Origin of the sequence: Flavobacterium haoranii (assembly GCF_009363055.1) — a bacterium.
GTDB classification, from domain to species: Bacteria; Bacteroidota; Bacteroidia; order Flavobacteriales; family Flavobacteriaceae; genus Flavobacterium; species Flavobacterium haoranii.
Genome location: NZ_CP045292.1, coordinates 346028 through 807400 on the forward strand (window position 1 = coordinate 346028; position 461373 = coordinate 807400).

General features: G+C 31.1%; 443 protein-coding genes, 8 tRNA genes, 6 rRNA genes, 3 other RNA genes, 17 pseudogenes and 1 riboswitch (2 of these 478 only partly in view). Of the genes and pseudogenes, 233 read left to right on the top strand and 244 right to left on the bottom strand.

What is annotated here, in order from left to right:
- From GCU34_RS01625 to GCU34_RS01660, 8 genes are all read right to left on the bottom strand, one after another.
- A protein-coding gene (locus GCU34_RS01625; RefSeq protein ID WP_072780318.1) for a hypothetical protein crosses the window boundary here: on the bottom strand, positions 1-72 show its start. 999 nt of this gene lie to the left of the window's left edge; 72 of the gene's 1071 nt are visible here — the first part of the coding sequence; its start codon is at positions 70-72; its stop codon lies off the left edge, out of view.
- 113 nt (positions 73-185) lie between these two features.
- Entirely contained in the window at positions 186-380 is a 195-nt protein-coding gene (locus tag GCU34_RS01630) for a hypothetical protein (protein WP_072780317.1), read from the bottom strand.
- Between the two features lie 13 nt (positions 381-393).
- Positions 394-1323, bottom strand: coding sequence for a relaxase/mobilization nuclease domain-containing protein (locus GCU34_RS01635; RefSeq protein ID WP_072780316.1), 930 nt, complete (start codon positions 1321-1323; stop codon positions 394-396).
- On the bottom strand, positions 1320-1658 hold the full coding sequence (locus tag GCU34_RS01640) for a MobC family plasmid mobilization relaxosome protein (RefSeq protein WP_178138318.1): 339 nt from the start codon (positions 1656-1658) through the stop codon (positions 1320-1322). Before GCU34_RS01640 ends, GCU34_RS01635 begins: the two co-directional genes overlap by 4 nt.
- Before the next feature lie 141 nt (positions 1659-1799).
- Positions 1800-2285 (bottom strand): hypothetical protein, encoded by a 486-nt coding sequence (locus GCU34_RS01645; protein ID WP_072780314.1) that lies wholly within the window; start codon positions 2283-2285, stop codon positions 1800-1802.
- Positions 2285-3052, bottom strand: a complete 768-nt coding sequence (locus GCU34_RS01650; protein WP_072780313.1) for a hypothetical protein — start codon at positions 3050-3052, stop codon at positions 2285-2287. Before GCU34_RS01650 ends, GCU34_RS01645 begins: the two co-directional genes overlap by 1 nt.
- 477 nt (positions 3053-3529) lie before the next feature.
- A complete protein-coding gene (locus GCU34_RS01655) occupies positions 3530-4078 on the bottom strand; it encodes a hypothetical protein (RefSeq protein ID WP_072780312.1) in 549 nt (182 codons plus the stop codon).
- A gap of 16 nt (positions 4079-4094) precedes the next feature.
- Positions 4095-4613 (bottom strand): hypothetical protein, encoded by a 519-nt coding sequence (locus tag GCU34_RS01660; protein WP_072780311.1) that lies wholly within the window; start codon positions 4611-4613, stop codon positions 4095-4097.
- 103 nt (positions 4614-4716) lie between these two features.
- Between GCU34_RS01660 and GCU34_RS01665 the strand changes: the two genes are divergently transcribed.
- From GCU34_RS01665 to GCU34_RS01680, 4 genes are all read left to right on the top strand, one after another.
- A complete protein-coding gene (locus GCU34_RS01665; protein WP_072780310.1) occupies positions 4717-4944 on the top strand; it encodes a helix-turn-helix domain-containing protein in 228 nt (75 codons plus the stop codon).
- Between the two features lie 124 nt (positions 4945-5068).
- Positions 5069-5623 (top strand): type IV pilin protein, encoded by a 555-nt coding sequence (locus tag GCU34_RS13775; protein WP_227658715.1) that lies wholly within the window; start codon positions 5069-5071, stop codon positions 5621-5623.
- Between the two features lie 387 nt (positions 5624-6010).
- Complete coding sequence (locus GCU34_RS01675) at positions 6011-7045, top strand: RHS repeat-associated core domain-containing protein (RefSeq protein WP_262884253.1); 1035 nt, start codon at positions 6011-6013, stop codon at positions 7043-7045.
- A gap of 4 nt (positions 7046-7049) precedes the next feature.
- Complete coding sequence (locus GCU34_RS01680) at positions 7050-7451, top strand: hypothetical protein (protein ID WP_152378335.1); 402 nt, start codon at positions 7050-7052, stop codon at positions 7449-7451.
- Positions 7452-7831: 380 nt separating this feature from the next.
- On the opposite strand, the gene GCU34_RS01685 is transcribed toward GCU34_RS01680, so the two are convergent.
- From GCU34_RS01685 to GCU34_RS01725, 9 genes and pseudogenes are all read right to left on the bottom strand, one after another.
- Entirely contained in the window at positions 7832-8956 is a 1125-nt protein-coding gene (locus tag GCU34_RS01685; RefSeq protein ID WP_072780303.1) for a type II secretion system F family protein, read from the bottom strand.
- Positions 8953-9438, bottom strand: coding sequence for a prepilin-type N-terminal cleavage/methylation domain-containing protein (locus GCU34_RS01690; protein ID WP_072780304.1), 486 nt, complete (start codon positions 9436-9438; stop codon positions 8953-8955). The genes GCU34_RS01685 and GCU34_RS01690 overlap by 4 nt, the downstream gene beginning before the upstream one ends.
- Complete coding sequence (locus GCU34_RS01695) at positions 9431-9757, bottom strand: hypothetical protein (RefSeq protein WP_072780305.1); 327 nt, start codon at positions 9755-9757, stop codon at positions 9431-9433. The genes GCU34_RS01690 and GCU34_RS01695 overlap by 8 nt, the downstream gene beginning before the upstream one ends.
- On the bottom strand, positions 9732-10952 hold the full coding sequence (locus tag GCU34_RS01700; RefSeq protein WP_072780306.1) for a hypothetical protein: 1221 nt from the start codon (positions 10950-10952) through the stop codon (positions 9732-9734). The genes GCU34_RS01695 and GCU34_RS01700 overlap by 26 nt, the downstream gene beginning before the upstream one ends.
- Positions 10953-11654, bottom strand: coding sequence for a toxin-antitoxin system YwqK family antitoxin (locus GCU34_RS01705; protein WP_072780307.1), 702 nt, complete (start codon positions 11652-11654; stop codon positions 10953-10955). It abuts the gene before it with no gap.
- Positions 11655-11920: 266 nt separating this feature from the next.
- Positions 11921-12316, bottom strand: a complete 396-nt coding sequence (locus GCU34_RS01710) for a hypothetical protein (RefSeq protein WP_143146151.1) — start codon at positions 12314-12316, stop codon at positions 11921-11923.
- Positions 12317-12318: 2 nt separating this feature from the next.
- Positions 12319-13299: pseudogene (locus GCU34_RS01715) on the bottom strand (RHS repeat domain-containing protein); the annotation flags it as partial.
- Between the two features lie 288 nt (positions 13300-13587).
- Entirely contained in the window at positions 13588-14103 is a 516-nt protein-coding gene (locus GCU34_RS01720) for a hypothetical protein (RefSeq protein WP_152378336.1), read from the bottom strand.
- Positions 14093-14935, bottom strand: a complete 843-nt coding sequence (locus tag GCU34_RS01725) for an RHS repeat domain-containing protein (protein ID WP_262489050.1) — start codon at positions 14933-14935, stop codon at positions 14093-14095. Before GCU34_RS01725 ends, GCU34_RS01720 begins: the two co-directional genes overlap by 11 nt.
- 188 nt (positions 14936-15123) lie before the next feature.
- Here GCU34_RS01725 and GCU34_RS01730 point away from each other — a divergent pair, with 188 nt between their 5' ends.
- Together GCU34_RS01730 and mtaB are read left to right on the top strand one after the other, a co-directional pair.
- Entirely contained in the window at positions 15124-16161 is a 1038-nt protein-coding gene (locus GCU34_RS01730) for a tyrosine-type recombinase/integrase (RefSeq protein ID WP_072780298.1), read from the top strand.
- Positions 16162-16680: 519 nt separating this feature from the next.
- Positions 16681-18009: a tRNA (N(6)-L-threonylcarbamoyladenosine(37)-C(2))-methylthiotransferase MtaB gene (gene mtaB / locus GCU34_RS01735; RefSeq protein ID WP_072780297.1), complete on the top strand. Its 1329-nt coding sequence runs from the start codon at positions 16681-16683 to the stop codon at positions 18007-18009.
- A 3-nt stretch (positions 18010-18012) separates the two neighbouring features.
- Here the strand turns inward: mtaB and GCU34_RS01740 are convergent, their stop codons facing one another.
- From GCU34_RS01740 to rmuC, 3 genes are read right to left on the bottom strand one after another with little or no spacing between them, the layout of a single operon-like run.
- Complete coding sequence (locus GCU34_RS01740; RefSeq protein WP_072780296.1) at positions 18013-18555, bottom strand: acyl-CoA thioesterase; 543 nt, start codon at positions 18553-18555, stop codon at positions 18013-18015.
- Positions 18542-18934, bottom strand: coding sequence for a 6-phosphogluconate dehydrogenase (locus GCU34_RS01745; RefSeq protein WP_072780295.1), 393 nt, complete (start codon positions 18932-18934; stop codon positions 18542-18544). Before GCU34_RS01745 ends, GCU34_RS01740 begins: the two co-directional genes overlap by 14 nt.
- Positions 18931-20310 carry a DNA recombination protein RmuC gene (gene rmuC, locus GCU34_RS01750; protein WP_072780294.1) on the bottom strand — a complete coding sequence of 460 codons (1380 nt, stop codon included), beginning with the start codon at positions 20308-20310 and terminating at the stop codon, positions 18931-18933. The genes GCU34_RS01745 and rmuC overlap by 4 nt, the downstream gene beginning before the upstream one ends.
- A 98-nt stretch (positions 20311-20408) precedes the next feature.
- Here rmuC and GCU34_RS01755 point away from each other — a divergent pair, with 98 nt between their 5' ends.
- On the top strand, positions 20409-20978 hold the full coding sequence (locus GCU34_RS01755) for a pseudouridine synthase (protein WP_072780293.1): 570 nt from the start codon (positions 20409-20411) through the stop codon (positions 20976-20978).
- Positions 20979-21113: 135 nt separating this feature from the next.
- Here GCU34_RS01755 and GCU34_RS01760 read toward each other — a convergent pair whose 3' ends face one another.
- The 4 genes from GCU34_RS01760 to GCU34_RS13780 are packed head-to-tail and all read right to left on the bottom strand — an operon-like array spanning position 21114 to position 24050.
- The gene (locus GCU34_RS01760; protein ID WP_072780292.1) at positions 21114-21893 is read right to left on the bottom strand and encodes an ABC transporter ATP-binding protein; all 780 of its coding nucleotides are present in this window, start codon (positions 21891-21893) and stop codon (positions 21114-21116) included.
- On the bottom strand, positions 21893-22924 hold the full coding sequence (locus GCU34_RS01765) for an iron ABC transporter permease (protein WP_072780291.1): 1032 nt from the start codon (positions 22922-22924) through the stop codon (positions 21893-21895). Before GCU34_RS01765 ends, GCU34_RS01760 begins: the two co-directional genes overlap by 1 nt.
- Entirely contained in the window at positions 22924-23733 is an 810-nt protein-coding gene (locus GCU34_RS01770; RefSeq protein WP_262884249.1) for an ABC transporter substrate-binding protein, read from the bottom strand. Before GCU34_RS01770 ends, GCU34_RS01765 begins: the two co-directional genes overlap by 1 nt.
- Before the next feature lie 44 nt (positions 23734-23777).
- The gene (locus GCU34_RS13780) at positions 23778-24050 is read right to left on the bottom strand and encodes a hypothetical protein (protein WP_227658716.1); all 273 of its coding nucleotides are present in this window, start codon (positions 24048-24050) and stop codon (positions 23778-23780) included.
- A gap of 225 nt (positions 24051-24275) precedes the next feature.
- A riboswitch (cobalamin riboswitch) is annotated at positions 24276-24471 on the top strand.
- A gap of 77 nt (positions 24472-24548) precedes the next feature.
- On the opposite strand from GCU34_RS13780, the gene GCU34_RS13785 reads away from it, so the two are divergent.
- The 6 genes from GCU34_RS13785 to GCU34_RS01795 all read left to right on the top strand — a co-directional run bounded on the left by GCU34_RS13785 (position 24549) and on the right by GCU34_RS01795 (position 28714).
- Positions 24549-24713 carry a hypothetical protein gene (locus GCU34_RS13785; protein ID WP_227658717.1) on the top strand — a complete coding sequence of 55 codons (165 nt, stop codon included), beginning with the start codon at positions 24549-24551 and terminating at the stop codon, positions 24711-24713.
- Positions 24713-26488: a TonB-dependent receptor plug domain-containing protein gene (locus GCU34_RS01775; RefSeq protein ID WP_262884254.1), complete on the top strand. Its 1776-nt coding sequence runs from the start codon at positions 24713-24715 to the stop codon at positions 26486-26488. The genes GCU34_RS13785 and GCU34_RS01775 overlap by 1 nt, the downstream gene beginning before the upstream one ends.
- A gap of 111 nt (positions 26489-26599) precedes the next feature.
- The gene (locus GCU34_RS01780) at positions 26600-27115 is read left to right on the top strand and encodes an RNA polymerase sigma factor (protein WP_072780288.1); all 516 of its coding nucleotides are present in this window, start codon (positions 26600-26602) and stop codon (positions 27113-27115) included.
- Entirely contained in the window at positions 27096-27536 is a 441-nt protein-coding gene (locus GCU34_RS01785; protein ID WP_072780287.1) for a hypothetical protein, read from the top strand. Before GCU34_RS01780 ends, GCU34_RS01785 begins: the two co-directional genes overlap by 20 nt.
- Positions 27537-27543: 7 nt before the next feature.
- Positions 27544-28077, top strand: a complete 534-nt coding sequence (locus GCU34_RS01790) for a DUF4252 domain-containing protein (protein WP_072783322.1) — start codon at positions 27544-27546, stop codon at positions 28075-28077.
- A 106-nt stretch (positions 28078-28183) separates the two neighbouring features.
- Positions 28184-28714, top strand: coding sequence for a DUF4252 domain-containing protein (locus tag GCU34_RS01795; RefSeq protein ID WP_072780286.1), 531 nt, complete (start codon positions 28184-28186; stop codon positions 28712-28714).
- A gap of 35 nt (positions 28715-28749) precedes the next feature.
- Here the strand turns inward: GCU34_RS01795 and GCU34_RS01800 are convergent.
- The 3 genes from GCU34_RS01800 to GCU34_RS01810 form a co-directional block, all read right to left on the bottom strand.
- A tRNA-OTHER gene (locus GCU34_RS01800) sits at positions 28750-28830 on the bottom strand.
- Between the two features lie 50 nt (positions 28831-28880).
- A tRNA-Lys gene (locus GCU34_RS01805) sits at positions 28881-28953 on the bottom strand.
- Between the two features lie 21 nt (positions 28954-28974).
- Positions 28975-29047, bottom strand: a tRNA-Lys gene (locus GCU34_RS01810).
- Between the two features lie 129 nt (positions 29048-29176).
- On the opposite strand from GCU34_RS01810, the gene GCU34_RS01815 reads away from it, so the two are divergent.
- A complete protein-coding gene (locus tag GCU34_RS01815; protein WP_072780285.1) occupies positions 29177-29695 on the top strand; it encodes a shikimate kinase in 519 nt (172 codons plus the stop codon).
- Here GCU34_RS01815 and GCU34_RS01820 read toward each other — a convergent pair.
- The 3 genes from GCU34_RS01820 to GCU34_RS01830 are packed head-to-tail and all read right to left on the bottom strand — an operon-like array spanning position 29683 to position 31145.
- Positions 29683-30177: a phosphoribosyltransferase family protein gene (locus tag GCU34_RS01820; protein ID WP_072783320.1), complete on the bottom strand. Its 495-nt coding sequence runs from the start codon at positions 30175-30177 to the stop codon at positions 29683-29685. The genes GCU34_RS01815 and GCU34_RS01820 overlap by 13 nt on opposite strands.
- A 10-nt stretch (positions 30178-30187) precedes the next feature.
- Positions 30188-30766 carry a methyltransferase domain-containing protein gene (locus tag GCU34_RS01825; protein WP_072780284.1) on the bottom strand — a complete coding sequence of 193 codons (579 nt, stop codon included), beginning with the start codon at positions 30764-30766 and terminating at the stop codon, positions 30188-30190.
- Complete coding sequence (locus GCU34_RS01830) at positions 30753-31145, bottom strand: RNA-binding S4 domain-containing protein (RefSeq protein ID WP_072780283.1); 393 nt, start codon at positions 31143-31145, stop codon at positions 30753-30755. The genes GCU34_RS01825 and GCU34_RS01830 overlap by 14 nt, the downstream gene beginning before the upstream one ends.
- 82 nt (positions 31146-31227) lie before the next feature.
- Between GCU34_RS01830 and GCU34_RS01835 the strand changes: the two genes are divergently transcribed.
- Positions 31228-32241: an FKBP-type peptidyl-prolyl cis-trans isomerase gene (locus GCU34_RS01835; RefSeq protein ID WP_143146149.1), complete on the top strand. Its 1014-nt coding sequence runs from the start codon at positions 31228-31230 to the stop codon at positions 32239-32241.
- A 66-nt stretch (positions 32242-32307) separates the two neighbouring features.
- Here GCU34_RS01835 and GCU34_RS01840 read toward each other — a convergent pair whose 3' ends face one another.
- The gene (locus tag GCU34_RS01840) at positions 32308-33264 is read right to left on the bottom strand and encodes a transketolase family protein (RefSeq protein ID WP_072780281.1); all 957 of its coding nucleotides are present in this window, start codon (positions 33262-33264) and stop codon (positions 32308-32310) included.
- Positions 33265-33336: 72 nt separating this feature from the next.
- Positions 33337-34185 carry a transketolase gene (locus tag GCU34_RS01845; RefSeq protein WP_178138342.1) on the bottom strand — a complete coding sequence of 283 codons (849 nt, stop codon included), beginning with the start codon at positions 34183-34185 and terminating at the stop codon, positions 33337-33339.
- 163 nt (positions 34186-34348) lie between these two features.
- Between GCU34_RS01845 and tgt the strand changes: the two genes are divergently transcribed.
- The 6 genes from tgt (at position 34349) to GCU34_RS01875 (ending at position 41499) form a co-directional block, all read left to right on the top strand.
- Positions 34349-35479 (top strand): tRNA guanosine(34) transglycosylase Tgt, encoded by a 1131-nt coding sequence (gene tgt / locus GCU34_RS01850; protein WP_072780279.1) that lies wholly within the window; start codon positions 34349-34351, stop codon positions 35477-35479.
- A gap of 3 nt (positions 35480-35482) precedes the next feature.
- Positions 35483-36565 (top strand): LptF/LptG family permease, encoded by a 1083-nt coding sequence (locus GCU34_RS01855; RefSeq protein ID WP_072780278.1) that lies wholly within the window; start codon positions 35483-35485, stop codon positions 36563-36565.
- Complete coding sequence (locus GCU34_RS01860; RefSeq protein WP_152378337.1) at positions 36552-37436, top strand: DMT family transporter; 885 nt, start codon at positions 36552-36554, stop codon at positions 37434-37436. Before GCU34_RS01855 ends, GCU34_RS01860 begins: the two co-directional genes overlap by 14 nt.
- A 76-nt stretch (positions 37437-37512) precedes the next feature.
- Complete coding sequence (locus GCU34_RS01865) at positions 37513-38466, top strand: acetyl-CoA carboxylase carboxyltransferase subunit alpha (RefSeq protein ID WP_072780276.1); 954 nt, start codon at positions 37513-37515, stop codon at positions 38464-38466.
- 153 nt (positions 38467-38619) lie between these two features.
- Positions 38620-40167, top strand: a complete 1548-nt coding sequence (gene dnaB / locus GCU34_RS01870; RefSeq protein ID WP_072780275.1) for a replicative DNA helicase — start codon at positions 38620-38622, stop codon at positions 40165-40167.
- Positions 40168-40236: 69 nt separating this feature from the next.
- Complete coding sequence (locus GCU34_RS01875) at positions 40237-41499, top strand: asparagine synthetase B (protein WP_072780274.1); 1263 nt, start codon at positions 40237-40239, stop codon at positions 41497-41499.
- Between the two features lie 924 nt (positions 41500-42423).
- On the opposite strand, the gene GCU34_RS01880 is transcribed toward GCU34_RS01875, so the two are convergent.
- From GCU34_RS01880 to thrS, 5 genes are all read right to left on the bottom strand, one after another.
- Positions 42424-43218: an HAD family hydrolase gene (locus GCU34_RS01880; protein ID WP_072780273.1), complete on the bottom strand. Its 795-nt coding sequence runs from the start codon at positions 43216-43218 to the stop codon at positions 42424-42426.
- Between the two features lie 75 nt (positions 43219-43293).
- Entirely contained in the window at positions 43294-43638 is a 345-nt protein-coding gene (gene rplT / locus GCU34_RS01885; protein WP_072780272.1) for a 50S ribosomal protein L20, read from the bottom strand.
- 119 nt (positions 43639-43757) lie between these two features.
- On the bottom strand, positions 43758-43955 hold the full coding sequence (rpmI, locus tag GCU34_RS01890) for a 50S ribosomal protein L35 (RefSeq protein ID WP_072780271.1): 198 nt from the start codon (positions 43953-43955) through the stop codon (positions 43758-43760).
- 70 nt (positions 43956-44025) lie between these two features.
- Complete coding sequence (gene infC, locus GCU34_RS01895; protein WP_072780270.1) at positions 44026-44577, bottom strand: translation initiation factor IF-3; 552 nt, start codon at positions 44575-44577, stop codon at positions 44026-44028.
- A gap of 28 nt (positions 44578-44605) precedes the next feature.
- Positions 44606-46546, bottom strand: coding sequence for a threonine--tRNA ligase (thrS, locus tag GCU34_RS01900; RefSeq protein WP_072780269.1), 1941 nt, complete (start codon positions 46544-46546; stop codon positions 44606-44608).
- A 73-nt stretch (positions 46547-46619) separates the two neighbouring features.
- Between thrS and GCU34_RS13790 the strand changes: the two are divergent.
- The 6 genes and pseudogenes from GCU34_RS13790 to rrf (GCU34_RS01925) form a co-directional block, all read left to right on the top strand.
- Positions 46620-46748: pseudogene (locus GCU34_RS13790) on the top strand (ABC transporter permease); the annotation flags it as partial.
- Between the two features lie 814 nt (positions 46749-47562).
- Positions 47563-49078: ribosomal RNA gene (locus GCU34_RS01905) — 16S ribosomal RNA — on the top strand.
- A gap of 78 nt (positions 49079-49156) precedes the next feature.
- Positions 49157-49230 (top strand) — tRNA-Ile (locus GCU34_RS01910).
- Positions 49231-49311: 81 nt separating this feature from the next.
- Positions 49312-49385: transfer RNA gene (locus GCU34_RS01915), tRNA-Ala, on the top strand.
- A gap of 101 nt (positions 49386-49486) precedes the next feature.
- Positions 49487-52357 (top strand): 23S ribosomal RNA (locus GCU34_RS01920).
- A gap of 104 nt (positions 52358-52461) precedes the next feature.
- Positions 52462-52571, top strand: a 5S ribosomal RNA gene (rrf, locus tag GCU34_RS01925).
- Together the 16S, 23S and 5S rRNA genes with 2 tRNA genes alongside form the textbook arrangement of a ribosomal RNA operon.
- 210 nt (positions 52572-52781) lie before the next feature.
- Here the strand turns inward: rrf (GCU34_RS01925) and GCU34_RS01930 are convergent.
- The 6 genes from GCU34_RS01930 to GCU34_RS01955 form a co-directional block, all read right to left on the bottom strand.
- On the bottom strand, positions 52782-53822 hold the full coding sequence (locus GCU34_RS01930; protein ID WP_072785606.1) for an ATP-grasp domain-containing protein: 1041 nt from the start codon (positions 53820-53822) through the stop codon (positions 52782-52784).
- Positions 53819-54490 carry an NRDE family protein gene (locus GCU34_RS01935; RefSeq protein WP_072785595.1) on the bottom strand — a complete coding sequence of 224 codons (672 nt, stop codon included), beginning with the start codon at positions 54488-54490 and terminating at the stop codon, positions 53819-53821. Before GCU34_RS01935 ends, GCU34_RS01930 begins: the two co-directional genes overlap by 4 nt.
- Positions 54478-54966: a DinB family protein gene (locus tag GCU34_RS01940; protein ID WP_072785628.1), complete on the bottom strand. Its 489-nt coding sequence runs from the start codon at positions 54964-54966 to the stop codon at positions 54478-54480. The genes GCU34_RS01935 and GCU34_RS01940 overlap by 13 nt, the downstream gene beginning before the upstream one ends.
- Positions 54967-54970: 4 nt before the next feature.
- Entirely contained in the window at positions 54971-55351 is a 381-nt protein-coding gene (locus tag GCU34_RS01945; RefSeq protein WP_072785594.1) for a DoxX family membrane protein, read from the bottom strand.
- Positions 55352-55356: 5 nt separating this feature from the next.
- On the bottom strand, positions 55357-55824 hold the full coding sequence (gene msrB, locus GCU34_RS01950) for a peptide-methionine (R)-S-oxide reductase MsrB (RefSeq protein ID WP_072785591.1): 468 nt from the start codon (positions 55822-55824) through the stop codon (positions 55357-55359).
- 98 nt (positions 55825-55922) lie between these two features.
- Positions 55923-56366 (bottom strand): DUF4268 domain-containing protein, encoded by a 444-nt coding sequence (locus tag GCU34_RS01955; protein ID WP_072785589.1) that lies wholly within the window; start codon positions 56364-56366, stop codon positions 55923-55925.
- A 65-nt stretch (positions 56367-56431) separates the two neighbouring features.
- Here GCU34_RS01955 and GCU34_RS01960 point away from each other — a divergent pair, with 65 nt between their 5' ends.
- Positions 56432-57088 carry an NUDIX hydrolase gene (locus GCU34_RS01960; protein WP_072785578.1) on the top strand — a complete coding sequence of 219 codons (657 nt, stop codon included), beginning with the start codon at positions 56432-56434 and terminating at the stop codon, positions 57086-57088.
- A gap of 51 nt (positions 57089-57139) precedes the next feature.
- On the top strand, positions 57140-57955 hold the full coding sequence (locus GCU34_RS01965; RefSeq protein WP_072785576.1) for a lysophospholipid acyltransferase family protein: 816 nt from the start codon (positions 57140-57142) through the stop codon (positions 57953-57955).
- Positions 57956-57987: 32 nt separating this feature from the next.
- Here GCU34_RS01965 and GCU34_RS01975 read toward each other — a convergent pair.
- The 3 genes and pseudogenes from GCU34_RS01975 to GCU34_RS01985 all read right to left on the bottom strand — a co-directional run bounded on the left by GCU34_RS01975 (position 57988) and on the right by GCU34_RS01985 (position 60009).
- A pseudogene (locus GCU34_RS01975) lies at positions 57988-58853 on the bottom strand (TraB/GumN family protein).
- Positions 58854-58868: 15 nt separating this feature from the next.
- Complete coding sequence (locus GCU34_RS01980) at positions 58869-59510, bottom strand: ABC transporter ATP-binding protein (protein ID WP_072785572.1); 642 nt, start codon at positions 59508-59510, stop codon at positions 58869-58871.
- A gap of 4 nt (positions 59511-59514) precedes the next feature.
- On the bottom strand, positions 59515-60009 hold the full coding sequence (locus GCU34_RS01985; RefSeq protein ID WP_072785571.1) for an RNA polymerase sigma factor: 495 nt from the start codon (positions 60007-60009) through the stop codon (positions 59515-59517).
- A 135-nt stretch (positions 60010-60144) separates the two neighbouring features.
- Here GCU34_RS01985 and GCU34_RS01990 point away from each other — a divergent pair, with 135 nt between their 5' ends.
- Entirely contained in the window at positions 60145-61449 is a 1305-nt protein-coding gene (locus tag GCU34_RS01990) for an NAD(P)/FAD-dependent oxidoreductase (RefSeq protein WP_072785569.1), read from the top strand.
- 579 nt (positions 61450-62028) lie between these two features.
- On the opposite strand, the gene GCU34_RS01995 is transcribed toward GCU34_RS01990, so the two are convergent.
- The gene (locus tag GCU34_RS01995) at positions 62029-63099 is read right to left on the bottom strand and encodes a DUF3810 domain-containing protein (protein WP_072785566.1); all 1071 of its coding nucleotides are present in this window, start codon (positions 63097-63099) and stop codon (positions 62029-62031) included.
- Positions 63100-63169: 70 nt separating this feature from the next.
- On the opposite strand from GCU34_RS01995, the gene GCU34_RS02000 reads away from it, so the two are divergent.
- From GCU34_RS02000 to GCU34_RS02010, 3 genes are read left to right on the top strand one after another with little or no spacing between them, the layout of a single operon-like run.
- Positions 63170-63463, top strand: coding sequence for a nucleotidyltransferase family protein (locus tag GCU34_RS02000; protein ID WP_072785564.1), 294 nt, complete (start codon positions 63170-63172; stop codon positions 63461-63463).
- On the top strand, positions 63453-63809 hold the full coding sequence (locus GCU34_RS02005; protein ID WP_072785562.1) for a HepT-like ribonuclease domain-containing protein: 357 nt from the start codon (positions 63453-63455) through the stop codon (positions 63807-63809). The genes GCU34_RS02000 and GCU34_RS02005 overlap by 11 nt, the downstream gene beginning before the upstream one ends.
- A complete protein-coding gene (locus GCU34_RS02010) occupies positions 63810-65273 on the top strand; it encodes an aminoacyl-histidine dipeptidase (RefSeq protein ID WP_072785560.1) in 1464 nt (487 codons plus the stop codon).
- Positions 65274-65332: 59 nt separating this feature from the next.
- On the opposite strand, the gene GCU34_RS02015 is transcribed toward GCU34_RS02010, so the two are convergent.
- The 6 genes from GCU34_RS02015 to GCU34_RS02040 form a co-directional block, all read right to left on the bottom strand.
- A complete protein-coding gene (locus GCU34_RS02015) occupies positions 65333-66196 on the bottom strand; it encodes a GIY-YIG nuclease family protein (protein WP_072785558.1) in 864 nt (287 codons plus the stop codon).
- 55 nt (positions 66197-66251) lie between these two features.
- Positions 66252-66641, bottom strand: coding sequence for a DUF1801 domain-containing protein (locus tag GCU34_RS02020; protein ID WP_072785556.1), 390 nt, complete (start codon positions 66639-66641; stop codon positions 66252-66254).
- 183 nt (positions 66642-66824) lie between these two features.
- Positions 66825-67349 (bottom strand): hypothetical protein, encoded by a 525-nt coding sequence (locus tag GCU34_RS02025; RefSeq protein ID WP_152378340.1) that lies wholly within the window; start codon positions 67347-67349, stop codon positions 66825-66827.
- 260 nt (positions 67350-67609) lie between these two features.
- Entirely contained in the window at positions 67610-68056 is a 447-nt protein-coding gene (locus GCU34_RS02030; protein WP_072785552.1) for a Na(+)-translocating NADH-quinone reductase subunit F, read from the bottom strand.
- 242 nt (positions 68057-68298) lie between these two features.
- Positions 68299-68844 carry a PepSY-associated TM helix domain-containing protein gene (locus GCU34_RS02035; RefSeq protein WP_072785550.1) on the bottom strand — a complete coding sequence of 182 codons (546 nt, stop codon included), beginning with the start codon at positions 68842-68844 and terminating at the stop codon, positions 68299-68301.
- 20 nt (positions 68845-68864) lie between these two features.
- A complete protein-coding gene (locus GCU34_RS02040) occupies positions 68865-71069 on the bottom strand; it encodes a TonB-dependent siderophore receptor (protein WP_072785548.1) in 2205 nt (734 codons plus the stop codon).
- 188 nt (positions 71070-71257) lie between these two features.
- Here GCU34_RS02040 and prfA point away from each other — a divergent pair, with 188 nt between their 5' ends.
- On the top strand, positions 71258-72331 hold the full coding sequence (prfA, locus tag GCU34_RS02045) for a peptide chain release factor 1 (protein ID WP_072785546.1): 1074 nt from the start codon (positions 71258-71260) through the stop codon (positions 72329-72331).
- Between the two features lie 35 nt (positions 72332-72366).
- Here the strand turns inward: prfA and GCU34_RS02050 are convergent, their stop codons facing one another.
- The 12 genes and pseudogenes from GCU34_RS02050 to GCU34_RS14360 form a co-directional block, all read right to left on the bottom strand.
- The gene (locus tag GCU34_RS02050) at positions 72367-73092 is read right to left on the bottom strand and encodes an OmpA family protein (RefSeq protein WP_072785544.1); all 726 of its coding nucleotides are present in this window, start codon (positions 73090-73092) and stop codon (positions 72367-72369) included.
- Between the two features lie 2 nt (positions 73093-73094).
- Complete coding sequence (locus GCU34_RS02055) at positions 73095-73559, bottom strand: lipocalin family protein (protein WP_072785542.1); 465 nt, start codon at positions 73557-73559, stop codon at positions 73095-73097.
- 55 nt (positions 73560-73614) lie between these two features.
- Complete coding sequence (locus GCU34_RS02060; RefSeq protein ID WP_072785540.1) at positions 73615-74265, bottom strand: DUF6565 domain-containing protein; 651 nt, start codon at positions 74263-74265, stop codon at positions 73615-73617.
- A 19-nt stretch (positions 74266-74284) separates the two neighbouring features.
- Positions 74285-74614, bottom strand: a complete 330-nt coding sequence (locus GCU34_RS02065; RefSeq protein ID WP_072785538.1) for a hypothetical protein — start codon at positions 74612-74614, stop codon at positions 74285-74287.
- Entirely contained in the window at positions 74601-74966 is a 366-nt protein-coding gene (locus GCU34_RS02070; RefSeq protein WP_072785536.1) for a hypothetical protein, read from the bottom strand. Before GCU34_RS02070 ends, GCU34_RS02065 begins: the two co-directional genes overlap by 14 nt.
- A 4-nt stretch (positions 74967-74970) precedes the next feature.
- Complete coding sequence (locus tag GCU34_RS02075; protein WP_072785534.1) at positions 74971-75207, bottom strand: YtxH domain-containing protein; 237 nt, start codon at positions 75205-75207, stop codon at positions 74971-74973.
- Between the two features lie 13 nt (positions 75208-75220).
- Positions 75221-75376 (bottom strand): lmo0937 family membrane protein, encoded by a 156-nt coding sequence (locus GCU34_RS02080; RefSeq protein ID WP_143146236.1) that lies wholly within the window; start codon positions 75374-75376, stop codon positions 75221-75223.
- Positions 75377-75398: 22 nt separating this feature from the next.
- The gene (locus GCU34_RS02085) at positions 75399-76016 is read right to left on the bottom strand and encodes a porin family protein (RefSeq protein WP_072785533.1); all 618 of its coding nucleotides are present in this window, start codon (positions 76014-76016) and stop codon (positions 75399-75401) included.
- Between the two features lie 29 nt (positions 76017-76045).
- Entirely contained in the window at positions 76046-76582 is a 537-nt protein-coding gene (locus tag GCU34_RS02090) for a DUF4142 domain-containing protein (RefSeq protein WP_072785531.1), read from the bottom strand.
- 159 nt (positions 76583-76741) lie between these two features.
- Complete coding sequence (locus tag GCU34_RS02095; RefSeq protein ID WP_072785529.1) at positions 76742-78508, bottom strand: sensor histidine kinase; 1767 nt, start codon at positions 78506-78508, stop codon at positions 76742-76744.
- Positions 78508-78954, bottom strand: coding sequence for a response regulator (locus GCU34_RS02100; protein ID WP_072785527.1), 447 nt, complete (start codon positions 78952-78954; stop codon positions 78508-78510). The genes GCU34_RS02095 and GCU34_RS02100 overlap by 1 nt, the downstream gene beginning before the upstream one ends.
- 4 nt (positions 78955-78958) lie before the next feature.
- Positions 78959-79521: pseudogene (locus tag GCU34_RS14360) on the bottom strand (helix-turn-helix domain-containing protein).
- A 136-nt stretch (positions 79522-79657) separates the two neighbouring features.
- Between GCU34_RS14360 and pyrF the strand changes: the two are divergent.
- Positions 79658-80489: pseudogene (pyrF, locus tag GCU34_RS02110) on the top strand (orotidine-5'-phosphate decarboxylase).
- A gap of 24 nt (positions 80490-80513) precedes the next feature.
- Positions 80514-81317 carry an ABC transporter substrate-binding protein gene (locus GCU34_RS02115; RefSeq protein WP_072785521.1) on the top strand — a complete coding sequence of 268 codons (804 nt, stop codon included), beginning with the start codon at positions 80514-80516 and terminating at the stop codon, positions 81315-81317.
- Between the two features lie 192 nt (positions 81318-81509).
- Here the strand turns inward: GCU34_RS02115 and GCU34_RS02120 are convergent, their stop codons facing one another.
- Positions 81510-82217, bottom strand: coding sequence for a DUF4197 domain-containing protein (locus GCU34_RS02120; RefSeq protein ID WP_072785519.1), 708 nt, complete (start codon positions 82215-82217; stop codon positions 81510-81512).
- Between the two features lie 132 nt (positions 82218-82349).
- On the opposite strand from GCU34_RS02120, the gene GCU34_RS02125 reads away from it, so the two are divergent.
- Positions 82350-85769, top strand: coding sequence for a methylmalonyl-CoA mutase family protein (locus tag GCU34_RS02125; protein ID WP_072785517.1), 3420 nt, complete (start codon positions 82350-82352; stop codon positions 85767-85769).
- Between the two features lie 46 nt (positions 85770-85815).
- On the opposite strand, the gene GCU34_RS02130 is transcribed toward GCU34_RS02125, so the two are convergent.
- Both GCU34_RS02130 and GCU34_RS02135 read right to left on the bottom strand, forming a co-directional pair.
- On the bottom strand, positions 85816-86034 hold the full coding sequence (locus GCU34_RS02130; RefSeq protein ID WP_072785516.1) for a hypothetical protein: 219 nt from the start codon (positions 86032-86034) through the stop codon (positions 85816-85818).
- Between the two features lie 83 nt (positions 86035-86117).
- Entirely contained in the window at positions 86118-86549 is a 432-nt protein-coding gene (locus GCU34_RS02135) for a hypothetical protein (protein WP_072785515.1), read from the bottom strand.
- A 140-nt stretch (positions 86550-86689) separates the two neighbouring features.
- Between GCU34_RS02135 and GCU34_RS02140 the strand changes: the two genes are divergently transcribed.
- The gene (locus GCU34_RS02140; protein ID WP_072785514.1) at positions 86690-87214 is read left to right on the top strand and encodes a hypothetical protein; all 525 of its coding nucleotides are present in this window, start codon (positions 86690-86692) and stop codon (positions 87212-87214) included.
- A gap of 401 nt (positions 87215-87615) precedes the next feature.
- On the opposite strand, the gene GCU34_RS13795 is transcribed toward GCU34_RS02140, so the two are convergent.
- Positions 87616-87819 (bottom strand): DUF1543 domain-containing protein, encoded by a 204-nt coding sequence (locus tag GCU34_RS13795; RefSeq protein WP_227658719.1) that lies wholly within the window; start codon positions 87817-87819, stop codon positions 87616-87618.
- Between the two features lie 120 nt (positions 87820-87939).
- Between GCU34_RS13795 and GCU34_RS02150 the strand changes: the two genes are divergently transcribed.
- From GCU34_RS02150 to proC, 12 genes are all read left to right on the top strand, one after another.
- A complete protein-coding gene (locus tag GCU34_RS02150; protein ID WP_072785626.1) occupies positions 87940-90129 on the top strand; it encodes a glutamine synthetase III family protein in 2190 nt (729 codons plus the stop codon).
- Between the two features lie 98 nt (positions 90130-90227).
- The gene (locus GCU34_RS02155; RefSeq protein WP_072785513.1) at positions 90228-91043 is read left to right on the top strand and encodes an OmpA family protein; all 816 of its coding nucleotides are present in this window, start codon (positions 90228-90230) and stop codon (positions 91041-91043) included.
- Positions 91044-91095: 52 nt separating this feature from the next.
- The gene (locus GCU34_RS02160) at positions 91096-91542 is read left to right on the top strand and encodes a hypothetical protein (RefSeq protein ID WP_072785511.1); all 447 of its coding nucleotides are present in this window, start codon (positions 91096-91098) and stop codon (positions 91540-91542) included.
- Positions 91543-91647: 105 nt separating this feature from the next.
- Positions 91648-92826: an AIR synthase related protein gene (locus GCU34_RS02165; RefSeq protein WP_072785510.1), complete on the top strand. Its 1179-nt coding sequence runs from the start codon at positions 91648-91650 to the stop codon at positions 92824-92826.
- Between the two features lie 130 nt (positions 92827-92956).
- A complete protein-coding gene (gene guaA / locus GCU34_RS02170; protein ID WP_072785508.1) occupies positions 92957-94486 on the top strand; it encodes a glutamine-hydrolyzing GMP synthase in 1530 nt (509 codons plus the stop codon).
- Positions 94487-94499: 13 nt separating this feature from the next.
- Positions 94500-95162 carry a LysM peptidoglycan-binding domain-containing protein gene (locus GCU34_RS02175; protein ID WP_152378341.1) on the top strand — a complete coding sequence of 221 codons (663 nt, stop codon included), beginning with the start codon at positions 94500-94502 and terminating at the stop codon, positions 95160-95162.
- A gap of 101 nt (positions 95163-95263) precedes the next feature.
- Positions 95264-96415: a type 1 periplasmic-binding domain-containing protein gene (locus tag GCU34_RS02180; RefSeq protein ID WP_152378499.1), complete on the top strand. Its 1152-nt coding sequence runs from the start codon at positions 95264-95266 to the stop codon at positions 96413-96415.
- Between the two features lie 17 nt (positions 96416-96432).
- On the top strand, positions 96433-96645 hold the full coding sequence (locus GCU34_RS02185) for a DUF3820 family protein (RefSeq protein WP_072785505.1): 213 nt from the start codon (positions 96433-96435) through the stop codon (positions 96643-96645).
- A 46-nt stretch (positions 96646-96691) separates the two neighbouring features.
- Positions 96692-97150: a DUF805 domain-containing protein gene (locus GCU34_RS02190; RefSeq protein WP_227658720.1), complete on the top strand. Its 459-nt coding sequence runs from the start codon at positions 96692-96694 to the stop codon at positions 97148-97150.
- A gap of 137 nt (positions 97151-97287) precedes the next feature.
- Complete coding sequence (locus GCU34_RS02195; RefSeq protein WP_072785503.1) at positions 97288-98901, top strand: CTP synthase; 1614 nt, start codon at positions 97288-97290, stop codon at positions 98899-98901.
- A 67-nt stretch (positions 98902-98968) separates the two neighbouring features.
- Complete coding sequence (yidC, locus tag GCU34_RS02200; protein WP_072785501.1) at positions 98969-100849, top strand: membrane protein insertase YidC; 1881 nt, start codon at positions 98969-98971, stop codon at positions 100847-100849.
- A gap of 52 nt (positions 100850-100901) precedes the next feature.
- Positions 100902-101702 (top strand): pyrroline-5-carboxylate reductase, encoded by an 801-nt coding sequence (gene proC / locus GCU34_RS02205; protein WP_072785499.1) that lies wholly within the window; start codon positions 100902-100904, stop codon positions 101700-101702.
- 77 nt (positions 101703-101779) lie between these two features.
- Here the strand turns inward: proC and GCU34_RS02210 are convergent, their stop codons facing one another.
- Positions 101780-102748 (bottom strand): fasciclin domain-containing protein, encoded by a 969-nt coding sequence (locus GCU34_RS02210; RefSeq protein WP_072785497.1) that lies wholly within the window; start codon positions 102746-102748, stop codon positions 101780-101782.
- Positions 102749-102888: 140 nt separating this feature from the next.
- On the opposite strand from GCU34_RS02210, the gene GCU34_RS02215 reads away from it, so the two are divergent.
- The 7 genes from GCU34_RS02215 (at position 102889) to pafA (ending at position 110513) form a co-directional block, all read left to right on the top strand.
- Positions 102889-103626: a toxin-antitoxin system YwqK family antitoxin gene (locus GCU34_RS02215; RefSeq protein WP_072785495.1), complete on the top strand. Its 738-nt coding sequence runs from the start codon at positions 102889-102891 to the stop codon at positions 103624-103626.
- A complete protein-coding gene (mnmA, locus tag GCU34_RS02220) occupies positions 103627-104814 on the top strand; it encodes a tRNA 2-thiouridine(34) synthase MnmA (protein WP_072785493.1) in 1188 nt (395 codons plus the stop codon).
- A 3-nt stretch (positions 104815-104817) separates the two neighbouring features.
- Positions 104818-105753, top strand: coding sequence for a calcium/sodium antiporter (locus tag GCU34_RS02225; protein WP_072785491.1), 936 nt, complete (start codon positions 104818-104820; stop codon positions 105751-105753).
- A 39-nt stretch (positions 105754-105792) separates the two neighbouring features.
- The gene (locus GCU34_RS02230) at positions 105793-107436 is read left to right on the top strand and encodes a S8 family serine peptidase (protein WP_072785489.1); all 1644 of its coding nucleotides are present in this window, start codon (positions 105793-105795) and stop codon (positions 107434-107436) included.
- Positions 107436-108380, top strand: coding sequence for an NAD(P)H-dependent flavin oxidoreductase (locus tag GCU34_RS02235; protein ID WP_072785487.1), 945 nt, complete (start codon positions 107436-107438; stop codon positions 108378-108380). Before GCU34_RS02230 ends, GCU34_RS02235 begins: the two co-directional genes overlap by 1 nt.
- A gap of 8 nt (positions 108381-108388) precedes the next feature.
- Positions 108389-108802 (top strand): hypothetical protein, encoded by a 414-nt coding sequence (locus GCU34_RS02240; protein ID WP_143146235.1) that lies wholly within the window; start codon positions 108389-108391, stop codon positions 108800-108802.
- Between the two features lie 103 nt (positions 108803-108905).
- On the top strand, positions 108906-110513 hold the full coding sequence (gene pafA / locus GCU34_RS02245) for an alkaline phosphatase PafA (protein ID WP_143146234.1): 1608 nt from the start codon (positions 108906-108908) through the stop codon (positions 110511-110513).
- A 173-nt stretch (positions 110514-110686) separates the two neighbouring features.
- On the opposite strand, the gene lysA is transcribed toward pafA, so the two are convergent.
- Positions 110687-111892: a diaminopimelate decarboxylase gene (gene lysA / locus GCU34_RS02250; protein ID WP_072785481.1), complete on the bottom strand. Its 1206-nt coding sequence runs from the start codon at positions 111890-111892 to the stop codon at positions 110687-110689.
- A 265-nt stretch (positions 111893-112157) separates the two neighbouring features.
- On the opposite strand from lysA, the gene sucC reads away from it, so the two are divergent.
- Positions 112158-113351: an ADP-forming succinate--CoA ligase subunit beta gene (gene sucC / locus GCU34_RS02255; protein ID WP_072785479.1), complete on the top strand. Its 1194-nt coding sequence runs from the start codon at positions 112158-112160 to the stop codon at positions 113349-113351.
- A gap of 56 nt (positions 113352-113407) precedes the next feature.
- Here sucC and GCU34_RS02260 read toward each other — a convergent pair whose 3' ends face one another.
- Genes GCU34_RS02260 through rlmD form a run of 4 tightly spaced genes read right to left on the bottom strand, consistent with a single transcriptional unit; the run spans position 113408 to position 116710 of the window.
- Positions 113408-114118 (bottom strand): YoaK family protein, encoded by a 711-nt coding sequence (locus GCU34_RS02260; RefSeq protein ID WP_072785478.1) that lies wholly within the window; start codon positions 114116-114118, stop codon positions 113408-113410.
- Between the two features lie 3 nt (positions 114119-114121).
- Positions 114122-114802 carry a DUF6048 family protein gene (locus tag GCU34_RS02265; RefSeq protein ID WP_072785476.1) on the bottom strand — a complete coding sequence of 227 codons (681 nt, stop codon included), beginning with the start codon at positions 114800-114802 and terminating at the stop codon, positions 114122-114124.
- A complete protein-coding gene (locus tag GCU34_RS02270; RefSeq protein ID WP_072785474.1) occupies positions 114783-115295 on the bottom strand; it encodes a DUF6452 family protein in 513 nt (170 codons plus the stop codon). Before GCU34_RS02270 ends, GCU34_RS02265 begins: the two co-directional genes overlap by 20 nt.
- A 2-nt stretch (positions 115296-115297) precedes the next feature.
- Positions 115298-116710, bottom strand: coding sequence for a 23S rRNA (uracil(1939)-C(5))-methyltransferase RlmD (rlmD, locus tag GCU34_RS02275; protein ID WP_072785472.1), 1413 nt, complete (start codon positions 116708-116710; stop codon positions 115298-115300).
- A gap of 66 nt (positions 116711-116776) precedes the next feature.
- Between rlmD and GCU34_RS02280 the strand changes: the two genes are divergently transcribed.
- Positions 116777-117325 carry a DUF1697 domain-containing protein gene (locus GCU34_RS02280; RefSeq protein WP_072785470.1) on the top strand — a complete coding sequence of 183 codons (549 nt, stop codon included), beginning with the start codon at positions 116777-116779 and terminating at the stop codon, positions 117323-117325.
- Positions 117326-117433: 108 nt separating this feature from the next.
- A pseudogene (rocD, locus tag GCU34_RS02285) lies at positions 117434-118674 on the top strand (ornithine--oxo-acid transaminase).
- A 36-nt stretch (positions 118675-118710) separates the two neighbouring features.
- Here rocD and GCU34_RS02290 read toward each other — a convergent pair.
- The 7 genes from GCU34_RS02290 to rsfS form a co-directional block, all read right to left on the bottom strand.
- The gene (locus GCU34_RS02290) at positions 118711-119472 is read right to left on the bottom strand and encodes a superoxide dismutase (RefSeq protein ID WP_072785466.1); all 762 of its coding nucleotides are present in this window, start codon (positions 119470-119472) and stop codon (positions 118711-118713) included.
- Between the two features lie 78 nt (positions 119473-119550).
- Complete coding sequence (locus tag GCU34_RS02295; RefSeq protein WP_072785464.1) at positions 119551-119850, bottom strand: acyl-CoA-binding protein; 300 nt, start codon at positions 119848-119850, stop codon at positions 119551-119553.
- A complete protein-coding gene (locus GCU34_RS02300; protein WP_072785462.1) occupies positions 119850-120500 on the bottom strand; it encodes a phosphatidylserine decarboxylase family protein in 651 nt (216 codons plus the stop codon). Before GCU34_RS02300 ends, GCU34_RS02295 begins: the two co-directional genes overlap by 1 nt.
- On the bottom strand, positions 120490-121296 hold the full coding sequence (locus GCU34_RS02305) for a phosphatidate cytidylyltransferase (RefSeq protein ID WP_072785460.1): 807 nt from the start codon (positions 121294-121296) through the stop codon (positions 120490-120492). The genes GCU34_RS02300 and GCU34_RS02305 overlap by 11 nt, the downstream gene beginning before the upstream one ends.
- Position 121297: 1 nt before the next feature.
- Entirely contained in the window at positions 121298-121903 is a 606-nt protein-coding gene (locus GCU34_RS02310; protein ID WP_072785458.1) for a lactate utilization protein B/C, read from the bottom strand.
- 106 nt (positions 121904-122009) lie between these two features.
- Positions 122010-123989, bottom strand: coding sequence for an ATP-dependent zinc metalloprotease FtsH (gene ftsH / locus GCU34_RS02315; RefSeq protein ID WP_072785456.1), 1980 nt, complete (start codon positions 123987-123989; stop codon positions 122010-122012).
- 5 nt (positions 123990-123994) lie between these two features.
- Positions 123995-124366, bottom strand: coding sequence for a ribosome silencing factor (gene rsfS / locus GCU34_RS02320; RefSeq protein WP_072785455.1), 372 nt, complete (start codon positions 124364-124366; stop codon positions 123995-123997).
- Between the two features lie 84 nt (positions 124367-124450).
- On the opposite strand from rsfS, the gene GCU34_RS02325 reads away from it, so the two are divergent.
- The 3 genes from GCU34_RS02325 to ccsA all read left to right on the top strand — a co-directional run bounded on the left by GCU34_RS02325 (position 124451) and on the right by ccsA (position 128416).
- Positions 124451-125182: a biotin--[acetyl-CoA-carboxylase] ligase gene (locus GCU34_RS02325; RefSeq protein ID WP_072785452.1), complete on the top strand. Its 732-nt coding sequence runs from the start codon at positions 124451-124453 to the stop codon at positions 125180-125182.
- Between the two features lie 98 nt (positions 125183-125280).
- On the top strand, positions 125281-125568 hold the full coding sequence (locus GCU34_RS14190) for a hypothetical protein (protein ID WP_317162527.1): 288 nt from the start codon (positions 125281-125283) through the stop codon (positions 125566-125568).
- Positions 125569-125590: 22 nt separating this feature from the next.
- Positions 125591-128416 carry a cytochrome c biogenesis protein gene (gene ccsA, locus GCU34_RS02330; RefSeq protein ID WP_317162528.1) on the top strand — a complete coding sequence of 942 codons (2826 nt, stop codon included), beginning with the start codon at positions 125591-125593 and terminating at the stop codon, positions 128414-128416.
- 13 nt (positions 128417-128429) lie between these two features.
- On the opposite strand, the gene GCU34_RS02335 is transcribed toward ccsA, so the two are convergent.
- Positions 128430-128795 carry a potassium channel family protein gene (locus GCU34_RS02335; RefSeq protein ID WP_072785448.1) on the bottom strand — a complete coding sequence of 122 codons (366 nt, stop codon included), beginning with the start codon at positions 128793-128795 and terminating at the stop codon, positions 128430-128432.
- Between the two features lie 121 nt (positions 128796-128916).
- Between GCU34_RS02335 and GCU34_RS02340 the strand changes: the two genes are divergently transcribed.
- Both GCU34_RS02340 and GCU34_RS02345 read left to right on the top strand, forming a co-directional pair.
- Entirely contained in the window at positions 128917-129477 is a 561-nt protein-coding gene (locus GCU34_RS02340; protein WP_072785622.1) for a glutathione peroxidase, read from the top strand.
- 1 nt (position 129478) lies between these two features.
- Positions 129479-130333, top strand: coding sequence for a sulfurtransferase (locus GCU34_RS02345; RefSeq protein ID WP_072785446.1), 855 nt, complete (start codon positions 129479-129481; stop codon positions 130331-130333).
- Here GCU34_RS02345 and GCU34_RS02350 read toward each other — a convergent pair.
- Positions 130322-130816 (bottom strand): GNAT family N-acetyltransferase, encoded by a 495-nt coding sequence (locus GCU34_RS02350; protein WP_072785444.1) that lies wholly within the window; start codon positions 130814-130816, stop codon positions 130322-130324. The genes GCU34_RS02345 and GCU34_RS02350 overlap by 12 nt on opposite strands.
- A gap of 74 nt (positions 130817-130890) precedes the next feature.
- On the opposite strand from GCU34_RS02350, the gene menD reads away from it, so the two are divergent.
- From menD to priA, 6 genes are all read left to right on the top strand, one after another.
- Positions 130891-132546 (top strand): 2-succinyl-5-enolpyruvyl-6-hydroxy-3-cyclohexene-1-carboxylic-acid synthase, encoded by a 1656-nt coding sequence (gene menD / locus GCU34_RS02355; RefSeq protein WP_072785442.1) that lies wholly within the window; start codon positions 130891-130893, stop codon positions 132544-132546.
- Between the two features lie 86 nt (positions 132547-132632).
- The gene (locus GCU34_RS02360; protein WP_072785440.1) at positions 132633-132974 is read left to right on the top strand and encodes a DUF2853 family protein; all 342 of its coding nucleotides are present in this window, start codon (positions 132633-132635) and stop codon (positions 132972-132974) included.
- Between the two features lie 110 nt (positions 132975-133084).
- Entirely contained in the window at positions 133085-133942 is an 858-nt protein-coding gene (nadC, locus tag GCU34_RS02365) for a carboxylating nicotinate-nucleotide diphosphorylase (RefSeq protein WP_072785438.1), read from the top strand.
- Positions 133943-133945: 3 nt separating this feature from the next.
- Positions 133946-134872 (top strand): YihY/virulence factor BrkB family protein, encoded by a 927-nt coding sequence (locus tag GCU34_RS02370; RefSeq protein ID WP_072785436.1) that lies wholly within the window; start codon positions 133946-133948, stop codon positions 134870-134872.
- A 108-nt stretch (positions 134873-134980) separates the two neighbouring features.
- A complete protein-coding gene (locus GCU34_RS02375; protein ID WP_072785434.1) occupies positions 134981-135547 on the top strand; it encodes a chalcone isomerase family protein in 567 nt (188 codons plus the stop codon).
- 101 nt (positions 135548-135648) lie between these two features.
- The gene (gene priA, locus GCU34_RS02380) at positions 135649-138099 is read left to right on the top strand and encodes a replication restart helicase PriA (RefSeq protein ID WP_143146233.1); all 2451 of its coding nucleotides are present in this window, start codon (positions 135649-135651) and stop codon (positions 138097-138099) included.
- On the opposite strand, the gene GCU34_RS02385 is transcribed toward priA, so the two are convergent.
- Positions 138096-138791 carry a LytR/AlgR family response regulator transcription factor gene (locus tag GCU34_RS02385; protein ID WP_072785432.1) on the bottom strand — a complete coding sequence of 232 codons (696 nt, stop codon included), beginning with the start codon at positions 138789-138791 and terminating at the stop codon, positions 138096-138098. The genes priA and GCU34_RS02385 overlap by 4 nt on opposite strands.
- 147 nt (positions 138792-138938) lie before the next feature.
- Here GCU34_RS02385 and rpsF point away from each other — a divergent pair, with 147 nt between their 5' ends.
- From rpsF to GCU34_RS02420, 8 genes are all read left to right on the top strand, one after another.
- A complete protein-coding gene (gene rpsF / locus GCU34_RS02390; RefSeq protein WP_072785430.1) occupies positions 138939-139280 on the top strand; it encodes a 30S ribosomal protein S6 in 342 nt (113 codons plus the stop codon).
- A 2-nt stretch (positions 139281-139282) separates the two neighbouring features.
- On the top strand, positions 139283-139579 hold the full coding sequence (rpsR, locus tag GCU34_RS02395; protein WP_072785428.1) for a 30S ribosomal protein S18: 297 nt from the start codon (positions 139283-139285) through the stop codon (positions 139577-139579).
- A 66-nt stretch (positions 139580-139645) separates the two neighbouring features.
- Positions 139646-140089, top strand: coding sequence for a 50S ribosomal protein L9 (rplI, locus tag GCU34_RS02400; protein WP_072785427.1), 444 nt, complete (start codon positions 139646-139648; stop codon positions 140087-140089).
- Positions 140090-140156: 67 nt separating this feature from the next.
- Positions 140157-140630 (top strand): DUF6495 family protein, encoded by a 474-nt coding sequence (locus tag GCU34_RS02405; RefSeq protein ID WP_072785425.1) that lies wholly within the window; start codon positions 140157-140159, stop codon positions 140628-140630.
- Positions 140631-140636: 6 nt separating this feature from the next.
- Positions 140637-142637: an NAD-dependent DNA ligase LigA gene (gene ligA / locus GCU34_RS02410; protein ID WP_072785423.1), complete on the top strand. Its 2001-nt coding sequence runs from the start codon at positions 140637-140639 to the stop codon at positions 142635-142637.
- Positions 142630-142878 carry a hypothetical protein gene (locus GCU34_RS02415; RefSeq protein ID WP_072785421.1) on the top strand — a complete coding sequence of 83 codons (249 nt, stop codon included), beginning with the start codon at positions 142630-142632 and terminating at the stop codon, positions 142876-142878. The genes ligA and GCU34_RS02415 overlap by 8 nt, the downstream gene beginning before the upstream one ends.
- Before the next feature lie 38 nt (positions 142879-142916).
- Positions 142917-143309 carry a hypothetical protein gene (locus GCU34_RS13575; protein WP_072785419.1) on the top strand — a complete coding sequence of 131 codons (393 nt, stop codon included), beginning with the start codon at positions 142917-142919 and terminating at the stop codon, positions 143307-143309.
- 3 nt (positions 143310-143312) lie between these two features.
- The gene (locus GCU34_RS02420; protein WP_072785409.1) at positions 143313-144017 is read left to right on the top strand and encodes a hypothetical protein; all 705 of its coding nucleotides are present in this window, start codon (positions 143313-143315) and stop codon (positions 144015-144017) included.
- Here GCU34_RS02420 and GCU34_RS02425 read toward each other — a convergent pair.
- Together GCU34_RS02425 and GCU34_RS02430 are read right to left on the bottom strand one after the other, a co-directional pair.
- The gene (locus GCU34_RS02425) at positions 144010-144924 is read right to left on the bottom strand and encodes a bifunctional metallophosphatase/5'-nucleotidase (protein ID WP_072785407.1); all 915 of its coding nucleotides are present in this window, start codon (positions 144922-144924) and stop codon (positions 144010-144012) included. The genes GCU34_RS02420 and GCU34_RS02425 overlap by 8 nt on opposite strands.
- A complete protein-coding gene (locus GCU34_RS02430; protein ID WP_152378342.1) occupies positions 144924-145646 on the bottom strand; it encodes a 5'-nucleotidase C-terminal domain-containing protein in 723 nt (240 codons plus the stop codon). The genes GCU34_RS02425 and GCU34_RS02430 overlap by 1 nt, the downstream gene beginning before the upstream one ends.
- A 107-nt stretch (positions 145647-145753) precedes the next feature.
- Here GCU34_RS02430 and GCU34_RS02435 point away from each other — a divergent pair, with 107 nt between their 5' ends.
- The 14 genes and pseudogenes from GCU34_RS02435 (at position 145754) to GCU34_RS02500 (ending at position 162521) form a co-directional block, all read left to right on the top strand.
- Positions 145754-146272 carry a DUF6913 domain-containing protein gene (locus GCU34_RS02435; RefSeq protein ID WP_072785405.1) on the top strand — a complete coding sequence of 173 codons (519 nt, stop codon included), beginning with the start codon at positions 145754-145756 and terminating at the stop codon, positions 146270-146272.
- A 2-nt stretch (positions 146273-146274) separates the two neighbouring features.
- Positions 146275-147152, top strand: a pseudogene (dapA, locus tag GCU34_RS02440) (4-hydroxy-tetrahydrodipicolinate synthase).
- Between the two features lie 85 nt (positions 147153-147237).
- A complete protein-coding gene (locus GCU34_RS02445) occupies positions 147238-148038 on the top strand; it encodes an outer membrane protein assembly factor BamD (RefSeq protein ID WP_072785401.1) in 801 nt (266 codons plus the stop codon).
- Positions 148039-148041: 3 nt separating this feature from the next.
- Positions 148042-148356, top strand: coding sequence for a DNA-directed RNA polymerase subunit omega (locus tag GCU34_RS02450; RefSeq protein WP_072785399.1), 315 nt, complete (start codon positions 148042-148044; stop codon positions 148354-148356).
- 7 nt (positions 148357-148363) lie between these two features.
- A pseudogene (gene coaBC, locus GCU34_RS02455) lies at positions 148364-149574 on the top strand (bifunctional phosphopantothenoylcysteine decarboxylase/phosphopantothenate--cysteine ligase CoaBC).
- Between the two features lie 9 nt (positions 149575-149583).
- On the top strand, positions 149584-150462 hold the full coding sequence (porD, locus tag GCU34_RS02460; protein WP_227658767.1) for a type IX secretion system protein PorD: 879 nt from the start codon (positions 149584-149586) through the stop codon (positions 150460-150462).
- A 15-nt stretch (positions 150463-150477) separates the two neighbouring features.
- Positions 150478-152130: a DNA repair protein RecN gene (gene recN, locus GCU34_RS02465; protein ID WP_072785393.1), complete on the top strand. Its 1653-nt coding sequence runs from the start codon at positions 150478-150480 to the stop codon at positions 152128-152130.
- Between the two features lie 48 nt (positions 152131-152178).
- Complete coding sequence (gene fabV, locus GCU34_RS02470) at positions 152179-153372, top strand: enoyl-ACP reductase FabV (protein WP_072785391.1); 1194 nt, start codon at positions 152179-152181, stop codon at positions 153370-153372.
- Positions 153373-153551: 179 nt separating this feature from the next.
- Entirely contained in the window at positions 153552-154436 is an 885-nt protein-coding gene (locus GCU34_RS02475; RefSeq protein WP_072785389.1) for an IS982 family transposase, read from the top strand.
- A gap of 233 nt (positions 154437-154669) precedes the next feature.
- Positions 154670-158491, top strand: coding sequence for a GEVED domain-containing protein (locus GCU34_RS02480; RefSeq protein WP_084657001.1), 3822 nt, complete (start codon positions 154670-154672; stop codon positions 158489-158491).
- Positions 158492-158576: 85 nt separating this feature from the next.
- Positions 158577-159575: a glycosyltransferase gene (locus GCU34_RS02485; protein ID WP_072785385.1), complete on the top strand. Its 999-nt coding sequence runs from the start codon at positions 158577-158579 to the stop codon at positions 159573-159575.
- On the top strand, positions 159572-160159 hold the full coding sequence (gene coaE, locus GCU34_RS02490; protein ID WP_072785383.1) for a dephospho-CoA kinase: 588 nt from the start codon (positions 159572-159574) through the stop codon (positions 160157-160159). The genes GCU34_RS02485 and coaE overlap by 4 nt, the downstream gene beginning before the upstream one ends.
- A 71-nt stretch (positions 160160-160230) precedes the next feature.
- Entirely contained in the window at positions 160231-161814 is a 1584-nt protein-coding gene (locus tag GCU34_RS02495; protein WP_072785382.1) for a sensor histidine kinase, read from the top strand.
- An 8-nt stretch (positions 161815-161822) separates the two neighbouring features.
- Positions 161823-162521: a response regulator transcription factor gene (locus GCU34_RS02500; protein ID WP_072785380.1), complete on the top strand. Its 699-nt coding sequence runs from the start codon at positions 161823-161825 to the stop codon at positions 162519-162521.
- Positions 162522-162644: 123 nt separating this feature from the next.
- Here the strand turns inward: GCU34_RS02500 and GCU34_RS02505 are convergent, their stop codons facing one another.
- From GCU34_RS02505 to GCU34_RS02540, 8 genes are all read right to left on the bottom strand, one after another.
- On the bottom strand, positions 162645-163370 hold the full coding sequence (locus GCU34_RS02505) for an acyl-[acyl-carrier-protein] thioesterase (RefSeq protein ID WP_072785378.1): 726 nt from the start codon (positions 163368-163370) through the stop codon (positions 162645-162647).
- Positions 163371-163386: 16 nt separating this feature from the next.
- Positions 163387-164319 carry a tRNA (adenosine(37)-N6)-dimethylallyltransferase MiaA gene (gene miaA, locus GCU34_RS02510; RefSeq protein ID WP_394332675.1) on the bottom strand — a complete coding sequence of 311 codons (933 nt, stop codon included), beginning with the start codon at positions 164317-164319 and terminating at the stop codon, positions 163387-163389.
- Positions 164309-165148: an ion transporter gene (locus GCU34_RS02515; protein ID WP_072785375.1), complete on the bottom strand. Its 840-nt coding sequence runs from the start codon at positions 165146-165148 to the stop codon at positions 164309-164311. Before GCU34_RS02515 ends, miaA begins: the two co-directional genes overlap by 11 nt.
- A gap of 17 nt (positions 165149-165165) precedes the next feature.
- Complete coding sequence (locus tag GCU34_RS02520) at positions 165166-166524, bottom strand: exonuclease domain-containing protein (protein WP_072785373.1); 1359 nt, start codon at positions 166522-166524, stop codon at positions 165166-165168.
- A 70-nt stretch (positions 166525-166594) separates the two neighbouring features.
- Positions 166595-167290 (bottom strand): YggS family pyridoxal phosphate-dependent enzyme, encoded by a 696-nt coding sequence (locus GCU34_RS02525; protein ID WP_072785371.1) that lies wholly within the window; start codon positions 167288-167290, stop codon positions 166595-166597.
- A gap of 134 nt (positions 167291-167424) precedes the next feature.
- On the bottom strand, positions 167425-168642 hold the full coding sequence (locus GCU34_RS02530) for a DUF1015 domain-containing protein (RefSeq protein WP_072785369.1): 1218 nt from the start codon (positions 168640-168642) through the stop codon (positions 167425-167427).
- A gap of 66 nt (positions 168643-168708) precedes the next feature.
- Positions 168709-169599, bottom strand: coding sequence for a 3-hydroxyacyl-CoA dehydrogenase family protein (locus GCU34_RS02535; RefSeq protein ID WP_072785367.1), 891 nt, complete (start codon positions 169597-169599; stop codon positions 168709-168711).
- A gap of 64 nt (positions 169600-169663) precedes the next feature.
- Positions 169664-170632: a Gfo/Idh/MocA family protein gene (locus tag GCU34_RS02540; RefSeq protein ID WP_072785365.1), complete on the bottom strand. Its 969-nt coding sequence runs from the start codon at positions 170630-170632 to the stop codon at positions 169664-169666.
- Positions 170633-170729: 97 nt separating this feature from the next.
- Here GCU34_RS02540 and GCU34_RS02545 point away from each other — a divergent pair, with 97 nt between their 5' ends.
- The gene (locus GCU34_RS02545; RefSeq protein ID WP_072785363.1) at positions 170730-171374 is read left to right on the top strand and encodes a protein-L-isoaspartate(D-aspartate) O-methyltransferase; all 645 of its coding nucleotides are present in this window, start codon (positions 170730-170732) and stop codon (positions 171372-171374) included.
- Here the strand turns inward: GCU34_RS02545 and GCU34_RS02550 are convergent, their stop codons facing one another.
- Together GCU34_RS02550 and smpB are read right to left on the bottom strand one after the other, a co-directional pair.
- Entirely contained in the window at positions 171375-171740 is a 366-nt protein-coding gene (locus GCU34_RS02550) for a helix-turn-helix domain-containing protein (protein ID WP_072785361.1), read from the bottom strand.
- On the bottom strand, positions 171740-172192 hold the full coding sequence (gene smpB / locus GCU34_RS02555) for an SsrA-binding protein SmpB (protein WP_072785359.1): 453 nt from the start codon (positions 172190-172192) through the stop codon (positions 171740-171742). Before smpB ends, GCU34_RS02550 begins: the two co-directional genes overlap by 1 nt.
- Before the next feature lie 136 nt (positions 172193-172328).
- On the opposite strand from smpB, the gene GCU34_RS02560 reads away from it, so the two are divergent.
- Both GCU34_RS02560 and GCU34_RS02565 read left to right on the top strand, forming a co-directional pair.
- Positions 172329-172976 carry an OmpW/AlkL family protein gene (locus GCU34_RS02560; RefSeq protein ID WP_227658768.1) on the top strand — a complete coding sequence of 216 codons (648 nt, stop codon included), beginning with the start codon at positions 172329-172331 and terminating at the stop codon, positions 172974-172976.
- Between the two features lie 104 nt (positions 172977-173080).
- Entirely contained in the window at positions 173081-173362 is a 282-nt protein-coding gene (locus GCU34_RS02565) for a hypothetical protein (protein ID WP_072785355.1), read from the top strand.
- A gap of 32 nt (positions 173363-173394) precedes the next feature.
- Here the strand turns inward: GCU34_RS02565 and GCU34_RS02570 are convergent, their stop codons facing one another.
- The gene (locus GCU34_RS02570) at positions 173395-174237 is read right to left on the bottom strand and encodes an aldose 1-epimerase family protein (protein WP_072785353.1); all 843 of its coding nucleotides are present in this window, start codon (positions 174235-174237) and stop codon (positions 173395-173397) included.
- Complete coding sequence (locus GCU34_RS02575; RefSeq protein WP_072785351.1) at positions 174237-174797, bottom strand: GNAT family N-acetyltransferase; 561 nt, start codon at positions 174795-174797, stop codon at positions 174237-174239. Before GCU34_RS02575 ends, GCU34_RS02570 begins: the two co-directional genes overlap by 1 nt.
- A 140-nt stretch (positions 174798-174937) precedes the next feature.
- On the opposite strand from GCU34_RS02575, the gene GCU34_RS02580 reads away from it, so the two are divergent.
- Both GCU34_RS02580 and GCU34_RS02585 read left to right on the top strand, forming a co-directional pair.
- Complete coding sequence (locus GCU34_RS02580) at positions 174938-175315, top strand: glycine zipper family protein (protein ID WP_072785349.1); 378 nt, start codon at positions 174938-174940, stop codon at positions 175313-175315.
- A 307-nt stretch (positions 175316-175622) separates the two neighbouring features.
- Positions 175623-176156: a hypothetical protein gene (locus GCU34_RS02585; RefSeq protein WP_072785348.1), complete on the top strand. Its 534-nt coding sequence runs from the start codon at positions 175623-175625 to the stop codon at positions 176154-176156.
- A 67-nt stretch (positions 176157-176223) separates the two neighbouring features.
- Here GCU34_RS02585 and GCU34_RS02590 read toward each other — a convergent pair whose 3' ends face one another.
- Positions 176224-176730 carry a DUF4199 domain-containing protein gene (locus tag GCU34_RS02590; RefSeq protein WP_072785346.1) on the bottom strand — a complete coding sequence of 169 codons (507 nt, stop codon included), beginning with the start codon at positions 176728-176730 and terminating at the stop codon, positions 176224-176226.
- A gap of 106 nt (positions 176731-176836) precedes the next feature.
- A complete protein-coding gene (clpB, locus tag GCU34_RS02595; RefSeq protein WP_072785344.1) occupies positions 176837-179428 on the bottom strand; it encodes an ATP-dependent chaperone ClpB in 2592 nt (863 codons plus the stop codon).
- A 158-nt stretch (positions 179429-179586) separates the two neighbouring features.
- Here clpB and ytxJ point away from each other — a divergent pair, with 158 nt between their 5' ends.
- Positions 179587-179970, top strand: coding sequence for a bacillithiol system redox-active protein YtxJ (gene ytxJ, locus GCU34_RS02600; protein ID WP_072785342.1), 384 nt, complete (start codon positions 179587-179589; stop codon positions 179968-179970).
- A 33-nt stretch (positions 179971-180003) separates the two neighbouring features.
- On the opposite strand, the gene GCU34_RS02605 is transcribed toward ytxJ, so the two are convergent.
- Both GCU34_RS02605 and fahA read right to left on the bottom strand, forming a co-directional pair.
- On the bottom strand, positions 180004-181188 hold the full coding sequence (locus GCU34_RS02605) for a hypothetical protein (RefSeq protein ID WP_072785340.1): 1185 nt from the start codon (positions 181186-181188) through the stop codon (positions 180004-180006).
- 148 nt (positions 181189-181336) lie between these two features.
- Positions 181337-182620 (bottom strand): fumarylacetoacetase, encoded by a 1284-nt coding sequence (gene fahA / locus GCU34_RS02610; protein WP_072785338.1) that lies wholly within the window; start codon positions 182618-182620, stop codon positions 181337-181339.
- A 111-nt stretch (positions 182621-182731) separates the two neighbouring features.
- Between fahA and glyA the strand changes: the two genes are divergently transcribed.
- Positions 182732-184006: a serine hydroxymethyltransferase gene (gene glyA / locus GCU34_RS02615; protein ID WP_072785336.1), complete on the top strand. Its 1275-nt coding sequence runs from the start codon at positions 182732-182734 to the stop codon at positions 184004-184006.
- 105 nt (positions 184007-184111) lie between these two features.
- Here the strand turns inward: glyA and GCU34_RS02620 are convergent.
- Positions 184112-185139 (bottom strand): annotated as a pseudogene (locus GCU34_RS02620) (M28 family metallopeptidase).
- 123 nt (positions 185140-185262) lie between these two features.
- Positions 185263-185660: a transfer-messenger RNA gene (gene ssrA, locus GCU34_RS02625) on the bottom strand.
- A 145-nt stretch (positions 185661-185805) separates the two neighbouring features.
- Here ssrA and GCU34_RS02630 point away from each other — a divergent pair.
- From GCU34_RS02630 to GCU34_RS02680, 11 genes are all read left to right on the top strand, one after another.
- Positions 185806-187008, top strand: coding sequence for an NAD(P)-dependent oxidoreductase (locus tag GCU34_RS02630; protein ID WP_072785332.1), 1203 nt, complete (start codon positions 185806-185808; stop codon positions 187006-187008).
- Positions 187009-187126: 118 nt separating this feature from the next.
- On the top strand, positions 187127-188044 hold the full coding sequence (locus tag GCU34_RS02635; protein WP_152378345.1) for a ligand-binding sensor domain-containing protein: 918 nt from the start codon (positions 187127-187129) through the stop codon (positions 188042-188044).
- Between the two features lie 347 nt (positions 188045-188391).
- Positions 188392-189873: a helix-turn-helix transcriptional regulator gene (locus tag GCU34_RS02640; protein WP_152378346.1), complete on the top strand. Its 1482-nt coding sequence runs from the start codon at positions 188392-188394 to the stop codon at positions 189871-189873.
- 251 nt (positions 189874-190124) lie between these two features.
- Positions 190125-193124 (top strand): SusC/RagA family TonB-linked outer membrane protein, encoded by a 3000-nt coding sequence (locus tag GCU34_RS02645; protein WP_072785328.1) that lies wholly within the window; start codon positions 190125-190127, stop codon positions 193122-193124.
- A gap of 11 nt (positions 193125-193135) precedes the next feature.
- Positions 193136-194614 carry a RagB/SusD family nutrient uptake outer membrane protein gene (locus GCU34_RS02650; RefSeq protein WP_072785326.1) on the top strand — a complete coding sequence of 493 codons (1479 nt, stop codon included), beginning with the start codon at positions 193136-193138 and terminating at the stop codon, positions 194612-194614.
- A 51-nt stretch (positions 194615-194665) separates the two neighbouring features.
- Entirely contained in the window at positions 194666-195553 is an 888-nt protein-coding gene (locus GCU34_RS02655) for a LamG domain-containing protein (protein ID WP_072785325.1), read from the top strand.
- 52 nt (positions 195554-195605) lie between these two features.
- Positions 195606-196973, top strand: coding sequence for a glucoamylase family protein (locus GCU34_RS02660; RefSeq protein WP_072785323.1), 1368 nt, complete (start codon positions 195606-195608; stop codon positions 196971-196973).
- The gene (locus tag GCU34_RS02665) at positions 196973-197668 is read left to right on the top strand and encodes a carboxylesterase family protein (RefSeq protein WP_072785321.1); all 696 of its coding nucleotides are present in this window, start codon (positions 196973-196975) and stop codon (positions 197666-197668) included. The genes GCU34_RS02660 and GCU34_RS02665 overlap by 1 nt, the downstream gene beginning before the upstream one ends.
- Before the next feature lie 25 nt (positions 197669-197693).
- Positions 197694-200003 (top strand): beta-glucosidase BglX, encoded by a 2310-nt coding sequence (gene bglX, locus GCU34_RS02670; RefSeq protein ID WP_072785320.1) that lies wholly within the window; start codon positions 197694-197696, stop codon positions 200001-200003.
- Positions 200004-200073: 70 nt separating this feature from the next.
- Positions 200074-201828 carry a discoidin domain-containing protein gene (locus GCU34_RS02675; RefSeq protein WP_072785318.1) on the top strand — a complete coding sequence of 585 codons (1755 nt, stop codon included), beginning with the start codon at positions 200074-200076 and terminating at the stop codon, positions 201826-201828.
- Positions 201828-202658, top strand: coding sequence for an endonuclease/exonuclease/phosphatase family protein (locus GCU34_RS02680; RefSeq protein WP_072785316.1), 831 nt, complete (start codon positions 201828-201830; stop codon positions 202656-202658). The genes GCU34_RS02675 and GCU34_RS02680 overlap by 1 nt, the downstream gene beginning before the upstream one ends.
- Before the next feature lie 37 nt (positions 202659-202695).
- On the opposite strand, the gene GCU34_RS02685 is transcribed toward GCU34_RS02680, so the two are convergent.
- The 11 genes from GCU34_RS02685 to GCU34_RS02730 form a co-directional block, all read right to left on the bottom strand.
- Positions 202696-203016, bottom strand: a complete 321-nt coding sequence (locus GCU34_RS02685) for a hypothetical protein (protein ID WP_072785314.1) — start codon at positions 203014-203016, stop codon at positions 202696-202698.
- 11 nt (positions 203017-203027) lie between these two features.
- Entirely contained in the window at positions 203028-204122 is a 1095-nt protein-coding gene (creD, locus tag GCU34_RS02690; RefSeq protein ID WP_317040840.1) for a cell envelope integrity protein CreD, read from the bottom strand.
- A complete protein-coding gene (locus tag GCU34_RS14195) occupies positions 204109-204381 on the bottom strand; it encodes an inner membrane CreD family protein (RefSeq protein ID WP_317040839.1) in 273 nt (90 codons plus the stop codon). The genes creD and GCU34_RS14195 overlap by 14 nt, the downstream gene beginning before the upstream one ends.
- Before the next feature lie 10 nt (positions 204382-204391).
- Complete coding sequence (locus tag GCU34_RS02695) at positions 204392-204697, bottom strand: hypothetical protein (protein WP_072785312.1); 306 nt, start codon at positions 204695-204697, stop codon at positions 204392-204394.
- A 2-nt stretch (positions 204698-204699) separates the two neighbouring features.
- Entirely contained in the window at positions 204700-205155 is a 456-nt protein-coding gene (locus tag GCU34_RS02700; RefSeq protein ID WP_072785310.1) for a hypothetical protein, read from the bottom strand.
- A 41-nt stretch (positions 205156-205196) separates the two neighbouring features.
- Positions 205197-205493, bottom strand: coding sequence for a winged helix-turn-helix domain-containing protein (locus GCU34_RS02705; RefSeq protein WP_072785308.1), 297 nt, complete (start codon positions 205491-205493; stop codon positions 205197-205199).
- Positions 205494-205520: 27 nt separating this feature from the next.
- Complete coding sequence (locus GCU34_RS02710) at positions 205521-206132, bottom strand: hypothetical protein (RefSeq protein WP_072785306.1); 612 nt, start codon at positions 206130-206132, stop codon at positions 205521-205523.
- 216 nt (positions 206133-206348) lie between these two features.
- Positions 206349-207197: a hypothetical protein gene (locus GCU34_RS02715; RefSeq protein WP_072785304.1), complete on the bottom strand. Its 849-nt coding sequence runs from the start codon at positions 207195-207197 to the stop codon at positions 206349-206351.
- 109 nt (positions 207198-207306) lie between these two features.
- Positions 207307-208125, bottom strand: coding sequence for a 3-deoxy-8-phosphooctulonate synthase (gene kdsA, locus GCU34_RS02720; protein WP_072785302.1), 819 nt, complete (start codon positions 208123-208125; stop codon positions 207307-207309).
- 70 nt (positions 208126-208195) lie between these two features.
- On the bottom strand, positions 208196-208660 hold the full coding sequence (locus GCU34_RS02725; RefSeq protein ID WP_072785300.1) for a 2-dehydro-3-deoxyphosphooctonate aldolase: 465 nt from the start codon (positions 208658-208660) through the stop codon (positions 208196-208198).
- On the bottom strand, positions 208660-209121 hold the full coding sequence (locus GCU34_RS02730; RefSeq protein ID WP_072785298.1) for a DUF4199 domain-containing protein: 462 nt from the start codon (positions 209119-209121) through the stop codon (positions 208660-208662). The genes GCU34_RS02725 and GCU34_RS02730 overlap by 1 nt, the downstream gene beginning before the upstream one ends.
- 93 nt (positions 209122-209214) lie before the next feature.
- Here GCU34_RS02730 and GCU34_RS02735 point away from each other — a divergent pair, with 93 nt between their 5' ends.
- From GCU34_RS02735 to GCU34_RS02750, 4 genes are all read left to right on the top strand, one after another.
- Positions 209215-209772: a YeeE/YedE family protein gene (locus GCU34_RS02735; protein ID WP_072785296.1), complete on the top strand. Its 558-nt coding sequence runs from the start codon at positions 209215-209217 to the stop codon at positions 209770-209772.
- Between the two features lie 2 nt (positions 209773-209774).
- On the top strand, positions 209775-210188 hold the full coding sequence (locus tag GCU34_RS02740; protein ID WP_072785616.1) for a DUF6691 family protein: 414 nt from the start codon (positions 209775-209777) through the stop codon (positions 210186-210188).
- A gap of 63 nt (positions 210189-210251) precedes the next feature.
- Entirely contained in the window at positions 210252-210521 is a 270-nt protein-coding gene (locus GCU34_RS02745) for a heavy-metal-associated domain-containing protein (RefSeq protein ID WP_072785294.1), read from the top strand.
- A gap of 117 nt (positions 210522-210638) precedes the next feature.
- Positions 210639-211055 (top strand): lipocalin-like domain-containing protein, encoded by a 417-nt coding sequence (locus GCU34_RS02750; RefSeq protein ID WP_072785292.1) that lies wholly within the window; start codon positions 210639-210641, stop codon positions 211053-211055.
- A 44-nt stretch (positions 211056-211099) separates the two neighbouring features.
- Here the strand turns inward: GCU34_RS02750 and GCU34_RS02755 are convergent, their stop codons facing one another.
- Positions 211100-211375: an ATP-dependent Clp protease adaptor ClpS gene (locus tag GCU34_RS02755; protein WP_072785289.1), complete on the bottom strand. Its 276-nt coding sequence runs from the start codon at positions 211373-211375 to the stop codon at positions 211100-211102.
- A 24-nt stretch (positions 211376-211399) separates the two neighbouring features.
- Complete coding sequence (prmA, locus tag GCU34_RS02760) at positions 211400-212239, bottom strand: 50S ribosomal protein L11 methyltransferase (protein WP_072785288.1); 840 nt, start codon at positions 212237-212239, stop codon at positions 211400-211402.
- Between the two features lie 79 nt (positions 212240-212318).
- Here prmA and GCU34_RS02765 point away from each other — a divergent pair, with 79 nt between their 5' ends.
- From GCU34_RS02765 to ygiD, 5 genes are all read left to right on the top strand, one after another.
- Complete coding sequence (locus tag GCU34_RS02765) at positions 212319-213539, top strand: porin (protein WP_072785286.1); 1221 nt, start codon at positions 212319-212321, stop codon at positions 213537-213539.
- A 50-nt stretch (positions 213540-213589) separates the two neighbouring features.
- Entirely contained in the window at positions 213590-214417 is an 828-nt protein-coding gene (locus GCU34_RS02770) for a CvfB family protein (RefSeq protein WP_072785284.1), read from the top strand.
- Positions 214418-214465: 48 nt separating this feature from the next.
- Positions 214466-215458 carry a YheT family hydrolase gene (locus GCU34_RS02775; RefSeq protein WP_072785282.1) on the top strand — a complete coding sequence of 331 codons (993 nt, stop codon included), beginning with the start codon at positions 214466-214468 and terminating at the stop codon, positions 215456-215458.
- Complete coding sequence (locus GCU34_RS02780; RefSeq protein ID WP_143146232.1) at positions 215439-215711, top strand: hypothetical protein; 273 nt, start codon at positions 215439-215441, stop codon at positions 215709-215711. Before GCU34_RS02775 ends, GCU34_RS02780 begins: the two co-directional genes overlap by 20 nt.
- Before the next feature lie 94 nt (positions 215712-215805).
- Entirely contained in the window at positions 215806-216639 is an 834-nt protein-coding gene (gene ygiD / locus GCU34_RS02785) for a 4,5-DOPA-extradiol-dioxygenase (RefSeq protein ID WP_072785614.1), read from the top strand.
- Here the strand turns inward: ygiD and GCU34_RS02790 are convergent.
- From GCU34_RS02790 to GCU34_RS02800, 3 genes are all read right to left on the bottom strand, one after another.
- Positions 216636-217637, bottom strand: coding sequence for a serine hydrolase domain-containing protein (locus GCU34_RS02790; protein ID WP_152378347.1), 1002 nt, complete (start codon positions 217635-217637; stop codon positions 216636-216638). The genes ygiD and GCU34_RS02790 overlap by 4 nt on opposite strands.
- 160 nt (positions 217638-217797) lie before the next feature.
- A complete protein-coding gene (locus GCU34_RS02795; protein WP_072785277.1) occupies positions 217798-218232 on the bottom strand; it encodes a PH domain-containing protein in 435 nt (144 codons plus the stop codon).
- 1 nt (position 218233) lies between these two features.
- A complete protein-coding gene (locus tag GCU34_RS02800; RefSeq protein WP_072785275.1) occupies positions 218234-219343 on the bottom strand; it encodes a C1 family peptidase in 1110 nt (369 codons plus the stop codon).
- Between the two features lie 191 nt (positions 219344-219534).
- Between GCU34_RS02800 and GCU34_RS02805 the strand changes: the two genes are divergently transcribed.
- From GCU34_RS02805 to GCU34_RS02820, 4 genes and pseudogenes are all read left to right on the top strand, one after another.
- Complete coding sequence (locus GCU34_RS02805) at positions 219535-220374, top strand: 1,4-dihydroxy-2-naphthoyl-CoA synthase (RefSeq protein WP_072785273.1); 840 nt, start codon at positions 219535-219537, stop codon at positions 220372-220374.
- Between the two features lie 76 nt (positions 220375-220450).
- Positions 220451-221343, top strand: a pseudogene (gene menA / locus GCU34_RS02810) (1,4-dihydroxy-2-naphthoate octaprenyltransferase).
- Between the two features lie 12 nt (positions 221344-221355).
- A complete protein-coding gene (locus GCU34_RS02815; protein WP_072785269.1) occupies positions 221356-222033 on the top strand; it encodes a metal-dependent hydrolase in 678 nt (225 codons plus the stop codon).
- A gap of 84 nt (positions 222034-222117) precedes the next feature.
- The gene (locus GCU34_RS02820) at positions 222118-223152 is read left to right on the top strand and encodes an o-succinylbenzoate synthase (protein ID WP_072785267.1); all 1035 of its coding nucleotides are present in this window, start codon (positions 222118-222120) and stop codon (positions 223150-223152) included.
- 99 nt (positions 223153-223251) lie between these two features.
- Here the strand turns inward: GCU34_RS02820 and GCU34_RS02825 are convergent, their stop codons facing one another.
- Positions 223252-223485, bottom strand: coding sequence for a hypothetical protein (locus tag GCU34_RS02825; protein WP_072785265.1), 234 nt, complete (start codon positions 223483-223485; stop codon positions 223252-223254).
- Between the two features lie 200 nt (positions 223486-223685).
- Here GCU34_RS02825 and miaE point away from each other — a divergent pair, with 200 nt between their 5' ends.
- The 4 genes from miaE to GCU34_RS02845 are packed head-to-tail and all read left to right on the top strand — an operon-like array spanning position 223686 to position 226464.
- Complete coding sequence (miaE, locus tag GCU34_RS02830; RefSeq protein ID WP_072785264.1) at positions 223686-224273, top strand: tRNA-(ms[2]io[6]A)-hydroxylase; 588 nt, start codon at positions 223686-223688, stop codon at positions 224271-224273.
- 16 nt (positions 224274-224289) lie between these two features.
- Positions 224290-225696: a phosphoglucosamine mutase gene (glmM, locus tag GCU34_RS02835; RefSeq protein ID WP_072785262.1), complete on the top strand. Its 1407-nt coding sequence runs from the start codon at positions 224290-224292 to the stop codon at positions 225694-225696.
- Between the two features lie 17 nt (positions 225697-225713).
- Positions 225714-225968, top strand: a complete 255-nt coding sequence (locus GCU34_RS02840; protein ID WP_072785260.1) for a hypothetical protein — start codon at positions 225714-225716, stop codon at positions 225966-225968.
- A 19-nt stretch (positions 225969-225987) separates the two neighbouring features.
- A complete protein-coding gene (locus tag GCU34_RS02845; protein ID WP_072785258.1) occupies positions 225988-226464 on the top strand; it encodes a hypothetical protein in 477 nt (158 codons plus the stop codon).
- 64 nt (positions 226465-226528) lie between these two features.
- Here the strand turns inward: GCU34_RS02845 and GCU34_RS02850 are convergent, their stop codons facing one another.
- The 8 genes from GCU34_RS02850 to GCU34_RS02880 all read right to left on the bottom strand — a co-directional run bounded on the left by GCU34_RS02850 (position 226529) and on the right by GCU34_RS02880 (position 232433).
- Positions 226529-226924, bottom strand: coding sequence for a hypothetical protein (locus tag GCU34_RS02850; RefSeq protein WP_072785256.1), 396 nt, complete (start codon positions 226922-226924; stop codon positions 226529-226531).
- A 59-nt stretch (positions 226925-226983) separates the two neighbouring features.
- A complete protein-coding gene (locus GCU34_RS02855) occupies positions 226984-227418 on the bottom strand; it encodes a VOC family protein (RefSeq protein ID WP_072785612.1) in 435 nt (144 codons plus the stop codon).
- A 50-nt stretch (positions 227419-227468) separates the two neighbouring features.
- A complete protein-coding gene (locus tag GCU34_RS14055) occupies positions 227469-227603 on the bottom strand; it encodes a hypothetical protein (protein WP_262489146.1) in 135 nt (44 codons plus the stop codon).
- A gap of 44 nt (positions 227604-227647) precedes the next feature.
- Positions 227648-229264, bottom strand: coding sequence for a protein adenylyltransferase SelO (locus GCU34_RS02860; RefSeq protein WP_072785255.1), 1617 nt, complete (start codon positions 229262-229264; stop codon positions 227648-227650).
- An 84-nt stretch (positions 229265-229348) separates the two neighbouring features.
- Positions 229349-230098 carry a triose-phosphate isomerase gene (gene tpiA / locus GCU34_RS02865; protein WP_072785253.1) on the bottom strand — a complete coding sequence of 250 codons (750 nt, stop codon included), beginning with the start codon at positions 230096-230098 and terminating at the stop codon, positions 229349-229351.
- A gap of 47 nt (positions 230099-230145) precedes the next feature.
- Positions 230146-230646, bottom strand: a complete 501-nt coding sequence (locus tag GCU34_RS02870; RefSeq protein ID WP_072785251.1) for a TlpA family protein disulfide reductase — start codon at positions 230644-230646, stop codon at positions 230146-230148.
- A gap of 61 nt (positions 230647-230707) precedes the next feature.
- Complete coding sequence (locus tag GCU34_RS02875) at positions 230708-231817, bottom strand: BT_3928 family protein (protein WP_072785249.1); 1110 nt, start codon at positions 231815-231817, stop codon at positions 230708-230710.
- Between the two features lie 76 nt (positions 231818-231893).
- Positions 231894-232433 (bottom strand): DUF1599 domain-containing protein, encoded by a 540-nt coding sequence (locus GCU34_RS02880; protein WP_072785247.1) that lies wholly within the window; start codon positions 232431-232433, stop codon positions 231894-231896.
- Positions 232434-232583: 150 nt separating this feature from the next.
- On the opposite strand from GCU34_RS02880, the gene folP reads away from it, so the two are divergent.
- Together folP and GCU34_RS02890 are read left to right on the top strand one after the other, a co-directional pair.
- Positions 232584-233408 (top strand): dihydropteroate synthase, encoded by an 825-nt coding sequence (gene folP / locus GCU34_RS02885; protein ID WP_072785245.1) that lies wholly within the window; start codon positions 232584-232586, stop codon positions 233406-233408.
- Between the two features lie 11 nt (positions 233409-233419).
- Complete coding sequence (locus GCU34_RS02890) at positions 233420-234136, top strand: hypothetical protein (RefSeq protein ID WP_072785243.1); 717 nt, start codon at positions 233420-233422, stop codon at positions 234134-234136.
- A 50-nt stretch (positions 234137-234186) separates the two neighbouring features.
- Here the strand turns inward: GCU34_RS02890 and GCU34_RS02895 are convergent, their stop codons facing one another.
- The 3 genes from GCU34_RS02895 to uvrA (GCU34_RS02905) all read right to left on the bottom strand — a co-directional run bounded on the left by GCU34_RS02895 (position 234187) and on the right by uvrA (GCU34_RS02905) (position 238184).
- Complete coding sequence (locus tag GCU34_RS02895) at positions 234187-234684, bottom strand: hypothetical protein (RefSeq protein WP_072785241.1); 498 nt, start codon at positions 234682-234684, stop codon at positions 234187-234189.
- Between the two features lie 143 nt (positions 234685-234827).
- Positions 234828-235301 carry a 23S rRNA (pseudouridine(1915)-N(3))-methyltransferase RlmH gene (rlmH, locus tag GCU34_RS02900; RefSeq protein WP_072785239.1) on the bottom strand — a complete coding sequence of 158 codons (474 nt, stop codon included), beginning with the start codon at positions 235299-235301 and terminating at the stop codon, positions 234828-234830.
- 78 nt (positions 235302-235379) lie between these two features.
- Positions 235380-238184, bottom strand: a complete 2805-nt coding sequence (gene uvrA / locus GCU34_RS02905; protein ID WP_072785237.1) for an excinuclease ABC subunit UvrA — start codon at positions 238182-238184, stop codon at positions 235380-235382.
- A gap of 294 nt (positions 238185-238478) precedes the next feature.
- On the opposite strand from uvrA (GCU34_RS02905), the gene GCU34_RS02910 reads away from it, so the two are divergent.
- Positions 238479-239069, top strand: a complete 591-nt coding sequence (locus tag GCU34_RS02910; RefSeq protein WP_072785216.1) for an RNA polymerase sigma factor — start codon at positions 238479-238481, stop codon at positions 239067-239069.
- A gap of 44 nt (positions 239070-239113) precedes the next feature.
- Positions 239114-239260: a hypothetical protein gene (locus GCU34_RS13580; RefSeq protein WP_178138362.1), complete on the top strand. Its 147-nt coding sequence runs from the start codon at positions 239114-239116 to the stop codon at positions 239258-239260.
- A 36-nt stretch (positions 239261-239296) separates the two neighbouring features.
- Here the strand turns inward: GCU34_RS13580 and GCU34_RS02915 are convergent, their stop codons facing one another.
- Positions 239297-239944, bottom strand: coding sequence for an endonuclease III domain-containing protein (locus tag GCU34_RS02915; RefSeq protein ID WP_072785214.1), 648 nt, complete (start codon positions 239942-239944; stop codon positions 239297-239299).
- 97 nt (positions 239945-240041) lie between these two features.
- Between GCU34_RS02915 and bcp the strand changes: the two genes are divergently transcribed.
- Positions 240042-240494, top strand: coding sequence for a thioredoxin-dependent thiol peroxidase (bcp, locus tag GCU34_RS02920; protein WP_072785212.1), 453 nt, complete (start codon positions 240042-240044; stop codon positions 240492-240494).
- Positions 240495-240523: 29 nt separating this feature from the next.
- On the opposite strand, the gene GCU34_RS02925 is transcribed toward bcp, so the two are convergent.
- Positions 240524-241990, bottom strand: coding sequence for a TonB-dependent receptor (locus GCU34_RS02925; RefSeq protein WP_143146231.1), 1467 nt, complete (start codon positions 241988-241990; stop codon positions 240524-240526).
- A gap of 96 nt (positions 241991-242086) precedes the next feature.
- Here GCU34_RS02925 and GCU34_RS02930 point away from each other — a divergent pair, with 96 nt between their 5' ends.
- The 3 genes from GCU34_RS02930 to yaaA all read left to right on the top strand — a co-directional run bounded on the left by GCU34_RS02930 (position 242087) and on the right by yaaA (position 244252).
- A complete protein-coding gene (locus GCU34_RS02930; RefSeq protein WP_072785210.1) occupies positions 242087-242860 on the top strand; it encodes an MBL fold metallo-hydrolase in 774 nt (257 codons plus the stop codon).
- Positions 242861-242864: 4 nt separating this feature from the next.
- A complete protein-coding gene (locus tag GCU34_RS02935) occupies positions 242865-243362 on the top strand; it encodes a hypothetical protein (RefSeq protein WP_072785208.1) in 498 nt (165 codons plus the stop codon).
- Between the two features lie 131 nt (positions 243363-243493).
- The gene (gene yaaA / locus GCU34_RS02940) at positions 243494-244252 is read left to right on the top strand and encodes a peroxide stress protein YaaA (protein WP_072785206.1); all 759 of its coding nucleotides are present in this window, start codon (positions 243494-243496) and stop codon (positions 244250-244252) included.
- Here the strand turns inward: yaaA and GCU34_RS02945 are convergent.
- The 15 genes and pseudogenes from GCU34_RS02945 to GCU34_RS03015 all read right to left on the bottom strand — a co-directional run bounded on the left by GCU34_RS02945 (position 244235) and on the right by GCU34_RS03015 (position 258236).
- Positions 244235-244996: an alpha/beta fold hydrolase gene (locus GCU34_RS02945; protein WP_227658721.1), complete on the bottom strand. Its 762-nt coding sequence runs from the start codon at positions 244994-244996 to the stop codon at positions 244235-244237. The genes yaaA and GCU34_RS02945 overlap by 18 nt on opposite strands.
- Before the next feature lie 72 nt (positions 244997-245068).
- The gene (locus GCU34_RS02950) at positions 245069-246661 is read right to left on the bottom strand and encodes an MDR family MFS transporter (RefSeq protein ID WP_072785192.1); all 1593 of its coding nucleotides are present in this window, start codon (positions 246659-246661) and stop codon (positions 245069-245071) included.
- Between the two features lie 3 nt (positions 246662-246664).
- Positions 246665-247746, bottom strand: a pseudogene (locus GCU34_RS02955) (HlyD family secretion protein).
- Position 247747: 1 nt separating this feature from the next.
- On the bottom strand, positions 247748-249052 hold the full coding sequence (locus GCU34_RS02960; protein ID WP_072785189.1) for a TolC family protein: 1305 nt from the start codon (positions 249050-249052) through the stop codon (positions 247748-247750).
- A 5-nt stretch (positions 249053-249057) separates the two neighbouring features.
- Positions 249058-249672, bottom strand: coding sequence for a TetR/AcrR family transcriptional regulator (locus GCU34_RS02965; RefSeq protein WP_072785187.1), 615 nt, complete (start codon positions 249670-249672; stop codon positions 249058-249060).
- A gap of 90 nt (positions 249673-249762) precedes the next feature.
- Positions 249763-250524 carry a tryptophan synthase subunit alpha gene (gene trpA, locus GCU34_RS02970; RefSeq protein WP_072785185.1) on the bottom strand — a complete coding sequence of 254 codons (762 nt, stop codon included), beginning with the start codon at positions 250522-250524 and terminating at the stop codon, positions 249763-249765.
- Positions 250525-250557: 33 nt separating this feature from the next.
- Positions 250558-251748, bottom strand: coding sequence for a tryptophan synthase subunit beta (gene trpB / locus GCU34_RS02975; RefSeq protein WP_072785183.1), 1191 nt, complete (start codon positions 251746-251748; stop codon positions 250558-250560).
- Between the two features lies 1 nt (position 251749).
- Positions 251750-252355, bottom strand: a complete 606-nt coding sequence (locus GCU34_RS02980) for a phosphoribosylanthranilate isomerase (RefSeq protein ID WP_084657010.1) — start codon at positions 252353-252355, stop codon at positions 251750-251752.
- Between the two features lie 23 nt (positions 252356-252378).
- Positions 252379-253167, bottom strand: a complete 789-nt coding sequence (gene trpC / locus GCU34_RS02985; RefSeq protein ID WP_072785179.1) for an indole-3-glycerol phosphate synthase TrpC — start codon at positions 253165-253167, stop codon at positions 252379-252381.
- 31 nt (positions 253168-253198) lie between these two features.
- Complete coding sequence (gene trpD, locus GCU34_RS02990; RefSeq protein ID WP_072785177.1) at positions 253199-254194, bottom strand: anthranilate phosphoribosyltransferase; 996 nt, start codon at positions 254192-254194, stop codon at positions 253199-253201.
- An 88-nt stretch (positions 254195-254282) separates the two neighbouring features.
- Positions 254283-254846 (bottom strand): anthranilate synthase component II, encoded by a 564-nt coding sequence (locus tag GCU34_RS02995; RefSeq protein WP_072785175.1) that lies wholly within the window; start codon positions 254844-254846, stop codon positions 254283-254285.
- 19 nt (positions 254847-254865) lie between these two features.
- Entirely contained in the window at positions 254866-256266 is a 1401-nt protein-coding gene (locus GCU34_RS03000) for an anthranilate synthase component I family protein (RefSeq protein WP_072785174.1), read from the bottom strand.
- 272 nt (positions 256267-256538) lie between these two features.
- On the bottom strand, positions 256539-257108 hold the full coding sequence (locus tag GCU34_RS03005) for a YceI family protein (protein ID WP_072785173.1): 570 nt from the start codon (positions 257106-257108) through the stop codon (positions 256539-256541).
- 30 nt (positions 257109-257138) lie between these two features.
- Positions 257139-257771, bottom strand: a complete 633-nt coding sequence (locus GCU34_RS03010) for an NAD(P)H-dependent oxidoreductase (protein ID WP_072785172.1) — start codon at positions 257769-257771, stop codon at positions 257139-257141.
- 6 nt (positions 257772-257777) lie between these two features.
- Positions 257778-258236, bottom strand: a complete 459-nt coding sequence (locus GCU34_RS03015; RefSeq protein WP_072785171.1) for a MarR family winged helix-turn-helix transcriptional regulator — start codon at positions 258234-258236, stop codon at positions 257778-257780.
- A gap of 224 nt (positions 258237-258460) precedes the next feature.
- On the opposite strand from GCU34_RS03015, the gene GCU34_RS03020 reads away from it, so the two are divergent.
- Positions 258461-258766, top strand: coding sequence for a rhodanese-like domain-containing protein (locus GCU34_RS03020; protein ID WP_143146229.1), 306 nt, complete (start codon positions 258461-258463; stop codon positions 258764-258766).
- 25 nt (positions 258767-258791) lie between these two features.
- Here GCU34_RS03020 and GCU34_RS03025 read toward each other — a convergent pair whose 3' ends face one another.
- On the bottom strand, positions 258792-259472 hold the full coding sequence (locus GCU34_RS03025) for a Crp/Fnr family transcriptional regulator (RefSeq protein WP_072785167.1): 681 nt from the start codon (positions 259470-259472) through the stop codon (positions 258792-258794).
- Positions 259473-259580: 108 nt separating this feature from the next.
- Here GCU34_RS03025 and GCU34_RS03030 point away from each other — a divergent pair, with 108 nt between their 5' ends.
- The 8 genes and pseudogenes from GCU34_RS03030 to GCU34_RS03065 all read left to right on the top strand — a co-directional run bounded on the left by GCU34_RS03030 (position 259581) and on the right by GCU34_RS03065 (position 268216).
- Positions 259581-261953, top strand: a complete 2373-nt coding sequence (locus GCU34_RS03030) for a heavy metal translocating P-type ATPase (protein ID WP_072785165.1) — start codon at positions 259581-259583, stop codon at positions 261951-261953.
- 84 nt (positions 261954-262037) lie between these two features.
- A complete protein-coding gene (gene ccoS / locus GCU34_RS03035) occupies positions 262038-262235 on the top strand; it encodes a cbb3-type cytochrome oxidase assembly protein CcoS (RefSeq protein WP_072785153.1) in 198 nt (65 codons plus the stop codon).
- A gap of 3 nt (positions 262236-262238) precedes the next feature.
- Positions 262239-264423, top strand: a pseudogene (gene ccoN / locus GCU34_RS03040) (cytochrome-c oxidase, cbb3-type subunit I).
- A gap of 7 nt (positions 264424-264430) precedes the next feature.
- The gene (locus tag GCU34_RS03045) at positions 264431-264601 is read left to right on the top strand and encodes a cytochrome C oxidase subunit IV (protein WP_072785149.1); all 171 of its coding nucleotides are present in this window, start codon (positions 264431-264433) and stop codon (positions 264599-264601) included.
- 11 nt (positions 264602-264612) lie between these two features.
- On the top strand, positions 264613-265548 hold the full coding sequence (locus GCU34_RS03050; protein ID WP_072785147.1) for a cbb3-type cytochrome c oxidase N-terminal domain-containing protein: 936 nt from the start codon (positions 264613-264615) through the stop codon (positions 265546-265548).
- Between the two features lie 61 nt (positions 265549-265609).
- Entirely contained in the window at positions 265610-267034 is a 1425-nt protein-coding gene (gene ccoG / locus GCU34_RS03055; protein ID WP_072785145.1) for a cytochrome c oxidase accessory protein CcoG, read from the top strand.
- Between the two features lie 18 nt (positions 267035-267052).
- On the top strand, positions 267053-267499 hold the full coding sequence (locus GCU34_RS03060) for a FixH family protein (protein ID WP_072785143.1): 447 nt from the start codon (positions 267053-267055) through the stop codon (positions 267497-267499).
- Between the two features lie 15 nt (positions 267500-267514).
- Positions 267515-268216: a sulfite exporter TauE/SafE family protein gene (locus GCU34_RS03065; RefSeq protein ID WP_072785141.1), complete on the top strand. Its 702-nt coding sequence runs from the start codon at positions 267515-267517 to the stop codon at positions 268214-268216.
- 85 nt (positions 268217-268301) lie between these two features.
- Here the strand turns inward: GCU34_RS03065 and GCU34_RS03070 are convergent, their stop codons facing one another.
- On the bottom strand, positions 268302-269474 hold the full coding sequence (locus GCU34_RS03070; protein ID WP_072785140.1) for an endonuclease: 1173 nt from the start codon (positions 269472-269474) through the stop codon (positions 268302-268304).
- 12 nt (positions 269475-269486) lie between these two features.
- Positions 269487-270701 carry an RsmB/NOP family class I SAM-dependent RNA methyltransferase gene (locus GCU34_RS03075; RefSeq protein WP_072785138.1) on the bottom strand — a complete coding sequence of 405 codons (1215 nt, stop codon included), beginning with the start codon at positions 270699-270701 and terminating at the stop codon, positions 269487-269489.
- Between the two features lie 255 nt (positions 270702-270956).
- Here GCU34_RS03075 and GCU34_RS03080 point away from each other — a divergent pair, with 255 nt between their 5' ends.
- Positions 270957-271352, top strand: a complete 396-nt coding sequence (locus GCU34_RS03080; RefSeq protein WP_072785136.1) for an ankyrin repeat domain-containing protein — start codon at positions 270957-270959, stop codon at positions 271350-271352.
- 40 nt (positions 271353-271392) lie between these two features.
- Here the strand turns inward: GCU34_RS03080 and GCU34_RS03085 are convergent, their stop codons facing one another.
- The gene (locus tag GCU34_RS03085; RefSeq protein ID WP_072785134.1) at positions 271393-272481 is read right to left on the bottom strand and encodes a M42 family metallopeptidase; all 1089 of its coding nucleotides are present in this window, start codon (positions 272479-272481) and stop codon (positions 271393-271395) included.
- 83 nt (positions 272482-272564) lie between these two features.
- Here GCU34_RS03085 and GCU34_RS03090 point away from each other — a divergent pair, with 83 nt between their 5' ends.
- From GCU34_RS03090 to rrf (GCU34_RS03115), 6 genes are all read left to right on the top strand, one after another.
- Positions 272565-273245 carry a DUF4294 domain-containing protein gene (locus GCU34_RS03090; protein WP_072785132.1) on the top strand — a complete coding sequence of 227 codons (681 nt, stop codon included), beginning with the start codon at positions 272565-272567 and terminating at the stop codon, positions 273243-273245.
- A gap of 816 nt (positions 273246-274061) precedes the next feature.
- Positions 274062-275577, top strand: a 16S ribosomal RNA gene (locus tag GCU34_RS03095).
- Between the two features lie 78 nt (positions 275578-275655).
- Positions 275656-275729: transfer RNA gene (locus tag GCU34_RS03100), tRNA-Ile, on the top strand.
- 81 nt (positions 275730-275810) lie between these two features.
- Positions 275811-275883 (top strand) — tRNA-Ala (locus tag GCU34_RS03105).
- A gap of 101 nt (positions 275884-275984) precedes the next feature.
- Positions 275985-278857: ribosomal RNA gene (locus GCU34_RS03110) — 23S ribosomal RNA — on the top strand.
- Between the two features lie 169 nt (positions 278858-279026).
- Positions 279027-279136: ribosomal RNA gene (gene rrf, locus GCU34_RS03115) — 5S ribosomal RNA — on the top strand.
- A gap of 162 nt (positions 279137-279298) precedes the next feature.
- On the opposite strand, the gene GCU34_RS03120 is transcribed toward rrf (GCU34_RS03115), so the two are convergent.
- Entirely contained in the window at positions 279299-280150 is an 852-nt protein-coding gene (locus GCU34_RS03120; RefSeq protein WP_072785893.1) for an alpha/beta fold hydrolase, read from the bottom strand.
- A gap of 72 nt (positions 280151-280222) precedes the next feature.
- Here GCU34_RS03120 and GCU34_RS03125 point away from each other — a divergent pair, with 72 nt between their 5' ends.
- The 11 genes from GCU34_RS03125 to arsB all read left to right on the top strand — a co-directional run bounded on the left by GCU34_RS03125 (position 280223) and on the right by arsB (position 291947).
- Complete coding sequence (locus GCU34_RS03125; protein ID WP_072785895.1) at positions 280223-281038, top strand: M48 family metallopeptidase; 816 nt, start codon at positions 280223-280225, stop codon at positions 281036-281038.
- 54 nt (positions 281039-281092) lie between these two features.
- A complete protein-coding gene (locus GCU34_RS03130) occupies positions 281093-282385 on the top strand; it encodes an MFS transporter (protein WP_072785897.1) in 1293 nt (430 codons plus the stop codon).
- A gap of 144 nt (positions 282386-282529) precedes the next feature.
- On the top strand, positions 282530-284980 hold the full coding sequence (lon, locus tag GCU34_RS03135) for an endopeptidase La (protein WP_072786016.1): 2451 nt from the start codon (positions 282530-282532) through the stop codon (positions 284978-284980).
- Between the two features lie 95 nt (positions 284981-285075).
- Positions 285076-286095, top strand: a complete 1020-nt coding sequence (porQ, locus tag GCU34_RS03140) for a type IX secretion system protein PorQ (protein ID WP_072785899.1) — start codon at positions 285076-285078, stop codon at positions 286093-286095.
- Between the two features lie 31 nt (positions 286096-286126).
- Complete coding sequence (cmk, locus tag GCU34_RS03145) at positions 286127-286810, top strand: (d)CMP kinase (RefSeq protein ID WP_072785901.1); 684 nt, start codon at positions 286127-286129, stop codon at positions 286808-286810.
- 180 nt (positions 286811-286990) lie between these two features.
- A complete protein-coding gene (gene rpsA / locus GCU34_RS03150) occupies positions 286991-288757 on the top strand; it encodes a 30S ribosomal protein S1 (RefSeq protein WP_072785903.1) in 1767 nt (588 codons plus the stop codon).
- Positions 288758-288862: 105 nt separating this feature from the next.
- Positions 288863-289186: an ArsR/SmtB family transcription factor gene (locus GCU34_RS03155; RefSeq protein ID WP_072785904.1), complete on the top strand. Its 324-nt coding sequence runs from the start codon at positions 288863-288865 to the stop codon at positions 289184-289186.
- A gap of 18 nt (positions 289187-289204) precedes the next feature.
- On the top strand, positions 289205-289681 hold the full coding sequence (locus GCU34_RS03160) for a DUF6428 family protein (RefSeq protein ID WP_072785906.1): 477 nt from the start codon (positions 289205-289207) through the stop codon (positions 289679-289681).
- Between the two features lies 1 nt (position 289682).
- Positions 289683-290300: a class I SAM-dependent methyltransferase gene (locus tag GCU34_RS03165; protein WP_072785908.1), complete on the top strand. Its 618-nt coding sequence runs from the start codon at positions 289683-289685 to the stop codon at positions 290298-290300.
- A gap of 1 nt (position 290301) precedes the next feature.
- Positions 290302-290910, top strand: a complete 609-nt coding sequence (locus GCU34_RS03170) for an arsenate-mycothiol transferase ArsC (protein ID WP_072785910.1) — start codon at positions 290302-290304, stop codon at positions 290908-290910.
- Positions 290907-291947 carry an ACR3 family arsenite efflux transporter gene (gene arsB, locus GCU34_RS03175; protein ID WP_152378348.1) on the top strand — a complete coding sequence of 347 codons (1041 nt, stop codon included), beginning with the start codon at positions 290907-290909 and terminating at the stop codon, positions 291945-291947. The genes GCU34_RS03170 and arsB overlap by 4 nt, the downstream gene beginning before the upstream one ends.
- Positions 291948-291979: 32 nt before the next feature.
- Here the strand turns inward: arsB and GCU34_RS03180 are convergent, their stop codons facing one another.
- The 6 genes from GCU34_RS03180 to GCU34_RS03205 form a co-directional block, all read right to left on the bottom strand.
- Positions 291980-293713, bottom strand: coding sequence for an alpha/beta fold hydrolase (locus GCU34_RS03180; protein WP_072785914.1), 1734 nt, complete (start codon positions 293711-293713; stop codon positions 291980-291982).
- Positions 293714-293820: 107 nt separating this feature from the next.
- The gene (locus tag GCU34_RS03185) at positions 293821-294081 is read right to left on the bottom strand and encodes a DUF6952 family protein (protein ID WP_072785915.1); all 261 of its coding nucleotides are present in this window, start codon (positions 294079-294081) and stop codon (positions 293821-293823) included.
- 87 nt (positions 294082-294168) lie between these two features.
- A complete protein-coding gene (locus tag GCU34_RS03190) occupies positions 294169-294477 on the bottom strand; it encodes a thioredoxin family protein (RefSeq protein WP_072785917.1) in 309 nt (102 codons plus the stop codon).
- A 79-nt stretch (positions 294478-294556) separates the two neighbouring features.
- Entirely contained in the window at positions 294557-295192 is a 636-nt protein-coding gene (locus GCU34_RS03195) for a peroxiredoxin (RefSeq protein ID WP_072785919.1), read from the bottom strand.
- Between the two features lie 108 nt (positions 295193-295300).
- On the bottom strand, positions 295301-296758 hold the full coding sequence (nhaC, locus tag GCU34_RS03200) for a Na+/H+ antiporter NhaC (RefSeq protein ID WP_072785921.1): 1458 nt from the start codon (positions 296756-296758) through the stop codon (positions 295301-295303).
- A 124-nt stretch (positions 296759-296882) separates the two neighbouring features.
- Positions 296883-298085 carry an aminotransferase class I/II-fold pyridoxal phosphate-dependent enzyme gene (locus tag GCU34_RS03205; RefSeq protein WP_072785922.1) on the bottom strand — a complete coding sequence of 401 codons (1203 nt, stop codon included), beginning with the start codon at positions 298083-298085 and terminating at the stop codon, positions 296883-296885.
- Positions 298086-298247: 162 nt separating this feature from the next.
- Here GCU34_RS03205 and GCU34_RS03210 point away from each other — a divergent pair, with 162 nt between their 5' ends.
- From GCU34_RS03210 to GCU34_RS03235, 6 genes are all read left to right on the top strand, one after another.
- The gene (locus tag GCU34_RS03210) at positions 298248-298709 is read left to right on the top strand and encodes an Lrp/AsnC family transcriptional regulator (protein ID WP_072785924.1); all 462 of its coding nucleotides are present in this window, start codon (positions 298248-298250) and stop codon (positions 298707-298709) included.
- A 27-nt stretch (positions 298710-298736) separates the two neighbouring features.
- The gene (locus GCU34_RS03215) at positions 298737-299372 is read left to right on the top strand and encodes a carbonic anhydrase (RefSeq protein ID WP_072785926.1); all 636 of its coding nucleotides are present in this window, start codon (positions 298737-298739) and stop codon (positions 299370-299372) included.
- Between the two features lie 98 nt (positions 299373-299470).
- Positions 299471-300874 (top strand): dihydrolipoyl dehydrogenase, encoded by a 1404-nt coding sequence (gene lpdA / locus GCU34_RS03220; protein ID WP_072785928.1) that lies wholly within the window; start codon positions 299471-299473, stop codon positions 300872-300874.
- A gap of 75 nt (positions 300875-300949) precedes the next feature.
- A complete protein-coding gene (locus tag GCU34_RS03225) occupies positions 300950-302251 on the top strand; it encodes an anthranilate synthase component I family protein (RefSeq protein ID WP_072786018.1) in 1302 nt (433 codons plus the stop codon).
- 130 nt (positions 302252-302381) lie between these two features.
- Entirely contained in the window at positions 302382-303656 is a 1275-nt protein-coding gene (gene tilS / locus GCU34_RS03230) for a tRNA lysidine(34) synthetase TilS (RefSeq protein WP_227658722.1), read from the top strand.
- 4 nt (positions 303657-303660) lie between these two features.
- Positions 303661-305703: a protein-disulfide reductase DsbD family protein gene (locus GCU34_RS03235; RefSeq protein ID WP_072785931.1), complete on the top strand. Its 2043-nt coding sequence runs from the start codon at positions 303661-303663 to the stop codon at positions 305701-305703.
- 60 nt (positions 305704-305763) lie between these two features.
- Here the strand turns inward: GCU34_RS03235 and GCU34_RS03240 are convergent, their stop codons facing one another.
- The 4 genes from GCU34_RS03240 to GCU34_RS03255 form a co-directional block, all read right to left on the bottom strand.
- Positions 305764-305964 carry a helix-turn-helix transcriptional regulator gene (locus tag GCU34_RS03240; protein WP_072785941.1) on the bottom strand — a complete coding sequence of 67 codons (201 nt, stop codon included), beginning with the start codon at positions 305962-305964 and terminating at the stop codon, positions 305764-305766.
- On the bottom strand, positions 305954-306433 hold the full coding sequence (locus tag GCU34_RS03245; RefSeq protein WP_072785943.1) for a hypothetical protein: 480 nt from the start codon (positions 306431-306433) through the stop codon (positions 305954-305956). The genes GCU34_RS03240 and GCU34_RS03245 overlap by 11 nt, the downstream gene beginning before the upstream one ends.
- A gap of 80 nt (positions 306434-306513) precedes the next feature.
- On the bottom strand, positions 306514-307587 hold the full coding sequence (locus tag GCU34_RS03250; RefSeq protein WP_072785945.1) for an alanine/ornithine racemase family PLP-dependent enzyme: 1074 nt from the start codon (positions 307585-307587) through the stop codon (positions 306514-306516).
- Between the two features lies 1 nt (position 307588).
- The gene (locus tag GCU34_RS03255; RefSeq protein WP_072785947.1) at positions 307589-308023 is read right to left on the bottom strand and encodes a GNAT family N-acetyltransferase; all 435 of its coding nucleotides are present in this window, start codon (positions 308021-308023) and stop codon (positions 307589-307591) included.
- A gap of 226 nt (positions 308024-308249) precedes the next feature.
- On the opposite strand from GCU34_RS03255, the gene GCU34_RS03260 reads away from it, so the two are divergent.
- Positions 308250-309785, top strand: coding sequence for a YifB family Mg chelatase-like AAA ATPase (locus tag GCU34_RS03260; RefSeq protein ID WP_072785949.1), 1536 nt, complete (start codon positions 308250-308252; stop codon positions 309783-309785).
- A 58-nt stretch (positions 309786-309843) separates the two neighbouring features.
- On the opposite strand, the gene GCU34_RS03265 is transcribed toward GCU34_RS03260, so the two are convergent.
- The 7 genes from GCU34_RS03265 to panB all read right to left on the bottom strand — a co-directional run bounded on the left by GCU34_RS03265 (position 309844) and on the right by panB (position 316338).
- Positions 309844-311196 (bottom strand): hydroxymethylglutaryl-CoA synthase family protein, encoded by a 1353-nt coding sequence (locus GCU34_RS03265; RefSeq protein WP_072785950.1) that lies wholly within the window; start codon positions 311194-311196, stop codon positions 309844-309846.
- Between the two features lie 145 nt (positions 311197-311341).
- Positions 311342-312199: a KPN_02809 family neutral zinc metallopeptidase gene (gene ypfJ, locus GCU34_RS03270; protein WP_072785952.1), complete on the bottom strand. Its 858-nt coding sequence runs from the start codon at positions 312197-312199 to the stop codon at positions 311342-311344.
- A 29-nt stretch (positions 312200-312228) separates the two neighbouring features.
- Positions 312229-313596 carry a hypothetical protein gene (locus GCU34_RS03275; RefSeq protein ID WP_072785954.1) on the bottom strand — a complete coding sequence of 456 codons (1368 nt, stop codon included), beginning with the start codon at positions 313594-313596 and terminating at the stop codon, positions 312229-312231.
- 12 nt (positions 313597-313608) lie between these two features.
- On the bottom strand, positions 313609-314391 hold the full coding sequence (locus GCU34_RS03280) for a hypothetical protein (RefSeq protein ID WP_072785955.1): 783 nt from the start codon (positions 314389-314391) through the stop codon (positions 313609-313611).
- 10 nt (positions 314392-314401) lie between these two features.
- Entirely contained in the window at positions 314402-315094 is a 693-nt protein-coding gene (locus GCU34_RS03285) for an RluA family pseudouridine synthase (protein WP_072785957.1), read from the bottom strand.
- Positions 315095-315116: 22 nt separating this feature from the next.
- Entirely contained in the window at positions 315117-315470 is a 354-nt protein-coding gene (locus GCU34_RS03290) for a four helix bundle protein (RefSeq protein ID WP_072785959.1), read from the bottom strand.
- A gap of 49 nt (positions 315471-315519) precedes the next feature.
- Positions 315520-316338 (bottom strand): 3-methyl-2-oxobutanoate hydroxymethyltransferase, encoded by an 819-nt coding sequence (gene panB / locus GCU34_RS03295; protein ID WP_072785961.1) that lies wholly within the window; start codon positions 316336-316338, stop codon positions 315520-315522.
- Between the two features lie 104 nt (positions 316339-316442).
- Here panB and nhaD point away from each other — a divergent pair, with 104 nt between their 5' ends.
- The 3 genes from nhaD to GCU34_RS03310 all read left to right on the top strand — a co-directional run bounded on the left by nhaD (position 316443) and on the right by GCU34_RS03310 (position 318811).
- Complete coding sequence (gene nhaD / locus GCU34_RS03300; RefSeq protein ID WP_072785963.1) at positions 316443-317726, top strand: sodium:proton antiporter NhaD; 1284 nt, start codon at positions 316443-316445, stop codon at positions 317724-317726.
- A gap of 9 nt (positions 317727-317735) precedes the next feature.
- Positions 317736-318182, top strand: a complete 447-nt coding sequence (locus GCU34_RS03305) for a Cif family virulence factor (RefSeq protein WP_072785964.1) — start codon at positions 317736-317738, stop codon at positions 318180-318182.
- A 62-nt stretch (positions 318183-318244) separates the two neighbouring features.
- Complete coding sequence (locus tag GCU34_RS03310) at positions 318245-318811, top strand: hypothetical protein (protein ID WP_072785966.1); 567 nt, start codon at positions 318245-318247, stop codon at positions 318809-318811.
- Positions 318812-318818: 7 nt separating this feature from the next.
- Here GCU34_RS03310 and GCU34_RS03315 read toward each other — a convergent pair whose 3' ends face one another.
- The 5 genes from GCU34_RS03315 to GCU34_RS03335 form a co-directional block, all read right to left on the bottom strand.
- A complete protein-coding gene (locus GCU34_RS03315) occupies positions 318819-319181 on the bottom strand; it encodes a ribosomal maturation YjgA family protein (protein ID WP_072785968.1) in 363 nt (120 codons plus the stop codon).
- Positions 319181-320596 (bottom strand): L-serine ammonia-lyase, encoded by a 1416-nt coding sequence (locus GCU34_RS03320; protein ID WP_178138368.1) that lies wholly within the window; start codon positions 320594-320596, stop codon positions 319181-319183. Before GCU34_RS03320 ends, GCU34_RS03315 begins: the two co-directional genes overlap by 1 nt.
- Positions 320597-320707: 111 nt before the next feature.
- Complete coding sequence (locus GCU34_RS03325) at positions 320708-321718, bottom strand: DUF6056 family protein (RefSeq protein ID WP_072785971.1); 1011 nt, start codon at positions 321716-321718, stop codon at positions 320708-320710.
- A 22-nt stretch (positions 321719-321740) separates the two neighbouring features.
- Positions 321741-322019 carry a hypothetical protein gene (locus tag GCU34_RS03330; RefSeq protein ID WP_072785973.1) on the bottom strand — a complete coding sequence of 93 codons (279 nt, stop codon included), beginning with the start codon at positions 322017-322019 and terminating at the stop codon, positions 321741-321743.
- Positions 322020-322033: 14 nt separating this feature from the next.
- Entirely contained in the window at positions 322034-323323 is a 1290-nt protein-coding gene (locus GCU34_RS03335) for a DEAD/DEAH box helicase (protein ID WP_072785975.1), read from the bottom strand.
- 219 nt (positions 323324-323542) lie between these two features.
- Here GCU34_RS03335 and dnaK point away from each other — a divergent pair, with 219 nt between their 5' ends.
- The 4 genes from dnaK to GCU34_RS03355 all read left to right on the top strand — a co-directional run bounded on the left by dnaK (position 323543) and on the right by GCU34_RS03355 (position 327642).
- Positions 323543-325432, top strand: a complete 1890-nt coding sequence (dnaK, locus tag GCU34_RS03340; protein ID WP_072785977.1) for a molecular chaperone DnaK — start codon at positions 323543-323545, stop codon at positions 325430-325432.
- A gap of 106 nt (positions 325433-325538) precedes the next feature.
- On the top strand, positions 325539-326168 hold the full coding sequence (locus tag GCU34_RS03345; protein WP_072785979.1) for a hypothetical protein: 630 nt from the start codon (positions 325539-325541) through the stop codon (positions 326166-326168).
- 91 nt (positions 326169-326259) lie between these two features.
- A complete protein-coding gene (locus GCU34_RS03350; RefSeq protein ID WP_072785981.1) occupies positions 326260-327213 on the top strand; it encodes an NAD(P)H-dependent flavin oxidoreductase in 954 nt (317 codons plus the stop codon).
- Between the two features lie 6 nt (positions 327214-327219).
- Entirely contained in the window at positions 327220-327642 is a 423-nt protein-coding gene (locus tag GCU34_RS03355; protein WP_072785982.1) for a hypothetical protein, read from the top strand.
- Positions 327643-327670: 28 nt separating this feature from the next.
- Here the strand turns inward: GCU34_RS03355 and GCU34_RS03360 are convergent, their stop codons facing one another.
- Positions 327671-328738, bottom strand: a complete 1068-nt coding sequence (locus GCU34_RS03360) for a glutaminyl-peptide cyclotransferase (protein WP_072785984.1) — start codon at positions 328736-328738, stop codon at positions 327671-327673.
- Between the two features lie 88 nt (positions 328739-328826).
- Here GCU34_RS03360 and ffs point away from each other — a divergent pair.
- The 3 genes from ffs to fsa all read left to right on the top strand — a co-directional run bounded on the left by ffs (position 328827) and on the right by fsa (position 330549).
- Positions 328827-328925: signal recognition particle sRNA small type (gene ffs, locus GCU34_RS03365), an RNA gene on the top strand.
- 62 nt (positions 328926-328987) lie between these two features.
- Positions 328988-329791, top strand: a complete 804-nt coding sequence (locus tag GCU34_RS03370; RefSeq protein ID WP_072785986.1) for an SDR family oxidoreductase — start codon at positions 328988-328990, stop codon at positions 329789-329791.
- 101 nt (positions 329792-329892) lie between these two features.
- Entirely contained in the window at positions 329893-330549 is a 657-nt protein-coding gene (gene fsa / locus GCU34_RS03375) for a fructose-6-phosphate aldolase (protein WP_072785988.1), read from the top strand.
- Positions 330550-330618: 69 nt separating this feature from the next.
- Here the strand turns inward: fsa and GCU34_RS13800 are convergent, their stop codons facing one another.
- Together GCU34_RS13800 and GCU34_RS13805 are read right to left on the bottom strand one after the other, a co-directional pair.
- Positions 330619-331152, bottom strand: a complete 534-nt coding sequence (locus GCU34_RS13800) for a TlpA family protein disulfide reductase (protein ID WP_227658723.1) — start codon at positions 331150-331152, stop codon at positions 330619-330621.
- A 443-nt stretch (positions 331153-331595) separates the two neighbouring features.
- A complete protein-coding gene (locus tag GCU34_RS13805) occupies positions 331596-332024 on the bottom strand; it encodes a hypothetical protein (RefSeq protein ID WP_227658724.1) in 429 nt (142 codons plus the stop codon).
- Positions 332025-332180: 156 nt separating this feature from the next.
- Here GCU34_RS13805 and GCU34_RS03385 point away from each other — a divergent pair, with 156 nt between their 5' ends.
- Positions 332181-333800 carry an ABC-F family ATP-binding cassette domain-containing protein gene (locus GCU34_RS03385; RefSeq protein WP_072785992.1) on the top strand — a complete coding sequence of 540 codons (1620 nt, stop codon included), beginning with the start codon at positions 332181-332183 and terminating at the stop codon, positions 333798-333800.
- 33 nt (positions 333801-333833) lie between these two features.
- Here the strand turns inward: GCU34_RS03385 and GCU34_RS03390 are convergent, their stop codons facing one another.
- The 5 genes and pseudogenes from GCU34_RS03390 to GCU34_RS03410 all read right to left on the bottom strand — a co-directional run bounded on the left by GCU34_RS03390 (position 333834) and on the right by GCU34_RS03410 (position 336907).
- Positions 333834-334235 carry an OsmC family protein gene (locus GCU34_RS03390; protein WP_072785994.1) on the bottom strand — a complete coding sequence of 134 codons (402 nt, stop codon included), beginning with the start codon at positions 334233-334235 and terminating at the stop codon, positions 333834-333836.
- A gap of 6 nt (positions 334236-334241) precedes the next feature.
- On the bottom strand, positions 334242-334772 hold the full coding sequence (locus tag GCU34_RS03395) for an NADPH-dependent FMN reductase (RefSeq protein WP_072785996.1): 531 nt from the start codon (positions 334770-334772) through the stop codon (positions 334242-334244).
- A gap of 8 nt (positions 334773-334780) precedes the next feature.
- Positions 334781-335679 (bottom strand): annotated as a pseudogene (locus tag GCU34_RS03400) (pirin family protein).
- Positions 335680-335691: 12 nt separating this feature from the next.
- Complete coding sequence (locus GCU34_RS03405; RefSeq protein ID WP_072785999.1) at positions 335692-336009, bottom strand: GNAT family N-acetyltransferase; 318 nt, start codon at positions 336007-336009, stop codon at positions 335692-335694.
- Between the two features lie 25 nt (positions 336010-336034).
- On the bottom strand, positions 336035-336907 hold the full coding sequence (locus GCU34_RS03410; protein ID WP_072786000.1) for a pirin family protein: 873 nt from the start codon (positions 336905-336907) through the stop codon (positions 336035-336037).
- Between the two features lie 158 nt (positions 336908-337065).
- Here GCU34_RS03410 and pyrR point away from each other — a divergent pair, with 158 nt between their 5' ends.
- The 6 genes from pyrR (at position 337066) to GCU34_RS03440 (ending at position 341318) form a co-directional block, all read left to right on the top strand.
- Positions 337066-337605, top strand: coding sequence for a bifunctional pyr operon transcriptional regulator/uracil phosphoribosyltransferase PyrR (gene pyrR, locus GCU34_RS03415; protein ID WP_072786002.1), 540 nt, complete (start codon positions 337066-337068; stop codon positions 337603-337605).
- 26 nt (positions 337606-337631) lie between these two features.
- A complete protein-coding gene (locus GCU34_RS03420) occupies positions 337632-338561 on the top strand; it encodes an aspartate carbamoyltransferase catalytic subunit (protein WP_072786004.1) in 930 nt (309 codons plus the stop codon).
- 33 nt (positions 338562-338594) lie between these two features.
- Positions 338595-338927, top strand: a complete 333-nt coding sequence (locus tag GCU34_RS03425; protein ID WP_072786006.1) for a ribonuclease Z — start codon at positions 338595-338597, stop codon at positions 338925-338927.
- Between the two features lie 73 nt (positions 338928-339000).
- Complete coding sequence (locus GCU34_RS03430) at positions 339001-339906, top strand: ribonuclease Z (protein ID WP_072786007.1); 906 nt, start codon at positions 339001-339003, stop codon at positions 339904-339906.
- A 97-nt stretch (positions 339907-340003) separates the two neighbouring features.
- On the top strand, positions 340004-340648 hold the full coding sequence (gene pdxH, locus GCU34_RS03435) for a pyridoxamine 5'-phosphate oxidase (RefSeq protein ID WP_072786009.1): 645 nt from the start codon (positions 340004-340006) through the stop codon (positions 340646-340648).
- Between the two features lie 166 nt (positions 340649-340814).
- Positions 340815-341318, top strand: a complete 504-nt coding sequence (locus GCU34_RS03440) for a CAP domain-containing protein (RefSeq protein ID WP_072786011.1) — start codon at positions 340815-340817, stop codon at positions 341316-341318.
- A 227-nt stretch (positions 341319-341545) separates the two neighbouring features.
- Here the strand turns inward: GCU34_RS03440 and GCU34_RS03445 are convergent, their stop codons facing one another.
- The 3 genes from GCU34_RS03445 to GCU34_RS03455 are packed head-to-tail and all read right to left on the bottom strand — an operon-like array spanning position 341546 to position 354993.
- Complete coding sequence (locus GCU34_RS03445) at positions 341546-343453, bottom strand: OmpA family protein (protein WP_072786019.1); 1908 nt, start codon at positions 343451-343453, stop codon at positions 341546-341548.
- Between the two features lie 10 nt (positions 343454-343463).
- Entirely contained in the window at positions 343464-344372 is a 909-nt protein-coding gene (locus GCU34_RS03450) for a PorP/SprF family type IX secretion system membrane protein (protein WP_072786012.1), read from the bottom strand.
- Positions 344373-344409: 37 nt separating this feature from the next.
- Positions 344410-354993: a T9SS type B sorting domain-containing protein gene (locus GCU34_RS03455; RefSeq protein ID WP_152378349.1), complete on the bottom strand. Its 10584-nt coding sequence runs from the start codon at positions 354991-354993 to the stop codon at positions 344410-344412.
- Between the two features lie 391 nt (positions 354994-355384).
- On the opposite strand from GCU34_RS03455, the gene GCU34_RS03460 reads away from it, so the two are divergent.
- Genes GCU34_RS03460 through GCU34_RS03470 form a run of 3 tightly spaced genes read left to right on the top strand, consistent with a single transcriptional unit; the run spans position 355385 to position 358875 of the window.
- Positions 355385-355900 carry a SixA phosphatase family protein gene (locus GCU34_RS03460; protein ID WP_072784130.1) on the top strand — a complete coding sequence of 172 codons (516 nt, stop codon included), beginning with the start codon at positions 355385-355387 and terminating at the stop codon, positions 355898-355900.
- A complete protein-coding gene (ppk1, locus tag GCU34_RS03465) occupies positions 355869-357983 on the top strand; it encodes a polyphosphate kinase 1 (RefSeq protein ID WP_072784128.1) in 2115 nt (704 codons plus the stop codon). Before GCU34_RS03460 ends, ppk1 begins: the two co-directional genes overlap by 32 nt.
- A 1-nt stretch (position 357984) precedes the next feature.
- Positions 357985-358875 (top strand): Ppx/GppA phosphatase family protein, encoded by an 891-nt coding sequence (locus GCU34_RS03470; protein WP_072784126.1) that lies wholly within the window; start codon positions 357985-357987, stop codon positions 358873-358875.
- Between the two features lie 189 nt (positions 358876-359064).
- Here GCU34_RS03470 and GCU34_RS03475 read toward each other — a convergent pair whose 3' ends face one another.
- Positions 359065-359403, bottom strand: coding sequence for a DNA polymerase III (locus GCU34_RS03475; protein WP_227658725.1), 339 nt, complete (start codon positions 359401-359403; stop codon positions 359065-359067).
- A 305-nt stretch (positions 359404-359708) separates the two neighbouring features.
- Complete coding sequence (gene dnaX / locus GCU34_RS03480; protein WP_072784122.1) at positions 359709-360794, bottom strand: DNA polymerase III subunit gamma/tau; 1086 nt, start codon at positions 360792-360794, stop codon at positions 359709-359711.
- A gap of 148 nt (positions 360795-360942) precedes the next feature.
- Here dnaX and GCU34_RS03485 point away from each other — a divergent pair, with 148 nt between their 5' ends.
- Entirely contained in the window at positions 360943-361695 is a 753-nt protein-coding gene (locus GCU34_RS03485; protein WP_072784121.1) for a DUF3667 domain-containing protein, read from the top strand.
- Between the two features lie 3 nt (positions 361696-361698).
- Here GCU34_RS03485 and GCU34_RS03490 read toward each other — a convergent pair whose 3' ends face one another.
- On the bottom strand, positions 361699-361992 hold the full coding sequence (locus tag GCU34_RS03490; protein WP_072784119.1) for a hypothetical protein: 294 nt from the start codon (positions 361990-361992) through the stop codon (positions 361699-361701).
- Positions 361993-362064: 72 nt separating this feature from the next.
- Between GCU34_RS03490 and rnpB the strand changes: the two genes are divergently transcribed.
- An RNA gene (gene rnpB / locus GCU34_RS03495) (RNase P RNA component class A) lies at positions 362065-362366 on the top strand.
- A gap of 65 nt (positions 362367-362431) precedes the next feature.
- Here the strand turns inward: rnpB and GCU34_RS03500 are convergent.
- Together GCU34_RS03500 and uvrA (GCU34_RS03505) are read right to left on the bottom strand one after the other, a co-directional pair.
- The gene (locus GCU34_RS03500; protein WP_072784117.1) at positions 362432-363157 is read right to left on the bottom strand and encodes an LOG family protein; all 726 of its coding nucleotides are present in this window, start codon (positions 363155-363157) and stop codon (positions 362432-362434) included.
- An 88-nt stretch (positions 363158-363245) separates the two neighbouring features.
- Positions 363246-366077, bottom strand: a complete 2832-nt coding sequence (uvrA, locus tag GCU34_RS03505; protein ID WP_072784116.1) for an excinuclease ABC subunit UvrA — start codon at positions 366075-366077, stop codon at positions 363246-363248.
- A gap of 280 nt (positions 366078-366357) precedes the next feature.
- Between uvrA (GCU34_RS03505) and GCU34_RS03510 the strand changes: the two genes are divergently transcribed.
- Both GCU34_RS03510 and GCU34_RS03515 read left to right on the top strand, forming a co-directional pair.
- A complete protein-coding gene (locus GCU34_RS03510) occupies positions 366358-367227 on the top strand; it encodes a helix-turn-helix domain-containing protein (RefSeq protein ID WP_072784114.1) in 870 nt (289 codons plus the stop codon).
- Positions 367228-367311: 84 nt separating this feature from the next.
- A complete protein-coding gene (locus tag GCU34_RS03515; protein ID WP_227658726.1) occupies positions 367312-368154 on the top strand; it encodes an alpha/beta hydrolase in 843 nt (280 codons plus the stop codon).
- A gap of 268 nt (positions 368155-368422) precedes the next feature.
- On the opposite strand, the gene GCU34_RS03520 is transcribed toward GCU34_RS03515, so the two are convergent.
- Genes GCU34_RS03520 through GCU34_RS03535 form a run of 4 tightly spaced genes read right to left on the bottom strand, consistent with a single transcriptional unit; the run spans position 368423 to position 372613 of the window.
- Positions 368423-368866 (bottom strand): acyl-CoA thioesterase, encoded by a 444-nt coding sequence (locus GCU34_RS03520; protein ID WP_178138352.1) that lies wholly within the window; start codon positions 368864-368866, stop codon positions 368423-368425.
- 20 nt (positions 368867-368886) lie between these two features.
- Positions 368887-370704, bottom strand: coding sequence for a chloride channel protein (locus GCU34_RS03525; protein WP_072784108.1), 1818 nt, complete (start codon positions 370702-370704; stop codon positions 368887-368889).
- 43 nt (positions 370705-370747) lie between these two features.
- A complete protein-coding gene (locus GCU34_RS03530) occupies positions 370748-371338 on the bottom strand; it encodes an acyl carrier protein phosphodiesterase (protein ID WP_072784106.1) in 591 nt (196 codons plus the stop codon).
- A gap of 51 nt (positions 371339-371389) precedes the next feature.
- On the bottom strand, positions 371390-372613 hold the full coding sequence (locus tag GCU34_RS03535) for a glycosyltransferase family 4 protein (protein WP_072784104.1): 1224 nt from the start codon (positions 372611-372613) through the stop codon (positions 371390-371392).
- Positions 372614-373061: 448 nt separating this feature from the next.
- Here GCU34_RS03535 and GCU34_RS03540 point away from each other — a divergent pair, with 448 nt between their 5' ends.
- Positions 373062-374102 carry a GMP reductase gene (locus GCU34_RS03540; protein WP_072784103.1) on the top strand — a complete coding sequence of 347 codons (1041 nt, stop codon included), beginning with the start codon at positions 373062-373064 and terminating at the stop codon, positions 374100-374102.
- Positions 374103-374155: 53 nt separating this feature from the next.
- Positions 374156-374668, top strand: coding sequence for an NUDIX hydrolase (locus GCU34_RS03545; RefSeq protein WP_072784101.1), 513 nt, complete (start codon positions 374156-374158; stop codon positions 374666-374668).
- 3 nt (positions 374669-374671) lie between these two features.
- Here GCU34_RS03545 and GCU34_RS03550 read toward each other — a convergent pair whose 3' ends face one another.
- Together GCU34_RS03550 and GCU34_RS03555 are read right to left on the bottom strand one after the other, a co-directional pair.
- Positions 374672-374872, bottom strand: coding sequence for a YqaE/Pmp3 family membrane protein (locus GCU34_RS03550; protein WP_072784099.1), 201 nt, complete (start codon positions 374870-374872; stop codon positions 374672-374674).
- A gap of 58 nt (positions 374873-374930) precedes the next feature.
- Positions 374931-375305 carry a winged helix-turn-helix transcriptional regulator gene (locus tag GCU34_RS03555; protein ID WP_072784097.1) on the bottom strand — a complete coding sequence of 125 codons (375 nt, stop codon included), beginning with the start codon at positions 375303-375305 and terminating at the stop codon, positions 374931-374933.
- 150 nt (positions 375306-375455) lie between these two features.
- Here GCU34_RS03555 and GCU34_RS03560 point away from each other — a divergent pair, with 150 nt between their 5' ends.
- From GCU34_RS03560 to GCU34_RS03625, 14 genes are all read left to right on the top strand, one after another.
- Positions 375456-376298 carry an SDR family oxidoreductase gene (locus tag GCU34_RS03560; protein ID WP_072784095.1) on the top strand — a complete coding sequence of 281 codons (843 nt, stop codon included), beginning with the start codon at positions 375456-375458 and terminating at the stop codon, positions 376296-376298.
- 83 nt (positions 376299-376381) lie between these two features.
- A complete protein-coding gene (locus GCU34_RS03565; protein WP_072784160.1) occupies positions 376382-376936 on the top strand; it encodes a DUF6642 family protein in 555 nt (184 codons plus the stop codon).
- A gap of 410 nt (positions 376937-377346) precedes the next feature.
- Complete coding sequence (locus tag GCU34_RS03570) at positions 377347-377610, top strand: helix-turn-helix domain-containing protein (protein ID WP_178138351.1); 264 nt, start codon at positions 377347-377349, stop codon at positions 377608-377610.
- Between the two features lie 469 nt (positions 377611-378079).
- Positions 378080-378721 (top strand): DUF6266 family protein, encoded by a 642-nt coding sequence (locus GCU34_RS03575; RefSeq protein ID WP_072784053.1) that lies wholly within the window; start codon positions 378080-378082, stop codon positions 378719-378721.
- A gap of 353 nt (positions 378722-379074) precedes the next feature.
- Positions 379075-381453: an EcoAI/FtnUII family type I restriction enzme subunit R gene (hsdR, locus tag GCU34_RS03580; protein ID WP_218587735.1), complete on the top strand. Its 2379-nt coding sequence runs from the start codon at positions 379075-379077 to the stop codon at positions 381451-381453.
- On the top strand, positions 381454-381903 hold the full coding sequence (gene tnpA / locus GCU34_RS03585) for an IS200/IS605 family transposase (protein ID WP_072784049.1): 450 nt from the start codon (positions 381454-381456) through the stop codon (positions 381901-381903).
- 445 nt (positions 381904-382348) lie between these two features.
- On the top strand, positions 382349-383785 hold the full coding sequence (locus tag GCU34_RS03590; RefSeq protein ID WP_072784047.1) for a class I SAM-dependent DNA methyltransferase: 1437 nt from the start codon (positions 382349-382351) through the stop codon (positions 383783-383785).
- Positions 383782-384126, top strand: a complete 345-nt coding sequence (locus GCU34_RS03595; RefSeq protein WP_152378350.1) for a hypothetical protein — start codon at positions 383782-383784, stop codon at positions 384124-384126. Before GCU34_RS03590 ends, GCU34_RS03595 begins: the two co-directional genes overlap by 4 nt.
- 59 nt (positions 384127-384185) lie before the next feature.
- Positions 384186-385118 carry a restriction endonuclease subunit S gene (locus GCU34_RS03600; RefSeq protein WP_152378351.1) on the top strand — a complete coding sequence of 311 codons (933 nt, stop codon included), beginning with the start codon at positions 384186-384188 and terminating at the stop codon, positions 385116-385118.
- Between the two features lie 10 nt (positions 385119-385128).
- On the top strand, positions 385129-385569 hold the full coding sequence (locus GCU34_RS03605) for a DUF559 domain-containing protein (protein WP_218587734.1): 441 nt from the start codon (positions 385129-385131) through the stop codon (positions 385567-385569).
- Positions 385570-385734: 165 nt separating this feature from the next.
- Positions 385735-386634: a DUF2971 domain-containing protein gene (locus GCU34_RS14365; protein WP_072784034.1), complete on the top strand. Its 900-nt coding sequence runs from the start codon at positions 385735-385737 to the stop codon at positions 386632-386634.
- Between the two features lie 23 nt (positions 386635-386657).
- Positions 386658-387788, top strand: a complete 1131-nt coding sequence (locus GCU34_RS03615; RefSeq protein ID WP_072784032.1) for an ImmA/IrrE family metallo-endopeptidase — start codon at positions 386658-386660, stop codon at positions 387786-387788.
- Positions 387789-387792: 4 nt separating this feature from the next.
- Entirely contained in the window at positions 387793-388290 is a 498-nt protein-coding gene (locus GCU34_RS03620) for a DUF4411 family protein (protein WP_072784030.1), read from the top strand.
- Positions 388291-388401: 111 nt separating this feature from the next.
- A complete protein-coding gene (locus tag GCU34_RS03625; protein ID WP_072784028.1) occupies positions 388402-389181 on the top strand; it encodes an SseB family protein in 780 nt (259 codons plus the stop codon).
- Positions 389182-389682: 501 nt separating this feature from the next.
- On the opposite strand, the gene GCU34_RS03630 is transcribed toward GCU34_RS03625, so the two are convergent.
- The 3 genes from GCU34_RS03630 to GCU34_RS03640 all read right to left on the bottom strand — a co-directional run bounded on the left by GCU34_RS03630 (position 389683) and on the right by GCU34_RS03640 (position 392329).
- Positions 389683-390348, bottom strand: a complete 666-nt coding sequence (locus GCU34_RS03630) for a response regulator (RefSeq protein WP_072784158.1) — start codon at positions 390346-390348, stop codon at positions 389683-389685.
- Positions 390349-390355: 7 nt separating this feature from the next.
- The gene (locus GCU34_RS03635; protein WP_072784026.1) at positions 390356-392011 is read right to left on the bottom strand and encodes an ATP-binding protein; all 1656 of its coding nucleotides are present in this window, start codon (positions 392009-392011) and stop codon (positions 390356-390358) included.
- Positions 392012-392255: 244 nt separating this feature from the next.
- A tRNA-Arg gene (locus GCU34_RS03640) sits at positions 392256-392329 on the bottom strand.
- A 430-nt stretch (positions 392330-392759) separates the two neighbouring features.
- Between GCU34_RS03640 and rpsU the strand changes: the two genes are divergently transcribed.
- Complete coding sequence (gene rpsU / locus GCU34_RS03645) at positions 392760-392954, top strand: 30S ribosomal protein S21 (protein WP_072784016.1); 195 nt, start codon at positions 392760-392762, stop codon at positions 392952-392954.
- Here the strand turns inward: rpsU and GCU34_RS03650 are convergent.
- The 3 genes from GCU34_RS03650 to GCU34_RS03660 are packed head-to-tail and all read right to left on the bottom strand — an operon-like array spanning position 392951 to position 395420.
- Positions 392951-393094, bottom strand: coding sequence for an SsrA-binding protein (locus tag GCU34_RS03650; protein WP_072784014.1), 144 nt, complete (start codon positions 393092-393094; stop codon positions 392951-392953). The two genes, rpsU and GCU34_RS03650, sit on opposite strands and share 4 nt — an antisense overlap.
- A gap of 60 nt (positions 393095-393154) precedes the next feature.
- Positions 393155-395059 (bottom strand): M56 family metallopeptidase, encoded by a 1905-nt coding sequence (locus GCU34_RS03655; RefSeq protein WP_072784012.1) that lies wholly within the window; start codon positions 395057-395059, stop codon positions 393155-393157.
- Between the two features lies 1 nt (position 395060).
- On the bottom strand, positions 395061-395420 hold the full coding sequence (locus GCU34_RS03660) for a BlaI/MecI/CopY family transcriptional regulator (protein ID WP_072784010.1): 360 nt from the start codon (positions 395418-395420) through the stop codon (positions 395061-395063).
- A gap of 254 nt (positions 395421-395674) precedes the next feature.
- Between GCU34_RS03660 and GCU34_RS03665 the strand changes: the two genes are divergently transcribed.
- A complete protein-coding gene (locus tag GCU34_RS03665) occupies positions 395675-396727 on the top strand; it encodes a T9SS type A sorting domain-containing protein (protein ID WP_143146212.1) in 1053 nt (350 codons plus the stop codon).
- Between the two features lie 26 nt (positions 396728-396753).
- On the opposite strand, the gene GCU34_RS03670 is transcribed toward GCU34_RS03665, so the two are convergent.
- From GCU34_RS03670 to GCU34_RS03685, 4 genes are all read right to left on the bottom strand, one after another.
- Complete coding sequence (locus GCU34_RS03670; protein ID WP_072784006.1) at positions 396754-397980, bottom strand: MDR family MFS transporter; 1227 nt, start codon at positions 397978-397980, stop codon at positions 396754-396756.
- 79 nt (positions 397981-398059) lie between these two features.
- Positions 398060-398644 carry a 16S rRNA (guanine(966)-N(2))-methyltransferase RsmD gene (gene rsmD, locus GCU34_RS03675; protein ID WP_072784005.1) on the bottom strand — a complete coding sequence of 195 codons (585 nt, stop codon included), beginning with the start codon at positions 398642-398644 and terminating at the stop codon, positions 398060-398062.
- Positions 398641-399453, bottom strand: a complete 813-nt coding sequence (locus GCU34_RS03680) for a DUF3822 family protein (RefSeq protein WP_072784003.1) — start codon at positions 399451-399453, stop codon at positions 398641-398643. Before GCU34_RS03680 ends, rsmD begins: the two co-directional genes overlap by 4 nt.
- Positions 399437-400198: a hypothetical protein gene (locus GCU34_RS03685; RefSeq protein WP_072784001.1), complete on the bottom strand. Its 762-nt coding sequence runs from the start codon at positions 400196-400198 to the stop codon at positions 399437-399439. Before GCU34_RS03685 ends, GCU34_RS03680 begins: the two co-directional genes overlap by 17 nt.
- A gap of 124 nt (positions 400199-400322) precedes the next feature.
- Here GCU34_RS03685 and GCU34_RS03690 point away from each other — a divergent pair, with 124 nt between their 5' ends.
- From GCU34_RS03690 to GCU34_RS03700, 3 genes are read left to right on the top strand one after another with little or no spacing between them, the layout of a single operon-like run.
- The gene (locus GCU34_RS03690) at positions 400323-401747 is read left to right on the top strand and encodes an ATP-dependent DNA helicase (RefSeq protein ID WP_072784000.1); all 1425 of its coding nucleotides are present in this window, start codon (positions 400323-400325) and stop codon (positions 401745-401747) included.
- Between the two features lie 43 nt (positions 401748-401790).
- A complete protein-coding gene (gene kdsB / locus GCU34_RS03695; protein ID WP_072783998.1) occupies positions 401791-402522 on the top strand; it encodes a 3-deoxy-manno-octulosonate cytidylyltransferase in 732 nt (243 codons plus the stop codon).
- 4 nt (positions 402523-402526) lie between these two features.
- On the top strand, positions 402527-403144 hold the full coding sequence (locus GCU34_RS03700) for a hypothetical protein (protein ID WP_072783997.1): 618 nt from the start codon (positions 402527-402529) through the stop codon (positions 403142-403144).
- On the opposite strand, the gene GCU34_RS03705 is transcribed toward GCU34_RS03700, so the two are convergent.
- Positions 403136-403798 carry a spermidine synthase gene (locus tag GCU34_RS03705; RefSeq protein ID WP_072783995.1) on the bottom strand — a complete coding sequence of 221 codons (663 nt, stop codon included), beginning with the start codon at positions 403796-403798 and terminating at the stop codon, positions 403136-403138. The two genes, GCU34_RS03700 and GCU34_RS03705, sit on opposite strands and share 9 nt — an antisense overlap.
- A 55-nt stretch (positions 403799-403853) precedes the next feature.
- Here GCU34_RS03705 and GCU34_RS03710 point away from each other — a divergent pair, with 55 nt between their 5' ends.
- Positions 403854-404408 (top strand): 1-acyl-sn-glycerol-3-phosphate acyltransferase, encoded by a 555-nt coding sequence (locus GCU34_RS03710; RefSeq protein ID WP_072783985.1) that lies wholly within the window; start codon positions 403854-403856, stop codon positions 404406-404408.
- Here GCU34_RS03710 and GCU34_RS03715 read toward each other — a convergent pair.
- Positions 404405-404890 carry a helix-turn-helix domain-containing protein gene (locus GCU34_RS03715; protein WP_072783983.1) on the bottom strand — a complete coding sequence of 162 codons (486 nt, stop codon included), beginning with the start codon at positions 404888-404890 and terminating at the stop codon, positions 404405-404407. The genes GCU34_RS03710 and GCU34_RS03715 overlap by 4 nt on opposite strands.
- Positions 404891-405192: 302 nt before the next feature.
- On the opposite strand from GCU34_RS03715, the gene GCU34_RS03720 reads away from it, so the two are divergent.
- From GCU34_RS03720 to GCU34_RS03730, 3 genes are read left to right on the top strand one after another with little or no spacing between them, the layout of a single operon-like run.
- Positions 405193-406356: a M14 family metallopeptidase gene (locus tag GCU34_RS03720; protein ID WP_072783981.1), complete on the top strand. Its 1164-nt coding sequence runs from the start codon at positions 405193-405195 to the stop codon at positions 406354-406356.
- Positions 406357-406399: 43 nt separating this feature from the next.
- Positions 406400-406879, top strand: a complete 480-nt coding sequence (locus GCU34_RS03725) for an Lrp/AsnC family transcriptional regulator (protein WP_072783979.1) — start codon at positions 406400-406402, stop codon at positions 406877-406879.
- A gap of 49 nt (positions 406880-406928) precedes the next feature.
- A complete protein-coding gene (locus tag GCU34_RS03730) occupies positions 406929-407441 on the top strand; it encodes a DinB family protein (protein WP_072783977.1) in 513 nt (170 codons plus the stop codon).
- Between the two features lie 38 nt (positions 407442-407479).
- Here GCU34_RS03730 and GCU34_RS03735 read toward each other — a convergent pair whose 3' ends face one another.
- Positions 407480-408769 (bottom strand): hypothetical protein, encoded by a 1290-nt coding sequence (locus tag GCU34_RS03735; RefSeq protein WP_072783976.1) that lies wholly within the window; start codon positions 408767-408769, stop codon positions 407480-407482.
- A 117-nt stretch (positions 408770-408886) separates the two neighbouring features.
- Between GCU34_RS03735 and GCU34_RS03740 the strand changes: the two genes are divergently transcribed.
- A complete protein-coding gene (locus GCU34_RS03740) occupies positions 408887-409942 on the top strand; it encodes a WD40/YVTN/BNR-like repeat-containing protein (protein WP_072783974.1) in 1056 nt (351 codons plus the stop codon).
- Positions 409943-409989: 47 nt separating this feature from the next.
- On the opposite strand, the pseudogene GCU34_RS14370 reads toward GCU34_RS03740, so the two are convergent.
- From GCU34_RS14370 to GCU34_RS03760, 5 genes and pseudogenes are all read right to left on the bottom strand, one after another.
- Positions 409990-410591, bottom strand: a pseudogene (locus tag GCU34_RS14370) (PAS domain-containing protein).
- A 75-nt stretch (positions 410592-410666) separates the two neighbouring features.
- Positions 410667-411110: a sensor of ECF-type sigma factor gene (locus GCU34_RS03750; RefSeq protein WP_227658727.1), complete on the bottom strand. Its 444-nt coding sequence runs from the start codon at positions 411108-411110 to the stop codon at positions 410667-410669.
- Positions 411111-411121: 11 nt separating this feature from the next.
- A complete protein-coding gene (locus tag GCU34_RS13585) occupies positions 411122-411271 on the bottom strand; it encodes a hypothetical protein (protein ID WP_193702257.1) in 150 nt (49 codons plus the stop codon).
- A 32-nt stretch (positions 411272-411303) separates the two neighbouring features.
- Positions 411304-411519, bottom strand: a complete 216-nt coding sequence (locus GCU34_RS03755; RefSeq protein ID WP_152378353.1) for a hypothetical protein — start codon at positions 411517-411519, stop codon at positions 411304-411306.
- 30 nt (positions 411520-411549) lie between these two features.
- Positions 411550-412092: an RNA polymerase sigma factor gene (locus tag GCU34_RS03760; RefSeq protein ID WP_072783969.1), complete on the bottom strand. Its 543-nt coding sequence runs from the start codon at positions 412090-412092 to the stop codon at positions 411550-411552.
- Between the two features lie 80 nt (positions 412093-412172).
- Between GCU34_RS03760 and GCU34_RS03765 the strand changes: the two genes are divergently transcribed.
- A complete protein-coding gene (locus GCU34_RS03765) occupies positions 412173-412829 on the top strand; it encodes an HAD family hydrolase (RefSeq protein ID WP_072783967.1) in 657 nt (218 codons plus the stop codon).
- On the opposite strand, the gene GCU34_RS03770 is transcribed toward GCU34_RS03765, so the two are convergent.
- Genes GCU34_RS03770 through GCU34_RS03780 form a run of 3 tightly spaced genes read right to left on the bottom strand, consistent with a single transcriptional unit; the run spans position 412826 to position 416098 of the window.
- Complete coding sequence (locus tag GCU34_RS03770) at positions 412826-414286, bottom strand: cryptochrome/deoxyribodipyrimidine photo-lyase family protein (RefSeq protein WP_072784156.1); 1461 nt, start codon at positions 414284-414286, stop codon at positions 412826-412828. The two genes, GCU34_RS03765 and GCU34_RS03770, sit on opposite strands and share 4 nt — an antisense overlap.
- 59 nt (positions 414287-414345) lie before the next feature.
- Complete coding sequence (locus tag GCU34_RS03775; RefSeq protein ID WP_072784154.1) at positions 414346-415632, bottom strand: cryptochrome/photolyase family protein; 1287 nt, start codon at positions 415630-415632, stop codon at positions 414346-414348.
- 1 nt (position 415633) lies between these two features.
- Entirely contained in the window at positions 415634-416098 is a 465-nt protein-coding gene (locus GCU34_RS03780) for an SRPBCC family protein (RefSeq protein WP_072783966.1), read from the bottom strand.
- Between the two features lie 131 nt (positions 416099-416229).
- Between GCU34_RS03780 and GCU34_RS03785 the strand changes: the two genes are divergently transcribed.
- Entirely contained in the window at positions 416230-417081 is an 852-nt protein-coding gene (locus tag GCU34_RS03785) for a DUF2911 domain-containing protein (RefSeq protein WP_072783964.1), read from the top strand.
- 53 nt (positions 417082-417134) lie between these two features.
- Here the strand turns inward: GCU34_RS03785 and GCU34_RS03790 are convergent, their stop codons facing one another.
- From GCU34_RS03790 to GCU34_RS03820, 7 genes are all read right to left on the bottom strand, one after another.
- On the bottom strand, positions 417135-418844 hold the full coding sequence (locus GCU34_RS03790; protein ID WP_072783963.1) for a sodium:solute symporter: 1710 nt from the start codon (positions 418842-418844) through the stop codon (positions 417135-417137).
- A gap of 105 nt (positions 418845-418949) precedes the next feature.
- Positions 418950-421391 (bottom strand): PIG-L family deacetylase, encoded by a 2442-nt coding sequence (locus GCU34_RS03795; RefSeq protein ID WP_072783961.1) that lies wholly within the window; start codon positions 421389-421391, stop codon positions 418950-418952.
- A 74-nt stretch (positions 421392-421465) separates the two neighbouring features.
- On the bottom strand, positions 421466-422002 hold the full coding sequence (locus tag GCU34_RS03800) for a mechanosensitive ion channel domain-containing protein (RefSeq protein ID WP_072783959.1): 537 nt from the start codon (positions 422000-422002) through the stop codon (positions 421466-421468).
- Positions 421995-422576: a Maf-like protein gene (locus GCU34_RS03805; protein WP_072783958.1), complete on the bottom strand. Its 582-nt coding sequence runs from the start codon at positions 422574-422576 to the stop codon at positions 421995-421997. The genes GCU34_RS03800 and GCU34_RS03805 overlap by 8 nt, the downstream gene beginning before the upstream one ends.
- Positions 422569-423510, bottom strand: a complete 942-nt coding sequence (locus tag GCU34_RS03810; protein ID WP_072783956.1) for a geranylgeranylglycerol-phosphate geranylgeranyltransferase — start codon at positions 423508-423510, stop codon at positions 422569-422571. Before GCU34_RS03810 ends, GCU34_RS03805 begins: the two co-directional genes overlap by 8 nt.
- A gap of 147 nt (positions 423511-423657) precedes the next feature.
- Positions 423658-424188, bottom strand: a complete 531-nt coding sequence (locus GCU34_RS03815) for a KdsC family phosphatase (RefSeq protein ID WP_072783954.1) — start codon at positions 424186-424188, stop codon at positions 423658-423660.
- The gene (locus GCU34_RS03820; RefSeq protein ID WP_072783952.1) at positions 424169-424930 is read right to left on the bottom strand and encodes a Rossmann-like and DUF2520 domain-containing protein; all 762 of its coding nucleotides are present in this window, start codon (positions 424928-424930) and stop codon (positions 424169-424171) included. The genes GCU34_RS03815 and GCU34_RS03820 overlap by 20 nt, the downstream gene beginning before the upstream one ends.
- Positions 424931-425101: 171 nt before the next feature.
- Here GCU34_RS03820 and GCU34_RS03825 point away from each other — a divergent pair, with 171 nt between their 5' ends.
- A complete protein-coding gene (locus GCU34_RS03825; protein ID WP_084656925.1) occupies positions 425102-426898 on the top strand; it encodes a T9SS type A sorting domain-containing protein in 1797 nt (598 codons plus the stop codon).
- A 96-nt stretch (positions 426899-426994) separates the two neighbouring features.
- Here the strand turns inward: GCU34_RS03825 and pheT are convergent, their stop codons facing one another.
- Positions 426995-429424 carry a phenylalanine--tRNA ligase subunit beta gene (gene pheT, locus GCU34_RS03830; protein ID WP_072783949.1) on the bottom strand — a complete coding sequence of 810 codons (2430 nt, stop codon included), beginning with the start codon at positions 429422-429424 and terminating at the stop codon, positions 426995-426997.
- A gap of 285 nt (positions 429425-429709) precedes the next feature.
- On the opposite strand from pheT, the gene GCU34_RS03835 reads away from it, so the two are divergent.
- Entirely contained in the window at positions 429710-431215 is a 1506-nt protein-coding gene (locus GCU34_RS03835) for an aldehyde dehydrogenase family protein (RefSeq protein WP_072783948.1), read from the top strand.
- Between the two features lie 60 nt (positions 431216-431275).
- Positions 431276-431659, top strand: a complete 384-nt coding sequence (locus tag GCU34_RS03840) for a DUF779 domain-containing protein (RefSeq protein WP_072783946.1) — start codon at positions 431276-431278, stop codon at positions 431657-431659.
- Here GCU34_RS03840 and GCU34_RS03845 read toward each other — a convergent pair.
- The 4 genes from GCU34_RS03845 to GCU34_RS03860 all read right to left on the bottom strand — a co-directional run bounded on the left by GCU34_RS03845 (position 431656) and on the right by GCU34_RS03860 (position 437043).
- The gene (locus tag GCU34_RS03845) at positions 431656-432582 is read right to left on the bottom strand and encodes an AraC family transcriptional regulator (protein ID WP_072783943.1); all 927 of its coding nucleotides are present in this window, start codon (positions 432580-432582) and stop codon (positions 431656-431658) included. The two genes, GCU34_RS03840 and GCU34_RS03845, sit on opposite strands and share 4 nt — an antisense overlap.
- Positions 432583-432681: 99 nt before the next feature.
- On the bottom strand, positions 432682-433545 hold the full coding sequence (locus GCU34_RS03850; protein WP_072783941.1) for a bestrophin family protein: 864 nt from the start codon (positions 433543-433545) through the stop codon (positions 432682-432684).
- 91 nt (positions 433546-433636) lie between these two features.
- The gene (locus tag GCU34_RS03855) at positions 433637-436171 is read right to left on the bottom strand and encodes a DUF559 domain-containing protein (RefSeq protein ID WP_072783939.1); all 2535 of its coding nucleotides are present in this window, start codon (positions 436169-436171) and stop codon (positions 433637-433639) included.
- Positions 436172-436314: 143 nt separating this feature from the next.
- Positions 436315-437043 carry a Dph6-related ATP pyrophosphatase gene (locus GCU34_RS03860; RefSeq protein WP_072783938.1) on the bottom strand — a complete coding sequence of 243 codons (729 nt, stop codon included), beginning with the start codon at positions 437041-437043 and terminating at the stop codon, positions 436315-436317.
- Positions 437044-437126: 83 nt separating this feature from the next.
- Between GCU34_RS03860 and GCU34_RS03865 the strand changes: the two genes are divergently transcribed.
- On the top strand, positions 437127-439202 hold the full coding sequence (locus GCU34_RS03865) for a M1 family metallopeptidase (protein WP_072783936.1): 2076 nt from the start codon (positions 437127-437129) through the stop codon (positions 439200-439202).
- A complete protein-coding gene (locus GCU34_RS03870; RefSeq protein WP_072783934.1) occupies positions 439202-440110 on the top strand; it encodes a patatin-like phospholipase family protein in 909 nt (302 codons plus the stop codon). Before GCU34_RS03865 ends, GCU34_RS03870 begins: the two co-directional genes overlap by 1 nt.
- Positions 440111-440145: 35 nt before the next feature.
- Here GCU34_RS03870 and GCU34_RS03875 read toward each other — a convergent pair whose 3' ends face one another.
- Entirely contained in the window at positions 440146-440667 is a 522-nt protein-coding gene (locus GCU34_RS03875) for a DUF7935 family protein (protein WP_072783923.1), read from the bottom strand.
- A 345-nt stretch (positions 440668-441012) separates the two neighbouring features.
- Here GCU34_RS03875 and GCU34_RS03880 point away from each other — a divergent pair, with 345 nt between their 5' ends.
- The 3 genes from GCU34_RS03880 to GCU34_RS03890 all read left to right on the top strand — a co-directional run bounded on the left by GCU34_RS03880 (position 441013) and on the right by GCU34_RS03890 (position 444375).
- Complete coding sequence (locus tag GCU34_RS03880; RefSeq protein ID WP_072784152.1) at positions 441013-443343, top strand: ATP-dependent helicase; 2331 nt, start codon at positions 441013-441015, stop codon at positions 443341-443343.
- 62 nt (positions 443344-443405) lie between these two features.
- Positions 443406-443693 (top strand): GIY-YIG nuclease family protein, encoded by a 288-nt coding sequence (locus GCU34_RS03885; RefSeq protein ID WP_072783921.1) that lies wholly within the window; start codon positions 443406-443408, stop codon positions 443691-443693.
- 61 nt (positions 443694-443754) lie between these two features.
- Complete coding sequence (locus GCU34_RS03890; protein ID WP_072783919.1) at positions 443755-444375, top strand: L-threonylcarbamoyladenylate synthase; 621 nt, start codon at positions 443755-443757, stop codon at positions 444373-444375.
- Positions 444376-444415: 40 nt separating this feature from the next.
- Here the strand turns inward: GCU34_RS03890 and GCU34_RS03895 are convergent, their stop codons facing one another.
- From GCU34_RS03895 to GCU34_RS03905, 3 genes are all read right to left on the bottom strand, one after another.
- On the bottom strand, positions 444416-445129 hold the full coding sequence (locus tag GCU34_RS03895) for a YebC/PmpR family DNA-binding transcriptional regulator (protein WP_072783917.1): 714 nt from the start codon (positions 445127-445129) through the stop codon (positions 444416-444418).
- Between the two features lie 65 nt (positions 445130-445194).
- The gene (locus GCU34_RS03900) at positions 445195-445530 is read right to left on the bottom strand and encodes a DUF2752 domain-containing protein (protein ID WP_072783915.1); all 336 of its coding nucleotides are present in this window, start codon (positions 445528-445530) and stop codon (positions 445195-445197) included.
- Between the two features lie 12 nt (positions 445531-445542).
- Positions 445543-445890, bottom strand: coding sequence for a TM2 domain-containing protein (locus GCU34_RS03905; RefSeq protein WP_072783913.1), 348 nt, complete (start codon positions 445888-445890; stop codon positions 445543-445545).
- A gap of 45 nt (positions 445891-445935) precedes the next feature.
- Between GCU34_RS03905 and GCU34_RS03910 the strand changes: the two genes are divergently transcribed.
- Positions 445936-446826, top strand: coding sequence for a hypothetical protein (locus GCU34_RS03910; protein ID WP_084656922.1), 891 nt, complete (start codon positions 445936-445938; stop codon positions 446824-446826).
- Between the two features lie 27 nt (positions 446827-446853).
- Here the strand turns inward: GCU34_RS03910 and gcvT are convergent, their stop codons facing one another.
- From gcvT to thrA, 4 genes and pseudogenes are all read right to left on the bottom strand, one after another.
- Positions 446854-447939: a glycine cleavage system aminomethyltransferase GcvT gene (gcvT, locus tag GCU34_RS03915; protein ID WP_072783911.1), complete on the bottom strand. Its 1086-nt coding sequence runs from the start codon at positions 447937-447939 to the stop codon at positions 446854-446856.
- A 97-nt stretch (positions 447940-448036) separates the two neighbouring features.
- Positions 448037-449328, bottom strand: a pseudogene (gene thrC / locus GCU34_RS03920) (threonine synthase).
- A 15-nt stretch (positions 449329-449343) separates the two neighbouring features.
- A complete protein-coding gene (locus GCU34_RS03925; RefSeq protein WP_072783907.1) occupies positions 449344-450264 on the bottom strand; it encodes a homoserine kinase in 921 nt (306 codons plus the stop codon).
- Between the two features lie 10 nt (positions 450265-450274).
- Positions 450275-452721: pseudogene (gene thrA / locus GCU34_RS03930) on the bottom strand (bifunctional aspartate kinase/homoserine dehydrogenase I).
- 395 nt (positions 452722-453116) lie between these two features.
- On the opposite strand from thrA, the gene hutH reads away from it, so the two are divergent.
- Entirely contained in the window at positions 453117-454625 is a 1509-nt protein-coding gene (gene hutH, locus GCU34_RS03935; RefSeq protein ID WP_072784148.1) for a histidine ammonia-lyase, read from the top strand.
- Positions 454626-454658: 33 nt separating this feature from the next.
- Here the strand turns inward: hutH and GCU34_RS03940 are convergent, their stop codons facing one another.
- From GCU34_RS03940 to GCU34_RS03955, 4 genes and pseudogenes are all read right to left on the bottom strand, one after another.
- Positions 454659-455015 carry a DUF1304 domain-containing protein gene (locus GCU34_RS03940; RefSeq protein WP_072783903.1) on the bottom strand — a complete coding sequence of 119 codons (357 nt, stop codon included), beginning with the start codon at positions 455013-455015 and terminating at the stop codon, positions 454659-454661.
- Positions 455012-455194 carry a GldL-related protein gene (locus GCU34_RS14375; protein ID WP_072783901.1) on the bottom strand — a complete coding sequence of 61 codons (183 nt, stop codon included), beginning with the start codon at positions 455192-455194 and terminating at the stop codon, positions 455012-455014. The genes GCU34_RS03940 and GCU34_RS14375 overlap by 4 nt, the downstream gene beginning before the upstream one ends.
- Positions 455195-456565, bottom strand: a complete 1371-nt coding sequence (gene rimK, locus GCU34_RS03950; protein WP_072783899.1) for a 30S ribosomal protein S6--L-glutamate ligase — start codon at positions 456563-456565, stop codon at positions 455195-455197.
- A gap of 56 nt (positions 456566-456621) precedes the next feature.
- Positions 456622-459168 (bottom strand): annotated as a pseudogene (locus tag GCU34_RS03955) (ATP-dependent Clp protease ATP-binding subunit).
- 255 nt (positions 459169-459423) lie between these two features.
- On the opposite strand from GCU34_RS03955, the gene gyrA reads away from it, so the two are divergent.
- Positions 459424-461373, top strand: the 5' portion of a protein-coding gene (gene gyrA, locus GCU34_RS03960; protein WP_072783895.1) for a DNA gyrase subunit A. The gene runs 594 nt beyond the window's last position; 1950 of the gene's 2544 nt are visible here — the first part of the coding sequence; its start codon is at positions 459424-459426; the stop codon falls past the right edge of the window.

A 461373-nucleotide genomic window follows, 5' to 3' on the forward strand; every position in this document is an offset into this window, starting at 1 on the left:
TGAATTTTTTTCCTTAATAAATTTACAGACCCATTTTACAGAATTTAAGTTCTGATTATAAGGTCTATGCAAGCTTTTTATAAAATTTATTGACACCAAATATTAATTCATTAATTGATTGGAGTAAAAGTAATGAAATTATCAAATAACATTTTAATAAAAAAGTAAATTAACTGATTTTGTTTTTATTGTTTTTTTTTAGACAGCTTCCTCAAAAGATATTCAGTAGCTTCCGCATCAGAGATTAGCGGTTTCTTTTTAGATTTTTTTGTAGTAGTAAAAGAAGCCGAAACAACACCCAACATTTTATACAGCCTTTCGACTTCCTGTTGAGGAAGGGCTTGAATAATATTGAATGCAGTTTCAGCCTTAAGTGTCATTGAGTTTGTTTAATTATCTTCTTCGTCTTATGCGAGGTTTGTTTACTTTTTCTGCTCCTCTATTTTCTCCCAAATCTGTCTTTGGTTGTTGACTATAGTTGAAGCTATTTGATTCTGAAGTTTTTCTAACTCTTCTTGCTTCTTGCTGATTTTCTCTAATTTTTCCAGTATTTTGGAGAATAATTGGATCGATTCTGTTTTGTTCATATAATTTAGTTTTAAGTTTACTCCAAGAAAGGTTTCTATTCACTTGACTTCCCTTGTATGTATTTCCTTTGTACTCAAAGGAAATACCCGATATTTTTCCCTCAATGCTCGCATTAAGTTTTATACTAACTTTTTTCTCTTTAAGTTTCTTTTCAAATTCAAAAATGGATTGATTATGTTTTATAATTTCATTTATGATTCTTTGAAGTTCTAATCTTTCTGGAGCTTCGCCAGTGCGTAAACATTTTTCAATTTCACCTTTAGAAAGTACATTCGATTCTTTATTTTCTTTAAGTACTGTCAGATTATACTTCACTTCTAATTTTCTAACTAATGCTTCACTTCGTTTATAATCTTGTGAATCACTTACTACATCGCCAGAATACTTGACTCGATTTGCTACAATGTGAATGTGCGAATGATCTTGGTCAGTGTGCTTGTAGATTATATACTGATTGTCGTCAAACCCCATGTCTTTTAAATAATCTCGCCCTAAGTCTGTAAATTCCTTGTCTGAAAGCGAATCAGAGTAGGGGAGACTTAAAGAGGTATGATATACTGCTTTAGATAAATTGGGTCGTAATTGTCGAACTACATTAAATTCTTTTGTTTGCATAACTACTTTTTCTGAAGTTAAGTTAGTCTCTAAAACAACTCCATAACCTTTTTCGACTTTACCTTGATTATATTTCAAAACCCCATAAAAATCGGCGCCTTTCGCTTGTTTTGCTATCATTCTAAAAGTTCTGTTTTAATTTGATTTAAAATTTCTTTCAATTCTCTTAAATCACGATTGAACACGTATTTATCCAAAAAGTTTTGATTGCTTTTTTTCGCTAGCTGATTCACATTATTTCCAATGCGACTAAGTTCAATTAGCAACTCACGATTAATTGGAGATATAGCATGTTTGGGTAACTGCTTATTCAATGCACGTTTACGAACATATTCCACAACAGTTAGTCCATAGGTTTTTGATTGACTTTCTATTAATAATAAGTCTTCACAAGTGAATCTCACGTTTACTTGAAACACTTTTAGGTGATTGATATGGGATTTTGGTCGTGCCATAATTTCTATTTTAAAAATTTCAGGTTTTCGATAGCAATAACATGAAAAAGAAAACCCATCTAAATTCATTCGTTAGAACAAATTTAAATGGGCTATCATTTGTATACTATAGTTGTCGTACAGATGCTTGTACGGCAAATTCTATTCCTCTATTATATGATAAAGTTTTATAATGTCATCTTGAGCTTCATCACCTACAATATAAAAATCTGGCATACTCGCTAGTAATCCTATTGTTTCTCGATATTCTTTTAAGGAATTCTTATCATTACCATAATAATTAAAAGGATTTTTTGGGTGTGTTTCCTGTGGCGTATTAAATTTTGATTTATCTCTGTTTTTTATCTTAAACCTTCGTTTAGCTTCGTCTTCAATATCATTAAAAACTATCTGTTCTTTATCGTAACTTTTTAATTTATAATATTGTTCTTGAAGTATAACAACAAGAGCTCTTCGTCTTGATAAAAATGATTTAATAGTAAAACCGTCAAGCCTGTTTGCAGCATCTTTGAGATCAGAAAGAAATTTTTGAACAAGTTCTAAATTAAAGGTAGAATCACCATTAATTATTGAATGATATTTAACATCATATTTTTTTAAAACCTTAAAAAGTGTTACTAAGTCCATTATAATTTTGGCCCTCCCATACCTCTATTGTTGTTCCAACGTAGTGTGAAAGATTTATTTATAATCTTTTTGTATACATTTTGATTAATTATTAATTTATGCATTTTTTCTCTAGCTACATTAGTTACCAAACCGTATTCCATTTTATTACCCTTTGAATTTGTCAACCTGTCTTTTAAGGACAATCCAATTAAAAACTGTTCCGAAAGTGGAAAATTATAGTCATCTGCCTTTATTATTTGTTGCGCTATTTTCTCCATAGGATCTTCTTCTTTCTTCAAAGCATTTTGAATTTTAGCTCCATAAAAGTTCAATTCTTTTTCGTCTATAATTACTTTAGAATAATTTTTCATGAAAAGTTCACCATATTCAAAACTTCTAATTGGCATATAATCTAACATGGCAACGGATATGAATTCATGTATCTCAGGATGATTGAAAACATAATTTGGATCATATTTCTTTTCTGCAAAAGATTCCAGCCAATCCTTTTTAAAGCCGTCAAGATTTTCTAACATTTGTCTTCCGAAGTCTCTGGTGGTATTCATTATTTCAAATTTTTCAGAAGCAATAAAATCGTTCAATTCATCCCATTTTTCCCTATCTTCTAAAGAATGAAATTGTGAAGAAAAAATTAATGAAATAATAGATTTTAACTCATCTAAATTCAATCGAATAGAGGTTGAATTTTGCTCTTTTAATCGAGTTGAAATTTCATAATAACTAACCCGATTGTAGTCTTTACTTTCTAATAATTTTATTTGCATATAAATAGATTTTAATTCAAAAATAAATAATTATTTTAAATATAAAAATCTGATATTCAAGCACTTATATATAAAATATTTATAAAAAAATTAAAATATAAATATTGTTTATATATCTTTTAAAAGCATAAAGACATACTTTTTAAATAAAGAATTAAGCATCAATTATTTAGGAACAAACACTAGATAAAAGTGTATTAAAACAACCTTCTAAAAATCAAATAATTTTTTTCTGATTTTTTTTTGATTGAAATGAAAATAGCATCTAATTTCAAATTGTAAACAGTGAAAATTCAAAATCTACTTGTTTTGAATTTATAGAAGTTAAAAATATTGGGGTGTGGGGTGCAACCCTGCCAAGCCTGCGACTGAAGGGAGCACGTTTTCGCTAGCGAAAACATGGCTTGCTTCATGACAACCCAAAAGTTTGGAGTTCCTCAGTTTTGGTCTTTGATTGTATTTAAAATGAATAGGAAATTAGTCTGTCATTATATCGATTACATGTAATATTTCTGAAATTGATTCTTTGTTTAGGACACTCAAATCGATTTCGTTAACTAATCTTGAAATTTGATTTTGTAATAGTTCTTGCACTTCTTCATTTAATCCATTTTCTTCTGGTTCATACAACTTCTGAGCAAAATACCTTCCTAGCTTTTCTTCAAACTCTTCTTTAGTATATTCAGAATCGTCCTCATTTTCGAATTCATCGATATGATTTAGATAATTTTCATTTAGAGTGAAAAACTGTAATGCGGTTAAATCGTTTTCATCTAGTTCGCTTAAAAATGCATTTATATATCTTTCAACTTCCTCTAAAGTGTCTGGATAAATTTCTCCTTGGTAATAATATATTGTTTCCAGTAATGGATTAATATTTTTTGGTTTAAGTTTTGTGTTATCTTTAGAACAATTGGGAAATGAAAAACTGAAAAGAAACTCTTTTATTAAATTTCTTTTCGCATATCTACACAACACTTCATTAATCTGTTTAGTAACAATTAATTTTTCATCTACCGTAATCATATCTTTGAATTTACTATTATACTAAAGTTTTATCTTTTGTGCATTTGGAAAGAATATCTAAATATTCATTCTCAGTGATTTCGCTATCATTTATAAAGTTAGTTAAAAATAGGTCAGACAAAAAGATAGCGAAAAACCTTTTAACGAAATAATTAACATCATTTTGAGTATAGTATTCTGCAATTTTATCCATTATACCTTGTCTAATTGCTGGAATATTATTGATATCATGAATAGAAACCCTATGCTGTACATTAATAATCATAGTTTCAATAAACGTATCATTACTCAAAATAATTTGAATAACTGTATATCGATCGTTTAAGTCAAAATCTTTTAAAATGATTTCTGCATGATCACTTATATATGTTTCAACCAATGCAAAATCAACTTTAGTATTCTTCTTTGTATCAAGGAAACCTTTACATAAATCTACTTTTCCATTTTCAAATTTTGGTCCATCTAGCTTACCAAATAAGATTTGATTAATTACTGGTTCTACTATTTTGTAGTTGATATTCATAAATTGTAACATGATGTGAGTATTTGAAGTTTATATTTTTCAAATATAATAAACTTCGTCTTATGTGACGAGTTGTAAAAGCAAAAAAAATAATTGGGTTTATTTCCTTTGTTTAATGCAAAGTAAAATTGATAAAATAGAAGAAGAAATTGTTCAAAAGATTTTTAAGTTGGCGCTTGAAAAGTTTGATGGAAACAACTCTCTATTTGCAAGAAAATCGAACTGCTCTGAAGCTTCCATTAGGCGTATTTATAATGGTAAACAACGCATGACTTTAAACATGCTTCTTAAACTTTGTGATGGATTAGAAATTGATTTGAAGGAGTTGATTGAACAAATCTAAGGCTAAACATGATTGACTAATAAAATGTTGTACTTTGGTACAATAAATTTTATTTCAAATATTATTTAAAATGTTTTTATGTTGATTTAAACTTTGTATTTTTGCGCAATTCAAAAAGAGTTATATGAAAACAATGCCTTGGAAATCAATTAATAAAACTTCTCCAAGATTTTACGTTAAAGCTTACTCATTAACTGAGATTTTGATAGTATTGTGTATTATTGGTATTTTACTTTTAATGGTTTTACCTAATCAAACATCAGTTATTAGTCAAGCAAAAGCAATTGAAGCGCAAGCTATGCTAAATCAAGTATATGGTTTAGAGAAAAGTCATTTTTATCGTTTTTCTAAATATTCTAATAATTTGGAAGAAATTGGATTTGAACAAGAACAAACTGTTGAAGATGGTGTTTCAGGTGTTGATAATGATAATAAAAATATTGCACCAATGATTGAGTTAAATTTTGATGGAAATGAAAAAATGCAAAAATTTTCATTTAGTATAAAGTTTAATGATAAAAACCAATTTGATAAAGTAATTTTAAATTCAGGTAAAGAATTTGGCATAGAAGAATGGAATAAATTCTTCACTGACATGAATCCTCAGGATACTGAGGCAGGAACAAACATTCAAAATGATTATATCCAAAGAGATTATAATAATAATAATCCAAAATAATTAAGTTTATGAAAACCAAAATTGTTTTAATTGTAGGCTTTTTATTATCATTTGTGCCCTATTTATTAATTTTTAGTATCCCTATTTATTTGTTAGGTGTATTGATTTTATTAAATTCTAAGGAAACAAAAAAAATCAAAATTTATTGGATTTCTATAACTTTATTTATACTTGCACTGACATATATTATACTAATATTATATATTGAAAAAATGACTGGAGAAAATTTTTTTAATATCTAACTCGATGGCTCGGATTTATCAACGCAACGATAGCGCAGAAATGTTTTCCGTGCCCACAAAGTAAATAATTAAATTTTTACTAAAGGCTTTTAAATATAAAAACAGAACATCGAAATGGTGTTCTGTTTTTTATTAAAATTCATATATTTACACCACGTTCTTATACACTTATTTTGTAGCTAATGACTATCCTTCTTTTGGAATGACATTGCCTAACCGAACGCACTCAAGTACTGCTTACCGTTACGGTTTCCAAGGACAAGAAAAAGACGACGAAATTAAAGGCGAAGGGAATAGTATAAACTACACCTTTAGAATGCACGACCCAAGAGTTGGGCGTTTCTTTGCAACTGACCCGCTTGAAAAAAAATATCCAATGTTGACACCTTATCAATTTAGTGGTAATAGGCTTATCGATTCTAAAGAGATTGAAGGAATGGAGGGATTTCAGTATACAAAATATGACATTGTAAATGGTCAAAAAATTCCAATAAAACAAATCGTAGAAGTAGACGTAATTGTTTTAGTTACAACTAATAGCAAAGATAAGATAAGTTTTAGTGTAGGTACAGGAAAGAAAATAGAAAAAATATTGAATGATAATTTTAACCCTACAGAAGTATACAAGGATAATAGGTTTAATAGAACTTTTAATAAAGACAAAATAGGTAAAAAGAAAAGAGAATATACAACAAATATAGAGGGGCATACCGTTCCAGTTGAATTTGTATTTAATGTATCAGAACAAAACTACAAAGGATCAGAAACTATCGCTGGACGCTCCGACTTGTTAATAAAAATTACTAATGATAATAATAAAAAAACAGATTTTATTTCTACCGATGGTGATATTGTAAGAAGTACCATAACCGTAGGTCAGATAAAGGTAACTAGTATAGATGACGCTGGAGTTGCAAGTTCTGGTGGAAACCGTATTGTCTTTAAGAAAAGGCAGTTATCTTCTATTGTACATGAAATTATTCATAACTTTTACTCATATGATAAGAATCTAATTATGAAAAATGATAAAGATCATGAGAATGAAAGTATAGGTGGAGGTGGAGCAATGCTATATGGAACTGGAGCTGGGAGCCCTCCTTCACAAAATAATATAAATTTTATCTTAAAAACAGTTCCATCTATAGACGAATCAGAAAAGCCATCTAAAACAAATAATTAAAGTTATGAGAGTATACGTATTTATAATTATTCTGTTGACATTCTTTCCTAATAATACATTTTCACAAGAAATTTTTGAAGGTTATGTTTTATGTATTGATAATTATGTTGATGCTGATGAAAATAATATTGAATACTATTTTGTACCTATTGGTTTTGAAAAAAATAAAATATTATTTGATGAAGAAACCTTGGAAAATAAAAATGATAAACTAGAATTAAAAATTAGACAATTAGGTGGTTATAAAATTTACAAGTACGTTTATGATTTTGAATATAATGATTGTGTTGATAATAAGGGAAAAAGTGACAATTATTATCTTGATATAAATCTTAAACTTATTTTTTTTCATTATAATCGTGATACGGAGTATAGTGTAAATCAGGATTTTTTTCTAAAAAAATAAAGAAAAATAATTTTTTTGTCTGTAAAATTAAATTTAAAGGATGTAAATTAATTGATAAAGATTATATAAAATCCCAAGTGTTAAAAATATTTGTTTATTCAATAGAAGAAATTTCTGTTGTAGGTGAAAATGAGAAGGAATCGATAATTAATTTTATTAAATGTAATGGGTAATGACGGTAATGTAGTAAACTAAGCTATAAAATAAACATCAAAACTAAGTTGTTGAAAAACAGTATTTAACGCATAAGTTAAATACTGTTTTTTTATTACACTTAACAATAGTTCCCCGATAGCGCAGATTTGTAATCTGTGCCTATTTTTGTAAAACAAAACAAAAGCCAGCTCTAAAGCTGGCTTTTGTTTTATATAATGAGGCTATCAATGATTAATAATTTTACTCAAATCAAACATTGGTGCATACATCGATACCATAATAATGCCTACAATAACTCCAATAACAATAATAATCATCGGTTCCAAAATAACACCAATCATTTTAGTTTGGTGATTAATTTCTTCATTATATTGTTCCGTTAGGCGTTCAAACATGGTGTCGAGTTGGTTAATTTGTTCCGCAACTTCAACCATCGAAACCAATTTGTTTTCGTAAATACTATGCTTACGCAAGCTTTCATGTAAAGAACTTCCGCGCGTAATATCTTCTTTTATTTGCTCTATCGATTTCTCAATGGGGTAAAACCCTATCATTTTAGAAGTCAACCCTAAAGAAGTTAATAAAGTAGTTCTCGATGTAATTAATAAATTCATCGATTGACAAAAACGAGAAATGTATATTTTACGAATCAATTTCCCAAAATATGGAATTTTCAACACTAAACTAGAGGTGAATTTTCGGTAACTGTCTTTTGTTTTTAAAAAGTAATGCATCGTAAACAAACCAATTAAAATCAAGATGAAAACTCCGAAAATTGTTCCTGAATGATTGGATAATTTAATGATGTATTGTGTACTTTTAGGCAATTCACTTCCAAATTGTCTAAAAACAGAGCTAAACATTGGTACAACTTTGTTCAACATGAAATACAACACTAAAACAGTAACTAACATTACAATCGCTGGATAGGTTAAAACCGAAACAATTTGCCTGCGCATTTGAATTTTTCGATTGAAGTATTTTTGTAACTCAAACAATACTTCTTCTAATTTTCGGGTTTCTTCTCCAATTTGCACACTGTAGTATTCGTAAGGCGAAAACTGGTTCGATTCTTTCATAGATTCGTAAATACTTTTTCCATGAACAATCTTATCTTTTAGTGTTAAAATCAGCTCGCGTTCTTTCTTTTTTGTTACTTGCTGACTCACAATTTCTAACGCCTTTTTAAAATCAACACCCGATTTTAAAAGCATCCCTAATTCGCGATAAAAAATTTCTTTTTCTTTATCGGAAAAGGTTTTCGAAAACTGAATGTTATCCAAATTGAATTGGAATTCCTTTTTCGGTTTTTGGTTTTCGGTTTTATAGGTAGAAAGATCTAAACTCATGGTGTTTGCAATTTGATAATATCGTGTGCGTAAACAGGTTTGTAGAATTTTAAAGTAAACGGTTGTTTGTTAGCTTCTAAATGAATTTCAAGCTTTTGAAAAATCTTACTTTTGTTTTCATTGGAAACTGTATCGAGCTTTATTTCTTGAAAATTTAGATGAAAAGTATCCGTAAATTGAGAAGCTTTTCGAATCAAATACTCTTCTTGTTTTTGGTATACCAAAACAGATCCATCATAGGTTTGAAATTGTAATCCATTTTCGGTAAACTGCATTTTTTCGCTTTCAAAAATGGCTTTATTTAAACTGTATGATAATCGGTTAAAATTGGCTGTATATTCATTTTGTTCTTTAAAATTAATTAACTGTTGTGAAACAATGCTAAAAATTCCAAAAATGATTCCAATTATAATTGCGGTTATGACCAAACTAACCATAACTTCAACTATTGAAAAAGCTTGTATGTAGTGCTTTTTATTCATTGGAATACAAATAGAACGTTGCTTTTAAATCACTATCTACGCTATCTTTTACTTGAACCGAAATTTCTCTTAAATTGGTATTTAGCCAATTTTCTTCCACCGAAATAGTTTCCGGATTTACGTTTTCTTCATTCAGTTGCAATTCGTAAAACTGTTGGTTTAATACATTTTGTTTATTGTAATGTTGGGTTGAAGTTTTAGGCGAAAAAACATGACTATACACCAAAATAGCGATGAACAAACAAATCGAAATAATCGTCAACGCTATAACCGATTCAATTAAAGAATTAGCTTTATAATACTTTTTTAACAATGCCATAGTGTTGATTTTGATTGTTAAAAATAGGGAAGTCGATGAAAACCTTTGGTTTTCGTGTAATATCGATAGTTACATCGGCTAAACAATTGGCGTAACTTGCCGAAGTTGTCTTGTGGAGCAATTTTGAAGCGAATACAGAACCAAAAACACTTCCTTTAAGGATAAGTGTACCTGAACAGTAAATTATGCCTGAAATCGAAATATTTTCGCCCAATTCAATATTGTTTTGGTTTAAATGCAAAACATCATTACCAAAAGCTAAAATTAATCCCGCCATTTTTACATCTTCATCGATAAAAATAGTTGCTTCTTTTTCTTCATTTTCGTTCAACAAACATAAGGTAGAAGGATAATTCAGTTTGGTTTCTTTACCCACAAAAATTCGTTCAGTTGCTAAAACTTGGATTGTTCCTTCAAAACCTGATTCAATAGTAACTTTTGGCGCTTTTATAATAACATCTTCCAGTATATTATTCTTTCTAATTACAATTGAATCTCTGGAACTGATTACAAAATTTCCTTTAATGACTTTATTTTCAAGATTTGGTGAAGCTAATTCTATTTCCAAAGTTTCTTTAAAAAAAGAATTAAAATAAACCGAATCGTTTTTAGCTTCTAATTCTTTGAAATTAGTTTTAAAAGTCTTTTGATTGTCAAATAATTGTTGACAATCTTCCGAAAGTTTTGGTAACTGAATTTCCGATATTTTTTTTGTTCCTTGAAACGAAATGATATTCGGTTTGTTTTGAATATAGGTTTCTTTTATTCGTTCCGATGGTAAATACGAATTTCCTTTAACGGTTACTTTTCCCGAAGCACTTAAAGGTTGGGTAAAATTAGCCACATACAAAGCGTCTTGTGAATTCAATTTTTTCCCCACAAAATGTGCCGATTGTACGGTGTCGTTTTGTAAAAAAGATTGCGTAAGTAAAACGGTATGTAAACCATGTTTTTTGGTTTGAAAAGCCGATTGAATACCAGTATTTTCATCTTGTAAAAGCTCTTCGTCTAAAACCAATTGGTTACCCAGTGCATAATTAATGGTTGATAAATTATTGCTGTACAAACCTTCATGCGTAGCATAATACAAATTGAGTTGGTTGTACATGTTTGAAAGCAACAACAAACCACCTAGTAGCAAGCCTACTAGTAAGCAAACATAAACTGCATATAGCAAACTATGTGCTTTTACCATTTATTTTTTGTCTTTTTTCTTGAAAATACGTTTATAGAAAGGTTCTTTTTCAGTTTTATTTTTTGGATCCGTTTTTGCGTTTTTCTTTAATTCTTTTTCTTTGGCTTTAGCTTCTTTTTGTTTTTCTTTTTCAAGCTTTTCTAACTCGCGATCTTTTTGCTTTTGCTCTTTTAAAGCCGCTTTTTCTTCTTTTGTTAATTTCGGCTTTTTAATAAAAATTACTCCGTTTTTATAGCGTGTAGTATCTTGTTTTACGAAATTAATCCAATAACCATGTTTTTTACCCGATTTGTAATAGCCTTTCTCAAGCATTTTACCCTCGACATTATAGCTGAAAAACTTACCTTGTTTTAAGCCACTACTGTATTCTTGCGTACTTTTTGTAGCGCCATTTTCAAACCAAGTTTTCCACAAACCTACCTTTAGACCTTTTTTTAAAGTGCCTTGCTCTGCTAATTGATTACTGTGGTAATACTTTTTGAAATCGCCATCTAAAACCTGACCAGCAACACCGCCTTCAGCTTTGTGAATTAAACCTCCTTTAAACCAAAAATACTCTTTATTGTGTTTTACACTAACCTTTTTATCAGTGGTATAAAACTCGTAACGAAAATCTTTATCGGATATTCTTTTAATGCTATAGGGATCAGTAGCAGCAAGTAAAACAAAACTTAATATGCTAACGAATAGTAACTTTTTCATTGTTGTAAAATTGTGCAGCAAATGTAATTATTTTTTTATCATTGCAATTTTAATTAAACAATATAAAAACAAAAGCCAGCTTTAAAAGCTAGCTTTTATTGTTATTTTTTAATCTTTACCACGCGAAAGATTCGCGCGGGAGCGGGAGTTTAACTTGTATGCTAAATACTGTTTTTTAATAACTTATTTTAATATTTATTTTATGCCCTAGTTTACTACATTACCCGTTGTGTCCACGAGCTAGAATCTCGCGGTAGCGTTACCGATTATTTATAACTGTTTTTCTTCTCGTATTCTAAAGCTTTTTTTTTAGCTTCAAATAAATTAAAATTATCTTTTTTCAAATATGATTGAAATTGTTGAAATAAAATTAAATTATTTACTGTAATACTGTTTTGCTTGTTTGCAAACATAAAGCTATCAATTGCAGAAGAACAATTTAGGTTTTCCTTTGAATTTTCCATTACAGCTTCATGAATAATTTTTGAATAATCTCCATATGAATTAATTGATGACTGTTTTAGAGAACTTAAAATAGTGTCTGATTTGGACTCTATTTTAATCTTTATTTGTTCAAAACAACATTCTAAATTACTTTCTTTTGGAGATGAACAATTGCACAAAACACAAACAAATATAATAGTTAAAGTTATAAATCGCATATCTAATTAATTTTTACTTTTTCCATTGATGATTTTGCTTCTGATTTATTAAAATAAGGATCACCTAAAGAAGAAGTGCCATCAAATATTTCAGAATCAGTAAAATTTTTATATTCAGGATATTGTGATTCTAAATTTTGCCTTACTAATTTTCTATATTTTTCTACAGAAAACTTACCCATTTCTTCTCCACTTGGAGGAACTAAATATAAATCTATATTGTTAGATAATGACCATTGTAAATCGCCTCCAGAAGCAAAACCTGATAACTCATTTGAAAAATTAAGTGGTCCTCCCCATGGATGAGTGTGGATAGTAGTTGAACGCTTCCATCCTTTTATTCCAATTGATTTTTCTGGATCAACTACCGCACTATTTCCTGGTACATATTTTGGACCTTCGGCTGTTGTACCTAATGTAAAAACCTCCATCTTCCCTTTACCATTTGGATTTTCTATTTGTTTTGTGAATAAAGACATGGCTTTTTCATTTGTTGAGTTTCTATTTTTTTTAGCCCAAAGAGATAATTGTTTATCTTGATTTAATTGATTGTTCTCATACGCAGGAGTACTCATGTTATTAAAAATTCTTATGGTGTTCACATTTGGAGGAGTTTTTAATATTCTCTCAATGTTTACTTTCATTTTATTCAATTGATTAACAAAGTCTTGTCTTACTATTTTGATTTCATTACTTGAACCATGTTTCCCTAATAATTTACCGTCAGAAGTGTAATAAAACTCTCTACCCTCTAAATCAATACCATCAATAACCCTGTTTTCACTAAAAGCATATGGGCTATTCCAAGGATAATCTTTCTCAAGCGGATCAGGTGCAAAAAACCTACCCACTCTTGGGTCGTGCATTCTAAAGGTATAATTTAAAGAATTTCCTTCGCCTTTAATTTCGTCATCTTTTTCCTGTCCTTGGAAGCCGTAACGGTAATCTATACTAGGTCTGTCTGGATTTGGTACGAGCATACCAAAAGAACGGTAGTCATTTACTACTCAAAATTATTTGTAAGAACGTGTTGTAAATATACTATTAAAATTAAAAACAGAACACCATTGTGATGCTCTGTTTTATTGCTTTATACTTAAACCATTTGTAACCAACTTGTTTTAACTGTTACTTTTTTTAAACCACGCGAAGGGATTCGCGCGGTAGCGGGGGGATTACAAATCCGCGCTATCGGGGTTACAAAAGCTCTCTTTTTTCATAGTTATTGTAGTCCTTTATTCCGTTTAAAATGTTTCCTATAGGTCTAATCATTATCTTTTCTTTTTATCAGAACTTGTATAAAATGATCCTATAATGCCTTCTTTTTTCGTACAAAATATAATTGCATCTATAGAATGGTTAAAGTAATTAAAAACATTTTTAAAGCGAAACACGTAATACATTTTATTTAGATGTAAAATATTTTCTTCTGATTCAATTTTTAAATAATAATCTTTTTTTTCATTCATTAAACGAACTGTATAAAAATCACCACTCTTACATTTTAAATTTAACAAACTTTCATATTTATCAGTCGTTTTTATTTTAAAGATAGAGTCTTCAAATATCATTTTATATTCCTTATCAATATTTATAGACTTATTACTAAAGTTCATTTTCAAACCGTAAATAGAAGGACAATCTTTAGATATAACTCTAGTTATAAAAATTAAAGGTTTTTCTTTATCTTTTGAAAAATCTACATATTCAATTTTACCGCATTCTTTGTCTTTCATACAACCACTTAGTAAAAAAAATGTTAAAAATATAAAATCACTAATTTTCATTGCTTTCTTCTTTAATTTTTATATCTGCTTCTATGATTTTATCAATTTTATCATAGTCTTTTTTTGCTATAGTATTTTTGTATTTTGGTAAAGATTGTATATCTTCTTTGGACGGACTAGACCATCTAACTTCTCCATAATAATCGCCATGATCTAAGTCATTTTGTTCCTCTCTATCATACTTTCCGCTTAGGGTTGAAGTTACATGGAACTCTTCATGATTTAAAACTTTTGTAGCATTTTTTAGCTTATGCTCCTCAGAACCAATATTACTTTTATTAACACCTATTAATATAATTCTACCTTCATTTGAAGTTTTCTTATATACATTATCAGAAACATCTTTTAAAACAGATGGATACTGCTCTTTGTATTTATTAAACTCGTCAATATTTGTAATTTGTAATTGCATTCCATCTGCAGGATAACCTTTAAATGAAAAATACATAATATTGTAATCTGTTTGGGATTTTAATTTTTTATACATTTTCTTTCCAACATCTGTCTTTCTCTCAACTCTTATCATAGTTTTGTAACTATCATCTACACTCTTGTGGAACCAAACTTCTTCCTTTCCTTCAAGTTCAATATGAGCAATGAGTTTATTCCCACTAAAACTATATGGAGTATAATGTGGATAATCTTTAAACAACGGATCAACGGTAAAAAACCTACCTACTCTCGGGTCGTGCATTCTAAAAGTGTAGTTTAATGAGTTTCCTTCACCTTTAATTTCGTCGTCTTTTTCTTGCCCTTGGAAGCCGTAACGGTAGCTATTGCTAGAACCGTGGCGGTTAGGGATTAGCATTCCAAAAGGATAGTAGTCAAAAATTACACATTATCAATAAATACAATAGCTAACAAATTTTTAAATATTGTAAAAATTGCATAATTTTGCAGTTTTCGTCACTTTTTGATGTAAAAAATCGGCATTTTTTCGGCTATTTTTAAGAACGTTTTTACAGTTTAAATGTAGTAAAAAAATAACAATAAATTTGAATAAATATTTTCAATAGTAAAATGAAAAAAACACAAGATTTGGTTCCGTTGTTTAAACAAATGATTCGAGAATCGGAAAACGGAAAGCGTTTAAAGAAAAATGGAGAAAAAATTACAGCAGGAACCATTGAGAATTATAAATATGTTTTGCACAACTTAATTCAGTTTTCTACGGAAACTAATTTTGAATTGCGTGTGTGTAGTATTTTACGTTTAACCAAGCGTGAATTGCAATCGGAAAAAGCCTATTGGAAGAAGTTTTACAAAAACTTTACCGAATTTATGTATAAAAAAGGTTGTTTTGATAATTATGTGGGTGCGAATATAAAAGTGATTCGTGTTTTTTTTAATTACTTAAAAATAGAAAAAGACATTTATACTGGCGATTTTCACAAACAATTTTATGTACGAAAAGAGGAAATTGATATTTTAGTTTTATCGCCAGAACAATTAAAGTTTTTAATTCACAACAAAGAATTCGAAAGTCAGTTGGTTTCTACACAACGAAAAGTGAAAGATATTTTTGTGTTTGGTTGTACCACAGGTTTACGTTTTTCGGATATTTTTTTGTTAACCAATAAAAATTTTGAAAAAACAAATGACGAATGGTATTTGAAACTGAAGTCAAAAAAAACAAAAACCTATAGTTTTATAAAACTGCCGAGTTATGCCATTGATATTTACAAAAAGTACAAACCTACTAGCGATAGAAAATCCATTTTCGGAGAGAAGAATTTATCTAACTTCAATCGTTCTATAAAACGGATTGGTGAAATGGCTGGTTTTACAGATTCAGTTCATATATCAAGGGAAAAACAAGGGAAAACTAAGAAAATAGGAAATGCTTCTAATGATCGTTTTTGTGATAAAATGAGTTCGCACATGATGCGTAGAACTGCAATTACTACGTTATTAATTTTAGGAATGCCAGAGCACCTTGTTCGTAAGATTAGCGGACATAGTCATGCGAGTAGTTCTTTTAATCGATATGTACATTATGCTCAGGCTTATATTGATAAAGAGATTGATAAGGTGTATAATAAACTAGAGGTTTATTGAGTGTTGTTATAGGATTCAAAAGTGCTTTAAAATAATAAAATATAAATTTTCTAATATATTTTTGGGGTTAAGAATTTAAAAATAGTACCTTACATTAAAATAGTCATTTATAGATTTAAAATTAAAATTTTATGAATTATAAACTTTTTGGACTAATTTATTTCAAATTAAAAACTTTTACATAAATTAGTTGGATAGTTTAAAAATATTAATATTAGTTTTTAATTAATATGTTCTAATCTTGAACATAAAATTGAACACGATTTTTTAAAAAAGATAGCATTTTGATGCTCGCAAGCCCAATAAATACGTTTGTATTTTTCTAATTGCGAAATTCATAACCCTGAGGTCACGGGTTCAACTCCCGTCTTCGCTACTAAAAATAAACCCTAACTAATCAAACAGTTAGGGTTTTTTATTTTGAAAATCTTGTTATCGTTAATTGGTAAATTAACGAAATAGGTTTATCTTTGCGCTCCTCAATATTTTGACAACGAATTCATTAATTGAGTGTTACTTATGGAAAACAAAAAGAAAGTTGCGTTTTATACGCTTGGATGTAAATTAAACTTTTCTGAAACATCCACCATTGCCAGAAATTTTCAAGAAGAAGGTTTTGATCGTGTTGACTTTGAAGAAGTAGCCGATATTTATGTAATCAATACGTGTTCGGTTACTGATAACGCCGATAAACAATTTAAACAAGTGGTTCGTAAAGCTCTACAAAAGAATGATAAGGCTTTTGTGGCTGCTGTGGGTTGTTATGCGCAGTTAAAACCAGAAGAATTAGCTGCTGTTGATGGTGTTGATTTGGTTTTAGGAGCTACTGAAAAATTCAAAATTACAGATTATATCAATGATTTGTCGAAAAACGACATGGGCGAAGTGCATTCTTGCGAAATCGAAGAAGCCGATTTTTATGTTGGAAGTTATTCTATTGGTGATAGAACTCGTGCGTTTTTAAAAGTACAAGATGGTTGTGATTATAAATGTACGTATTGTACGATTCCATTGGCTAGAGGAATTTCTCGAAGCGATACTATGGAAAATGTAATGAAAAACGCAGCTGAAATTTCTGCTAAAGGAATTAAAGAAATTGTTTTAACGGGAGTTAATATTGGTGATTACGGAAAAGGAGAATTCGGAAACAAAAAACACGAACATACTTTTTTAGAATTGGTGCAACATTTAGACGAGGTTGAAGGAATCGAACGTTTACGTATTTCTTCTATAGAACCAAATCTGTTGAAAAATGAAACGATTGAATTTGTTTCAAAAAGTAGAACATTTGTGCCGCATTTTCACATTCCATTACAATCGGGTTCAAACGATATTTTAAAGAAAATGAAACGTCGTTATTTACGTGAATTATATGTAGATAGAGTTACGAAAATTCGTGAAGTAATGCCCCATGCTTGTATTGGAGTTGATGTTATTGTTGGTTTTCCAGGTGAAACCGACGAGCATTTCTTAGAAACGTATCATTTCTTGAACGATTTAGATATTTCTTATTTACACGTTTTTACGTATTCTGAAAGAGATAATACAGAAGCAGTAGATATGGATGGAGTAGTACCAAAGAATGTTCGTGCAAAACGCAGTAAAATGTTACGCGGACTTTCAGTTAAAAAACGTAGAGCATTCTACGAAAGTCAAATTGGAACTACAAGAACAGTTTTGTTTGAAGGTGAAAATAAAGAAGGTTATATTCATGGATTTACTGAAAATTATGTAAAAGTTATTACACCTTGGAATCCTGAATTAGTAAATACATTACATGAAGTGAACCTAACAAAAATAGATGAAGAAGGTCGCGTTCGAATTGAATTTGTAAATGAATTAGTTTAAAAATTATAAATCTAAAATTACATTGTAATTTTTTAAAGAAGCTAAAGACTCTTGCGAAGTATGATCAAATTTTTCTTCAAGGGTTTTTAGCTTTTTCTTTTGATTTATTTTTCTAACTGCATCGAAAAATCGTCTTACTTCTTCTAAGTTTTTGATTTCCAATGCTGGAACTTTTGTATTGTTGCCTTCGTCATCTTTTGCAACCATTGTAAAATAACTCGAATTACAATGTTTTTTTACACCAGTTTGTATGTTTTCAGAATCAACACGAATACCAACAACCATTGAACTGTTACCTACATAGTTAACTGAAGCTTTTAAAGTAACTAATTCGCCAACTTCCACCGGATTTAAAAAATCTACAGTATCAACAGAAGCTGTAACACAATAGCAACCTGAATATTTAGAAGCAGAAGCAAAAGCAATTTGATCCATTAATTTTAAAAGATAACCACCATGAATTTTTCCACTAAAATTAGAATGAGAAGGCAACATTAATTCCGATAGTATAATTTTTGAAGCATCTACAGTATTAGTTGTTTTCATTTGAATTGATATTAAAATGAGGCGAATTTTCTTTTTCTACTTTTGTGATAAAATAACGAGTATCGCCCCACCAAAAAAATGTTCGATAACGTTCTATATAATCAACTTTTACATAGCTGCCTTGGTATTCTTTAAGTTGATTGATGATTTCTTGATTCTTGCCTTCAACTGAAAAGCTGAATATTTGCGCACCAGAAATTCCTTGACTCAATTCGCCTTCCCAAGTTTTTACTAAATAACCTTTATTACTAATTTTTATTAATTCACCAGAACGAACTCCTTCACTATACGGAACATAATACACAAAACTTATGTAAGCGATGCTTCCTAAAGCAAAAAATAAAACGAAATAGATAAATATTTTTTTAATTATGTTCATAAGTTTTCTTCTAAGATGTTATCGTCATTTTCTATAGCTCTTTTTAAAACCGCTTCTGGAATTGATTTTTTAGCTTTGGCTCCCATTTTTTTTAATCGTTCAACACTATTGACTAAATTACCTTTTCCTTCAACTAATTTATTCATAGCATTGCCATATTCACTTTTGGCTTCGTCCATTTTTTTGCCAATTTTAATCAAATCTTGAACAAAACCTTCAAATTTGTCATATAAAGCTCCGGCCTGGCGCGCAATTTCAATAGCATTTTCTTGTTGCTTTTGGTTCGTCCACATGCTATCGATAGTACGAAGTGTTGCCAAAAGGGTGGAAGGCGTTACAATCACTATATTCTTTTCAAAAGCCTTGTTGTACAAAGTGCTGTCTTCTTGTAACGCAAGAGCAAAAGCAGGTTCAATTGGGATAAATAACAACACAAAATCGGGACTTTCCATATGGTAAATATCCTGATAGTTTTTATCGCCTAATTGTTCTACGTGACGCTTAATCGAGTTAACGTGTTCTTTTAAAAAGTTCGCTTTTAAAGTATCGTCGTCTTCATTTACAAATCGTTCATAAGCCGTTAAAGAAACTTTTGAATCGACCACCATTTTCTTACCATCAGGAAGATTTACGATAACATCGGGTTGAATGCGATTGCCGTCTTCGGTGGTAAAACTTTGCTGTACTTCATATTCGCGACCTTTTTCTAAGCCCGATTTTTCTAAAACACGCTCCAGAACCAATTCGCCCCAATTTCCTTGCATTTTGCTATCGCCTTTTAACGCTTTAGTCAGGTTAATGGTTTCTTTGCTCATTTGCTCGTTCATTTCCTTCAAACCTAAGATTTGTTGGCGCAGCGCAGCATGATAATCGATACTTTCTTTGTGTGTATCTTCTACTTTTTTCTCAAACAATTGAATTTTTTCCTGAAGCGGATTCAGGATGATTTTCATGTTTTCTTTGTTTTGTTCGGTGAATTTATTGGTTTTTTCTTCCAATATTTTATTTGCCAAAAGTTCAAATTCTTTGGTAAATTTCTCTTGAACTTCTGTTAATTCTTGTTTTTGTTCTTTATTTCGTTCCAATAAATTATCGAAATCATTTTCTTTTTTTGCCAAATGAATTGCTAGACTTTCTTTCTCTTTTTGAAGCGTATCTTTTTCAACGGATAGGTTTTCTACACTTTTTTCCAACTGATTTTTTTCTTGTTGAAACTGTTGTTTTAATTGGTCTATTTGGCTTAACAAACCATTAATGCGTTCTTCTAAACCAGAAGTTGCGGATTGTGATTGTGATTTGGTAAGCAATTTACCAATGTAAAAACCGATAGCCAATGCTAAAATAAAAACGGCGAGTACTAAAATTGTTTGCGACATATAAAAATTGAATTTCAAATGTAAATTTAAGGAAATTAATCAATTTAAGAATTCTCTTCGACATAATTTGAAAAACGTATTTTTGTGAAAATTTCCACATGCAACATCATCATTTTTTATTGCATAAACCGCATGGTTTTTTAAGTCAGTTTATTTACGAAAAGAAACGAAACAAACGTTTGTTGGGCGAATTGTTTTCTTTTCCTGAAGGAACTATGGCAATTGGTCGGTTAGATGAAGATTCTGAAGGTTTATTGTTGTTAACCACTGACGGAATGATGAGCGAAATAGTGCGTGCCAAATCAGTTGAAAAGGAATATTATGCCCAAGTCGACGGTTTAATAACGGATGAAGCTGTCGAACAATTGCAAAAAGGAGTTGAGATTGGTTTTAAAGGCATTCGATATATGACGAAACCTTGCCAAGCTAAACGAATTACAGAATTATCAAATTTTATCGGTGAAGGAAGAAGAATCCGCGACGAACGTCACGGACCCACGAGTTGGGTTTCGATAACAGTTACCGAAGGTAAATTTCGCCAAGTTCGAAAAATGACCGCGGCAGTTGGCTTTCCAACGTTGCGTTTGGTTCGAGTTCGCATTGGAAATACGCATTTAGCAGGAATTTCTGCAGGTGAAGTTAAAGAAATAATCGCTTTTGATTTGTAAATTGAAAACGTCAGTTCGAGTGTTTTTTGTGAGTGAAACGAAACTAAAAATGTATCGAGAACTTTTTTGTTTGATTTTTCTTATTCTCGATACAATTTTCTGTAGAAAATTACTCGAATTGACGAAAAAAAATCTCTACTTTACTTTAAATTTTCCGATTGTGGCATCGAACATAATATCTTCATTTTGAAATATTTTATCAAAAACACCTTCGTTTATTAGATTGCAAGGTTGGTTATGAAAAATATCATTTTCAGTAAAAACAATCATTTCATCTGCTAATTGAATGGCTAAATCTAAATCGTGCGTTGAGTATAAAATGGTTTTCCCAGTTTCGTGTGTAAGTTTTTGCAATAGTTTTAGTAAGGTAATTTTATGTACTAAATCTAAATGTGTGGTGGGTTCGTCTAAAACAATAATAGATGTGTCTTGAGCTAAAGCGCGTGCTATCATAGCTTTTTGCAATTGACCATCACTTACTTCATAATAACGTTTATTACAATAATCTGAAATTCCTGTTAGTTCAATTGCTTCGGTTATTTTTGTTTGATCTTCTTCGCTTAAAGTTCCAATCCAATTGGTGTAGGGTTGTCTTCCTAAAGCAACAATTTCATAAATTGTTAAATTGCTTGGTGGAAGTGTTTCTGTAAGCACTAAACTTAATTCTTGAGCTAAATCGACTACAGAATATTGTTTTAAATTTTTACCATTAAGAGTAACTGTTCCAGAAATAGGTTCAATAACTTGAGTAATGGTTTTTAAAAAAGTAGATTTCCCAATTCCATTTTTACCAATTAAAGCAACTAATTTTCCTTTATCTAAACTCAAATTTATATGAGACTGAATTATAGTTTGAGATTTCCCTTTTTGGTATCCAATTGTTAAATCTTTGATATTTAAAATATGCTCTGTCATTACAATTGAATTTTTCTTTTACGTAATAATAACCAAATAACAATTGGCGCTCCAAAAATTGAAGTTATCGCGTTGATGGGTAAAGTTATATCATTTCCTGGTAATTGTGCAATAGTATCGCAAATTAGCATTACAAGAGCACCTATTAATAATGTACTTCCAAACAATATAAAATGATTACTCGTTTTGAAAATTAGTTTTGAAATATGTGGAACCGCTAATCCAATAAATGCAATTGGTCCAACTAAAGCGGTAATGCTTCCGGCTAAAAAACTTGTTGCAATTATGATGAAGTATTTAGTTTTAGAAAAATTAATTCCAATGCTTTTTGCATAGCGTTCGCCTAATAATAAAGCATTTAATGGTTTTAAAACGAAAAGTGTTAGTAGTAAACCAAAAAACACTAAAAAAGTTAAGATTATTATATCTTTCCAAGCTAAGTTACTGATGCTTCCCATTGCCCAAAAAGTATATTTCTGTAACTGTTCGGCAGTGGAAAAATAAGATAAAATAGAAACAATTGCGCTTGTAAAGCTACTGAACATTAAGCCAACAATTAAAATGCTCATGGTGTCTTTAATTTTGTTTGCAACCAGAATAACAGCCATAAAAACTAAAAAACTTCCTAAACCAGAAGCTATAATTAATCCATAGCCTGATAAAAAATAATGTGCAATTGAAACAGGTAACAATCCTGAACTTAAAATAATTAAAGCAACACCTAAACTTGCTCCAGAACTCAAACCTAAAACATAGGGTCCAGCAAGTGGATTTCTGAATAAAGTTTGCATTAATAAACCACAAGTTGATAAACCAACACCAACAAGAATTGCAGTTACCGCTTTGGGTAATCGAAAGTTGTAAAGAATAATTTCCCAACTTTCCTTTTGCATCGATTTTCCTATTAATCCATTAAAAATATCTTGATAAGGAATAGTTACTGAACCCAAGCTAATATTGGTAAAAAACAAAAATGTAACGGCTACAATTAGCAGTGTAAATATTAGTTTATTTTTATTTTCTGTTGGCATTAATCTAACTTTTCAAAAAAGTATAATTCGTAATTAGGTAATACTTCAGGATGTAATATTTTGATTAAATCTTTTAATACTAAATCGGGTCTATTTGGAGCCAATTCATAATAAATAACGCCACCAGTGGCACCTTTTTTTGAACTAAAAGAATATACATTTTTATCACGAACTGCTTTAAAGTGTGTATAATTTGGATTAGCATTTAAAATTTCTTCGATAGAAGTAAACTGTCCTGGGCCAATCCAAAAATCGGCATCTTTCGCTTTATCTAAAACCGATTCGAATGATAAGGAAAGACTTCCTGTTCCTTTTGAATCTTTCCATAAATAATTACTATGTGCTTCATTTAAAAAGTAAGCTGCCCAGCTATCGCCTTGAGGTAAAAACCATTGATCTTCATAAATACTTCCTGCCATAATTGTAGGCAAAGTTTTAGAATTTGTTGCCAATTGTTTTGCTTGGTTATAATCGTTTTTAATTTGAGAGTAAATTTTTTCAGCTTCAGCATCTTTATCATATAAGGCACCAAAAAACTTTATCCATTCGGCTTTTCCTAGAGGCGTTTTTTCGGTCCAGTCACTATTTAAAATGATTTTTTGACCTAAACGTTCTAAATTTTTATACGTTTTCATGTCGCCATCAACACTAAATCCTACCATAACATCAGGTTGAAGGTCTAAAATTACCTCGGTATTTAAACTTTGGTTATTACCAATTTCGCGAATCTTTCCACTATTAATTAATTGACGTGTTTTTTCAGAAGAGATATAATTAGTATTAGGAAATGCTATAATAGAATTTTCCATATTTAACATTTCAATTGAAGGAATATGCGTAGTTGATGTTACAATTATTTTTTTACAGGAACTTCAATGCTTGTTAATTTTTTTAAACTATCTGGTATTTGAACTCCTTTTTTATGTAAAACATAAGAATAGTTTTCAACTGCCTCGGGGAAAGTGTTTTTAATGGTAACTATTGAAAAATTAGAATATTTAGCAATCGAAATTCCTTCAGCATCAGTAATAAGTTCGTTTTTTATGCTTTGTTTTTCGGTGGTAACCTCTTGTTTACACTGAATAAAAAAAGGAATAAGTACAAGAAGAAAAAATTTAAATTTCATGCTAAATATTTTTAGCAAAAGTAAAGTAAAAGTGATAAGTAACAAAAGCTACTATATTTTTTGTAAGAAATCTTATTTTTGTATAAAATTTATAAAATGAGAGATAATCCTTCTTTTATGGCCGCAGTAGCCACAATCATATTAGCACATTTTATTATTGGATTTATATGGCTTTGGCGAAAAATGAATAAGAAAAAGTGATTCATTTTTAATTAAAAAACTTCTATATTTGCACCCGAATTAAGGTTGAGGTGCATTTTTTTGTACTTCATTAAAAGGGAATCAAGTGAAAAACTTGAGCTGTACCCGCAACTGTAAGCTATAAAGCTTGTTATTTTCTACAATACCATTGTTCGTTTACGAATGAGAAGGTGAATAACAAGACGCAAGCCAGGAGACCTGCCTATTTCGCTAGAGTAACAAACTTTCGGGAATAAAAGTTTGAGTATGGGTAAACTGTGCTTTTCTCCCAAGATTATTAAAATTATTTATTAAAAAATGAACCAAAAGTTTATTTATGCTAGTATTTTGGCATTAGCAGCCAATGCATCTTTGTGTGCACAAGAAAAAGATTCTTTACAAATTAATCAATTAAAAGAAGTAGTAGTTTCGGATACTAAATTCGAACAAAAAGAGAAAATTCAGGTAAAATTATTGAAGTAATTACAGCCGAAGATTTACAAAAAAAACAAGGACAATCTTTAGCAAATGTTTTATCGCAAGTAGCTGGAGTTGAAGTAAACGGAAGTCAAAGTTTTAGCGGTAAAAATCAAGGTGTTTATGTAAGAGGTGGAAGAAATCGCCAAGTTGCTATTTATATTGATGGTGTTCCAGTTTCTGATGCATCTATGATTAATTTAGAATACGATTTAAGATTAATTCCTGTTGAACAAATCGAAAAAATAGAAGTTTTAAAAGGTTCGTCAAGTACTTTGTATGGAACTGGAGCTGCAACTGCAGTAATCAATATTACATTAAAAAAAGCATCTCAAGATAAAGTTTCTGGTAATGCCTATTGGAATGTTGGTACATTAAATAACCAAGAAAAATCGGCTATAGATGCAAATGATTTTGAACAAGGTTTAGCTTTCAATGGAACTTTAAAAAAGTTTAATTATGTAACCATGATTAACAGCAAAGAAAATAAAAACTTTTCTGAAGCTAGAGGAGAAAACTATGAAGGCGATTCTTTCTCTAGAATTAATGTTATTCAAAAATTTGGTTACAAATTCAATGATAAGTTTGCCTTAACATTATTTGGTAACTACGATAAGTTTAAAAATACTTACGATAATCCTTATGGTGGAGCTTCAAGTTCTAGCGACGATTTAAATAATAGATCAGCATCGGAACAATTTAGAGCAGGTTTAAATGCTTCTTACAAATATAATAAAGGCGAATTGTTAGTGAATACAAGTGCTGCTACAATTGATAGAAATTCGGCAATTAGCAATACTTGGGCAGGAACTGTTGATTCATACAACTACAGTTCTAGAAATGCAAATGTTGATATTATCAATAAATATAATGTATTATCTAGTTTATACATTTTGACTGGAGTACAAGCTCAATATTTCGACATGGAGCAAAAAGATGCTTATACTGACGTTACTAATAATTTTGCGCATTTTAATATTGTAGATCCTTATGTAACGGCAGTATATAATTCTAAATTTGGATTAAATGTAAATGCTGGAGCGCGTTTAAATATTCATAGCGAGTATGGAAATCAAGTAGTTTACAACTTCAATCCAAGTTATAAGTTTAGTAATTTACCAGTTCGAATTTTATCTTCTTATAGCACGGCTTATATTACGCCAAGTTTGTATCAAGTTTACGGACCTTATGGTAATTTAGATTTAAAACCAGAAGAAAATGCAACTGCAGAAGCTGGTTTCGAAACTATTTTGTTAGATAACAAATTTGTATTAAATGCAGTAGCTTTTTACCGAGAAGAAAAAAACAAAGTAGATTTCTTTACAGATATCAATTGGAATTCTTTCTACATAAATTATGATAACAAAATTAATGCAAAAGGAGCTGAAGTAAATGTAACTTATAAACCAGTTGATTTATTTAATATTAAAGCGAATTATACATTTACTCAAGTGGAAGATGTTGTAGGTTTATTAATTCCAAAGCATAAAGTAAATGCTGAAATTAACTCTCAAATCACGAGCAGATTTAATTCGGTAATTGGTTTCCAATATTTTTCAAACAGAAAAGATGCTTATTACGATAATGATACTTATGCGACAACTAGAATTAATTTAGATGCTTATTCGTTAATCAATGCAACATTAAACTATAATTTAATAAAAGATAGATTAAATATTTTTGGTTCGGTAACCAATATATTCAATGAAGATTATGTAGAATCTATAGGTTACAATACTAGAGGTAGAAACTTTAAATTAGGATTAAACTTTAAGTTTTAGTAATTTTTAATTTTAATTAACTTTATGAGGTTTTAGATATTTTTCTAAAACCTCATTTTTTTTGTAACAAAAGAATATTTCATTCGTCTCAACTATAACAAGCTAATCTAAATGAAACAACAAGAGTTCATACAATTAATTTCGCCGTTTAAAGATAAACTTTTCCGATTGGCAAAAAGAATGCTAATTAGTACAGAGGAAGCGGAAGATGCAACTCAAGAAGTTTTAGTAAGGCTGTGGAATAGAAACGATAATTTAAAGTCATACAATAGTGTAGAAGCATTAGCAGTAACTATGACAAAAAATTATTGTTTAGATCAATTAAAATCGAAAAGGGCATCAAATTTGCAAATAGTTCATAATAACTATAAAGATGTTCGAGACGATGTAGAAGTAACTATTGAAAATAGAGACAGTTGGAGTTGGGTAGAAAAAATAATAAACGACTTGCCCGAACAACAACGAATTATTATTCAAATGCGCGATGTAGAAGAATATGAATTTGAAGAAATAGCGAAAGCATTAGATATGCAAGAAACAGCAGTAAGAGTAGCGCTATCGCGAGCAAGAAAAACAATTAGAGAACAATTAACAGCAAAACATAATTATGGAATTAAGACGAATTGAAATATTGCTGGAAAAATATTTTGAGGGAAATACAAGCATTACCGAAGAAAAAGAAATAAAGGCCTACTTTTCTTCTGATTTAGTTGCACCCGAATTGGAGCATTTAAAACCAATGTTTGTAAACTTTCAAAATCAAAAAGAAATACAGTTTACTAAAAGCCTTCCATTACAACCTAGAAAACGAAATTATGTAAAATGGATTGGTGTTGCGGCAAGTTTAGTAGCTCTTTTTGGAACATTACTATATTTTAATTACAACCAAAATTCAGATCCCGCTTTAGGAACATTTTCTTCGCCAGAAGAAGCTTTAGTTGAAACACAAAAAGCACTCGAAATGGTTTCAAGCGAAATGAATAAAGGAGTAGAAAGTATGGCAGTTTTAAATGAATTTGAACAAACAAAAAAATCAATTTTTAAATAACAACAAGATGAAAAATTTAATTTTAAGTATAGCATTTTTTATTTCAAGTACGGTTGCGTTTTCACAATCGGCTTTTGATAAGTTTGAAGACAAAGACGGTGTTACAACTGTTATTGTTAACAAAAAAATGTTCGAGATGATGAGTAAAGTTAAAGTTGATACTAAAGATAAAGAAGTACAACAATATATGAGTTTACTTAAGAAACTAGATAATTTAAAAGTATTTACAACGGATAATGCTAAAGTTGCTGGCGAAATGAAATCGACTGTAACAAATTATTTAAAATCGAATCCATTAGAAGAATTAATGCGTGTAAACGACGAAGGTAAAAAAGTAAATATTTACGTAAAATCGGGTGCTTCAGAAAATATTGTAAAAGAATTATTAATGTTTATCGATACACCAAATGGAAAAGCAAACCAAACCGTTGTTTTATCGTTAACAGGAAACTTTAATTTAGATGAAATTTCTGCTTTAACAGAAAAAATGAATCTTCCTGGTGGAGCCGAGTTAGATAAAGCATCAAAAGGAAAAAAATAACAACTTTTCACTCTTAAAAACTGAAGCAATTACAACTGTAATTGCTTCTTTTATATTTGGATTATAAATAGATAAATTATAAAATCACTTCAATAAATATAATAAAATGAAAAATATTCTTTTAGCATTATTATTGGTTAGTTTAGTAAGTTGTACAACTAAACCAACATTACAAAAATATTTTGTAGAAAATTCTGAATCGTCAGATTTCATACAAGTAGACTTAGCATCAAGTTTTATTAATACAGATAAATTAAGTTTATCAAGTGAAGAAAAAGAAGCTCTAAATTCATTCGATAAATTAAATATTTTGGCTTTTAAAAATGATTCTTTAGATCCTTCAAAATTAGGTAAAGAAGCAACGGAAGTAAAGAATATTTTAAAAGATGGTAACTATGAACAATTAATGAAGTTTGGAAACAGTAAACAAGGAGCTTCGGTTTACATGCTAGGAAATGAAGATAAAATTGATGAATTTGTCTTATATGGTTCTGAAGCTTCTGGATTTGTTGTTGCTCGTGTCCTTGGTGATAATATGACACCAAATACCGTTCTTAATTTAATAGAAGTAATTAAAAAAGCCGATTTAGATATGGAACAACTCAAACCATTGAAAGATGCTTTAATAAAGAAATAAAACAAAAAAGCCTTGAATAATCAAGGCTTTTTTTGTGACCACGATCAGATTCGAACTGACACGTCTTGCGACACCACCCCTCAAGATGGCGAGTCTACCAATTTCTCCACGTGGCCGAAATGTCTGTAAACAAAAAAAGCTATCCGAAAAACGAATAACTTTCTTGTGACCCCGCTGGGGCTCGAACCCAGGACCCCTACATTAAAAGTGTAATGCTCTACCAGCTGAGCTACGGAGTCTGCTTATAAGGAAATGATTAGTGACCCCGCTGGGGCTCGAACCCAGGACCCCTACATTAAAAGTGTAATGCTCTACCAGCTGAGCTACGGAGTCAAATCATTTCCTTATTGCGGGTGCAAATATAAGACGTTAATTTTATATTTCAATGGTTTTTTTCTTATAAATTTGCTTTTTTTTACAAATTAATTTTTAACTGCTTTATTTATAGGAGTTTATTTATATATGAAAATAGTGTTAGTTGGTTATATGGGTTCGGGTAAGTCTACAATTGGAAAAGAAATTTCTAAAATTGTAGGAATTCCCTTTTATGATTTAGATGAGGTTATCGAAAAAAGAGAACAAACTTCTATTAAAAATATTTTTGAAACTAAGGGTGAAATCTATTTTAGAAAAATAGAACATGAAATATTAAATGATTTTTTAGAAGGTAACGATGATTTTATATTAGCATTAGGTGGCGGAACACCATGTTATGCAAACAACCACGTTTTTCTTCAAAATAAGGACATTTCATCGTTTTATCTTAAAATGTCTGTAGAAGCTTTGGTTTCTCGTCTTAAAAACGAAAAAGAAAAACGTCCGATTATTGCAAATTTATCAAATGATGAGTTAGATGAATTCGTGAGAAAACATCTATTTGATAGAAATTACTATTATTTACAATCAAAACATATCATTTCAACTGAAAATAAAAGCGTAAAAGAAATTAGTGATGAAATAATCGCTACTTATTCTAAGTAAGCAAAAGCATTAGACTCTTCGAAAACTACTTGTACATGTTCGTGTAAAGAAGTAGATAAAGAAATTCCTTTAAAATCGGCTTTAACGGGATATTTTTTATGGTTTCTATCCACTAAAACAGCCGTTTTAAATTTACTAAGTGGTACATCTAAAAAATGTTTAACTCCGTAGATTAATGTTGTGCCTGAATTTAAAACATCGTCTATTAAGACTAATCCTTTGTTTTTATATTGCTCAATAGAAATCGAAGTTGTGACTTCTTCTTGCGGTTTTTGTTTGTTTATTTTTACTTCACAAAGTGTAATTTTTAAATCGCTAATAATTGAAAGTTCAGTTGCAATTTTTTCTGCAAATTGGTAGCCATTTGAAGCGATTCCAGCCAATATAATTTCATTTTCATCTACAAAAGTCTCATAAATTTGGTAACTAATTCTTTTAGAGATATGTGCTATTTGTTCTTGGGTTAAAATTATATTTTGCATAGTAGTGTTGTTATTTTTTTTCAAAGATAAAAAAGAGTTCCTTTCCTTCTCTTGGTTTTATAGAATTATATGAATTTTCTAATTTCTTTATTTTAAATAATTCACCGAATAAATCTAAATATTCTTCTTTAGAGCCTCCAAAAGGTGGTCCAACTTCGGTTAGAGGGAAATCGAAAAGTAATCCACTAATTTTTCCTTTCTCAGTCAATAATTCATACATTTTTACTACATATTCTTTTCTTAATACGGGATTTAAAGCACAAAAAAATGTTTGCTCAATTATCAAATCAAAAGAATCTTCAAGTTCAAAGAAGTTTTTGTGAATGAAATGATTTTCAAATTTTGGATTTCTTTGTTTTAAGTTTTCCAAAGGCTGTTGAGCAATATCGATTACCCATACATTATAAAACCCTTCCGATACCAAATAATCAAACTCGTATCCGTTTCCCGCACCAGGAATTAATATTCTTATTGATTTGTCAGTTAATTGATCAATATAATCCTTAAGTGGAGTTGTAATACTTCCAGCGTCCCAACCAGTTTCATTATTCAAATAACGTGCTTCCCAGTATTCTTTATTCAGTTTCATTTTCTTCTAAATTATCGTCATCTAAATAATCATAAATGTCTCTACGATCTTTTTTAGTTGGTCTTCCAGTTCCTTTAGCTCGGTAATGTTCTTTGCTTAATTTTAATAGTTCTAAATGTTCGAAAGCTTCGGCTGGAGTTTCATCTTTTCTATAAATGTCTACTAATTTTGGACCAACACGATTAAGTGGAATATCTAAAACTTTTATTACGTAGTTAATTTGGTCTTTTCTTAAGACAATTTTGTCCATTGGAAATACTTCTCGAGATGCTTTTGCAGTTTGTCCATTTACCGAAACATGCCCTTTTTTAATAGCCTCTGTAGCAATACTTCTCGTTTTAAAATAACGAACACACCATAAATATTTATCAATTCTCATTTTAAAAACAAAAAACAATGTTAATATCCATACAAAAATACAGGAAAATTGTATCTTGCGCCTATAATTTTTTAAAATGAAAATGAAAAAGTTTACGATTTATTTTTTATTGATTTTCTCAATTTTACTTGTTTCATGTAATAAAGATGATTCAAATTCTGTTAAAATTCGTGATCGTCAAGAAGTTTATGACGAGAATATAGTTGATATCGAAGACTATTTACAAAACAACTATTTAGATACTAATGATTTTAGTGTTAAAGCAATTGAAAATGGAGAGTCATCTATATGGAGTTCATTAGGAGATACAGGAAATCCTTACAGACTTCAATATATAACTGTAAAGAATGATACTAGAAAATCTATTTATACTGACGGAGAGAATGATGATCCTGTTGATTATAAATTATATTATATTCTAATCAACGAAGGAGGAGGAATGCATCCTACTAGTGTTGATTCAACTTATACCGCATACAAAGGTTGGAATTTAGATAATGAAGTTTTTGATCAAAACAATGTAGGTTTTTGGTCATCATTTCCTGAGACTTCAGTTTCAGCGGTATCAGGCTTTAGGCAAATATTATCTTTAATAAATGCGGAACCTGAAGGGAGTTCTACTGTTAATCCTGACGGAACTGTTAATCATTTTGATTACGGCCATGTAATTGTTTTTATTCCATCTGGATTAGCCTATTTTAATCAAGTTAATATTGGGATTGGTCAATATGCTCCCATTATGTTTGAAATTAAATTATTTAGTGTAGTAAGAAGGGATCATGATGAAGATGGAATACTTTCTATTTACGAAGATTTAAATGGAGATAATAATTTCTTTAATGATGATACAGATGGTGATAAAATTCCAGATTTTTATGATCAAGATGATGATAATGATTACAAAAGAACTAAGTTTGAAATTGAATTTGAATATGATGATAATGGTGAAATTAAAACAGCTAGATATCCTTACGAGGGTGCTGCAGTAGATGATCCATCAACTCCTTATGATGATAGATTAGGTGTACCTGATTGTTCAGATGATTTCACATCGCCAACAAGATTAAGAAAGTATCTAGATGCAAATTGTAATTAAAAAGATTTAGCAACATAAAAAAACCACGCTTCAAGCGTGGTTTTTTTATGTTGTAAAACTAAAAATTTAGTTTTTTCTAGCAATTGCCTTCTCTGCAGCTTTAATGATAGAGTCAGCGTTTAAGCCATATTTTTCCATTAATTGCGCAGGAGTTCCGCTTTCTCCAAAACTATCGTTTACTGCCACAAATTCTTGTGGTACTAAGTTGTTTTGAATTAAAGTTCTAGAAACACTTTCTCCTAAACCTCCAATAATGTTATGTTCTTCTGCTGTAACCACACAACCTGTTTTCTTAACCGATTTTAAAATCGCTTCTTCGTCTAAAGGTTTAATTGTATGAATATTAATTACTTCAGCTGAAATTCCTTTTGCTTCTAAAGCTTCTGCAGCAACTAAAGCTTCCCAAACCAAATGTCCGGTTGCAATAATAGTTACATCAGTTCCTTCGTTTAACATAATTGCTTTTCCAATTACGAAAGGCTCATCTGCAGGCATGAAGTTAGGCACTACCGGACGACCAAAACGTAAGTAAGCTGGGCCATGATGATCTGCTAAAGCAATTGTAGCTGCTTTCGTTTGGTTGTAATCGCAAGTGTTGATAACTGTCATTCCAGGTAACATTTTCATCAAACCGATGTCTTCTAAGATTTGGTGAGTAGCTCCATCTTCTCCAAGAGTTAATCCCGCGTGAGAAGCACAAATCTTAACATTTTTATCTGAATACGCTACTGATTGACGAATTTGGTCATACACTCTTCCTGTAGAAAAGTTTGCGAAAGTTCCCGTGAAAGGAATTTTCCCACCAATCGTTAATCCAGCTGCAATTCCAATCATATTCGCTTCTGCAATTCCGATTTGGAAGAAACGCTCTGGGTGATTTTTCTTGAAATCATCAAATTTTAATGATCCAATTAAATCCGCACAAAGCGCCACTACGTTTTCATTTTTTTGACCTAATTCCGTCATTCCAGCTCCAAAACCTGAACGGGTATCTTTACTGCCTTGGTTGATATATTTTTTCATTTGTTTTTAAGTTTAATTGTATTCAACAGAATACTTGTGACTGAACACTTTTTACTGAACACTGAACACTAATTAATAGTCTCCTAAAGTTTCAACATTTTGTTCTAACGCTTTTGCTAATTGCTCATCATTTGGTGCTTTTCCATGCCAAGCGTGTGTGTGCATCATATAATCTACCCCGTTACCCATTTCTGTATGCAATAAAATACAAACTGGTTTTCCATTACCCGATTTTGATTTTGCTTCAGCTAAACCAGCTTTGATAGCGTCAATGTTGTTACCTTCTTTAATTTCTAAAACAATCCAATCAAATGCTTCAAATTTTGCTTTTACGCTACCCATCGCCAAAACTTCGTCAGTGGTTCCGTCAATTTGTTTTCCGTTTAAATCGATTGTTGCAATTAAGTTATCTACTTTTTTTGCAGAAGCATACATGATAGCTTCCCAGTTTTGACCTTCTTGTAATTCACCATCACCTAAAAGTGCATACACTAAATTGTTATCGTTGTTTAACTTTTTAGCCTGTGCAGCTCCAATTGCTACCGACATTCCTTGTCCTAATGAACCAGATGCCATTCTTACTCCAGGTAAACCTTCGTGAGTGGTAGGGTGGCCTTGTAATCTTGAATTTAGTTTTCTAAATGTTGCTAATTCAGAAACTGGGAAATAACCGCTTCTTGCTAAAACACTGTAGAAAACGGGAGAAATATGTCCGTTTGATAAGAAGAATACATCTTCACCAATTCCGTTCATATCAAAACCTTCTTTGCGTTTCATAACGTCTTGGTAAAGTGTAACCAAAAATTCAGCACATCCCAAAGAACCTCCTGGGTGACCTGAATTTACGGCATGAACCATACGAAGAATATCTCTTCGAACTTGTGTTGTAAAATCTTGTAGTTGTTGTGTATTAGACATTATAAAATGTATATAAGTTAATTGGGTGTAAAAGTAATTTTATTTTTTTGGTGTTACAAATCATTTTAAGAGAAGTTATTAATAATCAGTGTTAATCATAAATAATTCTAAAATCTAAATTCTAAAATCTAAAATAAATTATCTTTGCGGTTCGTAAAAGCACAATATGAAGTTTGATTTATTAAAGAAAGACCCAAAAAGTCAAGCAAGAGCAGGTGTTGTCACAACAGATCATGGTGTGATTGAAACTCCAATTTTTATGCCTGTAGGGACGGTAGCTTCTGTTAAAGGAGTTCACCAAAGAGAATTAAAAGACGATATTAATCCTGATATTATATTAGGGAATACATACCATTTATACCTTCGACCGCAAACTGATATTTTAGAAAAAGCGGGTGGATTGCACAAATTCATGAATTGGGATAGAAATATTTTAACCGATTCTGGTGGATACCAAGTGTATTCTTTGTCTTCCAATAGAAAAATTAAAGAAGAAGGTGTAAAGTTCAAATCGCACATCGACGGATCGTATCATTTCTTTTCGCCAGAAAATGTAATGGAAATCCAACGTACTATTGGTGCCGATATTATTATGGCATTCGACGAATGTACGCCGTATCCATGTGATTATCGTTATGCAAAACGTTCGATGCACATGACGCACCGTTGGTTAGATCGTTGTGTAACTCATTTCAATAATACGCCAGCTAAATATGGTTACGAACAAACTTTGTTTCCGATTGTGCAAGGAAGTACGTATAAAGATTTACGTCAACAATCAGCAGAATATATTGCGAATGTTGGTGCTCAAGGTAATGCTATTGGAGGATTGTCAGTAGGAGAGCCAGCAGAAGAAATGTATGCAATGACCGAAGTGGTTACCGCAATTTTACCGGAAGATAAGCCGAGATATTTAATGGGTGTAGGAACTCCGGTTAATATTTTAGAAAATATTGCATTAGGAATTGATATGTTTGACTGTGTAATGCCAACACGAAACGCTAGAAACGGAATGTTGTTTACCGCAAACGGAATTATCAATATTAAAAATAAAAAATGGGAAGCCGATTTTAGTCCAATTGATGAAATGGGACATACGTTCGTAGATTTGGAATACTCAAAATCGTATCTTCGTCACTTATTTGCTGCTAACGAATATTTAGGAAAGCAAATTGCAACGATTCATAATTTAGGCTTCTATTTATGGTTGGTTCGCGAGGCTAGACGTCAAATTTTAGCTGGAACTTTCCGTGAATGGAAAGATAAAATGGTAATTCAATTAGCTCAACGATTATAATTTATGCTAAAAATTATTGATAAATACATTCTTAGGCGCTATTTAGCCACTTTTTCAGTCATGTTATTACTGTTTATTCCTATTGGAATTGTAATTGACGTTTCGGAGAAGGTAAATAGAATGATTGAAAAGAAGGTTCCTTTTGGTGAAATTTTACTTTATTATGTTGACTTTACAATATATTTTGCCAATTTGTTATTTCCTATATTTCTGTTTTTATCAGTAATTTGGTTTACATCAAAACTTGCCAATAATACTGAAATTATTGCAATTTTAAGTTCAGGAATCTCTTACAAAAGATTCCTTAGACCTTATTTTATTGGAGCTACAATTGTTTCTTTATTTACATTAATTATGGGATTCTTTTTGGTTCCTAAAGCGAGTAAAGGTTTTAATGATTTTAGATATCAGTATTTAAAAGGTAGTAGTGCACAATCAAGAGAAACCAATGATATTTTCAGGCAAATTAGCCCCAATGAAGTCATTTATATAAGTAATTATAATTATTTATCTGAAACAGGTTTTAATTTTATTTATGAAAAGTTTGAAGGAAATGTTTTAAAAGAACGAATTCAAGCAAATAGAATTAAATACGATAAAAAGAAGAAAGTTTATAAACTTTATAATTACAAAAAAAGAACTATTGGTGAATTAGATGATAAGCTTATATCGATAAATGAATATAGTAAAAAGTTTAATTTTGAACCAGAAGATTTAACTCCAGTTGTTTACATTGCTGAGACAATGACGTTAGGTGAACTTTTTGATTTTATTGATAAAGAAAAGAAAAAAGGAAATGCAAATATTAATACTTACCTAGTTGTATTGCATAAAAAGTTCAGTCTTCCAGTTTCTGCATTTATTTTAACAATAATAGCAGTATCCGTTTCGTCAATGAAAAGAAGAGGTGGAATGGGAGTAAATCTTGCTATAGGTATATGTATTGCTTTTACATTTGTTTTTTTTGATAAAGTTTTTGGAACACTTGCAGAAAAATCTAGTATACCACCTGTTGTTGCAGTTTGGTTACCTAATTTTGTTTTCGGAATATTAGCATTTTATCTTCTTCGCAATGCAAAACGATAATTTTAAAAGTTATTTTCAATTACATTTAATTGTTTTTATTTGGGGGTTTACAGCTATTTTAGGGGCTTTAATTTCTCTTGATGCTTTACCACTAGTTTGGTGGCGTATGTCTATTGCGGTTTTATTAATTTTCATCTACATGAAATGGAAGAAAATTGATTTTACGATAGCAAATAGTACACGGCTATTAATGTTGCTTGCAGGTTTAGTTATTGCCATGCATTGGTTTACATTCTTTAAAGCCATAAAAGTGTCAAATGTTTCAGTAACATTGGCTTGTTTGTCAACAGGTGCATTTTTTACTTCTTTATTAGAGCCTATTTTTTACGGTAGAAAGGTAATTTGGTACGAAGTTGTTTTCGGATTATTAGTTGTGTTAGGCTTGTATATCATTTTTCAAGTAGAAGGAGATTACTATTTAGGAATTATATTGGCATTAACTTCTGCTTTTTTATCAGCATCTTTTTCTGTAATTAATGGAAAGTTTGCAAAAGAATATAACGCAGCCACTGTATCTTTTTATGAATTATTAGGCGGAGTTGGTTTCTTAAGTATCTATTTACTTTTTTCGGAACAGTTTACGCAAAGTTTTTTCCAAATTTCAATTTCCGATTTAAGCGGGCTTTTTATTTTAGCATCGGTTTGTACTGCTTATGCTTTTATTGCTTCTGTTGCTGTTATGAAACATTTGAGCCCTTATACCGTAATGCTTACTATTAATTTGGAACCAATTTATGGAATTGTGTTAGCGATTATGATTTTTCAAGAAAAAGAAAAGATGAATCCAAATTTCTATTTAGGTGCAGCTATTATTTTATCAACTGTTGTTTTGAATGGAATTTTTAAGAATTTTGAAAAAAGAAAAAACTAAAGCTAAATAATAAAACGAATTATTAGGAAAGTTTTATCTTTGTGATAACAAACTTTAACCAAAATTTTTGCTAATTATGGAGTACTTAGATTTTGAATTGCCTATTAAAGAGCTTGAAGATCAATTAGATAAATGTTTAATTATTGGGCAAGAATCTGATGTAGATGTAAGTAATACTTGCAAACAAATAGAGAAAAAATTAGAAGAAACTAAGAAGAATATTTATAAAAACTTATCGGCTTGGCAACGCGTTCAATTGTCTCGTCATCCAAATAGACCTTATACAATGGATTATATTCGCGCTTTATGTGGAGATACTTTCCTTGAATTATTTGGAGATAGAGGTGTAAAAGACGATAAAGCAATGGTAGGTGGCCTTGGAAAAATTGATGGACAATCTTTTATGATTGTTGGTCAACAAAAAGGATACAATACAAAGACACGTCAATATCGTAATTTTGGTATGGCTAATCCTGAAGGATACCGTAAAGCACTACGTTTAATGAAAATGGCCGAGAAATTCAATATCCCAGTTGTAACTTTTATTGATACTCCTGGTGCTTATCCAGGTTTAGAAGCAGAAGAAAGAGGACAAGGTGAAGCAATTGCTCGTAATATTTTTGAAATGTGTCGTCTTCAAGTGCCAATTATTTGTGTAATTGTTGGTGAAGGTGCTTCTGGTGGTGCTTTAGGAATAGGTGTAGGTGATAAAGTTTTCATGTTAGAAAATACTTGGTATTCTGTAATTTCACCTGAATCATGTTCTTCAATTTTATGGAGAAGTTGGGATTACAAAGAGCAAGCAGCTGAAGCTTTAAAACTTACAGCACAAGACATGAAAAAACAAAAGTTAATTGATGATATCATACCAGAACCACTTGGTGGCGCTCACTATGATAGAGATACAACTTTTAAAACTGTTGAAAAATATATTTCAGATTCTTATAAAGCACTAAAAGACTTATCAACAAAAGATTTAGTTTCTACAAGAATGGATAAATATAGTAATATGGGGCATTTTAAAGAATAAATTACCATCTTTTCAAAGAATATGTCCGAAACCTCACAGTTTCGGATTTTTTTTACCTTATTAACAATTTTATGCTGGTTATCAACACTTTATTAACAACCAGTTCTTTAAAAGTTAAAATACACACAACTAAAATTTGGTTACCTTAGCAATATGGAAAATATCAAAAACATAAATCCACTAAAAGTAGATAAAACTACCATCATAAACCTAGAGAAGGGAAAGTTGCCTCCACAAGCATTAGAGCTAGAAGAAGCAGTTTTAGGGGCTTTAATGATTGATAAGAAAGGGGTAGATGAAGTAATTGATATTTTACAACCCGAAGCTTTTTACAAAGAAGCACATAAATACATTTTTGAAGCGGTAGTGCAGTTGTTTAATGATACGCAACCAATCGACTTATTAACAGTTTCAGCTCAATTAAAGCGAAATGGAAAATTAGAGTTAGCAGGAGGCGATTTTTACTTAATTCAGCTAACACAAAAAATCTCATCATCAGCTCACATTGAATTTCACTCGAGAATTATTTTACAGAAATTTATTCAGCGAAGTTTAATCAAAATTTCAAACGAAATTATCGAAGACGCCTATGATGAAACCACTGATGTATTTGATTTATTAGATTCTGCCGAGTCTAAATTATATGAAGTTACTCAAGGAAATATTAAAAGAAGTTCTGAAACCGCGCAAAGTTTAGTAATTCAAGCTAAAAAGCGCATTGAAGAAATTTCGAACAAGGAAGGTTTAAGTGGAATTCCAACAGGTTTTCACGATTTAGATAAATTAACTTCAGGTTGGCAACCATCCGATTTGATTATTGTGGCTGCTCGTCCAGGTATGGGTAAAACAGCTTTTACGTTATCAATGGCTCGTAATATGGCAATAGATTACCAAGCGCCAGTTGCTTTTTTCTCATTAGAGATGTCATCAGTTCAGTTAATTACACGTTTAATTTCATCTGAAACTGGTTTGTCTTCGGAGAAGTTGAGAACTGGTAAATTAGAAAAACACGAGTGGGAACAACTTTCAATTAAAGTAAAAGACTTAGAAAAAGCTCCTTTATATATTGATGATACTCCATCTTTGTCTATTTTTGATTTACGTGCAAAAGCTAGACGTTTAGCTTCACAATACGGAATTAAAATGATTGTGATCGATTATCTTCAATTAATGACTGCAGGTGGAAATGGAAAAGGAGGCGGAAATCGTGAGCAAGAAATTTCAACTATTTCACGTAACTTAAAAGCATTAGCAAAAGAATTAAACGTTCCAGTAATTGCACTTTCTCAGTTATCGCGTGCTGTAGAAACTCGTGGTTCCAGTAAACGACCATTACTTTCCGACTTAAGGGAATCGGGAGCAATTGAGCAAGATGCCGATATTGTATCGTTTATTTATCGTCCGGAGTATTATAAAATTGAAGAATGGGATGATGAAGAACGTACACCAACTCAAGGTCAAGCTGAGTTTATAGTAGCAAAACATAGAAATGGAGGTTTAGATAATATTCGTTTAAAATTCATAGGAAGTTTAGGTAAGTTTGATAATTTAGATGATTTTGGAACTCCGTTTGATGCATTTCCATCAAAAATGAATGTTGATGATATGCCTTTCAATCCATCGAGTTTACCTTCACCTAATGAAGCTTTTGGAAGCGCCATGAATTCTAATTTCGATGACGATTCAGATGTTCCTTTTTAAAATATAATCCCGATTTTTTCGGGATTTTTTATTTTACAAGACAAATTCAATTGTTTATCTTTGATAACTATGAAATTGAAAACTCTAATATTTTTTCTCGTTACTTTTTTTGTAAAAGCTAATTCTATTTTATTACCGATGGATGCTGAAGGGCAACAAAACCATTTGAAAGCTTACGGAATAACTTATTGGGTACTTACCAAAGATTATAAAGTAAATTGGCTTCTTAATTATAGAGGAGGTTCCTTTTTAATGCCCGATAGTGAGGAAATAAGAAAAGAATGTAAGATTAGGGGTGTTACATTTGAAATTATTTCTGATGGAGAAACGGCTTCAATCTTAAATGAAATTAGTAGTCCATCTCAAAATATGGAATCGGTTGTTTTAGAAAAAGCACCAAAAATAGCGGTATATACACCTAAAGGAAAACAACCTTGGGATGATGCTGTAACAATGGTTTTAACTTATGCTGAAATTCCATATACAGAAATTTACGATGAAGAAGTTTTAAGTGATCAATTATTATTGTATGAATGGTTGCACTTACATCATGAAGATTTTACAGGACAATATGGAAAGTTTTTTGGAGCGTACAGAAATGCACCCTGGTATATTGAACAAAAATTACAAGCCGAAGAATTAGCAAAAAAACTTGGTTATAATAAAGTCTCTGAAGAAAAATTAGCAGTTTCAAAAAAAATTAGAGATTACGTAATTGGTGGTGGTTTTATGTTTGCCATGTGTTCTGCAACAGATAGTTTTGATATCGCTCTGTCTGCTGAAGGTGTTGATATTTGTGAAACTATGTTTGATGGTGACCCAAGTGATGCTAATTATCAAGAAAAAATTGTTTACAACAATACATTTGCTTTTAAAAATTTTACACTAGAGAAAAGTCCAATTATTTATGAGTTTTCTGATATTGATACTACAAATGATAGACAAAACAAGCGAGTTCCATTTGAACAAGATTATTTTTCGTTAATGGATTTTTCTGCAAAATGGGATCCTATACCAACTATGTTGTGTCAAAATCACACTCAATTAGTGAAAGGTTTTATGGGGCAAACAACTGCTTTTAGTGGAGATAAAATTAAAAGTAACATTCTGAGATTAGGCGAATGTAAAATAAATGGTGAAGCAAGATACATTCATGGAACAATAGGTAAAGGAATGTTTACATTTTATGGCGGACATGATCCTGAAGATTATCAGCATAAAGTTGGAGATCCACCCACAGTTTTAGACTTACACCCTAACTCTCCAGGTTATAGATTAATTCTTAATAACGTATTATTTCCAGCTGCAAAAAAGAAAAAACAGAAGACATAATTTAGACAGATAAAAAACATGTATTGGTTTTCATTTTCAATTAGTTTAATCGGACTTTTATATTTATTCCTGAATACTTTTTTATTTGTGCGTTTAAAACGAACAAAAAAAGAAGTATCAAAGGTGTTTGTTTTCTATCTAATTACTTTATCGATTATTGAATTCTTTTGTAATCTTATCGGATTAATAAGTCCAAATTCTAATTTCTTTATTTCTCACTTTTATTTTGTTTCTCAATTTTACATATTAAGTTTTTTGTTTTACAGTTTATTTCATGAAAATAAGATTAAGCACCTCATAAAACTAGTTGCAATTGTTCAGACTATATTTTTAGTTTATACTTATTATTCAAATGTTGAGTTATTTTGTAATTTTAATATTTACGAAATTGTTTCTTGTTCGATAATTTTAATTTTTTATGGATTATTATTTATACTGAAGAACTTTGATACGGAACATCAGTATTTGAACTTTTCATTAGGATTGATCCTATATTTATCTTGTAGTATTTCAATTTTTGTATCGGGTAATTTTGATATGGTTTTGTGTGAGAAACCTTACATTGATATATGGATTTTTAACTCAATATTCTATATCCTGTTTCAATTTTTAGTTTACAGAGAATATCGATTTATTAAAAATTCATAATATATTTTCAATTATTGTAACTTATTATGATAAATTTGTTAGAAATTGTTTTTTTTATATATTTGAGCAAACTATAAAAAATGTCTTGTCCAAATTGTTACAGAAGAAAACGAAATAGAAAGTCATTAATAGACTACTTTCCAAAGTTAAACTACTTTGAGTGTTTTAATTGTAAAAAGAGATTTCTTTGGCTAACCATGTTAAATAAAAATTATTTTTTACAAAAAGAATCTTTAATTAAATAAAAAAGCCGCACTAAAGAGCGGCTTTTTTTATTTAAGCTAATTTGTTTATAAATACTTCAACACCTTTTTCATCATTACTTTCAGTTATGTAAGATGCAATTTCTTTTATTTTAGGATGGGCATTTTTCATAGCTACAGAAATACCTGCATTTTGAAACATTTCCAAATCATTAAGATAATCACCAAAAACTAAAGTTTCATCTTTAGAAATATTATGCGCATTTTGAATTAAGTTAATAGCAGTTCCTTTATTTACATTTAACTGCATAATGTCGACCCAAAACTCACCAGAAATTTTTATTTGAAGTTCCTCACTAAATTTCTCGAAAAAAGGATAAATATTTTCTTCAGCTCCATATGGATTATACAAAGCAATTTTGAAATAATCATCTTCTAAATTATCTAATAGATTATCTACAATTTCATATTTGTTATAGAACTCCTTGAAGAAGTTTACAAAATTTTCCTCTTTTTGTTCTATGTAAGCTTTTGTTTTTCCGCATAGTACAATATAAATATTAGGAAGCGTTCTTGTGTATTCAATAACTTTTTTAAGTAAATCTATATGAATAGATTTTACAAGAATTTCAGTACCATTTTTTCTAATGTAAGCTCCGTTCTCAGCAATAATTGTAATTTCATCAAGTATCGATTCAAATTTATCGGCAATACTATAGTATTGTCTTCCGCTTGCAGCAATAAATTTAATGTTGTTTCTTTTTAATTTATTGTAGGTTTCAAAGAATGTTGGTGTTAATTCATGTTTAGAATTTAACAAAGTACCATCCATATCGGTAACTACAAGTTTTATATTTTCTAATTTCATATAATATTGAAATAAAAATCCCACTCTAAGAGTGGGATTGATATATAAGTAAGATAAAGGTTTGACAAACGTTTATTATTTAACTTGGTTAACGATAGCTGCGAAAGCTTCTGGGTGGTTCATAGCTAAATCAGCTAAAACTTTGCGGTTTAACTCGATGTTGTTAGCTTTTACTTTCCCCATGAATTGAGAATAACTCATTCCGTGTAATCTTGCACCAGCGTTAATACGCATAATCCATAATGAACGGAAATTTCTTTTCTTTTGCTTTCTATCACGGTAAGCATACGTCATTGCTTTTTCTACCGCGTTTTTAGCTACTGTCCAAACGTTTTTACGTCTTCCAAAGAAACCTTTGGCTTGTTTTAAAACTTTTTTTCTTCTTGCTCTTGAAGCAACATGATTTACTGATCTTGGCATAATCTTTTAATTTTTTGTAGTAAGGCGGATTTTATCACTTTTAACCTGTGCTTTTAATTTGCACTTCAGTTGCCCACTCCAGGGTTATTAATAATTTAATAAAAAAACCGAGATTAGAATTATACTAATCTTAATTGTTCTTTCACACTTCTTTCGTCAGCTTTGTGAACTAAAGCAGAGTGAGTTAAAGCTAATTTACGTTTTTTAGTCTTCTTAGTTAAGATGTGACTTTTGTAAGCGTGCTTTCTTTTAATTTTTCCAGAACCTGTAACAACAAAGCGTTTTTTAGCTCCAGATTTAGTTTTCATTTTAGGCATTTTCTTCCTTTTTATTAACTTATCTTACTTATTATCTTCTTGTCATTCTGAATTTATTTCAGAATCTCAATTATTTTCCTTTCTTTTTAGGAGCAATGTACATAATCATTCTTTTACCTTCAAGAACTGGCATATTTTCTACTTTACCATATTCTTCTAAGTCTTGAGCTAAACGTAATAATAATATTTGTCCTTGCTCTTTATAAATGATTGAACGCCCTTTAAAAAATACGAATGCTTTTAATTTAGCGCCATCGCTTAAAAATTTAATAGCATTTTTCTTTTTGAATTCATAATCGTGCTCGTCTGTTTGAGGACCAAAACGAATTTCTTTTATAACTATTTGAGTAGATTTTGCTTTAAGCTCTTTATCGCGCTTCTTTTGTTGATACAAAAACTTCCCATAATCCATAATCTTGCAAACAGGCGGAGCAGCATTAGGAGAAATTTCTACTAAATCTAATTCTTGCTCTTCAGCCATTTTTAAAGCTTCGTTTGTGCGATAAACGCCTGGTTCAATATTGTCTCCTACTAAACGAACTTCTGGCACACGAATTTTTTCATTTATTCTGTGGGCGTCTTTTTTCTCTTCTCTTGGGTTAAATCCCCTGTTGTTTCTAATTGCTATGGCTATAAATTTTTAGTTAAACTTAAAATTGTTTTAATGTTTTATCAATTTCTACTTGAATCAATTGTGCAAATTCCTCAATAGTCATGCTTTGATTTGATTTTCCAGCATCACCATGACGTCTTACTGAAATTGTTCCATTTTTCTCTTCTTCTTCACCTACAATCAGCATGAATGGGAATTTTTGAACTTCAGCTTCACGAATTTTTTTCCCAATAGTCTCGTTTCTATTGTCAATTTGGGCGCGAATTTCGTGATTTTCTAGCAAATTTAAAACTTTTTGAGCATAATTTTCATATTTCTCACTCAAAGACAAGATAATAGCTTGCTCTGGCATCAGCCAAATTGGGAAATTACCTGCTGTATGTTCTAGCAAAATTGCTACAAATCGCTCCATACTTCCAAAAGGGGCACGGTGAATCATCACAGGACGATGTAACTCATTATCACTTCCTTTATAAGTTAAATCAAAACGTTCTGGTAAGTTATAATCTATTTGAATGGTTCCTAATTGCCAACTTCTTCCTAAAGCATCTTTAACCATAAAGTCTAGCTTCGGTCCATAAAAAGCAGCTTCACCAGATTCAATTACATAATTTAATCCTTTATCTTTTGCAGCACTAATAATTGCGTTTTCTGCTTTTTCCCAGTTTTCAACACTTCCTATATATTTATCAGGATTGTCTAAATCTCTAACCGAAACTTGAGCTGTAAAGTTTTCGAACCCTAAAGATCCAAATACATATAATACTAAGTCAATTACATTTTTAAACTCAGCGTCTAACTGATCTGGCGTACAGAAAATGTGTGCATCATCCTGAGTAAAGCCTCTTACACGTGTTAAACCGTGTAATTCTCCTGATTGCTCATATCTATAAACTGTACCAAATTCTGCATAACGTTTTGGTAAATCTTTATAAGACCAAGGTTTTGCATTGTAAATCTCACAGTGGTGAGGACAGTTCATTGGTTTTAATAAAAATTCTTCTCCTTCCGCTGGCGTATGAATGGGTTGAAAACTATCCGCACCATATTTTGCGTAGTGCCCCGAAGTTACATATAATTCTTTTTGACCAATATGTGGAGTAACCACTTGTTCGTATCCAGCTTTTTTCTGAGCTTTTTTCAAAAATTGTTCTAAACGATCACGTAAAGCAGCTCCTTTTGGCAACCATAATGGTAAACCTTGACCTACTTTTTGAGAAAAATGGAATAATTCTAATTCTTTTCCTAATTTTCTGTGATCGCGTTTTTTTGCTTCTTCTAACAAATGTAGGTACTCTGTCAAATCTTTTTGTTTAGGGAATGAAATACCGTAAACACGAGTTAACTGTTTGTTTTTTTCGTCACCTCTCCAGTATGCACCCGCAACCGAAAGGATTTTCATAGCTTTAATAATTCCTGTATTCGGAATATGTCCACCACGACATAAATCAAAGAAGTTAGAATGATCGCAAAAAGTAATCGTTCCGTCTTCTAAATTCGAAATTAACTCTGTTTTATATTCGTTATCCTTATATATATCTAATGCTTCTGCTTTTGTAACCGAACGCATTCTGAAATCGTGTTTCTCTTTCGATATTTCTAAAACTCTATCTTCAATAGCTTTAAAGTCTGCATCGGTAAATTTTTCATCACCAAAATCAACATCGTAATAAAAACCATTCGCAATAGCCGGCCCTAAAGTTAATTTAGCATTCGGATATTTTTCTTCAATAGCCTGAGCCATTACGTGTGAAGTAGAATGCCAAAAAGCTTTTTTACCTTCGTCGTCATTCCAAGTATATAATGTAAGAGAGCCATCGGTCGTTAACGGAGTAGAAGTTTCAATAGTTGTACCATTAAACGAAGCCGAAATTACATTTCTTGCTAAACCTTCGCTTATACTCAAAGCTACATCCATAGGAGTTGCACCTTGTGCAAACTCTTTAACCGAACCGTCTGGTAATGTTATCTTAATCATCATATTTAAATTAGGGTGCAAATATATAACATTACAAAATCACATACAATAATATATATAGGTATATATACAGGTATATTTTTATTACCTATATATAATAGTATTAAACATGGGTACTATATTAATATGTTTATTAGTTTTGATAATTCCATCATATATTATTACGAAGATATCACCGGTTAAAGTTATCCGATTCGATTAATTTTCATTTTTAAGCAGCACATTTATATTTTTTCAAAGGGAAATTTTACCCGCTGTTCATTATATCTTTTTTTATTTGGTCTTTTTTTTGGGGTTAAACGACAGTTTTAGAACTAGACATTTTGTTTTAAGAGCTTTTTTTAGGCTAAAAAAGGATGTCATTACCATCGGGGCTGAAAAAACGTGTGCAAAAAAAATCCTTATACTTATATATTATATAGTAGAGCTACTAAATATACAACAGTATTAAAAGCCTTAATAAAGGGTTTATAAAAAAAAGGTAAAAAAAAGTTTTTTGTAAGTTATTGTAATTCAGTGGTAAGAAAAAACTTTGCAAAAAAGGATAAAAAAAGGTTATAAAAAGTTTGCGAATACGGAAAAGAGTTCTACTTTTGCACCCGCTTTGATAAGGCAAAGAGTTCATAGAAATACTGAAAAACGGATTAAAAAATTTTTAAAAAAAAGTTTAAAAAAGATTTGGTTTGTAAGAAGTAAAGATAGTATCTTTGCCGTCCGCAAATGAGTCGTTAGACGAATTCACTGAACACAATTTAAAGATAGGTTTTAGTGAAGTAAAACGAGGAAGTTCTTTTAGAAAAATGACAAAAAAATAGGTTTGAAAAAAATTAAAAAAAGTTTCAAAAATATTTGCGAGTTAAAAAAGAAGTTGTACTTTTGCACCCGCTAAACGAAAGAATAGCGAAAGACATAGAAGAATACGTTCATAGACATATTGGATTGACAGCATACAAAATTAAGAGAGTAAGACTCGATTAGAATTAACCTAGCACTTATCGTACAATATTAAAAATACTACGATGAAGAGTTTGATCCTGGCTCAGGATGAACGCTAGCGGCAGGCCTAACACATGCAAGTCGAGGGGTAGAGGAAGCTTGCTTCCTTGAGACCGGCGCACGGGTGCGTAACGCGTATGCAATCTACCTTGTACAGAGGGATAGCCCAGAGAAATTTGGATTAATACCTCATAGTATTTTCGAATGGCATCATTTGATTATTAAAGTTCCAACGGTACAAGATGAGCATGCGTCCCATTAGTTAGTTGGTGTGGTAACGGCACACCAAGACGATGATGGGTAGGGGTCCTGAGAGGGAGATCCCCCACACTGGTACTGAGACACGGACCAGACTCCTACGGGAGGCAGCAGTGAGGAATATTGGGCAATGGTCGGAAGACTGACCCAGCCATGCCGCGTGCAGGAAGACGGCCCTATGGGTTGTAAACTGCTTTTGTACGGGAAGAAACCCTCCTACGTGTAGGAGCTTGACGGTACCGTAAGAATAAGCATCGGCTAACTCCGTGCCAGCAGCCGCGGTAATACGGAGGATGCGAGCGTTATCCGGAATCATTGGGTTTAAAGGGTCCGTAGGCGGTCTTATAAGTCAGTGGTGAAATCTCCTAGCTCAACTAGGAAACTGCCATTGATACTGTAGGGCTTGAATTTTTGTGAAGTAACTAGAATATGTAGTGTAGCGGTGAAATGCTTAGATATTACATGGAATACCAATTGCGAAGGCAGGTTACTAACAAACGATTGACGCTGATGGACGAAAGCGTGGGGAGCGAACAGGATTAGATACCCTGGTAGTCCACGCCGTAAACGATGGATACTAGCTGTTTGACGCAAGTTGAGTGGCTAAGCGAAAGTGATAAGTATCCCACCTGGGGAGTACGCACGCAAGTGTGAAACTCAAAGGAATTGACGGGGGCCCGCACAAGCGGTGGAGCATGTGGTTTAATTCGATGATACGCGAGGAACCTTACCAGGGCTTAAATGGGAGACGACAGTTTAGGAAACTAGACTTTCTTCGGACGTCTTTCAAGGTGCTGCATGGTTGTCGTCAGCTCGTGCCGTGAGGTGTCAGGTTAAGTCCTATAACGAGCGCAACCCCTGTTGTTAGTTGCCAGCGAGTAATGTCGGGAACTCTAGCAAGACTGCCGGTGTAAACCGTGAGGAAGGTGGGGATGACGTCAAATCATCACGGCCCTTACGTCCTGGGCCACACACGTGCTACAATGGCAGGTACAGAGAGCAGCCACTTAGCGATAAGGAGCGAATCTATAAAACCTGTCTCAGTTCGGATTGGAGTCTGCAACTCGACTCTATGAAGCTGGAATCGCTAGTAATCGGATATCAGCCATGATCCGGTGAATACGTTCCCGGGCCTTGTACACACCGCCCGTCAAGCCATGGAAGCTGGGGGTACCTGAAGTCGGTGACCGTAAGGAGCTGCCTAGGGTAAAACTAGTAACTGGGGCTAAGTCGTAACAAGGTAGCCGTACCGGAAGGTGCGGCTGGAACACCTCCTTTCTAGAGAAATGATAAGATGGTTAATAAAAAAGAGCTTTTACTCTCGCTGTTAGTTCAAAAAATAAGTTTTAAATACAGAGTCTCGTAGCTCAGCTGGTTAGAGTACTACACTGATAATGTAGGGGTCGGCAGTTCGAGTCTGCCCGGGACTACTAAATTTAAGACGAAGGAAATTCTGGAAGTTGAGAATTCAAAATTCGTAATTCTGAATTCATAATTCTGAATTTAAGAATGGGGGATTAGCTCAGCTGGCTAGAGCGCCTGCCTTGCACGCAGGAGGTCATCGGTTCGACTCCGATATTCTCCACGAATCACTAAGGTGATAGCAGTTCATTGACATATTGAGAAAAGAAAAACATAAGTAGAATAGAAAGCACAGTTTTGCATTTATATGTAAGACTAAAAGTACAATAAGCAAAATAAGGGCGTATGGGGGATGCCTAGGCTCTCAGAGGCGATGAAGGACGTGATAAGCTGCGAAAAGCTGCGGGGATTGGCACATACGAATTGATCCGCAGATATCCGAATGGGGCAACCCACTATGTTGAAGACATAGTACCCGATAGGGGGCGAACCCGCTGAACTGAAACATCTAAGTAGGCGGAGGAGAAGAAAACAAAAGTGATTCCGTAAGTAGTGGCGAGCGAACGCGGATTAGCCCAAACCAAAGTTGTTACGGCAATTTTGGGGTTGTAGGACCACGACATTTCTTGCGGATTGAATTAGAATAACCTGGAAAGGTTAACCAAAGAAGGTGATAGTCCTGTATAAGTAAGAGAAGATAAGGATAGTGGTATCCTGAGTAGCGCGGGGCACGTGAAACCCTGTGTGAATTTGGCGGGACCATCCGCTAAGGCTAAATACTCCTGAGAGACCGATAGTGAACCAGTACCGTGAGGGAAAGGTGAAAAGAACCGTGAATAACGGAGTGAAATAGATCCTGAAACCATACGCTTACAAGCGGTCGGAGCCCTTTAGTGGGGTGACGGCGTGCCTTTTGCATAATGAGCCTACGAGTTACCGTTGCTGGCAAGGATAAGGTATTAAGTACTGGATCCGTAGCGAAAGCGAGTCTGAATAGGGCGCCATAGTCAGTAATGGTAGACGCGAAACCGTGTGATCTACCCATGGGCAGGTTGAAGCTGTGGTAACACATAGTGGAGGACCGAACCGGTTGACGTTGAAAAGTCTTCGGATGACCTGTGGGTAGGGGTGAAAGGCCAATCAAACTCGGAAATAGCTCGTACTCCCCGAAATGCCTTTAGGGGCAGCGCTTATGGAGTTTATTAGAGGTAGAGCTACTGATTGGATGCGGGGGCTTCACCGCCTACCAATTCCTGACAAACTCCGAATGCTAATAAATGCTCATAAGCAGTGAGGGCATGGGTGCTAAGGTCCATGTCCGAGAGGGAAAGAACCCAGACCATCAGCTAAGGTCCCCAAATGTATACTAAGTTGAAAAAACGCGGTTTGTCTGCTTAGACAGCTAGGATGTTGGCTTGGAAGCAGCCATTCATTTAAAGAGTGCGTAACAGCTCACTAGTCGAGCGGACGAGCATGGATAATAATCGGGCATAAGTATACTACCGAAGCTATGGACAGATTAATCTGTGGTAGGGGAGCATTCTAAACTGGGTTGAAGGTGATCTGCGAAGATTGCTGGACTGTTTAGAAAAGCAAATGTAGGCATAAGTAACGATAATGCGGGCGAGAAACCCGCACACCGAAAAACTAAGGTTTCCTCAGCTATGCTAATCAGCTGAGGGTTAGTCGGGTCCTAAGGCGTACCCGAAGGGGGAAGTCGATGGCCAACGGGTTAATATTACCGTACTACTTATAATTGTGATGGAATGACGGAGTGATGAAAGCACCGCGAACTGACGGAATAGTTCGTTAAAGCACTTAGCTATATCTTTTATAGGCAAATCCGTAGAAGATGGTGAAATGCGATAGTACTCGGAGTCTTCGGACGATGGGATAGTGTGCCTAAGGGCTTCCAAGAAAAGTTTCTAAACTTAGATTATAAGTACCCGTACCGTAAACCGACACAGGTAGTTGAGGAGAGAATCCTAAGGTGCTCGAGAGATTCATGGCTAAGGAATTAGGCAAAATAGACCTGTAACTTCGGGAGAAAGGTCGCCACGCTCAGGCGTGGCCGCAGTGAAAAGGTCCAGGCGACTGTTTATCAAAAACACAGGGCTCTGCAAAATCGTAAGATGAAGTATAGGGCCTGACACCTGCCCGGTGCTGGAAGGTTAAGAGGAGATGTTATCTTCGGAGAAGCATTGAATTGAAGCCCCAGTAAACGGCGGCCGTAACTATAACGGTCCTAAGGTAGCGAAATTCCTTGTCGGGTAAGTTCCGACCTGCACGAATGGTGTAACGATCTGGACACTGTCTCAGCCATGAGCTCGGTGAAATTGTAGTATCGGTGAAGATGCCGATTACCCGCAGTGGGACGAAAAGACCCTGTGCACCTTTACTATAGCTTAGTATTGACCTTGGACACGTGATGTGTAGGATAGGTGGGAGACTTTGAAGCGGGTTCGCAAGGATTCGTGGAGTCATTGTTGAAATACCACCCTTTGCTTGTCTGAGGCCTAACCCCGCGGATGCGGGGACATTGCTTGGTGGGTAGTTTGACTGGGGTGGTCGCCTCCAAAAGAGTAACGGAGGCTTCTAAAGGTTCCCTCAGCACGCTTGGTAACCGTGCGTAGAGTGCAATGGCATAAGGGAGCTTGACTGAGAGACATACAGGTCGATCAGGTACGAAAGTAGAGCATAGTGATCCGGTGGTTCCGCATGGAAGGGCCATCGCTCAAAGGATAAAAGGTACGCCGGGGATAACAGGCTGATCTCCCCAAGAGCTCACATCGACGGGGGGTTTGGCACCTCGATGTCGGCTCGTCACATCCTGGGGCTGGAGAAGGTCCCAAGGGTTGGGCTGTTCGCCCATTAAAGTGGCACGCGAGCTGGGTTCAGAACGTCGTGAGACAGTTCGGTCTCTATCTACTGCGGGCGTTAGAAATTTGAGTGGATCTGATTCTAGTACGAGAGGACCGAGTTGGACTGACCTCTAGTGTATCTGTTGTCTCGCCAGGGGCACTGCAGAGTAGCTACGTCGGGAAGGGATAAGCGCTGAAAGCATATAAGCGCGAAACCCACCACAAGATGAGATTTCTTTTAAGGGTCGTGGAAGATGACCACGTTGATAGGCTATAGGTGTAAAGGCAGTAATGTCATAGCCGAGTAGTACTAATAACCCGTAAGCTTATGTACGCGTATCCCCCGCATTTTTGCGGGGGAACTTTCTTTCTGAATTATAAAATAGATTCTTTTCTCAATATGTTAAAATATTAGTGTTACTAATGTAACCAAAAATTTAAGGTGGTTATTGCGTCGGGGCTCACCTCTTCCCATTCCGAACAGAGAAGTTAAGCCCGATTGCGCCGATGGTACTGCATAACTGTGGGAGAGTAGGTCGCTGCCTTTCTTTTGAAAACCCTATCCATATCGGTTAGGGTTTTTTGTTTTTATATCTTTTTGTAAAATACTTTTTGAAATACAAATACCTCAAAATTTAGCCCCGATGGAAGCGGCATCCTTTTTTGAGTTACTTCCATTTAGCTCGAACTGACAAAAAAACAAAAAAGATACAGCGAACAGCGGGACAACTATTTATTTTTAAGCGATTGTGTGCTAATTAAAATTTTAAAATAGTATTATAGAATTGAATATGCTTTTTAAATTCGGAAATTCCTTCTTTAAAGCTTAAATAAGTTGCACCTTGTTTTTTGTTGTATTTGCTTATTTTGTATAAATAATGAAAATGACGGGTTAATTCTTTCCAACCGTACCATAAAGAATGATTTGGGTCATAAATGTGTGTTGGTTCGCTAATTGCACCATTGATTTCTACAATTTGGAAGTTTTTACCATTTTCTAATTTTTCAAATGAATCAAACATGATATCCATTCGACCATAGTGAAATCCGTTTATTTGATTACAAATGTTAGTAAAGGTTTCTTCTAATTTTGGAGTTATAAAGTGACTAAAATCAATAAATTTTGTGCCTCTACAATGGTTTCCGTAGGGAACAAGGTTTATAGATTCGTTTTCGGATAGAATTTGGTTTAGTTTATCACCATATTCTTTATGTAAAACTTCTAGCTGGAATTCGTAACGTGGATCTTTTAAAAGTAATTCTTTTATTGACTCTTTTCCGTTGCCTTTTAGGATTAAGAATTCTTTTGAAACAATTCCTGTAATTTTTCCTTTAGTTTGATTGGGAAGTTTTACATAAAACAATCCTATTTCATTAGTAAATGGAATAAATTCTTGAATAAGGAAGTTAAAATTTGCTTTCTTTGTATACGATAGTAATGTTTCTTTAGTATCTATTTTTTTTACAGCTGTTCCTCTCAAACCAGTATCGGGCTTTGCTATAAAGGGAAAATTTATATTATTTTCTTTAATTATGTTTATGATTTCATCTAGAGAAGTTTCTTTATTGATTAAAATAGTTTTTGGATAATATTGTTGTGGAATTAAATCGTAGATTTCTTTTTTAGACTCCATGAAAAATCCACCATTTTTAATAGTGGGATTTGAAGCGTTAAAATAAAAAAATGAGCGTGTTCTAAACGCGTAATATAAATATTGAAAATACACGGGTGTGTAAACCACTTGATAGGGCCAATATTCCCAGTGTGTAATCTTATGCCAAGTTAATCTTAGATTCATTCGTATAAATCTATATAATTGAGTTTTATTTTGTTATTTTCAATGTTAAATTGTGTAATACTTACTGTTTTTAAATGTTCATCACGTTTAATCACAATTGTATTATTCGAATCTTCTTCATCTTTAAATTGGTGAAAATCTAAAATCTCTTTTTTAGTTGCATTAGATTTACTTAAATATTCTTCAAATAAAAGTTTTCGATGTTCTCTAATTTCCTTTGAATACAATGTAGAAGAGGACCAAATATGAGCTTTGGTAACCGATAATTCTTTTGTAGATTTTTCTATTTCATTCCATTGCAGTTGAAATAGTTTTTTATTGTTGTATAAAACAATTGTAAAAGGTTCAATATCTTTTAAATCAATAGTTTGCCATTTTTTTAGAACATTTTCTGAATCAAAAATATCTAACAAAATAAGACCTCTACTTTTTCTATAATCGTTTCGATGATGATGTTTTTCTTCGGCGCCATTTAATAAAATTGCAACATTGGTATAATCGTGAACTATCCAAGTTCCGCTTGCTTTTGGATCTCTTGGGAAAACTAATTTTTTAAAGTTTCCTGAATATTCAATTGGTTTTATTGCTCTTCCTCTGAGAGTAGTTTCATCTCTATTAGAAGTTAAAATACAACCTTTTTTTGTGGGTACAAATGTTACTGTGCACATTTTAATCGGTATTCTATGGTTGAACGTGCTACACCAAAGTTTTCATTAATTTGAATCGTAGGAAATTTTAAAAGAGCTACTTTAATTAATGCTTGATGGTGAATTGAATGCTCTAAATTGTATAGTAATTCTCTAAAATAATTGGATTCAATGGACAAAAAGTTTTCTATAGTTCCTTGTTCAATTTGAAGTGTTTTATTTTCTTTATTAATTTTATTTAATAAAACTTCAATCGATTTTATAGCTTCTATGGTTTGTGTTTGTATAAGCAAATTTCGTTCTCTTAAATCGTAATTTATTTTACCATTTTGGTAATTGTTTATCAAACATTCGTACAATTCAATAATATGTCTAGTATGTTCTCCAATGCTAGCATTACTTAATTCTAAATGTTTAAATGAAAACTGTTCATCATTTAATTGATGAAGAAGTTCTAAAATTTCGTTCAGATTCTTTTGAACAGAAGTAACAAGCATACAATTAACTTTTTTGAAAAATACTAATTTTTTTTCGTTCTTCAAAAAGAACTAATCCAAAACATATTATTGTTATTATTGCTAAAGTAAAGAGTTGTCCACCTTCATGGTTTACATTTATACCTAATATGAAAATATGTGAAATTATTGCTCCAAACATGGTTCCGAAACCTAATATTGCTCCAAATCTAGATTTATTTGGAATTAAAATTAAAATTGATGCAATTAATTCAATAATTCCTGTTCCAATTCTACCAAAAGGTTCTGCGTGTAATTTTGAAAAAATAGCAACACTTTCTGGTGCTGCCGTGAATTTATAGAATAAAGTTTGAAGCATAATTATGGCAGGGAAAATGCGAATTATCCAATAAAAAATAACTTTCATTTTTATTACTTTTCAGGAATAAATTTTATCGAAACCGAATTGGTACAATATCTTTTTCCTGTAGTCTCTTGGGGTCCATCATCAAAGACATGACCTAGATGTCCGCCACATTTAGCACACATCACTTCAGTTCGAACCATCCCAAAACTTAAGTCTTGTTTATAAATAGTGGCACCTTTTATGGCTTTGTCAAATGAAGGCCAACCACAGTGCGAATCAAATTTTGTATTCGAATCAAATAATTTATTACCACAACCTGCACACACATAAGTTCCTTTTTCGAAATGGTCATAATATTCGCCTGTAAAAGCTCTTTCAGTTCCTTTTTCTCTTAATATTCTATATTCTTCATTAGAAAGTTGTGCTTTCCATTCTGCATCCGTTTTTTTTACTTCAAAATCCATAGTTTTTTTGTTTTGTGAGTTACAAGAGGTGAAAAAACTTAAACATAAAGTTAATAATAACTTTTTCATCTGTTTTAATATTTAATTGAATAAAAGCAATTTGTTTATACCAAAATTACAATTAAATGCATGAAACAAATGTTAGCTATTTTACAAAATTTACTTTTTTAGGTATTCGTTTCTAAATCATTAATGTAGTCTTCATATTCGTAAAAAAACAACTCAAAAGCACTCATTTTTTCATTAAAGAAATCAAATATTCTTGGCCAAGTATTTTTATTGTTAACACTCACATTATCAAGTTCAACCCAAATTCTACTTACTAATTTTCCATTTTCTAAATAGAAATTACGTTCAAAAATTGCATCTTCTAAAAAATCTTCAAGTAAGATAGTTTTTAGCGATTCTATTTTTTCGTAGTAAATTTTTCGAAGTTCCTCAGCAGCTGGTTCAATTTCTAAAAGCACTTGGGCTTTTTTATTATCTACGTAAAATTTAAAACTAAAATCTTTAATCTTAGTGTTGTATAATAACCATTTTCTAGGATATTCTTCTGCAAATGCAATCCAAAAGTCTTTTTTTATTTGTCGCGCTTCTTCTTTACTAAACATTTTGGCTCCTTTTTTTGATGAATTGTAAAAAAACTCCTAACTTTATGAGTTAAGAATTTAAAATTATGTTATTTCAGGATTTTATAAAATATATTCCAAAAATAGAAAAAGAAAAGTTGTTAGCCGAAGATGCGCATGCAAAAATGGCGCCTTTGGAACGAATTTCTTTTTTAAAGGAAGAAAATTATCTTGATAAAAATCCGAGATTAGCTGCTGTATTGATGTTATTTTATCCCAAATTTGGCGAAACACATTTAGCATTAATTGTAAGAAATACCTATCCAGGAGTACATTCATCACAAATAGGTTTTCCAGGTGGAAAAGTAGAAGACATAGATAAAGACTTGGCAGATACAGCATTAAGAGAAACACATGAAGAAGTAGGTGTACATCCTCAAAAGGTTGAAATTATAAAACCATTTTCTCGAATTTATATTCCGCCGAGTAATTTTTTAGTTTCTCCATATATGGGAATTTGTCATGAAGAAGTTTCCTTTATACCTGATATGGATGAAGTAAAAAGAGTATTAGAATTTCCTCTTTCATTATTTTTAGACGAAAAAAGTATCACAAAAGTAAAAATGACAACGTCATATGCAGTAGATATTGAAGTTCCTGCATTTGTTGTAGATAAATATATTGTTTGGGGTGCAACTGCTATGATGATGAGCGAGTTAAAAGAAACTATTAAAAGTGTCTTAAACTGCGAAGAATCATTTTGAAAAATGAATGGTTTTTATACATTTGCAACCCTTACCTAAAAAAATCAAATCATGGGATTATTTAAGAGAAATCCTTTTGGACATATATTGTTTTTAAAAAAATGGTTAATCCGGATAGCAGGAGCATTAACACATAAACGCTATAGAGGATTTAATCAGTTACATATTGAAGGTTCTGAAATTATTAGAAGTCTTCCAGATAGAAATGTTTTATTTATTTCTAACCACCAGACTTATTTTGCTGATGTAGTAGCAATGTTTCATGTTTTTAATGCAGCGTTAAAAGGAAGAGAAAATAATATTAAGAATGTAGGTTACCTGTGGAATCCTAAATTAAACATGTATTATGTTGCTGCAAAAGAAACCATGCAATCGGGATTATTACCTAAAATTATGGCATATGCAGGTTCAATTTCTGTAGAAAGAACTTGGCGTGCAGAAGGAAAAGATTTAGAAAAACACGAGCAAAAGCAAGTAAAATTATCTGATTTTAGAAATATTGAGAAAGCATTAAATGATGGTTGGGTAATTACTTTTCCACAAGGAACTACGCGTTCATTTAAACCTGTGCGTAAAGGAACAGCTCACATTATTTTGCATCATAAACCCATAGTTGTTCCTATTGTAATTGATGGTTTTCGTCGATCGTTTGATAGAAAAGGATTACGAATTAAGAAAAAAGGTATTTTGCAATCTTTTGTAATTAAAGAACCTCTTCAAATTGATTATGAAACCGAAACGGTTGATAGTTTAGTTGAAAAAATTGAATTTGCAATTGAACAACATCCTTCTCTTTTAAAAGTTATTCCAACAGAAGTTTTAGAAGAACAAGCGAAATTAGATCAAGAGCGACAATGGAGATATTAAAAAAAGATGCGATTTTAAAATCGCATCTTTTTTTATTTTACTGGTTCTACTTTATAACCTTGTTTTCGTAATAATTTTATAACACCTTCTTCTCCAGCTAAATGAGCAGCACCAACTCCAAAAAATGTTGGTTTATCTTTCATGGCTTTTTCCATTACCGGAATCCATTTTTATTTCTATCGTTTAAAATAGCTTCGTTAAATTGTGCATTTTCTTCATTGCTATTAGCATACATTTGTTCAATATCTTCTGCTAAATAAATTTTAGCCATTTGTTTAGCTTCTCTTTTTAATGTTTCATCGTCTTGATTCGATAATTCTAATAATTCAAGAAGTTGGTCTCTATTACTATAATTATCAACTACAGCATTATGATCTTCATTTGATTCTAAACCGAAAGTAAGTTCATTTTGTTCTTTTGTAACCTTTACAAGTTGACTTTCGATAGATTCTGCATCACATTCTAAGAAAAATGGATAAAGTAAATAGGAAATATTTATTGGTTTTACATTGTTCAATAATTCAATTGAAACACTCATGTACTTTTTTAAAAATACGTCTAACTTTTTGTATTCTTCTTCTGTTAATAAATCTTCTATGGTTTCGTTATTTTCCATAAAGAAATCTTCACTAGCGTTTAAAATACTAGGTTCATCTGTTAAATCAATCTCTAAATAAAGTTGAGAAGTTTTATCTAATGCACGAAGTGTTTTAGGAGTTAATGTAGGATCGCAAATTAAATGCATGGTTCCAAAAACATAAGAAGGTTTCTTTAAATTTTTGCCACTAACTTTCCACAGTAAGCTATTTTCTAATTTTTGGGCATTACTAAAAGTACTAAATAATAATAGTAGAAAAAAGATCGCTAGTTGAGTAAATTTAATGATAATTTGAACCATTTATATTTGATTTAATTATAAATCTATTTTCTTTAATTCGTTATAATTACTTAATAAACGTTTTAATAAAATTCCGTAGAGTAAACGATAAAACAACCAAATTAAGAATAAGAATACAAAACTTACTACTGCATAAAACAAAAATGCAATTACATAAAAAGTAGTTTCGTTCATGTTCTGAGTGACTTGGTCTACTAATTTTTGGATATTAGGATCGTATATAAATTGGAAGGTAAAAACAAGAATTAAAAGCACAAATGTCATTCCTAAGTTATACCAAACGTAGTATTTAACCATTTGTCTTGTATTGATAATGTTTTTCATTAAACTCTTTACACTATCAGTAGTATTAATGGTTTTGTAATTTTTATAGAATAAATATATAAAACAAGCAATCACGGCATAATTAAAAAAACTAATTATTGACATTGCAGTTTTTAAATGATACATTTCGAGCGTTTTTAAATATTTCTCATCTGATGTAAAAAAGTTTAAAACACTCCAAAATAAAATCTCCAAAATGCTAATAATTAAAATCCACTTCACAATGGAAGAAGAACGTTTGTGTAGCATTCTGTAAATTTGCTTTTCGCCAACTTGATTAAAAGAATTTTCTTTATTCTTCCAATCGCGCTTTAATATTTCTAATTCATCCATAAACTTACGGATTTAATATTTTTTTTAATTTTCCTTTTACTCTATTCATTTTTACACGAGCATTAACTTCACTTATTCCTAAAGTTTCAGATATTTCATTATAATCTTTATCTTCTAAGTACAAGAAAATAAGTGCTTTTTCAATATCGTTAAGCTCGTTTATTGCGCCATATAACAATTTTAATTGTTCTTCTTCTTCAAAATTGTATTCTTCCTGTTTAATCTTATGATAGGTACTATCAAATTCGATAGTGTCAAAAGTTTTTTTCTTTTTTCTATAAAGTGTAATGGCAGTATTTAATCCAACACGATATGCCCAAGTTGTAAATTTAGAATCACCTCTAAAGTTAGGATAGGCTTTCCAAAGTTGAATTGTAATTTCCTGAAACAAATCGTTATGCGAATCTTCATCAGAAGTATATAACCGACAAATCTTGTGGATTATATTCTGATTTTCTTGTAATTGCTTTACAAATTCTGCTTCTGAAGATGATTTCATATGGCTATAAGTAGTCGATAATCGTTTTTCGTTACAAAAAAAATTACGAATTGAAAATTACGAATTACAAATTAACGAATCAACAAATTTTCAAATCAAAATCGTATCTTTGAACGTACTAATCAGTATTACAAAATGAACATACCTCAATGTAGTTTTCCACGTGTAGTAATTATAGGTGGAGGATTTGCCGGAATTTCGTTAGCCAAAAAACTTCGTAATAAAAAACTTCAAGTTGTTCTTTTAGACAAACACAATTATCACAATTTTCAACCTTTGATGTACCAAGTAGCAACTGGCGGTTTAGAACCCGATTCTATTGCGTATCCTATTCGAAAAGTGGTGCAAGAATATGAAGATTTTTATTTTCGTTTAGCTGATGTTAAGGAAATTGATACAAAGGCTAAAAAAGTTATAGCTGATATTGGCGAATTGAAATACGATTACTTAGTTATTGCAACCGGCTCCAAAACGAATTTCTTCGGCAATAAAGAAATGGAACGCAATGCAATGGCGATGAAAACGATTCCACAATCGTTGAACATTCGCAGTTTAATTCTTGAGAATTTTGAACAAGCATTATTAACGAATGATATTAATGAACGCCATAGTTTGATGAATTTCGTTTTAGTTGGCGGTGGACCAACAGGAGTTGAACTTGCTGGTGCTTTAGCCGAAATGAAAAAAGCCATTTTGCCCAAAGATTATCCCGATTTAGATATTCGTAAAATGGAAATCAACTTAATTCAAAGTGGTGATCGCATTTTGAATACGATGAGTGAAAATGCCTCTGAAAAAGCTGAAAAATTCTTGATTGATTTAGGTGTTGAAGTTTGGAAAAATGTTCGCGTAACGGGTTATGACGGAAAAGTAGTAACTACAAATTCTGATTTAAAATTTGAAACAGCGACTGTAATTTGGACGGCTGGCGTGCAAGGTGCATTAGTTGCAGGTTTAGATGGTCATGCTTTAGTTGAGCGTGCCGATAGAATTAAAGTAAATGCCTATAACCAAGTGGAAGGTTATGATACTATTTTCGCTATTGGAGATATTGCGTTAATGTCTTCTGAAGAATATCCTCAAGGACATCCAATGATGGCGCAACCGGCTATGCAACAAGGCCGACATTTAGCAGAAAACGTACTTCGCTTGGTGAACAAAAAAGAAATGAAACCTTTTACTTATAACGATAAAGGTTCAATGGCGACAATTGGGCGTAATAAAGCTGTTGTAGATTTACCAAAGTTTCAATTTAGCGGTGTGTTTGCGTGGTTTGTTTGGATGTTTGTGCATTTATTCTCCCTAATCGGATTTAAAAATAAAGCCGTTGTTTTCTTAAATTGGGTGTACAATTACATTCGTTTCGATAGAGAAGCACGATTAATAATTCGCCCGTATAAGAAAAAGAAAATAGAGAGTTTTGTTAGTGATGAGATATGATTTAGTGAAAAGTGATTAGTAATTAGTGAAATGCTTTTTTGATGATTTATAATTTCAAGACTAACTTCAAGAAGTTTTTTTATATCCAATTCTATTTTGGGTCATTAGTGCTTTTTTATTAATGATTTTTTTTTCGGTCTAATTGCCCCAGATTTAGGAAAATTTTTAAAAGCATTTTTTTTAAATATTTTTATTTTGGGAATCTTTTTCGGGTTTTCATTACTTTATTTGTTATACAATCATTTGAATTTTTGTAAGTATCAGAGAATAGAAATCGAAAGATTATTTCATGGTGATTTTAAAATTAAAATTTCTAATAAAAAAAATTGTCATGAAATTTTAAGAACTGAAATAGAAAAGTGTATTGTATTTCAAAGTATACCTACTTATGAAAAACGCTCTGTGCTAATTTTTATGGGATTTCAATTTGAAATATTCTATTATAAATTAATTTTGAAAGATGGTACAATTATAAATATTTCAAGTTCTGTATGTGATCATTTTGAAAAATATATTAACACAGATAAAATTGAATACAAAAGAGTTTTCATGGCAGTTATCAAATATACTGAACACTAACTACTGAACACTGTCAACTCTCTCAAAACCAATCGCTAATCCCACAAACTTACTATAACTCACAATTCCTTCTTGTTGGTTGGCTTTTAAAAAGTTGTTGTAGAAAAATTCAAAAAAAGTATCAATAGGTGTGTGGTATTTTTCCCAAAAAGCTTCATGTTCGTCATAGTTTTTTACAACACCTTTGTTAAGCTTTTCAAAATACAATTTTCCTTTTCCTTCTTCTATTTGTTCTAAATTCGCTAAGCAATAGCGCGTAATAATACTATAAGCCGAATATTGAAAATACAAATCTTCATTATGTGTTGCCGTAACAAAACCAATAAAATTACATTCACTTTCGCTTCCAATTCCCACTTGGTGTCCCATTTCATGGCAAGTGGTCATCGGTAAAGTAAAGTTGGGTTTTAAGGTATTGACTTGCGCTTCATTCGTAAACGGATTCAAATAACCACCAAAGCCCATATAACTTAGCAAATATCGTAAAAGCGAAGGTTTAATGCTTTTGTTTTCGTACTGAAATTCTTGTAACGCTTGCGGTAAGTTTTTATAACCGTTTTGTGCCAATTCAAATATTTCTTCATTCGAATACGGAACATTCACTGCGGTAGAATCATTTCCAGATAATTGCAGTTGTAACGCATTTGTTTTGGCAATCATCTTTTCAGTAAAAGCTATTAATTCTTCCTCGGTGTATTCTTTTTCGATATTTAGTTTTTCATGTAACGGAATTCGGTAATAATTCATTCCCCATAACACGTGAAAGAAGAAATAGAAAACCGAAATCCAACTTAAAACGGTCAATCCGTTGGTTTTCCAATTTTTGAAAAAGCCTTTTCTGTTCATCCAAATCCAGCGAATCAATAAAATAATCAGTACGCTATAAATGATATCGCCAAAAGAAAACGGAATACTTCCAAAAACTGTTCGGTTGAACCAAGCTATTTTTTCATACCATCCTTTGCTGTAATATTCCTCAATAAATGCTGGAAATCGTCCGAGTGTTTTCACCACAACTATTTGAACCAATAAGAATAAAGGAAGGATGTATTTTCGGTTTATTTTTTGCATTATTCTATATAAAAATTTTCAACGAAGGTTTCTATTCCATAAATATAAAAACTCTTCTTATATTTGTAGTATGCAATTGAAAAAATCTCAAATAGCTAAAATTATTGATTATTTTAAAACAAAACCTGTTTTGAAAGCATATTTATTTGGTTCTTATGTAACGAATTCGGCCAATGAAAATAGCGATGTTGATGTTTTAGTGGAGTTAGATTATTCGCAACGAATAGGTTTTCAATTTGTACAAATGAAATTAGATTTAGAAAAATTGTTAGGCAAACCAGTAGATTTGGTTTCTACAAATGCAGTTTCTAAATATATTAAACCTCATATTGAAAGCGAAAAAATAGAAATTTATGCAAAATAATTTTAAAGACAAAGTTAGATTGCAACACATTTTTGATGCTATTTCTGAAATAGAGAACTATAATTTATCTAAAAATTTTGATGATTTTGTTGAAGATTCTATGCTTCAAAATGCGTCAATACATTTGTTAGAAGTTATTGGCGAAGCTTCAAATCATCTTTCAATAGAAATTACAGAAAAATACAATTCAGTTGAATGGGCACAAATTATTGGATTACGAAATTTCTTAATTCATGAATATTTTGGTGTCGATTTAAACATTGTTTGGAATATCATTCAATATGAATTACCCGATTTTAAAAATCAAATACAATTAATTTTAGAAGATTTAGAAAAACAAAAATAAATGAGTCAAGAAGTTAGAAACTTAGAGCCAAAAGCGCTTTGGAATAAATTTGCCGACTTAAATGCGGTGCCACGTCCGTCGAAAAAAGAAGAAAGAGTTATTGCTTTCATGATGGATTTTGGTAAAAAATTAGGTTTGGAAACCTTAAAAGATGAAGTTGGTAACGTTATCATCAAAAAGCCAGCGACAGTAGGAATGGAAAACCGTAAAACTATAGTGATGCAATCGCATTTAGATATGGTACACCAAAAAAACAACGATACTGTTTTCGATTTCGATACACAAGGAATTGAAATGTATGTAGATGGTGATTGGGTTCGTGCCAAAGGAACTACACTTGGTGCCGATAACGGTTTAGGTGTGGCTACGATTATGGCGATTTTAGAAAGTACCGATATTCCGCATCCTGCAATTGAAGCTTTGTTTACGATTGATGAAGAAACCGGAATGACTGGAGCAATGGGCTTAAAAGGTGGCTTGTTAGAAGGTCAAATTTTATTGAATTTAGATACGGAAGAAGACGACGAAATCGACATTGGATGTGCAGGTGGAGTAGATGTAACGGCTGTTGCAGAATATGATGAAGAAGACGCTCCAGCGGATTCTGTGGGTTATAGAATTACCGTAAAAGGTTTAAATGGTGGACATTCGGGAATGCAAATACACGAAGGTTTAGGAAATGCCAATAAAATTATGAACCGTTTATTGTATAGCGGTTACGAAGATTTTGGTTTACAAATTTCTAAAATTAAAGGTGGAAGTTTACGCAATGCGATTCCGCGTGAGAGTGTTGCCGAAGTAATTATTGCCGAAATGTATGACGAAGCGTTTGAGTTTGACATGCAAGAAATCATTAATGAGATTAAAGCCGAATTCAAAACAACTGAACCGAACTTACAAATTGTAATTGAAAAATTAGACCAAGTGCCTGCCAAAGTGTTGCCTTCTATGGCGCAGTTTTACTTGGTAAGAGCTTTATATACTGCGCACAATGGTGTGTATAGAATGAGTGCCGATTTTGATAACTTGGTAGAAACGTCTAACAACATTGCGAAAGTTACTGTTGGCGGTGGCAACTTGAAGATTGAATGTTTAACGCGTTCTTCGGTGGAGAGTTCGAAGTTTGATTTAGCAAATGCGTTACGCTCTGCGTTTGAGTTAATGGGCTGCGAAGTTACGTTCTCGGGAAGTTACCCAGGTTGGACACCAAACCCAAAATCAGAAATTTTAGATGTGTTAACGGCAATTTACGAAAAACAAAACGGAAGCAAAGCACACGTTGTAGCGTGCCATGCGGGATTAGAATGTGGTATTTTAGGCCAAAACTACCCAGGAATGGATATGATTTCGTTTGGACCAACCATTAAAGGCGCACACAGCCCAGATGAAAGAGCGAGTATTGCCTCTGCACAAAAATATTGGAAATTTGTATTGGAAATTTTAGCGAATATTCCGGTTAAGTAAGATAATAGAATATAGAAAATAGAGAATAGAGAAAATCCCAAGCTTAGCTTGGGATTTTTTTAATTTTCTTCTGTTATTTCAAATTCTTTAAGTGTTTTTCCATTTTTTAATTTCCATTCTTTCAATCCATTTGCATTTCTACCCATTACAATAGCTGCAGCTGTAGAAGGACTTGAGAACTCATAATCTGTATTGAATATATATCCTTTATCATTTTTAATGATTATTTGATTGTCAATTAATTTTTGTCTAATATTTTGAAGAGATTTTTGCATAGATTCAACCGTATCTAATGCTATTTCACTATTTTTAAATACTATAAATCCTTTTGAGCTTGGTATTCCCAAACCATTAGCTCCTCTTGCAGCCTTAATCTGAAAAATATTTGATTTTTTAGTCTTATTTGTTTCAGAATTAACTAAACTTTCAAAGACTCTATGACCTAAAGTATTTGTTAGAAGTTTTATGTTTTCAATAAATTCTTCCATTTCTGCAATTTCTGATTCAGAAATTGAAGACTTTGTTGGAATTGTTGTGTTTTCGACTTCATAATGATTAATTTTTTTTGCTAATTCAAATAATCGACTTTCTAAATATTTAATATGAGCTTTATTTAAATTTTCATCTTTGCTAATAAATAATATAACTTCTGACCAAAACTCTTTTTGAGCAACATGTTGTTTAAGCCTATCAATTATCGTTTCCGCTTCACCTATATAAACTTGTCCTTTTCCATTATCATTTTCACCAAAGAGTAAATATATTCCTGGATTTTTTAAATCATCACGATTATATGATTCTTTGATCATAATCCTTGGTATTTTGTATGCTTTACCAGTCCAATTTGAAAACTCACATGTCATTCTACCATTAGGCTCACCATCAATAAGAAATAATTTTATTGTTTTTCCGAATTTTTTCATTTAAGATTTTATTACATAACTTTTAATGACTTTCTACGTAAAAATAGAAAAAAACTTACAACTTCACCAAAACACCTTTTCGTTTTACAATATTTTTATAATCATATTGTATAGTTGTAGCTTTTTGTAGCCAGCGTTTTAGGTCGGGTTCGTTAATGTCGGTGGCAATTGTGTAAAACAACGAAGCATCTTTAAACTTTTTGCCTAACACGTTAAGTTGGGGTTCTTCAAAGTCGGCACCACTCCAAAACATCAAACGAATGCCTGCTTTTTGTTTGCTGTAGCCTACAATAGGGTTGCCGTCTAAAAACCAAACTGGGTGCGCATGCCAAATTTTATGTTCGGCTTGTAACAAGTTTTCGTTTATAATGTGGTATAACGTATCGCAAATTTCTTTTTCGAAATCTGGTAGATTATTGTGGTAAGCTTCAATTTCTTGGTTCATAATTTAAAAGTAGTTAAAAAATTACGAATTACGAATTAGAAAGTAAAAAGGGAATTCTATTGTCATTTCGAGCATTTGATATTAAGAGGAACAAACAAAGTTTGTGGTAAATTAGAGAAATCACATAAAGGATTTAACAAAGATTATGAGATTCCTCATTTCATTCGGAATGACAAAAAAATATTACTCTACACAAATATCGTTGTAATAAATAATAGCGTCGTCTAATTGGGCGAAACTGTATTTATGGTTTTTTAAATCACGAACTAAAGTATCGCAATCGGCTAGATAATTGGCAACGTTTTTTGCCCAACTTTTTAAAATTGAACAGTCGATACACGTTGCAATTTCTTCGGTTTCTTTTATAAGGTAATGTCTAGTTTTTTCGTTTTCTATAACATTTGGAAAAGGTTTTCCATCTTCAAAATTGTAATACAAGTTATAATCATAAAATTGAAGTAATTTAACATTGCCATCAACCAAAAGTTCTAATAATTTAGGTTTTTCTAAATTGCTTGTTTTTACATATTCAAATGTTTTATTGAATTCAAAACCAATAAAAGTAATTTTGGAAACTTCTTCAAAATCCCAATAATCACCTTTTTCATCTTTGGTTAAACGAAATTTTATTTTCTCAATTGGGTCTAACAATCCTTTAACTTCAAGCATGCCAAAACCTTCAATAGAAGTTCCATCGTTAAAATACAAAATGCATTCTTGGTTTTGTGCAATAGTTAAAAAGTGACTAAAACAAAAAAATAGAAAAATATAAATTCGTGATTTCATGGGATTAAAAGTAGTTAAAAATTACGAATTATGAGTTACGAAGTAAAAAGGGAAACTTTGCGTCAGTTCGAGTGTTAGCTTTAGCGAATGTATCGAGAACGACAAAAGTTTAATTAAAACGGTTTTCGATACATTTTTTTGTCACGTTTACTCACAAAAAAACACTCAAACTGACGTTTTAATTATACCAATTGTATTGTTTTACTTTTCTCAGACTTATAATCAAACAAAATACTACAATCCATAACATTTGGAACATTATCAAATTTACATAAAAGTTTCACGACAGCTTCAAGTCCGTTAAAAAGGTTTTCGGGTGTGCGTTTTGGTTTTTTATGCGTGTGATGTAGTGGAAGTGTGTAACCACAAGCTTTTAAAAAAGTAGCTTCAATTTGTAGTAATTCGATAGGCGAGTAGCCGTTAAACTTCCTACCTAAGTTTTGGTGAACCAATCCTAAATAATTCAATTGGGTTGCACCATGAAAATCTGACAAATGTTTCCAAGCATCGGTATTATCTAAAATATTGCCCACAGCACATTGGTTACAACATTCAGGATTGAGCGTGTTGTTGTGAAAGGCTTTGTATAACTTTTCAATAGCTTGGTTAAAACGAGTTGTAGTTTTCATAACCTTTTGAATTAATGATAATTAAAGGTAAGAAAAAAAGAGGAAAGGGAAAAGTTAAAAGTAAAAGTAAAATGAGATAAGAAAGTAATTTTGTCATTTCGAGCGGAGTCGAGAAATCTCATAATCTAAATTTCCCTACATATGAGATTTCTCGACTCCGCTCGGAATGACAAATAATCTACTTCTCGATTGGGTTTGGAATGAAAAAAAATCCCAACTTCTAGAAGTTGGGATTTTTAACTTTAAAAAACTAACAAGAATATAAGAGGGAATATGATACCTGCTACTGCAAGTTTCCATCCATATCTTTTGAATGTATATTTGCCATGTTTTACCATTAATGTTCCGGTAATGGCGATAATGATTAATGAAATTCCAAAAATATCAGAGAAGTAAATCCACCACGCTGATGTGTTTTTGTGTAATTTCATTGCTTGACTTACGATAGGTGTTTTAATGAATTGTACAATTTCACCTTTTCCTGTTTTTGCATCCACTTCAATTTCTGCATTTTCTAGTTGTATTCTTAGAGTTCCTTTACGAATCATGTGACGACGAACTTTACCTTCTAAACCTAAATCACTAGCAGTTTTTTGAGCAAATTTTTCATTAATCTCACTTTCGCTAGGTAATTGTAATTCTACGGGTTTGCTTTCCATTGTAATTTTTTCAGGATGCCAATGTTCTCTGTGGTTCATTAAAATACCAGAAAAAGCAAATGTTACAATTAAACCTAAATAGAAATACCCTAAATCGCGGTGTAAGTCTCTAATTTTTTGTGCTTTCATTTGAAGTGATGTAATAAATTTTAGAATTTATATTTAAGTGATGTTAATACTTGTCTTGGAGCAATAGGGTTGATACTATAATTCTCGTGAACTGTATAATTTAATTCGTTTGTAATATTAGACAATTTACATAACAATGAGAAATTTTTCCATTTATATCCCATAGAAAAATCTACAGTAACATAACCATCAATAGGAATTTCTCTATCTCTAATTCCGTTTGGATAAGCTGGATTTATTTGATTGTTCCAACCACCTAATCTATCACCAATATAATTTCCTAAAGCACCCACTGATACATTTTTGAAAATTCCTGTTGGTACAGTATAAAAGAAACTTAAGTTAGCTGTATGTTGTGGTGTTCTTACTAAACGATCTCCTTCAATAAAACTTCCTGTTGCACCTGTTGTTTTAGTATAACGCATGTCGTTGTAACTGTAACCAGCCATAATGCTTAAGTCGTCTATTGGTTTATAGTTTACATCTAATTCAACACCTTTACTCGTAGTTTCACCACTTAGTGCTTTAATGTTTGTATTAGTGTTTAAATTTCCGTCTGCATCAAACTCTGCAGTTTGAGCTAAATTGCTGTTTACAATATGGTAAAGTGTAACATTAGTACTTAATCTTCCGTTATAGAATTCATTTTTAATACCCGCTTCAAATTGGTCAATGATAGATGGTTTAATCGCTTTGTTGTAAATATCAACACCAGTATTTGGAGTAAATGAATTTGAATAACTAGAGAATAAAGTAATCGTTTTTGTTGGTTGGTAAATTAAACCAACTTTAGGAGAAAAAGCTCTGTCGTTACGAATGGTTTCTTCAGTTACAGTATTTGCTGTGTAATTATGTGTCTCAGGTTTTGTTTCTTGATAAGAATAACGTAGACCTAATAAAGCTTTAAATTTTTCACCAAAAGAAATTAAATCTTGAGCATACACTCCAAAACGATTGGTTTCAGTTTTAGTTATGGTAGTAATTTCTGAAGGTAATACAGGACCTTCAACCGATGCTGCATAAGAAGAAGGATCAAAAATATTTACAGTGTCATAAGTTGTAACTGTTGTTCCAGTTGTAGGATCAAAAAATCTAAAACGGTATGTTTCAGCATTTGAAATTTCAGTATCAATACCAGTAAATAATTGGTGTTTGATTTTTCCAGTTTTAAAGTTACCTTGTAAACTTAGTTGGTTGGCTAATATTTTTTCGGTTGCTTTATTTCTTCCATAAGGTCTGTTCCAATCACCATTATCTGCAGGTTGAATTCTTTCAGTACCTATATATTCTCTGTCGTAATCTTGGAAAGAAGAGTTAAAATTTAATTTCCAATTTGAATTGAATTCATGATTTAATAAAATAGAAGCAGTAGCTTGTTTTGTATTTCCGTTTGACCATTTTGCACCCAAATAAGCATTTCTAGGAACATCAGCTACTTCTTTTCCAATTGAACCAGTACCAAAATCGGGAGTCCAATCATCGTTTAAATAATCGGCTTGAACCGTAATTTCTGTTTTATTAGTAACCTTAAATAATAATGAAGGATTTACATAATAGCGCTCTCTTGTTACATAATCGCGGAAACTTTCAGAATTTTCGTAAGAACCATTAAAACGCCATGCAATATTTTTATTAAAAGTTCCATAAACATCAGCAGATGGTTTGTAGAAACTATAACTTCCAGCTTGCATTGTAATTTCGCCACCTTTATTGAAATTTGGAGTTTTTGTAACCATGTTTAAAATTCCACCTGGAGCAACATTTCCATATAATAAAGCAGCACTTCCTTTTAAAAATTCTACTTTGTCTAGTGAAGCTACTTCAGGAATTGAACCACTACTAAAACGGAAACCATTTTTGAACATGTTGTTTGAAGACATGTCGTAACCTCTAGACCAAAATGATTCTTGAGAACCACCACGAGCAGAACCTACATAAACTCCGTTAGCGTTTTTAATTACATCGCTTAAACGAACAGATTGTTGTTGTTGAATAACTTCGTTGTCAATTACTTGAACAGCCTGTGGCATGTCCATAATTTTAATACCAGCTCTATTTACTGATGATTTTGGGGCAATTTTTTTCCCATTTAAAACGACTTCATTTAGTTTTTTTACAGTATCATTTTCGGTAAAAAAGTCGTCATTAATATTATTGAATTTGTCTTGGCTTAAGCCTATTGTTGAGAATAAAATAGCGGTTAAAGTTGTAATACGTATTTTCATATTATTTAGATTTAATTAAAATAACGATGCAAAAATATCATCAATATTTTAATTTACAAATTTTATTTAGATTAATTTTAAATAAAAATAATAAGTAATTGATTTTCAGTTTTTAAAAATCTCTTAAATAGATTATAAGAATCTGAAAGTATTTTTTGTAAATTTGCACTCCAATAAATAAATAGGCTATGTTAGATAGATTACAATATGTAAAACAACGTTTTGATGAGGTTTCGGATTTAATTATCCAGCCAGATGTTATTGCAGACCAGAAACGTTATGTACAGTTGAATAAAGAATATAAAGATTTAAAAGCTTTAGTGGATAAAAGAGCTGAGTACTTAAATCTTACTGGAAATATAGAAGAAGCTAAAGAAATTATTGCTGATGGTTCTGATGCTGAGATGGTAGAAATGGCCAAAATGCAGTTAGATGAAGCTCAAGAGCGTTTACCACAATTAGAAGAGGAAATTAAATTCATGTTAATTCCAAAAGATCCAGAGGATGCTAAAAACGTAATGGTAGAAATTCGTGCAGGAACAGGAGGTGATGAGGCTTCAATTTTTGCTGGTGATTTATTTAAAATGTACACGCGTTATTGCGAAGCAAAAGGATGGAGAACTTCGGTAGTAGATTTAAACGAAGGAACAGCTGGTGGTTATAAAGAAATTATTTTTGAAGTTACAGGTGAAGATGTATACGGAACTTTAAAATATGAAGCAGGAGTTCACCGTGTGCAACGTGTTCCACAAACCGAAACACAAGGTCGTGTTCATACTTCGGCTGCTACGGTTATGGTATTACCAGAAGCAGAAGAGTTTGATGTACAAATTGATATGAATGATGTGCGTATCGATTTATTCTGTTCGTCAGGTCCTGGTGGACAATCGGTAAATACTACAAAATCGGCGGTACGTATGACTCACATTCCTACAGGCTTAGTAGCGCAATGTCAGGATGAGAAATCGCAACATAAAAATAAAGATAAAGCATTATCAGTTTTACGTTCTCGTTTGTATGAAATGGAATTGGCTAAAAAACAAGAGGAAGATGCTAAAAAACGTAATTCTCAAGTTAGTTCTGGTGACCGTTCTGCAAAAATTAGAACCTACAATTATCCACAAGGTCGTGTAACTGATCACCGAATTGGGATGGATATTTTTGATATGGATGGTGTGATGAATGGTAAAATTCAAAAATTTATTGATGAGCTACAATTAGTAGCGAATACAGAGAAATTAAAAGAATCTGAAGTATATTAATAAAAAAGTCTCGCATTTAGCGGGACTTTTTTATTTTAGTTCGATTGCTTTTCGGCATCTTCTATCATTTTGTTATTTGCCATAATTGCAAATTCCACTCTACGATTGTTGGCCCGACCGCTTACAGTTTCATTGGAATCTATAGGTTCAGTTTCTCCCATTCCTACAATATCAAATCTTGAACTACTTAATCCTTTTGAAGCAAGATAGACTTTAACAGATTCGGCTCTTGCAACCGATAGATTCATGTTATAACCTTCGTCACCCGAACTATCGGTATGTCCGTAAATAGTAATATTTGTATCAGGATAGTTTTTAAATACACTTACTAGTTTGTCTAAATTGGCTTTAGCAGTTGATGTTAAAGACGATTTATTTAGATCGAAGTTTACAGAGTTTTCATTAAGTGTTAGCTTAATTCCTTCTCCTACACGTTCAACTTGTGCACTTGGTAATTGTTGTTCAATTTCACGAGCTTGTTTGTCCATTTGGCGACCAATAAGTCCACCTGTAACTCCACCAATAATTCCTCCTAAGATGGCACCTTCTGCACCACGACCGCCTTTTCCAACGTTATTTCCTAAAACACCTCCAAGAACTGCTCCAGAAGTAGCTCCAATTACAGCTCCTCTTTGCGTATTGTTAGAATTTTTAATGGCTTTACATTGTACTAGAAATAAACTACTTATTGTAAGAATCGCTAAGTTTCTGCCAATAGTTTTAAAGTTTATTTTGTTGTATATATTTTGTGTTGATTTCATAATTACAATCTTTCAAAAGTTAAACTGAATTCTACAGTATTACTAGCCACTGAAACTTTATCTCGAAGAATAAATTTATCTGAATTAACAGGAATATAATCGAGAACATAACCAGTATCTGTTTTTCTACTTGATTCTGAACCTAAAATTTTCAAAACCATTTGGCCATCGTTATTGATATACCAAGTAATATCTCTGTTTTGAGAACAGTTGTTTGGAAAAGTAATACTTCCTTTGTTGTTGTTCGAAATAAAATTCCAAGTACTATTTTTAAAACAGTTGCTACTCGCAATATCTAATAAATTGATTTGAATGTAATTTGAATTTGGATACTCAACATTGGTGACCATCCAAGTTCCTTTTACATTTCTTTGTGCTTCATAATTAACATAATTGTCAACAGCTGAGGTCGATTTACAATTCATAATCATAATGGTAAACACAAAGAGTAAAGCTAATTTTTTCATTTTTTTTCATTTTTAGATTAATAAAAAGGGCCCAAATTTTGAGCCCTAAGAAATACTACTCTTTAGCTTCACTATTTTCTTCAGCTTTAGCGCCAACTCTGTTAACATTGTACATTGGTGCAAACTTTATTTTTAGAGCAGCAATTTTTAAATTATCTGAAGTTGATAAACCTTCTTTTTCAACTGTATTTTTACGTGTATCTAAGGCTTCATATAACAGCTTAATTTCATCCCAATCTTCACGAGAATAGCTGTCTTTGTTGTTTTGAACTGTTTCTACAAAACTTTCGTAAACATTTAAAATGTTGTCTTTATTAACCCAAGCAAACGTTAAATCTTCACCAACTAAATTGTCTTTAAATAAAGATTTTCTTAGTTGCTCTTTGTGCATTTGTGCCTGAGATTTTTCAACTTCCATTTTATAAGTTTCAAATTTTATTGTAGCATCATCAATTTCTTGTTGTGCAGCAGTTTTATTTTCAACAACAGTTACAGCACTTTCTGCTTGTATTTTTTTATTTTCTTGTTCTGTTTGAATAGCAGCCCATTCTTTTGCCGATTCTTCTTTGTTTAATGCATTTATTGAATCTACATAGGTTGTGTATTCACCAATTAATTTTTGAGCTTCTTTTTCTTTTTTGTTATCACATGCTACAAATGCTGTAATAAGTGCTAAAAGTCCTAATGTTAATTTTAAATTTTTCATAGCAATTTATTTTTGATTTTTAATTTTTTAAAAAGTTTTCTATCAAACTTGATGATGCTTTTTGCAATGCATTTGCCGATAGAATTCTAATAAATGAATTCGATTTTTTTAAAATGGTTTTCTTCAGTAAATAACTACCTATTGAACTCAATCCTACTTTAAAAAGATTTGATTTTAGAATTTTCTTACTGATAAGATTGTTTTCTAAAAAATCAGTAATTAAGTGGATTGGTTTTAGGCTTTCATAAGTAATTTCGATCTCATTTTTAAGTTCTAGCAAATCATTTTTCTGTTTTGCTTCGAGCTCCATGATTCTATTTTCTAGTATTTCAATATTACTTTTTTTCATTTGATTTGTTGTTTGTAACTAAAACTTTAAGTAGGATTGTTTCTAGAATATTTTTTGAAATTTTATCTCTAAAAATTAAAACTAAACACGAAATGACAAGATAAAATACCGCAACTACTAGAAAGCCTAAAAAGTAACTTCCAATCCATTTTCCTAAGACTAATGCAAGTGCAATGTTAAAGAAAGAAACAAAAAACAATAGTGCAATAATTAAAATGGTATAAACTAATACTGTTGCAGCTAGTGAACTAGATTTACCTATAAATTTAAGTTTGTATAATTCAATAGATGTTTTGGTGTAGTTTTCTACTTTTTCAAATAAAGATTCGATTATTATTTTTTGCTCTTCCATTTTTCTATTTTTTAATTACATCTGCAACTTCTGTTGCTTTGTCTGATACTTGTTGGTATTTGTTTTCCATTTGTTCTAAAAACTCATCAAATTCATTTTGTAAATTAGTTTTGATATCTGTTGCTTTAGTTTTTAGTTTTTTTCTAGTTTTTGAACCTTTATCTGGAGCTAATAAAATTCCTGCAATGGCACCTACGGCAACGCCGCCTAAAATTCCTAATAATACGTTACTATTTTTCATAATTTTTGTTTTTTTAAAGTTTTCTTGTTCCGTTAATAATTCTAAGTAAAATTGCAATAATTGCAATTACTAAAAGTAGGTGGATTAAGTTTCCAAATGTTCCTACATATACTCCTAATGCCCATAGTATTACTAATACTACGGCTATCAAATACAATAAATTTCCCATAGCATTTTTGTTTTTATTGTTATTAAAATTTAAGAGCTACATACAAGTTAAAAGCACTGTTTTTAGCCCCGTTTGCGTTATTATCTTTATCAATTTCGCTTAGACCGTAATTATATCTTGCACCGATACCAAAATTGTTAAAGTCGAATCCAAGTCCAGCAGATAGACCAAAATCTAGTTTGTTGAAATCATCGGTATCATATTCAAAACTTTCAACACGATCTCCATTTTCATCCACTACGTCGGTTTTTGCGTTTAATAGATAAGCTACATAAGGACCAGCGTGTAAGTTGAAATTAGGAACCAAATTAAGTTTTAACAGTACTGGCATTTCTAAATAGCTTAGTTTAAATTTTGATTTGTATGTTTCTGTTAGAATGGTGTTTTGCACTTCAGAACCTTTTCTAGAATAGTTTAATTCGGGTACAATGGCAACACCTTGAGTAATGGGTAGTTCGACAAAAACACCAGCATTAAAACTTGTTAGCATGTTAGTGTCGTCAACATCGTCTACATAAAGATTTGTAAAGTTTACACCACCTTTAAGTCCGAAGCGTGCACCTGTTGAAGATGATTCCTGTGCATTTGATAGGCTTATAAATCCTATAAGGCATAACGTTGTCAAAATTTTCTTTTTCATAGCAATTGTTTTTAATATTAATTAGTTATTTATTTTAAAAATTCGTTTATATCAGTGAGTTTTTCTTTTAAATCTTGTATTGATTCGTAAGCCAAGCTTTCAATCTCTTTACTTTTTGTGTTTTCCTGAATCAGTTCAAATTCAGTTATTTCTTCTTGAAGTAATTTTTCTAATTCTACTAAATAAACATAACCTCTATTATTATTTAAAGTATCTATTTGCTGATTGTAATCGTAAACGGTATCTGGAATGATGATTAAATTTTCTCTAGCAATTTTTTTTAATTTTTTATTCATTTCTAAATGATCCGTTTCAATATCTTTTATAATAGATTTTGTAGGTAATTCAAGTTCATTTGTTTTTGCTAATTTGGCAACATTAACAACTTTAAGATTTAGGTTGGTAACATCAGTCAAAAATTGTGTATTCACTTTATTGTTGATATCTTCACTAATTACTTCTAGAAAGGGGTTTTCTGTTTTACTGTCTTTTTTGCAAGCATTAAAAAACATAACAATTCCTATAGAAAAGATTAGAGCTATAGATATGTGTTTGAATGTTTTCATTTGTTATTAAACTTATTAATTGATTACATTACAAATTTCAGAATTGCAAGAGCTTATCTTGTTATAAAATTTTAATGCATTCTTATAAAATTTCCATTGGCAATAAAAAAGCACCTGATTTCTCAAGTGCTTTAAGCTTTTTTGTATAAATAAAGAATATTATTTTGGGAAGTAAATACTGAAACTTGCGCCTTCATTTGGTTCTCCTTTAGCGAAGATAAAACCATTATGATTGTCTACAATTTTTTTACAAATGGCGAGTCCAACACCAGTTCCTGGATAATCTGTTTTTCCGTGTAAGCGTTGAAATAAATTGAAAATCTTTTCGGCATGTTCTTGTTCAAAACCTATTCCGTTATCTGTAAATGTTATTTTGTAATAAGGCTTACTTTCTTTACTGTTTAAATTGGCATCGTCTTTAGCATTAATTTCTTCACTAGAAACTGAAATAATAGGCGCTACATCTTCTTTTGCATATTTTAAACTATTACTAATGATGTTGATAAAAAGTTGGGTTAATTGAAACTCTACACCATTAATTGTAGGTAAAAAGTCATAGTTTACAGTAGCATTTTTATCGTTTATTAATTCCGAAAGTTCTACAATCGAGTTTTCTATGGTTGTGTTTAAATCGACAGTTTCAAAATTATTTTTTGTTCTATTTGTTCTAGAATATTGTAATAAATCGTCGATTAAAATTCGCATTCTCGAAGCTGCATTTTTAATTCTTTCAAAATAAATTTTAGCATTATCCGATAAGTTTTCTTGCTCTTTTTCTTCGATTCGAGATATAAAAGTTTGAATTTTTCGAAGAGGTTCTTGTAAATCGTGACTCGCAACATGATTAAACTCCGTTAATTCTTTAACCGTTTTTTCCAATTCAAAATTACGTTGTTCTATAATTTGAGTAGTTTCATATTCTTCAGTAATATCTCTAGTAGCACCTAATAATGTTTTGGTTCCATCATGATTTTTAATCATTCTACTTTTTGTTCTTAAATAACGAACATCGTGTGTTTCATTTTTAAAAATTCGGAAAGGAAAAGGAGGATTTTGTAACGATTTTTTACTTTTCTCGAAATTATTTAGTGTAGCTTCTCTGTCTTCAGGATGTATTAAAGCGATAAAATTATCTACAGAAACTCCTTTTTCATTTGGTTCGTAGCCAAATAAACGGTAATAATTTTCGGAAAAATAGAATTCTTCAGTATCAATGTTATACCGCCAACTTCCATATTTTCCCAGTATTTCTGCTTGTTTGCTAGATTCATCATAAATACGTAATTGAGCATTTGTAGCTAAAAGTCTCGAATAGTTTTTGGAAATTCTAAAATAACCTAAAACAATTATTAATATCGAAATTAAGAACGATGAGAAAAGTATTAAAGGAGAATTAGAACTGTTTAATTCATATATTTTACCTGTTTTTTGAAGCAAACTTTTTTCATAACGAATCATTTCATTTACTTCAGTTCGCAACGAATCCATAATTGCGTTTCCATGCTTAAGATTGTCGCGAAACTCTCTTCCGGTTGAAAATTGTTTTTTAAAATAAACAAAACGACGATCTACCAAGTTGAAAATATTACCTAAATGCTCTTGTTGTTTTTTATTATTACGAGTAGCAATTTTTAATTTGTTAAAAGATTGGTTAACTCTTGTTCGAGCATTAAGATAAGGTTCTAAAAATGTAGAATCGTTAGTTAAAGTAAATCCACGATCACCAGTTTCGGCATCTTTTATATAAGAAATTAGTTTTTCTAGTTCTATAGAAATTTCATAGCGCTTTTGTATGGCGGCACTCATGTTTTCAAGTTCTTGGTAATGTCTGTAAGTAACAGAAGCTAGAACTATAAGAATAAATAATGCTACATAAAAAATATTACGAACAAACCTTAAAGAATTAAAATAACTAGAATCAAACATTATAAACGCAATAAGAAATTATCTTTATTTAAACCAGAAGTATAGTATTGCCAGTTTACCGTTACAACATCATTTAAAACTTCTTTTAAAGTATTAAAATCTGATGGTTTTTTTATGTAAACATTAGCTCCTAAAACAAATGTGTTTTCCACATCTTCTTCAGATGAAGAAGTAGAATATATAGCAATTGCAATATCTTTAAATCGGTCATTTTGTTTAATTTCAGCTAAACATTCCATTCCGTTTTTTATAGGCATATTTAAATCTAAAAAGATAATATGTGGCAAAACACTTTCGGGATTGTTCAAATGATCCATTAATAATTGACCGTTGTTAAAAGTATTGACAACAGTGTTTATTTTTAATTCATCAAAAGCATCTGTAAAAAGTAAACGATCGTCTTCATCGTCGTCTGCTAATGTAATTAGGGTGAAGTCTTTTAGCATAAAACTAAACTATAGAGTTGTTAATTAATTCTCTTCTTTTTTTAATTATTCTTTGGAATGCAGAAGGTGTAATTCCAGTTGTGTTTTTAAATTGTGAACTTAAGTGCGCTACACTCGAATAATTTAATCGAAATGCAATTTCTGTTAAGCTCATTTTTTCATTAGCAATTAATTGCTTTGCTACTTCAATTTTTTGTAAAATGATGAAGTTTTCAATAGAAGTGTATGTTACTTCTGAAAATAAATTAGATAAATAGCCGTAACTATGTCCAAGATTATCAGATAAGTAAGAAGAAAATTTTACATTTAAAGCTTCTTCTTTTGAACAACTTCTGTAATTAAATCTTTTATTCTTTGTACCAATATGTTTTTTTGATTTTCAATAACCTCAAAACCATATTCGTTTAAAGTTTTACAAATTTCGGCATAGGTTTCTGAAGGAACATTTTCTAAAAATAGAACTTCCGTAGCATTAACTAAAGTATATTTAAGGTTGTAACTATCAAGCTTTTCGGCTAATATTTTATTGGCTAAAAAGTTTTGGTCTACTTTTAAGAATAGCTTCATATAGTGTTTGATTAGTTGTAAATTTACAAATATTAAAGCAAAGTTATTTACTAAAGAATTATTTGTTTTACAAAATTTCAATTAAATTTTATAGATAAACAATGCATTTGTAAATTTGCAAGCATAAAACAACAACATGACAACACAACAACTTTACGAACAAATTCAGAAAAAGAAATCATTTCTATGCATTGGTTTAGATGTAGATTTAAATAAAATACCATCACATTTATTAGAACTTGAAGATCCAATTTTTGAATTTAATAAAGCTATTATTGATGCCACACACGATTTATGTGTTTCTTACAAACCAAATACAGCTTTTTACGAAGTTTATGGAATAAAAGGATGGCAATCACTTCAAAAGACAATTAACTATATCAACGAAAAATATCCTGAAATTTTTACAATTGCCGATGCAAAACGTGGCGATATAGGAAATACTTCAACGATGTATGCGAAAGCTTTTTTGAAGATTTACAATTTGATAGTGTTACCGTTGCTCCTTATATGGGTAAAGATTCTGTGGAACCTTTTTTAGCATTTGAAAATAAACATACTATACTATTAGCTTTAACTTCTAATGAAGGTGCTTTCGATTTTCAAACCAAAAATGTTGATGGAAAAGAATTATACAAACAAGTTTTAGAAACTTCAAAATCTTGGAAAAATTCTGAAAATCTAATGTATGTTGTAGGGGCAACAAAAGCAGAATATTTTACTGAAATTAGAAAAATTGTTCCAACTAGTTTTTGTTAGTTCCAGGTGTTGGTGCTCAGGGTGGAAGTTTAGCCGAAGTTTGTAAATATGGTTTAGCAGAAAATGTTGGATTATTAATCAATTCATCTCGCGGAATTATTTATGCATCAAATGGAACTGATTTTGAAGAAAAGGCTAGAGAAGAGGCGTTGAAATTACAAATGGAAATGGAAACCATTTTAGTTTCAAGTTCTAAGTTAAAGGTTTAATTTTAAACTAAAATAACCTGAAACGTGAAACAAAAATTTATCGACCAAATAGGAAATCAACACACTTTTGATACTGTTCCAAAGCGAATCGTTTCTTTAGTTCCTTCGCAAACTGAATTGTTGTTCGATTTAGGTTTAGAAGATGCTATAGTTGGTATTACCAAATTTTGCGTGCATCCATTTCACTTTAAATCGACAAAAACTATTGTTGGAGGAACCAAAAATGTAAAATTCGATAAAATAAAAGAACTTCAACCTGACATTATTATTTGTAATAAGGAAGAAAATACAAAGGAAATTGTATCAGCATTACAACAAATTTGTCCTGTTTGGGTAACTGATATTTACACTGTTGAAGATAATAATAAAATGATTCACGACTTTGGCGAATTGTTTAATAAACGAACAAATGCAAGAAAGTGGATTGATAAAATTAACTTTGGACTACAAGATTTTCAGAATTTTATAAAAGACAAAAAAGAAAACAAGGCTGCTTACTTTATTTGGGCAAATCCATTTATGGTGGCTGGAAACCAAACTTTTATAAACGAATTATTAAAACTGAATAAGTTTACCAATATTTATGAAACAAAAGAAGGTCGTTATCCTGAAATTGAGTTAAAGAAAATTAGACTTGAGGGCGATCCCGATTTAGTTTTATTGTCTTCAGAACCTTATCCTTTTAAAGATGAGCATGCATTCGAGATAGGACGATTTACACATCATGCCAAGACAATTTTTGTAGATGGCGAAATGTTTAGTTGGTATGGTTCTCGATTAGTTAAAGCTTTCGAATATTTTAAAGCAATACATCACAAAATTGCATAAAAAAAGCTCCGGCGACAATTCCGAAGCTGATTTTTTAACTAACCCTAACCAAATGAGAAATCATTTATTACAGTACAAATATCTGTCTAATTTTTAACAAGTTATGTTAATAAATTGTTATTTATAACTTAATGATTAGTAAAAATTTACGAAAACGTTTTCATTGTAAAAAATTGATTACAAGAACTAAAATTAATCTTGTAAAGCGAAAACTTTTTTCAATAAATCTGACGTTCTAGAAGCAAAATTATTACGAATATCTTTCTCTTCAACAGCAATCATTTTGAAAACACCATCCATTGCTTTGTTAGTTGTGTAATCTGTTAAATCAGGATTCACTTTAGTTACAAAGGGAACTGAGTTATATTTTGTTATAATTTGATTCCAAATTTTGTCGGCACCTACTTTAGCAAATGAGTTTTTAATAACTGGATTAAATTTTGCGTACAATGCTTTTGAAGTAGTGTTTTGTAAATAGGAAGTAGCAGCGCTATCGTTTCCAAGTAAAATATTTTTAGCATCGTTAAAAGTCATTTGTTTTACCGCATCAACAAAAATTGGAGTAGCTTCTTTTACAGCATCTTCGGCAGCTCTATTAATTACTTTTAAACCTTCATCAGCTAATTTGCTCATTCCCAAATCACGCAAAGTTTTATCTACTTTTTGTAATTCTTCAGGTAGTAAAATTTTTACTGCTTCATTTTTAAAGAAACCATCTGTTGCAGTTAATTTAGAAACTTGTTTGCTAATTCCATTATTTAAAGCTTCTTTTAATCCATTTCCAATTTCAGCTTGTGTTAAACCAGTAGTTCCTTGTGGCATTTGGTCTAAAACTTGTTGCATTTCAGCGCATCCAAAAAGCGTAAAAGCGAATAAACTAATAAAGATTTTTTTTGTCATAATATTGTATTTTACTTTCAATAGTTACCAAATATAGTGCCTTTTTTACGGGAATGAAAATTAAAGAATTTGTCTAGTATAAATTTTATTAAATTCGTAAATTGCACGACCAAATTTTACAGAAAATTACAAATGGAACAACAACAACCTTATATTCCTAAAAATAAAGTAAGAATTGTAACAGCAGCTTCACTTTTCGACGGACATGATGCAGCGATTAATATCATGCGTAGAATTATTCAATCTACAGGATGTGAAGTTATTCACCTAGGGCATGATAGAAGTGTAGAAGAAGTTGTAAATACCGCTATTCAAGAAGATGCAAATGCAATTGCTATGACATCGTATCAAGGAGGTCACAACGAATATTTTAAATATATGTATGATTTGCTTCAAGAAAAAGGAGCTGGACATATTAAAATATTTGGCGGCGGCGGCGGCGTAATTCTTCCTTCTGAAATAGAAGAGTTACATGCTTACGGGATTACTAAGATTTATTCGCCAGATGATGGACGTGAATTAGGTTTGCAAGGAATGATTAACGATTTGGTTCAAAAATCTGATTTCCCTGTAGGAGATCATTTGAATGGTGAAGTAAATCAATTAAAGGATAAAAATCCATTTGCAATTGCGCGTGTTATTTCAGCGGCGGAAAATTTCCCTGAAAATGCGAAAGAAGTTTTAGATGCTATTCATGCTGAAAATAAAACGAAAAATATTCCAGTTTTAGGAATCACAGGAACGGGTGGTGCTGGTAAATCATCATTAGTAGATGAATTGGTTCGTCGATTCTTAATTGATTTTCCAGAAAAAACAATCGGTTTAATTTCTGTTGACCCTTCAAAACGTAAAACAGGAGGTGCTTTATTAGGCGATAGAATTCGTATGAACGCGATTAACAATTCTCGAGTTTATATGCGTTCATTGGCAACTCGTCAATCGAATCTTGCATTATCAAAATACGTTCAAGAAGCAATTGAAGTTTTAAAAGCTGCGAATTACGATTTAATCATTTTAGAAACTTCAGGTATTGGTCAATCTGATACTGAAATTTTAGATCATTCAGATGCTTCTTTATATGTAATGACTCCTGAATTTGGTGCAGCAACACAATTAGAGAAAATCGATATGTTAGATTTTGCGGATTTAGTAGCCCTTAATAAATTCGACAAGCGTGGTGCTTTAGATGCAATCCGTGATGTAAAAAAACAATACCAACGCAATCATAATCTTTGGGATAAAAATCCAGATGAAATGCCTGTTTTTGGAACGATTGCTTCACAATTTAACGATCCAGGAATGAATTCGCTTTACAAAGCGATTATGGATAAGATTGTAGAAAAAACAAATGCCGATTTAAACTCAACTTTCGAGATTACGAAAGAAATGAGTGAAAAGGTTTTTGTTATTCCACCAAATAGAACACGATATTTATCTGAAATTTCAGAAAACAATAGAAATTACGATGCAACTGCTGTAACACAAGTTGAAGTTGCTCAAAAATTATACGGAATTTTCAAAACGATTGAATCAGTAACTGGAAGTTTACCAGTAATTACAAAATCGGGAATTGAAATCGAAAACAAAACAAAAGCAGATGAACAATTCGTTAAAATGCTTTTAGCGGAATTCGATCGTGTAAAAATGAATCTAGATCCTTACAACTGGGAAGTAATTACAACTTGGGATGAAAAAGTAAACAAATACAAAAATCCTATCTATTCATTTAAAGTTCGCGATAAAGAAATTAAAATTCAAACGCATACAGAATCGCTTTCTCACACACAAATACCAAAAGTAGCGTTGCCAAAATACCAAGCTTGGGGCGATATTTTACGTTGGTGTTTACAAGAAAATGTACCAGGAGAATTTCCGTTTACATCAGGATTGTATCCGTTTAAACGTGAAGGAGAGGATCCAACGCGTATGTTTGCGGGAGAAGGCGGTCCAGAACGTACTAACAGACGTTTCCATTATGTTTCTTTAGGAATGCCGGCAAAACGTTTGTCAACTGCATTTGACTCGGTTACTTTATATGGTAATGATCCCGATTTACGTCCGGATATTTACGGAAAAATTGGTAATGCTGGAGTTTCGATTTGTTGTTTAGACGATGCTAAGAAATTGTATTCTGGTTTCGATTTAAGTCACGCGGCTACTTCAGTTTCCATGACTATCAACGGACCAGCGCCAATGTTGCTAGGGTTCTTTATGAATGCCGCTATCGACCAAAACTGTGAAAAATACATCAAAGAAAATGGTTTAGAAGCTGAGGTTGAGAAAAAGAAAAAGGAACTTTATGACGATAAAGGGTTAACGCGACCAAGATATAATGGAGCGTTACCAGAAGGAAACGACGGTTTAGGATTGATGCTTTTAGGATTAACAGGTGATCAAGTTTTACCTGCTGATGTTTATGCTAAAATTAAAGCAGAAACTTTAGCGCAAGTTCGTGGAACGGTTCAAGCCGATATTTTAAAAGAAGATCAAGCGCAAAATACATGTATTTTCTCAACGGAATTTGCACTGCGTTTAATGGGTGACGTTCAAGAATATTTCATTCAAAAGAATGTGCGTAACTTCTATTCGGTTTCGATTTCAGGGTATCACATTGCCGAAGCTGGAGCCAATCCTATTACGCAATTAGCGTTTACATTAGCAAACGGATTTACGTATGTGGAATATTATTTAAGTAGAGGAATGGATATCAATGCCTTTGGTCCAAACTTATCATTCTTCTTCTCTAATGGTATTGATCCTGAATATGCAGTAATCGGTCGTGTAGCGAGAAGAATTTGGGCGAAAGCTTTGAAAAATAAATACGGAGCTAACGAAAGAGCACAAATGTTGAAATATCACATTCAAACATCTGGTCGTTCGTTACATGCTCAAGAGATTGATTTCAACGATATTCGTACGACTTTACAAGCTTTATATGCAATTTACGACAACTGTAATTCGTTGCATACTAATGCGTATGATGAAGCGATAACAACACCAACAGAAGAATCGGTTCGTAGAGCTATGGCAATTCAGTTGATTATTAATAAAGAATTAGGTTTAGCGAAAAACGAAAATCCAATTCAAGGTTCGTTCATTATAGAAGAATTAACCGATTTAGTGGAGGAAGCTGTATTAACTGAGTTCGATAGAATTACCGAACGTGGCGGCGTTTTGGGTGCTATGGAAACTATGTACCAAAGAAGTAAAATTCAAGAAGAATCATTGTATTATGAAACTTTGAAACATACTGGTGAATTCCCAATTATTGGTGTAAATACATTCTTAAGTTCAAAAGGTTCGCCTACTGTAATTCCTGCGGAAGTTATTCGTGCAACGGAAGAAGAAAAACAATTCCAAATTTCAACTTTAGAGAATTTACATAAAGCAAAAGAAACGCAAGTAAAATCTCAAATTGAAAAAATTCAAGCGGCAGCTATTCAAAATGAAAATATTTTTGAGCAATTGATGGAAGCTGCTAAAGTTTGTTCACTTGGTCAAATTACTTCAGCTTTATTTGAAGTTGGTGGTCAATACAGACGTAATATGTAATAATATTTATATAAAAATTAAAAGCCATTCTAAAGAATGGCTTTTTTTATTTTTTACCTGTTAAATAGGCTCCGCCAAAAACAAGTACAGCTCCTATACCTAAATATATAAAACCTTCTTGTTTTCCATTTTCATTTGAAACATCTAATTCTACTCCTAATGCTTTAATTTCGGCTGAATTATTATTGACTTTTTGCATTCCTAAATACCCAGTGTATAAACCAACTAGTAACAATACTGTTCCTAAAATTTTTGTAGTTTTCATAATGTGAATTTTTTATACTACAAATTTATTAGTGAATGATTATTTACTCATTATAATATTTTCGGTATTTGTTATATAATTTTCTAAAGGATAGAAAGTACTTTTTCATCAGACTGTAATATTCTGAATTCATCACCAATAGTTAAGGAGTTAATTTTTTGAAATATAGGCGCAGTTTCAGAAATCCCAATGCAAATTTTTGAATCAATTTCAAATTTAGGAATTGATATTCCTAATAATAATATTGTTTTATCTGAAATAATTATTCGTAATAATTTTTCATTATCAATACTCTTTTCAAGTTTTGATAATTTTATTTCTTCTTCCTTTAAATGCTCTTCTAATCGAAGTTGCATTTCTTTTGCTTCAGTTTGATGTGAAAAGTCTTCAGGATCGATGGTGTCGTCTTCATCGATATCGGAAGCAACTTTATATTGTGATACAGATTTTACAAGTGTTTTTAAGAACTCTTTTTGTTTATCAATAACGGCTTCTATAATACTTTGGCGTCTCATAATTAAATTTTTTATAGAATGAAATTACTCATTATAATAGAAATAAAAGATGATTATTATCAGTATTCTTTGTTTGGTTAAAAAAAATGGCACGACAATTGGTAATGGTATAATAAGTGAAATTATAAATACTAAAGGTTATGAAAAAAATTACTCTAATATTAGCTTTTATCGGGATGATATCGCTAACAAGTTGTACAGTAGAAGAGACTCATGTTGTTGATAATGGATATGATAATGATACAATAAGTGAAGTTTGGGAATATACAAATGTGGATTTACATTCTGGAAATGGATATAGTGTATTTTTAGACTTTCCGCACACAACGTATACTTCAGATATGATTTTAGTTTATCGATTAGCGGATTATGGTTCAGCTGGAGATGTTTGGAAATTATTACCTGAAACATATTATTTTAATGACGGAACTGTAGACTTTGGTTACTCAAACGATTTTACAATTTATGATGCCCAAATTAATTTGTTTGGTTATGATTTAGCAGGTTTAGATAATGCTTTTAAATTTGATCAAATTTTTAGAGTAGTTGTGATTCCAGGTTACTACGGAAACAAAATGGCTGCAGCTGTTGATTTTAGTGATTATAATGCTGTAACGACTTTTTATAATATAAAAGAAAAAGATATTGTGAAAATTTCACAATAGTTGGTTGGAGTTTGGTTTTAAAAAGGCAGTTTATTTAACTGCCTTTTTTATTATAGTTTACTCATTTTTAAATATCCAATATGCAATTTATCTTCCGTACTTGTATTTAAAGAAATTTTTAATGCAAATTGCGATTTGAACTTTTTTAAGAGAATGTCTTCAATATTGTAAATTTCGTCAATATCAACTCCATATTGGTCATCGATATGAGATTCGGCTCCTTTAAAACCAAACTCTTTATAAAAAGTACTTTGCTTAGCTTTTTTTATAGCTTCACTTTTAGAAGTAGCAACAATTAATAATTTGTGATGAAACTCTTCAAACTGTCCTGGTTGGTAGCCTCCTAAATTAATGAAGAATAATTTTAAAGGATTTTCGATGAATTCATTTCTACAAATTACTTAAATTTTATAGTCATTTACTTGTGTTACTTCTTGCCAAGCATCAATGTGCATTTGTTTTTCAGCCTCAGGCCAAAAATCATACATGTCAGTTTTAAGTTCAGAAAGGGTAGGTGCAATTCCGAAAAAAATATCGTGTTGCTCTGTTAAGCGTCCTTTTGGAGTACAACCAAGCATAATCATGTGTAATTTTTCATTTTTCATGATGTAAAAATAATAAAAATTAAATTAGACCCTATTTTTTTAGGGGTATTTTGTCGATTGTATTGATTTTTTATATATTTGTACCGAAAAATTAAGGGTATTAATTTAAAAATTATTTTCATGGCAACACTTCGCTTTCAAGCATTAGCAGAAACTGCATCAAGAAAAACAGTTTCAGTTGAAAAATTAGACAAAAAATCAGTGATTTTTGGTAGCAATGTTTTTAACGATAAAACAATGCGACAATATTTAACTCCAGATGCTTACAAGGCAGTAAAAAATGCAACGCAATACGGAACAAAAATAGATCGTAATGTTGCAGAATATGTTGCAATGGGAATGAAAGAGTGGGCACTTTCTAAAGGTGTAACGCACTACACACACTGGTTTCAACCATTAACTGGAACTACAGCAGAAAAGCACGACGCTTTCTTTGAAACTTCTTTTGATGGAGGTGATCCTGTTGAGAAATTTGGTGGAAGTCAATTAGTGCAACAAGAACCAGATGCTTCTTCTTTTCCAAATGGTGGAATTAGAAATACTTTTGAAGCTCGTGGTTATACAGCATGGGATCCAACATCTCCAGCGTTTATTTATGGTACAACTTTATGTATTCCTACAATTTTCGTTTCTTATACTGGTGAAGCTTTAGATAACAAAACACCTTTGTTAAGAGCATTAAATTCAATTGATGAGGCAGCTACTGCAGTTGCTAAATATTTTGATAAAAACGTTAAAAAAGTAACTCCAACATTAGGTTGGGAACAAGAATATTTCTTAGTAGATAAATCATTAGCTACTGCTAGGCCAGATTTATTAGCTACAGGTAGAACTTTATTAGGGCATACTGCTGCAAAAGGACAACAGTTAGATGATCATTATTTTGGTTCTATTCCTACAAGAGTACTTAACTACATGCGTGATTTAGAAAACGAGTGTATGTTATTAGGTATTCCTGTTAAAACGCGTCACAACGAGGTGGCTCCAGGTCAATTTGAGTTAGCTCCAATTTTTGAAGAAACTAACTTAGCAGTTGACCACAATTCACTTTTAATGGATGTAATGCAAAAAGTTGCCGAACGTCACGATTTAAAAGTATTATTGCACGAAAAACCATTCAAAGGTGTAAACGGTTCTGGAAAACACAACAACTGGTCTATGGCAACAGATACTGGAATTAATTTATTAAGTCCAGGTAAAACGCCAATGAGTAACTTACAGTTCTTAACTTTCTTTATCAATACAATTAAAGCGGTTTATACTTACGAAGAGTTAATGAGAGCTTCTATTGCATCGGCAAGTAATGATCATAGATTAGGAGCAAACGAAGCACCACCAGCAATTATTTCAGTGTTTATAGGTGACCAATTAACGAAAGTTTTAAACGAATTAGAAGGTGTTTCTAAAGGAAAATTATCTCCAGAAGAAAAAACAGATTTAAAATTAAATGTTGTTGGTAAATTACCAGACGTTTTATTAGATAATACAGATAGAAATAGAACATCTCCATTTGCATTTACAGGTAATAAATTTGAATTTAGAGCAGTGGGTTCAACGGCTAACTGTGCTAATCCAATGACAACTTTAAATGCAATTGTTGCAAAACAATTAATGGATTTTAAAGCAGAAGTTGATGCTTTAATTGAGAAAAAAGATTTAAAGAAAGACGAAGCTATTTTTAATGTATTAAGAGAATATATTAAACAAACAAAAGCTATTCTTTTTGAAGGAGATGGTTATAGCGATGAATGGCAAAAAGAAGCTAAAAAACGTGGTTTAAGTAATCATAAAACTACTCCAGAAGCTCTAAAAGCTAAGGTTTCTAAAAAAGCAATTGCTTTATTTGAAGAACTTGGAATTATGAACCATGTTGAGGTAGAAGCTCGTTACGAAATTGAATTAGAAGAATATGCAAAACGTATTCAAATTGAAGGTAGAGTTTTAGGTGATATCGCTCGTAATCATGTAATTCCAACAGCTATTAAATACCAAAATACATTAATTGAAAATGTAAAAGGTTTAAAAGAAATTTTTGGTAAAGACTTCGATAAATTAGCAAAAGAGCAAATGACACTTATCAAAGAAATTTCTGAGCACATTGAAGGAATTAACAGTAAAACTGAAGCTATGATTGAAGAGCGTAAAAAAGCTAACAATCTTTCAAGTGTAGAAAAAATGGCAGAAGCTTATTGTAATAAAGTAAAACCATATTTTGAAGAAATTCGTTACCACGCTGATAAATTAGAATTATTAGTAGACGACGAAATGTGGACACTAGTAAAATATAGAGAATTATTATTCTTAAGATAATAGTGTAGTTTAATTTCTAATTTTTAAAAAATTCTATTCAATTAATTTTGAATAGGATTTTTTTCTTTTAATAAAATATTGTTACTTCGTAGGTAATTATGAAAAAACATATTTTTTATAGTATTTTCTTTTTATTTTTCAGTTTAGGATATAGTCAAGATACTATATCTTTTTATTTCGATTCAGGTAAATACGAACTAAATAATACTGAGAATATAAGGCTAGAAGAATGGATTAGTGAGAATTCTAAATCTAAAATTTTAGCAATTCATGGTTTTACAGATGAAGTAGGAACTACTCAAGCTAACGATACATTATCTCAAAATAGAGTACATTATATTTTTTCTAAGGTTAAAAATAGAGTAACTATTCGAGAAGATTTTAAAACTATCAGTTTTGGAGAAAAGTTTCAAAGAGATAAAATAAAGGCAAAAAACAGAAGGGCTTCAATTTTTTATCTGCAAGAAAAAGACCTCGAAAAAGAAAACGAAGTACTTGGTTTAGAGATTGAGGAAATTCCAATTACAGACGATATGCCTTTGTTTCAAAAAGTAAAACTGGCAAAAGTGGGAACAAAAATTACTTTGAAAAATATTAATTTCTTTCAAAACACTTTTCAAACTACTCCAGAGTCTCAAGCTGCGATGTACGATTTGTTGTTTGTTTTACAAAATAATCCATCACTAAAAATTCAAATTCAAGGTCATATTTGTTGTGTCGATTTAGATAGAAGAAACTTATCTTTAGATAGAGCAAAACAAATACGAAGATTTTTGATGTGGAAAGGAATTGTACAAGATAGAGTTACCGTTACTGGTTTTGGAACTTCACAACCAATTTATCCAATTCCTGAAGAGACAGAAGAACAAGCTGCTGCTAATCGTAGAGTAGAAATTGAAATTTTAAGTAAGTAAAATCACTATTTTTGTCAAGCTGAACTTGTTTCAGTATCTAAAGAAAATATTCATGAAAAAATATATTAGTTATATAATACCAATTTTAGTAGTAATAATTGTTAGTTGTAACGATAATTGTGATAATGTAGATGCGCCATCTTCGCCTTCTCTGTTCATAGATTTAATAGATGAAACTACGTTAGAAAATGTATTTACTGATTCTATTTATTTAAAAGAGCAATTAACAATTAAAGATGTTGAAGATAATGATGTACCATTTAAGGTAATAGTTGATAGTAATATTTTACATGTTGTGTTAACTAATGCTGTGGTTGAAAATGATACTGTTTTTGTAAGATTAAACAATCCGGAAACATTAAATGAAGATGAATTTGAGGTAGTATATTCAACTGAAGCTAAAAAAGAAGAATGTTATACGCTATACAAAGTAAATCAGGTTCAGTTTTTATATAGAGAAAGTGATGAAACAAATGGAATTCACAAGGTTAAAATTTAAAATTTAGGTAAAATCTTGGTTTTCTTTTAATTTTTTCTAATTACTAATTTCTAAATTCTAATTATAAAAACTATCTTTGCGGCTCACAACACAACACACTATTTCATGAGCTCTGAAAATAGCAAACGCTACAATCTAAGAGGGGTTTCCGCTTCAAAGGAAGATGTTCATAATGCTATTAAAAACATCGATAAAGGATTATTCCCTAAAGCTTTCTGCAAAATTATTCCCGATTATTTAACAAACGACAACGATTATTGTATCATTATGCATGCTGATGGTGCGGGTACAAAATCATCTTTGGCTTACCTTTATTGGAAAGAAACTGGAGATTTGTCTGTTTGGAAAGGCATTGCACAAGATGCATTGATTATGAATATCGACGACTTACTTTGTGTAGGTGCAACCGATAATATTTTGTTGTCTTCAACTATTGGGCGTAATAAAAATTTAGTTCCAGGTGAAGTGATATCTGCAATTATAAATGGAACCGAAGAATTAATTTCTGATTTAAAAGAATACGGTGTTACTATTCATTCAACCGGTGGAGAAACTGCCGATGTTGGCGATTTAGTGCGTACCATTATTGTAGATTCTACTGTTACGGCTCGAATGAAACGTTCAGATGTTATAGATAATGCAAATATTCAAGCTGGAGATGTAATTGTAGGTTTAGCTTCATTCGGACAAGCAACTTACGAAAAAGGATATAACGGCGGAATGGGAAGTAACGGATTAACTTCGGCTCGTCATGATGTTTTTGCTAAATATTTAGCCGAAAAATATCCGGAAAGCTTTGATGCTTCTGTCCCAAATGAATTAGTATATTCTGGACAAACAAAATTAACAGATGAGGTTAAAAATAGTCCAATTGACGCTGGTAAATTAGTGCTTTCTCCAACGAGAACATATGCGCCTGTTATCAAAAAGATTTTAGAAAAATACAATTCTCAAGATATTCACGGAATGGTTCATTGCAGTGGCGGTGCACAAACAAAAGTGCTTCATTTTGTAGACGACGTTCACGTGATAAAAGATAATTTGTTTCCAGTTCCACCATTATTCAAATTGATACAAGAACAATCAAAAACAGATTGGAAAGAAATGTACCAAGTATTCAATTGCGGACATAGAATGGAATTATATGTAAATGAAGAAATCGCTCAAGATATAATAGCTATTTCAAAATCGTTTAACATTGATGCTCAAATTGTAGGTAGAGTAGAAGCTTCTACTGAGAAAAAATTAACAATAACTTCCGAATACGGAATTTTTGAATATTAATAGGATTTTCATGCTGAGCTTGTCGAAGCATCTTTATGAGATTTTTCACTTCGTTCAAACTCGAGGTGAAACCGAACAGAGCGAAGCTAATGACAAAAATGGAATAAACCATTAACAACAAACAACAACAATGCAACACAACGTTTTAATTTTAGATTTCGGTTCACAATACACGCAGTTAATTGCGCGTAGAGTAAGAGAGTTAAATATATTTTGCGAGATTTATCCGTACAATAATCCGCCAGAAGATTTATCAATTTTCAAAGCGGCAATTTTGTCGGGAAGTCCATTTTCAGTTCGTGCTGAAGATGCGCCACATCCTGATTTATCTCAAATTAGAGGTAAAATGCCGTTATTAGCGGTTTGTTATGGTGCACAATATTTAGCACATTTTTCAGGTGGAGAAGTTGCTCCTTCAAATATTCGCGAGTATGGAAGAGCTAATTTGTCTTATATAAAAAGAGATGAGGTTTTCTTTGAAGAAGTTAATATTGGTAGTCAGGTTTGGATGAGTCATTCAGACACAATTAAAGCTTTGCCAGAAAACGGTGTGCGTTTAGCAAGTACAAAAGATGTTGAAAATGCTGCGTACAAAATTGAAGGCGAAACAACTTATGCAATTCAATTTCATCCAGAAGTTTATCATTCAACTGATGGGAAACAAATGTTAGAAAATTTCTTGGTTAAAATTGCTGAAGTGCCACAAAGTTTTACACCAAATGCATTTGTTGAAGATATTGTAGCTGAATTAAAGGAAAAAATTGGAAACGATAAAGTTGTTTTAGGTTTATCTGGAGGTGTAGATTCTACAGTTGCTGCTGTTTTGTTAAATAAAGCTATTGGTGAAAATTTATACTGTATTTTCGTAAATAATGGTTTATTACGTAAAAATGAATTTGATGCAGTATTACATCAATATAAAGATATGGGGCTAAATGTTAAAGGAGTAGATGCTTCGGCACGCTTTTTGGACGCATTAGCTGGGTTAGAAGATCCTGAAGCAAAACGTAAAGCTATCGGACGTGTGTTTATTGAAGTTTTTGACGATGAAGCACATTTATTAACAGATGTAAAATGGTTAGGACAAGGAACAATTTATCCAGATGTTATCGAATCAATTTCTGTAAAAGGACCTTCTGCTACAATTAAATCGCACCATAATGTAGGTGGTTTACCTGATTTTATGAAATTACAAGTGGTAGAGCCTTTAAGAATGTTATTTAAAGATGAGGTGCGTCGCGTAGGGAAAACTTTAGGAATAGATGATGAATTATTAGGAAGACATCCTTTTCCAGGTCCAGGATTAGCAATTCGTATTTTAGGAGATATTACTCCAGAAAAAGTTAGTATATTGCAAGAAGTTGATGCTATTTTTATCAACGGATTAAAAGAACACGGTTTGTATGACAAAGTTTGGCAAGCTGGTGCAATTTTACTTCCTGTAAATAGCGTTGGAGTAATGGGAGATGAGCGTACTTATGAAAAAGTTGTGGCATTAAGAGCAGTTGAATCAACAGATGGTATGACGGCCGACTGGGTGCATTTACCTTATGAGTTTTTAATGAAAACATCAAACGAAATTATTAATAAAGTTAAAGGTGTAAATAGAGTTGTTTATGATATCAGTTCTAAACCGCCCGCAACTATTGAATGGGAATAATTAAATTAACAATATGAAATTAGCTAAAGTTGTATTTTTTATCTTTTTAAATTCTGCAGTATTATTTGCTAAGCAAGATCCTTACAAAAAGCATTTGGTTGAAAAAGGAGAAACTGTTTATTCAATCTCAAAAAAATATCATGTTACACCATTTGATATTTATAGGTTAAATCCTGATGCTAAAGATGGTATAAAAGAAAATACAACTTTGTTAATTCCAAACGGTACTGTTAATACAACTGAAGGTCAAAACAATGAGAGTGCCTCAGATTTAAAAACTCACAAGGTAGCACCAAAAGAAACCCTTTTTAGTTTGGCAAAACAATACAGTGTATCTGTTGCCGATTTAAAAGAATGGAATCCTGAAGTTGAAAAGAATGGCTTAAAAATTGGACAAGATTTAATTGTTTCAAAAACGTATAAGCCTTCATCGGGAGTCGATTATTCTGAAGTTCAAGAAGTTAAAAGTTCTGCTTCGGTTTCTACGCACGTAGTAAAAACTCAAGAAACATTATACAGTATTTCTAAAAAATATGGTGTTTCGGTAAATGAGTTAGAAAGTTTAAATCCTCAAATTAAAGAAGAAGGTTTAAAAATTGGCGATACGATTAAAATTAAAAAGAAAGTCAGGTTGCTGTTACTCAAATCAATAACGATGAAAATTTATACATCGTAAAACAAAGTGAAACACTTTTTAGTATTTGTAAGCAATTTAATATTTCTGCTTCCGATCTTATTAGTTTAAATCCTGAATTAAATTATGGTTTAAAAGAAGGAATGAAATTAAAACTTCCTTCAGAAATTAAGATTGAAAATACTTTTGCAGTTGAAAAACCTAAGGCAAATCTTTTAAATAGTATCGATTATACTACTCAAAAGGAATTGGTAATGTTGATTCCATTTAACATTTCTAAAATTCAAGCCGATTCTACAAAATCAACAAAAGATTATATAAAAAACAGTAAATTTTTAAATCTTACTTTAGATTTTTATTCAGGAGCTTTAGTTGCGATAGATTCTGCAAAAAAAATGGGGTTTCCAGTGAATGTAAAAATTTTAGATGTTGAAAGTTCTAAAAATTCATCTAATATTTCTCAAATAATTTCAAGTAATAATTTTTCAAATGTAGATGCGGTAATTGGTCCATTTGTAAATTCTCATGCCGAAACAGCAGCTCAATTATTATCAAAATACAATATTCCGGTAATTTCACCATTGTCAAAAGAGTTAAGTAAACCTTATGATAATTTATTTAATGCAGTGCCATCGCAACAAACGATTGTAAGAAAGTTATTTGATTATTTAAATCAGAAAAATGGAAATATCGTTGCGGTAATTAGTCCAAAGAAAAATGCTTCAAAAGAACTTCTAGTTTCACAATATTCATATGTTAAGTTTCCTGAAGTTGATGATAAAGGAAGTGTGACTTATGAAACGCTTAAAGCTAAAATGGTCCCAGGTAAAAAGAATTTTGTAATTCTAGATTCTGAGAAGTCGAGCCAAATTATGTCGGTTTCATCAATTTTAATGAAATTAAAAAAAGAATTCGATTTACAATTAGTGGTATTTGAATTATATGATTCATTAAACTATGAAGAAATTAACATGCAAAATTTAGTCGATTTACAATTATTATATCCTTCTTATACAAAAGAACCATACCGTATGGAAGATAAAGTAACAATTGAAAAACTAAGAAGTGCAAACGGAGTTTATCCTAATGTTTATACTTCTAAAGGCTTTGATGTTACTTTCGATACTTTATTAAGAATTTGTCAGCCAGAAGGTTTTGTTAAATCAGTTGAAGAAGTGGCGACAGAAGGTGCCGAAAATGGTTTTCATTATGTAAAAGAAAATGGTGTTTGGATGAACGATGCTATTTATATTCAGTACTACGATTCTGATTTTACAGTAAAACAAGCCAATTAATTTCTTAGGTTATATAAATGACAGATAAAGAAGAACTTATAAAATTAGCAAATACCAAAATGCCCTTCGGAAAATACGAGGGGCGTTTTATTATAGATTTACCCGAATATTACATAGTTTGGTACAAACAAAAAGGTTTTCCAAAAGGTAAATTAGGAGAGCAATTGGCTCTTGTTTATGAAATAAAATTAAATGGTTTAGAAGATTTAGTAAGAAAATTAATAAAATAATTTTATTTTTGAAACTATATAAATTTTACTCATTAAAAAATAAATCATGATGCAACAAAAACAAGAAAGCGAGTTTACAGCTTTAGATTGGTGGAAAAAAGTAGTTTTAGAAAATTACACAAATTTTGAAGGAAGAGCTAGAAGAAAGGAATTTTGGATGTTCCAATTATTAAATATTACTTCCATTTTTGTATTGGCTTTCTTTTTTGGTTTAACTGCATTTGCATTTAACGACAGTTCATCTGCAATAACATATATTCCACTTGGTTTTATCATTTTATACTTTCTTTTTATTTTCTTTCCGTCTTTAGCAGTAAGTGTAAGAAGATTGCATGATTCTAATAAGAGCGGTTGGTTTTATCTAATTGGTTTTATTCCATATATTGGAGGAATTGTTATGTTAGTTTTTTATGTAACTGAAGGAACAAATGGTAAAAATCAATATGGTCCAGATCCAAAACGTCCTCAAAACGAGATAAACGAAATAGGAATTACAGAAGAATAAAAAATAAATTAGAGCCGATTTTTGAATCGGCTTTTTTTATGTTTATAAAATTATTAATTGTAATAATACATAATTGGCACATTGACTAATTAATGTTATCTTTGCCCCGTTTTTAACTACAACAACACAACAACAAAATGAATCAAACAAAGTATATTTTCGTTACAGGAGGTGTAACTTCTTCTTTAGGGAAAGGAATTATTGCAGCTTCTTTGGCAAAATTGTTACAAGCTAGAGGGTACAGAACAACAATTCAAAAGTTTGACCCTTATATTAATGTAGACCCAGGAACATTAAATCCTTATGAACATGGAGAATGTTATGTTACTGATGATGGTGCTGAAACGGATCTTGATCTTGGACATTATGAGCGTTTTTTAAATGTTCCAACTTCACAAGCTAATAATGTAACAACTGGTAGAGTATACTTATCTGTAATTGAGAAAGAACGTCGTGGAGAGTTTTTAGGAAAAACGGTTCAAGTTGTTCCTCATATTACAAATGAAATTAAACAAAGGATGCAATTGCTTGGTAAATCAGGCGATTTTGATATTGTTATTACAGAAATTGGAGGTACTGTTGGTGATATTGAATCATTACCTTATATCGAATCGGTTCGTCAATTATTATGGGAATTAGGTGAAGAAAACGGAATTGTAATTCATTTAACATTAGTACCATATTTAGCTGCTGCTGGTGAGTTAAAAACAAAACCTACACAACATTCTGTAAAAACATTAATGGAGAGTGGAATAAAAGCTGATATTTTAGTGTGTAGAACAGAACATGAATTGTCAGATGATTTACGTCAAAAATTAGCTTTATTCTGTAATGTTAAGAAAGAAGCCGTAATTCAATCAATTGATGCTTCTACTATTTATGATGTTCCAAATTTAATGTTGGAAGAAGGTTTAGATAAAGTAGCATTAAAGAAATTAGGATTACCAGAACAACAAAATCCTGATCTAAATCAATGGAATGAGTTCTTACACAGATTGAAAAATCCTAAACACGAAGTAAAAATTGGGTTAGTTGGTAAATATGTAGAATTACAAGATTCTTATAAATCAATTTTAGAGGCGTTTATTCATGCTGGAGCTGCAAATGAGACAAAAGTAAATGTTGTGTCTGTACATTCAGAATTTTTAGATGCCAAAACGGCAGAAGAACAGTTAAAAGGATTAGACGGCATACTTGTTGCTCCAGGTTTTGGAAGTAGAGGTATTGAAGGTAAAATTCAAACTGTAAGATATGCAAGAGAAAATAATATACCGTTTTTAGGTATTTGTTTAGGAATGCAAATGGCAGTTATTGAGTTTGCAAGAAATGTTTTAGGATATGAAGATGCAAATTCAACTGAAATGAACGAAGTGACTGCTCATCCGGTTATTAATTTAATGGAAGAGCAAAAGAATATTGAAAATATGGGGGGAACTATGCGTTTAGGTGCATGGAAATGTAGTTTGAAAGAAAATACGTTGGCAAACAAAATTTATGGGAAATCAGAAATTATGGAGCGCCACCGTCATAGATATGAATTTAACGGGGAATATTTAAATGAATTAGAAAAAGCTGGTTTAAAAGCTTCTGGTGTAAATCCAGATACAGGTTTAGTAGAAGTTGTAGAAATTGAAAACCATCCGTTCTTTATTGGTGTACAATATCACCCAGAATATAAAAGTACAGTAGCAAATCCACACCCATTATTTGTAAGTTTGGTTGAAGCCGCTGTAAAACATAAAAATAAATAATTGGTTTAAAGTTTTTAGTTTAAGTCATTTTAAACTTTTAAACCTTAAACTTTTGAACTCGAATTAAATGGAAGAAAAAAAGTTAGACATTAAGTCTATTGTTGGATTTGTTTTAATTTCAGGTCTTTTGGTATGGATGATGTATACAAACACTCCTACACCAGAAGAGGTAAAAGCTCAAGAAGAAAAAGCTAAAACAGAAAAAATTGAAGCGGAAGTAAATAAAACAGCTACAGTTGTAACTACAAACCCTACCGATTCATTAAGTGTAGCAAATGCTCAAAAAGAATTAGGCTCTTTTGCATATTCAGCTACTTTACCTTCAGCGAAAGATGAATTTACTGAAGTAAAGAATGATGTTTTAGCACTTAAAATTTCTAATAAAGGTGGTTTTATTACTGAAGCTACAATTTTAGGTTTCGAAAAATTTAATAAAGATTCAAAACAATTAGTTCAACTAATTAAAGACAACAATGCTAATTTTGATCTTACTTTAAATACAAAAGATAACAGAGTTTTACATACAACTGATTTGTTTTTTGAACCTAAAGTTTCTAAAGAAGGCGAAAATCAGGTTGTAACAATGCAACTAAAAGCGGGTCCAAATCAGTTTTTAGAATATCGTTATGTTTTAAAACCAGGCGAATACATGTTAGATTTTGCAATTCGTTCTCAAGGATTAGAAGATGTGGTAAACACATCAAAGCCTTTAGATTTAGAATGGCAAATGAAAACGTATAGAAATGAGAAAAGTATTTCTTACGAAAATCGTTATACTGAAGTTAGTTTTGAGTATGAAAATGGTAAAGACGATTATTTAAATGCTCAGAAAAAATTATCAGATGCAACTGCTGAAGATGTAACTTGGATTGCTTACAAACAACATTTGTTTACAACTATTTTATTAACAAACGAAGCGTTTAAAACAGCTAGTTTTACTTCTGAAAATTTAGTTGCAAACGAAGATATCGATACAGTTTATACTAAAAATTTTGTAACTAAATTACCTTTAGAATTCAAAAACGGAAAGTTAGATTATGAAATGAATTGGTATTACGGACCTGCTAAATACCAAATTTTAAATAAGTATGATCGCAACTTAGATGAAGTAATGTCATTGGGTTGGGGGATATTTGGTTGGATAAATAAATTTGTCTTTATTCCTGTTTTTGGTTTCATTTCAGGTTTTATGCCTTACGGTATTGCAATTGTTTTCTTTACTATATTGGTACGTTTAATCATGTCGCCAATTACTTATAAGTCGTATTTGTCGCAGGCTAAAATGAAAATTATTCGTCCTGAAATACAAGAAATTAACGAAAAATATAAAGATAATGCAATGAAACGCCAACAAGAAACAATGGCGTTATATAGTAAAGCAGGGGTTAATCCTATGGCTGGTTGTATTCCAGCAGTATTACAAATTCCTATTTTATACTCATTAATTTATTTCTTCCCTTCAGTATTCGATTTACGTCAAAAAAGTTTCTTATGGGCAGATGATTTATCATCTTATGATAATATTTATCAGTTACCATTTAAGATTCCTTTCTACGGAGATCACGTGAGTTTGTTCCCAATTTTAGCATCTTTAGCAATTTTCTTCTATATGAAAATGACGACTGGAGATCAACAAATGGCAGCTCCACCACAAGAAGGTATGCCAGATATGACAAAAATGATGAAAATAATGTTATACATTTCACCATTAATGATGTTGTTTTTCTTTAACAATTATGCATCAGGAATGAGTTTGTATTACTTTATTTCAAATTTAATTACCATCGGAATTATGTTTGTTATCAAGAATTATATTGTTGATAATGATAAGTTACATGCTAAAATTCAAGAAAATAAAACGAAACCTAAGAAAGAAGGTAAGTTTCAGAAGAAAATGCGTGAAATGATGGAGCAGGCTGAGGCTCAACAAAAAATGAATAAAAAATAATATAAATAGTATATTAGCCCTGCAAATTGCAGGGCTATTTTTTTAAAATAATATGAAAGTACTAATCATTGGTTTTGGAAATATGGGACAAACTTATGCAAATAGCTTTGTGAGTTCTGGTTTTGTACAACCTCAAAATATTTATGTTTTAAATAGATCTGAAGTTCAGAAAAAGAAACAATTTTTGTTACCAAAAGAAAATTACTTTTTAAAACCAAGAAAAGATATTTTTGATGTAGATATTGTTATACTTGCTGTAAAACCACAAGATTTTAATAGTTTATCTCATTCTATTGCTAGTTTTATTACAAACGTACATATTGTCTTGTCAGTAATGGCTGGAATTTCTATAGAAAGTATTCAAAGCAAATTAAGTTGTACAAAAGTTGTTCGTTCTATGCCCAATATTCCAACACAAATTGGACAAGGTATGACCGTTTTTAGTACATCAAATGAAGTAGATAGAAAAGAACTTTTTGTAATACAAAATTTAATAAACACAACAGGAAAGTCAATTTCTGTAGAAGATGAAAATATGCTAAATGCTGCCACTGCAATTTCAGGTAGTGGTCCTGCGTATGTTTATTTTTTCATGGAAGCTATGATAAAAGCCGCCATAGATTTAGGTTTTAGTAATTCTGAAGCTGCTTTTTTGGTTAACCAAACTTTTTCTGGAGCAGTTCAGCTTCAAAATACAAGTGCACTATCGCATCAAGAATGGATTCAAAAAGTTGCCTCAAAAGGAGGAACTACTGAAGCTGCGCTAAATATTTTTAATAAAACCAATATCTTTAATAATATTAAAAATGGCATATTCGCTGCTGAAAAAAGATCTGGAGAATTAGGTAAATAAAAAACTCTATCCAAAGATAAGGATAGAGTTTTTACAGCAATTTTTATTAAATAATATAGGTTAGGGTTTCTTTTTATTTAGTTTATAAGTGGTAATATTACTTTGTCAATTACATGAATTACACCATTTGCACATTGAACATCAGTTGCTACAATATTACTCATTCTATCATTTGCATCAGTAATTTTAGCACCTCCAGTAGTTGTAATTGTAAAATCTTGACCTTGAAAAGTAGTAACAGTCATGTTGTTACTCAAATCACTTGAAAGAACATTAGCCCCTGCAACTACATGATATTTCAAAGTATTTTCTAAAGTCGCTTGGTTAATGTCGTCTAAAGATGTTGCATTTAATTCGGTTAATAAATCACCAAATGCATTATTGGTTGGAGCAAAAACGGTAAAAGGAGAATTAGCTGATCCTGATAATATTCCCACAAAATCAGGTTGATCATTTCTCGTCAAAGCTGCTACTAATGTTGTAAAATTTGAATTAGCAAGAGCGTGGGTTACTATTGTAGGTAATCCTATTACTGCATTTACTTCATGTATTACACCGTTGTCCGCCACAATATCTGGAGTTGTCACAGTAGCAACTCCATTAAGCATAACATTAGACGAAACATTAACGTACATACTTAAAGTATTAGTTGCCGATGCAGATCCTTTGCCTAATGTTTTTACATAACCTGTAGTTAAGTTTGAAGATAAATTTGTTCCTAAAACTACATGGTTTAAAAGAACTTCACGCAAAACAGCAACTGGAACATCATCTAAAGAATTAAATCCGTTTGCTGTTAAAAAGTTTGAGAATGCAGTGTTTGTTGGAGCAAATACAGTAAATGAACCTTCACCATCTAAAGTGGTTACTAAATCAGCTTTTTCTAACGCACTTACCAAAGTTGTAAATTGTGGAGCTCTTGAAGCTATAGCAGCAATGCTGTTGTTTTCTGGCATGTTATTTGAATCATCATCAGAACATGACAACATTGTTAATGGAAATGCTACCCATAACATTAATTTCATTAATTTTGCAGTGTTTTTCATAGTGTTTGTTTTTTTTGTTTAAACAAATTTATGAAATCGTTAAACAAAAAAAAATATTGTGTCAAATTTTAACTTAGCAACAAGTTTTGTTTAATATCATATGTTTCAAATATTTAATTTTAATAAAAATACTTTAACAAATGTTAAATAATATTAATAGACTGCTCACTTTTGTATTAGTTTTAATGGCATTTTTATTAAATGCTCAAGAAAATCAAATGGATAGTTCTGGAAAACGTCACGGACTTTGGAAAGGCTATCATGAAAAAACAAAAAAGTTACGTTACGAAGGAAATTTTGATCATGGTAAAGAATTAGGTGTTTTTAAGTATTATGCTGATAATAAAGAAAATACTTTAATGGCAACTCGCGATTTTTCTCAAGGAGATGGTAGTTGTTATACAGTTTTTTATGATACTAAGAAGTTTAAAGTAAGTGAAGGTAATTTGGTAAACAAAAAACCTGAAGGTTTGTGGAAATATTATCATTTTGAAAGTGATAAAATAATGAACTTAGAGAATTACAAAAATGGTAAACTTAACGGTGAGAAAAATGTATATTATAAGAATGGTCAAATTGCTGAAAAATCTTTTTATAAAGCAGGTTCTTTAGAAGGAAAATATATTAAATATGCCGAAAATGGAAATTTAATTGAAGAGTCAAATTTTGTAAATGGAAATTTAAATGGTAAAGTGGCTTATTATGATGGTGAAGGTAATGTTTTAGTTAAAGGAGAATATAAAAACAATAAAAAATCAGGAACTTGGGAAACTTACGAAAATGGTAAGTTAGTTAAGAAAGAGAGTGCTAAGAAGTTTTCTGGTAAAAATTTTAAAATGGACAACCCCAAAGAGGTAGAAAATAAGGAGAAAAAATAAATGAAGAGAGTAGTAGTAGGGCTTTCGGGTGGAGTAGATTCTAGTGTTGCCGCTTATCTTTTAAAAGAGCAAGGTTACGAAGTAATAGGTCTTTTTATGAAGAATTGGCACGATGATTCTGTGACTATTTCAAACGAATGTCCGTGGCTAGAAGACAGTAATGATGCATTATTAGTAGCCGAAAAATTAGGAATTCCTTTTCAAACTGTAGATTTATCGGAACAATATAAAGAACGTATAGTAGATTATATGTTCAATGAATATGAAAAAGGTCGAACACCTAATCCCGATGTTTTATGTAACAGAGAGATTAAGTTCGATGTTTTCATGAAAATTGCCTTGTCTCTTGGCGCCGATTATGTTGCAACTGGACATTATTGCCGTAAAGGAACAATTGAAAAAGAGGGCAAAGAAATTTATCAACTATTAGCGGGTATCGATGGTAATAAAGACCAATCGTATTTTTTATGCCAATTATCGCAAGAACAATTATCGAAAGCTTTATTTCCAATTGGCGAATTAACAAAACCAGAAGTTAGAGAAATTGCTTCTAAATTAGATTTAATAACTGCAGATAAGAAAGATTCTCAAGGTCTATGTTTTATTGGAAAAGTAAGATTGCCTGAATTTTTACAACAAAAATTACAACCAAAAGAAGGAAATATTGTTGAAATTTCTTCAGAAGAACCAGTTTATCTTCAAGAAGTTCCTGCATTTGAAACCAAACAACAAGAATTAGCTTTTTTAGCAGCAAATATTGATTATTCAGATGTTAAATCTAAAGTTTTAGGAAAACATCAAGGTGCGCATTATTTTACTAAAGGTCAACGTAAAGGTTTAAATGTAGGTGGAACCAAAGAAGGTTTATATGTTATTGAAACTGATGTTGAGAAAAATGTTATTTACACAGGTCAAGGAAGTAATCATCCAGGTTTGTTTAAAAAAGCATTATTTGTAAAACCAGAAGAAGTACATTGGGTTCGAGAAGATTTGCGTTTACAACCAAATGAAACTCTAGAGGTACAAGCTAGAATTCGATACAGACAGCCTTTACAAAAAGCGACTTTGTACCAATATGAAAACGGTTTATATGTTGAATTTGAGGAACCACAATCTGCTATAACTGAAGGACAATTTGTTTCTTGGCATGTAAACGATGAGATTTTAGGAAGTGGTGTAATATCATAAATAATGAATTTTTTATATATAATTGGAGGTTTAGTTTTATTAGTAGCAGGCGGAAACTGGCTTTTAAAATCGTCAGTTGGTTTATCTCAAAAATTAAACATTTCTAAAATTATTGTCGGGTTAACCGTAGTTTCTTTTGCAACTTCAGCACCAGAAATGATTGTAAGTGTCAAAGCTGCTTTAGATGGTTTTCCAGATATTGCTGTTGGAAATGTAGTAGGTTCAAATATTGGTAATGTAGGTTTGGTTTTAGGAATTGTGTTGCTAATTAATTCGATGCAAGTGGAAAGTAATTTTTATAGAACCGATTGGCCTATGAAAATGTTAGCTTCATTACTACTTTTTTTCTTTTTAGCATTTGATGGAGTCTTAAGTAGAAGCGAAGGTATATTTTTTGTTGTTTTATTAGTTGCTTTTATATTGTATTTAATAAAGCAGAACAAAACAGTTACACTTGAAAATGATAATCAAGAAGAGGAAAACATGTCTTATCTTAAGATATTTTTATTGCTTTTTGTTGGTGGATTTTCACTTTGGTTAGGTTCAGAATTACTAGTTGATGGTTCAGTTAGTTTAGCTGAAAAAATAGGAGTAAGTAAAAGAGTTATTGCCATTACTGTAGTTTCAATCGGTACAAGTATTCCAGAGTTGGCTTCTTCAGTTATTGCAGCATTAAAAAATGAAAATGATATTTCTATAGGTAATATTATAGGTTCCAATATTTTCAATATTCTGAGTGTTTTAGGTTTTACAGCTATTATAAAACCAATTGAAAATGTTGATTATCAAATTCTTCATTTTGATATTTATTGGTTGTTAGGCTTTGCATTTATATTGTTGCCAATGGTTTTTTTACATAAGCGAAATAATTTAGCATTTAAAGAAGGAGTTTTATTGGTTTTAGCTTATGCAGTTTTTATTTATCTCACGATAAAATAATTTTGTATTTTTATGACCATAAAAATTAACCATTTAAACATGAAAAAATCTTTACTAGTTCTGTTTTTTGCATTTCTTTCGTTAAATATTTTTTCTCAAGAAGATGCTTGGGTTTATTTCACAGATAAACCCGATGCTGCGTATTATTTGAGTAATCCTTTAGAAATACTATCGCAAAGAGCTCTTGATAGAAGGTCAAATCAAGGAATATCTTTAGAAAATTCAGATGTCCCAATTGCTCAAAATTATATCGACCAAGTAACAGCTTCAACTGGAATAACAGTTATGGCTAAATCAAAATGGTTAAATGCTTTACATGTTAGAGGTTCTCAAGCAAATATTCAAGCACTAACAGCTTTTGGTTTTGTTTCACAAGTAAAGTTTGCGAGGCATTCTTTAAATACAAGAATTTCAAATCCAAATGAAAATATTGTAAACGAGACCAGTAAAATTGGTCAAACAAAAGATAAATTTGAGATAGCAGTAAATTACAATTACGGAGGTTCTTCAAATCAAGTGCAAATGTTAAACACACATTTGTTGCACCAACAAAACTTTACGGGGCAAGGAAAAATTATTGCCATTCTTGATGCTGGTTTTCCAGGAGTAAATACACAAACGCCATTTCAAAGACTAAGAGATAATAATTTAATTTTAGGAGGATATAATTTTCCTGATCGAAATAATAATTTTTACACACGTAATCAGCATGGAACTATGGTGTTATCTACTATGGGAGGCTATGTTGATAACCAATTAGTAGGAACAGCACCAGATGCACAATATTATTTGTTTATTACAGAAGATACTGATTATCCTAGTTATACAGGTTCCGAAAATCCTGTTGAAGAATCGTATTGGGTAGAAGCTTTAGAAATGGCAGATAGTTTGGGTGTTGATGTTGTAAATTCTTCTTTAGGTTATGGCGCTTACGACGATGCAGGTTATAGTTATACATATGCTATGCGAGATGGTCAAGTAGGTTTTGCTTCGAGAGGAGCTGGTATTGCGATGCAAAAAGGAATTGTTTGTGTAGTGAGTGCTGGTAATGAAGGAAATAGTTCATCAGGAGAATATCATATTGGTATTCCTGCCGATGCAAGTAATATTTTAACAGTTGGTTCTGTAACAAGTACTGAAGCTTATTCTTCGTTTAGTTCAATTGGACCTTCAGCAGATGGTAGGGTAAAACCTGATGTAGCGGCACGCGGAAGTAATGCAACCTTAAGTAATTCTTCAGGAACTATAATTACAGCTAGTGGTACTTCTTTTTCGAGTCCAATTTTAGCTGGTTCAGTTGCAAGTTTTTGGTCGGCGTTACCAAATTTAACTGCAGCTCAAGTTATCGATTTTGTTAAACAATCTGCAGATCAATTTACGGCACCAGATATTTATAAAGGTTATGGTGTTCCCGATTTTCAATTAGCATTAACTTTAACAACTGAAAATTTTACAAATAATGCTGATGTGAAAATTTATCCAAATCCTTTTACAAATGTTTTAACTATATATTTGTCAAACAATAATGTTGAAGATTTTTCAATTTACAACCAGTTGGGTCAAAAAATTTTTTCAACAAAAATCTCATCTCAAAATAATTCTATCGATTTAAGTAATTTAAATTCAGGAGTATATTTTTATGAAGTTGCAAACCAAGTAAAAGGAAAATTAATTAAAAAATAATGAATAGGATTACCCAGCTTTTTAATATTAAATATCCCATAATTCAAGGTGGGATGATTTGGAATAGTGGATATAAATTGGCAAGTGCAGTTAGTAATGCTGGTGGTTTAGGATTAATTGGTGCGGGTTCTATGTATCCAGATGTTTTAAGAGAGCATATTCAAAAATGTAAAAAAGCTACTGATAAGCCTTTTGGTGTAAATGTTCCTATGTTGTATCCTAACATCGAGGAAATTATGCAAATAATAAAAGAAGAAGGAGTTAAAGTAGTCTTTACTTCTGCAGGAAATCCTAAAACATGGACACCATTTTTAAAAGAAAATGGCATAACTGTTGTACATGTTGTTAGTAGTACAAAATTTGCATTAAAAGCTCAAGAAGCTGGCGTAGATGCTATAGTTGCTGAAGGTTTTGAAGCAGGCGGACATAATGGTAGAGATGAGACTACAACTTTAACTTTAATACCAATGGTTAAAGAGCAAGTTAGTATTCCTTTAATTGCTGCTGGAGGTATTGCTACAGGAAGAGGAATGTTGGCAGCGATGACTTTAGGTGCAGATGGAGTTCAAATGGGAAGTCGTTTTGCAGCCTCAACAGAATCAAGCGCTCACGATGAATTTAAAAGAACCATTGTGGAAACTAATGAAGGTGATACTATGTTGACATTGAAAGAATTGGCGCCTGTTCGTTTAATAAAAAATAAATTTTTTAATGACCTTCAAGAACTGTATACGCAATGTCCAACTCCTGAGGATTTAAAAAATCTGTTAGGAAGAGCAAGAGCGAAACGAGGAATGTTTGAGGGTGATTTAATTGAAGGTGAATTAGAAATAGGACAAATAGCTGGAGTAATCCACGATATTTTGCCCGTACAAACAATTATTGAAAATGTAATTTCTGAATTTGAAATTGCAAAAAAAGAAGTATCAACATTTGATTTTTAAGATATAAAATGAAGTTTTTCCGATTATTAATTGCCTTATTTATGTTGTCATCGACAACTTTTTATGCGCAGCAATTTAAGTTTAAAACCACATCATTAACTGTTTTAGAACGTGGTGGCCGTAATAATGAATGGGGTAAATGGTCTGAGCCTTTAGATACTCAATTATACATAGTATTAGATTTTGATAAAAGTAAAATCATTGTTTATTCGCGAGAAATTCAGCATTATAGAATTTTAGAGAATTTGCCAAAAGAAGTTACGAATGTTGATGAAATTAATTCGTACTTATGTAAAAACCAGTTTGGTGAAGCGGCTAAGGTGTCTTTTTTAGTTAGAAAAGATCAAAGCAACAAAACACAAATGTATATTTATTTTACTGATATTGTTTTTTGTTATGATATAACAGAAGTAACAGAATAATAAAGTTAAAAGTTATAATAAAGAAGCATAATGAGGTAAATTTGTAATTTCTTAATAATAGAAGTTCAAAATTTATGACTTCTTACAAAAGTAACACAACATCATGAAAAAAATCCTTTTAGCAAGTTTGCTTATAATTTCTACTTTTTCAAAAGCTCAAGAAAGACCTAAATTAGTAGTAGGAATTGTTGTAGATCAAATGAAAATGGAGTATTTATATCGATTTTCAAACGATTTTTCAGAGAATGGTTTTAAACGTTTAATGCGAGATGGATATACATACCATAACATGCATTACAATTATATGCCAACATTTACAGCTCCTGGACATGCTTCTATTTATACAGGAACTACGCCAGCAATACATGGAATTGTAGGTAACGATTGGTACAATAAGGCGACTCAAAAAGAAATGTATTGTACCGATGATGAGTTGGTTTCAACTTTAGGTGGTGGTACTGAAAGTGAAGGTAAAATGTCACCTAAAAATCTTCAAAGTACTACAATTACCGATGAGTTAAAATTGGCAACAAATTTTAATGGAAAAGTTATAGGAATTAGTATAAAAGATAGAGGTGCTATTTTACCAGCGGGACATTTTGCAAATTGGGCGTTCTGGTACAGTAAAACAGGAAATTTTGTTTCGAGTACCTATTATGGAACTGCTTTGCCTTCATGGGTAACTCAGTTTAACAATGAAAAGCATTATGAAAAATATGCAAACACAACATGGAATTTATTAAAACCAAAAGAAACTTACAACGAAAGTTTAACGGATAATAATCCTTATGAAGGAAAGTTATTCAAAAAAGCGCCATTTTTTCCTTATAATTTAAAAGAAATGTATGAAAATAATGATGCTGGTATTTTACGTTCAACACCTTTTGGAAATAATTTAATTGTTGATTTTGCTAAAACAACAATTGATAGTGAAAAATTAGGAAGTGATTCAATAACCGATTTTTTAACAGTAAGTTTTTCTTCAACCGATTATATTGGTCATGCTCTAGGTCCAAGATCAATCGAACTTCAAGATGCTTATCTTAGATTAGATGAATCTATTGCAGATTTTTTAACCTATTTAGATAAAAAAGTTGGAAAAGGTAATTATTTAGTTTTTCTAACTGCTGATCACGCGGGAGCAGAAAATGTAACCTATTTGAAAGACAACAAATATGATGTAGATAATATTATTTCAAAGAATTTCGACAACTCATTGCATAAATTTTCTGAGGAAAAATTTGGTGTAGATTTAGTTTTAAACAACTCAAATTTTAACTTGTTTTTAGATAAAAAAGTGATTGCAGATCAAAACTTGTCTTTAGAAGAAGTTATCGAAGAATTTAGAACATTTTTATACCAACAAAAATTTATAAAACGTGTTTTTTCAGAAGAAGAGATTTTAGAAAATTCTGGAGCCGATTATTATTTAAATGCGATTGCAAAAGGTTATGATCCTGTTCAAAACGGAGAATTAGTTTATGTATTCAAACCAGCATATATAGAATATTCTGCAACAGGAACTTCTCATGGAACACCTTATACTTATGATACTCATGTTCCAATGCTTTGGTACGGATGGAATGTTTCTAAAGGAGAAAGCCATAAAAAGCATTATATTACTGAAATTGCGCCAACATTAGCACAAAAACTAAGAATTACGTTTCCGAATAGTACTGAAGCAGAAGTTTTAGAAGAAGTTATAAAATAAAAAATGAGGTTGTCTCAAAGCCAATAATTTTGTCAATCTGAATTAATTTCAGATTCTAAAATTATTGAAAATCTAATTGTTAAGATTCTGAAACAAGTTCAGAATGACACTGAATCAGACTTTTGAGACAACCTGATTTTCTTGAAATTAAACCAGAAAATAAACCTAAGATGTTATAAAGTAATCTCGATTTGATTTTTTAAAATGTCCTTTAGTGTTTCACGTTGTCTAATTAAATGAGCTTTTCCATTATACCATAAAACTTCGGCAGGGCGAACTCTAGAATTATAATTTGATGACATAGAAAAACAGTAAGCACCAGCATTGCGGAAACATAAAATATCACCTTCTGTTATTTCTGTAATTCTTCTGTTTGAAGCAAATGTGTCGGTTTCACAAATATATCCTACTACCGAATAAAAACGTTCCTTTCCTTTTGGATTACTTATATTTTCAATATGATGTTGTGAACCATAAAGCATCGGTCTAATCAAATGATTAAATCCACTGTCAATTCCAGCAAATACAGTTGATGTAGTTTGTTTCACCACATTAACTTTTGCTAAAAAGAAACCAGCTTCACTTACTAAAAATTTTCCAGGTTCAAAAGCTAAAGTTAATGGTCGACCATATTCTTTTTCAAAAGCTAAAAATCTTTTAGTAAGCTTTTTACCAAATTCTTCAACATTGGTTTCAATATCGTCTTTTTTGTAAGGAACTTTAAATCCACTACCAAAATCAATAAATTCTAATTCCGAAAAATGTTTAGCAGTTTCAAATAAAATTTCTGCAGCATATAAGAATACATCGACATCTAAAATATCGGAACCTGTATGCATGTGAATACCATTAATATGCATTTTAGTATTCTCAATAATTCTTAATAAATGTGGCAATTGATGAATTGAAATACCAAATTTGCTATCAATATGTCCTACTGATATATTTGCATTTCCTCCTGCCATAACATGTGGATTAATTCTCACACATACTGGTGTTTTAGGATGTTTAGTTCCAAATTGTTCTAAAATTGATAAGTTATCAATATTAATCTGTACTCCAAGTGCGGCAACTGCTTCAATTTCTTCTAGAGAAACACCATTTGGTGTGTACATAATCTCTTTAGGTTCAAAACCTGCATGTAAACCAAGTTGAACTTCTTCAATAGAAACGGTGTCTAAACCAGAACCTAATTGCTTTAAAACCTTTAAAATAGAAATGTTAGATAACGCTTTAACAGCATAGTGAACTTTAAATTGTTCTACTTTAGAGAAAACTTTAGTTAATCTTTGATATTGATATTCAATTTTTGCAGCATCGTAAACATAAACAGGACTGCCAAATTCTTCTACAATGTTTAAAAGTTCTTGAGAATTCATGGTTTTAATTTTTGTGCAAAAAGAAGAATTTTTTTCTGGATTACATAAAAAATAACAAAATAAAACAAAATTACACTAAATGTTATAAAAAATAAATTTATTTGTCTTTTTTGTTTTATTTTTAGATTTAGCTGCTTTTAAAATTAATTCAATTTTAAAAATCAATGTATATCAATTTCCCAAATTAACGATAAAAAAGTTAGTGTGTTAAAAATTAGTTTGCTATTTTTGTGGCACTTTAAATTTTCGAATAACATACACAATTATGAACTTACACGAATATCAAGGTAAAGAAATATTATCACGTTACGGAGTGCGTGTACAACGTGGGCATGTAGCAAACAATGCTGAAGAAGCTGTAGATAAAGCAAAACAATTAACTGCCGAAACGGGTACAGGTTGGCATGTAATTAAAGCACAAATTCACGCTGGTGGTCGTGGAAAAGGTGGTGGAGTTAAATTGGCTAAAAATTTAGATCAAGTTAAAGAAATTGCTGGTCAAATTATTGGTATGGATTTAATTACTCCTCAAACTCCTCCTCAAGGAAAAAGAGTTCATAAGGTTTTAGTTGCTGAGGATGTATATTATCCAGGTGAAACTGAAACAAAAGAGTTCTATATGTCGGTTTTATTAAACCGTGGAAAAGGTAGAAACATGATTATGTACTCTACTGAAGGAGGTATGGATATTGAAGAAGTAGCAGAACATACACCACACTTAATCTTTACTGAAGAGGTTGATCCTTCTGTAGGATTACAAGGTTTTCAAGCAAGAAGAATTGCTTTTAACTTAGGATGTGAAGGTGAAGCTTTCAAAGAAATGGTGAAATTTGTTGATGCATTATACAGAGCTTATGTAGGTGCTGACGCTTCATTATTTGAAATTAATCCTGTATTAAAAACTTCAGATAATAAAATTTTAGCTGTTGATGCTAAGGTTGTATTAGATGATAATGCATTATACCGTCATAAAGATTTAGCTGAAATGCGTGATGTTCGTGAAGAAAATCCAATTGAAGTTGAAGCTAAAGAAGTAGGATTAAACTACGTAGATTTAGATGGTACTGTAGGATGTATGGTAAATGGTGCAGGTCTTGCAATGGCAACTATGGACTTAATTAAGTATGCAGGTTTTGAGCCAGCTAACTTCTTAGACGTAGGAGGTACTGCTGATGCTAAGCGTGTAGAAACAGCTTTCCGTATTATCTTAAAAGATCCAAATGTAAAAGCTATTTTAATTAACATTTTTGGTGGTATCGTTCGTTGTGACCGTGTTGCTCAAGGTGTAGTTGATGCTTATACTAACATGGGTGACGAAATTAAAGTGCCTATTATTGTTCGTTTACAAGGTACAAATGCAGAAATTGCTAAGGAACTAATCGATAATTCTGGAATGCCAATTTTATCTGCAGTTCAGTTCCAAGAAGCAGCAGATCAAGTAAAAGCAGCTTTATCTTAATTAGAGATTTAGAATTTTCTATATACTAAAAACCCCGAAATTTATTTCGGGGTTTTTTATTTTCTTGAATATTTTATATAACGATATTTAAGGCTGTCAAAAAAAGCACTAATAGTCAAAATTGAGGCAGCCAAGATGAGTGTGTTTATTCCTAATTTTAATTCTGAATAAAAGAATCCACCACTAAATCCACCTAAAAAGAAAAAAAGAATTATATATATTCTTAACTTTATTGAGGCTAATAATTTTGGTCTATTTTGAATGTGTTCTGCAAAGAAAAGATGAGATAGGTCAATCCCTAAATCAGTAAATAAACCAGTCAGGTGAGTTGTTCTAACAAGAGTATTCGAAATTTTTGAAACATACGAGTTTTGAAATCCCATAGCAAAAAGTAAAATACCTGCTATGAAATGATTATTGTTTATTTTGTAAAATAGAAATGTAACAATGACAAGTAAAGCTGCTTCAAAAAGCACTAAAACAGGAAGAATATTTGTTTTTCGACTCTTATACTTTTCAATAAAAAAACTTGAGGTGAATGAGCCTAATATGAAGAAAAAAATATACAGTAAATAAACAGTTCCTTCCCAAATTTTGAAATTTGCAATATCATTTATAAACAAAGCAAAATGTCCCGTTACATTTGTGGTTAATTGGTGAATAGATAAAAAGCCCACTATATTAACAATTCCTGCAACAAATGATAAAATTACAGCAATTTTAATATTATGTTTTAGTGTTCTATTTTTACCAAGATGACGGTACATTATCTATTTCTTCTTATAAATCGGAATAAAATAACTCAACGTATAATTAAAACCTGCTCCAAATTTTCCTTCGTAAGTTCTATTAAAACCTGGAATATAAAGATTGGCAAAATTATTTGGTTCTTTTTCGGAAAGTAAATAATTTAATCGAACTGAAAATCCTAAATATAAATTACTGAATAATTCTGCTTTTACACCACCAATTATTTCAATCCAAGAAGCATTTAAACCATTAAATTTTTCACCAGAATTAATAGTGTTTTCACCATAATAATTTGTTGGTTCATATATGGTGTAATGATTTAATGTTTGAGAAAACGAACTCACACCTACACGCATTCCGGCGTATAACATATTTTCCATATCCAACCAGTTTTCATAAGCATTATAATCAAAACCAACTTTAAAATAGGTCCCTTTAGTTGTAAAGTTAAAGCGATCGTCGTCTACAGTTTTGTTTTCGTTACCTAATTCTCCAGCAATATAAAATTTTCTTGTCAGTCTATAATCTCCCACAACTTCTAATCCTTTATAATCAGCATCATAAAATGATTTTGATAAACGATGTAAGTCAATACCAACTCTAAGTCCGTAACGTTGCGGATAAACTACTTTAGTAGTGTCTTGACTAAAAGAATTTAGACCAATAAAAACAGCTAAGAAACTAAAAATATATTTTAACATGTACTTCGTTTTCATTTGTAATTTCTGGTTGTTCAATAATAGGTAAAACGGATGTACTCAACCAATTATCAGCATCTGTCTCAATTTGAACACCATCTAAATTGTTTAAAGTAAAATTTGTTTTGTAGCCACAAGCGCGAGAAATGTAAATATTTTCTCTTGTGTAATTAAATGTTATCCTATCAATGTTATCATCTGCTGTATCTGTAGTAGTACCATTTTGTATAAACTGCAATGTTGTTGTATCATCAGTTGTTTTTAAGGGAAATAAGATTTGATTAACACCACTGTAAGAAAAACCAGATGTATAACCATCAGCAACAACTAATAAATTGGTAACATTTTTTAATTGTGTTTGATCTGTTGCATCATAGAATTCAATAACCAACTGTGGAGTCGTAATAGTTCCTTCTGCACAAATATCATCCTTTTCACAATTCCAAAATGAAATTGCAAAAACAATTAATAATAATGTAATACTAAACCTTTTCATCTTTATCTTTTTTCTAAAAGTACAACATTTTCAACATGATGCGTTTGTGGAAACATATCTACTGGTCGAACTCTTATTACTTTATATTTTTCATTCATTAAGGCTAAATCTCTAGCTTGTGTTGCACTATTACAACTTACATAAACGATTCTAGGAACATTAGTTTTTAATAACATTTCTACCACATCTTTATGCATTCCATCACGCGGTGGATCGGTAATAATTACATCTGGTTGTCCATGAGTTGAGATAAATTCGTCATTAAAAACGTTTTTCATATCACCTACAAAGAAATCACAATTTGTAATGTTATTGCGTTCGGCATTTGCTTTTGCATCTTCAATAGCTTCAGGAACAGCTTCAACACCAATTACTTTTTTCGCTTTTTTAGAAACGAATTGCGCAATTGTTCCGGTTCCAGTGTATAAATCATAAACTAATTCTTCTCCAGTTAAACCTGCAAAATCACGTGTAATTTTGTATAACTCGTAAGCTTGGTCAGAATTGGTTTGATAGAAAGATTTTGCATTTATACTAAAATGTAAACCTTCCATTTCTTCTAAGATATATTCACGCCCTTTAAATAATTTTATGTCTTGATCATATAAAGTATCATTTCCTTTACTATTAATAACATAAAGTAACGATGTAATTTCAGGAAAACGTTCCGAAACAAAGTTTAAAAGCAGTTCTCGATTAGTTTTATTTTCTTTAAAAAACTGAATAAGAACCATAATTTCACCAGTTGAAGCTGTACGAATCATTAAAGTTCTTAGAAAGCCTTCTTGGTTGCGTGCATCGTAAAAATCTAGACCATTTTTAACAGCAAACTCTTTTATTTCGTTACGAATTGCATTTGATGGATCTTGTTGTAAATGACATTTTTCGATATCCAAAATTTTATCCCACATTCTAGGAATATGAAAACCTAATGCATTTTTGTGTTCAAATTCTTTTCCACTTGAAATTTCATCATGTGTCATCCAACGAGCGTTTGAAAAACCAAATTCCATTTTATTACGATAGAAGAATTGTTTTTCAGAGCCTAAAATTGGTTCAAATTCTGGTAATTCAATTTTACCAATTCGTTTTAGATTATTTTGAACTTCTTGATTTTTGTAAAATAATTGGCTTTCATATTTCATATTTTGCCATTTACAACCACCGCAAACTCCAAAATGTTCGCAAATTGGTTCTATTCTATCTTTTGAAAACGAATGAATTTTTGTTGCTTTTCCTTCGTAATACGCTTTTCTCTTTTTTGTAGTTTGAACATCAACCACATCACCTGGAACAACATTTGGTAAAAAGATTACTTTTCCATCAGGTGCTTTAGCTACTGAAACGCCTTTAGCACCAGCATCTAATACTTCAATATTTTCAAAAACTATACGTTCTGTTCTTTTTCTTCCCATAAGGCAAAAATAAGAATTGTTAGGTGTATTTGATACTATTTTTTACTTTTATAGCAAATTTAATAGATGAAGACTCACTTGGCTTTACTTCGCGGAATCAACGTTTCGGGACACAACATGATAAAAATGGATGTTTTAAAATCTGTATTAGAAAATGCTGGTTTTCAAAATGTGCAAACCTACATTCAATCTGGTAATGTTTTTATAGATTCAGAAGAAGAAAATGGTGCAAGTGTAGGTTTTAAAATTAAGCAAGAAATTTTTAAAGAATTAGGTCTAGAGGTTCCTGTAGTTGTGATTTCTAAAGAAGAATTAGAAGCTTGTTTTGCAAATAATTCTTATTTAAATGAAAGAGATTGCGAAACCAAAAAGCTATATGTAGCATTTATCTCCAAAGAATTGCAAGGAAGTGCTATAAACGATTTAAAAATAAGTCAGTTTAAACCAGATGAAGCTACAATTGATAAAAGTAGAATCTACATTAAATATGCTATTGGAGCAGGAAAAACAAGATTAGATCAAAAGTATATTGAAAAGAAATTAAATGTTACAGCTACCATTCGTAATTGGAACTCAGTAACAGCAATGTTAGAAATATTTCGTCAAAAAAATTAAAATCCTTTTCTTGTTAGTATAAGTATTTTGTATTTTTGATAAATTTTAGGTTGATTTCTCGCCAAACTAAGAAGGAATCGTAAATTTTTAAGTTTAAAAATTATAAAAATGTCAGTTTTAGAAAAATTAAGTTCTGCTGAAGCAATTGCCTTAGAAGATAAATATGGAGCACATAATTATCATCCACTACCAGTGGTTTTAAATAGAGGGGAAGGAGTTTACGTTTGGGATGTTGAAGGGAAAAAATATTATGATTTTCTTTCGGCTTATTCTGCAGTTAATCAAGGTCATTGTCACCCCAAAATTGTTGGTGCCATGATGCAACAAGCGCAAACATTAACTTTAACTTCACGAGCTTTTTATAACGACAAATTAGGTGTTTACGAAGAATTTGTGACTAAATATTTTGGATTCGACAAAGTATTGCCGATGAATACAGGTGCTGAAGCAGTGGAAACAGCTTTAAAAATCTGTAGAAAATGGGCTTACGAGAAAAAGGTTTTCATGAAAATGAAGCACAAATTATAGTTTGTGAAAACAATTTCCATGGAAGAACTACGACAATTATTTCCTTTTCTAACGATGAGAATGCACGTAAGAATTTTGGACCTTATACTGCTGGATTTATTAAAATAGCTTATGATGATATTGATGCTTTAGAAAAAGCTATTAGTTCGTCGCCTAATATTGCAGGATTTTTAGTAGAACCTATTCAAGGTGAAGCTGGAGTTTATGTTCCAAGCGAAGGTTATTTAGCAAAAGCGAAAGCATTATGTGAAAAACATAATGTATTGTTTATCGCAGATGAAGTTCAAACTGGTGTTGCTAGAACAGGAAAATTATTAGCTGTTCATCATGAGAATGTTCAACCAGATGTTTTAATCTTAGGAAAAGCTTTATCAGGTGGAGTTTATCCAGTTTCAGCAGTTTTAGCAAATAATGCTATTATGAATGTGATTAAACCAGGTCAGCACGGTTCAACTTTTGGAGGAAATCCAGTTGCAGCAGCTGTGGCAATTGCAGCTTTAGAAGTTGTTAAAGATGAGAAATTAGCTGAAAATGCAGAACGTTTAGGAGAAATTTTCCGTTATGAATTAGACAAGTATATTTCAATGAGTAACATTTGCTCTTTAGTTCGTGGAAAAGGATTACTAAATGCTATTGTTATCAACGATACAGAAGAAAGTGAAACCGCTTGGAATATATGTATGAGATTAGCAGAAAATGGTTTGTTAGCTAAACCAACTCACGGAAATATTATTCGTTTTGCTCCGCCTTTAGTAATGAATGAAGAGCAGTTGATGGATTGTATTTCAATTATTACTAAGACACTTCAAGAGTTTGAATAATTAAAACATAAAAAAATCCCGAGAAATCGGGATTTTTTATTTTATAAGTAAGTCTTCATATTTTGTTGAGATTTTCTTCCAATCTATATAATTAAAGAAATTCTCAATATAAGCTTTTTTACCAATTTTATTATTCGTTAAATAAGCATGCTCCCATAAATCTAAGCAAAGTAGAGGAGTACCCTTTATTTCAGCAGTCTTCATTAAGGGATTCTCTTCATTTTTAGTCAATACATTTTGAAGTTTATGATCTTTATCTAAAATTAGCCAAACCCAATTTGAACCTATTGAACTTTCAGCTTTTGAAGTAAAGTCGTTTTTGAAATTTTCAAATGAACCAAAGTCTCTATTTATAGCAACTTGTAATGTATCAGAGGGAGTTAATTTCTCTTTGGTTAAGTTTTCAAAAAATAAAGTATGATTGTAAAATCCGCCAGCGACATGAAGTAATTGTTTCTCCTCAGGATTTGTTTCACGACAAATTTGAGAGACTTTCCAATCGCTTATTCGTTTTTCGGTAACCAAATTATTTAAGTTATTCGCGAAGTTTAAATAGACTTTTGAATAATGATTTTCTAATGTTTTCCCTTCAATACAATCTGAAAAATCATCAAACTTATAAGTTATTTCAAAAAGTTTAAACGGAGTTCCAGAGGCTTTATATTCACTAGGATTTGTAAATAAAGTACTAACAGGTTCTTCCGGTTCAGGAATTTGAACTTCAACTAAATTATTGTCTTGTTTACAAGAAATTAGAAGTAATAAAAAAGTTGTTAAAGACAAAATTAATTTTTTCATCTGTTCTTTTTATTTATTGACAATTGGTCAAATGTATTTCGCCAATATATTTAGTAGTAATCAAAATTTGTTATCTAATTACAACAAATTTCTTTCTTTCATTAAATTGTTAATGATGTCGATGTAATTTTGTTTAGCTTCATCAACTGTAAGATTTTTAACCTGCATTAACGCGTTTAGTTTAAATGCATTTCTTAAATCTTCTCCAGTCTCGTCTTGATGTGAACTGCTAGAATTATTACTAATTCTCCCAGAAGTTGCATGTTTATATAACCCATAAAGAACCAATTGTACATTTTGAGGTACCGATTCCTTTGGAATTAGATAAGCATTTTCAAATGCTTCATCAAAAAGAGTATCTAAATCTTTTTCACTCATTATTTTTTACAAATAACAGTTTTTGCACCAATTGCTTTTTGTCCTAAAACTACTTCAACAGGAGTTCCAACAGGTAAATAAATATCTACACGAGAACCAAATTTTATAAATCCTGCATCTTTACCTTGAACCACTCGCATACCTTCTTCAGCATAGTTTACAATTCTTTTTGCTAAAGCTCCGGCGATTTGACGATACATTATTTCGCCATAAATTCTATTATTAACTACAATTGTAGTTCTTTCGTTTTCTTCACTTGCTTTTGGATGCCAAGCAACTAAATATTTTCCAGGATGATATTTGCTGTATTTTACAACTCCATTTACCGGATAACGTGTTACGTGAACATTTATAGGCGACATAAAGATAGAAACCATTAATCTTTTATCTTTAAAATATTCAGGTTCAAAAACTTCTTCAATTACAACTACTTTTCCATCAACAGGAGCTAATATATGGTTGTCGCTATTATCTACTTCTCTTTTTGGGTTTCTAAAGAATTGTAAAACAATAATTAAAAACAACACAGCTAAAACTATTAAGCTGTTTTTTAACCATTCAATGCTAATAAATGCATCGCTTAAAAAAATAATTCCAACTACAAGTAATAATGTAATGAAAATTAGTTTGGCTCCTTCTTTATGAAACATAATTTAAAATTAAATAAAACAAATATATAAAAGGTACAACAAATATAATACTATCTAATCGGTCTAAAATACCTCCGTGACCCGGCATAATGTTACCACTATCTTTAACATTGGCAACTCGTTTAAATTTCGATTCAATTAAATCACCAAGCGTACTAAAAATACTAACTATAATCGCAATAACAATCCAATAATAAAATAGTTTTGTACCTATAAAATATTTTGCCATAAAATAACTCGCTACTACGGCAAAAAACATTCCTCCAACAAATCCTTCTACCGTTTTTTTAGGAGAAATACTGGGTAACAATTTATGTTTTCCAAAGTTTTTTCCTACTAAATATGCGAAAGTATCATTTGTCCATATTAATACAAATATAGTAATTAAAATTTTTGGATTGTAACCATTTATTCCCAAAGGAATTTTAGTTAGTAAAACAAAAGGGAAAATAATATAGCCAAATAAAACTAAATATCTAGAATAATTGCTTAACTTTTGAATTTTAGTGTTGAATAAAAAACCGATTAAAAATATGGAAACAGCTATTGTGAAGCCTGTGATTAACGGATCTAATATTTTATCAAATTTTGGATTATAAAAAAATCCATACACTAAGATAGAAATAGTTATAGCAACCCATTTATTTATAAAGACTAATTTAGAAAATTCGAAGCTAGCAATTAATAAAAAGCACCCAAAAAGAATGTAAAAACTTTCTTTTGAAAATAATATGCAGCTTAGAAGTAGAACAATATAAACCGCACCCGAAATTGCTCGTTTTAGGGTTTCGTTCATTTTATAGGTCTTCTAGTAAAAGTAAACAAAGATTTTTATGACAACTTCCGTAATGTAAAAAATCTTGCTCCTTTACTTCTTCAAAGTATTTTATAGTTGTAATATTTGAAGGATATTCTTTGTCGTATCTATTCTTAATATAACGTAAACCATCGCTTTTTGTTCCAACAAGTTGACTTGTTGTGCCAAAAACTACCATGTTTGTAGGTAAATCATTTGGTTTAAAGTGGCGAAATTGATTTGAAGAAAATAAAATTGAACCTTCATCAGCAATTAAATTTTCGCATGAAGAAAGCATGAATTTTGGATCTTTTGTGTTTTGATGATTAATTTTATTTTCGTCTAATAAATAAATTAATCTGCTGTCATAGCAGATGGCTTCAGATTCAAACCAATCATTCTCTTCAAGTATATTTAGAAAGTTTTCAGAAACCTCTTCTAAGGATTCACAATAAATAAACTTTCCACCGTTTGATTTGAAATTATGGGTAAACATTTCATCTATAGGAAGTTTGACTTCTGGAGTGAAAGGGCTTTTTTCCTCCTTGTCTTTTTCGCTTTTTGAAGAATCATTTGTGCTGCCGAAAATTTTCCTGAATAGACTCATTAAAAAAAATACAATTTTTCGCTATATAATTGTCAAAGATAAAAAAATCTTAGTTCAAAAGATAAAAAGAACTAAGATTTTTATAAAGGGTTTTTGTTTTTAAAACTTATTCGTTTTCTACGTTTGGATTTTCATTTAATTGAGTAGATTCTTTTTGTTCTTTTTCTACCAATTTTACCTCTCCTTTATCGAAAGGTCTTTTTCCAAAAATGTCTTCCAAATCGTCTTTGAATATTACTTCTCTTTCAATTAAAATATCTGCTAATTCAACTAATTTGTCTTTGTTTTCTTGAAGAATATTAATTGCTCTTTGATATTGACCTTCAATTAATTTTGAAATTTCAAAATCGATAATTTGAGCTGTTTCTTCAGAATATGGTTTAGAGAAATTGTATTCATTTTGACCTGATGAATCGTAATAAGTTATATTACCTAATTTGTCATTTAAACCGTAAATGGTTACCATTGCACGAGCTTGTTTTGTAACTTTTTCTAAATCGCTTAATGCTCCTGTTGAAATTTTATCGAAAATTACTTTTTCAGCAGCACGACCACCCATAGTAGCACACATTTCGTCTAGCATTTGTTCTGGACGAACAATTAAACGCTCTTCAGGTAAATACCAAGCAGCTCCTAAACTTTGCCCGCGAGGAACAATAGTTACTTTTACAAGCGGAGCAGCATGCTCAAGCATCCAACTTACAGTGGCATGACCAGCTTCGTGAATTGCAATCGCTCTTTTTTCCTCTGGGGTTACAATTTTATTTTTCTTTTCTAATCCACCAATAATTCTATCAACAGCATCTAAGAAATCTTGTTTTTCAACTGCTTTTTTACCCTTTCTAGCAGCAATTAATGCCGCTTCATTACAAACATTTGCAATATCTGCCCCAGAGAAACCTGGTGTTTGTTTTGCTAAAAATTCAGTATCAAGTTCTTCAGCTTTTTTGATAGGTTTTAAGTGAACTTCAAATATTTCTTTACGTTCTCTAATATCTGGTAAATCAACATAAATTTGACGATCAAATCTTCCCGGACGAAGTAAGGCTTTATCTAAAACATCAGCACGGTTTGTAGCTGCTAAAACAATTACATTAGAATTAGAACCGAAACCGTCCATTTCTGTTAATAATTGGTTTAATGTGTTTTCTCTTTCATCATTTGCACCAGTAAAATTGTTTTTACCACGAGCTCTACCAACAGCGTCAATTTCGTCAATGAAGATAATTGATGGAGATTTTTCTTTTGCTTGTTTAAATAAATCACGAACACGTGAAGCACCAACACCTACAAACATTTCAACAAAATCTGAACCAGATAATGAAAAGAAAGGAACTTTAGCTTCACCCGCAACTGCTTTAGCTAATAATGTTTTTCCTGTTCCAGGAGGTCCAACTAATAAAGCACCCTTTGGAATTTTACCACCAATTGAAGTATATTTTTCAGGAGTTTTTAAGAATTCAACAATTTCTTGAATTTCTTCTTTTGCGCCTTCAAGTCCTGCAACATTTTCAAAAGTTACTTTAATATCATTCTTTTCGTCAAATAGTTTAGCTTTAGATTTTCCAATGCTAAAAATTTGTCCGCCTCCGCCACCAGAATTGCCAGACATTCTTCTCATCATAAATAACCAAAAAGCACCTAGCAATAAGAAAGGTAATAAAATAGAAAGTAATTCTCCCCACATGCTGTCAGGTTCTTTTTCATAGTCATTTAAAAGACCTTTAGTTCTAGCTTCTTCTAGGGTTTTTTGAAATAATTCTATGTTACCAATTTCGGTATAGTATTGAGGCCCTTTGATATTTGGTTTACCAAAAACGTCTTTGCTTACTTTTTCGTGCGTTTTAGATTCTAAAGCTTTTTCTTTTAAGAAAATATTTGCTTTTGTGTTTGTAAAAGTAACTTTTGCAACTTGGTTAGAATCTAAATATTGATAAAATTTAGAAAGCGATGCTGGTCTTGGATTACTAAAATCAAGTCCGCCGCCACTAAAAATTGATATTAATAAAAACATCCCTATGAATAAGCCATAAAATAGCCAAGGAGATAGTTTAAATTTGGAGTTATTATTTTTATTATTTGACATATTTCTTAATAATTGGTGTTAATTGAGGTAATCTTTGCATCGCCCCATAAACTTTCAATGTTGTAAAATTCTCTAACGTGTTTTTGGAAAACATGAACTACAATGTTTACATAGTCCATAAGAACCCATTCTGCATTTTCAGTACCCTCAACATGCCAAGGTTTTTCATGTAATTCTTTTGAAACTGCTTTTTGAATGGAATTTGAAATTGCAACAACTTGAGTATTTGAGTTTCCGTTACAAATGATAAAGTAATCGCAAACTGTGTTTTCAATTTCTCTTAAATCAAGTATATCAATATCGGCACCTTTAACATCTTCTATTCCCTTAATGATATTTGCCAACAAATCGTCGTTACTAACTATTTTTTTTGTCATTTAAAGTTTTATATTTATGCAAAGTTATCATTTTTTGTTATTATTTTTGAACCTTAACATAAGATTAAAATTAATTTCTTCTCGATGAATATCATCAAACTCAATGCCATACCTTCTACAAATATTTTTTTAAAAGAATTGGCACAACAAAACTCAATTGAAAATTTTACTGTAGTTTCAGCCGAATATCAAACAAATGGAAAAGGTCAAAGAGGTAATATTTGGAATGTTGAAGAAGGTAAAAACCTGACTTTTAGTGTGTTTGTTAATGATTTTGATATCGAAAAATATAATGTATTTGTTTTAAATTGTTTAGTTGCTGTTAGTATTGTTGAAGTGCTTAATGAGTATGACTTGTATCATTTAAAAATAAAATGGCCAAACGACATTTTGTCAGAGAGTAAGAAAATAGCTGGAATTTTAATTGAAAATTTATTTAAAAATTCTAAACAGATAGAAATAATTATTGGAATTGGACTTAATGTTAATCAAGAAAATTTTGATGATTTGCCAAAAGCAAGTTCTCTTTTTAAGTTACTAGGTAAAAAAATAGATAAAAATGAATTGCTCTTAAAATTAGTTCATCAATTGAAAAATAACTTTGATTTATTGTATTCAACTGGAGAAGAAACTTTTTGGGAAATTTACCATGAATATCTTTTTAGAAAAGATATTCCATCAGTTTTTACAGATAATTTAGAAAATCAATTTCAAGCAATAATTAAGCATGTTTCGCGAGATGGAAAATTGATTCTAGAATTAGAATCAGAAGAAATTAGAAGTTACGACATTAAAGAAATTAAATTACTTTACTAGTAAAAATCTTAAAACTTAGTAAAGGTTTGTTAAAAGAATGAAAAAGTTTTTCTATTTAAGTAACTTTGCAAGCATTTGAAAAAAATCAAACTATAATAATGGACAAAAAAATATTTTCCCTACTGTTTTCTACTAGATTAATGGCAGTTTTGTTTTTAGTTTTTGCTATTGCAATGGCTGCAGGAACTTTTATTGAAAGTGAATACAATACTGATACAGCAAGAATTATGGTTTATAATACTTGGTGGTTCGAAACCATAATGGTGTTTTTTGTAATTAACTTTTTGGAAATATTAAAAAATACCAACTTCATAAAAAGAGAAATGGTCAATTTTAGTTATTCATTTATCTTTTATTTTTATTATTACAGGAGCCTTTATTACTAGATATATAAGTTATGAAGGTGTAATGCCAATTCGTGAGGGCGAAGCTTCTAATACCATTTATTCTGATAAAACTTATATCACAGCTTTTGTAGATGGAGAATATAATGGTGAAATGAAACGTAAAACTTACGATAATCATTGGCAGTATTTTTCACCTATAACCAATAATAATTTTTCTATAAAAGGAGAATTTAATAACATTCCGTTTGAAATTCAATACGACAATTTTGTGATGAACGCTACTCAAACTTTTAAAGAAGATAAAAATGGCGATTTATACATTAAAATGGTAGAATCGGGTGGAGGAACACGTCACGACCATTTTTTAAAATCTGGAGAAGTTCAAAATATACACAATGTGCTTTTTGCTTTCAATAAGCAAACTCAAGGTGCAATAAATATTTCAACATACGAGGGTGCTTACTTTATTCAAACACCATTTGAAGGAGATTTTATGCGAATGGCAGATCAAATGAAGGGAAGTGTTGTTAAAGATTCTATTCAACCTTTAAATTTACGTTCACTTTATAATGTTGCAGGAACACAATTTGTTTTTCCTGATCCAGCTACAACTGGAGTTTTAGAGATGCAATCGAATGGAGATTTTAAAGATAAGCAAACTGATGATGCTTTAACAGTAAAAGTAATTGCGCAAGGAAAAGAAGAAAAAGTAACTTTAGTAGGTTCAAAAGGAAAACAAGGAGAACCACAAAGTGTAAAAGTTGGCGATTTAGAATTTACTTTGTTTTTTGGAAGTAAAGTTTATGAATTGCCTTTTTCTTTAAAACTAGAAGATTTTATTGCTGAGAAATATCCAGGAACTGAAAAGAGTTATTCTTCTTATAAGTCGATTCTTCAATTGACTAATAATGAAACAAAAGAAACATTTCGCGATAGTGTTTTTATGAATAATATTTTAGATTATGATGGATATCGCTTTTTTCAAGCTGGTTTCGATCCAGATGAAAAAGGAACGATTTTATCGGTTAATCATGATTGGTGGGGAACCAACATCACTTATTTAGGATATTTTTTATTGTATTTAGGTTTAATGTGGATGTTGTTCGATAAGAATACGCGTTTTGGAGATTTAAAAAAGAAAATCGATAAAATAGAAAGTAAGAAAGCAGCATTAAGTTTACTAATATTCTTTACTTCATTTTTAAGTTTTGCACAAGATCATGAACATGAAACAGTAAACGAACAAAAAGCATTAGAATTAATTAATAAATATAAGGTTTCACAAGATCACGCTGATAGATTTGGTAAAATGGTAATCCAAGATCAAGGTGGAAGAATGAAGCCTATTAATACTTTTTCTTCTGAATTATTACGTAAAGTTTCTAAAAGCGATACTTATGAAGGAATGGATTCTGATCAAGTTTTTCTTTCAATGACGCAATTTCCTCAATATTGGTACAACATGCCAATTATTTATTTAACAAGAGGAAACGATAGTATTCGTAAAGTAATTGGTGTTCCTTTAGATACAAAAAAAGCTCGTTTAATAGATTTCTTTGATGAAAAGGGAAATTATAAATTGTCGTCTTTTTTAGATGAGGCTTACAAAACAAACATGCCAAATAATTTTCAGAAAGATTATAAAGAAACAGACAAGAGAGTTAACCTATTATATAGTGCTTTAAGTGGACAAATTTTAAAAGTTTATCCTATTCCTAATGATCCCAATAATAAATGGTTATCATTCTTGGAGATTACAGAACCAACAGGAACTTCATTGGACACAATCAGAAGTTTAATGCCAATATATCTAGATGCGATTACAAAAGCTTCTCAAAACAATGATTATAATTTTGCCGATTCTCTTTTAGTTGGTTTGCATAAATATCAAGTTCGTTTTGGAGCGGAGGTAATGCCAAGTGAAGATAAGATTAATGCTGAAATTATATATAATAAATACGATGTGTTTAAGCGCTTGTTTTATTTGTATATGCTGGCTGGTGTTTTAATGTTGTTATTAGCTATTGTACAATTATTTTCTAAATCAAAACTTGTAGCTAAATCGGTAAATATATTTTACGGAATTCTAATTTTCTTTTTTGTTCTACATACATTAGGTTTAATTGCACGTTGGTATATTTCTGGCCATGCACCATGGAGTGATGCTTATGAAAGTATGATTTACGTTGCTTGGGCAACTATGTTGTTTGGTGTTTTATTCGGAAAAAAATCGAAACTTACAGTTGCTTCAACTGCATTTGTAACTTCAATGATTTTAATGGTAGCACATTGGAACTGGATGGATCCTGCGATTGCAAATCTACAACCTGTATTAAATTCCTATTGGTTAATGATTCACGTTGCTGTAATTGTTGCGAGTTATGGTCCGTTTACTTTAGGTATGATTTTAGGAGTTGTTTCATTGTTGTTAATAATTTTCGTAAACGAAAACAATAAAAATAAATTAAAACTAGCAATAGATGAGTTAAGTTATATTAACGAAATGGCATTGACAGTTGGTTTAGTGATGTTAACAATTGGTAATTTCTTAGGTGGACAATGGGCCAATGAAAGTTGGGGACGTTACTGGGGTTGGGACCCAAAAGAAACTTGGGCTTTAATCAGTATTATGGTATATGCGTTTGTTATTCATGCGCGTTTAGTTCCAGGTTTAAGAGGAAGATGGGCTTTCAATGTAATGAGTGTTTTTGCATTTTATTCTATTTTAATGACCTATTTTGGAGTGAACTTCTATTTAGTAGGATTACATTCTTATGCAAGTGGAGATAAAGTAGTGACACCTACATTTGTTTATGTTTCAGTTGGTATAGCTGTTTTATTAAGTATACTTTCATACATAAAATACAAGAAATATTTCAAGAAATAAAAAAGAGCGGATTTTAATCCGCTCTTTTTTTTGTATGTAAGTTAGTTCGATTTTTATTTTTTAAAAGCTCTTTGCGTTCTCTATGTCGCATGTATGTATAATGATGTTGAATGGTATTAATAAAGCTTAAAATCATTCCAATCCCAACTACTATATATATAATTGTGAATATTTTTCCAGCATCTGTTTTTGGACTAAAATCGCCATAACCTATAGTTGTTAAGGTTACTACAGAAAAATAAAGAGAATCTACAACACTCCATCCTTCTAAGTAATGATAAGTCATGGTTCCCACCAAAATGATGATTACTGTTGTAATTAGTAAATCTCTATACTCATCGTCTTGTAAAAAAGAAATAATAGTTTTAAAGAAGAACATATGTAAGATTTATAGTTTTTTAAAGTTACAAATTTTAAAAATTGTTTAACGATGTAAAATTAATTATTTTGGTAACTTTGAGAAAAATAAAATTATGATTAAGAAAATTGCACAGTTGTTTATGTTTGGTTTAACTATAATTGGTTGCAAACAGCAGGAAAGTTTAAATAAAAAATTAACGGCTCAAGATAATATGGAAAAGCAATCAATTCACCAATTTACAGTAGAAAATATTGAAGGAAATGCATTCAATTTTAAAGATTTAGCTGGAAAGAAAATAATGGTTGTAAACACCGCATCAAAATGTGGTTTAACACATCAATACAAGCAACTTGAAGAAGTTTACGAAAAATATAAAGATCAAAATTTTATAATTGTAGGTTTTCCGGCTAACAACTTTTTAAGTCAAGAACCAGGAACCGATTCTGAAATTGCAACTTTTTGTGAACGCAATTATGGGGTTACGTTTCCAATGATGAGCAAAATTTCTGTAAAAGGTGATGATATGCACGAAGTTTATCAGTTTTTAACTCAAAAATCTAAGAATGGAGTTGCTGATAGTGAAGTAGAATGGAATTTTCAAAAATATCTTTTAAACGAAAAAGGAGAATTAGAAATGATTATTTCTCCGAGAACGTTACCAAATGACGAAAAAATAATCAACTGGATTGAAGGAAAATAAGATGTCAACACAAATTAGTCCAATTATTAGCGTAGCGGAACTTCAAAGTCTTTTACAAACGAAGGAAGAAGTTTTAATTTTTGATGTTTCAAATGGAAAAGAAGCAAAAGAAAATTATGAAAAGAAACATTTAAAAAACGCATTATTTGTTGATATCAATTCTCAGTTAGCCAACATCAAAGAAAATTTAGCGGAAGGCGGCCGTCATCCGCTTCCAGAAATAAAAGATTTTGCAAAAGTTTTGGGTCAATTAGGAATTTCGCCTGCAACTCATGTTGTAGTGTATGATGATAAAAATGGCGCAAATGCTGCAGCTCGTTTTTGGTGGATGTTAAAAGCAGTCAATCATAATAAAGTTCAAGTTTTAGATGGAGGTTTAGCAAATGCCGAAAAAAATAACTTTCCAATTGATAACGAGGTCGTAATTTCAAAATCTGTTAGCGATTATCCTGTTGAAAAATGGGTTTTACCACAAGTTACAATTGAAACAATTGACAAAGTTAAAGAACAAAATGATTATGTAATTGTTGATGTTCGTGAAGAAAGTAGATATTCAGGTCTTACCGAACCAATAGATTTAATTGCGGGACATATTCCAGGAGCAATCAATATTCCATTTGTAAATAATTTAGATGAGAATGGACTATTTTTAGAAAAAGAAAAGTTACAACAAGTTTATAATAAAGTTTTAGATGCTGTTAAACCTGAAAATGTAATTATTCACTGTGGTTCTGGAGTTACAGCTTGTCATACGATTTTAGCAATGCACTATGCAGGATTTGAATTTCCTAATTTGTATGTAGGATCTTGGAGCGAATGGTCTCGAAATAATAAAGAAATGGTTTTAAAGCATTAATTGCATAAAAACAGAGTGTAGCCAACGATCAAATTTATAACCGGAATCTTTTATAAAACCAGCTTGTCGAAATCCGAATTTTTCATGGAAAGCGATGCTTCCAGTATTTTCAGAATCAATAACACCTATCATGGTATGCAAATTCTGTTTTTTAGCAAGTATTATCAATTCTTCGAGTAAAAGTTTACCAATTCCTTTTCCTAAATGATTTGGATGTGCATAAACCGAATGTTCAACCGTAAATTTATAAGCTTCTCTAAACCTAAATTCGCTGTAATAACCAAAACCAATTACTTCATTATTTTCTTCAGCAACAATGATAGGAAATTTTTTATCTAATTTGTCTTTAAAAATCTCCAATTGGGTTTCAAGTGTTCTTGGTTTGTAATCATACAAAGCAGTCGAATTTAGAATATTGTAATTGATGATATCTAAAATAGACTTGCAATCATCTTCTTTATAACTACGAATTTTAATCGACATTTTTAAAAAAATTATGAAGTAAAAATACTAAAACCTTTCATACTTTGTATCTTTGTTGTAAGAAATAAAAACTCATGATTTATCCAAAAATTCCTTTAGCTCAAAGCGTAATTGAGATTTGTCGTTTACAAGGAATTAAACACATTATAATTTCTCCAGGTTCTCGAAACGCCCCGCTAACTATTGGTTTTTCAAATAATCCTAATTTTAAATGTTATAGTATTGTAGATGAGCGTTGTGCTGCATTTTTTGCATTGGGTATTGCACAGCAATTACGCGAACCAACAGCTGTTGTTTGCACATCAGGATCAGCTTTACTAAATTATTATCCAGCGGTTTCTGAAGCTTTTTATAGCCAAATTCCGTTAATTGTAATTTCTGCTGATCGTCCGCATGATAAAATTGATATTGGCGATGGACAAACCATTAGACAAGAAAATGTTTATGTAAATCATATTCTATTTAATGCTAATCTTTCCGAAAATGCATCTAAAGAAAATGATTTCTTAATTCAAAAAGCTATTACTCTTTCTAAAACCGAAAAAGGACCTGTACATATTAATGTTCCATTTGAAGAACCTTTGTATGAAACGGAAGATTTTTGTTCGGTAAACCCAAAAATTGAAAATTTTGATACTACATTTCAGTTTGAAACTATTAATGAAGAAACTTTATCAGTTTGGAACCAAGCAAAGAAAAAATTAATTCTTGTTGGCGAACTATTTCCTAAAACTATTTCGAACGAAATAATAGATTCTTTTGCAAATGATGATAGTGTAGTAGTTTTCACTGAGAAAACTTCTAATTTTAGTCATGAAAATTTTGTAAGTAATATCGATACTATAATTACACCTTTCAATGAAGATGATTTTAAAAATCTTCAACCCGATTTATTGGTAACATTTGGTGGAATGGTGGTTTCAAAACGCATTAAAGCTTTTTTAAGAAAATATAAACCGCAAAACCATTGGCACATAGATTTATGGAGAGCTTATGATACTTATGGTTGTTTAACAAAGCAATTTAAAACCACACCAGAATTGTTTTTTAACCAAGTTTATAATTCTCAAACTTCTATTTCAAGTGATTATAAAACTTGGATAAAAGAATTGATGCAATATAGAACTACGAAACAAAATGAGTTTACTAAGGAAATTCCATTTTCTGATTTTAAAGTATTCGATTTTCTTTCAAAATCGTTGCCAAAAAAAATTCAGTTACAGATTAGTAACAGTTCTGCAATTCGATATTTGCAATTAATGCCATTAAGTTCGGAAATTGAAGTTTTTTGCAATCGTGGAACTAGCGGAATAGACGGTTCAACATCTACCGCAATTGGAGCTTCAGTTGTAAATAATAAACCAACGGTTTTAATTACTGGTGATATTAGTTTCTTTTACGACAGTAATGCTTTATGGAATAATTATGTTCCAAAAAACTTTAAAATTATTTTAGTGAATAATGGAGGCGGTGGAATTTTTAGAATTCTTCCTGGTCATAAAGAAACGGAAACGTTTAATACTTATTTTGAAACTTCTCATCAATTAAATGCAAATCATTTATGTAAAATGTATGGCTTTGATTATTTAACGGCTGCTAATGAAATTGAATTAGTTGAGAGTTTTGAGAAGTTGATTTCTAATAATGAAAGTCCAAGTTTGTTAGAAATTTTTACTCCAGAAAAGATAAATGATAAAGTTTTGAAAGAATACTTTAATAAATTGTTATGAAAATTTAATTTCTGACAAATATCATGTATTTATTTAATTAAAAAATTGTACATTTGGTAAAATCATAACAATTAAAAAGTACAATTATGAGTAAAAGAGACGAATTAATTACAAAATATGCAGCCGATTTAAAGGATAAATGCGGAGTAACTGCAGATATGGATTTATTAACTAAAGTTACTATTGGTTGTGGTCCTTCAATTTATAATGCAGATTCATCTACAGTTTCTGGTTCTGATGAAAAAGAATTAGCTACAGTTAAAAATAATTTCCTTATTAAAAAACTTGGTTTAAAAGATGGTCCAGAATTAGATAAAGCAATTGCAGCTGTTATTGATCAATATGGTAAATCTAACAAAAATAAATACAGAGCAGTTTTCTATTATTTGCTAACAAAGCATTTCAAAAAAGAATCGGTTTATAAATAAAAATCGTTCCTATCCAAATGATTTAATCCCGAAGAAATTCGGGATTTTTTTATACAAGTTTTTTAAATCTATTTTGAATTCCTACCTTAGCATTAGAATAAAAAAATAATATGATTTCAGAAGCACAATTTCAAGAAGAGTTAGATATAATTATAAAAAATGCTATTAGAGAAGATGTGGGAGATGGAGACCATAGTTCTTTAGCATGTATTCCTGAAGATGCACAAGGTAGCGCAAAGTTATTGGTAAAAGATAACGGTATTATTGCTGGTGTTGAGTTTGCTAAAATGGTTTTTAAATATGTTGACCCAGAAATGAAAGTGGATACTTTTATTAATGATGGTCAAGAAGTAGTTTATGGAGATGTTGCTTTTCATGTTCACGGTCGTTCGCAATCTATTTTAAAAGCAGAACGTTTAGTTTTAAATGCCATGCAACGCATGAGTGCTATTGCAACTAAAACAAAGTTTTACGTTGATTTATTAGAAGGAACCGATACTAAAATTTTAGATACTCGTAAAACAACCCCAGGTATCAGAGCTTTAGAAAAATGGGCTGTTAAAATAGGTGGTGGAGAAAATCATCGATTTGCTCTATATGATATGATAATGCTAAAAGATAATCATATCGATTTTGCTGGAGGAATTACTAAAGCCATTGAAAAAACTAAAAATTATTTAAAAGAGAACAATAAAGACCTAAAAATAATTGTTGAAGCTCGTGATTTAGAGGAAGTAAAAGAAATTTTGCAATCTGGTGGTGTTTATAGAATTCTATTAGATAATTTCGATTATGAGATGACAAGAGAAGCGGTTCGACTAATTGGTACGAAATCTTTAACAGAATCTTCAGGTGGAATTAATGAGGAAACTATAAGAAAATATGCTGAGTGTGGCGTTAATTATATTTCATCAGGCGCTTTAACACATTCTGTTTATAATATGGATTTAAGTTTAAAAGTGATTTAATCGATGTCGGAACTAATAGAAGAGAAATTAAACAAAATTCCAGTTGTCAAACAACTAGTTTTAATAGCAAAGAAAATTACTTTAAAATCTCTTGAAGGGCTTTCGCTTTACGATATTTTAGAAATGTATGTAATGGGAATTCTGAAAGGAGCGTTTTCTTATAGAGCTAGTGCCATTGCATTTAGTTTTTTTATGGCTTTGTTCCCTTTTGCTCTTTTTATCTTGAACCTTATTCCTTATATTCCGATAGATAATTTTCAAGACGATTTTTTAGAGTTTGTTTCTCAAAATGTTCCGCCCAATACTTTTGAAGCTATTCAAACTATTATAACCGATATTTTAAATAATAGTTATAAAGGATTGCTTTCTTCGGGTTTTATATTGTCTATTTTTTTAATGACAAATGGTATAAATGCTATTCTAGGCGGATTTGAAATGTCGGAACACATTACTATAACACGAGGTTTTTTCCGTCAGTATTTTATTGCTTTAGCAATTTCTATAGCTCTTTCATTAATATTAATTATAACTGTAGTTGCCATAGTTTTCTTTGAAGTACTTATTCAAAAAATTATGAGTAAAGGCTTTATTACAGATGATGTTTACTTAATAGAGTGGGGAAGATATTTGTTCGTGATTTTAATGATTTTAATTACAACTTCAATTTTATACAAATACGGAACAAAAGAAACTTCAAACATAACTTTTATTAGTTATGGAGCAGTTTTAACTACAATATTAATCATTTTATCTTCTTATATATTTGGTATTTACGTTGAAAAATTTGCTCGTTATAACGAATTATATGGATCAATTGGTACGCTTCTTGTATTAATGTTTTATATATGGATTAACTGTATGGTACTTTTATTAGGTTTCGAATTAAATGCTACCATTAACAGATTGAAAAGAAAAAATTTATATATTTAACAAAAATTAATCTAAAAAATTATGAAATGCCCAATTTATTACTTGTAAAAAAATTGAAGATGTAGTTTGGGCATAACATCTTCCTTAATTAAAAAATATTTTATACGGATGAAAAGACAAATTTTACTAGCTGTTTTGCTATTGATTTCGACAGTGTACTCAGTTAATGCTCAAAAAGTTGTAGCCGGAGTTAAACTTAGTAATACTTTAGTTGTTGAAGGAAATGATTTGGTATTAAATGGAGCAGGAACAAGAGAGAAATTTTGGATGGACTTATATGTAGGTTCTTTGTATTTACCAAAAAAATCTTCAAATGCTGCGGATATTATGGGAAGCGCTGATGCTGCTGCAATTAAATTAGATATTGTTTCAGGAATGATTACTTCTGAAAAAATGATTAATGCAGTAAACGAAGGATTTGAAAACGCAACTGGAGGGAAAACAGCTCCGTTAAAAGCAAAAATCGATAAGTTTAAATCATTCTTTAAAGAAGAAATTAAAAAAGGCGACGAATTTATTATTTCTAATGTTCCAGGAACTGGAGTAGTAGTTTTTAAAAATGGTGTTAAAAAAGGTTCTATTGAAGGAGCTGATTTCAAAAAAGCACTTTTCGGAATTTGGTTGTCAAACAAACCAGCCGATAAAGATTTAAAAGAGGCTATGTTAGGTAAATAATTTTTCTAATATTTTATAAAAAAGCGTTCTCAAAAGGAACGCTTTTTTAGTCTTTTCTTTTTTCTCTTTTCTCTTTCATCTTTAAGAATTATATTTGCTTCATGCTGTATTTTATTGAGGTAGTTTTGCCTTTGGCTGTAGCCAAAACTTTTACTTATCAAGTTTCCGAAGCCGAATTTGACTATGTTCAAATTGGTATGCGAGTTGCTGTTCCATTTGGTAAAACAAAAATTTATACAGCTTTAGTTTTATCAAAACATCACAATTTACCCCAACTTTATCAACCTAAAGAAATTCATCAAATTTTAGACGATAAACCCATAGTAAATGATATACAAATAAAACATTGGGAGTGGATTGCATCTTACTATATGTGTTCTTTGGGAGAAGTATTCAGATTGGCATTGCCTACGGGTTTTGTTTTGGAAAGCGAAACTATAATTTCTTCTAGTAAAGATGAAGTAAATAGGGATGAGGTACGAGATGACGAGTTTTTAATTTTAGAAGCTCTAGAAAATAATTCAAGTATTACAGTAAATGATGTAATAAAAATATTAGGCAAAAAAACAGTTCTGCCTGTTTTGAATAAAATGCTAAGCAATAGATTGATTGTCTTACAAGAAGAAATAAAAGAAAGTTATAAGCCAAAACTTGTACGTTATGTAAAACTTCACGATGAGTTTTCAAATCAAGAACGACTTTCTGAACTGTTGGAAATTTTGAATAATGCCAAAAAACAACGTGAACTTGTTTTGCAATATTTTCAATTGGTTGCAGTTGAAAAAAAGCCAATTTCAGTTAAAGATTTATTAGAATATTCAAATGTTTCAAATGCTGTTTTGAAAGCTTTAGTTGATAAAGAAATTTTTGAAGAATACTATTTAAGTCAAGATAGGGTTTCTTTTGATGATAAAGACGAAGACTATACGATACATTTAAGTAAAGCACAACAAGTAGCATTTAACGAAATAAAAGAAGGTTTCTTAAACTCTAATGTTACTTTGTTGCACGGTGTTACGGCTTCTGGTAAAACGGAAATTTATATCAAACTAATTGAAGAGTATATTCAAGAAGATAAACAGGTTTTGTTTTTATTACCCGAAATTGCTCTTACAACACAATTAGTACAACGATTAACAGATTATTTTGGAAATCAAGTTTCAGTTTTTCATTCAAAATATACTAATAATGAGCGTATTGAAGTTTGGAATAGACTTTTAGATAATTCGGAACATGCTAAAGTAGTAATTGGTGTTCGTAGTGCTTTATTTTTACCTTTTTCAAATTTAGGATTAATTGTAGTTGACGAAGAACACGAACCTACATTTAAACAACAAGATCCTGCACCTAGATATCATGCACGAGATGCGGCAATTGTTTTAGCAAAACAACACGATGCAAAAGTTTTGTTAGGAAGTGCTACGCCAAGTTTAGAAACTTATTTTAATGTAACAAAAGGAAAATATCAATTAGTAACTCTAACGGAGCGGTACGGAAATGTAGTTTTGCCTGAAATTGAGTTGGTAGATATAAAAGATAAATATTTTAGAAAAAGAATGTCGGGACATTTTTCTGATGTTTTATTAGAAAATATTACCGAAACTTTAGCTAAAAATGAACAAGTTATTTTGTTTCAAAACCGTAGAGGTTTTTCTTCTTTTTTAGAGTGTTTAACCTGTGGTCATGTACCGCATTGTCCAAGTTGCGACGTTAGTTTAACCTATTATAAATTCAAAAATCATTTAAAGTGTCATTATTGTGGTTACACAATGGCGGTTCCGTTGCATTGTCATAGTTGTAATTCAGTAGATTTATCAACTAAAGGTTTTGGTACCGAACAAGTTGAAGAAGAGTTAAAGCAACTGTTTCCTGATAAGAAAATTGGTCGAATGGATCAAGATACTACAAAAGGGAAATTTGGTTACGAAAGAATTATTGATGCTTTTAAAAACCAAGAGTTTGACGTTTTGGTTGGAACACAAATGTTAGCTAAAGGTTTGCATTTTGATAATGTTACTTTGGTAGGAATACTCAATGCTGATAATTTATTAAATCAGCCTAATTTTAGAGCTTACGAAAGAGCTTTTCAGTTGTTGACACAAGTTGCTGGAAGAGCTGGAAGAAAAGAAAAAAAAGGTAAAGTTATCATCCAAACGTTTAATCCTTATCATAATACTTTACAGCAGGTTTTGAGCAATAATTTCGTAGGAATGTACAAAGAACAAATCTATGATCGATTCAATTTTAAATACCCACCTTATTACCGATTGATAAAAATCACCTTAAAACATCGTGATTTTGAAAAACTTAAAGAAGGTTCGTTATGGATGTATAATGTTTTGAAACAGCAATTAAATTTACCGGTTTTAGGTCCAGAAGAACCAGCGGTTAATAGAATTCGTAATGAATACATTAGAACCATTATGATTAAAATTCCAGTCGAAGCGCATTTAGGAAAAACAAAAAAAACTATTCAAAAAGTATTGAATAGTTTTGATGCTGTTGCGCAATATAGAAGCATAAAATATGCTGTAAATGTCGATTTTTATTAAAGCTGACTTATAGCTTCAGATATAACATCTTTTTTATTTCTACTAATAGGAATTTTTGTATTTCCTATTTCGGCAAATTTACTGTTAAACTTTTCAACTCGTTCTACATTAACAATGTAAGATTTGTGAACTCTAACGAATTTACCTTGTGGAAGTTCGCTTTCAAAGGATTTCATGGTAGATAAAACTAAGTGATTTTCATCATCAATAATAATCTTAATATAATCGCCAAAAGCTTCTACCCATTTAATTTTTGAAGTGTAGATTTTTAATTTCTTTAAATTGCTTTTAATTATGATAGCTTCGCCTAAATCTTCACTAGAATCATGTCTTAGTTGGTGTAATTCAAGAGCTTTTTTAACAGCTTTTAAAAAACGTTCTTTCGAAATTGGTTTTTGTAAAAAGTCGGTTGCTTCATAATCAAAGGCTTTAACGGCATAGTCTGCTTTTGAAGTAATAAAAATAATTTGAGGCTTAACTTTCATTCCGTCAAGAAGATCAAACCCATTAATCAAAGGCATTTCAATGTCTAGAAAAATTAAATCTACTTCGTGATGATTGATACAATTTTTTGCTTCAAGGGCATTGGCATAATCTCCAACTAAATGAAGGTTTGGAGACTCGTTGACTAGTTTCGTTATAGTCATTCGTTGTATCGCGCTATCATCAACGACTATACAGTTTAGTTTCATAGGCGAATAATTTTGTTAAATATACGTCAAAATCATATTACAATACAACACTTTATCGATTTTTTTATAAAAAGTATACTGCCTATTTGAAGTTTCATTTAAAAGCATTACTTTTGCACCCACTTTTAAATATAAAATACATTTATTATGAACAATTATGAAACTGTTTTCATCTTAAATCCCGTTTTATCTGAACAACAGGTAAAGGAAACAGTAAGCAAGTTTGAAGATTTTCTTACTTCAAAAGGGGCTAAGATGGTATCAAAAGAAGATTGGGGCTTAAAGAAAATGGCTTACGAAATTCAACACAAGAAATCTGGTTTTTATCACTTATTTCAATTTGAAGCAACTGGAGAAGTAATCGCTTCATTGGATACAGAATTCCGTCGTGATGAAAGAGTTATGCGTTTCTTAACAGTGTCTTTAGACAAACATGCTGTAGCTTGGGCTGAAAGAAGAAGAGAGAAGTTAAAATCTAAATCAAACTAATTATGTCAACTTTAGAACAATCTGCAAAAGGAAAAAAAGAGGGAGATATCAGATATCTAACTCCATTAAATATTGAAACAAATAAACAAAAGAAATATTGTCGTTTCAAAAAATCAGGTATTAAATATGTAGATTATAAAGATCCTGATTTCTTATTGAAATTCGTTAATGAGCAAGGTAAAATTTTACCTCGTCGTTTAACTGGAACTTCTTTAAAATACCAAAGAAAAGTTTCTGTGGCTGTAAAAAGAGCTCGTCATTTAGCTTTAATGCCATACGTAGCGGATTTATTAAAATAATATTTAACTCTAGTTGTTGGTTTCTACTTATGTAGAACCTAACTTCTAATTCAAAAGGACAACAACATGGAAATTATCTTAAAAAAAGATGTTCAAAATTTAGGTTTTAAAGACGATGTGGTAACTGTAAAAAATGGTTATGGTCGTAACTACCTAATTCCTCAAGGTTTTGCTGTATTGGCAACTCCTTCTGCTAAAAAAGTTTTAGCTGAAAACTTAAGACAAAAAGCACACAAAGAAGCTAAATTAGTTGCAGACGCTAAATCATTAGCTGAAGCTATCAAAGCTCTTGAAATTAAAATTACTGCTAAAGCTGGTGGTGATAAATTATTCGGTTCAGTTTCTAGCGCTGATATTGCTGCTGCTTTAGAAAGCAATGGTCACTCAATCGAGAAAAAATTTATTACTAGTGGTTTAATCAAAAGAGTTGGTAAATATACTGCATCTGTTAGATTACACAGAGAAGTTATCGTTGACTTACCTTACGAAGTAGTAGGAGAAAACGCTTAATTTTAAGTTTTTAAAAAAATATTTTAAGCCCTTCATTTATTTGAAGGGCTTTTTTTATATTTACGATATGAAGTATGCACGTTTAACCAAAGAACAACTCGAAGAACTCCACCCTGAGTTCATCACTTTTTTAGCAACACAATCTATTGATAAACAAGAATGGGACGATCTTAAAGAGAATAAACCGCAAGTTGCGTTACAAGAAATAGATGTTTTCTCAGATATGATTTGGGAAAGAGCTTTAACAAATGTTCGTTTTATAGACCATTTTTCAAATGATTATATTTTCTTGTTTAAATGTTTTGATGACGTTGTACTTTCTTATGTTATTAATAGTGTGAACTCTAAAGTTGATTTTTTAACAAAAGAAGGAATTAACTGGTTAAGTGAAAATCTTAGTTCAGATGAGGTTGTAATTCAAAAAGGCAAAAAGGATATTTCAAATAATAGAAATGAAGCTTTATTTGAAATTATCAAACAAGGTGGACTGATAAGTAAAGGAGAATTATACAGTAAATTAGAAATACTTTTAAATCAATAATATTTTATGGATGTTTTAGCTACAATTAAAGCATTACGAGAAGAATTAAATTTGCATAATTATAATTATTATGTTCTAGATAATCCTACTATTTCAGATTTTGAGTTTGATCAAAAACTTAAACAGTTACAAGATTTAGAAAGTAAACATCCAGAGTATTTTGATGAAAATTCGCCTACACAACGTGTAGGTGGAGCTGTAACCAAAAACTTTGAAACTATAGCTCACGAATATAGAATGTATTCGTTGGACAATTCGTATTCGCAAGAAGATTTAACCGATTGGGTTACACGTTGTCAAAAAATATTAGGAGATGTTCCGCTTGAATTTACATGTGAATTAAAGTATGATGGCGCATCAATTAGTATTTTGTATGAAAATGGAAAACTAAAACGCGCAGTAACAAGAGGTGATGGTTTTCAAGGAGATGATGTTACTAATAATGTAAAAACAATTAAATCGGTTCCCATTAAGCTTAAAGGTGATTTTCCTGATAAGTTTGAAATTCGTGGAGAAATTATTCTGCCTTTAGCTGGATTTGAAAAAATGAATCAAGATTTGATTGAAATTGGTGAAACACCTTATTCGAATCCAAGAAATACAGCTTCGGGAAGTTTAAAATTACAAGATAGTGCAGAAGTAGCAAAACGACCATTAGATTGTTTATTGTATTCCTTAGTTGGAAATAATTTGCCCATACAAAGCCAATTTGAAGGTCTGCAAAAAGCAAGAGACTGGGGTTTTAAAGTGCCACAACAATCTCATTTGGCAAAGTCAATAGATGAAGTTTTTGAGTTTATCAATTATTGGGATGTTCACCGTCACGATTTGCCATACGAAACTGATGGAGTAGTGGTAAAGGTAAATCAAATACAATATCAAGAAGAATTAGGTTATACTGCAAAGTCTCCGCGTTGGGCAATTGCATATAAGTTTAAAGCGGAACAAGCGGTTACTACTTTAGAATCAATTTCATATCAAGTTGGTAGAACAGGAGCAATTACTCCAGTTGCCAATTTACAGCCAGTTCAGTTAGCTGGAACCATTGTTAAAAGAGCGTCTTTACATAATGCAGATCAAATTGAGAAACTTGATATTAGAGTTAATGATACTGTTTTTGTTGAAAAAGGAGGCGAAATTATTCCAAAGATTGTAGGTGTTGATCTAACCCAAAGAAAAGCAGATTCAGAAAAAACGATTTATATTACACATTGTCCAGAATGTGACACTGCTTTAGTTCGTAACGAAGGCGAAGCACAACATTATTGTCCAAATTTTTATGGCTGTCCGCCGCAAATTATTGGTAGAGTTCAGCATTATATTACTCGCAAAGCAATGGATATTGATGGTTTAGGAGGAGAAACTGTCGCTTTGCTTTACAATAATGGTTTAATTGAAAATTACGCCGATTTATATGAACTTAAGAAAGATCAAATCATTCCTTTAAAAAGGATGGCTGAGAAATCGGCGGAGAACTTGATTAATGGAATAGAGAAATCTAAAAAAATTCCGTTTGAAAGAGTGTTGTATGCTTTGGGAATTAGATATGTAGGGGAAACAGTGGCTAAAAAATTAGCTAAACACTATAAAAATATTGATGCTATTGCTCATGCTTCATTATTAGATTTAGTTTTAGTGGATGAAATTGGTGAAAAAATTGCTCAAAGTGTGGTGCAGTTTTTTGAAAATCCAAATAATGTTATTTTAATTAATCGATTGAAAGAATATGGAGTTCAGTTAGCAATTGATGAAAGTAAATCGACTTCAGTTTCAAATAAATTAGAAGGAAATATTTTTGTAGTTTCTGGTGTTTTTGAAACCTATTCTAGAGATGATTTGAAGAAAGTTATTGAAGAAAATGGAGGTAAAGTAGGGAGTTCTATTTCGTCTAAAACAAATTATGTTGTTGCTGGTGCAAATATGGGTCCATCTAAATTAGAAAAAGCAATTAAATTAGGAATACCTATAATTGATGAATATAAATTTAATGAACTTTTGAATGAGTAAACAATTACAAAATTTAAGTTTTTATATTTTATTTTCGGTTTTGTTTTTGGCTTCAGTTATGTTTAAACTAGAAGCATTAGCATTTTATTCAAAACCCTTCATAATTCCAACTATTGTTCTGTATTATGCTTTAACAAATCAAGTTAAGACAAATGACTTGTTTTTAATTTCTATAATGTTTTTTTATGTAGGAGATGTTTTAGCATTGCTTAATATTCCAAGTTTTACGAAATTGGATTAGTAAGTTTTTCAATTCCTTACTTTTTTGTACTCTATATTTTGGTTAAAAGATTAAAAGAAATTAATGTTTATAAAAGGATTAACTTCTTTAATTTTAGTCATTTATTAATTACGATTATATTGGTTGTATTAATGTTGATGGTTTTAAACAATGTAGAGCTTAAGACTAAAGTTGAGTATTATATTTATTTAGTATTTGGTTTACAGTTAGTTTTTATGGGGATTTTATCTTCTGTTTTATATTTAAACGAAAGTGGACAATCAGGACTTTTTTTAGCTCTAGCAGTAGCGTCATTTATTATTTCTGATATGTTTTTTATTTTAAATAAGAATTTTTTAGAATTGTCAATATTCAAATTTATAAATGCTTTAAGTCAAACGGTATCCTATTATTTCTATTGCAGATATTTTTTAGTAAACATTAAAAAGTAAAACATGAAAATTAAAAATCCAGCACTTTTTTTATATTTTATTGCTTACGTTTTATATCTGTATTTTTTTAAAATTAATATAGACAAAGAAGTTGCGCTTATATTTAAGCCAATGATTTTAGCATCAATTTCTTTTTATTATTTTTTTAATTCCCAACAAATTAAAAAGAATAAACTGCATTTTTTTATAATAGGATTATTGTTTGTTGCTGATAATGCGAACCTACTTCAAGAAACAGTTTTTTATCAATTGGCTTTGTTTCTTTATATGGTAGTCTTGTTTTTATTCTTGTATTTAATACTCTTAGATTCGAAGTTATTGCATAAAAAAGTCCTAATTGAAAAGAGATTAGGACTTGTATTTGGTACTTTAATTTTTGCAGCTTTTGTATTAAAAATAATATCATTGTATGTTGTAAAACATTCTTTTCACAGCTATTATCTTATAATAAACTATATTATTGTTTTCTTGAGTGTTTTGGTTTTTAGTTTGTACAATTATTTCAAATTTAAAACTGCAAGTGCCAAATTTTTATTACTAACAATGTTGTCGTTACTTTTTGCAGATTTAACATCTGTTATTAACGTATATTATTACAAAGCTCCTAGTTTGAATTATTTTTCTTGTATCGCTGAAATTCCTTGTTATTATTTTTTGGTTAGATATTTTTTAGCTAGAGATGTTGAAAAAAATAATACAATTAAATAACTATATTTCGATTTACACTATTACTTTTTTGCTCGTTAGTGAAATAAAAATCTATTCTTCCTAGATTTATTCCGTAGCAGCCAACTTGGTTTACAATAACATCTTTTCCATCTAAGTTTTTAACTAAAGTAGGTTTGTCTAAAAAAGTGTGAGTATGACCACCAATAATTAGATCGATGTTTTTAGTTTTTTGTGCCAAAACAAGATCGCTCACTTTTTCAGGTTCATTTTTATATTGATAGCCTAAATGTGATAAGCAAATTACAACATCACATTTTTCAACTTCTTTTAGATTTTTTACAATATCTGTTGCAACTTCAATTGGGTTGTTGTAAACGGTTTCTTTGTAAAGTTTTTTATCAACTAATCCAGCTAATTCAACACCTAAACCAAAAATTCCAATTTTAATACCATCTTTTATAATGATTTTGTAAGGTTTTACAATGTTGTCTAAAATGGTGTTTTTAAAATCATAATTAGCAGAAACAAAATCAAATTTTGCATGAGGTAACTGTGCATAAAATCCATCAATACCATTATCGAAATCATGATTTCCCATAGTAGCTACATCATATTGTAACATAGTCATCAATTTAAACTCTAATTCGCCACCATAATAGTTGAAATAAGGAGTTCCCTGAAAAATATCTCCAGCATCAAGTAATAAGACATTTTTTTCTTCGGCTCTTATTTGTTCAATAACTTTAGCTCTTTTAGAAACGCCTCCCATTCCTGGATATTTAGAATGAGTCGATTCAAATGGATCTATATGACTATGCGTATCGTTTGTATGAAGTATTGTTAATTTTTTAGTTTCTAAATTTGAAAAACTAGATAGAGTAAAGCCACCAACCGACAATAATGCGGTAGTAGTAACTGTTTTCTGTATAAAATCTCTCCTTTTCATTATTCCTCAATTATATGTTTAGTTGTAATATTAGGGATTGTATCTACTTTTTTGAAATAATCAATAAATAGATTTCTCAATTTATAATCAATGTCATATTTTTCGTTACTTGAAGTAAAGAAATTCATATTGTCACCGCCATTTGCTAAATAATCAGATGTAGCAACATAATATACTTTAGAAATTTCTATAGGTTTATCATTTACAAGAATTTTATCTACAAGAACTTGATTGTCTTTTGTGTAAATAGTTAAACCAAAAAGCGGATGAGGTTTTCTTTCTTTAATGATATATTTGGCTAAATCAATAATTTTATCACCAGTTAAAGCTACAACAATGACACTGTTTTCAAAAGGCATAATATCATAAGCAGTTTTGGTAGTTACATTGCCTTTGGGAATTATAGAACGAATTCCGCCGTGATTTAATAAACAAATGTCAATATCCTTTCCTGTTCTATTTTTAAAAACAGGGTTTGCTAATTCGAAAGTTGATTCAGCAAATAGGTTTCCAATGTTAGTTTCCCATTTACCTTTGCTTTTGTCTTGATCAATAGGATTGTAAGCTAAAACACTACTTAAATCTTTACTTATGTTTTCGCGGTAAGGAAGAATAAAATTTTCTAAAGAATTATCTCCAATAATTGTATTTTCAATAGGAATTTTAGAAGTTTTTATCTCATAAATAACATTTTCTTTTGTCTTGCACGATGTAAATGACAAAAATGTTAATAAAAAACAAAATAAACATTTATCGTAATATTCTTTTTTATTTTTACCATGTAAAAAAACATTTTAAATTATAATTTTGTACGATTCGTAAAAGTACTATGTTTTCAAAAATATTTAAGGAATTTTTTCTAAAAAAAATAGTTAACAAAAGGTTATTAAGTTATCGGTTAAACGATTCTGATGACAAAATTGAAACTATTGGAATCATTGTAGATGAAACATATTTTACCAATAAAGATAAATTAATTTCAGCTTTACTTAAAAAAGGATTTAATAAAGAACAACTAACAATATTAGTATTCAAAGAAAAAGTAAAAGCAAAAGAAGTTATTGAAGAACCGTTTTTTTCTTTAAAAAATATTACCATTTCAGGAAAAATAAATAAAACTGAAGTTGAAGGTTTTGTAGGAAAGAAGTTTGATTTGTTGATAAATTATTACGACGAACCAAAAGCGGTGTTAAATATGGTTGCTAAAAAATCTGCTGCTAATTTTAAAGTAGGTTTCAGTGATATTGATAAGAGAATAAATCATTTAATAATTGCTTCAGATGTTGATGCAATTGATGAATTTGTTGAAGAGTTATTCAAATATTTAAAAATTTTAAATAAAATATAAAAATGCAAAAATTCTACGGAACAGGAGTTGCTCTTGTTACACCTTTTAAAAAAGACTTTTCTGTTGATACAGAAGCTTTGGCAAAAATTGTTGATTTTGTAACTGAAGGCGGAGTTGAATATTTAGTGGTTTTAGGAACAACTGCTGAAACGGCTACTTTAACAGCTGAAGAAAAGATTTAGTTATAAAGACTGTTATTGATGCTAATAAGGGTAGATTGCCATTGGTTTTAGGAGTAGGAGGAAATAACACTATTAAAGTTGTTGAAGAATTAAAAACAAGAGATTTATCTTCTTTTGATGCAGTTCTTTCTGTTTCGCCATACTACAATAAACCAACTCAAGAAGGAATTTATCAGCATTTTAAAGCAGTTGCAGAAGCTTCTCCAGTGCCAGTAATTTTATACAATGTACCAGGAAGAACAGCAAGTAATGTACTACCAGCAACAATTATCCGTTTAGCAAATGACTTTAGTAATATTATTGGAGTTAAGGAAGCTGCTGGTGACATAGTTCAAGCAATGAAGTTAATTCAGCATAAACCTAAAGATTTCTTAGTAATTTCTGGCGATGACATGATAACATTGCCAATGGTTTTAGCGGGTGGAGCAGGTGTTATTTCTGTTATTGGCGAGGGTTTTCCAAAAGAGTTTTCTCAAATGGTGCGTTTAGGATTAGAAAGAAAAGTGGAGGAAGCATATGCGTTACATTATAAAATTTCTGACTCTATTGATATGATTTTTGAACAAGGAAATCCTGCTGGAATAAAAGAGATTTTTAAAGTATTAAACTTGTCTGAAAATACAGTAAGATTACCTTTGGTTAATGTAAACGAAGACTTAGCTTCTAGGATTGAGACTTTTGTTAAAAAAATATCTTAAAAAAAGATTTTTGTTGTAATTAAATAATCTCTACTTTTGCAGTTGCTTTTTTAGAAAGCTTTTGCGCTTCTAAAATTTAATATATATGAAGAAAATAATATCGATTCTGACTTTGGTGGTTGTTTTAACCTCATGTAGTGAATATCAAAAAGCTTTAAAAAGTGAAGATATTGCTTTGAAAACTAAAGTAGCAGAAACAAAATATAACGATGGAAAATACAAAAAAGCTTTGCGTTTGTATGAGCAAATAGCTCCTCTAATGAAAGGTAAGCCTAATGCTGAACGTATATTTTATTTTTATGCAAAATCATATTACGAAACAGAACAATATTATTTAGCTGGTTATCAGTTTGAAAGTTTTGTAGCAGGTTACCCTAAAAGTGAAAAAAGGGAAGAAGCAACTTTTTTAGGTGCGGAATGTTTTTATAATCTTTCTCCTGTTTACAGTTTAGATCAAGTAGATACTGAAAAAGCATTAAGTAAATTACAAAAGTTTATTGATACTTATCCAAATTCTGAATATTTGCCAAAAGCTAATGAGTATGTTAAAGAATTAAGCGAGAAGTTAGAAAAGAAAAATTTTGAAGTTGCAAAACAATACAATACAATTTCTGATTATAAAGCTTCAATTAAAGCGTTTGAAAACTTTTTAATTGATTTTCCAGGAACAAAATATAAAGAACAAGCATTGTATTATAGATTTGATTCAGCATATCAATTAGCAATAAATAGTGTTCCTTCAAAAAAAGAAGAGCGTTTAAATTATGCTAAAACTCTATATGGAAATTTAGTTAAATTTAAAGAAGATACTGAGTTCAAAGAAACAGCCGATGAAATGTTGGCAACCATAAATAAAGAATTACAACAATATACTAATATCAATTAAATCATGGATTTAAAAAAGACAACTGCTCCAGTTAATACAATTACGTATAACAAAGCGACAATTGAAGCTCCAACAGGAAATATTTATGAGGCAATTACAATCATAGCTAAAAGAGCAAGTCAAATTAACTCTGAAATTAAAAAAGAGTTAATTGAAAAATTAGATGAGTTTGCAACTTATAACGATAGTTTAGAAGAAATCTTCGAAAATAAAGAGCAAATTGAAGTATCTAAGTTTTATGAAAAACTTCCTAAACCTCATGCATTAGCTGTGCAAGAATGGTTAGAAGATAAAATTTATTATAGAGAGGCTAAATAATTTCACTATGTCTGTTTTAAAAGGTAAAAAAATAATCCTCGGAGTTTCTGGAGGAATAGCAGCCTATAAAACAGCTCATTTAGTAAGACTTTTTATAAAAGCAGGTGCTCATGTACGCGTAGTAATGACACCTGCTTCTAAAGATTTTATTACACCACTCACACTTTCTACGTTATCTAAAAATCCGGTCTATTCTGAATTTTATTCTGAGGAAGATGGAAATGAACTTTGGAATAATCATGTAGAATTAGGCCTTTGGGCCGATTTTATTGTTATCGCGCCAGCTACAGCCAATACACTTTCTAAAATGGCTAACGGAAATTGCGATAACTTATTAATTGCAACATATTTATCGGCAAAATGTCCAGTTTATTTTGCTCCAGCAATGGATTTAGATATGTACAAGCATCCTTCAACATTAGATAGTTTTCATAAATTAAAAGCATTTGGTAATATCATGATTCCTGCCGAATCTGGTGAATTAGCAAGTGGTTTATCGGGTGAAGGAAGAATGGCAGAGCCAGAAAATATTGTATCTTTTATTGAAGACGATTTATTGTCAAAATTACCTTTACGAAATAAAACAATTTTAATTACTGCTGGTCCAACATATGAACCTATTGATCCTGTTCGTTTTATTGGCAATCGCTCTACTGGGAAAATGGGATTTGATATTGCAGAAGAAGCCGCAAGTAAAGGAGCACAAGTAATTTTAATTTCTGGTCCGTCAAGTTTTAATGTTAAAATGAAGAACATTACTCTTGTTCGGGTTGAAACAGCAGAAGAAATGTATAAAGCATGTCATCAGTTTTTTGACAAGGTTGATGTAGCTATAGCTTCAGCTGCAGTGGCAGATTATAAACCAAAAAATGTTGAATCACAGAAAATAAAAAAGAAAGATGCAACGTTAACTTTAGAATTAGAGAAGACAAAAGATATTTTAGCTTCTTTAGGACAAGTTAAAAAAAATCAGTTCTTAATTGGTTTTGCTCTAGAAACTGAAAATGAAATTGAGCATGCAAAACAAAAAATTGAGAAAAAAACTTAGATTTGATAGTTCTAAATTCATTGAATGATAAAGGTGCAGGTTTTGGACATCCAACAAATAAAGTTACTTTTATCGATAAATTAGGAACAATTGAACCAATGGATTTAAAATCTAAAGAAGAAGTTGCAATCGATATTATAAATAAAATTATAACTCATTATAATGCATAAAATTTTTTAATAACTCTACTATTTGTTTTCGGTAAATTTGTTTCTGCACAAGAACTACAAGCTACTGTTGTTGTTAATGCTGAAAGAATGACTGATGTTAATCCGCAAATTTTTAAAAACTTACAAACTAAAGTAAATGAGTTATTAAATAATACAAACTGGACAAATGAAAAGTATTTGCCTCAAGAAAAAATTGAATGTAATTTCTTTTTCAATGTTTCAGAGTTTAATATGAATACTAATGTTGTAGTAGCAACTTTACAAGTTCAAGCTTCGCGACCAGTATATAATTCTACATATAGTTCTCCTCTAATAAATATTAATGACAATCATGTATCGTTTAAATTTTTAGAATTTGAGCAGTTAATATATGACCAAAACTCATTTACATCAAATCTAGTTTCCTTAGTTGCTTTTTATGCTAATATAATTATAGGTTTAGATAAAGATAGTTATTCAGAATTAAGCGGAACTAAATATTTAACTACTGCTTCAAACATAATGACGCTAGCTCAAACTAGTGGTTATAAAGGATGGTCACAAAATGAGGGCAATAATAACAATCGTTATTTTCTTATTTCTGATTTAAATTCGAATACTTATCTACCTTATCGCAAAGCAATTTACGAATATCATTACAAAGGATTAGATGTAATGAATGAAGATTTAAAAAAAGGAAAAGAAGAAATTTTTAATGCAATAAAAACATTGTCGGCTCTTCAAAATATTAGACCAAATGCTTTATTAACAAGAATGTTTTTTGATGCTAAGACCGATGAAATAGTTTCAATTTTTACAGGTGGTCCCGAAATGAATAATGCGGAGTTATTGACCATTTTAAATAGAATATCTCCTTTAAATTCTACTAAGTGGAATACTATTAAATAACATAAATTTTTTGCTATGTTATTATCACTTTCAATTAAAAATTACGCTTTAATAGAAAATTTAGAAATTCAGTTTTCTGATAAATTTTCAATTATTACAGGTGAAACGGGTGCGGGTAAATCTATTTTACTTGGCGCTCTTGGTTTGGTTTTAGGAAATAGAGCCGATTTATCTTCTTTAAAAGATGATACTCAAAAATGTATAATTGAAGCTGAGTTTTTAATTTCAGCTTATAATCTAAAAGAGTTCTTCAAACAAAACGATTTAGATTATGAAGAGTTAACTATTATCAGAAGAGAAATTTTGCCATCAGGTAAATCAAGAGCTTTTGTGAATGATAGTCCGGTTAATTTAAGTGAATTACAAGAACTTGGGAATTATTTGCTAGATATTCATTCTCAACACCAAACGAGAGAATTAATAGGTGAAGATTTTCAATTAAACTTATTAGATTTAGTTTCTCAAACAAGTGATTTATTAAGTGAATATAAAGTTAATTTAAAAGAGCTAAAACAATCAGAAAAAGAGTTGGCTAGTCTTTTAACTGATAAAGAATCACTTGTAAAAGAATATGATTATAATGCCTTTTTATTAGATGAATTAGTAAAGTCTAATTTAAAAGAAGGAGAATTAGAAGAATTAGAGCAAGAAGTAGAACAGTTGTCAAATGTGTCTTTAATAGAAGAAAATCTTTCTAAAATAGTTGGAATTTCTAATGAAGAAACAATTGGAATTATAACGCAATTAAAAGAAGCGAAAAATTCTTTTTCAAAAATTGATACATATTCAAAACTATATAAAGATTTACTTCAAAGATTAGATAGTATAATTATCGAATATCTCGATATTATTAAAGAAAGTGAAGTTTCTTTAGAGAAATTAGAACATAATCCAGAACGTTTAGAATTTGTAAATAATAAATTACAAATTATATATTCGCTATTTCAAAAACATCAAGTAAATAGTGTCGAAGATTTATTGCAAATACAAGAAGATCTTGAAGCTAAAGTTTTAAAAGTTGATGAATTTGATATTCAAATTCAAAAGTTAGAAAAACAAATTGAGGAATTAAATGTGAAGTTAAATTCTTTAGCTGCTTCTATTTCTCAAAAAAGAAAAGATAAGGCACCAAGTTTAGCTACAGAAATTCGAAATATTATATCTAGTTTAGGAATGCCAGATGCACAGTTAGAATTTGCCTTTACTCAATTAGATTCATTTGGTAAAAATGGCACTGATTTAATTTCGTTGAACTTTTCTGCAAATAAAGGTTCAAATTTGTCACCAATTAAAAAAGTGGCTTCTGGTGGAGAGTTATCAAGAGTAATGCTTGCTATAAAAGCTGTATTGGCTAATTATTCGAAATTACCAACAATTATTTTTGATGAGATTGATACTGGAGTTTCTGGAGAAATTGCAATAAAAATGGCGGAAGTAATGGATAAAATGAGCGATAAAATGCAAGTTTTTGCTATTACGCATTTACCTCAAATTGCTGCAAAAGGAAATCAGCATTATAAAGTATTTAAGTACAATCAAGGAAATACAACTTTCTCTGAAATTAAACTATTATCAAACGACGATAGAATTGTAGAAATTGCAGAAATGTTGTCTGGAAAGAATATTTCAGATTCAGCCTTAACACATGCAAAAAACCTTTTGAACTAATTTTTTTAATACTTTTGTTAATTAATAAACAAACATAAACCCATAGATATGATTATTGAACCTAGAATGAGAGGATTCATTTGTTTAACAGCCCATCCAAAAGGTTGTGAGCAAAATGTGAAAAATCAAATTAAATATGTTAAATCTAAAGGAAAAATAGATGGACCAAAGCGTGTTTTAGTTGTAGGTGCTTCTACAGGATTTGGACTAGCTTCAAGAATAACTAGTGCTTTTGGTAGCGATGCAGCTACAATTGGTGTATTTTTTGAAAAAGAACCTGCACCAGGAAAAACAGCTACTCCAGGTTGGTATAATTCAGCTGCTTTTGAAGTTGAAGCTCACAATGCAGGTTTATATGCTAAAAGTGTAAACGGAGATGCTTTTTCTAAAGAAGTAAAGGAGCAAGTTATAAACATGATTAAAGAAGATTTAGGACAAATTGATCTTGTAATTTATAGTTTAGCTTCTCCAGTAAGAATGCATCCAGAAACTGGTGTTTTATATCGTTCTACATTAAAACCAATCGGACAAACTTTTACAAATAAAACGGTAGATTTCCATACAGGAAATGTTTCACAAGTGTCTATCGATCCTGCAACTGAAGAAGATATTGCGAATACAGTTGTGGTTATGGGTGGTGAAGATTGGAAAATGTGGATGGATGCCTTAAAAAATGCTAATGTTTTAGCCGAAGGAGCAACTACTGTTGCATATTCTTATATTGGACCAGAAGTTACTGAAGCTGTTTATAGAAAAGGAACTATCGGTAGAGCTAAAGATCATTTAGAAGCTACCGCATTTGAAATTACTGATGCTCTAAAAGATATTAATGGGAAAGGTTATGTTTCTGTTAATAAAGCTTTAGTAACACAAGCAAGTTCTGCAATTCCTGTTATTCCATTGTATATCTCTTTGTTGTATAAAATTATGAAAGAAAAAGGTATTCACGAAGGTTGTATTGAGCAAATTCAACGTTTATATGCTGATAGATTATATAGTGGAGGAGAAGTCCCAGTTGATGAAAAAGGGCGTATTAGAATTGATGATTGGGAAATGAGAGAAGATGTGCAAAGTCAAATTGCAACATTATGGGGAGAATCTACAACAGAAAACCTTGTAGAAATTGGAGATTTAGCTGGTTATAAGCAAGATTTCTTGAATTTATTTGGTTTCGGATTTGAAGGAGTTGATTATAATGCTGATACCAATGAAATGGTTATGATACCTAGTATTTCTTCTTAACCTTTTCTTAAGTTAATAAAAAATTAAAAAGCCTTGTTAAATCTAACAAGGTTTTTTTTGTACAAAATCAATTCTCAATAACCCGTTGGGTGAAATTATTTGAAGAAAAATAAATTGATTAGATATTGGTCAAGATACTGAAATTCAGTATCTTGAAGTCGCAAAACAAACCAATATCCATGACAAATATAGTTAAAAATTATTTTAGAGTTTTAGAAGTTATAAGTTCTTTGAGTTATGATTTAGAATTTAAATCAAATGTTGGAAGAAAAGCAAAAATGTCTGATTTAGAAGTAGTTGCATTGAGTTTGACGGCTGAATTTATGTCTATTGATAGTGAAAACTCATTGTTTAAGCAAATAAACCAACCTGAAATTCCAAATTTATTAGAGCGAAGTCAGTTCAATAAAAGAAGAAGAAAGTTGTTCTTATTTTTAGAAGAGGTGAGAACCAAGCTAGCCAGAGAGTTTTTAGAATTTGAAGACTACTTTATTGTTGACAGTATGCCGTTGGAAATTTGTAAATTCTCACGTCATAATAGAATAAAAATCTGTAAAGATGAATTTGAAACTGCTCCCTCAAAAGGGTTTTGTGCTTCTCAAAACAATTGGTTTTATGGCTATAAACTTCATGGTGTTTGCTCTGTAGCTGGAGTTTTTCACTCGTTAGACATTACAAAAGCTGAAGTTCATGATGTTCACTTTTTGAAAAACATAAAACAACAAATGTCTGATTGTGTGCTTCTTGGAGACAGAGGTTATTTATCAGAAAGCATTCAATTAGATTTATTTCAATCAGTAAATATAAAATTAGAAACTCCTATGAGAACAAATCAAAAACAATATAAGCCACAGCCTTACATCTTTAGAAAATCAAGAAAAAGAATAGAAACTTTATTTTCACAATTGTGTGACCAGTTTATGATTAGACGAAATTATGCCAAATCTTTTGAAGGTTTTAAAACTAGAATTTTAGCAAAAATAACCTCTCTAACTTTAGTTCAATATATCAATAAATTTATCTTTGATAGACCAATTAATAATATCAAAATTCAAATCATTTAATTTCACCCAACGGGTTTCTCAATAATATTTATGAAAGAATAATCACACATAAAAGAATATTTGTTATAAAATAAATCTAACATTTTTCTTACATTTTGTTAAACGTCTATATTTCAATTGATAGACTTTGTCTTTTATCGTTAAAATTATACGTTTTAACGATTGTGTTTTTTTATAATTTCAAAAGTATATTAAAAAATTGTAAATTAGCACTAAACATTTAACAACAAAACATGATGAAAAAAATTACTTTATGGCTATTTGCCTTACTTACGAGTTGGCAAATTAATGCCCAGTTTGGTTGCAGTAGTGCTGTAGTGATTGCAGACGGATATACCGCAAGTAATATTACAACACCTGGTAATGGAGGAGTTGAAGATTGGAATGATAATCCAACAGGAACTTCTATTAATGCAAATTATTGGGATGATGATGTTTATTTGTTCCAATACACAGCAGGAGCAACAGATGAATTTATCTCGATGACAATTAATTCTGTTAATAGTTGGAATGGTATTGGTATTTTTACAACTTGTACTGGTAATACCTTTTCTGGTGAATTGGATGCAGAAGGAACAACCGGTGCAAATTCTACAAAGACTGTTTCATCGGTTGTTACTGCAGGTCAAACAGTTTATATTGCAGTTGGTCAGTGGGGAACCCCAAATGGTTTGAATTTTAGCGTAACAAATTTTTCGGTTATTTCTACAACTTCTGCTCCTGACTGTACTTCAATAATTTCGCCTGCTGATGGTGCTAATAATGTGTCTTCAGGTTTAATTACATGGAGTCCAGTTGTTGGGCTTGTAACTGGATACAAATTAAATGTTGGAACAAGTGCAGGAGCAACAGATGTTTTAAATGGAGCAGATGTTGGAAATGTAACTTCATATAATATCGGTACTTTGACAGGAAGTACTACATACTATGTAACTATTATTCCATACAATGCAAATGGAGACGCTACAGGTTGTACCGAAACATCTTTTAGTTCTTGTTTCATTAACGTAGCTCCTTGGACATACGATGTAGAAACAGCAGCAGCTACTACGAATTCAACCATTGCTGATTGTTGGTCTTCAAATCCAACAGGTACAACGTCTGCTTTTAGATGGAATGTAGATGATAACGGGGGAACTCCTTCAGGGACTACTACTGGACCTTCAGGTGCAAATTCTGGAGTTAAATACTTTTATACAGAAGCCTCTAGTGGTACAACTGGAGCAGTTGCAGAATTGTATACACCTTTTGTTGACTTATCAGCTTTAGCAGATCCTTCATTACAATTTTACTATCACATGCGTGGTGTTAATATGGGAGAACTCCATATAGATATTTTTGATGGCACTACATGGACTGACGATGTGTTAGTAATTACTGGTGAGCAACAAACTGCTGCAACTGATCCTTGGAATTTAAGTGTAGTAAGTTTATCGGCATATTCTGGTAACACAGTTCAAGTAAGATTTAGAGGTGTTAGAGGAGCTGGATTTGAAGGAGATATTTCTTTGGATGATATTTCATTTGCAGAAGCCCCTGCTTGTTTCGATCCAATTAATTTAGTAGCATCAAATGTAACTTCATCGAGCGTAGATTTTCAATTTGATGATGCTTCAGGAGGTAATCAATTTGACTTTTGGTATGTTGTGCAACCAGCAGGTACGGGAACATCTGGAACTTTAGTAGAAAATTACTATGATCCTGGTTTTGGTTTCCCAATGACTATAACATGTACTGATGTTGATAATGATTGTGCAAATACAGGATTGCAACCTAACACGGCTTATGAAATCTATGTGAGAGCAGATTGTAGTTCAAATTGGGTAGGTCCAATTAACTTCACTACTTCTTGTGTTGCCATAACTGCATTACCTCATCAAGAAGGTTTTGACGATGCTTTAATGCCTTCTTGTTGGAATACAGCTTTAATAACTGGTACAACAAATTGGGCACCAGACGACACAAATGATGGAGTGCCTTCACCAAGAACTGGTGCTAGATTTGCTGGTAAATCTTGGTCGGGTGATAATGATAGCGCATTATTAATAAGTCCTCCATATAACTTAAGTGCATATTCTACAGATCAAGTTAGATTGAATGTATGGGTATATAGAAGCGCAAATGGGATAGCTGCAGATAGAATAACTTTTTTTGCTAATACTTCGCCTAATGTAACAGGAGCTACTACTTTAGTAGAGGTTCCATTAGCAATATCTCAAGCTCCAACTGTTCCATCTGCTGGATGGTACAATTATATTGTAGATTTACCAATGTCATTTAATACTATTGGTGATTTTTACATCATTGCAAGAGGGGTAACAACTTCTTCGTTTTCGTCTTATTCTGTTGGTTTCGACGATTATTCTTTAGAATTAACTCCTTCAAGTCCTCCAGTATGTGCTTCAAATATTGTGGCAACACCAGATGCTTCTTGTGGAAATTATGCGACTGTAATTACTTGGGATGCGACACCAAATGCAGAAGGATATTATTTAACTATTGGAACTTCTAGCGGGAACAACGATGTTATTGATAATCTAGATTTAGGTAATGTAACTACATATAATTTCACAGGAAATCATAATTCAACATATTATTATACATTAGTTCCTTATAATGGGGTTGGTCCTGCAACTGGTTGTACTGAAATGTCATTTACAACTTCAGCTAATGGTTGTTATTGTATTTCTAATCCAACTTCTGTGGATGGTCAAGGAATTACTAATGTTCAAATTGTTACAACTGATTTTGCTAATACTGTTAATAGTTCTCCAGTTTACAATGATCATACTGCAACAGTAGTGGACATGGCACAAGGAATTAATAATAATGTTCAAATTTCTTTTGATACAGGATTTGGATATGATTATAATATTGTAATTTGGATAGATGCAAATGATGATTTTAATTTAGATGCATCTGAAATTGTTTATACTGGACTAGCACCAAATACACCAATCATAACATTTGATGCTTCATTTGTGGTACCTAATTCGGTACCGCTTGGTCAACATAGAATGAGAATTATTGCTACAGATGCATTACAAACTCCTTCTAATCCTTGTTATTCTGGAACGTATGGAGAAACAGCTGATTTTACTATTAATGTTGTCGCACCATCTTGTACACCTCCTGCTTTTGCAAGTACTACAGTATCTCATGATTGTGCAAATGGTAACTTTAATGTAAATGTAGATGTAACAGATTTAGGAAATGGAAGTCCTTCTATTTCTGATGGTACTACTTCTTGGCCAGTTTCAGCAACAGGTGTTATTGCGGTTGGTCCATTTAATTACGGAACTCCTGTAACTCTAACATTACTTCACGGTTCAGATAACGTTTGTAATGTTACGATTGGTACATTTAATTATGCAGTTTGCCCACCAGCAAATGATGAATGTGTGAACGCAGAAAGTTTAACAGTAGGGGCAATCTTTGCTGATAATTCGGTAGTAGGTACAAATGATGGAGCAACTGCTTCTACTGGAGCTCCTGCACCTGGATGTGCAAGTTATTCAGGAGGAGATGTTTGGTATTCTGCTGTTGTTCCAGCTTCTGGAAGCTTAACATTTGAAATGAATTCTCAATCTGGAGGTATTACTGACGGAGCTGGGGCGGTATATTCAGGTTCTTGTGGAGCATTAACATTATTAGATTGTGATGACTATTCAAGTTCAGATCCAAATGATATGCCTTTAATTGAGGTAACAGGACGTACACCAGGCGAAGTTCTTTATTTTAGAGTTTGGGAATATGGTAATAATTCATTCGGAGAGTTTTTAGTTTCTGCATATGATGCGTCTTTAAGCACAAATGTTTTTGAAAACAATAACTTTAGAGCTTATCCTAACCCAGTTAAAGATGTTTTAACATTGGAATATTCTTCAGATATTACATCTGTAACAGTTTTTAATATGTTAGGTCAACAAGTTATTACAAGAAGTTTAAATGCTACCTCAGCGAATATTGATATGTCTCAATTAAATGCAGGTGCTTATTTAGTATCTGTAAAAATGGGAGATGTTGAAAAAACTATCAAAGTTGTAAAACAATAGTTATTATATAAATTAATTATTGAAAAGTCTCGATGAAAATCGGGACTTTTCTTTTTTAAGATTATCTTTGAAGAAATTTTTACAGATGTATTATTCTTTAATTATTCCTGTTTATAATAGACCAGATGAAATTGATGAACTTTTAGCTAGTTTATTAAATCAAGATTATAAAAAGGATTTTGAAATAGTAATTATTGAAGATGGTTCCAGTATTTCCTGTGCATCCATAATAAAAAAATATACTGATAAATTATCAATTTCTTATTATTATAAATCCAATTCGGGACCAGGAGATTCTAGAAATTACGGAATGCGAATTGCTAAAGGTAATTATTTTATAGTTTTAGATTCCGATTGTATTTTACCTAACAATTATTTATCATCTATTGATGATAATTTAAGGAATAAGTTTGTAGATTGTTTTGGTGGACCAGATAAGGCTCTAGATTCATTTTCTGATATTCAAAAAGCAATTAATTTTTCAATGACCTCTTTTTTAACAACAGGTGGAGTTAGAGGAGGAAGTGAAAAAGTTGGAAAGTTTCAGCCAAGAAGTTTTAACATGGGAATTTCTAAAGAAGCTTTCTTAAAATCTGGCGGGTTTGGAAATATTCATCCTGGTGAAGATCCTGATTTATCTATCCGACTTTGGAACTTAGGTTTTGAAACCGCTTTATTTAAAGATTCTTATGTGTATCATAAAAGACGAATTGATTGGAACAAATTTCACACGCAAGTGAGTAAATTTGGAAAAGCACGACCAATTCTAAATTCGTGGTATCCATCATATTCAAAAATTACCTTTTGGTTTCCTAGTTTGTTTCTTTTCGGATTCATTTTTTCTTTAGTTATAGCTTTTAAATTTCCTTATTTATTTTATTGTTACGTGCTTTATTTCGTATTATTAGGCATCTTGTCGTTAATACAAAATAGAAGTTTCAAAATTGCGTTCTATAGTATTGTAGCCACTGTGATACAGTTTTATGGTTACGGGATGGGTTTTTTTAAATCGTACGTAAAGATTTTTATTTTGAAAAAAGCACCTAGAGAAGCTTTTCCTGAACTTTTTTTTGATGTAAAATGACTAAAATAATTGGACTTACTGGCGGAATTGGAAGTGGAAAATCTACTGTAGCAAAGTATTTAATTTCTAAAGAAATTCCTGTTTATATAGCTGATGATGAAGCTCGAAAATTAATGCAATCAAAAGCAGTTATAAATGCTATTGTTAAAGTGTTTGGTCCCGAAGTTTTAGCTTATGATGGTTTGCTTGATAGAAAAGCATTAGCAAATATTGTTTTTAATGATAAAGAAAAATTAGCACTTTTAAATGGTATTGTTCACCCAAAAGTTAAAAAGCATTTTGAAGCTTGGATAGAAAAAAATAAAACTCATCCATTTGTAGTTAAAGAAGTTGCAATTTTGTTTGAAACCCAAGGACATTTACAATGTGATAAAACTATTTTAGTTACAGCTCCACTTGATGTAAGAATTGAACGAACGATGAAAAGAGATGATGTAACAAAAGAGGAGGTTTTACTACGAATAAAAAACCAACTTCCCGATGAAGAAAAGGTAAAATTAGCTGATTATGTAATTCAGAATATTAATTTAGAAGATACTTATAATCAAATAGATGAGTTGTTAAAAGATTTATATAAAATGTAAAAAATTATATAATTGTTAATCTTTGGTTAATGTATTTTAACAATAAATGTTAAAAAGTTAAATTTGTAGTGATGAATAAAAAAAGATTCCGATTATTAGTTATTTTAATGAGCTTGTCTCTAATTGGAATTATATTAGTTCAGATATATTGGATTAATACGTCATTAAAAAATAATGATGAACAATTCAAATATCATGTTCAGCAAGTTATTGGTAATGTAGCCGAGAAAATTAACAATAAAGAATTAAAAAAGTTTATTGCTCAGGTTACGCATTTAAAAGATAGTACCGGTAAAGTTCCAGAAGAAAACGTATTAAAACAAATTCTCTTTTTAGAACAAGACAGTAATACAAACGAGACTATTATTTATACAAATACCTTAATTGCTGAAAATTACAATGCTAATGGTTCGTTCTTTGATAAGAATTTAGACTCTGTAAATGTTGGTAATTTAGTTGCTAATAGAAAAACAGAAATCTATAACGGAAATTCAGTAGATAATAATAGTCTAGAATACAATCCAAAGCCTGATGTTACCATTCAAAAGTCGGGAAAAATTCCAAGTATTGATAAAGCTTATTTCGAATCGGTTTATAAAGATATTTTATCGTTACGACCTATTCAACAAAGAATTAATAGTGAAGAATTAAAAAAACTATTAAAGCAAGAGCTTGATCGATATGGAGTTAAAACTCCTTTTGAATATGGTATTTACAGCAACGGATTGGCTACAAAAGTTAGATCAGATCGTTTTAAATATGATAAAAGATTAACTTACGGAATTCCTATTTTTCAAGATAGCGATGGCTTAACGCAATATCAATTATTGGTTACTTTTCCACAAAAGAGTAAGTTTTTGTTTTCATCAATTTTAGGAATATCAGCATTATCACTATTATTTACATTAATCATTGTAGTAACTTACTGGAGTGCACTAAACCAGTTATTGAAACAAAAACAAATTTCTGAAATTAAAACAGATTTTATCAATAACATGACGCACGAGTTTAAAACACCTATTGCTACTATAAATTTAGCTTTAGATGCTATTAAAAATCCTAAAGTTATAGAAGATAAAGAAAAAGTACAACGTTATCTTCAAATGATAAAAGATGAAAATAAAAGAATGCACGCTCAGGTTGAAAATGTATTGAGAATATCGAAACTCGAAAAAAACGAATTAGATATTATGAAAGAGCCAGCCGATGTTTTAGAAGTTCTTGAGAATGCTATAGAACATGTAGGTTTAATTATTGAGGACAGACAAGGTTCAATAACGACTCATTTTAATGCACCGAGAACTACAATCTTGTTAAACGAAGTGCATTTTACTAATGTATTGGTAAACATACTTGATAATGCTATTAAATATTCGCCTGAAGCTCCAATTATAGATGTATTTACAGAGAATATCAAAGATTTTATAGTAATAAAAATACAAGATCAAGGCTCGGGAATGAGTAAAGTTGCTCAAAAAAGAGTATTTGAGAAATTTTATAGAGAACATACAGGTGATGTTCATAATGTTAAAGGTCACGGATTAGGATTGGCTTATGTAAAGCAAATTGTAGAGGACCATAACGGAGAAATATTTGTTGAAAGTGAAAAAGGTAAAGGAAGTACATTTATATTGAAAATGCCTTTAATAAATTAAATAAAATTATGGAAGCTAGAAGAATATTATTGGTAGAAGACGATCCAAATTTTGGAGCCATTTTAAAAGATTATTTAGTAATGAATGACTTTGATGTTACATTGGCTAAAAATGGAATGGAAGGCTTCGAAAAATTTAAAAAGGATAGTTACGATTTATGTATACTAGACGTCATGATGCCTTATAAAGATGGTTATACTTTAGCTCGTGAAATTCGTGAAAAAAATCAGGAAGTGCCTATTATTTTCTTAACTGCTAAAACAATGAAAGAAGATGTTTTAAAAGGTTATAAAGTTGGTGCCGACGATTATTTAAATAAACCATTCGATTCAGAAGTGCTTTTAATGAAAATTAAAGCAATCATGCAAAGAAAGGCTTCAGAAGTTAAACCTGATAATTCTAAATTTGAATTTATTATTGGTAAATTCCATTTAAATTCAAAATTACGTTTCCTTTCATACGGTACTGAAGAACCAGTTAAACTTTCTCCAAAAGAATGTGAACTTTTAAAAATGTTAGCATTGCATGAAAATGATTTAATGCCAAGAGAATTAGCGTTAACAAAGATTTGGAGAGATGATAATTATTTTACTTCTCGTAGTATGGACGTTTACATTGCAAAACTGAGAAAGTATCTTAAACGAGACGAAAACGTAGAAATCTTAAACATTCATGGTGAAGGTTTCCGTTTAGTTGTAAAAAAATAAATTGATAATTAAAAGGTTTTTTAAGTAGAGTCTTGTCAATCTGAATTTATTTCAGATTCTAAAAAAAGATTCCGAAACAAGTTCGGAATGACAAATTTGAGATTCTAGCTTAAAAAACCTTTTTTATTTGTAGTTCAATTGTAAAGCAAAACAAACTTTATCTTCTTTAGAAATTGAAAAGCTGTTTTCAAATTGTTTTATAGTAGCTTTATCGTTAAGAGAAAGTTCCTTTAAAAAGTTCATTTCGAAAGAGCTAATTTTTTGATTCAGAACATCTTTTGGATTAATTAAATTCAAACACCATTCTAAATATTTTACGTTATTTACATGATTAACAACATCTAAATCAGAAAGATGAACTTCTCTTTCAAAGATGGTTTTATTAATGTTTTGTAGATTCACTTTATCAACACTGCTTTCAGTTGCTTTAATGGGAAATTTTTCAAAATGTTCATGAGCAACAGCAAGAGCATCTGGTCTTCTAGTTTTGGTATTAAAAATTGCCCACAAAGTTTCGCAACCCACAATTTTCTCATCATTCAAATACATTTCCAAACATCTTATTGAACGAGAATTCTCTAACGAATTAATCCAGGTTTTTACAACAACTGTATCATTCCATTTTGGAAGCTTTTTTATTTCAACCAACATTCTACTCAAAACCCAAGTTTGATTATGTGGCATCATGTCTTTAAAACTAATTCCACCTAATTCGGCGTGTTTTCCAGCAGTTAGCTGTAATAAATTACACAAATCGGTATATTTTAAATAACCGTTTGGATAACAATGTAAAAAATTGATTTCGTGTTTTTGTTCAAATTTTGAAGTAAATTCTGGATAAATAGGCATGTATATAAATTATAAATTATGAATTATGAATTTTTGAATTTATTAAATGTATAATATCATTTGTATCAGTTTTATAATCGAACCAATTGGTGTTTTCGGTTCTTTTAAACCAAGTAATTTGGCGTTTTGCAAATCGGCGTGTATTCATTTTAATTTGTTCGACAGCAAAATCTAGTGTAGTTTTTTCATCTAAATAATCAAAAATTTCTCGATAACCAACAGTTTGTAAGGCATTTAAGTTTTTGTAAGGATATAATGCTTTAACTTCTTCTAAAAGTTCTTCCTTCATCATAATATCAACACGTTGGTTAATTCTATCATACATAATTTCTCTATCGGCTTGTAATCCAATAATTATTGGAACAAAGTTTCTTTCGTTTTTTCGTTTTCCAATAAATGAAGAATAAGGTTTTTGCGTTCCCAAACAAACTTCTACAAATCGTTTCATACGTTGCGGATTGACTAATGTTTGGGGATTTTCGGTTTCTAATTTTTGATAATATTCTAAATCTAAGTCTTTTAAAGCCGATTGTAAATATTCAATTCCAAGTTCGTCATATTTTGAATTGATTTCATCTCTAACCGAAGCATCAATATCAGGAAATTCATCAAAACCTTTTAAAACAGCATCAACATATAAACCACTTCCGCCCACAATAATTTGCACGTTATTGGTTTTAAATAATTCATCTAATTTTTGTAAAGCTTCAACTTCAAAATCACCAACAGTATAATGTTCAAAAATGGATTTGTTTTGTATAAAATGATGTTTGGCAGTCGCTAATTCTTCTTCATTCGGAACTGCAGTTCCAATTTTCATTTCTTTAAAAAATTGGCGACTATCGCACGAAATAATTTCACAATTGAAATGTTGTGACAATTTTATGCTTAAAGCTGTTTTTCCAATGGCTGTTGGACCAATTATGGTAATTAAGTAGTTATTCATCATTTAATTCACTTCCGCAATTATAACAATAACTCGCATTGTTTTGATGACCTTCTACACCACAATTAGAACATGGATGTTGTTTTGGTTTTTGTTCCTCTTTTTTACTGTTTAAAGCAATTTCAGAAGTTATAATTCCGGTAGGAACGGCAATTATTCCGTAACCTAAAATCATTACAAAAGAAGCTAAAAATTGTCCTAAAGGTGTTCCTGGAGAAATATCCCCATACCCAACAGTAGTTAAGGTTACAATGGTCCAATAAATACTTGTGGGTATACTTGTAAATCCGTTCTCAGGTCCTTCAATAACATACATCATAGAACCAATAAAAACAGTACTTATTAGTACAAAATATATAAAAACAAAGATTCTACCTCTACTTGCAATTAATGCGTCAATTAAATGTATAGATTGTCCAGTAAATTGAGGATGATTTAATATTTTAAACAAGCGAATTAATCTAAAAGCTCTAACAATTGTAAGAACACTTGTCCCTGTTAAGAAGAGTGATAAATACATAGGTAAAACGGCAATTAAATCGATAATTCCGTAAAAACTAAAAATGTATTTCCAAGGTTTCTTTAGCGATACAATTCTTAAGATATATTCAACAGAAAAGAAAAAAGTTATTACCCATTCTAGAATTATAATTTGGTTGTGATATTTTGCATCAAGACTTTGAACAGTTTCTAGCATTACCAAAATTACACTTAGTAGAATTACACCAAGTAAAACTAAATCAAAAAGTCTTCCAGCTGGAGTATTGGTACCATAAATAATGATATTAATTTTTTGCTGGAGCGATTCCCATTTTGACTTTTTAGTGATCATGACACAAAAATAAAGATTTAAAATGAAACAACCTTCACTTTATGTTTCTTCATGTAGCTTTGAATAATGGTTTTAATATCTCGGTTATGTTGCATAGGAATGATTAGATTTTTTAAAATATCAATATTGGTAATTTGATAATTTAAATCGTAAAAGCAATAACCTTTGTAAATTCCATTTTCAACTAAAATAGCACTTTTTTCTTCGATAGTTCTGCCTTTATCTACAATTACCATGTTATTATTTTGAAACGAATTTTCTTTTATATATTCATTCACACGAATATTGTATAATTCGGGTTGTTCTTTATCGATACAAGCGCCATAACATTGTTTAATGTCATATTGAAAGCAACTTTTTTTAGTATCGTACAAACCGTTAATTTTTTGGCATAAATTATACTTTTCGGTTACTTTGAAAAGAAAAGCTTTTCCTTCAGCTTGAGTTGAAAACGAAGTAATTTCTTTTTTACGACCATCTGCTTTTTGAACTTTTAAAGCTAGATATCCTTTTTCTGTTTTTTCCTGATACAATGCCCATTGAAAAATAGTTCTTCTTTGCGCACGGTTGTAAATAGGTTTATTAATTTTTATTTCTTCGCTTTCTTTTAAAAGAGCAATTAACTCGCTACCTGTTTCTTCATAGGTAACCGCATATACATCGCGTTGTATTTTTTTACTTTTATTTGAAGAACCTGTAAAATGTTGATTTACACGTTTTTTTATATTCTTACTTTTACCAATATAGATTACATCTCCTTCTTCATTATGAATATAGTAAATACCAGTTTTTGAAGGTAGATTTTCGACAATATCTAATAATTTTGGAGACATTCCTGACTTTACTTCAGTCTTAACAAAGCTTTTTACAATTTCTTTTTCTTTGTCTTTTGAAAGTAGTAATTTGAATAATTTCACTGTTGCCATAGCATCACCACTTGCGCGGTGTCTATCGGCAATAGGAATTCCAAGTCCGCGAACTAATTTTCCTAAACTATATGATTTTTGTTCCGGAATTAGTTTTTTAGCTAATTCAACGGTACAAAGTGTTGGTTTATTGTAATCGTAACCCAAACGTTTAAATTCAGTTCTAATAACTCGGTAATCGAAAGAAGCATTATGAGCTACCACTACACAACCTTCTGTAATTTCGATAATTCTTTTGGCAACTTCATAAAACTTTGGCGCACTACGCAGCATAGCACTATTTATGCCAGTAAGTTTAACCACAAATGGTTGGATAGGTTTTTCAGGATTTACTAAACTAATAAACTGATCTACTACTTCGTGACCATCGAATTTATAAATAGCAATTTCGGTAATACCTTCCTCGTTGTATTGACCACCAGTTGTTTCTATGTCGAGTATTGCGTACAAATTTTATTTAAAGATTAAATGATTAAAAAATTAAAAGACAATTTTTAAATCTTTAAAATTTTTCAATATTTCAATTTCTGCTTCCAAATATACTACTTCCAATTCGAACCATTGTACTTCCGCATGAAATTGCTAGTTCATAATCGCCACTCATGCCCATTGAAAGTGTATTTAATTTTATATTGTCACACTGAGCGGAGTCGAAGTGTCTTTTAAATTTATCGAAAAGTGACTTTAAATATTGAAATTCCTTTTTCACTTGATTTTGATCTTCTGTAAATGTAGCCATTCCCATTAAACCAACAATACGAACATTTTTAAATTCATTATTGTCACTTCGAGCGGAGTCGAGAAATTGTTTAAGTATCTCTTCCAATTCCTTTTCATCTAAACCAAACTTCGTTTCTTCATCGGCAATATGAACTTGAAGTAAACAATCGATTACTCGATTGTTTTTAGCCGCTTGTTTGTTGATTTCTTGCAATAATTTCAAACTATCAACGCCATGAATTAAACTTACAAAAGGTGCAATCAATTTGGCTTTACGCGATTGTAAATGTCCTATAAAATGCCATTCAATATCATTGGGAAGTTGGTCGTGTTTTTCGACTAATTCTTGTACATAATTTTCTCCAAAAATACGTTGACCAGCATTGTAAGCTTCCATTAAGTCGGCATTGGGTTTTGTTTTAGAAACTGCCACCAATGTAACTTGTTCTGGTAATGAAGATTTTATTTTATTTAGGTTTTGTTGGATTGAAGACATAATTATAGTTTTTTGTCAAGCTGAATTTGTTTCAGATTCTGAAAATTTTAAAGATTCTGAAACAAGTTCAGAATGAAAGTTTGTTTCTATATTCTATTTTCTTAAAAATTAAATTGCTTAGTTTTTGGCTATTACTAAAGTTCATAAACCACTAATCCACTTCTAAACTTAGGTTCAATGTATGTTGATTTGGGTGGCATAATTAAATTAGCATCAGCAATAGATTTAATTTCATTTACATCAATTGGGAATAATGTAAAACCAATTTCAAACGCTCCTTCGTCTATAATTTCTTTTATTATGGTAATTGATTGTTTTCCAGGAATATAGTCGATTCTTTCATCATTTCTTAAATCATCTATTCCTAAAATAGGATGTAAAACATAATCGTATAAAATTTGCGCATCTAAATTTTCTAAAATCGACGTTTCTTGATTACTCTTTTTGAAGAATAAAGCATAAAAACTTCCATTTAAATACATACCAAATTCTCCTTTTTCAGTTGGTTTCCAAAGTTCTTGTTGCTTTGAAACAATTATGAAATGCTCTTCTAAAAGTTTTAAAAAATCTTCTACAGAATGTTGATTTAAATCGCGAATTACTCGGTTGAATTCATAGATTTTAACATTACTTTCGGCAATTAGAAAACTCAAGAAATGGTCTAAATTTGGATTTCCTAAATGTTTGTCTTCATCATGAAGTAAATCAGCCGAAGCAGAACGGTGATGTCCATCAGCAATATATAAATCGGGAATAGCATCGAAGTGTTCTTTTAACCATTCAATTTCATTCTCGGTATCAATTTTCCAAAGCGTGTGTTTTTCTCTAGTTGTAGTAGAAAAGCAGTATAGCGGTTTGTTTTTCTTTTTTAAAGAAATCCACGTGTTAAGTTCAATACTATCGGGATAAGTTATTAAAACAGGTTCAGTATTAAAACGTGTTTGGTGTAAATATTCTTTAAATAATTCTACTCGATATTGAAGAGTGTCTTCGTGCTTTTTAATGTGATTGTCTTTGTAATCTTGAACCGAAGTTCCTGCTAAAATTCCAGTAAAACTGTTGGTTTTAGTTTTAATTTCGTACAAATAAAAAATAGGTTTTTCTTCTGTAACGAAAATACTATCTCGTTTAAAATCTTGAAATTTTAAGGCTACTCCTTTAAAACGTTTGTCCCAACTTATTTTTTGAGAATGAACATAAGCAGGATTAATAACATGTAAAAATGAATACGGATTAAAATTTAACCAAGCGGCTAATTCTGCTTGACTATAATCGTCATAATTTCTACAAGTTACTAATGAAACTTTGTCTTCTGCAGGACGAACTGCTTTAAAAGGAATAATTTTAGCCATTTTTTATTTAGTTATCAGTCTCAGTCACAGTAATCAGATTTTACTGTGACTGAAAACTGTGACTGTTTACTTTAAAAATTGCTTTGCAATTTTTTCCGCTTTTTTACTTTCTGAATAATCATAGAAACCTTCACCAGATTTCACTCCTAATTTTCCTGCCATTACCATATTAACTAATAACGGACAAGGAGCATATTTAGGATTTTTAAATCCGTTGTACATTACGTTTAAAATAGATAAACAAACGTCAAGTCCAATGAAATCTGCTAATTGTAATGGTCCCATTGGGTGCGCCATTCCAAGTTTCATAACAGTATCAATTTCAGCAACACCACCAACTCCGTTGTACAAAGTTTCGATTGCTTCGTTAATCATTGGCATTAAAATTCTGTTAGCTACGAATCCTGGATAATCATTAACCTCTGTTGGAACTTTTCCTAATTTAATAGATAAATCCATGATAATTTTTGTTACTTCATTTGAAGTATTATACCCACGAATAATTTCAACCAATTTCATAATTGGCACCGGATTCATAAAATGCATACCAATTACACGTTCTGGATGAACTACAGCTGCTGCAATTTGTGTAATAGAAATTGAAGAAGTATTAGTTGCTAAAATAGTATTATGATCGCAAATTTCACTTAATTGTTTGAAAATTTTAAGTTTTAAATCTACATTTTCTGTTGCAGCTTCAACAACTAAATCGCAACCTACAACACCATCTTTAACATCAGTATAAGTAATGGTGTTTCCGATAGTTTTCATTTTATCTTCTTCAGAAATACTACCTTTTGCAACCATTCTATCTAAGTTGGCAGCAATTGTATTCATACCTCTTTCAATAGCGGCTTCCGAAATATCAATTAATTTTACTGTAAATCCTGATTGTGCAAATGTGTGAGCAATTCCATTACCCATTGTTCCTGCACCTATAACTGCGATTGTATTCATTATAATTTTGTGAATTTTATTTGACTTAATTATTATTTAATTGGCATATTGACTTATTGGCACATTATTTTTTCTCCATTGATTCAATAATCATGTAAGCGACACGCAATGCTTCCGTTCCATCTTGTAACGTAACAATTGGAGTGCTATTATTATTGATAGCATCAGCGAATGTTTCCAATTCATCTAAAATAGCATTGTTAGCACTTACTTGCGGATTATCGAAATAGATTTGTTTTTTTAAACCTTCCGCATTTTGAAGAATCATATCGAAATCTCCTGGAACTTCTGGAGCATCTTTCATTTTAACCACTTCACAAATTTTGTCTAAGTAATCAACTGAAATGTAAGCATCTTTTTGAAAGAAACGCGATTTACGCATATTTTTCATTGAAATTCGGCTTGAAGTTACATTGGCAACACAACCATTTTCAAATTCGATACGTGCATTTGCAATATCTGGAGAATCTGAAATTACAGCAACGCCACTAGCGTTAACCGATTTTACTTTCGATTTCACAACACTTAAAATAGCATCAATATCGTGAATCATTAAGTCTAAAACTACTGGAACATCAGTACCTCGAGGATTAAATTCAGCTAAGCGATGCGTTTCAATAAACATTGGGTTTTCAATTTTATCTTTAACTGCTGTAAACGCAGGATTAAAACGTTCTACATGTCCCACTTGTCCTTTTACACCATATTCTTTTGCTAGAGCAATAATTTTTTCGGCTTCAGCAACTGTATTAGAAATAGGTTTTTCAATAAAGATGTGTTTTCCTGCTTTAATAGCTTCAACTGCACAATCAAAGTGAGATAGAGTAGGTGTTACAATATCTACAACATCTACAGCAGCTATTAATTCAGCAATGGTATCAAATTTTTTATAACCAAATTCGTTAGAAACTTTAGTAGCATTTTCTTCAAAAGGATCGTAAAACCCTACTAATTCATATTTTGAAGATTGATTTAATAATCTTAAGTGTATTTTTCCTAAGTGGCCTGCACCTAGTACGCCAACTTTTAACATATTGAATAGTTTTCAACAAAAATAGAAATAAATTGATAAAAATTCATTGATAATTGTGTTTTAGTTTTCTAATTTCGCAAGGAGTAATTTATAGAAAATGTTAAAAGATACTTCAAAACATCAAGGGCTTCGAAATAAACTGGTTACACAACTAGAAGAGAAAGGTATTACCGATAAAAATGTGTTAGAAGCGATTCGAAATATTCCGAGACATCAGTTTTTAGAATCGAGTTTTGAAGATTTTGCTTACCAAGATAAAGCTTTCCCTATTGCAGCAGGGCAAACTATTTCTCAACCTTATACTGTTGCGTTTCAAAGTCAGCTTTTAGAAGTAAAAAAAGGCGACAAAATTCTGGAAATAGGAACAGGAAGTGGCTACCAATGTGCCGTTTTATGCTTAATGGGTGCGCAAGTTTTTTCGATTGAAAGACAAAATGAATTATTCAAAAAAACGTCTTTGTTATTACCTAAAATGGGAATTAGACCAAAAAAACTAATTTTTGGTGACGGTTATAAAGGTTTAGAAACAGAAGCACCTTTTGATAGTATTATTGTAACCGCAGGAGCGCCATTTATTCCGCAACCATTAATGGCACAATTAAAAATTGGTGGAAAATTAGTAATTCCTTTAGGTGAAGAGCATCAAATTATGACAATGTTGGTACGAAAAAATGAAACACAATTCGAAAAACACGAATATGGTGAATTTCGTTTTGTACCGTTACTAGAAAATAAAAATTAATTATCTAAGATTTGTTAATTTTTGTTTTAGAATTTCAAGTTCATCTAATATTGAGGTAATTTCTTTTTCTTTTGAAGAGTTTCCTACTTCAATTCCTTTTTCTTGAAGAATTTCAGTAATTGCTTGAATAGCAAACGGATTCAAATCGAAATTATGATCGAGTTTTACTTTGTACCAAGCTACTAATAATTGCTTTAAGTCGATTTCTAATAGTTGTGCAAGAGTTTGGATCTGTTTTTTGGTTGGAATTCGATAACCGTTTTCAAATTTGCTAATCAAAGCTTGGTCAATATCAGCTAGTTCAGCTAATTTTCTGGTTGAAAATCCCATGTTTTCGCGACTACTTTTAAGCAAATTTTTCATCATTAGAAACTCTTTTTAATGCGATCCAAATCGCGTTTAGTATCACGATCTTTCATAGTTTCGCGCTTGTCATAATTTTTCTTACCACGGCAAAGAGCAATTTCGAGTTTAGCTAAACCTTTTTCGTTTGTAAATAAACGTAATGGAACGATAGTTAAACCTTTATTTTCAGAATCTTTTTCTAGTTTACGAAGTTCCTTTTTATTTAAAAGTAGTTTTCGTTCACTTTTAGCTTTGTGATTATAGTGTGTTCCAAAAAGGTATTCTTCTATATTAGAATTGATTACAAATAATTCGCCATTGTTGAATTCACAAAAACTTTCAGCAATTGAAGCTTTACCTAATCGAATCGATTTAATTTCTGTTCCGGTTAAAACTATACCAGCAGTATATTTATCTAGAATTTCGTAATCGAATCGAGCTCTTTTATTTAATATGTTAACTTGTTTTTGCATAGGGAGGCAAATTTAAACAAAAGGAATGAATATTTACACAGAACATTTTTTTGAACTATGATTTAAATCAGTTTTTACTTAACTACAAGACAATACCTTTGGACTATAATTAAAAAATCACAAAACAAATGAGAAAATATTATTAACCGTTTTATCGGTATTAGCATTAAATGCTATGGCGCAAGAAAAAGAAGATGTAAAAGTTAACGATTTTAAAAAATGGCAAGTTCGCTTAAGAGGTGTTGGAGTTGTGCCAACTGAGAGCGCTACAATTGGTGTTATTGGTGGAGATGTAAATATTTCTAATTCATTTATTCCAGAATTAGACTTTACTTACTTTTTTACTGAGCACATTGCTGCTGAATTAATTTTAGGTACTACAAAACACGATGTACAAGCTGTAGAAACTGCTGCTGGTAATGTAGATTTGGGAAGTGTTTGGTTATTACCTCCAACATTAACAGCTCAATACCACTTTTATGCTACAAATGATAAAGTATTAAAACCTTATATAGGAGCTGGTGTTAACTATACTATTTTTTATAATTCAAAATCAGGTGCAGTTGCTGATGTAAAATATGATAATGCATTAGGTTATGCAGCTCAAGTAGGTTTCGATTTAATGCTTAATGATAAATTTTTCATAAACGTAGACGCAAAACGTTTGTTTTTGAATACAGATGTTACTGTTGATGCTTCTAACCTTGCACCAGGATTAAGTATTCCTTCGGATGTAGATATTGATCCATGGTTATTTGGTATGGGAATTGGTATGAAATTTTAACGGGAAGTTGGTTAGTTTTAAAAAGTCACTCTTTTGGGTGACTTTTTTATTTTTATAAATAAAAAATTTATTAAATTTATAGTAAACTAACCAAACTAATAATTATGACTGCTAATTTTCAAATTATAGATAAAGAAGAAGTTGGTTCTTTATCTTTCCCAAATCAGGAAGTTTTAGGTGATGCTCACCAAATTTTACAAAGAAAAACAGATTTAGAGAGGGCTTTAACCTTAGGAAACTTAGAACATTTAAAAATGAAAATTTATTTTGAAGATGATGTAAGTGCGCGCGTTGTGGAAACAACAGTATGGGGCGTTACTTCAGATAGAATTATATTGAAGCAAGGAGTTGTAATTCCGATTAATAGAATTCACAAAATCATTTAAATGAAAAATCCCTCAATTTGAGGGATTTTTTATTATAAAGTAATTTCTATTTTATTTTCTTTTATTTCATTCGGATTTAAAATAGTAATTCCACTTTTATTAAAAATGTTTCCATTTGTATCAAAATTATCAGCATAACCATTCCAAGGTTCAATACAAATAAAAGGAGCATTTTCTTTTGTCCAAATTCCTAAATGAGGAAAATTAGTTAATTTGAATTTTAAATAAAGATTATTATTTTTCAACAGACTAAACTCATTAGAATGAAATTCTTTTAAAACCAAAGCATCCACTTTAAAATGATTGTAATTGAGTGGTAATTTATTTTGGTCTAAACTAATAGTATTTGTTTTTTTACTATACAATTCATTTTCTAAAGAATGAAAAGTAAGTTCATTATCATTTGGAAACTCTAAACTATAATCTTTAATATTCTCAATTTTAAAAGCGGGATGCGCTCCAATTGAATATGGCATTTGGTATTGAGATAAATTTTTTGTTTCGTAAGTTAATGTAATTTGATTTTCAATAATTTCATAACTCAATTTTAACTGAAAATGGTAAGGGTAATTAATAAAAGTCGTTGCATTAGATATCAACTGGAATACAACTTTATTTTCAGTTTTTTCTATTATTTCAAATTCGTAATCGCGTGCAAAACCATGTCTAGGTAATTTGAATGTACCTTCATTATTATGGTATTCATCACTTTTTAAACGTCCTACAATTGGAAACAAAATAGGAGAAGTTTTGTTCCAATATTTTTCGTCAATTTCCCAAATGTAATCTTGATTATTTTTAGAAAGTTGAACAAGTTCAGCTCCTTTTGAATTAATAGTTGCTGATAAGATGTGATTTGAAATTGTTTGTAACATTATTTAATAAATTCTCTTTTTAAAATGCCATATTTTACAGTATCACAAAATTCATTGTTATAGAAGAAATCTTCTACAAAATGAGCTTCTTTTCGGAAACCACTTTTAATTAAAACTTTTTCAGAAGCTATATGTCTAGAATCAATTACAGCTTCAATTGAATGAAAATTTAGGTTTTCAAAAGCAAAGTGTAAAAGCCTTTTTACGGCTTCTGTTATATAACCTTTTCCCCAATATTCGGGCATTATCATATAGCCTAATTCTGTTCTGAAATTTTCGGGTTGCGTCCTGTAAAAACCTATAATTCCAATGCACTTGTCGTTTTCTCTTTCAGTAATAGCCCAATTGATATCGACATTTTCATCAATTTTGTTGTTGATGATTTTTATGTGCTCCAAAGCTTCTTGTAAAGTTGTTGCCAAAGGACGCGGAATATATTTCATGATTTCTGCATTTCCTCTTAGTTTTAGAATTTCTGGAGCATCTTCATTATTTAATTTTCGGAAACTTAGTCTTTCAGATTCTAAATTAGGAAACGGATTAAAATTGAGCTGTAGCATTAAAATAGAATAGTTTTTATGGTTGTTTACAAATTTAGAAAAGTTATAGATTAAAATTTTGTAAAATCACATTAAAATGATGTAAAGAGTTCTTGAACTAACCGATTTAAATTTGTCTTAACAATATTAAATTAAATGATATGAAAAATTTAGGTGTATTATTAGTTGCTGTTTTATCGTTTATTTCGTGTAAAAATACAGATAAGTCGTCTGACGAATTAGCTAAAGAAGCTACAATAGATTCTATTAAAATGGAAATGGAAAAGCAAAGAATAATAGATTCAGTACAAAGAGCAGAACAAGAAAAGGTAGTTTATGTGAATCAAAATACAACAACCACAACAGAAAGAAAAGGTTGGAGTAATACGGCAAAAGGAGCAGTTATTGGGGCAGGTGTTGGAGCAGCAACTGGACCTATTGTAAGTAAAAAGAAAGGAGAAGGAGCTATAATTGGAGGTTTAGCTGGAGCAGGAATCGGAGCCGGTACAGGAGCAATTATAGACGGTAAAAAAAAATAAAAAAGCTTGACAGTGTCAAGCTTTTTTTATTTATAAAATTGTAAAATATGTATCCTAAAATTGTTAATATTATACATTTTTTGTAATATATTAACAATTGCTTTGTTTAATTTTTTTTTGACTGAATTTTAATCTATTTGACATATAAATAACATGAAATTAAAGTATTAGACATAAGTTATTTAACCATAGTTAATTGTTTTGATTTGTACCTTTAGTAACCTAAAAAAAAATAGTAACTAAAAAGGGGAAGTAATTATTAAGCCTTGCTATTAATCTCAATTATCAATCAAAAATCAAAAACATTATGAAAACACTTATTCTAATTTTTATTTGCTGTGTTGCACCGTTGTGTTATTCTCAGACAGATGCAAGTAATTCTTCACAAGCTGAAGAATTAGATTTAAATGAACTCCCAGAAATCGTTATTAGTAAAATTGGTGACGATTTTTCTATTTATTTACCTGATAAAAATCCTGATTTAGGAGTTAGAAATATGCAAAAGTATTTTGTTGCTTATGATTTAGGAAAGGATTATGAAGGTTATGATACTTATTTAGTGATGATGAAAAATGATAAAGGTACTCTAACAGCTTCATATAATGAGAAAGGAAAATTAACTAGAGTAGTTGAAAAGTATGAAAATGTAAAGTTACCAAATGAAGTTATTGTTGCTGTAACACGAAACTTTCCTGGTTGGGCAATTGCTGAAGATAAGTTTCATTATTCACAAACAGATGGCGATATCACTAAAAAACAATATCATGTAAAAATCAAAAAAGACAACAAATTTAAAAAGTTAGTAATTGATCCAAATGGAGAAATTATTAGTGGATTATAATTTATAAATAAACCAACCAAAACTAAAAAACGCACCTTAAAAGTGCGTTTTGTTTTTTTAATTTTTATTATTTTTTCTTAAAAATCAATCCACCAATTAATGAAAAAATAATTCCTAATGGAAGTATTTCAGCATAAGTTAAAAGAATTATAAAAGCTGGATTTTTATACCATTCTTTCATCATATTCATTTCTTCAGTTTTGCTAGCTATTTCTTCAGGAGTAGCTGTTTTTGCCATTTTATTTAGGACCATCTCGCTGTATTGTTCCATAAAATTTGGAAAAAAGTTATAATAGATAACAAGCCAAACTAAAACATAAATAGTTGAAATTAATAAAGCAATTTTTAATCCTGTTAGAAATGCTTTTCCAAATGTGATTATTCCATTTTGTGCTTCACGTTGTTGTTTAATTCCTAAAAATAAAAATGAGAAAGCAAGAATCATACTTGCAAAACCTACAATTTCACTAGGTTCATTTGTTGGATTATTTTTCATGTACATCGTCATTCCAGCCATTACTAGAGAAACTGCAATACCTCCAAAAATTCCATTTCGTAGTATAATATTTTTCATAATTTGTTGGGTTTAGTTTCTCAAATATATAAAAAAACACCCGACAATAAATGCCGAGTGTTTCTAACAAACCAATCAAACTAATTATGTATGAAAAAACTATTTTTTATTCTTGATTTCTAAAAACTAATTTTCCGTCGAAACTATCTAGTAAAATAATGCTATCGGTTGTTATTTTACCCGATAAAATCTCTTTAGAAAGTTCGTTTAAAACTTCTCTTTGAATGACTCTTTTTACAGGTCTTGCTCCAAATTCAGAATCAAAACCTTTTGTTGCTAAATAATCTATAGCCTCTGGAGTAGCATCCATTGTAATGTGTTGGTGTGCTAACATTTTAGTAACACTTTTTAATTGTAAACCAACAATTTGTTTAATATTAGCTTGCGTAAGTGGAGTGAACATTACAATTTCATCAATACGATTAATAAACTCTGGTCGAACCGTTTGTTTTAATAATCCTAGAACTTCCACTTTCGCAGCTTCAGCAGCGGCTTCAACACTTCCCTTCAAGTTTTCAAATTTCTCTTGAATAATATGACTTCCCATGTTAGAGGTCATAATTATAATAGTGTTTTTAAAATCGGCAACACGACCTTTATTATCCGTTAAGCGACCTTCATCTAAAACTTGTAACAATATATTGAAAGTATCTGGATGCGCTTTTTCAATTTCATCTAACAATACAACTGAATAGGGTTTTCTACGAACCGCTTCTGTTAATTGTCCGCCTTCATCATAACCAACATATCCTGGAGGTGCACCAACTAAACGACTTACACTATGACGTTCTTGATATTCACTCATGTCGATTCGTGTAATTGCATTTTCATCATCGAAAAGATATTCAGCTAATGCTTTAGCTAATTCGGTTTTACCAACACCAGTTGTTCCTAAGAATAGGAAAGAACCAATTGGTTTTTTTGCATCTTGTAAACCAGCGCGACTTCTACGAACAGCATCACTAATTGCTTCAATAGCTTCTTCTTGACCCACTACACGTTTGTGTAATTCGTCTTCTAATTTTAATAATTTTTCACGCTCACTTTGCAACATTTTTGTTACTGGAATTCCCGTCCATTTAGCCACAACTTCTGCAATATCATCGTGTGTAACTTCTTCTTTAATTAAAGTTTGCCCTTGTTGATTTTCTTGTAATTCTTTTTGTAAAGTATCTAATTTTTCTTGAGCTTCTTTAATTTTTCCGTAACGTAATTCAGCAACTTTTCCATAATCGCCTTCACGTTCAGCACGTTCAGCTTCCAATTTGAAATCTTCAATTTCTTGTTTTACACTTTGAATATTTTCAACAACATCTTTCTCCGATTTCCATTTAGCAAAAATCTCGTTACGTTCTTCTTTTAAATTCGCTAATTCAAGATTCAATGTTTTTAATTTTACATCATCATTCTCTCTTTTAATCGCTTCTATTTCAATTTCTAATTGCATTATTTTGCGGTCCAAAACATCTAATTCTTCTGGTTTCGAATTGATTTCCATGCGCAATTTAGAAGCCGCTTCGTCCATTAAGTCAATGGCTTTATCCGGAAGAAAACGATTGGTAATATAACGTTGAGATAATTCAACTGCAGCAATAATAGCATCGTCTTTAATGCGAACTTTGTGATGTGTTTCGTATTTCTCCTTAATACCACGTAAAATTGAAATTGCACTCTCCGTATCCGGTTCATCGACCATTACTTTTTGGAAACGTCTTTCTAACGCTTTGTCTTTTTCAAAATATTTTTGGTATTCATCTAAAGTCGTAGCACCAATAGCTCTTAGTTCTCCACGAGCTAAAGCTGGTTTTAAGATGTTTGCAGCATCCATTGCACCTTCGCCACCACCAGCACCTACTAATGTGTGAATTTCGTCAATGAATAACACAATTTCTCCATCACCAGTAGTAACTTCTTTTACAACCGATTTTAAGCGTTCTTCGAATTCTCCTTTGTATTTTGCACCTGCAATAAGCGCACCCATATCTAGCGAATAGATGATTTTATCTTTCAAGTTTTCAGGAACGTCTCCATCTACGATTCTGTGCGCTAAACCTTCTGCAATAGCTGTTTTACCAACACCAGGTTCACCAATTAACATTGGGTTATTTTTAGTTCTACGTGTTAAAATTTGTAAAACTCTACGAATTTCTTCATCACGACCAATAACAGGATCTAGTTTTCCGTTTCTGGCTAATTCACAAAGGTTTTTAGCATATTTATTTAATGCATTGTATGTTTCTTCAGCAGAAGCTGAGGTTACGCGTTCGCCTTTACGTAATTCGGCAATGGCAGCTTCTAATCCTTTTTCGGTTACACCTTGATCTTTTAAGATTTGTGCAACTTTGCTTTTCGATTTAAAAATGGCTAGAATTAAATGCTCAATTGAAACATATTCGTCATTCATTTTTTTAGCAATGATGTTAGTTTCAGTTAAAGTTGAGCCAGCATCTCGAGAAAGCATAATTTCTCCACCACTAACTTTTGGAAAACTTTGTAAAGTGCTGTCTAAAATTTGTTTAAATAAGTCAACATTTACGTTTAGTTTTTTCAAAAGAAACGGCGTAACATTTTCATCAACTTCTAAAATACCTTTAAAAATGTGTTCATTTTCTAGTTGTTGATGTCCGAAACCCTGCGCAATTTGTTGTGCTTGCTGTAAGGCTTCTTGCGATTTAATAGTTAAGTTTTTTAAGTTCATATATAAAATTCTCCTTTCAAGTTATTATTAAGTTGTTTTACTAACTTTGCTTTGATTAAGTCAATTTATGTTCCAATGTAAAAAATAAGACAAAATGACTGATTTTAAGTATTTTATAATTTATTAATCAGTCAAAATGTCGTAAAATCTGACAAAAGATGAGTTTTTTTGATAAAATATTTGGTAGAGAGAATAACGAAGTAAATTCAAATGTAAATTGGATTCCTTTGACAGCTATATCTCAATTAGATGAAATTGTAGAAAATTCGAAAAATAAAACAATAGTGATTTTCAAACACAGTACACGTTGTAGTATTAGTAGGTTTGCTTTAAAACAATTTGAAAACGAATATAGTTTAGAAGATAAAGTAGATTTATATTTTCTAGATTTATTGAATTATCGTGAAGTTTCAAATGAAATTACCAATCGTTTTCAGGTGGTGCATCAATCGCCACAATTACTAATAATTAAAAATGGAGTTGCAGTTTATGATGCTTCGCATAGTGATATTCAAGCCGAAGTTTTAGGAAAATATGTATAACAAAAAAGCAACTCATTTGAGTTGCTTTTTTGTTTATCGTCTAAACTTGTTATTCGTAATAATACTTTTGAGCTTGGCTTTTAAATCTTCACCAGTATCAAAAATCATTTGTTCGTTTGTAGGGAAGGGAACAGCTCTTCTGTCGAAATATTGATAATAATTTTCGTCACAAGCACGTTTATCACCATTGTAATTTGCATAAATGTATTCAAATACAAATTCACTTGTAACAGGAAAAGCATCAATTAATTGATTTGTTCTAAAATCAATATAATCAACTTTTGCGGTAACTTGGCACGATTTAAATTGTGTAAATTCATAAATGTTTATCGAAATCGTTTTAAGATTGTCTACTTTTATTGGGTTACCTAAACTATCTTTTACAATATTACCATTAGCATCAACAAGGTTTTTTACACCATCTTTAATTTGTTTTTCTTTAATAAATTGTTTCTCTCGAATTTGTTCTGGAGACATATTTATTCCACGAAAATTAACAATCATTCCATAATCATAATTAATGTTTTTTTGACGATTGTTATGGTAAACAGTCCATTTATCATTTAACCCATAAGTACTAAAGTCTAATAAATCGTCTTGTAAACGTTGCGGAATAACCATGTTTGTTTCATTCTTAGTATAAACATTAACAAAATCGGTTCCTTTTAATTGCGCCTCGTCCATTAAAGCACGAACATCTTTATAATTAGGATTCAATTTGTCTAAATAACTTAAATCATCAAAAGCCTGACGAAAATCTAATTTGTTTTTAGAAGTCATCAGTTTTTTAGCATTGGCATACAAGTAACCAGATAAATTAGTTTTACTAGAAATTAACTCATCAGAATAATCATCCATGGGAAAAATAGCATTTCTACCTTCTTTAATTAAAGGTAAAGGCAAAATAGGTTTTATTCTTTCTTGTCTATTGTGTAATTGATTATAAAGATTAAAAACACGCTCATAATTTATAGGATTATTTTCTTTAATCAATAAATTTAAAGAGGATAAATCGCGTTGTTTAGCCTTAGCAAAAGCCTCTTCCAGCAAATACACATAATCTTGTTTGCCTTTAGCGGTTTTATTTGTTCTAAGTGCATTTACTGCTTTTTCTATAGCGGCATCATAATTTCCGTTACTTAATAACGATTGTGTAGATTTAACACCACTGCACGAAGCAATTATTGCGAATAAAAATAGTAGGATAATTTTTCTCATAAATAGAATCATTTAGGCAAAGATAAAATTTTTTAGAAGCCAACTCCTGCTGTCCGTTATATCTTTTTGTTTCAAAGCACAAAACAAAAAGGATGCCACTTCCATCAGGGCTAAAAAAAACGCCGAATTAATTTCGGCGTTTTTTAAATTATTTTATTTCAACTGCGGGAAGCAGTTTCGAAGAACATTCTCCAAAGCCTAATCTTGTTTCGCCGTTGTCGCAATAACCTCTGATGATTACTGTATCATTATCATTAATAAATTTACGCTCACTTCCGTCGTTCATTTTAATTGGGTTTTTACCGCCCCAAGTTAATTCAAGCATCGAACCAAAGCTATCTTCTGTTGGTCCAGAAATTGTTCCACTTCCCATCATATCTCCCGAGTTTACTCGACATCCGTTTACTGTATGATGTGCTAATTGTTGCGACATAGTCCAATACATATATTTGAAATTAGAGTTTGAAACTACAGTTTCTACTTCGTTTTCTGGTTGTATTGCTACCTGCAAATTAATGTCAAAGGCATGTTCGCCCTCTTGTTGTAAATAAGGGAAAGGTTTTGGGTTTTGCTCAGGACTTTTTACTCTAAAAGGCTCTAAAGCATCTAAAGTAACAATCCATGGAGAAATTGAAGAAGCAAAGTTTTTTGCTAAAAATGGTCCTAGTGGTACATATTCCCATTTCTGAATATCACGAGCACTCCAGTCATTAAATAAAACCATACCAAAAATATAATCTTCAGCTTCAGCAACAGGAATTGGTTCTCCCATCAAGTTAGCATCAGTAGTTATAAAAGCAGTTTCTAATTCAAAATCTACTAATTTTGAAGGACCAAAAATAGGTTGTGTTTCCCCAGCAGGTAACGTTTGTCCGTTTGGTCTTCTTACAGGAACTCCACTTGGTACAATGGTAGAACTTCTTCCATGATAACCTACAGGAATATGTAACCAATTTGGTAATAAAGCATTTTCAGGATCTCGGAACATTTTTCCTACGTTTGTAGCATGTTCTTTGCTACTGTAAAAATCAGTATAATCGCCAATTTGAACGGGTAATAACATTTCAATTTCAGAAACGTCAAAAAGAATAATATCTCTGTGTTCTTTGTTATCTCTTAATTTCGGATTTTCGGCATCAAATAATTCCGCAAGACGGTTTCTCACTAAACGCCATGTTTTCTTTCCATCCGAAATAAAGTCGTTCAGTGTATCTTGCATAAACATATCGTCAGTTAACTCAATTCCATCAAAATAATGTAAGCGTTGTAAAGCGCCCATATCAATGGCAGTGTTACCAATTCTTGTGCCTATTGTGATATCGTCATTTTTTGTTATAAAAACACCAAAAGGAATATTTTGAATGGGGAAATCGCAATCATTTGGAACTTCAATCCAAGATTTTCTTTTCGGGTCGTTTGCTATATTTGGCATAATATGTTGTTGGTTTGTTGTTGAAAAATTATGAATCAAATATAAACTTTACCACCTATTTAACAAACCTTTTTCGTAATTTTGACCAAATTTTAACGAATTTCTATAAAAATGCAACGCGACGAACAAATTTTTGACCTAATTCTTGACGAACAAGATAGACAACAACACGGAATTGAACTAATTGCATCTGAAAACTTTGTAAGTGAACAAGTGATGGAAGCTGCAGGTTCAGTATTAACCAATAAATATGCTGAGGGATATCCTGGTAAGCGTTATTATGGAGGATGTGAGGTAGTTGATATCGTAGAACAAATTGCAATTGATAGAGCAAAAGCATTATTTGGGGCTGAATATGTGAATGTTCAACCGCATTCGGGTTCTCAGGCCAATACAGCAGTATTTGCAGCTTGTTTGCAACCCGGAAATAAAATTTTAGGTTTCGATTTATCTCATGGTGGACATTTAACGCATGGTTCCCCAGTTAATTTTTCTGGTAAATTATATAATCCCGTATTTTATGGAGTTGAAAAGGAAACAGGACGTTTAAATTATGATAAAATTCAAGAAATTGCTTTAGCAGAAAAACCAAAATTAATTATTGCTGGTGCCTCTGCTTATTCTCGTGATATGGATTTTAAACGTTTTAGAGAAATTGCCGATAGTGTTGGCGCTCTTTTGCTAGCCGATGTTTCACATCCTGCAGGTTTAATTGCTAAAGGTTTATTAAGTGATCCTATTCCTCATTGTCATATTGTTACTACTACTACTCACAAAACATTACGTGGACCAAGAGGTGGTATGATTATGATGGGGAAAGATTTTGAAAACCCTTGGGGTTTTAAAACTCCAAAAGGAGAAATAAAGATGATGTCAAATTTATTAGATATGGCAGTTTTTCCTGGAAATCAAGGTGGACCTTTAATGCATATTATCGCTGCAAAAGCGGTTGCATTTGGTGAAGCTTTAACCGAAAACTTTTTCAATTATACTTTACAAGTTCAAAAAAATGCAAAAGCAATGGCAGATGCATTTGTAAAAAGAGGTTATGATATTATTTCTGGAGGAACCGATAATCATATGATGCTAATTGACCTGCGAAATAAAAATATTACAGGAAAAGAAGCTGAAAATGCATTAGTAAAAGCTGAAATTACAGTGAACAAAAATATGGTTCCTTTTGATGATAAATCACCATTTGTTACATCTGGAATTAGAGTAGGAACTGCAGCTATTACAACTCGAGGAATGGTAGAAGCAGATATGGAGACTATTGTTGCGTTTATAGATAAAGTAATTTCTAACTATACAGATGAAGATATATTAGAACAAGTTGCTGATGAAGTAAACGAATTTATGGCAGATAAACCAATGTTTGTTTTTTAATTGAAAAATTAAATGATTTAAATATAAAATAAAAATCCGAGCATTGCTCGGATTTTTTTATTTTGTAATTTGTAATTTTCTTATTTGTAATTTTCTTATTTGTAATTACTTTCCATCTCTATCTACCTTAATTTTTTCAGGTCGGTTTGCAAGCTCCCAAGCCAGAGCAAATGCTAATTGAGCTCTTTTTGCTAAAGCATCGTATTCAATTTTATCTGGAGTATCTGTTGGCATATGATAATCGGCATGAATACCATTAAAAAAGAAAATTGCAGGAATACCGTGTTTCGCAAAATTATAATGATCAGAACGATAATAAATTCTTTCGGGATCATTTCGGTCATTATATTTATAATCCAAATCCATTTTGGTGTATTTTTTATTCATTTCTTCATTTATTGTATGAAGTTCAGAACTTAATCTATCTGATCCAATAACATAAACATAATTGTTAGTATTTGTGTGAAGTGTATCACGACGGCCTATCATGTCAATGTTGATATCGGCAACAGTTTTATCAAGAGGAAATAATGGATTTTGAGAATAATATCTAGAACCGTGTAACCCATGTTCTTCACCTGTTACATGTAAAAATAAAATTGATCTTTTTGGTTTAAAGCCATCTTTTTCGGCTTGTTTAAAAGCTTGAGCTATTTCTAATAAAGCAACAGTTCCAGATCCATCATCATCAGCTCCATTATAAACTTCACCATTTTTCATTCCTACATGATCATAATGTGCCGAAACGACAACAATTTCATCTTTTTTATCAGTTCCTTCTATAAAAGCCCAAATATTTTCAGAATCGGGAAGCTTTGGAGCAAAACCTCTAGCCATGAATTCAGCAGGAACTTTTTGGTACCAACTATCAGCAGTAGCAGGATGGTTAATTCCATTTTTTTGATATTGTTCAATTAAATATTTTCCTGCTTTTTTTGTCCATCAGACCCTGTGTCACGTCCTTCATTTTCATCAGAAGCTACAATGTACAGATGAGTTTTAAGTTCGTCTGCTGTTATAGATTCTAAATATTTATTAACATCTGCTTGTCTATTAACTTTTATTGGAGAACAACTAATAGTAAATAAGGCAAAAGAAAAAATAGAGGTTAAAAGTATTTTATTTTTTTTCATTCATTAATGTTTTTTGTAAATGTAAACTATTTGTAGGTTTTAAAATAGAATGTTACAATTTTAATTGTTAAAAATGAGGTTAATAGACGAAAACCCTGTAAAATTATTACTTTACAGGGTTTTTAGTGGAGTCGCCGAGAATCGAACTCGGGTCCAAACAAGCAATCGAAGAGCTTTCTACACGCTTAGTTTTCACTTAGATTTTCGACTAAAAGCTAGACTGAAAACCGTCACTTTTAGCTTAGCTTTACAAGTGTCAAAGTGGATTTAAAGCTTTACCACTTCTAGGTTTACTTTTACGGTTCCCCAAAACCAAACGCCATAAACCAAGGCTTTTGAGGAGAATCTAGCTTTCCTACCTCGTAGGAACTAGGCAAATCTTACTATAATTCAGATTAAGCAGCTAAAGCGTAATTATTTTCGCCGTTTAAAGTTCGTATAGCAGATATTTACGAGCCTACCATACTTGGCTCGACGTGCTTACTAATCAATTTCACTCGCTGTCAAAACCAGTCGACCCCAGTTTTAAAGTGTAACTGTAAATAAATCATTTATCAGTATCGCAATTTCTGCGCCAAAATTACATTTTTAATTGAAAATAAAAAAATATTGCAGAAACCTTTTGCGAATGTTATATTTGCGGTACAATCAAACTACACCTAAAAAATGAAATTCGGAATTATTAAAGAACGAAAAAACCCTCCTGATAGAAGAGTTGTTTTTTCTCCCGATGAATTAGTAAATTTTAAAACAAAATATCCACAAGCTGAAATTGTTGTCGAGTCATCTGATATTAGAGTTTTTAATGACGATGCCTATATCGAAAAAGGAATTTCGATTTCACAAGATTTATCAGATTGTGATGTTTTAATTGGAGTGAAAGAAGTTCCAGTTGAAGCACTTATTCCAAATAAAAAATACTTTTTCTTTTCTCACACTATTAAAAAGCAGCCTTATAACAGAAAATTACTTAAATCAGTTTTAGAAAAAAATATAGAATTATTTGATCATGAAACAATTGTTGATGAAAATAATTCACGTTTAATAGGATTTGGACGTTACGCTGGAATTGTTGGTGCCTATAATGGTATTAGAGCTTTTGGAATTAAATATGAATTATTTGATATTCCTAAAGCTGAAACATTACCAGATCAAAATGCTTTGATTGAAAGATTACGTAAGAATAGATTACCAAATATTAAAATTGTTCTTACAGGTAGTGGAAAGGTTGCTTATGGCGCTAAGGAAATGCTTGATGCAATGAAAATTAAACAGGTTGCTCCTTCAGATTATGTAAGTAAAAGTTATGACCAACCTGTTTATACGCATGTTGATGTTTTAGATTATAATAAACGTAAAGACGGACAAGTTTTAGATAAATACGATTTTTATAATAATCCTCTAGAATATACTTCCGATTTTGAAAAATTTTCTGATGTTTCAGATATTTTTATGGCAGGTCATTTCTATGGAAATAATGCTCCAGTTATTTTAACCAGAGAAATGTTACGTTCGCCTAAATGTAAATTAAAAGTTGTTGCCGATATTTCTTGTGATATTGACGGACCTGTTGCTTGTACAATTCGTTCAAGTACAATTGCAGAACCAATTTACGGTTACTTACCAAGCGAACATAAAGAAGTTCCATTTACACACCCATCAGCAATTGTTGTTATGGCAGTTGATAATTTACCTTGTGAGTTACCAAAAGATGCAAGTGAAGGATTTGGAGAAGTGTTTTTAGATAAAGTGATTCCTGCTTTTTTTAATAATGATGCTGATGGTATTTTAGAAAGAGCTAAAATTACCGAAAATGGAAAACTTACACCACGATTTGATTATCTACAAGATTATGTAGATGGAAAATAAAGATTAAAAAATAATAATGAAATCCTGATTGTAACAATCAGGATTTTTGTTTTTGATAGGACTCTACTTTTGATATTTACCTTACTTCATTTATATTTGATATAGATTTTTACACATTATGTTGAAAAGAACTTTCCTTTATATATTTTTTCTGTTTTTTACTTTAGTAATTAAAGCACAAGAAGTTTTACCATTAGTAAAAAATTATACTAAGCAAGATTATAATGGTGATAATCAAGTTTGGAATCTTACTCAAGGAAAAGATAATGCTATGTATTTCGCTAATAATGGTTTTTTATTGCGATATGATGGTGTTAAGTGGGAAAAATATACATTACCAAATCAGTCTATAATTCGATCAGTTTACTCTTTTGAAGATAAAATTTATACAGGATCTTATAATGAATTTGGATATTGGAAAAGAGTAGACGGAAAAATGGTTTATACTTCTGTTTCTGGACCAAAAAAAGTTTTCAAAAATTACACAAATAGTGAAGAAATATGGAAAATATTTAACGTTGGTAAAACTTTGTATTTTCAATCTTTTAATGAACTTTTTGTAGATAATGGTAAAGCAATTAAGAAGATTAATTTTCCTTCACAAATTTCCTATTGTTTTGTTTTAGACGATGAAATTTATGTTGCAACCGTTAGAAAAGGTGTTTATAAGTTTAAAAATAACGATTTTCAAAAAGTTGATTATTTTTCTGCAGTAGATGATAATATTGTCCACGGTATTGAAAAGAATGAAAACGATATTTATATTTTCACCCAAAAAAATGGTGTTTTTATTAGTAAAAATAATGGAAATGCGATTCCTTGGACTCATGATATCAACGAAAAATTAAAATCTCAAATTGTTATTTCTGCCAAAATTTTAGATCATAAGCTATTTATTGGAACAGCTTTTAACGGATTGTATGTAGTTGATTTAAATTCGCAATATTTCTACAATATCAATAGGTCAAATGTTTTAAAAAATAATTCAGTTTTAAATGTATTTGCAGATAAAGAAAAAATATTTGGCTTGGCTTAGATAATGGGATTTCTCATATTGTTCAAAATTCTCCCTATAAAATTTTTGCTGATTATTCAGGCCAATTAGGAACAGTTTATGCGCTTGCAAAATATAATAATGGATTTTTAATTGGATCAAATCATGGTGTTTTTGAAGCTAATGATAAAAAAATTAGACTAATTCCAAATTCTCAAGGTCAAGTTTGGAATGTTTTAAAAATCAATAATGATTATATAATTGGACACAACGAAGGAACTTTTTTATATGCCAATGAAAGTTATAAAAGGATTAATGATTTAACTGGAGGTTGGAAACTACAAAAAGATAAATATTCAAACGATTATATTCAATCAAATTATACCGGATTGTATAAATATGTAAATGGAGATTTTTCTAAAGCTATTAAAATTAATGATAGAACAAAACCAGTAAAGGATTTTCTACAAATAAGCGAACACATTTTTATTTATACCGATAGTTATCGAGGTTTATTTAAATTAGAATTGAATCGCGATAACAGTATCAAAAAAATTACAAATCTTTCAGAAGAAAATAAAATTGATAATGATTATAATGTAAAAATGTTTCAATATAAAGGGACTGAATTATTTTATATTAACAATTCTTGGTACTCTTTAGATATTGTAAACGACAAATTAATTTTAAATGATCAGTTTAATAAAGCTTTTAAAAATGTTCAAGAGCTTATAAGTATAGATGATAGTCATTTTTTAATAAATAAAAATGGAGTTCTATACATAATTAACCAAGTTAAAGATGCTTTTGTTTGGACTCCAATTCCCCTAGAGTATTATCAAGGAAAGCTAATCAATAATGAAACAAAGATTTTTCAATTAGATAATAAGTTTTTGGTAAATATGGATGATGGTTTTTTAATGATAGATTCTATTCAAACGAAAAATCGCAACCAAAAAATTAGAATTGAAGCCTTTAATTCAGAAAATGGGATAGTTAATGAAGGTGATAATATTTCATACAAAGAACAATTAAAAGTATATGTTATTTCCGAATATTTTGGAAGCAATAAAACACTCTTATATTATAAAGTTGACGATGAAGAACTACAAACTCTAGAAAATGGATTTATTGATCTAAAAAATTTATATAGTGGTAGCCATACAATAACCATTTATAATTCAAATGATGGTGATTTTAATAAAATAGCAGCATATAGTTTCAATGTTCTAAATCCTTGGTATTTTTCATTTTGGATGAAATTGGTATATTTCTTATTAATTTCAGGTATATTTTATTTGTATTATAAATGGAATAAAATAAAGTATTATCAAAAATTAAAGCTTAAGGAAGAGGAATTACGACATAAAAATGAAATTCTTCGTTTAGAGATTGAAGCTGATAATAAAATTAAACTTCAAGAATACGAAAAACATTTACTTGAAAATCAAGTACAAGTGAAAGCAAATGAATTGGCAAGTAAGTCTTTATCTATCGTGAAACAAACAGAGTTAATAGAAAGTATTCAAAATATTTTAGATACAGAAACTACTACATCAAGTTTAAAGAATAAAATAGGTAAAGCGATAAAAATCAATTCATTAAATAAGAACGAATGGAAGTCTTTTGAAGATAACCTACTTAAAAGCAATGAAGATTTTGTCAAAGAATTATCAAAACGATATCAAAATCTTACTTCAAAAGATATCAAATTATGCATCTATTTAAAGATGAATTTATCTTCCAAAGAGATTGCTCCTTTAATGAATATAAGCTATAGAGGAGTCGAATTACATCGTTATCGCTTGCGTAAAAAGCTTGATTTAGATCCATCAGTTAACCTAAATTTGTTTATGAATAATATATTTTAAGTGATAATTTTTTATTAAAATATTATTTTTTTATAGCTTTTTTTTACGTTTTTATAACACATCATTAATACATCAAATTTATATTTAATAACACTCTTTTTGAGTGTTATTTTTTTATGTAAATAATTGATATTAAATACTTTAAATAAAATATGATGTGTTTTGATGTAGTAATGTAGTGTAATAAATAATTGTTAATACAACGTTGTAGTTGTAATTTTAGCCTATAAAACCTTAACAAAATTTTACAAATGAGACAAATTTTATTATTTATTTCATTACTCATTTTACCATTTGTTTCTTTTTCACAAGAGATAAAAGGTAATGTAGTGGATGATCAAGGTAATCCCTTAATAGGTGTTACCATACATGCCTCTCAATCTGATAAATATACCACAACAGATTTTGACGGTAATTTTGCTCTTGAAGCAAAGCAGGGTGAAGATGTTGTTTTCACTTTTATTGGTTTTGAAACATTAACAATGAAAGCTGCTCAAAATATGCAAGCAGTATTAAAGGAAAGTGTTACACAACTTGAAGACGTGGTAATGATTGGTTATGGTACTGCAAAAAAACGAGATTTAACTGGTTCAATAGTTAGTATTAAAGGTGAAGAAGTAGCTGATAAACCAAATAACAATGTTCTTAACTCATTACAAGGTAAAGTAGCTGGTTTACAAGTTGTGAATTCTGGGCAACCTGGTTCTGAACCAGATGTACGTATTAGAGGAACTATCAGTTTGTATCAAACTAAACCTTTGTATGTAGTTGATGGTATTTTTACTGATAATATTGATTTCATTAACCCTAGTGATATTGCATCATTAGAAGTTTTAAAAGATCCATCTTCATTATCAGTATTTGGTGCTCGTGGTGCAAATGGTGTAATTTTAGTTACAACTAAAAGAGCTAAAACAGGTGAGACTTTAATTAATTATAATACTTCAGTTGGTTTTAAGAGTATTACAGGACAACCTGATATGGCAAACGCTTCTCAGTTCAAAACTTTATATGAGATGCAAAGAGAAAATCAAGGTATAGCTCCTTACTCTTATTATAATTTATATGCTGCCGATACTGATTGGGTTGATACTATAGCTAATGATAATGCATTATTCTATAATCATAACATTTCATTTTCTAACTCAACAGAAAATAATAAAATATATGCTGGTTTTGGATATTCAAACGAAGAAGGTTTAGTAAAAAATGAATTATATAAAAAATTCACAGCTAATTTAAATGATGAATTAACACTTAAAAAGAATTTAAAATTAGGTCTTAATTTAAACTTTTTAGATGCTCGTTTACCAAGATTAGGCAATTTTACTAGTGCAATAAATTCAACTCCAATTGTTGCACCTTATAATAATGCTTTAGGTGTATATAATCAATTACCTACTGAAATGGGAGGTGCACAATTAGGGAATCCTCTTTTAGAAGTGGAAGGTAAAAATGGTACACAATTAAATAGAGATACTCGTTTTGTAGCAAATGTTTATGCAGAATTAAAATTTTTAGAACATTTTACATTGAGAGGAGCTTATTTAGCTGATTTAGATTATAATAAAGGTAGAGGATATACTCCCGTTTTTAATGTTTATGCTGCAGAATCTGACGACTTAACGGCTTATGGATCTAATTTATTAACAAAAGTTAATCAATACAGCAATTATAAGCAAAACTTACAGCAAGATTACACATTATCTTATAAGAATACTTTTGGAAAGCACAATGTAACTTTATTAGCAGGTCATACTCGATATGAAGAATATTTTTCTGCTATGAGTGGTACTGTTTCTCAATATGCACCAAATTATAATGCAGATGGAGTGGATACAAATCAAATTCCTAATGATCCAAGATGGTGGTATTTAAATGTATTTCCATATGGAGATCCTACAACTAGATTGTCAAATTCTTCTCAATGGGATAGAGCTACTTTATCTTATTTAGGTCGTGTTCTTTATAACTATGACGGAAAATACATGGTTAATGCTTCGTTAAGACGTGATGATTCTTCAGAAATTAGAAAAGCACAAAACTTCTGGGCTGTTGGTGCTGCTTGGGAAATTTCTAAAGAGAATTTCTTTAAAAATGATTATGTAAGCTATTTAAAAATAAAAGGCTCAATAGGTGAACAAGGTAATCAATTTACATCATTACATTATCCAACTTATCCACTTTATGTATCAGGTCAAAGTGCTGTGTTTGGTGAAAATCTTGTTCCTGCAAATATTTTAGCTTACAGAGTTAATCCAAATTTAAAATGGGAAACAGTTTTCTCAAAAGAAATAGGATTTGAAGCTACTGCTTTTAATAACAAATTATCATTAGAAGTAAATTATTATGATAAAACTACTGATGGTTTATTGGCATATATTACTACTTCAACGGATGAGTTTTATGGTAACGTAGGTGAAGTTAAAAATAATGGTTTTGAGTTTGTTGCTTCTTGGAAAAATGAAGTTAACGACAAATTTAATTATTCAATTTCAGGGAACTTAACTACGATGAATAATAAAGTAGTGAGTTTATATGATGATGGGTTTGACTATTTTTCTAACCCTACTAGAACTATTGCAGGACAACCTATTAGTTCTTTTTATGGTTATATTGTAGAAGGTGTTTATCAAACTGAAGCAGATGTATTATTATCGCCTACAAGTAATGTTGGAAATTATGGAGTAGGTGACTTAAAATTCAAAGATGTAAATGGTGATGGTATAATTACTGCTGACGATAGAACTTATATAGGTAATCCAACTCCAGATTTTACTTATGGTTTTTCAGCTAATTTAAATTATAATAATTGGAGTTTAGGATTAGATTTTCAAGGTGTTTATGGTAATGAAGTTTATAGAAATTGGGGTAATGGTTCTACATATGCTCAATTTAACTATAGAACAGCACGCTTAAATGCATGGAACGGACCAGGAACTTCAAATTGGGAACCTCAAGTTAATGATGCCTCTGGTTATAATTCAATGGCTTCTACTTACATGGTTGAAGACGGTAGTTATTTACGTTTAAGAAATGTTCAGTTAGCATATAATTTTAATGCTTCATTTTTAGATAAATTAAGTATTAAGAGTTTAAAAATGTTCTTAAATGCTCAAAATATGGTGACTTGGAGAAATAATTCAGGATTTACTCCAGAATTTGGTGGTAGTCCAACTCAATTTGGTGTAGATAATGGTTCATACCCAATTCCAGTTATTACTACTGTAGGTTTAAATGTTACTTTTTAATAAAATTGATTATGAAAAATATAAATAAGATAAAATTCTTTGCTTTAGCTTCTTTACTTGCATTAGGAGTAGCTTCATGTGATGATGATTTTTTAGATAGAAAACCATTAGGTAATGCCGCAGCAGGTGATTTACCAGGTGGTGGTTTTGAAGAAAGAACATTTGGTCTATATGGTTTAATGAGAACTTCTGATGGGGTTACAAATATTCCTAGATTGTTCTTTCAAAGTATTCGCTCAGATGATGCTATGAAGGGAAGTACTTCTTCTGATGCTTCTTTACAAGGAAATATTTTTGATGGTTTTCAATATAATGCAACAGAGACTTGGATTACTCTAGCGAATTGGAAAGGACATTATAACGTTATTTTTGAATGCAATGATATTATTACTGATATTGATGCAATTGAAAATCCAGATAATGCAACCCTTGGTTTTAAAGCAGAAGCAATGGCACTGCGTGCATTCTGTTATTTCGATTTAAGAAGAGATTTTGGTGAAGTTCCTATTATCCTTAATAAAGTTGAAGTTCCTTCTGATGGTATTGCTCCTAAATCTACAGTTGCTCAAGTTGATGCTCAAATAATTAGCGATTTAGAGTTTGCTAAAGATTACTTGCCAACGGCTTGGTCTGCTTATCCTGGTAGAGCAACAAAAGGTTTCGCACAAACATTATTAGCAAAATTATATTTATATCGTCAAGAGTGGCAAAACTGTATTGATCAATTAAACGATGTAATGACTTATGGTTATGCTTTACATAATGATTTTGTTGAATTGTTTTTACAAGATGGTGATAATTCAACTGAGTCTGTTTTTGAAATTCAATTTTTGCGTTTAGCAGGAGTTAACTATTCAAATAATTATTGGGAAGTTCAAGGAGTACGTGGTACAGGTTCTTGGGATTTAGGATGGGGTTTCAATGTTCCTACTCAAAATTTAGTAGATGCTTTTGAAACTGGAGATCCTAGAAGAAATGCAACTATTCTTTATTCAGGTCAAGGAGATGGTTATGGTTTAACAGTGCCAGATTTTCCTCCATTAGCACAACCTTATTGGAATAAAAAAGCATATAGTTTACCAAGTGAAAGATCTCAGTTTTCTGAAAATAAAAACCATTGGGCAAATATCAAAATTATGCGTTATGCAGATGTTTTATTAATGTATGCTGAAGCATTAAATGAATTAGGACAATCTTCAACAGCTATTGATTATATCAACCAAGTTAGAGCTAGAGCTAGAGGAGGAAATGTAACAGTATTACCAGATGTAACATCAACAGATCAAGCAACAGTTAGAGATGCAATTAAGCACGAAAGAAGAATTGAGTTTGCTATGGAAGGTGAAAGATTCTATGATTTAGTTCGTTGGGGAGATGCTACTACAGTTTTAGGACCATTGGGTTACCAAGCTAGAAACGAGTATTATCCAATCCCTCAATCTGCTATAGACCAGTCTGGTGGAGTTTTAATTCAAAATCCAAATTATTAATAATTGTTTTGGAACAGTTCTTTGAGCTGTTCCAATTTAAAAATATTCATTATGAAAATAAATTCAATTGTTTTATCAAAAGTAAGCGTATTTATTGCGACAACTTTTTTATTAGTTGGATGCCAAAATATGGATGAACCGGCTTTAGGAGACTACCCAACAGACGAGGCAAATATTCCTGCAGGAGATTTAAGATTTTTTGTTCCTTTCGATAAGGAGGCAGATTTAATCAGATTTAAATTTGCAGAAGATTTATCGGGATATCCTTGTTTTACACCTGATAATTCTGTTTCTCAAGAAGAAGGTGTTAATTCTGGAGCATTCAAAAGCGGAGCTTCAGGTTCATTTTTGAAGTATTTAAATGCAAATGACTTTGCAACTGTTGCAGAAAGCTTTACAGTTTCTCTTTGGGAAAAAAGAGATGGACAAACAAAAAATAATACAGGTGCAAATGGTCCTGAGTATCCTTTTAGTTTTACAGTTAAGAATGGATATCATTGGTCAGGTTCAAATTTCTTTTTATTATTAGAAGGAGATAATTCTGGATGTGCTGTTAAAGTTGTTGTAGCAACTGGTGATAATGGTTCAGGTGCAGCTTCTGCAGATACATGGTTAACTTGGGAAGGAGCAGCATCAATTCCTGGGTTATTAGATAACGAATGGCATCATTTAGTATTTGTTTACGATGCAACAACTTCTGGTTTAACGTTTTATAAAGATGGTGTTGCAATTGGTACTAAAACTTGGGGAAGTCATGGACCAATTAATTTCATGAATTCAGCTGTAACAAGCTTCAGAATTGGTTGTGGTCCAGGGTCTAGTTTTACTACTGGTGATTGGTTATCTTCTTCATGGAAAGGAAGTTTAGATCAATTTAGATTGTATGCAACAGCATTATCTGCAAGTGAAGTACAAGATTTATATACCAATAATAACTAATTATAATTTTTTAGCCTGTCATCATTGGCAGGCTAAATTTTAAAATTTCAAAATGAGAATTTTAAACTACATTTTTATTTTTTTGCTTTTTTCTTCTGTAAGTTGTTCTGATAATAGTGGAAATAGTGATGGTGCAACTACTCCAGAACCAACACCTTTATCGGATGACGAATTAATGAATTTAGTACAACGCGATGCTTTTAAATATTTCTGGGATTACGCTCATCCTAATAGTAAGTTAGCTAGAGAACGTTACGTTGTGAATGATCCTGCTTTCGATCAAAATATCGTAACTACTGGTGGTTCAGGTTTTGGTCTTATGACAATTTTAGTTGGTATTGAAAGAGGTTTTGTTCCTAGAACAGAAGCTGTTGCAAGATTAACTACAGCATTAAATTTTTTAGAGAATGCTGACCGTTTTCATGGAGCTTGGCCACACTGGATGGATGGAAATACAGGAAACGTAATTCCTTTCGGAACAATGGATAATGGAGGAGATTTAGTTGAAACTGCTTTTTTATGTGAAAGTTTTATTTGTATTCGCGAATATTTCAAAAATGGAAATACTCAAGAGCAAGCATTAGCTCAAAAAGCAGATGATTTATGGAAAGGTGTAGAATGGTATTGGTATACCAAAGGGGAAAATGCATTATACTGGCATTGGTCACCAAATTATGAGTGGCAAATGAACTTTAAATTAGAAGGATATAATGAATGTTTAGCAGCTTATATTATGGGAGCAGCTTCACCAACTCATAGTATTCCAAATGAAGCCTATCACCAAGCTTGGGCTAGAAATGGTGCCATCGTAAGTTCTGGAACTAAATTTGGAATTCCACTTATTTTTAATCACAACGGAGCAAATGGAACTGTCGGACCTTTATTTTGGGCACATTATTCGTATTTAGGCTTAGACCCAAGAGGTCTTTCAGATCAATATGCGAATTATTGGAATTTAAATAAAAATCATACAGAAATTATCTACCAACATTGTGTTACAAACCCAAACAATTATACAGGTTACAGCAATAAATGTTGGGGATTAACGGCTAGTTATACGCGTAATTCTGATGGTTCTACAGGTTATACTGCACATCAGCCAAGTAATGATACTGGTGTCATTACACCTACAGCAGCATTATCGTCATTTCCCTACACACCAACAGAGTCTATGCGTTTTCTTAGATATTTATACGAAGAAAAGAAAGATCAATATGTTGGCGTTGCCGGACCTTATGATGCGTTTTCACCTAAATACAGTTGGGTAACTCAAAGATTTTTGGCTATCGATCAAGGTACAATTGCACCAATGATTGAAAACCATAGAACTGGATTATTATGGAATTTATTCATGCAAGCGCCAGAAGTAAAAACAGGTTTACAAAACTTAGGATTTTCATCAACTCAACACGGATTTTAATGAGAAAAATTATTGCCCTTATTGCCCTATTTTTATTTAATGATATTTTAGCTCAAGATGTATCTGCCAAATTTGAAACCTCGATTTCAACAAATTATTCGTATCAATATGCTTTGCATAAACCTAAAGGAAAAGAGAAAAAGCCATTAATCATTTTCCTTCATGGTTCTGGTGAAAAAGGAGAAGATGTAGAATTGGTAAAAGTTCACGGTCCGTTTAAGTATTTAAAAACGCACGAAATTGACGCTTATGTTTTGGCACCTCAATGTCCAAAAGAAGTGTATTGGGAACCAGAATCTTTGTACCAATTAATTCAAAAAATAATCAAAGATAACAAGAACATCGACGAATCAAGAATTTACCTAACCGGTTTAAGTATGGGAGCTTGGGGAGCTTGGAATTTAGCTTTTGCGCATCCAGATATGTTTGCAGCTTTGGTACCAATTGCTGGTTTTGTAGATCGTGTACCTATGATTGAAAACTGTAAAATTGGAGAAATCCCAACGCGTATTTTCCATGGATTAGTTGATGATGTAGTCGATGTACGCTATTCGATTGATATTTATAAAAAATTAAAAGGTTGTGCCAAAGATATTGAGTTAACCATTTTTGATGATGCTAATCACGATAGTTGGTCAAGAGTGTATGATAATCCAGAAATCTATGAGTGGATGTTAAAACAGAAAAAGAACTAAAACCAGAATAAATTAAAAATTACCAATGAAACTAAGAACAATTAGTCTTTTTGTGGCAACAGTTTTGCTTTCAACTGCTACTTTTGCTCAAAAGAAAAATAAACAAAAAACAATTCCTTCAAAAGACGTTTTAGTAACAGAGTTGTTATCTAAAATGACTTTAGAAGAAAAAATAGGTCAGTTAAATTTACCAAGTGCTGGTGAATTTACAACTGGTCAAGCTACCAATTCAGATATTGGTGGAAAAATTGAAAAAGGATTAGTAGGAGGATTATTCAATATAAAATCAGTAGCACGTATTAGAGATGTGCAAAAAGTTGCTGTAGAAAAAAGCCGTTTAAAAATTCCATTGATTTTCGGAATGGACGTCATTCATGGGTACGAAACTACGTTTCCAATTCCTTTGGGATTATCATGTAGTTGGGATATGAATCATATTAAAACATCGGCTCAAATTGCAGCTAAAGAAGCAAGTGCTGATGGAATTAACTGGACATTTTCTCCAATGGTTGATATTTCTCGTGATCCACGTTGGGGTAGAGCATCAGAGGGTTCAGGTGAAGATGCATATTTAGGAAGTCAAATTTCTAAAGCAATGGTTCACGGTTATCAAGGGAATAGTTTAATGGACAACAACACTATTATGGCTTGTGTAAAACACTTTGCTTTATATGGTGCGCCAGAAGCTGGTAGAGATTATAATACGGTTGATATGAGTCACATTCGTATGTATAACGAATATTTCCCACCTTATAAAGCGGCTGTTGATGCCGGTGTTGGTTCAGTAATGGCGTCTTTCAATGAAATTGATGGTGTTCCGGCGACAGGAAACAAATGGTTAATGACTGATGTTTTACGTAACCAATGGAAATTCAATGGTTTTGTGGTAACAGATTATACAGGAATCAACGAAATGATTGAGCATGGAATGGGCGATTTACAAGCGGTTTCTGCTTTAGCAATGAATGCTGGAATTGATATGGATATGGTGGGTGAAGGTTTCTTAACTACACTTAAAAAATCTGTTGAAGAAGGAAAAGTTCCAATGGCACAGTTAGATGCTGCGGTTAGACGAATTTTAGAAGCTAAATACGATTTAGGTCTTTTCCATGATCCGTATAAATATTGCGATGTTAAACGAGCTAAAACTGAAATTTTTACAAAAGAAAATCGTCAAATTGCGCAAAATATTGCTGCTGAATCTTTTGTATTGTTGAAAAACTCAAAATCTGTTTTACCATTACAAGCCAATCAAAAAGTAGCATTAGTTGGTCCTTTGGCAATTGCTCAAAAACACATGCCTGGAACTTGGAGTGTAGCAACTAATTTCGATACGCCAATTACCTTAAGAACAGCTTTAGAAGCTAAATTAGGTCAAGCCAATGTAAATTATGCTATGGGTTGTAATTTTGATTATGATCCGGCATTTGTTGAAAAAGCAGGTTTCTTCGGAAAACCATTGCCAAGCGATAGTAGAGCGAAAGAAGTGCTTTGGGCAGAAGCTTTAGAAGCTGCTAAAAAATCGGATGTTATTGTATTTGCAATAGGTGAAGGTGCAGAATTAAGTGGAGAATCGAGTAGTAGAACCAATCTTCAAATTCCGCAAGCACAAAAAGATTTATTAAAAGAATTGAAAAAAGCGAACAAACCTATTGTTTTGGTTTTATTCAATGGACGTCCTTTAGCGATTACAGAAGAAAATGAATTAGCAGATGCTATTTTAGATGTTTGGTTCCCTGGAACTGAAGCGGGTCCTGCTATTACTGATGTTTTATACGGAACAGTAAATCCTTCAGGAAAATTATCAATGACATTCCCTAGAAATGTTGGACAAGTGCCTATTTTCTACAATCATAAAAATACAGGAAGACCTTTAAGTTTAGAAAAAACACAAAAAGGTGAATTCGAAAAATTCCGTTCTAATTATTTAGACGTTCCTAACACACCATTATTCCCATTCGGATATGGTTTAAGTTATACTTCTTTCGATTATTCTAACTTTAAAGTCTCGTCAAATACGTTATCAAAAGGTGGAAAAATTACCGTTTCTGTTGATGTGAAAAACACTGGGAATTTTGATGGTAAAGAAGTTGTACAATTATACATCAGAGATTTAGTAGGTTCTGTTACAAGACCTGTTAAAGAATTAAAAGGTTTCCAAAAAGTAGCTATTAAAAAAGGAGAAACAAAAAACATCAGTTTTGAATTGACTGAGGAAGATTTAAAATTCTATAATTCTAATTTAGATTTTGTTGCTGAAGCTGGAGAATTTGAAGTTTTTGTAGGAACCAATTCGGATACCCAAATGAAATTAAAATTTGAGTTAGTAAAATAAATTGTTTAGTTTAAATTGAAAGTGCCCTTTGGTAGTAATGCTAAAGGGTATTTTTTTAAGATCTAAAAAGATGAAAAAAATTATTTTAGTAATCGTTTTACATTTTGCTTTTCTAAGTTTAGCTCAGCAAAAAACCTTTTGTAATCCAATCAATGTAGATTACGGATATACACCATTTAAAAGTTTTTCGGCTCAAGGAAAACATCGTGCCACAGCCGATCCGGTAATTGTAAATTTTCAAAATAAATACTTTTTGTTTTCAACCAATCAAGAAGGCTATTGGTGGAGTGACGATATGTTGCACTGGAAATTTGTATACCGAAAGTTTCTTTTAGACGACAAATACACACACGATTTAAATGCGCCGGGAATTTTTACTATGAAAGATACGATGTATGTTTATGGTTCAACTCATGAGAAAGATTTTCCAATTTGGAAAAGTACTAATCCAACAAAAGACGATTGGCAAATAGCTGTCGATACATTAAAAGTAGGAGCATGGGATCCTGGTTTTTTATACGACGAAGAAAAAGATAAATTGTATTTATATTGGGGTTCAAGTAACGAATTTCCATTAATGGGAACCGAATTAAATACCAAAACATTACAATCAGATGGTTTTGTAAAACCGATGTTGACTTTAAAGCCTGAAGATCATGGTTGGGAACGTTTTGGCGAATACAGCGATAATACGTTTTTGCAACCTTTTATGGAAGGTGCTTGGGTAACCAAATACAAAAACAAATATTACCTACAATATGCAGCTCCCGCAACTGAATTCAGTGGTTATGCCGATGGTGTGTACGTGAGTTCAAATCCATTAGAAGGTTTTGCTTACCAACAACACAATCCGTTGTCGTATAAACCCGGAGGTTTTGCTCGTGGTGCTGGTCATGGTGCAACATATCAGGATAATTTTGGGAATTGGTGGCATGTTTCTACTATTATTTTGGGACAAAAAAACAACTTCGAAAGACGTTTAGGGATTTGGCCAGCCGGTTTCGATCAAGATGATGTCATGTATTGTAACACGGCTTATGGCGATTATCCAACGTTTATTCCGGAATATGCAAAAGGGAAAGATTTTACTAAAGGTTTATTTGCTGGATGGATGTTGTTAAATTACAATAAACCTGTTCAAGTTTCATCGACTTTAGGAGGATATTCGCCTAATTATGTGGTTGATGAAGACATGAGAACCTATTGGAGTGCCAAAACAGGTGAAAAAGGCGAGTGGTTTCAAACCGATTTAGTTGAAGTTTCTACTGTAAATGCAATCCAAATTAATTATGCCGATCAAGATGTAGAATTCTTAGGAAAAAGTCAAGGTGTATTTCATCAGTACAAAATTTGGGCTTCAAATGATGGTAAAAAATGGGAATTGGCTGTAGATAAAAGCAAAAATAATACAGATGTTCCGCATGATTATATTGAATTGGCAAAGCCAATAAAAGCACGCTATTTGAAATTGGAAAACCTAAAAATGCCAACAGGAAAATTTGCTTTGAGCGGTTTCCGTGTTTTTGGGAAAGGAAATGGAAAAGCTCCGGAAAAAGTGGAAAATTTCATGGTTTTACGCGCTGATAAAGCTAAATTTGGCGAAAGAAGAAGTTCTTGGATTCGTTGGAAACAAAACAATTTAGCTGACGGTTATGTGATTTATTTCGGGAAATCGCCTGATAAATTATACGGAAGTATCATGGTGTATGGGAAAAACGATTATTTCTTTACAGGAATGGATAGAACCGATACCTATTATTTCCAAATTGAAGCCTTTAATGCCAATGGAATTAGCGAAAGAACAGAAGTTATAAAAGTAGACTAATGAAAAAGCTTGTTTTTTTATTTCTTTGGATTCCCACAATGGTTTTGGCTCAAAACGATTTGAGTGTGATGAGCTATAATGTGCGTTTGGGTTCGGCTGAAGATGGTGAAAACAGTTGGGATTTTCGCAAGGAAAAAGTAGCCGAATTAATAGGCTATTACGAGCCTGATTTCTTAGGAATGCAGGAAGTTCAGAAAATGCAATTAGATTATTTGTTGGAAAATCTTTCGCAATACAAATTTATTGGTTTACCAAGAGAAAATGGGGAATTTGCAGAATATTCGTGTATTTTTTATAATGCCGAAAAGTTTAAAGTTTTAGAATACAAATCCTTTTGGTTGTCTGAAACCCCAAACGAAATGTCTAAAGGTTGGGATGCTGCTTGTCATCGAATTGTAACCTATGGATTATTTCAGGATAAAAAGAGCAAACAGAAATTTTGGATTGCCAACACACATTTAGATCACATGGGCATGAAAGCGCGTGAAGAATCGGCGAAAATGTTAGTTGAGTTTTCTAAAGAGTTGAAAACTAAAAAAAATATTCCGTTTATTTTAACAGGAGATTTTAATGCTGAGCCAAATGATAAGGTTATTTCAATTTTAAAAGATACTTTAGTTGATAGTTATACAAGTTCAAATAAAAAGCCTTATGGACCCAAAGGCACTTGGAATGGATTTAAATTTAATGATAAAATTGAAACTCGTTTAGATTATATTTTTTATACCAAAGAGAAAAGTTTAACAGTTGGATCGATTTCAATAATAGACGATTTTTACGATTTTAAATATCCAAGCGATCATTTACCAGTTTTGGTTCATTTTAAATAAAATAAAAAGGGATTACAATTTGTAATCCCTTTTTTAATTAATTCCAAAGTGTACCATCTAAACCAAGTATAGTCCCTATCCATATAAAGTATACGAATACAAGTATGCTTAATAGTATTCGTAAGAGTTTCGCAAAACTATTTTGAATAGAAAACGTGTTTATTAAATAACAACACGCACCTCCAAAAGCTCCAGCAATCGGTGTAATAATTAAAGGTCGCACAAACCAATATTCGTTCCATTCTGGTTTTGGTTGATCTACACTTAAAATGATGAAACCAACAAAAGTTAAAGCTATTATGTAGCCCAAAGCCATCATACTAACTAGATATTTTTTATTTATAAATTCAATTTTCATAATTCTATTTTTTAATTGTTATTCCAATCAATTTTTCTTGAGAAATACATTACCGCTCCTAAAATTAAGAATAATCCAATACTTCCTACTAATAAAGCGTAATCTTCTAACTGAATAATTACATAAATAAAGCTATAAAGTAACGTTAGTGCACCTGTAATAAACAATGGAAACTTCTTATTTTTCAATACAGATATCGAATATAATAACAACATTACAATAACTGAACTAGCAGCAATGGAATAAGCAATCATAAAACTTGAATGTTCGGTTATTGAAATTAGTAATGTGTAAAACATAATTAAAGCTAAACCAATCATCGTATATTGAAAAATATGAATGTTTATTTTACTGATGGTTTGAATTAAAAAGAAAATTAAAAATGTTAAACCAATTACTAAAATTCCATATTTAGAAGCTCGTTCGTTCTGTTGGTATTGATCAACCGTTTCAATTAGTTTAGCTCCATAAGAATATTCATTTAAATTAGGAATCTTCTCTGTATATTGTTGTGCAAAAGGTCTGTTAACGTGAATTAGTTTCCAATCGGCGTGAAAACTTTTGTTTGTAATGTTTTTCGTTGTATCAAGTGGCGCATAATTTCCAATAAATGACGGAGAATTCCAGTTGGCATCAATACTTGTTTTGGTTGTTTTACCAATAGGAATAAATTCAATTGAATTGCTTCCGTTGTATTGTATATCAAAGTTAAAATCTAAATTGGCAATAGAATCGAGGTTGAAATTTTTGGTTTCCAAAACATCAAAATTATTTTTAGATTCTCCATTGGTTTCCAAAGTAAATTTTTTACCATTAAGTTTAATAAACAAATCACTTTTTATACTTTTTAAGTTTGAAGTTCTAATTTGAACTGTAGCTTTATCCCAAAGTACATTTTCGGGTTTAATACCAAGTTTTTCAAAGTTGAGTTCTTTAAAATTTCCATTAACACCAACATTCGCTTTAAAAACTATTGGTTTATAAAGTCCGAGTTTTAGTTTATCAACTTTATCAACTTTTGTTGTGTGATTGAGTTCGAATGGGAAGAAATAAGCATTTTGTGTGTAGGCATATTTTTTAATGGTTTTCTCTTTAGTTTTTTTCATCTTTTTCTTCAGTTTGAGAGTAAATCTTATACGGAACTTTTAAAACAGGTCCCATTAAATTTATAGTATCTCCCCAAGAATTTGTGACTTTAATTGTTGCTTCATTTTTTCTTTCTGATCGTTCTCTAATAAGATCCTGAACTAATGTTAACGGAATTAATAAAACTAAAGTTAAAATTCCTACCATCATCATTTTGGCAGTATTTGTTTGAAACCAAGTTGATCTTTCAAATGTTTCTTTTTCTGTTTGATTTTCCATGATTTTGTGTTTATAATGTTCTTAATGTGATGAATAAATAAAATGTCGCTATTGGAATATTAGCTAGTAAAATGAGTAAGCGAATAACATACATTTCATATTCTTTGAGGTTTAGAAATAATTTGATTATTAAAATTACAGCCGCTAAAAGATTTACTAAGAAAGTGAGTACGACATAGAAGTAGCCAGTTATTATTACAAATTCATTTTTTGGGAGTACTAAGTGAATTACTAATAATAATGTTCCTAAAGCCAATGAAACTAACATGAGTTGAGTTGTTGGGTATAAGTTTTTAAACTGTTTTAGTTCGTTCATAATTATTTGATATTAAAAATTGATTGAATTGAATTTGTGGGTTGGTGTAATAATCTAAAAAAGTCTAAATCATAGAATTGATAGGCGTTTTTTCCTCTTTTGTAGCAATCGATAAAACTTTTATAATGATTAGGGTAAAAGACGATTCCTGTTGAAATAACTATAAATACAAACGGACTTTTTTTACCATTTCCCAAAAGGTAAAATTGCATGTAAACTTCTTCTTTAACAGTCGTACCAATTTTCGTTAATACATGAAAAATATCGTGTTCTTCCAAACTATCTTGTACTTGGTAGTTGTTAGTTAATAAAAATTGCCCTAAATCGTGACCTAAGCTTCCTGTTTCATTTTGTAACAATGAGCTTACGGTAACTCCCCAAGGTTCATTATTTTTAAAGAAAAACGAGTAGGGGATTTTGATAGTTCTGTACAGAAATTCGATTATTTTATCTTTCATAAAGTACTTTGTATTTCAAAGTTAAATGGTAAAAAAATATATTATTGACCTGATATTAATTTTTCTAATGCTTCAATATGTTCCTGAAACGCTTTTTTTCCAGCTTTTGTTGCTATGTATTTAGTGTTAGGTTTTCTTCCAATAAATTGCTTTTCAACTACAATGTAATTTTCAGCTTCCAAGGCTTTAGCATGACTGGCAAGATTACCATCAGTAACACCAAGAATTTCTTTAAGCGAGGTGAAATCAGCACTTTCATTAACCATCAATACCGACATAATCCCCAAACGAATTCGGTGATCAAAAGCTTTGTTGATATTTTGGATAATGTTTTTCACTATTTTCTACAAAAATAAGATTTGTTTTTATTGGTTTCTATCATATTTAAAATACATAATGCTTCCATACAAAATATGAGCAACACCAAAACCTAAAACCCAAAACCAAAGTCCGTAACCAGAAAATTCTACAGCAACCAAACCTAATATAATTTCGGTAATTCCTAAATAACGTACGTCCCTTAATGTATATTTACTAGCACTAAAACAAGCTAAACCATAAAACAAAAGTGTTATAGGAGCAATTAAGCCATAATAGCCATTACGAAGTAAAAGTAAAGCAAAAATACCGCCAGCAACTAATGGAATTGCAAAATTGATAAGTAATCTTTTTGATGAAGTATTCCAAACTTTTTCATTATTCTTCTTTGCCTTTTTAACAGTTAAAATATAAGCAGTAACTAAAGAAGCAAATAAAGTAACAAATGCGGTAAGCACGATCTTTTTAAATACTAAACTTTCTAATGTAATGAATCTATCATAATGATTATTGATAAGATGATTTACATAGAGCGCACCAATAATTGCATAAATACCAGCTAATATTCCAGAAAGTCCACTCAAAGAGAAAAATTGAGTCGAACGATTCATAATATCCTTAATTTCTTTAATGTCGTTTAAGTATTTGCTTGCTTCCATGTTAAAGTACTTTGAAAAACAAAGTAAGTATAAAAAATTATTTCTACCAAATATTTTTCAAAAAAAAACCAACATTAAATTGGTCACTATAAAAAAATAATAAAATTATGAAACACCCCTAAAGTCCCCTCAAGGGACAGTTCTTATTTTAATCTGCTATAATTGTCCCCTTGAGGGGACTTTAGGGGTGTAAATTTGAAAAGTGTAATATCTAATTTAAATTCTAAAGATTCCTCCAAAAGCAATGGTTCTTTGTAAAAACCAAAAATGTTGTTCAGCGTGATCGTCTTTACTTTGTGTAGTTCTAATGTCATTCATTTCAATATAACCACCTTTTAACTCAGCTTGAATAAAGAAATATTTTAAGAAAGTTAAGTTTAATCCAGCTTTTGCCGATAAACCAAAACCAGCTACATGAAATTGATCGTATCTTTCTTTATCAAGTAATGTTGTATTTGTTTTTGGGTAAATAAATCCACCACCTAGACCTTCAGTTAAATTGATTTGTAATTTATCAGTATTTAATGTTTTACTGAAAAGTTTACTAATATCATCTACTCTAGAAAACTCAGTATTTACATAATTTAAACCATCAGTATGTTCAAAAAGTAAAAAGTCTTCATCAAGAGTTAATTCATCTGCAGTTGGATTTTCATTATAAGATCCTGCATTTGGATAATACCCACTGTAATGAACTCTTCTGTCGTTATACATTACATATTTCATGTGATCGAAACCAATCGAAATATTGTAGTGATCTGAAATAAAATAACCCATTCTAAAGTTCGTTTGAGGGATGGTCATTCTACTAGGGTTGATGTAATCGATATGCCAACCTTTAGGTTTGTCATGTGCTTCTACATCGTAAATGGTAAAATCATAATCTTTTCCAACAAATCGAATATCCGATTTTGTATAGTTAGCTCTATTTCCTCCCCAGAAGATATAAAACTTTCCTTTGTTGTGAGCGGTGTATTTTTCAGGTGCTTCTACTATTTCTTGCGAAAAGGTGTACTGTGAAAAAACACAAAAAGATAGTACAACCATTAGAAATGATTGTTTCATATATGTAAAAAAATGTTTGTTAGTAGGGCATACATGTTATCGCTTTTTCGGGATTTGTAATACAAATTCGATTTTATTTGCGATTTCATTTAAATTTAAAAAATATAGGTTAAAATTGATTTACGGTTTTTCTAATAGCGACTAATTTTTTCATTAAACCTTCAAAGTAATCTAAGTGTAACATATTAGCGCCATCACTTTTTGCATTTGCAGGATCAAAGTGTGTCTCAATAAAAATTCCATCAACACCTACAGCAATACCAGCTTTAGCAATAGTTTCAATCATATCAGGACGACCACCAGTTACACCACTTGTTTGATTAGGCTGTTGTAATGAATGTGTTACATCAAGTACAGTTGTACCAAATTGTTTCATTGTGGGAATTCCTCTAAAGTCTACAATCATATCTTGGTAACCAAACATTGTTCCTCTATCAGTAATCATGAAGTTTTCATTATTACAGTCTAAAACTTTTTGTGCTGCATGTTTCATACTTTCAGGACTCATAAATTGTCCTTTTTTAAGATTTACTGTTTTTCCAGTATTTGCAGCAGCAACTACTAAATCAGTTTGGCGAACTAAAAATGCAGGAATTTGTAATACATCTACATATTCTGCTGCCATAGCCGCATCTTCATTGGTATGTATGTCTGTTACAGTTGGAATACCAAATTCTTTCGAAACTTTATTTAAAATTTTTAAGGCTTTTTCGTCACCAATTCCTGTAAAACTATCTACTCTAGAACGATTTGCTTTTTTAAAAGATCCTTTAAAAACATAAGGAATTTTTAAATCGTCAGTAATTTTTACAAGTTTTTCTGCTATTTGCATAGCCATTTCTTCTCCTTCAATTGCACATGGACCAGCTAAAACAAAGAAATTTCCACTGTCAGTATGTTTAATTTGAGGTATGTTGTTTAAATTCATGTTGTCTATTTTTTCGGTTGCAAAGATACTAACAATTGTTATTTTTTTGATGCTACAATTGTTACAAAATTTATTTTTCTATTTCTGTTATTGGTTTAATATTGAATCCTTTAGGACAAAGTATTTTACCTTTTTCATAAATATTAAAATGTAACGTCACTTTTTTAGGATTATTTTTAAAAGTTACTTCATAAATACCAAGTGTTCCTGCTCCCATAGTATTGTGAGTTGTAGGAAACGGGCAGCAAGTATCAATTTTTTCATATTTTTCAATGGGTTCATTATTCGGACCAACTAAACCATTAAAAAAGTATCCAATATAAATACTTTCTTGTCTTTCTAACATGAGACCAATATTGATAGGATAATCAGAATCATATCCATATTTCATATCGTTAGCATATTCTGTAAATTGAAAAGCTTTATTAATAACTTTTGGTTTCACCGCTGTTTCATCTACGTTTTTTAATGTAGATTTTGTACTAGTACAACTAGTAATTACTAGAACGGCGAAAATGTAAAGAATCTTTTTCATTATTTATTTTTTAAAAAATAACTAACTATAGCAGCAATTACTACACCAAACGATAATTTATCGAAAATGTTGTTTTTTACAAATACACCAATGTTATATTGAAAATCTGCTATTTCTTTATTGCTTGAAGCTCTTTTGGCTAATTCAAAAAAATCGGGTGACAAATAAGTAAATGTTATGTAAACTATTAAACTAGAGGTTAAAGCTATAAAAAAGGAAGCAATAATACCACTAGTTGTAGCTTGTTTCCAATTGATATTTCCTTCAAAAATTTTCTCTTTCTTTTCTTTAATTTGGAAGTAGTAAATAATAACTGCTACAAAGACAAATAGTAAATTAAATAGTGATTCGTAAACAACTTTAGTTGAATGAAAACCTAATGATTTTTCTAAAAACATCCATAATAAATAGATTGCCGCATACCATAAAGACCATTTTATTTCAACTGAATATTTGTTCATTTTGTAATTTTAATTTTAGCTCAAAGATACTGTTTTTATTGGAATTGTTTTTAACCTTATCGATGCGTATCTTTGCAATTAAAAATTGCTGTTATGAATTATTTATTGGGAACTTGGCATTGGTCAATTTCAGGTTTTTTAATTGGCTTAGTAATGCTAATTCTAATTTATTTCGGAAAAAGTTTCGGAATGTCTTCAAATTTGAGAACAATTTGTACTATGTTAGGTGCTCAAAAATTCTCTGATTTTTTTAAGTTCGATTGGAGAGAACAAAAATGGAGTTTAGCTGTTATTCTTGGAGCTATTTTAGGAGGATTTATTGCAATTCAATTTTTGAGTAATAATGAAATAGTTGATTTAAATCCTAAAACAGTTGAAGCGCTACAAAATTACCATATAGATTATGAAAAAGGGAAATTGTTACCTGAAACTCTATTTTCATTTGAAAATATTTTCACATTAAAAGGTATTGCAATTTTATTTTTAGGAGGAATTTTAGTTGGTTTCGGAACGCGTTATGCTGGAGGTTGTACTTCTGGACATGCAATTTCTGGATTAAGTAATTTACAAATTCCGTCACTTATTGCAGTAATAGGATTTTTTGTTGGTGGTTTGATTATGGTGCATTTAATTTTTCCTTTAATTTTTTAATGATGAAGTTATTTAGATTTTTTGCTGTTGGTATAATTTTCGGAATTGTTTTAACAAAATCTGAGGCGGTTTCTTGGTATAGAATTTTCGAAATGTTCCGTTTTGAATCATTTCACATGTACGGAATTATTTGTACCGCAATTGTAACGGGTATTATTGGTTTACAAATTATCAAAAAGATGAGAGTTAAAGATTTTAATGGTTATCCTATAATGATTGTTGAAAAAGAAAAAGGTTTCTACCGATATGTAATTGGCGGTTTGTTATTTGGATTAGGCTGGGGACTTGTAGGAAGTTGTCCTGGACCAATATTTATTTTAATAGGAACTGGAGCTTTATCAATGATTATTGTTTTAATTGGAGCAGTATTAGGAACATTCCTGTATGGAATTATAAAAGATAAATTACCTCATTAATGTGACTAAAGTCACATTTTTTGTTTGTAGTTAGTTTTAAATTTGTTTTCAAAATATTTAAAAATGGAAGCAAAAATTATAATTCAAAACCTTAAATGTGGTGGTTGTGCCAATACTGTTACTAAAAATTTAATGCAATTAGACGGAGTTTCTAATGTAATGGTTAATGTAGAAGAGAGTTCTGTTTCTTTCGAATTTGACTCGGAAGCAAATCTTACAGAAGTTAAAAACACTTTAAATCGCTTAGGATATCCTGAAGATGGAGAAGTAAATTCGCTATCATCTAAAGCAAAATCATATGTAAGTTGCGCTGTTGGAAAAATATCAAAATAATTTCATAAGTTTAGCTTATTTAGAATTATTTTAAATTTTGTTTTGTAAGTTTTTTTTCTTAAAAGTTTCTTAAAAAATGTTTTTATTTGCAGCATAACTTTTAAAAAATTATTACAAATGAAAAAAATTCTATTCTTATTCGTTTCTGCCTTAACATTAGGTTTAACATCATGTAGTAAAGATGATGGAGATTCTGCATCAATTGTTGGTTCTTGGGAATATTACCAGGAGGGTTTCAATTATAGTGGGCAAGAAGAATTAGGACTTCACAGTCATGATTGTACATCAAATAAAGATTATCTAGTTTTTAATGAAGATGGTACAATGACAGAATATTTTTATGATATGGATTGCGATGTTTATGCTGGTTCTGGAACATGGTCTAAAGATGGAAAAAATTTAACAGTTACACTTTATGGAGAAACTGAAACAGCTAAAATTGAAAAATTATCTTCTTCTATTTTAAAAGTAAGTATTACTTATAATGAAGGTGGTGAAAGTTATCAATTTATCCAAGTTTTCCAAAGAAAATAATTGCAAGTTAAATAAAAAAAATCCCGATGAAAATCGGGATTTTTTTATTGTATTTCAGCGCTCAAACCAGCATCGAGTAAAGCACTGCATTTGGGTTGTAGCTCTTTAATTGATCCTGTTTTTACAGTACATTTTCCTGTGTAATGTACTAAAATTGCACATTGTTCTGCTTGCAAAGGATCGTGTTCACAAACCTTAATTAAAGTTTCAATCACATGATCAAAAGTATTTACATCATCATTAAATAAAATAATTTCGTTAAGATTGTCAACTAATTCTTCTACTAAAACTTCTTCTTGTACTTTTTCTATTGTGCTCATAACCTGTAAATTAATTCTTCAAATTTAAGAATTTTTATTATATTTTAATGACATCCAGTTGTTTCTAACAATATCTTTTTCGAAAGTTAAACCTTTAGAAACACAACTTGCATTTATAGCTTCAAAATCTTCGGTGTAAAATCCGCTTAAAAATAATATTCCATTTTCATTTAAACAATCTACATAGGTTTGCATATCGTTTAAAAGAATGTTTCTATTAATATTGGCAATAATTACATCATACTTTTTTCCAACTAATAATGAAGCATCTCCTTCATAAACCGAAATTTGTTTACAATTGTTACGCTCTGCATTTTCAATTGAATTCAAATAACACCAATTATCAATATCTATAGCATCTATTGGTTGTGCTCCTTTCATTTCTGCTAAAATTGCTAAAATTGCAGTTCCGCAGCCCATGTCTAAAGTTTTTTTGCCAACTAAATCGGTTTCTAATAAGTGCTGAATCATCATATGCGTAGTTTCATGATGTCCAGTACCGAAACTCATTTTAGGTTCAATAACAACTTCATATTCAGCATTAGACTTTTCATGAAATGGTGCACGAACATAACATTTTCCATCAACATCAATAGGAGTGAAATTCTTTTCCCATTCTTCGTTCCAATTTACTTGCTCTATCTCTTCAAACTCATAAGAAATTTTAAACTCCTCATTTCCTAAAATATAAACATCGTCTAAAATGTTTTCGTTCCAAAACTCTTTTTGTATGTAAGCCGAAACTCCATTTTCAGTTTCAATAAAACTTTCAAAAGGTAATTCTCCTAATTCGGCAACTAATATTTCAGAACCTAGTTCTTTTGGTTCAACCGTAAAATGATAACCAATGTATATGTTTGACATCCTTATTTTTTTTGCAAATTTAGTTAAACTATAAGATTTGCTAAAATTTTTTATTTTTGCACGCTAAAACAACACAACAATGAAACTTTTTAGCTATTTACTACTATTCCTATTCTCAGTAATAGGCTTTTCGCAAGAAAAAAATGATTCTTTAAAAACTTCCAACGATTTAAAATTAGCTGCATTACCTTATTATAATTATGGTAAAGGATTAGGAATAACTTCAGCAGATAGTTTATTTCAGTTAAATATTCGTTTTAGAATGCAAAATAGGGTAACTTATTTTAATGAAGAAGGAAAAGATAATAGATATGAAGCACATATTAGAAGATTACGACTTCGTTTTGATGGTTATGTTTATAATCCTAAATTTATATATGTAATTCAGCTTTCTTTTGCTCCTGGCGATGTAGGCGAAGTTCATGAAGGTGAAAATATTAATATTATTAGAGATGCGGTATTTTATTACCGACCAAACAAACACTGGAACATTTTATTCGGACAAACAAAACTTCCAGGAAACCGTCAACGTGTAAATTCTTCTGGAGCTTTACAATTAACAGATCGTTCTATTAATAATGCAAAATTTACTATCGATAGAGATTTTGGAGTTCAAGTTTATTATTTACAAGAATCTCCAGAAAAATTCTCTTACAATGTAAAAACAGCAATTTCGAAAGGAGATGGAAGAAACTGGACACAAACTTCTGATGATGGAGTTGCATTAACTGGTAAAGTAGAGTTATTTCCTTTTGGAAGTTTTACTAAAAATGGTATTTACTTTGAAGGCGATTTAGTTCGTGAGAAGAAACCAAAATTAATGTTATCTGGTGTTTTTCAACAAAATAACAGAGCTGTAAGAACAAATGGTCAACTTGGAGTATTACTTTTTGAACCAAGAACAATGAAATCTTATTTTGCAGATTTAATGTTTAAATACAATGGTTGGGCTTTTATGTCGGCTTATATGCAAAGAGAATCAAAAGATTTAATTACTTATAATCCAGATGATTTTACCGATTTTAATTATGTTTTTGCTGGAAAAGGGATGGATTATCAATTGAGTTATTTATTTAGAAACGATTACGAATTAATTGGTCGTTTTTCAAATCAGTTTGTAGATAAAGAAATTAGAGTTTTTACACCAGATACCAAACAATATAGTTTAGGAGTAACCAAGTATATTAGAGAACATGCATTTAAACTTCAAGCAGAAGTAACTATGGATGAAAAAACATATTATGATGGAACTACAAAAAATAATTGGTACGTAAGAGCTCAGCTTGAAATAGGAATTTAATGTAGCTTATCCATTTCTTTTGGCTACCTTTGCTCTAATATTTAAAAATTATGCTAAACATAGGTCAATACAATACTTTAAAAGTATTACGACATACAAAAGTGGGTTTGTTCTTAGGAGACGAAGAAAATGATGTACTTTTACCAAATAAGTATGTACCAAAAGAATATTTTATTGGTGACGAAATGAACGTTTTTGTTTATTTAGATCACGAAGAACGTCCTGTTGCAACGACACTTAGACCTTATGTAAAACTTAATGAGTTTGCACATTTAAAAGTGAATTTCATTAATAAATTTGGAGCATTTTTAGATTGGGGATTAGAGAAAGATTTGTTCGTTCCCTTTAAGGAGCAAGCAGTTAACATGGAAGTAAATAAACGCTATTTAGTTTATGTTTACTTAGATGAACAAACAAATCGTTTAGTTGCTACAAGCAAGGTTAATAAATATTTCTCGGAAGATTTTCCTCCTTACGAACCTAATCAAGAAGTGGAAGTAATGATTTCACATTTTACCGATTTAGGTGTTAATGTTATTATCGAAAATCAATACAAAGGATTAGTTTTTGCAGGTGAAGTTTTCAAAGATTTAAAATTAGGAACCAAAACCAAAGCTTACATAAAACAAGTTCGTCCTGATGGAAAAATTGATGTTACTTTTAAAAAAATAGGAATTGAATCTATAGACGAAGATGCAGCAATTTTACTAAAAGAATTAAAAGCAAATAATGGTTATTTAGGTTTAACAGATAAAAGCCATCCAGAAGAAATTAAAACGGTTTTACAAATGAGTAAAAAATCATTTAAAAAAGCAGTTGGAAATTTATACAAACAAAGATTAATAGATATTAGAGAAAACGGAATATCACTATTATAGTAAGCTAAACCTACAAATTTTTGTAGGTTTTTTTAATTATACTTAAATATGCCATTCTTAGAAAATACAAGCTACAACCATCAGGTGCCTTTTTTGCATAAAAATGCTCATTTCTCTACTATTTATGCCGGAAAGTTTAAAAAGTTTTTAGCACCAAATTATTCTCGCGAAATCATTGAATTGTTTGATGGCGATTTTTTAGCTATAGATTTTCAAATTAGAAATACTAAAAAAGCAGTTATTTTGTGTCACGGTTTAGAAGGAAATTCGCAAAGAACTTATATAAACAGTTGCGCAACATTATTTCTAGAGAACGATTATTCAGTTTTTGCTTGGAACAATAGAACTTGTAGTGGTAAAATGAATCGTTTGCCAAAAATGTATCATCATGCTTCAATTGAAGATTTAGATGCTGTTATAAAATTTACTTTATCTAAAGGATTTGAAGAAGTTTATTTAATTGGTTTTTCAATGGGTGGAGCTCAAGTTTTAAATTATTTTGGCCGAATTAATGAAATAGACTCTCGAGTTAAAGCAGGAGTTTCAGTTTCTGTCCCTATTGAGATTAAGGCAAGTGCAGATTCACTTAAAAAGGGATTTAATAAAGTATACATGTACAATTTTTTAATTGGTTTAAAACATAAATTGAAATTAAAAGCAGCGCAATTTCCTGAAGTAATCACTTTAGAAAAAGTTAAACAAATTAGAGATTTCGATTTTCTAGATGATAATTTTACAGCTCCCTTACATGGTTTTATTGATCGAAACGATTATTATTACCAAGTTTCTCCTGCAAGAAGTTTAAATAATGTAAAACATCCTGTACTAATTTTAAATTCCTATGATGATCCTTTTTTAGGAGAAGGTTGTTTTCCTGTGCAACTTGCAGAAAATAAAGAGAATTTGTTTTTAGAAGTTACAAATTATGGAGGTCATTGTGCTTTTCCTATAAAAGATTCTAATTATAGCTATGCTGAAATAAAAGCTTTAGAATTTTTCAGTAATGTTAATAATTGTAAAGATGAAAAAACTCTCTTCTGAAAATACTTATTTAATTACTAGTATTTTTCTATCAATCTTGCTTCCTTTTTCTTTTTTTGAAACAGGAACAAATCTTTCTTTCTCTAGTCCGTGGTTACCAATATGGATTTTTGGCTTATTGATTCCTTTTTATGGAATTGTTCAAATAACTAAATTTACAGATGATTGGAATCTAAAATATTGGATAGGTCTTATTCTAAACCTACTAAACTTCTTTTTTGTAAATAGATTTTTTTCTATCAATTTGTGGTAATTTAATAAACAAGATTACGTATATTTGTATATACAAATATTGTATAGAAATGAATAGAAAGAATTTTATTAAATTATTAATAGGAGGTGGAGCAATGATAACAACAAATCAATTCTATAGTTGGTCTAAAGATTTAAACGAGGCCGACACTTTAATGCCGGTTTTATTTATCGGTCATGGATCTCCCATGAATGCAATTGAGGACAATGAGTTTTCTCAGCGTTGGCATAAAATGGGGCAAGAAATTCCAGAACCTAGAGCGGTTGTAGTAATTTCGGCACATTGGTTAACAAGAGGAACTTTTGTAACAGCAATGAATCAGCCAAAAACAATTCACGATTTTGGTGGTTTTCCACAAGCTTTATTTGATGTACAATATCCTGCACCAGGTGAACCTTCATTAGCGGTAGAAATACAAAAAATGATTACGAACCCAGCAGTAGAACTAGATCACGATTGGGGATTAGATCACGGAACTTGGTCGGTTGTGAAACATATGTATCCAAATGCCGATATTCCGGTTTTACAGTTAAGTATAGATTACCATAAACCTGCGGAATATCATTATCAATTAGCAAAGCAATTATTAAACCTACGTAAAAAAGGAGTTTTAATTATTGGGAGTGGAAACATGGTACATAATCTTAGAATGGTAGCTTGGGATAAAATGAATGTAGATAATTATGGTTACGATTGGGCTATAGAAATGAACAATATATTTAAAAACAAGATATTAAGTAAAGATCATAAAGCGTTATTCGAATATGAAAAATTGAATAGTGCAGCTAAATTAGCGATACCAACTCCAGATCATTATTATCCTTTAATTTATAGTTTGGCTTTACAAACTGATAATGATAAAGTAGAATTTTTTAACGATAAGTTAGTGGCAGGTTCCTTAACCATGACCTCGGTAAAAATAGGTTAATCTTCCTCTAATTCAAAAGGATAATTACCAAACAGAACAGAAAGTTGTTTTGTTTGGTAAACTTTTCTAGTAAATTTATTAGAAAGTCCTATGATAGTTACTGTATCTTTCTTCAAAGTTAAATAAGAAGTTGTGCTTCCATGCCACCATCCATTGTGATAAAACATGGTAACATCATTTTCCCATTCTCGAAGTCTTATTCCTAAACCATAATTTTTTACACCTTTACTTTCGTAACTATAACCTTTAAAAATTTTGGCTCTTAATGAATCGGAGAAAAATTTGTTAGAATAAGTTGCTAAATCAAACTTTAATAAATCTCTGGGTGTCGAATATATATTTTTATCGCCATATACTGCATCTAAATGATCGTAAGGAATTTTTTCCCAAGTGCTTTTATAAGATAAACTAGCCGTGTCTTTATCTTTTTTATAGTCAAAGATATAAGTGCTTTTCATGTTTAATGGTTCAAAAAGCAATTTTTGCATTGCTTCAGGAAACGGCATATTACTAATTTTTTCAACCAATAAAGCTAGAAGTGCATAATTTGTATTACAGTAACTAAATTTTGAATCGGGTCTAAATTCTAAATCTATTTTTCCATCACAAATAATCTTTAAAACATCTGTATTATAAAGCATTTCACTTTTATTCCAAATTTCCTTTTTATCTGTAAAGTAAGCATAGTTAGGAATACCACTTCTATGATTTAAAAGCGTTTGAATTGTTATTTTTTCGAAAGGAAATTCTGGAAAATATTTTTGAAAGGTATCTTCTAATTGCAATTTTCCTTCATCAATCATTCTCAAAATCACACTAGCAGTAAGCACTTTACTAATTGAAGCTAAATGTAAAGGAGCATTTTTATCAATCTTCTTTTTGTCTTTATAATTTGAAAAACCTTCATAATCTTCAAAAATGATTTCTCCGTTTTTGGCAACTAAAAATCCGCCACTAAAGTGATCGACATTTATTTTTTCACTATAAAATTTTGAAATTTTACTTTTAAGCTCTTTCTTCTTTTTTTATCAATTTTAGAAAAATTTACGTGGAAAGGAGCTTCAGTTTTTTGATTTGGAATATTTATTTTCTTTTGGTTCGATTCTTTTTTGCAGGAAGTAATAAAAAAAATAGTGGCTAATAGGTAAATTAATTTATTCATTTAGATTCAACAATGATGATATTGGGGTTAATTTGGGTAAGTTCGGCAATAAAATCTATTTCATCTTTTGGAGAAATGTAAACATCTTCAAATTTTTGATAATTAATAATCAACCCATAATGGTTTAAAGAAAATTTCCAAAAACTTGGCACAATAATACCTTTATGATATGATATTTTTGATATCGATTGAATTTTTATTTTCTTTTTAAATGGTCCCGATTTACAAATTAAATAACTCTCGTCAATGGTATAATTTGTTCTAAAAATTATCCAAAGTAGTAATAGAAGTGTAATGCCGTTGATAATTGTAACAATTAGTAAAGCATGAAAATCATTCGAGAAAAACACAGGTAAAGTTGTAGCAACAATAATTAAAATTACTGCTATAAAAATTACTCTAGATGTATTACTTACAGATGATTTATACATTTTACTTTAATTTTTTGGCTAAACTTTTTTCTAAACCGTCTTTATGAACTAAAACTGAAATTGCTTTTAATTTCATAAAGGCTTGACTCATGTAAACATAACCGTTATTTCCAACTCTTGCCGAATTGTTTCCCCAAGAGTTTTTTACTTTATAATAAATATTTCCTTTTTGGTCGACAACTTTACCAACAATATGCATTAAGTGATCGTCTTGAGTATTAAAATTTTCATATTCTTGTTGACGAAATTCAGGAGTTACTTTTACTTCTTCAACAATTTCCGTTAAACCATTTTTATTATCTGATTCGTTCGCAGGAATAAATGCAACACCATATTTTGCAGAAAAAGTATCTTCAGAAACATCACAATCTAATGATAAGGTATATCCTTTTTCAAGTGCATGATCAATATTTGCAATAAATTCATCTAAAGGTAAATTATACATACTACCATTTGAAAAATTATCGGGTACACTTAAAATGAAATTTTGATAATATGGCGCATTTGTAAATGAAGTTATTGTAACATAATCATTTGCATTTAGCTTGGTCATTTCATAAAAAGACTTTGGAGTATATTCTTTACCATCGTAAGTAAATTTTGAAGGAATTTCGCCTAAATAAGTATCCAAAACTTTGGAAATACTTTCTTTCCAATGTTTCGACAAAGGTTTGGTTTCGGTATACGTTTTTACCATTGCTGTTAATACAGAAACCAATTCGGTATGATTATGTTTCTTTTCGTCTTCTGTTAATCCAGTATATACAGATACAGGAACTAAACCATAATTTTTCATACTATTAATGACATCGTGAGCCAAAGCACCTTGGCTAAACTGAGCCGAACCTTGTCTTAAAACATAATTTTCAGCTTTAATAGGATAGGTTGTTCTTGCTTGATACATTTCAGATAAATCAATTTTTTTACCTGTAATTCTATAAATTTCAGACTCTAAAAATGAAGAAGTAGAAAAGCTCCAACAAGTTCCAGTATTGTCTTGAGAAATAACAGGTAAATGCTCTAAATTGATAACTTCCTTAAATTCATAGTTTTGAGAAAATGAATTTAGAAATCCAAATAAAGCTATTGCCGGAATATATATTTTTTTCATTTTAATTAAATATTTTCATTTTTTTTAAATGGAATGCTCATTTTGAATACTTTGCAAATTTTAGTACTTTTTTAGTTGAGCATTTCATAATTTTTATTTTTAAGAAACCGCAAGTTAAAATAAAAATGGCGTATTTTTACGTTCAAATTTAGAAAATAATAGTTAAATATTAATATTTAAAACATTCTGTTATGAGTAAAATCGAATGGCAAACCGTTAGAGAATACGACGATATAACTTATAAAAAATGCAATGGCGTTGCTCGTATTGCATTTAATAGACCGGAAGTAAGAAATGCTTTTAGACCAAAGACTACAGCTGAACTTTTAGATGCTTTTAAAGATGCACATGAAGATACTTCAATTGGTGTAGTTTTATTATCAGCAGAAGGGCCTTCTCCTAAAGACGGAATTTGGTCTTTTTGTAGTGGAGGAGATCAAAGAGCACGAGGACATCAAGGTTACGTAGGAGAAGATGGTTACCACCGTTTAAATATTTTAGAAGTACAACGTTTAATTCGTTTTATGCCAAAAGCTGTTATCGCAGTTGTGCCAGGTTGGGCTGTTGGTGGCGGACATAGTTTACATGTTGTTTGCGATTTAACTTTAGCGAGTAAAGAACATGCTATTTTTAAACAAACAGATGCAGATGTTACTAGTTTTGATGGTGGATATGGTTCTGCATATTTAGCAAAAATGGTAGGACAAAAGAAAGCGCGTGAAATTTTCTTTTTAGGTAGAAATTACTCGGCACAAGATGCTTACGAAATGGGAATGGTAAATGCCGTGATTCCTCACGATGAATTAGAAGATACAGCTTATCAATGGGCACAAGAGATTTTGGAAAAATCACCTATTTCAATCAAAATGTTAAAGTTCGCCATGAACTTAACCGATGATGGAATGGTAGGTCAACAAGTTTTTGCTGGAGAAGCAACTCGTTTAGCTTATATGAGTGATGAAGCAATAGAAGGTAGAAACGCTTTCTTAGAAAAACGTAAACCTAATTTCGAGAAAAAATATATTCCTTAATAAGTAATTAGTGAAGAGTGATTAGTTACTAGTTTTTAGCTAATCACTTTTTACTTTTCACTAATCACTAAATAAAATGAAACATTGGATTCTAGCCGCGCGTTTGCGAACTTTACCATTATCGTTATCAGGTATTATAATGGGAAGTGCTTATGCGTATTATCAAAATAAATTTAACGGAGCTATTTTTGGTTTAGCGATTTTAACGACCTTGTTATTTCAAATTCTTTCAAATTATGCAAATGATTATGGAGATGGTGTAAAAGGAACTGATGCAAATAGAATAGGAGAAAAACGCCTAGTTGCGGCTGGTGTAATTACAGCAAAGCAAATGAAAAATGCTGTGATTCTTTTTTCATTTTTATCGCTTTTAAGTGCTTTAGCCTTAATATTTGTTGCTTTTGGAAAAGATAATTTTACATACATTGTTATTTTTACTTTGCTAGGAATAGCATCGATTGGTGCTGCAATTAAATACACTGTAGGTAGTAATGCTTATGGATATAGTGGTTTAGGAGACGTTTTTGTTTTCATTTTCTTTGGATTAGTAAGTGTTGTAGGTTCAAATTTTTTATATGTAAAACATTTTAATATTGAAGTTTTATTTCCAGCAATTGCAGTTGGTTTTCTTAGTGTGGCTGTTTTAAATTTAAATAATATGCGAGACATAGAAAATGATAAAAAGCAAATAAAAATACATTAGTTGTTAAATTGGGTCTAGAAAAAGCAAAAACATATCATTATATTTTAATTTTTACTGCTCTGGTCTTGTTTATTTTCTTTAATGGAATGTTAGGGCTCAATATGTATGTGTATTTGCCCATTATAGTGGTATTGGCATTACATTTAAAGAAAGTGAAAAATTCGAAAAAATACCCTGATTTTGATCCTGAATTAAAGAAAGTAGCCTTAAGCACATTTGCGTTAACTATTTTATTTTGGTTAACTTTACTTATCACTAATTACTAAATAAATTAAACTATGAAAATTACTTTTTACGGTCATGCTTGTTTGGGAATTCAAGTTAATGATGTTCATGTTTTAGTAGATCCTTTTATTACAGGAAATCCAAAAGCCGCTCATATAGATATTAATTCTCTTAAAGCCGATTATATTTTACTAACTCATGCACATCAAGATCATATTTTAGATGTAGAAGCTATTGCAAAAAGAACAGATGCTGTTATTGTATCAAATTATGAAATTGCATCGCATTACGGTAATAAAGGCTTTCAATATCATCCAATGAATCATGGTGGAAGTTGGGATTTTGAATTTGGAACTTTAAAATATGTAACTGCACATCATACATCTTCTTTTCCAGATGGAAGTTACGGTGGTCAACCAGGTGGATTTGTAATAGAAGGTGAACATAAAAACATCTACATCGCTGGAGATACTGCACTTACAATGGACATGAAATTGATTCCAATGCGTACAAAATTAGACTTAGCAATTTTGCCTATAGGAAGTAATTTTACAATGGATGTTGAAGATGCTATTATTGCTTCAGATTTTGTACAATGTGATAAAGTTTTAGGTTATCATTTTGATACTTTTGGTTACATCGAAATCAATCATGAAGAAGCAAAACGTAAATTCTTTGATAAAAACAAAGATTTAATGCTTTTAGAAATAGGAGAATCAATTGAATTATAATGTTAGTTTAGTTTGTCATCTCGAGCGGAGTCGAGAGATTAGACAAATTATTACATCTCAACTCCGCTCGATGTGACATTAAATATGAAAGCTTCATACAAAAAATACATTTTAAATTTTAAAAGACCAAGTGGAACTTCTCGAGGAATATTAACTGAGAAAGAAACTTGGTTTCTTGTTTTAGAAAAAAACGGTAAAACAGGAGTTGGAGAGTGTGGTATTCTTAGAACCCTTTCAATAGATGATAGACCAGATTATGAAAAAAAATTAAAATGGGTTTGCGAGAATATTCATTTAGGAAAAGATAAACTTTGGGATGAATTAATAGAGTTTCCGTCAATTCAATTTGGAGTGGAAATGGCTTTTCTTTCGTTAGCTTCAAAATCTCCATTTGAATTATTTCCAAGTGAATTTACAGAAGGGAAAAAATCAATGGAAATTAATGGCTTGGTTTGGATGGGAGAACAAGCTTTTATGAAACAACAAATTGAAGAAAAATTAGCACAAGGTTTCCGTTGTATAAAGTTAAAAATTGGAGCAATAGATTTTCAAAAAGAATTAGATTTATTACATTTTATTCGCCAAAATTTTGATGAAAAAACTATTGAAATTCGTGTAGATGCAAACGGAGCTTTTGTATTAAACGAAGCTTTAGATAAATTAAATCAATTATCTGGTTATAAATTACATAGCATCGAACAACCAATTAAAAGTGGGAATCTTAATAGTATGTCAGAACTGTGTAAGAAGACACCTTTTCCTATTGCATTAGATGAAGAACTAATTGGCGTTTTTGGATTGAAAAACAAAGAGCAGTTATTAGAAAAAATTAAACCGCAATATATTATTTTGAAACCAAGTTTAGTTGGCGGTTTTAAAGGAACTTTAGAGTGGATTTCACTTGCTGAAAAGTTAAATATTGGTTGGTGGATTACTTCAGCTTTAGAAAGTAACGTCGGATTAAATGCAATAACTCAATTTACATTTACATTAAATAATCTCATGCCGCAAGGTTTAGGAACAGGAGGTTTATATACCAATAATTTTGATTGCCCTTTATTTATTAAAAATGGAAGAATTTATTATAATCCAAACGAGAATTGGAATTTTATTTTGTAAAAATAATTTTTGTAAATCTTAACTTGTTTCAGATTCTACATAAAAAAAGCAACTTTTAAAAGTTGCTTTTTTTATAACGCATTGTATGTTTATACATAATTATTTTTTATCGGTATCGATATTTACTTCTGTTTGAGTGTCGTCATCTTTTGTTGAAAATTCAACACCATCACTACTAATGCTTACCGAGGTTCCGTTTGCATCATCTTCCGCCGGAGTTTCTGCTGGAACTTCTTTTTCGACCACAACAGTACTATTTTCTTCTTTTTTCTCATTACAAGCAACTAAGCTCATAATAGCTAAACCTGTAAAAATTAAACTAACTTTTTTCATAACATTTTATATTTATAATTACTGATTGCAAGTTACCAAGGTTGTTTGCGGTTGGTGTTATAAAATTTTTAGAATGACTTATATAATTTTAATATTTCGTATATAATATTAAATTTGTACGTAATTTTAGTTCAAGTTTAGGATTTAAAGTTGTTTCCACAATTTTTAACTTCTAACTTTTGACTTTTAACTTAAAAACCATGTTTCGATTAAAATTGCCAACCGACCCAAGATGGGCAAATATTGCTGAAGGAAATTTAGAAGAGATTTTATCAGATCACGCTTGGTGCGAACAAAAAGCTGCTACAAATGCAATTAATTTAATTATAAATAATTCCGAAAAGCCAGATTTAGTTGAAGAAATGTTGAAAATTTCTATTGAAGAAATGGAACATTTTAAAGCAGTTCACGATATTATTCAAGAGCGTGGTTATGAGTTTAAAAGAGAACGCAAAGACGATTATGTAAATGAATTGGCAAAATACATGAAGAAATCTTCAAACGGAACTCGAGAATCAGGTTTAATAGAAAGATTACTTTTTGCTGCAATGATCGAAGCGCGTAGTTGTGAGCGATTTAGAGTGTTGAGCGAAAATATTCAAGATAAAAAATTAGCAAAATTTTACAGAGATTTAATGGAAAGTGAAGCAATGCATTACACAACATTTATCAACTTTGCAAGAAAATATACCGAAACAATAGATGTTGAAAAACGTTGGAACGAATGGCTCGAAGAAGAAGCTAAGATTATAAAAAATTATGGTAATAAAGAAACCGTTCACGGTTAATAAATAAAAAAATAAGATGACATTAATAAAATCAATTTCAGGAATTCGCGGAACAATTGGCGGAAATGTTGGAGATAACTTAACACCAGTTGATGCAGTTAAATTTGCTTCGGCTTACGGAACTTTCTTAAAAAATGCGAATCCAAATAAAAGATTAAAAGTTTGTATTGGTCGCGATGCTCGTATTTCGGGACCCATGATTCACAATTTGGTAGTGAATACTTTAGTGGGTTTAGGAATTGATATTATCGATTTAGGTTTATCAACAACACCAACAGTTGAAGTAGCTGTTCCATTAGAACAAGCCGATGGTGGAATTATTTTAACGGCTTCTCACAATCCAAAACAATGGAATGCTTTAAAGTTGTTAAACGCTAAAGGTGAATTTTTAAGCGGAGCTGATGGCGCTCAAATTCTAGAAATTGCCGAAAGTGAAGCTTTCGATTTCGTTGATATTGATTCTTTAGGAGAAATTACTGAAAACGATGCCTACATGGATATTCACATTGATGAGGTGTTGAATTTACCATTAGTAGATGTTGAAGCAGTAGCTCAAAAGAAATTTAAAGTTGTTGTTGATGGTGTAAATTCTTCAGGAGGAATTATTATCCCAAAAGTTTTAGAACAAATGAGTGTAGAAGTAGTAAAATTATATTGTGAACCAAACGGACATTTTCCTCATAATCCAGAACCTTTAAAGGAACATTTAACTGATATTTGTGAGCTAGTTGTTGCTGAAAAAGCCGATTTTGGAATTGTAGTTGACCCAGATGTTGATCGTTTGGCTTTTATTTCAAATGATGGAGAAATGTTTGGTGAAGAATATACTTTGGTTGCGATTGCTGATTATGTATTGAGTAAAACTCCAGGAAATACGGTTTCTAATATGTCTTCTTCTCGTGCTTTACGCGATATTACAGAGAAACACAACGGAAGTTACCAAGCAAGTGCTGTGGGCGAAGTAAATGTGGTAGAATTAATGAAGAAAACCAATGCCATTATTGGTGGAGAAGGAAATGGCGGAATCATTTATCCAGAAATTCACTACGGACGCGATGCTGTTGTTGGTGTGGCTTTATTTTTAACGTATTTAGCAAACCAAGAAAAAACTGTTGCCGAATTACGTGCAAGTTACCCGCAATATTACATGAGTAAAAACAAAATTGAGTTAACACCTCAAATTGATGTCGACAATGTTTTAAAAACGATGACAGAGAAATACTCAAGCGAAAGTCATAGTGAGCTTGTCGAACTATCTACAATTGATGGTGTAAAAATTGATTTTGCTTCTGAATGGGTGCATTTACGTAAATCGAATACGGAACCAATTATTCGTATTTATACAGAAGCACCAACACAAACAGCTGCTGATACTTTAGCTGAACGTTTTGTAAGTGAATTGAAAGTTATTGCTGGGATTTAATATTATGTTTTTTATTGATGGCAGAATTTAGTCAAAAAAGGTATAGAATAACAATTGGAAATATATCTTCAATAATATTATTCTTTTTTGCCGTTTATTTTTTTGTTAATCCAGGCCCAAAAGGTTATGGAATGATGGCAGGCATTGGATTAGCACTTTTTTGTGTAATAGTATTAATAGTGGATATTTTATTTCAAAAAATAATTAAAAATTATTTGATATTAACTGTGATTGAATTAATTCTACTAATTATTAGTTTTATTTTTGTTTAATAAAGAACTTATTTTAAAAATGAATAATTTTTTTTCAATTGTAGTTAGTTTAATATTATTAACAAGCTGCACATCTAAGAAACCTGATATTCCTTCATCTTTAGATCCAATTCATATTCAAAATGCCACTAATTTTGCTAAAGTGCAATTTGAAAGTTATACGACTGGTAAATATGTACCATTAACCAAAGATATTGCTACGCCTAAATTGGTTAGAGAATGGAGCGAAGTTGAAGAACAAAGAACAAGTAAAATAATTAATGAGAACTTTGGAGATTTACAAGAATTGAAAATAGTTCAAACTGTATTTTACGATAATAGTTATGTTTATAGGTTTAAGGCAAAATATTCAAAATTAGAGGATTACTCAGAAATAAGAGTTTATACAACTTTACAGCATAAGGTAGAAGGTTATATTTTAAAACCAGTTTGGTTAGATAAATATACAAAGTATAAACCAGGGAAATTTCAAGAATATATTAAGAGTGGAGTATAAGCTTCCATATTTAAATTGATAAAATCAAAAAAGCAGATTCCTAAGAATCTGCTTTTTTGATTAATTAATGTTTATGTTTTTTGTTTTTGTACTTTTTATTTTTGTGTTTATCTTTTCCATAATAACGATATTCAGTCACATGAACTGTATTATAACGTTGCGGATAATCACCTCTAAAATCTAAACCAATTTGCACGGCTGCACCTAGATTTACGTTTCTAAAAATTGATGGAATTGATGCTGAAATTGACCAATTTCCTCCGTTTGCATAAATATAAACTCTGTCTTGTAAATCGTAATACATATTTTGAGTAGGAAAGTAAACGTGTCTTACTTTTGCTCTATATCCATTTGCTGGAGCCCATGGTGGCGGACCTTGTGCAAAAATGTCTTGTGTTACAACTGTCGTTAAAAAAAGAGTTAACGCAATCACTAATCTGTTAAATTTTATCGTTTTCATAGCTCTTTATTTTTATGGTTTAGTAACTATAAAACAAGAGTCGTGCCAAAAAACAATTACTATTGAGGTTGTTCGTCAAAATTTACCATCCAATTAATACCAAATTTATCAGTAAACATTCCAAAATAAGCACCCCAAAAAGTATTATCCATAGGCATAATAACTGAGCCACCAGTTGATAATCCATTAAACAATTTATCAGCTTCTTCTCGACTTTCAGCATTAATTGATATAGAAAAATTATTTCCAAAAGTTACATCTCCGCTCATAGAAGTACTATCACTTGCCATTAATACAGAATCTTTTCCAATTCTTAAACTTACATGCATTATTCGTTCTCCTTCTTCTTCACTAACTGTAGGATAATCTTCACTTGGCGGCATGTCTTTAAATTTTCCAATATAATCAAATTCTCCTCCAAAAACCGATTTATAGAAATTGAATGCTTCTTCTGTATTGCCATTAAAAGTTAAATAAGCGTGAACTGATGCCATAATTTTTAGTTTTAGTTGAAATTGTTTAAAATAGCTTGCCAACCATCTCGTTACATGTAAATTGAATGAGTTTGTTCGGGTTCAAAGTTTCCAGAAACTAAAGTTTTTCCATTGAAAGATGTAAATTCTGTCCAAACTTTTTCAGCAGGTGCATTTATAGTTGTAGAAAATGTGATTTGCTTCATACCTTTTTATTTTAGGAATATAAAGCTACGATTTTAAATTGAGATTACGAACTGCAGCTCAACATCGAACAACCTATTTTTGTTCGCGCCCAATCAGGTCTTTTAGCAAACCATTTTTGGTATTGTGGTTGTTCATCATATGGTTTTTTGAGCATTTCAAACAATTCTTCCAAAATGGAATAATCGCCTTCATCTGCAGCTTCAATTGCTAATTGCGCCATGTAGTTGCGCAAAACATATTTTGGGTTAACCAAATTCATTTTAGAAGCTCGTTCTTCATTTGAAAAGGTTTCTTCTTGTAATCTTTCTAAGTATATAGTAAACCAATACAACCAACTTTCTTTAACTGAATCTTTTACGGTTTCTGGAATATAAAATGCAAAGTTGATTTTATCTAATGCTTTTTCGGCTGTGTCATTTTTTGAAACAATTGCCAATAAACGATAGAAAATCGTCATATCAGTTTCGGTTTCACGAAGGGTAACTAATAATTGATTAACAATCGATTCATCTGAAGTTTTTGGGTTTTGAATACCAATTTTGGTACACATCATTTTGGTAAAATCCGATTGGAAAGAATTAGAATAATCTTCTAAAATGGCTTCCAAAGGTTTTACTTCTTCAATTAATGGATACAATGCATTTGCTAATTGGAGTAAATTCCAAAGTGCAATATTTGGTTGGTTTCCAAAGCGATAGCGTTTTCCTTCGGCATCTGTTGTGTTTGGGGTCCAATTTGGATTAAAATCGTCCATCCAACCATACGGACCATAATCGATGGTAATTCCGTGAATCGACATATTATCGGTATTCATTACACCATGAACAAAACCTACACGTTGCCAATGTAAAATGAGATTTTTGGTTGTTGTAGTAACTTCTTGAAAGAAATCGAGATATTTTTGTTTGTTTGTCAGACTGAGCTTGTCGAAGTCATTTTTGTCAATTTCAACAGGCTCAATTTGACTCTCTAAATGTGGAAAATAATGTTTAATAGTAAAATCGGTTAATTTTTTTAAGTTTTCAATATCATTTTGAGCCGAAAACAATTCGAAACTTCCAAAGCGAATAAAACTTGGTGCCACTCTACAAACAATGGCTCCTTTTTCATAATCGGGATGCCCATCATAAAGTACATCGCGCAAAACTTGATCGCCAGTTTCTAATAAAGCTAGTGAGCGAGTACTGGGAACACCTAAATGATACATCGCTTCGCTGCATAAATGTTCGCGAATAGAGGAACGTAAAACCGCTAAACCATCACCACGACGCGAATAGGGTGTTTTTCCAGCTCCTTTTAGTTGTAAGGTATAAAACTGGTTATTATGTTCAACTTCAAAAAGATTTATTGCTCGTCCGTCACCTAATTGTCCTGCCCAATTACCAAACTGATGTCCGGCATAATTCATAGCAAAAGGTTGGGTGTTTTCGTATATTTTTTTTCCAGAAAAAACTTCTAAAAATTCAGTTGAAGATAAATCTTCAGATGATAAACCAACTAGAGAAGCAACATCTTTTGAAACGTGAATTACTTTTGGATTACTTGGAACTTTAGGTATAACAAAAGAAAAACAGGCACCAGGTACCTGTCTTACTTCGTTTATTGTATTAGGATCAGAAGGAAGTTCTGAGATAAATCTATTTTGAATGTTTAGGTTCATATATTTAAATCTAAAAAATGAAAGAATCTAAAAAATCAAAAGAAAATTATTTAGATTATTCCTTTTTTTCAATTTTTTAGATAATTACATTGCATTAACAATCGCTAAGAAATCATCAGCCTTTAGCGCAGCACCACCAATTAGACCGCCATCAACATCTGGTTTAGAGAAAATTTCTTTAGCATTATCAGGTTTTACACTTCCACCGTATAAAATAGAAACATTATCAGCTACGTCACTTCCATAAACTTTAGCAATTAGTTCGCGGATGAATTGGTGCATTTCTTGTGCTTGTTCAGGAGAAGCAGTTTCTCCAGTTCCAATAGCCCAAACAGGTTCGTAAGCTAAAACAATACATTTCCAATCTTTCTTTTCCAAATGGAATAAACCATCACGTAATTGGTATTCTACAACGTTGAAATGATTTTCTTTTTGACGGTCTTTTAATTCTTCTCCAAAACAGAAAATAACACGCATTTCATGTTTTAAAGCAGTATCTACTTTGTTTGCTAATAATGCATCTGTTTCATGAAAATAAGCACGACGCTCACTATGACCTAAAATAACTGTATTTACACCAATATCAGTAAGCATGCTTGCAGCAATTTCACCAGTATAAGCTCCACCTTCTGCTTGGTGCATATTTTGAGCAGCAACAGTAATATTTTTACCATTTACAGTATCGACAGCAGTTTTTAAATTTACAAATGTAGGAGCTACCACAACTTCGCAATTAGGAGTTCCGTTTTTTGCTATTATATCTTGTAATAAGGCAACAGTTTCAGAATTGTTTTTATGCATTTTCCAGTTACCAGCAACAATATTTTTTCTCATTTTATTTGATTAAGGCTTAAAGCAATAACACTTTAGGCAATTAATAATTATTTTTCTAACTTTTTAAGTGTTTCTTCAATTTTGATATCGTCTGCTTCAATTGCTTTGTATAATGCAATGTTACCTTCTTTATATACAATCATGTAACGAGGAATCCAATCTAAATCTATTGATTTTCCGAAAACACCTTTCATTCCATCTGAAGTCAGATAATGTTCGCCCACAACATCGTATTTAGCAATACCTTTTATCCAAGCATCATAGTTTTTATCCATAGAAATAAATAGATAAACAATATCAGGATATTTTTCTTGTACTGCTTTTACTTTTGGCATACCTTTTACACAATCGGGGCACCAAGAAGCCCAAACATCGATAAAAACAGTTTTTCCTTTGTATTGATTGATAATTTCACTGAAAGTAATTGTTTCATTTTGTTTTGAAGTCATTACACTTTCTAATGCTTCTTTTGTAAATTCTTTTTTACTTTGAGCTTCACATGAAACTAATGTGAAAACTGTTACAAGTATTATGAGTATCTTTTTCATCTAAATGTAAATGTTTAGTTCAAATTTAATCAATTAGAAAAGTAAAACGAGAGTTGATAAATTATTTTAACACTACTTTATCGATATCGTTGAAATGTTTTTTATCCGTAATGGTTCCTTGCTCTAAAATTACAATACTTGGATTAGCTCTTTCAATAGTTTTAAGTGTTGTAGCATCGCAAAAATAATAGTCGAAAGTTAGCCCAAATTTCTTTTTATATTCTTCAATTACTTCCGAACCAGAAGACGTCATACCTAAAACCATATAACCTTTTTCAGAAGCTTTTTTATAAAAATCTTCAAGTTTTTCCATTCCTTTTTCTTTTGATTTCGTTAAATCATAAGAAATTAATAAAGCTACTTTTGGTTCGTTTAAAATTTCTTCAGTAAAATCGGATCCATCTTTTTCAATTGAAAAATCGTGAATAGGAGGAACGTAACCTTGTTTTATTAATTTATCTTTTCTGTCTACAAATTCTGCATTTTCAGGAACTTTATTCGCCATAACATCGTCATAACTAATTTCGGTATCTACGCCATTTATTTTGTAAATGAAAACCATTTCATATTCACTCTTTTGTGCTCCTTCAGGAATTTCCATTCCTTTTTGAATATTGGTTCCAACTTTGTATGCTCTAAAATCTATAATTGGTAAATGTTGTAACACATAATAAGCCATAAATAAACATAAAGAATAGGTCGTAAATACAGCATAATTTAAAGGAACCTTACTTAAAATAGGTTTTATGAATTTTTGATTGAAGAATAAAATTAAAATGAAGAACAATAGAATAACATCTTTTGTAAATGATTCCCAAGGAGTTAATTTTAACGCATCTCCAAAACAACCACAATCAGTTACTTTATTAAAATAAGCCGAATAGAAAGTTAAAAACGTGAAGAAAACAATCATAGCAAGTAAACTCCACATTGTGAATTTAGGTTTAAAACCTAATAATAACATAACTCCCAAAACAACTTCAAAAATCACTACAAAACATGCAATTACTAAAGCATACTGAATCAAAAATTCCATGTTTAGAACATTTGCATTAAAATATTCTTCTAGTTTATATGAAAAACCAACGGGATCATTTAGTTTAATTAAACCAGAAATAATGAATAATATACCAACAAGAAATCTTGAAATTTGAGTAATAATGTTTCGCATTTTTTTAATTTTTTCTAAAATTAAGGCTTTAGTTATAATTAAGCTGTCAATGAAATGTTAAGCACTTGTTAATCGTTTAAGCTTTACCTAAATGAATTAAAGCAAAAACAGAGTAGTTAATCATATCTTGATAATTTGCATCGATACCTTCCGAAACTAAAGTTTTTCCTTTATTATCTTCAATTTGTTTTACACGCAATAACTTTTGCAGAATTAAATCGGTTAAACTACTTACACGCATATCGCGCCACGCTTCACCATAATCATGGTTTTTATCTTCCATTAATTTTTTGGTTAGGCTAATTTTTTCATCATATAATTTTACAGCTTCATCATAATTCAAATCGGGTTGTTGTGCAATACCTTTTTCAATTTGAATTAACGCCATAATGCAGTAATTGATAATACCAATAAACTCTGAAGTTTCATCTTCATCAACTTTACGAACTTCATTTTCTTGTAAACTACGAATGCGTTGTGCTTTAATAAAAATTTGATCGGTTAAAGAAGGCAAACGTAAGATTCTCCAAGCGGTTCCGTAATCTTTTGTTTTTTTAGTGAACAAATCGCGACAAATCGCAATTATGCTATCATATTGTTGTGAAGTATTCTTCATTTATTCGGTATATTTGTATGAAATTTTTTCAAAAATAATCATTTAAAAGAGAAAAGAAAATAGAAGCAAGAGAAAAGAATTATAATTTAAATATTGTTTTTGACTTAGTTCTAATCGACAACTGTTAACCGTTAACTGCAGACAGAATAAATGACAATTAATTGTAAAGGTAATTTAATCGATTTATCTTTTCCCAAAGTGATGGGAATTTTAAATTGTACGCCCGACTCATTTTTTGATGGCGGAAAGTATAAAAGTGAATCTGATATCTTACATCAAGTTGAGAAGATGTTAGAAGAAGGTGCAACTTTTATTGATATTGGTGCCTATTCAAGTAAGCCTGGAGCCGATTTTGTTTCCGAAGAAGAAGAATTAAAACGAATTTTACCCATTCTAGATTTAATATTAAAACATTTTCCAGAAGTTTTACTTTCGATTGACACTTTTAGAAGTAAAGTAGCTCAAAAAGGAGTAGAACATGGAGCTGCAATAGTAAATGATATTTCTGCGGGATTATTAGATGAAAAGATGTTGGAAACTGTTGCAAAACTGCAAGTTCCTTACATCATGATGCATATGAAAGGGAATCCACAAACGATGCAAACGTTAACGCAGTATGATGATGTTGTGAAAGAGATGATGTTTTATTTTTCGGAACGCATTAACAAAGCTAGAAGTTTTGGTTTAAACGATATTATCATTGATCCTGGATTTGGTTTTGCAAAAACATTGGAACAAAATTATGAAGTACTTCATAAAATGGAATATTTCAATATTTTAGAATTACCAATTTTAGTTGGTGTTTCGAGAAAATCAATGATTTATAAAACGCTCGAAAATTCGCCACAAGAAGCTTTAAACGGAACTTCGGTTCTAAATACAATTGCATTGCAAAAAGGAGCCAATATTCTTCGTGTTCACGATGTAAAAGAGGCTGTAGAATGTGTAAAGTTGATTGAAAAATTAAATAATTAAAAGATCAAAAAATGAAAAAATACATAGTTTTAGCTGCTACTTTAAGTTTGTTTTCTTGTAAACAAGAAGATGTACAATTAGCAAAAGCAGATGTTTCGGTATTGGCTGATATTCAAGATCATTCTCCAGTTTATATGTTTTTTAGAGAAAATGAAAAAGATACTGTTGCCGAAATTAATCGAAACAACACTATTGGAACAACTAATTGGATTTTCAATATCGACAAACGTTTGCCTTTACATGCTATAATTCCCGATTTAATTAAACTTCAGGATAAAAAGAAAAATGGCATGCATAAAAAAGAAGGAACTATTAATGTGTTTTCTTATGCCGATAGTTTACATCAAAATTTAGCTTTTTTACCATTTACAGATGTTCAATATTTTTATGATACTGAATTCTCGAAATTCTTCATTAAGAAAAAAGCCGAATTATACATGCCGTATAACAATTTTACTATTAATTTTAGGAAAGATAATACAATTACAATTGACGGACATGAAATTGATAAAGAAGAACTAGCGCCTTACATTCAAGATTTTTCTGATTTTATGAGCGAAGGAAAAAATACCATTTTACATTTAAATTTTGATAAGCATTTGACTTTTAATCAATATTTACAAAACAAATTAATGTTGTGGAAAATTACTTCAGATAGAATTCAAATTTCTTCTTTCGAATTTATTTACGACGAAACAAAACTACCGGAATGTGGTTGTGAACTATAAATAAAAAAATCCCGCTAAAAGCAGGATTTTTTTATATGATTTTAATACTATTATTTGAATTCAGACATTACATCTTCAGAAGCTTCTTCCTCCGATTTCTTTTTTGGCATTTTCTTCTCGAAAAGTTTATTAATTTGCTCTAAGCTAAACTCTTTTGAAGCACCAGTGTTACCGTAAGCTTTGTTACTAGTTAAGAATTGAACGAAAGTTCTATCTAAACTTTTTCTTGAATAATGTAACCAAACATATTCATTAGGTAATTCTAATTTAATGTCTAATAAAGGATCAGAATTAAAACCACCAACAATAATTTTGTGTAAATTTTGGTAATCGTTATCTAAATCTTTAAACGAGAATGATTTTGTTGAGTTATCTTCAGATTCTGTGTTTTTGTAGAATAAAGTAACGTTATTTCCTTCAGTTTGAACATAAATATCATTGTTCCCAATATAACCAAGTTTAACAACTGGAACTCTTTCGATTACTTTAATTTGAGAGAATGATAATGCTGACGTCAAAAGGGCAAAACCAAAAATAATTTTTTTCATATTTGATACGTTATGAGGTTAAGTTTTAATTTTGTCTAAATATATTGTAAATTTTTTCAAAAACAAAAATAAAGATTTAAGAAAAGAAATTTGTTAAGTTGGTTTTATGAAAAGAATAAATTTTCTATTAAAAAAATGTTTTTTTATTGATGATGATAGGGTTCGTTTCTCAAAATTGTAAATCCGCGATAAATCTGTTCTATAATAAATAGGCGAACCATTTGATGTGAAAACGTCATTTGCGATAACGAAACTTTGCCTTGTGCCGTTTTATAAACCGTTTCGCTAAATCCGTAAGGTCCACCAATGACAAAAATTAAAGTTTTGGTTCCGGCATTCATTTTCTTTTGTAAAAAATCTGAAAAACCAACACTCGAAAACTCTTTTCCGTTTTCATCTAATAGAATTAAATGATCGGTTGGCGTGAGTTTCGACAAAATCAATTCGCCTTCTTTTTCTTTCTGTTGAGCTTCACTTAAATTCTTTACATTCTTTATATCGGGAATAACTTCTAAATCAAACTTTACATAAAACCCTAAACGCTTGGTGTACTCATCAATCAACGATTGCAAGTTTTTGTTGTCGGTTTTTCCTATGGCTAAAAGTTTAATGTTCATTTTGTTAATGTGTCAAATAGACAATAAGTCAATGAATCAATGAAATTTAATCGTCACATTGACACATTGAGAATTGGCTTATAATTTCAATTTCTCTTTCAAATAAATTCCGGTAACCGAATCTTTGTTTTTCGCAATTTCTTCCGGTGTGCCAAAAGCCACAAGTTTTCCGCCATTTTCGCCACCTTCCGGACCAATATCCAAAATATAATCGGCACATTTGATTAAATCTAAATTGTGCTCAATTACGATAATCGAATGTCCTTTTTCCAATAAAGCATCAAAAGAAGCCATTAATTTTTTGATATCGTGAAAATGCAATCCCGTTGTGGGTTCGTCAAAAACAAACAAGGCTTTGTCTTTTATCGTTCCTTTTGCTAAAAACGAAGCCAGTTTAATACGTTGCGCTTCACCACCAGACAGGGTAGAAGAGGATTGTCCTAATTGTACATAACCTAAACCTACATCTTGAAGTGGCTGTAATTTTTGAGTGATTTTAGTTTGATTGTGTTTCGAAAAGAATTCAACTGCATCGTCAATCGTCATTTTTAAAATATCGTCAATATTTTTTCCTTCGAAAGTAACTTCCAAAACCTCTTTTTTGAAGCGTTTTCCGTTACATGTTTCACATTCTAAATGAACATCGGCCATAAATTGCATTTCAATAGTCACTTCGCCATCACCTTTACAGGTTTCGCAACGACCTCCATCCACATTAAAAGAAAAATGTTTCGGTTGGTAACCACGTAATTTGGAAACTGCTTGTTTCGAAAACAAATCGCGAATATCGTCATACGCTTTAATATAGGTCACCGGATTGGAACGCGAACTTCTTCCGATAGGATTTTGGTCTACATATTCAATGTGTTTGATGTTGGCAAAACTTCCTTTTAATTCCGAAAATTGTCCCGCTTTTTCACCAACACCATCTAATTGTTTTTGAATAGCCGGAAATAATATTTTCTTTACCAATGTACTTTTTCCACTTCCCGAAACTCCTGTGATTACAGTTAAACAATCTAATGGAAACATGAAATCTTGATTCTTTAAATTGTTTTCGCGTGCGCCAATAATATCAATATGATGTTTAAATTTGCGGCGTTTTTTGGGAACTTCAATTTGTTCTTCACCATTCAAATATTTAGCAGTAAGTGAATTGGCTTTTAAAATTTCGTCATAGGTTCCTTGTGCGACTAATTCTCCGCCGTGTGTTCCTGCTTCCGGACCAATATCAATAATCATATCGGCAGCTTTCATAATATCTTCGTCGTGCTCTACTACAATTACAGTGTTGCCCAAATCTCGGAGATTTTTCAAAACGGTAATCAATCGTTCTGTATCTTTTGGATGTAAACCAATACTTGGTTCGTCTAGAATATACATAGAACCTACCAAACTACTTCCTAAAGAGGTTGCCAAGTTAATGCGCTGCGATTCACCACCAGAAAGTGTTGCGGAATTTCGGTTTAAGGTTAAATAGCTCAAACCAACATCTGAAAGGAAAGCCAATCGATTGTTAATTTCAATTAAAAGACGTTTGGCAACTTTGGCATCGTATTCTGATAATTCCAACGAATGGAAAAATGGAATCAGCTTAACAATTGGTAAATCGACCAAATCAGAAATGGTTTTTCCGCCTACTTTTACATAATTAGCTTCTGGTCTAAGACGTTTTCCATTACATGTCGTACATTTTGTTTTTCCGCGATAGCGCGATAAAAGGACACGGTTTTGAATTTTATAATTTTTCTCTTCTAGTTCGGTAAAGAAATCATTTAAACCTGTAAAATATTGGTTTCCGTTCCAAATCAACGCTTTTTGTTCGTCAGAAAGTTCAAAATAAGGTTTGTGAATGGGGAAATCGAATTTGTAAGCACTGTTCACCAATTGGTCACGATACCAGCTCATACTTTCGCCACGCCAAGGAAAAATAGCATTTTCATACACCGAAAGTGCAGTATTTGGAATAACTAATTCTTCATCAATTCCAATAATATTTCCGTAACCTTCACATTTTGGACACGCACCATAAGGATTATTGAAACTAAATAAATGAATATTTGGTTCTAAAAATGAAATTCCATCTAAATCAAATCGGTTGTTAAATTCAAATCTTTTTTCAGTGTTTAATGCTTTTAAAACACATTCACCTTTACCTTCATAAAATGCGGTTTGAATAGCATCGGCTAAGCGATTAAAAAATTCTTCTTCTTCTTTAACAACAATACGATCAACAATTAATTCAATAGTTTTAGCATTATCAATTTTGTCTTCTTGTTGAACAAACTCATCTAATCGAATGGTTTCGCCATCAACCAAAACACGAGCAAAACCTTGCTGTAATAAAATATTTAGTTTGTCTACTAATGTTCGTCCGATTTCAACGTGTATTGGTGCCAGCAATAACCATTTAGAATCTAAATCGAAAGATTTTACAGTTTCAATTACATCGGTAACGGTGTTCTTTTTTACTTCTTGTCCGGAAACAGGAGAGAAGGTTTTACCAATGCGGGCGTATAAAAGTTTAAGATAATCGTAGATTTCTGTTGAAGTTCCTACAGTAGAACGGGCATTTGTAGTATTAACTTTTTGCTCAATAGCAATTGCGGGAGCTATACCTTTAATATATTCTACTTTTGGTTTATCTAAGCGACCTAAAAACTGACGCGCATAAGAAGATAAACTTTCTACATAGCGACGTTGTCCTTCGGCATATAAAGTATCAAAAGCTAAACTCGATTTACCAGAACCCGATAATCCTGTGATTACAACTAATTTATTTCTTGGAATAGCAACATCAATATTCTTAAGATTATGAAGTTGAGCTCCTTTAATAAGTATGTTTTTTTTTGGTTCAAGTTTTAAAAAGTCGGTTGTGTTCATAGTTTTTCGTAAGATTTACAAAATTAAGAATTTTTTGACTCTTTTAACTAATGGAATTATAAAGTAATTTTAGAAAAGTGTTGAACAAATTGACTATAAATCAAAACTATTAGGAATAAAACTCTTGATTTTGTGATAATTTTTTAGTATTTAGAGAAAAAGTTTGATAAAAATTTGGTTATTTGACTTTTTTTCTTTTAAATTTGAATCTATAAATCATAAAATACTTTTGCTTATAACAGAAAAATACTTTTAGACTTTAATTAACCCAAAAAATTAACTAAAAGTATTGTTATGGCTAGACATGAACTATCAGATGCTATCTTGGTAAAGAATTATGTAGAAGGAGATGAGATTGCCTTAGCTACATTAATTGAAAGGCATCAATCAAAAATTTACGGTTTTATTTATTCAAAAATTCAAGACAGAGATATTTGTGATGATATTTTTCAAGATACTTTTGTTAAGGTTATTAAAACTTTAAAAACCAAATCCTATAACGAAGAAGGTAAGTTTTTGCCGTGGGTTATGCGAATTGCACATAACTTAATTATAGATTATTTTAGAAAATCTAAAAAGATGCCGATGCATCGAGACAATGATGAATATTCCATTTTTTCTTTAATTTCAGATACAAGCCCAAATGTTGAAAGTAGAATTATTACCGAACAAATTGAGTTAGACCTAAGCAGAATTATTGATGAACTTCCAGATGATCAAAGAGAAGTATTGGTAATGAGAATTTATCAAGACTTAAGTTTTAAGGAAATTGCTGATTTAACAGGAGTTAGTATTAATACTGCTTTAGGAAGAATGCGTTATGCTTTATTAAATTTGAGAAAAGTTATCGACAAAAATCAAATTATTTTAACTGGTTTACAATAAAGTGCTTTTTGTTGCGTTGTAGTTATATATTTTTATTATAATCTATGGCAAAACTTTACTCTAAGAAAAAATTAGCAAACCAAAAAGAAATGTTACCTAAAAAAGAAACGATTTCGTTTATTCTTAATTATTCAAAAGCATTGAGTATTACAAAGGTGGGTAAATTTCAATTTGAAACTATTGCTAATTAATGAGAAAGCTTCGTAAAGACTACGAAGCTTTCTTTTTTATTTTTTGTATTCATCAATTACTGATTTTCTGCCAATAGTTTTAGTAATAATATCTTTATCTAAATTCCATCCGCGAGCTGGCGAGTATTCTCTACCGTAATAAATTATTTGTAAATGTAGTTTGTTCCAAGATGCTTCGGGAAATAATCTTTTTGCATCTTTTTCAGTTTGTTGAACACTTTTTCCATTACTCAAATTCCATCGGTACATTAATCTATGAATGTGAGTATCTACAGGAAATGCAGGAACACCAAAAGCTTGACTCATTACAACACTTGCCGTTTTATGACCAACAGCCGGTAAACTTTCTAAAGCTTCAAAATCTTGAGGAACTTCCCCATTGTATTTATCAATTAAAATTTGCGACAAGCCAAAAATCCCTTTAGATTTCATTGGTGTTAAACCACATGGGCGAATAATAGCTGCAATTTGTTCTACGCTCATTTTTACCATATCGTATGGATTATCAGCCTTTGCAAAAAGCGATGGCGTAATTTTATTCACGCGTTCATCAGTGCATTGAGCCGATAGTAAAACTGCAATTAAAAGTGTGTATGGATCTTTATGATTTAACGGAATAGGAGTTTCCGGATATAATTCGTTTAACGTATTTATAACAAATGTTACTTTTTCGTTCTTTGTCATTTTTGTAAATTTATACTTTCAAAGATAATAGAAAATAGAGAATAGAATAAAGATTTTTAAATATCAACAAATTAACGAATAACAAATTAACAATAATATGATAACATTAAAAGCAGGAGATAAAGCGCCCAACTTTAAAGGATTAGATCAAGACGGAAAAGAACATAAATTAAGTGATTATAAAGGAAAAAAATTAGTAGTTTTCTTTTATCCAAAAGCGAGTACGCCTGGTTGTACTATGGAAGCATGTGATTTAAGAGATAATTTTGAGCGTTTTAAAGCTAATAATTATGAATTGCTTGGTGTTAGTGCAGATAGTGCTAAAAGACAAGCAAATTTTATTGAAAAGAATAATCTACCTTTTCCTTTATTAGCAGATGAAGATCATGCCGTTATATATGCATTTGGTGTTTGGGGGCCAAAGAAATTTATGGGAAAAGAATTTGATGGAATTCATCGTACAACATTTGTAATTGATGAAAAAGGAATTATTGAAGATGTTATTGAGAAGGTAAAAACCAAAGAACATGCTAATCAAATCTTAAAATAAAAAAATCCCGGTTAATCCGGGATTTTTTATTATGCTTTTTCGACACCAACTTTTTCGTCGTAGCCAAATAAACGTTGCGTTTTAATTAATTCGGCAATACCATCAGGAAGCATTTCTTCCCAACCGCTATCTCCATTACTAATCATTTTAAGAACTTGTCTTGAGAAAATTTCTAAGTTTTGTTCTTCAAAGTCTGTAATATCAACTACTTTTCCGTTGAATTTGAAGAATTTATACAATTCTTTCATTCTAGGATGTACTTTTAAATTATCAGAATCAATAATGTTTCCTTCTTCATCCTTCATTGGATATAAGTAAACTTTTAAGTCGCGGTAGAATAATTTACCAAAAGCTTCTAAAATTCCACCAGATAGATGACGGTAATATTTTTCGTCAAAAATTTCAACTAAATTACTTACACCCATGGTTAATCCCATTCTAGCTTTAGTATAATTAGAGAAATATTCTACGACTTTAAAGTATTCTTGGAAATTTGAAATCATTACCGTTTGACCAAGAGAACATAATAATTCTGCTCTATCTAAGAAATCTCTTTCGTCAATTTCACCTTCAGCTTTCAAGTTAGAAAGTGTAATTTCAAAAACTACAAATGTATTTTCTTCGTCAACTTTGTTTTCTTGAATGAACATGTTATAAGATTTCATATACATGTTCATATTTACTTTGGTAACAGGTCTAAAACTTCCGCGTAATGCCAAAATGTTCTTTTTATAAAGTACAGCAGCAGGAAGAATATTTTTACCATCAGGGCCAAACATAACGGCATCAGTCATACCATTTTTAACCAATTGTAAACTCATTAATCGGTTGTCTACATTTGCAAATCTTGGTCCCGAGAAATTGATAGTATCAATCTCTAATTGGTCTTTATCTAAGTGATCGTATAAATAACGAAGTAATCTTTTAGGATCGTTGTGTTTGTAAAATGCTCCATAAATTAAATTTACGCCAAGAATTCCTAATGTTTCTTGTTGTAAACGAGCATCTGTTTCTTTAAAGCGAATGTGAAGTATAATTTCATTATATTCTTCATCTGGCTCTACTTGAAATTTGATACCTACCCAACCATGTCCTTTATATTGTTTAGCAAAATCTATAGTGGCAACTGTATTGGCATAACTAAAGAAAATTTTATTAGGATGTTTGTCTCTTTTTAAACGTTCTTCAATTAATTTTGTTTCGTGAGCCAACATTTTTTTAAGACGACTTTCAGTTACATAGCGACCATCTTCTTCAATTCCATAAATTGCGTCACTGAAATCTTTATCATAAGCCGACATAGCTTTTGCAATAGTTCCTGATGATGCACCAGCTCTAAAAAAATGACGAACTGTTTCTTGTCCCGCTCCAATTTCGGCAAAAGTTCCGTAAATACTTTCGTTTAAATTAATACGTAATGCTTTATCTTTAATCGAAGGAATTTGTTCTATTACCTTATCTCCTCTAACCTCAATATCAGTTATTATGCTTTTCATTAAATTATAGTATTTAAACTCTCTTTTTAATTAAGTATTGCAAAGTTAATGAAATACTCCATAATATTACTGTAAATATTATTATTTTTGCATCATATGCAGGGTTTAACAATAAATTTTTTAGGAACTGGAACCTCTCAAGGAATTCCAGTAATAGGAAGCAATCATCCGGTATGTTTGAGCGAAAATTCTAAAGACAAAAGACTTCGTGTTTCGGTTTGGATTTATGCGCAAGATTTTTCGTTAGTAATTGATTGTGGTCCAGATTTTAGACAACAAATGCTTACGAATAAATGTGAATTTATTGATGGAATTTTGTTCACACACGAACATTCTGATCATACTGCTGGTTTAGATGATATTCGCCCTTTTTATTTTAAACAAGGTGATATTCCTGTTTATGCTCATGAAAGAGTACTTAAAAATTTAGCAAAACGTTTCGATTACATCTTTAGTAATGAAAATAAATATCCAGGAGCACCTTCTGTAACCCAAGTAGAAGTAAAAAATAATGAGTCTTTCTTTGTGAAAAACTACGAAATTATTCCAATTAACGCTTGGCATGGTAGTTTACAAGTTTTTGGTTATCGAATTCAAAATTTTGTGTATTTAACCGATGTAAAAACTATAGATTTAGAAGAAGTTGAAAAAGTTAAAGGTTGTGAAGTATTGGTTATTAATTGTTTAAGAGAAGAACCGCATAACACGCATTTTAATTTAGAAGAAGCATTAGAATTTATATCTTTGGTTCAACCAAAAAAGACATATTTAACGCATATCAGTCACATTTTTGGATTTCACGATGAAATTCAGGAAAAGTTACCCGAAAATGTTTTTGTAGCCTACGATAATTTAGAAATAACAATTTAAAACTATGAGAAATATATTTTTATACCTATTTGTATTTTCAATGTTAATCAACATATTTCAATATGTTAATTCAACCAAAATTTTAGAATCGAAAGATAGAGAAGTAGAACTTGTGAAAAATAAACTTAAAAAGTCGCACGATTCTATTGTTGAAGTACAAATGAACGACTATTTTGATATTGCAAATGATGAAGATGCACAAGAATATTATTTTACTCGTGGTTTAGATTATCAAAAAGTTATTGCACAAGTAAATGAAGATTTAGTTTCTTTAAATACAAATCCAAAAGGAAATCCATTAGTTCCTTATGAACCAATTGACGACCGACCATTTATTGTAAACAAGGCAAAAGTTTTAAATCATAGATGGATTATTGCTGAATATTCTAACGGAGATTTATGGGGACAAATTTTAATAAAATATTTCTTTAGTGAAGATAAACCAACTGAATTTCAAACTGTTGATACAGTGCTTTATGAAAGACAGAAAGTAGAAAAATAAAAAAGATAGAAGAGGTTTTTAAACCTCTTTTTTTATAAATTTCGCTTATAATTCTATAAAATATATTCATTTGTTAAGTAAAAAATTATAGGACTATTTTTTACTTTTGAAAAACAAAATATTTAAAATTCATGAAAATAGTAATATCTCCAGCCAAATCTTTAGATTATACAACCGAGTTACCAACTAAAAGATATACTGAGGCTCAGTTTTTAAATAAATCGGAAACCATTCAAAAAACATTGAAAAAGAAGAAGCCTAAAGATTTGATGGAATTAATGAGTATTTCAGAAAAACTAGCCGATTTAAATTGGCAACGCAACCAAGATTGGCAATTGCCTTTTACGCCCGAAAATGCACGTCCGGCAGTTTATGCTTTTAATGGCGATGTGTATGTGGGTTTAGATGCGTACACAATTCCGGAAGAAAAATTAGATATTTTACAAGAAAAATTGCGAATTCTTTCGGGTTTATACGGTTTGTTGAAGCCTTTAGATTTGATTCAGGAATATCGTTTGGAAATGGGAACTTCGTTGCAAGTGGGAACCAAAAAAAATCTGTATGAATTTTGGAAAAAGACGATTACTGATGCATTGAATAAAGAATTAGAAAAAGACGAATTGTTTATCAATTTAGCTAGTAATGAATATTTTAGTGCGGTCGATGTAAAGTCGTTAAAAGTTCCAGTGATTACTCCTGAATTTAAAGATTACAAAGATGGAAAGTTAAAAATGATTAGTTTTTTTGCTAAAAAAGCCAGAGGTTTAATGGTGCGTTATATTATTGACAATAACGTGGAAACATTGGATGAATTGAAAAACTTCAATTACGAAGGCTATGCTTTTGATGCCAATTTAAGCCAAGGAAACAAATTAGTTTTTACTCGTTAATGCTTCAATAAACTGAGCAGATTCTTTTAAAACAATTTCAGGATTTTCTCGATGCGCCGTGTGACCGACGTTGGCTATAAGTAAAGCTTTAGAATGACCTTTGGTTTGCGAAACAATTTTTTCAACTTGTTCCAAAGAACCGAATTCGTCATTTTTACCTTGAATAATGAGTGAATTACATTGAATTTGCTTTACAAAATGCTCAATATTCCAATTTTGATATTCCTCGGAAGTCCAGGTTTTAGTCCAAGCGTTAAACAAAGCCTCAACTTTATTATCGTGATAGCGTTCTAATTTCTGTTTTTGATTAGTCGTTTTATATTGATGAATTGCTTCACGAATGCCATTTAGCGTAATTTCTTCAACAAAAATATGAGCGCCTTCGGTAATAATTCCAATTGTTTTTTCGGGATATTTTGCAGCAAAAATCAGTGCGATAGAACCTCCGTCACTAAATCCGAATAAAATGGCATTTTCAACTTTCCAGAAGTCTAGTAATTTAGCCAAAATATCAGCTTCTTGTTCTAGATAATTTACGTCTCGTTTTTCATAAGAAAACGGACAAGATTTTCCATAACCTTGTCGGTCATATAGAATGACGTTGCATTTTGTTTTTTCAGCCAATTGCAAAGGAAAATCGCGCCATAATTCTATACAACCTAGCGAATCGTGTAAAAAAATAATTGTAGGCCGGTTAGGGTAGTGGTCTATTTTTTGAAAAGCAATTTGGGAAAGATTTATCACAATTTTTTTTCCAAATATAATTAAACTTAAGAGATGAAAATTAAAAAAGCCCTTTTAAAAAGGGCTTTTTTATTAATGCATAGCTTCGCTTAAATCGACTTTATTTTTACCTTTTTTAATCAGTAAGATGAAAGGAATACAAATTAAAAACAGCAATCCTAAATACATAAAAACATCCATATAAGATAAAACAGTACTTTGTTTGGTAACTGATAAATCAATTAATTGATAGGCTTTATCTAAAGCTTCGTTTGGACTAAAACCTTTGGCAATAAAGTTTTGTTGAAGACCTTGAATGCGTTGTTGTACCATTGCATTAGCACCATCAATATTTTTAATTAAATTCACTCGATGTTCTTGTGATAATCTCGAAATGAATGTAGTAATAATTGCTATACCAAAAGATCCGCCTAATTGTCGCATCATTCCTGTGAAAGCAGCACCTTCACCAATAGACTTCCCTGATAAAGTAGAAAGTGAAAGCGTTGTAATGGGTACGAATAATAATCCTAGACCAAATCCACGAACAATCAGTGGCCAAAACATGTGTTCTTCACCCGTATCAGGAGTCATAATGTTATGCATCCAAAACGTAAAGACAAAGAACATCAAGAATCCTCCTGCAACTAAATAGGGTTGAGGTACACCTTTCTGAATTAATTTACCAATAATAGGCATCATAAAGGCAGTCATTAACGAACTTGGTATTAATAACAAACCAGCATCTGTGGCTGTCCAACCTAAAACAGATTGTGTATATATCGGAATAATAAAAGTTGAACCGTATAGCCCAAATCCAAGGACAAAACTCAAAATGGTTCCGACTCTCAGGTTGTTATCTTTCAAAACCCTTAAATTCACTATGGGATATTCGTAGACGAGTTGCCTCCAGATGAAGAAAAACAAGCCCACAAAACTCATGATACTAACTATAACAATAACATGATCATTAAACCAGTCGTCTTGTTGTCCGTGTTCCAATACAAATTGTAGCGAACCGATAAACATGGCTAGTGTAATAATTCCCCACCAGTCCACTTGATTGCTTTTTAATTTATCTCCATATTTAGGACTTTTAACATAAGTTAAAGTCAATAAAGTAGCAATAATTCCAATCGGTACGTTGATGTAAAAGATATAAGGCCAAGAGTAATTATCTACTAAATAACCTCCAAGTGGCGGACCTAATGTTGGTCCAACAATTACACCCATACCATAAATAGCTTGCGCCATACCTCTTTTTTCTACCGGATAACTTTCAGTAATAATCGTTTGAGAAGTTACCAAAAGCGCTCCACCACCTAAACCTTGAATGAATCGGAAGAGAACAAGTTCCCAAATTCCGGTTGCATTTCCACATAAAAAGGAAGAAAAGGTAAAGATGATAATAGAAGCGGCAAAGTAATTTCGTCTACCAAATTGTTGCGATAACCAACTAGTCATTGGAATTACAATTACGTTAGCAATTGCATAAGCCGTAATTACCCAAGCTACATCGGTTAAAGTAGCTCCTAAACTTCCACGCATGTCGTTTAAAGCTACGTTAACAATGGTAGTATCTACAATTTCCAATAAAGCACACAACACAGCAGTAATAGTAATAATTACCCTATCTATACCATATAGTACTAAATCGTCATTTTGTAATGTTCCTGATGCGCTCATAAATTATTTTAAGTGTACGTCTACATCTACGTTCATTCCGGCACGAAGTAAACTTACTTTTTCTTTATCGTTAGTGTTCTTTAAACTGATTTTAACAGGTAATCTTTGTATTGTTTTTACGAAGTTACCAGTTGCATTATCTGGAGGTAAAAGCGAAAAACGAGAACCTGTAGCAGGAGAGAATGATGTAATTTCGCCTACAAAAGTATAATCGGGATAAGCATCCACTTTAATTTCTACTTCTTGACCTAAACGCATTTTGTTTAATTGTGTTTCTTTGAAATTTGCCACAACCCAAACGTCGCTTGAATTAATAATATAAAATAAAGATTGTCCTGCTTGAACCATTTGGCCTGGTTGTAAATCAATTGTCGAAACTTGTCCGTCAACAGCCGCTGTAACAACTGTATAACCTAAATTCAATTTTGCAGCATCTAATTGTGCTTGCGCTCTTTTAATGTTTGCTTCGGCAACAGTTGTTTGTTTATTAGCCACAGAAGTTTTAGTTACCGAAACATTTTTTGATAATCAGCAGCCGCTTTTTGTTGTTGTAAAGCTTTTAATTCATTTTCTGCAACTTGTTTCGCAGCTAAAGCTTGTTCATATTGTTGCTTTGTAATTGATTTATTTGCATATAATTTCTCAAATCTTTCAAAATCGTTTTGTGCTCTCCATAATTTCACTTTAGCATTTTCAATTGAACTATAAGCAGTTTTAGCATTTGCATCGTAAACAGAAACATTTGCATTTGCGCTTCCTACATCGGCTTTTGAAACTTCAAAACTTCCTTGGGCTGCTACTAATGCCGCTTGCGCTTCTTCCACTTTTACTAAATAGTCGATATTGTCGATTGTAAATAAAGTGTCGCCTTTTTTTACATTTTGATTATCTGTAACATAGATTTTTTTGATATATCCCGAAACTCTTGGGATTATTGGAGCCATATTTTGTTCTATTTGTGCATCATCTGTAGTTTCATGTGCTTGAGAATGAAAATATTTATATCCTCCATAAACAACTCCTAATGCTACTAAAACAATTAGGATAATTGTAAACTTTTTATTTGTTTCTTTTTTCTTTTCCATTTTAGTTGATCGTTTTTATTAAGGTTCCTTTTGCATATTGTAATTCGTAGTATTTTTGAAGAATATCGGCTTGTGATATTGTTTTATTTATTGAAGCCTGAATTTGTTCTGCATTAGCTTCTAATAAATCGTTTGTACTTGATAGCCCATTATCATATTTATCTTTAACAATTCTGTAATTTTCATCAGATTGTTCGGCTGCTTTTTGGTACACATTAAATTGTTTTTGAGCGAGTAAGTAATTTTCCTCTGCATTTTTAACCTCTTCATTAATTTGCTTCTCAAGAATTGAAGTTGAAAATTTTACTTCTTCAGATTTGCTTTTTGCGATTTTGACTTCAGCATTGTTTTTGAAAATACCACTTAAATCATAAGAAACTCCAACACCAAAATTCATAGCATTTGTTACAGTTAGGAAGTTGTGAATGTCTGCTGCAACATAACCACCAATTAAATTTACTGTAGGGAAATAGTTTCCTTGCGCAATTTTTATTTGGTTTTTACTTGCCTCAAATTGATGATTCAAAGCGCTTAAATCAGATCTTTCAATAGATGAATTTGAAGTTTGTACTACATTTAATAGTTCAATATCTTCTTTTACAATATCGAACGAAGTGTTTTCGTCTAAATTTAAAATTGAAGCCAATTTATAGTTTAAAACATTAATGTCTTTTTTGCTTTTTTCGATAGAAAGTTCAATGTTTGATGCTTGTAATTGTGCTTTTAGTAAGTCATTATGTGCAAGTAAACCATTGTCTTCCATGTTTTTAAAATCGGTAACTCGTTGTTGCGCACTTTTTAAATTATCATTTAAGATAGTTAAGGTTTGTTGCGTTTTGTAAATATTAAAATACAAGGCGATGGCATAATTAGCTAGATTTTCTTTTGTTTGGTTTTCTTGAGCAATCTCAGCTTGTAAAAGATTTTCGTGTGCTTTTATATTCTGATTGATCTTTAAGCCATTAAAAAGTGGAATTGAAGCATTGGCATTTCCTAATAATATTTGATTTATGTTTCCAAAAGACTCACCCGAAACGCTTCCTTGAAATAAAACTGGAGACGAAATATTAGGCTGTGTAATTCTTTGATACTGACCAGATAAAGAAAGATTTGGATATTGTTTGTTTTTTGCTTGAATTACTTCTGCTTCGGCTGTTTGTGTTTTTACAGTTGCCAAATTAGCTTGATTACTCTTTGTTGTAGCCAATTCGACTACATCTTTCAAACTTAATTTTTTCGGTTCTTGTGAAAATGCAAACAACGAACTCATGAGCAATCCAAAAAGGATTATTGTTTTATTTTTCATAGCAATTATTTTAAAATCAATGAATTAATTGTTTTTTTTATGAATTCGGTAAAAGTGGTTTTAATATAGTTTTCGTATTCTTCATCAGTCTTAAGATTTAAAATCTCACTATAAAAAGGCTGATTTATATTCATTTGTGTAAGTGTACCAATGATAACTGGTGGAATTAATTCTACTTGAATATCCTCTTTAAAAATTCCTAAATTTTGCCCTTCTTTGATAATCTGAGTTAATGTTTTGATGTTGTCAATTTTTATTTGTTTGAATAATTCTAAATCAAATTCACGCTTATTATTGTTTATTTCGTAGTGAATTATTTGATATATTGTTTTATTCTGATAAATTTTTGAAATATAGAACTCAATCAAACGATTTATTTTTTCTAACGGACCTATGCCTTCGGTGGCTAGGGTGTTTAAGAGTAACTTTAAAGCAGATATTCTGTAGTAAACTATAGCCTCTAATAGTTTTTCTTTTGAGCCAAAATAATAGGAAATCATTGCAATATTAATATCAGCTTCTTTTGCAATATCTCTAATAGAAGTACCATCAAATCCTTTTTCAGCAAATAGCTTCTCTGATTTGTCTATAATGTGTATTTGTTTTTCGCTTAATATCATAACATGAAATTTACGGTACAAAATTAAACATTTGTTTAAATTAAACGTTTGTTTAAAAATAAAATTAACACAGTTTTAACAAAAAAGACCTCAATTGAGGTCCAAAATAAATTTATGTATTGTTGCAATAGGATTTTTATTTAGATGCTTTACAAAAGCACTTCCTATAATAGCTCCTTTTTGATATTCTGTTGCTTGTTTGAATGTATCATTATTATTTATTCCAAAGCCAACAATTTGAGGATTTTTCAATTTTAGATCGTGAATTCTTTTGAAATATTCCGTTTGTTCGTTTCCAAAACCAGACTGACTTCCTGTTACTGCAGCCGAACTCACCATGTAAATGAAACTATCAGACAATTCGTCAATTTCTCGAATACGAGTTTCAGAAGTTTGCGGCGTAATTAAGAAGATATTTTTCAAATTGTATTTTTCAAAAATAGATTGGTAGTCACTTTTATAAATTTCCAAAGGTAAATCGGGAATAATTAAACCATCGATTCCAATTTCAGCACATTTTTTACAGAAATTTTCTACTCCAAATCGCATCATCGGATTAAAATAGCCCATAATCAGTAACGGAATTTGTACGCTTTTGCGAATGTCTTTTAATTGTTCAAATAACACTTTTGTAGTCATTCCATTTTCAATTGCAATAGTGGAACTTTCTTGAATGGTTGGTCCATCTGCTAAAGGATCGCTAAATGGCAAACCAATTTCAATCATATCGACTCCACTTTTTTCTAATTCTTCGATGATAGTAGTGGTATCGTTTAGGTTTGGAAAACCAGCTGTAAAATATATTGAAAGCAGTTTTTTATCTTCTTGTAATTTTTGGTTGATTCTGTTCATGTTATTTATTTTTAGCTAATCACTTTTTACTAATTACTTATCACTTAAATCAAAATAGTCAATGTAAGTGTTTAAATCTTTATCACCACGACCCGATAAATTGATAACTACAATATCATCAGGTTGAAAGTTTCTTTTGTCTAAAACAGCTAATGCATGCGATGATTCAATTGCTGGAATAATACCCTCTTTTTTACATAAATTTAAACCTGCTTGCATAGCTTCCTTATCAGTAATTGCCTCAAAAATGGCTCTTTTACTGTCAAATAAATGTGCATGTAAAGGTCCAACACCGGGATAATCTAATCCAGCAGAGATTGAGTAGGGTTCGGTTATTTGTCCGTCTTCAGATTGCATTAAAAGGGTTTTACTTCCGTGAATGATTCCAATTTTCCCTAAAACAGAAGTTGCAGCACTTTCACCAGAATAAACTCCATGACCCGCAGCTTCTGCCGCAATTAATTGTACATTTTCTTCCTCTAAATATTCATAAAAAGCACCTGCGGCATTACTACCACCACCCACACAAGCGATAACATAATTTGGGTTTTCAGTTCCTTCCAAAGTTTTTAATTGCGATTTAATTTCTTGAGAAATAATACGTTGGAATTTGGCAACCATATCGGGATAAGGATGTGGACCAACTACAGAACCAATAATGTAAAAAGTGTCGGTTGGATTATTAATCCAATCTCGAATCGCTTCGTTTGTGGCATCTTTCAATGTTTTGGAACCTGAAGTTGCTGGACGAACTTTTGCTCCTAGCATTTTCATACGAGCTACATTCGGGGCTTGACGTTTAATATCAATTTCACCCATATACACAATACATTCTAATCCCATTAGAGCGCAAACGGTTGCCGTAGCTACACCATGTTGTCCTGCTCCAGTTTCGGCAATAATTCGTTTTTTACCTAAACGTTTTGCCATCAAAATTTGTCCAATGGTATTATTTATTTTATGTGCTCCGGTGTGACACAAATCTTCTCTTTTTAAATAAATTTTTGTGTTGTATTGTTCCGATAATCTTTTAGCAAAATAAAGTGGAGTAGGTCGTCCTACATATTGTTTTAGCAAATCATGATATTCTTCTTGGAAAGAAGGTTCATTCATAATTTGAAGATATTTCTGTTTTAATTCTTCTACATTTGGATACAACATTTCTGGAATAAATGCACCTCCAAATTTTCCGTAAAATCCATCTTCATTAACGTTATATTTCATTTTAAAAGGTATTTAGTTGTTGTTGAAATTCTTTTAATTCGTTTTTGGATTTAATTCCAGGTTCGGTTTCAAATTGGCTATTCACATCAATAGCATAACATTTTTTTGAAACTTTTGTATTGAAAAAATCTTTTAATTGATCTATTTGGTTGAGACCAATTCCGCCACTAAGAAAAAATGGGGTATTACCATTGTATTTTTCTAAAACTTTCCAATCAAAAGTAGCTCCGTTTCCACCAGGAAGTTTTCCTTTCGAATCAAAAAGAAAATAATCAATACGGTTTTCATAGTGTTTTAAAATTGAAAAATCAAAATCATCATCTATACTGAAAGCTTTAATAACTGTGATATTTTCTTCTTTTAAATCTTTGCAAAGCGTTGGTGATTCCTTTCCGTGAAGTTGCACAATATTTAGTTCATATTGTTTTAACTTTTCTAAAATATCATAGAAATAAGCATTTACAAATACACCAACTTTTTTTATTGATTTTGGAAGAATTGGTAATGAATCCAAATTGCAATATCGTTTTGAAGGTTCCCAAAAAATGAAACCTAAAAAATCAGGTTCTAAAGTTGAAATTTCCTGAATATTTTCAAGATTTTTCATACCACATATTTTTAATTTTGGCTTCATAATGACATCAGTTTTTGAATGAATAATTTTGCTTCATTTCCAGGATTATCAGTTTTCATAAAATGTTCACCCATTAAAAAACCTTGGTAACCAAATTGTTGTAATTCTTTTACAGCTTCTACTGAACTAATTCCGCTTTCGGAAACTTTGACAAATTCATCAGGAATGTGAACTGAAAGCTCTTTGCTGTAATCCAAACTGACTTCGAAGGTTTTTAAATTTCGGTTGTTAACACCAATCATGTTTAAACTTGGCATAATTGCTTTTTCCAATTCTTCTCGATTGTGAACTTCCAATAAAACTTCTAAACCTAGACTTTGAGCAAATTGTGATAAATGTTGAATTTCATTTTGAGTTAAAACCGCAGCAATAAGTAAAATAACATCGGCTCCGTAAGCTTTTGCTTCTAAAATTTGATATTCGTCAATAATAAACTCTTTTCTCAAAACTGGAATATTTACAGTAGCTTTTGTAAGAATTAAATCGTCTAAACTTCCACCAAAATATTTTCCATCAGTTAAAACAGAAATACCACAAACTCCAGCATTTTGATAACCCAATGTTACATCTTCCACTGTATGATTAAAATTGATAACACTTTTTGAAGGCGAACGTCTTTTATGTTCGGCAATAATTCCAATATTACTATTGGCTAAAATTTTACTTAACGATTTTGTGCGCGAATTGAATAAATCGGTTGCTTCTAATTGGTTTATAGAAACTACTTTTTTCTTTAATTCGATTTCACGTTGTTTGTCAGCTATTATTTTATCTAGGATGTTCATTATTTGTTGTTTATGGTTTGTCGTTTTTTGTTTATTGTTGACTTAATGTGATTAATTTATTTAGTTTTTCAAATGCTTTTCCGCTTAATAAACTTTCTTCAGCTTTAGCAAATGCTTCATCAAATGTTGATTTTTCAACGGTTTGAATGGCTATAGCTGCGTTTGCACAAACCACTTGTTTTTGTTCTAATGTCCCTGTTCCTGAAATGATATTGTGAAAGATTTTAGCAGCTTCTTTAGTTGAAGTTCCGCCTTTTATAGACTCTAATTTGATTTTATGAAATCCAAAATCTTCAGGTGAAAGTATTTGTTCAGATGTATTTGTTATAATTTTTACACTATCGGTCAATGAAACTTCGTCAAAACCACTTAAACCATGTAAAATACTGAAATTAACATCTGTATTTTGGTACAAATAAGCATACATTCGTGCCAATTCTAAACTAAAGACACCCACCATTTGATTCTTTGGAAACGAAGGATTTACCATTGGTCCTAGCATGTTAAAGAAGGTTTTAATTCCCAAGTTTTTTCGAATAGGTCCCACATTTTTTAAAGCAGGGTGGAATAGTGGAGCATGAAGAATGGCAATATTGGTTTCTTCTATGCATTTTTTTAGGAATTCAACATCATTTGAAAACTTTACGCCCATTAGTTCCATAACATTACTAGAACCAGAAATAGAGGAAACACCATAATTACCATGTTTTGCAACTTTGATTCCGGCACCAGCAACAATAAAAGATGCTAATGTTGAAATATTAAAGGTGTCTTTTCCATCACCACCAGTTCCGCATAAATCGATAGTATTGTAGTCACTAAAGTCAACAGGAATACATAATTCTAATAGTGCTTCTCTAAAACCTGTGAGTTCTTCTAAAGTTATATTTCGCATTAGATAAACTGTAATAAAAGCAGCGATTTGACTTTCATTATAAATGCCTCTTGATATGTTGACTAACACTTCTTTTGCTTCTTGTTTTGAAAGCGTTTGATGTGTAATTAGTTGATTTAAAATAGTTTTCATGTTAAAGTGTATTTAGAAATTGGAATAAAGAGTACTAAAGAAACCTGTATTCAGATTTCTCAAAATTGGATTGAATATGTGTTTAGGATTAGGCTTTAAGCCAATTTTCTAAAATTTGTTTTCCGTTTGGAGTTAATACACTTTCAGGATGAAATTGTACACCGCTAACATTCAACTGTTTGTGTTTAAAAGACATAATTTCTCCGTTTTCATCAATTGAAGTAACAATTAAAGAATCGGGAAGATTTTCATTAGACACAACCCAAGAATGGTAACGACCTACTTCAAATTTTTGAGGTAAGTTATCAAAAATAAAATCATCATTGGTTACTGAAATTTTGGTTGCAACACCATGAAAAACAGTATCTAAGTTGGTTAGTTTTCCACCATAAATTTCACCAATGGCTTGTAAACCTAGACAAACACCAAAAATGTCTTTTGTTTTGTCGTAGGTTTTGATAACTTCTTTTAAAAGTCCGGCTTCATCAGGAATGCCTGGACCTGGAGAAAGTAAAATCTTTTCAAAAGATGCTAAATCTTCTAAATCGAATTCATCGTTTCTAAAAACTGTTACTTCAGCACCTAAGTCTTCCAAGTAGTGAACTAGGTTGTATGTAAAACTGTCGTAATTATCTATAACGGCTACTTTCATGAGTTTTGCAAATATAAGATTAAATTGTTTCAGCTAATTCTATTGCTTTTTGCAAAGCGTTTATTTTGTTATATACTTCTTGTAATTCGTTTTCTTCGCTCGAACTTTCTACAATTCCTGCTCCAGCTTGAAAATATAGCGTGTGATTTTTACTTAAAAATGATCGAATCATAATAGCATGGTTATAATTTCCATTGAAATCCATCATCCCAATGGCACCACCGTAGAAACTTCTGTTTGTGGTTTCAATATTTTCAATTAATTGCATGGCTTTTACTTTTGGCGCACCCGATAAAGTTCCAGCAGGAAAAGTTTTGGCAACCAAATTTAAATCAGCATCCGATTTTTTTAGTTTACCCACTACTTTTGAAACCAAATGAATGACATGAGAAAAGTATTGTACTTCTTTATATTTTTCTACTTCAACTTCGTTGCAATAAGTACTTAAATCATTACGAGCCAAATCAACGAGCATTACATGTTCACTATTTTCTTTGGTATCTTCTGTTAGTTTTTTCGCTAATTCTGCATCTTGTTCATCATTTCCAGTTCGTTTAAAAGTTCCGGCAATTGGGTGAATTTCTGCATGATTATTTTGGATTACTAATTGTGCTTCTGGTGAAGAACCAAATATTTTAAAGTTTCCATAATCGAAATAAAACAAATAAGGAGAAGGATTTATATTGCGTAAAGCTCTGTAAACATTAAATTCATCGCCTTTAAATTCTTGTTCGAAACGTTTTGATAAAACCAATTGGAATACATCACCACGTTTGCAATGTTGTTTAGCTTTGGTAACATTTTCTTTAAATTGATTGTCGGAAATATTTGAAGTTGTTTCATCAATTTTTATAAAGTTGTAAGTAGCTAAATTGCGATTAGCGATGATTTGTTCGATTTTAGAAATATTGTTTTCTTCATTTAAGCTATGACAAAATAAATAAGCTTCGTTTTTAAAATGGTTAATAGCAATTATGTTTTGATAAACCGCATAATAAAGTTCAGGAATAGTATTGTCGCTTGATTTTCTTTCAACATTTAATTTTTCGAAATACTGAATAGCATCATAAGAAGTGTAACCAAATAAACCATTTGAAATAAATTTGAATTCATTTGCTTCCGTTTGAAAGGCATTTCTAAAATTTTGTAATTCAATTATTACTTGATTTCTTTCTGTAATCGGATTGATTAGTTCATTTTCGTTTGGAAATTGTACGTGAATCTTTTGGTTTTCAACTTTAAATGAAGCAATTGGATTAAAACAGATATAAGAAAAACTATTGTCGTTTGCATGATAATCTGAGCTTTCAAGAAGAATACTGTTTGGAAATTCATCTCTAATTTTTAGATATAAACTAACTGGTGTAATCGTATCGGCGATTATTTTTTTACTGTATGTTTTGAAATTATATTTTGTCATTTTATTGATTTTAGAAAATAAAAAAAAGGCTTGTCGTGATTGACAAGCCTTTTCTAAGTATTTTGTTTTTAAATTATACTATAGCAGGATTTGCTCACGACATTCGACGTAAGTTAATCCACCACCAAGTATTGTTTAAAATATTGTTCATTTTTGTTTTTTGTATAGTGCAAATTTATAGAAATGTTTTTAAAAAAAACAAATTTTCATAAAAAAAGTCCAAATTAATATCTGGACTTTTTTCTTTTTCATAGCAAATTTTCCCTTGTGAATTAGAATGATAAGGTAACGTTTAATTCAAAATCGTCGTAAATAGTTTTGTCTCCTAAATTTTCGAAGAAAGAACCAGAACCATATTTAATATCATATTTAGTTCTGTCAATTACTAACTTAGTAGTAGCTGTATTTTCATTAACAGTTAAGTCAAAGTTTACTGGATTTGTTTTTCCTTTGATAGTTAAATCAGCAAATACAGTGTAAACTCCATTACCTTTAGCAGCAATTTTTTTGAATTTTAAAGTAGCAGTTTTAAATTTTTCAACACCAAAAAAATCATCAGATTTTAAGTGTCCGTCAAGTTTTCCTTTCCATTCTCCATCTAAATCAGTAGTATTTATTGAAGTCATGTCAACAGTAAAATTACCACCAGCTAATTTTTTACCTTTAAAAATTAATTCACCGTCTTGTAAAGAAATTGTTCCTTCATGTTGTCCGGTAACTTTTTTACCTACCCAGTGAATGTTACTTTTAGAAACATCTACTTTCTTAGAAGTTTGTGCATTAGCAGAAAACGTTATTAGAGTAACGGCTGCTAAAAAGATTGATTTAATAGTGTTTTTCATTGTTAAATTAAATTAAAAGTTGAGTTTTGATTATATTGTTTCAAATAATTCGTCTAAGGGTTTTCTTACTTTGGCTAAATGTTGGTTTACATCTTCATCATGTCTGTATCCAATAGGAGCAACCAAAGAAGCGTTTAATCCTAATTCATTTAATCCTAAAATTTCATTGTATTTTGCTGGTTCAAACCCTTCCATTGGAGTAACATCAATTTTTAATTCAGCTGCGGCATTTATTAAGTTTCCTAATGCTAAGTATGTTTGTTTAGATGTCCAAACAGCTAGTTGTTCTTGTGGTAAAGCAAGAATTTTAGACTTCATGAAATCACTATAACCTGCTAAATCTTCAACATTTAACTTTCTTGATTGAGCAATGTTGTTAATGTAATTGTCGATGTGAGTTTCATTAATGTTTGTATAATTTGCAAAAACTATTAAATGAGAAGCATCTACAATTTGAGATTGGCCCCAAGAAACAGGTTGTAATTGTTTTCTTACTTCAGGATTTTCGATTATTAATACTTTGTATGGTTGTAAACCATAAGATGAAGTACTCAATTGAATAGCTTCTTTTAATGTTTGTAAATCTTCGTTTGATACTTTTTTAGTAGCATCGAATTTTTTAGTAGCGTAACGCCAATTTTGATTTGTAATAAAGGAATTCATAGCAATTTATTTAATTTTTCTAAATTTTTCTAATAATTTATTTAATTCTTGAAGCTCGGCTTCTGTTAAATTTTGAGTAAAACTTTTTTCGTGTTCCACAACTAAAGGATCTAAAGAAGCTAATAAGTCTAATCCTTTTTGAGTAATTGAAACTTCCATTTTTCTTCTATTATCCGGACAAACTTCTCTAGTTACTAAATCTTTAGCTAATAATTTATCAACTAATCGAGTAGTATTACTTGTTTTAGCAATCATTCGTTCCTGAATGACACACATATTTGCAGGATGTCCTTTTTGTCCACGTAAAATTCTAAGAACATTAAATTGTTCTGTAGAAAGATCGTAAGGTTTTAAAATTTCATTAAACTTTTCTGAAATAACATTTTGAGTATACAGTATGTTTAGTAAAATTTTCTTTTCAATGCTTACTGTGGATATTGTTTTTATTATTTCTTCAATCTTCATTTGTAATGTCAAAATTTGTATGTACAAATGTACATACTATTTTTAATACTTGTATATACAAGTGTGTTAATTTTTTATTAAAAAAATTAGTTTTGTTTTTGCTTGTCCTTTTTGTCATTAAAAATTAATGAATAGCCTTCTCTAAGTTTTAATGAAATACTTATAAATTAAAAGAAAGTATTGATTTTTTAATAATTGATAGTATTTTTGAAAAAAATAAAATTATGAATTTATCACAAAAAGATTGGTGGAGTCAGTTTTTAGCAGATCCAAACGGAGTAATTTTAGATGTAAGGACGGAAGAAGAAAATGCTGCTAAAAAGATTCCAGGTTCTTTAAATATTGATATATATAAAGGACAAGGATTTGTTTATCTAGTAGATGAATTAGATAAAACCAAAAATTATTATGTGTATTGCTTAGCTGGTGGAAGAAGTGCTCAAGCGTGTAGTATTATGAATCAATTAGGTTTTGAAAATACATATAATTTAATAGGAGGAATTTCTGAATGGGAAGGACCAACAGAATAAAAAAGGAGCTTTTACAGCTCCTTTTTTATTCTGATAATCTTTTCAGTTTATTTTTATCTACAATCTTAATTTTTTTACCAACTAGTTCAATGTAATTACTTTTATTAAATTCTGAAAGTAAACGAATACAACTTTCTGTTGCTGTTCCAATCATTCCAGCTAATTCTTCTCTCGAAAGTTGAATTCTTAATGTTCCATCCTCATTTCTACCAAAATTATCATCTAAAAATAAGATAGTTTCAGCAAGTCTTTCTTTAACACTTTTTTGAGCCATAGAAACCATATGGTCATCAGCTTCTTTTAAATCGCCACAAATAGTTTTCATAACATTCATAGAAAACTGATTGTTTCCATTAAAGAAATCTAATACTTCTTTTTTGGGAACAAAACAAACTTGCATATCTTCTAAAGCTACAGCACTTAAATTTGCTGCTTCGTCACTAATCATTGAACGTTGACCTAAAAGTTCTCCCGATTTAACAAGTTTTACAATTTGATCTTTACCATTTGCACTAAGTTTTGTTAATTTACAAACACCATCTTTAATACAATAAATACCATTAATAGTTTCACCTTCTTCAAAAATGGGTTCACCTTTTTTAATTGTATAGGTTGATTTACAATCGGCTAGTTTTAGTAATTCTTCTTTATTAAGAGCCTTTAAGGAACTAAATTCTCTTACAATACATTGTTCACATTTGCCCATGCTACAAGTTTATTTTTGGACTTCAAATATACACAAAGTATGACAAAAATCATATTTTTAATTTGTATATTGTAAGAACTTTGCATTAGGTAAAAATGAGCAAATATTATGGATACAAAAAATTGTTTCCATTGTGGTGTTGAAATAGACGAAAAAAGTATCGTTAATTTCGACGAAAAAGACTTTTGTTGTACTGGTTGTAAGAATGTGTATGAGATTTTTAGTCAAAATGATTTAACGTGTTATTACGATTTTCAATCGGCTCCTGGAGCTACACCACAAGACATACAAGGAAAATATGATTTTTTAGACAATACAGAAATTGTTTCTAAACTTCTAGAGTTTGACGAAGATAAAACTACAATTGTTTCATTGTATATTCCGCATATACACTGTAGTTCGTGTATTTGGATTTTAGAGAACTTACAAAAACTTCAAGAAGGAATAATAATTTCCCAAGTTAACTTTCCAGAGAAAAAGGTTAGAATTACATTTAATAAAGAATATGTAACGCTTAAACGAATAGTAAACCTTTTAAGTTCTATTGGTTATGAACCTTACATAAGTCTCGAAAATTTTGATACGGGAAAAAAAGAAATTGATCGTAGTTTAATTTATAAACTTGGAGTTGCTTTCTTTTGTTTTGGAAATATCATGTTATTATCATTTCCTGAGTATTTTGAAGTTGAAGAGTTTTGGATTAACCAATATAGAGGATTTTTTAGATGGTTAATTTTTGTATTAGCATTACCTTCTTTTATTTATTCAGCTAGTGATTACTATAAATCAGCATACAAAAGTATTCGTTCTGGTATTTTAAATATAGACATTCCTATTGCCTTAGGGATCATTGTAATGTTTGTAAGAAGTACTATAGATATTATAATGGATTATGGTCAAGGTTTTTTCGATAGTTTAACAGGACTAGTTTTCTTTATGTTATTAGGTAAGTTGTTCCAACAAAAAACATACAGCTTTTTATCTTTTGAACGCGATTATAAATCTTATTTTCCCATAGCTGTTACTAAAATTAATAATGGAAAAGAAGAGCAAGTTCAAGTATATGACATTGAAAAGGGAGACCGACTTTTAATCAGAAATCAAGAGTTAATTCCAGTAGATGGTATTTTAATTTCTCCTAAAACTTCAATTGATTACAGTTTTGTTACTGGAGAAGAAGTTCCTATTGAAAAAGTTTCGGGAGATAAAGTATTTGCTGGTGGAAAACAATTGGGCACAATTATAGAAATGGAAGTTTTGTTTTCAGTTTCTCAAAGTTATTTAACGCAATTGTGGAGTAATGATGTTTTTCAAAAGAAAATAGAACAAAAGCACAAAACAATTACTGATAAAGTAAGTCATTATTTTACTCCTATATTATTATTACTTTCAGTAGTAGTATTAATTTTTTGGTTATTCATAGATACTTACCAAGCTTTTAATGTATTTACAGCGGTATTAATTGTTGCTTGTCCGTGTGCTTTAGCCTTAACTGCTCCATTTACTTTAGGAAACGTTTTACGAATAATGGGAAGAAAGAAAATGTATTTAAAAAATGCTATTGTAATTGAACAATTAGCAAAAGTCGATGCCATTGTATTTGATAAAACAGGAACTATAACAACAAATAAAAAGACTTCAATTACTTATGAAGGTGAACCTTTAAATGATTTTGAATTAAAACTTTTGAAAAATACATTACGAGGTTCAAATCATCCTTTAAGTAGAAGACTTTATGATTATTTACCAGATTTTGAAGTGATTCATCCATTAGATTTTGAAGAAATTATAGGAAAAGGAATTAACGCTTCTTTTACAGAAGGGAAAGTAAAACTCGGTTCTTCAGATTATTTGGCACACTTTAGTGAAAACACACATAAAAAAACCAAAGTTCATGTTGAAATAAAAGGTGTTTATAAAGGAAGTTTTGTTTTTAATAACCAATATAGAAAAGGTTTAGAAGAACTTTTCGAATCATTATCTAAAAAATATGAATTAACGGTTTTATCTGGTGATAATGATGGTGAAAGGAAAATTTTAGAAAAGATGCTTCCAGCAAGTACACGACTTGTTTTTAATCAAAAACCTGAACAAAAATTAGAATATATCGAAAAGTTACAAGCCGAAGGCAAGAATGTGATGATGGTTGGCGATGGTTTAAATGATGCTGGGGCTTTAGCACAAAGTAATGTAGGAATAGCTATTTCAGAAAATGTAAATGTATTTTCTCCAGCCTGCGACGGAATTATGGATGCAAGCCAGTTCTCGAAAATAGATTATTACATGAAGTTTTCTAAAAATGCTATGAAGACTATTTACATGAGTTTTGGCTTGTCATTATTGTACAATATTGTAGGATTAAGTTTTGCTATTACAGGAAATTTATCGCCTTTAGTAGCGGCAATTATTATGCCTCTTAGTTCAATAACAGTAGTAAGCTTTGTAACAATTATGACAAATATATATTCTAAGATTAAATAATTTTAACTAAATTTAACAAGTATGACAAAAGTCATGTTTTTAGTTTTCGACTAAATTTAATTTTGTTAACGTAAAAATTAAGGTATGAGCGTTATTTACATTTTAATCACAGTAAGTATAGTTGTGGCTGTTATCTTCTTGATAGCTTTCATCAACGCTGTTCGAACAGGTCAGTATGATGATGACTATACGCCTTCAGTCAGAATGCTTTTTGACGACGAGGTAAAGAAAAACACTAACAAATTAATAAATACACAAACAGAGAAACAAAAATCAATCTAAATTATGGAGAAGCAACAATTTTATTACGACAACAAAATTGTAAGAAACTTCTTGTACGCCTCAATAGCATTTGGTGTAATTGGAATGCTAGTAGGTTTAACAGTAGCTTTCTTTTATTTGTTTCCTAACATGACCGATGGAATTCCATGGTTAAGTTACGGAAGACTAAGACCGTTACATACAAATGCAGTTATTTTTGCCTTTGTAGGTAATGCAGTTTTTGCAGGAGCTTATTACTCTATGCAAAGATTATTAAAGGCGAGAATGTACAGTAATTTCTTAAGCCAATTAAACTTTTGGGGATGGCAATTAATTATTTTAGGTGCTGCCATTACATTACCTTTAGGTATTACATCTTCAAAAGAATATGCCGAATTAGAATGGCCTTTTGATATTGCAATTGCAATTGTTTGGGTAGCATTCGGAATAAATATGATTGGTACCATTATAAAAAGAAGAGAGCGTCATATTTATGTTGCAATTTGGTTTTACATTGCAACGTTTGTAGCGGTAGCTTTACTTCATATTTTTAACAATATCGAAATACCAGTTTCATTAACAAAAAGTTACTCAGTTTACGCTGGTGTTCAAGATGCATTAGTACAATGGTGGTATGGTCACAATGCGGTAGCATTCTTCCTTACAACACCTTTCTTAGGTTTAATGTATTACTATGTACCAAAAGCTGCTAATCGCCCAGTATATTCATATAGATTATCAATTATCCACTTTTGGTCATTGATCTTCATTTATATTTGGGCTGGTCCACACCACTTATTATATTCTGCATTACCAGATTGGGCACAAAACTTAGGAGTTGTATTCTCAATCATGTTAATTGCTCCATCTTGGGTGGTATGATTAATGGTTTATTAACTTTAAGAGGAGTTTGGGATAAAGTTCGTGTAGATCCAGTATTAAAATTCTTAGTAGTTGCAATTACAGGTTATGGTATGGCTACTTTTGAAGGTCCAATGTTATCATTAAAAAATGTAAACGCTATTGCGCACTTTACTGATTGGATTGTAGCTCACGTTCACGTTGGAGCATTAGCATGGAACGGATTCATGACTTTTGGTATGATTTATTGGATGATACCAAGAATGACAAAAACTACTTTGTATTCACAAAAGTTAGCAAACTTCCACTTCTGGATTGGTACTTTAGGTATTGTTTTATATACATTACCTATGTATGTTGCAGGTTTCACTCAAGCATTTATGTGGAAACAATTTAATCCAGATGGTTCTCTAGTTTATGGTAACTTCCTTGAAACTGTAACTCAAATTATCCCAATGCATGCAATGAGAGCTATGGGGGAACCTTATACTTTGTTGGTATTTTAACGTTAGTTTACAACGTATATAAAACAGTTAAAGCAGGTTCAGCAATTGAAGATGAATTAGCAGAAGCTCCTGCATTAGTTAAAATTTCTAAATACCAATTAAAAGGTGAATCTTGGCACTCTTGGTTAGAAAGAAGACCAGTTCAGTTTACACTTTTAACAACTGTTGCTGTTGCCATTGGTGGTATTGTACAAATTGTTCCAATGTTAGTTGTAAAATCTAATATTCCTACAATCGCTAGCGTTAAACCATATACTCCGCTTGAACTAGAAGGTAGAGATTTATATATCCGTGAGGGTTGTAATAACTGTCACTCACAATTAGTTCGTCCTTTCCGTTCAGAAGTTAAACGTTATGGTGAATATTCTAAATCAGGTGAATATGTTTACGATCATCCATTCTTATGGGGTTCAAAACGTACAGGTCCAGATTTACATAGACTAGGTGGAAAATATAATGACAACTGGCATTTTAACCACATGTACGATCCGCAAAGTACTTCTCCAGGTTCAATTATGCCGGGGTACAAATGGATGTATGCTAATGAAGCGATGGATCACTCATTAATTGAGAAAAAAATGCAGGTAATGCAAACTTTAGGAGTTCCTTATACTGATGAAGAAGTGGCAAATGCAATGCAAAGTATTGAAGCACAATCTTCACAAATTGAGAAAAACTTACATGCTGATCCTGATTTCGTAAAAGCTTATGAAGAAAGTAAGAAAAATGCAGCAACTAGAGGTGAACAATTTGTTCCAATGAAAGATAGAGAAATTGTTGCTTTAATTGCTTACTTACAACGATTAGGTTCTGATATTAAAGTTAAAGAAGAAGTTAAATAATTTTGTTATGCTAAAGTTTGTAAAACATAATCTTGAAACAATAACAGATGTTGAGGTTTACCCAATAATCTCATTAGCCATCTTCTTTGTTGTATTCGTTGCATTCTTTGTATGGGCTATGACTTATAGTAAAGAAAAAATTAACGAATTAAGTGATTTACCTTTTAAAGAAAATTAAAAATTAGTAAGATGAAAAAATTAATTCCATCATATATTAGAGTTCCATTAATCTTTGCTGTAGTCATGGCAGGAATGGAATACTTTATCGACTCTGGTGATAAGCCAGCGTTTATAGAGTACCCAATGGTAGCATTGTTTTTAGGAGTATTTTTATTTCTATTAATTGCTATAGAAATTGTAGTGAGTGCAGTTGATAAAGTAACTTATCATTTATTAACTGACGAACAGAAAAAACAATTAGAAGAAGCACAATCAATGTCTTTTGCAGATAGTAAGTTCATGAAAATGCTTACTCGTTCAAAAGATATCGATCAGGAAGATGACGTTATGCTAGACCACGATTATGATGGTATTAAAGAATTAGATAACGTTTTACCACCATGGTGGGTAGGTTTATTTTATGCTTGTGTGGTATTTGCAATTATTTATTTGATTCGTTTTCATGTTATGGGCGATTATACACAAGCAGAAGAATTTGTTGCAGAAATGGAACAAAGCGATAAACAAGTACAAGAGTATCTTAAAAATGCTCCAGATTTAATGGATAAAGATAAGGTGACTCTTTTAACAGATGCTCCAGCTATTGCTGAAGGTAAAAAAATATTTGAGTCAAATTGTGTGGCTTGTCACCGTCCTGATGCTGGTGGTGCTATTGGACCAAATTTAACAGATAAGTTTTGGATTCTAGGAGGTGGTATTAAAAATGTTTTCAATACTATTTCTGAAGGTGGTCGTTCTGGAAAAGGTATGGTGCCTTGGAAAGAATCTTTAAAACCTACAGAAATTCAAAAAGTAGCAAGTTATGTGCTTTCTTTACAAGGTTCAAATCCAAAAGATGGAAAACCAGCAGAAGGAGATGAATGGGTAGAGGAAGGTGCAGCTCCTTCAACCGAAGCTACTACAGAAGTTGTAGAAACTGTTGTAGATTCAACAAAAACTGAATAATAATATTTTAAAAAGGATTTGAGATTTCTCAAATCCTTTTTAATCTTAATCAAAAATTGTCATGTCAAATATTAATCTTCCAGATGAAAGTTTTAGAGATAGTATAAGTACTATTACTAAAGAAGGAAAAAGAAATTACATTTTTCCAAAAAAACCTTCTGGTAAATTTTACGATAAAAGAAAAATTTTAAGCTACGTTTTATTAGTTTTTCTTATCTCGGCTCCGTTTGTAAAAATAAATGGAAACCAGTTTTTGATGTTCAATGTATTAGAGAGAAGATTTAATATTTTTGGGTTTCCTTTCTGGCCACAAGACTTCCATTTATTTGTAATTTCAATGATAATTGGAGTTGTAGGTTTAACATTATTTACTGTAGCTTTTGGTAGAATTTTTTGTGGTTGGTTTTGTCCGCAAACTATTTTCATGGAAATGGTTTTCCGTAGAATTGAATTTTGGATTGATGGAGATAGAGGAGCACAATTACGTTTAGCAAAACAAAAATGGGATGCAGAAAAAATAAGAAAGCGTTTAACAAAATGGGTTTTATTCTTCCTTATTTCATTTGGAATTGCCAATGTTTTCTTAGCGTATTTAGTAGGAAGTGACGAACTTCTTAAAATGATAACAGAAGGTCCGGCTAAAAATTTACATACATTAGTTGCATTATTAATTTTTACAGCTGTATTTTATTTTGTCTTTGCATGGTTTAGAGAGCAAGTTTGTATCATTGCTTGTCCTTATGGAAGAATGCAAGGTGTATTATTAGACAATAAATCTATTAATGTCGCTTATGATCATGTAAGAGGAGAAGGAGAAAATGGAAGAAAAAAATGGCGTAATGGAGAAGATAGAACCGCAGCAGGTTATGGAGATTGTATCGATTGTAACCAATGTGTTGTTGTTTGTCCAACAGGAATTGATATCCGTAATGGAACTCAGTTAGAATGTGTAAACTGTACCGCATGTATCGATGAGTGTGATACTATTATGGAAAAAGTTGGTTTACCAAAAGGATTAATTCGATATGCAAGTGAAGATGAAATAACCAACAAAGAAAAGTTCAAGTTAACAACGAGAATGAAAGGCTATATAGTGGTTCTTTCATTACTTATTGTAGCTTTAATTAGTATGTTATTTTTACGAGGTGAAGTAGAAGCTACTATTTTACGCTTACCTGGACAAACTTTTCAGCATAAAGGCGAAAATATTAGCAATGTTTATACTTTTAAAGTAGTAAATAAAACCGTTAAAGAATTAGATAGTATTCATTTTAAATTAGTAGAACCAAAAGGGCAACTTATACCAGTAGGTAATGAATATGTAAAAGTTAAAGAACAAGGATTAGGTCAAGGAACATTTTTTGTAGAAATTCATCCTGCATTTTTAACTGGAGATAAAACCAAAATTCAAATTGAAGTTTATGACGGAAAAGAATTAATAGAAACAATTTCTACAAATTTCTTAGGTCCAAGAAGCTTTAATTAATATCTAAATCAAAAAGAGATGAAAATAAATTGGGGAACAGGAGTTGTAATTGCATTCGGACTTTTTATAAGTTTTATCCTGTATTTTGTAATAAAAGTGCAATCTAATCCAGAATATGATAACGAATTAGTTACAGCCGAATATTATAAAAAAGAGGCAACTGTTCAATCAGACATTGAGAAACAAAAAAATGCAAACGCATTAGAAACTAAACTAGAGATTACAAAAACAGATGAAGGAATTGTAGTTTCTTTTCCAAAAACATTTAAACCAGAAGTTATTAAAGGCAAAGTGTCCCTTTACAGACCGTCAAACCAAAAGTTAGATTTTGAAGTTCCTATTTCAATTTCTACTTCATATTTGCTCATACCTAAAAGTAATTTGGATGGCGGTCTTTGGGACATTACTGTAGATTGGTCTTATGAATCGACCGATTATTTAAACAAAGAAACAATTTATTTTTAAGGTTTAAAAAACAAAATGCTTTATACCGCTTTAATATTTGGTTTAGTTAGTAGTCTGCACTGCGTTGGTATGTGTGGGCCTATTGCTATGATGCTACCAGTAGATAGAAGCAATGAAACAAAAAGAGTATTACAAATACTAACATACCATTTAGGAAAGTTATCGGCTTATGGAAGTTTAGGATTAGTTTTTGGAATTTTAGGAAAAGGTTTCTTTTTGGCGGGAATTCAGCAACAACTTTCAATTACTGTTGGAATTTTTATGATTGCTGTTGCCATAATACCCGAAAAAGAGTTTGCAAAATATAATTTCTCTAAACCTATCTATAAAATTATTTCTAAAGTTAAAAGTTCTCTTGGTAACCAATTTAAAAAGAAATCATTTCAATCTTTATTTACAATTGGGTTGTTAAATGGATTTTTACCTTGTGGAATGGTTTATGTTGCGCTATTTGGTGCTTTAGCTATGAATTCAATCCAAATGAGCGTTTTGTATATGATTTTGTTTGGTATAGGAACTATTCCTTTAATGAGCATTGTCGTATATTTATCGAATATAGTAACAGTTTCTTTTAGATCGAAAATACAACGCATAATACCTTTTGTTGCAGTTTTTATTGGACTGTTATTTATATTAAGAGGACTTAATTTAAATATACCATATATTTCACCAGGTACAATTGATTTATTTGTGCAAAGCGAAGCTAACTGTCATTAAAATTTGGCAGCTATTTATTAGTTTAATTGGTAAAAAAAAGCATCAACTTTAGTTGATGCTTTTTTTATTTGGTAACTATTTTAAATTAGTTAACCAATATCTTTTTAATTTGTTTTGCCGAGTTATTACTTAATTCTAAGAAGTAAAAACCAGAAGCTAAACCTGTAATTTCATAATTGTCGTTAATTTTTGAAGGATTATTTTCTTCTTGAATTAATTGACCATTAATATTATAAATTGCGATTCTTGTTAAATCTTCTGTTGAATTTATTGTAAAATTACCGTTATTACTCGGATTTGGATATACAGATATATAATTTGTTGCAAAACTATTAGTACTTAAATTAGCAATTTGTGTACATTGAGTAGGATAGATTTGACAGATAAACTCTGGATGGTCAATGTAAGGATTTCTATTGTTTTGATGTGCAAAAATTGCATTATTTTGATTAATTTCTTTTTGAGAAACAGGATCATCTAAATGCCATTTTATCAATCTTAAAATAAAAGCATCAGAAAAAACTTTATTAATTGAACCATCAAACATATTTTTAGCTTCACAAGTAGATGCATTTGCTCCAGAATAAAAATCATCCATTAAATCTTCATAACGTGTTGCAAAATAAAAGAAACTTCTAGCAATATCACCTTTAAATTCATCTAGTGGTTCAAACACTGTTCCATTATAAGTAGAATAAGCATTAATTAAATTAGAACCTCTTTTAGAACCATTTTGAGACGTGTAATTTGCTGAATTAACAACACCAAATGGTAAATTGTTTCTAGCTCCATTTACAGAACCATCAGAAGGCACTGCATGAAAAGGATCGTTTTTCATTGGGTTAGTTGCAAAATGATCAAAATAAGATTGAGGAACCAAATGTTCTCTATTATAACAATCACCTTCTCCATTATATGAGCCACATTGGTCAGTAGAAACTATAAAGTTATAAGGATCTGTACCAGTAGGGTTCTCAGAATACATGTCTAATATAGTATTGTCATTTTCATAATAAATATCATGGAAAGCATTGTTATTTGCGTACAAAGTCCATAATGCGCCGTATCCTTGATCAGCGTGTAGATATTCTGGACTAAGACCATCAGCTTGATCATCAATTATTTTTTTTAATTGAGTTTTTAAAGTGTATCCTGTTAGAGGACTTGTTAATAAAGCTGAGTCATAATATCCAGTAGGTATTTGAGCAACTGAAATTAATGCAAACAATAAGGTTAAAATAGTGTAATTTTTTTTCATGATAATCTAATTTTATTTTTTTCGTTCAAGTAATGCCATGTAAAAACCATCAAAACCACTTTCATGAGCTAATACTTTTTGATCTTTTACAAAGGTAAAGTTTTTACCTGATTCAGAATTTAAGAAATGCTTAATTTGTTCCTGATTTTCAGAAGGTAACACAGAACAAGTGGCATAAACTAATTTACCACCAGGCTTAACAATTTTAGAATAGTTTTCTAAAACTTCTGCTTGCGTTTTTTTAATATTTTCTACAAACTCGGGTTTTAATTTCCACTTACTATCCGGATTTCTTTTTAAAACCCCAAGTCCACTACAAGGAGCATCAATTAAAACGCGGTCTGCTTTTTCGTGTAGCTTTTTAATTACTTTAGTAGAATCAATAACTCTAAACTCTACATTGTGAACACCATTTCTCTTAGCTCTTGTTTTTAATTGCTTTAATTTACTTTCATAAATATCCATAGCAATCAATTGCCCTTTATTATTCATTAAAGAAGCAAGGTGTAATGTTTTTCCACCAGCGCCAGCACAAGTATCTACAACGCGCATTCCAGGTTCAACATCTAAATAATAAGCTACTAATTGAGAAGAAGCATCTTGAACTTCAAACAAACCATCTCTAAAAGCTTGTGTTAAAAATACATTTGCTCTTTCTTTTAGTATTAATGCATCAGGATAATCTTTCAAGAATTCGGTTTCTATATTATCATCCATTAATATTGCACGTAACTTTTCTTTTGTAGTTTTAAGAGTATTAACTCTTAAAATAACTTCTGCTTGTTGGTTTTGTGCTGCAAGTTCTTTACTCCAAGTTTTTTCTCCAAGTTCAGCAATACCTAATTCATCCATCCAATCTGGAATAGATTCTTTGAATTTTCTAATTTTAGATAATTCATCAAACTTACCTTTAATTCTTCTAACAGGAGTATTTTCAAAATATTTCCAATCTGGTAGTGTAATTCCTCTTAATACTGCCCAAACTGCAAAAATTCTCCAAACATTATCTCTTGTAAAAGGTTCTTTTACTTCAGCAATTTCCATATATAAACGTTTCCAGCGAACTATTTCATAAATAGTTTCAGCAACAAATTTTCTGTCTTTGCTTCCCCAACGTTTGTCTTTTTTTAATGCAATTGCTACTACTTTATCAGCATAAGCACCTTCATTAAAGATAGCCATTAATGAATCGATAACCGTAAAGCATAAATTTCTATGTAATCTCATTTCTTTTAAAATAAATAAGCCGACAAAGATAATTAATAATTATAGGATAGCGAATAATTTAAAATCTTTTTATCCTTAATATTTGATAGCAGTTTTAAAGTAGATTTATTCAAAGGTAGAAATAGTCTTTTGTCTAGCTTGTTGATTAATAATCTGTTAATTAAATGTTATAGTTTTTATTTTCGGGTAACAAAATAATTTTAAACACGTCTTACCTTTAAATCAATCATTAATCAAAATTAAATTTATTTAAAAATGAAAAAAACGATCAGTTATTTAGGAATGGCATTACTTTGTTTAGGATTACAAACTGTTAATGCAAAAGAATTAGTTAATTCTAATAATTTAGAAATTAATTCTGAAGTTGTTACAACTTTTGATGCTACACCTTTATGTGTTGCAATTAGTAAAGGAGATATAGATTTAGTAAAAAAACTTGTGGAGTATGGTGCTGATATTAATGACAAAATTCAGCGAGGAATTACTCCATTAATGATGGCTACAAGATATCAAAATGTAGAGATGGTTAAGTTTTTACTTTCTAAAGGTGCTAAATTAGATGTTAAAGACGATAATGGAAAAACAGCTTTAGATCATGCAAAATCTATTAATGCTACAGAAATTATTCAGATTTTATCCGCAAAGAAATAATAGTAATCAAAAAGCCCAGCATATGCTGGGCTTTTATTTTTTATTTAAAATAGGAAAACGTTTCGTTGTTTTCAATTTTAAGCAGTGATTCATAAATTAATTTAATTACATTTTCAACATCTTCTTGATGAACCATTTCTACCGTAGTATGCATATAGCGTAAAGGTAAAGAAATTAAAGCGGAAGCAACACCACCATTACTATAAGCAAAAGCATCTGTATCTGTTCCAGTGGCTCTTGATGTAGCATGACGTTGAAAAGGGATTTTATTCTCTATAGCCGTATCAACTATCATTTCGCGTAATACATTTTGCGTGGCTGGAGCATAAGCAATAACTGGTCCACGTCCCATTTTTAAATCACCTTCAATTTTTTTATCAATCATTGGAGTAGTGGTATCATGACAAACATCAGTTACAATAGCAACATTAGGTTTTATAGTTTGCGTTATCATTTCTGCACCACGTAAACCAATTTCCTCTTGAACTGAATTCACAATATATAATCCGAAAGGTAATTTCTTTTTGTTCTCTTTTAATAAACGAGCAACTTCAGCAATCATAAATCCACCCATTCTATTATCTATAGCACGACAAATAAATTTATTACCATTCAAGATTTCAAAATTATCTGGATATGTAATTACACAACCTACATGAATTCCTAATTCTTCAACTTCTTTTTTACTTTCGCAACCACAATCTATAAAGATGTTGCTAATTTTTGCTGGTTCTTCTTTATCTCTATTACGTGTATGAATAGCTGGCCAACCAAAAACTCCTCTTACAATTCCTTTTTTAGTATGAATGTTTACTCTTTTAGAAGGTGCAATCATATGATCACTTCCACCATTTCTAATTACATAAATCAATCCATCTTCAGTAATATAGTTTACATACCACGAAATTTCATCAGCATGACCTTCAATCACTACTTTATAAGGTGCATCAGGATTAATAACTCCAACAGCAGAACCGTACGTGTCGGTAATAAATGTATCAACATATGGTTTAAGGTAATCCATCCATATCTTTTGTCCCGAAGCTTCCCAACCTGTAGGTGAAGCATTATTCAAATAATTTTCTAAAAAGGTTAAAGATGATTTCTTTAATATCGATTTTGAACTCATAATAAAATTAATTTTTTGCTAAATTATAAAATTGGTATAAGAGTTGAGTATTATTTGATTATTTTTGAATCAATAACACGCATATGAAGTATATTTATATAGGTATATTATTTTTTATAACTCTTAATCTTTATTCTCAAGAAAAAGATACTTTAAAAGTTACGGCACAAGATTCAGCGGTAATATATTCAATAGAATTAAAAGAAGTAGTCGTGGGTAAAGATGATTCTGCTTTAGACGAAGAAAGAAAAAAGCTTCTTATTCTTAAACGAAGAGTTTATAAAACGTATCCATATGCAAAAATGACTGCCGAAAAATTAACGCAGTTAAATGCTACAATGGCAAAATTAAAAACTGAAAAAGAAAAGAAGAAGTATTTTAAAATTGTCGAAAAGTATTTAAAAGAAGAATTTGAACCACGCTTAAAAAAACTGTCACGCAAAGATGGTCAGATTTTAGTTAAATTAATTTATCGCCAAACAGGTGAAACAACTTTCGATTTAATAAAAGATTATAAAAGTGGCTGGAAAGCATTTTGGTCAAATAATACTGCAAAACTTTTCGATATAAATATAAAGGAGAACTATGATCCATTTGATGAATTAGAAGATTTTCATATAGAAAGTATTTTAGTTACTGCTTTTCGTCAAGGTCATTTAGTTAAACAAGATCCTGCAAAACCAATCAATCTACAATTATTAGCATCTTCTTGGAAAGAGAAAATCGAAAAAGCTAAAGCAGCTAGAGAAAATACTAAAGATTAATTTTCTTTTTTAAGCAGCACTTATATATTATTTCATAGGGAAACTTTTCCCGCTGTTCATTATATCTTTTTTTATTTGGTCTTTTTTTGGGGTTAAACGACAGTTTTAGAACTAGACATTTTGTTTTAAGAGCTTTTTTTAGGCTAAAAAAAGGATGTCATTACCATCGGGGCTGAAAAAGCGTTAAAAAAAACTTTATACATATATATTATTATAGTAGAGCAACTACTTATATTATAGTATTAAAAAGGCTTAATAAAGGGTTTATAAAAAAAAGGTAAAAAAAAGTTTTTCTGTAAGTTGTTGTAATTCAGGTTAGAGAAAAAAACTTTGCAAAAAAGGATAAAAAAAGGTTATAAAAAGTTTGCGAATACGGAAAAGAGTTCTACTTTTGCACCCGCTTTGATAAGGCAAAGAGTTCATAGAAATACTGAAAAACGGATTAAAAAATTTTTAAAAAAAAGTTTAAAAAAGATTTGGTTTGTAAGAAGTAAAGATAGTATCTTTGCCGTCCGCAAATGAGTCGTTAGACGAATTCACTGAACACAATTTAAAGATAGGTTTTAGTGAAGTAAAACGAGGAAGTTCTTTTAGAAAAATGACAAAAAAATAGGTTTGAAAAAAAATTAAAAAAAAGTTTCAAAAATATTTGCGAGTTAAAAAAGAAGTTGTACTTTTGCACCCGCTAAACGAAAGAATAGCGAAAGACATAGAAGAATACGTTCATAGACATATTGGATTGACAGCATACAAAATTAAGAGAGTAAGACTCGATTAGAATTAACCTAGCACTTATCGTACAATATTAAAAATACTACGATGAAGAGTTTGATCCTGGCTCAGGATGAACGCTAGCGGCAGGCCTAACACATGCAAGTCGAGGGGTAGAGGAAGCTTGCTTCCTTGAGACCGGCGCACGGGTGCGTAACGCGTATGCAATTTACCTTGTACAGAGGGATAGCCCAGAGAAATTTGGATTAATACCTCATAGTATTTTCGAATGGCATCATTTGATTATTAAAGTTCCAACGGTACAAGATGAGCATGCGTCCCATTAGTTAGTTGGTGTGGTAACGGCACACCAAGACGATGATGGGTAGGGGTCCTGAGAGGGAGATCCCCCACACTGGTACTGAGACACGGACCAGACTCCTACGGGAGGCAGCAGTGAGGAATATTGGGCAATGGTCGGAAGACTGACCCAGCCATGCCGCGTGCAGGAAGACGGCCCTATGGGTTGTAAACTGCTTTTGTACGGGAAGAAACCCTCCTACGTGTAGGAGCTTGACGGTACCGTAAGAATAAGCATCGGCTAACTCCGTGCCAGCAGCCGCGGTAATACGGAGGATGCGAGCGTTATCCGGAATCATTGGGTTTAAAGGGTCCGTAGGCGGCCTTATAAGTCAGTGGTGAAATCTCCTAGCTCAACTAGGAAACTGCCATTGATACTGTAGGGCTTGAATTTTTGTGAAGTAACTAGAATATGTAGTGTAGCGGTGAAATGCTTAGATATTACATGGAATACCAATTGCGAAGGCAGGTTACTAACAAACGATTGACGCTGATGGACGAAAGCGTGGGGAGCGAACAGGATTAGATACCCTGGTAGTCCACGCCGTAAACGATGGATACTAGCTGTTTGACGCAAGTTGAGTGGCTAAGCGAAAGTGATAAGTATCCCACCTGGGGAGTACGCACGCAAGTGTGAAACTCAAAGGAATTGACGGGGGCCCGCACAAGCGGTGGAGCATGTGGTTTAATTCGATGATACGCGAGGAACCTTACCAGGGCTTAAATGGGAGACGACAGTTTAGGAAACTAGACTTTCTTCGGACGTCTTTCAAGGTGCTGCATGGTTGTCGTCAGCTCGTGCCGTGAGGTGTCAGGTTAAGTCCTATAACGAGCGCAACCCCTGTTGTTAGTTGCCAGCGAGTAATGTCGGGAACTCTAGCAAGACTGCCGGTGTAAACCGTGAGGAAGGTGGGGATGACGTCAAATCATCACGGCCCTTACGTCCTGGGCCACACACGTGCTACAATGGCAGGTACAGAGAGCAGCCACTTAGCGATAAGGAGCGAATCTATAAAACCTGTCTCAGTTCGGATTGGAGTCTGCAACTCGACTCTATGAAGCTGGAATCGCTAGTAATCGGATATCAGCCATGATCCGGTGAATACGTTCCCGGGCCTTGTACACACCGCCCGTCAAGCCATGGAAGCTGGGGGTACCTGAAGTCGGTGACCGTAAGGAGCTGCCTAGGGTAAAACTAGTAACTGGGGCTAAGTCGTAACAAGGTAGCCGTACCGGAAGGTGCGGCTGGAACACCTCCTTTCTAGAGAAATGATAAGATGGTTAATAAAAAAGAGCTTTTACTCTCGCTGTTAGTTCAAAAAATAAGTTTTAAATACAGAGTCTCGTAGCTCAGCTGGTTAGAGTACTACACTGATAATGTAGGGGTCGGCAGTTCGAGTCTGCCCGGGACTACTAAATTTAAGACGAAGGAAATTCTGGAAGTTGAGAATTCAAAATTCGTAATTCTGAATTCATAATTCTGAATTTAAGAATGGGGATTAGCTCAGCTGGCTAGAGCGCCTGCCTTGCACGCAGGAGGTCATCGGTTCGACTCCGATATTCTCCACGAATCACTAAGGTGATAGCAGTTCATTGACATATTGAGAAAAGAAAAACATAAGTAGAATAGAAAGCACAGTTTTGCATTTATATGTAAGACTAAAAGTACAATAAGCAAAATAAGGGCGTATGGGGGATGCCTAGGCTCTCAGAGGCGATGAAGGACGTGATAAGCTGCGAAAAGCTGCGGGGATTGGCACATACGAATTGATCCGCAGATATCCGAATGGGGCAACCCACTATGTTGAAGACATAGTACCCGATAGGGGGCGAACCCGCTGAACTGAAACATCTAAGTAGGCGGAGGAGAAGAAAACAAAAGTGATTCCGTAAGTAGTGGCGAGCGAACGCGGATTAGCCCAAACCAAAGTTGTTACGGCAATTTTGGGGTTGTAGGACCACGACATTTCTTGCGGATTGAATTAGAATAACCTGGAAAGGTTAACCAAAGAAGGTGATAGTCCTGTATAAGTAAGAGAAGATAAGGATAGTGGTATCCTGAGTAGCGCGGGGCACGTGAAACCCTGTGTGAATTTGGCGGGACCATCCGCTAAGGCTAAATACTCCTGAGAGACCGATAGTGAACCAGTACCGTGAGGGAAAGGTGAAAAGAACCGTGAATAACGGAGTGAAATAGATCCTGAAACCATACGCTTACAAGCGGTCGGAGCCCTTTAGTGGGGTGACGGCGTGCCTTTTGCATAATGAGCCTACGAGTTACCGTTGCTGGCAAGGATAAGGTATTAAGTACTGGATCCGTAGCGAAAGCGAGTCTGAATAGGGCGCCATAGTCAGTAATGGTAGACGCGAAACCGTGTGATCTACCCATGGGCAGGTTGAAGCTGTGGTAACACATAGTGGAGGACCGAACCGGTTGACGTTGAAAAGTCTTCGGATGACCTGTGGGTAGGGGTGAAAGGCCAATCAAACTCGGAAATAGCTCGTACTCCCCGAAATGCCTTTAGGGGCAGCGCTTATGGAGTTTATTAGAGGTAGAGCTACTGATTGGATGCGGGGGCTTCACCGCCTACCAATTCCTGACAAACTCCGAATGCTAATAAATGCTCATAAGCAGTGAGGGCATGGGTGCTAAGGTCCATGTCCGAGAGGGAAAGAACCCAGACCATCAGCTAAGGTCCCCAAATGTATACTAAGTTGAAAAAACGCGGTTTGTCTGCTTAGACAGCTAGGATGTTGGCTTGGAAGCAGCCATTCATTTAAAGAGTGCGTAACAGCTCACTAGTCGAGCGGACGAGCATGGATAATAATCGGGCATAAGTATACTACCGAAGCTATGGACAGATTAATCTGTGGTAGGGGAGCATTCTAAACTGGGTTGAAGGTGATCTGCGAAGATTGCTGGACTGTTTAGAAAAGCAAATGTAGGCATAAGTAACGATAATGCGGGCGAGAAACCCGCACACCGAAAAACTAAGGTTTCCTCAGCTATGCTAATCAGCTGAGGGTTAGTCGGGTCCTAAGGCGTACCCGAAGGGGGAAGTCGATGGCCAACGGGTTAATATTCCCGTACTACTTATAATTGTGATGGAATGACGGAGTGATGAAAGCACCGCGAACTGACGGAATAGTTCGTTAAAGCACTTAGCTATATCTTTTATAGGCAAATCCGTAGAAGATGGTGAAATGCGATAGTACTCGGAGTCTTCGGACGATGGGATAGTGTGCCTAAGGGCTTCCAAGAAAAGTTTCTAAACTTAGATTATAAGTACCCGTACCGTAAACCGACACAGGTAGTTGAGGAGAGAATCCTAAGGTGCTCGAGAGATTCATGGCTAAGGAATTAGGCAAAATAGACCTGTAACTTCGGGAGAAAGGTCGCCACGCTCAGGCGTGGCCGCAGTGAAAAGGTCCAGGCGACTGTTTATCAAAAACACAGGGCTCTGCAAAATCGTAAGATGAAGTATAGGGCCTGACACCTGCCCGGTGCTGGAAGGTTAAGAGGAGATGTTATCTTCGGAGAAGCATTGAATTGAAGCCCCAGTAAACGGCGGCCGTAACTATAACGGTCCTAAGGTAGCGAAATTCCTTGTCGGGTAAGTTCCGACCTGCACGAATGGTGTAACGATCTGGACACTGTCTCAGCCATGAGCTCGGTGAAATTGTAGTATCGGTGAAGATGCCGATTACCCGCAGTGGGACGAAAAGACCCTGTGCACCTTTACTATAGCTTAGTATTGACCTTGGACACGTGATGTGTAGGATAGGTGGGAGACTTTGAAGCGGGTTCGCAAGGATTCGTGGAGTCATTGTTGAAATACCACCCTTTGCTTGTCTGAGGCCTAACCCCGCGGATGCGGGGGACATTGCTTGGTGGGTAGTTTGACTGGGGTGGTCGCCTCCAAAAGAGTAACGGAGGCTTCTAAAGGTTCCCTCAGCACGCTTGGTAACCGTGCGTAGAGTGCAATGGCATAAGGGAGCTTGACTGAGAGACATACAGGTCGATCAGGTACGAAAGTAGAGCATAGTGATCCGGTGGTTCCGCATGGAAGGGCCATCGCTCAAAGGATAAAAGGTACGCCGGGGATAACAGGCTGATCTCCCCCAAGAGCTCACATCGACGGGGGGTTTGGCACCTCGATGTCGGCTCGTCACATCCTGGGGCTGGAGAAGGTCCCAAGGGTTGGGCTGTTCGCCCATTAAAGTGGCACGCGAGCTGGGTTCAGAACGTCGTGAGACAGTTCGGTCTCTATCTACTGCGGGCGTTAGAAATTTGAGTGGATCTGATTCTAGTACGAGAGGACCGAGTTGGACTGACCTCTAGTGTATCTGTTGTCTCGCCAGGGGCACTGCAGAGTAGCTACGTCGGGAAGGGATAAGCGCTGAAAGCATATAAGCGCGAAACCCACCACAAGATGAGATTTCTTTTAAGGGTCGTGGAAGATGACCACGTTGATAGGCTATAGGTGTAAAGGCAGTAATGTCATAGCCGAGTAGTACTAATAACCCGTAAGCTTATGTACGCGTATCCCCCGCATTTTTGCGGGGGGAACTTTCTTTCTGAATTATAAAATAGATTCTTTTCTCAATATGTTAAAATATTGCAACAAAGTTGCAGTTATGAGTTTTGAGTTATAAGTTAAGAGTTTTTAAAACTGTAAACTATAAACTGTGAACTGAAAACTAAAAACTTAAGGTGGTTATTGCGTCGGGGCTCACCTCTTCCCATTCCGAACAGAGAAGTTAAGCCCGATTGCGCCGATGGTACTGCATAACTGTGGGAGAGTAGGTCGCTGCCTTTCTTTTGAAAACCCTATCCATATCGGATAGGGTTTTTTGTTTTATAAACTTTTCTTTTTTTTGGATCTGTTATCCCAAAATATAGCCCCGATGGAAGCAAACTACCGCGTAGTGCGAACAGCGGGACTACTGGTGATTTATATTTTATAAGGTGCTCTTAATAATTATTGAATAAATTTTGAAACTTGGTTGATTACATCTTTATCTCCTAAAATTTTTCGATGACCAAGGTTTTCTGTAATAATTAATTGAGATGATTTTAAATATTTATGTAAATGATAAGCTTCTTCAACAGGGACGTCAAAATCAAATTTATCATGAATTAGTAGTGTAGGTGTGGAAATATTTTCAGATACTCTATATGATGAATATTTTTCCATTTCGTCATGTAGTTCATTTTCAAATGATTGTATTAATAAGTCAATATATTTTTCTTTTAATTTTAGATTTTTAATATAATTTTTTATAATATTTTTTATACTATTTCCACTACCAATTAGTACTATTTTATCGAAATGAACGTGCTTATTTATACTATTTAGAATAGCCATACCTCCTAAAGAATGGCCAATAGCATATTTTAAATTACCGTGTTTTTTATTTATTTCTATAATACTTTCAACAAATTCTAGCATCATTGTTGTTTTTCCAGATGAAAGACCATGAGCAGGAGCATCAAAGCTAATTATGTGGTAGTTATCTTTGAAATTATTTGCAATTTTTACTAGTTGAGTTCCTCTTCCTGACCAACCATGAACAAGTAATATTTTATTGTTACTTAATTGATTTCCATAATGATATACTTTTATGGTTTTATTTATTTTTGGAATATGTAAGTCTTCAATTTTTGAATTTTCAAACATAAAAATTTCTCTCTCGGGTATTTTGTATTTAATGGGAGTAATAAATAATCTTTTGGCAAGATTTACTGTAGCTTTATCTGAAACAGTTTGTAAAATTTTAAAGCTAAAAGTTATATATTTTGGTATTGTTGTGTTATATTTTTTCTTTTTCATTAATTATTTTTTAATAAAGGTATGAAGTTTGTAATAATAATATTAGTTAAATTTGCTTTAAAAATATAAGTTATGAAAAGTAGTATCAAAATTTTTATTGGACTAGTATTTGTATTAATTGTTTCATGTGCTAAAAATCCATTTACTGGGAAAAGTACAATGGCTTTTGTTCCTAATAGTCAGATTTTTCCATCTTCATTCCAACAGTATAATCAATTTTTATCTGAAAATAAAGTTATTAAAGGAACGGCAGATGCCAAGAGAATTACAACTATTGGTATGAAAATTAAAACTGCTGCAGAGAGATATTTGAGCGCAAATGGAAATGTAGGATATTTAGATGGATACGAGTGGGAATATAACTTAGTGGAAAGTAAAGAGCTTAATGCTTGGTGTATGCCAGGGGGTAAAATTGTTTTTTATACTGGTATATTACCAATTTGTAAAGATGATGCAGGAATTGCAGCTGTTATGGGGCATGAAGTTGCACACGCTTTAGCTAATCATGGACAACAAAGAATGAGTGCTGGTTTACTACAACAATTGGGAGCAGTAGGTACACAAATTGCTATTGGTAATAAAAGTCCTGAAACTCAGGCAATGATAATGCAAGCTTATGGTGTAGGTTCAAACATTGGTGGAATGTTGCCTTTTTCTAGAAGTCATGAAAGTGAAGCAGATATGATAGGTTTAACGTTAATGGCAATAGCTGGTTATAACCCTGAAAATGCTGTAGCATTATGGGAGAGAATGTCTGCTTTAGGAGGACAAGCTCCACCAGAAATTTTAAGTACACACCCTAGTAATGCGACAAGAATAAAAGAATTAACTGCTCTTGTACCGGGAGCCAAGAAAGAAGCCGCAAAATTTGGAGTTACCTTTAAATAAAATTTTTAATTTAAATACAAATCCCGATATTAGTCGGGATTTTTTTTTGAATTTATGAGAAAACTAGAAAAAGGTAGTTTAAAACTTAGAAATGCATGGGCATTTTACGATTGGGCAAATTCTGTTTATTCGTTAGTAATTTCTTCAGCAATTTTTCCATTATATTTTGGATTTTTATTTCCAAAGGAAAATCCATATTTAGATTTTTTAGGTTATACTTTTAAAAGTACTGCTTTAATCAGTTTTGTTACTGCTTTTGCTTTCTTGACGGTTGCTTTTCTCTCGCCATTGTTATCTGGAATTGCAGATTTTGTGGGAAATAAAAAACGTTTCATGCAATTCTTCTGTTATCTAGGGGCATTGTCTTGTATAGGAATGTATTGGTTTACAAAAGAAAATATTTACTTTGGAATATTGTGTTTTTATACAGGATTAGTAGGTTTTTGGGGAAGTTTAGTTTTTTATAATTCTTATTTACCAGATATTGCTTACAATGAACAACAAGACAAGTTAAGTGCAAAAGGATATTCTTTAGGTTACATTGGAAGTGTTATTTTATTACTTATTTGTTTATTTATTGTACTACAAAATGAAGGTGAAGCGGCTTTAGCAGCAATGAGACTGTCTTTTTTATTAACAGGAGTTTGGTGGCTTTTATTTAGTCAATATACTTTTTATTATTTACCAATAGGTAATAAAGGTTCTAATAAAGTTTCTCATCATGTTCTTTTTAATGGTTTTAAAGAGTTATTAAAAGTTCAAAAACAACTTCTAGGAAGAATAGTTTTAAAAAGATATTTAATAGCATTTTTTGTTTATTCAATGGCTGTTCAAACGGTAATGTTAGTAGCGACATATTTTGGAGAACAAGAAATAAATTGGAAGTCAGATTCTGAAAAAACTACAGGTTTAATTATCATTATTTTAGTTATTCAATTAGTTGCTGTACTAGGTGCAATTGTTACATCTTATTTATCTGAAAAAATTGGAAACATAAAATCATTATTAATTATAAATGGAATTTGGGCTATCATTTGCATTTGTGCTTATTTTATTGTCGAACCTGTTCAATTTTATATAACTGCTGGATTCGTTGGTTTAGTTATGGGAGGAATTCAATCTTTATCACGTTCAACTTATTCTAAGTTGTTGCCTGATACCCAAGATACTACTTCCTTTTTTAGTTTTTATGATGTAGCCGAAAAAATAGGAATTGTTATTGGTATGTTATTATATGGTTTTATAGATCAATTAACAGGTTCTATGAGAAATTCTATTGTTTTTCTTACCCTATTTTTTATAGTAGGTTTCTTCTTATTATTAAGAGTTCCAAAAGAAGAAAATTAAATCACCATACTTTTGTGGCATAAATGTTGACTTATTAAAAGTAGTAATTTTAATAAGCTTCATAACTAGCTAATTTATATTAAAATATTAATTTAACTAGTAAGTTAGCTTTTTTTTAATGACAAAATGACTTTATATAAAAATATGCCAAGTTCGAAAATTATAACCTTTGACAATTTGTCACTTCAAGAAATGAATGAAGATGCGGAATTAATTCCGTTAATGACTCCAGAGGATGAAGAAGAAATGAATAACGAATTGTTACCAAACGATTTACCTATTCTTCCTTTAAGAAATACTGTACTTTTTCCTGGAGTTGTTATTCCGATTACCGCAGGCCGCGATAAATCAATTAAATTAATAAATGATGCTAATGCTTCTGGTAAAGTAATTGGAGTTGTTGCACAAAAAGACGAATCTGTTGAAGAACCAACAGCTAACGATATTTATCATATTGGTACAGTAGCTAGAATTATTCGAGTATTAAAAATGCCCGATGGAAATACTACTGTAATCTTACAAGGAAAAAAACGTTTTGAAATAGATCAAATCACACAAAGTGAGCCTTATTTTAAGGCAACAATAAAAGAAGTTCCTGAAGAAAGACCAGAAAAAGACGACCAAGAATTTGATACAATAATAGAATCTATCAAAGATTTAGCTATTGATATTATTAAGGAAAGTCCAAATATTCCAACAGAAGCAACTTTCGCTATTAAAAATATTGAAAGTAAACCTTTTTTGGTAAACTTTGTTTCTTCAAATATGAACCTTTTTGTAAAAGAAAAGCAAGGTTTATTATCTATTCACAATCTAAAAGAACGAGCTTTAGAAACTTTACGTTTCATGAATCTAGAACTTCAAAAATTAGAATTAAAGAATGATATTCAATCTAAAGTACGTTTCGATTTAGATCAGCAACAACGCGAATATTTCCTTCAACAGCAAATGAAAACTATCCAAGAAGAATTGGGTGGCGTTTCACATGAAGCTGAAATTGAAGAAATGAGAAATAAAGCAAAATCTAAAAAATGGGACGAAAAGATTGCGAAGCATTTTGAAAAAGAAGTTTCTAAATTACAAAGAACAAATCCTAATTCTCCAGATTTTGGAATTCAAAGAAATTACTTAGAATTATTTTTAGAATTGCCTTGGGGTGAATTTACACATGATAATTTCGATTTAAAAAGAGCACAAAAGATTTTAGATAGAGATCATTACGGTTTAGAAGATGTAAAAAAACGCATCATTGAGCACTTAGCTGTGCTTAAACTAAGAAAGGATATGAAATCTCCAATCTTATGTTTATATGGACCTCCAGGTGTTGGTAAAACTTCTATTGGTAAATCAATTGCAGAAGCTTTAGGTAGAGAATATGTGCGTATGTCATTAGGTGGTTTACGTGATGAAGCCGAAATTAGAGGTCATCGTAAAACCTACATTGGTGCAATGCCAGGACGAATTCTTCAAAATATTAAAAAAGCAAAAACTTCAAATCCAGTTTTTGTTTTAGATGAAATTGATAAACTTTCTAGCAGTCATAATGGCGATCCGTCTTCTGCATTATTAGAGGTTTTAGATCCTGAACAAAATGCCGAGTTTTATGATAATTTCCTTGAAATTGGTTACGATTTATCTAAAGTAATGTTTATTGCTACTTCAAATAGTTTATCAACTATTCAACCAGCTTTAAAAGATAGAATGGAAATTATCAACATGTCGGGTTATACAATTGAAGAAAAAGTTGAAATTGCTAAAAAACATTTGTTACCAAAACAATTAAAAGAACACGGTTTAAAAGAAACAGATTTAATTATTGGTAAAAAACAAATTGAAAAGATTGTAACGGGTTATACAAGAGAATCTGGAGTAAGGTCTTTAGAAAAGAAAATTGCTCAAATGGTTCGTTATGCAGCAAAATCTATTGCAATGGAAGAACCTTACAATATTAAAGTTACCGATGAAGATATTATTGAAGTATTAAAAGCGCCAAGATTAGAGCGTGATAAATATGAAAATAACGATACAGCTGGAGTAGTTACTGGATTAGCGTGGACTTCTGTAGGTGGAGATATTTTATTCATAGAATCAACAATTTCTAAAGGAAAAGGGAATATGACCATGACAGGAAATTTAGGAACTGTAATGAAAGAATCGGTTAGTATTGCTATGGAATACATTAAGTCTAATGCTGAAGAATTAGGAATTAAAGCGGAAACATTAGAATCTAATAATATACATATTCACGTTCCAGAAGGTGCAACTCCAAAAGACGGACCAAGTGCTGGTATTGCCATGTTAACATCGATGGTTTCTAGTTTTACACAAAAGAAAGTAAAAAAATCTTTAGCTATGACTGGAGAAATTACCTTGAGAGGAAAAGTATTACCAGTTGGCGGAATTAAAGAAAAAATACTAGCAGCAAAAAGAGCTAACATTAAAGAAATAATTCTTTGTACCGAAAATCAACGCGATATTGATGAAATTAAACCTGAATATTTAAAAGGATTAACGTTTCATTACGTAGACACTATGAAAGAAGTAATTGATTTAGCAATTACAAATCAAAAAGTAAAAAATCCAAAAAAAATATAATTTGTAAAATCCGGTTAGTAAAATAATCGGATTTTGTTTTTTATGTCTTGATATAATTTTATCTTCGCATTTACGTTTAGTATTAAAACAAACAAATGCTGAAAAGAAAACTGATTTTATTTCTTTTATTAACCACACTATCAAACTATGCACAAATAGGAGGAAAGTATGTTTATCAGTTTTTAAATTTAACACCATCGCCACGTCAAGCTGCACTTGGAGGAAAAACCGTAACTGTAGTAGATTATGACGTAAATCAAGCTATTTATAATCCTGCAACAATTAATGGAGATATGCATAACCAACTTGCCGTAAATTATGGAAGTTATTATGGAGAAGTTTCTTATGGAAGTGGTGCTTATGCTTATACTTGGGACCGACATGTACAAACTTTTCATACTTCAGTTCAATATGTAAATTATGGAACTTTTGAAGGTTATGACGAATTAGGTAATGCTACATCTGACTTTACAGGTAGCGAAGCTGCTTTGTCTTTTGGATATGCTTACAATATTCCATGGACAGATTTTTATGTAGGAGCCAATGTAAAATTGATTTCTTCAACACTTGAAAGTTATAATTCTTGGGGAGCTGCAACCGATTTAGGTTTTCTTTATATTGACCAAAGAAATGATATAAATATTGGTGTAAGTGTTCGAAATTTAGGTTTTCAAATAAAACCTTATGATAATACTAATGAAAAGTTACCATTAGCAATTGATGCCGGAATTTCACAATTAATGGAACATGTTCCTATTCGTTGGCATTTAACTTTAGAAAACCTTCAGCAATGGAATATTGCCTTTTCAAACCCAAATCGAGCTCAAGAAACTTTAGATGGCAATACAGAAGAAGAAAAAGTATCTTTCTTTAACAATGCTTTACGTCACGTTATTCTTGGAGCTGAATTATTCCCAGAAAAAGGATTTAATATTCGTTTAGGTTATAATTTTAGAAGAGGAGAAGAACTTAGAATAATAGATCAAAGAAATTTTTCAGGAATATCTGCAGGTTTTGGTATTCGTTTTGGAAAGGTTCGTTTTAATTATTCTTATTCAAGATATACAGTTGCCGCAAATACGAGTTTATTTGGTTTAATGATAAATTTAGAATAAACTCAAAAAGCAAAAATATACACATTTATAAATGAAAAGAATTACAATAGCAATAGATGGTTTTTCATCAACTGGTAAAAGTACACTAGCAAAACAATTAGCCAAAAAGTTGGGTTATGTTTATGTAGATACTGGTGCTATGTATAGAGCCGTAACTTATTTTGCTATGCAAAACAATTGGGTAACCGAAAACACTCTTGATAAAAATTCTTTAATTAATCATTTAGACGAAGTGCACTTAAAATTTCATTTTAATGAAGCATTAGGGTTTGCTGAAATGTTCTTAAATGGTGTTAATGTTGAACAAGAAATAAGAACTTTAGAAGTATCTCAAAATGTAAGCCGAGTAGCAGAAATTTCTGAAGTAAGAGCAAAATTGGTTCAACAACAGCAAGAAATGGGAAGAAATAAAGGTGTCGTTATGGATGGTCGCGATATTGGAACTGTAGTTTTTCCTAACGCCGAATTAAAGATTTTCATGACCGCTTCTGCAGAAACTAGAGCAGAAAGACGTTTCAATGAACTTATTGAGAAAGGACAGCACGTTACTTTTGAAGATGTTCTTGAAAATGTTCAACAGCGAGATTATATCGACACACATAGAGACGATTCTCCTTTGGTTCAGGCAGCAGATGCAGTTGTTGTAGATAATTCTACATTAAGCAAAGAAGAACAATTTGATGTTGTTTTAAATTTAGTGAACCAATACCTTTAATTTTCAGTAAATTACTGCAATTTATTCTTTGTAAATTAATTAAAAGTTTTTACCTTTGCACACCTTTTGGCAGAGATGAGTTTCCATTTGGTATTCAATTAAATAATGTAAAACACTGTTGTAGTTTTTACTCTGCAATTGAAACTCTAAAGACACAGCATACAAATTATTTTAATCAGCATGGCTGAAATTAACAAAACACAAGAAGAGTTTTTAGCAAATTTTAACTGGCATAACTACGCAGAAGGTATTGATGCTGTTGATGAAAAAAACTTACAAGAGTTTGAAGATTTAGTAGCAAAAACATTCGTATCAACTGATGATCAAGAAGTTGTAGAAGGTTTAGTTGTACGTTTAACTGATAGAGACGCAATTGTTGATATCAATGCTAAATCTGAAGGTGTTATTTCTTTAAACGAATTTCGTTACAATCCCAACTTAAAAGTTGGTGATAAAGTAGAAGTTTTAATCGACGTTCGTGAAGATAGAACAGGACAATTAGTATTGTCTCACAAAAAAGCTAGAACAATCAAAGCATGGGATAGAGTTATCGCTGCTCACGATTCTGGTGAAATCGTAAACGGTTTCGTGAAATGTAGAACTAAAGGTGGTATGATCGTTGACGTATTCGGAATCGAAGCATTCTTACCAGGTTCTCAAATCGATGTTAAACCAATCCGCGATTACGATCAATACGTAAACAAAACTATGGAATTCAAAGTTGTTAAAATCAACCACGAATTCAAAAATGTTGTTGTTTCTCATAAAGCACTTATCGAGGCTGATATCGAAGAACAAAAGAAAGAAATCATTGGTCAATTAGAAAAAGGACAAGTATTAGAAGGAGTTGTAAAAAACATCACTTCTTATGGTGTGTTTATTGACTTAGGTGGTGTAGATGGTTTAATCCACATCACTGACTTATCTTGGTCTCGTATCAACCACCCAAGTGAAGTATTAGAATTAGATCAAAAATTAAACGTTGTTATCTTAGACTTTGATGATGAGAAAACTCGTATCCAATTAGGTTTAAAACAATTAAACGCTCATCCATGGGATGCTTTAGATGCTAACTTAGCTGTTGGAGATAAAGTAAAAGGTAAAGTAGTTGTTTTAGCTGATTACGGTGCTTTCATTGAAGTAGCTGACGGTGTTGAAGGTTTAATCCACGTTTCTGAAATGTCTTGGTCTACTCACTTAAGATCTGCTCAAGATTTCATGAAAATTGGTGACGAAGTAGAAGCGGTTATCTTAACTTTAGATAGAGATGAGCGTAAGATGTCTTTAGGTATCAAACAATTAACTCAAGATCCTTGGACTGATATTACTTCTAAATACCCTGTAGGTTCTCGTCACACAGGTACTGTAAGAAACTTTACTAACTTTGGTATCTTCGTAGAATTAGAAGAAGGTGTAGATGGTTTAGTATACATTTCTGACTTATCTTGGACTAAGAAAATCAAACACCCATCTGAATTTGTAAACGTAGGTGACAAAATGGATGTTGTAGTATTAGAGTTAGACGTAGAAGGTCGTAAATTATCTTTAGGTCACAAACAAACTACTGCTAACCCATGGGATAAACATGAAGATGCTTTCGCTGTTGGAACTATCCACAACGGAACAATCGGAGAAATGGTAGACAAAGGTGCTACTGTAGATTTCGGTGATGATGTTGTTGCATTTATTCCTTCACGTCATTTAGAAATGGAAGATGGTAAGAAATTGAAAAAAGGTGATACTGCTGATTTCAAAGTAATTGAGTTCAATAAAGAATTCAAAAGAGTAGTAGCATCTCATACAGCTATCTTCCGTGAAGAAGAAGAGAAAGTTGTTAAAGAAGCTGCAGCTTCAACTTCATCAAATAATAATGTTGAGAAATCAACTTTAGGTGATATTGATGCTTTAGCAGAATTAAAAGCTAAAATGGAAAAAGGAGGAAACTAATCTCTTTTTATCTTAATATTTTAAAGCCCTGAAATTTTCAGGGCTTTTTTATTTGTTATTTCATTCGTTTATCGTAATATTGCAATATAATAATTAAACAAAACTATGGGAGCATCAAAAGCCGATTTTTTTACTAAAGAACAAAACGATTTAGCGCTTTTGTTTAAAGCGATGTCACATCCTGCACGTATTGCAATCATACAGTATTTATTACATGTTGATAGTTGTATTTGTGGTGATATTGTAAACGAATTGCCATTGGCACAACCAACAGTTTCGCAGCATTTAAAAGAGCTTAAAAATGCAGGAATTATTCAAGGTAATATCGAAGGAACTGCAATTTGTTATTGTTTAAACTTGGAAACGATGCAAAAGATTCATTATTATTTTGGTGAAATTTCTCAGAAACTAGAAAATAAATGTTGTTAAACTAAAAAAAATAAAGAAATGAAACTGTCAGAAATTAAACAGGCTTTAAGTAGTCTAGAAACGATAGCTTTTAAATTGCCAAACGGAGAATTGGTTCAAAGTCATTTCCATGTGACCGAAGTTGGTAAAGTAACCAAACATTTTATCGATTGTGGTGGAACTATTCGTAATGAAGAAGTAGTGAATTTTCAACTTTGGGAAGCAAATGATTATGATCATCGTTTACATCCAGAAAAATTAATTCACATTATTGAATTATTTGAAAGTAAATTAGGAATTCCTGATTTAGAAATTGAAGTAGAATATCAAATGTCAGATACGATTGGTAAGTTTGATTTAGATTTTGACGGAAAAATTTTTCTGTTAACATCAAAATTAACCAATTGTATGGCTAAAGATAAATGTGGTATTCCAAATGAAAAGCCTAAAGTAAAAATAGGAGAGTGGAAACCAAACCAAACTTCTTGTTGTACACCAGATTCAGGTTGTTGTTAATATGGAAAACACCAAAAAACAACATTGGGAAACAGTTTTTACTACAAAAGCTGAAAACGAAGTGAGTTGGTTTCAAAAGCAACCTCAAACATCAATGCAGTTAATACAAGCTTGTAAAGTGGCTAAAAATGCTGCAATTATTGATATTGGTGGCGGAGATAGTTATTTGATAGATTCTTTACTCGATTTGGGTTATACCAATTTATTCCTGTTAGATATTTCGGAAGCTGCATTAGCGCGTGCAAAAAATAGACTTGGTGAGAAAGCCAAGAATGTTACGTTTATCGTTTCAGATAGTTTGGATTTTCAATCCGATGTAAAATTTGATGTTTGGCACGATAGAGCTTCGTTTCATTTTATTACAGATGAAAATGATTTTCAAAAGTATAAAACTAATGTTGTAAACGCTTTAAACTCTGGCGGACATTTTATTTTGGGAACTTTCTCAGAAGATGGACCAAAAAAATGCAGTGGTTTGGATATTACACAATATTCTGTTGAGAAGCTTGAAGCTATTTTTGAAGAAGATTTCGAATTAGAGAACTGCTTTACAGAAGATCACGAAACACCATTTGACACCACTCAAAATTTTATTTTCGCTCACTATATTAAAAAATAATATGTATTCTATTTTAAAACAAACAATAGAGAGTTTGGCTGATTTATCAGTTTCTGAAGAACGTAAAGAAGTCTTGAATCCTTTGATGGATTATATTCAAAGTAAAGTTACTAATCAAGAAGAAATTCGTTTGAATTTTATTTGCACTCATAATTCAAGAAGAAGTCATTTATCGCAAATATGGGCACAAACGATGGCATTTGAGTTCGGATTTAAAAACGTGTTTTGTTATTCTGGAGGAACAGAAGCTACTGCTATGTTTCCAAAAGTTGGTGAAACTTTAGTTAATCAAGGATTTCAAATTAAGAAATTAAGTCAAGAACAAAATCCAGTTTACGCAGTAAAATTTGATGAAAATCAGCATCCAATTGTTTGTTTTTCAAAAGCATATTTCGACGATTTTAATCCGAAAACTAATTTTGGAGCTATTATGACATGCAATAATGCTGATGAAGGTTGTCCGATGGTTTTTGGTGCAGAAGCCAGATTTCCAATCAAATACGATGATCCAAAGACATTTGATGGAACAGATTTAATGAACGAAAAATACGCAGAACGAAGTTTACAAATTGCGAGCGAAATGTTTTATGTGTTTTCTCAAATCAAATAATTAGAAATGAAAAAAGATTAGGATTTTTAGACCGCTATTTAACGATTTGGATTTTTTTAGCAATGTTAATTGGTGTTGGAATTGGTTATTTCATTCCAAATTCAGCTAATTTTATCAATTCTTTTTCATCAGGAACTACAAATGTTCCGTTGGCTTTAGGATTGATTTTGATGATGTATCCGCCATTAACAAAAATCGATTTTTCTAAAGTACCTCAAATGTTCAACCAGCCAAAGTTACTATCGGCTTCACTTTTTATTACTTGGATTGTTGGACCTTTTTTAATGTTTTTATTGGCAACTTTCTTTTTAAAAGAGTATCCAGAATACATGACAGGTTTAATTATTATTGGGATTGCGCCTTGTATTGCCATGGTAATTGTTTGGAATGAACTTGCAGAAGGAAATCGCGAATTAACAGCGGGTTTAATAGGGATTAACAGCTTACTTCAAGTATTTTTCTTCAGTTTATACGCTTATTTTTATTTGCATGTGATGCTTCCTTTATTTGGAATCAAAGGTTTAGAATTGAATATTACCATTACTGAAATAGCTAAAACGGTTGGTATTTATTTAGGAATTCCGTTCGCATTGGCTGTTGTAAGCCGATTTGCAATAAAAAAGTATTTAGGAGATAAGTTTTTCAATCAAAAATTTATTCCTTTTATTTCTCCAATTACGCTAATTGCATTGCTTTTTACTATAGTAATCATGTTCAGTTTAAAAGGCGAAATGATTGTTGATTTGCCAATGGATGTTGTTCGAATCGCTATTCCATTGGTTATTTTCTTTTCGATTATGTTTTTCTTAATGTTTTTTGTTGCGAAGAAAATTGGTGCCAATTATAGAGATACAGTTGCGTTATCATTTACTGCTTCGGGGAATAATTTTGAATTAGCAATTGCGGTTTCGATTGGTGTTTTTGGGATCAATAGCGGACAAGCCTTTGCAGGTGTTATTGGTCCGTTAGTAGAAGTTCCAGCTTTAATAGCTTTAGTAAATCTCGCCTTTTGGTTTAAAAAGAAATATTATAAATAAAAAAATGCTCTCAATTTTGAGAGCATTTTTTATTATTCTTTTATTATTCGAATTGTTTTCTGCGAAGACTTATCTTCTAATACAAAAAGGTAAACTCCTTTGGTGAGATTGGAAACATCAATTTGATGTTGTGTATTGTTTATATTCAAATTTTTAACAGCGACTAATTGTCCTAACGTATTGTAAATTTTAATTTGAGAAAGGGCAATGTTATCAAACGTAATTTTGTTTTTTACTGGATTTGGATAGTAACTGAAGTTTTCGAATGTATTTGAATTTGTACTTAAAACCGTATTTATCACAAATTGATAAGGTGTTTCATAATCAGTACTGGTTGGAGTAGTGCTTCTTAATTTTAAAAAATAGTCACCTGGCGCTAATGTTACTGTATTGCTTAAAGTAGCACCACTATTGTTTTGGATACTTCCAATTAAGTTTCCAGCACTATCTAGAAAAGAAGCTTGCATTTGACTTGTTACAATAGCACTCATATCTAAAGTGGCAATTATATTGTCAGTAACGGTAAATTTAAAATAATCGTCATCACCATCAGCTGAATTTTCTTGAACCGTAGTAAAACCATTATAAACAGTATTAATGTCAATTCCGAAGGCCAATTCTTTAAAGTTAGGTTCATCTAAGCCTTGCATAATTTGATATAATCGTCCAGTTAAAGCGGTATGAACTTCAATACCAATCGCTGTATAGTAGAAATATTTAGCGGGGAATTGTAAGTTAGTTAAGTAATTGTTCATTTTTGCAGAAGTTTCAGTAACTACTCCGTCTGTAGTATCGCCATTTACTTTTCCAACCACATTGGTAAAATCAATTAAATTATCAATAGTTTTTTGATTTAACCCTACAATATTATCTCCAATTGTTCCATTACAATTTACATCGATATTCCAATAATCATCACCCCATAAATGTTCGTTCATGTTGTTAGAGTCGTTAATTTCGGATTCACCAAAAAGATAACGGCCTTGATCTCCACTGTAATAATAAGTGGTCTTTAAATCTCGTAACGCTTCCGAATGTGTTTCCATTCCAATAATCCATCCTAAGCCAATGTCACTAGCATTACTACCTCCGTGCGGAGTCCCTAAAGTTAAAAGTTTAGCAATATGATGCTGACTGTCTGCTTGCCAGTTATAACTATTTTGAATGTATTCGCGAGAAGCTAATCCGCCCATACTATGACCGACTAAAATTACTTTGTCTTTTCCAGTAAGCTCTAAAACACGTTCAACAGCTCTTTTTACAGCTGCACCTTGTTTAACAATAGCCGATTGATTACTATAAACACTTGATCCGATTGAACCGTCTGGATCAACATCGTAATTTACATAATAGTAATCACCATTTTGCATTAATGTTGTTTCAAAAGCGGCAATATCTGCACCTGAGGTAGGATAAAAATTAGTATTGGCTAAAGCATCGTTATTGTCGGCATTTAAACAGAAATCAAAACGACCACCAAAAGTGAAACCATATTGCGAATCCAGGTAATTGGATGTAGTATTCCAAGTTTCTGAACTCGAATTTAATCCGTGAATGAAAATAATAGGATAGGGCAGTTTGTTGGTAATTACAGCATTTTTTGCCTCATAACTAACCGGCATTTTCATGTTGAAAATACTATCACCAATTGCGCCAACAGATTCAAAACTTGTTGGCCTCGATTTTAATTGGAAATTTTCTTGTGCAATAGAAACACTTATATTGAAAACGAAAATGGTACTTACTAGTAGGGTAATTTTATTCATAATCGCATTAAATCTTGTTATTTTTTACGCAATTTAAAAATAAAATGTTAAAAAACTAATTTTCACAAAAAAAAGTTTAAAAAAACTCTCTAAATAGAGAGTTTTGCTTATTCTTTATCTATTGAACCTAAAACACGCTGCATAAAGTTATTTAAAGCGGTTTTTTTATCAACTCCTTCTTTTATTGCTTTATTTACTTCTAAAGCTCCGTACATATTCGAAATCAATTCGCCTATTACATCTAACTCTTCGTCTTTTAAAGAAGAAACTTCAGTTAAATTTTCTAAAACTTCAATAGCTTCAACTAAGTAATCTTGGTCGTTATCTTCAATAAACTGAGTTAATTGTTTAATTACAGGTAATTTCATGTTTTTAAAGTTTATAGTTTGCTGTTAGTGGTTTAGGGTTAAAATAAATTTTTAAATAACCATAAACTATGAACAAAAAACCATTAATTAAATTACTTCACTAACTAATTCAGTTAAAACTTCTAATTTATTAGTTTGAGTTTGGTTAACCAATTCTCCATTTTTGAAAGCAGCGAAAGTTGGTAAATTATCCACTTTAGCTAATTTTCTAGATTCTGGAAATTTTTCTGCATCCACTACTAAGAATGGTACGTTTTCATTTTCAGAAGCTAATTTTTTGAATTTTGGTTTCATAATACGGCAATTTCCACACCATGAAGCTGAAAATTGAACCAATACAATATCGTTTGACTTTACAATTTCTTGTAAATTATCTTGTTCTATTTCTTGAAACATATTTTTGAAATTTTAATTAGACAATAAATCAATGTGCCAATAATTGTCTTATCGACACATTGAAAATTGACATATTATATTAGTGAGAAGCTAAATAAGCTGCAGTACTTTTTCTATCTGCGTTCATTGCATCTTTACCTTCTTCCCAGTTTGCAGGACAAACTTCACCTTTAGTTTGAACGTGAGTGTAAGCATCAATTAATCTTAAGTACTCGTTTACGTTTCTTCCTAATGGCATATCGTTTACACTTTCGTGGAAGATTTTACCTTCTTCGTCAATTAAGTAAGTTGCACGGAAAGTAACGTTAGATCCTTCAAGAATTTCTTCTCCTAAGTTTTCATCAAAAACCCACTCAGCATCTAAAATGTCTAAAGCTGCAGATAAGTTTCTTGTTGTATCAGCTAATAAAGGATAAGTTACACCTTCAATACCACCATTATCTTTTGCAGTATTTAACCAAGCAAAGTGAACTTCGTTTGTATCACAAGAAGCTCCAATTACTGTTGTGTTTCTTTTTTCAAATTCACCTAAAGCAGCTTGAAAAGCATGTAATTCTGTTGGACAAACAAAAGTGAAGTCTTTTGGATACCAAAATAATAATACTTTTTTCTTGTTATTTACTGCTTCTTCTAAAACGTTGATTCTTAAGTTATCTCCCATTTCAGAGATAGCGTCAACTGTAATGTTTGGGAATTTTTTTCCTACTAATGCCATGATTTTAAATATTAAAATGTTAATTATTTTTCTATGGCAAAATTACAAATAAATAAACCATAACTAAGGTTGAGTTATGGTTTATTTTTATTTCTCTATAAGATTTATCTATTCGTTAACATTGTCAATAATTTGACGTATTTTAATGTTAAATGCCGCATAAATTAATGTCATAAACGGACTAATAATGTTGAAGAAAGCATAAGGTAAATAGTCAAAAGTACTAACGCCAAGCGCTCCCGATTGATACGCTCCACAAGTATTCCAAGGAATTAAAACAGAAGTTACCGTTCCTGAGTCTTCTAATGTTCTACTTAAGTTTTCAGGAGCTAAACCACGGTCTTTATATGCTTTTGCAAACATTTTTCCAGGAACAACAATTGCTAAATACTGATCTGAAGCTGTAATGTTTAAAGCTAAACAACTTCCTACTGTTGAAGCAAATAAACCTAAAGTAGAGTGTGCCAATTTTAATAATGTTTGACTGATTCTAGCTAATGCTCCGATAGCATCCATAATTCCACCAAAAACCATTGCGCAAAGAATTAACCAAATGGTTCCTAACATTTTTTGCATTCCTCCAGATTTAAATAAATCCTTTAAAGTTTCATTTTCTGTTGGTATAATAGATTCAATTGTAATAGCATTCATTATACCTTTATATCCTGAAATAAAGTTTAGTTCTTTTGCGCCAGACAACATTAAAATAATTTCTGGTTGAAAAATTAAAGCAAAAATAGCACCTAGTAATGTACCAACTAACAATGCAATTAAAGGCTCAGTCTTTTTAACGATTAAACCAATAACAATAACTGGAACTAAAAATAGCCAAGGAGAAATATTAAAAGCTTTTTGAATGTCTTCTAATAAAGCTGCTGTGTTTGCTGTTCCATGAGTTTCAACTGTTAAACCTAAAATAATAAAAATAATTAATGTTATTACATAAGTAGGAACTGTTGTTAAAGTCATGTATTTAATATGAGTGAATAAATCGGTTCCTGCCATTGCAGGCGCAAGATTCGTTGTGTCAGACATTGGTGATAATTTGTCTCCAAAGTAAGCACCTGAAATTACTGCACCAGCTACCATACCTAAATCAAATCCTAAAGCACCACCAATTCCTATTAAAGCAATACCCACAGTTGCAGAAGTTGTCCAAGAACTACCAGTTGCAATTGAAATAACCGAACATATAATTAAAGTTGCTGGTAAAAATATAGCTGGACTTAAAATTTGTAATCCATAATAGATCATTGAAGGAATAATTCCGCTTACTAACCAAGTTCCGGCTAAAGAACCTACCATTAATAATATTAAAATTGCTCCTGCTGTAGACTTGATATTTTCAGCAACTTCATCGAGCATTTTTTTATAAGAAACTTTATTAAAAAATCCTACAATAGCGGCTACTGCAGCTCCAAGTAATAAAACAAATTGATTACTTCCACCTAAGGCTTCATCTCCAAAAACAAAAACATTGAATGCAAGCATTCCAATTAGTGCAAATACGGGTATTAAGGCTTCGAAAATATTTAATTCTTTATTTCTGTGAATTTTTGTACTCATAAATGGTTTTTAAATTTAACGCAATATAGGAATTTGAAAAAGAATAAACAATTTGTTATTTTTTCAAAAAAGAAACCGATCCAATAGTAGTTGAATCGGTTTTTATAAATTTAAATTATTTTTATTATAAAATGTTTAATTCTTGCATACATTGCTTCATCATTTGATAAGTTCTTTCAATATCATTGTCTAAACCTATCGACAGGCGAATCAAACCATCGGTTAATCCCATTTCAATTTGTTCTTCCATTGGGATTTCAGAAGAGGTTGAAGTTCCAGGTGCACTAAATAATGTTTTATAGAAACCTAAACTTACAGCCAAGTAACCTAAATTTCTTTCTTGCATTAATTCCATTAAAGCATTTGCTTTTTCTAGTGAACCAACATCAATTGTCATCATTCCACCAAAACCATATTCTTTATTAATCATTGAAGAATAAATTTTATTACTAGGATGACTTTCTAATCCTGGATAAACCACTTTTAATCCATCTTTTTCAAATTTTTCTGCTAAATAATTAGCATTAAAACTATGTTGTTTTATTCTAATATGTAGTGTGCGCAAGTTTTTTAAAATACTCGCCGCTCTTAAACTGTCCATTGTAGGTCCTAAAAGCATGCTTGCTCCATCATTTACATTACGTAAATCATCAATAAACTGTTGAGTTCCACAAACAACACCACCTACAGTATCACTACTACCATTAATAAACTTTGTTAAACTGTGAATAATAACATCTGCACCTAGTTTTCCAGGAGCTACCGAAAGAGGAGAAAACGTATTGTCAACAACAAGTTTTAAGTTATGTTTTTTAGCAATTTTAGCCAAACTTTCAATGTCGGCAACTTCTAATAATGGATTACTCACAGTTTCGCAATATAAAACTTTAGTATTTGGAGTAATTGCAGCTTCTACAACGTCTAATTTAGTAATATCAACAAAAGTTGTTTGAATGTTAAATTTTGGAGCAAAGTTTTTTAAGAAAGCATAAGTTCCGCCATAAATTGTTCTACTTGAAACCACATGGTCGCCAGCGCCACATAATTGCATAATTACAGGTGTAATGGCTCCCATTCCAGATGCAGCAACATTTGCAGCTTCGGTTCCTTCCATTGCTGCTAATGCTTGACCCAAATATAGATTTGATGGAGAAGAATGACGTGAATATAAATAGCACCCTTCTGCATTTCCTTCAAATGTATCAAACATTGTTTTTGCAGAAAGGAATGTATAAGTAGAACTATCTGAAATTGATGGATTAACGCCACCAAATTCTCCAAAGTATTGTAAATCTTGGATTTTATCAGCTGGATTGAATTGACTCATAAGTAATTGATTTGTTGAATTATAAAGCAAATTTTAAAAAATACAATTAATTTTTCAACTGATTTAATAAAATATGGTTTTTAAAACTAAAAAAACACTTGTAAGTAGAACTATATTCTTTTTAATTTGTAATTTTGTGCTTGTAATAAAATTTATTTCAAAATGAAGTTAGATGTTATAGATAAAAGACTACTTGAATTACTTCAAGCGGATACTAAAAAAACTACTAAGGAACTGTCAGATAAATTAAACCTTTCGGTTACTGCAGTTTATGAAAGAATAAAGAAATTAGAACGTGAAGGCGTTATCGATAAATATGTAGCGATAATTGACAAGTCAAAGATACAGAAAAATTTTGTTGTTTTTTGTCATGTTAAATTAGCTCAACATAATATAGACTTAATAAAGCATTTTGAAAAAGAAATTCTAAAATTAGATGAGGTTTTAGAATGCTATCACGTGAGTGGTGATTATGATTATATTTTGAAAATTTTTGTTCAAGATATGGAAGAGTACCGCGAATTTATGGTTACTAAATTAACAACTATAAAAGACATTGGTAGTACACATAGTACTTTTATGATTGGAGAAGTAAAGTATTCAACTGCATTTAAGTTAACATAAGAAATAATTATTTAAAAATATAAAAGCATGAATTTATATCAAGAAGTATTCGAAAAAAATAAAGCATGGATTGAAAGACAAAAAGCCACAGATGCTGATTTCTTTCAACATTTATCTGAAGGGCAATCACCAGAGGTTTTATACATAGGTTGTAGCGATAGTCGTGTTACAGCAGAAGACATGACAGGAATGAAACCAGGAGAAATGTTTGTGCACAGAAATATTGCAAATTTAGTTCCTAATAACGATAATAACTCAGCATCGGTTATTGAATATGCAATTGGTCATTTAAATGTTAAGCATGTTGTGGTTTGCGGACACTATTTTTGTGGTGGAGTAAAAGCAGCTATGCAAGCACAAGATTTAGGAATTTTAAATCCTTGGTTAAGAAATATTAGAGATGTTTTTCGTTTGCACAGCAAAGAATTGAATGCAATTGAAGATGAAGATGCTCGCTATAATCGTTTAGTAGAACTAAATGTTGAAGAACAATGTATTAATGTTATTAAAACAGCAATTTTCCAAAAACACTATAATGCTGATAACACGCCAACTATTCACGGATGGGTTTTCGATATTAAAACAGGAAAATTAATAGATTTAAACTTTAATTATGAAGAAAAATTAAAATCTATACAAGAAATTTACAATCTTGGTAAATAACATTAATTTTAAATAAAAGCCAATCTTTAATTCTTTTAAAAATTGTACTTTTGTTTTCAATAAATAATTAAAGTAACTACTAAAAAAATAAAGTCAAAATGAGTCAATTTGATGTAACCATTATTGGTTCTGGGCCAGGCGGATATGTTTCAGCAATTCGTTGTGCTCAATTAGGTTTCAAAACAGCTATTATTGAAAAATATTCAACCCTTGGAGGTACATGTTTAAATGTAGGATGTATTCCTTCAAAAGCGTTATTAGCATCTTCACATCATTATGAAGAATTACAACACTTTGCAGATCATGGAATTGAAGTTTCTGGTGATGTGAAAGTGAATCTTCAAAAAATGATTGACAGAAAACAAGCAGTTGTGGATCAAACTTCAGGTGGTGTAAAATATTTAATGGATAAAAATAAAGTTGCTGTTTTTGAAGGTGTAGGTTCTTTCGAAAGTGCAACTTCTGTAAAAGTTACTAAAAATGACGGAAGTTCTGAAGTAATTGAATCAAAATATATTATAGTTGCTACAGGTTCAAAACCTTCATCATTACCATTTATTTCAATTGATAAAGAAAGAATTATTACTTCTACTGAAGCTTTAAAATTACCAGAAGTTCCAAAGCACTTAGTAATCATTGGTGGAGGAGTTATAGGAATTGAGTTAGGTCAAGTGTATTTACGTTTGGGAGCTCAAGTTTCTGTTGTAGAATATATGGACAGAATTATTCCTGGAATGGACGGTGCTTTATCAAAAGAATTGACTAAAGTATTGAAAAAACAAGGAATGAAATTCTATACTTCGCATAAAGTAAAAGAAGTAACTAGAAACGGAAACGCTGTTACGGTAAAAGCTGATGACGCAAAAGGTAATGAAATTGCATTAGAAGGAGATTACTGTTTAGTTGCTGTTGGACGTCGTCCTTACACCGATGGATTAAATGCTGAAAAAGCAGGAGTTCAAATAAACGAAAGAGGTCAAGTTGTAGTTAACGATCATTTACAAACAACGGCTTCAAATGTTTATGCAATCGGAGACGTAATTCGCGGAGCAATGTTAGCGCATAAAGCAGAAGAAGAAGGAGTTTTAGTCGCTGAATACTTAGCAGGTCAAAAACCGCATATCGATTATAACTTAATTCCGGGTGTAGTTTATACTTGGCCAGAAGTTGCAGCTGTAGGTAAAACAGAGGAGCAATTAAAAGCAGATGGTGTAGCTTATAAATCAGGAAGTTTCCCTTTCAAAGCTTTAGGAAGAGCTAGAGCTGGTGGCGATATCGACGGATTTGTAAAAATTTTAGCGGATTCTAAAACAGACGAAGTGTTAGGAGTTCACATGATTGGTGCTCGTTGCGCCGATTTAATTGCAGAAGCAGTTACGGCTATGGAATTTAGAGCAAGTGCAGAAGATATTTCAAGAATGTCGCACGCGCATCCAACATTTGCTGAAGCTATTAAAGAAGCAGCATTAGCGGCTACAGACAATAGAGCATTACACGTTTAAAAAAAACATTATATATGAGAAGTCCGCTATATGCGGACTTTTTTTATTGTATTTTTGAATTTTTAAATGCGATTTGTGAGAACTTCACTATTAAAACACATACAAAATACTAACGATTTTAAAACAAAACTACTTCATTGGGCGAACCAATTTAGAGAAGTGGTTGTTTTAGATTCAAATAATTACGAACAGCAATATTCAAATTATGATTTTGTGGTTGCTGTTGAAGCTTTTACATCTATTCAAACGGATTATCAAAATGCTTTTGATGATTTATATCAATATCAATCGGTTACTAAAGATTGGTTGTTTGGCTATTTATCATATGATTTAAAGAATGATATTGAAAAATTACAATCTAATAATTTTGATGGTTTACATTTTCCGGATTTGTTTTTCTTCCAACCTAAAAAGTTGTTTCTATTTAAAGAAAATGTATTAGAAATTCAATATTTACATTTTGTTGACGACGAAATCGAATATGATTTTAATGAAATAGTAAGTCAAAAGTCAAAAGTCAAAAGTCAAAAGTCAACTATAACTATTCACCAACAAATTTCTAAAGAAAAGTATTTAGAAAAAGTCCAAAAAATGTTGGATTACATTCATCGTGGCGATATCTACGAAGCTAACTTTTGTATGGAATTTTATGCTGATGAAGTAAAGATTAATCCTTTAGAAATTTATCAAAAACTAAACGAAATTTCAGAACCTCCATTTGCAGTTTATTTTAAAAATAACAAACGATATTTATTGTCAGCTTCACCAGAGCGTTATTTAAAAAAAGAAGGAAATAAAGTTATTTCCCAACCTATAAAAGGAACCGCTAGGCGTAGTTTTGACCTAGAACAAGATGAGCAATTGAAGATTGAGCTAGAACAAAACGAAAAAGAACGTTCTGAAAATATTATGATTGTTGATTTGGTTCGAAATGATTTATCACAAACCGCTTCAAAAGGAAGTGTTGAGGTAGAAGAACTTTGTAAAGTTTATACTTTTAAACAAGTTCACCAAATGATTTCTACAATAGCTTCAAATGTTGAAAATTCTATCTCGCCAATTGAGGTTATTCGTTCCACTTTCCCAATGGGAAGCATGACTGGAGCTCCGAAGATTTCCGCTATGAAAATTATTGAAGAATTGGAAGAAACAAGAAGAGGCTTGTACAGTGGTGCAGTTGGTTATTTTACTCCAACTGGCGATTTCGATTTCAATGTTGTAATTCGTAGCATTTTATACAATGCTGAAAATAAGTATGTATCTTTTTCTGTAGGAAGTGCCATTACTTCAAAATCGATTCCTGAAAATGAATATGAAGAATGTTTAATTAAAGCCAAAGCAATGTTTGAGGTTTTAAATTCAGAAATTAGAAGTTAGAAATTAGATTTTTAGACTTGAAAAATATTTAAATTATCTTTGTTTTCAAAATTGTCCCCTTGAGGGGGACTTTAGGGGTGTAAAAAATAACATAAATAGTTTGTTAAACCAATTCCAAAACCATATTCAATTGCAATTTCCTTTCTTAAAAGAAAGTAAATTTTTTATTGCTGTTAGCGGTGGAATTGACAGTATGGTTTTAGTTGATTTATTTAGAAAGTCGAATTATAAATTTTCTATTCTTCATTGTAATTTCCAATTAAGAGGAGAAGAAAGTGAGGCTGAAACTCAATTTTTAAGAAATTTTTGTCGAGCAAACCAAATTTATTACAGTATCCGTTATTTTGAAACGGAACAATATGCTAAAGAGCAAAAGCTTTCTACTCAATTAGCAGCGAGAGAGTTGCGTTACAATTGGTTTCAAGAAAAGCTAAATCAAAATAATTTTCAATATTTACTAACGGCACATCACGCCGATGATAATTTGGAGACATTTTTAATCAATTTAAGTCGTGGAACGGGTTTAGAAGGGTTAACCGGAATTCCTGCACAAAACGATTACATTATTCGTCCGTTATTGTCATTTTCTCGTGACGAAATTTTAGCTTACGCTGAAGAAAATGAATTGTTTTGGAAAGAAGATAGTAGCAACGCTTCCTATAAATATTTACGAAATAAAATCCGTCGCCAAATTGTTCCGATTCTAAAAGAATTACACCCAACATTTTTAGAGAACTTTCAAAAAACGCAAGAATTTTTAAATGAAAGCCAAGCTTTAATTGAAGATGAAGTCAATTTGAAATATAATGATGTTGTCCAAGAAGATGAAAACAAAAAAGTAATTTCAATAGAAAAATTGCTAAAACTTCAAAACTGGAAAACCTATTTGTATCATTGGTTAAAACCATACAAATTTACTGCTTGGAATGATATTTATGATTTGGTGAACGCAACTTCAGGAAAACAAATTTTTTCGGAAGAATTTATTTTGTTGAAAGATAGAACCTCATTATTGCTTTTTGAAAAAACAGATAATTTTGAGAGTTACTTTCTTAACGAAGATGAAAATACTCTTAAAGTTCCCTTAAAAATTACGAAAAGTAAAGTAGATAACATTTCTAATCCAAGTAAGCATGTTATTTTTGTGGATGAAGATAAGTTGAGTTTTCCTTTGGAAATTAGAAAATGGAATGCAGGCGATGTTTTTTATCCAAGTGGAATGCAAGGAAAGAAAAAACTAAGCAAGTTTTATAAGGATGAAAAATATTCACTTTTCGACAAAGAAAATCAATGGCTTTTATGTTCCAATAATGAAATTGTTTGGGTTATAGGAAAAAGAGCCGATGAACGATTTATAGCAACAGAAACAACACACAACATTATAAAAATACAATTAGAAGATTAAACAAATGAAAAAAATATTCCTTTTTGCCTCATTACTTTTATCGTTAGTAATACATGCTCAAATTTTAGATCCAGTACAGTGGAAAACTTCGGTAAAGCAATTATCGAATAATGAGTTCGAATTGGTAATGAATGCTACTATCGATAACGAGTGGCATATGTATTCTCAATTTACACCAGAAGGAGGAGTTTTACCAACAGAGTTTACTTATAAAAATCAAAAAGGAAATTATAGTTTAGTGGGAAAGACAGTTGAAAGTCCCTACAAAAAAGTATTTAATGATATTTTTGAAGTCGACGAATATTTCTTTGCTCATAATGCCACATTTACTCAGAAAGTAAAAGTTACTAATACGAGTTTAAAAGAAATTAAAGTTGATTTGTTTTACCAAGTTTGTAAAGAGCAATGTATTACTCAAGATAAATCGTTCACATTTAAACTTCCAGTAATTAAGTCAGAAGCTGTAAAAGAATTAGCTTCAACTGAAAATGTAACTGAAGTTGTAACTTCAGTTATGGACACAGTTTCTGAAGAGAAAATTGTTTTAGGAACTGATACTATTACTGAAAAAGAAATAACTAAAGATGAGGTTGTAACAGCAGAACATGTAGAGCAAAAAGCAGAAGAAAGAAGCTTCTTATCAATTTTTATTTTTGCATTTCTGGGTGGTTTTGCAGCGTTATTAACACCATGTGTTTTCCCAATGATTCCCATGACGGTAAGCTTTTTTACAAAGCAAAGTAAAACAAAAGCAGAAGGAAAGAAAAACGCAATTATTTACGGTGTTTCTATTATTTTAATTTACGTTTTATTAGGTTCATTAGTAACAGGAATTTTTGGAGCCGATTCATTAAATGCATTATCTACCAATGTTTGGTTCAACATTATTTTCTTTATCATTTTAGTAGTTTTTGCTTCTTCTTTTTTAGGAGCATTCGAAATTGTGTTACCAAATTCTTGGGCAAATAAAGTTGACCGTCAAGCGGATAGAGGCGGAATAATTGGAATTTTATTTATGGCATTAGCTTTAGCTATTGTTTCATTTTCTTGTACTGGACCAATTGTAGGAACTTTATTAGTAGAAGCAGCTTCTAAAGGAGGAATTGCTCCAATAATTGGGATGTTAGGTTTTTCATCAGCATTAGCTTTACCATTCATGTTATTTGCAATGTTCCCAGGTTGGATGAATTCGTTACCAAAATCGGGTGGATGGTTAAATACAGTTAAAGTTTCATTAGGATTTTTAGAATTAGCGTTAGCATTTAAATTTTTATCAAATGCCGATTTAGTTTCGCAATCTCATTGGTTAGAAAGAGAATTATTTTTAGCAATTTGGATTGCAATTTTCGGAGCTTGGGCAGTTTATTTATTCGGAAAATTAACGTTACCACACGATAGTCCACTTACACATTTATCAGTTGGTAGAATATATATGGCAATTTTAGTCACAATTTTTACTGTTTATTTAATTCCAGGTTTATGGGGTGCTCCATTAAAATTAATTTCTGGGTTTCCACCGCCAATGACTTATAGCGAAAGTCCTTATGGAATAGGAGGGAATGGTTCGTCTGTTCAAACAAATGTCGAATTACCTGAACATGCACATTTAGGCCCACAAGGAATTATTGCTTTTGAAGATTATGAAGAAGGTTTGGCATATGCTAAAAAAGTAAACAAACCTGCTTTAGTAGATTTTACAGGAGATGCTTGTGTAAACTGTCGTAAAATGGAAGAAAACGTTTGGTCTAAACCGGAAATTTTGAATATCCTTAAAAATGAAGTGGTTTTAATTTCGCTAGTTTGCGATAGAAGAATTGAATTACCAAAAGAAGAACAATATGTTTCAAAAGAAACAGGAAAAGAAATCAAAACTATTGGTAATAAATGGAGTGATTTTCAAATTACACGTTATAAAAGTAATGCACAACCTTTATATATTATACAAGATACTGAAGGAAAAGATTTAAATATTCCTGTTGGTTATACACCAGATGCAGAAGAATACAAAGCTTGGTTAGAGAGTGGAATAAACAAGTTTAAAAAGTAAATATTGTCATTCTGAATTTTTTCAGAATCTTAAAATCCCAATCGCAAGATTGGGATTTTTTTATTCATTTTCTTCAAGTTCAAAAATTTCTTCAACAGGTTTTTCAAAAAAGCGTGCTAATTTTAATGCTAGCAAGGTAGAGGGAACGTATTTACCCTTTTCCATGGCATTAATCGTTTGGCGGCTCACTTCAATTTGATTTGCTAATTCTTCTTGCGAAATATTCTTAATAGCTCGCAAAACTTTGAGATTATTCTTCATCGATGCTAGCTTTATTAAGTTTGTAAATCATATAATGAAAACGTATTATAAAAAATAACAGTAACGTAAATAGATTATGAATTAAAACATTCATATAGGAAATTCCGTAAATGAAAATGGTAAAGAATAGTATAAGTCCGTAATTTAAATAAGTTGACCAAACTAAACTTTCATATCTAATTTTCGATATCATTTCATCTTCCGTTTTCATTTTTGAAAATCCTACAAATAAACCACCAACAATTGTTGTAATAGTTAATATTTCATCTAATATTCCATTAGTTATTACTTTTAAAAATGTTTGTTTACCCATAAACTCATCTGCATAAATAGCAAATACTTTTACTTGTAAATAATCGTCAATTGATATTCGTGAAAGCGATAAACTTATTACAAGAACAATACTAGGAACAAATAATAACCAACCAATTACTTTAAATTGATTTGGAAAAAGAAAATGTGTTTTCATAAGAATTGAATTAAAATACAATTCAAATGTAAAGTGTATTTTACATATTGACAAATAAAATTTACAAAATGTAAAATAATTTACTCAAAAACCTTTTCAATATAATCTGAATTTAAAAGATATAAAGCACCCATATATTGTAAGTTAAAAGAAACTAAGTCTCCCACTTTATAATTACTTTTTGAGTTACTAATATCAATAACAGTCATATCCGAACTCGAATCTATAATATTAATAGAATCATCGGTTGATGATAAATATTGAGGTTGCATATCGAGTAAACCAAAATCTAAAATAGCACGTAAAGAAGTTTCGCTTAAATCGGTATCATCATTTATTTCATAAGTATTTCCTGCAACATTTTCACCTAATTCGCCTGTTGGATTGTTAGGTTTTTCAGTAATTTCAATAATTTCAGCATAAAGCTTAAAAACATCGTTATGCATTCCTTCAATAGTTTCTCCAGTAAATAAATCTTTACCAAAAAACAAAGCTTCACCAATTCTAAAATGATTTACTGCCATAGGACGTGCATTTTTTAATAGTAAAGGAATTGCTACAGAAGTTCCTCCAGAAACAAATGGAATTTCAACATTAAATTTAGCTTCAATTAATTGTTTGTATAAACTCAACTGAATTAATTTATCTTGTGTAGGCATCACACCACTTAAACAATTCAAATTGGTTCCAATACCGCTAATTTCAATATTTGGTAAACTAAATACTTCTTTATAAAAATTGATTAATTCTTCACCTAACACACCTTCACGTAAATCGCCCATCTCAATCATAATAACGATTTTGTGTGTTTTATTTTGCTTTTTTGCTTCTTCAGAAAGCATTTTAATTGTGTAAATTTCGGTATTGAAACTTACGTCCGCAAAAGCTATTATTTTTGAAATATTTCTTTTCGAAGGCGGTTTAATATAAACGGTTTGTACTTCGGGATTTATCTTTTTTAACTTTTTTAAATTACTAATTCTAGAATCATGAATTTCCATAATTCCGAGTTCCATAATTTCTTTTAAATAGATAGTGTTTCCGCAAAGTAATTTGGATACAATTCCCCAATGAATATTACGTTCTCTAAAAAGTGAATTTAAAAAATTGAAATTATGGCGAAGTTTTTCTCTATGTAAAGTTATAAATGCCATCTTATTTAGTTAAACGCATTTCTAAATACTTGTTTGTAAAGCCAAGGCTTTCATATAGTTTTTTGGCAGGATTATCTGGTTCAACGTGCAAAGCAATATTTCCTTCAACACTTTCAATTGCTTTTTGCATTAGTTTTTTACCAAATCCTTTTCCTCTTTGAGAATTATCGACAGCAATGTAAACCAATATGTTTTCAGGAATATAACCATCCATGCCAGTTTTATTAAGGATTACAATCCCAACAATTTTTTCATTTTCTGTACCAATGATAATTTTTCCTCCTTTGTTTGGATTCACAACATAATCAATACACTTTTTGATGTCTTTTTTTTCGTCTCCATACTGTTCTAAATGAGTAAAAAGGAAATTAATAATATTCTCTTCCGAATATAAGTGGGTCATTTCATCAGTAGAATCAATAAGGGTAAATACCATAAATAAAAATTTGTATCGCAATAGAATTACGACGATTAATACAATAAACCATAATGGATTTTCCAAAAGGCATCAGCTAGGCTGATAATAATGAGATAGATAATCTCGGGCTGTCTGAACTAGACAAAAAATCAAATAACTGCTGCAAATTTAAGAATTTATACAACGAATTAAAAACTTTTCTATATTTGTACCATTATAAGCCATTAATTAAAATATATTCGCCATGTTAGTTAAAGTATTTGGAAGCGCCGTTTTCGGTGTTGACGCTACTACTATTACAGTAGAAGTAAATTGTGATAAAGGAATTGGCTACCACTTGGTAGGTTTACCAGATTCCGCGATTAAAGAAAGCAGTTATCGAATTGCTGCAGCTCTCAAAAATATAGGTTACCAACTTCCCGGAAAAAAAATTACAATTAATATGGCTCCTGCCGATTTACGCAAAGAAGGTTCAGCGTATGACGCTACTATTGCCATTGGAATTTTAATTGCTTCTTCACAAATAAAAGCCGACAATTTTGCCAATTATATTATTATGGGCGAATTATCGCTTGATGGAACTTTGCAACCTATAAAAGGAGCTTTATCGATTGCAATTAAAGCACAAGAAGAAGGATTTAAAGGTATATTTCTACCAAAAGATAATGTAAAAGAAGCCGCAATTGTTGAAGGTTTAGACGTTTACGGAATTACAAGACTCAACGAAATTATTGATTTTTTTGAAGAAAAAATTGTTTTACAACCCGAAAAGTTAGATACTGAGAAAGAATTTGGTGATGTACTAGATTTTCCAGAATTTGATTTTGCTGAGGTTAAAAGTCAAGAATCTATAAAAAGATGTATGGAAATCGCGGCAGCTGGCGGGCACAATATAATTTTAATTGGTCCTCCTGGTTCAGGGAAGACTATGTTAGCCAAAAGAATGCCGAGTATATTGCCTCCTATGACTATGAAAGAAGCTTTGGAAACAACTAAAATACATTCAGTAGCCGGAAAAACAAAAGATGTAGGTTTAATGCGAGGCAGACCTTTTAGAAGTCCACATCATACAGCGAGTTCTGTTTCGCTTGTTGGAGGTGGAAGTTACCCACAACCAGGAGAAATTTCGTTAGCGCATAATGGTGTTTTATTTTTGGATGAATTACCCGAATTTAAACGAGAAGTTTTAGAAGTTATGCGTCAACCTTTAGAAGATAGAGAAGTTACTATCTCTAGAGCCAAGTTTACAATTACATATCCATCTTCGTTTATGTTAGTTGCAAGTATGAACCCAAGTCCGAGTGGATATTTTAATGATCCTAATGCTCCAATGAGTTCTTCTCCATTAGAAATGCAACGCTATCTTAATAAAATTTCGGGACCATTGTTAGATAGAATTGATATTCATATTGAAGTAAATCCAGTTCCGTTTGAGAAGTTAAGTGATAAAGGAACAGCCGAATCGAGTATAGAGATTAGAAAAAGAGTAACTCATGCCAGAGCTTTACAAACAAAACGTTTTGAAAGTTTCCAAAACATTAATTATAACGCTCAAATGACGAGTAAACACATTAGACAGTTTTGTGCTTTGAATGATGATTCTTTAAGTTTACTTAAAAATGCGATGGAACGATTAAATTTATCGGCGCGAGCATACGATAGAATTTTAAAAGTTTCGAGAACTATTGCCGATTTAGAATTTTCTGATGCAATACAATCACATCATATTGCAGAAGCTATTCAATATAGAAGTTTAGATAGAGATGGATGGTTATCATAAAAAAAAAGCTGGTTTTTTAAACCAGCTTTTTTCTAACCAAAATGTACAAAACAGAAAACTATTTTCTTTTGTAATATCGTGCTCCTAAAAGTGTAGCAGTTGTATTTTCTATAAAATCTAATACAAACTCATTTTCAGGTTCTATTATAGAATTTTTAAGTTCTTTTTTATGTAGCTTTTCATAAGTTTCAAAATCAATGGCTACACGATTTTCAAGAATATTGAAAAGATCTGTTTTTTCAATTGTTTTTTTCCAATCCTCTTGAACAGTTCCTTCAAATACTTTTGATTTTGATCCACTTCCGTAAGCAATAAAACCAACTTTATGCTGTGCTATATTTCTATCGTTTTTTAAGGCAAAATAAAGAGCAGATAATAATCCTAGGAAAATGGAACCAGTATAAATGTTTCCAATGTTTCCAGATGCAACTTCTGCTGGATATAATTTTTTGGTAACAAATTCTAAGTATTCTGGAGATTTACTTAAAGCTCGTGTTTTTTCTTTTAGATTTTCGCCTTCTTGTTGATCTAATAAATCAGGGTTTTCTTCTGTGAAAATTTCGATAAAAGTTCTTCTTCCTTGGTAACAATAAGGTAAATGCATTAGAATTAATTCCCATTCATTTGAAAGATTTTTTTGCTGATTACTTTCAACTTTAAAATGTTGGTAAGCTTCTTTAATTCTATTTATGTAACATTCGTTTGAATATTGACCATCAAAAACGGGTTGTTCTTTAACAATTGATATTTCTGATTCTAAAATTCCAAACCATTCTGGATTATCTTTACCAGCAGTAATTAATTCTTTTGAAATAGTTTGTTTTGGTTTAAAGAAATCGAAAACACCTTCAGTTGAAACACCAACTGTTTGATCTATTGTCATTACTTTAGGATTTGAACTCAATAGCATGGCAATAGCACCAGCTCCTTGAGTATATTCCCCAGTCGAATTTAAATCGTATTTTGCGTTATCAGTAGTAACTACAATTGCTTTTTTATTTGGGTTTAATCGGATAAAATCTAAACAATTATGAAAAGCATCAACTCCGCCAATACAAGCAAAAGTCATGTCTACAACATCGCAATTTCGAAGTTTTCCGTTACCAAATTCTGTTTCTAAAATAGAAACTAAATAAGAAGCAATGGGTTTAGAATTGTCTAATCCGCTTTCGGTTCCAACATAAATTCTTGCAATTTCTTCTAGTTGTATATTTTCTTGTTGAATAAGTTTATAAACAGCATTAGCCGCTAAAGTTATAACGTCTTGATGTACATCTAAAAAACTCATATTAAGTAAACCTAAACCTTTTTCAAGTTTAGCAGGTTCTATATTTCGAGCCGTTGCTAAATCTTTTATAGGTAAAAATATTTTTGGTACATCAAACTGTATGGCTTCAATTCCTACGCGCATTTTAAAAATAAAAAAGTGAACTCAAATTTACATTGAATCCACTTTATATAAAATCGTTTTGAATCGATTTATGATTATTTTAAAAAAAGGAATTAAAAATTATACAATTCAAAATCTAAATCGTTTTAATTTTTAATATTGCTAATTATAGCTCTTCAGAAAAGGTATCGTGGTTTCTAATATCGCCAGTTTTGTAACCTTTCATGAACCATTTCATCCTTTGTTCTGATGAACCATGAGTAAAAGAGTCGGGAACAACATGACCTTGCATTTTACTTTGAATAGCGTCGTCACCCACAGCGTGTGCGGCACTTAATGCTTCTTCAATATCACCTTCTTCTAAATATTTGTTGTTGTAATGTGCAAATAAACCTCCATAAAAATCCGCTTGTAATTCTAAACAAACGCTAAGTTTATTAGCATCTGCTTCAGATTTGCCTTGTTGAAGTTGTCTCACTTTTGCTGAGGTTCCTAAAAGAGTTTGTACATGGTGACCTACTTCATGTGCAATTACATAAGCAATTGCAAAATCGCCACCTTTTGCTCCAAATCTATTTTTTAATTCTTCGAAGAAAGTTAAATCCATGTACACTTTTTTATCAGCAGGGCAGTAGAACGGACCTGAAGCAGAACTAGCGCCACCACAAGCAGTTTCTACACTTCCAGAAAATAAAACCATTTTAGGTTTCTCGTAAACACCTAAATTATTTTCTTGAAATATTTTGGTCCAAATGTCTTCTGTATCTGCTAAAACCGTTGCGGCAAATTCGCCCATTGATTTTTCTTCAGCTGTAAGTTCTCTTTCTTGAACCTGCTCGGTTTGTTGACCTTGATTAAATTGTTCTAAAACGGGAGCCAAATTTTGTCCAGTTTCTCCACCAAATAATTGTAATAATAATATTATAATTCCGAGAGCTCCACCGCCGACGATTGCTTTGCCTCCTGTTGACATTCCTCTTCGATCTTCAACATTATCACTTTGTCTTCTACCTTGCCATTTCATAATTTAAAAATTTAATATTTACTAATGTATTAAATTCCGACTCTAAAACCAAGATAAAAGTCGGCTTGAGTAGAATCATTAATTAAAGCCGTAACAATAGAACCAGAACCCATATAGAATCCGCCTAATCTAAATCCAAAACCTGTCGTAAAATCAGATACTTCGTTTTTAGTAAACGGAACATAGATTTCATAATGTTTACCAGAAAATCTAGGAGTTAAAGTAAGTACATTTTGAATCGTTGTAAAATCGTTTTCAGAATCGTCATTTAATTTTTGTTGTATGTATGCAGAAACATACCATTTACTTGCCAATTGATAATCAGCATAAATATTTATAACTGTTGGTAATTTAATTCTAAAATCTTTTTGACCATCAGTTTTTGTTAAATAGCCGCTATCTAATAAAACTTGTTCGATATCTGTAATACTTTCTGAACCATCAAATTGATTTAAATTTAAAGATTCTCCTTGTGAAGCATCAATATTTAAATTATAGTTTGTAGAAACATTGTTATTATCTTTAAATGTCATGGTTCCAATATTTCTAACTGAAAGTCCAAGATTTAATTTATAATCTGTTGTAGGAGAAGCATTCTCGTTTACTTCTTCATCGTAACGTTTTTGTTTCCATTGGTAATTTACACCAATATCTGCGCCTACACCATTAAGTCCACCAGCAAAGAATTTACTGTAGTTTGAAGCATCATTATAATTGTTTGCTAAACTTCCAGAATAAGCAATATTAACTTGAGCTGTAGCATTCGTTAAATTAACATTTCCCAATACATTGGTAACATCTCCTTCTAAATTAGAAACACCTAAATTCATGAATGATCCAGGAAATAATAATTTAAATGTTGCACCTGCACTAAATTTATGCGTATTGTTATCGAATAAATTTCTAGAGGCCGATAACCCTATTTCTCCCCAAGAGGCAGCATTCATTCTTTGGTTATAATGAGTGTTAATATGATCTACTCCAACAAAACTATTAGTTAAAGCTTTTCCAAAATTTACATCAACATCAATTGCGTTTGCTTTAACGTAAGCTGTTGAATTTAAACCAAAAGCCCATTTTTTATATTTCATTGCAAAAGCAGGTCCATATATAACCGCATCTAACCTCATATTTGCAGGCTCATTTCCAGAGAAAAATTTATCGTCAATGTTTTCTCCTTTCATTATTTCTTGAAAAGTTATCTTATTATTTGAGACAATTGTACTTACATTAAATATACTTATTTCATAAGTATTTGTCATGTTAATTAACTCAGCAGGGTTTACCGTACTGTTTAAAATTCCAACTCTTTTAGAAGTATTAATTCCGCTGAAATGATCTTGCGAATAACTAACAAAAGTTATTACGCTACTTAATAATAAAAGACTTTTTTTCATAGTTGTTGTGTTTTATTCTAAACCTATTTCTTCGATTTCAGATTTATCTTCAAATCCAATTGCTTGCTCGTAAATAGTGTAATGCATGCTGTATAAATAAGGAAAAGTAAAAAATATTCCGATACACAAAGTAATAAAACCTAAAAAGCAACCAATAACTGCAATAATTAAAGCTAATATTATATATAACGGTTGTTTTAAGAATAATGATATACTTTTTGAAATGGCGCTGCTAAAATTTTGTTCTCCGTAAATAATTAAAGGAATTACAAAAATTGTAAATAAAGCTACAACACCACTAAATACTGAAGTTAATAAACTAAGTGCTATGTTTTGTGGGTTTAATAATGAGATGGCACTAACAACAGAATTAGTAAAACCAATGATTAAATAAGCGGTAAAAATATCTCTGAAATAAATGCTTTTAAAAAACTCAAAAACATTGCTTACATTGATTTCTTTATTGTTTCGTGCTAAATGATTAAGGTTAATAAATCCGGCTGTTAAAGGAGCCATTATTGCACTAAAAATTGTAGTTAAAACTACATTTCCAATAACATAAGACGGTTTAGATGCGTTTAACCCTAATTGCGTTATGGAATCTACAAAATTTCCAAAACCAAAAATTATTCCAAATAAAGTAGCGTAACAAATGACAATTGCAACTCCAATAATCATGAAAGCTAAACCTCCAATTAAGAATGTTTTTTTAAAATATTCGAAGCTTTCTTCTATTAATTTACCTAAATCTAAAGTGTAACCTTTTTGTAATTTTTGATCGACAATTTTTCTCATAGTTATAATTTTAGTTTATTGATTTCCAGATAACATCATTTGGTGTTGGTGCCACAAAGGTTAAAGTTTCTTTTGTTGTAGGATGAGTAATAATTAATTTACGTGCATGTAAATGAATTCCTCCATCGGGATTACTTCTGTCGAAACCATATTTTAAATCTCCTTTAATTGGACAGCCAATGGCAGCTAACTGACAACGTATTTGATGATGTCTTCCAGTATGTAAATCGATTTCTAAAGCAAAATAGTTATTTAATTTTTGAATAATAGAATAACTTAAACTTGCTTTTTTACTATCTTTTACTTCTTTTGAATGTGCTTTTGAAGTATTGTTTTTAGGGTTTCGTGTAAGAAAATGAATTAAAGTATCTACATCTTTAGGCGGTTGATTTTTTACTATCGCCCAATATGTTTTTTGAGTTTCTCTATTTTTAAAAGTTTCATTTAATCTAGTTAATGCTTTTGATGTTCTGGCAAAAACTACAATTCCCGATGTTGGTCGGTCTAATCTATGAACAACACCTAAAAATACTTCTCCGGGTTTATTATATTTTTCTTTAATGTATTCTTTTACAATATCAGATAGAGGTTTATCTCCTGTTTTATCACCTTGAACAATATCACCAACACGTTTATTAACCACAATAATATGGTTATCTTCATGTAGTACTTGTAAGTTGTCTTTGTTAGAAAGTATTTTCATTTGGATTTTAGACTTTCAGATTTCAGATTTTTAGAATTGATTTGAATCGAACAATCATTTTAATAATTTCGTTTAATTCAACTAGTAAATCTTCGATATTATTTGAAGAAATAAATTTTAAATCTAAAGAAATTAATAGCTGTGTTTCGATTTCATAACAGGAACCAATAGCTATTTCTAAAAATCGTCCAAATTCTTTATTTGAATTTCTTGATGAACCTTCAGCAATATTAGATGGGATCGAAACAGAAGCTCTTCTTAATTGATTGGTTAAACCGAATTTTTCTGATTCAGGAAATTGAGTAGTAATGTCATAAATTGAAGAACAAAATAGACGACTCCTTTTCCAAATTTCCAATTCTTTAAAATTATGCATAAATGTTCAATGTCTTTAATCTAACATTCTAATTATCTAGATATCTTGATTAATATTGTTCATTATCGTTAGGGAAATCTTGAGATTTCACATCATCCACATATTGACCAATAGCATTACTCATGTCTTCATATAAATTCATATAACGACGTAAAAAGCGCGGATGAAACTCATGTGTCATACCAATCATATCATGAACTACTAAAACTTGTCCGTCAACACCATTACCAGCACCAATTCCAATTACTGGAATACTGATACTTTCAGCAACTCTTTTAGCTAGTTTAGCAGGTATTTTTTCTAAAACAACTGAAAAACAACCCACTTTTTCAAGCATTTTAGCATCTTCAATAAGTTTTTCAGCTTCTGCATCTTCTTTTGCACGCACAGTGTAGGTACCAAATTTATAAATAGATTGCGGTGTTAATCCTAAATGACCCATTACAGGAATTCCAGCATGTAATATTCTTTTAATACTTTCTTTAATTTCACTTCCTCCTTCAAGTTTTACTGCATGTCCGCCACTTTCTTTCATTATTCTAATAGCAGAACGTAGTGCTTCTTTAGGGTCAGATTGATAAGTTCCGAAAGGCAAATCGACAACAACTAAAGCTCTTTCTGCAGCTCTTACAACTGAAGCAGCATGATAAATCATTTGGTCTAAAGTGATAGGTAGAGTTGTTTCATGACCAGCCATTACGTTACTTGCAGAATCACCTACTAAAATTACATCTACACCAGCAGCGTCTACAATCTTTGCCATAGTGTAATCGTAAGCAGTTAACATGGAGATTTTTTCTCCATTTTCTTTCATTTCTATTAATGTTTTAGTGGTAATTCTTTTATAATCTTTTTTAGCTACTGACATTTCTTAAAATATTTAGAAACACAAATTTATAAAAGATTAATTCTTTTAAGGAAAAATGAAGAAGTAATTTGTTTTTGTTTTAAATTTACTTAAAACTTTCCCCGATGATACCAATACTTTTAGCAATAGCTATATTAGGTTATTGCGCAGTAATTTTAGAATCTCCTCTTAAGATAAACAAAACTATTTCGGCTTTATTAACTGGATCTTTGTGTTGGATTACAATTGCCATTTTTCAAAATGATCAGCATGAAATAGCTACTAAACTGGTTGAGTATTTTGGTGAAATTTCGGGTTTACTGATTTTTTTACTTGGTGCAATGACTATAGTAGAACTAATTGATTTGCATAAAGGTTTTACGGTAATTACTAGTAGAATTAGAACAAAATCAGTTTATAAATTATTATGGATTGTAGGTTTGGTAACTTTCTTTATGTCGGCGTTGTTAGATAATTTAGCAACAGCTATTATCATGGTAACATTACTTAGAAAGTTAATGCCAAAAAGTAATATTAGAATGATTTTAGCTGGAGTAGTGGTTATAGCTGCAAATGCAGGTGGAGCTTTTAGTCCAATTGGTGACGTTACAACAACATTACTTTGGATTGGTGGACAAGTTAGCGCTTCAAATATTGTTTTTAAATTATTTATTCCGGCTTTAGTTACGATTCTAGTTCCTATTGTAATTGCGAGTTTAAGAATGAAAGGTTTTGCCGTTTTACGAGTACAAATGTCTATGGCTCAGGTAAAAATAGAAGAGAAAATGCGTGGTAGTGTTAGTATATTTATTGCGGGTGTTTTAGGTTTACTTTTGGTACCAATTATAAAATCGCTTACAGGAATGCCGCCTTTTATTGGGGTTTTAGTATCGTTAAGTTTAGTTTCATTAGTATCCATTATTTATCACAGAAACAAGACGCAAGAAGAAAAAGAAAAATATTCAGTTACTTATGCCTTAACTAAGGTTGATGTAAGTTCCATTTTATATTTTATGGGAATATTGTTAATGGTTTTTGCATTACAAGAAGTTCATATACTTTCCAAATTAGCCTTATTTTTAGAACAACATTTACCAAACAATAACTCAATGGTAATTGCAATTGGCGTTTTATCATCTATTGTAGATAACGGAAGTTTAGTTGCAGCTACTCAAGGAATGTTTTCACTTAGCGAATTCCCTATGGATAATCAATTATGGGAATTTATAGCTTTATGCGCTGGTACGGGAGGAAGTATGTTAATCATTGGTTCAGCAGCTGGTATTGCTATAATGGACAAAGAAAAAATTACATTTTGTTGGTATTTAAAAAATATTACGCCACTAGCAGTTGCAGGTTATATTGCTGGAATTGTAACATTTTTACTGATACAGTTACTAATTAAATAAAAATCGATTATGCAAAAAGTTATTGTTTTTATCGCTGTTTTAGTTTCGAACTTAATTTTAAGTCAAAATTCTGAACCAAAACAAGTTGTAGATGATTTTTTCTTTGGTTTCCATTCTAAAGATTCAATTGCACTACAAAAAGTTTGTCATGCTAATATGGTACTTCAAACAGTAACAAACGCAAATGAAAATTCAAGACTAAAAACAGAAGTAGTTTCAGAATTTTATAAATCAATTGCTTCAATTCCAGCAGAAGTTAAAGTACTTGAAAAAATAATTGATTACAAAGTTCAAATAGATGGAAATATGGCACATGTTTGGACTCCCTATGAGTTTTATGTAAATGATAAATTAAGTCACATTGGTGTCAACTCTTTTACAATGGTTTTGGAACCAAATGGCGAATGGAAAATTGTTCATATTATAGATACAAGAAGAAAAAAGATTACTAAGTAAAGCAACCTTTTTACATAAAAAGAATCTTAGAGGTAGAATTATTAAATTTTAAAATTAAAAGAATGAAGTTAAAAATTACACTTTTGGTTTCTTGTTTTTTTCTATTTCAATCGTGTTCCAAAGAAGAAAATACGTGGTTACTCGCCTCAAATTCGGTGTTAGTATTAAAAGTAGATTATACAACAAACACATTTGAAGGAGGAAAAGAATTGATATTTCAACTTGCTTCTCAGGAAATGACAATAAGTAAAGTTTATACTCCGCCGAGTGATTTTGGCAACCTGACTTTAATTTATAATGAATTAAACGAAGTGGTTTTTGATGGAACAATTGTTTGGAATGGTTTAGGTCAAATTAATTATCCACAAAATTTTTTATCGGCAAACCAATTTGATTATGTAGAAACAACCGATTATATTGTACCATCTGCAGGATTTGAAAACGTTTTTAATTCTAATAATACAGTCTATGATTATAATGTGATGTGGTCATCAGTTCAGGGTTTGGTAAAAGTTAGAGAATATTTAGCAGAAAATCCTGATGCTACAGTTAAAGTATTTTTATATACTCCAAGTGTTGGTGTGGGTAATCCAGAAGAATGGGATTGGATTATTTTAATGAAAAATTAACATTAACCTAGAATTTAGTATCAATAAAATAAGCGCAACTAATTCCAAGAGTATAACAAACTAAATCGGACCATAGGAAACCTTCACCCAAAATATAATGGCCTAAAGTAGTTCTTCGAATAGTGGTTAACCATTCCCATTGGATAGTTTGTGATATTTCGATAGTAAAACAAAATAAGAGACTGAAAAGCAATGTCCATTTGGGCGAAGCCAAAAATAGAGCTTTCAAGCCAAAATAAGTCATTACAGCATATAAAATGTCACCTACAAAAAGAGGAATACCTTCAATTTTTCTAGAAAGAATACCCAAGGCAATAATTAGAAGCGTTATACCAAAATAATAAATTCTATCCTTATTTCTACGAAACATTAACAATCGGTCAAGTTTACACCAACAGCTAATCCACCTTCTGAAGTTTCTTTATATTTAGAATTCATATCTTTTGCAGTTTCCCACATAGTGTTTACAACTTTGTCTAAAGGTACTTTTGCATTTTTAGCATCTGTTTCTAAAGCTAATTCCGCGGCATTAATTGCTTTAATAGCACCCATAGTATTTCGCTCAATACACGGTACTTGAACTAAGCCACCAATTGGGTCACAAGTTAAGCCTAAATGATGTTCCATTGCAATTTCAGCAGCCATTAAAACCTGTTCTGGAGTTCCACCCATTACTTCGCATAATGCAGCGGCAGCCATGGCACTAGAAACACCAATTTCTGCTTGGCATCCACCCATTGCAGCTGAAATTGTAGCTCCTTTTTTGAAAATAGAACCAATTTCGCCAGCAACCATTAGGAATTTTTTTATTTGTTTTTCATTGGCTTCATGATTTTCAATTACCATATAATACATTAAAACCGCAGGAATAACACCAGCACTTCCATTTGTAGGAGCAGTAACAACTCTACCGAGAGAAGCATTAACTTCGTTAACTGATAAAGCAAAACAAGATACCCATTTTAATATTTGACGGAACTTAACTTCTGTTTGACGAATAATTTGTAACCAAGAATAGGGATTGTCATAAGGTAAAACGCCAATTAAGTTCTTATGCATGTCATAAGCTCGTCGTCTTACATTTAGTCCGCCAGGTAAAATTCCTTCTGTGTGGCAACCAATGTACATACATTCTAACATGGTGTCCCAAATGCGCATTAATTCGCTGTGAACAAATTCTTCAGAACGCATCGAACATTCATTGGCAAAAACTATTTCAGAAATACTTTTATTTTCTTGCTCGCAATAAGTTAAAAGTTCACTTGCTTTATCTATTGGATAAGGAAATGCACATTTTATCTCTTCATTTCTATTATTTTCGTCTTCAGTAACTACAAATCCACCACCAATTGAGTAATATGTGAGTGAATAAGAATCGTTTTCAAAAAAAGCGGTGAAAGTTAGTCCATTTGCATGAAATGGAAGAAAATTTCTATTGAAAATAATGTCAGTTTCTGGATTAAAAGGAATAATGATTTCGTTGCCCAAGAAAATTTCGTGTTTATTCTTGATAGCAGAAATAATTACATCTATACTTTCTACAGGAATATATTCGGGATCAGCGCCACTTAAACCTAGCATTACAGCTAAATCGGTAGCGTGACCTTTACCTGTAAGAGAAAGTGAACCATACAAATCGACTTGTATTCTGTTGATGAGGTCTATGCTTTTTTCTTTTCTTAATTCTTTTAAAAAACGTTCAGCAGCACGCCATGGGCCTAAAGTGTGTGAACTAGATGGGCCAACCCCAATTTTAAGCATATCAAATACAGAAATACACTCCATAATTTAGTCAAAAATAGTTTTCGATGCAAAGATAGTCAAATGGAAAATATATAAAATAAAGTATAGATTTTTAACAAAAATATATTTATTGTAATGTAGTCTTAAAAAAAATTATTTTTCTATTAAAATTTCTTTACAATTAAAATGTTTTCGTATTTCAGATAAAACCCAGTCATTTTGATCTTTAATTTCTCTAAAACGGAATAAAGTTGGCATTTCATTTTTGTCAATTAGCTTTATAGTGACAGTTTTTTCTGTTGCCTCTTTTAGAACAGTTGCTCTATAGAACAGTTTATTTTTTAATTGAAAACCAAGTATAAAGTTATAGCTATAGAAAACCATTAAAATTAGAACAAAACTTAAGTGTTTTATTACATTACGATTATTAAAAATTTCAATGTTTGAATCACTTAATATTTTAAAAAAATATAAGATAAAAAAGAAAACAAAATATATTGAAGTCCTTACTGATGCTAAACTAGGTATTAATATAAAAGGAATTATTGTACTTATCGCTACGATTAAATAGATGTTTTGCTGTAATAGTGTAATAAATTGTTTTTTGTTCTTAGGAAGAAAAAAGTATTGCTTTAAATTAATGTTTTTATTAAAAAATGCTATTACAATTAGTAATGTTAGGAATAGAAAGATAGAATGCTTTAAGTATTGAAAAGTTACCAATGCTAAATTTTTGAACAATGTAATACCATTGATGTTATCGATTAAATTGCTATCAATCTCATTGACTCTTAGTTTGTTTCCAGGTGCAAAATTTAAAAACAATAAACCTGATAATAAGATAATGAATAGTAATGTGTTAATAAATAAGCCTTCTTTACTAAATGATTTTATAATTAAAAAAAAGAGTAAAGCTAAAATTAGGTTTTGAGTTGTTAAAGCTGTTAAAACCGAAATTAAGACCAAGAAAATTAAATTCTGTTTGCTTTTATTTTTAATACTAAATAAATAAAGCCATAATGTTCCAATAAATAAATTAAAAGTATAAACTCCTCCAGTAGCCCAAAAAACGGTTTGAGATAAATGCTTACTTGAAGAAAACCAAAAAGCAAGAATTACAAATAGATAGAATAATAATTTATGCGACTTTTCTTTAAAAAACATTAAGTTTTCGTTCTCTAAAATTTTAACTAGTAGAAAACCACTTGCTAAAAATAAACAAGTCCAAATTAAGGTTATTAATAGGTAAATAATTTAATAAATAACCTTGTATAAAACTAGCAGGCGTTAAATAACGCCCATCCCAAGTTAAATAGCCATTAAGACATCTTTTGAAAACTCCAAATTCTTTTAATTCGTTTAAAATAGCATAGTCATCTGCCCAATAAAAAGAATTGAGATTTAATAAAATTACAATTACGAATAGTAAAATGTATAGAAAATTAATTGATGCTATGCGAAACATAAATTAGTAAAGATTTAGTACCAACGTTTTTTGTTTTTCTTTGAACTATCCGACTTTCTTGAATTAGAATTTTTAGAACTTGAATTCTTAGATTGCGATTTGTTTTTATTTCTAAAATCCTTTTTGGGAGCATTCTCGTTTGAACTTGAATTTTGAGACTGATTATCTTTCCAAGGAAACGGATGATTGCTAACTTCTTTAATTTTAGCTTGTGTTAATTTTAAAATATCTTGCCAATATGTTTTCTCATCTTTTCCGCAAAAAGAAATCGATTTACCATCGTTTTGTGCTCTACCAGTTCTTCCAATTCGGTGAATATACGTTTCAGGAACATTAGGCAAATCATAATTGATAACTATTGGCAACTGCTCAATATCAATACCACGCGCTGCAATATCGGTAGCAATTAAAAATTTGACGTTTTTGTTTTTAAATTGTTCCAAAGCTTTTATACGAGCCGATTGCGATTTGTCACCATGAATGGCAACTGCGGTTATATTTTGTTTCGCCAATGATTTCACAACATTGTCAGCGCCATGTTTGGTACGAACAAAAACAATAGCTTGTTCAATATTATCTTCGGTAATAATATGAGCCAACAATTTTTTCTTATCTTCCTTTTCCACAAAATAAACCGATTGTTTAATGTTGCTTGAAGTACTCGTAACCGGATCAACAATAACGTATTTCGGGTTTTTTAAGAAGGAATCAGCTAACACACGAATTTCAAATGGCATAGTAGCTGAAAATAAAAGTGTTTGTCTGTTTTCGGGAGCTAATTTGGCAATTTTTTTCACATCATTAATAAAGCCCATATCTAGCATTAAATCGGCTTCGTCAAGCACTAAATGATGCATTTGATCTAAACTGATAAATCCTTGTTTATATAAATCAAGAAAACGTCCCGGTGTAGTAATTACAATATCAACACCTTCTTTTAAAGCATCAACTTGTGGATTTTGGTTTACTCCACCATATAAAACTAATGTTCTTGTGTTTAAATATTTACCATATTCGTCAAAATTTTCTTGAATTTGCATTGCTAATTCGCGAGTAGGTGTTACAACTACCGAACGAATAAACTTTCTTTTTTTAGCAGAACCTACAATAGGATGAATAATATCTAAAATAGGAATAGCAAATGCCGCAGTTTTACCAGTACCAGTTTGAGCACAGCCCACAATATCATTTCCTTTTAAAATTTCAGGAATGGCTTGTTGCTGAATTTCAGTAGGAGTTTCATATCCTTTTTCTTTAATAGCTTCTAATATACTTCTATGTAAGGCTAAATCTGTAAACTGCATAGTACTTTTTTGGCAAAGATAAGGTTTATTAAGTCATAAATTACTATCAATTTTGACATTAATGTGTCATGTTGTCATATTTTAAAAGTCAAATTATGACAAAAAAAAGCAAAATGTATGTTTTTTTCTCTTGGCACAATCCTTGACTAATAGAAAGCGTGCTTAGCACAGTTCACTCGTAGAGGAGCTATCAAAAAGAATCAAAAAGGAGAAAATATTATGAGTAAAATTATTGGAATCGACTTAGGAACAACCAACTCATGTGTAGCAGTTATGGAAGGTGGGGAACCAGTAGTAATTGCCAATGCAGAGGGAAGAAGAACAACACCATCAGTAATTGCATTTGTTGAAGGTGGAGAAATTAAAGTAGGAGATGCAGCAAAAAGACAAGCTGTAACAAACCCTACTAAGACTATTGCATCTATTAAACGTTTTATGGGTAACAAATACTCAGAAAGTGCAAAAGAAGCATCTACTGTAGCGTACAAAGTAGTGAAAGGAGATAACGACACGCCACGTGTAGATATCGACGGACGTTTATATACGCCACAAGAATTATCAGCAATGACACTTCAAAAAATGAAGAAAACAGCTGAAGATTATTTAGGAACAACAGTAACTCAAGCTGTTATTACTGTTCCAGCATATTTTAATGATGCGCAACGTCAAGCAACTAAAGAAGCTGGACAAATTGCAGGTTTAGAAGTTATGCGTATTATTAATGAGCCTACTGCTGCTGCATTAGCGTATGGTTTAGATAAAGCTGGACAAGACAAAAAAATTGCAGTATACGATTTAGGTGGTGGTACATTTGATATCTCTATCTTAGAATTAGGAGACGGAGTTTTCGAAGTATTATCAACTAATGGTGATACACATTTAGGTGGTGATGATTTTGACCAAGTAATTATCGATTGGTTAGCAAATGAATTCAATGCTGCTGAAGGAGTAGATTTACGTAAAGACCCAATGGCTTTGCAACGTTTAAAAGAAGCTGCTGAAAAAGCGAAAATTGAATTATCATCTTCATCTCAAACGGAGATTAATTTACCTTACGTTACAGCTACTGCATCAGGACCAAAACACTTAGTGCAAACATTAACAAGAGCTAAATTTGAGCAATTAGCACACGATTTAGTAAAACGTTCAATGGATCCTGTTGCTAAAGCATTAAAAGATGCTGGTTTATCAACATCAGATATCGATGAGGTAATCTTAGTAGGTGGTTCTACACGTATTCCTGTTATTCAAGAAGAAGTAGAAAAATTCTTTGGTAAAAAACCTTCAAAAGGTGTTAACCCAGATGAGGTTGTGGCAATTGGTGCTGCTATCCAAGGTGGTGTATTAACTGGAGATGTAAAAGACGTATTATTATTAGATGTTACACCACTTTCATTAGGTATTGAAACTATGGGTGGCGTAATGACCAAATTAATTGAAGCGAATACTACAATTCCTACTAAGAAATCGCAAGTATTCTCTACAGCTGCAGATAATCAACCATCGGTAGAAATTCACGTGTTACAAGGTGAAAGACCTATGGCAACGGATAATAAGACTATTGGACGTTTCCATTTAGACGGAATTCCACCTGCACAAAGAGGTGTACCTCAAATTGAAGTAACATTCGATATTGATGCAAATGGTATTATCAAAGTTTCTGCTACTGATAAAGGAACAGGAAAATCACACGATATTCGTATTGAAGCTTCTTCGGGATTAACGCCAGAAGAAATCGAAAAAATGAAGAAAGAAGCTGAAATGAATGCTGATGCTGATAAAAAAGCGAAAGAAAAAGTGGATAAATTAAATGAAGCTGACAGCATGATTTTCCAAACTGAAAAACAATTAAATGAGTTTGGTGATAAATTATCTGAAGGAAACAAAACAGCATTAAACGGAGCTTTAGAAGAATTGAAAAAAGCTTATGAAACTAAAGATGTTGATACCATTCAACCAGCTTTAGATAAAATCAATGAAGCTTGGAAAAATGCTTCAGAAGAAATGTACAAAGCACAAGCTGAAGGTGGTGCTCAACAAGCAGAACCTCAAGGAAATGCTAATTCTGGAGATCAAACTCAGGATGTAGATTTCGAAGAAGTAAAATAAGTTTTAGAATAATTAGTTACATAAAAAAAACCGAATCATCACGATTCGGTTTTTTTGTTTTATGAATTAAAAAAATGAGTATATTGAAACACCAAAAAATATATTCATGAAAAAAATTCTTATGGTAACGTTCTTATCGTTACTAGCTCTAAATGCTAATGCTCAAAAGAAAAAAACTACTAAAACAACAAAGCCAAAAAATGAAATTTTAGCTAAAGTTGATCATTTATCTGCTGAAATTGTTCCTGTAGGGAAAGGAAAAAAGTTATTAGTATTTGTAAAAAATGAAACTTCTACAGACACTCTAGTTGTTAAAGTAACTGAAGATGCTAATTTAAAACCAACAGATTTTGTTCTAAAATCATTTACGGCTTCAGGTTCAAAGCTTTATTTACTTTCTTGGAAAGAACAAGTCACAACTGAAACTAAATTAAAAAAAGAAGTAGCAGATATAACTGAAAATCAAATTTGGAATCCAACGACAAAAACGTTGCTTTTAGGTAATACACAAAAATCAATTTATATAAAAGAAACGGTATTTTTAGACAATAATAAATCTGCCTCACACGAAGTAGAAAAGAAGAGAGGAGAAGGTTATGAATTTGTTTTAAATACTGATGGTTCAGTAGCTCTTAAAACAAAAACTCAAGACAATAATTATAAATATAATAGTGCTACAGATAAATTTGAAGCTCAAAAACCAACTGTAAAAACTGCAACTAAAAAGAAAAAATAATTTAAGATCCGAGAAATCGGATTTTTTTATGCTTGCAAAAAATTATATGCATGCATAATAAATTTTAGTATATTTGAATAAAATTGAAATTATGTCAAAATCATCTTTACAAGAATTATTGCAAATAAAACATCCCATTTTAATGGCGCCCATGTTTTTAGTATCTAATACCAAAATGGTTATTGAAGGCATGAAACATGGAATTGCAGGATGTATTCCAGCTTTAAACTATAGAACTTTAGAAGAGCTACAAGTTGCTATAAATGAATTAAAAGCTGCAAAAGTTGACGGTGGAAGTTTTGGTTTTAATTTAATTGTGAATAAATCGAACGTAAAATATAAAGAACAGCTTCGTATGTTGTGCGATGCACAAGTAGATTTTATTGTTACTTCATTAGGAAGTCCAGAAGAAACTATAAAAGAAGCACATAAGGCTGGAGTTAAAGTGTTGTGTGATGTGACCGATTTAGCTTATGCTAAAAAAGTGGAAAGTTTAGGAGCCGATGCTATTATTGCCGTTAATAATCAGGCAGGAGGTCATCGTGGAGATATAGATCCAGAGTCTTTAATTAAACTATTAAATGAAAATACGAGTATTCCAGTAATTTCGGCTGGCGGTGTTTCCACTAAAGCTGATGTAGATAAAATGTTAAGTTATGGAGCTATTGGTGTTTCTGTTGGAAGTCCATTTATTGCATCTATTGAATCTGGAGTTTCTCAAGAATATAAGCAAGCTTGTGTAGATTATGGTGCTAAAGATATAGTGATGACAGAACGTATTTCGGGAACTCCTTGTACTGTTATTAATACGCCTTATGTTCAAAAAGTGGGAACCAAACAACCTTGGATCGAACGCATTTTAAACAAGAACAAAAAACTTAAAAAGTGGGTTAAAATGTTCCGTTTTTATATTGGAATGAAAGCAACGGAAAAAGCGGCTACAGAAGTTACGTATAAAACGGTTTGGGTTGCTGGACCAAGTATCGAAAATACTAAAGAAATTTTACCAATAAAAAAGATTATTGAAAAGTTAACATCTAATTAATAAATCATGAAATTTAAATGGTATAAAATGCTAATTTTTCCATTTATTATATTTGTTTATGTGTTACTTCATTTTATTATTCCAACAGAAAATGAGAATGAAAAAAATAAAATAAAATACATTAATGAGAGAAATTTCATAGAAAAGAAAATAGTTGGTAAATGGAATTTTGACACACATCAATCAGTTTATAATAATAGATTTCATTTGTTTAGTGCAGATGGAAGTTATACATATCACGGTTCCGATAATAGTAAAATTTATTCTGGAAATTGGTATGTAAATGTTAATGACTCTATATTGTATATCAAAAGAAAAGATACCATAAATAATTCTATTTATAAGTTGAAGAAAATAGAATCAAATATGTTAGTGCTTGAAAAGAAAGGAAAATATGTTGAATTTATGAATTGGACACGTTATAAATAAAAATCCGACCATTTGGTCGGATTTTTTGTTATTCTTCAATTACAATTTCAAATGTTTTATCCCAATTTTTACCAGTAACAAAAATAGTTTTGGTTTTAGGATTATAAGCAATACCATTCAAAACATCAATATCAGGATGCTGCGTAACTTTACTTCTTAAATCGCTTAAATTGATAATACTTTCAACTTCTCCTTTGGTATTAATAATAGCAATAGCATCTCTACCGTAAACGTTAGCCCAAATTTTACCATCAATCCATTCTAATTCATTTAAAGCTTCAATTTTTGCATGCTGAGTATAAACATTAATATAATCTACTTCTTTTAAAGTTTCTGGATCAAGAACATATATTTTTTCAGAACCTTCACTCATGTAAAGTTTAGAACCGTCGTTTGTTAATCCCCAACCTTGCATGTCTTTAAAATATTTGAAGGTTTTTAATTTTTCAAATGTTTCAACATCATATACATAGCCTTCATTATTTTGCCAAGTAAGTTGGTACAATTTATTATTTAAAATAGTAATACCTTCGCCAAAATATTGTTGTGCGAGTATGTGCTTTTTAAGTATTTTACCAGTTTTATAGTCTGTTTTTCTAATACTAGAAGTATCTCTAACACCGGTTCCTGAGCCTGCTCCGTTTCCAGTTCCTTCAAATAAAATATCGTTGTGAAACTCAAAACCTTGTGTATAAGCATGAATATCATGAGGATAGGTGTTGATGATTTTGTACTTTAACAATTTTGGTTCAATACTAGAAGCAATAGTTAAATTTGTTTCAACTTCAGCATCACCATCAGTTGTATAAATTTTAGCTTTTACCTTTTTAGGACCTAATTTTTCATTAGTAAAATCGTAATGTAACTTATCTAATGATTTACCAATTCTATTTTCATTTATATAGTAAACTATCGAATCAATAGTAACATTTTTAAGATTTTTTACAGATAAATCTAAACCTTCATTTGTAGTATATACTTGTTTTAAGTTAGAAGTATCTATAGAAAAACTATCGTTTAAATTTTTTTTATCGCCATCACAAGCATTAGTAATAATAGCTAAAGTTATGAATGCTAGTAATTTAGGGTTAAGCATAATATTTTTTATTTACTAGTACAATATACAACGAATTTTTAAAGTTACAATTGCCTTGCAAAAATATAAAAAGATTGTATATTTGCACCGGCAAGTCCTACACGACCAGCTCCTGCAGAATCCCCCAGGGTGGGAACGCAGCAAGGGTAAGCGGTTGTAGCGGTGCGATGTAGGTCGCTTGCCATTTTTTGTTAGCCCACTAAGGGCTTTTTTTATGCCTTTTTGTTACCTTCGCAAATAAACTTTTATATGAGTAAAGTAGTTTTTATAACAGGAGCTTCATCTGGAATTGGAAAAGCAATAGGAGAATTTTTATTAGTTAAAGGCTTTAAAGTTTATGGTACTAGTAGAAATCCTGAAAATGTAAAACAATCAAGTATCGAATTAGTTGCTCTAGATGTAAGAAATGTAGCAAGTATTCAAACTGCAATTCAAACTGTTTTAGATAAAGAAGGAAAAATTGATGTTTTAGTTAATAATGCAGGAGTTGGCATTACAGGTCCTTTAGAAGAAATTCCATTAGAAGAAATCAAAAATAATTTCGAAACCAATTTATTTGGACCAATCGAAGTAATGAAAGCTGTTTTACCTTCTATGCGCCAACAAAAAGTAGGTTTAATAATTAATATTACTTCAATTGCTGGTTATATGGGGTTACCTTTTAGAAGTGTTTATTCGGCTTCTAAAGGAGCATTAGAATTAATTACTGAAGGAATTCGTATGGAAGTAAAACCATTTGGAATTCATATTGTAAATGTGGCACCTGGAGATTTTGCTACTAATATTGCTGCGGGTCGTTATCATGCGCCATTAGTTAAAGGTTCGGCTTATGAAAAAACTTATGGAACCACTCTTGAAATGATGAATGAACATGTTGATGCTGGTAGTAATCCAAATCAAATGGCTGAAGCAATTTTTAAAGTAATAGAGTCTCAAAACCCAAAAGTACATTATAAAGTTGGAGCTTTTATGCAAAAATTCTCAATTGTTTTAAAGAGAATTTTACCCGACACGGTTTATGAAAAACTATTGATGAATCATTATAAGTTATAAGAAAATTGAGAAAAGAGAATAGAAAATAGAATATCTATAATTGAATTTGATTTCTTACTTTTGCACTCATAAAACAACACAAAAAATAAACTAGTATTTGTATGAAATTTTTTATTGACACAGCTAATTTAGAGCAAATTAAAGAAGCACAAGCTTTAGGAGTATTAGATGGAGTAACAACAAATCCGTCTTTAATGGCTAAAGAAGGTATTACAGGTAAAAATAATATCTTAAAACACTATGTAGATATTTGTAATATTGTTGATGGTGATGTAAGTGCAGAAGTTATTGCTACTGATTATGAAGGAATGATTAAAGAAGGTGAGGAGTTAGCAGAATTACACGAACAAATTGTGGTTAAAATTCCTATGACTAAAGAAGGAATTAAAGCTTGTAAATATTTCTCTGATAAAGGAATTAGAACTAATGTTACTTTAGTTTTTTCTTCAGGTCAAGCTTTGTTGGCTGCTAAAGCTGGAGCAACTTATGTTTCTCCATTCTTAGGAAGATTAGATGATATTTCAACTGATGGTTTAAATTTAATCGAGGAAATTCGTTTAATTTATGATAACTATGCTTTTAATACTCAAATTTTAGCAGCTTCAGTTCGTCATACAATGCACGTAGTTAACTGTGCTAAAATTGGTGCAGATGTAATGACTGGACCTTTATCATCAATTTTAGGATTATTAAAACATCCTTTAACTGATAGTGGTTTAGCTCAATTCTTAGCAGATTACGCTAAAGGAAATCAATAATTAAATACAACATATAAAAAAAGGGATGTCAAAGACATCCCTTTTTTATTTATCTTTTTTCTGAAAATGTTATTTCAAATCTTTTTCAAAGTTAACGTCAAACAAATTAACAAATGCATTTTTAATAGTTCCATCAGGATTTAAAATGATAGTTCTATGTAATTTTGTGATAACCCATTTGTGTTTAATGTCTGAAAAATTCGTAGATCTCAATTCTTTTATATTTCCAAAATTGTAATCTTTTAAAGCTCTTTTCCAGTTTTCACTAGCATCGTTAATATTAATACCTACAAAGTTTACATTAGGATATTTTTCTTTGTATAATTTTGCTTTTTTGTGTACGCCTTCTAAATGAGATTCAGCATATGAACTCCAAAAGAAAATAACGGTAAGTTTATTATCTGTTATAGATTGTAAATCTACTTTTTCTGAATTTTTATCAACGATTTCAACTTCTGGAAGTTTGTTACCAACTTTCAAATTTTGAACAGCGTCATAAATACTTTTAACTTCTTTTTGTTGTTCTTTATCAGTAGATAATTCTAAATAACGATCAATAAATTTCTTATTATTAAACATATTTTGCTCTTCAAGTAAATACATGTAAGCAACGTTGTTTAAAACTATATTTTTAATAATTGGATTAGAAATTAAAGAATCGGTTAAATTTAATTTGTAAATACTATTTTCTAATGATAACTCATCAATTTTGTAATGATTTTTTACAAAAGATTTGTTATTCAGAAGTGATGTTACATATTTAATAAATGGTGAAAAATTGGCTAAATTTTCGTTGTTAAAGTTTAACGAAGTTCTGTAACTGTAAAAATTATTTGGTAATTCTTTATAAACTTCTTCACCTGTTTTATATTGATGAACAAACGGATATAATTCTTTTTTATAATAATAGTTTAAATCTACACCTGATTTTGCTACAGCATCAAAATCTTCACTCCAACCAATTTCGGCTCTTCTTTTTAAATAATCGGCTGTTCTAGATCTATAATCAGATTCAATTGTAGAATTAAATGTTTTAAAATCTTTATCTAATATTTCAAAAAGTTGATTTTCTCTTTTTCGTTTTTAAGAAATTGGTCAATCAAAAAATTATTTTTTTCGTCTCCACGACCGCAAAATGCTAACGAATTATCAAAATCATTAGTATTTAAACGAATCATTATACTATCGTTTTTATCAAAAAAGATATATTGATATTCGGGTGCGTGTTGAAAAGTATATAAGCCAGGAGCTAGCGAATCAAATTTGTGTAAAAATCTATTATTTTCATCAAGTTTAATCGTATCAATTACAACTCCATTTTTTAAAAATAAGATTTCTTTGCTTTGAGGATTAATTATTTCTCCACCAAAATATGCCTCATAACCATCGGGTTCAAAAACTTTTTCACAAGAAGTTAATGAAAAAAACGACAGAGCATAAACTGGCAAAAAATTAAGTAGGTAATTTTTAAGCATGTAATAGATTTGAATTTCTTAAAACAAATGTATTGGTTAATATTTAAAGGGCTTGTTAATAGACAGTTAAAATAAACCTATAATAATTCTAAATAATAGCTTCAAAACTGCACTATTTTTTCTACTTTTGCAACAATTTTAATAAAAAAAACTAAAATGCTTACAGTTTCTAATTTATCCGTACAGTTTGGAAAGAGAGTTTTGTTTGATGAAGTAAATGTTACTTTTACTCAAGGCAATTGTTATGGGATTATAGGTGCTAATGGTGCTGGAAAATCTACATTTTTAAAGATTTTATCTGGAGATTTTGAAGCAACTTCTGGTCAAGTAATTCTAGAGCCGGGAAAACGTATGTCGGTTTTAAATCAGAATCACAACTTATTTGATGAACATACAGTTTTAGAAACTGTAATGATGGGAAATAAAGTATTACATAAGATTAAAGCAGAAATGGATGCTTTATACCTTGATTATACTGATGAAAATGCTGATAGAATAGGGGAATTACAAATTCAGTTTGATGAAATGAACGGTTGGAATGCAGAAAGTGATGCCGCAACATTATTATCAAACTTAGGAATTGGTGAGGAGTTTCATTATACTTTGATGGGTGAAATGGATGGTAAACTTAAAGTGCGTGTGTTATTAGCACAAGCTTTGTTTGGAAATCCAGATGTTTTAATTATGGATGAGCCAACTAACGACCTAGATTTTGAAACAATCGGGTGGTTAGAAAATTTCTTAGCAAACTACGAAAATACTGTATTGGTAGTATCTCACGACCGTCACTTTTTAGATGCAGTTTGTACGCACATTTCTGATATTGACTTTGGAAAAATTACACATTTCTCGGGTAACTATACTTTCTGGTACGAATCTTCGCAATTAGCTGCGCGTCAAAAAGCACAACAAAATAAGAAAGCTGAAGAGAAAAAAGCTGAATTAGAAGAGTTTATCCGTCGTTTTAGTGCGAACGTAGCAAAGTCAAAACAAGCTACTTCTCGTAAAAAGATGTTAGAAAAATTAAAAGTTGATGATATTAAGCCTTCAAGCAGAAGATATCCAGCTATTATTTTTGAACAAGAACGTGAAGCGGGTGACCAAATTTTAAATATTCAAGATTTGAGTGCTTCAATTGATGGTGAAGTTCTATTCAAAAATGTTGATTTAAATTTAGCAAAAGGAGATAAAGTTGTAGTTTTCTCAAAAGATTCGAGAGCAACAACAGCTTTTTATCAAATTTTAAATGATAAAATGAAACCCGATTCAGGAAAATTCGATTGGGGTGTAACTACTACACAATCTTATTTACCAGTTGATAACCATGAATTTTTTGAATCTAAAGATTTAAACTTAGTAGATTGGTTACGTCAGTGGGCAAAAACTGAAGAAGAAAGAGAAGAAGTAAATATTAGAGGCTTTTTAGGAAAAATGATTTTTTCTGGAGAAGAAGCTTTAAAGAAATGTAACGTTTTATCTGGAGGTGAAAAAGTGCGTTGTATGACATCGCGTATGATGATGATGAGAGCGAATGTTTTAATGTTAGATGAGCCTACAAACCACTTAGACTTAGAGTCTATTACTGCTTTCAATAACTCATTAAAAAACTTTAAAGGAACTGTTTTATTTACAACACATGACCACGAGTTTGCGCAAACTGTTGGTAATCGTATTTTAGAATTAACACCAAATGGAGCTATCGATAGATACATGACATTTGATGAATATTTAGATGATCCTAAAGTAAAAGAACTTCGTAAATCGATGTATGCATAATAACAAAAACTCCCGCAATTAGCGGGAGTTTTTTTATAAATCAATTTTTGTATTGATATTAATTTCGCCTGTTAGGGCTTTGTGAACCGGACAAGCTTCTGCAATTTGATGCAATCTTTTAAGTTGCTCATCTGTTAAATTATGATTTTTGAAACTTATGCTTCTATTTATATTAGTAGTTTTCGTTTCGCGAATATTGTCTAAGTGAATTTCTACAATAATTTTTTCAGCAGTCCAATTTTTTCGATCCATGTACATTTTTAATGTTGCTAAAGTACAGGCCGATAAAGCACTTGCTAACAATTCCATAGGATTAAACCCTTTGTCTTTTCCACCTAAATCTAAAGGCTCGTCAGCAATTATAGTATGATTTCCAGCTGAAATTTCGGTATAATAATTTTCTTGTTTAATTACGGCTTTTACGGTTGCTTCCATAAGGTTTTATTGAACTTGTTGTTTAAAATGGGCTATTTTATCGTTTAATTCTTTTAATAAATCAGGATTGATAACACCATTTTCTAAATCAAAATTTTCGTAGAATTTTGGTAACGAAAAACTGTCAATGATTATAGCTCCCCAATCTGGAAAATTTTTTTGAGCTATAGCCATTGAATTTCCACCACCAAAACCGCCTGGCGATGTACTCATTAAAAACATCTTTTTATCTTGAAAAACTTTTGAATTAATTCTAGAACACCAATCAAATATGTTCTTAAAAGCCACTGTAAAATTTCTATTGTGTTCTGCCATTGAGCAAATAATAACATCGCTGGCTTCAATTTCTGCTAAAAATTGATGTGCTTGCTCAGGAAATCCTTTTTTTTCTGTGTCAACAGAGAAAATAGGCATTTCAAAATCATTTAAATCCAATAGATTGATTTCATCTTCTGGGAACGATTTTAAAACAAATTTTACTAATTCACGATTTATTGATGTGGAAGAACTACTTCCTGCAAAAGCTAGTATTTTCATATATAATTTTATTTTTTACTAAATGGATTTATAGGTAACGGAACATATTCTTCTTCATCTCCTGGAACAAGAGGAAAAGCTTCGTGATTTTGGTTTTGCCAATTTTCTTTCGCTTGTTCAATAATTTCTTTATCAGAATTTACAAAGTTCCAATAGATGAAATGTTCTTCGTCAAAAGGTGTTCCTCCAAAAAGGTAAACTTTTGTGTTTTTACTCATGCTAAATTGGCAAAGTTTCGAGTTTTTGGCAACCAATAATTGCTTGGTTCCATAATCATTCCCTTCAAGAGAAACATTTCCTTCTAAAACATACATGGCTACTTCACCATACAAATTTTCGCCAATGTTTAACGTTACTGCTTCTTCACTTTTTATTTCCAAGAAATATAATTCAGAATGAACATTTACAGGTGACTGTTTACCAAAAGCTTTTCCTGCAATCAATTTAAAATGAGTCGTTCCATTTTGCCAAACTGGAATTTCACTAGCTTCTACATGTTGAAAAGTAGGTTCGCTTTGTTCTAAATGTTTCGGTAAAGCCACCCAAATTTGCAACCCATGAAGTTTTTTATCGGTTTGTCGTAAATACTCTGGAGTTCGTTCCGAATGTACTACGCCTTTTCCGGCAGTCATCCAATTTACAGCTCCCGGAGTAATTTCAACTGCACTTCCTAAACTATCGCGATGAAATATAGAACCTTCTAATAAATAAGTCAATGTAGAAAGTCCAATGTGTGGATGTGGAGCCACATCTAAATTTTGATAATCTTTCAAATCGGCTGGTCCCATGTGGTCAATAAAAACAAACGGACCTACGTTTCTTTTTCACGAAAAGGCAATAATCGCCCTACTAGGAAATTTCCAATGTCTGCTGCTTTTTCTTCTAAAATTAATCCAATATTTGACATTTCTAGTTGTATTTAAAGTTGGTCATAACCATTAAAGTGTTCATCAACAATTGTTTTCCATTCCGGATGTTTTTTGATATAAGCAAACACAAACGGACAATAAGGTAATACTTTTTTACCAGATTCTTTAATGTAAACTAAAGTTTTTTCGACTACAGCAGAAGCTGCTCCTGTTCCCGCAAGTTCAGTGGGAGATTCAGTATGAATCAAAGCAATATGATTTTCAGTTTCTTTATAATCAATAAAAGCAATGAAATTGTTTACTTCTAGTTCAAAGCGTTTCTGGTCTTGGTTTTTATGAAGAATAATGTTTTCAAATTCAGGTTTCATAGTTTTGTCATTTTAAATGGTTCGATTAATCTTCTAGAAAGCCAAATTTTCCTTGGTTAAAGTCTTTAAACGCTTGAATTATTTCTTCACGAGTGTTCATTACAAAAGGACCATGAGCAGCAATTGGTTCATTTAAGGGTTCTCCACTTAATACTAAAACAATTGCTTCTTCAGTTGCTTCAATTGTAAAAAATTCGCCTTCATTTTCAAATAAAACAAAATGGTCAGTAGCAAGATTATTATCGTTAACTTTTACATTTCCTTCAATAACAATTAAACAAGTATTGTAATGTGAAGGAAAATTAAATGTTGCTTTTCCATCTTTATGAAGCTTTGCATTCATCATATTTACAGGACTAAAAGTAGTAGCTGGACCTGTATTTCCATTATAATCACCAGCTATTATTTCAACAAAGCCATTTTCACCCAAATTTACTTTTGTCATTTGGTCATTTTTAATCGCTTGATATTTTGGTGTACTCATTTTGTCTTTTGCCGGAAGATTTACCCACAATTGTACCATTTGAAAAACACCACCTTCTTTTGCCCATTCGGTTTCGTGGAATTCTTTGTGTAAAACGCCGCTAGCAGCAGTCATCCACTGTACATCTCCTTGACCTATAATTCCGCCACCACCAGCGCTATCATGATGTTCTACTTTTCCGTTATAAGCAATAGTTACGGTTTCAAAACCACGATGCGGATGAACACCAACTCCTCGGGGAATATCTGTTGGCGAAAAAAAGTGCTTAGAATTATAATCGAGCATGATAAAAGGATCCATTCGTTCCATATCTAAGTGATATGCGCTTGGAATGAAGTTGTGTACTCTAAAGCCATCGCCTACAAAATGAGGAGCAGGTGGAGCCAATACTAACTCTATATTTTTTGTTTTCATAGTTTAATCTTTAAATGTCTATTACAAATTTACTACTTGTTTAAAGGATTAGAGTTAATGTAGGACAAGAAATAAAATCGATTATAGATTTATAATAATTCCTTTAAGTTAATAAATTTTTATTGTAAATTTACACACCAAACACAACGCTTTACTTTATGAGTCAAAAAATACTACTTTCTGCAAAAGAAGTAAACATTATACTACATCGTTTGGCTTGTCAATTAATTGAAAATCATTTAGATTTTTCTGAAACTATTTTAATTGGAATTCAACCAAGAGGAAGTTTTCTAGCAAAAAGATTGGCAACAATTCTTGAAAACGATTACAAAATTTCAAATTTAAAACTCGGTTTTTTAGATATTACTTTTTTTAGAGACGATTTTAGAAGAAGTGATAAACCATTTGAAGCCAATAAAACTGAAATTGATTTTATTGTAGAAGATAAAAAAGTGGTTTTTATTGATGATGTTTTATACACTGGAAGAAGTATTCGTTCGGCATTAACGGCAATACAATCTTTTGGAAGACCATCTGAAATTGAACTTTTAACTTTAATTGACAGAAGATTTAGTAGACATTTACCTATTCAACCAGATTATAGAGGTAGGCAAGTAGATGCTATAAACAATGAAAAAGTATTAGTAAAATGGCTCGAAAATGATGGAGAAGATGCTGTTTTACTAATTGAAAAATAATACACAACAACACACAACTAAAATAAATGAAAGAGTTATCTGTAAATCATCTAATAGGAATTAAACATATTAATAAAGAAGATATTGATTTAATTTTTGAAACAGCAGATCATTTTAAAGAAGTTATTAATAGACCCATTAAAAAAGTTCCTTCATTAAGAGATATTACAATTGCCAACATTTTTTTTGAAAACAGTACAAGAACAAAACTTTCTTTTGAATTGGCTCAAAAAAGATTATCGGCCGATGTAATTAGCTTTTCTGCAGCACAATCTTCCGTAAAAAAAGGAGAAACACTTATTGATACTGTAAATAACATTTTATCTATGAAAGTAGATATGGTAGTTATGCGTCATAGTTCGCCAGGAGCAGCACATTTTTTATCTCAAAATGTAAATGCAAGAATTGTTAACGCTGGAGACGGAGCACACGAACATCCAACTCAAGCTTTATTAGATAGTTTTACAATTCGCGAGAAATTAGGAGATGTCGCAGGAAAGAAAATTGTTATTGTTGGCGATATTTTACACTCAAGAGTAGCGTTATCAAATATTTTTGCCTTACAAATGCAAGGTGCAGAAGTAAGAGTTTGTGGACCAAAAACTTTAATTCCTAAATATATAGAATCGTTAGGTGTAAAAGTGGAACCAAATTTAAGAAAAGCATTAGAATGGGCAGATGTTGCTAACATGTTACGCGTACAAAATGAACGCTTAGATGTTAATTATTTTCCATCAACAAGAGAATATACGCAGCAATATGGTGTAACAAAAGAATTATTAAATTCCCTTGATAAAGAGGTTATAATTATGCATCCAGGACCTATAAATAGAGGTGTAGAAATTACTTCAGATGTTGCCGATTCACAACAATCAGTTATTTTAAATCAAGTTGAAAACGGAGTTGCAATTAGAATGGCAGTAATTTATTTATTGGCTAGTAAAATTCAGCGATAGTTAGTATATTAGCATTGCTAAAACATAACAATAATGAAAGTAGAGAAGAAAGGTCATACTACAATTATTAAAGAAACTAAAGGAGATTTCAATTTATTTTTGAATACTATTTCGAATGAAATTAAAAACTTTAGTGACCAAAATTTAATTTTTGATGTTACACATGATAAAAATGTTTCATTAACTGATTTATTAAATTTTAAACCACTTTCTAAAAATCATAAAAAAGGAAAAAAATCATTTGTTATTGTAGCAAACGATATAGATTTTAATGATGTTCCACAAGATTTAAGTATTGTACCTTCAGTTTTAGAAGCTCAAGATATTATTGAAATGGAAGAAATTGAACGCGATTTAGGATTTTAATAATTAAAAATTGATAATTAAAAATTGATAATTCTGATAATTGTTAATTATTCATTATCAACTATCAATTGAAATGAAACTTACAATATTAGGCTGCTATGCAGCAACCCCAAGAACTATAACAAATCCTACTGCTCAAGTACTTGAAATTAAAAACCATATGTTTTTAATTGATTGTGGAGAAGGAACTCAAGTACAATTAAGAAAACATAAAATTAAGTTTTCTAAGATTAATCATATCTTTATTTCACATTTACACGGAGATCATTTTTACGGTTTAGTTGGTTTAATCTCAACTTTTATGCTTTTAAATCGAGAAAACGATTTACATGTTTACGGTCCAAAAGGAATAAAAGAAATTATCTTACTTCAACTTAGAGCTTCGGGATCATTTACAGGATATAATTTATATTTTCACGAACTTACCTCAGAGGAAAGTGAAATTGTTTTTGAAGATGAAAAAGTTGTGGTTAAAACGATTCCTTTAAAACATCGAATATATGCTAATGGATATTTGTTTCAAGAGAAAAATATTAAAAGAAAATTAAATCTTGAAGCTGTCGAAAAATATAATATAGACACTTGTTACTATCAGAAATTAATTTACGGGGGAGATTTCAAGTTAGATGATGAATCTATAATTCCAAACCATGAATTAACTTTTGATCCTGAGCCTGAAAAATCTTACGCTTTTTGTAGTGATACGGTTTATAATGAAGCGATGATTCCTGATATTCAAGATATAGATGTTTTATATCATGAAACGACCTTTTTAGATAGCGAATCTCATTTAGCAGAAAAAACGATGCATTCTACAGCCATACAAGCTGCAAAAATTGCTAAATTAGCCAATGTCAAAACTTTAATTGTTGGTCATTATTCTACTCGTTATGGTAGTATTGAACCTTTTAAAAGTGAGGCAGAAACTATATTTAATAATGTAATTTTAGGCGATGATGGAAAAACAATCGAACTCTGAGACTTATTTAACTAGAATTTTAAAGTTTATTTTTAATCTTTTTACAAAGAAGAAAAATAAATAATATACAACGCTTTAATGATATACTTTAATAATTATGAGCGATTTAAGTAATTATAGAAAATCCTATGAGAAATCGGAACTTCTTGAGAATAATATTCCTGAAGATCCTATAAACTTATTCAACAGATGGTTTCATGAAGTTGAAGATTTTGGTGGAGTAGATGAAGTCAACGCCATGACAGTCTCTACACAAGGTTTAGATGGATTTCCAAAAAGTAGAGTAGTGCTACTAAAAAAATACAATGAAGAAGGATTCATTTTTTATACCAATTATGAATCTGAAAAAGGAAAAGCTATTTTAAATAATCCTAATATTTGTTTGTCATTTTTTTGGCATTCGATGGAACGACAAGTCATTATAAAAGGGATTGCAGAAAAGACTGCTCAAAATATTTCTGATAATTATTTTGCTTCAAGACCAAAAGGAAGCCAATTAGGAGCATTAGTTTCTGCCCAAAGTGAGATAATTCCGAATCGAGAATATTTGGAAACCAAATTAAAAGCACTTGAAGCCGAATTTGAAGGAAAAGAAGTGCCAAGACCCGACTTTTGGGGAGGTTTTTTAGTGAGACCAGTTGAAGTTGAATTTTGGCAAGGTCGTCCTAATCGTCTTCATGATCGTATTCGCTATAAATTGTTAGAAAATTTTGACTGGAAAATAGATAGATTATCTCCTTGATGGTCAACTGCTTAATTAAATGTTAAAAAATAGTGCGTTTTATCGAAAAAATTTGCATATAATCGATAATGGAGTACATTTGTCTTGAAAATCAATCATTTAATCGATTTGATTGGTTTTTTTAAGATAAAGCATTAAAAAAGATAACATTTAATTGAGATTGATTATGAAGAAAAATTGTTTAATCCTTTTTGCCCTATTATTAACAAGTCTATCATTTACTTCATGTTCTTCAGATTCTTCAGAAGCATCTACTACAAACAATACTACTACAGAAACTGCTCAAAATTATAATCATACAACAACTGAGGTTCAGTTATTAGATTTAATTAATGATTACAGAGTAGAGCAAGGTTTAAGCCCTTTACAAATTATTGAACATATTTCTTATAAATCTTCAGAACATAACACTTACATGATTGAAACTAATTCAGTTAATCATGATGGTTTTGATGATAGAAAAACAAATTTACAACACGTTTTAGGAGCTTATAAAGTTGGTGAAAATGTTGCCTACGGATTTTCAACCCCACAGGCTGCTTTAACTGCATGGATTAATAGTGATGGTCATAGAGCAAATTTAGAAGGAGATTATTCACACTTCGGACTTTCAATAAGTCAGGATGCGAATGGTAGATTCTACTATACAAATATGTTCATCAAAAAATAAGTAAAGAATACTTTTAAAGTATTAAAGATAGTTATTTCGACAACTAGAGGTTTACCCACAATTAATTAGTAAAGAGGTTAAGAGAGCTTTCTAATTAAGTAGATTAAACAAATGCGCTAAGTTTAATTTGAGTTATGATTGCATGGTGAATTTAAAAAAATAAACCTCTAAATTACTTAGAGGTTTACCCAATGAATTAGTTGAAAGAGGTTAAGAGAGAAGAAAAACTAATTCATTTTCAATACAATAAATTCACTACGACGGTTCTTTTGGTGTTCCTCTTCCGAGCAGGGAACACCGTCTGAACAGTTATTCACTAATTCCGTTTCACCAAATCCTTTCGCTGTTAATCTTTCTCTCTCAATTCCGTTTTTAACCATAAACTCAAGAGTAGATTTTGCTCTTCTATCCGATAACAATTCGTTATACTTGTGGGTTTGTCTACTATCAGTATGTGATCTAATCGAAACCTGCATATCTGGATATTGTTTCATTACTTCAACAATTTTTTGAAGATCTTTAGCAGCATCTGGTCGAATATTCCATTTATCTAAATCAAAATATATAATACTGATATCAAATATTTTAGCTAAATCAGTTCCTTCCTCAATTGGGAATTTATATCTTTTTAAAGCAATATTTAATTCAGTTTCTCCATTTTCTTTGTTAGTTGTAACTTGTTGTTCAGTAGTATCATAATCTTCTTTAGAAACTCTTATAATGTATTTTGTGTTACAATCAACATTAAATGAATATTTAGCTTCCTCTTTTGAAAATGTTTCGGAAATTTTATTAATATTTTCATCAAATAATTCCACTTTAGAATTTGATAGCAATTCTTTTGTATCAACATCTGTAATGGTTCCATGAAGACGTTGCATACAAATTGTGAACGCATAAATATCATCAAATCCTTTTCCGCCATTTCTATTTGAAGAAAAATAGCCAACGTTGTCCTTATTAACGATTAAACCAAAATCATCCATTGGACTATTAATTGGTCGAGCTAAATTAACAGGTTTTTCAAACGAATTATTCACAAGTTTAGATTCAAAAATATCTAAACCACCTAATCCTAATTGTCCGTCTGAAGCAAAATATAAGGTTTTGTTATCAGGAGAAATAAAAGGAAAAGTTTCTCTACCTTCTGTATTTATTGAATTTCCTAAATTTTCTGGAGTTCCAACTGAACCACCATTAACACTAACTTTATAAATATCTGAGTTACCAAATCCTCCTGGCATATCGGAAGCAAAATAAAGTGTTCTTTCATCATCACTTAACGATGGATGTGCACAACTATATTGATCGCTGTTGAATGGAAGTTCTTTTATATTATCCCATTTTCCTTCAATTAATTCGGCTTTATAAATTTTAATAAGAGTACTTTTATCATCATCTTTTCCTTTTTTACCATCATTAAAATTATTTCGTGTAAAATACATTGTTTTACCATCTTTTGTAAAAACAGGAGTTGATTCGTTGAATTTTGTATTTACTTCTTCCGAGAAATTTTTAGCTTCAGAGAAATTTTTACTGTCCTGCATTTCTGCGATGTATAAATCTCTGTTATTTTGATTTGTCCATCGATTAACTTTAGAAGATACTGCTCCAGTTTCTCTCGAAGAAGAAAAAACTAATGATTTTCCAAAAAACGCTGGCCCAAAATCTGAATATTCCGAATTTAAATTGATTTCATCAACAGTATATTTTCCAGAAAGTGCCTCTATGTTTTTTAGGTAATCTTTATTTTTAGAATATTTTTCACCTCTAGAATCATTTGTTAATTCATAAAATTTAGACATGTATTTATCAGCTTCATCATATTTTCCTTGAGATTTTAAAGTTTGAGAATATCTAAAGTAATATTCTGGCTCAACTTCTTCATTTAAGTCAAATAAATCTTTGTACCATTTTGAAGCCTTATCAATTCCGCCATTAAAATAATATGCATTTCCAAGTCTTTTGAAAAGTTCAGCCGATTTATAACCTTTTTCGGCTACTTTTTCATAAATTTCGATTGCATCTACATAAGAATATTTTTCATATTTTCTGTTTGCCGACGCTAATTGAGCAGCTTGTGAAAAACCTACACAATAAAATAGTAAGAATAGTATTGAATATATTGTTTTCATAATCTTTGTTTTAGAAGAATCTTGGATCTGCGACTCTGTTATTACTAAATATTTCAAATCGTAAAAAGATTTCATGTGAACCCGAGTTATAGTTTCTCAGTTTTGTAGTTTCCATATCGTAACCATATCCTGCAAAAAGAGTAGGAGTAATTTGGAAACCAACTAATCCGCTTACTGCAGCATCCCATCTATAAGCTGCACCAATTGTAAATTTTTCATGAATTAAAAAATTGGCAGTTACATCGGCTTGTAACGGAGCTCCATCTACAGCTTTTGCTAATAATGCAGGCTTAAATTTTATACTTGGACTAAGATCAAATACATGTCCAGCAATTAAATAAAAGTGCATTTTTTCTTTGGTTACAGTCACATCATTGTCATTATAACGATTGGTTTCAAAGAAATTAGGCGATGATAATCCTACATAAGTTTTATCTGAAAATAAGTAAACACCGGCACCAATATTTGGAGAAAATTTAGTGTCTAAATTTTGAAACTTTGGATCTGTTTGGTCTTGAGGATTTAATTTGTTAACATCAAGATTAAATAAATTTGCCGTTCCTTTTAATCCAACAGAAAGTTTATAATTTTCAGAAATTTGAATAAAATATGCTAAATCTGCTGAAATAGCATTTTCATCAACTGGACCAATTCTATCATTTACAAATGAAAGTCCAACTCCAAAATTTGAATCTCCAATTGGTGTATGCGCAGAAACATTATTAGTAACTGGAGCACCGTCTAATCCTACCCATTGTGTTCTATGAAGTAAGAACATAGTTAATGATTCTCTAGAACCAGCATATGCAGGATTTATATTTACAGTGTTATACATATATTGTGTGTACTGAGAATCTTGTTGAGCAAAGCACAATAATTGAGTAAAAACTGTGATGATTAATATATATATTGTTTTCATGATCAATGTTTTTAATTAATTTTTTTACTTAATCAAGTTATTTATTAAGATATAAATATCCTGATTTATCGTGTGTTTTGCCCTCTTCATCTTTGTAATTCAAGATATAGAAGTATGTTCCATCTGGTAATAATTCATTTTTATTTAAAGTAGTTCTGCCCTCAGAATATCCTTTAAATGAACGAATTAAATTATCATAACCTTTTGTCTCATAAACCAATATTCCCCATCTGTTATAAATTTCAACAGTATTATTTGGGTAGCATTCAATTCCATCAATTACAAACATATCGTTAGAACCATCATTGTTTGGAGAAACTGCATTATAAATTACAATGTCACAAGCAGGTAAAACAACGCAATCGTCATTAACATTCAAATATATTTCAAATTTAGAAGGACAAGCATTATTTTCTAATGTAACTATGTATTGAATTGTATAATAGCCAGTTGCAACTCCATTTGGATCAAACATATTTCCATTTAGTCCACCAGAGTTTGTAACTTCAATCCATTCTCCATTTGTAGGTAACGATCCGTCTAAAATAGTAAATAAATTTATTGGTTCCTCATCTGTACAAATCGAATAAGGAATAGCATTGAAAGGTTGGTCAACATTTACATGAATAGTTTGATTAAATGTAGCAACATTTCCACAGTTATCACTTACTAACCATTCTCTCTCAATATAATATTCATAAATACTGATTGTAGTTGTATTTTCATTATAATCTACACTTGCAATACCAGAACAATTATCACTAAATTCTAATTGAGGAATATCGGGAATTTCACTACAATTTACTTCAATTTGTTCATCATAAGGGGTATCAAGAACAGGAGTTGTATTATCATAAACACTTATTGTTTGTGTATAAGTAATAAAGTTTCCACAATCGTCTGTTGCAGTCCAAGTTCTTAAAATAATATATTCTCCAGCACAAGCACTTTCATCAGTAATAATTTCATCATCAACTACAACTGTAGCATTTGAAGAACAATTATCTGAGGCTGTTAACGTTTCAGCTGTCGGAACATTATCACAAGAAACTGAAACGTCTGATGGTAAATTTGATGTAAACTCAGGATTTGTAGTATCTTGAATGGTAAAAGTAGCCGAAGAGCTTGAACTGTTACCACAATCATCGGTTGCAGTGAAAGTTACGCTTACCGAACCAGTTGCTCCACAATCATCAGAAAGACTAGCGTAGTTGTTAGACCAAGTTACCGACGAACAAGCATCAGAAGAAGAAGCGCCTCCGTTAGCAGCTAACCAAGCTTGTAAATCGGCGGTGTTTCCATTACCATCACATTCCACAGTTAAATCTGAAGCAGCGATAGCAATAGTTGGTGCAGTTGTATCTTGAATAGTAAAAGTAGCCGAAGAAGTGGAACTGTTACCACAATCATCTGTAACGGTGAAAGTTACACTTACCGAACCAGTCGCCCCACAATCATCAGACAAAGCAGAATAATCATTCGACCAAGTCACTGAAGAACAAGCATCAGAAGAAGAAGCGCCTCCGTTAGCAGCTAACCAAGCTTGTAAATCGGCGGTGTTTCCATTACCATCACATTCAACAGTTAAATCGGAAGCCAAAATGTCAATCGTTGGCGCAGTAGTGTCTTGAATAGTAAAAGTAGCCGAAGAGCTTGAACTGTTACCACAATCATCGGTTGCAGTGAAAGTTACACTTACCGAACCCGTAGCGCCACAATCATCAGAAAGACTAGCGTAGTTGTTAGACCAAGTTACCGACGAACAAGCATCAGAAGAAGAAGCGCCTCCGTTAGCAGCTAACCAAGCTTGTAAATCGGCGGTGTTTCCATTACCATCACATTCAACAGTTAAATCGGAAGCCAAAATGTCAATCGTTGGCGCAGTAGTGTCTTGAATAGTAAAAGTAGCTGAAGAACTTGAACTATTACCACAATCATCTGTAGCGGTGAAAGTTACACTTACCGAACCCGTAGCACCACAATCATCAGACAAAGCAGAATAATCATTCGACCAAGTCACTGAAGAACAAGCATCAGAAGAAGAAGCGCCACCGTTAGCAGCTAACCAAGCTTGTAAATAGGCGGTGTTTCCATTACCATCACATTCAACAGTTAAATCGGAAGCCAAAATATCAATAGTTGGTGCCGTAGTATCTACAATAGTAAAAGTAGCTGAAGAACTTGCGCTGTTTCCACAATCATCGGTTGCAGTAAAAGTTACAGTTACCGAACCAGTCGCCCCACAATCATCAGACAAAGCAGAATAATCATTCGACCAAGTCACTGAAGAACAGTTATCTGAAGAAGAAGCTCCACCGTTTGAAGCTAACCAAGCTTGTAAATCGGCGGTGTTTCCATTACCGTCACATTCCACAGTTAAATCGGAAGCCACAATATCAATAGTTGGTGCTGTAGTATCTTGAATAGTAAAAGTAGCCGAAGAGCTTGAACTGTTACCACAATCATCTGTTGCAGTAAAAGTTACAGTAATCGAACCAGTCGCCCCACAATCATCAGAAAGACTAGAATAGTTGTTAGACCAAGTTACTGAAGAACAACTATCTGAAGCCGAAGCGCCTCCGTTAGCAGCTAACCAAGTTTGTAAATCAACAGTATTTCCATTACCGTCACATTCCACAGTTAAATCAGCAGCGACAATATCAATAGTTGGTGCTGTAGTATCTTGAATAGTAAAAGTAGCCGAAGAGCTTGAACTGTTACCACAATCATCTGTTGCAGTAAAAGTTACAGTAATCGAACCAGTCGCCCCACAATCATCAGAAAGACTAGAATAGTTGTTAGACCAAGTTACTGAAGAACAACTATCTGAAGCCGAAGCGCCTCCGTTAGCAGCTAACCAAGTTTGTAAATCAACAGTATTTCCATTACCGTCACATTCCACAGTTAAATCAGCAGCGACAATATCAATAGTTGGTGCTGTAGTATCTTGAATAGTAAAAGTAGCCGAAGAAGTCGAACTATTACCACAATCATCGGTTGCAGTGAAAGTTACAGTAACCGAACCAGTCGCCCCACAATCATCAGACAAAGCAGAATAATCATTCGACCAAGTTACTGAAGAACAGTTATCTGAAGAAGAAGCTCCACCATTTGAAGCTAACCAAGCTTGTAAATCGGCAGTGTTTCCATTACCGTCACATTCCACTGTTAAATCGGAAGCCACAATATCAATAGTTGGTGCTGTAGTATCTTGAATAGTAAAAGTAGCCGAAGAACTTGAACTATTACCACAATTATCGGTTGCAGTGAAAGTTACAGTAACCGAACCAGTCGCCCCACAATCATCAGACAAAGCAGAATAATCATTCGACCAAGTTACTGAAGAACAGTTATCTGAAGAAGAAGCTCCACCATTTGAAGCTAACCAAGCTTGTAAATCGGCAGTGTTTCCATTACCATCACATTCCACAGTTAAATCAGCAGCAGCAATAGCAATCGTTGGCGCAGTAGTATCTTGAATAGTAAAAGTAGCCGAAGAGCTTGAACTATTACCACAATCATCGGTTGCAGTGAAAGTTACAGTAACCGAACCAGTCGCCCCACAATCATCAGACAAAGCAGAATAATCATTCGACCAAGTCACTGAAGAACAACTATCTGAAGAAGAAGCTCCACCGTTTGAAGCTAACCAAGCTTGTAAATCAGCAGTATTTCCATTACCATCACATTCCACTGTTACATCAGCAGCGACAATATCAATAGTTGGTGCAGTAGTATCGACAATAGTAAAAGTAGCTGAAGAGCTTGAACTATTACCACAATCATCGGTTGCAGTGAAAGTTACACTTACCGAACCTGTAGTACCACAATCATCAGAAAGACTAGAATAGTTGTTAGACCAAGTCACTGAAGAACAAGCATCTGAAGAAGAAGCGCCTCCGTTAGCAGCTAACCAAGCTTGTAATTCAGCAGCGTTTCCGTTTCCGTCACATTCAACAGTTAAATCGGAAGCCAAAATGTCAATCGTTGGCGCAGTAGTATCTTGAATAGTAAAAGTAGCCGAAGAGCTTGAACTGTTACCACAATCATCGATTGCAGTGAAAGTTACACTTACCGAACCCGTAGCGCCACAATCATCAGAAAGACTAGAATAGTCATTCGACCAAGTTACTGAAGAACAGCTATCTGAAGCCGAAGCTCCACCATTTGAAGCTAACCAAGCTTGTAAATCAGCAGTGTTTCCATTACCATCACATTCGACTGTTAAATCAGCAGCCACAATATCAATAGTTGGTGGAGTTGTATCTTGAATAGTAAAAGTAGCCGAAGAGCTTGAACTATTACCACAATCATCGGTTGCAGTGAAAGTTACAGTAACCGAACCAGTCGCCCCACAATCATCAGAAAGACTAGAATAGTTGTTAGACCAAGTCACTGAAGAACAAGCATCAGAAGAAGAAGCGCCTCCGTTAGCAGCTAACCAAGTTTGTAAATCAACAGTATTTCCATTACCGTCACATTCCACAGTTAAATCAGCAGCGACAATATCAATAGTTGGTGCTGTAGTATCTTGAATAGTAAAAGTAGCCGAAGAGCTTGAACTGTTACCACAATCATCTGTTGCAGTAAAAGTTACAGTAATCGAACCAGTCGCCCCACAATCATCAGAAAGACTAGAATAGTTGTTAGACCAAGTTACTGAAGAACAACTATCTGAAGCCGAAGCGCCTCCGTTAGCAGCTAACCAAGTTTGTAAATCAACAGTATTTCCATTACCGTCACATTCCACAGTTAAATCAGCAGCGACAATATCAATAGTTGGTGCTGTAGTATCTTGAATAGTAAAAGTAGCCGAAGAAGTCGAACTATTACCACAATCATCGGTTGCAGTGAAAGTTACAGTAACCGAACCAGTCGCCCCACAATCATCAGACAAAGCAGAATAATCATTCGACCAAGTTACTGAAGAACAGTTATCTGAAGAAGAAGCTCCACCATTTGAAGCTAACCAAGCTTGTAAATCGGCAGTGTTTCCATTACCGTCACATTCCACTGTTAAATCGGAAGCCACAATATCAATAGTTGGTGCTGTAGTATCTTGAATAGTAAAAGTAGCCGAAGAACTTGAACTATTACCACAATTATCGGTTGCAGTGAAAGTTACAGTAACCGAACCAGTCGCCCCACAATCATCAGACAAAGCAGAATAATCATTCGACCAAGTTACTGAAGAACAGTTATCTGAAGAAGAAGCTCCACCATTTGAAGCTAACCAAGCTTGTAAATCGGCAGTGTTTCCATTACCATCACATTCCACAGTTAAATCAGCAGCAGCAATAGCAATCGTTGGCGCAGTAGTATCTTGAATAGTAAAAGTAGCCGAAGAGCTTGAACTATTACCACAATCATCGGTTGCAGTGAAAGTTACAGTAACCGAACCAGTCGCCCCACAATCATCAGACAAAGCAGAATAATCATTCGACCAAGTCACTGAAGAACAACTATCTGAAGAAGAAGCTCCACCGTTTGAAGCTAACCAAGCTTGTAAATCAGCAGTATTTCCATTACCATCACATTCCACTGTTACATCAGCAGCGACAATATCAATAGTTGGTGCAGTAGTATCGACAATAGTAAAAGTAGCTGAAGAGCTTGAACTATTACCACAATCATCGGTTGCAGTGAAAGTTACACTTACCGAACCTGTAGTACCACAATCATCAGAAAGACTAGAATAGTTGTTAGACCAAGTCACTGAAGAACAAGCATCTGAAGAAGAAGCGCCTCCGTTAGCAGCTAACCAAGCTTGTAATTCAGCAGCGTTTCCGTTTCCGTCACATTCAACAGTTAAATCGGAAGCCAAAATGTCAATCGTTGGCGCAGTAGTATCTTGAATAGTAAAAGTAGCCGAAGAGCTTGAACTGTTACCACAATCATCGATTGCAGTGAAAGTTACACTTACCGAACCCGTAGCGCCACAATCATCAGAAAGACTAGAATAGTCATTCGACCAAGTTACTGAAGAACAGCTATCTGAAGCCGAAGCTCCACCATTTGAAGCTAACCAAGCTTGTAAATCGGCGGTGTTTCCATTACCATCACATTCAACAGTTAAATCGGAAGCCAAAATGTCAATCGTTGGCGCAGTAGTGTCTTGAATAGTAAAAGTTGCTGAAGAGCTTGAACTATTACCACAATCATCGGTTGCAGTGAAAGTTACAGTAACCGAACCAGTCGCCCCACAATCATCAGAAAGACTAGAATAGTTGTTAGACCAAGTTACCGACGAACAAGCATCAGAAGAAGAAGCTCCACCGTTTGAAGCTAACCAAGCTTGTAAATCAGCAGTGTTTCCATTACCATCACATTCCACAGTTAAATCGGAAGCCAAAATGTCAATCGTTGGCGCAGTAGTGTCTTGAATAGTAAAAGTTGCTGAAGAGCTTGAACTATTACCACAATCATCGGTTGCAGTAAAGGTTACACTTACCGAACCAGTCGCCCCACAATCATCAGACAAAGCAGAATAATCATTCGACCAAGTTACCGACGAACAAGCATCAGAAGAAGAAGCGCCTCCGTTAGCAGCTAACCAAGCTTGTAAATCGGCAGTGTTTCCATTACCATCACATTCCACAGTTAAATCAGCAGCAGCAATAGCAATAGTTGGTGCTGTAGTATCTTGAATAGTGAATGTTGCAGAAGAAGTGGAACTGTTACCACAATCATCGGTTGCAGTGAAAGTTATACTTACCGAACCCGTAGCGCCACAATCATCAGAAAGACTAGAATAGTTGTTAGACCAAGTCACATTTGAACAAGCATCTGAAGAAGAAGCTCCACCATTAGAAGAAAGCCAAGCTTGTAAATCAGCAGTATTTCCATTACCATCACATTCCACTGTTACATCAGCAGCGACAATATCAATAGTTGGTGCAGTAGTATCGACAATAGTAAAAGTTGCTGAAGAGCTTGAACTATTACCACAATCATCGGTTGCAGTAAAGGTTACACTTACCGAACCTGTAGCGCCACAATCATCAGAAAGACTAGAATAGTTGTTAGACCAAGTCACTGAAGAACAAGCATCTGAAGAAGAAGCGCCTCCGTTAGCAGCTAACCAAGCTTGTAATTCAGCAGCGTTTCCGTTTCCGTCACATTCAACAGTTAAATCGGAAGCCAAAATGTCAATCGTTGGCGCAGTAGTATCTTGAATAGTAAAAGTAGCCGAAGAGCTTGAACTGTTACCACAATCATCGATTGCAGTGAAAGTTACACTTACCGAACCCGTAGCGCCACAATCATCAGAAAGACTAGAATAGTCATTCGACCAAGTTACTGAAGAACAGCTATCTGAAGCCGAAGCTCCACCATTTGAAGCTAACCAAGCTTGTAAATCAGCAGTGTTTCCATTACCATCACATTCGACTGTTAAATCAGCAGCCACAATATCAATAGTTGGTGGAGTTGTATCTTGAATAGTAAAAGTAGCCGAAGAGCTTGAACTATTACCACAATCATCGGTTGCAGTGAAAGTTACAGTAACCGAACCAGTCGCCCCACAATCATCAGACAAAGCAGAATAATCATTCGACCAAGTTACTGAAGAACAGTTATCTGAAGAAGAAGCTCCACCATTTGAAGCTAACCAAGCTTGTAAATCGGCAGTGTTTCCATTACCGTCACATTCCACTGTTAAATCGGAAGCCACAATATCAATAGTTGGTGCTGTAGTATCTTGAATAGTAAAAGTAGCCGAAGAACTTGAACTATTACCACAATTATCGGTTGCAGTGAAAGTTACAGTAACCGAACCAGTCGCCCCACAATCATCAGACAAAGCAGAATAATCATTCGACCAAGTTACTGAAGAACAGTTATCTGAAGAAGAAGCTCCACCATTTGAAGCTAACCAAGCTTGTAAATCGGCAGTGTTTCCATTACCATCACATTCCACAGTTAAATCAGCAGCAGCAATAGCAATAGTTGGTGCTGTAGTATCTTGAATAGTGAATGTTGCAGAAGAAGTGGAACTGTTACCACAATCATCCGTAGCGGTGAAAGTTACAGTAACTGAACCAGTCGCCCCACAATCATCAGAAAGACTAGAATAGTTGTTAGACCAAGTCACATTTGAACAAGCATCTGAAGAAGAAGCTCCACCATTAGAAGAAAGCCAAGCTTGTAAATCGGCGGTGTTTCCATTACCGTCACATTCAACAGTTAAATCGGAAGCCAAAATGTCAATCGTTGGCGCAGTAGTATCTTGAATAGTAAAAGTAGCCGAAGAGCTTGAACTGTTACCACAATCATCGGTTGCAGTGAAAGTTACACTTACCGAACCCGTAGCGCCACAATCATCAGAAAGACTAGAATAGTTGTTAGACCAAGTCACATTTGAACAAGCATCTGAAGAAGAAGCTCCACCATTAGAAGAAAGCCAAGCTTGTAAATCGGCGGTGTTTCCATTACCGTCACATTCCACAGTTAAATCAGCAGCAGCAATAGCAATAGTTGGTGCTGTAGTATCTTGAATAGTAAAAGTAGCTGAAGAGCTTGAACTATTACCACAATCATCAGTAGCAGTAAAAGTTACAGTAACCGAACCAGTCGCACCACAATCATCAGACAAAGCAGAATAATCATTCGACCAAGTCACTGAAGAACAACTATCTGAAGAAGAAGCTCCACCGTTTGAAGCTAACCAAGCTTGTAAATCAGCAGTATTTCCATTACCATCACATTCCACTGTTACATCAGCAGCGACAATATCAATAGTTGGTGCAGTAGTATCGACAATAGTAAAAGTAGCTGAAGAGCTTGAACTATTACCACAATCATCGGTTGCAGTAAAGGTTACACTTACCGAACCTGTAGCGCCACAATCATCAGAAAGACTAGCGTAGTTGTTAGACCAAGTCACTGAAGAACAAGCATCTGAAGAAGAAGCGCCTCCGTTAGCAGCTAACCAAGCTTGTAATTCAGCAGCGTTTCCGTTTCCGTCACATTCAACAGTTAAATCGGAAGCCAAAATGTCAATCGTTGGCGCAGTAGTGTCTTGAATAGTAAAAGTTGCTGAAGAGCTTGAACTATTACCACAATCATCGGTTGCAATAAAGGTTACACTTACCGAACCTGTAGCGCCACAATCATCAGAAAGACTAGAATAGTTATTCGACCAAGTTACCGAAGAACACGCATCTGAAGAGGAAGCTCCACCGTTTGAAGCTAACCAAGCTTGTAAATCGGCAGTATTTCCATTACCGTCACATTCCACAGTTAAATCAGCAGCGGCAATATCAATAGTTGGTGCCGTAGTATCGTTTATTAAAATAGTTTGATTACAAGTAAATGTATTTAATATTGTTGTTTCGTTTGGATCATGAATACCATTATTATTGTCGTCTTGGTATTCAGTAACTGTATATGTTCTTATAACATTTGAATTACAACCTGCATAAGCACTATTTTGTACAGTTATTAATATAATTCCACACGGATTATCTCCTATAAATCCATCACCATTTCCTAATGCTTCAAAATCACTTTCAGAAATTTCTCCTTCAATAGGAAGTAAATCATAACATTCTAAAGTTGTTGGAGGAAATGTAGGACATGTTACTAAAAATTCACAACAAACAATTTGAGAAATAGTAGTTGAATAGGTTTTAATACATCCAATAGCATCTGTTACAGTAACATTGTAAGTGCCTTCGCTTAAACCAGAAACATCTTCATTTGTTGATCCAGTATTCCAGCTATAAGTATAAGGTGGAGTTCCTCCACTTACTGTTAAATCTATTGATGCTGTAGAGTTTGGATCACAGGTTAACCCTTGAACATTAGCATTAATTAGTAGCTCAGACGGAAAATTTAATAAAACTGAAAAAGTATTTGTTGTGCCATATGAATCTGTTACTGTTAATGTTGCAGTTGTTGCAGATAAAGACGTATAGGTATTTATAGGGTTCTCTTGAGTAGAATCTATAATACCATCTGAATCAAAATCCCATGCATATGAGTAGGGAGGGTTTCCTCCAGTTGTTGTAGATTCAAAATTAATAGTTGCAAGGTTCCCAGAAGTACAACCTTCATAATTAAATTGAACTGCTAGTGGTGCAACAACTACAACGCTTCCAGGATATTCACATTGTGATCTGTTGTAAGAATGACAGTTGTAAGGAACGAGTAAATTATTGTTACCACTTGTTTTCCAAACAATTAAGATTCTATCGAGCATAATTTCTTGGCCACAAACCCAGTTAAAAGGACCATATAATAATCTTTGTCCACTTCCTGGTGCTACGGTTCCAAGACTTACGTTTAAAGAAGTTGAACTACCATTGACAATTAAATCGGCAAACATTCTTGCATGATAAATATCACTATTAGAATTTGAAGTATAGTTCAACATGATGTACATAGTGTGACTAGTGCCTGGTGTACATGTAGTTGTGTCTAGTGGTACTCCGTTTACATCAGTCAAACTTAAAAAAACATTATCTAACGTATAATTGTTAGACGTACAATTGAAATAGTCCAAATAATAATTTGGAGAATTTCCACACAATCTCAAATCTGGCTTATCGGTTGTAAACTGTGAATAACAATTACCAATTGCGAATAAAATAAGCAACAGATTAAATTTAAATACTCTCATAACCACATTATTTCTGAATGAATAAATTCTTTAAAAAAAATAAATGGTAGAGACTTGGGGTTGTTTAATTTTTTAGGAGCAAAAATCTGTGACATAAATTAATTATGTCATAAAAATTTTAACTAAATCCATTGGGGTGGATTAACATTTTGCAATAGCAAATAAAAACTTCAAATGGGGCCTATCTCTTAACTTAACGGTACGAAGTTATATAATTTAGAAACGAGTAAAAGAATAATAGCTTTATTTTTCGATGAAAAGATTGAAATAATCTTTGAATTAACTGTTTTTTAATAAAAAAGGTTTAGTTTATTTAAATTATATTTACTTACTTTAGGATATAATAGGATACTAATAATTTTAAAATGATTATTAACGAAATCTTCAAACTATGAAAAATCTAATATTAATAAGACACGCAAAGTCAAGTTGGGAAACTCCCTTGAGAGATATAGACCGACCATTATCTAAAAGAGGTATAGATGATGCACATTTAATTTCATCAAAGATTATTGATTTTTTACCAAAAACATTTGTAGTTTGGAGTAGCGTAGCTAAGAGGGCTAAAGAAACTGCTTTAATTCTTACGCAAAATCTTGGAATACCAAATGAAACTATTTTTTTAAAAGACGGATTGTATACATTTGATGAATTTCAGTTAGAAGATGAAATTAAGAAATGTGAAAATAAATACGATAACTTAATTCTTTTTGGGCATAACGATGCTATTACAAATTTTGTTAATAAATTTGGGAATCTTTTTATGGATAATGTTCCTACTACAGGTTTTGTCTCTTTAGAGATACAAATACAAGATTGGAAAGAACTAAAAAAAGGAAAGACTGTTAAAACAATTTTCCCAAGTCATTTTAAACATGAGCAATATAAACCACAATCAATACATTGATAGAGAAAAAAGTTGGTTAACCTTTAATGCTAGAGTATTACAAGAAGCTGCCGATGAAACGGTGCCACTATTAGATAGATTAAGATTTTTAGGAATTTTTTCTAATAATTTAGACGAATTTTTTAGAGTTCGTTATGCCGCTATTAGAAGAATGAAAATGGAGAAGAATGAAAATGCCAGTAAATTACTTGGTGGTGTTACTCCAGAAAAACTTCTAAAAGAGATTACAGAAATTGTTATTGAACAACAATCAGAAAGTTTACGTATTTTAAGTGAAATAGAAAAACGTCTCGAACAAGAGAATATTTTTATTATCAACGAAAAGCAACTTTCTAAAGATCAAGAGAATTTTATTCGCGACTTTTTTATACAAAGGGTTAGTCCAGCTGTAGTAACCATTATGTTAAATGATTTAGATAAGTTTCCGTTACTTAAGGATACATCTGGATATTTAGCAGTAAAATTGGTTATGAAAAATACGTCGACATCAATTTTCGATAAATTGCATTTGAATAAAGAAGTACGCTATGCTATTGTAGAAATTCCTAGTACAATAAATAGATTTGTTGTTTTACCTTCAAATTCAGAAAAGCAATATATAATTTTATTAGACGATGTAATTCGTCATAATCTAAATTACTTGTTTAATATTTTCGAATATGAAAGTATTTCGGCACACATGATTAAAATTACTCGTGATGCCGAATTAGAGTTTGATAGCGATTTAAGTAAAAGTTTCATAGAAAAAGTATCAGATAGTGTTAAAGAAAGAAGAGTAGGAGAAACGGTTCGTTTTATATATGACCAAGCTATCGAAAAAGATACATTAGAATTTTTATTGAAACGAATGAACATTGATAGTTCAGATAGTATCATTCCAGGTGGTCGTTATCATAATAGACGCGATTATATGAGTTTTCCTAATTTAGGAAGATATGATTTGTTATATAAAGAAAATCCACCTTTACCGGTTCCAGGCTTAGATTTAGAAGGAAGTATGCTTCAAAAAATAAGAGAAAAAGATTATTTGTTAAGCGCTCCCTATCAGTCATTTTCTTACATTATTAAATTTTTAAGAGAAGCCGCTCTTGATCCAAAAGTAGCTTCAATTAAAATTACTTTATATCGTTTAGCAAAGAATTCGCAAATTGTGAGTTCGTTGATAAATGCTGCAAAAAACGGAAAGCGTGTAGTAGTTCAAATCGAATTGCAAGCTCGTTTCGACGAAGCTAGTAATATTTCTTATGCCGAGCAAATGCAAACCGAAGGAATAGAATTAATTTTTGGGGTAAAAGGTTTAAAAGTTCACAGTAAAGTATGTGTTATAGATAGAATTGAAGAGGGTAAAGTAAAACGTTACGGATTTATTTCTACAGGAAATTTTAATGAGAATACTGCAAAAATTTATACTGATAATACCATTTTTACAGCCAATTCTCAAATTTTAAAAGATGCTTCAAAAGTATTTGAATTTTTTGAGGTGAATTATAAAGTACACCGTTACAAACATTTATTTGTTTCGCCACATTACACACGATTAAAATTTAATAAATTAATTGATAGAGAAATTTTAAACGCAATTGATGGTAAAGAAGCTTACATAAAATTGAAAATGAATAGTTTAACCGATTTTAAAATGATCGATAAACTATACGATGCCAGTAGAGCTGGTGTAAAGATTCAATTAATTATTAGAGGAATTTGTTGTTTAATTCCTGGAGTTCAAGGAATGAGTGAAAATATTGAAGCTATTAGCATCGTAGATAAGTATTTAGAACATTCACGTATTTATATTTTTGGTAACGAAGGGAATCCTGATGTTTTTATTTCTTCAGCAGATTTTATGACAAGAAATTTAGATGCCAGAGTTGAAGTTACTTGTCCTATTTATGAAGATAATATTAAAGAAGAATTAATTGACACTTTTGAAATAGGTTGGAAAGCAAATGTTAAAGCTCGTATTCATTCCGATGATTTAAAGAATAGATATCGTAAACCTGAAGGAGAAAAACCTTTTAGAGCACAAGCCGAGTTATATCGATATTATCAAAATAAATTAGAAGTTATTGCCGAAAGAGTTTAATATGATTACAATAAAAAAATATGCTGCAATAGATATAGGTTCCAATGCTATGAGATTATTGGTAACCAATATTGTTGAACAACCAGGGCAACCTACGCAATTTAATAAAAGTTCATTAGTTCGTGTGCCTATTCGTTTAGGTCAAGATGCTTTTACCGTTGGCGATATTTCTGAAGAGAATATTAATAGAATGGTAGATGCTATGAAAGCATTTAACTTGTTAATGAAGGTTCATAAGGTCGAAAAATATAGAGCTTGTGCAACTTCAGCAATGCGTGAAGCTAATAATGGAGTAGATGTAGTAAATTTAATAAAGAAAAAAGCTGATATTAAGATTGATATAATTGATGGTAAAAAAGAAGCTGCGATTATTGCGGCTTCCGATTTAAAACAATTTATTAACACTGATAAAACATATTTATATGTAGATGTTGGTGGTGGTAGTACTGAGTTTTCTCTTTTTTCTGAAGGAAAAATTGTAGTATCAAAATCATTTAAAAATGGTACCGTTCGTTTACTAAATAATATGGTTTCTGATATTGTTTGGACAGAAATAGAAAAATGGATTAAAACAATTACTGCCCCTTACGACGAAATTACTCTAATTGGTTCGGGTGGAAATATTAATAAATTATTCAAACTTTCTGAAAAACACCAGTCAAAACCTTTGTCATATGTTTATATGAATTCGCAATTTCAAAAATTAAACAGTATGTCATATGAACAACGCATTTCAGAATTAGGTTTAAATCCAGATCGTGCCGATGTAATTATTCCTGCGACTCGAATTTATTTAAATGCCATGAAATGGAGTGGAGCAAGACAAATTTATGTTCCAAAAATTGGACTTTCTGATGGAATTGTGAAAGCCATGTATTACGGAAAATTATAAATACTACTTTTTATTTTTTATTAAAATAAAGATTAAAATTGCCAAACCAGCAACTATAGATAAATAAGCTTTTAAATTATCGTTAAGTTTTAAATTATCAAGATCTATAGCGGTTATACCAAAAGTAATTAAGAATGCACTTGTAAAATTTAAAAAAGTATTTTTTTCATTTAAAATTTATTTAGAATTTTATAAGTCTAAATCAAACATTTTCTTCAAAAGATCAAGATTCGGGTTAATTGATTTTAATTTATCATATTTTTCTTGAGGAGTAAAGGCATATCTGTTTTCAGTAACTTCATTTACTATAACTTCAATTGTAATATCGTGGTTGTGTAATTTTCCTCTTAAATAACCTAATAATTCATTCGCACCCGATAAAAATTCTTCTTTTGTACTTTCGTTTGGTAATTCTAATTCAATGACAGTTCCTTTTAATTTTGGATCATTCATTTGCATATAAGTCGCCATTAGTTTTTTACCTTGATCACTTAATTTTTGAGCAAATTTTGTCCAAAGTAATAACATATCGGTTTCAGAGAATTTTTCTGAAGGTAAAGATTCGTGATGTTTTTGCTGTTGTAGCTGTTGATTTTCAAATTCTTTTTTAGCCTTAATACTTGCTAATGAAAAAGCAGAAACTCTTGTTCCTAGTGTTTCAGCTTTAGGTAAAACTGGTTTAGGAACTTCAGGTTCTATTACTTGTTCTGTTTTTGGTAAACTATTATTTGAAGCAACATTAGCTTTAGTTTGTGCATCAAGATTTGAAGGAACTTCTCTGGTTTTTACTTCAACTATCGAATAAGAATTGTTTCTAAAATAAGTAGCAGGAATTATAAAGGACTCAGCTTTTTTTTTTCTCCATCAAAATTGATAGAGGCTAATTGCATTAAGCAAAGTTCGACTAAAAGTCGTTGATTTTGACTCGTTTTAAATTTTAAATCACAGTCGTTTGCAATTTCAATTCCTTTTAAAAGAAATTCTTGACTCGATTTTTGAGCTTGAACTTTATAAAGATTTTGAGCATGTTCGCCCGCTTCTAAAAGAACTAATGTTGCCGGATTTTTGCAAACTAATAAATCTCTAAAATGAGAAGCTAATCCTGCAATAAAATGATGACCATCAAATCCTTTTGCTAAAATATCGTTGTACATTACTAATAATTCAGGAATTTTATTTTCCAAAATTAAATCGGTTACTTGTACATAATATTCAAAATCTAAAACGTTTAAATTTTCAGTTACTGCTTGACGTGTTAAATTTTTACCACAATAAGATACTACTCGGTCAAAAATTGAAAGCGCATCACGCATCGCACCATCTGCTTTTTGAGCAATTATGTGTAAAGCATCGTCTTCAAAAGTAATTTCTTGTTCTTGTGCAATTTCGGCTAAATGTTCTTTCGCATCTTGAACGGTAATTCTTTTGAAATCAAAAATTTGACAACGCGATAAAATTGTGGGTAATATTTTATGTTTTTCAGTTGTAGCTAAAATAAAAATAGCATGTCTTGGAGGTTCTTCTAATGTTTTTAAGAAAGCATTAAAAGCGGCTTGCGACAGCATGTGAACCTCGTCAATAATATAAACTTTATATTTTCCAGTTTGTGGCGGTATTCTAACTTGGTCAATAATATTACGAATATCATCAACACCATTGTTAGAAGCAGCATCTAGTTCAAAAACGTTAAATGAAAAATCTTCATTGGGATCGTCATAACCTTCTTGGTTAATTTTTCGAGCTAAAATTCGGGCACAAGTAGTTTTTCCTACACCACGCGGACCTGTAAAAAGTAAGGCTTGAGCTAAATGATTGTTTTCAATTGCATTTAATAAAGTATTCGTAATAGCCTTTTGTCCCACAACATCTTTAAATGTTTGAGGACGATATTTTCGAGCTGATACTATAAACTGTTCCATAAATTCAATTGAAACACAAATATAGTTTTACTTCCTTCAAATTACAAGTTTGAAAACCTTAAAAAAGACAAAAGTTATTCACAATATGTACTTAAAAAAACGATTATGATAAGTAATAAAAATGTTTATTTTTGTGAAAAAGGTTAGTATGATTTGTAAAAATTGTGATGTTCCATTCAACGAAGATTTTCAGTTTTGTCCGCATTGTGGTGGAAGAGTTGTAAACGAGCGCGTTACTACAAAATCTTTACTGATTGAATTTGCTGAAAAATTCTTGAGTTACGACAATAAATTTGCGAAAACATTTAGAATGCTTTTTAAAGCACCTGAAACTGTAATAAATGGTTATTTACAAGGTGCACGACATAAATATATAAATCCGTTTACTTATTTATTAATTTCAATTACAATTTCTGGATTGAATATTTATTTGATGAAAAAAGGATTTTATGGCGAAATAAATTTTACAGGTAACAGCGATAATAAAATTGAGAATTTTGATATGCAAAATTTTACATCATCAATTTTTGATTATCACAGTTTTATAACTACAGCATTTATTCCTTTTTTTGCATTATTATCGAAGTTGGTTTTTTGGAAACGAAAAGATTACAATTTTGCAGAACACAATATTATTTATTGCTACACCTATAACCATGTATCAATTTTAACCATTAGTTTAATAATAGTTCTTGGTTTCTTTGTTAAAAGCTACATGACATTATCAGCATTAATGTATCCCATTATTTTTGGTTATCATTTCTATGCTTTAAAAAGAATTTTTAATCTTACTATAAAACAATTGATACTTAAATCATTGTTGTTTTTTGTGTTATTAGCTTTCTTTTATATTGTAATCTTATTTATAATAGGAATGTTGATGTTTAAATCGATGTTGTAAATTTTAAGAAGAAAGTTTTATTAAGTTTTCTAAAATTTTAACCGCTTCAGATGAAGTATTAGCCGAATAACCCGCAACAAAAACTCCTTTTTTATCTTCGAAAGAAGAAATTCCATACACAATAGATTCATCATCTGGGTTCGAATTTCCTTCATATCTATAAATATGATGAATAATAAATCCATCGGGATCCATTATAATTTCATTTTCATGTATGTTATAATCAAAATCAAATCCTTTGCTTTTTAGTTCTTCTAATGCTACTGAAACCGAAGCATAATGATATTCTATTTTCATCTTTTTTCTTTTAAAGTTACAATTTATATGTGATAAAGTTTTTAAGGTAATGTTAAAGTGTTTACTTTTGCGCCCGCAGACCGTCTTATCGCTGCTCGAAAGAGGAGAGGAAAGTCCGGACACCATAGAGCAAGCATAGCGGGTAACGCCCGTCCGTTGAAAGGCGAGGACAAGTGCAACAGAAAGTATGTACAGGTAATGCTGTAGTGAAACCAGGTAAACTCTATGCGGTGAAATGCCATGTATATCAGCAATTAAGAGCTGCTCGTTCATGCTGAGGGGTAGGCAGATGGATTCCGTGAGTAATTGCGGAACTAGATAAATGATAAGACTCCTTTTGGAGACAGAACCCGGCTTATAGGTCTGCTTTTTTTTTAAAACAAAAAATGTCATTTTAATTTACTTAAAATGACATTTTTATTTAAAGTTTATCACCAAATTAGAAGTTAGGCGATAAATTATATTTTTTGTAGAAATTATCTAAAGCTTCTAAAACTTCATCCTCGTTGTCTACTATTTTAAACAAGTTTAAATCTTCTGGACTCACATTTTGGAATTTTTCTAATAAAACGGCTTTTACCCAATCCATTAAACCTGTCCAAAATTCTGTTCCAACTAAGATAATAGGAAATTTTGCAATTTTCTTAGTCTGAATTAAAGTAATCGCTTCAAATAATTCGTCTAACGTTCCAAAACCACCAGGCATAACTACAAATCCTTGAGAATACTTAACAAACATTACCTTTCTTACGAAGAAGTAATCGAAGTTTAAGTTTTTATCTCTATCTATATAAGGATTAAAGTGTTGCTCGAAAGGTAACTCGATATTTAAACCAACTGAAGTTCCGCCACCGTAGTGCGCTCCTTTGTTACCTGCTTCCATAATTCCAGGTCCACCACCAGTAATTACACCGTAACCAGCTTTACTGATTTTGTAAGCAATTTTTTCAGCTAATAAATAATATTTGTCTTCAGGTTTTGTTCTTGCTGAACCAAAAATAGAAACACAAGGACCAATTCTTCCCATCGATTCGTAACCATTTACGAATTCCGACATGATTTTAAAAATTGCCCATGAGTCGTTTGTACGTATTTCGTTCCAAGTTTTTTGTTTAAATTTCTCTTGGATTCTGTGATCGTCATTTTCGTATTGATCTGCTGCCATAATAAAATTAAATTAATTTGTTGGTAAACAAATAATTAAGTTAAACATTAAATCTTGAGCAGTGTTGTTGTGTGAAGTAATTAGAGCGCTAAGATAATTCTTTTTTCAAAAACTGCGCTGTATAGCTCTTTTTATTTTTTATTACTTCTTCCGGAGTTCCCACTGCTACAACTTGTCCGCCGCCTTTTCCACCTTCGTAACCAATGTCAATAATATGGTCGGCTAGTTTTACAACATCTAAATTATGTTCTATAATTAAAACAGTATTTCCTTTCTTAACCAATTTGTTAATCACTTCCATCAACACACGAATATCTTCAAAATGCAATCCTGTTGTAGGTTCGTCTAAAATGTAGAAAGTGTTACCAGTATCTTTTTTCGAAAGTTCGGTTGCCAATTTTACACGCTGTGCTTCACCACCAGAAAGTGTCGTACTTTGTTGTCCCAAAGTAATATAACCCAATCCAACATCTTGAATGGTTTTTACTTTTCTGTAGATTTTAGGAATATTCTCAAAGAAATCAACCGCTTCATCAACCGTCATTTCTAATACATCAGAAATCGATTTTCCTTTGTAGCGAATTTCCAAAGTTTCTCTGTTAAAACGTTTGCCTTGACACGTTTCACATTCTACATAAACATCTGGTAAGAAACTCATTTCAATTGTTCTCACTCCAGAACCTTCGCAGGTTTCACAACGTCCGCCTTTTACGTTAAAGCTAAAACGACCAGGTTTGTAACCACGAATTTGCGCTTCAGGTGTTTGGGTAAATAAACTTCTAATTTCAGAGAAAACATCAGTATACGTCGCAGGATTACTTCTTGGTGTTCTACCAATCGGACTTTGGTCAATATCAATTACTTTATCAATGTGTTCTAAACCTTCAATTTTTTTGTATGGTTGTGGTTTTTTTACCGCATTAAAGAAATGCGTATTCAAAATAGGATACAAGGTTTCATTAATCAATGTCGATTTTCCACTTCCCGAAACACCAGTAACACAAATTAGTTTTCCTAAAGGAAATTCTACCGAAACATTTTTTAAATTGTTGCCGCTTGCTCCTGAAAGCTTCAATATTTTTCCGTTTCCTTCACGACGCTTTTTTGGAACTTCAATTTGCATTTTACCACTCATAAATTGAGCTGTAATGGTATTTTCTTTTAATAATTCTTTTGGTGTACCTTGACTGATGATTTTTCCACCAAAACGACCTGCTTTTGGTCCGATATCAATTACGTGGTCGGCACGTTCAATCATGTCTTTGTCGTGTTCCACTACAATAACTGAATTTCCAATATCGCGCAGACTTTCCAACGATTTAATCAAACGTTCGTTATCGCGCTGGTGTAAACCAATACTAGGTTCGTCTAAAATATACAAAACACCAACTAACTGCGAACCAATTTGCGTAGCCAAACGAATACGTTGTGCCTCTCCACCCGAAAGTGATTTGGAACTTCTATTTAAGTTCAGATAATTTAAACCAACATCCAATAAAAACTGTAAACGAGCAGTAATTTCCTTTAAAATTTCAGTCGCAATGGCTTGTTGTTTGGTATCTAAATGTTGAGGTAAATCGGCAAACCAATCCGCTAGTTCAGCGATATCCATTTGTACCAATTCGCCGATATTTCTGTCATTGATTTTGAAATACAAAGCCTCTTTACGTAAACGCGTTCCATGACAATCAGAACAATCGTTTTCATCCATAAACTCTTTTGCCCAACGTTTTATGCTTTGTGAATCGGCTTGTTCGTATTGATTTTTGATAAAGTTGGCAATACCTTCAAAATCGATTTTGTAATCTTTAGTAATTCCCATAACCTTTGAAACCACCGAAAACTTTTCATTTCCACCATGTAAAATCATTTCCATAGCTTCTTGTGGAATCGTTTCAAGAGCATCGGTTATTTTAAAGTCGAATTTTTGTGCAATAATTTCCAATTGCTTAAAAATCCATGAGTTTTTATATTCTCCCAAAGGCGCAAAACCACCATTTTTAATCGATAATTTCGGATTTGGGATAATTTTATTCAGGTTGATTTCGTTAACCGTTCCTAAACCATTACAAGTGGGACAAGCACCTTTTGGCGAGTTGAACGAAAAGTTATTCGGTTCTGGGTTTGGATAAGAGATACCCGAACTTGGACACATTAAATTTCGACTGAAATAACGTACTTCGCCACTTTCTTGCTCAATAACCATCATGATATCATCACCGTGATACATAGCGGTTTTAATGCTTTCAGTCAAGCGCTTATCTGTGTCCTCATCGCTCTTAATTAAAACTCGGTCTATGACCGTTTCGATATCGTGTGTTTTATAACGATCGACTTTCATGCCGTATTCCAAGTCACGGATTTCACCATCTACACGAACTTTTACAAAACCTTGCTTGGCAATTTGTTCAAATAATTCACGATAATGTCCTTTACGTGAACGAATGACTGGTGCTAAAATATTAATTCTTTTGCCGTTAAAAGTATCTACAATCAATTCTTTAATTTGCTCATCAGAATACGAAACCATTTTTTCCCCCGTGTTGTAACTGTAAGCTTCGCCAGCACGAGCATACAACAAACGTAAGAAATCGTAAATCTCGGTAATCGTACCAACGGTAGAACGCGGACTTTTACTTGTTGTTTTTTGTTCGATAGCAATTACAGGAGATAAACCATCAATTTTATCTACATCGGGGCGTTCTAAACCGCCCAAAAACTGACGCGCATAAGCAGAAAACGTTTCAATGTAGCGACGTTGACCTTCGGCATAAATGGTATCGAAAGCCAAAGAGGATTTACCAGAACCCGAAAGCCCTGTAATAACCACCAATTTCTCCCGCGGAATGGTAACGTCTATATTTTTAAGGTTATGCGCTCGAGCGCCAATAATTTCAATCGTTTCTTGTGTGTTGTTCATAGTTTTTTTGGCAAAGCGCAAAATTACAATTTTATAGAGAGAAATACTAACAGACTTATAGAGAATTGTATGTTAATAAATTCAGGAGCAGTCATATTGTTTTCAAGACTTAACATAATCATTTCGTAAACCTGCAAGGTTTCCAAAACCTTGTAGGTTTAAAAAAGTATTGTTTAAAAGGTTAAAATTAGACCTAAATCACTATTTTTGAAATAAAATAGTTTGCTTGAAATGGTTTTTAAACAAACTGGTGTTTGTGTGTCATTTTGAAAAAAAGTAAATGAAAATATTCGACAATTTTGTAGATTTTAATAAATACGTTGGATTAACCAAACCTTTCGATTTGAATATTGATGTCGGCGAATATCCTGCTTCAACGCTATTAAAATCTGAAGGAATTGGATTTGAATTTTACAGAATTTCATTTAAAACAAATTATTACAACCCTGAAATAAATAGAAGTAATACGCCTATTACAGCCATTTTTTTTAATAGTCCAGGGAATTTTTATGAATGGGATTTAGCCGAAAGTTTCGAGGGATTTTATCTTCATATATCAAAAGAAATAATTAACAAACATCGTTATTTATTTCAAAATTATTTGGAATATGGAGAACACGAAGCTCTTTATTTAAAAGGGTCAGAGGAAAAAGAATTAATCAATATTTTTAAACTCATTATTAGCCATTATAAACATAAACTTGAGGATTATGATGTTCTTATTTCATATGTAAACTTGTTGCTAAATCTTGTTGAATCTTTTTATAAAAGACAATTTAAAACAGAAACAAAAAAATACAATCTTATTGTAAGTGAGTTTCAACAATTGCTAATGGAATACTACAACCAGCCTTTTGAAGGTGTACCAACTGTAAATTATTTTGCTCAAAAATTAAAACTTTCAGCCAATTATTTAGGTGATATTATTAAATCTTATACCAACAAATCTGCTATAGAAACTATTCACGAATTTGTCATAGATAAAGCTAAAGAAAAACTTATGCAAACCAATTCTACAAGTGCTGAGGTAGCGTATGAACTTGGTTTTGAATATCCTAATTATTTTTCCAAATTATTCAAAAAGCAAACTAATGTAACTCCGAAGCAATTTAAAACGCAACAAATTTTCATTGAAAAGTTGAATCAGTAAAATGTTTCCTTTTATTTAGTAAATCGTGTAATTCATTAATTTTGAATTGGTATACTTTTGTAATAGATTTTAAAACAAAATAGTATGACACAGCAAAAAATTAATTTCACAAACACAAATAACGGACTTACAATTTCTGCTTATTTAAACCTACCCGATAATTTTAATGAAAATGAAAAATATCCAGCAATTGTAGTAACACATCCTGGAGGTGGAGTAAAAGAACAAACTGCTGGAATTTATGCCAAAAAATTAGCTGAAAATGGTTTTGTTACAATTGCTTATGATGCATCTTTTCAAGGAGAAAGTTCTGGCACACCAAGACAATTAGAAAACCCTTATGTAAGAACAGAAGATGTAAGTGCAGTAATTGATTATTTCACAACACTTCCGTATGTGGATAATGAAAGAATAGGCGCACACGGAATTTGTGCAGGTGGAGGGTATACTGTAAATGCAGCAATTAACGACAATAGAATTAAAGCTGTTTCTACAGTTAGTGCAGTAAATATTGGTGCTATGATGAATAGAGGTTGGCTTGGAGACCAAGATCCTAAAAATGCTGTTGCTTGGTTAGATTATGGCGCAAATGCAAGAACCTTAGAAGCAAATGGTTCAGAAGTAACAATGATGCCCATGGCTCCATTGAATAAAGAAGATACACCGTATGTAGATTTACAAGAAGCTTGGGAATATTATCATACAGATAGAGCGCAATGTGCCACTTCTCCAGGTGTTGGAACTGCAAGAAGTTTAACGCAATTGGTTACTTATGATGCTTATAATTTTGCAGAGTATTATTTAACACAACCTTTATTACTGATTGTTGGAAGTGTAGCAGAATCTATGTGGATGAGTGATGATTTGATGAAAAGAGCTTGTACTGAAAAAAGAAAAAATATGTTGTTGAAGGAGCAAATCATATGAAATTATATGATATTCCTGAATATGTTGATGAAGCCGTTTCTCAAATAGTTCCATTTTTTAAAGAGCATTTAAAAGCATAAATCTGTAAATAAATTATAACTTAATAGCCGAAAAATTCGGCTATTTTAATTATCTATTAAATGAAAAAAGAACGCTTTGAAGCGCTAACAAATGCAGTAATGGCTATGTGTATTAACTGACATGGTTTAGGTAATGAATTACCAGATTTAAATATTGACACAGTTTATTTTAAAGTACCATAACAAACTTAACTCATCGCTGGCTCGTAACTCACAATCGCTTCGCGTAACCAATCAGGAATTTCAATAGATTTTCCTATTGTTGTGTCAATTAAAACCTGAACGCTTTTTCCTTTGGCGTGAATCACTTCGTTATTTTCTTTATCGAAACTGGTAATTAAATATTCAATTTCAAAGCTTTTTGAACCTAAGGCTGATGTTCTAATTTTTATCGTAGGTTTATTTGCGGTTAATTTTAATTCTTTAAAATAATCGCATTCAATGTGCGCAATTACAAACATATTTTTGGTCCAATCCCATTGCGGACAAGCAGTTGGCATATAATACCCACGACCAATTTGAAAATACTCGAAATAATACACATTATTTACGTGATTTAAAGGATCTAAATCGTTCCAACGGATGCTTAATGGCATTGAAAATTTGAAATCGTTTATATGTATTGTACTCATAATTTTAATATTTATTTTTTTTATTCAATCGTCATGGAAATTAATTTCTTCCTATATTCTTCTAAAATGTGGTATTTTGAAATAAAACCAATAAACTTGCCTTCTTTTAAAACAGGTAATAAAGTAGTTTGACTGTTTTCAAACTTTTCCATTATCATATCTGCGGTTTCATCATATAAAATGATTTCTTTGGGCGAACGGATAATTTCTTTAACCGATGTATGTTTTACTTGAAATGGCGATAATATAATGGGACGAATTTCATTTAAACGAATGACCCCCATGAGTTGGTTGTTTTCATCTAAAACAGGAATTAAAATTTGACTTGTTGTTTTAATAACTTCTAAAAGTTCTTCTAAATTATCCGACTCTTTAATACTTCTAATATCAGTTGTAATTAATTTAGAAACTTCAATACTAATTAAAAGGTTTTTATCTCTATTATCTGTAAATACATCGCCTTTATCGGCCAAATCTTTAATGTCGAATGAATGTATTTCGAATCTCTTAGAAATGGCAAAACTGATAGAAGAAACAATCATTAACGGAATCATTAAATTATAACCACTAGTAATTTCGGCAATAAGGAATATAGCAGTTAAAGGAGCGTGAAATAATCCGCTCAAAATACCAGCCATTCCTACTAATGTAAAATTACTTACCGATAAATCTTTATCAATTCCAGTTAGGTTTAAAAACTTGGCAACCACAAATCCTAAATAAGAACCCACAAAAAGGGAAGGAGCAAAGTTTCCTCCATTTCCTCCAGAACCTAAAGTTAATCCGGTAGCATAAACTTTAACCATCATAGTTACTCCAACAAAAGCTAACAAAACCCATGGGTTATTTTTGAAACCACTAGCTAATGTATTGTCAAGTATATTTTCGGGATTATTATTAGCTAATACTTTAATACTTTCATATCCTTCACCAAATAATGTTGGAAAGAAGAAAATTAAAACAGCTAATAAAACGGCTCCAATTAATGCTTTTCTATAAGCACCTTTCTTTTTATGAAACCATTTTTCGATACTTCTAAAAGTTCGTGCATAATTAATAGAAACAAAACCAGAAAGAATTCCAAGAATAATATAATAAGGAATATTATGATAATCAAAAGCTTCACCTTCTTTGAAGTTTAATAAAATATCTTCGTTTAAAACAATTGCAGAAACCAGAGAACCTGTCGCAGCACTAATCATAATAGGGATAAATGCTGTAATACTTATTTCTACTAAAACCACTTCGATAGCAAATAAAACACCGGCAATAGGTGCATTAAACGCTGCTGCAATTCCGGCAGCTACACCACAAGCTAAAAGTAACGTTCTGTCTTTATAACTTAAACGATAATTTTGAGCAAAATTACTTCCGAAAGCAGCACCCGTAATAGTAATTGGTGATTCTAAACCCGCACTTCCTCCCATACCAACAGTAAACGAACTCGTAATTATTTGAGAATACATTTGTTTGCGTGGCATAATTCCGTTTTTCTTAGCCACAGCATTCATAATTTGAGCGGTACCTTTTTGAATAGAACCGTCTAAAACTTTTTTTACAATGAAAACTGTTAATAAGATTCCAATAATTGGGAAGGTACTATTAGAATAAGGTAAATGTAAAAAACCGTCTAAATATTGAGCAAACTTATAAACCCAATGCGCAAATGTTTTTAAAACAATTACAGCTAAAGCAGATGAAATACCAACAAGAACACAAGACAAGTAAATAAATTGTCTTGGAGAAATTAAAGATTTTACCACAAATAAAAGACGTTCAAGACGTCTAAAGTTGCGCGTAATAAAATGTTTTAATTTTTGCGAAGCTGTTCTAGGCATTGTTTAATTTGGATGTGCTACAAAGGTACTTTTTATTACATTTTTACCCAAGTTCTTTTAGTTTTTCTTTACACATAAACTCAATTTCTTTCATAAAATCGAAAAATTCAGCTTCAAACTCGTTGTAAAATTCATTTAATTCAAAAATTGCGGCTTTACTTAAATCTACTTTAAACTTAATGCGATGACTCATTTGCCACAAAATTCTTTCAATTCCAGATATAGTTTGATAAGAGTTTAACCAATTTTGTTCAATTAAATAAGGAACTATTTTTTTGGTTTTTTCGGGTAAAGTATCAAAGTTTTCTACCAATATTTTATAGAAATCATCAATAAAATAATCAAGCGGAATTGAAGAAAAGTTCTTCCAATTTTTAGCTAAGAAATGATCGTATAAAACATCCATAATAACACCTGAGTAATGTCCGTAATTTTCGTGTAAACGATGTTTACTTTGGCGATAAATTTCATTTGCATCAGTAAAACTATCAATAGCTCTATGTAGTAAAATACCTTTACGCAAATCATCGGGATAATTTAAATAATCATTTCCTTTAACACTATCTGCCATGAAATTGCCTACTTTTAATAAGTTATTTTCTCCCGATAAATAAATGTGAGCTAAATAATTCATGTAATGACTTATGAGGTTTAAGACCTAAATATAAGTATTTTCTTTTAAAGTTTAGTTTTTTGAGTTTTTCAATTCAATCCATTTGCTCATAAACTTAGTACTTTGCAAAGATTGATGTTGGAAAACGTGACCTAAAAAATTTTCTTGACGATGCTTTTGTAAGTTACTTAATAAATAATCAATTTTTTCAGCAAACTCAACTCTAAATAAATCTGTTTTAAATTTATTTTCTAGAATTAAAAACCCATTTTGTTGAGCTTCATTCCAAAAGGTTTCATTTGTATATAACTGAATGGCATTTTCAACAAAATCTTTTTCACTATCTGTTATACATCCATTCCAAGAATTATTAAACTGCATTCCTTCGGCACCTATTGTTGAAGTTACTGTAGGTAAACCAAATTGCATACTTTCGAATAATTTTCCTTTTAAGCCCGCACCAAAAGGAATTGGGGCTAATAAAACCCGAGCTTTTGTAAAAACATCACGAACTGAACTTGCTCTACCTTTTACTAAAAAACCTTCTTTTAAATTGTGTAATTGCATTACTTTATCGCTAGCATAAGCACCATAAATATGCATTTCGGCATCTGGAAGTTCTTTTTTAATTGATTTCCAAAGTTTTTTTAGCTGTAAAACGGTTTGCCAATTGGGTTCATGAAAAAAATTGCCGATGCTTACAAAGTGTTTTCTTTCTGAAAAATGGGGTTGATTTGTATGGATTTCTTCAATTAAAAAAGGTAAATATTGTAGAAGTGAACGATCTATTTTAAAGGTTTTAGTCAATAATTCCATTTCATATTCTGAAATTATCAAACTCAAATCACATCGATAAATACTTGCTAATTCTCTTTTAAATGTATCCGATAAGTAATCTTCAAAAGATAATGTTCTATTTTGTTTAAAAGCAATTTCTCGTGCTTTGCGGAGAAAATGCAAATCTTCAGTATCTAAAATTGTTAGCGCATTTGGACAAGTTTCAGTAACGCGCCAACCATATTGTTCTTCTGTCATAAAACGATCATAAAGCACAACATGTGGGTTTAATTCAGAAATTTGATGATTAAAACAATCACTATTTAATGTTATAGTTGCAGTAGTAATTGGTAACTTATCTAAATTATAAGAATACTCAGTTTTACTTGCCGAACACAAAAATGTAATCTTAAAGTTTTGTTTTTGAAACAAATCAATTAATTGCAACATTCTACTACCAGCAGCAGTTGAATTTGGCTCGGGCCAAACTGTTCCAATGATTACAAGATGTTTTTGCATATTACAAATATAGAATTAAAGTTTAATTTTTAGGTTTTGCATTAGTTTAAACAATGCGAAGCATTGTACTCTTTTACGCAGAATAGTCTGAAAAAGCTCTGAAATTCAGGACAAAGTCCGCAGAGTTTTTCAGATGGTTTTAATCGAAGATTAAAAATTCCTCGTAAAAGTGTCCTTTCTTTTGGTTCGTTTTCTTTGGACAAGCAAAGAAAATGAATGTAAAAAGGCAAAATTGTTAATAAAATGTTGACTTTTAAATTTTATTTCGTTCTTGATTAGGCATATTAAATCTTAATTTTAACCTAAATTCAGTTTGAAAACTGAATCGACTATTTTGATAAATTTAATCAAAATGTCGAGGTTAACCTAGACAAAATCTTCGATTTTCGTCTACTCTTGAGCAAAATACGCTAATGCGTATTTTGGGTTTAAACTATATATTTTTATTATGAGAATAGAAAGCGATTTAAAATTAGGTTTTAAAGATGTTATGTTTCGTCCGAAACGTTCCACATTAAAAAGTCGTTCACAAGTAGATTTAGAGCGCGAATACAAATTTTTACACAGTCCGTTTAAATGGAAAGGAATCCCGATTATGGGAGCCAATATGGATACTGTGGGAACTTTTGAAATGGCACTTTCTTTAGCTCAAAAACAATTATTTACAGCGGTTCATAAACATTACACGGTTGAAGAATGGAAGTTTTTTATGAATACTGCTCCTAGCGACATTATCAATTATATTGCAGTAAGTACAGGAACAGGTAAAAAAGATATTGAAAAAGTCTTAGAAATTTTTAAGCAAAACCCTGAATTACAATTTTTATGTATTGATGTGGCGAATGGTTATTCGGAACATTTTGTAGATTTTGTAAAAAAAATGCGTGGTTATTTACCTGAAAAAGTAATTATTGCGGGTAACGTAGTTACTGGAGAAATGGTAGAAGAATTGTTGCTTTCGGGCGCTGATATTGTAAAAGTAGGTATTGGTCCTGGTTCTGTTTGTACGACTCGAGTTAAAACAGGTGTTGGTTATCCACAATTATCGGCAATTATTGAATGTGCTGATGCAGCGCATGGATTAGGCGGACACATTATTAGTGATGGCGGTTGTAGCGTTCCCGGTGATGTAGCCAAAGCTTTTGGTGCTGGTGCCGATTTTGTAATGTTGGGCGGTATGCTTGCCGGTCATGACGAAAGTGGAGGAGAGCTGATAGAGAAAAACGATGAGAAATATAAATTTTTTTATGGCATGAGTTCAAGTACTGCTATGACGAAACATGTTGGTGGAGTAGCAGAGTATAGAGCAAGTGAAGGTAAAACGGTTCAAGTTCCTTATCGTGGTCCTGTCGAAGATACGGTTTTGGATATTCTAGGCGGTTTGAGAAGTACTTGTACCTATGTGGGTGCGGCTCAATTAAGAGAATTATCAAAACGAACCACTTTCATTAGAGTTACTGAACAAGAGAATCGAGTTTTTACGAAGTAAGTAAAAAGTAAAAAGTAAAAAGTAATTTTGCACTAACCACTAACCACTAAAAAATGTCAATTTTTAAATACTGTCCCAATTGTAAATCTGAAAATATTGAACATCCAAATCATGTTCGGTTTTTGTGTCACGATTGTAATTTTACGTATTACCATAATATAGCAGCGGCGGTTGCTATAGTTTTTACTTTTGAAGATAAAGTTTTATTTACCGTTCGCAATGTTGACCCAGATAAAGGGAAATGGGATTTACCAGGCGGATTTATAGATCCAGGAGAAAATGCTGAAGAAGCAGCTTGTCGTGAAATAAATGAAGAATTAGGAATACAAGTGAAACCAAATGATTTAAAGTACATTACTACTTCACCTAATAATTATTTATACAAAAATGTTCCCTACAGAACAATGGATATTTTTTATGAATGTCCTTTACAGACCGATTTTATTAATATAAATGCTGAAGATGAAATTCAGGATTTGATTTGGGTAAAACGTTCCGAAATAGATTTGAACCAAATTGGTTTTGTTTCTATTCGAAAAGTCATTGGAGAAAACTATATAAAATAGCATTTACCCTCTTTTCATTTCGCGAATTATCTTATTCGTTCTTCTATCAGCATACATTCGGTTTAAAGCGGTAACCGCCCAAATAAATGCGGGTATCCAACCAATAATCGTAATTTGTAAAAGCAAACATATAAATCCGGATAATATTTTACCTTGTAGCATTAAACTCAACCAAGGAAAGAAAAAAGCAATTACGTAGCGCATGATGATGATTCGTTTTTTGATGTACTAGTTAGTAGTAAAATCAACTTCAATGTCACACTTATTTGTTTTCAGCGAATTCACGCCTTGAAGTTTGTATAGCTTCCATATTTCCTTTTGCCCAAAGCACTAAACCGTGTAAATGTGGTAATAAAGATTTTCCTCTTTCGGTAAGTTGATATTCTACTTTAGGAGGAATTTGAGGATATACAGTTCTGTTTACTAAACCATCAGATTCTAATGTCTTTAGAGTTACAGCAAGCATTTTTTGAGAAATAGACGCTATAGTTTTATGAATTTCATTAAAGCGTAAAATTCCTTCCTCTTCTAAAACTAATAAAACGAGTACCGACCATTTATCTCCTATGCGATCAATTACATTTCTAATTGGACAATCTTCAATATTTGAAAATTTATTTAAATTTTTTTCTTCCATAATCCTTTGAAATATGCATTACTAACCAAAAGGTAAGTATTTGATTTTAAGGTAACTTCTTGTTTGAATTAAAATTTGTGACTACCTTTGGTTACCAAAAGTAAGTAAAAAACTTTTAGTAATCTAATAATCATTTAAAAAAATATAGTTATGACAATAGGAATTACAGGAGCTACAGGACAATTAGGACAATTGGTAGTTCAAAATTTAAAAGAAAGAAATACTGATGCAAACATTGTAGCATTAGTAAGAGATCCAAAAAAAGCAGCAGATTTAGGTGTTGAAGCAAGAGTATTTGATTACAATCAACCTGAAACACTTGCAGAAGCTTTAAAAGGAATTGATAAGTTATTATTAATTTCAGGAAACGAAATTGGTAACAGAAGTGCTCAACATACAAATGTTATTGAGGCAGCAAAAAAAGCTGGTGTAAAATTAATTGCTTATACGAGTTTATTACATGCTGATAAATCTTCATTAGCTTTAGCTGGAGAACATTTAGAAACAGAAACTTTATTAAAAGAATCGGGAATTCCTTATGTTATTTTACGCCACGGATGGTATACTGAAAATTATGTTGGAGGTTTAAGCGGAGTTGTAGAACACGGAACATTTTATGGTAGTGCAGGAGATGGAAAAATTGCATCTGCCTCTAGAGCCGATTTCGCAATTGTTGATGCTGAAGTTTTAGTTACAGAAGGACATGAAGGAAAAACTTATGAATTAGCAGGAGATGAAATTTTTACTTTATCAGATTTTGCAAAATCACTTTCTGAAGTTGCTGGAAAAGAATTAAAGTATCAAAATTTACCAGTTGAAGAATATGCAAAAGTTTTAGAAGGATTTGGTTTACCAGAAGGTGTAGCACAATTCTTTGCTGGAACACATATTGGAACTGAAAAAGGAGATTTGTTTGATGATAGTAAAACATTATCAAAATTGATAGGAAAACCAACAACTAGCTTAAAAGCTGTTTTAAAAGCTTCTCTATAAAAAGTTTTAAAAAAGGCTTAATTATAAGAAATAATTAAGCCTTTTTTATGTTTAGAAGTTTTAAATTTGGTTTTTTAAAAAATATGAACAACCATTACATTTATTGTTTAGAAGAAGTAGCCGATGTTGAGGCAGCAAATAATAGCATTATTTTACCTGCTTTAGAAAACTTGGCTTTACACTACGGAATTACGAATGTTTATAAAACTTGTGACAGTATTGAAACATTTGAAGAAAGTTTGAGTACGCTTTTGTATGAAGATAAACATTTTAAAGATTATGCCATTATTTACTTAGTGGTAAAAGGAAAGTCAAACCAAATAAATATTGGCAATTATTATTTTTCGTTTGAAGAAATTGCAGAACTTTTTGAAGGAAAGTTAAATGACAAAATTGTTCATTTTTCAAACTTATTTCAACTCGATTTAGAAGAAGAAACGTTTCAATATTTTCTTGATGTAACTGGCGCTAAAGCAATTTCAGGTTATAGTAACAGAGTGCCTATTTTAAGTACAATTCTCGATAATTTGTTTTTTTCAATTTATGAAGAAGACGATGACATGTTTAGTGCTGTTGAAACACTTTTTGAAAAACAATATGCCTTGTGTAAAAGCCTAGGATTTAGATTGTATTATTGATTTTTTTACAAATCAGCTTTAGTTCTCAACAAAATAATATTCTTGGAACGATTTGAACATTTTTTGTAGATCTTCCTGTTACATGATTTTTTTCTAAAAAACACACTTTACTGACGTTTTTAATGAATTAAGAGGAGTAAACTTATTAACAATCCGCCACATTTTTTAATTCTATTTTACTCAACATAAACGCAATTTACACGCAACTTATTTCTTAAGACTTCTTGCAAAATGTTTATGTATTTGGGCTTCCGAAGATTCAAAAAAAGAAAGTAGATCAAAGGCATTTTAATCTTATTATGTTAATATCTTCATTTGAATTTCAATTTTAATTTTTTCAATTTTGTTAGCAACAGTACAGCCCCTATTAATTGAACTATTTTTAAGTATTAATTAAATTTTATACGCCATTGAAATCAGAAGTTTCTATTTTAAAAACTGAAATTGAAGCATTAAAAAAGAGTTTGCTAGATCTACAACAACAAGCTCAACAAGACATTTGGTACGACGGTTCCGATGTAAAACGCTTATTCCACATTAGCGAATCAACTTTAACACGCTATCGTAAAGAAGGAAAAATTCCGTTTACGAAACTTGGGGGTAAATATTTTTATCCTAAACAATACTTTACCAAGAGCTTAATGGATAAAATGCAAAATAAGGAGCTTTTGTAGTTTACGGTTTATAGTTTACGGTTTACGGTTTATAGTTTACAGTTTACAGTTTACGGTTTACGGTTTATAGTTAATTGTTTGCAATCTTCAATTAACGGATACCCCATTATTCCTATTTATTCTTACTTAATACCCATTTCGTTCGTATAAAGTTATGTTTTTGCGAAGCACTAACGAACATGCTCCGAAGCAAATACGAACAAAACCCCTATAAAATGACCCCCAACCCATCAAATACTTCCAATACCTATCAAAACCTATCAATACTTATCAAAAGTTGTCAAAAGCTATCAGATTATAGCAAAGTCTTTTATTAGGTATTAAAAACCGTAAAAACATATTAAATCGTTGTTAATCAATACCTTGTGATTGTATTTTGAAATTCTCTTTTTACTTTTGAAACGTTATTTGATAAGCGCGCATCAAAAACAAAAGGTAAATTATTAATTCATAAATTTTTTTTAAGAGTATGGGAACGTACAACAAAGGTATTTTAGGAGCATTTTCAGGTAAAGTAGGTCCAGTGGTAGGTGCTACGTGGCGTGGTAAAGACGTAATGCGTAGTTTACCCAAAAAGAGTAATCGTTTGGCAACGCCATTTCAACAACAACAACGCACTAAGTTTACCATGACCAATGAATTTTTGGGTGGTGTGCAGCCGGTTATTAAACGCTATTTTGGCAACGATACAGGATTAAAAACTCGTAGAAATGCAGCCATGTCTTATTTGATGAAAGAGGCAATTGTGTTTAATGATCCTAATTATGAGTGGGATTACACCAAGGTTTTGATTAGTAAAGGTGATTTGTTAGGAATTAACAACGGAGCTGTTGTTGCAGGAACTGGGCAAAATTTAGATTTTTCTTGGACCGATAACAGCGGACAAGGAGAAGCTGCTGCGACTGATAAGTTGGTCGTAGTAGTATACGAGCCTACCACAAAGGCTACAGTGTACAGTTTGGAGGCAGGAAGTAGAAGTAGTGGAAGTGCTTCTTTAGAATTACCCAATTTTTTAAGCGGACTTGAAGTGCAAGTTTGGGCTACTTTTGTTTCTGCAGATGATAAGTTATTTGCCACCAGTTTGTATTTAGGTGCTATAACTGTAGGATAATCTTAGTGTTGGTTAGTGTTCACACTAAGGATACAATGCCCTACCAGAAATGGTGGGGTATTTTTTTGACCATTGCCTTCGAGAGCCTCAGGCAACGGTTTTATTGAGAAATTTGATTGGTGGCTGAGGTTCTCGAAGCCACTTTTTATTATGGTTCAAGTTATAAGTTTTACGCATTTTTATTTTTTAACACTACTCGTACGGATTTCCACATTTTTATTCCATCCACTTTATTTACTTTCGTTAAGAAAGTTCCTACGTATTTTTACCAGGTATGAAAATCAGGTATTTTTACGGGTTGTAAAAGCCCTTTTTTTTCGTTATGTTTGGAACTATTAAAATCATTTGAAATGATTGATAAAAAGAAATTATCAGAACGCGATATTTGCACAAAATTTATAACACCTGCTATTCAAAATGCGGGTTGGAACTTGCAATCTCAAGTGCTTGAAGAAGTGACTTTTACTGATGGTAAAATTTATGTTCGTGGTAAATTGACTGCTCGTGGTGAAAGAAAAAGAGCGGATTATTTATTGTACTATCAAGACAATCCAATTGCTATTATTGAGGCAAAAGATAACAAGCATTCGGTTCGTGCAGGTATTCAACAAGCGCTTAACTATGCTAGAATATTAGATATCCCAAGTGTGTTTAGTAGTAATGGTGATGGTTTTGTGTATCATGATAGAACAGTAAATGATGATTCTATTGAAACCGAATTAGCTTTAGAAGACTTTCCTTCTCCAGAAGCATTATGGATGAAGTACAAACACTATAAAGGTATAGTTACTGAACAAGGCGAAAAGATTGCTTTACAAAAATACTTTTCGGATGGTTCGGGAAGAAAGCCACGATATTACCAACAAATTGCGATTAACCGAACTGTTGAAGCTATTGCCAATGGACAAAACCGAATTTTGTTAGTTATGGCAACTGGTACTGGAAAAACGTATACGGCTTTTCAAATTATTCATCGACTATGGAAAAGTGGTGCTAAGAAAAGAATTTTATTTCTTGCCGATAGAACTGCTTTGATTGACCAAACCAAACGTGGGGATTTCAAACATTTTAAAGATAAAATGACGGTGGTTAAAAACCGTATGATTGATAAAAGTTATGAAATTTATTTGGCTTTATATCAAGGTTTATCGGGTGCGGATGAAGATGCGAATGCTTACAAACAGTTTTCACCTGATTTTTTTGATTTAATTATTATTGATGAGTGTCATAGAGGAAGTGCCAAAGAAGATAGTGCATGGAGAGAAATTTTAACATATTTCAAAAATGCTACTCATGTAGGTTTAACTGCAACACCTAAAGAAACCAAAGAAACCAGTAATACTGAATATTTTGGAGAACCAGTTTATACGTATTCTTTAAAACAGGGAATTGATGATGGCTTTTTAGCGCCTTACAAAGTTATTCGTGTGGTATTGAATGTAGATGCAGAAGGCTACAGACCTGAACAAGGTAAAACTGATAAAGACGGAAACGAAGTAGAGGATAGAATTTACAATAGAAAAGATTTTGACCGAAGTTTAGTCATTGACGAGCGAACGGATACCGTTGCTAAAAAAGTAACCGAATATCTAAAAGGTTTTGACCGTTTTGCTAAAACGATTATTTTCTGTGTAGATATTGACCATGCCGAACGTATGCGAAATGCTATTGCGCGTCATAATGCTGATTTGGTTTCAGAAAATTATAAGTATGTGATGCAAATTACAGGGGATAATGAAGAAGGAAAACGTGAGTTGGACAACTTTATTAACCCAGAAGAAAAATATCCTGTAGTTGCTACAACCTCTGAATTAATGACCACTGGTGTTGATGCGCAAACTTGTAAAGTAATTGTGCTTGATGCCAACATTAATTCCATGACGAAATTCAAACAAATTGTAGGTCGTGGTACGCGTATCAATGAAGAGTTTAATAAATTGTATTTTACGATTTTAGATTTTAGAAACGCCACCGACAACTTTGCTGACCCTGAGTTTGATGGACATCCGTTACGTGTTAAACCCATTACAGAAGACCTTGATTTAGAAACTATCATTGACGAAGAAGAAACAGAAGACACTCCAATTATTGATGAAGTTACAGGAGATGAAATTATAATGGCTCCTGCGGTAGTAAGAGAGCCATCAAGTAAAGATGAGTATCAAAAAAGACCGAAACAATATGTGAATGGGGTGGATGTTTCTATTTTGGTAAGTAGAGAATTGTATTTTGACAATGATGGAAAACCTATTACAACGAGTTTAAAAGATTACACAAAAAATATTATACAAAAGAATTTTGCCTCTTTAGACGATTTTCTTTTAAAATGGAATACTTCTGATAAAAAAGAAGCGATTATTAAAGAATTGCAAGAGCAAGGTGTTATGGTTGAATCGTTGTATGAAGCTGTTGATAAACAAGTCGATTTATTTGATTTGGTTTGTCACGTAGCTTTTGACCAACCGCCATTAACACGAAAAGAACGTGCAAATAACGTTAAAAAACGAAATTATTTTACCAAATATGGCGAACAAGCACGCAAAGTATTAGAAGCTTTATTAGACAAATATGCCGATGAAGGTGTTGAAAATATTGAGAGCTTTGACGTATTACGTGTAAAACCATTTGACGATTTTGGTTCGCCACTAGAGATTATTTCTCATTTTGGTAACAAACAAAAGTATTTAGACGCAGTAAAAGAATTAGAAAACGAATTATATAGAAAAGCATAAATGCCATTCATCAAAGTATATATTCATTTTGTTTGGAGTACCAAAAATAGATTTCCATTTCTTAATTCATTAGAGTTGAGAGAGAAAATGTGGAAACACATCAAAGAAAATGGAAAAGAAAAAGGAATTTTTATTGATTTTGTAAATGGGTATAGTGACCATTGTCATTGTTTGGTTTCATTGAAATCTGACCAGACAATTCAAAAGGTAATCCAAATGATAAAGGGAGAATCTGCATTTTGGTTTAATAATCAAAATTTTATTCTTGAAAAATTTGGTTGGCAAGACGAATATTTTGCGGTTTCGGTTTCGGAATCAATGATTGAAAATGTTAGAAATTATATCCGAAATCAAGAAACACATCATTCCAAAAAACCATTTGATGACGAATATAATAAAATGATTGATGTATATGGATTTCAAAAATTTAATGATAATCTGAATCAATAGAAATGGGTTTCAACCCATTTGGTATAATGGATAAAAACAATGATTCCAATAATGGGTTTTAACCCTAAATTAAAATAACATATGATTATTAAATTAAATAATTGAAATATTATCGGATGGTTTGAAACCCATCCCAATTGAAAAATAAATATTATTAAATGGGTTGTAATTCATTCCGATTAAAATAAAACAAACATTAAAATTATTATCGGATGGTTTGAAACCCATCCCAATTGAAAAAAATAGAAATTAATTTTATTATCGGATGGTTTGAAACCCATCCCAATTGAAAATAGAAATTAATATTATTATCAGATGGGTTAAATCCCATCCCAATTGAAAAAAACAAATATTGATATTAATATTATTATTATTATTAAAATTATTATCAGATGGGTTGAAACCCATCCCAATTGAAATAAACAAAACAAATTAATATACAAACATGTCAAACATATCCTCAATACTAAAATCCATACAAACCATCATGTGGCAAGACACTGGTCTAAATGGCGATGCGCAACGCATTGAACAATTAGGCTGGATGCTCTTTCTAAAAATATTCTCCGATAAAGACAAAGAACTCGAATTACTAGACGACAATTATACGTCGCCTATTCCTGATGAATTGCATTGGGTAAAAGAAAAAGGCAATTGGGCAGGCGATGACGAAGGCATGACAGGCGACGAATTGCTAGAGTTTGTAGATAGAAAATTGTTTCCTGCATTGCGCAATATTGACGTAAGTTCTGGTAACCGCCGTGCATTGATTGTACGTGAGGTTTTTGAAGGGAACAACAACTACATGAAAAGTGGTATCAACATTCGTAAGGTGTTGAACAAATTGAATGAAATTGACTTCAACATTGCCAAAGACCGTCATGCTTTTGGAGAACTATATGAAAGTATTTTAAAAGGCTTACAAAGTGCTGGTAAAAGTGGGGAGTTTTACACGCCTCGTGCCATTACCAGTTTCATTACTGAAATGATTAACCCACAATTGGGTGAAAAAATACTAGACCCTGCTTGTGGAACCGGTGGTTATTTGACTTGTGCCATTGAACATTTAAAAGAACAAGCCAACAGTGTAGAAGACCGCAAAAGTATAGCTGAAAACGTAATGGGTTGGGAATACAAACCACTACCGTATTTGTTAGCTACAACCAACTTGATTTTACACGATATGGAAGTGCCTAATATTCGTTTTGGCGATGCTTTAGACCAACCGTTGTCTAACTTTACCGAAAAGCACCGTGTTAACGCTATTTTAGCCAACCCACCGTTTGGAGGTATTGTAGCCAATAACAATGAAAACAATTTTCCGCAGAATTATAGAACTAAGGAAAGTGCCGACTTGTTCCTGATTTTAATGATTCATTTATTAAAACAAGGTGGAAGAGCCGGTATTGTATTACCTGATGGCTCGTTAACAGGTGATGGTGTAAAACAACGTGTGCGCCAAAAATTATTGGAAGAATGTAATTTACACACCATTATCCGTTTGCCTAACTCCGTGTTTCAACCGTATGCTACTGTAGCGACGAATTTGTTGTTTTTTACCAAAGGCACGCCCACCAAAGAAGTGTGGTATTACGAACACCGTTTGCCTGAAGGTCAAAAAGCCTACAACAAAACCAAACCGATACAAGCCAAAGAGTTTAACCCAATAAAAACTTGGTGGAACGACCGCAAAGAAAGCGATATTGCTTGGAAAGTAGATATTCAAACTATTATAGACCGCAACTATGATTTAGATATTAAAAACCCTACGAAGCAAGAAGAAGTACATGAGTATAGTAGTGTGGAATTAATGGAACTATTACATACTTCTTTTGAGAAAAGCAATGCCTTGTTGAACCAATTAAAAGAAGTTGTTAAATGAAATTAGGTAAAGCTTTGAAAATGGGTTTGGCAAAATCTATTCAGATAAATGATACTTCTGAATATACAATTGCAGGTGTTCAATCTTATGGTAAAGGTGTAATAAACAGAAGAAATGAAATTGGTAAAAACCTTAAGATGAAAAAATATCAGGTTATTGAACCCGATTACTTAATGTGGTGTAAGGTTGATACAAAAAATGGTGCATTTGGAATAACTAAGGAGGAGCATAGAGGTAGTCTTGCTTCAACAAATATGGCTTTGGCGAAAATTGATACAGAAAAATTTAATCCAAGTTTTATAGAAAAACTATTTTCATTTGATTTTTTCATAAAAATATAACACATTTATCTTCTGGAAGCACAAATAGGAAGTATTTAACTCCAAAACAACTTTTTGAAATGGTTGAAATACCAGCCATTAATAAAAATGAGCAAGATGATTTCATTTTATTAGTTGATAAAATTGAACGAATAGATTTAAATTCTGAATTAACCCACCAACTCGACCTAATCAAACAACTGCGTCAAGCATTTTTGCGTGAAGCAATGCAAGGCAAGTTAATTACGAATGATAAATTACGAATTACGAATGGTGAAACCGGTCATGAATTGTTAGCCAAAATAAAAGAGGAGAAAGCACAATTAATAGCCGAGAAAAAACTCAAAAAAGAAAAAGAATTACCACCCATTACAGAAGATGAAATTCCTTTTGAAATTCCTGAACATTGGGCTTGGTGTAGGTTGGGGGAGATTGCTGAAATTAAAAGAGGTAAAAGTCCTAAATATTCTGAGAATGGTGTATTTAAAATGTTAAATCAAAAGTGTGTAAGATGGTATTTTATTAATATTGAAAATTCTAAAGCTGTCGATGAGAATTGGTTAAATTCACTAGATAAAGATTTAAAAATAAAAGAAAATGACTTATTAGTTAACTCGACTGGTGATGGAACAATTGGTCGTTCAGGAATTGCTGATATTTTGTGTGATGATTATATGTTTGATTCACATATTTTGAGAGTAAGAAGCTTTATGGAGATTAAACAAAAATATCTATGTCATATTATTAATTCAGAGTATGGACAAAGTTTGATTGATTCTATAAAAGGAGCAACAAGTACAAAACAAACTGAGTTAGGAGTTAATAACCTATCTAACTTTCCTATTCCACTTCCACCTCTACACGAGCAAGAGCAAATTGTGGCTAAGTTGGAGGAGTTACTAGCGTTTTGTGATGGTTTAGAGGAGAGTATAAAGGAAAGTCAGGGGTATAATGAAAAGTTGTTGCAACAGGTGCTTAGGGAGGCGTTGCAGGGGAAACAAGTAGAAGTTTAAAATATATAAAATGAGTTTTTGTATAGAATGTGGTTGTAATATAAGCCAAAGCGTTTTTGAATATTCTTTAAACAATATGGGACATCCATTATGTATGAATCATCAAAAATGGTTAAATGCTATTTTTTATAATAGTTCAACAACACCTCATGCAATTGAATTGTATTTTGCTTTAAAAAGAAGAGGAGTACCAGCTGAATTAGAAAAATGGGATGGATATAAAACAATTGACATTGCAGTCACTGATGCTAAAGTAAATATCGAAGTAGATGGAAAACATCACAATTATAATCATCAACAAGCACTCAGCGATTTAAAGCGTACTTACTTTAGTTTTCAAAAAGGTTATTTAACGTTAAGAATACCTAATAGTTTAGTGGAATGGAGTATTGAAGAAACAGCTGATTATATTACTGGATTTTTAATTGAAAGTAAGAATAGGAAATATTAATTGAATTTTATTTTATACTAACTATACAAGCAAGAGCAAATTGCCGCTAAGTTAGATGAGTTAATAGCGTTTTGTGTTGGTTTAGAGCAAAGTATAAAGAAAAGTCAAGGGTATAATGAAAAATTGTTGCAACAGGTGTTGAGAGAGGCGTTGCAGGGTTAGTTTATGAATTTCGAAAGAACAATTAGAATAAATAAAGTTTTAAGAGAACTAAATATTAGTTTAGATAGGGCTATTACTATTTTAAAAACTGGAAATTTCGAAATTGAATGTTCTCCAAATGCAAAAATTAATGAGCCTGAATATGAGTATTTAAAATATAGATTGAGCAATCCTTTACCTGATGTTAAGGAAAATATCACCATTAATGACCAAATAAAATTAACTAAAAATAGAGATAAATTAGGTTCAGCAACATCGGTTTTTAAATACTTTGGTGTTCAAGATTATAATATTGAAGGCTTTAAAAAAAGTTATCTTTATTATTCTAATTACTCAAATTTTAATGATCCATTTGATTGTAATATCGAGCTAATTACTTTTGATAAAGCGAGAAAAAGAACTAGACATAAAAGAAAAGAAGAGCTATTAAAAGAAAACTTTAAGAATTTAGGTGTTTGTTGTTTTAGTCGTAATGTAAATTCTATTTTAATGTGGGCTCATTATGCATCAAACCATAAAGGGTTTTGTCTTGAATTTCATTCTAATAGGTCATTGGATGGTATAAATCCTTTAGATGTTATTTATGTAAATAATTTTATAAAGGCAGCCTATTACAAGAATCCAAAAGATGCCCTTTTTCATTTGATTTATACCAAAGCAAAAGATTGGGAATATGAAAAAGAGTTGAGAAGTATTCAAATTAATTTGTTGAATAATGAAACTAGAAAAATAGCTTATGAAAAAGAAGAATTAAAGTCAATTTATTTAGGAGTTAATATTGATTCAAATATGAAGCAACAGTTATTAGAAATAGTTGACAATGTTTTTAATAAAAAGATAGCAGTTTATCAGGGAGTTTTATCGAAATTAAATTTTGAAATAAATTGGGAAAGAATTTTATGAAATATTAATTACTTTTGTCTAACATGAAAACTGAAGTCACCATCAATCCAACACTCATTACTTGGGCTATTGCCCGAGCAGGTTTTGATGTGGATAAGTTTTTAGACAATAATCCCACCATCCAAAAATGGATAGAAGAGGTTAAAAAACCAACCGTTAAACAATTAGAGCACTTTGCTCATAAAGTGCACATCCCTTTTGGCTATCTGTTTCTACCAGAACCTCCAAAAGAAACGATTCCTTTCCCATTTTTTAGAACAGGAAATCAACAAACCGATAAAGTGAGTTTAAATGTATTTGATACAATTCAAATATTACAAAGACGACAAGATTGGATAACAGAATATTTACAAGATAATGAGCAAGAACCTTTATCTTTTGTGGGTAGATTTAATGAAAACGCAACAGCAAATGAAGTAGTTGCAGACATTCGAAATACCTTAGAATTGCAACCTAATTGGGCTTGTAATTTTGCAACTTGGGAAGAAACATTAGCTTTTATTACCAATAAAATTGAAGCAATAGGTGTTTTTATCAACTTTAATGGTATTGTAGAAAATAATACCCACCGTCCAATTCCTGTTGATGAATGTAGAGGTTTTGTATTAGTTAATCCTTACGCTCCTTTTATGTTTGTAAATGCGGCTGATGCCAAAGCAGCTCAATTGTTCACCATTATTCATGAGTTAGCTCATATTTGGTTAGGTGAAAGTGCAGGTTTTGACAATCAAAATTTAATGCCGGCAGACGATCCAACAGAAAAGTTATGTGATGCTATTGCAGCTGAATTTCTAGTACCAGCAAGTTCTTTAATTGATATTTGGCAAGATAAACCAAGTATCGATTATGCAAGACGATATTTTAAAGTTAGCCCAATTGTAATAGCAAGAAGAGCATTAGATTTAGGGTTAATTTCTAGAGGTACTTTTTTTACCTTTTATAATGGTTATATTGAAAGCTTTAAACAGAAAAAAGAAAACCTAAAAGGAGGCGGTGATTTTTATGCTACTACTCGTAAACGTGTAAGTGTTACTTTTGCATCTTATGTAAATCAAGCTGTTAATCAGAATAAATTGCTTTATCGCGATGCCTACAAAATAACAGGTTTGAAAGGAGATACTTATCAAAAATTTGTAACCCAGCATTTACATTAATCGTATGGGTATTCCTTTTTTATTAGATACCAATTTTTTCATTGAAGCTTATAGAGTAAGCTATCCTTTTGATGTAGTTCCAAGTTTTTGGATTAAAGTCAAAGAGTTGGCTGAACAAGGAAAGATAATTTCAATTGATAAAGTGAAAAAGGAATTACTACAAAACAAAGATGAACTCTCAGATTGGATTATTGATAATTTACCAGAGGTTTTTTTTAAAGATACTTCTTCCGTAGTACCAAATTACGCAAAACTAACTGGTTGGGTTTATTCAAAATCTGGTCAATATTCACAACCTGCAATAAGTGAATTTTTAGATGCAGACGAAGCAGATGCTTGGTTAATCGCTTATGGTATGACATATGGAAATCAAATTGTTACACATGAAACTAGTAATCCAAATAGTCGAAAAAGAGTAATGCTTCCTGATGCTGCAAATCCATTTGATGTTACTTGTATTAAAACGATAGATTTGTTTAGAGCACTTGCAGTTAAAATTTAAAAATAGCTCAGTTGACTCTAAAGAAAAGTTTTTCTTAGTTTGTCCTTTTACTTTCGTTCAATTAGTTATGAAATGCTATAAGGAATTAAGTATAAAAACAAATAAATAATTATGATCCTCTTTAACAAACTATTCGGCAAAAAACAACCCGAGTTTATACCTGATAATTTGGTTTTACTGCAATTGATACAAGCGTATCATCAAAATCCGAGTTCCGAAAGCTACAGTAAAGTAATTGAAGAATTGTATGGTTCTCGTGCTTTTTTGGTGGTTCCAACAGGTAAAAAACACGAATACTCTAATGAATGGAAAAAATCTAAAGGAGGCGATGTGATAGATTTTGCAACTGTTTATAATATGGATGGGTTATTGGTTCTAGGAGTGTTTACTTCAGAAGCCACGTTATCAAGATGGATTACTGAAGAAATGGGATATATCGGGCTTCCGTCTAAAACGGTTATGGAAATTGCACAACAGCATAATTTTGGTCGCATTGTTATTGACAGTGACCAAGAGACTATGTTTGTGTTGGAACGTAATGTTTCGAATACAAATGAGATTACGATAGAAGAAGATACAGAAGTTTTGATTTGGTACCCAAAGCAACCTATTTCTGGAGACCATAAAAAGCAATTGTGTAGTGCTTTTGCAAAAGTGTCTAGTATTAAAGAAGTGTATCATTTTGGAATGACTCGAAATGATGAAGCTATTTTGATTTTAGCTTTTCTATTGGATGAAGTAAATGATAATAGTAGGTTAGCGGTTTTAAGTGCCATGAATGATGGTATGAATGGTTTTAGTACGGAGTTTCCTTTAGAAATGATGTATGTGAAAGAGGGGGATAATTGGCATACAACTGGGAATAATTTTGAGGTGTTTTATAGGAGGTGAAGGGTTATGGGTGAAGGGTTATGGGTGAAAGGTTATGGGTGATGGGGGAAAGTGAAAAGTGAAAAGTGAAAAGTGAAAAGTGAAGGGAGATGGGGGAAGAGTGAAAAGTAAAAAGTGAAAAGTGAAAAGGGAGAAGGCTGGTTTCACTTTTTGAAACGTGTACTTACTGTGTGGGAGCTTCCTTTTTGTCGGAATATTATCTCGACTGAAGTACAGCTTTATGATATAGATGCCATTACTCAACTAATAATTTTAGTAGATTGAATAAATAAAATGGTTTAAAAATTAAGTTCGACTTTTTTAAACCATTATTTGTTGATACTGTAAAAAGAATAATAGGTTTATAAAAATAAAAAAAAAAATAAAAATGAGGTTTTCCGTAAGGAAATGAAATCAGTATGTTATTTCTTTGTCGTGTTCCATTCTATAAGAGGTTGATATTTTAAAGTTGGAATATTTAGCTAGTTAAAAAGGAAGCATTCGCTTCCTTTTTTTATACTTTTAAATGATACCTAAATCTTTAGCGATTGCAATTAAGTGAATGTTATTGTTGGCTTTAAAATAATCTTTGAGTTTTGCGACTCTTTTTTCGATAGTGCTTTTGCTGTTTGGGGTAATGTTTAACTTTTTAAATACAGTTTCCATATTTTCAAGCGGAACACCGTTTGCGAGATGGGTGAGTAATGCAATATCGTAGTGGTCAATTTCTTTGGTTGTTTTATCTTGTAACAAATGTGCAAGGTCGGGAGTTATATAGGTTTGTTCCTGAAGTAAAGCTTCAATAGCTTTTTTGAGTTGGTCAATACTATTTCGACCTTTGTGTACATAAGCATTGATGTTTTGTTTTTCAAAAAGCGATTTGATGGTATGTGCTTTATCTTCAACAGAATAAACAATGATATTAAGTGTAGGCTCTATTTTTTTGATGGCTTCAATAAGTTTGTCGCCTGAGGGGATTTCAACTTTTCTATAGTCTTCCACAAAAGATAAATCCGTTATTAGCAAATCAAAAGGTTCTAGATTTTGTTTTGCTTTTTTAAATTTTAATAAGGCATCATCACAATATTTTGCGTATTGTACTTCTTGAATACCTAAATTTTCAAGCGTTTGTTTTACGGCTATATTGATACTGTCAAAATCTTCTGCTATTAAAACCTTTTTAAACATCTTCAATTTATTTTGGAATTTCAATTTTTACTTTAAATCCTTTTTGAGGAGCTGTGTCAAAATTAATTTTTCCTTTTATAGAATGAATACGGTTTTCCACATTTTGAAGTCCATTTTTTAAATTTAATAAATTATTTGTCCCAATTCCGTTATCTGAATAGTTGATTTGTATATTTTTTTTATCTGATCTAATTGAAATACTTGCAATTGAACAGTGACTGTGTTTTTTCATATTCACCATTAATTCTTGAAGGACTCTGTAGATAATTATTTTAAATTCTTTTGAAATTTTAGAATGATTAAACCCATCAACATTTAAAATTATATTTCTGCCAGAAGAGTTATAAGTCGATAGCATTGATTTTAGTTTTTCTAAATACTGTTCTCCTGTATCGATATTTTTATTTTCATTAGAAATATTTCGTGTTTTATTGTAAATAGTTTCTAAATTTTCGAGCAAGGTTTCTTTATTACCAATGTTTTCTAGGTCTTGCGTTTCAGCAAATGCCATTGTATTATAAACATCATTAGCTAACTCATCATGTAATTTTTTAGCAATACGAGCTTCGGTTAAATAAGCGGTTTCCTTAATTCTCTTTTGATTTCTTTTTTTGATTTGGTAATACACTCCAAAACTTGATAAGCACACTAAAATTATTATTGCAATAGAATATTCTTTTAACTGTTTTTGTTTATCGAGTTCTTTTAAAGTTTCTTTGGAATCGTATTTTATTTTAGCAAATTGATTTTTAGCTTTTTGACGAACAGTTTTAATGCTATCGTTTAATTTTAAAGATTGTAATGCAAATTTTTTGGCATCATCAGCTTTTGAGAGTTTTGTAAGAAAATATAAGGCTTCAATTTTATCGTCGGGGTTATTTGTTATTTTAGCCATTTCATAGGCTTTTAAAGCATTACTTTTAGTAATATGTAGCTCTTTGTTTTCATAAAACTCGGCAAAATGCATGTAAGAAGCGGTAAGTCCAAAAATATCCTTTTCTTGTTCTCTAATTTCTTTTGATAGCGTAGCCAATTCAATTGCTTTTTTATCGTTCAATTTAAACATTGTGTAGCCTAAATTATCCAATACTCTAGCATATTCAAGAGGCAAAGACCGCAAAGAATTATTTTTAACCAATGGTTCTAATACCGATTTAGCTTTAGCATAGTTTTTCTGTTTCATGTAATTGTAAGCCAAATTGTTTTTGATGATGCATTTTGAAACTTCATCCGAAGTAATACTTAAACTTTTTTGATAGTAGTATTGAGCTTCATCATAGTTAGCTTGTTCTAATGAAGCCAAACCTAAACTATTGTATATGAAAGTAGAATAACTTTTTTTAGTATCATTATTTATATATTTTAAAGCTTCGGTAACTGTTTCTTCACAACCCGAATAATCATTTTTTATTCTTTGAATCTCAGACATCATTAATATTGGATAAATGATGTTTTTATTGTCATTTTGACTTTCGCAAATTAACTTTGTTTTTTGATAATAGTAAAATGCCGAGTCGTATTTGCTAGATTCAAAAAATGCCTCAGCTTTTTGATAAGACTTTAAATAGGAAGCGTTATTTTTTACATTTGATTCACAGGAAAATAAACTGAAAATCAGGATTATAAAATAAAATAACGGGAAATGGATTTTTTTAATTGCCATTCCCCGAAAATAGATAATTATTTTTTATTGAAGAAGAAAAAAATGAAAGAGAAGAGAGTTAATCTTTTGATAGTTAAGAAGTATGTAAAGCCAAGATAATACTCAGTCGATTGTTTTATAAAATGGAATGTGTTTTTAATTCATTTGTAATAAAGCAATAAAATACTAGTAAGGTTATTTTACAAATGAAGTAGAAATAAAAAACGCAACTATTTGAATTTCAAATAATTGCGTTTTAATTAAGTGACCTCGACAGGATTCAAACCTGTAACCTTCTGAGCCGTAATCAGATGCGCTATTCAGTTGCGCCACGAGGCCGTTTCACATTCTCGGTAAGAATTACCTTGTTTGCGGGTGCAAATATAGTAAGAATTGCTTAAAACACAAACTCAATTTGTAAAAATACCAAAAAAATATTTTAATTATTTTTATAGTATTGAAAATCAATACGTTTTAAGTTAAATAAATCAAATTAGTTTTTAACGTTTAAATAGTGTATCTTTGCAAACAGTTAGTCAGTTTATTATATATCGGTATTTTTCTTTTCAGTTTAAATCCCTTCCTAATACTTTTATCTAACCTACAGCTTTTTTAAATTGTTTTTGGAAGAAAATTATTTTTCCATTATTTAAATCTAAAATTTTAAATATTTTAATTTGAGCGTAGTTATTTATAATGTAAAATTTATAGTAAACAAGACTAAAATTTACTAATCATGCGGCTTTTTGCTGTTTAAAAAAATAATTTTATGCTTATAATTGAAGTAAAACCAGGAGAAAATATTGATAGAGCTTTAAAAAAGTTTAAAAATAAAGTGAGAAAAGTTAAACAAGTTCAGCAATTGAGAGAAAACCAACACTTTACTAAAAAATCAGTTGCTAGAAGAGAAGAAATTGGAAAAGCTAAATATATTCAGCATTTAAAAGATACGCTTCAAGATTAATTACCCAAAGCTTTAGTGGTAATAAAATAACGCCAAGCAATAATTGCCTTTTGTATTTTAGTCGCTTTTGATAAATCTAAGCGTTTTTTCGAATAACTAGGTAATAAAACCTTGTTGAGTTTAGCTAAAAATTTATGCATTTTGTTTTTTGAGCAAATGTAAAAAAATAAATCCCGAATTCACATTCGGGATTTATCATTTTATTTTGTTTTTGCTTTCTCAGCTTCAGCTTTCGCTCGCTCTATTTCTTCTTTTGCTTTTTCGATTTCTACTTTTGCCTTTTCTAATTCTGCCTTAGATTTTTCAATTTCAGCTTTGGCATTCTCCATTTCTGCTTTAGATTTTTCCATTTCAGCTTTTGCTTTTAGCATGTCGCTATTCATTTTCTTTTTTTGAATTTCGATGATTTTTTTATCATTTTCCTTAACAATGTTAATAGTCTGAATTTCATCAGGATTTATTTCGTCTAATTCCGATTTATTTATTTTTTTTCCATTTACAATTATTACAGCGTCATCTGGAATTCCCGCCGAATTTTTAGTGATAATTTTAATTTCATTTCGATTATTGTTTTTACTTACATTAACCGATTTGATGATTTTAGAATCTAAATTATCCATTTCTTCTTTAGAAATTTCTTTATCATTTAAGAAGATATTAGTGTTAGGAGTTTCGTCAGATATAGTAGAATTTCCTTTAAAAATCATTACTTTTCTGTTAGTAAAATCATCTTCATTAATAGCAACAGAACCATCAACTGTTACAATTTTATCTTTTAATTCATCTTTAGAATATTCTTTTCCGTTAATGATGTAGATATCTTCACCATTATTTGTTTTTTTAACATCAATAGTTTCAATTTCTGGAATAGCCTTATTCCAAGAAATTTCACCATTGTCTGAGTTCTGAACATGACCTGCAATTTCTGCCATTTGTTGATCTCCAAAACCAATTTTTCCATTAGGTTCTAATTCTTTATAGAATACAATTGGTTCAATTGGTGAGGCTGATTTTCTGGAAAGCTGACCTGTATTGCCATCTTTGTCTTTATAAGAAATTGAAATAGCTGTAATTTCGTTGGCACTATTTCGCTTAATTTTTGAAACTTTTAATTCTATTCCATGTTCTTTTTTAAAAGTTTCGGTTTCTTTTTTAATTTCAGCATCAGTAGTGTTTTTAGTAATCAGAAATTGTACAATTTCGACAACATGAACTTCATTAATGTTTGTTGCTGTTTTAATTTGAGCAATAGTTTTTACTTGGAAACTTAAAAAGAATACTAGTAACAATGGTATCATTATAGAATATTTCCATTGTTTTCTTTTGTTTGAAGGATTTGTGTTTAACATAACGATTCGTTTTTTGATTAATGATTGATAAAATTGATTTGTGATTGATAATTGATTTTTTGTACCAATAGTTTTTAATAATGTTTTTTGATATAAATAAGAATTTTGAGTGATATTTTGAGTTTCAGCATCGGCAATAAATTCTAAATTTTGTAGTATTGCTTTTTTGTACAACCAAGCTACAGGATTAACCCATAATAGAATGGTTAAAAATTTACTGGTCAATACATCTAGAGAATGAAGCTGTTTAATATGAATATTTTCGTGAATAAAAATTAATTCTAATTCTTCTTTAGAAAATTTTTCTTTATTGTAAACCAAATAGTTAAAGAATGAAAATGGATTATCATAACTATTGTTTTCCACTAAAATTAATTGGTTTACTTTGTCTTTTTTTCCAGTTTTTAATACCTTAATAAAAGACATTAATTCAATAATTATCTTAAAAAATAAAATTGATGAAATTAAAACATAACCAACTTGTGCTATATAATCTAAATTAAAGTTATTTGTCTTAGAATCAATTGGACTTTCAAGTAAAAGTGAATCAAAATTTTGATTTACAGTTTGTGGTTCAATCCAAATAATTTTTGAATAGGATAGAAGCGGTAAAACAAAAGAAATTACTATTCCTAAAAGCAAAAAGAATCTGTTATTTTGGAAAAAGGTTTCTTTTTTTAGAAAAATGATATAAAATAAATAATGAATAATAAGTAATCCATTAACTTTTAAAAAATATAGCCAAATACTTTCCATATCATTTCTTTTTATCTATTAATTCTAAGATTTCACGTAATTCTTCAGCGGAAATTTTTTCTTCTTCAGCAAAGAACGAAACCAAATTTTTATAGGAATTATTGAAATAGTTTGAAATAGCAGTATTCATATATTTCTTTCTATATTCTTCAATAGTAACAAGCGGATAATATTGATGTGTTTTCCCATAGGCAGTATAACCTACATATCCTTTTTCTTCAAGATTGCGAACAATAGTAGAAAGTGTATTGTAATGCGGTTTGTCTTCAGAAATTTCTTCCAGTATGTCTTTTACGAAAGCTTTCTTTAACTTCCATAAAATTTGCATAATTTCTTCTTCTTTATTGGTAAGCTTTTGCATAATATAAATGTATTATTTGATTGATAAATCAAACATATAACTATATTTTTAGTTTTACAACTATAAAACTAGTTATTTAACTATTTTTTAAGTTTTATGTTATTCGTCGTTTATTTATGCTTCACAACGTTAATGAAGTGGGCTGATTATTAATTTGTTTATTTTCAATTATTTTTTAATGATACTTTATTAAAAAAAATTACGTATTAGCATTTTTGTTAAGTTCATTTTTGGGTTTAGCACAAACTGAAGATGTGTCACCAAATCTATCACATCCTTCGAATAATAGTTTACTAGTGAATAACACGAATAGTTCTATTTTAACCACATCTTTTTTATATGATATTTCAACAGCAATTGGAGCTTCTGGAAATGCAGGTGTAGTTTTTGTAAATAATGAGTTTTGGGTTTCTGCATGGGCTTCAAACAATATCCATTTGTTAGATAGTTCAGGAGCTTTTAGTTCAACTTTTCAAGTAGCAGGTTTAACTGGTACACGTTCTATGACGACAGATGGTACCTATGTTTATTGTGGTACCGCTGGTTCAACAATTTATAGAGTAAATCCAGTAACCAAAGTAGTTGTAAACACTATAGCGGTTTCATCATCTGTTACGGCAAGATTTTGTACATATGATCCTACATTAGATGGAGGAAATGGTGGTTTTTGGATTGCAAATTTTAATACAGATATTGCTTCAATCAGTATGACTGGTACACAATTATCTTTAATTCCGGCTGCGACTCACGGTTTAACAGGAATGTATGGAGCAGCAGTTTATAATAATAATGGCAATCATTATTTATTTGTATATCATCAAGGAGGCGCTAATAATGATCAAATAACAGTATTAAATTTAACAACAGGCTTACAAACGGGTGATACTTATGATTTTTTCGTTAATGATTCGCAACCAGCTGGTTCTACAAGTTCATTAGCTGGAGGGATGTTTTTATCGTCTTCTGTAGTCTCGGGTCAAGATACCTTGATAGGTGTTTCACAAGCAACACCCAATAATTTGTTATTTGGTATGAATTTAGATACAGTTTTAGCAACGGATTCGTTTAAATCATCAAATTTTGTGGTATATCCAAATCCAGCAACAGACTATTTATCATTTTCAACTAAAAATAATGTAAAAATAAAACAATTAAGAGTAGTAGATGTTTTAGGACAACTGGTAATAGATAAGCCTAATTTTACACATTCAAAAATTGATATTTCAAATTTGAATTCAGGAATCTATTTTGTATCGCTTTTTGATGAAAATAATCAATCGCAAACTATAAAAGTTATCAAAAAATAATAGTTTAGATTTAGAAAACGCCTTCACTATTTGTTGAGGCGTTTTTCTTTTGAAACTAAAATAAATACCCAATAGCCTAATGCGGTGCCAATTAAGCCTAAACTACCCATGAATGCCCAATTATATTGGTAACCAAAGGCATTAATATTTTCCATTCCTGTTTTTGCAGAAAGAATATGTGCCATGCTGTAACTCATCGTAAAAATTGCCATGTAACGTCCTTCGTGACCTTTTGGTGCGCGACTCATTGCAAATGAATTTGAGAAAGGAAAGGCTAACATTTCGCCAAATGTCATTAAAAACATCATGATCCATAAAACAATTTCCCATTCATTAAACAATAGCATAAACATACAAACCGACATAATAAAGGTTCCAATAGTAACAATTTTTACTTTGTTTAACTGTCGCTTTTCTATATAACTTACAATTGGCATTTCCATTAAAAAAATCATTAATCCATTAAAGGTGAGGAGTAAGCCTGTTTTAAATTCGGTCATATTAAATTGTTCTCTATGATAAAGTGGGAGCGTAGTAAATAATTGGAAAAATATAATTCCTATTAATATACACTGAGTTAGAAATATCCAAAAGGGTAAATCTTTAAAAACTGATGCTGTTAAAACTTCTCCTGGATGTTCAGTGTCTTGATATTTTGATTTTTCTTTTTCTTTTACTTTGTACCAAAATATTAATATAGCTACAATACAAGTTGCACCATCTACCCAAAAAAGTCCTTTGTAACCAACATTCATAATAATTAAACCACCAAGCGCTGGTCCGGCTGCAAAGCCTAAGTTTATAGCTAATCGAACTAAAGTTAAAGCTCTGGTTCTGTTTTCGGGTTTTGCATATGCAGCTAACGAAACAAACATCGCAGGACGAAACATATCTGCAACAACCATTATTAAGAATATAGCTACTAATAACGATTCATATTGTGTAATGTGTTGTAAGCCAAAAAACATTAATCCGCTAGTAAATAGACTGAAAATCATTATTTTGTAAAAACCTATCTTGTCGGATAATTTTCCACCAAGCCAAGAACCAAGCATAGATCCACAACCAAAACTTACCATAATCCAACCGACTTGACTATACGTAAAACCTAAATCTTCTTTTAAGTATTTTGATAAAAAGGGTAGTACCATTGTACCAGCTCTATTGATAAATGTTACCAGGGTAAGTATCCAAATTTCTCTAGAAAATCCTCTAAAATTATCGATGTATTTATGGAAAGCTTTTGTAAGCATGAATAATATTTAATTGCAAAGGTATTAAAGGTACTAAGAAAGATATGTTAATCTAACTTAAAATTATAAAAAAAGAGGATTAAAAATCCTCTTCATTTTCTTCTTCAAAATCTTCTTCTTCTTCAAATTCAAATTCGAAGAACGAAAAAGTGGTACCACCATAATGTTTAGAAAATGAAAAATGCATCATGTGATCTAACTTCATATCTTTTGAATGTTCGACAATTAACATGCCATCTTCTTCTAGTAATTCATTCTCAAATATTAAAGTAATTATACTTTCAAACTGTTCTTGTGATAAATGATAGGGTGGATCGGCAAAAATAATATCGTAAGAACTATTACTTCTTTCTAAAAATTTAAAAACATCACTTTTTATTGTTGTAATATCAAAATCGAGTTCTGTAGAAATTTTCTTGATGTAATTGATACAACCAAAATCGGCATCAACACTTGTAATGGGTTTTGCACCTCTAGAAGCAAATTCATAACTAATATTTCCTGTTCCAGAAAACAAATCTAAAATACGTAATTCACTGAAATTGAAGTGATTGTTTAAAATATTGAATAGCGATTCTTTCGCCATATCCGTTGTTGGTCGAACAGGCAATTTTTTTGGAGCAATTAGTCTTCTTCCTTTATATTTTCCCGATATAATTCTCATGAATGAATTAGAATGAAATGTTCTCTAGCTTGTTTTTCTGTAATTGAATATTTTTCTGCAATTGAGCTTACTTTAAAAATACTACAATTTCTAATATATTTATAAGCAATTTTATAAAAATCGCTTTCTTCTGTTATGGTTCCTAACAGCGCAACCGAACAATTTTCAGGATTTAATTGTAATTGTTCTAGTGAAAAAAGGATGTAATAAATAAAATCTTCTGGAGTAGAAGGTTCAAAAGAATTAAAAAACAATAGCTTTCCGTTTTGTACCACTACCATTTCAAAATGCTTTTGCTGAACATGAACAAAGACTTGTTTTTCAAAAATGTATTTCGAATTGTCTAAAATTTTATCTACTAATACTGAATTTACATGTAAATAATCGAAAGTTTGAAATTGGTCTAAAAGGAAATTGTTAATATTTACATACGGAACATAAACATTATTGATTTGCTGAACTTTTAAACTATCAAAAGCAAATAAATCGTTTTCAAATACTTTTATGTTGTATTGAAGATAACTTCCAAGATAATTTTCATCGAAAAGTGACTGCGGAACAAAAGTGTTTAAATTATTATCGTGAATAATTTTTATTTCATCAAATCGTTCACTCAAAATAGGAAACTCAGAAAAAGTTTTCCATAATTGCTCTTCGATAACTTGATTCTCTTGAAAAGTTACAGATTTTAAAACACTTATATTGTTTTGTAATAAGTCAAAAACACAAAAAGAAAGTCCACTCAAGGAAACCTGAATGGACAACTTTTTGTAATTTTTTTGAGTAATATCGTTATTCGTTACTACCATATTTTTTTGGCCAGTTTCCAGTTACGATAGCTTCTTCTAAAGAACCTAATGTAATTGTTGGACCGTTAATTTCGTCAATTGATTCAACTTTGTTTTCTTGTGCCACTAATTCTTGATCTAAATCAGCTAATAAAGCATTTTTATCAATTTCAGCTTTAAATACAGGCACTTTAGTATCATTACGAACAATAGAACTTGCTTGCATTTTAACTGGAACTTCAACACCACCCACTTTAACAATGTTTAATCTTTTGTAACGATCAGAATTTTTAAATAATGAATCTTTTACTGTAACATATCCTAAAGTATCAACAACTACAACGTCTTTAAAGAAACCACCTTTACCTGTAGCGTCAGTTGTAATACCAAAAGCTTTGTTTTTAGCAGCATCAATAACTGAAGTATCTTTACGAGAAACAATTGCAAATTTTTCACTTTCGATGAAAGCAACTAATTTATCAAATGAATCTGCAAATTCTTTGTATTTAGATTTGTATCCTAATTGAGCTTTTTTAAGGTCTAACATTTTTTTAACGGCAACCTCATAACGCTCACTTTTTGCTTTTTCAAACTCAATAGGTTTCATTACAGAACCATAGATTAAATAAGCAAGATAACCACACACTAACCATAAAATTAAAGATAAGAAAGGGCGTGCTTTTGCAGAAACAAATTTATCAATCAGTTTTACTAATGCAAAAACTATAACTACTAGTAATACAACAAAAATTGCAATTTTTAACATGTTTATTTAAAGTTTATTAGTTTAATAGGTACGCAAATCTACAATTTTTTTTTCTTCTTAAAAGAAATTCTTTTAAAAATCATCAGTATATTTGAAAAATATATACCTGCCAATTTTTAACCTTATGAATTCAAGCTTGTTTTACAAAACGTTACGTGAAAATTTTCCATTTGAGCCAACACTAAAACAAGATGTTTTTCTTCAAAAAATTTCAGAATTTGTAACCAATAATAATACATCTGAACTTTTTATCCTCAAAGGTTATGCCGGAACTGGTAAAACAACAATAATTTCTACGCTTGTTAATTACTTACAAAACGTAAAAAGAAAGTATATATTGTTAGCGCCAACAGGTAGAGCTGCAAAAGTAATTTCTAATTATTCGAGCAAACAAGCCTTTACAATTCATAAGAGAATTTATTTTCCTAAAAAAAGTAAATCAGGTGGTATTTCTTTTACATTACAGCAAAATAAATTTAAGAATACAGTTTTTATTGTTGATGAATCTTCAATGATTGCCGATTCTAATCAAGATTCTAAAATGTATCAGTATGGCTCTTTGTTAGACGATTTAATGTATTATGTAGATTCTGGCGAAAATTGCAAACTTATATTTATAGGTGATACAGCTCAGTTACCGCCAATAGGAATGGATGTTAGTCCAGCTTTAGATATCGATATGATGTCGCTTCATTTCGATAAAGAAGTTTACCATATAGAATTAGACGAAGTTATGCGTCAGGCTGAATCTTCAGGAATTTTATACAATGCAACACAATTAAGAGAATTGTTAAAGCAAAGTTATATTACCGATTTTCAATTTCGATTAAATCCATTTAAAGATATTGTTCGCTTACAAGATAGTTATGAAATTTTAGATGCGATTCACGATTCGTTCCGACAATATGGTGCAGATGAAACTACTTTCATAGTACGATCAAATAAAAGAGCAAATCAGTATAACCAACAAATTCGCGCTAAAATTTTAGATAGAGAAAGTGAGTTAGCTGTTGGCGATTTATTGATGGTTGTAAAGAATAATTATTTTTGGTTAAAAGAAACTTCAGAAGCTGGCTTTATTGCGAATGGTGATATTATTGAAGTACAACGCATTAAAAATATTGTAGAATTATATGGATTTAAATTTGCTACAGTAACCGTAAAAATGGTCGATTATCCCGATCAGCCTGCTTTTGAAACGGTTTTACTTCTAGATACTTTAACTAGTGAATCGCCTTCGTTAACTTATGACGAATCGAATATGTTATATAATGAAGTAATGAAAGATTTTGAAGATGAAAAACATCAATATCGTAAATTTTTAAAAGTAAAAAGTAGTCCTCATTTTAATGCACTTCAGGTAAAGTTTTCTTATGCAATGACTTGTCATAAATCGCAAGGTGGACAATGGCATACGGTTTTTATAGAACAACCTTATTTACCAAATGGCATCGATATAGATTATATAAGATGGTTGTATACCGCTGTAACTCGTGCCAAAGAGAAGTTGTATTTGATTGGTTTCAAAAATGATTTTTTTGAAGAGTAATTTTTTTGAAATATAATTCAGTTATTTGTTTTAAATTTAAAATATGAAAATTATCGCTGTAATTCCCGCGCGTTATGCATCTACACGATTTCCGGCTAAATTATTACAAGATTTAGGAGGAAAAACCGTAATTTTAAGAACATATGAAGCAGCTTTAGCTACAAATTTATTTGATGATGTTTTTGTAGTAACCGATTCTGATTTAATTTTTAATGAAATTGAATCGAATGGAGGTAAAGCTATTATGAGTATTAAAGAACATGAAAGCGGAAGCGATAGAATAGCAGAAGCTGTTGAAAATATGGATGTTGATGTTGTTATTAATGTTCAAGGAGACGAACCTTTTATAAATAAATCGGCTCTAAGTCAGTTGGTTGAAGTTTTTAAAAATGATGCCGACAAAAAAGTAGATTTAGCTTCGTTAATGTTTGAAATAAAAGATAATGAAGAAATTTCAAATCCAAATAATGTAAAGGTTATTATAGACCAACAAGGTTTTGCGTTATACTTTTCGCGTTCGGTAATTCCTTTTCCTAGAGAAGAAAATGCAGGAGTTCGTTATATGAAACACATTGGTATTTATGCTTTTAGAAAAACAGCTTTAATGGATTTTTATCGTTTACCAATGTTGAGTTTAGAAGCTTCTGAAAAATTAGAACAACTTCGCTATTTAGAATACGGAAAAAGAATTAGAATGATAGAAACTTCACATGGAAGTATAGGAATTGATACACCTGAAGATTTAGAAAAAGCAAGGTTATTATTAAAATCTTAAAAACATGACACAAGAAGAAATTAAAAATTTAATTGGTTATAAAGAAGATCGAGCACAAGTTTTAAAAAACAAAAAACAATCTTTGGTTGATTTAGAAGCTGAAATTTCTAAATCGAAGTTAAAACGAACAGTTCAAAGTGCATTTTATACAGTTAAATATTTTTTCTTGATGTTCTGTTTAATTCTTTCACTATTAATTGGAGTAGTAGGATTAATTTATCCCAACGCACTTTTTTTGAATTCTAGTAAATTTAAAAGTGATTTTGTAGATGATTACAAAAGTGAATATCAAAAAGAGACCAGTAAAAATTTAGAAATTAGTTTTAAAGAAATTCAAGGAAATTCTAAATTTACTAGTAAAACTTTAGAACAAAATATCGACAAGTCGGTTACTACAACAGCTGTTAAAAACTCACATTTTTATATTAGAGTTATAGCGTTTGTTTTTTTGTGTTTTGCCGGAATAATTTGGTATTTAATTAAAATGAATAACAAATTAAAAGAAAGTGATAAGGTAATTGAAAAAGTAATTAAAACCAATCAAGAAATAATCAAAGATTATGAATTGAGTATTGATGAAGAAAATAGAGAAATTTCTGATTTAAAACAAAAACTAAGCTAATTTCTTAATTGTAAAAAGTTCGTTATGAACTTCAACTTTTGGATACATTCTTACTGAATATTTTTCATCAAATCTACTTTTGTAGGCAGCGTTTCTACGTCTATCTTTGTAATCTAAAACCATAGTATTAAATAAGATAAACCCATTTACATTAAGTAAAAAGTTAACTCTTTGAATAAAGAAATCTTCAAATAAAAAGTTAGGCATTGTTGTATCTTGAAAGATGTCAATTATAATTAAATCGTACTTTTCTTTTGTTTTTAATACAAATTCAAAAGCATCATCAACTACAATATTTAAGTTTTCAATTTGGTCTAATTTAAAAAATGAATTAGCAATTTCAACCACATCTTTATCAATTTCAACTCCAGTAATTTTTCTTGTAAATTTCACTTCATCAACAAGTGTTTTAATAACACTTCCGCCAGCAACACCAAGTACTAAAACCGAATTAAAATTTTGAATTCGCGAATAACCAATATATTTTAAGCCTTTTCTTAAAATACGTTGTAAACTTCCATAAGAATAATTTGTGTTCTCAGAGTCTAAGACAAGTTGTCCATTATTCCATGTAACTTCCAGATTTTTACTTATTTGCGAAGTTTTTTTGTGAATATTAACGGGTAAGAAATAGCTTAAATATTTTTTAAACATTCAGTTTTAAGTTTGTAATCGTAAATATAATGTTATTTTTGATGAAATTTTAAGAATGAAAAAGTTTATTTACAAGCTTATATTTTTCAAAATATTTGGATGGAAAATCACAGGAACAATGTCACCTGAGGTTAAGAAAAGTATTCTTATGGTAGTACCACACACAAGTTGGTACGATTTTTTTCTTGGTCTTTTTACAAGAGGAATCATTGGATTACAAATGAATTTTGTAGCTAAAAAAGAGCTTTTTATTTTTCCCTTCGGTTATTACTTTAAATGGGTTGGAGGAGCGCCATTAGACAGAGGTAAAAATGAAAATAAAGTAGATGCTATTGCAAAAATATTTGAGGAAAAAGAAGAATTTAGGCTAGCAATAGCTCCAGAAGGAACGCGTAAAAAAGTAAATGAGTTAAAAACTGGGTTTTACTATATAGCATTAAAAGCTAATGTTCCCATTATTCCTGTAGCTTTTGATTACGGTAAAAAAGAAGTAAAATTATTCGATCCATTTTATCCTACAGGAGATAAAGATGCAGATTTTCAATACCTTATAAGTCTATTCAAAGGAGTTAAAGGAAAGTATTCTGAAAATTCTTTCGATTCTTTTTAAGGAGTATATTTTTTAAATTTTCCATTTTTGAAGAATATCACTATATAATCAATATCAGATTCAATTATTGTTTCTGATATTTTTTTTTCCGTAATAAGCTCATTAGTGATTTTTTCAATGGGAGTAGAAGTAGAAGCTTCAGAAACTTCACTAAATAGATCCTGTGAAAAATTATCATTAATTTTTAAATTCTCTCTTAACACATCATTTGAGTTTTTTTCAACTTCTTTAATTGCTTCAGTAATTTTCTTTTCACTTTTAGGAAATGTTCCAGTTCCATTTAATAGCCAATACAAATCTACTTCTTCAAATACTTCATCTACTTTTAAAATAAAATCTAAACTAGGCTTATTTCTACCAGAGAGTAGGTGAGACAAACTAGATCGTTGAACGCCTATTTTATCTGCAAATGTAGAAGCAGATAAACCATAAAATTCAAAGATAGCTTCGAGTCTTTTTATAAAATCATCAGTGTTTATCATTGTAAACTCAACAATTAAATTAATACTTTACAAATGTAAACAAAGAAGTTGAATTTACCAAAATTACAATTGTAAATAATAAAAATATAGTAAAGTATAGGTTTATGTAAAAGAATATAAATAACTGATTATAAATAATAATTAATATAAATATTTAGAAATTTACAATAGTATACATAAGAAATGCTTCTTAGTCTTTATGTCCTAAATAAAGTGTTTACAGCTGTAACATAAACAATGAAAATTACTGTTTACAATTGTAAAAAGAATCTTGTTTACATTTGTAATCTAAATAAAACACAATGAATTTACAGCAATTAGCCCAACAATATAAGTACTCAAATATTAGCGGAAGATATGTTACCAATATACAACTTGAACCATTTTTAGTATCTCTTTCTCCTAGTTTTAAAATAGATGTTATTGGTAAATCTGTAGAAAGTAAACCTATATATAGTGTAGCATTCGGAACAGGAAAAAAGAAGATTTTAATGTGGTCTCAAATGCACGGAAATGAATCGACAACCACAAAAGGGTTAATTGATTTTTTACATTTTTTAAATACAAATACAGTTTTATCTTCTACTTTCTTTGATGAATTTTCTGTTTTATGTATTCCAATTCTAAATCCTGATGGTGCAGAACGTTATACTAGAATAAATGCAAACTTAGTTGACTTAAATAGAGATGCAAAGGATATTACACAACCAGAAAGTAAGATATTAAGGCAAGTATATTTAGAATTTAAACCTGATTTTTGTTTTAATTTACACGATCAAAGAACAATTTTTGGTACTGAAGGTAAAGATTTACCTGCAACGATGTCTTTTTTAGCGCCAGCTTATAATGAGGAACGCGAATACAATGATTCTCGTTTAAAAGCTGTTCAGGTAATTAATAAGATTAACGATTATTTACAAAAAATAATTCCAAATCAGGTAGGAAGGTTTGATGATAGTTTCAATGATAATTGTATTGGTGACTATTTAATGACGCAAAATACACCAACTTTATTGTTTGAAGCGGGGCATTATCAAAATGATTATCAAAGAGATATTGTAAGAGAGTTTGTGTTTGTTTCGCTTTTTAGTGGAATGATAGGAGTGAATGAAATTTACGAAAACGATATAGTTAATAATGTTTTAGATAAATATTTGAATATTCCTCAAAATAAAAAGTATTTTTTTGATTTTTTGTATAAAAATGTCAATGTTTTTAAAGATGATATTGAAAAAATAATTACATTTGCAGCTCAATATGAAGAGGTTTTAGATGATGGAAAAGTCAAATTTGTAGCCAAAATTCAAGCTGTTGAACTTTCTTCAGAATACAAAGGGCACGTTGAATATGATGCCGAAAAGAAAAAATTTAACTCAGAATTTGGATTTTATCCGTTAATTTCAAAAAAAGCTGATTTTTCTTTAAATAAAATGTTAAATTTTTACAATGGTTTGCAATTATTTTAATACTTTTGCAGAATAATTTATAAAAAATAAATATAAGCACTATATGAGTAAGTTTCGTTTAGATGAAGTAGATCATCAAATTTTGGACATGTTAATTGATAACACTCGTGTACCATTTACAGATATTGCAAAAAAACTATTGATTTCTGCTGGTACAGTTCACGTACGTGTTAAAAAAATGGAAGATGCTGGTATTATCCAAGGTTCTTCATTAACATTAGACTATGAAAAGTTAGGTTATTCATTTATCGCTTATGTTGGTGTATTTTTACACAATACCTCACAAACTAAATTTGTTTTAGAGCGTATTGCTGATATTCCGTTTGTTACGGTTGCTCATGTAACTACAGGAAAGTTTAATATTTTCTGTAAAATTAGAGCAAGAGATACTAAACATGCAAAAGAGGTAATCTTTATGATTGATGATATTGAAGGAGTTTACAGAACTGAAACAATGATATCACTAGAAGAAAGTATCAACGATAAAAAAAGGTTAATGCATACCATTTTTAAAGAATTATAATATATTTGAAAGGCTCTAAAAAAAGAGCCTTTTTTTATATAAAGAAGTTATGGAACAATTATCAAACACAGAATTCGGGAGTTATTATCAAAACTATATTGAAAAAGCCTCTAATTATAATAGTATTTTAGAAGGTTTAGAAAGTACCCAAAATGAATTATTAGAATTCTATAATGCTTTACCTGAATCTAAATTGACTTATCAATATGAAGTTGGTAAATGGACACCCAAAGATATTTTATTGCATTTAATTGATTCCGAAAGGATTTTTGCTTACAGAGCGTTACGTATCGCAAGAAACGATAAAACTAGTTTACCAGGTTTTGAAGAAAATGATTATGTTCCACAAGCTAATGCAAACATGAGAGATTTATCAGATTTATTAGAAGAATTTATTTCAGTTAGAGTGTCAACTTTGACTTTATTTAAATCTTTTTCTGAAGAACAATTATTGAGAATTGGAACAGCTTCAAGTTATCCTGTTTCTGTAAGGGCAATTGGCTATATTACAATAGGTCATGCATTACATCATAAACAAATAATTGAAGAAAGATATTTATAAAAAAGGTGCTTAAAAAGCACCTTTTTTTTATTTGTTTTTTAGGCTCTTCCGCCACGTCCACCACCATTTGAATGTGATGAATTTCCTCTACTTGAATTTCCCGAATTGCTACTTCCTCTCGATCCGCTAAAAGAACCTCCGCTACTTCTAGGAGTAGAATTTCCACCACTCATAGAACTATTGTTTCTTCTTGGTTCATTATAACTTCTTGGATTAGAATTTCCTGATGAAGAACCATAGTTTCTTGGTGAAGAACTTCCATTACCTAAAGTGTTATTGTTTTTTCTTGGTTCATTATAACTTCTTGGATTTGAATTTCCTGAAGATGAACCATAGGTTTTAGGAGATGAAGATGTTCTTGGTGTATTCGATGAATATTCTCTTGGGCTATTATTTCTTGGAGACGATTCATTTGTATAAGATCTTGGTTTAACTCCGTCATTTGTGGCTCTTGAATTTGAATTGGTTACTCTAGGAGCACTGGTTCTTGGAGCACTATTATTTTCTCTTGGAGAAACATTTCCATTAGAACTTCTAGGAGAGTTATAAGCTAATTCTCTAGAACCTGCAACTCTAGTCTTAATAGTTCTATTTTGATCTAATTCATATCTATTAGAATAACCTTGATGTCTAGAAGCAAATGAACGATTAGGATATCTTCTTTCGTAACCATTTCCTCTTCTTCCACTATAAGCGTTATAAGCATAAGAACATCTTCTATGTGTTACATAATGGTAACTGTGACCAAAATTAATGTGTACTATTATATTGTTTCTATATCTAAATACAGGCCAAGGATTCCAATAGTAAAAATAACTTGGATAGTATCCCCAATACCAACTAGAGCAGTAAGGTCTATAATTTGTTACCCAAAAAGTTGTGTAAATAACAGGACGGTGAACATATACTGGTTCGTAAATGTAATTAGCACCATACATATAAACATCACCTACAACTTGAACTTGAACATTGTTATCACGATCTCTTTCAACTTCAACCGATGCAACATCTTGATAAACATCTTTTTCTAATACTGCTTGAATTACAATAATGTGAGCATTTCCTTCAACCGATTCTACAACTCTTAAATAATCTACATAATTATCTCCATTTAAATCTAAATTAGAAATTTGACTTTTAGGATCATTTAAACGTTGTTCGAAGTCTTCTAAATCTTTACTATCACCAAAAATAGTAGCTACAGCTCTTAAATCTAAATTATCACTAATATCTGAACTATTAGCCCTAACAGTAGTTTTATCTTGTGCAAATGATGGCATTGCCATTAAAAAGGCACCTAAAATCGAAGTTATAATTCGTGTTTTCATGTTTTATAGGTGTTATGATTATTAAATTTTAAAACATAAAACCAATTATTGTGCCAAAATTTTATTTAGTTGATTATCAGAAGTTAAAAAGTAGTAAATTAGCAAATAAAAAATTTTATGAAAAGATTCCTTACTTTTTTAGCTTTATTGTTAATGATTTTTTCTTGTAAAAAAGAAAATAAAATTACTGATAGTGAACTTGTTAGTATTTCAAAGATTGATACATTATATCACGATTCCATTAGTATTAGAGCTTTAACAATTAAAGATAGCGAAGTTTGGTTTGCGGGGAGTAATGGAAAATATGGAGCTATAAATTTTGAGACTCATAAAATTTTTAGAGGAAGAATTCAATTTGATACTATTTTTCCTGAATTTAGAAGTATTGCAAGTAATAAGGAAGAAATTTTTATAATGAGTGTAGCTTCGCCTGGTTTGTTATATAAAATTAGTAATGATAAAAAAGTTACCAAATTAGTGTACCAAGAAAATGGAGAAAAAGTCTTTTACGATAGCATGCAATTTATAGATAATAGTTCTGGATTTGCAATGGGAGATCCGGTTGAGAATTGTTTGAATGTTATTAAAACAGAAGATGGAGGGAAAAATTGGTCTAAAATAAATTGTGATGTTTTACCTAAAGTAGAAGACGGTGAAGCGGCTTTTGCAGCAAGTAATACTAATTTAATAATAAGAAACAATACAATTTTTATGCTTTCGGGTGGAAAGAAATCGCGTTGTTTTGTGAGTGAAGATTTAGGAAAAACATGGAATGTTTATGATACTCCAATTATTCAAGGTGAAACGATGACGGGAATTTTTACTGCTGATTTCTATAATGATAAAATAGGAATTGTTGCGGGAGGAAATTATGAAAACCAAACCGATAACTCAACTAATAAAGCGATTACTACTGACGGTGGAAAAACTTGGAAATTAATTGCTAAAAATAAAGGTTTTGGTTATGCTTCTTGTATTCAGTTTGTGCCTAATACTGAAGGAAAAGAAATAATGTGTGCTGGCGGAACAGGTATTTATTATTCTAAAAATTTTGGTGAAGATTGGAAAAAAATTCACGAGGCAAAAAATATTTATACCTTTAGATTTTTAAATGATAGCATTGCTTTTGCAGCTGGACGAAATAATGTATTGCGAATTAATTTAAAAAAATAAAGGCTCATTTAATGAGCCTTTATTTTTTATGTATGTGCGTTTATTTATTAGCTAAAAAATCTAGCAAAAAATCCTTTACTTTCTTTTGGAGCGTTTGCAGAATTTTCTTTTTGAGCAACTTCTTTTTCATACTCAGCCATTAAGTCTTTTAAAAACTCAACATAATCTTTACCTTGTTCTTCTAAGAATCCTATTAAATATTTTTCACTTCCTTCTATTCCAGAAACTTCTTCAATTTGAAGTAATTTTCTATATAATGGTTCTACTTTTGCAACTACTTCAGCAGGAACGGCTTTTCTTCTTTCAAAATAGTGTGTAATTTCACCTGCTTCGTTTTTAGAAATATCAAAATCTGTAACCACCCAATAGTATCTTCCTGATTTTGCTAAATTTTTACAATTGCGTGAAAGTTATTTCCTTGTTTTAAGTTATCCCATAAAACTTTGAAAACTACTTTTGGCATATCTGGATGTCTAATAATATTGTGTGGTTGTCCAACTAATTCATAGTCTTCATAACCACAAACATCTACAAATACATCATTTGCATATTCAATTGTTCCAAATTTATCAGTTTTACTCATAATAGTTTTAGACTTGTCCCAAACTACTTCTTTGTCAATAATCGTTGGTGTATTTTTCACTTCCATTTTTTTAAGTTTTTATCGTTACGGAAGAAAAATAACTCACTTTCAAAATTCTAAAACATGATATATATCAGGATGCTAATTTTTTTTACGTTCTTTAAATTCGCGAAGTAATTTTCTATTAAATTCCTCTTCAGTTTTCTTAAGAAGTATGATCTTTTTTGCAGGAATAACTTTTTGTAAGTCTTGCATAAATTTTTTTTTCAAATTATGAAGTTCGTCTTCACTATTTTCCATTTGAGAGATTAAATTTTGTGCTTCTTTTTCCGAAATATTCTCCATGCCGCCTTCTTCGATTTTTTTAATAATCGCTTTCATTTTATTATGACGAATTTCAAACTGTTTTTCGTCGAAAGTGTTATAAATTGGCCAAAATTTTTGAGCTTCATCAGTTGTGAAGTCGAGTTTTTCAGTAATATATGCTACTTTTAAAGCTTTAATTTTCTCTTTTTTCTCTTTAAATCCTTGAGCAAAACTGAAGTTTGCTACAATTAAAATCATTACAATTAATATCTTTTTCATATTCATTAAATTTATTCGTTTAAATAGTAATCTAAATTGGGTGTATTCATTAAATAATTCTCTAGATTATCGTTGCTAAGTTCAATAACATCATCTGCTGATGCTATATTTTCTACGTCAATTTTATCTATTAAATCATAACTAGAAACTTCAGTAACCAAATAGTTTTCTAGAGTAGTATCGTCAATAGAATTTATATTGTTTCTATTTGTAAATACCCCCCAATTACCAGCAAAATTGTAGCAGCAATAGAAGCAACATAAAAATATTTTCTTCTAAATATCGAAATAACTTTTGGTTCTTCATTCTCAATCTGTTTCATTATTTTGTTCTCAAAATTTTCAAAATAACCATCGGGAATTATAAAACCATTCTTTATTTTAATATCTTCTAAATTAGAGTCTTTCATGTATGTTAGATTGATTTTGTGTTAAAAGGTTTAATTGTTTTTTAAAAATTCTTCTATTTTTTTTACCGCTAAATGATAACTTGCTTTTAAGGCACCAACTGAAGTATTTACTATTTCAGAAATTTCTTCATACTTCAATTCTTCAAAATATTTCATGTTAAATACCAGTTGTTGTTTCTCGGGTAAACTAGCAATAGCTTTTTGAAGCTTGATTTTTATTTCATCGCCATCAAAATAAACATCGCTTTCTAGTTTATTAATGAGTTTTTGTTTTTGTTCTTCATTTGATATACCATTTTTCTTTGCTTTTTGCTGAAGAAATGTGAGAGATTCATTTGTTGCTATTCGGTACAACCATGAATAGAGTTTACTATCCCCTTTAAAATTTTTAATGTTTTGGTACACTTTTATAAATGTATTTTGTAAAACATCATCAGTATCATCGTGATCTAAAACTATGTTTCTAATGTGATTATACAAAGGTCTTTGGTACAATTGCAAAAGTTTCCTAAAAGCATCATTTTGAGTTTTAGGGTTTAATAAGGCGTTTATTAAATCTTTTTCTTCTTGCAACTTTAAATATTTTTCATTGGACTAAAAATACTTAAAAAGGTTTAATTATATAATGTACTTTTGCTAAAACACAACTTTAAATGATACAAACTGTAATTTTCGATATGGATGGCGTAATTGTAGATACCGAGCCGGTACATCATTTTGCGTATTACCAACATTTTAATGAATTAAACATCGAAGTTTCAGATGAAATGTATCGTTCGTTTACAGGGAATTCTACACGAAATATCTTTCAGAAATTAAAAGTACAGTTTGATTTGCAGGAAGATGTGGAAGATTTAATTTTGAGAAAACGTCATTTATTTAATGAAGCTTTCGATTTGAAAGAAGATTTGTATCTAATTGAAGGTGTAGAAGAGTTAATCAAAGATTTGCATGCAAACGGAATCCAGTTAATTGTAGCATCTTCAGCTTCGAATGTGACGATTAATCGAGTGTTTACGCGATTTAATTTACATCAATATTTTACCCATATTGTTTCGGGAGAAGATTTTCCGAAGTCGAAACCGCATCCAGCTATTTTTGAACATGCCGCGAGTTTATCAATTGCTCCAAAAGAAAATTGTATCGTAATTGAAGACAGCACTAACGGAATTCAAGCAGCAGTTTCAGCCGGAATTTTCTGCGTTGGTTACGATAGTTTTCATTCTAAAGACCAAGATTTGTCAAAAGCCAATATCATTATTCGAAATTTCAACGAATTGAATTTTGAGAAAGTTCGAGATTTGAATTAACTCATTTCTTGATCGTGCAGCGTATGTTTCGCTAAAATGCGCTTACTATCTTTTTTAACCGATTCATTTTTTCGCATAGACCAAAAGAAATCACTGGAAAACTTTCTAGCTTCTTCCAAATTCACAATGGGATTTGGATAATCTCGTCCCAATTCAAACCCATACAACATGGATTCTATTGGAGTCAATTTCCAAGGTTCGTGGATAAATTCCGTTGGAATATTAGCTAATTCTGGTACCCATTTTTTGATGAAATTTCCATCTTCGTCATGTTCGTACGAATTTTTAACTGGATTGTAAACTCGCAACGTATTAATTCCCGTAACGCCAGCTTGCATCTGAATTTGCGGATAGTGAATTCCAGGTTCAAAATCTAAAAATTGTTGGGCCAAATGCGGACTACAATTTTGCCAAGGTTGGAACAAGTGATGCGTATAAAACGACACTACTAAAGCACGCATTCTAAAATTCAAATATCCGGTTGTATTCAAACAGCGCATGCAAGCATCAACCAACGGAACACCTGTTTTTCCGTTTATCCAAGCCTTATGATATTTTTCGTTAACTCTTTGATTCAAATTGCGATAGCCTTTGTTTACAGCAATAAATTCCATCGAACATTCCATTTCAAACTTTTGAATGAAATGCGCTTGCCAACGTAAACGTGAAGCAAAATTAGAAATCTGACGCTTGAATTTTCCTTGCTGATGCAATTCCCAAGCTTTGGTATACACTTGTCGAATTGATAAATTTCCCCAAGCAATATAAGGCGATAAACGACTACAGCCTTTTCTGGCTAATTCTGGTTTTGAAATGTGACTACTGTAATTTTGAACACGTTCTTCAAAAAATGATTTCATGTAGCGTAACGCCGTTGGAACGCCACCTTTCTGAAAATTGGGATTGTGAACCGTTTGAATTGATGGAATTTCGAAATGATTTTCTAATTCTTCAATTTCAATGTATTTAACAAAACTTCTGGGTGTAGGTTGAAAAGGAAGACAATCTTTATCCATAAAGTCATACCAATCTTCTTTCCATGTTTTTCGGTTTTTGATGCCACGAATAACGCCGTTAGTGATGTATTCATTCCAAATAATACCTTTGTTTTTCAATAATTTAGCAATTGCCAAGTCCCTATCAAAAGTTAATTTTATTCCCGTTTCTTTATGTGAATAAACCGCTCTAATAGAAATAAGTTTGGTTAGTTTTTCAAAAACTGCAACTGCTTCACCCTGAACGATTAAGATTTGCGTGTGATATTTTAAAAGTTCTTTTTGTAAAGCTTCTAGCGATTGTTTAATAAAATCAAAATGACGTTGACTATAGTGATAATCTTTCATCAACGAAGGTTCGAAAATGTAAAGCAATAACGTTTTCCCAGAAGTCGATAAGGCTTCATGTAAGGCTTCATGATCGTGCAAACGCAAATCTCTCTTGAACCAAACAATTTTCATTTTAATAGGTTTGTGGTTTATTGTTAGTTGTTTATTGTTTTGAACTAACCATATATTCATTAACCAACTGCTTCCTTGTAAACTTTAAGGCATTTTTCTCTTGCTTCTTTGTGGTCTACAATAGGTTTTGGGTAATATTGAGTTTCCAATTCAGGAATCCATTTTTTGATGTATTTTAAGTCTTTATCAAACTTCTTGATTTGCTCAGTTGGGTTGAAAATTCGGAAATAAGGTGCGGCATCTACTCCAGAACCAGCAGCCCATTGCCAATTCCCAACGTTACTCGCCATTTCGTAATCTAAAAGGTTTTGAGCAAAATAAGCTTCGCCCCAACGCCAATCGATTAATAAATGCTTACATAGAAAACTAGCAACAATCATGCGCACGCGATTGTGCATGTGACCGGTTTTATTTAGTTCACGCATTCCGGCGTCAACAAAAGGATATCCGGTTTTTCCTTGACACCATTTTTTGAATTTCTCTTCGTTATTTTCCCATTTAATAGCATCATATTTTGCCTTGAAGCTATTTTTAGATGTATTTGGGAAGTGCCATAAAATTTGCATGAAAAATTCGCGCCAAATCAATTCATTCCAAAACGTTTCGTTTTTCTCGACGATAGCCTTCTGTATCATTTTTCGAATGGAAACTGCACCAAAACGAAGATAAATTCCTAAAAATGAAGTTTTATTTAATGCCGGGAAATTTCTTGTTGCTTCATAATTTTGAATAAGCGTTTCTGAAACATCAAATGGTGTTATTTTTATATCTGATTTTTCAAAACCAATATCCGATAATGATAAAAAAGGGTAGGAGTGATTAGCTATTTTAACCAATTTTTCTTCGGAAGGATAATGAACTAATTTTATTTTCTTAAAATTCTCTTTCCACTTTTTCGAATAAGGCGTGTAGACCACATACGGACTCCCATCATCTTTTACTACTTCGCTTTTTTCAAATATTACTTGATCTTTTGAGGTTAAAAACGAAATTCCTTTACTTACAAATAACTGATTCATTTCCTTATCACGTTTACGCGCGTAAGGTTCGTAGTCGTGATTCGTGTAAACCGCATTAATTTTATTTTCATCAATTAACTTTTCGAAAATTTCTATTGGTTTGCCATGAAAAACCGCTAATGATTTTCCGTTTTTCTTCAATTCCGATTGAATTTTCTCTAGTTGTTCGTGGATAAAGGTTACTCGAGCATCATTTTTTGGTAATTGCGATAGAATATTTTCATCAAAAATGAAAATAGGTAGCACTTCTTCATTGCTATTGAAAGCATGAAAAAATCCAACGTTGTCATCTACTCTTAAATCGCGTCTAAACCAAAAGATGTTCATGTTATTTAAATTCTCCAAATAATTCAATTAATTTTTTTCTTCTGTACTCAAATATTTCATTCAATTTAGGTTTTACTAAGAAAGGATGAACTAATTCACCTAAAATTCCCATTGGTACTTTATAATCTACAATATCTTCCATTTCTATGCCACCAGGAATTTCTTTAATAAAATGCTTGTGATGCCATAAAGAATAAGGGCCAAAACGCTGTTCATCTACAAAATATTTCTTGTCTACTACGTGAGTGATTTCGGTAACCCATTTCGTTGGAATCCCTAAAACTGGCGTAACTATATATTGAATAATTTGCCCCGGATACATCGGTCTATCAGCTCCAGAAAGAATTTTGAATCCCATGTAATCGGGAGTGATGAGTTGTAGATTCTTTGGATCCGATAAAAGTTCCCAAGCTTTGTCAATTGATATTGGTAAATTTTGTTTGGTATGTAGCGTGTAGATTTTCATTTTGAATGAAATTTATTTTGTTTAACAAAATTAGTAAAATATTAAACAAAATAAAAATAATTTTAGGATTAGGTTAACAAAAAAAAAAGTAAAAAACTGTAATTTAGGTGCGAAGTAAAAAATTAAAAAATATGAAAAAATTAATTGTAGTAGCTTTTGTAGTATTAAGTACTCTATTTGTTGAAGCTCAAGTTAAAACGCCTCAAGCGAGTCCGTTATCGAAAGTAGAACAGACAGTTGGTTTAACGAATGTTCAAGTAGAATATAGTAGACCAAGTGCAAAAGGAAGAACAGTTTATGGTGATTTAGTGCCTTTTGGTAAAAATTGGAGAACAGGAGCAAATGCTAACACAACAATCTATTTTAGCGATGATGTGACTTTTAATGGTAAGACTTTGCCAAAAGGAAAATATGCTTTATTTACTACACCAAAAGCAGATAGTTGGGATATTATTTTTTATACAGATACTAATAACTGGGGATTACCAGAAAAATGGGACGAGTCTAAAGTTGCTTTAAAAACTAGTGTTAAACCAGAAACGTTATCAAAATCTGTAGAATCTTTTACAATTGAAATAAATAATCTTACTAATGATGGTGCTAGTTTAGATTTGGCTTGGGAAAGAACAAAAGTTTCTGTTCCATTTACTGTGCCAACAAAAGAAATGGCAATGGCAAGCATTGAAAAAGTTTTAGCTGGACCAAGTGCTAATGATTTTTATTCGGCTGCAAGTTATTATTATCAATCAAATCAAGATTTAACAAAAGCGTTATCTTGGGTAAATAGTGCAGTATCTATGACTCCTGCAGGTCAAAGTGCTCCATTTTGGTACTTAAGATTAAAATCTTTAATTCAAGCAAAATTAGGAGATAAAAAAGGAGCTATTGAAACTGCAAAATATTCTCTTGAAGGTGCTCAAAAAGCAGGTAATGCTGATTATGAAAAAATGAATAGAGAAAGTATTGCTGAGTGGTCTAAATAAGATTGTGATATTATAATATAAAAAACCAACTTTTAAAGTTGGTTTTTTTATATCTAATTGTTTTGTATAATATTTTCTGCTGGATAATTCTTATTTATAAAATATTGAAATAAAGTTGAAAGTAAAATAGTGAGTAGAGCACCAATGAAGTTTAACCACAAGAAACTTACAACATCAATATAATAAATATAAAAGATAATTAATTGAGAGATACTTGCTCCTAAAAAGATAGCTTTAGCTTTAATGTATTTTATATAAAAACCAACTAAAAATATCCCTAGAACAGTTCCGTAAAATATTGACCCAATTATGTTTACCAACTGAATTAAGTTTTCAAATAAAGTACCAATACACGCAAATAAAATAGCAATAATTCCCCAAAAAAGTGTAAAAAATTGTGTAGCATAAACATAATGTTTGTCAGATTTTTCTCCCACATTTCTTTTGTAAATATCAATAGCTGTTGTTGCAGCTAATGAATTTAAACCCGAAGCGCTCGAAGACATTGCAGCACTAAAAATAACTGCTAAAAGCAACCCTAAAAGTCCTTTTGGTAAATAATTTAGAATGAAATATAAAAATACATAATCTTTATCGTTAGTTTCAGAATTTGAATCTATTGACGCAATCAATTCTTTTGCTTCTTCACGTAAATCTTTTTCATTGTTAGCTAAAGTTACCATTTGTTTACGTAACGTAGGATTGTCATAATCGTTGTGTTGTAATTGCTCAACATATAACTGATTTACAACTTTTTTGTCAACGTTTATTTCTTCTAATTTTTTTTCTAAGGCTAAATATTCGGTTTTCTTATCAGATGCTTTAATTTTTGCTACGTTATTTGGATTAAAATGTAACGGTGTATCGTTAAATTGAAAAAATACAAATACTAAAACACCAGTAAGTAATATAAAAAACTGCATGGGAACTTTAAGAATACCATTCATAATTAATCCCATCTGACTTTCTTTTATGGACTTTCCTGTTAAATAACGTCCAACTTGCGATTGATCGGTTCCAAAATATGAGAGCATTAGAAAAAATCCGCCAGTAATTCCGCTCCAAAAAGTATAACGAGTTTCTGGATTATAAGAGAAATCTAAAATATCCATTTTACCATTGGCACCTGCAACGTGTAAGGCATTTCCAAAGTCTAAATCATCAGGTAAATAGGAGAGAATGGTAAAAAAAGTAATAAACATTCCGCTCATAATCACAAACATTTGTTGTTTTTGCGTAACATTTACCGCTTTAGTTCCTCCTGAAACAGTATAAACGATAACTAAAATTCCAATTACAATATTTAGCATGGTTAGATTCCATCCTAATAAGGCTGATAATATAATTGAAGGAGCATAAATAGTTAATCCTGTACCTAATCCGCGTTGAATTAAAAATAAAATAGCAGCTAAAGAGCGCGTTTTTACATCAAAACGTTCTTCTAAATATTCATAAGCTGTATATACTTTAAGTTTATGATAAATAGGAATAAAAGTATAAGCAATAACAATCATGGCTATTGGTAAACCAAAATAGAATTGCACAAAACCCATTCCGTCATGGTAGGCTTGTCCTGGTGTAGAAAGAAAAGTAATAGCACTAGCTTGTGTTGCCATTACGGATATTCCTACTGTAAACCAAGGGGTTTCATTGTTATCTAAAAGATAGTCTTTTACATTTTCGCTTCCTTTCGTTTTTAAGGCTCCATAAACCACTATGAAAAGTAGTGTACAGATTAAAACAATCCAATCTAAACTTTCCATATTATGAGTAAATTTCCATTAATAAATAAAAAAGCAAAATATAAAGCGCATTTAGTAATAATACTATCGTATAACTTTTTTTCCATTGATGTTTTTTGTTGTCTATCATTGTTTTAATGCTATTAAATTTGCTAATAATTTATAAGCGCCGCTAACTCCTTCGGGTAATTCTCTAAAGAATGAAATTCCGGTGTAAATGTAATTTCCTTTTCCATATTTGGCTATAAGTAAACTTCCTTTAGTTTCGTCTTCGCCGTTGTCATGCATAGCTAATATAGGAATAAAATCATTATCCCATTTATTAGGAAAATATAAGCCTCTTTCTTGAACCCAACCTTCAAAATCTTTTGATGTTATTTTATTAGGTGTATTTAAGACAGGATGATTAGGATGTATGAATTTTACTTCTGCATCTTCATTAGTTACTCGCTCTCTTGAAAGAGTAATTGGATATGGAGCTAAATTGTTAGTTAATAAATTATTAGTAGTGTTGTATTGAACTATTACATTACCTCCCTGATTTGTATATTCAAATAGAATTTTATTCTTAAATTTAAGTTCATCTAAAACATTGAAAGCTCTAATTCCCACAATGACAGCATCAAATTTTTTAAGGTTTTCTAAGGTAATTTCTTTAGGATTTATATAAGTAACTTTATAGTCTAAATTCTCTAAATTTTTACCAACTTCATCTCCAGCTCCCATGATGTAACCAATATTTTTACCTGTTGTTTTAATATCTAGATTAACAAATTTAGCAGAAGAAGTTTCAAGAATTGTTTGTTTTGGAATATGTTTATAATCAATTTGTATTAATGATTTATCGAAAACTTTATCATTTGATTCTACAATTGCTTTAATGTTTACTTCAGAGTCGAAATCTGGAGAAGTAACATTGAAACTCACTAAGAAGGATTCATTTTTTCCAACAACTGTTGTAGGAATCTTTTTTACATCTGAAATCCAACCGTTTGGCAATTGTAAGCTCACAACTCCTGAAGCATTCTCTTCAAATGCAGTTACTTTAACCTGAACCTCTTTAGTTTGATTAGCACTAAACACGTATACATTTGAAGTTAGTTCTACTGCAAACTTTGGAACAACTACAAATGGGTTATAAGTTTCGCCATCATTAGGCTCATTTTTCTTGAAACTAAGATTTTTTGTAATACTAAATTTTTGATTTTCGATTTCCAACTCAAAAACTACTGGAAACGGATTATTAAGTTCAGGTAAATTTCTTAAAGCAGAATTTGAAACGGTATACAAACCATTTTGTTGTGGCTCATTTAACCAAAATAAATTTGATAAAGGCCAATTTTCTGGAATTTTAAATTCAAAGTTTTTGGTGTATTTTTCGTTATTATTTAATTGAATATTAACGTTTTGGTTGTTTTGGTTTAAGAAGAGAACAGTATTTAATTTAATTGTTGCATCACTTCTGTTTATTGCTTCGATAGAAATTTCGATATTTGAATTTGGTGTAGCTAATTCTACTGAACTAATAGCTTCTAAATACAAACCAGCACAAGCTTCAATTATTGATTTTATTTCTTCAGTCTTATTTTTTTTCCAATGTTCGTCTTCAAGATTCTGAATCAATTGGTATGCTTTAACCAACTGAGGTAAATGAGAAGCTGGATTTTTAAAATTGAAGTATTCTTGAATAGGAAGTAAAATTTTAGCAATTTCGTTTCCTCCTTTAATTCGGTTCCAAGAAGTGTCTATTCCTTCAAATAAATTATCTTTAGATGGTAAATTTCCTTTAATTAATTCTAAATATTCTAAATCGTCTCCACGTGTTCCAATAGAACCAAAACCTTGACATTTATGCTGACTACGACTTAATGCAGCAATTTCATGATTACTTTTTCCCAGAATAGGATAATAAACATTAGCATTTATTGATAATAATTTAGATTTATCTGCTTTGTTGAATTTTTCTTCGCTTCCATAAAACCACCATGAAGTATTAAAAAACAATCTTTTAGGTTTTACTTTAACTAAATCGTATGCTTCTAAACTTAACATTGCCGAAGCAGTATGATGTCCGTGAGTAGTTCCTGGCGTTCTATAATCGAAACGATTAATAATAATATCAGGTTGAAAATTTTCTATAGCTTGAACAACATCGGCAAGTACTTCTTTTTTGTTCCAAATAGAGAAAGTTTCATTAGGTTCTATACTGTAACCAAAATCGTTTGCTCTAGTAAAATATTGTGTTCCGCCATCAATTCTTCTAGCAGCTAAAAGTTCCTGAGTTCTAATAGCTCCAAGTTTTTCTCGCAATTCTGGACCAATTAAGTTTTGACCACCATCGCCACGAGTCAAAGATAAATAAGCAGTATTAGCATGATAATGATTTGAAAAATAGGTGATGAGTTTTGTGTTTTCATCATCTGGATGTGCCGCAACATATAAAACTTTTCCTAGAAAGTTAAGTTTTTGAATCTTTTCGTAAATTTCGTTAGTACTTGGTTTTTTGGGAGCTTGGGCAAATAATGTTGTAGTAAATAATATTGCTAAAAAGCTTATCTTTTTCATCATAGTTTATTGGGTTTCATCAAAATTAAAAAAAGGAAGTCAAAATACTTCCTTTTTAAATTTTTTTTATGAATTGATTAGTCTGTAAATTCGCTAATTTCCTTATGCTTTTTGATAACTGAAATCCCTTTTTGCATCAATAGATTGTTAGGATACGTTATGGTTTCTCCATCTATTGTTTTTAGTAAAATGTAAAAAGCCTTAATGTCTTCAATTTCAGCTTCAATAGGAAAATCTTTATCATGAATTTTGATAACATCTCCAATTTTAAAAGGATATGAAAAAAACAATACAATTCCTGCAGTAATATTACTTAATATAGACCATTGTGCAAATGAAGCTACACCTACAACAGCGAAAACAGATGAAATAAATAATAATATCTGGTCGCGTTTAACGCCCCATATAATAACAATACTTAAAATTGCTAAGACACCTAAAAGAATATTAATATATTTTATAATTAGATTGGTACGGTGTTCTAATGCATCGTTTAAAGTTGCATATTTTATAACTATTTTAGCAATAATTGATTTTAATATTAAGAATACTATTAAAATAATAATTGTTAAAATCTCTTCTTGTAAATATGGGTTTTCAATTATTTTAAACATGTTCTAATAATTTATCGTAAACTCTGTCAATTGGCATTCCTACAACATTTGCATAAGAACCTTCAATTTTATCTAATCCTACTAATCCTATCCATTCTTGAATTCCGTAAGCACCTGCTTTGTCAAATGGTTTGTAGGTTTCTAAATAATAATGTAAAGCTTCATTCGAAAGGTTTTTGAAACTAACTTTGGTTACTTCGTAAAATGTATCAATTGAATTTGAAGTTTTAAAGCAAACAGATGTAATAACTTGATGGGTTTTTCCACACATCGATTGTAACATATTAAAAGCATCGTTATAATCTTTTGGTTTTCCTAAAGCTTTATTTTCGTGCCAAACAATTGTATCGCTTGTAATGATAATTTCGTTATCGGCTATTTCAGTGAAAGCATTAGCTTTTAATTCGGCTAAGAAATTTGTTATTGCTGATGCTTTTAGATGTTCAGGATAAATTTCTTCAACTTCTTTTAAACGAATCTCAAAATCAATATCTAATTCTTTAAAGAATTGTTGTCTTCTTGGCGAACCCGAAGCTAAAATAATTTGTTTATGTTGTAATTTTTCTCTAAGCATTTGTACTTGTTATAGCATAAGTAATGACCCAAATTGAAAATATTCCGAAAAGTAAAACCAATTTTAATAGTAAACTTAAATTTTTGTAATCTTTTTGTGTTTTAGCTGACCAAGATTTGATTACAAAAAATAGGAGTGGAGCTGCTACAAAAAGTATTAAATAATACACTGCAATATCATACTGAGCAAGATTTTTACTCATATAATAGGTAAGTATCGCGATTGCAGTAATTCCTATTGCAAAAGCTATTTTCATAGTTCTATTTTTTCCAATAAGAACTGGTAAAGTTGCAATTCCAGATGCGTAATCAGCATCAGTATCTTCAACATCTTTAACTATTTCGCGAATTAAATTAATGATAAATGCAAAAATGGCGTAATCTTTTAGAATTCCGAAAGTTTGTATCATTTGTTCTTTATTTCCGTCATAAATCATTGGAACTAAATCAAAAATTCCTAAAATGATGATACTAAAAGATAAAACTGCCGCAACTACAACATTTCCTAAAAAGGCAATTTGTTTTAAAGTAGTTGAATAAACATATAACAAAGCTGCAATAACAATAAAAACAGAAGCAAAACTTGGTTTTTCAATTACATTTGATAAATAAAAACCTAATCCAACTCCAAAAATATTCAATCCAACATATAAATTGTAAGCAGTTTTTTCAGAAATGGAAACTCCTATGATTCGCTTTTTAGCAATTTCATCAGTTTCTTGATCCATAATGTCGTTAATAACATAACCGGCAGCTGCTATTAGTATAGTAGACAAAACCAACAAAAAGAATTGAAAATGATTTAAAGCTAAAAAATTAAAACTTTCTGTTATTGTTGTAAACGTTGCCGTTTTCATAAATGTATAACGAAATACATATTGCATTAAAGCAATCATAGCAAGGTTCTGTATGCGTATAAGTTTTAGGAAGTTCATTTTTTTGGTAAAAGGTTATTGGTAAAAGGTAATAGGTTTGTCAGGTCGAGCGGAGTCGAGACCAAATATAATTTTAATTAGTTTTAATGTTAACCACAAACGATGTTTGTTCCTCTTAATATCAAATGCTCGATGTGACAATTAAAATTAATCATACTTCGCATCAAAATGTTCCATCCATTTATGCTGTACTTTCATTACTTGTTCAATAACATCTCGTACACATCCTGTTCCGCCATCTTTATGAGAAACATATTTTGAAATTCCTTTTATTTCAGGAGCAGCATTTTGTGGGCATGTTGGTAAACCAACCAATTTCATCACGTGATAATCTGGAATATCATCGCCCATGTATAATACTTGTTCAGGTTTAATATTATAAATGTCACAATACTCTTTAAAGGTTTCCACTTTATCTGAAACGCCCAAATGAATATCGGTAATTCCTAAATTTCGTAAACGAACACGAACACCTTCATTACTTCCTCCTGAAATAATACAAACATTATAACCATTTTCTACGGCGGCTTTCATAGCATAACCATCGCGAATGTTCATGTTTCGGAGCATTTCTCCTGTTTGGGTAACATGAATAGTTCCATCTGTTAAAACACCATCTACATCTAAAATAAATGTAGTGATGTCATTCATTAATTCTTTATAACTCTTTTGCGACATTTTGTATCGATTGGGTTAATAATTTATAAATATCTTGATAATTTGAATCTTTTAAAAATTCAATATGCTTTTCAATAGTTTTGGTATCATTTCGCAATGCTGGTCCTGTTTGCGCTTCTTTTGGAGAAAGGAAATTAATTTTATTGGCCACTTCCTGAATTAAAGGTTGTAAAACTTCAAACGGAACATTATTAGTTGCACAAATTTCACTGCCAATAACGTACATATGATTCACAAAATTACTTACAAAAACAGCTGCTACATGTAAGCTTTTTCGTTGTTCCGATGAAATATTGTAAACTTTATTTGAAATAGAGTTTGCTAATAGTTCTAAAGTCTTGTAATCTTCTTCGTTTTCAGCTTCTAAACACAATGGAATAGAAGAGAAGTCGACTTCCTTACTTTTAGAAAATGTTTGTAACGGGTAAAAAACACCTTTTCTATTTTTTGAACCCAAAACTTCTAAACTTGAAGTTCCTGAAGTATGAACGACTAACTTATTTTTAAACGGAATTTGGCTTGAAACTTCATTTATAGCATTATCAGTTACTGAAATGATATAAACATCAACTTCTTGTAAAGCATTGTAATCGTTAGTAATTTGTTCTTTTGGCAACAAATGTATAAGCGATTTTGGTTGGCGTGCAAAAGCTTGCACCAAAGAAACTTCTTTCGTTTGCAAAAACACTTTAATTAAGTGTTGGGCGACATTACCACTACCAATTACCGTTACTTTTAACATGTTGCTAAATTAGTGAATTTTTAGTATTATTATTTATCACAATACTTCGAATCACGTGTTATAAAATTTAAAGTTGATTATCAATTTGTTAAATAGTTTATTTTTAGATAAGTTTTAAAAGTTAATTGAATATAGATATGTACATTTGAGTTTATCTTTATTCTTTTAAATATGAAGAAATTTTACTTTTTTGTACTATTTTTCTTTTCAATTTTTGCAAATAGCCAAGTTATAATGTACTTATATGGAAATTTACAAGATACTAATAATGATAGTATAATTTCTCCTGGTGATACTATAATTTATTCAATATATTTACAAGTAAGTAATGTTTCTATAGGAAATGCAATTTTTACAGATTCCCTTACAAATTTTATGTATGACTCTAGTCAGTATGTTATTCAACCTGGTTATCATGTATATAACGGCCCAATTTATACTATTAATCAGGCAGATATTGATTTTGGATATGTATATAATTCAGTGTTTTTAAACGGAAATACAATAAGTCCATTTCAACAAATATCTATTTCTTCTATTGATGATGTAATATGTCCGTTTTGTCCAATTGATCCATTATGTCCAAATTGTACAGTTACACCTTTAGTTTCGTATCCTACAGGAAATAATAATGTTCAAGGAAATATAAAATATGATTTTAATTCTAATGGATGCGATATTAATGATTTTGACTTCTCAAATCTAAATTTTAGTTTTTCTAGTAGTAATATTACCTTTTCTTTTTATCCAAATACTAATGGACATTTTATTACTTATTTAAACGATGGTTTATATTCTATAACTCCAAATTTAGAAAACTCTACCTATTTCAATATTTCACCAACCAATTTTATAGTAGATTTTCCTTCACAAGCAAGTCCTTTTACGCAAGATTTTTGCGTTACAGCAAATGGTGTACATTCTGATGTTGAAATTATGATTGTACCAACAACTTCTGCTCGTCCAGGTTTTGATGCAAATTATAAGCTGGTTTATAGAAACAAAGGAAACCAAGTTGAAAATGGAAGTATTTCTTTAACTTTTGATGATTCGGTTTTAGATTATTTGTCTTCAAATCCTATTTATAATAGTTTAGCAACCAATAGTTTTATTTGGAATTATACAAATTTACAACCATTTGAAACCAGAGAAATTGAAATTTCATTTAATGTAAATTCTCCAATGGAATCTCCAGCTGTAAATAACGGAGATATTTTAAATTACACAGCTACTATTACAACAGCAAATACAGATGAAACTCCTGTAGATAATACATTCACTTTAAACCAAACAGTTGTTGGTTCTTATGATCCAAATGATAAAACATGTTTAGAAGGTGAGTATGTGTCATCAAATGTTGTTGGAAAATACGTTCATTATGTAATTCGTTTTGAAAATACAGGAACCTATCCTGCAGAAAATATTGTAGTTAAAGATATGATTGATATTTCTAAGTTTGATATTTCAACTTTAGTGCCATTACATGGAAGTCATGAGTTTTACACAAGAATTAAAGACAATAAAGTAGAATTCATTTTTGAAAACATCAATTTAGATTTTAACGATGCTACAAACGATGGTTATGTTGCGTTTAAAATTAAAACATTACCAACTTTGAATATTGGGGATTCTTTTAGTAATAATGCAAATATTTATTTCGATTATAATTTTCCAATTACGACGAATACATACAACACAACAATTAATAATGTTCTAAACAATCAAGATTTTGTTTTTGAAAACGAATTTGTATTGTATCCAAATCCTGCAAATGAAATTATTAATATTTCGACTAAAAATCAAACAGAAATCAATTCAGTTGAAATCTATAATTTAGTAGGACAAATTGTATTAGCAATTCCAAATACTACAAATAAAATTGATGTTTCAAACTTAGAAACGGGAACGTATTTTATTAAAGTGAATACAGAAAAGGGTAGTACTACGACGAAGTTTGTGAAAGAATAGTTCTCGACTCTGCTCGAACTGCAACATACAAAAAAACTCCAAAATTTAATTTTGGAGTTTTTTTTATATTGTAAACTGTAATCTATCTACTGTAAACTATCGAAGCGAAGCTCCTAATTCTTTTTCAAGATTAGTTTGTAATTTCGACATAATTTTCTCGATCTCTTTATCGTTTAATGTTTTGCTTTCATCTTGAATGGTAAAACTTACAGCATATGATTTTTTACCTTCGGGTAAGTTTTTGCCTTCGTAAACGTCAAATAAATTAATGTCTTTTAATAATTTTTTCTCGGTTTGTTTCGCTACTTTATAAACTTCTTCAAAAGCTACAGAACTATCTAATAATAATGCTAAATCTCTACGAACTTCGGGATATTTAGGAATATCAGTATACTTAATTTTATTTGAAATGTATTTTTGAATTTTATCCCAAAAAATATCAGCATATAGAACTTCTTGTTTAATATCGAAATGCTTTAATACCGATTTTTTAACCGTTCCCATCTCTAAAATAATTTCTTTACCAATCGCTAAAGCAATTCCTTCATTAAAAATATCATTTTCAAAAGGTAAAGTCGATACTTTAGAATCTAAACCAATTCTTGATAAAATGGTATTGATATATCCTTTAAATAAGAAAAAGTCCGATTTTTGTTGAGCTTGCGCCCAAGATTCATCATTTCTATTACCTGTCAAAAACAAAGTTAAATGTTTATTTTCTTCATAACCAGAAGGTAATTTATGATAGGTTTTTCCAAATTCAAAAAACTTTAAATCAGCACGTTTTCTATTAATGTTGAATGAAACGGCTTCTAAACCAGAAAACAACATTGATTGACGCATTGCTGATAAATCGTTACTTAAAGGGTTTAACATTAATACATTAAACTCTTCTCTAATTTTATCAGAAAGCTTTACATAATCTGGAGTTGTAAGCGAATTCGCCATCATTTCGTTAAATCCTAAAGAACACAACTGATTAGAAATGATATTTTGAACTTTAAATTCTTCTGTTCTTGATGAATTTGAAATCGTTGCGTTTAATTTTTGAGAAAACTCAATGTTGTTATAACCATAAACACGTAAAATTTCTTCAATTACATCAATTTCTCTTTGAACATCAACACGGTAAGAAGGAATTAATAAACCTAAACCAGCTTCTGTAACATTGTTAATTTTAATATCTAAAGCAACTAAAATCTTTTTAATAATATCTTTTGGAATATCTTGACCAATGATTTTTTTAATTTTATCAAACGTCAAAAAAACTTGGAAATCCTCAATTTTCTTTGGATAAATATCAGTTACATCTGAAGTAATTTCTCCACCAGCAACTTCTTGAATTAATAAAGCAGCACGTTTTAAAGCATACTCTGTAATTGTAGGATCAATTCCTCTTTCAAAACGGAAAGAAGCATCAGTACTCAAAGTATGTCTTTTTGCTGTTTTACGAATTGAAACTGGATTGAAATAAGCACTTTCTAAGAAAATAGAAGAAGTGTTTTCATTTACCCCAGAATCTTTTCCGCCAAAAACTCCAGCAATACACATTGGTTCTTCTGCATTACAAATCATTAAATCTTCAGCATCTAATGTACGCTCTATATCGTCTAATGTTGTAAATTTAGTTCCGGCTTCAACAGTCTTAACAACTATTTTATTTCCTTTAATTTTTGCAGCATCAAAAGCATGTAAAGGTTGTCCTAATTCGTGTAACACATAATTAGTAACATCAACCACATTATTTTTTGGAGTTAAACCAATAGCTTTTAATCTATTTTGTAACCAACTTGGAGATGGTTTTACACTAATTCCAGAAATTGTAACACCACAATAACGAGGTGCTAATTTGTCGTTTTCAACCTGAACGTCTATTTTTAAAGTACGCTTGTCAACTTTAAAATTACTAACTGAAGGTGTAATTAATTCCGATTGTTTATCGCGAATAATTTTTGCAGCTCTCAAATCCCTTGCAACACCATAATGGCTCATCGCATCTGCTCTGTTTGGTGTTAAACCAATTTCGAAAACTTGATCACTTTCTATATTGAAAATTTTAGCAGCAGGAGTTCCAGGTTTTAAATTTTCATCTAAAATTAAAATTCCATCATGACTTTCACCAAGACCCAATTCGTCTTCAGCGCAAATCATTCCATTACTTTCTTCGCCTCTAATTTTTCCTTTTTTTATTTCAAATGCGTTTCCTTCTTTGTCATATAATTTAGTACCAATAGTTGCAACGGGTACTTTTTGTCCTGCTGCTACATTTGGAGCACCACAAACAATTTGTACTGGTGCATTTCCATCTCCTAAATCTACTGTGGTAATTCTTAGTCGGTCAGCATTTGGATGTTGTACACATGTTAAAACATGCCCTACAACAACTCCTTGTAAACCTCCTTTTAAACTTTCGTAAGTATCTACACCTTCAACTTCTAAACCTAAATCTGTTAAGATTTCAGAAATTTCTTCAGTACTTAAATCTGTCTTAATAAATTGTTTTAACCAATTTAATGAAATACGCATTTTGTATCGATTTTAAAGATGCAAAGATACTTTTAAATTTAGAATTGTGAAATTTGATAGAATAAAATTTATTTGAAACTCATTTTAAATGAAATGTAACAAAATTTGTGACAATTCTTAATTACGTTTAAAAATTAATAAAAATTAAGCTTTAAAAATGTTAATAATTAAAAAAAATAAGGTTAAAAATATGTTATATGTAAAATAGTGCTATTTATTGAAAATATAATGCTACTTTTTTGAGAATTGAACTTATAATTTTGAATAAACCAAAAATTTAAAAATATGAGTAGTTTAATTCAAAGACCACAATTAAAAGAAAAGTACGATAATTATATTAACGGAAAATGGGTTGCACCATCAACAGGACAATATTTTGAAGTATTATCACCAGTTGACGGAAAATTAATGGCTAAAGCAGCACATTCTGCAAAATTAGATATAGAAAATGCTGTAGATGCAGCAGCAGTAGCTTTCAAAGCTTGGAGTGAAACTTCAGCAACAGAAAGAAGCATTATATTAAATAAAATTGCAGATAGAATGGAAGCTAATTTAGAATATTTAGCTGCTGTAGAAACATTAGATAATGGTAAAGCAGTTCGCGAAACTTTAGCGGCTGATATTCCATTAGCAATTGATCACTTCCGTTATTTTGCAGGAGTAATTCGTGCAGAAGAAGGTTCAATTAATGAATTAGATAAAGATACTGTTTCTGTAATTGTACATGAGCCAATTGGTGTAATTGCACAAATTATTCCATGGAATTTTCCAATTTTAATGGCTGTTTGGAAGTTAGCTCCAGCTTTAGCTGCAGGTAACTGTGTGGTATTAAAACCAGCTGAAAGTACACCAATTTCTATTATGGTATTAATGGAATTAATTGGTGATTTACTTCCTGCAGGTGTAATAAATGTTGTTAACGGATTTGGTGCAGAATTAGGACGTGGATTAGTAACAAATCCAAAAGTTTCTAAAGCTGCATTTACAGGTTCAACAGCAACAGGTAGAATGGTAATGCAATATGCAACTGAAAATATTATTCCAGTTACTTTAGAGTTAGGAGGAAAATCGCCTAATATTTTCTTTCCATCTGTTATGGATGCTGATGATGAATTTTTAGATAAAGCTATAGAAGGAGCTGTATTATTTGCATTAAATCAAGGTGAAATTTGTACTTGTCCATCGAGATTATTAATTCACGAATCAATCTACGATAAATTTATTGAAAGAGTTTTAGCACGTGTTAAAGCTATTAAAACAGGTAGCCCTTTTGACCCAACAGTAATGATGGGAGCTCAAGCTTCACAAATTCAAAAAGATAAAATTTTATCTTACATTAAATTAGGTAAAGAAGAAGGTGCAGAGTTGTTATGTGGTGGAGATGTTAACCATTTAGGTGGTGATTTAGAAGGTGGATATTACATTCAACCAACTTTATTTAAAGGGCACAACAAAATGCGTATTTTTCAAGAAGAAATTTTTGGACCAGTATTAGCAGTAACAACTTTCAAAACTACTGAAGAAGCTTTAGAAATTGCAAACGATACTATGTATGGTTTAGGTGCTGGTGTATGGACTCGTGATGCTCACGAATTATACCAAGTTCCTAGAGCAATTCAAGCGGGTAGAGTTTGGGTAAATCAATATCATTCTTATCCAGCGGGAGCTCCGTTTGGTGGTTACAAACAATCAGGTATTGGTCGTGAAAATCATAAAATGATGTTAGATCATTACCGTCAAACTAAGAATATGCTAATTTCTTACAACAAAAATAAATTAGGATTCTTTTAATGGTTAAATTTTGGTAACTTTAAGCCACGAGATTTCTCGTGGCTTATATTTTTAAATATTATGGAAAAATTAAATAGAGTAGATGTTACAGCAGCAGCATTAGAAGTTATAAAAATGCTAGAAAGTAAGTTTGGCGACTTAATGTTTTATCAAGCAGGTGGATGTTGTGAAGGAACGCAACCACAATGTTTTGAGAAAGGTGGATTTTATTTGCGTACTGGAGATGTTTGTATTGGAACAGTAAATGGCCACGAATTTTGGTTAGATAAAGATTTGTTTGAATATTGGAAATATTCTCACTTTACTTTAGATGTAGTTGATGGTCACGGACCTGGTGGATTTTCATTAGAAACTCCTTATGGAAAAACTTTCAAAGTAATTTATAGGTTATTTACCGAAGAAGAATTAGAAAATTTAGAACCTCTAAAACGTTTTGATTATTAACGAGTAAAATTCATTAATTGGTATTGTTTTGGAGTAACTCCTTCATATTTTTTAAATAAACGTATGAAATAGTTGCTATCTTCAAAACCAGATGCAAAGCTAACTTCATTTATTTGAATTCCAGGATTTTTTAATAATTTTTTTGCAAACTTAATTTTTTCATTCAAAATAAATTCTACCGGAGTTACGCCTAATTCACGTTTAAAATAACGATAAAAGGAAGTAGAACTCATGCAAGCTTTATCGCTCAAATCTTTAATATTGATGTTTTCGGTAATATTTTGACGAATATATTCAACAACCTGACTCATGGGATTTGAACTATCTAAAAGTAATTGTTCATTTTCATAAGAACGCATTGTTTGCGTTTGTATAATTCTAATAATCAATTCTTGTAATGTTAAATCGGTAATAATATCTTTAGTTACCGATGTACTCATACATTCTTTAATCAATTTGTTTAAAGTAGTTGCCAATTCTACATTATTATAAAAAAAGTAGTTTTCGTAATCTAGTTTCCAAAAATTACTTTTTCCTTCTTTCGGATAACGTTCGTTTAAAATAGTTAAAGTGTCTTTAATCTTAAAATGATCGATAGCTAAAGCTAAACATTGTGTAGGATTTTTTTGAGAAGCTTCAGGAAAGTCAATTTTCATTTCAACATTTGAAGGAACTACAACAGTTTCTCCGGGTAAATATTCAAACTCAGGATCGTCAAACAAATGCATTACTTTTTTACCTCGAAGCATGCTTGTGACTACTAAATCATTGAATTTTAAAGGAACTAAAGCCGATTCTTTATAAGTTTCAAATAAATTTAACTCACAATTATTTAACGAAAATACAGTTCGATTTTCGACTAAAGTTTTTAACGATTTTTCGTGCGTTAAAGCGGGAGTAGTGAGTAAATTTTTAGAAGGCATTTTAGATTTTAGTAAATTTATAAATCTAATTTATGAAAAATAAAATAAAAATAAAAGGAAACTATATCTAATTAGCGTTAATCTAACTAAACAAATTATTTATAAAATTTCTTCTACGTGTTTTTTAATATTTGCTGCCATTTTTTTTGTAGGTAAATCGTTAGCATCATTACCAAAAGGATCTTCAATTTCTTCAGCAATTAACTCTAAACTAGCCAATACATAAAAAATGAAAATTACAACAGGAATTGCATAATAACCTAAGCTAAAAACATAACCAAATGGCAACGTCATAATGTAAAAGAATATAAATTTCTTTATAAACGAGCTATAAGAGTAGGGAATAGGTGTGTTTTTGATTCTTTCACAAGCACCACAAATATCCGTAAACGATTGTAATTCGGCATTGATAACAATTAGTTGGTCGCCTGAAATTTTACCCGAAACATATAAATCATTTGCTTTTTGAAACAACATTTTTGCAATTTGATTTGGACGATGTTTATGATCATCAATTTCTAAATCTAAACCTTCAATTAGCATTAAAGCCGTTTCTTCATCAGCAAGATGTTTTTGTAAAATTGAAGCATAGCTTGGAATCAACTTTCGATAGTAATTTCTATCGTGTTCGTCTTTTAAATAAGCAGAAAGTTTTAAGGCTAGATTTCGACTATTATTTACTAATGCACCCCAATGTTTTCTTCCTTCCCACCAACGATCATAAGCTGTATTTGTTCTAAAAACCAATAAAAGTGAAATTACAAAACTTAAGGTTCCGTGCATTAATGTTAAGTTTTTTAAATTGTGCTTTTCACTCAATTGCCAATATTCCATTTCTAAATAAGCAACGCCATATGCGTATAAACCTATAAAAATCATCATAGGAATTAATTGACGAAAGGTATCCGATTTATGGAAACGGAAAATAAATGTAATCCAGTCTTTTGGGTTGTATTGAACCATAATTTTTAAATTTTCAATGTGTCGATATATCAATGATTCAATGCACTTTATTTAATTAATTGGCATATTGACACATTCTCTTATTGTCTAATTAACTAATGTAATTCCAAATATTCTTCTTTTTACTCAATTCTAAGAAGATTTGTTTCATTTTTTGATGTTCGGGTTTTGTCATATTCGGATCTTCTTTTAAAATCTTTATGGCTATATGACGTGCCAATTGTAAAATGTCTCTGTCTTTAACTAAATCGGCAATTTGTAAATTGAGCACACCACTTTGTTGGGTTCCCATTATATCACCCGGACCACGAAGTTTTAAATCGACTTCGGCAATTTCAAAACCATCATTGGTTGCACACATGGTTTCCATTCGTGTTTTACTATCATTACTCAATTTGTGTCCCGTCATTAAAATACAATAACTCTGTTCGGCGCCACGACCTACGCGACCACGTAACTGATGCAATTGCGACAACCCAAAACGTTCGGCACTTTCAATAACCATAACGGAAGCATTAGGAACATTTACACCAACTTCAATAACGGTTGTTGCGACCATAATATTTGTTTTTCCTTCTGCAAAACGTCGCATTTCTTCTTCTTTATCTGCTGGTTTCATTTTTCCGTGAACAATAGAAATGGAATATTGTGGCAACGGAAAATCGCGTGAAATACTTTCGTAACCATCCATCAAATCTTTATAATCCATTTTTTCAGATTCTTGAATCAATGGATATACGATATAAATTTGACGCCCTTTGGCAATTTCGTCTTTTAAGAACTTCCAAACTTTTAATCGGTTATTATCAAATCTATGAACAGTTTGTATTGGTTTTCGTCCTGGTGGCAATTCGTCAATCACAGAAATATCCAAATCGCCATACATGCTCATGGCTAATGTTCGCGGAATAGGAGTAGCGGTCATCACCAAAACGTGAGGTGGAATCGCCCCACTAATCTCCCCGGAGGGGAGACTTTCCAGGGTTTGACTTATTTTGTTAAGTGTATTATTAGTTTCATTAATGACTTCTTCATTTGTAAAGCGAATTACTTTAAATCCAATTTCGTTAAGAATTTGAGTTCTTAATTCGTCTGCTTCACGTTGCAATATCGTGTTGTGGTAACCACCATCAACTTCAATAATTAATTTTTTTTCTATGCAAACAAAGTCAGCAATAAAAACATCAATTATATGTTGACGTCTAAATTTATAACCTAGTTTCTTATTACGTAATTCTTCCCAAAGCAAGGTTTCAGCTTTTGTATTGTTCTTTTTGTTTTGAGATTTAAGTTCCTTTAAAATGTTGTACGTAGAAGGACGAGCCGTCATATATTTTTGCACAACTTTTTGGACTTCCTTCCTTTGGAAGGATGGAGGAAGGCTTCCTTTCTTCCACAACTTACTTCTTTGTTCAACACCAAAACGATGTTGTTCGTCAATAATAGCTAAACCTAAATTATGAAATTGAACTTTGTCTTCTAAAATGGCGTGTGTACCAATTAAAATATCTAAACTTCCGTTTTCGAGTTCTTCGTGAATAATTCTTCTTTCGGCAGTTTTAGTCGAACCTGTTAATAGTTTGATGTTGATATTTAGGTTTTTAGCCAAATCAGAAAGTCCGTTGAAATGTTGTGTAGCCAAAATTTCTGTTGGCGCCATCAAACAACTTTGGAATCCGTTGTCTTTAGCAATCAACATCGAAAGTAAAGCGACAATCGTTTTTCCGGAACCCACATCGCCTTGTAATAAACGATTCATTTGAGCGTTACTTCCGAGATCATTTCTGATTTCTTTGATTACGCGTTTTTGTGCATTAGTCAGTTCAAAAGGCAAATGGTTTTGGTAGAAATCGTTAAAGTTATCACCAACAATTTCAAACGGATGTCCTTTTATTTTGTGTTTTCTAATTAAGTTTTTAGTAATTAATTGTAATTGAATGTAAAACAATTCTTCAAACTTTAATCGGAATTGTGCTTTAGCTAATAATTCTTGACTTTTAGGAAAATGAATATTAAATAGAGCCGCATTTTTCGGAATTAATTGTAATTCTTGTAGGATGCTTTCCGGTAAAGTTTCAGTAAATAATGCTTGTGTTTCCACAAACAATTGCTGCATCATTTTATTGATGACTTTATTCGTAATGTTTTTGTTGGCTAATTTTTCCGTACTTGGATAAACCGGTTGCATCGCACTTCGTAAACTCGCTTTGTGTTCGTCTAACAATTCCATTTCTGGATGCGCCATATTGAACATTCCATTAAAAGAAGTTACTTTTCCAAAAATTACATAAGGAACATTAATTTTTAAACTTTCTTTTATCCATTTATGGCCTTGAAACCAAACCAATTCCATTTCACCAGTATCATCAATAAATGTGGCAACTAAACGCTTGCCTCTTTTTTGTTCAACGGTTTTTATATGAATGATTTTACCCACAATTTGAACTTCCGAATTACTATTAACCAACTGATTGATTTTGTAATAACGAGTCCTATCGATGTATCGATTGGGATATAAATTCAGTAAATCTCCATAACGATGAATGTCTAACTCCTTGCGAAGCAAATCGCCACGTTGTGGACCAACGCCTTTTAAGTATTCTATAGGAGTGTCGAGTAAATTCATTTTTTAGTTTACAATGTTCAGTCGCAGTATTCAGTTTGTTACTTCGAGCTGTCACCCCGAGCGGAGTCGAGGGGAGCGAGAAGTAACATAATAAATATAGTAGCGAAGATAACTTTTAATTTACAAATTTTGAAATGGAAAAGTTATTTTGGTAAAAGGTCAATATACCAAAAACCGTAATTGGGTTGGTCTTCAGTTACAGAACAAACATCGTTTGAAACGGATTTAGGTCTTTCGTATTCTCGATAGACTTTTTCTCCCACAATGAATTCAACCGGATTTTTAAAAATGGGTCCGTCAAAAGTAAAGGTGTGAAATTCTCCGTTTTCGCCACAAACATCTACATTTTCAGGTAAATCAGCTATAAATTGTTCGTCAATAATTCTTCCTACAAAAGATTCGTCTAAATATTCCGAATTCACGCAAGTAACAATGGTTTTGAAGCCCAAGTCTAAAAATTCGGTTATTAGTTCCTTGGTGTTCACTTTCCAAAGCGGAAATAGTCCTTGTAAACCAACTTCCTTTAATTTTTCTTCGCGGTATTGTTTTAAATCTTCTAAAAAAATATCACCAAAAGCACTGTGTGTAATTCCTTCTTGAACTATTGGAATCAAGGCATTTTTCATAGCTTGATTGTAACTTTCCATAGAAGGCATTTCGGGTAAACTCAATATTTTTAGTGGAATTCCAATACTTTCAGCTTGATGGAGAAGTAGTTCTTTTCGAACGCCATGCATGGAAATTCGATTGTATTTTTCGCTTACAGATGTAAAAAGATAGTCAATTTGGTAATCTTGATTTTGAAGTAATTTATAGAGTGATAATGAAGAATCTTTTCCGCTACTCCAGTTAAACAATACTTTTTTACTCATTTAGCATAAATTTTGATGTAAACTTAGTAAATATGCTGCTTAAATGAAATAGTTTGTATTTTAGTAGTCTCAAAAAATAAAGAATGAAGAAACTTATTGGTTTACTGTTTTTATCGCAAATTTTTTACGCCCAACAATATAAGAAGGTTGATTTTATTACATGTGATGCTTTTGTGTCACCAAATTTTAATGAAAAATCAATTTCTGGTAAAGTTAATTATGAATTCAAAGTTTTAGAAAAAATAGATACTATTAGTATTGATGCAGTTGCTGTAGATTTTTCTGATGTTAGAATAAACTATAAAAAAGTTCCATTTGTGTATGATGGAAAGCATTTGAAACTTTATAAAGGTTTTAAAAAGAAAGACAATGTTTTATCATTTACTTATTCGGCAAAGCCAAAGCAAACTCTATATTTTGTTGGAGATGAACAAGATTTTCAAATTTGGACGCAAGGACAAGGAAAATATACAAGTCTTTGGTTGCCAAGTTTTGATGATGTGAATGAAAAGGTTATTTTTAATTTAAATATTGGTTTTGACGAAAATTATACTATTTTATCAAATGGAAAGGTTAGTTTTCCTTGTTTTCAAGAAAATAATGAAAGGCTTTGGATTTATAAAATGCAAAAACCAATGTCATCTTACTTAGTTATGTTAGCCATTGGCAATTTTGCAAAACAAACTGAAACCACTTCATCGGGAACTATTTTAGAATATTACTTAGATAAAAAAGATTGTGATAAATTTGAACCAACGTATCGTCATACCAAAGCAATATTTGAATTTTTAGAACAAGAAATTGGTATGAAATATCCGTGGGAAATATACCGTCAAGTTCCCGTTCGCGATTTTTTGTATGCCGGAATGGAAAATACAACTTCAACTATTTTTTCTCAAGATTTTGTGGTGGATGCAATTGGTTACAACGATAAAAACTATTTGAATGTAAATGCGCACGAATTAGCACATCAATGGTTTGGCGATTTGGTTACAGCAAAAGAAAGTAAACACCATTGGTTGCAAGAAGGTTTTGCCACGTATTATGCTTTGTTGGCTGAGCAATCGGTCTTTGGAGAAGATTATTTTTACCATCAATTATGGGAAATGGCAACCCAATTACAGAAAGCTTCCGCAGAAGATACAGAACCCATTTTAAGTGAAAAAGCGAGTTCGTTAACGTTTTACAAAAAAGGAGCGTGGGCTTTGCATGCATTACGAGAAGAAATTGGTGCCGAAAATTTCAAAAAAGCTGTAAAAAATTATTTAGAAAAATACCAATTCAAAAATGTAGATACAGATGAATTTTTAGCTGAAATAAAAACTGTTTCTCCCAATTTTGATATACAATCTTACAAGAAAAATTGGTTACAAACTTCAGGTTTCGATTTTCAAGGTGTACAAAAGTATTTAGCTAAAGCTTCTTTCATTCAAACTTTCTATGAAGTAATTAATAGTTACCAAGTTCCTTTTGCTGATAAACAACAACGTTTTGAAGAGATTATGCAATCTGAGGTTTATTTTCCTGTAAAAAAAGAGATTTTGTATCAGTGTGAGACAATTCCTTTTGAAGAAAAAAGACGTTTAATTGAATTAGCTTTGGCAACAAATAATCTTGAAGTTCGCCAAGCAGTTGCACAAACTGTAAATACAATTCCAGATGATTTTAGAGAACAATTTGAAAGTTTGCTTCAAGATAAATCGTATATAACTCGTGAGATTGCATTATTCAAATTGTGGAAAACATTTAAAGAAGATCAATATTATTACACACAATTAAGTAACGGTTGGGAAGGATTAAATTATAACTTAAAAATCGCCAACTTAACCTTGAAAGTTGTTACAAAAGGAATTTCACCTTCTGAAAAAATGGAAGCTATTGCTGAATTAGAAAAAATGACGCAATTACCTTATGAATCGGGTGTTAGACAAGCAGCGATGGAAACTATTTTAAGTTTGCAGTTACCTTCGGAACAAGTTTTAATTAGTATATTAGAGTCAACATTGCATCATAAATGGCAGTTTGTAAAATTTGGAAAAGATAAAATAAGAAGAATGTTATCGAATTCTCAAGATAGAGCACGATATTTAGCTATTCAACCTCAATTATCAGAAACATTACAAGCGAGATTACAAACATTTTTAAAAGAAACAGAATAATGAGAGCATTAATCATATCGGGTGGAGGAAGTAAAGGTGCATTTGCTGGAGGCGTTACACAATATCTTATAGAAGATCTTCATAAAGATTATGATTTTTATTTAGGAACTTCAACTGGAAGTTTGTTGGTTTCTCATTTAGCTCTAAAAGAAGTAGAAAAAATAAAAGAAGCTTATACGTCTGTAAATCAAAATAGTATATTTAGTAACTGTCCTTTTAAAATTAAAAAACGCTTTGGAGAGGACACCATTTTGATTAATCACTTTAATGTACTTCGTAACTTTTTAAAAGGTTCTAAAACTTTTGGTGAAAGTAAAAATTTGAGAAAATTAATTGGTGAGTTTTTTACAGAAGAAGAGTTCGAAAAATTAAAAGCTAGTCCAAAAGAAATTATCGTTACGGTTTCAAATTTATCTTTAAATACTGTAGAATATAAATCGATTAACGAATTTGAATATGATGATTTTTGCGACTGGATTTGGATTTCATGTAATTATATTCCTTTTATGTCTTTGGTACGAAAAAATGGTTGTGAATATGCCGATGGCGGTTTTGCTGCAATGGTTCCAATAGAAGAAGCAATTAAGCGAGGCGCAACACATGTAGATGCAATTATACTTCATACCGAAACGCCTTTATACAATCGTTTACCAGCAAGAAGTCCGTTTACAGCATTGACCAATTTATTTAATTTTATGATGGATAGAATTGAATATCAGAATATTAAAATTGGTAAATACGAAGCCCGATTTAAAGATGCCACTATTAATTTTTATTATACACCAACATTATTAACTACAAATTCTTTGGTTTTCAATAAAGAGAAGATGAAAGAATGGTGGCAAGTTGGTTATAACTATGCCAGAACAAAAGAAATTGATAGTCAGGAAATTCAAGGAGAGGAATAAAAAAATCCCAATCAAATGATTGGGATTTTTTTATTTTAGAAAACTCTTTTCAATTCATTTTTCAACATTGCAATTGCAATATCTGTAGCAACTTCATCTTGTGCAACATCTTCAAAAATAGCTTTTTGCATTGCTTCAGCCGTTGTAATTCCTTCCGTAACCGATTTTGATGTAACAATATTCATAATACTGTTTTTAGCTTTTAAAACAGCTTCCCAACCTTCATTCGAAATGTAAACCTGTTGGGTAATATTATGTTCATATTCCGTTTGTATCGAATGAATTAACAAAGTAGCATAGCTTTTAGGATCTAAACCATTTGGTTGTACACGCAATAATAATTGAACCGGATTAATTCGTTCTAAAAACAAAACCACTCTTTCATAGGCTTGTAAACGCAATGGTAAAGATTGTTTTTGGTTTTCTTTTAAAAGCTCAAAACGTCTTCTGTTTTCTTCATTATTAAAAAACTTAGAAAATAAAACAAAAGCAGTTCCACCAGTAATTAATGCCGGTAAAGTATAACTTGCTAATTCTATAATTTTATTAGTGTCCATAATTATATTTTTTTATAAGCTTTTTCCTGCTGTACGTTGTATCTTTTTGCCGTCATCTCGAGCATTTGATATTAAGAGGAACAAACAACGTTTGTGGTAATATCGAGAGAAACAAAAAGGATGTCACTACCATCAGGGCTATTTTTACACAAAATAAAACGAAACTTTTTCAAAAAACAAATTCAAAGTTAATTTTCGTCAGTTCGAGTGATTTCTTAGAAATCGTATCGAGAACAATTCAAACAAACAACAACTAACAACCAATATATAAATAGTTAATAAATTCATTTGTAAGTACAGTTGTCTTGGCTTATTTTTGTAGTTTAGAAGATTTTGATGACTATGATAGAGCAATATATTAGCCAACTCAACGAAGCGCAACGTGCACCAGTTTTACAAAAAGACGGACCAATGATTGTTATTGCAGGTGCGGGCTCGGGTAAAACTCGTGTTTTAACTATGCGTATTGCTTATTTAATGAGTCAAGGTGTAGATGCTTTTAATATTTTAGCGCTTACTTTTACTAACAAAGCTGCTCGCGAAATGAAAAATCGTATTGCGAGTATTGTTGGTAATAACGAAGCAAAAAACTTATGGATGGGAACATTTCACTCGGTTTTTGCTAAAATTCTAAGAATAGAAGCTGATAAATTAGGTTATCCTTCAAACTTTACAATTTATGATACTCAAGATTCGGTTCGTTTAATTGGTGCTATCATCAAAGAAATGCAATTAGATAAAGATGTCTACAAACCAAAACAAGTTTTAGGCCGTATTTCTTCTTATAAAAACTCATTAATCACTGTTAAAGCTTATTTCAATAATCCAGAATTACAAGAGGCTGATGCCATGAGTAAAAAACCTCGTTTAGGAGAAATTTATCAAAATTACGTAGAACGTTGTTTTAAATCGGGTGCCATGGATTTTGATGATTTATTATTGAAAACTAATGAATTATTAAATCGTTTTCCAGATGTCTTAGCAAAATATCAAGACAGATTTAGATATATTTTAGTAGATGAGTACCAAGATACCAACCATTCACAGTATTTAATAGTTCGAGCGCTTTCAGACAGATTCCAAAACATTTGTGTTGTAGGTGACGATGCTCAAAGTATTTATGCATTTCGTGGTGCAAACATTAATAATATTTTAAATTTCCAAAAAGATTACGATGGTGTTCAAATGTATCGATTAGAGCAAAATTATCGTTCAACTCGAAACATTGTAGAAGCAGCAAATGACGTAATTGATAAAAATAAAACAAAACTAGAAAAAGTAGTTTGGACGGATAATGAAGAAGGACCAAAAATTAAAGTGCACCGCAGTTTAACCGATAGTGAGGAAGGAAGATTTGTAGCTTCAACTATTTTTGAACAAAAAATGCAAAATCAGTTACCTAACAATCATTTTGCAGTTTTGTACAGAACCAATGCACAATCACGTTCTATTGAAGATGCTTTGCGAAAAAGAGATATTCCTTATAGAATTTATGGAGGTCTTTCCTTTTATCAACGTAAAGAAATTAAAGATGTTTTAGCTTATTTACGATTAGTTGTAAATCCTAAAGATGAAGAAGCTTTAGTTCGTGTTATTAATTATCCCGCAAGAGGAATTGGAGATACAACTGTCGAAAAATTAACAGTAACAGCAAATCATTATAAGCGTTCTATTTTCGAAGTAATGGAACATATCGATAAGATTGATTTAAAATTAAATTCTGGAACAAAAGCTAAATTACAAGATTTTGTAACAATGATTAAAAGCTTTCAAATCATTAATGAAAATCAAGATGCTTTTTATTTAACAGACCATGTTACCAAAAAAACTGGATTGGTTCAAGAACTTAAAAAAGATGGTACTCCAGAAGGAATTGCTAGAATTGAAAATATTGAAGAATTACTAAATGGTATTAAAGATTTCACGGAAGGTCAAAAAGAAGTTGATGGAGCAAGAGGTTCGTTAGCCGAGTTTTTAGAAGATGTAGCTTTGGCAACCGATTTAGATAAAGATACTGGCGATGATGATCGAGTGGCTTTAATGACAATTCACTTAGCAAAAGGATTAGAATTTCCTCACGTATTCATTGTAGGAATGGAAGAAGATTTGTTTCCAAGTGCTATGAGTATGAATACCAGAAGTGAGTTAGAGGAGGAGCGACGATTGTTTTATGTAGCATTAACGCGTGCAGAACATCAAGCTTACTTAACATATGCACAATCTCGTTACCGATGGGGAAAATTAGTAGATAGTGAACCTTCTAGATTTATTGAAGAAATAAATGACCGCTTTTTAGATTATTTAAATCCCGAAAATGTTGGAAATTATCGTTATAAACCTATGATGGATATCGATATTTTTGGAGATGTAGATAAATCTAAATTAAGATTGGCAAAACCTGTAAATAGTGCACCACCAAAATATTTAGAAAACCCTTCTGAAAAACCAAATATTAGAAAGTTAAAACCTGTTTCGGGAATTAAAACTCAAGCTACAACAAATTTATTTGATTCTAGTTTAGTGGTTGGGAATGTTGTAATGCACGAGCGTTTTGGAAAAGGAGAAGTAATTAGCTTAGAAGGAGTAGGAGCCGATAAAAAAGCAGAAATAAAGTTTGATGTTGGAGGAGTTAAAAAACTTTTATTGAAGTTTGCTAAGCTTGATGTGATTGGGTAAAATGTTTTCGTCACTTCGAGTGTTTTTATGAAGTGAAACATAATAAAAATGTATCGAGAAGCATGCAACAATCATTTGTTTATATTTTAAAATGCTCAGACAACTCATATTATACCGGAGTGACAAGTAATTTGTCTCAGAGAATTTTTCAACATAACGTTGGCTTTTATCCAGATTGTTATACAATAAATAGAAGACCAATTGAATTAGTTTATTATGCTGAATTTACAGATATATCTATTGCAATTGAATTTGAGAAAAAAATTAAAAAATGGTCGAGACGTAAAAAAAAAGCATTAATAAATGAAGAATACGATAAGTTACCTAATTTAGCAAAAAAGAAATTTTAATTGGCTCTCGATACTTTCATCTACGATGAACACTCGAGCTGACGAAAGTAAATCATAAAAAATGGCAGAATTTATCAAAATTTACGAAGACAAACCTAGCGAAGCAGCCATAAAAAAGGTTGTTGACGTACTTAGAGATGGTGGTTTGGTAATTTATCCTACTGATACTGTTTATGGTTTAGGTTGCGATATTACAAATTCTCGTGCTTTAGAGAAAATAGCAAAAATTAAAGGGATAAAACTCGAAAAGGCAAATTTCTCTTTTATTTGCTACGATTTAAGTAATATTTCCGATTATATAAAGCAGATAGATACTTCAACTTTTAAAATTTTAAAAAGAGCATTACCTGGTCCTTATACTTTTATTTTACCAGGAAATAATGATTTACCTAAAGAGTTTCGTAAAAAGAAAACTGTTGGTATTCGTGTTCCTGATAATAATATTGCTCGTGAAATTGTGAAAATACTTGGAAACCCAATTGTTTCTACTTCAATTCACGATGAAGATGAAGTATTAGAGTATTCTACTGATCCTGAACTAATTTTTGAAAAATGGCAAAACAAAGTCGATTTAGTAATCGATGGTGGTTATGGAGACAATGTAGCTTCTACAATAATAGATTTATCTAGTTATGAGCCTGAAGTAATACGTGAAGGAAAAGGAAGTTTAGATATTTTATAATAAAAAAAGGTTAGCAAATTCGCTAACCTTTTTTTATTTATTATGATTCTTGCATGTTATGAAAAACGTTCATAACGTCGTCATCTTCTTCAATTTTTTCTAATAATTTTTCAACATCAGCTACTTGCTCTGGAGTTAGCTCTTTTGTTACTTGAGGAATTCTATCAAAACCAGAAGACAAAATTTCCATTCCACGGTTTTCTAACTCTTTTTGAATAGTTCCAAAACTCTCAAAAGGGGCATACATTACGATTCCGTCTTCATCGGCAAAAATTTCTTCTACTCCAAAATCAATCATTTCTAATTCTAATTCTTCAACATCTAAACCTTCTGCAGGAATTCTAAAATTACAAGTATGGTCAAACATAAATTCTACAGAACCTTGAGTCCCCATTGTACCATTACATTTGTTAAAGTAACTTCTAATGTTTGCAACAGTTCTATTATTATTATCAGTAGCTGTTTCTATTAAAATTGCAATTCCGTGAGGAGCATATCCTTCAAATAAAACTTCTTTAAAGTTAGCAGTATCTTTATCTGAAGCTTTTTTAATAGCTCTTTCTACATTGTCTTTTGGCATGTTAGCTGCTTTCGCATTTTGAATCACCGCTCTTAATCGCGAGTTAGTTTCAGGATTTGGACCTCCTTCTTTAACTGCCATTACGATATCTTTACCAATTCTTGTAAACGTTTTAGCCATTGCTGACCAACGTTTCATTTTACGTGCTTTTCTAAACTCAAACGCTCTTCCCATTTCTGTATGGATATTAATTTAATTTGAGTTGCAAAAATAAGAAATTATATCAAAAAAAAAGAGGCCTAAGCCTCTTTTGGATATGTAAGTTTGCCAATAAATCCTGGCATTCTTTTACCTTGTATATCGTAAATTGCTTTTATCCATAAAACTCCCATCATTGGAAATACTATAAATGATAATTTATTATATCCCCAAGCACCAGAAAAATCAAAATGTATAATATGCATAATTGCTCTAGTTAAACCACATGCATAACATTCTATTCCCGCTAATTGAACTGAGAGGCAAATACTTTCGCCATTATCAAAAAAATCAACTGGTAAAAATAATAATATTATTGGTGCTAATATTATGACTATATTAGAAGAATAAAAGTAAAGTTTACGAAAGAATTTCATATTTTAATATGATTACAGAGTTTTAGAATAACTTCCGTTTTTAGGTTGTAAGTCACCTGTAATGATTCTAATTAAATCAATTAAAGCCCAAACACCACAACCACCTAATGTCAATAATTGAACAATTCCTTGCCAAGTATATCCTAAATAAAAACGGTGAATTCCTAAACCACCAATTAAAGCTACTAAAATAAGAGCAGTAACTTGACTTTTTCCGCTTCCAGCAGCAGGAGAACTTAATTCATCGTCTAATTGATTAACAGTTTCAGTTTGTGTTTGAACAGGGAATGAAGCATAACTAATTGAAGTAATTGCTCCGAAGGCAAAAAATAATGCCGCTAGAAATAATTTTAGTTTCATATAAAATAATGTTTTAGATTTGCACAAATTTAAATAAGTGATAAAATGTTTCCAAATTTTTTTAGGTATTTTTTAATAGTATTTTTATTAATAATCAATTTTACCTATTCACAAACTGAATATGAGTTTTATGGAGCACTACAACTCAATGGTAATCAAGAGCATTCAATCTCCTATAAAATAAATTTCAAAATTAATAATGGTAAGATTAATGGTTACTCGGTTACTGATATAACTGGTGAACATGAAACAAAAAATGTTATTTCAGGATTTTATGACAGTAATACAAAAATTTTACAATTTAAAGAAGAAGAAATTTTATATACAAAATCTCCAATAAGTGAAAATTCATTTTGTTTTGTAAATTTTAAAGGTAAAGTTGACTTAGGTTCAAAAAACACTATTATTAAGAATAACTTTAAGGGTTTATTTAAAAATAAACAAAAATGTATTGATGGACTTCTAACATTAATTAGTGTTGAAAAAGTTGAAAAACTTGTAAATAAAGTTGATAAAAAAATTCAACGTTCAAATAAAGTTGACAACGCAACAAAAGAAAAGTATAGTCCTGTTAAAATTTATGATAGTTTGAAGGTAAATTATGTGAAAGCAAACCAAAATGTAAATTTGTTTTTTAAAGGAAATAAAGTTGAATTAAAAATTTGGGATGTTGGAAAAGAAGATGGTGATATAATTGATTTGTATCAAGATGACAAAATTTTATTAAAAGATTATACAACTACCAAAATAATTAAAATTATTCCAGTAAGTCTTAAGAGTAATACTGAATTTAAAATTTCAGCTAAAAATTTAGGAACTATAGGTTTAAATACTCCTAAAATAGAAGTTTCTGATGGTGATCGAAAATTTGAACTAATGATTAATTTAAATACTAATGAGTCAGCAAAAATAACAATAATAAAAAATGAACCCTAATGGTTCATTTTTTATTATTGTTATTTTTTAGTTCTTCTTATAAAAAGGTAATTTCACCACTTTAGCTTTTAAATCTTTATTTCTAATTCTAATATAAATTTCACTTCCTTCTGTAGCTAAAGTTGTAGGAACATAACCTAAACCAATTGCTTTTCCTAAAGAAGGCGATTGTGTTCCAGAAGTTACAATTCCAATTACAGTGCCTTTTGCATCAACAATTTCATAATCGTGACGAGGAATTCCTCTATCAATTAATTCAAAACCAACTAATTTCTTAGAAACTCCAGCTTCTTTTTGTTTTTTCAAGTTTTCAGAATTTGTAAATTCTTTATCAAACTTAGTAATCCAGCCTAATCCTGCTTCAAGTGGAGAAGTGGTATCGTTAATATCGTTTCCGTATAAACAGAATCCCATTTCTAGACGTAAGGTATCACGAGCCGCTAAACCAATTGGTTTAATTCCAAATGCAGCGCCTGCTTCAAAAACTTTGTTCCAAATTTGTTCGGCATCTTCATTTTTGAAATAAATTTCGAATCCACCAGAACCAGTATAACCTGTAGCTGAAACAATTACGTCGCTTTTTCCTGCGAAATCTCCAATTTGGAAGGTGTAATATCCCATATTAGCTAAATCAATAGATGTTAAAGATTGCATCGCTTCAGCCGCTTTTGGTCCTTGAATTGCTAATAATGAATACTCGTCAGATAAATTTTGCATGTCTACACCTAAATCATTGTGTGAAGCAATCCAATTCCAATCTTTTTCAATGTTAGAAGCATTAACTACTAACATATAATTATTGTCTTCAATTTTATAAACAATTAAATCATCAACAATTCCGCCTTCTGTATTAGGTAAACAAGAATATTGTGCTTTACCATTAACTAATTTAGAAGCATCATTAGAAGTTACTTTTTGAATCAAGGCTAAAGCATTTTCTCCTTTTAAGAAAAATTCGCCCATGTGCGATACATCAAACACTCCAACACCATTACGAACAACTTCGTGTTCTGCATTTACTCCTTCGTATTGTACTGGCATGTTGAAACCTGCAAAAGGAACCATTTTTGCTCCTAGTTGTTCATGAACATGAGTTAAAGCTGTATTTTTCATTTAGTAGTTTGTGTTATATTTTTATGGTGCTAAATTATTCTTTTTAAATAAAGTGTACAAGTTTAAAAATATAAAATTTTTAACTACTTCTGTTGCATTATCTGTAAATTAAAGCCAGACTTTCCTTCAGTTCTTCGTAATTCTCAATTACAATCGATTTTTTTTCTTTATCAATAATTCCCGAAATATCGTCGGGCAACGGCAATTCTTTGCCAATAACTTGTTCTACAGTGTCTTTAAATTTGATAGGATGTGCCGTTTCTAAAAATACTTTTACGCTATTTGGAATCGTTGCTTTTTGTGTTCCTAAGTAACCAACAGCACCATGAGGATCAGCAACATAATCGTATTGAGAATATAGTTCTTGTATCGCTTTTTTGGTTTGTAAATCATTATAGGAATACGACGAAAACACCGATTTCAATTCCGGAACATTTTGATGAAATAATTCTAAAATTCGCACAAAATTACTCGGATTGCTTACATCCATAGCGTTTGATAATGTGGCAACCGTTTGCGACGGTAAATATTCTTCCGTTTCTAAAAAGCGTGGAACCGTATTATTAGCATTGGTTGCTGCTATAAATTGTTCGATTGGTAATCCCATTTTGTAAGCCAACAAACCGGCACAAATGTTTCCAAAATTTCCACTTGGACACGAAATAACTACTTTTTGCTGTAGCTTTTTCAGTTTTTTATAAGCCACAAAATAGTAAATCATTTGAGGCAACCAGCGCGCCACATTGATAGAATTAGCTGAAGTTAGATTGTATTTTTGCAATGAACTATCCAAAAAGCTTTTTTAACCATAGCTTGGCAAGTGTCGAAAGTATCGGTTACTTCCAAAGCAAAAATGTTTCCTCCCAAAGTAGTTAATTGTTTTTCCTGAATTTCACTTACACGTTTAGAAGGGTAGAGGATTACCACTTTTACACCTTTCACGCCTAAAAAGCCATTAGCAACCGCACCACCGGTATCACCGGAAGTTGCAACTAAAACAGTCACATTTTCATTAGAATTTCTATTAAAGTAACCCAAACAACGCGACATGAATCTTGCGCCAACATCTTTAAAAGCTAATGTTGGTCCGTGGAAAAGTTCTAATGAATACAAATCTTCCGTTATTTTGACTACCGGAAAATCGAAAGTCAAGGTTTGGTTGATGATTTCTTTTAAAGCATATTCCGGAATTTCGTCGCCAATGAAAGGTTGTAAAACGGTATAAGCGATTTCGGTATCCGAAAGATTTTCGATAGTATCAAAAAAGCTTTGTGGTAATTGCGGAATTTCTTCTGGAAAATACAAACCTTTATCGGGCGCTAATCCATGAATAACTGCGTCTTTAAAACGAACTTTTATATTGTGATTATTGGTACTGAAATATTGCATTTTTAAATTTACAAATTATATAATTACTACACCAGTGTTGTTTACTTTAGAACAATGAACATCAAAAGAAGTATAAAATTCTTTTCCTAATTCATTGAATTTATCTTTCACTTTTTCAGCTACTTGATTTCCTTTACATAAAGCAAAAATTGAAGGTCCTGAACCCGAAATTCCAGAGTTCAAAGCGCCGTTTTCTAAAGCACTTTGCTTCAATTCTTCAAAATGAGGAATCAAATTTTTACGAGCCGGTTCTACGATTACATCAACTGCTGAACGACCAATTAAGTCATAATCTTCGGTGTACAAACCTGCTACTAATCCGGCCACATTTCCCCATTGCGTAATGGCACTTTTCAACGGAACCTCTTTCGGTAAAACGGCTCTGGCTTCTGAAGTTTTGACTTCAATATGTGGATGAATAACCACAACATGCAATTCACTCGGGCTTTCAATATTGATTAAATCTAAAGGTTCGTAACCTCTAATTAAGGAAAATCCACCTAAAAGAGCAGGAGCAACGTTATCGGCATGTAAAGAGCCACTAGCAATGGCTTCACCAATCATACTAAAAGGAACCAATTCTTTTTTAGTCAACGGATTACCGGCTAAAACGTTAATGCCATAAACGGCTCCGGCAGCACTTGCTGCGCTACTTCCAATACCACTTCCGACTTTTATTTTCTTGTGAATTTCAATTTCAAAACCATAATCGAGTTGTAAATGATCGACTAAAGCTTGAGCGGCAACTCCAGACACATTTTTTGAAGTTTCATAAGGTAAATCAGCGCCGGTAATTTGAGTAATGGTAATTCCTGGTGCTTCTTTTTTACGGAAAATCATTTCGTCGCCAATGCCTTCTAAACACAGTCCGATGATATCGAAACCACAAGAAAGATTAGCAACTGTTGCGGGGCAAAATATTTTTATTTCGTTCATAATCGATTTTTTAAAAGTTTCCTACACGTATTACATCTGCAAAAATTCCCGAAGCTGTTACGTCAGCGCCAGCACCGGCACCTTTAATGAGTAAAGGTTGTTCTTTGTAGCGATCGGTGTAGAATAATACAATATTGTCTTTTCCATCTAAATGATAAAACGGATGGTCTTTAGCGATGAATTGTAAACCAACAGACGCTTTTCCGTTGTCAAATTGGGCTACATATTTTAAGCGAAATTCTTTAGTTTGAGCTTCTTTCAATAATTCGTTAAAATGTGCTTTATGAGTTTCTAAACTCGTTAAAAAGTCGGGCACTGAAGTCGTGTCCAAACATTCTTTTGGTAGAAAGCTTTCGTTTGCAATATCACTCATTTCGTAAGCATAACCACTTTCTCTGATAAGAATTAAAAGCTTACGCATGACATCAACACCACTTAAATCAATCTTAGGATCTGGTTCTGTATAGCCTTCAATTTGAGCTTGTTTGACTATATCAATGAAAGTATCACTCGTATTGAAATTATTGAAAATAAAGTTCAAACTTCCTGATAAAACCGCTTGAATTTTATGAATTCTGTCGCCGCTGGCAATACAATTTTTTAGCGTATCGATAATTGGTAAACCGGCTCCAACATTCGTCTCGTATAAAAATGGAACTTTGTATTGGCGTACCAAATCTTTCAGTTCTCTGTAATTTTCTAGCGGAGACGAACAAGCAATTTTGTTACAAGTAACCACCGCAATACTATTTTTTAAACAAGTGTTGTACCAAGTTGAAACATCGGCATCCGCTGTATTGTCAACGAAAATACTATTACGTACATTGATTTCTTTGATCTTGGAAGTGAATTCGGCTAACGATGCTTTTTTACCGTTTTCTAAAGTTTCTTTCCAGTTTTTTAAGTCGATTCCTTCTTTATCAAAATGCATTTTTCGGCTGTTGGATAATCCCAAAATACGAACCGAAATATTTAGGTTTTGTTTCAAAAATTCTTGTTGGTTTGAAATTTGTTCAATGAATTTACTTCCAACATTTCCCGTTCCAACCACAAATAAATTTAATTGTTTGGTTACGGTTTCAAAGAAAACTTCATGCAATGCATTTAATGCTTTTATCACATCTTTTGAATTGATTACAGCCGAAATATTACGTTCGGAAGCTCCTTGTGCAATGGCGCGAACATTAACATTATTTCGACCTAAAGTACTGAACATTTTTCCGCTCAATCCTTGATGATTTTTCATTTGGTCACCCACAAGTGCAATGATACTCAAATCTTTTTCTAATTGACACGCATTCAATTGACCGTGAGTAATTTCCTTGTGAAATACTTCGTCAATATATTTTTTCGCTTTTTCTGCTTGATTTTCTAAAATTCCGATACAAATAGAATGTTCGGATGACGCCTGAGTGATAAAAATAACATTGATGTTGTGCAACGATAAGGTTTCGAAAAGCTTTTTAGCAATACCGGAAACACCAACCATTCCGCCGCCTTCAAGCGTTAGTAAAGCGATTTTATCAATATTACTAATTCCTTTTACCGATTGCTGTGGCGTTGTATTTTCATTAGAAATCAAAGTTCCATGTTCGTTAGGAGCAAAGGTGTTTTTGATCCAAATAGGAATTTGTTTTTTAAGCGCCGGTTGGATTGTTGGTGGATACAAAACTTTGGCACCAAAATGAGATAATTCCATCGCTTCTTGGTATGAAATAGAAGCGATAGGTTGCGCTTGTTTCACAATTTTAGGATTGGCCGCATACATTCCGCTGACATCTGTCCAAATTTCTAGAGAATCAGCAGAAACACCATTAGCTAAGATGGCAGCTGTATAATCAGAACCTCCGCGACCTAAAGTAGTGGTGCTGCCATTTCGAGAACTAGCGATAAATCCGGGTAAAACAAATAGTGATTTCTCTGTTTTTTTGAAATAATCATCAATATGTTGATAGGTTTCGGGATAAAAAACATTGGCATTACCAAAATTTTCATCGGTTACAATTAAAGAACGACTATCAACAAATGGATTCTGACTATCAAATTTTTGAGCAAAAAAACTAGAAATTATAGTAGAAGACAATAATTCGCCATAACCAATTATAGCGTCGTGAATTTTAGGTTGTACATCGCCCAAAAGATAGCAGCCTTCTAACAATGTTTCTAAATGTTTGAAATGCTTATGAATAGTTTTTTGAAGTTTTTCATCCTGTATCAAGTCAAGTTCTTGAATAACTGTTTCGTGTTGTTCTTTTAAGTTTGAGAACTTGGTTTTGTATTCTTTATTTTTTTCAGAAACCAAGTGTGTCAACTGAACTAGTTGGTCGGTTACACCGCTACAGGCAGATACTACAACAATTATTTTTGATTGTCTTTTTTTTGCTGAACAATATCAGCGACTTTTTTTATATTTTGAGCATTGGCTACTGATGTACCGCCAAATTTGAGTACTAACATAATGGAATATATAGATTAAAAGAATTTTTCTTACTAAAAAATAGCAATACAGTTATAGTATTATATGTAAGAATTAAACCCCAAATGGGGTAGTAGTTGTAACTGTAGTCGTTACAATAGTCGAAATGCCACAAGAAGAAATGATCTGTGCATTAGAATTTGATAAATATTTCGACTGACTTTTAATCATTGGTACAAATTTAGAAAAAGAAAAAAACAATTAAAAATTTTACATTCTTTTTATGATTTTATTAAATTTTAATTATTGAAAATACTTTAATTAATGAAATTACATTATTTATCTGTTAAATTTTATTTTATTGATAATTTTTATTTCAGTTTAATTTGCTTTTTCACGAATGTTTGCGGAATTTTGGGCTTTTAAAAATGTAAAAATGGAATCTGTTCATTATATAAGTTCTGATATCTTAACAATTGAGAAAATTGATAGTATTATTTCTCAAGATTTAAAATTGGCTTTATCAGAAGAAGCAAAAGTTTTAATTGAAAAATGTAGAACGTATTTAGACAAGAAAATGGAGACAAACGAAACTCCTATTTATGGAATAAATACAGGGTTTGGTTCTCTTTGTAACGTTAAAATTTCTGATGAAAATTTATCGAAATTACAAGAGAATTTAGTTCGTTCTCATGCTTGCGGAACAGGTGAAGAAGTGCCACATGAAGTGGTGAAAATAATGTTACTTTTAAAAATTCAATCCTTAAGTTATGGTCATTCGGGAGTGCAATTGGCAACAGTAGAAAGATTAATTGACTTTTATAATAACGATGTTTTACCTGTTGTTTATCAATTAGGTTCTTTGGGAGCATCTGGTGATTTAGCGCCTTTAGCACATTTATCTTTACCATTAATAGGTGATGGAGAAGTATATTATGATGGATTTAGACAACCCGCTCAAAAAGTTTTAGATAAATTAGGTTACGATCATATAAAATTACAATCTAAAGAAGGATTAGCTTTATTAAATGGAACTCAATTTATGAGTGCTTATGGAGTTTATACTTTAATGAAAGCTAGTAAACTTTCTTATTTAGCTGATGTTATTGGAGCAATTTCACTAGAAGCTTTTGATGGTAGAATTGAACCTTTTACTGATTTAATTCATTTAGTTCGTCCGCACAAAGGTCAAATTCAAACTGCAGAACGTTTTCGTGAACTTTTAGAAGATAGTGAAATTATTAATCAGCCTAAAAAACATGTCCAAGATCCTTATTCTTTTAGATGTATTCCTCAAGTGCATGGAGCGTCAAAAGATACAATTGATTATGTGAAGAAAGTTTTTAGAACGGAAATAAATTCGGTTACTGATAATCCAAATATTTTTGCAACTGAAGATTTAATTATTTCTGGTGGAAATTTTCATGGGCAGCCATTAGCTTTAGCTTTAGATTTCTTAGGAATTGCCGTTGCTGAACTAGGAAGTATTTCTGAAAGAAGAACTTATCAATTAATTTCGGGTTTAAGAGATTTACCTGCATTTTTAGTAAACGATCCGGGATTAAATTCTGGTTTTATGATTCCGCAATATACTGCGGCGAGTATTGTGAGTCAAAACAAACAATTGGCAACTCCAGCAAGTATTGATAGTATTGTTTCGAGTAACGGACAAGAAGATCATGTAAGTATGGGAGCAAACGCTGCTACAAAAACACTTCGTATTGTTGAAAACTTAGAGCGTATTTTAGCGATTGAATTACTAAATGCATCACAAGCTATAGAATTTAGACGTCCGTTAAAATCGAGCGAGTTTATTGAAAGTTTCTTAAAACTTTACAGAGAAGAAGTAAGTTTTGTTGATGAAGATAGATATTTACACTTAGATATTGAAAAATCAATTTTGTTTATCAATAGTTTTCAAATTGATAGCGAAGTTTTAAATTAATAAAAAAAGCCACTTATTAAGTGGCTTTTTTTATTAATTCATAATTAGTACAATTGTAATTATTGCAGGCAAAGCTTGAATATAAAATATTTTTTTAGAAGCAGATAAAGCTCCATAAATTCGAGCAACTGATACGCAAATTAAAAAGAACAATGCTATATTCTTACTCCAAAATTCATCGTTTATAAATAAAGACCAAAGTAAACCCGCTGAAAGAAATCCGTTATACAATCCTTGATTTGCTGCTAATGTTTTTGTAGGTTCAAATAATTCATTAGGGAAATTACGAAATACTTTTGGGCCTTTTGTTGTCCATAAAAACATCTCTAATACTAAAAAGTAGAAGTGAAGTAAAGCTATTATAACTATTAGAATTTTGGCAACAATCATTTTTTAGTTTTTAAAATATTAATTATTAAAATCAAAATTGCACCGACCTCCGAAAGCATTCCAATAAATAATAGAATTTTGGCACCAGGCCAATGCATTATTTTGAATAACGCGCCTATAATTGTTATAGCAAATCCAAGCAAGAAAAAAACTAAAGGAAACTTATATTTGTTTTCCATCTATTGTTTCCATTTAAAATTTTTCTCAATAGCTTTAATCATTTCACCAGCAATATCTTTTTGAGTTGCTCCTTCAATTCCTTCAAGACCTGGAGATGAATTTACTTCTAATAATAATGGACCTTTAGAAGAACGAATTATGTCTACACCAGCTACTTTTAAATCCATTGCTTTAGTAGCACGAATTGCTATTTTCTTTTCTTCGGCAGTAACTTTAACTACAGATGCAGTTCCACCCATATGAATATTCGCTCTAAATTCCCCTGGAGCAGCTTCTCGTTGCATAGCAGCTACAACTTTTCCGTCTACAACAAAAAGACGCAAATCTTTACCATTTGCCTCTTTGATGAATTCTTGTACTAAGATGTTAGCATTTAAACTTTTAAAAGCGTTGATTACTGATTCTGCTGCTTTTTTAGTTTCTGCTAAAACTACACCTTTACCTTGTGTTCCTTCTAAAAGTTTAACAATTAAAGGCGAACCACCTACCATTTTAATTAAATCGTCAGTATCCAAAGGAGAATTAGCAAATCCTGTTGTAGGAATATCAACTCCGTTATTTAATAATAATTGTAGTGAAAACAATTTGTCTCTGGACTGACTAATGGCAGCTGCGCCATTTAAGGCAAAAACTTTTAAAGCTTCGAATTGACGAGTTAAAGCACAGCCATAATAAGTCATACTCGGTCTTATTCTTGGAATTACAGCGTCAAAATCATTTAAAATTTTACCACCACGATAATGAATCTCAGGAGTTTCAGCATCTAGTTTCATGTAGCAATATTTCAAATTTAAGAAGTGCATTTCATGACCACGCATTTCTCCGGCTTCAATAATTCTTTTATTACTATAAAGTTCAGGATTACTTGCTAATACGGCAATTTTTAAACCTTTTTTAGCTTCAACATCTGAATAATAATATTCTTTTAATTTTTCTTTAGTTGGTTGACCTAATAAATATTTTGCTTCAGGATCAACTAAGATTCTTCCCGACATAGCTTCTCTTCCTAAAAGCATACGGAATCCCATTGAATCTCTGTTAGTTAAAGTAACTTCAATTTCCCAAGATTTACCACCAATTTCTAAAGTTGTTTTAATTACATAACGTTTTTCTCTAAATCCGCTTGAACTTTTTACAACCCTTTGGTCGACTAGTTTTGCTTCGCAATGAATAACTGCTTTAGCATTGTTTTGAATAGGGTTAATATCAAACTTTATCCATTCTTCATTATCTTTTTGAAAAGGTTTAATATTTATAGCGTGAAGTGCAGAAGTTTTTGCTCCAGAATCAACACGAGCTTTAATAGTAGGAATACCAAGAGTAGGGAAAGAGCACCATTCTTCACTACCAACAATTACTTTATCTAACATTTATTGTTTCTAATTTTAATCTAAAGTACTAATTTTTTTTAATAAAAAAATCCTGCTTATTTAGCAGGATTTTCTTTGGTTTTTACTTGAATTGTAAGTTCACTTTTTCTTCATCTAAATCCATAAAAATTTCATCACCTTCATGTATTTTTGAAGTTATAATTTCTTCTGCAAGAGCATCTTCAACATATTTTTGAATAGCACGTTTTAAAGGTCTTGCTCCAAATTGCTTATCAAAACCTTTTTCTGCAATATAATCTTTAGCTTTTTCAGAAAGTCTTAAATCGTAGCCTAAATCTTTAACTCTGTCGTATAATTTAGCCATTTCGATGTCGATAATTTTATCAATATCTTCTTTATCAAGCGGATTGAAAACAATTACATCATCAATACGATTTAAAAACTCAGGTGCAAAGGCTTTTTTCAATGCATTTTCAATTACTCCTTTTGCGTGATCTTCTGCTTGAGAAGTTTTTGCTGTTGTACCAAAACCAACACCTTGACCAAAGTCTTTTAATTGTCTTGCTCCAACATTTGAAGTCATAATAATTATAGTATTTCTAAAATCAATTTTACGACCTAAACTGTCAGTTAAATGTCCGTCATCTAAAACTTGAAGCATCATGTTGAATACATCAGGATGCGCTTTTTCAATTTCGTCTAAAAGAACAACGCAATAAGGTTTTCTACGAACTTTTTCAGTTAATTGACCGCCTTCTTCATAACCTACATATCCAGGAGGTGCTCCAACTAATCTCGAAATTGCAAATTTTTCCATGTATTCACTCATGTCAATTCTTACTAAAGCATCTTCAGAATCAAATAATTCTTTTGCCAATACTTTAGCTAATTGAGTTTTTCCAACACCAGTTGAACCTAAGAAAATAAACGAACCAATTGGTTTATTTGGATCTTTTAATCCGGCTCTATTACGTTGAATAGATTTTGCGATTTTCTCAACAGCTTCATCTTGTCCAATTACTTTACCTTTAATTAGTTCAGGTAGTTTAGCTAACTTATTACTTTCAGTTTGTGCAATACGATTTACAGGAATTCCTGTCATCATAGAAACTACATCTGCAACATTATCTTCAGTTACCGTTACACGATTGTTTTTAGAATCTTCTTCCCATTTTTCTTGAGCAATTGCTAAGTCTTTTTCAATTTTCTTTTCATCGTCTCTTAACTTAGCCGCATCTTCATATTTCTGTTTTTTAACAACTTCATTTTTCTTTACACGAACATCTTCTAATTGACGTTCTAATTCTAAAATTTGTTTAGGAACATCAATATTTGTGATGTGAACACGAGATCCTGCTTCATCTAGAGCGTCAATGGCTTTGTCTGGTAAAAACCTATCAGTCATGTATCGACTTGTTAATTTAACACAAGCTTCAATAGCTTCGGGTGTATAAATAACATTGTGATGATCTTCATATTTAGCTTTAATGTTGTTCAAAATAGTAATAGTTTCTTCAACAGATGTTGGTTCAACTACAACTTTTTGAAAACGACGTTCTAAAGCTCCATCTTTTTCAATGTATTGACGATATTCGTCTAGAGTAGTAGCTCCAATACATTGGATTTCACCTCTAGCTAGAGCGGGTTTAAACATATTGGATGCATCCAAAGAACCAGTTGCGCCACCAGCGCCAACAATAGTATGGATTTCATCAATGAAAAGAATGATGTCGTCGTTTTTCTCCAACTCATTCATTACAGCTTTCATTCTTTCTTCAAATTGTCCTCTGTATTTAGTTCCAGCTACTAAACTGGCTAAATCTAGAGTTACAACGCGTTTGTTGAATAAAATACGAGATACTTTCTTTTGATAATCATTAAAGCTAATCCTTCTGCAATAGCAGATTTACCAACTCCTGGTTCTCCAATTAATAAAGGATTATTTTTCTTTCTTCTACTTAGAATTTGAGAAACACGCTCAATTTCTTTTTCTCTACCTACAACAGGATCTAATTTTCCTTCTTCGGCAAGTTCAGTTAAATCACGACCAAAATTGTCTAATACAGGAGTTTTAGATTTTTTTGTTGTTTTATTACCTTGTGGAGGATTATTAAATCCACTATCTTTTGATAAATCATCATTATCAGCATCATCGTTGAAAGACTCTGCTTTAGGTAAGTTTTCTATATAATCATCTTCGTTTGTTGTCATGGCGGTATATTGTTCTTTTACTGTTTCATAATCAATTTTTAGCTTATTCAATAGTTTTGTTGTGGGATCATTTTCATTACGTAAAATACATAACAATAAATGAGCTGTACTTATAATGCTGCTATTGAAAAGTTTTGCTTCTAAAAAGTTGTTTTTAAAGCTCTTTCAGCTTGTCTAGTTAAATGAAGGTTTTTTTTATCATTATTTTGAACTCCAACTGAATTAGCAGGGCTTAGTATTTCAACCTTTTTTCGTAATAAATCAAAGTCAACTGCCATATTATTCAATATCGTCATTGCTTTGCCATTACCTTCTCTTAAAAGTCCAAGCATAAGATGTTCGGTGCCAATAAAATCGTGCCCCAAACGTAATGCTTCTTCTTTACTATAAGAGATTACTTCTTTTACTCTTGGTGAAAAATTATCGTCCATTATTATTAATATCTAATTGTAAATATACTAAGAATTCTATTGAAATTGCAAATAATATGCCTAATCTTAGTATACTGACGAATTGACAAACTTTATTTTAAATATGAAAGAAATTGAAAATAAAATCATAAACATTTTGTAAAATTCATTGTTAATAAAAAAATCAAATTAATTTAAAATTAGCTTATATAAAAAGGTAAAAAGGCGTATATTGGCACGTTTAACATATAGATGATAAATTAAATATAAATACTTATGTCTGAAGGAGAAAAGTTAATTCCTATTAACATTGAAGATGAAATGAAATCAGCTTACATCGATTATTCGATGTCAGTTATTGTTTCGAGAGCGCTTCCAGATGTTAGAGATGGATTAAAACCCGTACATCGAAGAGTATTGTTTGGAATGCACGAATTAGGAATTCGTTCTAATAGTGCCTATAAAAAATCAGCGAGAATCGTTGGAGAAGTGTTAGGTAAATATCACCCACATGGTGATTCATCAGTATATGATACTATGGTTCGTATGGCTCAAGAATGGAGTTTACGATACTTAATGGTAGATGGTCAAGGTAACTTTGGTTCGATTGATGGCGATAGTCCAGCTGCAATGCGTTATACTGAAGCTAGAATGAAGAAAATATCAGAAGAAATGCTTGCTGATATAGAAAAAGAAACTGTTGATTTTCAGTTAAATTTTGATGATTCATTAGAAGAGCCAAAAGTATTACCAACTCGTGTACCTAATTTATTAATTAATGGAGCTTCTGGTATTGCTGTTGGTATGGCTACAAATATGCCACCACATAATTTAACTGAGGTTATTGATGGTACTTTAGCTTATATTGATAACAATGATATCGAAATTGATGAATTAATCAATCATGTAAAAGCTCCAGATTTCCCAACAGGTGGTATTATCTATGGTTACGAAGGTGTGAGAGAAGCATTCAAAACAGGTCGCGGTCGTATTGTAATGCGTGCTAAAGCTAATTTTGAAGAATCTAACGGGCGTGAAGCAATTATTGTAACTGAAATTCCGTACCAAGTTAACAAAGCCGATATGATTAAGAAAACGGCTGATTTAGTTAACGATAAAAAAATTGAAGGAATCTCAACTATTCGAGATGAATCGGATAGAAGTGGTATGCGTATTGTTTACGAACTAAAACGTGATGCTGTTCCAAATGTTGTTTTAAATACACTTTATAAATATACACAGTTACAATCTTCGTTTAGTGTAAATAATATTGCATTAGTAAACGGACGTCCGCAATTATTAAATTTAAAAGATTTAATTCACTATTTCGTAGAACACCGTCATGATGTTGTTACGAGAAGAGCACAATTCGATTTACGCAAAGCAGAAGAAAGAGCACATATTTTAGAAGGTTTAATTATTGCTTCTGATAATATTGATGAAGTTATTGCTTTAATTCGTTCATCTAAAGATGGAGAAGAAGCAAGAGCTAAATTAATGGAGCGCTTTAAATTATCTGAAATTCAAGCGAGAGCTATTGTTGAGATGCGTTTACGTCAGTTAACAGGTCTTGAGCAAGATAAACTTCGTGCAGAATATGAAGAGATAATGAAGTTAATTGCATATTTAAAAGACTTACTTGCAAGCAAAGAAATGCGTATGCAAGTAATTAAAGACGAATTAACTGAAATTAAAGATAAATATGGAGACGCTCGTCGTTCTCAAATTGAATATGCTGGTGGAGATGTAAGTATTGAAGATTTAATTGCTGATGAATCTGTAGTTATTACAATTTCTCATGCAGGTTACATTAAACGTACATCTTTATCGGAATACAAAACACAAAATAGAGGAGGAGTTGGTCAAAAAAGTGCCGCAACAAGAGATCAAGATTTCTTAGAGCATTTATTTGTAGCAACTAATCACCAATATTTAATGTTCTTTACGCAAAAAGGAAAATGTTTCTGGATGCGTGTGTTTGAAATTCCTGAAGGAACAAAAGCCAGTAAAGGTAGAGCTATTCAAAATATCATCAATATTGAACCAGATGATAAAGTAAAAGCTTATATCTGCACTCAAGATCTTAAAGATGAAGAATACATTAACAACCACTTTGTAATTATGGCTACAAAGCAAGGAATTGTTAAGAAAACTCCTTTAGAACAATATTCTCGTCCACGTCAAAATGGTATTAATGCAATTACAATTCGTGAAGATGATGAATTA

What these genes read in the sequence shown, in the direction of transcription:
- GCU34_RS01630 (WP_072780317.1), bottom strand. Translation starts at nt 380, where the DNA reads ATGACACTTAAGGCTGAAACTGCATTCAATATTATTCAAGCCCTTCCT.
- GCU34_RS01635 (WP_072780316.1), bottom strand. Translation starts at nt 1,323, where the DNA reads ATGATAGCAAAACAAGCGAAAGGCGCCGATTTTTATGGGGTTTTGAAA.
- GCU34_RS01640 (WP_178138318.1), bottom strand. Translation starts at nt 1,658, where the DNA reads ATGGCACGACCAAAATCCCATATCAATCACCTAAAAGTGTTTCAAGTA.
- GCU34_RS01645 (WP_072780314.1), bottom strand. Translation starts at nt 2,285, where the DNA reads ATGGACTTAGTAACACTTTTTAAGGTTTTAAAAAAATATGATGTTAAA.
- GCU34_RS01650 (WP_072780313.1), bottom strand. Translation starts at nt 3,052, where the DNA reads ATGCAAATAAAATTATTAGAAAGTAAAGACTACAATCGGGTTAGTTAT.
- GCU34_RS01655 (WP_072780312.1), bottom strand. Translation starts at nt 4,078, where the DNA reads ATGATTACGGTAGATGAAAAATTAATTGTTACTAAACAGATTAATGAA.
- GCU34_RS01660 (WP_072780311.1), bottom strand. Translation starts at nt 4,613, where the DNA reads ATGTTACAATTTATGAATATCAACTACAAAATAGTAGAACCAGTAATT.
- GCU34_RS01665 (WP_072780310.1), top strand. Translation starts at nt 4,717, where the DNA reads ATGCAAAGTAAAATTGATAAAATAGAAGAAGAAATTGTTCAAAAGATT.
- GCU34_RS13775 (WP_227658715.1), top strand. Translation starts at nt 5,069, where the DNA reads ATGAAAACAATGCCTTGGAAATCAATTAATAAAACTTCTCCAAGATTT.
- GCU34_RS01680 (WP_152378335.1), top strand. Translation starts at nt 7,050, where the DNA reads ATGAGAGTATACGTATTTATAATTATTCTGTTGACATTCTTTCCTAAT.
- GCU34_RS01685 (WP_072780303.1), bottom strand. Translation starts at nt 8,956, where the DNA reads ATGAGTTTAGATCTTTCTACCTATAAAACCGAAAACCAAAAACCGAAA.
- GCU34_RS01690 (WP_072780304.1), bottom strand. Translation starts at nt 9,438, where the DNA reads ATGAATAAAAAGCACTACATACAAGCTTTTTCAATAGTTGAAGTTATG.
- GCU34_RS01695 (WP_072780305.1), bottom strand. Translation starts at nt 9,757, where the DNA reads ATGGCATTGTTAAAAAAGTATTATAAAGCTAATTCTTTAATTGAATCG.
- GCU34_RS01700 (WP_072780306.1), bottom strand. Translation starts at nt 10,952, where the DNA reads ATGGTAAAAGCACATAGTTTGCTATATGCAGTTTATGTTTGCTTACTA.
- GCU34_RS01705 (WP_072780307.1), bottom strand. Translation starts at nt 11,654, where the DNA reads ATGAAAAAGTTACTATTCGTTAGCATATTAAGTTTTGTTTTACTTGCT.
- GCU34_RS01710 (WP_143146151.1), bottom strand. Translation starts at nt 12,316, where the DNA reads ATGCGATTTATAACTTTAACTATTATATTTGTTTGTGTTTTGTGCAAT.
- GCU34_RS01720 (WP_152378336.1), bottom strand. Translation starts at nt 14,103, where the DNA reads ATGAAAATTAGTGATTTTATATTTTTAACATTTTTTTTACTAAGTGGT.
- GCU34_RS01730 (WP_072780298.1), top strand. Translation starts at nt 15,124, where the DNA reads ATGAAAAAAACACAAGATTTGGTTCCGTTGTTTAAACAAATGATTCGA.
- mtaB (WP_072780297.1), top strand. Translation starts at nt 16,681, where the DNA reads ATGGAAAACAAAAAGAAAGTTGCGTTTTATACGCTTGGATGTAAATTA.
- GCU34_RS01740 (WP_072780296.1), bottom strand. Translation starts at nt 18,555, where the DNA reads ATGAAAACAACTAATACTGTAGATGCTTCAAAAATTATACTATCGGAA.
- GCU34_RS01745 (WP_072780295.1), bottom strand. Translation starts at nt 18,934, where the DNA reads ATGAACATAATTAAAAAAATATTTATCTATTTCGTTTTATTTTTTGCT.
- rmuC (WP_072780294.1), bottom strand. Translation starts at nt 20,310, where the DNA reads ATGTCGCAAACAATTTTAGTACTCGCCGTTTTTATTTTAGCATTGGCT.
- GCU34_RS01755 (WP_072780293.1), top strand. Translation starts at nt 20,409, where the DNA reads ATGCAACATCATCATTTTTTATTGCATAAACCGCATGGTTTTTTAAGT.
- GCU34_RS01760 (WP_072780292.1), bottom strand. Translation starts at nt 21,893, where the DNA reads ATGACAGAGCATATTTTAAATATCAAAGATTTAACAATTGGATACCAA.
- GCU34_RS01765 (WP_072780291.1), bottom strand. Translation starts at nt 22,924, where the DNA reads ATGCCAACAGAAAATAAAAATAAACTAATATTTACACTGCTAATTGTA.
- GCU34_RS01770 (WP_262884249.1), bottom strand. Translation starts at nt 23,733, where the DNA reads ATGGAAAATTCTATTATAGCATTTCCTAATACTAATTATATCTCTTCT.
- GCU34_RS13780 (WP_227658716.1), bottom strand. Translation starts at nt 24,050, where the DNA reads ATGAAATTTAAATTTTTTCTTCTTGTACTTATTCCTTTTTTTATTCAG.
- GCU34_RS13785 (WP_227658717.1), top strand. Translation starts at nt 24,549, where the DNA reads ATGAACCAAAAGTTTATTTATGCTAGTATTTTGGCATTAGCAGCCAAT.
- GCU34_RS01780 (WP_072780288.1), top strand. Translation starts at nt 26,600, where the DNA reads ATGAAACAACAAGAGTTCATACAATTAATTTCGCCGTTTAAAGATAAA.
- GCU34_RS01785 (WP_072780287.1), top strand. Translation starts at nt 27,096, where the DNA reads ATGGAATTAAGACGAATTGAAATATTGCTGGAAAAATATTTTGAGGGA.
- GCU34_RS01790 (WP_072783322.1), top strand. Translation starts at nt 27,544, where the DNA reads ATGAAAAATTTAATTTTAAGTATAGCATTTTTTATTTCAAGTACGGTT.
- GCU34_RS01795 (WP_072780286.1), top strand. Translation starts at nt 28,184, where the DNA reads ATGAAAAATATTCTTTTAGCATTATTATTGGTTAGTTTAGTAAGTTGT.
- GCU34_RS01815 (WP_072780285.1), top strand. Translation starts at nt 29,177, where the DNA reads ATGAAAATAGTGTTAGTTGGTTATATGGGTTCGGGTAAGTCTACAATT.
- GCU34_RS01820 (WP_072783320.1), bottom strand. Translation starts at nt 30,177, where the DNA reads ATGCAAAATATAATTTTAACCCAAGAACAAATAGCACATATCTCTAAA.
- GCU34_RS01825 (WP_072780284.1), bottom strand. Translation starts at nt 30,766, where the DNA reads ATGAAACTGAATAAAGAATACTGGGAAGCACGTTATTTGAATAATGAA.
- GCU34_RS01830 (WP_072780283.1), bottom strand. Translation starts at nt 31,145, where the DNA reads ATGAGAATTGATAAATATTTATGGTGTGTTCGTTATTTTAAAACGAGA.
- GCU34_RS01835 (WP_143146149.1), top strand. Translation starts at nt 31,228, where the DNA reads ATGAAAAAGTTTACGATTTATTTTTTATTGATTTTCTCAATTTTACTT.
- GCU34_RS01840 (WP_072780281.1), bottom strand. Translation starts at nt 33,264, where the DNA reads ATGAAAAAATATATCAACCAAGGCAGTAAAGATACCCGTTCAGGTTTT.
- tgt (WP_072780279.1), top strand. Translation starts at nt 34,349, where the DNA reads ATGAAGTTTGATTTATTAAAGAAAGACCCAAAAAGTCAAGCAAGAGCA.
- GCU34_RS01855 (WP_072780278.1), top strand. Translation starts at nt 35,483, where the DNA reads ATGCTAAAAATTATTGATAAATACATTCTTAGGCGCTATTTAGCCACT.
- GCU34_RS01860 (WP_152378337.1), top strand. Translation starts at nt 36,552, where the DNA reads ATGCAAAACGATAATTTTAAAAGTTATTTTCAATTACATTTAATTGTT.
- GCU34_RS01865 (WP_072780276.1), top strand. Translation starts at nt 37,513, where the DNA reads ATGGAGTACTTAGATTTTGAATTGCCTATTAAAGAGCTTGAAGATCAA.
- dnaB (WP_072780275.1), top strand. Translation starts at nt 38,620, where the DNA reads ATGGAAAATATCAAAAACATAAATCCACTAAAAGTAGATAAAACTACC.
- GCU34_RS01875 (WP_072780274.1), top strand. Translation starts at nt 40,237, where the DNA reads ATGAAATTGAAAACTCTAATATTTTTTCTCGTTACTTTTTTTGTAAAA.
- GCU34_RS01880 (WP_072780273.1), bottom strand. Translation starts at nt 43,218, where the DNA reads ATGAAATTAGAAAATATAAAACTTGTAGTTACCGATATGGATGGTACT.
- rplT (WP_072780272.1), bottom strand. Translation starts at nt 43,638, where the DNA reads ATGCCAAGATCAGTAAATCATGTTGCTTCAAGAGCAAGAAGAAAAAAA.
- rpmI (WP_072780271.1), bottom strand. Translation starts at nt 43,955, where the DNA reads ATGCCTAAAATGAAAACTAAATCTGGAGCTAAAAAACGCTTTGTTGTT.
- thrS (WP_072780269.1), bottom strand. Translation starts at nt 46,546, where the DNA reads ATGATTAAGATAACATTACCAGACGGTTCGGTTAAAGAGTTTGCACAA.
- GCU34_RS01930 (WP_072785606.1), bottom strand. Translation starts at nt 53,822, where the DNA reads ATGAATCTAAGATTAACTTGGCATAAGATTACACACTGGGAATATTGG.
- GCU34_RS01935 (WP_072785595.1), bottom strand. Translation starts at nt 54,490, where the DNA reads ATGTGCACAGTAACATTTGTACCCACAAAAAAAGGTTGTATTTTAACT.
- GCU34_RS01940 (WP_072785628.1), bottom strand. Translation starts at nt 54,966, where the DNA reads ATGCTTGTTACTTCTGTTCAAAAGAATCTGAACGAAATTTTAGAACTT.
- GCU34_RS01945 (WP_072785594.1), bottom strand. Translation starts at nt 55,351, where the DNA reads ATGAAAGTTATTTTTTATTGGATAATTCGCATTTTCCCTGCCATAATT.
- msrB (WP_072785591.1), bottom strand. Translation starts at nt 55,824, where the DNA reads ATGAAAAAGTTATTATTAACTTTATGTTTAAGTTTTTTCACCTCTTGT.
- GCU34_RS01955 (WP_072785589.1), bottom strand. Translation starts at nt 56,366, where the DNA reads ATGTTTAGTAAAGAAGAAGCGCGACAAATAAAAAAAGACTTTTGGATT.
- GCU34_RS01960 (WP_072785578.1), top strand. Translation starts at nt 56,432, where the DNA reads ATGTTATTTCAGGATTTTATAAAATATATTCCAAAAATAGAAAAAGAA.
- GCU34_RS01965 (WP_072785576.1), top strand. Translation starts at nt 57,140, where the DNA reads ATGGGATTATTTAAGAGAAATCCTTTTGGACATATATTGTTTTTAAAA.
- GCU34_RS01980 (WP_072785572.1), bottom strand. Translation starts at nt 59,510, where the DNA reads ATGGATGAATTAGAAATATTAAAGCGCGATTGGAAGAATAAAGAAAAT.
- GCU34_RS01985 (WP_072785571.1), bottom strand. Translation starts at nt 60,009, where the DNA reads ATGAAATCATCTTCAGAAGCAGAATTTGTAAAGCAATTACAAGAAAAT.
- GCU34_RS01990 (WP_072785569.1), top strand. Translation starts at nt 60,145, where the DNA reads ATGAACATACCTCAATGTAGTTTTCCACGTGTAGTAATTATAGGTGGA.
- GCU34_RS01995 (WP_072785566.1), bottom strand. Translation starts at nt 63,099, where the DNA reads ATGCAAAAAATAAACCGAAAATACATCCTTCCTTTATTCTTATTGGTT.
- GCU34_RS02000 (WP_072785564.1), top strand. Translation starts at nt 63,170, where the DNA reads ATGCAATTGAAAAAATCTCAAATAGCTAAAATTATTGATTATTTTAAA.
- GCU34_RS02005 (WP_072785562.1), top strand. Translation starts at nt 63,453, where the DNA reads ATGCAAAATAATTTTAAAGACAAAGTTAGATTGCAACACATTTTTGAT.
- GCU34_RS02010 (WP_072785560.1), top strand. Translation starts at nt 63,810, where the DNA reads ATGAGTCAAGAAGTTAGAAACTTAGAGCCAAAAGCGCTTTGGAATAAA.
- GCU34_RS02015 (WP_072785558.1), bottom strand. Translation starts at nt 66,196, where the DNA reads ATGAAAAAATTCGGAAAAACAATAAAATTATTTCTTATTGATGGTGAG.
- GCU34_RS02020 (WP_072785556.1), bottom strand. Translation starts at nt 66,641, where the DNA reads ATGAACCAAGAAATTGAAGCTTACCACAATAATCTACCAGATTTCGAA.
- GCU34_RS02030 (WP_072785552.1), bottom strand. Translation starts at nt 68,056, where the DNA reads ATGAAAACTACAACTCGTTTTAACCAAGCTATTGAAAAGTTATACAAA.
- GCU34_RS02035 (WP_072785550.1), bottom strand. Translation starts at nt 68,844, where the DNA reads ATGAAAGCACAAAAAATTAGAGACTTACACCGCGATTTAGGGTATTTC.
- GCU34_RS02040 (WP_072785548.1), bottom strand. Translation starts at nt 71,069, where the DNA reads ATGAAAATACGTATTACAACTTTAACCGCTATTTTATTCTCAACAATA.
- prfA (WP_072785546.1), top strand. Translation starts at nt 71,258, where the DNA reads ATGTTAGATAGATTACAATATGTAAAACAACGTTTTGATGAGGTTTCG.
- GCU34_RS02050 (WP_072785544.1), bottom strand. Translation starts at nt 73,092, where the DNA reads ATGAAATCAACACAAAATATATACAACAAAATAAACTTTAAAACTATT.
- GCU34_RS02055 (WP_072785542.1), bottom strand. Translation starts at nt 73,559, where the DNA reads ATGAAAAAATTAGCTTTACTCTTTGTGTTTACCATTATGATTATGAAT.
- GCU34_RS02060 (WP_072785540.1), bottom strand. Translation starts at nt 74,265, where the DNA reads ATGAAAAATTTAAAATTAACATTAGGACTTTTAGCACTTATTACAGCA.
- GCU34_RS02065 (WP_072785538.1), bottom strand. Translation starts at nt 74,614, where the DNA reads ATGAAAAAAAGTAATATTGAAATACTAGAAAATAGAATCATGGAGCTC.
- GCU34_RS02070 (WP_072785536.1), bottom strand. Translation starts at nt 74,966, where the DNA reads ATGGAAGAGCAAAAAATAATAATCGAATCTTTATTTGAAAAAGTAGAA.
- GCU34_RS02075 (WP_072785534.1), bottom strand. Translation starts at nt 75,207, where the DNA reads ATGAAAAATAGTAACGTATTATTAGGAATTTTAGGCGGCGTTGCCGTA.
- GCU34_RS02080 (WP_143146236.1), bottom strand. Translation starts at nt 75,376, where the DNA reads ATGGGAAATTTATTGTATTTGATAGCCGTAGTATTAGTAATACTATGG.
- GCU34_RS02085 (WP_072785533.1), bottom strand. Translation starts at nt 76,016, where the DNA reads ATGAAAAAGAAAATTTTGACAACGTTATGCCTTATAGGATTTATAAGC.
- GCU34_RS02090 (WP_072785531.1), bottom strand. Translation starts at nt 76,582, where the DNA reads ATGAAAACATTCAAACACATATCTATAGCTCTAATCTTTTCTATAGGA.
- GCU34_RS02095 (WP_072785529.1), bottom strand. Translation starts at nt 78,508, where the DNA reads ATGTTTGATTCTAGTTATTTTAATTCTTTAAGGTTTGTTCGTAATATT.
- GCU34_RS02100 (WP_072785527.1), bottom strand. Translation starts at nt 78,954, where the DNA reads ATGCTAAAAGACTTCACCCTAATTACATTAGCAGACGACGATGAAGAC.
- GCU34_RS02120 (WP_072785519.1), bottom strand. Translation starts at nt 82,217, where the DNA reads ATGACAAAAAAAATCTTTATTAGTTTATTCGCTTTTACGCTTTTTGGA.
- GCU34_RS02125 (WP_072785517.1), top strand. Translation starts at nt 82,350, where the DNA reads ATGGAACAACAACAACCTTATATTCCTAAAAATAAAGTAAGAATTGTA.
- GCU34_RS02130 (WP_072785516.1), bottom strand. Translation starts at nt 86,034, where the DNA reads ATGAAAACTACAAAAATTTTAGGAACAGTATTGTTACTAGTTGGTTTA.
- GCU34_RS02135 (WP_072785515.1), bottom strand. Translation starts at nt 86,549, where the DNA reads ATGAGACGCCAAAGTATTATAGAAGCCGTTATTGATAAACAAAAAGAG.
- GCU34_RS02140 (WP_072785514.1), top strand. Translation starts at nt 86,690, where the DNA reads ATGAAAAAAATTACTCTAATATTAGCTTTTATCGGGATGATATCGCTA.
- GCU34_RS13795 (WP_227658719.1), bottom strand. Translation starts at nt 87,819, where the DNA reads ATGAAAAATGAAAAATTACACATGATTATGCTTGGTTGTACTCCAAAA.
- GCU34_RS02150 (WP_072785626.1), top strand. Translation starts at nt 87,940, where the DNA reads ATGGCAACACTTCGCTTTCAAGCATTAGCAGAAACTGCATCAAGAAAA.
- GCU34_RS02155 (WP_072785513.1), top strand. Translation starts at nt 90,228, where the DNA reads ATGAAAAAACATATTTTTTATAGTATTTTCTTTTTATTTTTCAGTTTA.
- GCU34_RS02160 (WP_072785511.1), top strand. Translation starts at nt 91,096, where the DNA reads ATGAAAAAATATATTAGTTATATAATACCAATTTTAGTAGTAATAATT.
- GCU34_RS02165 (WP_072785510.1), top strand. Translation starts at nt 91,648, where the DNA reads ATGAGCTCTGAAAATAGCAAACGCTACAATCTAAGAGGGGTTTCCGCT.
- guaA (WP_072785508.1), top strand. Translation starts at nt 92,957, where the DNA reads ATGCAACACAACGTTTTAATTTTAGATTTCGGTTCACAATACACGCAG.
- GCU34_RS02175 (WP_152378341.1), top strand. Translation starts at nt 94,500, where the DNA reads ATGAAATTAGCTAAAGTTGTATTTTTTATCTTTTTAAATTCTGCAGTA.
- GCU34_RS02180 (WP_152378499.1), top strand. Translation starts at nt 95,264, where the DNA reads ATGAAATTAAAACTTCCTTCAGAAATTAAGATTGAAAATACTTTTGCA.
- GCU34_RS02185 (WP_072785505.1), top strand. Translation starts at nt 96,433, where the DNA reads ATGACAGATAAAGAAGAACTTATAAAATTAGCAAATACCAAAATGCCC.
- GCU34_RS02190 (WP_227658720.1), top strand. Translation starts at nt 96,692, where the DNA reads ATGATGCAACAAAAACAAGAAAGCGAGTTTACAGCTTTAGATTGGTGG.
- GCU34_RS02195 (WP_072785503.1), top strand. Translation starts at nt 97,288, where the DNA reads ATGAATCAAACAAAGTATATTTTCGTTACAGGAGGTGTAACTTCTTCT.
- yidC (WP_072785501.1), top strand. Translation starts at nt 98,969, where the DNA reads ATGGAAGAAAAAAAGTTAGACATTAAGTCTATTGTTGGATTTGTTTTA.
- proC (WP_072785499.1), top strand. Translation starts at nt 100,902, where the DNA reads ATGAAAGTACTAATCATTGGTTTTGGAAATATGGGACAAACTTATGCA.
- GCU34_RS02210 (WP_072785497.1), bottom strand. Translation starts at nt 102,748, where the DNA reads ATGAAAAACACTGCAAAATTAATGAAATTAATGTTATGGGTAGCATTT.
- GCU34_RS02215 (WP_072785495.1), top strand. Translation starts at nt 102,889, where the DNA reads ATGTTAAATAATATTAATAGACTGCTCACTTTTGTATTAGTTTTAATG.
- mnmA (WP_072785493.1), top strand. Translation starts at nt 103,627, where the DNA reads ATGAAGAGAGTAGTAGTAGGGCTTTCGGGTGGAGTAGATTCTAGTGTT.
- GCU34_RS02225 (WP_072785491.1), top strand. Translation starts at nt 104,818, where the DNA reads ATGAATTTTTTATATATAATTGGAGGTTTAGTTTTATTAGTAGCAGGC.
- GCU34_RS02230 (WP_072785489.1), top strand. Translation starts at nt 105,793, where the DNA reads ATGAAAAAATCTTTACTAGTTCTGTTTTTTGCATTTCTTTCGTTAAAT.
- GCU34_RS02235 (WP_072785487.1), top strand. Translation starts at nt 107,436, where the DNA reads ATGAATAGGATTACCCAGCTTTTTAATATTAAATATCCCATAATTCAA.
- GCU34_RS02240 (WP_143146235.1), top strand. Translation starts at nt 108,389, where the DNA reads ATGAAGTTTTTCCGATTATTAATTGCCTTATTTATGTTGTCATCGACA.
- pafA (WP_143146234.1), top strand. Translation starts at nt 108,906, where the DNA reads ATGAAAAAAATCCTTTTAGCAAGTTTGCTTATAATTTCTACTTTTTCA.
- lysA (WP_072785481.1), bottom strand. Translation starts at nt 111,892, where the DNA reads ATGAATTCTCAAGAACTTTTAAACATTGTAGAAGAATTTGGCAGTCCT.
- sucC (WP_072785479.1), top strand. Translation starts at nt 112,158, where the DNA reads ATGAACTTACACGAATATCAAGGTAAAGAAATATTATCACGTTACGGA.
- GCU34_RS02260 (WP_072785478.1), bottom strand. Translation starts at nt 114,118, where the DNA reads ATGTACCGTCATCTTGGTAAAAATAGAACACTAAAACATAATATTAAA.
- GCU34_RS02265 (WP_072785476.1), bottom strand. Translation starts at nt 114,802, where the DNA reads ATGTTAAAATATATTTTTAGTTTCTTAGCTGTTTTTATTGGTCTAAAT.
- GCU34_RS02270 (WP_072785474.1), bottom strand. Translation starts at nt 115,295, where the DNA reads ATGAAAAGGTTTAGTATTACATTATTATTAATTGTTTTTGCAATTTCA.
- rlmD (WP_072785472.1), bottom strand. Translation starts at nt 116,710, where the DNA reads ATGGGAAGAAAAAGAACAGAACGTATAGTTTTTGAAAATATTGAAGTA.
- GCU34_RS02280 (WP_072785470.1), top strand. Translation starts at nt 116,777, where the DNA reads ATGAAGACTCACTTGGCTTTACTTCGCGGAATCAACGTTTCGGGACAC.
- GCU34_RS02290 (WP_072785466.1), bottom strand. Translation starts at nt 119,472, where the DNA reads ATGAAAAAATTAATTTTGTCTTTAACAACTTTTTTATTACTTCTAATT.
- GCU34_RS02295 (WP_072785464.1), bottom strand. Translation starts at nt 119,850, where the DNA reads ATGAGTGAAAAAGATTTAGATACTCTTTTTGATGAAGCATTTGAAAAT.
- GCU34_RS02300 (WP_072785462.1), bottom strand. Translation starts at nt 120,500, where the DNA reads ATGTTTCATAAAGAAGGAGCCAAACTAATTTTCATTACATTATTACTT.
- GCU34_RS02305 (WP_072785460.1), bottom strand. Translation starts at nt 121,296, where the DNA reads ATGAACGAAACCCTAAAACGAGCAATTTCGGGTGCGGTTTATATTGTT.
- GCU34_RS02310 (WP_072785458.1), bottom strand. Translation starts at nt 121,903, where the DNA reads ATGAGTCTATTCAGGAAAATTTTCGGCAGCACAAATGATTCTTCAAAA.
- ftsH (WP_072785456.1), bottom strand. Translation starts at nt 123,989, where the DNA reads ATGTCAAATAATAAAAATAATAACTCCAAATTTAAACTATCTCCTTGG.
- rsfS (WP_072785455.1), bottom strand. Translation starts at nt 124,366, where the DNA reads ATGACAAAAAAAATAGTTAGTAACGACGATTTGTTGGCAAATATCATT.
- GCU34_RS02325 (WP_072785452.1), top strand. Translation starts at nt 124,451, where the DNA reads ATGAATATCATCAAACTCAATGCCATACCTTCTACAAATATTTTTTTA.
- GCU34_RS14190 (WP_317162527.1), top strand. Translation starts at nt 125,281, where the DNA reads ATGGACAAAAAAATATTTTCCCTACTGTTTTCTACTAGATTAATGGCA.
- ccsA (WP_317162528.1), top strand. Translation starts at nt 125,591, where the DNA reads ATGCCAATTCGTGAGGGCGAAGCTTCTAATACCATTTATTCTGATAAA.
- GCU34_RS02335 (WP_072785448.1), bottom strand. Translation starts at nt 128,795, where the DNA reads ATGTTCTTCTTTAAAACTATTATTTCTTTTTTACAAGACGATGAGTAT.
- GCU34_RS02340 (WP_072785622.1), top strand. Translation starts at nt 128,917, where the DNA reads ATGTTTGGTTTAACTATAATTGGTTGCAAACAGCAGGAAAGTTTAAAT.
- GCU34_RS02345 (WP_072785446.1), top strand. Translation starts at nt 129,479, where the DNA reads ATGTCAACACAAATTAGTCCAATTATTAGCGTAGCGGAACTTCAAAGT.
- GCU34_RS02350 (WP_072785444.1), bottom strand. Translation starts at nt 130,816, where the DNA reads ATGTCGATTAAAATTCGTAGTTATAAAGAAGATGATTGCAAGTCTATT.
- menD (WP_072785442.1), top strand. Translation starts at nt 130,891, where the DNA reads ATGATTTATCCAAAAATTCCTTTAGCTCAAAGCGTAATTGAGATTTGT.
- GCU34_RS02360 (WP_072785440.1), top strand. Translation starts at nt 132,633, where the DNA reads ATGAGTAAAAGAGACGAATTAATTACAAAATATGCAGCCGATTTAAAG.
- nadC (WP_072785438.1), top strand. Translation starts at nt 133,085, where the DNA reads ATGATTTCAGAAGCACAATTTCAAGAAGAGTTAGATATAATTATAAAA.
- GCU34_RS02370 (WP_072785436.1), top strand. Translation starts at nt 133,946, where the DNA reads ATGTCGGAACTAATAGAAGAGAAATTAAACAAAATTCCAGTTGTCAAA.
- GCU34_RS02375 (WP_072785434.1), top strand. Translation starts at nt 134,981, where the DNA reads ATGAAAAGACAAATTTTACTAGCTGTTTTGCTATTGATTTCGACAGTG.
- priA (WP_143146233.1), top strand. Translation starts at nt 135,649, where the DNA reads ATGCTGTATTTTATTGAGGTAGTTTTGCCTTTGGCTGTAGCCAAAACT.
- GCU34_RS02385 (WP_072785432.1), bottom strand. Translation starts at nt 138,791, where the DNA reads ATGAAACTAAACTGTATAGTCGTTGATGATAGCGCGATACAACGAATG.
- rpsF (WP_072785430.1), top strand. Translation starts at nt 138,939, where the DNA reads ATGAACAATTATGAAACTGTTTTCATCTTAAATCCCGTTTTATCTGAA.
- rpsR (WP_072785428.1), top strand. Translation starts at nt 139,283, where the DNA reads ATGTCAACTTTAGAACAATCTGCAAAAGGAAAAAAAGAGGGAGATATC.
- rplI (WP_072785427.1), top strand. Translation starts at nt 139,646, where the DNA reads ATGGAAATTATCTTAAAAAAAGATGTTCAAAATTTAGGTTTTAAAGAC.
- GCU34_RS02405 (WP_072785425.1), top strand. Translation starts at nt 140,157, where the DNA reads ATGAAGTATGCACGTTTAACCAAAGAACAACTCGAAGAACTCCACCCT.
- ligA (WP_072785423.1), top strand. Translation starts at nt 140,637, where the DNA reads ATGGATGTTTTAGCTACAATTAAAGCATTACGAGAAGAATTAAATTTG.
- GCU34_RS02415 (WP_072785421.1), top strand. Translation starts at nt 142,630, where the DNA reads ATGAGTAAACAATTACAAAATTTAAGTTTTTATATTTTATTTTCGGTT.
- GCU34_RS02420 (WP_072785409.1), top strand. Translation starts at nt 143,313, where the DNA reads ATGAAAATTAAAAATCCAGCACTTTTTTTATATTTTATTGCTTACGTT.
- GCU34_RS02425 (WP_072785407.1), bottom strand. Translation starts at nt 144,924, where the DNA reads ATGAAAAGGAGAGATTTTATACAGAAAACAGTTACTACTACCGCATTA.
- GCU34_RS02435 (WP_072785405.1), top strand. Translation starts at nt 145,754, where the DNA reads ATGTTTTCAAAAATATTTAAGGAATTTTTTCTAAAAAAAATAGTTAAC.
- GCU34_RS02445 (WP_072785401.1), top strand. Translation starts at nt 147,238, where the DNA reads ATGAAGAAAATAATATCGATTCTGACTTTGGTGGTTGTTTTAACCTCA.
- GCU34_RS02450 (WP_072785399.1), top strand. Translation starts at nt 148,042, where the DNA reads ATGGATTTAAAAAAGACAACTGCTCCAGTTAATACAATTACGTATAAC.
- recN (WP_072785393.1), top strand. Translation starts at nt 150,478, where the DNA reads ATGTTATTATCACTTTCAATTAAAAATTACGCTTTAATAGAAAATTTA.
- fabV (WP_072785391.1), top strand. Translation starts at nt 152,179, where the DNA reads ATGATTATTGAACCTAGAATGAGAGGATTCATTTGTTTAACAGCCCAT.
- GCU34_RS02475 (WP_072785389.1), top strand. Translation starts at nt 153,552, where the DNA reads ATGACAAATATAGTTAAAAATTATTTTAGAGTTTTAGAAGTTATAAGT.
- GCU34_RS02480 (WP_084657001.1), top strand. Translation starts at nt 154,670, where the DNA reads ATGATGAAAAAAATTACTTTATGGCTATTTGCCTTACTTACGAGTTGG.
- GCU34_RS02485 (WP_072785385.1), top strand. Translation starts at nt 158,577, where the DNA reads ATGTATTATTCTTTAATTATTCCTGTTTATAATAGACCAGATGAAATT.
- coaE (WP_072785383.1), top strand. Translation starts at nt 159,572, where the DNA reads ATGACTAAAATAATTGGACTTACTGGCGGAATTGGAAGTGGAAAATCT.
- GCU34_RS02495 (WP_072785382.1), top strand. Translation starts at nt 160,231, where the DNA reads ATGAATAAAAAAAGATTCCGATTATTAGTTATTTTAATGAGCTTGTCT.
- GCU34_RS02500 (WP_072785380.1), top strand. Translation starts at nt 161,823, where the DNA reads ATGGAAGCTAGAAGAATATTATTGGTAGAAGACGATCCAAATTTTGGA.
- GCU34_RS02505 (WP_072785378.1), bottom strand. Translation starts at nt 163,370, where the DNA reads ATGCCTATTTATCCAGAATTTACTTCAAAATTTGAACAAAAACACGAA.
- miaA (WP_394332675.1), bottom strand. Translation starts at nt 164,319, where the DNA reads ATGATGAATAACTACTTAATTACCATAATTGGTCCAACAGCCATTGGA.
- GCU34_RS02515 (WP_072785375.1), bottom strand. Translation starts at nt 165,148, where the DNA reads ATGATCACTAAAAAGTCAAAATGGGAATCGCTCCAGCAAAAAATTAAT.
- GCU34_RS02525 (WP_072785371.1), bottom strand. Translation starts at nt 167,290, where the DNA reads ATGTCTTCAATCCAACAAAACCTAAATAAAATAAAATCTTCATTACCA.
- GCU34_RS02530 (WP_072785369.1), bottom strand. Translation starts at nt 168,642, where the DNA reads ATGGCTAAAATTATTCCTTTTAAAGCAGTTCGTCCTGCAGAAGACAAA.
- GCU34_RS02535 (WP_072785367.1), bottom strand. Translation starts at nt 169,599, where the DNA reads ATGAATACAATCGCAGTTATAGGTGCAGGAACAATGGGTAATGGAATT.
- GCU34_RS02540 (WP_072785365.1), bottom strand. Translation starts at nt 170,632, where the DNA reads ATGTTAAAAGTTGGCGTACTAGGTGCAGGCCACTTAGGAAAAATACAC.
- GCU34_RS02545 (WP_072785363.1), top strand. Translation starts at nt 170,730, where the DNA reads ATGTTAAAAGATACTTCAAAACATCAAGGGCTTCGAAATAAACTGGTT.
- GCU34_RS02550 (WP_072785361.1), bottom strand. Translation starts at nt 171,740, where the DNA reads ATGATGAAAAATTTGCTTAAAAGTAGTCGCGAAAACATGGGATTTTCA.
- smpB (WP_072785359.1), bottom strand. Translation starts at nt 172,192, where the DNA reads ATGCAAAAACAAGTTAACATATTAAATAAAAGAGCTCGATTCGATTAC.
- GCU34_RS02565 (WP_072785355.1), top strand. Translation starts at nt 173,081, where the DNA reads ATGACTGCTAATTTTCAAATTATAGATAAAGAAGAAGTTGGTTCTTTA.
- GCU34_RS02570 (WP_072785353.1), bottom strand. Translation starts at nt 174,237, where the DNA reads ATGTTACAAACAATTTCAAATCACATCTTATCAGCAACTATTAATTCA.
- GCU34_RS02575 (WP_072785351.1), bottom strand. Translation starts at nt 174,797, where the DNA reads ATGCTACAGCTCAATTTTAATCCGTTTCCTAATTTAGAATCTGAAAGA.
- GCU34_RS02580 (WP_072785349.1), top strand. Translation starts at nt 174,938, where the DNA reads ATGAAAAATTTAGGTGTATTATTAGTTGCTGTTTTATCGTTTATTTCG.
- GCU34_RS02585 (WP_072785348.1), top strand. Translation starts at nt 175,623, where the DNA reads ATGAAAACACTTATTCTAATTTTTATTTGCTGTGTTGCACCGTTGTGT.
- GCU34_RS02590 (WP_072785346.1), bottom strand. Translation starts at nt 176,730, where the DNA reads ATGAAAAATATTATACTACGAAATGGAATTTTTGGAGGTATTGCAGTT.
- clpB (WP_072785344.1), bottom strand. Translation starts at nt 179,428, where the DNA reads ATGAACTTAAAAAACTTAACTATTAAATCGCAAGAAGCCTTACAGCAA.
- ytxJ (WP_072785342.1), top strand. Translation starts at nt 179,587, where the DNA reads ATGAGTTTTTTTGATAAAATATTTGGTAGAGAGAATAACGAAGTAAAT.
- GCU34_RS02605 (WP_072785340.1), bottom strand. Translation starts at nt 181,188, where the DNA reads ATGAGAAAAATTATCCTACTATTTTTATTCGCAATAATTGCTTCGTGC.
- fahA (WP_072785338.1), bottom strand. Translation starts at nt 182,620, where the DNA reads ATGCCAAATATAGCAAACGACCCGAAAAGAAAATCTTGGATTGAAGTT.
- glyA (WP_072785336.1), top strand. Translation starts at nt 182,732, where the DNA reads ATGCAACGCGACGAACAAATTTTTGACCTAATTCTTGACGAACAAGAT.
- GCU34_RS02630 (WP_072785332.1), top strand. Translation starts at nt 185,806, where the DNA reads ATGAAATTCGGAATTATTAAAGAACGAAAAAACCCTCCTGATAGAAGA.
- GCU34_RS02635 (WP_152378345.1), top strand. Translation starts at nt 187,127, where the DNA reads ATGTTGAAAAGAACTTTCCTTTATATATTTTTTCTGTTTTTTACTTTA.
- GCU34_RS02645 (WP_072785328.1), top strand. Translation starts at nt 190,125, where the DNA reads ATGAGACAAATTTTATTATTTATTTCATTACTCATTTTACCATTTGTT.
- GCU34_RS02650 (WP_072785326.1), top strand. Translation starts at nt 193,136, where the DNA reads ATGAAAAATATAAATAAGATAAAATTCTTTGCTTTAGCTTCTTTACTT.
- GCU34_RS02655 (WP_072785325.1), top strand. Translation starts at nt 194,666, where the DNA reads ATGAAAATAAATTCAATTGTTTTATCAAAAGTAAGCGTATTTATTGCG.
- GCU34_RS02660 (WP_072785323.1), top strand. Translation starts at nt 195,606, where the DNA reads ATGAGAATTTTAAACTACATTTTTATTTTTTTGCTTTTTTCTTCTGTA.
- GCU34_RS02665 (WP_072785321.1), top strand. Translation starts at nt 196,973, where the DNA reads ATGAGAAAAATTATTGCCCTTATTGCCCTATTTTTATTTAATGATATT.
- bglX (WP_072785320.1), top strand. Translation starts at nt 197,694, where the DNA reads ATGAAACTAAGAACAATTAGTCTTTTTGTGGCAACAGTTTTGCTTTCA.
- GCU34_RS02675 (WP_072785318.1), top strand. Translation starts at nt 200,074, where the DNA reads ATGAAAAAAATTATTTTAGTAATCGTTTTACATTTTGCTTTTCTAAGT.
- GCU34_RS02680 (WP_072785316.1), top strand. Translation starts at nt 201,828, where the DNA reads ATGAAAAAGCTTGTTTTTTTATTTCTTTGGATTCCCACAATGGTTTTG.
- GCU34_RS02685 (WP_072785314.1), bottom strand. Translation starts at nt 203,016, where the DNA reads ATGAAAATTGAATTTATAAATAAAAAATATCTAGTTAGTATGATGGCT.
- creD (WP_317040840.1), bottom strand. Translation starts at nt 204,122, where the DNA reads ATGAAAAAAACTAAAGAGAAAACCATTAAAAAATATGCCTACACACAA.
- GCU34_RS14195 (WP_317040839.1), bottom strand. Translation starts at nt 204,381, where the DNA reads ATGGAAAATCAAACAGAAAAAGAAACATTTGAAAGATCAACTTGGTTT.
- GCU34_RS02695 (WP_072785312.1), bottom strand. Translation starts at nt 204,697, where the DNA reads ATGAACGAACTAAAACAGTTTAAAAACTTATACCCAACAACTCAACTC.
- GCU34_RS02700 (WP_072785310.1), bottom strand. Translation starts at nt 205,155, where the DNA reads ATGAAAGATAAAATAATCGAATTTCTGTACAGAACTATCAAAATCCCC.
- GCU34_RS02710 (WP_072785306.1), bottom strand. Translation starts at nt 206,132, where the DNA reads ATGGAAGCAAGCAAATACTTAAACGACATTAAAGAAATTAAGGATATT.
- GCU34_RS02715 (WP_072785304.1), bottom strand. Translation starts at nt 207,197, where the DNA reads ATGAAACAATCATTTCTAATGGTTGTACTATCTTTTTGTGTTTTTTCA.
- kdsA (WP_072785302.1), bottom strand. Translation starts at nt 208,125, where the DNA reads ATGAATTTAAACAACATACCTCAAATTAAACATACTGACAGTGGAAAT.
- GCU34_RS02725 (WP_072785300.1), bottom strand. Translation starts at nt 208,660, where the DNA reads ATGAAAAAGATTCTTTACATTTTCGCCGTTCTAGTAATTACTAGTTGT.
- GCU34_RS02730 (WP_072785298.1), bottom strand. Translation starts at nt 209,121, where the DNA reads ATGAACAAATATTCAGTTGAAATAAAATGGTCTTTATGGTATGCGGCA.
- GCU34_RS02735 (WP_072785296.1), top strand. Translation starts at nt 209,215, where the DNA reads ATGAATTATTTATTGGGAACTTGGCATTGGTCAATTTCAGGTTTTTTA.
- GCU34_RS02740 (WP_072785616.1), top strand. Translation starts at nt 209,775, where the DNA reads ATGAAGTTATTTAGATTTTTTGCTGTTGGTATAATTTTCGGAATTGTT.
- GCU34_RS02745 (WP_072785294.1), top strand. Translation starts at nt 210,252, where the DNA reads ATGGAAGCAAAAATTATAATTCAAAACCTTAAATGTGGTGGTTGTGCC.
- GCU34_RS02750 (WP_072785292.1), top strand. Translation starts at nt 210,639, where the DNA reads ATGAAAAAAATTCTATTCTTATTCGTTTCTGCCTTAACATTAGGTTTA.
- GCU34_RS02755 (WP_072785289.1), bottom strand. Translation starts at nt 211,375, where the DNA reads ATGAGCACAATAGAAAAAGTACAAGAAGAAGTTTTAGTAGAAGAATTA.
- prmA (WP_072785288.1), bottom strand. Translation starts at nt 212,239, where the DNA reads ATGTCAAACATATACATTGGTTATCATTTTACGGTTGAACCAAAAGAA.
- GCU34_RS02765 (WP_072785286.1), top strand. Translation starts at nt 212,319, where the DNA reads ATGAAACTTTTTAGCTATTTACTACTATTCCTATTCTCAGTAATAGGC.
- GCU34_RS02770 (WP_072785284.1), top strand. Translation starts at nt 213,590, where the DNA reads ATGCTAAACATAGGTCAATACAATACTTTAAAAGTATTACGACATACA.
- GCU34_RS02775 (WP_072785282.1), top strand. Translation starts at nt 214,466, where the DNA reads ATGCCATTCTTAGAAAATACAAGCTACAACCATCAGGTGCCTTTTTTG.
- GCU34_RS02780 (WP_143146232.1), top strand. Translation starts at nt 215,439, where the DNA reads ATGAAAAAACTCTCTTCTGAAAATACTTATTTAATTACTAGTATTTTT.
- ygiD (WP_072785614.1), top strand. Translation starts at nt 215,806, where the DNA reads ATGATAACAACAAATCAATTCTATAGTTGGTCTAAAGATTTAAACGAG.
- GCU34_RS02795 (WP_072785277.1), bottom strand. Translation starts at nt 218,232, where the DNA reads ATGTATAAATCATCTGTAAGTAATACATCTAGAGTAATTTTTATAGCA.
- GCU34_RS02800 (WP_072785275.1), bottom strand. Translation starts at nt 219,343, where the DNA reads ATGAAAAAAATATATATTCCGGCAATAGCTTTATTTGGATTTCTAAAT.
- GCU34_RS02805 (WP_072785273.1), top strand. Translation starts at nt 219,535, where the DNA reads ATGAGTAAAATCGAATGGCAAACCGTTAGAGAATACGACGATATAACT.
- GCU34_RS02815 (WP_072785269.1), top strand. Translation starts at nt 221,356, where the DNA reads ATGAAAATTACTTTTTACGGTCATGCTTGTTTGGGAATTCAAGTTAAT.
- GCU34_RS02820 (WP_072785267.1), top strand. Translation starts at nt 222,118, where the DNA reads ATGAAAGCTTCATACAAAAAATACATTTTAAATTTTAAAAGACCAAGT.
- GCU34_RS02825 (WP_072785265.1), bottom strand. Translation starts at nt 223,485, where the DNA reads ATGAAAAAAGTTAGTTTAATTTTTACAGGTTTAGCTATTATGAGCTTA.
- miaE (WP_072785264.1), top strand. Translation starts at nt 223,686, where the DNA reads ATGTTTCGATTAAAATTGCCAACCGACCCAAGATGGGCAAATATTGCT.
- glmM (WP_072785262.1), top strand. Translation starts at nt 224,290, where the DNA reads ATGACATTAATAAAATCAATTTCAGGAATTCGCGGAACAATTGGCGGA.
- GCU34_RS02840 (WP_072785260.1), top strand. Translation starts at nt 225,714, where the DNA reads ATGGCAGAATTTAGTCAAAAAAGGTATAGAATAACAATTGGAAATATA.
- GCU34_RS02845 (WP_072785258.1), top strand. Translation starts at nt 225,988, where the DNA reads ATGAATAATTTTTTTTCAATTGTAGTTAGTTTAATATTATTAACAAGC.
- GCU34_RS02850 (WP_072785256.1), bottom strand. Translation starts at nt 226,924, where the DNA reads ATGAAAACGATAAAATTTAACAGATTAGTGATTGCGTTAACTCTTTTT.
- GCU34_RS02855 (WP_072785612.1), bottom strand. Translation starts at nt 227,418, where the DNA reads ATGGCATCAGTTCACGCTTATTTAACTTTTAATGGCAATACAGAAGAA.
- GCU34_RS14055 (WP_262489146.1), bottom strand. Translation starts at nt 227,603, where the DNA reads ATGAAGCAAATCACATTTTCTACAACTATAAATGCACCTGCTGAAAAA.
- GCU34_RS02860 (WP_072785255.1), bottom strand. Translation starts at nt 229,264, where the DNA reads ATGAACCTAAACATTCAAAATAGATTTATCTCAGAACTTCCTTCTGAT.
- tpiA (WP_072785253.1), bottom strand. Translation starts at nt 230,098, where the DNA reads ATGAGAAAAAATATTGTTGCTGGTAACTGGAAAATGCATAAAAACAAT.
- GCU34_RS02870 (WP_072785251.1), bottom strand. Translation starts at nt 230,646, where the DNA reads ATGAAAAAGATACTCATAATACTTGTAACAGTTTTCACATTAGTTTCA.
- GCU34_RS02875 (WP_072785249.1), bottom strand. Translation starts at nt 231,817, where the DNA reads ATGCGAAACATTATTACTCAAATTTCAAGATTTCTTGTTGGTATATTA.
- GCU34_RS02880 (WP_072785247.1), bottom strand. Translation starts at nt 232,433, where the DNA reads ATGAAGAATACTTCACAACAATATGATAGCATAATTGCGATTTGTCGC.
- folP (WP_072785245.1), top strand. Translation starts at nt 232,584, where the DNA reads ATGACAATTAATTGTAAAGGTAATTTAATCGATTTATCTTTTCCCAAA.
- GCU34_RS02890 (WP_072785243.1), top strand. Translation starts at nt 233,420, where the DNA reads ATGAAAAAATACATAGTTTTAGCTGCTACTTTAAGTTTGTTTTCTTGT.
- GCU34_RS02895 (WP_072785241.1), bottom strand. Translation starts at nt 234,684, where the DNA reads ATGAAAAAAATTATTTTTGGTTTTGCCCTTTTGACGTCAGCATTATCA.
- rlmH (WP_072785239.1), bottom strand. Translation starts at nt 235,301, where the DNA reads ATGAACATTAAACTTTTAGCCATAGGAAAAACCGACAACAAAAACTTG.
- uvrA (WP_072785237.1), bottom strand. Translation starts at nt 238,184, where the DNA reads ATGAACACAACCGACTTTTTAAAACTTGAACCAAAAAAAAACATACTT.
- GCU34_RS02910 (WP_072785216.1), top strand. Translation starts at nt 238,479, where the DNA reads ATGGCTAGACATGAACTATCAGATGCTATCTTGGTAAAGAATTATGTA.
- GCU34_RS13580 (WP_178138362.1), top strand. Translation starts at nt 239,114, where the DNA reads ATGGCAAAACTTTACTCTAAGAAAAAATTAGCAAACCAAAAAGAAATG.
- GCU34_RS02915 (WP_072785214.1), bottom strand. Translation starts at nt 239,944, where the DNA reads ATGACAAAGAACGAAAAAGTAACATTTGTTATAAATACGTTAAACGAA.
- bcp (WP_072785212.1), top strand. Translation starts at nt 240,042, where the DNA reads ATGATAACATTAAAAGCAGGAGATAAAGCGCCCAACTTTAAAGGATTA.
- GCU34_RS02925 (WP_143146231.1), bottom strand. Translation starts at nt 241,990, where the DNA reads ATGAAAAGCATAATAACTGATATTGAGGTTAGAGGAGATAAGGTAATA.
- GCU34_RS02930 (WP_072785210.1), top strand. Translation starts at nt 242,087, where the DNA reads ATGCAGGGTTTAACAATAAATTTTTTAGGAACTGGAACCTCTCAAGGA.
- GCU34_RS02935 (WP_072785208.1), top strand. Translation starts at nt 242,865, where the DNA reads ATGAGAAATATATTTTTATACCTATTTGTATTTTCAATGTTAATCAAC.
- yaaA (WP_072785206.1), top strand. Translation starts at nt 243,494, where the DNA reads ATGAAAATAGTAATATCTCCAGCCAAATCTTTAGATTATACAACCGAG.
- GCU34_RS02950 (WP_072785192.1), bottom strand. Translation starts at nt 246,661, where the DNA reads ATGAGCGCATCAGGAACATTACAAAATGACGATTTAGTACTATATGGT.
- GCU34_RS02960 (WP_072785189.1), bottom strand. Translation starts at nt 249,052, where the DNA reads ATGAAAAATAAAACAATAATCCTTTTTGGATTGCTCATGAGTTCGTTG.
- GCU34_RS02965 (WP_072785187.1), bottom strand. Translation starts at nt 249,672, where the DNA reads ATGATATTAAGCGAAAAACAAATACACATTATAGACAAATCAGAGAAG.
- trpA (WP_072785185.1), bottom strand. Translation starts at nt 250,524, where the DNA reads ATGAACAGAATCAACCAAAAATTACAAGAAGATAAAAAACTGCTTTCA.
- trpB (WP_072785183.1), bottom strand. Translation starts at nt 251,748, where the DNA reads ATGAAATATAACGTTAATGAAGATGGATTTTACGGAAAATTTGGAGGT.
- GCU34_RS02980 (WP_084657010.1), bottom strand. Translation starts at nt 252,355, where the DNA reads ATGAAAAATCTTGAAAATATTCAGGAAATTTCAACTTTAGAACCTGAT.
- trpC (WP_072785179.1), bottom strand. Translation starts at nt 253,167, where the DNA reads ATGAACATCCTAGATAAAATAATAGCTGACAAACAACGTGAAATCGAA.
- trpD (WP_072785177.1), bottom strand. Translation starts at nt 254,194, where the DNA reads ATGAAAACTATTTTAAATCAACTAATTACACATCAAACGCTTTCAAAA.
- GCU34_RS02995 (WP_072785175.1), bottom strand. Translation starts at nt 254,846, where the DNA reads ATGAAAGTAGCCGTTATAGATAATTACGACAGTTTTACATACAACCTA.
- GCU34_RS03000 (WP_072785174.1), bottom strand. Translation starts at nt 256,266, where the DNA reads ATGACAAAATATAATTTCAAAACATACAGTAAAAAAATAATCGCCGAT.
- GCU34_RS03005 (WP_072785173.1), bottom strand. Translation starts at nt 257,108, where the DNA reads ATGAAAAACACTATTAAATCAATCTTTTTAGCAGCCGTTACTCTAATA.
- GCU34_RS03010 (WP_072785172.1), bottom strand. Translation starts at nt 257,771, where the DNA reads ATGAATTCCTTTATTACAAATCAAAATTGGCGTTACGCTACTAAAAAA.
- GCU34_RS03015 (WP_072785171.1), bottom strand. Translation starts at nt 258,236, where the DNA reads ATGAAGATTGAAGAAATAATAAAAACAATATCCACAGTAAGCATTGAA.
- GCU34_RS03020 (WP_143146229.1), top strand. Translation starts at nt 258,461, where the DNA reads ATGAATTTATCACAAAAAGATTGGTGGAGTCAGTTTTTAGCAGATCCA.
- GCU34_RS03025 (WP_072785167.1), bottom strand. Translation starts at nt 259,472, where the DNA reads ATGGGCAAATGTGAACAATGTATTGTAAGAGAATTTAGTTCCTTAAAG.
- GCU34_RS03030 (WP_072785165.1), top strand. Translation starts at nt 259,581, where the DNA reads ATGGATACAAAAAATTGTTTCCATTGTGGTGTTGAAATAGACGAAAAA.
- ccoS (WP_072785153.1), top strand. Translation starts at nt 262,038, where the DNA reads ATGAGCGTTATTTACATTTTAATCACAGTAAGTATAGTTGTGGCTGTT.
- GCU34_RS03045 (WP_072785149.1), top strand. Translation starts at nt 264,431, where the DNA reads ATGCTAAAGTTTGTAAAACATAATCTTGAAACAATAACAGATGTTGAG.
- GCU34_RS03050 (WP_072785147.1), top strand. Translation starts at nt 264,613, where the DNA reads ATGAAAAAATTAATTCCATCATATATTAGAGTTCCATTAATCTTTGCT.
- ccoG (WP_072785145.1), top strand. Translation starts at nt 265,610, where the DNA reads ATGTCAAATATTAATCTTCCAGATGAAAGTTTTAGAGATAGTATAAGT.
- GCU34_RS03060 (WP_072785143.1), top strand. Translation starts at nt 267,053, where the DNA reads ATGAAAATAAATTGGGGAACAGGAGTTGTAATTGCATTCGGACTTTTT.
- GCU34_RS03065 (WP_072785141.1), top strand. Translation starts at nt 267,515, where the DNA reads ATGCTTTATACCGCTTTAATATTTGGTTTAGTTAGTAGTCTGCACTGC.
- GCU34_RS03070 (WP_072785140.1), bottom strand. Translation starts at nt 269,474, where the DNA reads ATGAAAAAAAATTACACTATTTTAACCTTATTGTTTGCATTAATTTCA.
- GCU34_RS03075 (WP_072785138.1), bottom strand. Translation starts at nt 270,701, where the DNA reads ATGAGATTACATAGAAATTTATGCTTTACGGTTATCGATTCATTAATG.
- GCU34_RS03080 (WP_072785136.1), top strand. Translation starts at nt 270,957, where the DNA reads ATGAAAAAAACGATCAGTTATTTAGGAATGGCATTACTTTGTTTAGGA.
- GCU34_RS03085 (WP_072785134.1), bottom strand. Translation starts at nt 272,481, where the DNA reads ATGAGTTCAAAATCGATATTAAAGAAATCATCTTTAACCTTTTTAGAA.
- GCU34_RS03090 (WP_072785132.1), top strand. Translation starts at nt 272,565, where the DNA reads ATGAAGTATATTTATATAGGTATATTATTTTTTATAACTCTTAATCTT.
- GCU34_RS03120 (WP_072785893.1), bottom strand. Translation starts at nt 280,150, where the DNA reads ATGAAAAAGAAAAAATATAACACAACAATACCAAAATATATAACTTTT.
- GCU34_RS03125 (WP_072785895.1), top strand. Translation starts at nt 280,223, where the DNA reads ATGAAAAGTAGTATCAAAATTTTTATTGGACTAGTATTTGTATTAATT.
- GCU34_RS03130 (WP_072785897.1), top strand. Translation starts at nt 281,093, where the DNA reads ATGAGAAAACTAGAAAAAGGTAGTTTAAAACTTAGAAATGCATGGGCA.
- lon (WP_072786016.1), top strand. Translation starts at nt 282,530, where the DNA reads ATGCCAAGTTCGAAAATTATAACCTTTGACAATTTGTCACTTCAAGAA.
- porQ (WP_072785899.1), top strand. Translation starts at nt 285,076, where the DNA reads ATGCTGAAAAGAAAACTGATTTTATTTCTTTTATTAACCACACTATCA.
- cmk (WP_072785901.1), top strand. Translation starts at nt 286,127, where the DNA reads ATGAAAAGAATTACAATAGCAATAGATGGTTTTTCATCAACTGGTAAA.
- rpsA (WP_072785903.1), top strand. Translation starts at nt 286,991, where the DNA reads ATGGCTGAAATTAACAAAACACAAGAAGAGTTTTTAGCAAATTTTAAC.
- GCU34_RS03155 (WP_072785904.1), top strand. Translation starts at nt 288,863, where the DNA reads ATGGGAGCATCAAAAGCCGATTTTTTTACTAAAGAACAAAACGATTTA.
- GCU34_RS03160 (WP_072785906.1), top strand. Translation starts at nt 289,205, where the DNA reads ATGAAACTGTCAGAAATTAAACAGGCTTTAAGTAGTCTAGAAACGATA.
- GCU34_RS03165 (WP_072785908.1), top strand. Translation starts at nt 289,683, where the DNA reads ATGGAAAACACCAAAAAACAACATTGGGAAACAGTTTTTACTACAAAA.
- GCU34_RS03170 (WP_072785910.1), top strand. Translation starts at nt 290,302, where the DNA reads ATGTATTCTATTTTAAAACAAACAATAGAGAGTTTGGCTGATTTATCA.
- GCU34_RS03180 (WP_072785914.1), bottom strand. Translation starts at nt 293,713, where the DNA reads ATGAATAAAATTACCCTACTAGTAAGTACCATTTTCGTTTTCAATATA.
- GCU34_RS03185 (WP_072785915.1), bottom strand. Translation starts at nt 294,081, where the DNA reads ATGAAATTACCTGTAATTAAACAATTAACTCAGTTTATTGAAGATAAC.
- GCU34_RS03190 (WP_072785917.1), bottom strand. Translation starts at nt 294,477, where the DNA reads ATGTTTCAAGAAATAGAACAAGATAATTTACAAGAAATTGTAAAGTCA.
- GCU34_RS03195 (WP_072785919.1), bottom strand. Translation starts at nt 295,192, where the DNA reads ATGGCATTAGTAGGAAAAAAATTCCCAAACATTACAGTTGACGCTATC.
- nhaC (WP_072785921.1), bottom strand. Translation starts at nt 296,758, where the DNA reads ATGAGTACAAAAATTCACAGAAATAAAGAATTAAATATTTTCGAAGCC.
- GCU34_RS03205 (WP_072785922.1), bottom strand. Translation starts at nt 298,085, where the DNA reads ATGAGTCAATTCAATCCAGCTGATAAAATCCAAGATTTACAATACTTT.
- GCU34_RS03210 (WP_072785924.1), top strand. Translation starts at nt 298,248, where the DNA reads ATGAAGTTAGATGTTATAGATAAAAGACTACTTGAATTACTTCAAGCG.
- GCU34_RS03215 (WP_072785926.1), top strand. Translation starts at nt 298,737, where the DNA reads ATGAATTTATATCAAGAAGTATTCGAAAAAAATAAAGCATGGATTGAA.
- lpdA (WP_072785928.1), top strand. Translation starts at nt 299,471, where the DNA reads ATGAGTCAATTTGATGTAACCATTATTGGTTCTGGGCCAGGCGGATAT.
- GCU34_RS03235 (WP_072785931.1), top strand. Translation starts at nt 303,661, where the DNA reads ATGAAAAAAATATTCCTTTTTGCCTCATTACTTTTATCGTTAGTAATA.
- GCU34_RS03240 (WP_072785941.1), bottom strand. Translation starts at nt 305,964, where the DNA reads ATGAAGAATAATCTCAAAGTTTTGCGAGCTATTAAGAATATTTCGCAA.
- GCU34_RS03245 (WP_072785943.1), bottom strand. Translation starts at nt 306,433, where the DNA reads ATGAAAACACATTTTCTTTTTCCAAATCAATTTAAAGTAATTGGTTGG.
- GCU34_RS03250 (WP_072785945.1), bottom strand. Translation starts at nt 307,587, where the DNA reads ATGGCATTTATAACTTTACATAGAGAAAAACTTCGCCATAATTTCAAT.
- GCU34_RS03255 (WP_072785947.1), bottom strand. Translation starts at nt 308,023, where the DNA reads ATGGTATTTACCCTTATTGATTCTACTGATGAAATGACCCACTTATAT.
- GCU34_RS03260 (WP_072785949.1), top strand. Translation starts at nt 308,250, where the DNA reads ATGTTAGTTAAAGTATTTGGAAGCGCCGTTTTCGGTGTTGACGCTACT.
- GCU34_RS03265 (WP_072785950.1), bottom strand. Translation starts at nt 311,196, where the DNA reads ATGCGCGTAGGAATTGAAGCCATACAGTTTGATGTACCAAAAATATTT.
- ypfJ (WP_072785952.1), bottom strand. Translation starts at nt 312,199, where the DNA reads ATGAAATGGCAAGGTAGAAGACAAAGTGATAATGTTGAAGATCGAAGA.
- GCU34_RS03275 (WP_072785954.1), bottom strand. Translation starts at nt 313,596, where the DNA reads ATGAAAAAAAGTCTTTTATTATTAAGTAGCGTAATAACTTTTGTTAGT.
- GCU34_RS03280 (WP_072785955.1), bottom strand. Translation starts at nt 314,391, where the DNA reads ATGAGAAAAATTGTCGATCAAAAATTACAAAAAGGTTACACTTTAGAT.
- GCU34_RS03285 (WP_072785957.1), bottom strand. Translation starts at nt 315,094, where the DNA reads ATGAAAATACTTTCTAACAAAGACAACTTACAAGTACTACATGAAGAT.
- GCU34_RS03290 (WP_072785959.1), bottom strand. Translation starts at nt 315,470, where the DNA reads ATGCATAATTTTAAAGAATTGGAAATTTGGAAAAGGAGTCGTCTATTT.
- panB (WP_072785961.1), bottom strand. Translation starts at nt 316,338, where the DNA reads ATGTCAGTAGCTAAAAAAGATTATAAAAGAATTACCACTAAAACATTA.
- nhaD (WP_072785963.1), top strand. Translation starts at nt 316,443, where the DNA reads ATGATACCAATACTTTTAGCAATAGCTATATTAGGTTATTGCGCAGTA.
- GCU34_RS03305 (WP_072785964.1), top strand. Translation starts at nt 317,736, where the DNA reads ATGCAAAAAGTTATTGTTTTTATCGCTGTTTTAGTTTCGAACTTAATT.
- GCU34_RS03310 (WP_072785966.1), top strand. Translation starts at nt 318,245, where the DNA reads ATGAAGTTAAAAATTACACTTTTGGTTTCTTGTTTTTTTCTATTTCAA.
- GCU34_RS03315 (WP_072785968.1), bottom strand. Translation starts at nt 319,181, where the DNA reads ATGTTTCGTAGAAATAAGGATAGAATTTATTATTTTGGTATAACGCTT.
- GCU34_RS03320 (WP_178138368.1), bottom strand. Translation starts at nt 320,596, where the DNA reads ATGGAGTGTATTTCTGTATTTGATATGCTTAAAATTGGGGTTGGCCCA.
- GCU34_RS03325 (WP_072785971.1), bottom strand. Translation starts at nt 321,718, where the DNA reads ATGTTTTTTAAAGAAAAGTCGCATAAATTATTATTCTATCTATTTGTA.
- GCU34_RS03330 (WP_072785973.1), bottom strand. Translation starts at nt 322,019, where the DNA reads ATGTTTCGCATAGCATCAATTAATTTTCTATACATTTTACTATTCGTA.
- GCU34_RS03335 (WP_072785975.1), bottom strand. Translation starts at nt 323,323, where the DNA reads ATGCAGTTTACAGATTTAGCCTTACATAGAAGTATATTAGAAGCTATT.
- dnaK (WP_072785977.1), top strand. Translation starts at nt 323,543, where the DNA reads ATGAGTAAAATTATTGGAATCGACTTAGGAACAACCAACTCATGTGTA.
- GCU34_RS03345 (WP_072785979.1), top strand. Translation starts at nt 325,539, where the DNA reads ATGAAAAAAATTCTTATGGTAACGTTCTTATCGTTACTAGCTCTAAAT.
- GCU34_RS03350 (WP_072785981.1), top strand. Translation starts at nt 326,260, where the DNA reads ATGTCAAAATCATCTTTACAAGAATTATTGCAAATAAAACATCCCATT.
- GCU34_RS03355 (WP_072785982.1), top strand. Translation starts at nt 327,220, where the DNA reads ATGAAATTTAAATGGTATAAAATGCTAATTTTTCCATTTATTATATTT.
- GCU34_RS03360 (WP_072785984.1), bottom strand. Translation starts at nt 328,738, where the DNA reads ATGCTTAACCCTAAATTACTAGCATTCATAACTTTAGCTATTATTACT.
- GCU34_RS03370 (WP_072785986.1), top strand. Translation starts at nt 328,988, where the DNA reads ATGAGTAAAGTAGTTTTTATAACAGGAGCTTCATCTGGAATTGGAAAA.
- fsa (WP_072785988.1), top strand. Translation starts at nt 329,893, where the DNA reads ATGAAATTTTTTATTGACACAGCTAATTTAGAGCAAATTAAAGAAGCA.
- GCU34_RS13800 (WP_227658723.1), bottom strand. Translation starts at nt 331,152, where the DNA reads ATGTATTTACTTGAAGAGCAAAATATGTTTAATAATAAGAAATTTATT.
- GCU34_RS13805 (WP_227658724.1), bottom strand. Translation starts at nt 332,024, where the DNA reads ATGCTTAAAAATTACCTACTTAATTTTTTGCCAGTTTATGCTCTGTCG.
- GCU34_RS03385 (WP_072785992.1), top strand. Translation starts at nt 332,181, where the DNA reads ATGCTTACAGTTTCTAATTTATCCGTACAGTTTGGAAAGAGAGTTTTG.
- GCU34_RS03390 (WP_072785994.1), bottom strand. Translation starts at nt 334,235, where the DNA reads ATGGAAGCAACCGTAAAAGCCGTAATTAAACAAGAAAATTATTATACC.
- GCU34_RS03395 (WP_072785996.1), bottom strand. Translation starts at nt 334,772, where the DNA reads ATGAAAATACTAGCTTTTGCAGGAAGTAGTTCTTCCACATCAATAAAT.
- GCU34_RS03405 (WP_072785999.1), bottom strand. Translation starts at nt 336,009, where the DNA reads ATGAAACCTGAATTTGAAAACATTATTCTTCATAAAAACCAAGACCAG.
- GCU34_RS03410 (WP_072786000.1), bottom strand. Translation starts at nt 336,907, where the DNA reads ATGAAAACAAAAAATATAGAGTTAGTATTGGCTCCACCTGCTCCTCAT.
- pyrR (WP_072786002.1), top strand. Translation starts at nt 337,066, where the DNA reads ATGAGTCAAAAAATACTACTTTCTGCAAAAGAAGTAAACATTATACTA.
- GCU34_RS03420 (WP_072786004.1), top strand. Translation starts at nt 337,632, where the DNA reads ATGAAAGAGTTATCTGTAAATCATCTAATAGGAATTAAACATATTAAT.
- GCU34_RS03425 (WP_072786006.1), top strand. Translation starts at nt 338,595, where the DNA reads ATGAAAGTAGAGAAGAAAGGTCATACTACAATTATTAAAGAAACTAAA.
- GCU34_RS03430 (WP_072786007.1), top strand. Translation starts at nt 339,001, where the DNA reads ATGAAACTTACAATATTAGGCTGCTATGCAGCAACCCCAAGAACTATA.
- pdxH (WP_072786009.1), top strand. Translation starts at nt 340,004, where the DNA reads ATGAGCGATTTAAGTAATTATAGAAAATCCTATGAGAAATCGGAACTT.
- GCU34_RS03440 (WP_072786011.1), top strand. Translation starts at nt 340,815, where the DNA reads ATGAAGAAAAATTGTTTAATCCTTTTTGCCCTATTATTAACAAGTCTA.
- GCU34_RS03445 (WP_072786019.1), bottom strand. Translation starts at nt 343,453, where the DNA reads ATGAAAACAATATATTCAATACTATTCTTACTATTTTATTGTGTAGGT.
- GCU34_RS03450 (WP_072786012.1), bottom strand. Translation starts at nt 344,372, where the DNA reads ATGAAAACAATATATATATTAATCATCACAGTTTTTACTCAATTATTG.
- GCU34_RS03455 (WP_152378349.1), bottom strand. Translation starts at nt 354,993, where the DNA reads ATGAGAGTATTTAAATTTAATCTGTTGCTTATTTTATTCGCAATTGGT.
- GCU34_RS03460 (WP_072784130.1), top strand. Translation starts at nt 355,385, where the DNA reads ATGAAAAATCTAATATTAATAAGACACGCAAAGTCAAGTTGGGAAACT.
- ppk1 (WP_072784128.1), top strand. Translation starts at nt 355,869, where the DNA reads ATGAGCAATATAAACCACAATCAATACATTGATAGAGAAAAAAGTTGG.
- GCU34_RS03470 (WP_072784126.1), top strand. Translation starts at nt 357,985, where the DNA reads ATGATTACAATAAAAAAATATGCTGCAATAGATATAGGTTCCAATGCT.
- GCU34_RS03475 (WP_227658725.1), bottom strand. Translation starts at nt 359,403, where the DNA reads ATGTTATTACTTTGGACAAAATTTGCTCAAAAATTAAGTGATCAAGGT.
- dnaX (WP_072784122.1), bottom strand. Translation starts at nt 360,794, where the DNA reads ATGGAACAGTTTATAGTATCAGCTCGAAAATATCGTCCTCAAACATTT.
- GCU34_RS03485 (WP_072784121.1), top strand. Translation starts at nt 360,943, where the DNA reads ATGATTTGTAAAAATTGTGATGTTCCATTCAACGAAGATTTTCAGTTT.
- GCU34_RS03490 (WP_072784119.1), bottom strand. Translation starts at nt 361,992, where the DNA reads ATGAAAATAGAATATCATTATGCTTCGGTTTCAGTAGCATTAGAAGAA.
- GCU34_RS03500 (WP_072784117.1), bottom strand. Translation starts at nt 363,157, where the DNA reads ATGGCAGCAGATCAATACGAAAATGACGATCACAGAATCCAAGAGAAA.
- uvrA (WP_072784116.1), bottom strand. Translation starts at nt 366,077, where the DNA reads ATGAACAACACACAAGAAACGATTGAAATTATTGGCGCTCGAGCGCAT.
- GCU34_RS03510 (WP_072784114.1), top strand. Translation starts at nt 366,358, where the DNA reads ATGAAAATATTCGACAATTTTGTAGATTTTAATAAATACGTTGGATTA.
- GCU34_RS03515 (WP_227658726.1), top strand. Translation starts at nt 367,312, where the DNA reads ATGACACAGCAAAAAATTAATTTCACAAACACAAATAACGGACTTACA.
- GCU34_RS03520 (WP_178138352.1), bottom strand. Translation starts at nt 368,866, where the DNA reads ATGAGTACAATACATATAAACGATTTCAAATTTTCAATGCCATTAAGC.
- GCU34_RS03525 (WP_072784108.1), bottom strand. Translation starts at nt 370,704, where the DNA reads ATGCCTAGAACAGCTTCGCAAAAATTAAAACATTTTATTACGCGCAAC.
- GCU34_RS03530 (WP_072784106.1), bottom strand. Translation starts at nt 371,338, where the DNA reads ATGAATTATTTAGCTCACATTTATTTATCGGGAGAAAATAACTTATTA.
- GCU34_RS03535 (WP_072784104.1), bottom strand. Translation starts at nt 372,613, where the DNA reads ATGCAAAAACATCTTGTAATCATTGGAACAGTTTGGCCCGAGCCAAAT.
- GCU34_RS03540 (WP_072784103.1), top strand. Translation starts at nt 373,062, where the DNA reads ATGAGAATAGAAAGCGATTTAAAATTAGGTTTTAAAGATGTTATGTTT.
- GCU34_RS03545 (WP_072784101.1), top strand. Translation starts at nt 374,156, where the DNA reads ATGTCAATTTTTAAATACTGTCCCAATTGTAAATCTGAAAATATTGAA.
- GCU34_RS03550 (WP_072784099.1), bottom strand. Translation starts at nt 374,872, where the DNA reads ATGCGCTACGTAATTGCTTTTTTCTTTCCTTGGTTGAGTTTAATGCTA.
- GCU34_RS03555 (WP_072784097.1), bottom strand. Translation starts at nt 375,305, where the DNA reads ATGGAAGAAAAAAATTTAAATAAATTTTCAAATATTGAAGATTGTCCA.
- GCU34_RS03560 (WP_072784095.1), top strand. Translation starts at nt 375,456, where the DNA reads ATGACAATAGGAATTACAGGAGCTACAGGACAATTAGGACAATTGGTA.
- GCU34_RS03565 (WP_072784160.1), top strand. Translation starts at nt 376,382, where the DNA reads ATGAACAACCATTACATTTATTGTTTAGAAGAAGTAGCCGATGTTGAG.
- GCU34_RS03575 (WP_072784053.1), top strand. Translation starts at nt 378,080, where the DNA reads ATGGGAACGTACAACAAAGGTATTTTAGGAGCATTTTCAGGTAAAGTA.
- tnpA (WP_072784049.1), top strand. Translation starts at nt 381,454, where the DNA reads ATGCCATTCATCAAAGTATATATTCATTTTGTTTGGAGTACCAAAAAT.
- GCU34_RS03590 (WP_072784047.1), top strand. Translation starts at nt 382,349, where the DNA reads ATGTCAAACATATCCTCAATACTAAAATCCATACAAACCATCATGTGG.
- GCU34_RS03595 (WP_152378350.1), top strand. Translation starts at nt 383,782, where the DNA reads ATGAAATTAGGTAAAGCTTTGAAAATGGGTTTGGCAAAATCTATTCAG.
- GCU34_RS03600 (WP_152378351.1), top strand. Translation starts at nt 384,186, where the DNA reads ATGGTTGAAATACCAGCCATTAATAAAAATGAGCAAGATGATTTCATT.
- GCU34_RS03605 (WP_218587734.1), top strand. Translation starts at nt 385,129, where the DNA reads ATGAGTTTTTGTATAGAATGTGGTTGTAATATAAGCCAAAGCGTTTTT.
- GCU34_RS14365 (WP_072784034.1), top strand. Translation starts at nt 385,735, where the DNA reads ATGAATTTCGAAAGAACAATTAGAATAAATAAAGTTTTAAGAGAACTA.
- GCU34_RS03615 (WP_072784032.1), top strand. Translation starts at nt 386,658, where the DNA reads ATGAAAACTGAAGTCACCATCAATCCAACACTCATTACTTGGGCTATT.
- GCU34_RS03620 (WP_072784030.1), top strand. Translation starts at nt 387,793, where the DNA reads ATGGGTATTCCTTTTTTATTAGATACCAATTTTTTCATTGAAGCTTAT.
- GCU34_RS03625 (WP_072784028.1), top strand. Translation starts at nt 388,402, where the DNA reads ATGATCCTCTTTAACAAACTATTCGGCAAAAAACAACCCGAGTTTATA.
- GCU34_RS03630 (WP_072784158.1), bottom strand. Translation starts at nt 390,348, where the DNA reads ATGTTTAAAAAGGTTTTAATAGCAGAAGATTTTGACAGTATCAATATA.
- GCU34_RS03635 (WP_072784026.1), bottom strand. Translation starts at nt 392,011, where the DNA reads ATGGCAATTAAAAAAATCCATTTCCCGTTATTTTATTTTATAATCCTG.
- rpsU (WP_072784016.1), top strand. Translation starts at nt 392,760, where the DNA reads ATGCTTATAATTGAAGTAAAACCAGGAGAAAATATTGATAGAGCTTTA.
- GCU34_RS03650 (WP_072784014.1), bottom strand. Translation starts at nt 393,094, where the DNA reads ATGCATAAATTTTTAGCTAAACTCAACAAGGTTTTATTACCTAGTTAT.
- GCU34_RS03655 (WP_072784012.1), bottom strand. Translation starts at nt 395,059, where the DNA reads ATGGAAAGTATTTGGCTATATTTTTTAAAAGTTAATGGATTACTTATT.
- GCU34_RS03660 (WP_072784010.1), bottom strand. Translation starts at nt 395,420, where the DNA reads ATGCAAAAGCTTACCAATAAAGAAGAAGAAATTATGCAAATTTTATGG.
- GCU34_RS03670 (WP_072784006.1), bottom strand. Translation starts at nt 397,980, where the DNA reads ATGCTTACAAAAGCTTTCCATAAATACATCGATAATTTTAGAGGATTT.
- rsmD (WP_072784005.1), bottom strand. Translation starts at nt 398,644, where the DNA reads ATGAGAATTATATCGGGAAAATATAAAGGAAGAAGACTAATTGCTCCA.
- GCU34_RS03680 (WP_072784003.1), bottom strand. Translation starts at nt 399,453, where the DNA reads ATGGTAGTAACGAATAACGATATTACTCAAAAAAATTACAAAAAGTTG.
- GCU34_RS03685 (WP_072784001.1), bottom strand. Translation starts at nt 400,198, where the DNA reads ATGTTAAAAATTGCAATTTTTGTTGTATTACTAGTAGTTATAGTTTTT.
- GCU34_RS03690 (WP_072784000.1), top strand. Translation starts at nt 400,323, where the DNA reads ATGAATTCAAGCTTGTTTTACAAAACGTTACGTGAAAATTTTCCATTT.
- kdsB (WP_072783998.1), top strand. Translation starts at nt 401,791, where the DNA reads ATGAAAATTATCGCTGTAATTCCCGCGCGTTATGCATCTACACGATTT.
- GCU34_RS03700 (WP_072783997.1), top strand. Translation starts at nt 402,527, where the DNA reads ATGACACAAGAAGAAATTAAAAATTTAATTGGTTATAAAGAAGATCGA.
- GCU34_RS03705 (WP_072783995.1), bottom strand. Translation starts at nt 403,798, where the DNA reads ATGTTTAAAAAATATTTAAGCTATTTCTTACCCGTTAATATTCACAAA.
- GCU34_RS03710 (WP_072783985.1), top strand. Translation starts at nt 403,854, where the DNA reads ATGAAAAAGTTTATTTACAAGCTTATATTTTTCAAAATATTTGGATGG.
- GCU34_RS03715 (WP_072783983.1), bottom strand. Translation starts at nt 404,890, where the DNA reads ATGATAAACACTGATGATTTTATAAAAAGACTCGAAGCTATCTTTGAA.
- GCU34_RS03720 (WP_072783981.1), top strand. Translation starts at nt 405,193, where the DNA reads ATGAATTTACAGCAATTAGCCCAACAATATAAGTACTCAAATATTAGC.
- GCU34_RS03725 (WP_072783979.1), top strand. Translation starts at nt 406,400, where the DNA reads ATGAGTAAGTTTCGTTTAGATGAAGTAGATCATCAAATTTTGGACATG.
- GCU34_RS03730 (WP_072783977.1), top strand. Translation starts at nt 406,929, where the DNA reads ATGGAACAATTATCAAACACAGAATTCGGGAGTTATTATCAAAACTAT.
- GCU34_RS03735 (WP_072783976.1), bottom strand. Translation starts at nt 408,769, where the DNA reads ATGAAAACACGAATTATAACTTCGATTTTAGGTGCCTTTTTAATGGCA.
- GCU34_RS03740 (WP_072783974.1), top strand. Translation starts at nt 408,887, where the DNA reads ATGAAAAGATTCCTTACTTTTTTAGCTTTATTGTTAATGATTTTTTCT.
- GCU34_RS03750 (WP_227658727.1), bottom strand. Translation starts at nt 411,110, where the DNA reads ATGAAAAAGATATTAATTGTAATGATTTTAATTGTAGCAAACTTCAGT.
- GCU34_RS03755 (WP_152378353.1), bottom strand. Translation starts at nt 411,519, where the DNA reads ATGAAAGACTCTAATTTAGAAGATATTAAAATAAAGAATGGTTTTATA.
- GCU34_RS03765 (WP_072783967.1), top strand. Translation starts at nt 412,173, where the DNA reads ATGATACAAACTGTAATTTTCGATATGGATGGCGTAATTGTAGATACC.
- GCU34_RS03770 (WP_072784156.1), bottom strand. Translation starts at nt 414,286, where the DNA reads ATGAAAATTGTTTGGTTCAAGAGAGATTTGCGTTTGCACGATCATGAA.
- GCU34_RS03775 (WP_072784154.1), bottom strand. Translation starts at nt 415,632, where the DNA reads ATGAACATCTTTTGGTTTAGACGCGATTTAAGAGTAGATGACAACGTT.
- GCU34_RS03780 (WP_072783966.1), bottom strand. Translation starts at nt 416,098, where the DNA reads ATGAAAATCTACACGCTACATACCAAACAAAATTTACCAATATCAATT.
- GCU34_RS03785 (WP_072783964.1), top strand. Translation starts at nt 416,230, where the DNA reads ATGAAAAAATTAATTGTAGTAGCTTTTGTAGTATTAAGTACTCTATTT.
- GCU34_RS03790 (WP_072783963.1), bottom strand. Translation starts at nt 418,844, where the DNA reads ATGGAAAGTTTAGATTGGATTGTTTTAATCTGTACACTACTTTTCATA.
- GCU34_RS03795 (WP_072783961.1), bottom strand. Translation starts at nt 421,391, where the DNA reads ATGATGAAAAAGATAAGCTTTTTAGCAATATTATTTACTACAACATTA.
- GCU34_RS03800 (WP_072783959.1), bottom strand. Translation starts at nt 422,002, where the DNA reads ATGTTTAAAATAATTGAAAACCCATATTTACAAGAAGAGATTTTAACA.
- GCU34_RS03805 (WP_072783958.1), bottom strand. Translation starts at nt 422,576, where the DNA reads ATGCTTAGAGAAAAATTACAACATAAACAAATTATTTTAGCTTCGGGT.
- GCU34_RS03810 (WP_072783956.1), bottom strand. Translation starts at nt 423,510, where the DNA reads ATGAACTTCCTAAAACTTATACGCATACAGAACCTTGCTATGATTGCT.
- GCU34_RS03815 (WP_072783954.1), bottom strand. Translation starts at nt 424,188, where the DNA reads ATGTCGCAAAAGAGTTATAAAGAATTAATGAATGACATCACTACATTT.
- GCU34_RS03820 (WP_072783952.1), bottom strand. Translation starts at nt 424,930, where the DNA reads ATGTTAAAAGTAACGGTAATTGGTAGTGGTAATGTCGCCCAACACTTA.
- GCU34_RS03825 (WP_084656925.1), top strand. Translation starts at nt 425,102, where the DNA reads ATGAAGAAATTTTACTTTTTTGTACTATTTTTCTTTTCAATTTTTGCA.
- pheT (WP_072783949.1), bottom strand. Translation starts at nt 429,424, where the DNA reads ATGCGTATTTCATTAAATTGGTTAAAACAATTTATTAAGACAGATTTA.
- GCU34_RS03835 (WP_072783948.1), top strand. Translation starts at nt 429,710, where the DNA reads ATGAGTAGTTTAATTCAAAGACCACAATTAAAAGAAAAGTACGATAAT.
- GCU34_RS03840 (WP_072783946.1), top strand. Translation starts at nt 431,276, where the DNA reads ATGGAAAAATTAAATAGAGTAGATGTTACAGCAGCAGCATTAGAAGTT.
- GCU34_RS03845 (WP_072783943.1), bottom strand. Translation starts at nt 432,582, where the DNA reads ATGCCTTCTAAAAATTTACTCACTACTCCCGCTTTAACGCACGAAAAA.
- GCU34_RS03850 (WP_072783941.1), bottom strand. Translation starts at nt 433,545, where the DNA reads ATGGTTCAATACAACCCAAAAGACTGGATTACATTTATTTTCCGTTTC.
- GCU34_RS03855 (WP_072783939.1), bottom strand. Translation starts at nt 436,171, where the DNA reads ATGAATTTACTCGACACTCCTATAGAATACTTAAAAGGCGTTGGTCCA.
- GCU34_RS03860 (WP_072783938.1), bottom strand. Translation starts at nt 437,043, where the DNA reads ATGAGTAAAAAAGTATTGTTTAACTGGAGTAGCGGAAAAGATTCTTCA.
- GCU34_RS03865 (WP_072783936.1), top strand. Translation starts at nt 437,127, where the DNA reads ATGAAGAAACTTATTGGTTTACTGTTTTTATCGCAAATTTTTTACGCC.
- GCU34_RS03870 (WP_072783934.1), top strand. Translation starts at nt 439,202, where the DNA reads ATGAGAGCATTAATCATATCGGGTGGAGGAAGTAAAGGTGCATTTGCT.
- GCU34_RS03875 (WP_072783923.1), bottom strand. Translation starts at nt 440,667, where the DNA reads ATGGACACTAATAAAATTATAGAATTAGCAAGTTATACTTTACCGGCA.
- GCU34_RS03885 (WP_072783921.1), top strand. Translation starts at nt 443,406, where the DNA reads ATGCAACAATCATTTGTTTATATTTTAAAATGCTCAGACAACTCATAT.
- GCU34_RS03890 (WP_072783919.1), top strand. Translation starts at nt 443,755, where the DNA reads ATGGCAGAATTTATCAAAATTTACGAAGACAAACCTAGCGAAGCAGCC.
- GCU34_RS03895 (WP_072783917.1), bottom strand. Translation starts at nt 445,129, where the DNA reads ATGGGAAGAGCGTTTGAGTTTAGAAAAGCACGTAAAATGAAACGTTGG.
- GCU34_RS03900 (WP_072783915.1), bottom strand. Translation starts at nt 445,530, where the DNA reads ATGAAATTCTTTCGTAAACTTTACTTTTATTCTTCTAATATAGTCATA.
- GCU34_RS03905 (WP_072783913.1), bottom strand. Translation starts at nt 445,890, where the DNA reads ATGAAACTAAAATTATTTCTAGCGGCATTATTTTTTGCCTTCGGAGCA.
- GCU34_RS03910 (WP_084656922.1), top strand. Translation starts at nt 445,936, where the DNA reads ATGTTTCCAAATTTTTTTAGGTATTTTTTAATAGTATTTTTATTAATA.
- gcvT (WP_072783911.1), bottom strand. Translation starts at nt 447,939, where the DNA reads ATGAAAAATACAGCTTTAACTCATGTTCATGAACAACTAGGAGCAAAA.
- GCU34_RS03925 (WP_072783907.1), bottom strand. Translation starts at nt 450,264, where the DNA reads ATGAACGAAATAAAAATATTTTGCCCCGCAACAGTTGCTAATCTTTCT.
- hutH (WP_072784148.1), top strand. Translation starts at nt 453,117, where the DNA reads ATGGAATCTGTTCATTATATAAGTTCTGATATCTTAACAATTGAGAAA.
- GCU34_RS03940 (WP_072783903.1), bottom strand. Translation starts at nt 455,015, where the DNA reads ATGATTGTTGCCAAAATTCTAATAGTTATAATAGCTTTACTTCACTTC.
- GCU34_RS14375 (WP_072783901.1), bottom strand. Translation starts at nt 455,194, where the DNA reads ATGGAAAACAAATATAAGTTTCCTTTAGTTTTTTTCTTGCTTGGATTT.
- rimK (WP_072783899.1), bottom strand. Translation starts at nt 456,565, where the DNA reads ATGTTAGATAAAGTAATTGTTGGTAGTGAAGAATGGTGCTCTTTCCCT.